This window comes from Mesorhizobium sp. P3_A2 (assembly GCF_056403115.1).
Genome location: NZ_JBFUGC010000001.1, coordinates 1 through 453,446 on the forward strand (window position 1 = coordinate 1; position 453,446 = coordinate 453,446).

422 protein-coding genes, 7 tRNA genes, 2 other RNA genes, 4 pseudogenes and 2 riboswitches are annotated in these 453,446 nt (G+C 63.2%); of the genes and pseudogenes, 176 read left to right on the forward strand and 259 right to left on the reverse strand.

The features are described from left to right. From AC1DXM_RS00005 to sbnA, 6 genes are all read right to left on the reverse strand, one after another. The coding region (locus AC1DXM_RS00005; protein ID WP_477231202.1) for a condensation domain-containing protein at positions 1–1,540 on the reverse strand (1,540 nt) is incomplete at its 3' end. 1 nt (position 1,541) lies between these two features. After that, complete coding sequence (locus tag AC1DXM_RS00010) at positions 1,542–12,860, reverse strand: amino acid adenylation domain-containing protein (RefSeq protein WP_477231203.1); 11,319 nt, start codon at positions 12,858–12,860, stop codon at positions 1,542–1,544. 85 nt (positions 12,861–12,945) lie between these two features. Further along, positions 12,946–14,328 carry a KamA family radical SAM protein gene (locus AC1DXM_RS00015; protein ID WP_477231204.1) on the reverse strand — a complete coding sequence of 461 codons (1,383 nt, stop codon included), beginning with the start codon at positions 14,326–14,328 and terminating at the stop codon, positions 12,946–12,948. A 55-nt stretch (positions 14,329–14,383) separates the two neighbouring features. Continuing rightward, entirely contained in the window at positions 14,384–15,739 is a 1,356-nt protein-coding gene (locus AC1DXM_RS00020; protein WP_477231205.1) for an aminotransferase family protein, read from the reverse strand. A gap of 80 nt (positions 15,740–15,819) precedes the next feature. Continuing rightward, a complete protein-coding gene (gene sbnB / locus AC1DXM_RS00025; protein WP_477231206.1) occupies positions 15,820–16,839 on the reverse strand; it encodes a 2,3-diaminopropionate biosynthesis protein SbnB in 1,020 nt (339 codons plus the stop codon). After that, positions 16,832–17,842: a 2,3-diaminopropionate biosynthesis protein SbnA gene (gene sbnA, locus AC1DXM_RS00030; RefSeq protein ID WP_477231207.1), complete on the reverse strand. Its 1,011-nt coding sequence runs from the start codon at positions 17,840–17,842 to the stop codon at positions 16,832–16,834. Before sbnA ends, sbnB begins: the two co-directional genes overlap by 8 nt. A gap of 374 nt (positions 17,843–18,216) precedes the next feature. Between sbnA and AC1DXM_RS00035 the strand changes: the two genes are divergently transcribed. Continuing rightward, the gene (locus tag AC1DXM_RS00035; RefSeq protein WP_477231208.1) at positions 18,217–18,924 is read left to right on the forward strand and encodes a 4'-phosphopantetheinyl transferase family protein; all 708 of its coding nucleotides are present in this window, start codon (positions 18,217–18,219) and stop codon (positions 18,922–18,924) included. Positions 18,925–19,416: 492 nt separating this feature from the next. On the opposite strand, the gene AC1DXM_RS00040 is transcribed toward AC1DXM_RS00035, so the two are convergent. Continuing rightward, positions 19,417–20,301, reverse strand: coding sequence for a cupin-like domain-containing protein (locus AC1DXM_RS00040; RefSeq protein ID WP_477231209.1), 885 nt, complete (start codon positions 20,299–20,301; stop codon positions 19,417–19,419). A 221-nt stretch (positions 20,302–20,522) separates the two neighbouring features. Next, positions 20,523–20,708, reverse strand: a complete 186-nt coding sequence (locus AC1DXM_RS00045) for a hypothetical protein (RefSeq protein ID WP_477231210.1) — start codon at positions 20,706–20,708, stop codon at positions 20,523–20,525. 541 nt (positions 20,709–21,249) lie between these two features. On the opposite strand from AC1DXM_RS00045, the gene AC1DXM_RS00050 reads away from it, so the two are divergent. The 3 genes from AC1DXM_RS00050 to AC1DXM_RS00060 all read left to right on the forward strand — a co-directional run bounded on the left by AC1DXM_RS00050 (position 21,250) and on the right by AC1DXM_RS00060 (position 23,860). Next, positions 21,250–21,489 (forward strand): hypothetical protein, encoded by a 240-nt coding sequence (locus AC1DXM_RS00050; RefSeq protein ID WP_477231211.1) that lies wholly within the window; start codon positions 21,250–21,252, stop codon positions 21,487–21,489. A 148-nt stretch (positions 21,490–21,637) separates the two neighbouring features. Next, positions 21,638–22,420 carry a hypothetical protein gene (locus tag AC1DXM_RS00055; protein WP_477231212.1) on the forward strand — a complete coding sequence of 261 codons (783 nt, stop codon included), beginning with the start codon at positions 21,638–21,640 and terminating at the stop codon, positions 22,418–22,420. Positions 22,421–22,543: 123 nt separating this feature from the next. Beyond that, positions 22,544–23,860 (forward strand): hypothetical protein, encoded by a 1,317-nt coding sequence (locus AC1DXM_RS00060; RefSeq protein ID WP_477231213.1) that lies wholly within the window; start codon positions 22,544–22,546, stop codon positions 23,858–23,860. Positions 23,861–24,093: 233 nt separating this feature from the next. Here the strand turns inward: AC1DXM_RS00060 and AC1DXM_RS00065 are convergent, their stop codons facing one another. From AC1DXM_RS00065 to AC1DXM_RS00075, 3 genes are all read right to left on the reverse strand, one after another. After that, positions 24,094–25,827 carry a hypothetical protein gene (locus AC1DXM_RS00065; RefSeq protein ID WP_477231214.1) on the reverse strand — a complete coding sequence of 578 codons (1,734 nt, stop codon included), beginning with the start codon at positions 25,825–25,827 and terminating at the stop codon, positions 24,094–24,096. A 199-nt stretch (positions 25,828–26,026) separates the two neighbouring features. Then, complete coding sequence (locus tag AC1DXM_RS00070; protein ID WP_477231215.1) at positions 26,027–26,722, reverse strand: hypothetical protein; 696 nt, start codon at positions 26,720–26,722, stop codon at positions 26,027–26,029. Then, on the reverse strand, positions 26,715–27,623 hold the full coding sequence (locus AC1DXM_RS00075; protein WP_477231216.1) for a DNA-processing protein DprA: 909 nt from the start codon (positions 27,621–27,623) through the stop codon (positions 26,715–26,717). Before AC1DXM_RS00075 ends, AC1DXM_RS00070 begins: the two co-directional genes overlap by 8 nt. A gap of 546 nt (positions 27,624–28,169) precedes the next feature. On the opposite strand from AC1DXM_RS00075, the pseudogene AC1DXM_RS00080 reads away from it, so the two are divergent. Continuing rightward, a pseudogene (locus AC1DXM_RS00080) lies at positions 28,170–28,334 on the forward strand (JAB domain-containing protein); the annotation flags it as partial. Between the two features lie 73 nt (positions 28,335–28,407). Here the strand turns inward: AC1DXM_RS00080 and AC1DXM_RS00085 are convergent. Further along, complete coding sequence (locus AC1DXM_RS00085; RefSeq protein WP_477231932.1) at positions 28,408–29,187, reverse strand: alpha/beta hydrolase; 780 nt, start codon at positions 29,185–29,187, stop codon at positions 28,408–28,410. A gap of 285 nt (positions 29,188–29,472) precedes the next feature. Between AC1DXM_RS00085 and AC1DXM_RS00090 the strand changes: the two genes are divergently transcribed. From AC1DXM_RS00090 to AC1DXM_RS00120, 7 genes are all read left to right on the forward strand, one after another. Continuing rightward, positions 29,473–29,643, forward strand: coding sequence for a DMT family transporter (locus tag AC1DXM_RS00090; protein WP_477231933.1), 171 nt, complete (start codon positions 29,473–29,475; stop codon positions 29,641–29,643). 148 nt (positions 29,644–29,791) lie between these two features. Further along, positions 29,792–30,676, forward strand: a complete 885-nt coding sequence (coxB, locus tag AC1DXM_RS00095; protein ID WP_477231217.1) for a cytochrome c oxidase subunit II — start codon at positions 29,792–29,794, stop codon at positions 30,674–30,676. Between the two features lie 19 nt (positions 30,677–30,695). Further along, entirely contained in the window at positions 30,696–32,465 is a 1,770-nt protein-coding gene (gene ctaD / locus AC1DXM_RS00100) for a cytochrome c oxidase subunit I (protein WP_477231218.1), read from the forward strand. Next, the gene (locus AC1DXM_RS00105; protein WP_477231219.1) at positions 32,462–33,166 is read left to right on the forward strand and encodes a cytochrome c oxidase subunit 3; all 705 of its coding nucleotides are present in this window, start codon (positions 32,462–32,464) and stop codon (positions 33,164–33,166) included. The genes ctaD and AC1DXM_RS00105 overlap by 4 nt, the downstream gene beginning before the upstream one ends. A gap of 13 nt (positions 33,167–33,179) precedes the next feature. After that, a complete protein-coding gene (locus tag AC1DXM_RS00110; RefSeq protein WP_477231220.1) occupies positions 33,180–33,902 on the forward strand; it encodes a heme-copper oxidase subunit III family protein in 723 nt (240 codons plus the stop codon). A 9-nt stretch (positions 33,903–33,911) separates the two neighbouring features. Then, a complete protein-coding gene (locus AC1DXM_RS00115) occupies positions 33,912–34,316 on the forward strand; it encodes a cytochrome C oxidase subunit IV family protein (RefSeq protein ID WP_477231221.1) in 405 nt (134 codons plus the stop codon). A 197-nt stretch (positions 34,317–34,513) separates the two neighbouring features. Next, on the forward strand, positions 34,514–34,987 hold the full coding sequence (locus tag AC1DXM_RS00120; RefSeq protein WP_477231222.1) for an aminoacyl-tRNA deacylase: 474 nt from the start codon (positions 34,514–34,516) through the stop codon (positions 34,985–34,987). A 54-nt stretch (positions 34,988–35,041) separates the two neighbouring features. On the opposite strand, the gene AC1DXM_RS00125 is transcribed toward AC1DXM_RS00120, so the two are convergent. From AC1DXM_RS00125 to tig, 4 genes are all read right to left on the reverse strand, one after another. Then, positions 35,042–35,860, reverse strand: a complete 819-nt coding sequence (locus AC1DXM_RS00125; protein WP_112564858.1) for a DUF2189 domain-containing protein — start codon at positions 35,858–35,860, stop codon at positions 35,042–35,044. A 312-nt stretch (positions 35,861–36,172) separates the two neighbouring features. Beyond that, positions 36,173–37,105, reverse strand: coding sequence for a heme o synthase (locus AC1DXM_RS00130; RefSeq protein WP_477231223.1), 933 nt, complete (start codon positions 37,103–37,105; stop codon positions 36,173–36,175). Between the two features lie 51 nt (positions 37,106–37,156). After that, positions 37,157–37,537, reverse strand: a complete 381-nt coding sequence (locus AC1DXM_RS00135) for a c-type cytochrome (RefSeq protein WP_477231934.1) — start codon at positions 37,535–37,537, stop codon at positions 37,157–37,159. Positions 37,538–37,802: 265 nt separating this feature from the next. Then, positions 37,803–39,278: a trigger factor gene (tig, locus tag AC1DXM_RS00140; protein ID WP_477231224.1), complete on the reverse strand. Its 1,476-nt coding sequence runs from the start codon at positions 39,276–39,278 to the stop codon at positions 37,803–37,805. A gap of 340 nt (positions 39,279–39,618) precedes the next feature. Between tig and AC1DXM_RS00145 the strand changes: the two genes are divergently transcribed. After that, positions 39,619–39,701 (forward strand) — tRNA-Leu (locus tag AC1DXM_RS00145). 99 nt (positions 39,702–39,800) lie between these two features. Here AC1DXM_RS00145 and AC1DXM_RS00150 read toward each other — a convergent pair. The 3 genes from AC1DXM_RS00150 to AC1DXM_RS00160 all read right to left on the reverse strand — a co-directional run bounded on the left by AC1DXM_RS00150 (position 39,801) and on the right by AC1DXM_RS00160 (position 43,028). Beyond that, entirely contained in the window at positions 39,801–41,249 is a 1,449-nt protein-coding gene (locus tag AC1DXM_RS00150) for an aromatic amino acid lyase (RefSeq protein ID WP_477231225.1), read from the reverse strand. Between the two features lie 88 nt (positions 41,250–41,337). After that, complete coding sequence (locus AC1DXM_RS00155; protein WP_477231226.1) at positions 41,338–41,919, reverse strand: GDYXXLXY domain-containing protein; 582 nt, start codon at positions 41,917–41,919, stop codon at positions 41,338–41,340. Further along, on the reverse strand, positions 41,916–43,028 hold the full coding sequence (locus tag AC1DXM_RS00160; RefSeq protein WP_477231227.1) for a DUF2157 domain-containing protein: 1,113 nt from the start codon (positions 43,026–43,028) through the stop codon (positions 41,916–41,918). Before AC1DXM_RS00160 ends, AC1DXM_RS00155 begins: the two co-directional genes overlap by 4 nt. Positions 43,029–43,263: 235 nt before the next feature. Between AC1DXM_RS00160 and AC1DXM_RS00165 the strand changes: the two genes are divergently transcribed. Together AC1DXM_RS00165 and AC1DXM_RS00170 are read left to right on the forward strand one after the other, a co-directional pair. Then, positions 43,264–43,404, forward strand: coding sequence for a DUF1127 domain-containing protein (locus tag AC1DXM_RS00165; RefSeq protein WP_006335194.1), 141 nt, complete (start codon positions 43,264–43,266; stop codon positions 43,402–43,404). 51 nt (positions 43,405–43,455) lie between these two features. Then, complete coding sequence (locus tag AC1DXM_RS00170) at positions 43,456–43,599, forward strand: DUF1127 domain-containing protein (RefSeq protein WP_112564748.1); 144 nt, start codon at positions 43,456–43,458, stop codon at positions 43,597–43,599. 370 nt (positions 43,600–43,969) lie between these two features. On the opposite strand, the gene AC1DXM_RS00175 is transcribed toward AC1DXM_RS00170, so the two are convergent. Next, entirely contained in the window at positions 43,970–44,869 is a 900-nt protein-coding gene (locus AC1DXM_RS00175; RefSeq protein WP_477231228.1) for a LysR family transcriptional regulator, read from the reverse strand. A gap of 134 nt (positions 44,870–45,003) precedes the next feature. Between AC1DXM_RS00175 and AC1DXM_RS00180 the strand changes: the two genes are divergently transcribed. From AC1DXM_RS00180 to AC1DXM_RS00195, 4 genes are all read left to right on the forward strand, one after another. Next, positions 45,004–45,483, forward strand: a complete 480-nt coding sequence (locus tag AC1DXM_RS00180) for a carboxymuconolactone decarboxylase family protein (RefSeq protein WP_192257275.1) — start codon at positions 45,004–45,006, stop codon at positions 45,481–45,483. Between the two features lie 58 nt (positions 45,484–45,541). Continuing rightward, complete coding sequence (locus AC1DXM_RS00185) at positions 45,542–46,294, forward strand: SDR family oxidoreductase (RefSeq protein ID WP_477231229.1); 753 nt, start codon at positions 45,542–45,544, stop codon at positions 46,292–46,294. A 63-nt stretch (positions 46,295–46,357) separates the two neighbouring features. Beyond that, positions 46,358–46,783 carry a cupin domain-containing protein gene (locus tag AC1DXM_RS00190; RefSeq protein WP_477231230.1) on the forward strand — a complete coding sequence of 142 codons (426 nt, stop codon included), beginning with the start codon at positions 46,358–46,360 and terminating at the stop codon, positions 46,781–46,783. A gap of 66 nt (positions 46,784–46,849) precedes the next feature. Further along, complete coding sequence (locus tag AC1DXM_RS00195; RefSeq protein ID WP_477231231.1) at positions 46,850–47,860, forward strand: mechanosensitive ion channel family protein; 1,011 nt, start codon at positions 46,850–46,852, stop codon at positions 47,858–47,860. Here AC1DXM_RS00195 and AC1DXM_RS00200 read toward each other — a convergent pair. Then, a complete protein-coding gene (locus AC1DXM_RS00200) occupies positions 47,843–48,331 on the reverse strand; it encodes an RrF2 family transcriptional regulator (RefSeq protein ID WP_477231232.1) in 489 nt (162 codons plus the stop codon). The two genes, AC1DXM_RS00195 and AC1DXM_RS00200, sit on opposite strands and share 18 nt — an antisense overlap. 169 nt (positions 48,332–48,500) lie before the next feature. On the opposite strand from AC1DXM_RS00200, the gene trmFO reads away from it, so the two are divergent. Further along, complete coding sequence (gene trmFO / locus AC1DXM_RS00205; RefSeq protein WP_477231233.1) at positions 48,501–49,910, forward strand: methylenetetrahydrofolate--tRNA-(uracil(54)-C(5))-methyltransferase (FADH(2)-oxidizing) TrmFO; 1,410 nt, start codon at positions 48,501–48,503, stop codon at positions 49,908–49,910. Positions 49,911–49,929: 19 nt separating this feature from the next. Here trmFO and AC1DXM_RS00210 read toward each other — a convergent pair whose 3' ends face one another. The 8 genes from AC1DXM_RS00210 to yajC form a co-directional block, all read right to left on the reverse strand. Continuing rightward, entirely contained in the window at positions 49,930–51,399 is a 1,470-nt protein-coding gene (locus tag AC1DXM_RS00210; RefSeq protein ID WP_477231234.1) for a GmrSD restriction endonuclease domain-containing protein, read from the reverse strand. A gap of 88 nt (positions 51,400–51,487) precedes the next feature. Continuing rightward, entirely contained in the window at positions 51,488–52,435 is a 948-nt protein-coding gene (locus AC1DXM_RS00215) for a sterol desaturase family protein (protein ID WP_477231235.1), read from the reverse strand. Beyond that, on the reverse strand, positions 52,435–52,869 hold the full coding sequence (locus AC1DXM_RS00220; RefSeq protein WP_477231236.1) for a hypothetical protein: 435 nt from the start codon (positions 52,867–52,869) through the stop codon (positions 52,435–52,437). The genes AC1DXM_RS00215 and AC1DXM_RS00220 overlap by 1 nt, the downstream gene beginning before the upstream one ends. A gap of 82 nt (positions 52,870–52,951) precedes the next feature. Continuing rightward, positions 52,952–53,773 carry a phytoene/squalene synthase family protein gene (locus AC1DXM_RS00225; protein ID WP_477231935.1) on the reverse strand — a complete coding sequence of 274 codons (822 nt, stop codon included), beginning with the start codon at positions 53,771–53,773 and terminating at the stop codon, positions 52,952–52,954. A gap of 25 nt (positions 53,774–53,798) precedes the next feature. Next, positions 53,799–54,188 (reverse strand): Mth938-like domain-containing protein, encoded by a 390-nt coding sequence (locus AC1DXM_RS00230; RefSeq protein ID WP_477231237.1) that lies wholly within the window; start codon positions 54,186–54,188, stop codon positions 53,799–53,801. Between the two features lie 11 nt (positions 54,189–54,199). Then, positions 54,200–56,752: a protein translocase subunit SecDF gene (gene secDF, locus AC1DXM_RS00235; RefSeq protein ID WP_477231238.1), complete on the reverse strand. Its 2,553-nt coding sequence runs from the start codon at positions 56,750–56,752 to the stop codon at positions 54,200–54,202. Positions 56,753–56,937: 185 nt separating this feature from the next. Next, positions 56,938–58,032 carry a SecDF P1 head subdomain-containing protein gene (locus tag AC1DXM_RS00240; protein ID WP_477231239.1) on the reverse strand — a complete coding sequence of 365 codons (1,095 nt, stop codon included), beginning with the start codon at positions 58,030–58,032 and terminating at the stop codon, positions 56,938–56,940. Positions 58,033–58,088: 56 nt separating this feature from the next. Continuing rightward, positions 58,089–58,436, reverse strand: a complete 348-nt coding sequence (gene yajC / locus AC1DXM_RS00245; RefSeq protein WP_112564772.1) for a preprotein translocase subunit YajC — start codon at positions 58,434–58,436, stop codon at positions 58,089–58,091. Positions 58,437–58,706: 270 nt separating this feature from the next. Here yajC and AC1DXM_RS00250 point away from each other — a divergent pair, with 270 nt between their 5' ends. Further along, the gene (locus AC1DXM_RS00250) at positions 58,707–59,582 is read left to right on the forward strand and encodes an ATP-binding protein (RefSeq protein WP_477231240.1); all 876 of its coding nucleotides are present in this window, start codon (positions 58,707–58,709) and stop codon (positions 59,580–59,582) included. 3 nt (positions 59,583–59,585) lie between these two features. Here AC1DXM_RS00250 and AC1DXM_RS00255 read toward each other — a convergent pair whose 3' ends face one another. Continuing rightward, a complete protein-coding gene (locus AC1DXM_RS00255) occupies positions 59,586–60,401 on the reverse strand; it encodes an AraC family transcriptional regulator (protein ID WP_192257299.1) in 816 nt (271 codons plus the stop codon). Positions 60,402–60,512: 111 nt separating this feature from the next. On the opposite strand from AC1DXM_RS00255, the gene AC1DXM_RS00260 reads away from it, so the two are divergent. Then, a complete protein-coding gene (locus AC1DXM_RS00260) occupies positions 60,513–61,403 on the forward strand; it encodes an NAD-dependent epimerase/dehydratase family protein (RefSeq protein WP_477231936.1) in 891 nt (296 codons plus the stop codon). A 109-nt stretch (positions 61,404–61,512) separates the two neighbouring features. Here AC1DXM_RS00260 and AC1DXM_RS00265 read toward each other — a convergent pair whose 3' ends face one another. The 13 genes from AC1DXM_RS00265 to AC1DXM_RS00325 all read right to left on the reverse strand — a co-directional run bounded on the left by AC1DXM_RS00265 (position 61,513) and on the right by AC1DXM_RS00325 (position 77,318). Next, complete coding sequence (locus AC1DXM_RS00265) at positions 61,513–63,006, reverse strand: peptidoglycan DD-metalloendopeptidase family protein (protein WP_477231241.1); 1,494 nt, start codon at positions 63,004–63,006, stop codon at positions 61,513–61,515. A 117-nt stretch (positions 63,007–63,123) separates the two neighbouring features. After that, entirely contained in the window at positions 63,124–63,777 is a 654-nt protein-coding gene (locus AC1DXM_RS00270; RefSeq protein WP_477231242.1) for a protein-L-isoaspartate(D-aspartate) O-methyltransferase, read from the reverse strand. Between the two features lie 29 nt (positions 63,778–63,806). Beyond that, positions 63,807–64,565 carry a 5'/3'-nucleotidase SurE gene (gene surE, locus AC1DXM_RS00275; protein WP_477231243.1) on the reverse strand — a complete coding sequence of 253 codons (759 nt, stop codon included), beginning with the start codon at positions 64,563–64,565 and terminating at the stop codon, positions 63,807–63,809. Further along, a complete protein-coding gene (gene serS / locus AC1DXM_RS00280) occupies positions 64,565–65,869 on the reverse strand; it encodes a serine--tRNA ligase (RefSeq protein ID WP_477231244.1) in 1,305 nt (434 codons plus the stop codon). Before serS ends, surE begins: the two co-directional genes overlap by 1 nt. Before the next feature lie 116 nt (positions 65,870–65,985). Beyond that, entirely contained in the window at positions 65,986–66,861 is an 876-nt protein-coding gene (tatC, locus tag AC1DXM_RS00285; protein WP_477231245.1) for a twin-arginine translocase subunit TatC, read from the reverse strand. After that, entirely contained in the window at positions 66,858–67,604 is a 747-nt protein-coding gene (tatB, locus tag AC1DXM_RS00290) for a Sec-independent protein translocase protein TatB (protein ID WP_477231246.1), read from the reverse strand. Before tatB ends, tatC begins: the two co-directional genes overlap by 4 nt. Positions 67,605–67,633: 29 nt before the next feature. Further along, positions 67,634–67,855: a twin-arginine translocase TatA/TatE family subunit gene (locus AC1DXM_RS00295; RefSeq protein ID WP_023667688.1), complete on the reverse strand. Its 222-nt coding sequence runs from the start codon at positions 67,853–67,855 to the stop codon at positions 67,634–67,636. Between the two features lie 180 nt (positions 67,856–68,035). Continuing rightward, a complete protein-coding gene (scpB, locus tag AC1DXM_RS00300; RefSeq protein WP_477231247.1) occupies positions 68,036–68,821 on the reverse strand; it encodes an SMC-Scp complex subunit ScpB in 786 nt (261 codons plus the stop codon). Then, positions 68,818–69,621, reverse strand: a complete 804-nt coding sequence (locus AC1DXM_RS00305; RefSeq protein ID WP_352588928.1) for a segregation and condensation protein A — start codon at positions 69,619–69,621, stop codon at positions 68,818–68,820. The genes scpB and AC1DXM_RS00305 overlap by 4 nt, the downstream gene beginning before the upstream one ends. A gap of 64 nt (positions 69,622–69,685) precedes the next feature. Then, positions 69,686–70,705 (reverse strand): beta-N-acetylhexosaminidase, encoded by a 1,020-nt coding sequence (gene nagZ / locus AC1DXM_RS00310; protein ID WP_455858973.1) that lies wholly within the window; start codon positions 70,703–70,705, stop codon positions 69,686–69,688. A gap of 133 nt (positions 70,706–70,838) precedes the next feature. Further along, positions 70,839–74,174: an SPOR domain-containing protein gene (locus AC1DXM_RS00315; RefSeq protein WP_477231248.1), complete on the reverse strand. Its 3,336-nt coding sequence runs from the start codon at positions 74,172–74,174 to the stop codon at positions 70,839–70,841. Between the two features lie 103 nt (positions 74,175–74,277). After that, on the reverse strand, positions 74,278–76,041 hold the full coding sequence (gene argS, locus AC1DXM_RS00320; protein WP_477231249.1) for an arginine--tRNA ligase: 1,764 nt from the start codon (positions 76,039–76,041) through the stop codon (positions 74,278–74,280). Between the two features lie 62 nt (positions 76,042–76,103). Further along, on the reverse strand, positions 76,104–77,318 hold the full coding sequence (locus tag AC1DXM_RS00325; RefSeq protein WP_477231250.1) for a deoxyguanosinetriphosphate triphosphohydrolase: 1,215 nt from the start codon (positions 77,316–77,318) through the stop codon (positions 76,104–76,106). Between the two features lie 76 nt (positions 77,319–77,394). On the opposite strand from AC1DXM_RS00325, the gene erpA reads away from it, so the two are divergent. The 4 genes from erpA (at position 77,395) to AC1DXM_RS00345 (ending at position 79,312) form a co-directional block, all read left to right on the forward strand. Then, positions 77,395–77,742 carry an iron-sulfur cluster insertion protein ErpA gene (gene erpA, locus AC1DXM_RS00330; protein WP_142865088.1) on the forward strand — a complete coding sequence of 116 codons (348 nt, stop codon included), beginning with the start codon at positions 77,395–77,397 and terminating at the stop codon, positions 77,740–77,742. 4 nt (positions 77,743–77,746) lie between these two features. Further along, complete coding sequence (locus AC1DXM_RS00335) at positions 77,747–78,139, forward strand: VOC family protein (protein WP_477231251.1); 393 nt, start codon at positions 77,747–77,749, stop codon at positions 78,137–78,139. Between the two features lie 8 nt (positions 78,140–78,147). Beyond that, on the forward strand, positions 78,148–78,942 hold the full coding sequence (gene xth, locus AC1DXM_RS00340; RefSeq protein WP_477231252.1) for an exodeoxyribonuclease III: 795 nt from the start codon (positions 78,148–78,150) through the stop codon (positions 78,940–78,942). Between the two features lie 115 nt (positions 78,943–79,057). Then, complete coding sequence (locus AC1DXM_RS00345) at positions 79,058–79,312, forward strand: hypothetical protein (RefSeq protein ID WP_477231253.1); 255 nt, start codon at positions 79,058–79,060, stop codon at positions 79,310–79,312. A gap of 27 nt (positions 79,313–79,339) precedes the next feature. Here AC1DXM_RS00345 and AC1DXM_RS00350 read toward each other — a convergent pair whose 3' ends face one another. The 9 genes from AC1DXM_RS00350 to AC1DXM_RS00390 all read right to left on the reverse strand — a co-directional run bounded on the left by AC1DXM_RS00350 (position 79,340) and on the right by AC1DXM_RS00390 (position 91,132). Next, positions 79,340–80,164 (reverse strand): tetratricopeptide repeat protein, encoded by an 825-nt coding sequence (locus AC1DXM_RS00350; RefSeq protein WP_112564806.1) that lies wholly within the window; start codon positions 80,162–80,164, stop codon positions 79,340–79,342. Further along, positions 80,151–81,875 (reverse strand): dihydroxy-acid dehydratase, encoded by a 1,725-nt coding sequence (gene ilvD / locus AC1DXM_RS00355; protein WP_477231254.1) that lies wholly within the window; start codon positions 81,873–81,875, stop codon positions 80,151–80,153. Before ilvD ends, AC1DXM_RS00350 begins: the two co-directional genes overlap by 14 nt. A gap of 291 nt (positions 81,876–82,166) precedes the next feature. Further along, positions 82,167–83,402, reverse strand: coding sequence for an outer membrane protein transport protein (locus AC1DXM_RS00360; protein ID WP_477231255.1), 1,236 nt, complete (start codon positions 83,400–83,402; stop codon positions 82,167–82,169). Between the two features lie 359 nt (positions 83,403–83,761). Beyond that, on the reverse strand, positions 83,762–86,545 hold the full coding sequence (locus AC1DXM_RS00365; protein ID WP_477231256.1) for a valine--tRNA ligase: 2,784 nt from the start codon (positions 86,543–86,545) through the stop codon (positions 83,762–83,764). 257 nt (positions 86,546–86,802) lie between these two features. Further along, the gene (locus AC1DXM_RS00370) at positions 86,803–87,720 is read right to left on the reverse strand and encodes a PopZ family protein (RefSeq protein ID WP_477231257.1); all 918 of its coding nucleotides are present in this window, start codon (positions 87,718–87,720) and stop codon (positions 86,803–86,805) included. A gap of 272 nt (positions 87,721–87,992) precedes the next feature. After that, on the reverse strand, positions 87,993–89,381 hold the full coding sequence (locus AC1DXM_RS00375) for a TolC family outer membrane protein (RefSeq protein ID WP_477231258.1): 1,389 nt from the start codon (positions 89,379–89,381) through the stop codon (positions 87,993–87,995). A 185-nt stretch (positions 89,382–89,566) separates the two neighbouring features. After that, the gene (locus tag AC1DXM_RS00380; RefSeq protein WP_477231259.1) at positions 89,567–90,241 is read right to left on the reverse strand and encodes a protein-L-isoaspartate O-methyltransferase family protein; all 675 of its coding nucleotides are present in this window, start codon (positions 90,239–90,241) and stop codon (positions 89,567–89,569) included. 109 nt (positions 90,242–90,350) lie between these two features. Next, positions 90,351–90,424, reverse strand: a tRNA-Cys gene (locus AC1DXM_RS00385). A gap of 447 nt (positions 90,425–90,871) precedes the next feature. Beyond that, positions 90,872–91,132: a PGPGW domain-containing protein gene (locus tag AC1DXM_RS00390; protein ID WP_477231260.1), complete on the reverse strand. Its 261-nt coding sequence runs from the start codon at positions 91,130–91,132 to the stop codon at positions 90,872–90,874. Between the two features lie 233 nt (positions 91,133–91,365). On the opposite strand from AC1DXM_RS00390, the gene AC1DXM_RS00395 reads away from it, so the two are divergent. Then, positions 91,366–91,440, forward strand: a tRNA-Asn gene (locus AC1DXM_RS00395). A 292-nt stretch (positions 91,441–91,732) separates the two neighbouring features. Here AC1DXM_RS00395 and AC1DXM_RS00400 read toward each other — a convergent pair. After that, positions 91,733–92,860, reverse strand: a complete 1,128-nt coding sequence (locus AC1DXM_RS00400) for a hypothetical protein (protein ID WP_477231261.1) — start codon at positions 92,858–92,860, stop codon at positions 91,733–91,735. Between the two features lie 498 nt (positions 92,861–93,358). Here AC1DXM_RS00400 and AC1DXM_RS00405 point away from each other — a divergent pair, with 498 nt between their 5' ends. Continuing rightward, the gene (locus tag AC1DXM_RS00405; RefSeq protein WP_477231262.1) at positions 93,359–93,814 is read left to right on the forward strand and encodes a hypothetical protein; all 456 of its coding nucleotides are present in this window, start codon (positions 93,359–93,361) and stop codon (positions 93,812–93,814) included. A gap of 77 nt (positions 93,815–93,891) precedes the next feature. Here the strand turns inward: AC1DXM_RS00405 and AC1DXM_RS00410 are convergent, their stop codons facing one another. Further along, a complete protein-coding gene (locus AC1DXM_RS00410; protein ID WP_477231263.1) occupies positions 93,892–94,173 on the reverse strand; it encodes a hypothetical protein in 282 nt (93 codons plus the stop codon). 339 nt (positions 94,174–94,512) lie between these two features. On the opposite strand from AC1DXM_RS00410, the gene AC1DXM_RS00415 reads away from it, so the two are divergent. From AC1DXM_RS00415 to AC1DXM_RS00425, 3 genes are read left to right on the forward strand one after another with little or no spacing between them, the layout of a single operon-like run. Continuing rightward, positions 94,513–94,815, forward strand: coding sequence for a hypothetical protein (locus AC1DXM_RS00415; protein WP_477231264.1), 303 nt, complete (start codon positions 94,513–94,515; stop codon positions 94,813–94,815). 17 nt (positions 94,816–94,832) lie between these two features. After that, on the forward strand, positions 94,833–95,066 hold the full coding sequence (locus AC1DXM_RS00420; RefSeq protein ID WP_477231265.1) for a hypothetical protein: 234 nt from the start codon (positions 94,833–94,835) through the stop codon (positions 95,064–95,066). Next, positions 95,066–95,386 carry a hypothetical protein gene (locus AC1DXM_RS00425; RefSeq protein ID WP_477231266.1) on the forward strand — a complete coding sequence of 107 codons (321 nt, stop codon included), beginning with the start codon at positions 95,066–95,068 and terminating at the stop codon, positions 95,384–95,386. Before AC1DXM_RS00420 ends, AC1DXM_RS00425 begins: the two co-directional genes overlap by 1 nt. Before the next feature lie 192 nt (positions 95,387–95,578). On the opposite strand, the gene AC1DXM_RS00430 is transcribed toward AC1DXM_RS00425, so the two are convergent. Further along, on the reverse strand, positions 95,579–95,857 hold the full coding sequence (locus AC1DXM_RS00430; protein ID WP_477231267.1) for a hypothetical protein: 279 nt from the start codon (positions 95,855–95,857) through the stop codon (positions 95,579–95,581). A gap of 282 nt (positions 95,858–96,139) precedes the next feature. Between AC1DXM_RS00430 and AC1DXM_RS00435 the strand changes: the two genes are divergently transcribed. Then, positions 96,140–96,388, forward strand: coding sequence for a hypothetical protein (locus AC1DXM_RS00435; RefSeq protein ID WP_477231268.1), 249 nt, complete (start codon positions 96,140–96,142; stop codon positions 96,386–96,388). Positions 96,389–96,593: 205 nt separating this feature from the next. Here AC1DXM_RS00435 and AC1DXM_RS00440 read toward each other — a convergent pair. Together AC1DXM_RS00440 and AC1DXM_RS00445 are read right to left on the reverse strand one after the other, a co-directional pair. Then, positions 96,594–97,458, reverse strand: a pseudogene (locus AC1DXM_RS00440) (ATP-dependent DNA ligase). Between the two features lie 729 nt (positions 97,459–98,187). After that, the gene (locus tag AC1DXM_RS00445; protein WP_477231269.1) at positions 98,188–99,078 is read right to left on the reverse strand and encodes an adenylate/guanylate cyclase domain-containing protein; all 891 of its coding nucleotides are present in this window, start codon (positions 99,076–99,078) and stop codon (positions 98,188–98,190) included. Between the two features lie 730 nt (positions 99,079–99,808). Here AC1DXM_RS00445 and AC1DXM_RS00450 point away from each other — a divergent pair. After that, positions 99,809–100,045 (forward strand): hypothetical protein, encoded by a 237-nt coding sequence (locus AC1DXM_RS00450; RefSeq protein ID WP_162712363.1) that lies wholly within the window; start codon positions 99,809–99,811, stop codon positions 100,043–100,045. A 1,125-nt stretch (positions 100,046–101,170) separates the two neighbouring features. On the opposite strand, the gene AC1DXM_RS00455 is transcribed toward AC1DXM_RS00450, so the two are convergent. Then, positions 101,171–101,428, reverse strand: a complete 258-nt coding sequence (locus AC1DXM_RS00455; RefSeq protein WP_477231270.1) for a hypothetical protein — start codon at positions 101,426–101,428, stop codon at positions 101,171–101,173. Positions 101,429–101,696: 268 nt separating this feature from the next. Here AC1DXM_RS00455 and AC1DXM_RS00460 point away from each other — a divergent pair, with 268 nt between their 5' ends. The 4 genes from AC1DXM_RS00460 to AC1DXM_RS00475 all read left to right on the forward strand — a co-directional run bounded on the left by AC1DXM_RS00460 (position 101,697) and on the right by AC1DXM_RS00475 (position 103,726). Next, a complete protein-coding gene (locus AC1DXM_RS00460) occupies positions 101,697–101,858 on the forward strand; it encodes a hypothetical protein (protein ID WP_352588167.1) in 162 nt (53 codons plus the stop codon). 64 nt (positions 101,859–101,922) lie between these two features. After that, a complete protein-coding gene (locus AC1DXM_RS00465) occupies positions 101,923–102,354 on the forward strand; it encodes a cupin domain-containing protein (RefSeq protein ID WP_477231271.1) in 432 nt (143 codons plus the stop codon). 128 nt (positions 102,355–102,482) lie between these two features. Further along, positions 102,483–103,217 (forward strand): copper homeostasis protein CutC, encoded by a 735-nt coding sequence (locus tag AC1DXM_RS00470; RefSeq protein ID WP_477231272.1) that lies wholly within the window; start codon positions 102,483–102,485, stop codon positions 103,215–103,217. Beyond that, complete coding sequence (locus tag AC1DXM_RS00475; protein ID WP_477231273.1) at positions 103,217–103,726, forward strand: GNAT family N-acetyltransferase; 510 nt, start codon at positions 103,217–103,219, stop codon at positions 103,724–103,726. Before AC1DXM_RS00470 ends, AC1DXM_RS00475 begins: the two co-directional genes overlap by 1 nt. Positions 103,727–103,774: 48 nt before the next feature. Here AC1DXM_RS00475 and AC1DXM_RS00480 read toward each other — a convergent pair whose 3' ends face one another. Then, a complete protein-coding gene (locus AC1DXM_RS00480; protein WP_477231274.1) occupies positions 103,775–105,013 on the reverse strand; it encodes a flavin-containing monooxygenase in 1,239 nt (412 codons plus the stop codon). Positions 105,014–105,159: 146 nt separating this feature from the next. Between AC1DXM_RS00480 and AC1DXM_RS00485 the strand changes: the two genes are divergently transcribed. Then, positions 105,160–105,648: an SRPBCC family protein gene (locus AC1DXM_RS00485; RefSeq protein WP_477231275.1), complete on the forward strand. Its 489-nt coding sequence runs from the start codon at positions 105,160–105,162 to the stop codon at positions 105,646–105,648. A gap of 17 nt (positions 105,649–105,665) precedes the next feature. Here AC1DXM_RS00485 and AC1DXM_RS00490 read toward each other — a convergent pair whose 3' ends face one another. The 4 genes from AC1DXM_RS00490 to AC1DXM_RS00505 form a co-directional block, all read right to left on the reverse strand. After that, a complete protein-coding gene (locus AC1DXM_RS00490; RefSeq protein ID WP_477231937.1) occupies positions 105,666–105,791 on the reverse strand; it encodes an MFS transporter small subunit in 126 nt (41 codons plus the stop codon). Between the two features lie 19 nt (positions 105,792–105,810). Beyond that, entirely contained in the window at positions 105,811–106,608 is a 798-nt protein-coding gene (locus AC1DXM_RS00495) for an FAD binding domain-containing protein (protein ID WP_477231276.1), read from the reverse strand. Between the two features lie 114 nt (positions 106,609–106,722). Continuing rightward, positions 106,723–109,071, reverse strand: a complete 2,349-nt coding sequence (locus tag AC1DXM_RS00500) for a xanthine dehydrogenase family protein molybdopterin-binding subunit (protein ID WP_477231277.1) — start codon at positions 109,069–109,071, stop codon at positions 106,723–106,725. A 100-nt stretch (positions 109,072–109,171) separates the two neighbouring features. Further along, positions 109,172–109,672 (reverse strand): (2Fe-2S)-binding protein, encoded by a 501-nt coding sequence (locus tag AC1DXM_RS00505; protein WP_477231278.1) that lies wholly within the window; start codon positions 109,670–109,672, stop codon positions 109,172–109,174. A gap of 324 nt (positions 109,673–109,996) precedes the next feature. On the opposite strand from AC1DXM_RS00505, the gene AC1DXM_RS00510 reads away from it, so the two are divergent. The 3 genes from AC1DXM_RS00510 (at position 109,997) to AC1DXM_RS00520 (ending at position 113,043) form a co-directional block, all read left to right on the forward strand. Continuing rightward, positions 109,997–111,103 carry an FIST N-terminal domain-containing protein gene (locus AC1DXM_RS00510; protein ID WP_477231279.1) on the forward strand — a complete coding sequence of 369 codons (1,107 nt, stop codon included), beginning with the start codon at positions 109,997–109,999 and terminating at the stop codon, positions 111,101–111,103. 4 nt (positions 111,104–111,107) lie between these two features. Further along, positions 111,108–112,451 (forward strand): hybrid sensor histidine kinase/response regulator, encoded by a 1,344-nt coding sequence (locus AC1DXM_RS00515; RefSeq protein WP_477231280.1) that lies wholly within the window; start codon positions 111,108–111,110, stop codon positions 112,449–112,451. A gap of 91 nt (positions 112,452–112,542) precedes the next feature. After that, positions 112,543–113,043, forward strand: coding sequence for a hypothetical protein (locus AC1DXM_RS00520; RefSeq protein ID WP_477231281.1), 501 nt, complete (start codon positions 112,543–112,545; stop codon positions 113,041–113,043). A gap of 6 nt (positions 113,044–113,049) precedes the next feature. On the opposite strand, the gene AC1DXM_RS00525 is transcribed toward AC1DXM_RS00520, so the two are convergent. Beyond that, positions 113,050–113,733: a response regulator gene (locus AC1DXM_RS00525; protein ID WP_023681717.1), complete on the reverse strand. Its 684-nt coding sequence runs from the start codon at positions 113,731–113,733 to the stop codon at positions 113,050–113,052. Between the two features lie 206 nt (positions 113,734–113,939). On the opposite strand from AC1DXM_RS00525, the gene AC1DXM_RS00530 reads away from it, so the two are divergent. From AC1DXM_RS00530 to AC1DXM_RS00540, 3 genes are read left to right on the forward strand one after another with little or no spacing between them, the layout of a single operon-like run. Beyond that, positions 113,940–114,647, forward strand: coding sequence for a fumarylacetoacetate hydrolase family protein (locus tag AC1DXM_RS00530; RefSeq protein WP_477231282.1), 708 nt, complete (start codon positions 113,940–113,942; stop codon positions 114,645–114,647). A gap of 4 nt (positions 114,648–114,651) precedes the next feature. Beyond that, positions 114,652–115,302: a maleylacetoacetate isomerase gene (gene maiA / locus AC1DXM_RS00535; protein ID WP_352588140.1), complete on the forward strand. Its 651-nt coding sequence runs from the start codon at positions 114,652–114,654 to the stop codon at positions 115,300–115,302. A gap of 39 nt (positions 115,303–115,341) precedes the next feature. After that, a complete protein-coding gene (locus AC1DXM_RS00540) occupies positions 115,342–116,382 on the forward strand; it encodes a zinc-dependent alcohol dehydrogenase family protein (protein ID WP_477231283.1) in 1,041 nt (346 codons plus the stop codon). A gap of 26 nt (positions 116,383–116,408) precedes the next feature. On the opposite strand, the gene AC1DXM_RS00545 is transcribed toward AC1DXM_RS00540, so the two are convergent. Then, on the reverse strand, positions 116,409–117,272 hold the full coding sequence (locus AC1DXM_RS00545; RefSeq protein ID WP_477231284.1) for a DMT family transporter: 864 nt from the start codon (positions 117,270–117,272) through the stop codon (positions 116,409–116,411). A 106-nt stretch (positions 117,273–117,378) separates the two neighbouring features. Between AC1DXM_RS00545 and AC1DXM_RS00550 the strand changes: the two genes are divergently transcribed. Continuing rightward, a complete protein-coding gene (locus AC1DXM_RS00550; RefSeq protein WP_477231285.1) occupies positions 117,379–118,812 on the forward strand; it encodes an aminotransferase-like domain-containing protein in 1,434 nt (477 codons plus the stop codon). A 4-nt stretch (positions 118,813–118,816) separates the two neighbouring features. Here AC1DXM_RS00550 and AC1DXM_RS00555 read toward each other — a convergent pair whose 3' ends face one another. After that, a complete protein-coding gene (locus AC1DXM_RS00555) occupies positions 118,817–119,710 on the reverse strand; it encodes a LysR family transcriptional regulator (RefSeq protein WP_477231286.1) in 894 nt (297 codons plus the stop codon). Between the two features lie 131 nt (positions 119,711–119,841). On the opposite strand from AC1DXM_RS00555, the gene AC1DXM_RS00560 reads away from it, so the two are divergent. Continuing rightward, positions 119,842–121,314, forward strand: a complete 1,473-nt coding sequence (locus tag AC1DXM_RS00560; RefSeq protein WP_477231287.1) for an MFS transporter — start codon at positions 119,842–119,844, stop codon at positions 121,312–121,314. Positions 121,315–121,329: 15 nt separating this feature from the next. Here the strand turns inward: AC1DXM_RS00560 and AC1DXM_RS00565 are convergent, their stop codons facing one another. The 3 genes from AC1DXM_RS00565 to AC1DXM_RS00575 all read right to left on the reverse strand — a co-directional run bounded on the left by AC1DXM_RS00565 (position 121,330) and on the right by AC1DXM_RS00575 (position 123,848). Next, positions 121,330–121,827: a MaoC family dehydratase gene (locus tag AC1DXM_RS00565; protein WP_112565372.1), complete on the reverse strand. Its 498-nt coding sequence runs from the start codon at positions 121,825–121,827 to the stop codon at positions 121,330–121,332. Positions 121,828–122,005: 178 nt separating this feature from the next. Continuing rightward, complete coding sequence (locus AC1DXM_RS00570; RefSeq protein WP_477231288.1) at positions 122,006–122,431, reverse strand: phasin family protein; 426 nt, start codon at positions 122,429–122,431, stop codon at positions 122,006–122,008. Positions 122,432–122,552: 121 nt separating this feature from the next. Next, positions 122,553–123,848 (reverse strand): DUF445 domain-containing protein, encoded by a 1,296-nt coding sequence (locus AC1DXM_RS00575; protein WP_477231289.1) that lies wholly within the window; start codon positions 123,846–123,848, stop codon positions 122,553–122,555. Positions 123,849–124,130: 282 nt separating this feature from the next. Between AC1DXM_RS00575 and rirA the strand changes: the two genes are divergently transcribed. After that, entirely contained in the window at positions 124,131–124,592 is a 462-nt protein-coding gene (rirA, locus tag AC1DXM_RS00580; protein WP_112565484.1) for an iron-responsive transcriptional regulator RirA, read from the forward strand. Between the two features lie 5 nt (positions 124,593–124,597). On the opposite strand, the gene AC1DXM_RS00585 is transcribed toward rirA, so the two are convergent. The 5 genes from AC1DXM_RS00585 to hemP are packed head-to-tail and all read right to left on the reverse strand — an operon-like array spanning position 124,598 to position 128,709. Next, positions 124,598–125,386, reverse strand: coding sequence for a heme ABC transporter ATP-binding protein (locus tag AC1DXM_RS00585; protein ID WP_477231290.1), 789 nt, complete (start codon positions 125,384–125,386; stop codon positions 124,598–124,600). Positions 125,387–125,409: 23 nt separating this feature from the next. Further along, a complete protein-coding gene (locus tag AC1DXM_RS00590) occupies positions 125,410–126,507 on the reverse strand; it encodes a FecCD family ABC transporter permease (RefSeq protein ID WP_477231291.1) in 1,098 nt (365 codons plus the stop codon). 4 nt (positions 126,508–126,511) lie between these two features. Continuing rightward, positions 126,512–127,399: a heme/hemin ABC transporter substrate-binding protein gene (locus tag AC1DXM_RS00595; RefSeq protein WP_477231292.1), complete on the reverse strand. Its 888-nt coding sequence runs from the start codon at positions 127,397–127,399 to the stop codon at positions 126,512–126,514. Between the two features lie 12 nt (positions 127,400–127,411). After that, complete coding sequence (locus AC1DXM_RS00600) at positions 127,412–128,470, reverse strand: hemin-degrading factor (RefSeq protein WP_477231293.1); 1,059 nt, start codon at positions 128,468–128,470, stop codon at positions 127,412–127,414. Between the two features lie 32 nt (positions 128,471–128,502). Beyond that, positions 128,503–128,709 (reverse strand): hemin uptake protein HemP, encoded by a 207-nt coding sequence (gene hemP, locus AC1DXM_RS00605; RefSeq protein WP_477231294.1) that lies wholly within the window; start codon positions 128,707–128,709, stop codon positions 128,503–128,505. Between the two features lie 254 nt (positions 128,710–128,963). Between hemP and AC1DXM_RS00610 the strand changes: the two genes are divergently transcribed. From AC1DXM_RS00610 to hmuQ, 4 genes are all read left to right on the forward strand, one after another. After that, positions 128,964–131,117, forward strand: coding sequence for a TonB-dependent hemoglobin/transferrin/lactoferrin family receptor (locus AC1DXM_RS00610; RefSeq protein WP_477231295.1), 2,154 nt, complete (start codon positions 128,964–128,966; stop codon positions 131,115–131,117). A gap of 4 nt (positions 131,118–131,121) precedes the next feature. After that, positions 131,122–131,562 (forward strand): hypothetical protein, encoded by a 441-nt coding sequence (locus AC1DXM_RS00615; RefSeq protein ID WP_477231296.1) that lies wholly within the window; start codon positions 131,122–131,124, stop codon positions 131,560–131,562. A 127-nt stretch (positions 131,563–131,689) separates the two neighbouring features. Further along, complete coding sequence (locus AC1DXM_RS00620; protein WP_477231297.1) at positions 131,690–132,661, forward strand: energy transducer TonB family protein; 972 nt, start codon at positions 131,690–131,692, stop codon at positions 132,659–132,661. Between the two features lie 58 nt (positions 132,662–132,719). Further along, entirely contained in the window at positions 132,720–133,034 is a 315-nt protein-coding gene (gene hmuQ / locus AC1DXM_RS00625) for a heme-degrading protein HmuQ (protein WP_142865136.1), read from the forward strand. Between the two features lie 35 nt (positions 133,035–133,069). Here hmuQ and AC1DXM_RS00630 read toward each other — a convergent pair whose 3' ends face one another. Together AC1DXM_RS00630 and putA are read right to left on the reverse strand one after the other, a co-directional pair. Further along, on the reverse strand, positions 133,070–134,122 hold the full coding sequence (locus AC1DXM_RS00630; RefSeq protein WP_477231298.1) for a glycosyltransferase: 1,053 nt from the start codon (positions 134,120–134,122) through the stop codon (positions 133,070–133,072). Positions 134,123–134,213: 91 nt separating this feature from the next. Beyond that, positions 134,214–137,822 carry a bifunctional proline dehydrogenase/L-glutamate gamma-semialdehyde dehydrogenase PutA gene (putA, locus tag AC1DXM_RS00635; RefSeq protein WP_477231299.1) on the reverse strand — a complete coding sequence of 1,203 codons (3,609 nt, stop codon included), beginning with the start codon at positions 137,820–137,822 and terminating at the stop codon, positions 134,214–134,216. Between the two features lie 164 nt (positions 137,823–137,986). Here putA and AC1DXM_RS00640 point away from each other — a divergent pair, with 164 nt between their 5' ends. Continuing rightward, positions 137,987–138,439: an Lrp/AsnC family transcriptional regulator gene (locus AC1DXM_RS00640; RefSeq protein WP_112565348.1), complete on the forward strand. Its 453-nt coding sequence runs from the start codon at positions 137,987–137,989 to the stop codon at positions 138,437–138,439. A 4-nt stretch (positions 138,440–138,443) separates the two neighbouring features. Here the strand turns inward: AC1DXM_RS00640 and AC1DXM_RS00645 are convergent, their stop codons facing one another. Both AC1DXM_RS00645 and AC1DXM_RS00650 read right to left on the reverse strand, forming a co-directional pair. Next, the gene (locus AC1DXM_RS00645; RefSeq protein WP_477231300.1) at positions 138,444–139,643 is read right to left on the reverse strand and encodes a cytochrome-c peroxidase; all 1,200 of its coding nucleotides are present in this window, start codon (positions 139,641–139,643) and stop codon (positions 138,444–138,446) included. Between the two features lie 4 nt (positions 139,644–139,647). Then, entirely contained in the window at positions 139,648–140,091 is a 444-nt protein-coding gene (locus AC1DXM_RS00650) for a FixH family protein (RefSeq protein ID WP_477231301.1), read from the reverse strand. A 156-nt stretch (positions 140,092–140,247) separates the two neighbouring features. Between AC1DXM_RS00650 and AC1DXM_RS00655 the strand changes: the two genes are divergently transcribed. Next, entirely contained in the window at positions 140,248–141,168 is a 921-nt protein-coding gene (locus AC1DXM_RS00655; protein WP_477231302.1) for a sugar kinase, read from the forward strand. Positions 141,169–141,172: 4 nt separating this feature from the next. Here AC1DXM_RS00655 and AC1DXM_RS00660 read toward each other — a convergent pair whose 3' ends face one another. The 3 genes from AC1DXM_RS00660 to AC1DXM_RS00670 form a co-directional block, all read right to left on the reverse strand. After that, positions 141,173–142,198, reverse strand: coding sequence for an aldose epimerase family protein (locus tag AC1DXM_RS00660; RefSeq protein WP_477231938.1), 1,026 nt, complete (start codon positions 142,196–142,198; stop codon positions 141,173–141,175). Positions 142,199–142,384: 186 nt separating this feature from the next. Beyond that, positions 142,385–143,842 carry an NAD-dependent succinate-semialdehyde dehydrogenase gene (locus AC1DXM_RS00665; protein ID WP_477231303.1) on the reverse strand — a complete coding sequence of 486 codons (1,458 nt, stop codon included), beginning with the start codon at positions 143,840–143,842 and terminating at the stop codon, positions 142,385–142,387. A gap of 194 nt (positions 143,843–144,036) precedes the next feature. Then, the gene (locus tag AC1DXM_RS00670; RefSeq protein WP_477231304.1) at positions 144,037–144,987 is read right to left on the reverse strand and encodes an AEC family transporter; all 951 of its coding nucleotides are present in this window, start codon (positions 144,985–144,987) and stop codon (positions 144,037–144,039) included. Positions 144,988–145,097: 110 nt separating this feature from the next. Between AC1DXM_RS00670 and AC1DXM_RS00675 the strand changes: the two genes are divergently transcribed. The 10 genes from AC1DXM_RS00675 (at position 145,098) to AC1DXM_RS00720 (ending at position 155,734) form a co-directional block, all read left to right on the forward strand. Further along, complete coding sequence (locus AC1DXM_RS00675) at positions 145,098–148,112, forward strand: caspase family protein (RefSeq protein WP_477231305.1); 3,015 nt, start codon at positions 145,098–145,100, stop codon at positions 148,110–148,112. 102 nt (positions 148,113–148,214) lie between these two features. Further along, positions 148,215–148,763, forward strand: a complete 549-nt coding sequence (locus AC1DXM_RS00680; protein ID WP_477231306.1) for a histidine phosphatase family protein — start codon at positions 148,215–148,217, stop codon at positions 148,761–148,763. A 216-nt stretch (positions 148,764–148,979) separates the two neighbouring features. Continuing rightward, a tRNA-OTHER gene (locus AC1DXM_RS00685) sits at positions 148,980–149,055 on the forward strand. Positions 149,056–149,057: 2 nt separating this feature from the next. Next, positions 149,058–149,133: transfer RNA gene (locus AC1DXM_RS00690), tRNA-Arg, on the forward strand. Positions 149,134–149,488: 355 nt separating this feature from the next. After that, positions 149,489–150,634: a slipin family protein gene (locus AC1DXM_RS00695; protein ID WP_477231307.1), complete on the forward strand. Its 1,146-nt coding sequence runs from the start codon at positions 149,489–149,491 to the stop codon at positions 150,632–150,634. 176 nt (positions 150,635–150,810) lie between these two features. Next, positions 150,811–151,092 (forward strand): acyl carrier protein, encoded by a 282-nt coding sequence (locus tag AC1DXM_RS00700; protein WP_006335407.1) that lies wholly within the window; start codon positions 150,811–150,813, stop codon positions 151,090–151,092. A gap of 56 nt (positions 151,093–151,148) precedes the next feature. Beyond that, positions 151,149–152,339, forward strand: a complete 1,191-nt coding sequence (locus AC1DXM_RS00705) for a beta-ketoacyl-ACP synthase (RefSeq protein WP_477231308.1) — start codon at positions 151,149–151,151, stop codon at positions 152,337–152,339. Positions 152,340–152,381: 42 nt separating this feature from the next. Then, positions 152,382–153,653 carry a beta-ketoacyl-ACP synthase gene (locus AC1DXM_RS00710; RefSeq protein WP_477231309.1) on the forward strand — a complete coding sequence of 424 codons (1,272 nt, stop codon included), beginning with the start codon at positions 152,382–152,384 and terminating at the stop codon, positions 153,651–153,653. A 37-nt stretch (positions 153,654–153,690) separates the two neighbouring features. Next, positions 153,691–154,719, forward strand: a complete 1,029-nt coding sequence (locus AC1DXM_RS00715) for a zinc-binding dehydrogenase (protein WP_477231310.1) — start codon at positions 153,691–153,693, stop codon at positions 154,717–154,719. Positions 154,720–154,723: 4 nt separating this feature from the next. Continuing rightward, positions 154,724–155,734 carry a lipid A biosynthesis lauroyl acyltransferase gene (locus AC1DXM_RS00720; RefSeq protein ID WP_477231311.1) on the forward strand — a complete coding sequence of 337 codons (1,011 nt, stop codon included), beginning with the start codon at positions 154,724–154,726 and terminating at the stop codon, positions 155,732–155,734. A 13-nt stretch (positions 155,735–155,747) separates the two neighbouring features. Here AC1DXM_RS00720 and AC1DXM_RS00725 read toward each other — a convergent pair whose 3' ends face one another. Next, on the reverse strand, positions 155,748–156,179 hold the full coding sequence (locus tag AC1DXM_RS00725; protein WP_477231312.1) for a L,D-transpeptidase: 432 nt from the start codon (positions 156,177–156,179) through the stop codon (positions 155,748–155,750). Positions 156,180–156,402: 223 nt separating this feature from the next. On the opposite strand from AC1DXM_RS00725, the gene AC1DXM_RS00730 reads away from it, so the two are divergent. From AC1DXM_RS00730 to AC1DXM_RS00750, 5 genes are all read left to right on the forward strand, one after another. After that, positions 156,403–157,683 (forward strand): acetylornithine deacetylase/succinyl-diaminopimelate desuccinylase family protein, encoded by a 1,281-nt coding sequence (locus AC1DXM_RS00730; protein ID WP_477231313.1) that lies wholly within the window; start codon positions 156,403–156,405, stop codon positions 157,681–157,683. 120 nt (positions 157,684–157,803) lie between these two features. Further along, entirely contained in the window at positions 157,804–159,282 is a 1,479-nt protein-coding gene (locus AC1DXM_RS00735) for an ABC transporter substrate-binding protein (RefSeq protein WP_477231314.1), read from the forward strand. Positions 159,283–159,535: 253 nt separating this feature from the next. After that, the gene (locus AC1DXM_RS00740) at positions 159,536–160,483 is read left to right on the forward strand and encodes an ABC transporter permease (protein ID WP_477231315.1); all 948 of its coding nucleotides are present in this window, start codon (positions 159,536–159,538) and stop codon (positions 160,481–160,483) included. Next, complete coding sequence (locus AC1DXM_RS00745) at positions 160,480–161,349, forward strand: ABC transporter permease (protein WP_477231316.1); 870 nt, start codon at positions 160,480–160,482, stop codon at positions 161,347–161,349. Before AC1DXM_RS00740 ends, AC1DXM_RS00745 begins: the two co-directional genes overlap by 4 nt. Then, positions 161,346–162,968: an ABC transporter ATP-binding protein gene (locus AC1DXM_RS00750; RefSeq protein WP_477231317.1), complete on the forward strand. Its 1,623-nt coding sequence runs from the start codon at positions 161,346–161,348 to the stop codon at positions 162,966–162,968. Before AC1DXM_RS00745 ends, AC1DXM_RS00750 begins: the two co-directional genes overlap by 4 nt. Before the next feature lie 118 nt (positions 162,969–163,086). Here AC1DXM_RS00750 and AC1DXM_RS00755 read toward each other — a convergent pair whose 3' ends face one another. Beyond that, entirely contained in the window at positions 163,087–163,518 is a 432-nt protein-coding gene (locus tag AC1DXM_RS00755; protein ID WP_477231318.1) for a TerB family tellurite resistance protein, read from the reverse strand. Between the two features lie 193 nt (positions 163,519–163,711). On the opposite strand from AC1DXM_RS00755, the gene AC1DXM_RS00760 reads away from it, so the two are divergent. The 4 genes from AC1DXM_RS00760 (at position 163,712) to AC1DXM_RS00775 (ending at position 166,169) form a co-directional block, all read left to right on the forward strand. Beyond that, positions 163,712–164,497, forward strand: a complete 786-nt coding sequence (locus AC1DXM_RS00760) for a TSUP family transporter (RefSeq protein WP_477231319.1) — start codon at positions 163,712–163,714, stop codon at positions 164,495–164,497. 52 nt (positions 164,498–164,549) lie between these two features. Then, positions 164,550–164,720, forward strand: coding sequence for a hypothetical protein (locus AC1DXM_RS00765; RefSeq protein ID WP_477231320.1), 171 nt, complete (start codon positions 164,550–164,552; stop codon positions 164,718–164,720). A 132-nt stretch (positions 164,721–164,852) separates the two neighbouring features. Continuing rightward, positions 164,853–165,677 (forward strand): helix-turn-helix domain-containing protein, encoded by an 825-nt coding sequence (locus AC1DXM_RS00770; RefSeq protein ID WP_477231321.1) that lies wholly within the window; start codon positions 164,853–164,855, stop codon positions 165,675–165,677. Positions 165,678–165,749: 72 nt separating this feature from the next. Continuing rightward, a complete protein-coding gene (locus tag AC1DXM_RS00775; RefSeq protein WP_477231322.1) occupies positions 165,750–166,169 on the forward strand; it encodes a VOC family protein in 420 nt (139 codons plus the stop codon). Here AC1DXM_RS00775 and AC1DXM_RS00780 read toward each other — a convergent pair. Next, positions 166,166–167,641: a cobyric acid synthase gene (locus AC1DXM_RS00780; RefSeq protein WP_477231323.1), complete on the reverse strand. Its 1,476-nt coding sequence runs from the start codon at positions 167,639–167,641 to the stop codon at positions 166,166–166,168. The genes AC1DXM_RS00775 and AC1DXM_RS00780 overlap by 4 nt on opposite strands. Before the next feature lie 3 nt (positions 167,642–167,644). Beyond that, the gene (locus AC1DXM_RS00785) at positions 167,645–168,277 is read right to left on the reverse strand and encodes a dimethylsulfonioproprionate lyase family protein (protein WP_477231324.1); all 633 of its coding nucleotides are present in this window, start codon (positions 168,275–168,277) and stop codon (positions 167,645–167,647) included. Positions 168,278–168,404: 127 nt separating this feature from the next. On the opposite strand from AC1DXM_RS00785, the gene AC1DXM_RS00790 reads away from it, so the two are divergent. Together AC1DXM_RS00790 and mmsB are read left to right on the forward strand one after the other, a co-directional pair. Beyond that, positions 168,405–169,571 (forward strand): isobutyryl-CoA dehydrogenase, encoded by a 1,167-nt coding sequence (locus AC1DXM_RS00790; RefSeq protein WP_112565303.1) that lies wholly within the window; start codon positions 168,405–168,407, stop codon positions 169,569–169,571. Between the two features lie 24 nt (positions 169,572–169,595). Next, on the forward strand, positions 169,596–170,480 hold the full coding sequence (mmsB, locus tag AC1DXM_RS00795; protein WP_477231325.1) for a 3-hydroxyisobutyrate dehydrogenase: 885 nt from the start codon (positions 169,596–169,598) through the stop codon (positions 170,478–170,480). Between the two features lie 283 nt (positions 170,481–170,763). Here mmsB and AC1DXM_RS00800 read toward each other — a convergent pair whose 3' ends face one another. The 5 genes from AC1DXM_RS00800 to AC1DXM_RS00820 all read right to left on the reverse strand — a co-directional run bounded on the left by AC1DXM_RS00800 (position 170,764) and on the right by AC1DXM_RS00820 (position 176,996). Then, positions 170,764–171,402 carry a cytochrome c oxidase assembly factor Coa1 family protein gene (locus tag AC1DXM_RS00800; RefSeq protein ID WP_477231326.1) on the reverse strand — a complete coding sequence of 213 codons (639 nt, stop codon included), beginning with the start codon at positions 171,400–171,402 and terminating at the stop codon, positions 170,764–170,766. Positions 171,403–171,520: 118 nt separating this feature from the next. Continuing rightward, on the reverse strand, positions 171,521–171,886 hold the full coding sequence (locus tag AC1DXM_RS00805) for a hypothetical protein (RefSeq protein WP_477231327.1): 366 nt from the start codon (positions 171,884–171,886) through the stop codon (positions 171,521–171,523). Positions 171,887–172,011: 125 nt separating this feature from the next. Further along, positions 172,012–173,391 (reverse strand): aspartate aminotransferase family protein, encoded by a 1,380-nt coding sequence (locus AC1DXM_RS00810; protein ID WP_477231328.1) that lies wholly within the window; start codon positions 173,389–173,391, stop codon positions 172,012–172,014. 252 nt (positions 173,392–173,643) lie between these two features. Beyond that, positions 173,644–175,701, reverse strand: coding sequence for a prolyl oligopeptidase family serine peptidase (locus AC1DXM_RS00815; protein WP_477231939.1), 2,058 nt, complete (start codon positions 175,699–175,701; stop codon positions 173,644–173,646). A gap of 119 nt (positions 175,702–175,820) precedes the next feature. Continuing rightward, positions 175,821–176,996, reverse strand: coding sequence for an MFS transporter (locus AC1DXM_RS00820; RefSeq protein WP_477231329.1), 1,176 nt, complete (start codon positions 176,994–176,996; stop codon positions 175,821–175,823). 244 nt (positions 176,997–177,240) lie between these two features. Between AC1DXM_RS00820 and AC1DXM_RS00825 the strand changes: the two genes are divergently transcribed. The 4 genes from AC1DXM_RS00825 (at position 177,241) to AC1DXM_RS00840 (ending at position 184,446) form a co-directional block, all read left to right on the forward strand. Beyond that, positions 177,241–178,818: a trimethylamine methyltransferase family protein gene (locus tag AC1DXM_RS00825; RefSeq protein WP_477231330.1), complete on the forward strand. Its 1,578-nt coding sequence runs from the start codon at positions 177,241–177,243 to the stop codon at positions 178,816–178,818. 76 nt (positions 178,819–178,894) lie between these two features. Next, a complete protein-coding gene (locus AC1DXM_RS00830; protein WP_477231331.1) occupies positions 178,895–181,465 on the forward strand; it encodes a GcvT family protein in 2,571 nt (856 codons plus the stop codon). 189 nt (positions 181,466–181,654) lie between these two features. After that, entirely contained in the window at positions 181,655–183,082 is a 1,428-nt protein-coding gene (locus AC1DXM_RS00835; protein WP_477231940.1) for an ArnT family glycosyltransferase, read from the forward strand. Between the two features lie 56 nt (positions 183,083–183,138). Beyond that, the gene (locus tag AC1DXM_RS00840) at positions 183,139–184,446 is read left to right on the forward strand and encodes a M24 family metallopeptidase (RefSeq protein ID WP_477231941.1); all 1,308 of its coding nucleotides are present in this window, start codon (positions 183,139–183,141) and stop codon (positions 184,444–184,446) included. Here AC1DXM_RS00840 and AC1DXM_RS00845 read toward each other — a convergent pair. Both AC1DXM_RS00845 and AC1DXM_RS00850 read right to left on the reverse strand, forming a co-directional pair. Continuing rightward, positions 184,411–185,238 (reverse strand): phosphate/phosphite/phosphonate ABC transporter substrate-binding protein, encoded by an 828-nt coding sequence (locus tag AC1DXM_RS00845; RefSeq protein ID WP_477231332.1) that lies wholly within the window; start codon positions 185,236–185,238, stop codon positions 184,411–184,413. The two genes, AC1DXM_RS00840 and AC1DXM_RS00845, sit on opposite strands and share 36 nt — an antisense overlap. A gap of 91 nt (positions 185,239–185,329) precedes the next feature. Continuing rightward, the gene (locus tag AC1DXM_RS00850) at positions 185,330–186,340 is read right to left on the reverse strand and encodes a fatty acid desaturase (protein ID WP_192257504.1); all 1,011 of its coding nucleotides are present in this window, start codon (positions 186,338–186,340) and stop codon (positions 185,330–185,332) included. A 230-nt stretch (positions 186,341–186,570) separates the two neighbouring features. On the opposite strand from AC1DXM_RS00850, the gene AC1DXM_RS00855 reads away from it, so the two are divergent. Both AC1DXM_RS00855 and bmt read left to right on the forward strand, forming a co-directional pair. Continuing rightward, positions 186,571–187,428: a helix-turn-helix domain-containing protein gene (locus AC1DXM_RS00855; protein ID WP_203278444.1), complete on the forward strand. Its 858-nt coding sequence runs from the start codon at positions 186,571–186,573 to the stop codon at positions 187,426–187,428. Between the two features lie 115 nt (positions 187,429–187,543). After that, positions 187,544–188,566 (forward strand): betaine--homocysteine S-methyltransferase, encoded by a 1,023-nt coding sequence (gene bmt, locus AC1DXM_RS00860; protein ID WP_477231333.1) that lies wholly within the window; start codon positions 187,544–187,546, stop codon positions 188,564–188,566. 13 nt (positions 188,567–188,579) lie between these two features. Here the strand turns inward: bmt and AC1DXM_RS00865 are convergent, their stop codons facing one another. The 7 genes from AC1DXM_RS00865 to AC1DXM_RS00895 all read right to left on the reverse strand — a co-directional run bounded on the left by AC1DXM_RS00865 (position 188,580) and on the right by AC1DXM_RS00895 (position 196,375). Next, positions 188,580–188,768 carry a hypothetical protein gene (locus AC1DXM_RS00865; protein WP_477231334.1) on the reverse strand — a complete coding sequence of 63 codons (189 nt, stop codon included), beginning with the start codon at positions 188,766–188,768 and terminating at the stop codon, positions 188,580–188,582. Between the two features lie 332 nt (positions 188,769–189,100). Beyond that, the gene (locus AC1DXM_RS00870; protein WP_477231335.1) at positions 189,101–191,302 is read right to left on the reverse strand and encodes a vWA domain-containing protein; all 2,202 of its coding nucleotides are present in this window, start codon (positions 191,300–191,302) and stop codon (positions 189,101–189,103) included. A 2-nt stretch (positions 191,303–191,304) separates the two neighbouring features. After that, entirely contained in the window at positions 191,305–191,865 is a 561-nt protein-coding gene (locus AC1DXM_RS00875; protein WP_112565450.1) for an RNA polymerase sigma factor, read from the reverse strand. A 79-nt stretch (positions 191,866–191,944) separates the two neighbouring features. After that, positions 191,945–193,123 carry a BaiN/RdsA family NAD(P)/FAD-dependent oxidoreductase gene (locus AC1DXM_RS00880; protein ID WP_477231336.1) on the reverse strand — a complete coding sequence of 393 codons (1,179 nt, stop codon included), beginning with the start codon at positions 193,121–193,123 and terminating at the stop codon, positions 191,945–191,947. A 58-nt stretch (positions 193,124–193,181) separates the two neighbouring features. Next, positions 193,182–193,913, reverse strand: a complete 732-nt coding sequence (locus AC1DXM_RS00885) for a dienelactone hydrolase family protein (RefSeq protein WP_477231337.1) — start codon at positions 193,911–193,913, stop codon at positions 193,182–193,184. A gap of 114 nt (positions 193,914–194,027) precedes the next feature. Next, complete coding sequence (locus tag AC1DXM_RS00890) at positions 194,028–194,711, reverse strand: hypothetical protein (RefSeq protein WP_477231338.1); 684 nt, start codon at positions 194,709–194,711, stop codon at positions 194,028–194,030. 89 nt (positions 194,712–194,800) lie between these two features. Next, a complete protein-coding gene (locus tag AC1DXM_RS00895; RefSeq protein ID WP_477231339.1) occupies positions 194,801–196,375 on the reverse strand; it encodes a trimethylamine methyltransferase family protein in 1,575 nt (524 codons plus the stop codon). A 260-nt stretch (positions 196,376–196,635) separates the two neighbouring features. Here AC1DXM_RS00895 and AC1DXM_RS00900 point away from each other — a divergent pair, with 260 nt between their 5' ends. Further along, positions 196,636–197,334: a corrinoid protein gene (locus AC1DXM_RS00900; protein ID WP_013531175.1), complete on the forward strand. Its 699-nt coding sequence runs from the start codon at positions 196,636–196,638 to the stop codon at positions 197,332–197,334. Between the two features lie 89 nt (positions 197,335–197,423). Here the strand turns inward: AC1DXM_RS00900 and AC1DXM_RS00905 are convergent, their stop codons facing one another. Further along, positions 197,424–197,564 carry an entericidin A/B family lipoprotein gene (locus AC1DXM_RS00905; RefSeq protein ID WP_112565267.1) on the reverse strand — a complete coding sequence of 47 codons (141 nt, stop codon included), beginning with the start codon at positions 197,562–197,564 and terminating at the stop codon, positions 197,424–197,426. Between the two features lie 65 nt (positions 197,565–197,629). Here AC1DXM_RS00905 and AC1DXM_RS00910 point away from each other — a divergent pair, with 65 nt between their 5' ends. Further along, positions 197,630–198,259, forward strand: a complete 630-nt coding sequence (locus AC1DXM_RS00910) for a DUF1638 domain-containing protein (RefSeq protein WP_477231340.1) — start codon at positions 197,630–197,632, stop codon at positions 198,257–198,259. Positions 198,260–198,262: 3 nt separating this feature from the next. Here AC1DXM_RS00910 and AC1DXM_RS00915 read toward each other — a convergent pair whose 3' ends face one another. Together AC1DXM_RS00915 and AC1DXM_RS00920 are read right to left on the reverse strand one after the other, a co-directional pair. Beyond that, positions 198,263–198,433: a hypothetical protein gene (locus AC1DXM_RS00915; protein WP_477231341.1), complete on the reverse strand. Its 171-nt coding sequence runs from the start codon at positions 198,431–198,433 to the stop codon at positions 198,263–198,265. 20 nt (positions 198,434–198,453) lie between these two features. Then, positions 198,454–199,176, reverse strand: coding sequence for an NAD-dependent epimerase/dehydratase family protein (locus tag AC1DXM_RS00920; protein ID WP_477231342.1), 723 nt, complete (start codon positions 199,174–199,176; stop codon positions 198,454–198,456). Between the two features lie 135 nt (positions 199,177–199,311). Here AC1DXM_RS00920 and AC1DXM_RS00925 point away from each other — a divergent pair, with 135 nt between their 5' ends. The 11 genes from AC1DXM_RS00925 to AC1DXM_RS00975 all read left to right on the forward strand — a co-directional run bounded on the left by AC1DXM_RS00925 (position 199,312) and on the right by AC1DXM_RS00975 (position 208,568). Further along, a complete protein-coding gene (locus AC1DXM_RS00925; protein ID WP_477231343.1) occupies positions 199,312–199,887 on the forward strand; it encodes a DUF4893 domain-containing protein in 576 nt (191 codons plus the stop codon). 112 nt (positions 199,888–199,999) lie between these two features. Beyond that, the gene (locus AC1DXM_RS00930) at positions 200,000–200,782 is read left to right on the forward strand and encodes a formyl transferase (RefSeq protein WP_477231344.1); all 783 of its coding nucleotides are present in this window, start codon (positions 200,000–200,002) and stop codon (positions 200,780–200,782) included. Between the two features lie 56 nt (positions 200,783–200,838). Then, positions 200,839–201,105, forward strand: coding sequence for a type II toxin-antitoxin system TacA family antitoxin (locus AC1DXM_RS00935; protein WP_477231345.1), 267 nt, complete (start codon positions 200,839–200,841; stop codon positions 201,103–201,105). Next, a complete protein-coding gene (locus AC1DXM_RS00940) occupies positions 201,093–201,608 on the forward strand; it encodes a GNAT family N-acetyltransferase (RefSeq protein WP_477231346.1) in 516 nt (171 codons plus the stop codon). The genes AC1DXM_RS00935 and AC1DXM_RS00940 overlap by 13 nt, the downstream gene beginning before the upstream one ends. Before the next feature lie 276 nt (positions 201,609–201,884). Beyond that, on the forward strand, positions 201,885–202,187 hold the full coding sequence (locus tag AC1DXM_RS00945) for a virulence factor (protein WP_477231347.1): 303 nt from the start codon (positions 201,885–201,887) through the stop codon (positions 202,185–202,187). Next, the gene (locus AC1DXM_RS00950; RefSeq protein ID WP_477231348.1) at positions 202,180–202,776 is read left to right on the forward strand and encodes a methylenetetrahydrofolate reductase C-terminal domain-containing protein; all 597 of its coding nucleotides are present in this window, start codon (positions 202,180–202,182) and stop codon (positions 202,774–202,776) included. The genes AC1DXM_RS00945 and AC1DXM_RS00950 overlap by 8 nt, the downstream gene beginning before the upstream one ends. Continuing rightward, positions 202,773–203,864, forward strand: a complete 1,092-nt coding sequence (locus AC1DXM_RS00955; protein WP_477231349.1) for a methylenetetrahydrofolate reductase — start codon at positions 202,773–202,775, stop codon at positions 203,862–203,864. The genes AC1DXM_RS00950 and AC1DXM_RS00955 overlap by 4 nt, the downstream gene beginning before the upstream one ends. 77 nt (positions 203,865–203,941) lie before the next feature. Continuing rightward, a complete protein-coding gene (locus AC1DXM_RS00960; RefSeq protein WP_352587956.1) occupies positions 203,942–204,916 on the forward strand; it encodes a methyltetrahydrofolate cobalamin methyltransferase in 975 nt (324 codons plus the stop codon). Next, a complete protein-coding gene (locus AC1DXM_RS00965) occupies positions 204,867–206,996 on the forward strand; it encodes an ASKHA domain-containing protein (RefSeq protein WP_477231942.1) in 2,130 nt (709 codons plus the stop codon). The genes AC1DXM_RS00960 and AC1DXM_RS00965 overlap by 50 nt, the downstream gene beginning before the upstream one ends. A gap of 186 nt (positions 206,997–207,182) precedes the next feature. Further along, a complete protein-coding gene (locus AC1DXM_RS00970) occupies positions 207,183–207,350 on the forward strand; it encodes a hypothetical protein (protein WP_477231350.1) in 168 nt (55 codons plus the stop codon). 252 nt (positions 207,351–207,602) lie between these two features. Then, complete coding sequence (locus AC1DXM_RS00975; protein ID WP_477231351.1) at positions 207,603–208,568, forward strand: alpha/beta hydrolase; 966 nt, start codon at positions 207,603–207,605, stop codon at positions 208,566–208,568. A gap of 1 nt (position 208,569) precedes the next feature. Here AC1DXM_RS00975 and AC1DXM_RS00980 read toward each other — a convergent pair whose 3' ends face one another. Beyond that, positions 208,570–209,469: a LysR substrate-binding domain-containing protein gene (locus tag AC1DXM_RS00980; protein WP_023670389.1), complete on the reverse strand. Its 900-nt coding sequence runs from the start codon at positions 209,467–209,469 to the stop codon at positions 208,570–208,572. Positions 209,470–209,672: 203 nt separating this feature from the next. Between AC1DXM_RS00980 and AC1DXM_RS00985 the strand changes: the two genes are divergently transcribed. The 3 genes from AC1DXM_RS00985 (at position 209,673) to AC1DXM_RS00995 (ending at position 211,645) form a co-directional block, all read left to right on the forward strand. Beyond that, positions 209,673–209,858 carry a hypothetical protein gene (locus tag AC1DXM_RS00985; RefSeq protein WP_023700331.1) on the forward strand — a complete coding sequence of 62 codons (186 nt, stop codon included), beginning with the start codon at positions 209,673–209,675 and terminating at the stop codon, positions 209,856–209,858. A gap of 364 nt (positions 209,859–210,222) precedes the next feature. Continuing rightward, positions 210,223–210,357, forward strand: coding sequence for a hypothetical protein (locus tag AC1DXM_RS00990; RefSeq protein WP_112565447.1), 135 nt, complete (start codon positions 210,223–210,225; stop codon positions 210,355–210,357). Between the two features lie 349 nt (positions 210,358–210,706). Beyond that, the gene (locus tag AC1DXM_RS00995) at positions 210,707–211,645 is read left to right on the forward strand and encodes a GlxA family transcriptional regulator (protein WP_352560327.1); all 939 of its coding nucleotides are present in this window, start codon (positions 210,707–210,709) and stop codon (positions 211,643–211,645) included. 15 nt (positions 211,646–211,660) lie between these two features. Here the strand turns inward: AC1DXM_RS00995 and AC1DXM_RS01000 are convergent, their stop codons facing one another. From AC1DXM_RS01000 to AC1DXM_RS01065, 14 genes are all read right to left on the reverse strand, one after another. Continuing rightward, entirely contained in the window at positions 211,661–212,458 is a 798-nt protein-coding gene (locus tag AC1DXM_RS01000; protein WP_477231352.1) for an ABC transporter ATP-binding protein, read from the reverse strand. Continuing rightward, positions 212,455–213,228 (reverse strand): ABC transporter permease, encoded by a 774-nt coding sequence (locus AC1DXM_RS01005; RefSeq protein WP_477231353.1) that lies wholly within the window; start codon positions 213,226–213,228, stop codon positions 212,455–212,457. The genes AC1DXM_RS01000 and AC1DXM_RS01005 overlap by 4 nt, the downstream gene beginning before the upstream one ends. A 90-nt stretch (positions 213,229–213,318) precedes the next feature. Continuing rightward, positions 213,319–214,269 (reverse strand): ABC transporter substrate-binding protein, encoded by a 951-nt coding sequence (locus AC1DXM_RS01010; protein WP_477231354.1) that lies wholly within the window; start codon positions 214,267–214,269, stop codon positions 213,319–213,321. 98 nt (positions 214,270–214,367) lie between these two features. Beyond that, on the reverse strand, positions 214,368–215,216 hold the full coding sequence (locus AC1DXM_RS01015) for a DUF1194 domain-containing protein (protein WP_477231355.1): 849 nt from the start codon (positions 215,214–215,216) through the stop codon (positions 214,368–214,370). Positions 215,217–215,310: 94 nt separating this feature from the next. Continuing rightward, complete coding sequence (locus AC1DXM_RS01020) at positions 215,311–217,872, reverse strand: GcvT family protein (protein WP_477231356.1); 2,562 nt, start codon at positions 217,870–217,872, stop codon at positions 215,311–215,313. A 154-nt stretch (positions 217,873–218,026) separates the two neighbouring features. Further along, entirely contained in the window at positions 218,027–218,782 is a 756-nt protein-coding gene (locus AC1DXM_RS01025; RefSeq protein ID WP_477231357.1) for an FkbM family methyltransferase, read from the reverse strand. Continuing rightward, positions 218,779–220,014 carry a hypothetical protein gene (locus tag AC1DXM_RS01030; RefSeq protein ID WP_477231358.1) on the reverse strand — a complete coding sequence of 412 codons (1,236 nt, stop codon included), beginning with the start codon at positions 220,012–220,014 and terminating at the stop codon, positions 218,779–218,781. The genes AC1DXM_RS01025 and AC1DXM_RS01030 overlap by 4 nt, the downstream gene beginning before the upstream one ends. Before the next feature lie 15 nt (positions 220,015–220,029). Next, a complete protein-coding gene (locus tag AC1DXM_RS01035; RefSeq protein WP_477231943.1) occupies positions 220,030–221,460 on the reverse strand; it encodes an aspartate aminotransferase family protein in 1,431 nt (476 codons plus the stop codon). 68 nt (positions 221,461–221,528) lie between these two features. Continuing rightward, the gene (locus tag AC1DXM_RS01040) at positions 221,529–222,536 is read right to left on the reverse strand and encodes an NAD-dependent epimerase/dehydratase family protein (RefSeq protein WP_477231359.1); all 1,008 of its coding nucleotides are present in this window, start codon (positions 222,534–222,536) and stop codon (positions 221,529–221,531) included. After that, the gene (locus tag AC1DXM_RS01045; RefSeq protein WP_477231360.1) at positions 222,533–222,967 is read right to left on the reverse strand and encodes an EamA family transporter; all 435 of its coding nucleotides are present in this window, start codon (positions 222,965–222,967) and stop codon (positions 222,533–222,535) included. The genes AC1DXM_RS01040 and AC1DXM_RS01045 overlap by 4 nt, the downstream gene beginning before the upstream one ends. A 107-nt stretch (positions 222,968–223,074) precedes the next feature. Continuing rightward, complete coding sequence (locus AC1DXM_RS01050) at positions 223,075–224,442, reverse strand: FAD-binding oxidoreductase (RefSeq protein ID WP_477231361.1); 1,368 nt, start codon at positions 224,440–224,442, stop codon at positions 223,075–223,077. Between the two features lie 3 nt (positions 224,443–224,445). Beyond that, positions 224,446–225,879 carry a UbiA family prenyltransferase gene (locus tag AC1DXM_RS01055; RefSeq protein ID WP_477231362.1) on the reverse strand — a complete coding sequence of 478 codons (1,434 nt, stop codon included), beginning with the start codon at positions 225,877–225,879 and terminating at the stop codon, positions 224,446–224,448. 207 nt (positions 225,880–226,086) lie between these two features. Further along, entirely contained in the window at positions 226,087–226,350 is a 264-nt protein-coding gene (locus AC1DXM_RS01060; RefSeq protein WP_477231363.1) for a hypothetical protein, read from the reverse strand. A 145-nt stretch (positions 226,351–226,495) separates the two neighbouring features. Next, the gene (locus AC1DXM_RS01065) at positions 226,496–228,985 is read right to left on the reverse strand and encodes a mechanosensitive ion channel family protein (protein WP_477231364.1); all 2,490 of its coding nucleotides are present in this window, start codon (positions 228,983–228,985) and stop codon (positions 226,496–226,498) included. 184 nt (positions 228,986–229,169) lie between these two features. Between AC1DXM_RS01065 and AC1DXM_RS01070 the strand changes: the two genes are divergently transcribed. From AC1DXM_RS01070 to AC1DXM_RS01090, 5 genes are all read left to right on the forward strand, one after another. Beyond that, positions 229,170–230,429, forward strand: a complete 1,260-nt coding sequence (locus AC1DXM_RS01070) for a sarcosine oxidase subunit beta (RefSeq protein ID WP_477231365.1) — start codon at positions 229,170–229,172, stop codon at positions 230,427–230,429. Between the two features lie 12 nt (positions 230,430–230,441). Further along, positions 230,442–230,738: a sarcosine oxidase subunit delta gene (locus AC1DXM_RS01075; RefSeq protein WP_436260471.1), complete on the forward strand. Its 297-nt coding sequence runs from the start codon at positions 230,442–230,444 to the stop codon at positions 230,736–230,738. Then, entirely contained in the window at positions 230,735–233,731 is a 2,997-nt protein-coding gene (locus AC1DXM_RS01080) for a sarcosine oxidase subunit alpha (RefSeq protein WP_477231366.1), read from the forward strand. Before AC1DXM_RS01075 ends, AC1DXM_RS01080 begins: the two co-directional genes overlap by 4 nt. Next, positions 233,724–234,341, forward strand: a complete 618-nt coding sequence (locus AC1DXM_RS01085) for a sarcosine oxidase subunit gamma (protein ID WP_477231367.1) — start codon at positions 233,724–233,726, stop codon at positions 234,339–234,341. The genes AC1DXM_RS01080 and AC1DXM_RS01085 overlap by 8 nt, the downstream gene beginning before the upstream one ends. Positions 234,342–234,499: 158 nt before the next feature. After that, positions 234,500–235,942 carry an MFS transporter gene (locus tag AC1DXM_RS01090; protein WP_477231368.1) on the forward strand — a complete coding sequence of 481 codons (1,443 nt, stop codon included), beginning with the start codon at positions 234,500–234,502 and terminating at the stop codon, positions 235,940–235,942. Positions 235,943–235,960: 18 nt separating this feature from the next. Here AC1DXM_RS01090 and AC1DXM_RS01095 read toward each other — a convergent pair whose 3' ends face one another. Further along, on the reverse strand, positions 235,961–236,665 hold the full coding sequence (locus tag AC1DXM_RS01095) for a nitroreductase (RefSeq protein ID WP_477231369.1): 705 nt from the start codon (positions 236,663–236,665) through the stop codon (positions 235,961–235,963). Between the two features lie 283 nt (positions 236,666–236,948). On the opposite strand from AC1DXM_RS01095, the gene AC1DXM_RS01100 reads away from it, so the two are divergent. The 5 genes from AC1DXM_RS01100 to AC1DXM_RS01120 are packed head-to-tail and all read left to right on the forward strand — an operon-like array spanning position 236,949 to position 244,481. Next, complete coding sequence (locus AC1DXM_RS01100; RefSeq protein WP_477231944.1) at positions 236,949–237,491, forward strand: helix-turn-helix domain-containing protein; 543 nt, start codon at positions 236,949–236,951, stop codon at positions 237,489–237,491. 15 nt (positions 237,492–237,506) lie between these two features. Beyond that, positions 237,507–239,960, forward strand: a complete 2,454-nt coding sequence (locus tag AC1DXM_RS01105) for a GcvT family protein (RefSeq protein WP_477231370.1) — start codon at positions 237,507–237,509, stop codon at positions 239,958–239,960. Continuing rightward, the gene (locus tag AC1DXM_RS01110; RefSeq protein ID WP_477231371.1) at positions 239,957–240,856 is read left to right on the forward strand and encodes a homocysteine S-methyltransferase family protein; all 900 of its coding nucleotides are present in this window, start codon (positions 239,957–239,959) and stop codon (positions 240,854–240,856) included. The genes AC1DXM_RS01105 and AC1DXM_RS01110 overlap by 4 nt, the downstream gene beginning before the upstream one ends. After that, complete coding sequence (locus AC1DXM_RS01115) at positions 240,856–242,037, forward strand: pyridoxal phosphate-dependent aminotransferase (RefSeq protein WP_477231372.1); 1,182 nt, start codon at positions 240,856–240,858, stop codon at positions 242,035–242,037. Before AC1DXM_RS01110 ends, AC1DXM_RS01115 begins: the two co-directional genes overlap by 1 nt. Beyond that, a complete protein-coding gene (locus tag AC1DXM_RS01120) occupies positions 242,034–244,481 on the forward strand; it encodes a GcvT family protein (protein ID WP_477231373.1) in 2,448 nt (815 codons plus the stop codon). The genes AC1DXM_RS01115 and AC1DXM_RS01120 overlap by 4 nt, the downstream gene beginning before the upstream one ends. A 168-nt stretch (positions 244,482–244,649) precedes the next feature. Here AC1DXM_RS01120 and AC1DXM_RS01125 read toward each other — a convergent pair whose 3' ends face one another. The 7 genes from AC1DXM_RS01125 to AC1DXM_RS01155 form a co-directional block, all read right to left on the reverse strand. Then, entirely contained in the window at positions 244,650–245,237 is a 588-nt protein-coding gene (locus AC1DXM_RS01125) for an NAD(P)H-dependent oxidoreductase (protein ID WP_477231374.1), read from the reverse strand. Then, positions 245,237–245,818 carry an NAD(P)H-dependent oxidoreductase gene (locus tag AC1DXM_RS01130; protein ID WP_477231375.1) on the reverse strand — a complete coding sequence of 194 codons (582 nt, stop codon included), beginning with the start codon at positions 245,816–245,818 and terminating at the stop codon, positions 245,237–245,239. The genes AC1DXM_RS01125 and AC1DXM_RS01130 overlap by 1 nt, the downstream gene beginning before the upstream one ends. Continuing rightward, complete coding sequence (locus AC1DXM_RS01135) at positions 245,818–247,221, reverse strand: FAD-binding oxidoreductase (RefSeq protein WP_477231945.1); 1,404 nt, start codon at positions 247,219–247,221, stop codon at positions 245,818–245,820. Before AC1DXM_RS01135 ends, AC1DXM_RS01130 begins: the two co-directional genes overlap by 1 nt. Continuing rightward, entirely contained in the window at positions 247,221–248,522 is a 1,302-nt protein-coding gene (locus AC1DXM_RS01140; RefSeq protein WP_477231376.1) for a cytosine deaminase, read from the reverse strand. The genes AC1DXM_RS01135 and AC1DXM_RS01140 overlap by 1 nt, the downstream gene beginning before the upstream one ends. A 195-nt stretch (positions 248,523–248,717) precedes the next feature. Next, a complete protein-coding gene (locus AC1DXM_RS01145) occupies positions 248,718–249,569 on the reverse strand; it encodes an ABC transporter permease (protein ID WP_477231377.1) in 852 nt (283 codons plus the stop codon). Next, entirely contained in the window at positions 249,556–250,365 is an 810-nt protein-coding gene (locus AC1DXM_RS01150; RefSeq protein WP_477231378.1) for an ABC transporter ATP-binding protein, read from the reverse strand. The genes AC1DXM_RS01145 and AC1DXM_RS01150 overlap by 14 nt, the downstream gene beginning before the upstream one ends. Before the next feature lie 17 nt (positions 250,366–250,382). Then, positions 250,383–251,387 (reverse strand): ABC transporter substrate-binding protein, encoded by a 1,005-nt coding sequence (locus AC1DXM_RS01155; RefSeq protein ID WP_477231379.1) that lies wholly within the window; start codon positions 251,385–251,387, stop codon positions 250,383–250,385. A 253-nt stretch (positions 251,388–251,640) separates the two neighbouring features. On the opposite strand from AC1DXM_RS01155, the gene AC1DXM_RS01160 reads away from it, so the two are divergent. Then, a complete protein-coding gene (locus tag AC1DXM_RS01160) occupies positions 251,641–252,024 on the forward strand; it encodes a RidA family protein (RefSeq protein WP_477231380.1) in 384 nt (127 codons plus the stop codon). 135 nt (positions 252,025–252,159) lie between these two features. Further along, positions 252,160–252,963, forward strand: a complete 804-nt coding sequence (locus AC1DXM_RS01165) for a creatininase family protein (RefSeq protein WP_477231381.1) — start codon at positions 252,160–252,162, stop codon at positions 252,961–252,963. A gap of 14 nt (positions 252,964–252,977) precedes the next feature. Here AC1DXM_RS01165 and AC1DXM_RS01170 read toward each other — a convergent pair whose 3' ends face one another. Then, complete coding sequence (locus tag AC1DXM_RS01170) at positions 252,978–253,487, reverse strand: tyrosine phosphatase family protein (RefSeq protein WP_477231382.1); 510 nt, start codon at positions 253,485–253,487, stop codon at positions 252,978–252,980. Continuing rightward, the gene (gene cobD / locus AC1DXM_RS01175) at positions 253,484–254,539 is read right to left on the reverse strand and encodes a threonine-phosphate decarboxylase CobD (protein WP_477231946.1); all 1,056 of its coding nucleotides are present in this window, start codon (positions 254,537–254,539) and stop codon (positions 253,484–253,486) included. The genes AC1DXM_RS01170 and cobD overlap by 4 nt, the downstream gene beginning before the upstream one ends. On the opposite strand from cobD, the gene cbiB reads away from it, so the two are divergent. Then, positions 254,538–255,515 carry an adenosylcobinamide-phosphate synthase CbiB gene (gene cbiB / locus AC1DXM_RS01180; protein WP_477231383.1) on the forward strand — a complete coding sequence of 326 codons (978 nt, stop codon included), beginning with the start codon at positions 254,538–254,540 and terminating at the stop codon, positions 255,513–255,515. The two genes, cobD and cbiB, sit on opposite strands and share 2 nt — an antisense overlap. A gap of 131 nt (positions 255,516–255,646) precedes the next feature. On the opposite strand, the gene cobO is transcribed toward cbiB, so the two are convergent. The 5 genes from cobO to AC1DXM_RS01205 all read right to left on the reverse strand — a co-directional run bounded on the left by cobO (position 255,647) and on the right by AC1DXM_RS01205 (position 258,674). Further along, entirely contained in the window at positions 255,647–256,261 is a 615-nt protein-coding gene (gene cobO / locus AC1DXM_RS01185) for a cob(I)yrinic acid a,c-diamide adenosyltransferase (protein WP_477231384.1), read from the reverse strand. Continuing rightward, positions 256,261–256,761, reverse strand: coding sequence for a bifunctional adenosylcobinamide kinase/adenosylcobinamide-phosphate guanylyltransferase (gene cobU / locus AC1DXM_RS01190; protein WP_477231385.1), 501 nt, complete (start codon positions 256,759–256,761; stop codon positions 256,261–256,263). Before cobU ends, cobO begins: the two co-directional genes overlap by 1 nt. Then, the gene (locus tag AC1DXM_RS01195; protein WP_477231386.1) at positions 256,658–257,488 is read right to left on the reverse strand and encodes a CbtA family protein; all 831 of its coding nucleotides are present in this window, start codon (positions 257,486–257,488) and stop codon (positions 256,658–256,660) included. Before AC1DXM_RS01195 ends, cobU begins: the two co-directional genes overlap by 104 nt. A 15-nt stretch (positions 257,489–257,503) precedes the next feature. Then, positions 257,504–257,683, reverse strand: a complete 180-nt coding sequence (locus tag AC1DXM_RS01200; protein WP_477231387.1) for a CbtB domain-containing protein — start codon at positions 257,681–257,683, stop codon at positions 257,504–257,506. Between the two features lie 36 nt (positions 257,684–257,719). Further along, a riboswitch (cobalamin riboswitch) is annotated at positions 257,720–257,914 on the reverse strand. 67 nt (positions 257,915–257,981) lie between these two features. Further along, positions 257,982–258,674 (reverse strand): gamma-glutamylcyclotransferase, encoded by a 693-nt coding sequence (locus AC1DXM_RS01205; RefSeq protein WP_477231388.1) that lies wholly within the window; start codon positions 258,672–258,674, stop codon positions 257,982–257,984. A 122-nt stretch (positions 258,675–258,796) separates the two neighbouring features. Between AC1DXM_RS01205 and AC1DXM_RS01210 the strand changes: the two genes are divergently transcribed. The 3 genes from AC1DXM_RS01210 to AC1DXM_RS01220 all read left to right on the forward strand — a co-directional run bounded on the left by AC1DXM_RS01210 (position 258,797) and on the right by AC1DXM_RS01220 (position 261,804). After that, positions 258,797–259,960, forward strand: a complete 1,164-nt coding sequence (locus AC1DXM_RS01210; protein ID WP_477231389.1) for an aromatic ring-hydroxylating oxygenase subunit alpha — start codon at positions 258,797–258,799, stop codon at positions 259,958–259,960. A gap of 354 nt (positions 259,961–260,314) precedes the next feature. Further along, positions 260,315–261,316 carry a heparan-alpha-glucosaminide N-acetyltransferase gene (locus tag AC1DXM_RS01215; RefSeq protein WP_477231390.1) on the forward strand — a complete coding sequence of 334 codons (1,002 nt, stop codon included), beginning with the start codon at positions 260,315–260,317 and terminating at the stop codon, positions 261,314–261,316. Then, the gene (locus AC1DXM_RS01220) at positions 261,313–261,804 is read left to right on the forward strand and encodes a methyltransferase family protein (RefSeq protein WP_477231391.1); all 492 of its coding nucleotides are present in this window, start codon (positions 261,313–261,315) and stop codon (positions 261,802–261,804) included. The genes AC1DXM_RS01215 and AC1DXM_RS01220 overlap by 4 nt, the downstream gene beginning before the upstream one ends. A gap of 311 nt (positions 261,805–262,115) precedes the next feature. Here AC1DXM_RS01220 and AC1DXM_RS01225 read toward each other — a convergent pair whose 3' ends face one another. Both AC1DXM_RS01225 and mgtE read right to left on the reverse strand, forming a co-directional pair. After that, positions 262,116–262,502 (reverse strand): MerR family transcriptional regulator, encoded by a 387-nt coding sequence (locus AC1DXM_RS01225; protein ID WP_112565167.1) that lies wholly within the window; start codon positions 262,500–262,502, stop codon positions 262,116–262,118. Between the two features lie 158 nt (positions 262,503–262,660). Then, complete coding sequence (gene mgtE, locus AC1DXM_RS01230) at positions 262,661–264,079, reverse strand: magnesium transporter (protein ID WP_477231392.1); 1,419 nt, start codon at positions 264,077–264,079, stop codon at positions 262,661–262,663. Positions 264,080–264,521: 442 nt separating this feature from the next. On the opposite strand from mgtE, the gene AC1DXM_RS01235 reads away from it, so the two are divergent. From AC1DXM_RS01235 to AC1DXM_RS01265, 7 genes are all read left to right on the forward strand, one after another. After that, a complete protein-coding gene (locus tag AC1DXM_RS01235) occupies positions 264,522–265,142 on the forward strand; it encodes a LuxR C-terminal-related transcriptional regulator (RefSeq protein WP_477231393.1) in 621 nt (206 codons plus the stop codon). Positions 265,143–265,288: 146 nt separating this feature from the next. Next, positions 265,289–266,479, forward strand: coding sequence for an aminotransferase class V-fold PLP-dependent enzyme (locus tag AC1DXM_RS01240; protein WP_477231394.1), 1,191 nt, complete (start codon positions 265,289–265,291; stop codon positions 266,477–266,479). 10 nt (positions 266,480–266,489) lie between these two features. After that, on the forward strand, positions 266,490–267,455 hold the full coding sequence (locus AC1DXM_RS01245) for an HpcH/HpaI aldolase/citrate lyase family protein (RefSeq protein WP_477231395.1): 966 nt from the start codon (positions 266,490–266,492) through the stop codon (positions 267,453–267,455). Between the two features lie 76 nt (positions 267,456–267,531). Next, the gene (locus AC1DXM_RS01250) at positions 267,532–268,716 is read left to right on the forward strand and encodes a malate--CoA ligase subunit beta (protein WP_112565159.1); all 1,185 of its coding nucleotides are present in this window, start codon (positions 267,532–267,534) and stop codon (positions 268,714–268,716) included. 14 nt (positions 268,717–268,730) lie between these two features. After that, positions 268,731–269,630, forward strand: coding sequence for a succinate--CoA ligase subunit alpha (sucD, locus tag AC1DXM_RS01255; protein WP_477231396.1), 900 nt, complete (start codon positions 268,731–268,733; stop codon positions 269,628–269,630). Between the two features lie 85 nt (positions 269,631–269,715). Continuing rightward, on the forward strand, positions 269,716–270,684 hold the full coding sequence (locus AC1DXM_RS01260) for a 2-hydroxyacid dehydrogenase (protein ID WP_477231397.1): 969 nt from the start codon (positions 269,716–269,718) through the stop codon (positions 270,682–270,684). Between the two features lie 134 nt (positions 270,685–270,818). Continuing rightward, a complete protein-coding gene (locus AC1DXM_RS01265) occupies positions 270,819–273,494 on the forward strand; it encodes a phosphoenolpyruvate carboxylase (protein WP_477231398.1) in 2,676 nt (891 codons plus the stop codon). Between the two features lie 125 nt (positions 273,495–273,619). Here AC1DXM_RS01265 and AC1DXM_RS01270 read toward each other — a convergent pair whose 3' ends face one another. Both AC1DXM_RS01270 and AC1DXM_RS01275 read right to left on the reverse strand, forming a co-directional pair. Next, entirely contained in the window at positions 273,620–274,552 is a 933-nt protein-coding gene (locus AC1DXM_RS01270; RefSeq protein ID WP_477231399.1) for a TauD/TfdA dioxygenase family protein, read from the reverse strand. A 510-nt stretch (positions 274,553–275,062) separates the two neighbouring features. Continuing rightward, positions 275,063–275,147: transfer RNA gene (locus AC1DXM_RS01275), tRNA-Leu, on the reverse strand. 233 nt (positions 275,148–275,380) lie between these two features. Between AC1DXM_RS01275 and lipB the strand changes: the two genes are divergently transcribed. Next, complete coding sequence (lipB, locus tag AC1DXM_RS01280; RefSeq protein ID WP_477231400.1) at positions 275,381–276,124, forward strand: lipoyl(octanoyl) transferase LipB; 744 nt, start codon at positions 275,381–275,383, stop codon at positions 276,122–276,124. A gap of 21 nt (positions 276,125–276,145) precedes the next feature. Here lipB and AC1DXM_RS01285 read toward each other — a convergent pair whose 3' ends face one another. The 6 genes from AC1DXM_RS01285 to mce all read right to left on the reverse strand — a co-directional run bounded on the left by AC1DXM_RS01285 (position 276,146) and on the right by mce (position 282,810). After that, positions 276,146–277,396 (reverse strand): site-2 protease family protein, encoded by a 1,251-nt coding sequence (locus AC1DXM_RS01285; RefSeq protein WP_477231401.1) that lies wholly within the window; start codon positions 277,394–277,396, stop codon positions 276,146–276,148. 666 nt (positions 277,397–278,062) lie between these two features. Further along, the gene (locus AC1DXM_RS01290) at positions 278,063–278,746 is read right to left on the reverse strand and encodes an ABC transporter ATP-binding protein (protein WP_112565145.1); all 684 of its coding nucleotides are present in this window, start codon (positions 278,744–278,746) and stop codon (positions 278,063–278,065) included. After that, the gene (locus tag AC1DXM_RS01295; protein WP_477231402.1) at positions 278,743–280,059 is read right to left on the reverse strand and encodes a lipoprotein-releasing ABC transporter permease subunit; all 1,317 of its coding nucleotides are present in this window, start codon (positions 280,057–280,059) and stop codon (positions 278,743–278,745) included. The genes AC1DXM_RS01290 and AC1DXM_RS01295 overlap by 4 nt, the downstream gene beginning before the upstream one ends. Then, positions 280,056–281,384, reverse strand: a complete 1,329-nt coding sequence (gene proS / locus AC1DXM_RS01300) for a proline--tRNA ligase (protein ID WP_477231403.1) — start codon at positions 281,382–281,384, stop codon at positions 280,056–280,058. Before proS ends, AC1DXM_RS01295 begins: the two co-directional genes overlap by 4 nt. 740 nt (positions 281,385–282,124) lie before the next feature. Beyond that, complete coding sequence (locus AC1DXM_RS01305; RefSeq protein ID WP_477231404.1) at positions 282,125–282,409, reverse strand: DUF1467 family protein; 285 nt, start codon at positions 282,407–282,409, stop codon at positions 282,125–282,127. Further along, a complete protein-coding gene (gene mce, locus AC1DXM_RS01310; RefSeq protein WP_477231405.1) occupies positions 282,406–282,810 on the reverse strand; it encodes a methylmalonyl-CoA epimerase in 405 nt (134 codons plus the stop codon). The genes AC1DXM_RS01305 and mce overlap by 4 nt, the downstream gene beginning before the upstream one ends. A gap of 133 nt (positions 282,811–282,943) precedes the next feature. Here mce and AC1DXM_RS01315 point away from each other — a divergent pair, with 133 nt between their 5' ends. Then, positions 282,944–283,786: an MBL fold metallo-hydrolase gene (locus AC1DXM_RS01315; protein ID WP_477231406.1), complete on the forward strand. Its 843-nt coding sequence runs from the start codon at positions 282,944–282,946 to the stop codon at positions 283,784–283,786. An 89-nt stretch (positions 283,787–283,875) separates the two neighbouring features. Here AC1DXM_RS01315 and AC1DXM_RS01320 read toward each other — a convergent pair whose 3' ends face one another. The 18 genes from AC1DXM_RS01320 to AC1DXM_RS01405 all read right to left on the reverse strand — a co-directional run bounded on the left by AC1DXM_RS01320 (position 283,876) and on the right by AC1DXM_RS01405 (position 302,491). Next, positions 283,876–285,546, reverse strand: coding sequence for a ribonuclease J (locus AC1DXM_RS01320; RefSeq protein WP_352584105.1), 1,671 nt, complete (start codon positions 285,544–285,546; stop codon positions 283,876–283,878). A gap of 91 nt (positions 285,547–285,637) precedes the next feature. Then, positions 285,638–286,459 (reverse strand): biotin--[acetyl-CoA-carboxylase] ligase, encoded by an 822-nt coding sequence (locus tag AC1DXM_RS01325; protein ID WP_477231407.1) that lies wholly within the window; start codon positions 286,457–286,459, stop codon positions 285,638–285,640. A 5-nt stretch (positions 286,460–286,464) separates the two neighbouring features. Then, positions 286,465–287,901, reverse strand: coding sequence for an NADH-quinone oxidoreductase subunit NuoN (gene nuoN, locus AC1DXM_RS01330; protein WP_477231408.1), 1,437 nt, complete (start codon positions 287,899–287,901; stop codon positions 286,465–286,467). Between the two features lie 18 nt (positions 287,902–287,919). Then, positions 287,920–289,425 (reverse strand): NADH-quinone oxidoreductase subunit M, encoded by a 1,506-nt coding sequence (locus tag AC1DXM_RS01335; protein ID WP_477231409.1) that lies wholly within the window; start codon positions 289,423–289,425, stop codon positions 287,920–287,922. Continuing rightward, positions 289,425–291,398 (reverse strand): NADH-quinone oxidoreductase subunit L, encoded by a 1,974-nt coding sequence (gene nuoL / locus AC1DXM_RS01340; RefSeq protein WP_477231410.1) that lies wholly within the window; start codon positions 291,396–291,398, stop codon positions 289,425–289,427. The genes AC1DXM_RS01335 and nuoL overlap by 1 nt, the downstream gene beginning before the upstream one ends. Positions 291,399–291,408: 10 nt before the next feature. Further along, the gene (nuoK, locus tag AC1DXM_RS01345; RefSeq protein ID WP_023670810.1) at positions 291,409–291,717 is read right to left on the reverse strand and encodes an NADH-quinone oxidoreductase subunit NuoK; all 309 of its coding nucleotides are present in this window, start codon (positions 291,715–291,717) and stop codon (positions 291,409–291,411) included. Between the two features lies 1 nt (position 291,718). Beyond that, on the reverse strand, positions 291,719–292,339 hold the full coding sequence (locus tag AC1DXM_RS01350; RefSeq protein WP_477231411.1) for an NADH-quinone oxidoreductase subunit J: 621 nt from the start codon (positions 292,337–292,339) through the stop codon (positions 291,719–291,721). 124 nt (positions 292,340–292,463) lie between these two features. Then, on the reverse strand, positions 292,464–292,955 hold the full coding sequence (nuoI, locus tag AC1DXM_RS01355; protein ID WP_023815530.1) for an NADH-quinone oxidoreductase subunit NuoI: 492 nt from the start codon (positions 292,953–292,955) through the stop codon (positions 292,464–292,466). Beyond that, complete coding sequence (gene nuoH, locus AC1DXM_RS01360) at positions 292,955–293,998, reverse strand: NADH-quinone oxidoreductase subunit NuoH (RefSeq protein ID WP_477231412.1); 1,044 nt, start codon at positions 293,996–293,998, stop codon at positions 292,955–292,957. The genes nuoI and nuoH overlap by 1 nt, the downstream gene beginning before the upstream one ends. Before the next feature lie 2 nt (positions 293,999–294,000). Beyond that, the gene (gene nuoG, locus AC1DXM_RS01365; protein WP_477231413.1) at positions 294,001–296,082 is read right to left on the reverse strand and encodes an NADH-quinone oxidoreductase subunit NuoG; all 2,082 of its coding nucleotides are present in this window, start codon (positions 296,080–296,082) and stop codon (positions 294,001–294,003) included. Beyond that, positions 296,082–296,363, reverse strand: coding sequence for a pentapeptide repeat-containing protein (locus tag AC1DXM_RS01370; RefSeq protein WP_477231414.1), 282 nt, complete (start codon positions 296,361–296,363; stop codon positions 296,082–296,084). The genes nuoG and AC1DXM_RS01370 overlap by 1 nt, the downstream gene beginning before the upstream one ends. A 9-nt stretch (positions 296,364–296,372) precedes the next feature. After that, positions 296,373–297,065, reverse strand: a complete 693-nt coding sequence (locus AC1DXM_RS01375; RefSeq protein ID WP_477231415.1) for an NADH-ubiquinone dehydrogenase — start codon at positions 297,063–297,065, stop codon at positions 296,373–296,375. 75 nt (positions 297,066–297,140) lie between these two features. Further along, positions 297,141–298,445 carry an NADH-quinone oxidoreductase subunit NuoF gene (gene nuoF, locus AC1DXM_RS01380; RefSeq protein ID WP_192257651.1) on the reverse strand — a complete coding sequence of 435 codons (1,305 nt, stop codon included), beginning with the start codon at positions 298,443–298,445 and terminating at the stop codon, positions 297,141–297,143. 11 nt (positions 298,446–298,456) lie between these two features. After that, the gene (locus AC1DXM_RS01385) at positions 298,457–299,743 is read right to left on the reverse strand and encodes an NADH-quinone oxidoreductase subunit E (protein ID WP_477231416.1); all 1,287 of its coding nucleotides are present in this window, start codon (positions 299,741–299,743) and stop codon (positions 298,457–298,459) included. Continuing rightward, positions 299,744–300,934, reverse strand: a complete 1,191-nt coding sequence (locus AC1DXM_RS01390; protein WP_352559271.1) for an NADH-quinone oxidoreductase subunit D — start codon at positions 300,932–300,934, stop codon at positions 299,744–299,746. It lies immediately after the preceding gene. Positions 300,935–300,943: 9 nt separating this feature from the next. Continuing rightward, entirely contained in the window at positions 300,944–301,549 is a 606-nt protein-coding gene (locus AC1DXM_RS01395) for an NADH-quinone oxidoreductase subunit C (protein ID WP_477231417.1), read from the reverse strand. Between the two features lie 4 nt (positions 301,550–301,553). Next, positions 301,554–302,135 (reverse strand): NuoB/complex I 20 kDa subunit family protein, encoded by a 582-nt coding sequence (locus tag AC1DXM_RS01400; RefSeq protein ID WP_023670824.1) that lies wholly within the window; start codon positions 302,133–302,135, stop codon positions 301,554–301,556. Further along, positions 302,126–302,491: an NADH-quinone oxidoreductase subunit A gene (locus AC1DXM_RS01405; protein ID WP_112565102.1), complete on the reverse strand. Its 366-nt coding sequence runs from the start codon at positions 302,489–302,491 to the stop codon at positions 302,126–302,128. The genes AC1DXM_RS01400 and AC1DXM_RS01405 overlap by 10 nt, the downstream gene beginning before the upstream one ends. Before the next feature lie 329 nt (positions 302,492–302,820). Between AC1DXM_RS01405 and AC1DXM_RS01410 the strand changes: the two genes are divergently transcribed. From AC1DXM_RS01410 to AC1DXM_RS01445, 8 genes are all read left to right on the forward strand, one after another. Further along, positions 302,821–304,023 carry a winged helix-turn-helix domain-containing protein gene (locus AC1DXM_RS01410; protein ID WP_477231418.1) on the forward strand — a complete coding sequence of 401 codons (1,203 nt, stop codon included), beginning with the start codon at positions 302,821–302,823 and terminating at the stop codon, positions 304,021–304,023. Between the two features lie 29 nt (positions 304,024–304,052). Continuing rightward, a riboswitch (cobalamin riboswitch) is annotated at positions 304,053–304,256 on the forward strand. Positions 304,257–304,295: 39 nt separating this feature from the next. Further along, complete coding sequence (locus tag AC1DXM_RS01415; RefSeq protein ID WP_477231419.1) at positions 304,296–304,730, forward strand: DUF1636 family protein; 435 nt, start codon at positions 304,296–304,298, stop codon at positions 304,728–304,730. Next, positions 304,727–305,764, forward strand: a complete 1,038-nt coding sequence (gene cobW / locus AC1DXM_RS01420; RefSeq protein ID WP_477231420.1) for a cobalamin biosynthesis protein CobW — start codon at positions 304,727–304,729, stop codon at positions 305,762–305,764. The genes AC1DXM_RS01415 and cobW overlap by 4 nt, the downstream gene beginning before the upstream one ends. A gap of 18 nt (positions 305,765–305,782) precedes the next feature. After that, complete coding sequence (cobN, locus tag AC1DXM_RS01425; protein WP_477231421.1) at positions 305,783–309,367, forward strand: cobaltochelatase subunit CobN; 3,585 nt, start codon at positions 305,783–305,785, stop codon at positions 309,365–309,367. Then, positions 309,364–310,845, forward strand: coding sequence for a precorrin-3B synthase (gene cobG / locus AC1DXM_RS01430; RefSeq protein WP_477231422.1), 1,482 nt, complete (start codon positions 309,364–309,366; stop codon positions 310,843–310,845). The genes cobN and cobG overlap by 4 nt, the downstream gene beginning before the upstream one ends. 2 nt (positions 310,846–310,847) lie before the next feature. Then, positions 310,848–311,480, forward strand: a complete 633-nt coding sequence (locus AC1DXM_RS01435) for a precorrin-8X methylmutase (protein ID WP_477231423.1) — start codon at positions 310,848–310,850, stop codon at positions 311,478–311,480. Beyond that, on the forward strand, positions 311,477–312,241 hold the full coding sequence (locus tag AC1DXM_RS01440) for a precorrin-2 C(20)-methyltransferase (protein ID WP_477231424.1): 765 nt from the start codon (positions 311,477–311,479) through the stop codon (positions 312,239–312,241). Before AC1DXM_RS01435 ends, AC1DXM_RS01440 begins: the two co-directional genes overlap by 4 nt. After that, complete coding sequence (locus AC1DXM_RS01445) at positions 312,238–313,002, forward strand: precorrin-3B C(17)-methyltransferase (protein ID WP_477231425.1); 765 nt, start codon at positions 312,238–312,240, stop codon at positions 313,000–313,002. The genes AC1DXM_RS01440 and AC1DXM_RS01445 overlap by 4 nt, the downstream gene beginning before the upstream one ends. Here AC1DXM_RS01445 and AC1DXM_RS01450 read toward each other — a convergent pair. After that, positions 312,966–313,733, reverse strand: a complete 768-nt coding sequence (locus AC1DXM_RS01450; RefSeq protein WP_477231426.1) for a cobalt-precorrin-6A reductase — start codon at positions 313,731–313,733, stop codon at positions 312,966–312,968. The genes AC1DXM_RS01445 and AC1DXM_RS01450 overlap by 37 nt on opposite strands. A gap of 1 nt (position 313,734) precedes the next feature. Between AC1DXM_RS01450 and cbiE the strand changes: the two genes are divergently transcribed. From cbiE to AC1DXM_RS01490, 8 genes are all read left to right on the forward strand, one after another. After that, complete coding sequence (gene cbiE, locus AC1DXM_RS01455) at positions 313,735–314,970, forward strand: precorrin-6y C5,15-methyltransferase (decarboxylating) subunit CbiE (RefSeq protein ID WP_477231427.1); 1,236 nt, start codon at positions 313,735–313,737, stop codon at positions 314,968–314,970. Next, positions 314,967–315,353, forward strand: a complete 387-nt coding sequence (locus AC1DXM_RS01460; RefSeq protein ID WP_477231947.1) for a cobalamin biosynthesis protein — start codon at positions 314,967–314,969, stop codon at positions 315,351–315,353. Before cbiE ends, AC1DXM_RS01460 begins: the two co-directional genes overlap by 4 nt. Then, positions 315,350–316,114, forward strand: coding sequence for a precorrin-4 C(11)-methyltransferase (cobM, locus tag AC1DXM_RS01465; RefSeq protein WP_477231428.1), 765 nt, complete (start codon positions 315,350–315,352; stop codon positions 316,112–316,114). The genes AC1DXM_RS01460 and cobM overlap by 4 nt, the downstream gene beginning before the upstream one ends. Beyond that, positions 316,111–316,923, forward strand: a complete 813-nt coding sequence (gene cobA, locus AC1DXM_RS01470; protein ID WP_477231429.1) for a uroporphyrinogen-III C-methyltransferase — start codon at positions 316,111–316,113, stop codon at positions 316,921–316,923. The genes cobM and cobA overlap by 4 nt, the downstream gene beginning before the upstream one ends. Next, positions 316,920–318,233, forward strand: a complete 1,314-nt coding sequence (locus AC1DXM_RS01475; protein ID WP_477231430.1) for a cobyrinate a,c-diamide synthase — start codon at positions 316,920–316,922, stop codon at positions 318,231–318,233. The genes cobA and AC1DXM_RS01475 overlap by 4 nt, the downstream gene beginning before the upstream one ends. Beyond that, positions 318,230–318,997: an adenosylcobinamide-GDP ribazoletransferase gene (cobS, locus tag AC1DXM_RS01480; protein WP_477231431.1), complete on the forward strand. Its 768-nt coding sequence runs from the start codon at positions 318,230–318,232 to the stop codon at positions 318,995–318,997. The genes AC1DXM_RS01475 and cobS overlap by 4 nt, the downstream gene beginning before the upstream one ends. Positions 318,998–319,020: 23 nt before the next feature. Beyond that, complete coding sequence (gene cobT / locus AC1DXM_RS01485; RefSeq protein ID WP_477231432.1) at positions 319,021–320,031, forward strand: nicotinate-nucleotide--dimethylbenzimidazole phosphoribosyltransferase; 1,011 nt, start codon at positions 319,021–319,023, stop codon at positions 320,029–320,031. Between the two features lie 253 nt (positions 320,032–320,284). Further along, positions 320,285–320,557, forward strand: coding sequence for a hypothetical protein (locus AC1DXM_RS01490; protein WP_477231433.1), 273 nt, complete (start codon positions 320,285–320,287; stop codon positions 320,555–320,557). A 142-nt stretch (positions 320,558–320,699) separates the two neighbouring features. Here AC1DXM_RS01490 and AC1DXM_RS01495 read toward each other — a convergent pair whose 3' ends face one another. The 3 genes from AC1DXM_RS01495 to AC1DXM_RS01505 form a co-directional block, all read right to left on the reverse strand. Beyond that, the gene (locus AC1DXM_RS01495; protein ID WP_477231434.1) at positions 320,700–321,392 is read right to left on the reverse strand and encodes an outer membrane protein; all 693 of its coding nucleotides are present in this window, start codon (positions 321,390–321,392) and stop codon (positions 320,700–320,702) included. A gap of 250 nt (positions 321,393–321,642) precedes the next feature. Continuing rightward, positions 321,643–321,718 (reverse strand) — tRNA-Lys (locus AC1DXM_RS01500). A gap of 107 nt (positions 321,719–321,825) precedes the next feature. Then, complete coding sequence (locus tag AC1DXM_RS01505) at positions 321,826–322,734, reverse strand: PhzF family phenazine biosynthesis protein (RefSeq protein ID WP_477231435.1); 909 nt, start codon at positions 322,732–322,734, stop codon at positions 321,826–321,828. A 112-nt stretch (positions 322,735–322,846) separates the two neighbouring features. Here AC1DXM_RS01505 and AC1DXM_RS01510 point away from each other — a divergent pair, with 112 nt between their 5' ends. The 4 genes from AC1DXM_RS01510 (at position 322,847) to AC1DXM_RS01525 (ending at position 326,405) form a co-directional block, all read left to right on the forward strand. Further along, positions 322,847–324,139 carry an efflux RND transporter periplasmic adaptor subunit gene (locus AC1DXM_RS01510; RefSeq protein WP_477231436.1) on the forward strand — a complete coding sequence of 431 codons (1,293 nt, stop codon included), beginning with the start codon at positions 322,847–322,849 and terminating at the stop codon, positions 324,137–324,139. A 4-nt stretch (positions 324,140–324,143) separates the two neighbouring features. Further along, positions 324,144–324,845, forward strand: a complete 702-nt coding sequence (locus AC1DXM_RS01515; RefSeq protein ID WP_477231437.1) for an ABC transporter ATP-binding protein — start codon at positions 324,144–324,146, stop codon at positions 324,843–324,845. Between the two features lie 2 nt (positions 324,846–324,847). Continuing rightward, positions 324,848–326,065, forward strand: a complete 1,218-nt coding sequence (locus AC1DXM_RS01520) for an ABC transporter permease (protein ID WP_477231438.1) — start codon at positions 324,848–324,850, stop codon at positions 326,063–326,065. 97 nt (positions 326,066–326,162) lie between these two features. Next, entirely contained in the window at positions 326,163–326,405 is a 243-nt protein-coding gene (locus AC1DXM_RS01525; RefSeq protein ID WP_477231439.1) for a hypothetical protein, read from the forward strand. A 17-nt stretch (positions 326,406–326,422) separates the two neighbouring features. Here the strand turns inward: AC1DXM_RS01525 and AC1DXM_RS01530 are convergent, their stop codons facing one another. Further along, positions 326,423–326,899 (reverse strand): Lrp/AsnC family transcriptional regulator, encoded by a 477-nt coding sequence (locus tag AC1DXM_RS01530; protein WP_477231440.1) that lies wholly within the window; start codon positions 326,897–326,899, stop codon positions 326,423–326,425. Positions 326,900–327,046: 147 nt separating this feature from the next. On the opposite strand from AC1DXM_RS01530, the gene AC1DXM_RS01535 reads away from it, so the two are divergent. Beyond that, positions 327,047–328,150 carry a 1-aminocyclopropane-1-carboxylate deaminase gene (locus tag AC1DXM_RS01535; RefSeq protein WP_477231441.1) on the forward strand — a complete coding sequence of 368 codons (1,104 nt, stop codon included), beginning with the start codon at positions 327,047–327,049 and terminating at the stop codon, positions 328,148–328,150. Here AC1DXM_RS01535 and AC1DXM_RS01540 read toward each other — a convergent pair whose 3' ends face one another. Continuing rightward, positions 328,151–328,876, reverse strand: a complete 726-nt coding sequence (locus AC1DXM_RS01540; RefSeq protein ID WP_352559242.1) for an NUDIX hydrolase — start codon at positions 328,874–328,876, stop codon at positions 328,151–328,153. A 14-nt stretch (positions 328,877–328,890) separates the two neighbouring features. After that, complete coding sequence (locus AC1DXM_RS01545) at positions 328,891–330,003, reverse strand: endonuclease/exonuclease/phosphatase family protein (protein WP_477231442.1); 1,113 nt, start codon at positions 330,001–330,003, stop codon at positions 328,891–328,893. 160 nt (positions 330,004–330,163) lie between these two features. Between AC1DXM_RS01545 and AC1DXM_RS01550 the strand changes: the two genes are divergently transcribed. After that, positions 330,164–330,760 (forward strand): BA14K family protein, encoded by a 597-nt coding sequence (locus AC1DXM_RS01550; protein WP_477231443.1) that lies wholly within the window; start codon positions 330,164–330,166, stop codon positions 330,758–330,760. 169 nt (positions 330,761–330,929) lie between these two features. Next, entirely contained in the window at positions 330,930–331,214 is a 285-nt protein-coding gene (locus tag AC1DXM_RS01555) for a PilZ domain-containing protein (RefSeq protein ID WP_477231444.1), read from the forward strand. An 84-nt stretch (positions 331,215–331,298) separates the two neighbouring features. Here the strand turns inward: AC1DXM_RS01555 and ilvC are convergent, their stop codons facing one another. Further along, positions 331,299–332,318 (reverse strand): ketol-acid reductoisomerase, encoded by a 1,020-nt coding sequence (ilvC, locus tag AC1DXM_RS01560; RefSeq protein WP_013531065.1) that lies wholly within the window; start codon positions 332,316–332,318, stop codon positions 331,299–331,301. Between the two features lie 20 nt (positions 332,319–332,338). Further along, positions 332,339–332,995 (reverse strand): TetR/AcrR family transcriptional regulator, encoded by a 657-nt coding sequence (locus tag AC1DXM_RS01565; RefSeq protein ID WP_477231948.1) that lies wholly within the window; start codon positions 332,993–332,995, stop codon positions 332,339–332,341. 155 nt (positions 332,996–333,150) lie between these two features. Between AC1DXM_RS01565 and AC1DXM_RS01570 the strand changes: the two genes are divergently transcribed. After that, positions 333,151–333,582, forward strand: coding sequence for an anthrone oxygenase family protein (locus AC1DXM_RS01570; protein WP_477231949.1), 432 nt, complete (start codon positions 333,151–333,153; stop codon positions 333,580–333,582). A 30-nt stretch (positions 333,583–333,612) separates the two neighbouring features. On the opposite strand, the gene AC1DXM_RS01575 is transcribed toward AC1DXM_RS01570, so the two are convergent. After that, positions 333,613–334,071 (reverse strand): MarR family winged helix-turn-helix transcriptional regulator, encoded by a 459-nt coding sequence (locus AC1DXM_RS01575; RefSeq protein ID WP_477231445.1) that lies wholly within the window; start codon positions 334,069–334,071, stop codon positions 333,613–333,615. Between the two features lie 97 nt (positions 334,072–334,168). On the opposite strand from AC1DXM_RS01575, the gene AC1DXM_RS01580 reads away from it, so the two are divergent. Further along, positions 334,169–334,474: a Rieske (2Fe-2S) protein gene (locus AC1DXM_RS01580; RefSeq protein WP_477231446.1), complete on the forward strand. Its 306-nt coding sequence runs from the start codon at positions 334,169–334,171 to the stop codon at positions 334,472–334,474. Between the two features lies 1 nt (position 334,475). Beyond that, positions 334,476–335,174, forward strand: a pseudogene (locus tag AC1DXM_RS01585) (glutathione S-transferase family protein); the annotation flags it as partial. On the opposite strand, the gene AC1DXM_RS01590 reads toward AC1DXM_RS01585, so the two are convergent. Then, on the reverse strand, positions 335,068–336,381 hold the full coding sequence (locus AC1DXM_RS01590; protein ID WP_477231447.1) for an FAD-dependent oxidoreductase: 1,314 nt from the start codon (positions 336,379–336,381) through the stop codon (positions 335,068–335,070). The pseudogene AC1DXM_RS01585 and the gene AC1DXM_RS01590 overlap by 107 nt on opposite strands. A gap of 75 nt (positions 336,382–336,456) precedes the next feature. Continuing rightward, positions 336,457–336,864 (reverse strand): winged helix-turn-helix transcriptional regulator, encoded by a 408-nt coding sequence (locus AC1DXM_RS01595; RefSeq protein ID WP_477231448.1) that lies wholly within the window; start codon positions 336,862–336,864, stop codon positions 336,457–336,459. Between the two features lie 135 nt (positions 336,865–336,999). Here AC1DXM_RS01595 and AC1DXM_RS01600 point away from each other — a divergent pair, with 135 nt between their 5' ends. Next, positions 337,000–337,893 (forward strand): SDR family oxidoreductase, encoded by an 894-nt coding sequence (locus AC1DXM_RS01600; protein ID WP_477231449.1) that lies wholly within the window; start codon positions 337,000–337,002, stop codon positions 337,891–337,893. Between the two features lie 55 nt (positions 337,894–337,948). Here AC1DXM_RS01600 and AC1DXM_RS01605 read toward each other — a convergent pair whose 3' ends face one another. Both AC1DXM_RS01605 and AC1DXM_RS01610 read right to left on the reverse strand, forming a co-directional pair. Continuing rightward, positions 337,949–339,868, reverse strand: a complete 1,920-nt coding sequence (locus AC1DXM_RS01605) for a potassium transporter Kup (RefSeq protein WP_477231450.1) — start codon at positions 339,866–339,868, stop codon at positions 337,949–337,951. Positions 339,869–339,971: 103 nt separating this feature from the next. After that, the gene (locus AC1DXM_RS01610) at positions 339,972–340,712 is read right to left on the reverse strand and encodes a pyridoxine 5'-phosphate synthase (protein ID WP_477231451.1); all 741 of its coding nucleotides are present in this window, start codon (positions 340,710–340,712) and stop codon (positions 339,972–339,974) included. A 174-nt stretch (positions 340,713–340,886) separates the two neighbouring features. Between AC1DXM_RS01610 and AC1DXM_RS01615 the strand changes: the two genes are divergently transcribed. Beyond that, entirely contained in the window at positions 340,887–341,306 is a 420-nt protein-coding gene (locus tag AC1DXM_RS01615) for a SpoIIAA family protein (protein WP_477231452.1), read from the forward strand. 6 nt (positions 341,307–341,312) lie between these two features. Here AC1DXM_RS01615 and AC1DXM_RS01620 read toward each other — a convergent pair whose 3' ends face one another. The 12 genes from AC1DXM_RS01620 to tmpA form a co-directional block, all read right to left on the reverse strand. Continuing rightward, positions 341,313–342,440: an ATP-dependent DNA helicase gene (locus tag AC1DXM_RS01620; RefSeq protein WP_112565033.1), complete on the reverse strand. Its 1,128-nt coding sequence runs from the start codon at positions 342,438–342,440 to the stop codon at positions 341,313–341,315. A gap of 211 nt (positions 342,441–342,651) precedes the next feature. Then, positions 342,652–343,020, reverse strand: coding sequence for a nitrile hydratase accessory protein (locus tag AC1DXM_RS01625; protein WP_477231453.1), 369 nt, complete (start codon positions 343,018–343,020; stop codon positions 342,652–342,654). Then, positions 342,989–343,648, reverse strand: a complete 660-nt coding sequence (gene nthB / locus AC1DXM_RS01630; protein ID WP_477231454.1) for a nitrile hydratase subunit beta — start codon at positions 343,646–343,648, stop codon at positions 342,989–342,991. The genes AC1DXM_RS01625 and nthB overlap by 32 nt, the downstream gene beginning before the upstream one ends. After that, positions 343,645–344,250, reverse strand: coding sequence for a nitrile hydratase subunit alpha (gene nthA / locus AC1DXM_RS01635; protein WP_477231455.1), 606 nt, complete (start codon positions 344,248–344,250; stop codon positions 343,645–343,647). The genes nthB and nthA overlap by 4 nt, the downstream gene beginning before the upstream one ends. Before the next feature lie 55 nt (positions 344,251–344,305). Next, complete coding sequence (locus tag AC1DXM_RS01640; protein WP_477231456.1) at positions 344,306–347,470, reverse strand: efflux RND transporter permease subunit; 3,165 nt, start codon at positions 347,468–347,470, stop codon at positions 344,306–344,308. Then, positions 347,467–348,750, reverse strand: coding sequence for an efflux RND transporter periplasmic adaptor subunit (locus tag AC1DXM_RS01645; protein ID WP_477231457.1), 1,284 nt, complete (start codon positions 348,748–348,750; stop codon positions 347,467–347,469). Before AC1DXM_RS01645 ends, AC1DXM_RS01640 begins: the two co-directional genes overlap by 4 nt. A 250-nt stretch (positions 348,751–349,000) precedes the next feature. After that, on the reverse strand, positions 349,001–349,597 hold the full coding sequence (locus AC1DXM_RS01650; protein ID WP_477231458.1) for a LysE family translocator: 597 nt from the start codon (positions 349,595–349,597) through the stop codon (positions 349,001–349,003). Positions 349,598–349,614: 17 nt separating this feature from the next. Next, positions 349,615–350,187 (reverse strand): acetolactate synthase small subunit, encoded by a 573-nt coding sequence (ilvN, locus tag AC1DXM_RS01655; RefSeq protein WP_023668352.1) that lies wholly within the window; start codon positions 350,185–350,187, stop codon positions 349,615–349,617. Between the two features lie 82 nt (positions 350,188–350,269). Beyond that, positions 350,270–352,051, reverse strand: a complete 1,782-nt coding sequence (locus AC1DXM_RS01660) for an acetolactate synthase 3 large subunit (RefSeq protein ID WP_477231459.1) — start codon at positions 352,049–352,051, stop codon at positions 350,270–350,272. Between the two features lie 252 nt (positions 352,052–352,303). Next, positions 352,304–353,449 carry a PcfJ domain-containing protein gene (locus AC1DXM_RS01665; RefSeq protein WP_477231460.1) on the reverse strand — a complete coding sequence of 382 codons (1,146 nt, stop codon included), beginning with the start codon at positions 353,447–353,449 and terminating at the stop codon, positions 352,304–352,306. Between the two features lie 728 nt (positions 353,450–354,177). Further along, a complete protein-coding gene (gene tmpB, locus AC1DXM_RS01670; RefSeq protein WP_477231461.1) occupies positions 354,178–354,762 on the reverse strand; it encodes a (R)-1-hydroxy-2-trimethylaminoethylphosphonate oxygenase in 585 nt (194 codons plus the stop codon). Continuing rightward, entirely contained in the window at positions 354,759–355,910 is a 1,152-nt protein-coding gene (gene tmpA / locus AC1DXM_RS01675; protein WP_477231462.1) for a 2-trimethylaminoethylphosphonate dioxygenase, read from the reverse strand. The genes tmpB and tmpA overlap by 4 nt, the downstream gene beginning before the upstream one ends. Before the next feature lie 121 nt (positions 355,911–356,031). Between tmpA and AC1DXM_RS01680 the strand changes: the two genes are divergently transcribed. Both AC1DXM_RS01680 and AC1DXM_RS01685 read left to right on the forward strand, forming a co-directional pair. Next, on the forward strand, positions 356,032–356,922 hold the full coding sequence (locus AC1DXM_RS01680) for a LysR family transcriptional regulator (protein WP_477231463.1): 891 nt from the start codon (positions 356,032–356,034) through the stop codon (positions 356,920–356,922). Between the two features lie 139 nt (positions 356,923–357,061). Further along, positions 357,062–358,864, forward strand: coding sequence for an NAD(P)-binding domain-containing protein (locus tag AC1DXM_RS01685; protein WP_477231464.1), 1,803 nt, complete (start codon positions 357,062–357,064; stop codon positions 358,862–358,864). Here AC1DXM_RS01685 and AC1DXM_RS01690 read toward each other — a convergent pair. From AC1DXM_RS01690 to AC1DXM_RS01700, 3 genes are read right to left on the reverse strand one after another with little or no spacing between them, the layout of a single operon-like run. Then, the gene (locus AC1DXM_RS01690) at positions 358,861–359,388 is read right to left on the reverse strand and encodes a GNAT family N-acetyltransferase (protein WP_477231465.1); all 528 of its coding nucleotides are present in this window, start codon (positions 359,386–359,388) and stop codon (positions 358,861–358,863) included. The genes AC1DXM_RS01685 and AC1DXM_RS01690 overlap by 4 nt on opposite strands. 15 nt (positions 359,389–359,403) lie before the next feature. Further along, positions 359,404–359,712 carry a hypothetical protein gene (locus AC1DXM_RS01695; RefSeq protein ID WP_112560453.1) on the reverse strand — a complete coding sequence of 103 codons (309 nt, stop codon included), beginning with the start codon at positions 359,710–359,712 and terminating at the stop codon, positions 359,404–359,406. A gap of 4 nt (positions 359,713–359,716) precedes the next feature. Then, a complete protein-coding gene (locus AC1DXM_RS01700) occupies positions 359,717–360,283 on the reverse strand; it encodes a helix-turn-helix domain-containing protein (RefSeq protein WP_477231466.1) in 567 nt (188 codons plus the stop codon). 152 nt (positions 360,284–360,435) lie between these two features. Between AC1DXM_RS01700 and AC1DXM_RS01705 the strand changes: the two genes are divergently transcribed. Then, the gene (locus AC1DXM_RS01705) at positions 360,436–362,265 is read left to right on the forward strand and encodes an ATP-binding protein (RefSeq protein ID WP_477231467.1); all 1,830 of its coding nucleotides are present in this window, start codon (positions 360,436–360,438) and stop codon (positions 362,263–362,265) included. 216 nt (positions 362,266–362,481) lie between these two features. Here the strand turns inward: AC1DXM_RS01705 and AC1DXM_RS01710 are convergent, their stop codons facing one another. Both AC1DXM_RS01710 and miaA read right to left on the reverse strand, forming a co-directional pair. Further along, a complete protein-coding gene (locus tag AC1DXM_RS01710; RefSeq protein WP_112560450.1) occupies positions 362,482–363,273 on the reverse strand; it encodes a GGDEF domain-containing protein in 792 nt (263 codons plus the stop codon). Positions 363,274–363,404: 131 nt separating this feature from the next. Next, positions 363,405–364,388 carry a tRNA (adenosine(37)-N6)-dimethylallyltransferase MiaA gene (gene miaA / locus AC1DXM_RS01715; RefSeq protein ID WP_477231468.1) on the reverse strand — a complete coding sequence of 328 codons (984 nt, stop codon included), beginning with the start codon at positions 364,386–364,388 and terminating at the stop codon, positions 363,405–363,407. On the opposite strand from miaA, the gene serB reads away from it, so the two are divergent. After that, positions 364,378–365,265, forward strand: a complete 888-nt coding sequence (gene serB / locus AC1DXM_RS01720) for a phosphoserine phosphatase SerB (protein ID WP_477231469.1) — start codon at positions 364,378–364,380, stop codon at positions 365,263–365,265. The genes miaA and serB overlap by 11 nt on opposite strands. Further along, positions 365,262–365,834 (forward strand): GNAT family N-acetyltransferase, encoded by a 573-nt coding sequence (locus AC1DXM_RS01725; protein ID WP_477231470.1) that lies wholly within the window; start codon positions 365,262–365,264, stop codon positions 365,832–365,834. Before serB ends, AC1DXM_RS01725 begins: the two co-directional genes overlap by 4 nt. 46 nt (positions 365,835–365,880) lie before the next feature. Here the strand turns inward: AC1DXM_RS01725 and AC1DXM_RS01730 are convergent, their stop codons facing one another. The 7 genes from AC1DXM_RS01730 to AC1DXM_RS01760 form a co-directional block, all read right to left on the reverse strand. Continuing rightward, on the reverse strand, positions 365,881–367,398 hold the full coding sequence (locus AC1DXM_RS01730) for a DegQ family serine endoprotease (RefSeq protein ID WP_477231471.1): 1,518 nt from the start codon (positions 367,396–367,398) through the stop codon (positions 365,881–365,883). Between the two features lie 142 nt (positions 367,399–367,540). Further along, positions 367,541–367,726: a DUF2065 domain-containing protein gene (locus AC1DXM_RS01735; RefSeq protein WP_112560446.1), complete on the reverse strand. Its 186-nt coding sequence runs from the start codon at positions 367,724–367,726 to the stop codon at positions 367,541–367,543. A 4-nt stretch (positions 367,727–367,730) separates the two neighbouring features. Continuing rightward, positions 367,731–368,675: a protease modulator HflC gene (gene hflC, locus AC1DXM_RS01740; RefSeq protein ID WP_112560445.1), complete on the reverse strand. Its 945-nt coding sequence runs from the start codon at positions 368,673–368,675 to the stop codon at positions 367,731–367,733. Further along, positions 368,675–369,799: an FtsH protease activity modulator HflK gene (gene hflK / locus AC1DXM_RS01745; protein WP_477231472.1), complete on the reverse strand. Its 1,125-nt coding sequence runs from the start codon at positions 369,797–369,799 to the stop codon at positions 368,675–368,677. Before hflK ends, hflC begins: the two co-directional genes overlap by 1 nt. A gap of 157 nt (positions 369,800–369,956) precedes the next feature. Further along, entirely contained in the window at positions 369,957–370,568 is a 612-nt protein-coding gene (locus tag AC1DXM_RS01750; protein ID WP_477231473.1) for a dimethylsulfonioproprionate lyase family protein, read from the reverse strand. An 8-nt stretch (positions 370,569–370,576) separates the two neighbouring features. Next, a complete protein-coding gene (locus AC1DXM_RS01755) occupies positions 370,577–371,095 on the reverse strand; it encodes a dihydrofolate reductase (RefSeq protein WP_477231474.1) in 519 nt (172 codons plus the stop codon). Beyond that, a complete protein-coding gene (locus AC1DXM_RS01760) occupies positions 371,095–372,114 on the reverse strand; it encodes a DUF4424 domain-containing protein (RefSeq protein ID WP_477231475.1) in 1,020 nt (339 codons plus the stop codon). The genes AC1DXM_RS01755 and AC1DXM_RS01760 overlap by 1 nt, the downstream gene beginning before the upstream one ends. 126 nt (positions 372,115–372,240) lie before the next feature. Here AC1DXM_RS01760 and cobF point away from each other — a divergent pair, with 126 nt between their 5' ends. Then, positions 372,241–373,011: a precorrin-6A synthase (deacetylating) gene (gene cobF, locus AC1DXM_RS01765; protein WP_477231476.1), complete on the forward strand. Its 771-nt coding sequence runs from the start codon at positions 372,241–372,243 to the stop codon at positions 373,009–373,011. 90 nt (positions 373,012–373,101) lie between these two features. Here cobF and AC1DXM_RS01770 read toward each other — a convergent pair whose 3' ends face one another. From AC1DXM_RS01770 to modA, 4 genes are all read right to left on the reverse strand, one after another. Next, the gene (locus AC1DXM_RS01770) at positions 373,102–373,443 is read right to left on the reverse strand and encodes a winged helix-turn-helix domain-containing protein (protein ID WP_203278662.1); all 342 of its coding nucleotides are present in this window, start codon (positions 373,441–373,443) and stop codon (positions 373,102–373,104) included. Positions 373,444–373,512: 69 nt separating this feature from the next. Next, complete coding sequence (gene modC / locus AC1DXM_RS01775) at positions 373,513–374,625, reverse strand: molybdenum ABC transporter ATP-binding protein (RefSeq protein ID WP_477231477.1); 1,113 nt, start codon at positions 374,623–374,625, stop codon at positions 373,513–373,515. Then, on the reverse strand, positions 374,622–375,326 hold the full coding sequence (gene modB / locus AC1DXM_RS01780) for a molybdate ABC transporter permease subunit (protein ID WP_112560437.1): 705 nt from the start codon (positions 375,324–375,326) through the stop codon (positions 374,622–374,624). The genes modC and modB overlap by 4 nt, the downstream gene beginning before the upstream one ends. Before the next feature lie 15 nt (positions 375,327–375,341). Beyond that, the gene (modA, locus tag AC1DXM_RS01785) at positions 375,342–376,139 is read right to left on the reverse strand and encodes a molybdate ABC transporter substrate-binding protein (RefSeq protein ID WP_477231478.1); all 798 of its coding nucleotides are present in this window, start codon (positions 376,137–376,139) and stop codon (positions 375,342–375,344) included. Positions 376,140–376,295: 156 nt separating this feature from the next. Between modA and AC1DXM_RS01790 the strand changes: the two are divergent. Beyond that, positions 376,296–376,501 (forward strand): annotated as a pseudogene (locus tag AC1DXM_RS01790) (TOBE domain-containing protein). A gap of 181 nt (positions 376,502–376,682) precedes the next feature. On the opposite strand, the gene AC1DXM_RS01795 reads toward AC1DXM_RS01790, so the two are convergent. Further along, positions 376,683–377,477: a thymidylate synthase gene (locus tag AC1DXM_RS01795; protein ID WP_477231479.1), complete on the reverse strand. Its 795-nt coding sequence runs from the start codon at positions 377,475–377,477 to the stop codon at positions 376,683–376,685. A gap of 335 nt (positions 377,478–377,812) precedes the next feature. After that, positions 377,813–378,124 carry a DUF2853 family protein gene (locus AC1DXM_RS01800; RefSeq protein ID WP_112394624.1) on the reverse strand — a complete coding sequence of 104 codons (312 nt, stop codon included), beginning with the start codon at positions 378,122–378,124 and terminating at the stop codon, positions 377,813–377,815. A gap of 165 nt (positions 378,125–378,289) precedes the next feature. Here AC1DXM_RS01800 and ssrA point away from each other — a divergent pair. Then, positions 378,290–378,649: a transfer-messenger RNA gene (gene ssrA, locus AC1DXM_RS01805) on the forward strand. Positions 378,650–378,819: 170 nt separating this feature from the next. Here the strand turns inward: ssrA and AC1DXM_RS01810 are convergent. Continuing rightward, positions 378,820–380,025: a multidrug effflux MFS transporter gene (locus AC1DXM_RS01810; protein ID WP_477231480.1), complete on the reverse strand. Its 1,206-nt coding sequence runs from the start codon at positions 380,023–380,025 to the stop codon at positions 378,820–378,822. A 186-nt stretch (positions 380,026–380,211) separates the two neighbouring features. Here AC1DXM_RS01810 and AC1DXM_RS01815 point away from each other — a divergent pair, with 186 nt between their 5' ends. From AC1DXM_RS01815 to AC1DXM_RS01830, 4 genes are all read left to right on the forward strand, one after another. Continuing rightward, the gene (locus AC1DXM_RS01815) at positions 380,212–380,895 is read left to right on the forward strand and encodes a TetR/AcrR family transcriptional regulator (protein ID WP_477231481.1); all 684 of its coding nucleotides are present in this window, start codon (positions 380,212–380,214) and stop codon (positions 380,893–380,895) included. Between the two features lie 132 nt (positions 380,896–381,027). After that, positions 381,028–381,564 carry an SspB family protein gene (locus AC1DXM_RS01820; protein ID WP_477231482.1) on the forward strand — a complete coding sequence of 179 codons (537 nt, stop codon included), beginning with the start codon at positions 381,028–381,030 and terminating at the stop codon, positions 381,562–381,564. Between the two features lie 15 nt (positions 381,565–381,579). Then, positions 381,580–381,774, forward strand: coding sequence for a DUF4169 family protein (locus AC1DXM_RS01825; RefSeq protein ID WP_477231483.1), 195 nt, complete (start codon positions 381,580–381,582; stop codon positions 381,772–381,774). A gap of 13 nt (positions 381,775–381,787) precedes the next feature. Further along, the gene (locus tag AC1DXM_RS01830) at positions 381,788–382,009 is read left to right on the forward strand and encodes a ribbon-helix-helix domain-containing protein (protein WP_112560429.1); all 222 of its coding nucleotides are present in this window, start codon (positions 381,788–381,790) and stop codon (positions 382,007–382,009) included. 6 nt (positions 382,010–382,015) lie between these two features. On the opposite strand, the gene AC1DXM_RS01835 is transcribed toward AC1DXM_RS01830, so the two are convergent. From AC1DXM_RS01835 to AC1DXM_RS01850, 4 genes are all read right to left on the reverse strand, one after another. Next, positions 382,016–385,915: an AsmA family protein gene (locus tag AC1DXM_RS01835; protein ID WP_477231484.1), complete on the reverse strand. Its 3,900-nt coding sequence runs from the start codon at positions 385,913–385,915 to the stop codon at positions 382,016–382,018. Positions 385,916–386,029: 114 nt separating this feature from the next. Then, positions 386,030–386,530: a hypothetical protein gene (locus AC1DXM_RS01840; protein WP_477231485.1), complete on the reverse strand. Its 501-nt coding sequence runs from the start codon at positions 386,528–386,530 to the stop codon at positions 386,030–386,032. A 45-nt stretch (positions 386,531–386,575) separates the two neighbouring features. Continuing rightward, positions 386,576–387,073 carry an STM3941 family protein gene (locus AC1DXM_RS01845; RefSeq protein WP_477231486.1) on the reverse strand — a complete coding sequence of 166 codons (498 nt, stop codon included), beginning with the start codon at positions 387,071–387,073 and terminating at the stop codon, positions 386,576–386,578. Positions 387,074–387,099: 26 nt separating this feature from the next. Then, positions 387,100–388,509 (reverse strand): FAD-binding oxidoreductase, encoded by a 1,410-nt coding sequence (locus AC1DXM_RS01850; RefSeq protein WP_477231487.1) that lies wholly within the window; start codon positions 388,507–388,509, stop codon positions 387,100–387,102. A 120-nt stretch (positions 388,510–388,629) separates the two neighbouring features. On the opposite strand from AC1DXM_RS01850, the gene AC1DXM_RS01855 reads away from it, so the two are divergent. Beyond that, positions 388,630–389,109, forward strand: coding sequence for a thioesterase family protein (locus AC1DXM_RS01855; RefSeq protein ID WP_477231488.1), 480 nt, complete (start codon positions 388,630–388,632; stop codon positions 389,107–389,109). Positions 389,110–389,344: 235 nt separating this feature from the next. After that, complete coding sequence (locus tag AC1DXM_RS01860) at positions 389,345–389,542, forward strand: hypothetical protein (protein ID WP_112394615.1); 198 nt, start codon at positions 389,345–389,347, stop codon at positions 389,540–389,542. Positions 389,543–389,588: 46 nt separating this feature from the next. Here the strand turns inward: AC1DXM_RS01860 and AC1DXM_RS01865 are convergent, their stop codons facing one another. Next, on the reverse strand, positions 389,589–390,500 hold the full coding sequence (locus AC1DXM_RS01865; RefSeq protein ID WP_477231489.1) for a dienelactone hydrolase family protein: 912 nt from the start codon (positions 390,498–390,500) through the stop codon (positions 389,589–389,591). Positions 390,501–390,761: 261 nt separating this feature from the next. Between AC1DXM_RS01865 and AC1DXM_RS01870 the strand changes: the two genes are divergently transcribed. After that, complete coding sequence (locus tag AC1DXM_RS01870; RefSeq protein WP_477231490.1) at positions 390,762–390,902, forward strand: hypothetical protein; 141 nt, start codon at positions 390,762–390,764, stop codon at positions 390,900–390,902. Between the two features lie 69 nt (positions 390,903–390,971). On the opposite strand, the gene AC1DXM_RS01875 is transcribed toward AC1DXM_RS01870, so the two are convergent. Next, on the reverse strand, positions 390,972–393,284 hold the full coding sequence (locus tag AC1DXM_RS01875; RefSeq protein ID WP_477231491.1) for a glucose/quinate/shikimate family membrane-bound PQQ-dependent dehydrogenase: 2,313 nt from the start codon (positions 393,282–393,284) through the stop codon (positions 390,972–390,974). A gap of 155 nt (positions 393,285–393,439) precedes the next feature. Beyond that, the gene (locus AC1DXM_RS01880; protein WP_477231976.1) at positions 393,440–393,883 is read right to left on the reverse strand and encodes a hypothetical protein; all 444 of its coding nucleotides are present in this window, start codon (positions 393,881–393,883) and stop codon (positions 393,440–393,442) included. Between AC1DXM_RS01880 and AC1DXM_RS01885 the strand changes: the two genes are divergently transcribed. After that, entirely contained in the window at positions 393,798–396,479 is a 2,682-nt protein-coding gene (locus AC1DXM_RS01885; protein WP_477231492.1) for an ATP-dependent helicase, read from the forward strand. The two genes, AC1DXM_RS01880 and AC1DXM_RS01885, sit on opposite strands and share 86 nt — an antisense overlap. Positions 396,480–396,500: 21 nt before the next feature. On the opposite strand, the gene AC1DXM_RS01890 is transcribed toward AC1DXM_RS01885, so the two are convergent. The 5 genes from AC1DXM_RS01890 to AC1DXM_RS01910 form a co-directional block, all read right to left on the reverse strand. Beyond that, positions 396,501–397,541: an ABC transporter permease gene (locus tag AC1DXM_RS01890; protein ID WP_477231493.1), complete on the reverse strand. Its 1,041-nt coding sequence runs from the start codon at positions 397,539–397,541 to the stop codon at positions 396,501–396,503. Further along, positions 397,538–398,335, reverse strand: coding sequence for an ATP-binding cassette domain-containing protein (locus tag AC1DXM_RS01895; RefSeq protein WP_477231950.1), 798 nt, complete (start codon positions 398,333–398,335; stop codon positions 397,538–397,540). Before AC1DXM_RS01895 ends, AC1DXM_RS01890 begins: the two co-directional genes overlap by 4 nt. Before the next feature lie 87 nt (positions 398,336–398,422). Beyond that, a complete protein-coding gene (locus tag AC1DXM_RS01900) occupies positions 398,423–399,436 on the reverse strand; it encodes a substrate-binding domain-containing protein (RefSeq protein ID WP_112560418.1) in 1,014 nt (337 codons plus the stop codon). 106 nt (positions 399,437–399,542) lie between these two features. Beyond that, positions 399,543–400,451, reverse strand: a complete 909-nt coding sequence (locus AC1DXM_RS01905) for a sugar phosphate isomerase/epimerase family protein (protein ID WP_477231494.1) — start codon at positions 400,449–400,451, stop codon at positions 399,543–399,545. Beyond that, positions 400,448–401,482, reverse strand: coding sequence for a Gfo/Idh/MocA family protein (locus AC1DXM_RS01910; RefSeq protein WP_477231495.1), 1,035 nt, complete (start codon positions 401,480–401,482; stop codon positions 400,448–400,450). Before AC1DXM_RS01910 ends, AC1DXM_RS01905 begins: the two co-directional genes overlap by 4 nt. Before the next feature lie 195 nt (positions 401,483–401,677). Here AC1DXM_RS01910 and AC1DXM_RS01915 point away from each other — a divergent pair, with 195 nt between their 5' ends. After that, positions 401,678–402,703 (forward strand): LacI family DNA-binding transcriptional regulator, encoded by a 1,026-nt coding sequence (locus tag AC1DXM_RS01915; protein WP_477231496.1) that lies wholly within the window; start codon positions 401,678–401,680, stop codon positions 402,701–402,703. Between the two features lie 27 nt (positions 402,704–402,730). Here the strand turns inward: AC1DXM_RS01915 and AC1DXM_RS01920 are convergent, their stop codons facing one another. Next, a complete protein-coding gene (locus AC1DXM_RS01920) occupies positions 402,731–403,045 on the reverse strand; it encodes a ferritin family protein (protein ID WP_192258424.1) in 315 nt (104 codons plus the stop codon). Positions 403,046–403,117: 72 nt separating this feature from the next. Then, positions 403,118–403,873, reverse strand: a complete 756-nt coding sequence (locus AC1DXM_RS01925) for a bestrophin-like domain (protein WP_477231497.1) — start codon at positions 403,871–403,873, stop codon at positions 403,118–403,120. 172 nt (positions 403,874–404,045) lie between these two features. Between AC1DXM_RS01925 and AC1DXM_RS01930 the strand changes: the two genes are divergently transcribed. Then, positions 404,046–405,527, forward strand: a complete 1,482-nt coding sequence (locus AC1DXM_RS01930; protein WP_477231498.1) for an esterase-like activity of phytase family protein — start codon at positions 404,046–404,048, stop codon at positions 405,525–405,527. 75 nt (positions 405,528–405,602) lie between these two features. Here the strand turns inward: AC1DXM_RS01930 and AC1DXM_RS01935 are convergent, their stop codons facing one another. After that, entirely contained in the window at positions 405,603–406,397 is a 795-nt protein-coding gene (locus tag AC1DXM_RS01935) for a L,D-transpeptidase (RefSeq protein ID WP_477231499.1), read from the reverse strand. A gap of 188 nt (positions 406,398–406,585) precedes the next feature. Between AC1DXM_RS01935 and AC1DXM_RS01940 the strand changes: the two genes are divergently transcribed. Next, positions 406,586–408,046, forward strand: coding sequence for an MATE family efflux transporter (locus AC1DXM_RS01940; protein WP_477231500.1), 1,461 nt, complete (start codon positions 406,586–406,588; stop codon positions 408,044–408,046). Between the two features lie 3 nt (positions 408,047–408,049). Here the strand turns inward: AC1DXM_RS01940 and AC1DXM_RS01945 are convergent, their stop codons facing one another. After that, positions 408,050–409,258 carry an MFS transporter gene (locus tag AC1DXM_RS01945; RefSeq protein WP_477231501.1) on the reverse strand — a complete coding sequence of 403 codons (1,209 nt, stop codon included), beginning with the start codon at positions 409,256–409,258 and terminating at the stop codon, positions 408,050–408,052. A 155-nt stretch (positions 409,259–409,413) separates the two neighbouring features. Between AC1DXM_RS01945 and AC1DXM_RS01950 the strand changes: the two genes are divergently transcribed. Next, positions 409,414–409,989 carry a TMEM175 family protein gene (locus AC1DXM_RS01950; RefSeq protein WP_477231502.1) on the forward strand — a complete coding sequence of 192 codons (576 nt, stop codon included), beginning with the start codon at positions 409,414–409,416 and terminating at the stop codon, positions 409,987–409,989. A gap of 6 nt (positions 409,990–409,995) precedes the next feature. On the opposite strand, the gene AC1DXM_RS01955 is transcribed toward AC1DXM_RS01950, so the two are convergent. Next, entirely contained in the window at positions 409,996–410,277 is a 282-nt protein-coding gene (locus AC1DXM_RS01955) for a hypothetical protein (protein ID WP_095773965.1), read from the reverse strand. A gap of 130 nt (positions 410,278–410,407) precedes the next feature. Here AC1DXM_RS01955 and AC1DXM_RS01960 point away from each other — a divergent pair, with 130 nt between their 5' ends. Next, a complete protein-coding gene (locus tag AC1DXM_RS01960; protein WP_477231503.1) occupies positions 410,408–411,274 on the forward strand; it encodes an SDR family NAD(P)-dependent oxidoreductase in 867 nt (288 codons plus the stop codon). Positions 411,275–411,282: 8 nt separating this feature from the next. Here the strand turns inward: AC1DXM_RS01960 and AC1DXM_RS01965 are convergent, their stop codons facing one another. Both AC1DXM_RS01965 and AC1DXM_RS01970 read right to left on the reverse strand, forming a co-directional pair. Beyond that, the gene (locus AC1DXM_RS01965) at positions 411,283–411,723 is read right to left on the reverse strand and encodes a low affinity iron permease family protein (RefSeq protein ID WP_477231504.1); all 441 of its coding nucleotides are present in this window, start codon (positions 411,721–411,723) and stop codon (positions 411,283–411,285) included. Positions 411,724–412,018: 295 nt separating this feature from the next. After that, positions 412,019–412,909 (reverse strand): LysR family transcriptional regulator, encoded by an 891-nt coding sequence (locus tag AC1DXM_RS01970; protein ID WP_477231505.1) that lies wholly within the window; start codon positions 412,907–412,909, stop codon positions 412,019–412,021. A gap of 97 nt (positions 412,910–413,006) precedes the next feature. Between AC1DXM_RS01970 and AC1DXM_RS01975 the strand changes: the two genes are divergently transcribed. After that, positions 413,007–413,780: an SDR family NAD(P)-dependent oxidoreductase gene (locus tag AC1DXM_RS01975; protein ID WP_477231506.1), complete on the forward strand. Its 774-nt coding sequence runs from the start codon at positions 413,007–413,009 to the stop codon at positions 413,778–413,780. A gap of 4 nt (positions 413,781–413,784) precedes the next feature. Here the strand turns inward: AC1DXM_RS01975 and AC1DXM_RS01980 are convergent, their stop codons facing one another. The 3 genes from AC1DXM_RS01980 to AC1DXM_RS01990 form a co-directional block, all read right to left on the reverse strand. Continuing rightward, a complete protein-coding gene (locus AC1DXM_RS01980) occupies positions 413,785–414,426 on the reverse strand; it encodes a DapH/DapD/GlmU-related protein (RefSeq protein WP_477231507.1) in 642 nt (213 codons plus the stop codon). A 92-nt stretch (positions 414,427–414,518) separates the two neighbouring features. Next, positions 414,519–415,022, reverse strand: coding sequence for a CreA family protein (locus AC1DXM_RS01985; RefSeq protein WP_477231508.1), 504 nt, complete (start codon positions 415,020–415,022; stop codon positions 414,519–414,521). A gap of 61 nt (positions 415,023–415,083) precedes the next feature. Continuing rightward, positions 415,084–415,590, reverse strand: a complete 507-nt coding sequence (locus AC1DXM_RS01990; RefSeq protein WP_477231509.1) for a cytochrome b — start codon at positions 415,588–415,590, stop codon at positions 415,084–415,086. Positions 415,591–415,804: 214 nt separating this feature from the next. Here AC1DXM_RS01990 and AC1DXM_RS01995 point away from each other — a divergent pair, with 214 nt between their 5' ends. From AC1DXM_RS01995 to AC1DXM_RS02005, 3 genes are all read left to right on the forward strand, one after another. Further along, entirely contained in the window at positions 415,805–416,389 is a 585-nt protein-coding gene (locus AC1DXM_RS01995; RefSeq protein WP_477231510.1) for an SCO family protein, read from the forward strand. Continuing rightward, positions 416,389–417,261, forward strand: coding sequence for a 50S ribosomal protein L11 methyltransferase (locus AC1DXM_RS02000; protein WP_477231511.1), 873 nt, complete (start codon positions 416,389–416,391; stop codon positions 417,259–417,261). Before AC1DXM_RS01995 ends, AC1DXM_RS02000 begins: the two co-directional genes overlap by 1 nt. A gap of 92 nt (positions 417,262–417,353) precedes the next feature. Continuing rightward, positions 417,354–419,198: an aminopeptidase P family protein gene (locus AC1DXM_RS02005; protein ID WP_477231512.1), complete on the forward strand. Its 1,845-nt coding sequence runs from the start codon at positions 417,354–417,356 to the stop codon at positions 419,196–419,198. A gap of 42 nt (positions 419,199–419,240) precedes the next feature. Here AC1DXM_RS02005 and AC1DXM_RS02010 read toward each other — a convergent pair whose 3' ends face one another. Then, complete coding sequence (locus AC1DXM_RS02010) at positions 419,241–419,537, reverse strand: AzlD family protein (protein WP_477231513.1); 297 nt, start codon at positions 419,535–419,537, stop codon at positions 419,241–419,243. Continuing rightward, on the reverse strand, positions 419,534–420,250 hold the full coding sequence (locus tag AC1DXM_RS02015) for an AzlC family ABC transporter permease (protein WP_477231514.1): 717 nt from the start codon (positions 420,248–420,250) through the stop codon (positions 419,534–419,536). Before AC1DXM_RS02015 ends, AC1DXM_RS02010 begins: the two co-directional genes overlap by 4 nt. 188 nt (positions 420,251–420,438) lie before the next feature. Between AC1DXM_RS02015 and AC1DXM_RS02020 the strand changes: the two genes are divergently transcribed. Further along, positions 420,439–421,281 carry a VOC family protein gene (locus AC1DXM_RS02020; protein ID WP_477231515.1) on the forward strand — a complete coding sequence of 281 codons (843 nt, stop codon included), beginning with the start codon at positions 420,439–420,441 and terminating at the stop codon, positions 421,279–421,281. Positions 421,282–421,296: 15 nt separating this feature from the next. Here AC1DXM_RS02020 and AC1DXM_RS02025 read toward each other — a convergent pair whose 3' ends face one another. The 22 genes from AC1DXM_RS02025 to mraZ form a co-directional block, all read right to left on the reverse strand. Next, positions 421,297–421,986, reverse strand: a complete 690-nt coding sequence (locus AC1DXM_RS02025) for a DUF2461 domain-containing protein (protein ID WP_477231516.1) — start codon at positions 421,984–421,986, stop codon at positions 421,297–421,299. Beyond that, complete coding sequence (gene ligA, locus AC1DXM_RS02030; RefSeq protein ID WP_477231517.1) at positions 421,983–424,187, reverse strand: NAD-dependent DNA ligase LigA; 2,205 nt, start codon at positions 424,185–424,187, stop codon at positions 421,983–421,985. Before ligA ends, AC1DXM_RS02025 begins: the two co-directional genes overlap by 4 nt. Before the next feature lie 205 nt (positions 424,188–424,392). Beyond that, positions 424,393–424,650, reverse strand: coding sequence for a hypothetical protein (locus AC1DXM_RS02035; protein ID WP_477231518.1), 258 nt, complete (start codon positions 424,648–424,650; stop codon positions 424,393–424,395). A 74-nt stretch (positions 424,651–424,724) separates the two neighbouring features. Further along, positions 424,725–426,398, reverse strand: a complete 1,674-nt coding sequence (recN, locus tag AC1DXM_RS02040) for a DNA repair protein RecN (protein ID WP_192258441.1) — start codon at positions 426,396–426,398, stop codon at positions 424,725–424,727. A gap of 197 nt (positions 426,399–426,595) precedes the next feature. Next, positions 426,596–427,465: an outer membrane protein assembly factor BamD gene (locus tag AC1DXM_RS02045; RefSeq protein WP_112560393.1), complete on the reverse strand. Its 870-nt coding sequence runs from the start codon at positions 427,463–427,465 to the stop codon at positions 426,596–426,598. A 263-nt stretch (positions 427,466–427,728) separates the two neighbouring features. Next, the gene (gene lpxC, locus AC1DXM_RS02050; protein ID WP_112560392.1) at positions 427,729–428,676 is read right to left on the reverse strand and encodes a UDP-3-O-acyl-N-acetylglucosamine deacetylase; all 948 of its coding nucleotides are present in this window, start codon (positions 428,674–428,676) and stop codon (positions 427,729–427,731) included. A gap of 275 nt (positions 428,677–428,951) precedes the next feature. After that, positions 428,952–430,604, reverse strand: a complete 1,653-nt coding sequence (ftsZ, locus tag AC1DXM_RS02055; protein WP_477231519.1) for a cell division protein FtsZ — start codon at positions 430,602–430,604, stop codon at positions 428,952–428,954. Positions 430,605–430,670: 66 nt separating this feature from the next. Continuing rightward, a complete protein-coding gene (gene ftsA, locus AC1DXM_RS02060) occupies positions 430,671–431,978 on the reverse strand; it encodes a cell division protein FtsA (protein ID WP_112560390.1) in 1,308 nt (435 codons plus the stop codon). Then, entirely contained in the window at positions 431,975–432,916 is a 942-nt protein-coding gene (locus AC1DXM_RS02065; protein WP_477231520.1) for a cell division protein FtsQ/DivIB, read from the reverse strand. Before AC1DXM_RS02065 ends, ftsA begins: the two co-directional genes overlap by 4 nt. Beyond that, the gene (locus AC1DXM_RS02070; protein WP_477231521.1) at positions 432,904–433,830 is read right to left on the reverse strand and encodes a D-alanine--D-alanine ligase; all 927 of its coding nucleotides are present in this window, start codon (positions 433,828–433,830) and stop codon (positions 432,904–432,906) included. The genes AC1DXM_RS02065 and AC1DXM_RS02070 overlap by 13 nt, the downstream gene beginning before the upstream one ends. 311 nt (positions 433,831–434,141) lie before the next feature. Beyond that, positions 434,142–435,107, reverse strand: a complete 966-nt coding sequence (gene murB, locus AC1DXM_RS02075) for a UDP-N-acetylmuramate dehydrogenase (protein ID WP_477231522.1) — start codon at positions 435,105–435,107, stop codon at positions 434,142–434,144. Next, a complete protein-coding gene (gene murC, locus AC1DXM_RS02080; RefSeq protein WP_477231523.1) occupies positions 435,104–436,510 on the reverse strand; it encodes a UDP-N-acetylmuramate--L-alanine ligase in 1,407 nt (468 codons plus the stop codon). The genes murB and murC overlap by 4 nt, the downstream gene beginning before the upstream one ends. Next, positions 436,510–437,634: an undecaprenyldiphospho-muramoylpentapeptide beta-N-acetylglucosaminyltransferase gene (gene murG / locus AC1DXM_RS02085; protein WP_477231524.1), complete on the reverse strand. Its 1,125-nt coding sequence runs from the start codon at positions 437,632–437,634 to the stop codon at positions 436,510–436,512. The genes murC and murG overlap by 1 nt, the downstream gene beginning before the upstream one ends. A gap of 1 nt (position 437,635) precedes the next feature. After that, entirely contained in the window at positions 437,636–438,787 is a 1,152-nt protein-coding gene (gene ftsW, locus AC1DXM_RS02090) for a putative lipid II flippase FtsW (RefSeq protein ID WP_112560384.1), read from the reverse strand. Continuing rightward, entirely contained in the window at positions 438,787–440,187 is a 1,401-nt protein-coding gene (gene murD / locus AC1DXM_RS02095; protein ID WP_477231525.1) for a UDP-N-acetylmuramoyl-L-alanine--D-glutamate ligase, read from the reverse strand. Before murD ends, ftsW begins: the two co-directional genes overlap by 1 nt. 8 nt (positions 440,188–440,195) lie before the next feature. Next, positions 440,196–441,278, reverse strand: a complete 1,083-nt coding sequence (gene mraY, locus AC1DXM_RS02100; RefSeq protein ID WP_477231526.1) for a phospho-N-acetylmuramoyl-pentapeptide-transferase — start codon at positions 441,276–441,278, stop codon at positions 440,196–440,198. 18 nt (positions 441,279–441,296) lie between these two features. Next, on the reverse strand, positions 441,297–442,730 hold the full coding sequence (locus AC1DXM_RS02105) for a UDP-N-acetylmuramoylalanyl-D-glutamyl-2,6-diaminopimelate--D-alanyl-D-alanine ligase (RefSeq protein WP_477231527.1): 1,434 nt from the start codon (positions 442,728–442,730) through the stop codon (positions 441,297–441,299). Further along, positions 442,727–444,181 (reverse strand): UDP-N-acetylmuramoyl-L-alanyl-D-glutamate--2,6-diaminopimelate ligase, encoded by a 1,455-nt coding sequence (locus AC1DXM_RS02110; protein ID WP_477231528.1) that lies wholly within the window; start codon positions 444,179–444,181, stop codon positions 442,727–442,729. The genes AC1DXM_RS02105 and AC1DXM_RS02110 overlap by 4 nt, the downstream gene beginning before the upstream one ends. A gap of 54 nt (positions 444,182–444,235) precedes the next feature. Then, positions 444,236–445,960, reverse strand: a complete 1,725-nt coding sequence (locus AC1DXM_RS02115) for a peptidoglycan D,D-transpeptidase FtsI family protein (RefSeq protein WP_477231529.1) — start codon at positions 445,958–445,960, stop codon at positions 444,236–444,238. Between the two features lie 14 nt (positions 445,961–445,974). After that, the gene (gene ftsL / locus AC1DXM_RS02120; RefSeq protein ID WP_477231530.1) at positions 445,975–446,367 is read right to left on the reverse strand and encodes a cell division protein FtsL; all 393 of its coding nucleotides are present in this window, start codon (positions 446,365–446,367) and stop codon (positions 445,975–445,977) included. Positions 446,368–446,371: 4 nt separating this feature from the next. Continuing rightward, positions 446,372–447,388, reverse strand: coding sequence for a 16S rRNA (cytosine(1402)-N(4))-methyltransferase RsmH (rsmH, locus tag AC1DXM_RS02125; protein ID WP_477231531.1), 1,017 nt, complete (start codon positions 447,386–447,388; stop codon positions 446,372–446,374). Next, positions 447,385–447,843, reverse strand: coding sequence for a division/cell wall cluster transcriptional repressor MraZ (mraZ, locus tag AC1DXM_RS02130; protein WP_477231532.1), 459 nt, complete (start codon positions 447,841–447,843; stop codon positions 447,385–447,387). The genes rsmH and mraZ overlap by 4 nt, the downstream gene beginning before the upstream one ends. Before the next feature lie 406 nt (positions 447,844–448,249). Between mraZ and AC1DXM_RS02135 the strand changes: the two genes are divergently transcribed. Then, complete coding sequence (locus AC1DXM_RS02135) at positions 448,250–449,377, forward strand: cystathionine gamma-lyase (protein WP_477231533.1); 1,128 nt, start codon at positions 448,250–448,252, stop codon at positions 449,375–449,377. Here the strand turns inward: AC1DXM_RS02135 and AC1DXM_RS02140 are convergent. From AC1DXM_RS02140 to AC1DXM_RS02175, 8 genes are all read right to left on the reverse strand, one after another. Next, positions 449,374–449,565, reverse strand: a complete 192-nt coding sequence (locus AC1DXM_RS02140) for a type II toxin-antitoxin system RelE/ParE family toxin (RefSeq protein WP_477231951.1) — start codon at positions 449,563–449,565, stop codon at positions 449,374–449,376. The genes AC1DXM_RS02135 and AC1DXM_RS02140 overlap by 4 nt on opposite strands. Next, on the reverse strand, positions 449,510–449,677 hold the full coding sequence (locus AC1DXM_RS02145) for a hypothetical protein (protein WP_477231977.1): 168 nt from the start codon (positions 449,675–449,677) through the stop codon (positions 449,510–449,512). The genes AC1DXM_RS02140 and AC1DXM_RS02145 overlap by 56 nt, the downstream gene beginning before the upstream one ends. Further along, positions 449,674–449,949 carry a type II toxin-antitoxin system ParD family antitoxin gene (locus tag AC1DXM_RS02150; protein WP_477231952.1) on the reverse strand — a complete coding sequence of 92 codons (276 nt, stop codon included), beginning with the start codon at positions 449,947–449,949 and terminating at the stop codon, positions 449,674–449,676. The genes AC1DXM_RS02145 and AC1DXM_RS02150 overlap by 4 nt, the downstream gene beginning before the upstream one ends. A 174-nt stretch (positions 449,950–450,123) precedes the next feature. Then, positions 450,124–450,521, reverse strand: an RNA gene (gene rnpB / locus AC1DXM_RS02155) — RNase P RNA component class A. A gap of 50 nt (positions 450,522–450,571) precedes the next feature. Continuing rightward, positions 450,572–451,276 carry a lytic transglycosylase domain-containing protein gene (locus AC1DXM_RS02160; RefSeq protein ID WP_477231534.1) on the reverse strand — a complete coding sequence of 235 codons (705 nt, stop codon included), beginning with the start codon at positions 451,274–451,276 and terminating at the stop codon, positions 450,572–450,574. Positions 451,277–451,460: 184 nt separating this feature from the next. After that, positions 451,461–452,228, reverse strand: coding sequence for an N-acetylmuramoyl-L-alanine amidase (locus AC1DXM_RS02165; protein WP_477231535.1), 768 nt, complete (start codon positions 452,226–452,228; stop codon positions 451,461–451,463). After that, positions 452,225–452,944: a TerB family tellurite resistance protein gene (locus AC1DXM_RS02170; RefSeq protein ID WP_477231536.1), complete on the reverse strand. Its 720-nt coding sequence runs from the start codon at positions 452,942–452,944 to the stop codon at positions 452,225–452,227. The genes AC1DXM_RS02165 and AC1DXM_RS02170 overlap by 4 nt, the downstream gene beginning before the upstream one ends. 210 nt (positions 452,945–453,154) lie before the next feature. Beyond that, positions 453,155–453,355 carry a hypothetical protein gene (locus AC1DXM_RS02175; protein WP_477231537.1) on the reverse strand — a complete coding sequence of 67 codons (201 nt, stop codon included), beginning with the start codon at positions 453,353–453,355 and terminating at the stop codon, positions 453,155–453,157. Between the last annotated feature and the right edge of the window lie 91 nt (positions 453,356–453,446).

Consider the following 453,446-nt stretch of genomic DNA (forward strand, 5'->3'; position numbering starts at 1 on the left):
TCCGCTCCCGCTCCACCCCGCGCCGCCGCAGCGCCTGCGCCAGCCGATCCGAGCGCCGGTCAAGCTCCCCATAGGAGACCGTCTCCCCCGCACCGCGCACCGCGATCGCGTCCGGCGTCAGCCGAGCCTGCTCGCCAAAAAGCTCGACAACGTGACCGCGCGGGTAATCGCGAACGCAGCCGCAATCCTCAAGCCAACGCCCCCGCTCCGCCTCGCTTAAAAGCGAAAGGTCGCCAATTAGGCCGTCGGGGTTCGCACAGATCTCCTTCAACAGGTGTTCGAACCGCTCCATGAGCGTCTCGGCCGCCGCCGTTTCCACCACGCCGTTGTCGTAGGTTAGATGCAGCCGCAGCCGTTCCTCCGGCGCAACCATCAGATGCAAAGGATAGGCCGTGAGCTGCAAAGGCCGGATCCACGGACGCCACCGCCCTTCGCTCAGGCGGGCCGCCGAATGCTCCTCGGCATAGTTCTCGAACACCACGATGCTGTCGAATAGCGGTTGGCCGCCCGGCACCTCGGCGCATTTCCGTATACGGCCGGGTGGCAGTTGTTCGATTTCTCGCAGCTTGAAATTCGTTTGCTGAAGCGAGCGCAACCAGTCTTTTACGCGCGCACCGGGCGCAACGTCGACGCGCAGGGGCAGAGTGTTGATGAACAAACCCACCATGGATTCAACGCCGGCCAGCTCCGGCGGGCGACCCGAGACGGCGACCCCGAACATCACGTCGCGCGCTCCGGTGTAACGCGAAAGTGCCAGCGCCCACGCGCCCTGCACGATCACGTTAAGCGTCAGATGCTGCAGCCGCGCGGCAGCGTTCAGCTGCGCAGTCGCCACCTCGTCCAGGCGACGCACCGCCTCGGCGTGACCAACGGCAGCGCCCGCCCGCCAGAAAAATGCCTCCGCAAGCAGCGTCGGCTGAGTAAAGCCACGCAGGGTCGCCGTCCAGTGCGCCTCGAACGCATCTTTCGACAGTCCCGCCGACCAGGAGATGAAGTCCTGGAACGGGCGCGGCGCCGGGAGCGGCGCCCGCCGGCCCTCGATGCGAGAGCGGTAACAGGTGTAGAGATCGCCGAGAACTATCGACAGCGACCAACCATCGAGCAAGAGATGATGGAAGGTCAACAAAACTCGGCATTGCGCCTGCGCCCAGCGGATCCACCGCAGGCGGGCCAGCGGAGCGCGCATGAGTTCGAAGCCGCGCCGGCGTTCGCTGTCGAGCGTTTCCTGGAGCCTTATCTGGCGTTCGTCGTCGGACAGCTCTCGCCAATCCTCCGCCTCTACCCTCGCCTCGACCGTTCGCAGCGCTACCTGAAGCGGTTCTGGCAAGTCCTCCCAGGCGAAGGCGGTGCGCAAGATCGCGTGCTGATCGAGAACGTCGCCCCAGGCTTCCCGCAGCGCCTGCAAATCCAAAGACTCGTCAATCTCCAGCAACGCCTGCTCGCAATAGAGCCCCGCCACGCCGCCGCCGACCGCCTCGGCGAGGATGCCGCTTTGCATCGGTCCGAGAGGATAGATGCCCTCGATGTTCTCTAGGCGCATTTCATCCCTCCCTCAACCGGCGCAACAGCCCCTCGAGTTGCAATTGGCTCAGATTCGCGAACGGAAAATCGGCGGGAGTGTAGGTGGCCGGAGGCTCGTCTTCCACTTCGCGGCCTAGACGCCGGAGTTCGGCCAGGATCGCTTCTGCGAGCGCTTCCAGGCCGCCGCCACCGGACAGCCGCAGCTCCAGCCCGCCGTCGAGCCGAGCCTCGATATGGACGCCCGTCGCTGGTGGCGTGGCGAGATTGACGATTTGGAGCCAGCTCAAGTCTCGCGGCAGGGCGAGAAAGGCGAAGCTCGCCGAACCGGACCCTCCGCGCGAAAGCGGCGCGCGTCGCATCCGCTGCTTGATGCGTGAAAGCGGCACCGGATCGGTTGCGGTCGCCTGTAGCAGGCGGAACTCCGCGAGAGGTCCGACCGTGTGAGCGTGCAGAACCAGTTCGCGCCGCGTCTCCACCTCCAGTGTCGCCTCGCCCCCGGCGGCGCGCGACGCCAGCGCGACGGCCGCCGCCACGAGCGCGACTTCTGCCGGCTCCGCGCGATGACGTTCGCGGCTCAGCGAAAGCAAGGCGCTCGTCTCTTCCGGTGGCAGACCGACTGCGAAGGAGCTCGGCGACGAGCAAAGCTCGGCGGCGGTTTCATCCGCCGCCGGCTGCGTCTTCAGCCAGCCGACGAACGAACCGGCCTCGGACATGCTGGCGCCGTCGAGAATTCTCTCCAGATCTTGAAACACGACCGGCAGGGAGTCGCGATCTGCGCCGAAGGCGTGCAACGCGAGCAGCAGCCCGCCCAGAGGCAGCGCCGCCCCAACGAGCACGCCGCGCCGCGGGCAAAGGCCTTCAATGAGTTCGGCGGCGGCCTGCTCGAAGGAGACGGCCGGCGAGAGCAGCGTCCCGCCCCCGCCGAGGGTCTGCGACCCGTCCGGCCTCAGCATAAGCCGAAGCGCGTCATGTCGGGCGACCAGCGCGTTCAGAGCCTCGGCCAAGCTCGCGGGGTCGAGCGGGCGCAAAAGCCGAAATTGCGCCAACCAAAGCGCAGGCCGGATGCCGTCTGCCAGCGCGCGGCGTTGCCATGACGTCAGCGGAAGTGACTCGACGCCGGTCGCGCGGGCATCGACATGGCTCGCTAAGGCAGCCACGGTCGGCCGCTCGGCGATATCGCGCGGCGTGAGCGGCACGCCCCGCCGGGACGCAGCGATCGCGAGGCGTATGGCCGCGACCGAATCGCCGCCGATCTCGAAGAAATCATCCTCCACGCCGAGGTCTTCGAGGTTTAGCGCTTCGCGCCAAGCCTCCAAAAGGTGGCTTTCGGTAGGCGTCCGCGGCGCCACCGGCTTGGCTCGCGCTATCATCGGCGGCGCAGCCAGCGCCCGCCGGTCGAGCTTGCCGTTGGCACTCAACGGCAGCGCCGGCAGGTTGACATAGGAGCTGGGAACCATGTGGCGCGGCAGTTTCGCCTGAAGATACACGCGCAGCTCGATCGGCTCGATCGGACCGTCGCTCACGTAATAGGCCGTCAGACTGCGTCCGCCGGCGGCTTTCGGCAGCGCCGCCACAGCGGCCTCGCGAACCCGGGGATGGGAGGTCAGTGCGGCCTCGATCTCGCCGAGTTCGATGCGGAATCCGGCGAGCTTGATCTGCTGATCGGCGCGGCCGAGAAACTCCAGGCGCCCGTCGTCGTCGTAGCGCGCGAGGTCGCCCGTCCGGTAGAGTCGCTCACCGTTGGGGTGGGTGACGAAGCTGGCGCGAGTGCGCTCGTCGTCGCGCCAATAGCCGCGAGCGAGCCCATCGCCGCCGATATAGAGGTCGCCCGTCACCCACGGCGGGCAAATCTCCTGGGCGGCGTCGAGGACCACTATGCTCTGGTTCTCCATCGGCCGGCCGTAGGGTACGCTGCGCCAGTTGGGATCGACGCGATCGATCGGGAACCATACCGACCAGATCGCAGCCTCGGTCGCGCCCCCTAGCGATACGAGTCGCATTTCGGGCGAGAGCGCGCGCGCCTGTCTGGCGAGCGGTAGAGGAATCCAGTCGCCGCTTAGGAGTGCGAGGCGCAGGGACGGCGGCGGCGCGGCGGCGCCACAATGCTGAAGGAAAAGCTGAAACAGGATCGGAACCGAGTTCCAGATCGTGACCCGCTCGCGTTCGACGAGTTCTCGCCAGTGGGAGGGATCGTCGGCGCGGGTCGCCTCGGGAATGACGATCGTTGCGCCGGCCGCGAGCGCGCCGAAAATGTCAAACACCGAAAGATCGAAGCTCAGCGACGAGAGCGCCAGCACACGGTCGCCGGGCTTAACCGCGAAGCGGCGGTTCACGTCGATGATTGTATTGGCCGCTGCGCGATGCTCGATCATTACCCCCTTCGGCTCGCCAGTCGAACCGGAAGTGAACAGGACGTAGGCGAGATCGCTTGGCGCCGCCGCCGCCGCCCGACGCTCCCCCGTCGGCGCATGATGCCTGGAAACACGGACGACCCGGGCGGGCCAACCAAAATCGGCGAGTTCGGGTTGGGTCAGAGCCTCGCGCACGCCGCAACGCTCGAAGAGCTGGCGAATGCGTTCACTTGGCAAGGTCGGGTCAACCGGCAGGAAGGCGGCGCCCGCCTTCAGCACCGCAAGGACAGCGACCACTTGCTCCCAGCCCTTGTGCATAGCGACTGCGACAAGCTCGTCGCGTCCGCTTTCAAGTTGGGCGGCGATGGCGTTGGAAAGGCGGTCCAGCTCGGCGTAATCGAGCGTGACGGCACCGGCTACCACCGCCGGCGCGCGCGGCGCGGCGCGCAGGCGCGCTTCGAACAATTCGTGCAGCAGCGGCGCGCCAACCCGGGCAACTCGGGGGCCGTTCCAAGTGGTCCAGCCGCGATGCCGAGTCTCGGCGTCAACCAGCGGAAAGGTTTCGATCGCGCGGTTCGGCGTCGCCAGCACGGCGCCCAGCAGGGCAGCGTAGGCGGCCGCGACGCCGTCGATGGCCGTGGCGTCGAAAAGGTCGCGGTTGAATTCGATGGATGCGCTCAGCGTGCCGTCGATCTCCGCCAGGGCCAGCGTCAGATCGAACTGCGCCTCGTCGCGCGAGAGCGCAAGCGGCATCGGTGCGACTTCCAGACCCGCAAAGTCGAGCCTTGTACGTTCGTCGCCGAGTGAGGCCATGGTCAGCCCCTGCGCCTCCTCGGATTGCGCCTTGCGCAACACGAACATGACATCGAACAGCGGCGAGCGCGAAGGATCGCGAACCGGGTTGAGCCGCTCAACCATCGTGGCGAACGGCAAGTCTTGATGCTCCAGCGCGCCCAGAACGACGTCGCGTGTCTGCGTCACGAGTTCGAGGAAGCTTTGTTGCGCTTCGACGCGCGCGCGCAGCGGCAGCGGATTGTCGAAATAGCCGATCACGTCGCTGAATTCCGGACGGCTTCGCCCCGCCGCGGGTGAGCCAACAATCAGGTCCTCGGAGCCGGAGTAACGGTGCAGCAGCGCGAAGAAGGCGGCCAACAGCACGGTGTAGTTTGTTACGCCCTCGCGCGAGGCGAACACGTGCAGGCGCTCTGCCAGCTCGGGGCCGAAGTGGTAGAGCCGCGTCTGACCGGCGTAGGTCTTCACCGACGGGCGCGGACGCGACATTGGCAACGAGAGCATCGGCAAGTCTCCAGCGAGCCGCTCGGCCCAATAGGACCACAGGCGCTCGCCTTCGGCGCTCACGAGCATCGCCTCCTGCCAGCGCACGTAGTCGGCGAATTGCAGCGCTGGGGGCGGTGGCGGTGGCGCACCGTCCCTCTCGGCGCGGTAGAGTTTGCCCGCCTCGCGCAGGATCAGCACCAGCGACCAGAAATCCTCGACGATGTGATGCATCGCGAACAGCATCACGTGATCGTCGGCGCCGCGGCGATAGATCCTGATCCGCACCAGCGGGCCGCGCTGCAGATCGTATGGCCGGTCGATTTCCTCTACTAGGCGTCGGCGCAGCTCGGCGTCGTCTCCATCTGGGGCAGTGAGAATGGCGAAATCCGGGTCAAGGTTGGCGAGAGGCCGCTGACGCGGCCCGTCGTCGCCTTCGATGAATACTGTCCGCAAGGCTTCGTGTCGCTCGGCGAGCCGCAAGAACACGCGCCGCATTGCCTCAGCGTCGAGCGCCCCGCGAATGTGCAGCGCTTCGCCGACATTGTAGGCGGTGCTTTCCGGCGCAAGCTGCGCCAGAAACCACAGAGCGCGCTGGCCGCGTGACAGCGGGCCCTCCGGTTCGCGCTTGCCCGTGACCGGCGCCGTCGGCGTAGCCAGTTGAGGCAGCAAGTCGTCGGCGATGGCGGCGACACCGCCGGAGATAAGCGCGCTCAGGGAGGGCAGGACCCGCAGGTCGCGATGGATACGGTTGCGCAGTTCGATTGCCATCAGCGAATCGAGTCCGAGGGCACTTAGCGGCTTTTCGGGATGGATTGCGTTCGCTTCGATCCCTAGCACAGAAGCGACCTCGGCAGCGAGATGGTCGATCAGGGATTGCCGCCCCGGCACCCACGCCGGCACGGCGCCGCCGGGCGCGGGAGAGAAGAGGTCCCGCAACACGGATCGTTCGCCCGCGACTGACGACAGCGCAGCCAGTTCGCGCATCTCGAAGCCTATTTCGACTGCATGGGCGGCGTCGCTGGCGATGAGACGCTCGAGCGCGTCGAAGGCGGCGGCCGGGGTCAACCGGCCGAGGCGGGTCTGCGGCGAGCCCTCAGCCGCCCGCTCTGCCATACCGCCGGCCGTCCAAGGTCCAAACGAGACGGAAAGCGCCTTCAGTCCGCGTGCTCGCCGAGCCAGGGCGAGAGCGTCGAGATAGGCGTTCGCGGCGGCGTAAGCCGCCTGTCCCGGCGCGCCGCAGATCGACGCCAGGGAGGAAAACACAACCCAGAAATCGAGATCCCCAGTAAGGCGGTCGAGCTGAGTCGCGCCCGTGGCCTTGGCGTGCAGAGCGCGGCGCAGCACGCCGGCATCGAGCGAGGCGAGCGTCGCCTCGCCGGCGACCCCAGCCAAGTGCAACACGCCGGCAACGGGCACGCGCTGCGAGGCAAGCACGGCGTGCAAGGCCGCTTCGTCGCCAACGTCGGCGACGGCTAGTTCAACGGCAACGCCGCGGCGCTCCAGCCGTTCCACCGCGGCGGCCCGGCGGGCCTCGACGCCAGGCGGCAGCATCGGCCAAAGGTTGCGCGGAGGGAGGCCGGTCCGCGCGATCAGCAGCAGCCGGCGAGCGCCGCGATCGGCTAGCCAGCCCGCAGCCTCCAGCGCCAGATCGCCGAGACCGCCGGTGATAAGATAGGTCGCATCGGGACGGCAGACGAGCGGGGGCGCCCAAGGCAGCACCGTCGGCCGCAGTCTCGGCGTAAGACGTCGCCCGCCGCGCAGCGCCTGCTCGTCCTCGCCCGTTTGCAGCAGCGCCTCGGCCAGCAGTGCCTCCTCGCCGGGTGGGGCCAACGGGTCAAGGTCGACGAAACCACCGAACAGGGAGGGCTGTTCCAGCGCAACCGTCCGCGCCAGACCGCACAGAGCGGCTGCGCCCGGATCAGGCCGGTCCTGCGCCTGCGCCGCCATCGCGCCGCGCGTCGCCATCCACCATTTGGCCGGCACCGCGCTCGCGAGCGACGTGACGACACGGGCGATGCTTGCCCCTAAAACGGCAATCCCCTCCTCCGTCAGGCCGCCGTCCAGCGGTCTTAGATCGACGAGCGTCACGGCACCATGCCGCCGCGCGTCTTCGACCCGCAGATCGTCCAACGCCGCCTGGGCACACCAGTCGCCCGCCGCCTGCAAATGAGCCTGAAGCCGCGCCGCTGCCCCACCCGCGTCGGCCAGAAGCAGCCATGCGCGTGGGGCCTTCCCCCCGGTCCGCAACGGCGAGACGCTCCACGAAAGCGCCAGCGTCCGCGCCAGACCTGGACCGATCAGGGCGGCCGGGTCGGTCTTCCGATGTGCCAGCAGCAGCCCGGCCGGCGCAGGCCGTAGCTCCACCTTTTCGAGCACCGCCACCGTCGCACCGCTTTCGTCCAAAAGCCGGATGTCGGCGCCATCCGGCCTGCGTCGCGCATGCGCATAGACGACCGCCGGCAGCGCCGCGCTGATGTGAACCCGGCCGACGTGGGCTGGAATTTGGGCAGCCTGGGCATCGAGGACGAAACCCACAAGCGATTGGAACGCGCCGTCGATCAATGCCGAAGTCGCAGCGCCATCAGGGCGCTCCAGACGCGCGAGCACCTCGTTTTCGTTGGTACGCAGCCAGACGAGGCTCTGATAGGCCGGTCCGAGCCCGAGGCCCGCTGCCGCCATACGCGGGTAAATGTGCGCGCCGTCGATCCGCTTCGGACAGCGCGCCACCAGAGCCGCAATGTCGATTTGCGCAGGCAGCACGACGGCCGCCGGAACGGCCAGCCCCGAGGAGCACTCGCGCTCCTCTGACGAGATCGTCCAGCGTACGGCGCCGCCCTCGCCGCGCAGTGCAACCTCCACGTCGGTTTCCCCGCCGATGGCGAGGGGGTTCATCAGAGTCACATCAGCGAGATCCAGCGCCGCATGTCCGGCGTGATGGGCGGCCGCAGCCAGCGCTAGCTCAAGATGAACAGCCGCCGCCAATACAGGCATGACGCCGATGCAATGGTGGGCGATCCACGGATCGCTGGCGGCGAAGCGGCGAACATAGCGGGCGCTTGGGCGCGGCTCGTCCAGGCAGCGGTCGAGGATGCCGCCGAGCCGAGGCGTTTGGGGAGGAAAACCCGCACCGCCCGCTGGCGCGTCGTCAAACCAATGCCGGCGGCGCTCGTAGGTCCGGGGTGGCACCGACACGCGGCGGCGTCGGTAGGGCGCGTCAAACCCGCGCCAATCGACCGCGACGCCCGCCAGCGAGACCTTGGCTAGGCTCGCAAGCAGGGCTGCCGCATCGTCGCCGGTCTCGCCGCCGAGCGAAGCGGTCAGAACGAGCTCTGGCGGCAATCCGCCTAGCCGCGCTGTCAAGGCAGTCAGCATCGGACGCGGGCCGATTTCCACGAACACCCGGCAACCCGCGGCCAGCGCACCCCGTACGCAATCTGCGAACCTGACCGGCGCCCGAGCCTGACGGCGCCAATAGTCGACGTCGGGTGCGGTCACCATCGCCTCGCCAGTGACGTTGCTGAACAAGGGAATTTGTGGCGGCTGCGGCCGCAGCGACGCCGCAAAAACCGCAAGCGGCGCGAGCATCGGCTCGATCAGCGGCGAGTGGAAGGCGTGTGACACGTTTAGCAGTTGCGCCGCGACGCCCTCGGCCTGAAGCTGCGCGATAAGGTCCTCCAACTCGCCGCAGGGGCCCGAAAGCACGAGCGAGTCCGGTCCGTTGTAGCAGGCCACGGTCACCGCCCCGCCCGCGAGCCGCGGCGCCAGCCGCGCTTCAGCGATCCGTACGGTCGCCATGGCACCGCCGCGCGGCAGCGCGCCCATGAGCCGGCCGCGTTCCGCCGCGAGCGCCATTACCTCTTCGAGTGAAAGCGCCCCGGCGACATGCGCGGCGACGAGCTCGCCGACGCTGTGGCCAACCACCGCCGCCGGCACGATGCCCCAGGAGCGCCAAAGCTCAGACAACCCCACCTCCAGCGCGACCAGCGCTGGCTGCGCCCATTCGGTCGCATGGATCGGTGCCGAGCCGTCGAGCAGTACATCCCGTAGGCGCAATCCGTGCGAGCGCCGCACGCCGGCGTCGCAGCGCTCGATTGCTTCGCGGTAGACGGGATAGTCGCGATAGAGTTGAGCCCCCATGGCCGGGAATTGCGTTCCCTGGCCGGAAAACAGGAAGCACACCAGTGGCGGCTCGCGATTCTGGACATTTGTCCCAACTTGGCCGGCCGGCCCCACGCTCGCGGCGCGCAGCTGCGCCGCGAGCGTGGGGCCATCAGCGCCGACGACGGCGAGCCGACGCGGCAAGGCCGCGCGCCCGGTATTGACTGTGAAACAGACGTCGGCGGCGTCGTTCGCCTGCTCCAGCAGGCGAGCAAGCCGCTCGGCGTCCGCGCGTAGCGCTGCTTCACCGGACGCCGCAAGCTGCAAGATGTGAAGTCCGCGCCTGGGATCGGGTGCCACGTCGCGCGCCGGCGCGGCCTCGACCACGACATGTGCGTTGACGCCGCTGAGGCCGAAGGAGCTGACCCCGGCAACCCGGCGCCCGGAGGGCCAGGGCCGCAGGATCCCGTTGATCTCCAAGCCGGGTCCAGCCGCCCGCACCATGCGCGCTCCAGGCTGCGGCGGAAGCTGTCCGTGTTCGAGCGCGAGGACGGTCTTGATCAGCCCAGCTATCCCTGCTGCCGCCTCGAGATGGCCGAAGACGCCTTTTACCGATCCGACCGCGCAAGGCGGGTCGCCGCGATCGGCGTGACCGAAGACGGCACCGAGCGCTCGCAGTTCGATGCGGTCCCCGATAGGCGTCCCCGTCCCGTGCGCCTCCACGTATCCTACCTGCGAGGGTGCGAGCCCCGCCGCCGCCAAGGCGGCGCGGATGACCTCGGCTTGCGCGGCACCGCTCGGCGACGTCAGCCCATTGGTGCGGCCATCCTGGTTGATCGCGGACCCGCGGATGACTGCCAGCACGCGGGCGCCGGTCCGCTCAGCCGTCGAAAGGCGCGTCAAAACGACCATGCCGCAACCTTCGCCGCGCACGTACCCGTCAGCCTCGGGATCAAACGGCCGGCAGCGCCCGCTCTGCGACAGTACGCCCGCCGCGCCGAGTGCCATTCCGGGCTCGACGGAGAGCAGCAGGTTCACGCCGCCGGCCAGCGCCGTCTCCGCTTCTCCGTCAAGAAGGCTGCGGCAGGCTGTGTGTACCGCGACCAGTGAGGAAGAGCAGGCGGTGTCGATGGCTAGGGCCGGGCCGCGCAGGTCGATGAGATAGGCGAGGCGGCTGGCGGCGATCGAGAGCGCGTTGCCGGTCAAGGACCAGGCGTCGGCACGGCGCGGATCGCGCCAGACAAGACGGGCGTAATCGCTGTGCGAGGCGCCGAGAAACATCCCGACACGCTCGCCTGAAAGCAGATCGGGGCGCAGTCCGGCATCCTCCAGCGCCTCCCAGGCGACTTCCAGAACGAGACGCTGCTGCGGATCCATGACGGACGCTTCGCGCGGCGGAACGCCGAAGAACGCGGCGTCGAAACCGTCGATCTCGTCGAGATAACCCGCACGTGTTTCGGGTGCAGGGGCGCGGGCGCGTTGCGCCGAAGGCGCGCCCACCCCGTCGCCGCCTTCACAGAGCAATCGCCAATAGGCATCAAGATCGGGCGCCTTGGGAAACCTGCAGGCCATGCCGATGACCACAATCGGCTCTGCCTCCGCACCCGACCGGCCGATGGCCGCAGGCGACGGCGTAGCCGTTTCCTTGTCTCCGGCCAGATGCGCCGCCAGTCGCCGGATCGTCGGATATTCGAACGCCAGCGTGGCGGGCAGAGGGCGCCCCAGTTTGGATTCCAGTTCCACGATCAAGGCGATGCTCTTGATCGAGTCAAGTCCGAACCGGTCAAAAGGCGCGTCGAGGCCGATGCTTTCGGGCGCGATATTGAGCTTCTGCGCGAACCGGATTGCTAGCCACTCTCGCAACGCCGTCGCGTCCGTGGCGCCGGCGCAGGGGCTAGCGGGCGGCGGCGCGATATCGGGCGAGGCGCGTTCCTGAGCCAAAATCTTTAGCGATCCGTTGAGGAATGCCTCGCGGCAGGCGCGCCGCCGCACCTTGCCGCTGGACGTGAGCGGAACACTATTGGGTCGCACCAGGGCAATGAGTCGAGGTTCCACATCGTGCTCGGCCGTCACCGCGGCCCGTACAGCCGCGATCACTTCAGAAAGATCGATCTTCTTGTCTGGACTAACCTCGTGGACTAGCGCCAGTTCTTCGCCACCTTCCGCTTCTAGTGCGAACGCGGCCCCTGTGGCGCGCAATGCGGGATGACAGTGCGTCACCGTCAGTTCTATGTCATGCGGATAGAGATTGCGCCCTCGGACAATCAGCATGTCCTTGATCCGGCCGGTGACGAACAACTCGCCGTCGCGCAGGAATCCCAGGTCGCCGGTGCGCAGGAACCGGGCCGAGCGTCCCTCCAGACGCGCGTTGAATACGCGTTCGGTTTCCTCCGCTTTGCCCCAGTAACCGCTGGCGATATGCGGCCCGGCCACCCAGATCTCGCCGACCTTGCCGTCGCCCAGCGCGCGACCCGTCTCAGGATCGACGATGGCCATCTCCTCGCCGGGAAGCGCGACGCCACTGCTCACCAGCCGAACCGCATCGCCATCGCCTTCAACGGCTTGGTTCTGCTCGAGCTTCGCGCGGTCGAACGCGGCGTTGGCCGGGAATGCGCCGGGCGTACCAGCCGAAACCATGAGCGTCGCCTCGGCTAGGCCGTAGCAAGGATAGCACGCGCCGGCATCGAATCCGCAGGACCGAAAGGCCGCGCTGAAGCGCTCCAGCGTGTCGGTGCGCACCGGTTCGGCGCCGTTGAAGGCGACCTTCCAACTGGACAGGTCAAGCCCGGCTTTCTCTTCGGCGGAGATCCGTTGCACGCAGAGTTCGTAGGCGAAATTCGGCGCTCCGCTGGTGGCGCCGCGGTAGTCGCTGATCGCTTTGAGCCAGAGCGCAGGTCGCCGGACGAAGTCGGCCGGGGCGATCATTACCGTGCGGGCGCCGAGATAAAGCGGCTGCAAAAGCATGCCGATCAGGCCCATGTCGTGGTAGAGCGGAAGCCAGCCGACCACGACGAGATCGCGGTCGTGCCGCATGGCGGATGCGATCATGCGCTGGTTGCAAACGAGGTTGCTGTGGGTGACCGCCACGCCCTTTGGCGCCGCCGTCGATCCCGAGGTATATTGCAGGAACGCGAGCGAGCCGCCCTGGATGTCCGGTTCGCGCCAATCGCCTGAGACGTCCTCCACAACGTCTGTAACGATGCCCGCCATCGTTCCAATCCAGGGCGCCTCTGCCGACATCGACGCTAGTTCGGCAGCCATCTTGCCCGTGGCGAGATAGCGCGCGGCGCCGGCGTCGACGGCGATGGTATGGAGGCGGGACAGCATCTGGGGGCCTCGCGGCGGATAGACCGGCACGGCGACGGCGCCGGCATAGAGACATCCGAGAAAGCCGGCGACGAAATCCAGGCCAGGCGGATAGATCAGGAGCACGCGCTGGCCGCGCGCTTCAGGACCGAGCGCAAGGGCGACGCCGCGCGCCCGCCGATCGAGTTGCGCGTAGGTGATCGAACGCGGTTCGCCGCCTGTGGCAAGGAATGTGCAGGCCACCTTGCCGCCTCCCTTCGCGAGATGGCGGCGGAACACCTGGACGAAGGTGTCGTCCCTCCTCATCCTCGCCCCTTCCTCGGCATCCCGCTGCGGCTTCGCGTCCGCTCCCGGCGCGCGGCGGCGTGGAGGAAAAGGCATGCTACGCATTTCACTGCGAACCGCTCCTAATTGATGGTAGGCAAGCGGATGGCCCGCTTTCCGTCGCGTCGCACGCGAACTTCCTCTCCGCCTTATTCTCAAAGAAGAACGACGGTTCGCCGAAGGCCGGCTTGAGATCTCCAAACCAAGTTGCCTCCTCGTCGTAGCTCGCGAAAAACGGACGATATGACCACTCCGGGTTGCGCGCCTGAATGAAGCGCAGCACCAGCGCCCGTTCGCCGGCGACTTCGACCATTCCGGCTATTTCTATCTTGCCCGGGCTAGCGCTCATGACCGGTCCCCGGGCAGTGCGCGCCAGCCCAGAAACCTGCCGCTGCGCCGACGAACAAATTTCGAAAGCCCGAACCAGAGGAACATCAAATGATCGATGTGCTCCGGTGTCGCGCGCGACAAACATGTAATAGGGAGACAATCCCAAAACGACTTGGCGGCGCCACATCTCAGCCCAGACGGTCGCGTCATCGTTAACGCCGCGCAGCAGCGGCCCTTGGGTCCTGATCACGGCCCCGGTCGATCGCAGCCGAGCGATCGCCGCTTTCGCGACGTCGGTGTCGAGCTCACGCCAATGGTTATAGTGGGCCATTACGGCAACGTGCTTGCCTTCACGCACCAGTCGCTCAATCAGGCGCATGATCTCATCGGCGTCGGGGTCAGTCAGGAAGCGATGTGGCCAGAAAGAAAGCGCCTTCGTGCCGAGCCGGATCGACTGCACGCGCCGCATGTCCTCGGACAGCGCCGGCTCCAGGAAATATCGCAGGCGGCTCGCCTTGAGCGAAAATGCGTCTCCCCCCGTGATCAGCAGGTCCGTGACCGACGGCCGCGACGCGATGAAGGCCCACAGCGACTCGCGTTCCGAAGAGGCAAAGCGAAGCGAAGCGTCGTTGATGAATTGCGGCCAACGGAAGCAAAAAGCGCAATAGGAGTGACATGTCTGCGCATCGCTGGGAAAGAACAACACCGTTTCCGCATATTTTTGCTGAACACCCTCCAAGACACCGCTTTCGCCGACGGGTCGGTTGAGCGACAACTGGTCTGCGGGGTGCGGGTTCAGCCGCCCGCGAATCCGAGCGACCACGGCTTTCACGGCTTCGTGCGACGCGCCTGCGGCCAAAGCGGCCGCCAGTTCGGAATAACTCTCCTCGTCGAGCACCGACCGCTGGGGGAAGACGAGCCTGAACATCGGATCGTCCGGCGCCGCCGACCAATCAATCAGCTGTTCGAGCACATAGGCGTTGACGCGAAACGGCAGAACGCGAGACACTATTTGGATGTCCCTCAAAATCTCAGGATCTAGGGCCGCCAGTTGCGGTATGGCCTCGACAGTCGGCGTCGTGATCGGCTTCAGCCGCGGTGCTCGGTCCGCGAGGGTCATCGCCTAGCCTCCCCGCCGCGCAGCACCGTTCCAGGCTGAAGTCTCGCGAAGTCCGTCATGGCGCCGCCGTCATCGAGGTTTCGGCGACCGACGACGCCAACGCATCGACAAGGAAAGCGACGTCCTTGCGGTCGATGTTAAGCGGCGGCAGCACAAGCGCATGCGCCCCCGCCTCGCTGAGCGCCCCGCCGGCGCTGGGATAGACCAGCACTCCATGTCGCAGCGCGGCCGCCTGGAAACGCTCCGACAATCCGAACGCCAAGGTGCCCTGCGCCGCTCGGCCGAAATCGAGTCCGACCATCAGGCCCTTCCCTCTTACCGTGGCGAATTTTGACCCCGCGAGGCGGGCGCCGAGGCCCACGATCAGCTCCGTCCCGCGAGTCCCAGCGTTTGCGACGAGACCTTCGGATTCGATGCGGTCGAGAACATGAGCGCCGATGGCGCAGGCCAACGGGCTGCACGCATGGGTTTGCCCGTTCTGAAACGCCACGCCGTTGCGCTCCAGCACGTAGGCCGTCCGCTCGCCGACGAGAACGGCGGACAAAGGATAATAGCCAGCGCTGATCGCTTTCCCAACGACGACGATGTCCGGCTCGACGCCCCAATGCTCCACCGCGAACGCTTTTCCAGTGCGCCCGAACCCGGTCATCACTTCATCTGCGATCAGCAAAACATCGTTACGTGTACAAATCTCGCGCACCGCAGCGAGGTAGCGGTCATCCGGCGTCGCCCCGCTCAAGGCGGCACCGACGATCGGCTCGACCAGGAACGCCGCGACCGTGTCGGGATCTTCGTCCCAAATCGCTCGCTCCAGCGAGAGCGCACATTCAACGTTGCAGGTCTCCGGCTCCAGTTCGAACTTGCAGGAAGGGCAGAAGGCGGCCGCGGCTTTCGCGACCGGGGGCAGGACGCTTTCATAGGGCTTCCGGCGGCTCACAAACCCGCCCGCCGACAGCCCGCAGAGTGTATTGCCATGATAGGATGCCTCGCGGCCAATGATCTTGGTTTTGCGCGGACGCCCCGCGACCCGCTGATACTGGATCGCCAGCTTGATCGCCGCCTCGACCGCGTCAGAGCCACTGGAATACATCACAACTTGCGAGACGCCGTCCGGCGCGAAGGAGACTAGGCGCGCGGCGTAGCGCTCGACAATGTCGCAGGCGAATAGACGGCCGGGAAACACCGTCAGCTGCAACGCCTGATCGCGCAGGATCTCGACGAGTTCGTGGTCGCCGTGCCCCAGGATAAGCGAGCCGGAGCCGCTCGCGGCGTCGAAGAACTCGTTACCGTCGACATCGTACAAATGGGATCCCCGTCCGTGCGAAATTCGTCGATACGAAGCGTCCCGGTTGGGATACGCCGACCGGGAGGGGAGAATGGCGAATTCAGAAGGTCTCAAAGCATGCTTCATTCCCTAGCCCCGGTGAATCTGCTACGAAGGTTGCTCCAATACGACCGTGTCGTCGCTCCAACGGCGCGCGCAGTACGCTCTTACTTCTCCACTTCTTCATCGAAGAAGGACGGTACGTAAAGTACGTCGCCTCGTTTGCGCGCCTCGTCGAATACGAACCGTGCGAGCGCGACGTCGAGAACGCCGAGTCCGAACGGTGAAAAGATCGTGGTCTTGGTGGGATCGAGGGTCAGCCGTCCTTCGATCAGATTGCCGATTTCTCCCGAGACGAACGAGCGGTCGCCGCATTGTTGCTCCGCAAGATGCGCCGACGTAGCAGCGCGCAGGCAGTGATCCACGTCATCGAACACATTGTTGGCCCGCAATATGACGTCGGGCGACAGGTCGCGCAGAGAAATGTGGAGGACCAGGGGGTTGTGCCGAAACAGTTCGGGGTCTCCCACGTAAGGGCGGCTAGCAGTCGTTGCGAAAACGATCAAATCGCTCCCGCGAATGGCCGCCTCCAGGTTTGGTTCGACGCGAACCGCCGCATCTCCCTCGGCCCAAAGACGGAAATCTTCGGCGCGGCTCATAGCGAGATCGAACACGCTGACGCCGGCAAAGCTCCATCCGCGAGCGAGGAACATGTCGAATATGTGTCGTGCGATCTGGCCCGCGCCAATGAACGCGATGTGCCGTCCGGCGTTCGCTCCGTTCAGACAGCACTCCGTCGCAAGCACCGCCGAGGCGGCCGTGCGGGTCGCGCTAACGATCGAGCCCTCCATAATCGCGAAAGGAAAGCCATTGTCGCGCCGGTTGAGAATGATGACGGCGGAGGCGCGCGGCAGGCCGACGGCGACGTTCCCGGGCCAGCTCGAAATCCACTTCATACCTGCGACGGGGGCGGCGTCCCTCAAATCGGCGGTAAGCGAAATGATACGGTCCTGAGGTCGGTCCGGAAAGGTTAGGAAACTGCTATGCGGCACGGTCGTCCGGCCGTCCCGATGCGCCACATAGGCGGCGCCGACGAGGTCCACGATCGCCTGCCGGTTCGCCTTCACAATCTCCCGCACGGCGCGCGCAGCGACCACGCCGAGCTGAGGGGCCTCGCCCTCAGTCATGACACCCATCACGGCCCCAGTTGATTGTCGATTCGCGCAGCGCCCGGCCGCAGTGCGCGACAAGACCGGGAAAGCGCTCTTCGACCCAGTCGTCATCATAGATCGTGTCCAGATATCGGTCGCCCATGTCGGCCGATATCGCAACTACGCACGATCCCTTCTTCAGCTCGTCGCGCATGATCGAAACTGCGGCGAGCACCGAGCCAGTCGAGCCGCCGACTAGCAGACCCCTGGCGGCGAGCTGCCTACACATAAGGATCGCGTCGGCTTCGGACACAAGCTGCAGCCTATCGTACGCGTCCTCACTGGCGATCTCCGGGCGCCTGCTGGTTCCAAGGCCGGGTATATGTCGCCGGCTTGGAGGAGCGCCGAACGTAACCGACCCTTGCGCATCGACCGCCACGATCTCCACGCCAGGGAGTTTCCTTCTAACCGCACGCGAAACCCCGTTCAGCGTTCCGGTCGTGCCGGCGCCTATGAACAAATAATCGATCCGCTCGAAAGCGCTGAGGAGTTCGGGCCCCGTGAACCTCTCATGCGCCAACGGATTGGCGGGATGCCGGTACTGGTTGAGCCAAACCAGATCCGGCTCACGCTCGAGCCGCGAGCGAATGTAGGAAATACGGCTCCCGAGGAAGCCGCCGTTCGCGTCGGTCTCCCGCACGATTACGACCTCAGCGCCATAGGCCCGCATTAGCTTGACCGCGTGGCCCGAAATATTGGGATCGCTGACGCAGGTAAAACGATAGCCGCGCTCTGCCGCCATTATGCTTAGCGCGATGCCGAGATTGCCGGACGAGCTCTCTATAAGCGATAAACCCTGCGTGATCTCGCCCGTCCGCTCAAGCGCCTCGACCATCTCGCGAGCCGTCTTGGTCTTGATGGAGCCCCCCGCGCTGTAGCACTCGATCTTGAGATGCACCTCATCAAACGGGAGCAGGCCCATGATTGCTACAAAGGCGTCACCAACAGCTAGTTCGGCGGGCGAGCGGGCTCTAACCATGGGCGCCTTGCTCCTAAGACATCACGTCTCACATCTGCAGTTATCTGCCCGACCAGGTCATTCAACTGCCGACATGCGCCGAAAAAGCCCTGATCACCCCTGAAACTGTTCAATGCTTACATGTCGTGAACAGCATATTCCGCAGCGACGTAGCCAAATTTAAGATGGACCACGGCGCGGTCGGTGGCAATAGGTTATGGATCGCGGAAAGTTTATTTTTTTGCTATCTCTCTTTTGACTTCTCCTCGTGGCAGGCAGCAACGCGCCATTGAGTTCCGGTATAATGGGGATGCTCCTCTGCGTTATCTTCGCCGCTTTATCATATCGCGGGCGTCGTGCTTGCTACATCCGGGGCAGCAGCGTGGGAAAGCGCCATGCAAATAATAGTGTGGACCCTGGACCCCGAGGCCGCGGCGGATCGTGCGCACCCTATATTCGACAATCTGCTCGACGCGAGCGAACGCGCAAGGGCGGCGCTTTTTGTCCACGACCGGAATCGTCGCGAATTTAGAGCGGCGCACGCCCTGAAGCGGGCGGCGATCGCGCTTCTGAGCGGCGTAACGCCCGCTGAATGTCGCTTCGAAGTTGAGGACGGAGGCAAACCCGTCCTCGCCCATCCCCGCGGGCTCCATTTCAACCTGTCCCATTGCAAGGGGCTCGTCGCTGTGGCCGCTTGTACCGATACGCCCGTTGGGGTCGATGTCGAGCCGACAGCTTCGACTTGGCCGTTCGAAATCGCTTCAGCAGTCTTCGCCCCGTCGGAACTCGCCTGGCTGGAGACACTCACACCCGCCGGCCGGCAAGAAGAGGCCGTGCGTCTTTGGACCTTGAAGGAAGCCTTCATCAAGGCGACTGGGCGTGGCCTTGCCGAACCGCTCGACGGCTTCTCGTTCAGCTTCGACCGGCTTGCCATCCAATTCCAGAGCCCAGCGCGCTGGAGCAGCCAAGCGTGGCGCTTCGCCGAGCGACGGTTGGCGCGCCACCAACTTGCATTGGCTTGGCGGGGACCTTCGAACGCCTGTCTGACGCTGAGGGAGATCCGCTACGACGACCCGATGTTTTGCGCCTGGCAAGGGTATTAAGGTGGATTGGCTTAGCAGGGCGTCCGCCATTCTATGGACTTTGCCCCTGGAAGGATCGCAAGAACGTGGGCGCGAAGTACACGGCAATCGCACAGATCTGGCGCGGCAACTGGAACCTTGTCATTCCGTTCTTCGCCTTCCCCGATGGAGTCCGCCGAAACGACAGCTGCGCGAGTGGTTGGAGGCGAAGACGCAGTTTGCCGCAATTTTCAAAGAGCCGCTTCGTGCAAGCACGATGGATACCCACGCCGCAGCGCGCGACTTCACCGAGTCGAAATCCGACTGAAGCGCGGTCCCTCTCTTGGCGAACCTCTTCCGGCTCGCCAGCTTCGATCACGCCACAAGGCAACTGAGAAACTCCAAATGGGTCAACTTGTACGCAGGCCCGTCTTCTCGAATGCACACAGGCGTCGACCACAAGACGTGCACTCCCTGTCCGTCCTGCCTTTCGTGGGCGCCGCTTGCCTCATTAGCGGTCGTCGCGACGGTCGGTCATAACAGCGAACGCAGCACATAGGCCTTCATGGATTCCGGCACGTCGTCAGGCAACAGGGCGAGAGCGTCCGCGACCACCGCCCGCCAGCGTGCGATCAGCGGTCCATAACGCTCCTCGTCGACGGAGAAAAAGTTGAGGGAGATCGAACGTGAACGGGTATGTACGGCATGCCAGTAAAACATGGGCATAAACAGAAGGTCCCCCGGGCCGAGCCGGGCGTGCAATCCGCGCAGATTGCGGACGCCAGGGAATCTTTCGAGATCAGGGAATTCGAGGTCGAACACCCGGCTTTGCCGCGAATACAGGTCGTCCGAACCGTGCGGATAGAGTAAATCGCACTGGTCGGGCGCGAAGAGCAGAAATTCCTTCTCTCCTTGGATCTGACAAAAGAAATTGTCCGCGTGATCGAAATGGGCCGGCGTGACGCAGCCAGCGTCGCCAACCCAAAGATTGACCTCGACTTTGCGATTTACAGGAAGATAAGTCGGCGGATCGCATCCCGCCATCAGTTGCTGGAGGAGAGACGCGGGATACTGATAGAGATAATGCCATCTAGCGGATTTCTGATCCAAGCGCTGCGCAAATTCTGCGAATTTCATCCGCTCAAAGCGACGACCGTCGTCTTGCGGTCGCTCTCCGGCAAGGCCGTGCTCTTTGCCCCCCGGGAAGTAACGGTCAGGCGACGAGTAGACGACAACTGCCTGATTGCCCAGTTCGTCCGCGAAGGTCGGTATCGACCAACGCGTTAGCGCGGGCCAGGATTCAAGAACGCCCTCTATGACAACAGGTTGCCGCGAGTCGAAGAATTCTTGCTTGAACGCTTCCCCCGTCGGCCTGCAGATTCGTTGGATGGGCACCGTCTCAAACGGCCACTCGCTCATGTCAGCGCCCTCCGCACCTGGATCGGGAGAAGGCTAACAGGCGAAAACAGAAATCCAATTCGCCGCATACGACGCATGGCTTTCGTGCATGCTCTGTGTCGAAAAAAGCCAGACCTCCAAGCCGATCGAATATTTTCGAACCAACCTTTAGCGGCGATACACGTCGTAAGCTAAACGGGCCCGACCGAGTTCGGCCCCAGAGGGGCCCGCCAATGGGGAAATCAGGAGTTCTTCGCGGTAAGTTTCTTAGCGAAAACCCTGGTTTCGTCGCCGAGTTTCTCCATCACATTCGGCTGCATGAGCGTCTTGGTAATGAGGCCGTCGATATGGTCCTCAACCTGCTGCCGCTGTTCTGCTGTCATTCCTGCCAACTCTTCGGGCGGGATCAGGTGCGTCATAACTGACATAAGTCACCTCCACTTGAGATTTAACGTTAACCACATGGAAAGACTGCAACTCTGCATAGAAAGCGACGTCCGACAACGTGGCATCTTACGTCGCAGCGAATATAGTTGGCCATACATTGACACGCACGTCAATACCCGCGGCCCGCAGCTGTTGCAAAATAACGACCCACCACGAAGACTTGGCTCAGGACCTATTAATTTGGATGTGTTTCACGGTCTCCGATAGGAGGCCGTGATGGGTGATTTGTCTCATTGAGCAATCGCCAGATGGGGCGGATATTGCCGCTCTTTTCGCTGTTGCATGGTGTGCCCAAGGTAGACGACCGTCGCGTGGTGAGCGGCATTGTCTACGTCATTATGAACAGCCCTCGGTGGAAGGATGCACCGGCAAGCGCTGCTCGTAGTGACCACCTGAACACGTCGCTCTGTCGCCGACTGCCCATGTTGTGGCCGCATCCTTCGACCTGGGGATGACCAGGGGTGGGCGCGCCGGAACTTTGGCGGCTTGCTTGGATTGCGGGCAGAGCGCGTCCACGGAACAGTGTCCGAGAGCGAACGCCTTGGTTTTGAACTCGGCAGCGTGGAAACCATCATTGGTCACTTCGCCGCAGGCGTCGAGCTGATTGTAATCGTGCGGCACCTGCTCGCAGCGGCCCGACATTCTCGTAAGCCTAAGCTGGAGATCGCCTCACCGACCGGTCGGGTCTCAGTCGATCTCGATGGCAAGACGGAGGAGGAGACCGTCGAACTCGTCAAGGCTGCGCTTCCGTTCACGCGTTGAGATGAGGACGCACGACTTCGGAGGTTTCTCCACCAGGACTTGCTCCATCGACCTTAGGTTTGCGTCACCAGCGCAGTTTGAGCACTTCGTGGAGACTTGGGGCCAGCGTGGCCGACCTAACCTAGAGAGGCATCCGCCCGACCAGCGGATGGAGATGATCTCTATCGGGACAACGCTTGAGCACGAGTTGCGCCACTATCACGGCTTCCTTCTCAGTTACGGCTCGCTACACAGCTACTGGCAGCGAGCGCAGGCAGTCATGAATGCCACACCGATCCTGGGGCAGATGCTGCAAGATCCCGCCATCGACACTCTTGTCTTCCCCGCCATCGAATGGGCGCGGACCGATTTGGAAAAGCGCCGCCACTACCTTGCCGAGGCGTTGGGGCGTCCGAATGCGTACACGCGCGCGTGGGCGCCTCCAGTGCTTAAGGGAGCCAAGCCACCAAGCTCGCTCCCGGCAGGCGTTCTGCCGTTGAGCGATGAAACATACCGGCATGCGCTGTTTCTCATACGGGACCAGCTCTCGCGGATCGAAAGCCTGCGCCGCGGCATCGACAACCCCCATTTCCCGTTCCGCTTCACCCCTCGCTTCGTGGCCGAGCATTCGTCCCTTCTGGTTCAGTGCGCATCCGTCCAGCAAACGTACGGCTTCGACGACATGGATTTCTTCTTGAACCGCCTCGCGGACGACGGCTCGCTCTACACCCGCTTCTTCAGCAGCATGGTGCTAGTCTTCAGTGGACGCGGGCTTCCGAGAGCGGGCGGAAGCGTCGCAATCGTCGAGACCGAGAATGTGGATTGGCGGGCCCTCGGCGTGGGTGTGACATGGTGTTTTTGCGGGTCCGCGCTCCATCCTAAGCTGCTCAGACCGGTTACGCTGAGGGGCGGCTGCGCAGAGCCAACCACGCATGATCTTGCATCCATTTGACCGCCGGCCTTGTCTTAAAAACTTTCCAAACCGGCGATAAATCAGGGGTTGCCGCCGAAGCACGTTGCCTGCCATCTCCCGGCAGTGCGTAATCGGTCACGATTGAATTGAGACCATTCCACAATGCATCTGACACGTCTCGAGCTTTATAAACGAGTCTGCGACAGGCCGCTCAGTAAGGTCGCCCCGGAACTCGGGATTTCCGGCACGGCGCTAGCCGCTATCTGCAAACAATTCCAGATTCCTTACCCCGGTTCAGGCTACTGGACCCGCAAGTCTCTCGGACTTCCGGCAGAACTGCCAACGCTGCCGTTAGCACCTGAGGAGGCCATCGAAATAACACCGTCTGGCCCAAAGCCACCACATCGGAAGAGAACGTCGGCAGAGAGTTCGGCACGCAAGACCAGGGCGTTGGCGAAACCCCGTCGCCCTTTACATCACCCGCTGCTGTTTGGCGTCGAAGAACATTTGCGAAAAACGCGGGATGTGAAAGAGGGCGAGTTTCTGAGACCCTACAAGCGGATCCTGCCAGATCTGATTTCTTCAGAAACTGCGCTGCTGCGCGCGCTCTCGGTCGCCAATGACCTCTACCTTGCGCTGGACGAACAAGGATACCGAGTTCACATCGCTGAGGCCGCCAGTGACCTTCATCGCATCCACGTCAAGGAACAGGAAGTGGAGCGAAAGGACCGCAAGTACGGACGCTACCACTCTGGAAGCATATGGGCTCCAGACCGACCGACCGTCCTCTACATTGATACGGTGCCAATAGGGCTCGCCCTCACGGAGATGACGGAACGAGTGACGATGCGATATCTCAACGGCGACTACCATCGCGAGGATAGCAGGTTGATACGATCGGCTAAGCCTTGGCAACTGACGCATTCCTGGACAACAGAGCAAGATATGCCTTCGGGACGTTTTCGGGTGATTGCCTACTCCCCGAAAACGGGCGTCGACTGGTCTGTCCGTTGGCAGGAGACCGAGCAGGAGGCGCTTGGCACGCTGATCCCAAAAATCGTCGAGACCTTGAAAGCGGCGAAGGACAACGTGCAACGCCTTATGGACGCCGAGGATGTGGCGGCGGCGAAGAGGAAAAAAGAGCGAGAGGAGGAGTGGGAGCGCTACCTAAGGCGAGAGGATGCCCGCAAGACAGCTCAAGCTCTTGCCGATAGCCGTCAGCAGCTTGCGGAAATTATCGAGAGGTGGGGAAAGGCTATGACGGTAGAGCGCTTTTTCACGGATGCGGAAGAGCGTCTGAAATGCACGAACGACGGGCGTCGGCAGCGACTGGAGGAGCGCCTGACGCTCGCGAAGGCTATGATGGGAAACGTGGATCCGCTGGATTTCATGGAAAGCTGGATAGCCCCCGAGGAGAGGCATCGTTCAAAGTTCGGTGGTGACGTTCCCAGCTCCGACGGGGTGGATAGCGACAACTGACGAGTGAGGTGGTGATGGCGATACTGACGATCAACGAGCAGCTTTGAGTGTTTTGAACAGTCGGTCGACGTGTGAACCATCCTGATTGCACAACGTAGCCGCCGATTGCCGCATGCATCGCTGGAAGGTCTTTCGAAGCCGGAATTCTTAACGCTTGCCAAGTCGTGCTTACCGAATCTGGCCCAAACCGGACCTTGATATTAGGCCTGGACCTCCGGCTGGAAACCACCCTCTCAGGAACAGCTCTTGAAGGCGATCAGGATCGTCCCTGGCGGCATCTCCTTCGCGTCCAAGTCTACCGTATCAAATGGATGTGCACCGTCAGCGAGAAACGCGTCGATCATGGCCTGACGTTCTTCCGAGTTTCGCCATGACTGTTGGGCGAACCGCATAATGGGGGAGTCCGCAACGCCCTCATACTCTACGACAATCCCAGCAAACTCAGCTTTGGCAACAACACGACTAATAATCTTGTCCACCTCCTCGTTGTAGGTGTGGATGACGTGTTGGATGAAAGCCGTGTCACCATCCGATGCCTTCAGAAGGCGCTCGATTGTCCTGAAATTCGCGATCGGCGTATTCTCATCGCCGAAGAACATCCCTGCGTTATCCGACGTCACGATCAGCGGTTCCACAACCAGTACGAACGACTCAAATCGGGGCGGTTTATCTGGCGGCAACCAGGACTTCATCGCGCTGATACCAGCAGGCGTGCGCAAGAATTTCTGGATCGCCTCTGACTGCCGAAAGGCTTTGGAGACACCATCTTGTCGGATCGCCTTAAGCTGGTCCTTCGCCCAACGAGGCGGTATAGGGCCCTTTAACTCGCAGACAAAGAGCACGTAGCCAAGCGTGGGCTCCTCGCAAATGACTAGTAGGTCTATATCGGGGAGTTGCGGGTCGAACTTGGACAGGGAAATCTCGGTAAGGCATCGAAAACCGGCCGTCTCGAAAGCAGATCTCACTCTAGCAACGAAACCAACGCCGAGTTCCCCGCTAACATTGCGTAGGAACAATTGTGGGCGTCGGATGGCGACCACCCTCAAGACATTGACCAGTCCCTCGTGGGTGGTGAAATCCACCGACCTCATAACGACGCGACGGGCTCCGGCTCCCTCTCTCATTAGGGAGAAATATGATGCGTCAAGCTTCTCAGTACGCTTTGCCACGTCGAAAATTATGTCGTCCAGAACACTCGCTATCTTGGACCGGGTCAATCCCGTTGCCATCTCGAGGTCGTTCACAAGTTCGTCGTACTCAATGAAGATGGCCCCGACCTGATCGTTGGCCTCGCCAAAGCGCCGATGATAGAGCGCATTGCCAAGCATGAAGCGATATACGGTTTGAAAGTCGGCATAGGTGTAGCCGCCGAGATCCACTGGAGACGTTGGGTCCAGTATTGAGAAATATGCCCTCAGCTTCTGATCCACCTCCTGGTCGATGTGAAGCGATGCCGCCTCGACGTCTGGGGAGATCTGGCCCTCGGCTTCGCCCCTAAGCAACGTGCGGGCCGCCTCGACGTACGTGCCATCGGCGAACATCTCTCGGGAAAGTTCCAGATGTTCATTCCACACCGTGTAAAATTGCCGTGGCAGTGATGGGTCAGTGTAGCGAACCTGCACCGACTCATGCTCGAACGCCCACTCCACGGCGCCGGGTACGTTGTACGAATAGTATAAAAGTTCGCGTAGCGAGTAGTAATGCATGCAAAACGAAAGGTCCGACAGAAGTGTCCCTATATCGGGCGGCGGACCTAGTTTGCCACTTACGAGATACGGAGCGAGGATCGTAATGCCGTGTGCCAGGGATGAAGCGAGGCCAAAAGTCTCGATCCTGGATGCTGCCTGCTCTTGAATATTGCTCACCAATGCTAGAGCCGCGTTGGCGTCGTAGTCCAAGGTCTCGAGCCGCGCAAAATGGCCGTCGAGAAACTGCTCAAATTCCTGAAACGAGTTCAAGTCGCTCAAACCCACTTTCGCCTTGGGGTAGGCCTAAGGCCCCGATTAGCCACACGGGGCTGACCTCGTGCCACAGAAACTGGCTTGCTCATCTGACATTTTGCATAACTCCGTTGGTCGCGATCGGCTCACTCGTGCTCTTTCTGATCGCGGCAGTTCGAGCGGCCAACGCCATTTGAAATTTTGTCGAGAAAGACACTTGTCGATACTAGTCGTCAATACTGCCGAACAGCTCCTGCATCTGCTTGACCCAGCCATCGCTGGGCGGCGGGATTGCCCGGCGAGCGATAAACATTCCGAAGATAGGGATGCTAGGGAAGCGCGCAGCGAGCTTGATTTGCACTGCCCGATAATGCGTGCCGGCGGTAAGCACGTCGTCGAAAATCGCGATCGAGCTGACTGGCTTGCTACTGGCCAAGGGCTCGTCGATTTCGTAAATGGCGAGCAAGTCTTCGACGGTCGGCCGATTGTTCGACTCATGCGCGGCGGCATGCGAACTATCGTGACGCACAAGCTCGCGGACGTCTGGCGGCGGCACGCTTAATAGCCTGGCTATTTGGGTTAGACGATCATCGTAGTCGGGATGACCTGGGGCCTTCGAAGACGGAACTGGCACCAACGTTCCGCCAGTCAGCCATTCAGGATTGAGTGCGAGCCGCATCGCGCCAGCGCATTTTCCAATGGCTTTGCCCTTATAATTCCATCCGCCCTTCGTCAGCCGCTCTGAGGGCTTTTTCTTGAGGTTGTGGATAAGCTGGTTCGTATCGCTGAACTTGAAGCCAAGACCGTTGGTATGCTCGAAGGCGGTAAATTCGTACAGAAACATGCACTTATCGTTGGCGGTCAGCCTAGTGTGATCGCTGCGGTTACTGTCATCGATCTCGCGATAGAAAACCTTAGTCAAGGCTGCCCCAGATATCGTCCATCGAGCGCACTCGAATGGCACCTTGCGCCTCATAGTTGCTCGGCCATTTGAGGCCTTTTTGGAAGCACGAATCCAGGATGAAAAGCTTACGCTTTTGATGCAGGGCTGCACGCGCTTGCGTCAGCGTGCCGGACGTGTCGCTCGCCTCAACGATGATCGTCGCCTCGGTCAGCGCACTCATGGTGATGTTGCGCTCCGGGAAGAAAAGCCTGTTTTGCGGCACGTTTTGGGCACCATATCGCAGGAAGGGGATCTGCGAGATGAGAAGGAACTCTCTCGCAATTCGATCCTGGAGGTCGCGATTTTCCTTCGGGTAGTAGGTGCCAAGGGGTGTCCCAATGACGGCAATCGTGCGGCCGCCGTTTTCTATGGCCGCATCATGCGCCGTTCGGTCAATACCGGCAGCGAGGCCCGAGACAATCGTGAAGTCGTCGCGTCGATCCTCGCGCTTGCGAGCCGTCAGCGAGAATGCCAACTGCCTAGCTCGCTGCTTTCCCTCTTCGGAGGCCTCTCGAGATCCAACGATGGCGATGCACCGCGTCTCGGTTAGCTCCCAGATGCCCTGAAAGTAGAGCAGTTCAATGGGGTATTTCGCGTCACGCAATTTCGCAGGGTAGTCGCCGGCATGGTGGATGCGAACGCCAAAGCGAGAGACGCCTTTAGCGCTGGCCTCGGAAAGGACCTTACGGGCACACTCTTCCGCTTGGGCCGGCCGAACGAAATCCGATGGCATTGCGGTCGGATCCTTGGCGAACTTGTCAGCGATCGTCTTGAACGTGGCGCCTTGCTCAAGCCACATAGCCTCGTAAGCGCCCAATTCGCGGCGAGGCGAGATCGGCGATGCTGCAGGCCCGATGTCCTCTTTGCGCGCTAGGTACATGGTCGGTTCTCTCGTGTCATGCACCCTGATCTAGTTTTCAGCCTAGCTCAAGGGCGTTAAGGGAATGATCCCCATATGGTCGCGGCTGCCGAGTGGCCATAGAGGTCATTGTCGCTGCGAGTATGTTCACTATATGTTCCAGTTTTCAAGAGGCACCCTTGCACGAATAGTAGATTACAGAAAACCATCGCCGGCGTGATCGTTGCAAAGATCGGCGCACCGCACGTACGTCTCGACCGAACTGGCGACCGAGATCCAGAGTGTCCGATTGTGACATCGCGGATTCGACGGGCTCTTGACGCCGCCAAGAGCCGGCCCGCGTTGTGGTGGAAGGGCCGTTCAGCCGTCCTGAGTGGCACTAGCGCGAAAAGATGAGGGTTCGGAATCCGTGGTTGATCGGGACGTTAGGGTACTGCGCAAATGCGACCATTCCCATGCGTGAAAGATCACAAGTGGTCACTCGGAACACACCCCAACTAACGATCCCTGCCCTCCAAGACCGGTATTCAAGCACTTGATAAATATCATTATTCCGTTGTTGGTGTGTTGATCCACAACCACCCCTCAGGCGACCCGACGCCGTCGCGCGCCGACATCGAGATGACCAAGCAGATCATCGACAGCGCCAAGCCGCTCGGCATCGCCGTCCACGATCACATCATTATCGGCAAGAAGGGCAATGCCTCGATGAAGGGCCTGCTGCTGATCTAAGCCTGACCCAAAGTAGCGCGGACGGAGGATGAGGCGGCTGATTTCCATGCCGCCCCAGATCCGCCCAATCTCGCTAGCCGAGCGACCCGGCTGCTTGCGAGATGAGCCCTGCGATCACGTCGGGGTGAGAGATCAGCGACAAATGGCTTGCCTTCACTTCGATGGTCTTTGCGTTCATGCGCTTGGCCATGAAGCGCTCGAGATCCGGATTGATCGTGCGATCCTCGGTCGAGACCGCATACCAGCTTGGCTTCGAGCGCCAGGCCGCTTGCGTTGTCTTTCCGGTGAAAAGCTTGTCCGAGATCGGCCCCTGGACAGCGTACAGGATGCGCGCCTTCTCGCGAGGAATATCGCCGGCGAAATCCCGCAGGAAAGCCTCCTCGCTAAGCTTGCCATAGCCTGCGGACCAGACGAGCCCGGCGGAGGCGGGCGGCGCCGCAAAAGTCTTGGCGAGCGCCGTGTAATCTTCGCCCGCATCCGGCGCGCGCGCCGCGACATAGACGAGCGACGAAACCTTCGGACCCATCCCTGCCTCGGTAACGATCATGCCGGCAAAAGAGTGCCCGACAAGGACCGTCGGTCCATCCTGGAGGGCGATCGCACGGCGCGTTGCTTCGACACCAGCCTCCAGCGTGGTCAGCGGATGCTGGACGACGGTTGCGCTGAGGCCAGCCTGCTGCAGCAGGCCAACCACCTCCGACCAGCACGAGCCATCGGCATAGGCGCCATGGACCAGAACGACATTGCGAACCTTGGGGGCCGTCTGCGCTCGCGCCGTCTGGGAGCCGGCCAATAGGCTCGTCGCCACCCCGGCGGCGAGCGCGGTGGAGAAAGTACGCCTGTTTATCATGATCGTGGATTCCTTGAGAGGTTGGCGGATCGCGCCCAGACTTCGGCTGGGACGCGCCGCAAAATGTTTCGCCCGGCGCCTTCATCCAATCTTCGCAGCCTGCCGAGCTTTCGTTACGGCCGTCACCGCTTCGTGATCGCAGGCTTCGGGCTCTCGCCGAACTCGGGGGCTTTCTTGCGGGGCTGAACCCGAAACGCATGCTCTTCAGCCAGCATTCCTCTCGAGCACGCCGCCGCCGAGCCTGCCTTCCAGAAGATCGCGTGCCTTTACCAAATTCGTCTCCGGCGAATTGCAGCAGCAGCCGCTGCCGTCAGCCTGACGGTGGCCGGCCAGCAGGTCGCCAGCATTTTCGTCGACACGTTCGGCTGGTTCCGGCTGCCGCGGCGGCTGGTGTCAGGCATGCGGCTCGCCGGCGTCGTGCTGCTGCTGGCCGGCTGCATTGTCATCAAGGCGCCTTGATCCCGTGCCGAGCCCGGCCGCCGCCGCAAAAGCGATTTTTTGCCCCTTCCACAGCCGGCTCTAGAATTTCCATCGCAAATCACGCATTATGCACTTTGGTATTTCCAGAGATGGCTTCACGCCCCTGGAATATCGGGAGGAACGGGACATGCCCATCGTGGTTGTACTCGTTTTGATCGTCGTGGGCTCGGTGTTGTTCCACTTCCTGAGCCCATGGTGGTGGACTCCGATTGCCTCGAACTGGGACTATATCGACAACACCATCATCATCACCTTTTGGATCACCGGCGTCGTCTTCGCCGCCGTGGTGCTATTCATGGCCTATTGCGTTTTCCGCTTCCGTCATCGCGAGGGGAGCCGGGCGGCCTACGAACCTGAGAACAGGCGGCTCGAATGGTGGTTGACGATCATCACCGGCGTGGGTGTTACCGCCATGCTGGTTCCCGGGCTGTTCGTCTGGAGCCGGTTCGTCAACGTTCCAAGCGACGCAACCGTGGTCGAAGTCGTTGGCCAGCAATGGCAGTGGAGTTTCCGCTTGCCGGGCAAGGACGGCAAGCTCGGCACATCCGACACCCGTGACGTTACCGCTGAAAATCCGCTGGGCGTGATCGCCAAGGATCCCAACGGCCAGGACGATGTCGTGGTCGAAGCGGCCGACCTGCATCTGCCGGTCGGCAAGCCGGTCAAGATGCTGCTGCGCTCGATCGATGTGTTGCATGATTTCTACGTGCCGGAATTCCGCGCCAAGATGGACATGATCCCGGGCTCGGTCACTTATTTCTGGTTTACCCCGACCAAGACCGGAACCTTCCAGGTTCTGTGCGCCGAACTGTGCGGCCAGGGGCATCCGATGATGCATGGCATCGTCATGGTCGACACCCAGGAAGACTATGTGGCCTGGCTCGACCAGCAGCAGACGTTCGCGCAATTGTCGGCGCCCCAGCAGACGGGCTCGGCGGAACAGGCGCCGGGCAACGCGACGGTGTCAGCTTTGAAAGTTGCGGCAAAACTCGAAACTGTCGGGTCCCGCTGAAGGGCACGGAGGTGCTCCCATGGTCGATGTCACGCCTGCAGATGCCGTCCCGCCCGCCGAAGTGGCGGAAATGGAACTCTACCATCCGCACAGCTGGTGGACGAAGTATGTCTTCTCGCAGGACGCCAAGGTCATCGCGATCCAGTATTCGGGGACCGCAACGGCCATCGGCCTGGTCGCCCTGGTCTTGTCCTGGCTGATGCGGCTGCAGCTCGGCTTCCCCGGCACGTTCGATTTCATCACCCCTGAGGCCTACTACCAGTTCATCACCATGCACGGCATGATCATGGTGATCTACCTGCTCACGGCGCTCTTCCTCGGCGGCTTCGGCAACTATCTGATCCCGCTGATGGTCGGCGCCCGCGACATGGTCTTCCCCTATGTCAACATGCTGAGCTACTGGATTTACCTGCTTGCGGTGCTGGTTCTGGTGTCGAGCTTCTTTGCACCTGGCGGACCGACCGGTGCCGGCTGGACGCTCTATCCGCCGCAAGCCATCATGACCGGCACACCCGGCGGCCAGGAATGGGGCATCATTCTGATGCTCGTCTCGCTGATCCTGTTCATCATCGGCTTCACCATGGGCGGCCTGAACTATGTCGTGACGGTGCTGCAGGGCCGCACACGCGGCATGACAATGATGCGCCTGCCGCTGACCGTCTGGGGCATCTTCACCGCCACCGTGATGGCGCTGCTCGCCTTCCCGGCGCTGTTCGTCGCTTGCGTGATGATGCTGCTTGACCGCGCGCTCGGCACCTCTTTCTTCATGCCCGCAGTCGTCGAGATGGGCGAACAGCTTCAGCACAATGGCGGCAGCCCGATCCTGTTCCAGCATCTGTTCTGGTTCTTTGGCCACCCCGAAGTCTACATCGTGGCGCTTCCGGCCTTCGGCATCGTCTCCGATCTGATCAGCACGCATGCGCGCAAGAACATTTTTGGCTACCGCATGATGGTCTGGGCCATCGTCGGCATCGGCGCGCTGAGCTTCGTGGTCTGGGCACATCATATGTATGTCAGCGGCATGCACCCCTATTTCGGCTTCTTCTTCGCCACCACGACATTGATCATCGCCATCCCGACCGCAATCAAGGTCTACAATTGGGTGCTGACGCTGTGGCGCGGCGACATCCATCTCACCATACCGATGCTGTTTGCCATGGCTTTCATCGTCACCTTCGTCAATGGCGGGTTGACCGGACTGTTTCTCGGTAATGTCGTCGTCGACGTTCCGCTGTCGGACACGATGTTCGTGGTCGCTCACTTCCATATGGTCATGGGAGTTGCCCCCATCCTCGTTATCTTCGGCGCGATCTACCACTGGTACCCGAAGGTCACCGGCCGGATGCTCAACGAGACGCTCGGCCGCTTCCATTTCTGGGTCACCTTCCTCGGCGCCTACCTGATCTTCTTTCCCATGCACTATATCGGCCTGATGGGCGTGCCGCGGCGCTATGCCGAGATGACCGATGTGACGGTGATGACGGAATCGGCTCACCACCTGAACTCGTTCATCAGCATCATGGCGTTCATCGTCGGCTTTGCCCAGATCGTGTTCCTGTTCAATCTGATCTGGAGCATCCGCCATGGCCGCGAGGCTGGTGGCAATCCATGGCGCGCCACGACACTCGAATGGCAGACGCCGCAGACGCCGCCGGCGCATGGCAATTTCGGCAAGGAGTTGCCGATCGTCTATCGCTGGGCCTATGACTACAGCGTGCCGGGCGCCAAGGAGGACTTCATTCCGCAAAACATGCCGGGCACCTTCGGCCCCTCCAGGGAGCCGGCATGAGCGTCATCCTGGTCTTCCTGCTCGTGATCGCCGGCTTTGCCGGCTGGTGGCTCTCGCATCAGCGGCTGATGACCAAGCCATGGCTCGAGCAAGGTGTGGCGGAAGATTTCGTCCCCCTCGACCGGTCTGGCCTGCCGACCGCCAAGATCGGCCTCGGCGTCTTCCTCGCCGTCGTCGGTTGCCTGTTTGCGCTGTTCACCAGCGCCTATTTCATGCGTATGGCGCTGTCGGACTGGCAGCCACTGCCGGTTCCGCGTCTGCTCTGGCTCAACACTGGCATGCTGGTCCTAAGCAGCATCGCGCTGCAATGCGCCTCGGTGGCAGTGCGCAAGCGCCAGATAGACACGGTCAGGCTCGGCCTTGCCGCAGCTGGGCTCACCGCGATCGCCTTCCTCATCGGGCAGCTCATGGCATGGCGGGACCTGGCCGCCGACGGTTATTTTCTGGCCTCCAATCCGGCCAACAGTTTTTTCTACCTGATAACCGGGATGCACGGCCTGCACATAGTAGGAGGCCTGGTGGGCCTGGGCAGGACAACCGTCGGTGCCTGGAACGGAGCGCGGCCGGAACGGCTTCGCCTCAGCGTCGAACTGTGCGCCATGTACTGGCACTTCCTGCTTTTCGTCTGGCTCGCCATCTTCGCTCTTTTGGCCGGCTGGGCCGCGACATTCATCGATATTTGCCGGCAGTTGCTGACCTAGGAGGTCGAGGAGCATGGCAGAAACGACACTGACGCATACCGGCCAAACGGAGTCGCGGCCCGCAGGCTGGCAAGGCATCGCCGCCGACTGGTCCTCGGATCAGCGCGCGTTCAAGAACGTGTCCTGGGGCAAGGCCATGATGTGGATCTTCCTGCTCAGCGACACCTTCATCTTCGGCTGCTTCCTGCTCTCCTACATGACCGCGCGCATCTCCACGCGCGTGCCGTGGCCCAATCCGAGCGAGGTCTTTGCGCTTCGTATCGGCGGCCAGGAAATCCCCCTTATCCTTATCGCCATCATGACCTTCGTGCTGATCTCGAGCAGCGGAACGATGGCCATGGCCGTCAATTTCGGCTATCGCCGCGACCGTCGCAAAACGGCAATTCTGATGCTTCTGACCGCAGCGCTCGGCGCGACCTTCGTCGGCATGCAAGCCTTCGAATGGACCAAGCTGATCACCGAAGGGGTACGGCCCTGGGGCAATCCTTGGGGCGCGGCACAATTCGGTTCGTCTTTCTTCATGATCACCGGATTCCACGGCACGCATGTCACGATCGGGGTCATCTTCCTCATCATCGTGGCGCGAAAGGTCTGGCGTGGGGACTACGACGTCGGACGTCCCGGCTTCTTCACCAGCCGCAGGGGTCGCTACGAGAACGTCGAAATCATGGGGCTCTACTGGCATTTCGTCGATCTGGTCTGGGTGTTCATTTTCGCATTCTTCTATCTTTGGTGAGAGGCTGACATGGCTGAAGCAACCGCAAACGGCCTTGGGCAACACCCACTTCACGCTGGTCATGCGCATGACGCGCCAGCGACTGGCGTCGCCCAGGCGGAGGTTCATCAGGAACACCCGATCAAGCTCTATCTGGTGGTCTGGGCATGGCTGTTCATCCTCAGCACCTGCTCCTATCTGGTCGATTATTTCGGCCTCCACGGCTATCTCAGATGGTCGCTGATCCTCATCTTCATGATCCTCAAGGCCGGGCTGATTGTCGCCGTGTTCATGCACATGGCCTGGGAGCGGCTGGCGCTGACCTATGCGATCATCCTGCCGCCGGTTCTGATACTGGTGTTCGTGGCGATGATGCTCTTCGAAGCGGATTACACGCTTCTCACCCGGATATCGTTTTTCGGCGCCGGACCCTGACGCGCAATCCGGATTTGAGGCTTCGCCCGCGGCATTTCCAGTCGGGAACCGCAGGATCCTGACTGCGGCCCGGGTCGACATGCTGCTGCCTTGAAACAAGCGGCGGCTGATCCATCTTGCTATTTATCGGAAACGATCGGAGGGGAATGATTGCCTTCGTTTCCAATGCGCCGCGAACTCTAGCAGGGAGGCCGAAGATGACGATCGCAAACAGACTGAAGGACTACATTGACGGGAGAGGAATCTCCTACGACACCGTCGCCCATCATCGCACATCGACGAGCAGGCAGTCCGCCATTGCCGCGCATGTGCCCGGCAGCATGATGGCCAAATCGGTGGTCGTTCACCACGAACTCGGTTATGCGCTGGCCGTGGTCCCAAGCACGCACAGAATCGAGCTCGGTACACTGCAGGACGTCATGGACAGGCGTCTTGGACTCGCCTCCGAAGACGAAGTGGTCTCACTCTTCGGCGATTGTGACACCGGCGCCATTCCACCGATCGGCGCGGCCTATGATGTCCCGGTGATCCTCGACGACAGCCTCGGCGAAGCCGCCGAAATCTATTTCGAGGGCGGCGACCACAGGACGCTGGTGCATGTGAGCGGCAAGGATTTCCGCAACCTGACCATGGGCGCACGTCACGCCCGCTTCAGCCACGCCGCCTACTGAAAAAATCAACCGTCTGCACCGGCACTCTCGCCGGTGCAGCCCAGCCGGATATCGTCAACTCGTCGGCCTGACCGGCGACGGCGGTTCCACAACCTTGCGGTAGACATGCCATGTGGCGTGACCGAGGATCGGCAGCACGACCGCCAGCCCGGCAAACACCGGCAGCGAGCCGATAATCAGGGCGACGGCGACGATCAGTCCCCAGACAGCCATGGTGATCGGATTTGCCAGCACCGCTCGCACCGAGGTGTGGATGGCTTCGTAGGCGCCGACATCGCGGTCGAGCAACAATGGGAAGGCGACGACTGTCGTGCACAACACCACCACCGCGAAGACGAAGCCGATGGCGTGCCCCAGGATAATCAGAGTCCATCCGCGCCCGGTGGCAAATATCTCATTGATGAAGCCGGATATCGATTCCGGCGGAGCCGGGCCGAAGAGATATTGGTAGAACATCTGCGCTGTCAAAAGCCAGGTGATGAAGATGGCAAACAGCATGATCCCGACCGCCGCGATGGCCGGCACTGCCGGAGAATTCCTGACCTCGAAAGCGTGCCTCCAGGAGGTGTCAAGCCCGGCTTCTCGTCTGCGGCTGATCTCATAGAGGCCGATCGCTGCGAATGGACCGATCAGCGCAAAGCCGGACACCAGCGGAAACAGCAACGGCAATGCATTGGCGCCCGAAGTCCAGGCTGCAAGCACGACGCCGACAAGCGGATAGAGCAGGCAGAGAAAGACGATGTGCGACGGTTTGACCATGAAATCGTCAACACCGCGCTTGAGCGCATCGAAAAGATCGGAAATACCGATTTTTCGAATTTTGGTATGTTCCAGCGTTTCGCTGGCGCCTGCAATCACGTGAAAACTTGCCATGCCCGTTCCTCCAGACCAGGTCCGGTACGGTCGCGGTTTCACGGTGCTGCCGTTCTGCATGACTGGCCACGCAAAACCGCGACCTGCACCGAAATCAACATACTCCATTGCCTGGAACTTGTCGCCCTTTTGTCACAAAGGCTCGGAAGGTCATGCGCTGGCTCTTGCGGCCCTTCTTCGATATCCTGTCTAATCGAAGGTGTAGGTCATGGACGGAAAAACCATTCTGCTGCTCGGCCTTGGCGTCGTCGCTCTGCTGATCCTGGGATTCTGTGCTCTGCCATCGTGAGCCGATCCCGATGTGCAACGCTGTCAACCTCCGGCTGACATGAACGCGCGCATCGCGATGGTGTCGGCAAGCAGCATGGCAAAGATCGCGAAAAGATAGAAAATCGAATAGGCAAACAACGCCTTTGCCGGCTTCATCTCCTTGTCGAGGATGACCAGAACCTTCAAGGCATACCAGATGAAACCCGCGCCCAACGCGGCCGAAACAACCCCATAGAACCCGCTCGCGAATCCGAACGCCCAGGGCAGCACGCTGATTGGCGCCAGGAGCAGTGAATAGGCGAAGATCTGCCTTCTGGTCGAGGCCTGGCCGGCCACGTTCGGCATCATTGGGATCCCGGCAGCGGCGTAGTCGCCGGCCTTGAACAGCGCGAGCGCCCAGAAATGCGGCGGCGTCCATAGGAAAATGATCAGGAACAGGATGAGGCTTTCAATGCCGATTGCGCCAGTGGCCGCCGCCCAGCCAATCATCGGAGGAAGGGCACCCGCCGCGCCGCCGATGACGATGTTCTGCGGCGTCGAGCGCTTCAGCCACATTGTATAGATGACGACGTAGAAAAAGATGGTGAAGGCCAGCAGCGACGCGGCGAGCCATCCCACCAGCACGCCGAGCGTCATGACCGCAAACGCGGAAAGCACCAGGCCGAAGCCGAGAGCTTCACCGGGCGTGACGCGGCCTGACGGAACCGGCCGCTTTGATGTGCGCGACATCAGCGCGTCGATGTCCGCGTCGTACCACATGTTGAGCGCCCCGGCCGCTCCCGCTCCAACTGCAATTGCAGCTATTGCGATCACGGCGATGACCGGGTTCATCGCGCCGGGCGCCACCATCAGACCGACGAAAGCGGTAAAGACGGCAAGCGCCATGACCCGAGGCTTCAAGAGCGCAAAGAAATCGCCGGCCGTCGCTTCCGAGAGGCGGACGCCGGTATCCTTGAGGCTTTCTTTGACCGACATTTGAGGCGACCATCGATGGAAACGGGCAGTCTGGCCGACCAAAGAGCCAAGCTACTGGGAAAATTGCTTCAGATAGGCAATGACATTGGCGATGTCCTCGTCCTTCTTGAGGCCGGGAAACGCCATCTTCGTACCTTTGACCATGGCCTTGGGATCGTGAAGGTAGGTCGTCAGCGTGGGTTCATCCCATTTGACGCCGGATTTGCCGGCCGCGATCATGGCCTCGGAATATTTGAAATCCGGATGCGTGCCGGCCGTCCGGCCGATAACCCCGTGCAACGACGGACCGATCTTGTTCGTGTCTTGGTCTGCGATGTGGCAGACCTTGCATTTGGTGAAGACCTTCTCGCCCGCCGCAGCATCCTGTGCCCGCGATGGATTGGAGATGAAGGTTGCAACAGATACGACAGCGAAAAACACAACCAAGCGCATGGCATTTCCTCCCTGATCGTCAAATTTGCCCGAGACGATCTTCGCATGCCGATACCGCCAGCATGCGCGTTGCACGACAGAACGGATTCTCCGCTTCTCCCCCCAGATGGAATTGCGGCACCTGTGTACCACAGAATCTGGCCAGCAGGTAGAACAGGTCGACCGTACAAAGGTTTAGGTGATCTGCGGTGGCTCAAGGGCACATCCGCCACAACGAAAAAGGCCGCCTCGAGGGCGGCCTTTTCTGATCTTGTCGTCAAGCGGCTTATTCCGCGTCCTTGGCAGCCTTCTTCTTCGGCGCGGCCTTCTTCTTGGGCTCTTCCGCGTCGTCGGCCTTTTCAGCCTTGTCGGCCTTCTTGGCAGCGGCCTTCTTCGCCGGCTTGGCCTTGGCGGTGTCGGTCTCCTCGTCGTCCGCCATCAGCTCTTCCTTGCTGACCTTGACGTCGGTGACCGAGATCTGGCCGAGCAGATGGTCGACGACCTTCTCCTCGAACATCGGCGCGCGCAACGTGTTCAGCGCTTCCGGATTGCTGCGGTAGAACTCGAACGCTTCCTGCTGCTGGTTGGCCGGGTAGCGGCGCACCTGCTCGAACAGACCGCGCTGCAGTTCCTCGTCCGAGACGGTGACGCCGGCCTTCTCGCCGATCTCGGCCAGAACCAGACCGAGACGCACGCGGCGCTCGGCAAGGCGCAGATATTCGGCGCGTGCCTCTTCTTCCGTCGTTTCTTCATCGGCGAAGGTCCGGCCGGCAGCTTCGAGATCGCGGTTGACCTGGGTCCAGATGTTGTTGAACTCGGCATCGACGAGCTTCGAGGGCGCCTCGAATGAATAGGCCGCGTCAAGCTGGTCGAGCAGCTGACGCTTGACCTTCTGGCGGGTCATCGAACCGAACTGGTTTTCGATCTGGCCGCGCACCACATCGCGCAGGCGCTCCAGCGATTCCAGGCCGAGATTCTTGGCCATCTCGTCATTGATTTCCAGCGCGCCGGGCTTGGACACTTCCTTGACGGTGACGTCGAAGGTGGCTTCCTTGCCGGCCAGATGCGCCGCCTGGTAGTTTTCGGGGAAAATGACCGTGACCCGCTTCTCGTCGCCGGCCTTGGATCCAATGAGCTGGTCCTCAAAACCCGGGATGAATTCCTTGGAACCCAGCACCAGCGGCTGGTCGGTGCCGGCGCCGCCGGAGAAGGCCTCGCCATCGATCTTGCCGACATAGTCGATCGAAACGCGGTCGCCTTCGGCGGCCTTGCCGGTCTTCGGCTCGAAGCTGCGTGCCGATTCGGCGACGCGCTGGACCTGCTCGTCGATCTCGCTGTCCGGCACTTCGAACACCTGGCGCGTCACCTTGATGTCGGAGAAATCCTTGATCTCGATCGCCGGGATGACCTCGTAGTTGAGGCGGAATTCGAAGTCGGCGCCGCCGGCCAGGATCTTCTCGGCCTCTTTCTCGTCCTCGGTCATGATCACTTCGGGCTGCATGGCGGCCTTTTCGCCGCGCCCGGTGATGATCGAACGGGTCGAATCGTTGAGGATCTCGTTGACCACTTCGGCCATGAACGACTTGCCGTAGACCTTGCGCAGGTGCTGCACCGGCACTTTGCCGGGACGGAAGCCGTTGATGCGGACCTTGTTGCGGGCGTCGGACAGCCGCGCCATCAGCTTGGCTTCCATGTCACCGGCCGGCACGGTGATCTTAATCTCGCGCTTGAGACCTGAGTTGAGCGTTTCGGTGACCTGCATCGTAAAACCTTTATCTTCACCAAAGAGACTGCCACGGCCTTCTGCCGTTCACAGCCTGCCGGTACAATCTTGCCGGGAATGGCTTTTGGTACGGAACCTGGCGATTTGACCGAAATTACGGCTCAAACTCTTCCAAACTGCGTTCCAAGATGTGAATAAGTTCTTGTTTTTCCTACTTCTTATCACATTCTGCAGAAGCGGATCGGCGCGTCCCGTCACATTTGACACGCCTTTTGTCACAGGCGAGGGTAATTTTCAACCATCTTCGCGTTGCAGCGAATGGGCACCATTTTCGCCCCGACATTGACAGAATGATGGCTACATGGGATTGCCGGGCCACGCGGGTATGGCGGAATTGGTAGACGCACCAGATTTAGGTTCTGGCGTGAAAGCGTGGGGGTTCGAGTCCCTCTACCCGCACCATCCTTCGCTCTGACGAGCTTCGGGTGGCAGGCCACCTGAGGCTCGTCAGAGCGAAGGATGTCCTCCGAAGCCTTGGCGTAGGAGGACTGGCGCGACGCCCTACACTTCAAACACCTGCCCCGTGAACCACTGCGCCAGCTTGGCCAGCTCCGGCCCCAGCACGCGGTCGGCATCGACCGGCGGCACGATCTTCCTGATATCCGCGACGAAGCCCTGCAGCGCCGGCGGTGCGGCGCGATTGGTGACGTAGAGCGCCTGCAAGGCGATCATGGCCAGCATGGCCATTGCCGCGTCGAGGCAGCGGCCGGCGGTTGCTTCCTTGGTCCAGGCGAAGAATGCCGTGGTGGCGACGTCGTCCTGGCCGGCGCCGGCCGATTCGGTTCCCGGAATGAAGGTGCGCTGCGCCGCGAGCTTGGCCTGTTCGAGATAGCCGGTAATCGCCATCGGGACATAACCGACATTGCCGTGGCCGTCGCTGTCGGCCCAATGCCGCCCTGTCATCAACAGGTCGGGCAGCAGCGACACCTTGCCGTTCAGCAGTTTTGAGGCGTGGCGGTCGCAGAGCAGGCAGAGATCGGCCCAGATCGCCGCCAGATCGTCCAATGCCGGCGTCGCCATGGCATTGTGATAGCCGCCGGTCGAGATGCAGCGCCCCAGTGGATGCGCCGCGTCCGGCGGGATATAGACGGGATTGTCCGATATCGAAGCCAGAGACACGGTCGCCGCCTGCTCGGCGCCCGCCAGCGCCCGGTGCGCGTGGCCGAGCACGCGCGGCACGATGCGGTAGCTGACCGGCGCCTGATAGTTGCGCCGCCCGTCGCCGGCGCCAACCAGGAACTGCCGCAACCCGCGCAAGGCCGCCGCCTCATGCGCGTCGCCCCAGAGCCCGTCGAGCGCGGCATCATAATGCTCGAGCGGGGCGCGAAACGCCTCGATCGACAGCGCAAACACCTTGTGCGCCATCGCAACGCGGCGGCGTGCGGCAAGCGCCGCGTCAGCCACCAGCGCCGCCGCGCAAGGCGAGCCGTTGATCAGCGATCCGCGCTCCTTCACTTCGAGCTCCAGGCCAGCGGTGAGCTCGGCAAACAGCGGATAGAGGGCCAGGATCTCGCCGGCGCCGCCCTGCCCTTGCGACGGCACCACTGGCATCGGTCCGCCGTCGAGCATTGCGGCAACGGCTAGCGCAATGCGTGGCGTGGTGGCGGCATTGCCTTCGATGAAATTAGTCAGCCGGGCCAGCACGATTGCCCTGACGACGCGCTCAGGCAACGGCTCGCCGAAGGATGTGGCCGCAGCAAAAGCCTTGATGCGTGCATGGCGGTCGCGCTCGTCGCGTTCGAGCTTGCGGCTCGCCAGCTCGCCCATGGCGGTGGTGACGCCGTAGATGATGGGCGGCGGATCGGATTCAATGAGTTTCAGGAACGAGGCGCGGCACTCGGCAATGCGTTGCAAGGCCTTGTCGCTGATGGCGACCGTGTCGTTTTTCCAGGCGACGCGTAAAACTGCATCGAGATTGATGTCTTCACGCGTCGTCAGCGTAGTCGTCATGGTTCCTCGCCCGGACCCTTGTTGCATGCGGGCGAAGCGATCGTTTTACCGAAATCCGTGCCCTAAAGTGAACTTCCAGCCGAGAATTCTAATAGAGCGGTTCCTCGAACAATGTCTTGTCGCCGTCCATCAGCGCCTTGATCTGCGCCTCGCCATTGGCGGCGAGCGCGATGCGCACCCCGAATGGCCGCACTCGCATGTCGTTCTGGATCGAGATGCCCTGTCCCTCAGGCAGGTAGAAACGGTCGATGCCATATTGCGGTGCGATTGTGGATTCGGCATCAAGCGTCCAGCCCGGCGCGACCTGGCCGACAATATCGGCTTCGTCGGCGGCCGGCGGCGTCGGCGCCTTGCCGAACCAGGCAGTGGTCGCATGCCAATAGCCGTCGGCGCCCGGCTTCAGCCGGACCACGATCGGCGTGTTCTCGGTGCTGAGCTGTTCGGCCGGAATGTTGGCGATCAGCTTGACCGGCAGGCGCGATATCTCGTAGCCGAGTATAATATAGTCGCCGCGCAACAGGTCGCGCGGATCGACCGGCTCGATCTTCAGCAGGACCTCCTTGCCGTTGCGCAGGATCGCGGCCCGGCCGGCGATGATCCAGCTCAGGAAGCCGATCTGCACCAGCGCCAGCACCAGCGCCGAGATGACAAGTTTCTTTCCCGATATCATGCTGCCGCTCCTTCCGGGGCCTTCATGCGTTTTTCCACGCGGATGATGACGAGGGCCAGGATGCCGAACAGCACCGCCGCGGCCAGGAAGAAGCCGGCCGTGTCGAGCATCGATTGCAAGGTCACCACGTAGATGATGGCGAGTTCGAAGGCAAAGCCGGCATAGGCGACCCAGCGCAGCCCCCTGCTCTCGCGCCCGCCCAGCATGACCGCCGCGGCAATGCCGGCCAGTGCCACGACCGAGGCGATGGCAAAGCCGCCGTTGAAGGTGCTGTGATCACCCAGTTCGAACTGGATCATCGCCAGGCCGGTGAGAAAGCCGATCAAGGCATGCAATGGCAGCCGCCCGCCGAGTTGCAGAACCCGGTCGACCGGCTCAGCGGCGAAGATTGCCACGGCAAACAGCAGCGCCGACACCACGACCAGCGGGATAGCCAGCAGCAGCGTGTTGTGGTCCATGCCGCGCAGCGCGATATAGAAGATGACCGAGAGAATAATCAGGTGCCGGGCCGGCTGGCTGCGCGTCCAGAACGAGACGACAAACAGCGCCAGTGCCATGATGACGAAGAAATTCGGGAATTCGGTGCGGTTGTAGAAGTCGAACTCCCGCACGAACAGCCAGGCCACGGAAATGCCGACGGCAGCGACGGTCAGCGGGTTCGAGCGCAACGCCACCGCGGCAAGTGCTGTGCCGATGCCCCAGGTGACAATGGCCGAGGCCTCGTCGCCCGTGAGATGGTACATCTGGCCGATCAGCGCGATCGAACCGCCGAAGGCCGCGGCCGCCACGATCCACAGTGCCTCGCCGATCGCTGCCTGGTCGCGGTTCTTCAGCACGGCGCCGCCGACATAGCCGGCGAGAATGACGGCAAACAGTGCCGCGACCCGCACCAGCCGCGGGATGGCCTCCCAGTTGGAAGCGACGAAGAGCAGAATGGCGGCGCCAAACAGCAGCGCCGCCATCATCGCCAATATGGTGCCGAAGCTCAGCGATTTGCGTTCGTTTGCGTCGATATCCCGCCTCAGCGCATCGGCCGTCTTCGCGTCGATCAGGCCGGCCTGCAGCCAACGCGCGATATCCGTCCTCACCCGTGACGAATAGCTCGCCATGCCGCTTCTCCCCCAGTTTCGGCCTTTTGTCAGCCGATGCGGTCAAACCGCTGACGCTACGACATTTTCCGATTCGGGTTTCTTTATGTCGAAGCCGTGAACGCGCGTTAATGTTGCATTGCACAATTTGCATTGCTGCCATGCGTCAATGGCACTTTTAAATCGATATAGGTCCGCCTATTTTCCATTCGTACACAAACGGAATGATCCGAAGAAAGACGAAACGAGTACTACCATGAACCTGATCCGCAACTACCGCAACTGGCGCCGCTACCGGGACACCGTCTCCGAGCTGAGCCGCCTGTCGAACCGTGAACTGACCGACCTCGGCATCAGCCGCAGCGACATCCACTACGTCGCCCGCAAGGCGGTCTAATCCTCTTCGGATCGCAAATGATCCGAACCAGTTTTGAAAAAGAGAACGACAATGAACCTGATCCGCAACTACCGTAACTGGCGCGTTTATCGCGACACCGTTACCGAGCTGGGTCGCCTTTCGAACCGCCAGCTCCATGATCTCGGCATCGTCCGCGACGAGATCAAGATCGTCGCCCGCAAGGCGACCTTCTAACGGCAAGAATTTCGCCAGGGTCGACCTCCTCCCCGACCCTGACGGATACGGCCAACCCTTACCTCCTCCCGAGGGTTGACCATCAAAACGGCGCCCGCCGCACCTCCTCCCGCGGCGGGCGCTGTTTCCAAAGCGAACGCAGTTCGTCTTTCAAAGCGAACGCAGTTCGTCTTCCAGGGGTTTCGCCCCCCTTGATCCGGTGAAAAGAATTTCGTCAAAGCCGACCTCCTCCCCGGCGATGGCGAATACGGCCGATCCCCACCTCCTCCCGAGGATCGGCCCCCAAAACGACACCCGCCGGATCCTCCCCCGGCGGGTGTTGTTGTTTCTGGGGCAGGCTTTCAGCTGAGCACTCCGTCGACCAAGGCGCTTATGCCGCCATCCAAGCATCGTCGCGGACGGACTGGACAAGAAAGTCGAGCACCGTCGTCACCCGCAGCGGCATGTTCTTGCGGGATGGATAAACGACATTGATCGGCAGCCGCGTCGGCGGAAAATCCGGCATCACCTTGACCAGCCTGCCGGCTTCGATGTCCGGCCCGGCCAGGATATGGGACAGCACCGCAAGCCCGGCCCCGGCCAGTGTTGCCCGATGAACCGCCATTGAATTGTTGGCGACCAGGCGAGGTTCAACCCGCAGAACAACATCGTCCGCCCCGTCGGAGAACGACCATGACCGGCCATCGCCGGCACGGCTGTAACAAATGCAGCGGTGATCCCTGATGTCTTGCGGCGCTTGCGGCATATCCCGTCCCTCGAGATAGCATGGCGAGGCCACGAGAAAGGCAGTGGTCCAGCCGATCCGGCGGCAGATCAGGCTGCTGTCGCCGACTGGGCCGAGGCGCGCCTCGAGATCGATGGCATCAGCGACGAGATCCGAGGGTTCCTCCCGCAAGATCAGTTCGACGGCAAGAGATGGATGGCTCTCCAGCAGCCTTGCAAGGCGGTCGCCGATAAACAACCCGAGCGGCGTAGGCAGGCTAAGTCGCACTTTTCCCGATACGGTTGCGCCCTCAGTGCCACTCGCTTCGCTCAGCGCGTCGACCGCTTCCACCACGCGCAGCGCCATCGGCAGCATCTGTTCGCCCTCCACCGTCAAGGCAAGCGCGGTTGTGGTGCGATGCAGAAGGCGCGTCTTCAGATGCGCTTCCAGCGCGGAGACCTGCCGGGACACGGCCGGCTGCGTCAAATTGAGGTCGATCGCGGCCGCGGAGAAGGACCTTGTCTGCGCCACCCGCAGGAACGTTCGCAATGCCGATACGACGTCCATCCTTACCCTCATTACCTTTCGACATATGCCTTATGTCCGCATCCTAGGCGGCAGGCGCTTTACTGTCCAGCTATTATGGATATTAATTGTCCTTAAGGATACAAAATATCCTCAAACCGTCAAAAGGACTAGCCATGACACAGCGCCTGAACGCCGCCCAACAATCGCCCGAGCTGTTCAAGAAGCTTTCCGACCTCAGCATGGCCGAGGCGCACGGCGCCATCGAGGAAAAGATCCGCGATCTCGTCCATATCAGGGCTTCGCAGATCAATGGCTGCGCCTTCTGTCTCGACATGCATGTCAAGGAAGCAAAGATCCACGGCGAGAGCGAGCTGCGGCTCTACCATGTCGCTGTCTGGCGGGAATCGACCCTGTTCATTCCGCGTGAGCGTGCCGCTCTTGCCTGGACGGAAGCCGTCACGAAACTCCCCGAAGGCGGCATTCCCGACGAGCTCTACGAGCGTGTGCGCGGGCAGCTTTCGGAAAAGGAAATTTCCGACCTGACCTTGTCGATCATGACCATCAATGCCTGGAACCGCCTCAACGTCGCCTTTAAGACTGTGCCCGGTTCGGCGGACAAGCTCTACGGGCTCGGCAAGGCCGGCCTGAACTGACCCTTCCCCAATCATCAATCGATGCGGCGTGACAGCGCGGCCGCAAACGGAGAGCATCATGAAAATCGTCATCATCGGCGGCACCGGCCTCATCGGCACCAAAACCACCGAACGCTTGCGCAAGCAGGGCCACGAAGTGATCGCAGCCGCGCCGAACACCGGCGTCAACACCATCACCGGCGAAGGGCTGAAGGAGGCACTCGCCGGCGCCGAGGTGGTCATCGATCTCGCCAACTCGCCGTCCTTCGAAGACAAGGCCGCGATGGAATTCTTCGAGATGTCGGGCCGCAACCTGCTGGCGGCGGGCAAGGCTGCCGGGGTCAAGCACCATATCGCGCTCTCGGTTGTCGGGACCGAACGCCTGCAGGACGCCGGCTATTTCCGCGCCAAGCTCGCCCAGGAAAAGCTGATCAAGACTTCCGGCATTCCCTACACCATCGTTCATTCCACGCAGTTCATGGAATTCCTGCCCGCCATCGCCAAATCCGGAGCTGTCGGCGAAGCCGTGCATCTGTCGCCGGCCTATGTGCAGCCCATCGCATCCGACGATGTCGCCGATGCCATGGCCAATGTCGCGCTCGCCGCGCCGATCAACGGCACGATCGAGATTTCCGGCCCGGAGCGTGTGCGCATGAGCGAGCTCGTCGCTCGTTACCTCAAGGCTTCCGGCGATCCCCGCAAGGTCGTGACCGATCCGGAAGCGCTCTATTTCGGCGCCAGGCTGAACGACAATTCGCTCGTCTCCGACAACGATCCCCGCCTTGGCCACATCAGCTTCGAGCAGTGGTTCGCCACTTCGGCGCGGAAATGACCGCCAGGCTGCGTCTCAGCCCAGGCGCAGCGCATTGCGCAATACAAGAAAAGGAGTTTCGAAATGATCAAGTCCATCGCCGCAGCCGTCATCGTGACGGCAGCCCTGGCCAACCCGGCCGGAGCCAAGGATGCTCACGCCGGCGGAAAGGCCGCCAAAGTCACGCTTGTCTATGAACATGAACTGCCGAATGTGCCAGGCAAGAGCATCAAGGGCATCCTGGTTGAATATGGTCCCGGTGGCGTCTCCGAGGCGCACACCCATCCGAGCTCGGCCTTCATCTACGCGACGGTTCTGGAAGGCTCCATCCGCAGCCAGGTCAATGACGATCCGGCTAAGGTCTACAAGACCGGCGAGAGCTTTTCGGAGATGCCGGGCGACCGCCACAGCGTGAGCGAGAACGGCTCCAAGACGAAGCCCGCAAAACTGCTGGCCGTCTTCGTGGTCGATACCGCCCAGAAAGAATTGACCTATCCGGTCACGAAGTAGGCCGAAAGGGCCGGACGCCCTTCCGGCGTCCGGCCCTGCCTGTGAGCTTTATCCTGTCGGGGACCCATGTTCGGCGATCATCTGCCTCTTGTCTTGATCAATCTGCTGGGGCTTGCCGGCATTGTCGTCTGGTATTTCCAGGGCCGTGGGCGCCCGATGGCACGCCTGGTCGTCCAGATCCTGTTCTTCGCCGGCATGACCGCGGTGCTCTGGCTCAGCGGAATCCTGCCGCATTGGGTGGTTGAGACCGATCTTCAGAGCGCGTATCTGGCAAAGTCGGCGCGCATCCTCTGGTGGATACACCTTGCCTGGACGCTTGTCGGCTTTGTGCGCCTCTATATCGTCGTGGAACACCGGCCGCGCGAAGCGCGCCTGCTCCAGGAGCTGGTCGTCGCGGTCATCTATCTCGGCGTGGCGCTGTCGATAACGGGTTTCGTCTTCGGCGTTCCGGTAGCGACGTTGGCGGCAACGTCGGGCGCGGTTGCGATCATTGTCGGGCTTGCGCTCCAGAACACGCTTGGCGACGTCTTTTCCGGCATCGCGCTGACGCTGGGGCGTCCCTATACGCTCGGCGACTGGATCATGCTGGGCGACGGCACGGAAGGACGCATCGTCGAAACAACCTGGCGCTCCACGCATCTGCTTACCGGTGCGTCCAACATTGTCGTCCTGCCCAACAGCGTGTTGGCGAAGGTCAGCCTGACCAATCTCAGCCGTCCCGACGAGAGACAGCTGATCAGCGTGAACGTGCGGATCGCCAGGACACAGGCGCCGCATGTCATCGAGGGAGCTATGCGCGAGGCCCTCGGAAACTGCGAGCGGATCGTCAAGGACCCGGCACCGCTTGTCGCGCTCAAGGACATCGACGCGGTGGCAATCGGGGTGGACCTGTTCTTTTGCGTGGCCGGTCCGGCCGACCGGTTGCTTGCGAGGAATGAGGTGATCGACTCTGTCCATCGCCATTGCGAGGCGAATGGTCTTTCCCTGGCTATGCCGCCGCAGAGCTATGCCATCCTGCTGCCGGCGACGGGAGACCAGCCGCAAGCGAAGCTCATGCGCTCAGCCGGCGCGCTCTAGCACCCATTCGAAACTGTTCTTCCAAAGCTCCGCCGGAATCTCCTGCGCCAGCGCTGCAGTGAGGTCGGAAAGTCGGACACTGCGCAGTTTTGCCCGCCAGGCCTCGTCGGCTTCCCACATAATGCGAGACACCGCGCAGGGACCGCTTTCGCAATAGCCCTGCGGACGGCAAGGATTGTTTTCGCGGATGTTGGTGCACACAAACGTCCGCGACTTGCCCTCCACCGCTTCAACGATCTCGAGGAAGGTCAACTCGGCCGGCGGCCGCGCCAGCCGGTATCCGCCTGACGGACCGAGCGTCGTATCGACCAGGCCGGCCTGTGACAGGCTTTGCAGCGCCTTGGAAAGATACTCCTTGGGAAGGCCGTGGAATTCGGCGAGCGCTTTTGTCGAGAGATAACGCCCGGCAGGCAGGCCCGCGAGAATGGCGCAGCAATGCAGCGCCCATTCGACTTGGCTTTTCAGGATCATCAATTAATTCCGGGGTCGATACCGCTCGATCTTATATTAAGGATATGAAATATCCCTATTTTTCTGCTGTGTAAACAGACGGTCTTGCGGAGTGGTTGCGGAACGGCAACGGCTCACCCTCGCAGCCGGCCAATTGCAAACCGCGCGGTAAGCGATTATTCCGGCGCTCATGAGCAAAAATCCAATCCACATTATCGGCGGCGGCCTCGCCGGTTCCGAAGCCGCATGGCAGGCCGCGCAAGCCGGTGTCCCGGTAATCCTGCATGAAATGCGTCCGGTGCGCGGCACCGATGCCCATAAGACTGATGGCCTGGCCGAGCTCGTCTGCTCCAATTCCTTCCGCTCCGACGATGCCGAAAACAACGCCGTCGGCCTGCTGCATGCCGAAATGCGGCTGGCCGGTTCGCTGATCATGAGCGCCGGCGACGCCAACCAGGTGCCGGCCGGCGGCGCGCTCGCCGTCGACCGCGATGGCTTCTCCGACGCGGTGACCAAAAAACTCGAAGCGCATCCGCTGATCACCATCGAACGCGAGGAAGTGCCAGGCCTGCCGCCGGCGGAGTGGGACCAGGCAATCATCGCCACCGGTCCGCTGACCGCGCCCTCGCTTGCCCAGTCGATCGCAGAGGCAACCGGCGCCGATGCGCTGGCCTTCTTCGACGCCATCGCCCCGATCATCCATTTCGACACCATCGACATGGACACCTGCTGGTTCCAGTCGCGCTACGACAAGGTCGGGCCCGGCGGCACCGGCAAGGACTATATCAACTGCCCGATGGACAAGGAGCAGTATCTCGCCTTCGTGCAGGCGCTCGTCGACGGCCAGAAGACCGAATTCAAGCAATGGGAGGGCACGCCCTATTTCGACGGCTGCCTGCCGATCGAGATCATGGCCGAGCGCGGGGTCGAGACGCTACGCTACGGGCCAATGAAGCCGATGGGCCTGACCAACGCCCACAATCCGACGGTCAAAGCCTATGCCGTCGTGCAGCTGCGCCAGGACAATGCGCTGGGCACGCTCTACAACATGGTCGGTTTCCAGACCAAGCTGAAGCATGCCGAGCAGGTGCGCATTTTCCGCACCATTCCGGGCCTGGAAAACGCCGACTTCGCCCGCCTGGGCGGCCTCCACCGCAACACCTACATCAATTCGCCGACACTGCTTGACGCTTCGCTGCAGTTGAAATCGCGGCCCGGCCTGCGCTTTGCCGGCCAGATCACTGGCTGCGAAGGCTATGTCGAAAGCGCTGCGATCGGCCTGCTCGCCGGTCGCTTCGCCGCCGCCGAACGGCTCGGCCACGCGCCGTCGCTGCCGCCGCTCACCACTGCCTTCGGCGCGCTGCTCAACCACATCACCGGCGGCCACATCGTCTCCGACGACGAGCCGGGCAAACGCTCCTTCCAACCGATGAATGTCAATTTCGGCCTTTTCCCCCCGGTGGGGGCGCCGAAAACCGAAGGCAAGCCCCTGCGCGGCAAGGACAAAACGGTTGCTAAGCGCCACGCGATCACGTCGCGTGCGCGGGCTGATTGCCGGGAGTGGCTGGGGCTGCCGGCGCGAGCCGAGGCGGCGGAGTAAATTCCTTGCGATCAGCAAACTAGGTTGAAGCTGTCCCACGCGAACGATTGCAATATCGGTGGGTCAATCTTGCGTTTGACATCGCAGTCTCACCGCCATGCGAAAATGGTTGGATGTGATCGACCTCGGAATCATCAATATGCTCAATCTGCTGTTTGCAAATCCCACAAGTCGGGTCTAGCTCATACAATTGGCGTTTCTCAGGGTAGGAGTAGACTCGCCGCTCCTTTGGACGGACTTTTATGATTTCCTCAAGTGCATCGCCCCATTTCTTAAATCTAGTTCTGACACGAGCAGCGTCGGCAGTGCCCAACATGATGGCGTCGTTAAAGTCGCGATCAGTAACGCACATCTTAATGTATTTCTCCCTAATTTCACCTTTGTTTTCAATAATTTGTCGTTTTTCGTAGCGCGCGAACCAAAACATAACCACGTCAAATACGGCTTTATTGATCGATCGCTCCCATCTTCCTCTCGGATTATTGTCATTGCCTTCCGAATAACGTCGAAAAGCGCTCTCACCAAAAACAGTAAATGACAACTCCACAGCATTTGAAAAGTCTTTGGTATATTTCTCACTCAAATCTGAAGAAATATTTCTGCGTTCCCTCATATGACTATTTAAAAACGATCTCATCTTTTCATTGTAGTTTAAATGAGTAGATTCGTTGAAAGCCATAAATCTAAGAACAAGTTCGACATCTTGCATTCTCGCCGCAGAATTATTTATCCCAAGCATTTTTTGAAAGATCGGATTATTCGCCAACTCGCACAGCTTATTGTTATAAGGCCCTCTGTAGATACAATTTCTAATTTCCTGGTCAGCCAGTGCGACGGACCCTGTATTTAGGCGTTCGAATATCTCAAATTTTACGTCCGGATGAGATTCCTTTGAAATCTTAATAATTTGGATAGTAAAATTATTAATTGTTTTCCGCAAATCAGGAGGCAAGTCTGCATAGCCAATCTTTTCATACTGAGAAAGGATTTTCATTTTCCCGAGTCGAAACGGTCGATGTTTTACATTCTCGCCACGAGTACGCCTCTCCTCGTCTTTCTTTGAAAGTGGAAAAAATCCTTCAATGAAAGAGAAGCAAGTGGTTAGCCTTTGTTGACCATCAATCACAACCTCCAGTCCGTTTTCTTCCTCTGCCGTGTAGACAAGCGGGAGTGGAACATGAAGTAGGATAGACTCGATTAGTTTCGTTGCCTTATTTTTGTCCCAGACATAACCACGCTGAAATGACGGGCGAGGATCAAGCTCCTTATCCTCCTTGCATGCGCGGTACAGGTCAATTACACGCCTAGCGGCAGATGAAAAATTAATCGGAGTAAACGCCGACTTTGGTAGGTCTAACGGTCCTTCATCTTCATCCTCGGGCTCAACCGAGATGTCCGACGACTCCATATCATTTGGATCGCCTGATTTATTTTGGAGTATCAGAAGATCTTCAGAATCTGCAACTTTAGCATCTTCACCATCGCCCATTAGATTTCCCCATCCCGCCAAACGCTCCCAATCATTCGCGACAGGCAATGTAAGTCAACATAAATTTAGTATTCTTCGGCAATTCCGCTTATTGTTCGGATCGCAGGGGAACCCGCAGCCCCGGCTTGCCCGCCTCGGCCGGGTTCCTTCTGACATACGCAGCCTTCAAACTCTCCGAAGTCTCGCGCGAGCCGTCATGGCTCCAGCCTGGCGGCTTGATCAGGTAGTTGATGCGATCGCTGGGCGTCAGCCCCGGCGCGAAGGCATCCCTGAACATGCCGATCCATTCATGGAACGCCACTTTCAGCGGGTTGAACGTGCCGAGATTTTTCACGATGCCGTAGCGCGGTCGATCCTCTTCCAACTCCTCGACGAAGGTGCCGAACATGCGGTCCCAGATGATCAGCGTGCCGGCATAGTTGGCGTCGAGATAGCGCGGATTGGTGGCGTGGTGGACGCGGTGGTGCGAGGGCGTGTTGAAGATGAATTCGAACCAGCCCCACATCTTGCCGATCGCCTCGGTGTGGATCCAGAACTGCCAGACCAGGTTGAAGCCGAAGGTGAAGGCGATGACCGCCGGATGGAATCCGAGCAGCACCAAAGGCGCCTGCAGCACGAACATGAAGGTGAACAGCCCGCTCCAGCTTTGCCTGAGCGCCGTCGACAGATTGTAGTGCTGGCTGGAATGGTGATTGACATGCTCGGCCCACACCCAGCGCACCCTGTGCGCGATACGGTGATAGACGTAGTAGCGCAGGTCATCGAGCAGGAAGGTGGCCAGGAACACCCATACCGACAGGCCGAGATTGAAGAAGCGGAACTGCCACAGCCACAGCAGCGCCCAGTAGGAGACGACGCCGAGCAGCAGGCCGGCGACGACATTGCCGGTGCCCATCATCAGGCTGGTCAGCGTGTCGCGCGTCTCGAACGAGCCCTTGGCACGGCCGGTGCGCACCAGCCAGAGCTCGATCAGGATGGCAGCGACGAAGAACGGAATGGCAAGCTGGGTCACTTCAGGGAAATTGTAGTCGTCCATCACGCGGCCTCCTTCGCCAGGCTCGGATTGTGCGGCGCAAGCACCGCCGCGACGGCCCTCGCGTCAGCCTTGTCGGTGAAGGCGAAGCGTCCGCCTTTCCAGGTGAAGTCGGCCAGTCTGAGCGCGATCGCGCCGGCTTCGTCGACGTCGAGGGCCAGGACATCGTGTGGCGTGACGATCCGGGTCAAGAAGCAGTCGCCGACGCTGTGGACGATGCCGATGCGCGCTGGACCGAGATCGAGGAACGCCGTCCTGCTATCCGCCGTCAGGCGCACGGCTGCTGCCTTCTCGTCGGGAAAATCATCGGCGAAACGGTTGAGCGCCTGATGCGGGCCGGCAAGCGTCGCAATCTTGCTACCGCCGGTGAAGTGCACGGCCAGCACCGACAGCGCAATGCCGATAACGACGAGTGCAACCAGCACAGGCAGGCTCATGGACAGGAATCTCCTCCGGACCGGTCGCGTCTTTTGGCGACGATTTCGGGCCGACGAATCTCTAGCACGATTGACGTTTACGTCAAATGGCTGGCCAGCCTCGCATTGCGCGTCTGAGCAACAGCCAATGCCGGCGCAACGCCGAAAGCCGCGCTACGCCGGCCAGGGGCGCCTGGCGACCACTCGCCATCTTGCCGAGATAGGCGCTGGTCAGGGCCAGCGGCAAAAATGCCGGGCGCAGCGTCTCCGGCAGGGCCGAAGCCCCTTGCTCGAAAGCGCGGAGATGCTCCTGCGCCAGCGCGATCATTGCAGGCACCGCCCGCGCCGCGCCGGGTCCGCCATCGCCGCTGACGAACTCTTCCGGCGACGAACCCGCCGCCGCCAGGATATCCGCCGGAACAAAACATTGGCCGCGCCGGCGATGCAGCGGCAACAGCAGCAACAGGCCGGTCATGGCCTGAGCGCAGCCCGCCCTGCCCGCCAGTTCGGCAAAGCGCGGCGCCTCAATGGGATCGAGCACCATCGCCGCCAACTGGATCAGCGCCGCGGCCGTCTCGCCGCAATATCCCTCGAGATCGGTGCGCGACGGCATCGGATCGTCATAGAGGTCGAAGATGCGGGCTTCGAGCATGTTGTCGAAGGCAGCTTTCGGCAGGCCGCGATCGGCAATCGTCGCCTTCAGCGCGTCGGCGAGCGGGTTGCCGGTGGCTGCCGCTTCTGCGGCGATGACATCGCGCCACCATTGCAGCCGCACTTCGCCAGGCAGCGCCTCATGGATCCGATCTCGGACAGAAGCGATCTCGGCGTTGAAGGCGTAAAGCGAAAACAACGCCTGGCGCTTGTCGGCAGGTGCATAGAGCGCGCTGACATAGCGGTCATGGTCGCCGGCGCGCACCGCCTCCATGACGATGTTGGCGGTATCGGTCACGTCAGTCGACGGCGATAAGGGCTGCGGCCACGGCGCGGTCTTCGGCAAGCAGCACATTGTAGGTCCGCACCGCCGCTCCCGTCGACATCGGGTCGGAGGCAATGCCCGCCGCTTTCAATGCCGCGCGCAGTGCCGCCGGCAACGGTCGCAAATCCTTGCCGGTGCCGACCAGCAGGATCTCGACCTTGCCGGCCTCGGCTAAAAGTAGGCTGAAATCCGCTGCCGTCAGCGCCAGCGGATCGGCCGGTTCCCAGCCGTGGATGCCCGTGGGCAAGCAGAGCAGCGAGCCGCGATGCGACATATCGGCGAAGCGGAAGCCGCCATTGCCATAGGCTTCGATCGGCGCGCGGCCGGGGAAATGCGCCTCGCGGATGACGATGCCTTTTGCCACGTGAGCGGCCGTCAGGTCGCCATGGCCTTGCCGCCACCCACCGGCTTCTCATCATCGGCGGTCGTGGCCTGCGGCCGCAACCTGAACAGGATCAGCAAGGGTGCTGCGATGAAGATCGACGAGTAGGTGCCGAAGACGACACCGAACAGCATCGCCATGGTGAACGACCGGATCACTTCACCGCCGAACAGCACCAGCGCCAGCAGCGCCAGGATCGTCGTCACCGAGGTCAGCGTCGTTCTCGACAGCGTCTCGTTGATGGCGTTGTTCAGCAATTGCGGCAGCGGCATCTTTTTGTATTTTCGCAGATCCTCGCGGACGCGGTCATAAACGACGATCGTATCGTTCAACGAATAGCCGATGATGGTCAGGATCGCCGCCAACGACGACTGGTTGAACTCGAGCCCGGTGATGACGAAGAAGCCCAGCGTCATCACCACATCGTGCACCGTCGCCACGATGGCGCCGACGGCGAACTGCCATTCGAAGCGGAACCAGACATAGACCAGGATGCCTATCAGCGCGACCAGCATGGCAATGGTGCCTTGCTTGGCCAGTTCGCCCGAAACTGTGGGACCCACCACTTCGACGCGGCGGAAATCATAATTATCCTGCAGCTCACCGCGCACCTTGTCGATGACGGTCTGCTCGGCATTCTCGCCACCCTCCTGGGTGCCGACGCGGATCAGCACGTCGTTGGGGGCGCCGAACTGCTGCACCTGCACTTCACCGATGTTGAGCTCCGACAGCCGGCTTCTGATATCGCCGATATCGGCGTCGCCTTGCTTGGACTGCACCTCGATGATCGAGCCGCCCTTGAAATCGATGCCGTAATTGATGTCGATGGTCAGGAATCCAATAACCGACAGGACCGACAGCAGGCTGGACAGCGCGAAGGTCCAGCGGCGGATGCCCATGAACGGGATCTTTGTGCCGGGCGGAATGAAGGTCACCGGCGCACGCGGCAATTCCTTCGGGCGCGCGCGGCGCAGCCAGATCGACACCAGCAGACGGGTGAAGGTGAAGGCGGTGAACACCGTGGTCAGAATGCCGATGGCATAGGTGATGGCGAAGCCCTTGACCGGGCCGGTGCCGAGATAAAACAGCACCACGGTGGCGATCAGCGACGTCACGTTGGAATCGACGATGGTCGCCAACGCCTTCGAGAAGCCGGTATCGATCGCCTGGATCACGGAGCGGCCAAGCCGTCGCTCCTCACGGATGCGCTCATAAATCAGCACGTTGGAATCGACCGCCATGCCGATGGTCAGCACAATACCGGCAATGCCGGGCAAGGTCAGCGTCGCACCAAGCAACGACAACAGACCGACGATCATCGCCACGTGCACGGCAAGCGCAATGTTGGCGAGGAAGCCGAGGAAGCCGTAGGCGACGAACATGAAGGCGACGACAAGGATGGAGCCGATAATGCCGGCGACCTTGCCGGCATGGATCGAATCCTGGCCAAGGCCCGGGCCTACCGTGCGTTCTTCGATCACGGTCAGCTTCGCCGGCAGCGCGCCGGCGCGCAGCAGCACGGCGAGATCGTTGGCGCTCTCGGCGGTGAAATTGCCTGATATCTGGCCGCTGCCGCCGAGGATCGGTTCGCGAATGACCGGCGCCGAAATCACCTGATTGTCGAGGATGATGGCGAATGGCTTGCCGACATTCTGCTGGGTCGCCTGGCCGAACCGGGTCGCGCCGCGCGAATTGAAGGTGAACGAAACCACCGGCTCGTTGGTCTGCGAGTTGTAGGTTGCCGTCGCCTTCGCGAGATCTTCGCCCGAAACGATGACGCGATTTTCGACCAGATACGGAACCGGCGGATCGTCCTGCGAGTAAAGCACCGAAGAGCCTGCCGGCGGGCGGCCGTTGAGCGCATCCTGCACCGACATCGAGGTTTCGACCATCTGGAAGGTCATCTTGGCGGTCTGGCCGATGATCTCCTTCAGCCTTTGCGGATCCTGCAGGCCGGGCACCTGGACCAGCACACGGTCGTCGCCCTGCCGCTGCACGATCGGCTCGGTGGTACCGAGTTCGTTGACGCGACGCTCGACGACTTCGATCGACTGCGCCAATGCGGCCGAGGTGCGGTATTTTACGCCGGCATCGGTGACGGTGAATTTGAGCACGCCGGCTTCGGAATCATCCAGCGACATTTCCTGGATGGAACCACCGGTGAACAGGCCGGCGGCGACCGGATCTGTCAGCGGCTTGAGCGCCGTCTTGGCGGCATCAATCTGATTGGGGTCCGTTATGCGCACCTGCACGGTTTTGCCGGTGCCGCCGAGACCGGTATAGCCCACCTTCGCGTCGCGCAGCAGCGTGCGGATTTCGTCGCGCGTCGTCTCCAGCTGCGCCTTGACCAGATCGTTCTGGTCCATCTGCAAGAGGATGTGCGAGCCGCCCTGCAGGTCGAGACCGAGCGTCATCTGCCGCTTCGGCACCCAGCTTGGCAGTTGCGCCAATGTGCTGGCGGGGAAAAGGTTGGGCGCGGCAAGGATGAACGTGGCGGCCACGGCCAGCCAGATCAGGATCATCTTCAGGCGCGAAAAATACAGCATATGGCGTCGTCCGTCAGGGCATACTGGCGGATCGTTCCGCCGACAATTCGGTTATTTCTTGGCGTTGTTATTTGCCACCGGCTCGCCCTTACCCTGCACATCGTCGATTGTCGAGCGCGCTAAGGTCAATTCGGCGCTGCCGCTGGCAGCGGTTTCAGCGTCAATCGCCTCTGTCGGTTTCCATTCTAATTCTGAACGCCGCCGGGCGCTATCGTTCGCACGTCGACTATTTTCAGCTTTGCCGGCATCGGGCCCGAACGCAGAAGCAGGGCAAGATCCTGAGCGCTCTCCTTGGTGAAGTTGCCTGATATCTGACCGGTACCGCCAAGGATCGGCTCGCGGATGATGGGCGCCGAAAGCACCTGATTGTCGAGGATTATCGCAAAGGGTCTGCCGACATTCTGTGAGGTCGCCTGGGCAAAACGCGTCTTACCCTTGGTATCGAAGGCGAACGATACAACCGGCTCATTCATGGCCGAGTTGTAGGTTGCCTGGGCATTGACGATGTTGTCGCCGGAAACAATGACGCGGTTTTCGACCAGATACGGAACCGGCGGATCGTCCTGCGAATAAAGCACCGAGGAGCCTGCCGGCGGACGGCCGTTGAGAGCGTCCTGTACCGGCATCGTCGTATCGACCATCTGCAAGGTCAAATTGCCGGGCTGCCCCAGAATGTCAGTAAGCCGAGCTGGCGTCTGCAAGCCGGGCACCTGAACAAGGATGCGGTCATTGCCTTGCGGCTTTACGATCGGTTCGACACTGATGCCGTCGCTGACCCGGCGTTCGACGACTTCCATCGATTGCGCCAGCGCCATCGACGTCCGCAGCTTCACGCCCTCATCCGTCAGCGTGAGCCTGAGAAGTGCGGGTTCCGGTTCATCAAGCAGCATCTCCCTGACCGGATTATCCCCGGCGACCGGATCGGTGAATATCTTCAGGGCTGCCTTTGCGGCATCGACTTGTGCTGGTTCCCTAACGTTGAGATGTACCTCGCGGCCAGCCTGACCAAGCCCCTTGTAACCAACTCGAGCATCGCGCAGCAGCATGCGAATGTCGTCAAGCACTGCCTCGAGACGAGACTTGACCACATCGTCCTCGTCGATTTCGAGCAGCAACTGCGAGCCGCCCAGCTGCTCGAAGCTCGCGTGCCGCTTGGGCAGCCAAGCAAGAAGATCGTCGAGCGTCCCGTCCGGCTTCAGGGAGCGCGCGCCAAGCAGCACGCCCAACACCACCACGACCACCAGCCCGATCAGGATCTTCGTAAGGCGCGAAAACCGCATATGGCGTTGCCCGTTGCTGGTCTACCCTGCCCCAAAATCCGGTTCTGTTCTGGACCTTACTTCTTGGCGTTCTGGTTGGCCACCGGCTCGCCCTTGACCCGCACGTCGGCGATCGTCGAGCGCAGCGCCGTCACCTTGGTGCCGCCGCCGAGGTCGATCTCGAGCTCATGGTCGTCGATCACCTTGGTCACCTTGCCGACGAAGCCGCCGCCAGTGATGACCGTGTCGCCACGGCGCACGGCCGAGAGCATCTCCTGGCGCTTCTTCAGCTGCGCGCGCTGTGGCCGGATGATGAGGAAATACATGATCACGAAGATCAGCACGAATGGGAGTATCATGCCGATATCCCCGAACGGACCAAGCGGAGTTCCGGTGGCTTGGGCGTATGCCGGTGTGACGAACATCAAGAACTCCTGGTTACGAAGAAGGCCATAAGGCGGCCTCGCCAAATTTGGCCGGAATATAGTGGGTAAAGTTGCCAATGCAACTGGACAGCCCGGCTTTCGGCTGCTTTTCCGGCCGGTTGACCCGTGTTAGAGCATGCTCCCGGATAAAGGGCGTGGTTTGCACAAAAGATCATGCTCAAACAAAAGCTTGGAACCAGTTTTTATCGCCCGGACCAGGACGATTTCCGCCCCTGCGCACGTTTGCAGAACAAACAAAAAGACCGAGACATGACCGACAGCACCATCGAGGCCCTGAACCAAAAGCTCGACCGCCTGATCGAGGCGGTCACCCGCCTCGCCCCGCCGCCCGTGCCGCAAACCGATCTTGCCGTGGCCGACTGCTTCGTCTGGCAGGCCGATCCCGGCTATCTCGAGCCGGTGCGCAAGGTCAATCGCGTCGACATCGGCCTGATCCGCGGCGTCGACCGGGTGCGCGACATTCTCGTCGAAAACACCGAGCGCTTCGCCGCCGGCCACGCCGCCAACAATGTGCTGCTGTGGGGCGCGCGCGGCATGGGCAAATCCTCGCTGGTCAAGGCCGTGCATGCCGAGATCAATGCCAAGGCCAAATCCGACCTGCCGCTGAAGCTCATCGAAATCCACCGCGAGGACATCGATACGCTGCCCAGGCTGATGGGCCAGTTGAAGGCGGCGCCCTTCCGCATCATCCTGTTTTGCGACGATCTGTCGTTCGACCATGACGACACGTCCTACAAGTCGCTGAAGGCAGCGCTTGAAGGCGGCGTCGAGGGCCGCCCGGCCAATGTCATCTTCTACGCCACCTCGAACCGCCGGCACCTGCTGCCGCGCGACATGATCGACAATGAGCGCTCGACCGCCATCAACCCGTCCGAGGCGGTCGAGGAAAAGGTCTCGCTGTCCGACCGTTTCGGCCTGTGGCTCGGCTTTCACAAATGCTCGCAGGACGAATATCTCGACATGGTCAACGGCTATGCCAGCCATCACGGACTGGCGATCGACCCGGAGCAGCTGCGCGCCGAAGCGCTGGAATGGGCAACGACGCGCGGCAGCCGCTCCGGCCGCGTCGCCTGGCAGTTCACGCAGGATCTGGCGGGACGGCTCGGCAAGCCGCTAAAGGATTGAATGTCACTTGGGCGGCTGCGCCCGTCGCAAGTCGCGCGGCGTCTGGCCGATCTCGCGGCGCATCCAATACGCCAGGTGTGATTGGTGCGCGAAGCCGGTCAACGCCGCTATCTCGCTCGTGCTGAGATCGCCGCGCCGCAGCAGGACGCACGCCCTTTCCACGCGGCGTCGCAACACATAGCGATGCAAGGTGACGCCCATCGCCGCCTTGAACCATGTGCGCAGATGCGAACTGCTCGCGCCGGCCACCCGGCTCAAGCGATCGATCGAAAGCGGCTCGTCGAGAGCGGCCTCGATGTGTTCGAGGACACGCTTGAGCTGGGCGTCAGACAACCGGTTCGCTCGAACCATGTCAGGGCCATCGAGGTCGAGCAGCCTCACCGCAAGCGCGGCGCCGATGCTTTCGGCAAACAAAGGGCCACTCGGCGCGCCTGCGGCGAGATCGCTCTGCAGCGCTCGAGCCAGATGCTCGATCCGCTGGTCACGCAGCAAATGTCGTGTGTCCAGCCGCGATGCTCGCGCCTTGCCGCCAAGTTCCGCGGCGACCCTTTCCATCAAGGCCGGCTGCAAGACGATCTCCATCGTGTCGAACGGGGTTTCGGCCTCGAAACCGCCCTCCTCGCCGGCCGGCACAAGGTCGATGTCGCCGGCGCGCCTGACGAAATATCGCCCGGCCTGATTGCAGTAGGAACGCGTCGCCGCGCTTGCATGCACCATGATGCGATGGTGCGCCGCGCGGGGCAGCCGATGGACGCCTGCCTCGATATGTCGGCAAACCATCGTGACGTCGGACGAGGCCGGAGCGAATTGCGGAAGCATGCTCTCTCGATTCATGGCGAAACCTGTTCAAGATTTGGCAATTCCCGCGCGATTTTCAACGCCGCGAACCTGTACTCCCGCCTCTCCTTTAAACACGGAAGAGAGGTTGCGATGAGTTCGTATGTTGTTGTCGGCGCGGGCCCGGTTGGTCGCGAGACGGCTCGCCTTCTTGGCGAGGAAGGCCATGATGTCATCCTGACCAGCCGAAGTATCGGTTCGAACGTGTTGCGGAATGTGCGGTCGGTACAGGCCGACGCCACGGACGCCTCGGCGCTGTCACGTGTGTGCCAGGGCGCCGATGCCGTTTTCATGTGTGCCATGGCCACATATCATCGCTGGCCAACAGACTTTTTCCCGATAATCGACGGCACCGTGCGCGCCGCTGAAGCAGTAGGCGCCAAGCTCATCGTGCTTGGAAACCTCTATGGTTACGGCAGGAATGGCGAAAACCCGCTGCGCTCCGACATGCCGCTGGACCCAAATTCGAAGAAGGGAACCGCCAGGACGATCATGTGGCAGCGGGCGGCCCGCGCCAGCGTGCCGGCGATCGAAATCCGGTCCAGCGACTATCTCGGGCACGGCGCGATCAGCTACTTCTCGCTGATTGCGCTGCCCTCCATCATCGAGAGCAAGCCAACCGCTTTCATTGGTGACCTCGACGCCACTCATGCCTGGAGCTTCACCAAGGACGTCGCCAGGACGCTCGTCGCCGCCTCACGCTACACCGGCGAATGGGGACGGGCGTTTCATGTCCCCTCGCAATACGCCTCGCCCAACGAGCTTATCCGCAAGACCGCGGCGATGCTTGGCCGGAATATTGCCGAGACGCACTCCTATTCCATCCCCGAGATGGAAGCGCTCGGCATGCATGAGCTGATCGAGATGAGGTACCTCTTCGAGACCCCCTTGCTGATTGATTCCTCCGACGCGGAGACGCTTCTGGGCGTTAAGGCCAGCAGCCTCGAGGAGATGGTCGCCGACACCCTCCAGGATTATCTTTAAGTCCGGTCGTCAGGCAATCTTCCGCAACTGAAAAAGCCCGCCCCTTGGCAGGGCGGGCTGAGACGGCGGGCCGGACTGGAGGTCAGACGGCCTGCAATCGTTTATTGTTCTATTCGAGATAGCCGGACGGATCGACCGGGGCCGAGTTCTTGCGCACTTCGAAGTGCAGCTTCGGCGAGTCCGTGGTGCCGCTCATGCCCGACAGCGCGATTTCCTGGCCGCGCTTGACCTTCTGGCCGCGCTGCACCTCGATCGAACTGGCGTGGCCGTAGACGGTGACCAGCCCATTTTCGTGGCGCACCAGCACCGTGTTGCCGAATTCCTTGAGGCCGTCGCCGGCATAGATGACGACGCCATTCTCGGCCGCCTTGACCGGCGTCCCCTCCGGCACCGCGATGTCGACACCGTCCTTGCCGCCACCAAAGCTGGAGATGACGCGGCCACGCACCGGCCAGCGCATCTTGCCGATGCCGGTGGCATCCGGCGCAACAGCGTCGTCGTCCTCGGCCTGCTGGATGACCTTGGCGTCCTTCTTCGGCGGCGTGTAGGTGGCGAGCGTCTCCGTCGGCTTTGCCGCCGGCTGGGTGGTGGCCGTCGTCACCGGATCAACCTTTGCCGGCTTGGCGCTGGCGACGGTCGCAGTGCCGCCGGCCGGAACCTTCAGCGTCTGGCCGATCTTGAGCAGACCGTCCTTCATACCATTCGCCTGCTTCAGCGCGACGACGCCGACGCCGGTCTTCCTGGCGATTGACGACATGGTGTCGCCCGACTGCACGGTATAGGTGCCGGCACCCGCCTTGGGCGTGGCCGCAGCCGTCTGCTGCGCCGGCTTGTCGGTCTTCGGCTTGTTCGCGGCGGCCGAAGCGTCGACCTGAGCGGCGGATTTGCCGTCCTTGAGTTTTGGCTGCTGCGGCAGCACGGCGACCTTCTCCGGCGCCGGCACCTTGGGGCTGTTCGCCGGCTTGCCGTCGGCAAGTTTGGGCTCGGTCCCCTTGCTCGAATAGGCGTAGGCCGGGATGACCAGCTTCTGGCCGGTCTTCAGCCCCTTGGTGGCGCTCAGGCCGTTGACCTTCATGATCACATCGGCCGGCACGTGATAGCGCTGGGCGATGCCGGAAATGGTCTCGCCATCCTTGACCACGATCTCGGTCGCATGCGGCGTGCCGGCAGCAGCCGGTCTCGGATCGGACTCACCAGCATTCTTGAACGGCCTTGCCGGCTGAACGGTGCCGGTCGTCGTCGTCCTGTCGACATGCGGTGCCGGTGCAAGTGCTGGCGCGGAAGCGGTGCGCATCGGCGCCGCTGCCGGCTGGCTTGGCGGCGGCAGCTGCTGGACGGTGACCGGCTCGAGGCTGGAGCGGCTGACCGACTGGGTGTGGCTGCCATCGACGGGTGCGGCCGAAACGTCGCCCGGATAGGGCTGCGCGGTGCTCTGCTTGTCGATGATGGCGCGCTGATTGTTGGTCGAGGAGGTGAAGACGTCGTCGACACCGTTGAACCGCGAGGCCTGGGAGCTACACCCCGCAGCCACGCCGGCTAGCATGAGGACAGCGCAACCCCGCGACAGAGTACGCCCGTTTGCCTTCAAAACACTGAATTGCATCGCACTAACCCGCACAGACCCGGTACACACTGGTCATGATTAAAGCGCGTTAATGTTACTGGCGGGTTAACCCATTAGAATCCGACGCAAATTTTCTTAAAATATTCGAACGCGCTGCTAGATCACTGCCGCGACGCTGCGCAGGATCGGCTGCAGGCGCACGGTTCCAATATCCTCGCGCTCGAAACGGCTGCCGACCTTGGTCAGCTTGGCCAGCACCTGCTCGCCCTCTTCCGGCCCGATCGGCGCAATGACGATGCCGCCGCTCGACAACTGGTCGAGCAGGAAGCGCGGCAGGCTGTCGAATGCCGCCCAGGCGACGATGCGGTCGAACGGCCCTTCATTGGCAAGCCCGCTAGAACCGTCCGCCTGACGCACGACGACGTTGCCGATGCCGAGTGCCTCGAAGCGTTGCTTGGCCTGCTCAGTCAGCGTCTTGTAGCGGTCGATCGAGACGACCCGCGCCGCCAGCCGCGACATCACCGCCGCCGTGTAGCCGGAACCGGTGCCGATCTCGAGCACGCGGTTGCCGGACTCTATTGCCAACGATGCGATCACCGCGGCCTGCAGGTCGGCGCCTTCGATCGCCTCGCCGCATTCGATCGGCAGCATGCCGTCCGACCAGGCGATGGAATGGTACTGTCCGTTGAGGAAGCCGCGCCGCGGCGTCGCTTCAAAGGCGGCGATCAGCGCCTTCGGCACCGCGCCCTGGCCACGCAGGCGCAGCAGGAAAGCGGCGAAACCCTCGCGGTCGTCGAGCGGCAGATTCATGCCAACACCTTGTTCATGCCAAAACCTATCTATGCGAGTGCCTTGGTCAGTTGATCGCGGATTTCATGCGCGGTGAGGTCGAGCTGCAGCGGCGTCACTGACACCAGCCGATTGCGCAAGGCGTAGAGGTCGGTGCCTTGCTTGCCTTCGACCGGCTCGCGGCCGAAGCGCAGCCAGTAATAAGGCAGGCCGCGCCCGTCGCGGCGCTCGTCGACCCACAGGCTGTGCACCAGCTTGCCTTGCGAGGTGACCACAGTGCCGGCGACCTCGTCTGGCAAACAATTCGGAAAATTGACGTTGAGCAGCACGCCGTCCGGCAGCGGCATGGCGACCAGCTTCTTCAGCAGCGCCGGCGCCAGCGTCTCGGTGGTCTCGTAGGGAACAACGCGATCCTCGCCGACATAGGAATAGCCCTGGCTGAGCGCGATCGAGCGGATGCCGAGCAGCGCGCCTTCCATGGCGCCGGCGACGGTGCCGGAATAGGTGACGTCGTCCGCGATGTTGGCGCCGGAATTGACGCCCGACAGGATAAGGTCAGGCGGGCCGGGCAGGATCTTCTTTACGCCCATGATGACGCAGTCGGTCGGTGTGCCGCGCACGGCATAGTGTTTCTCGCCAATCTTGCGCAGCCTGAGCGGCTCCGAGATCGACAGCGAATGCGCATAGCCCGACTGGTCCTGCTCCGGCGCCACCACCCAGACGTCGTCCGACAGCGTTCGGGCGATACGTTCGAGCGACGCCAGGCCCTCGGCGTGGATGCCGTCATCATTGGTCAGAAGAATGCGCATTATCTCGATTCGATCTTCGCCAGACCACCCATGTAAGGCCGCAGCACTTCAGGAATGGTTACGCTGCCATCCTCATTCTGGTAGTTTTCGATGACAGCAATAAGCGCGCGGCCGACGGCAGTACCCGAGCCGTTGAGCGTATGGACGAAGCGGTTGCCCTTGCCGTCCCGGTCCTTGTAGCGGGCATCCATGCGCCGGGCCTGGAAATCGCCACAGACCGAGCAGGACGAGATCTCACGATAGGCGTTCTGCCCGGGCAGCCAGACCTCGATGTCGTAGGTCTTGCGCGCGCCAAAGCCCATGTCGCCGGTGCACAGCACCATGGTGCGGAACGGCAGTTCCAGCCGCTTCAGCACTTCTTCGGCGCATTGCGTCATCCGCTCATGCTCGGCCAGCGAAGACTCCTGGTCGGTGATCGAGACCAGCTCGACCTTGTTGAACTGGTGCTGGCGCAGCATGCCGCGCGTGTCTCGCCCGGCCGAACCCGCTTCCGAGCGAAAGCACGGCGTCAGCGCGGTGTAGCGCAGCGGCAGTTTTTCATGCGCTGTGATTTCTTCGCGCACCAGATTGGTGAGCGGCACCTCGGCAGTGGGGATCAGGCCCAGCCGGCCATCGCCATGGGGCGTGAAGAACAGATCGTCCTCGAATTTCGGCAACTGGTTGGTGCCGAACAGAACTTCGTCCTTGACCATCAGCGGCGGGATGATTTCCTCATAGCCGTGCTCGGTCGTATGCAAGTCGAGCATGAACTGACCGATGGCGCGTTCCATGCGCGCCAGCCCGCTCTTCAGCACCGTGAAGCGCGACCCCGACAGCTTTGCCGCCCGCTCGAAATCCATCATGCCGAGCGCTTCGCCGATCTCGAAATGCTCTTTCACCCAATTCGGGCGCGTCGGCACCTTGCCGACGATGTGCCTGACGACATTGTCGTGCTCGTCCTTGCCGACCGGAACGTCGTCGAGCGGCACGTTGGGCAGCACCGCCAGCGCGTCGTTCAGCGCCTTGTCGAGTTCGCGCTCGCGCGCCTCGCCATTCTGGATGAAGGTCTTGATGTCGCCGACTTCGGCCTTGAGCTTTTCGGCAAGGGCTGCGTCGCCCGAGCGCATGGCGTTGCCGATCTCCTTCGAGGCGGCGTTGCGGCGCTCCTGCTTGGTCTGCAATTCGGTGACGTGCTCGCGACGAGCCTCGTCCCTGGCGATCAGATCATCGACCGTGGACTGCGCCTCGTCAGCCGACCACGAGCGCTTGGCCAGCGCCTCGACAAGGGCCTTCGGGTTGTCGCGAATCCATTTGATATCAAGCATGGGTAGTACGCTCCTGAGCTAGGCCAGAGGGCGTAAACCGCATCCTTGATCGATGCAAGACGAGCGTTCAGCGACCGTCGCGTTTTTCCGCAGACGCGGACACCAGAACGGTGCGGCTAGGAGGGAGCCTGCGTCGAGGAGGCTTTCGCTGCCTTTTCGGCCACGGCTTCGGCAGCTTCCTGCTTCTCGCGCGCCAGCTTCTGCTTGACCTGATCGCGCTCGATGAACCGGGCCGCCCAGATCGACACTTCGTAAAGCAGGATAGTCGGGATGGCCAAGCCAATCTGGCTCATCGGATCGGGCGGCGTCAGCACCGCCGCGACGACGAAGGCGATGACGATCGCCCATTTGCGCTTTTCGGCCAGCGCCTTCGACGACAGCATGCCGACGCGCGTCATCAGGCTGGTCACCACCGGCAATTGGAACACCAGGCCGAAGGAGAAGATCAGCGTCATGATCAGGCTGAGATATTCCGACACTTTCGGCAGCAGCGAAATCTGCACCTGGTCGTCGGTGCCGGCCTGCTGCATGGCGAGGAAGAACCACATCACCATCGGCGTGAAGAAGAAATAGACCAGCGACGCGCCCATCAGGAACAGGATCGGCGAGGCGAACAGGAACGGCAGGAAGGCGTTGCGTTCGTTCTTGTAGAGGCCGGGCGCGATGAATTTGTAGATTTGCGTGGCGATCAGCGGAAAGGCGATGACCATACCGCCGAACATGGCGAGCTTGACCTGCGTGAAGAAGAATTCCTGCGGCGCCGTATAGATCAGCTCGACCTTGTGCGGATCGAGCCCTGCCCATTGCGTCGCCCATTTGAACGGAATGACCAAAAGGTTGAACAGTTTTTTGGCAAAGAAGAAGCAGACGAGGAAAGCGACGAAGAAGCCACCGATCGACCAGATCAATCGCCGGCGCAGCTCGATCAGATGCTCCATCAGCGGAGCCGACGACTTCTCGATCTCGTCCTTTTCGCTGTCCGAAATGCTCACTTGGCGGCTCCCGCCGTCTTCTTAGGCGCAGGCTTTTTGACCGGCGCAGGCTTCGGGTCAGCCTTTGTAGTTGCCTTTGGTGCAGCAGCTGATTTGGCGGCTTTTGCCGGCGCCACCTTGGCGGGCGCTGCTGACAGTTTGGCCGAAGCCTTCGCCGCCGGTGCGGCCTTTGCCGGTGCTGACTTGGTTGCCGCCGTCTTGGTTGCCGGGGCGTTCGCTTGCTTCGGTGCCGGTGCCTTTTTTGCAGGCGCTTTCGGTGGCGTTGCCGTTGCAACAGCCGGCGTTACCACGGACTCGTCGGTCATGGCCGGAAAGATCGGCGCCGCCGGCGCTGCTTCCGGTCCGTCGATACCAGGCATCACCGTCGCGCCGTTCTTGAGCGGCTCCGCTGCCTGCGGTGTCTCTGCCGCCGGCGTCGAGGGATCAACCGCAGGCTTCGGCTTCATCACCGCGTCTACGCCGGAGCGCACGTCGGCTGCCGCCTGTTCGAACGGATTGAGCTGCTTGCGGATCTCGGCTGCCGGATTAAGGCTTCGCAGCGTATCGACCGACTTCTTGACGTCGTCGAGTTCGGCTTCCTTCAGCGCCTCGTTGAACTGCTTCTGGAAGTCGGCGGCCATGGCGCGCAGCTTCGCCGTCGTGCGGCCGAAGGTGCGCAGCATATTTGGCAAATCCTTAGGCCCGACGACCACGATCATGACGATCGCGATCACCAGCATTTCGGTCCAGCCGACTTCAAACATGGCAATCTGTTCCGACTAGAACCTTGGGCTCAGCTCTTGCTGGCCTTTTCCTTCACGGCCGAAACGGTCTCGTCGGGGCGGTGCTCGACGGTGCGCTTGTCATCGGCGGTGTCGTCGTCGGCCATGCCCTTCTTGAAGCTCTTGATGCCCTTGGCCATGTCGCCCATCAGCTCGGGAATCTTGCCGCGGCCGAACACCAGCAGCACGATCACCAGCACGATCATCCAGTGCCAAATCGAAAATGAACCCATTGTAACTCTCTCTCGGATGTTTTCCCTGGCGATGATCTATGCGTTTTCGCGTTGGGATTCAAACACAACCGCGACAAAGTTTATGAAGGCGCGGCTTATGTCACGCATTTTCGGTAAAGCTGCCCGCTACCAATCGGCGCATCTACAACCGCAATGCAGCTTTTTGACAGCGGCTCGCGGTCAATCTTCCGTGACGCGCGGCGTCAACAGGCCGAGTTCCTCGAGGTCGATGTCGGTCAGCGCATCCTCGTCCTCGGTCAGCGCGTCCGGATCGGCCGGCGGCAGCGGGATGGCGAAATTCGACGGCATGCGGCCGGAAAGCAGCCCGGCCCCTTTCAACTCGTCCATGCCGGGAAGATCGCGGATTTCCTCCAGCGCGAAATGGTCGAGGAAACTGTCCGTCGTACCGTAAGTGACCGGACGGCCGGGCGTGCGGCGACGGCCGCGCATCCGCACCCATTCCGTCTCCAGAAGCGTGTCGAGCGTACCCTTCGACGTCTCGACGCCTCTGATGTCCTCGATCTCGGCACGCGTCACCGGCTGGTGGTAGGCGATGATCGCCAGCACTTCGAGCGCCGCGCGTGAGAGCTTCCTTTGCTGAACGGTATCCCTGCTCATCAGGAAGGCGAGATCGCCGGCGGTTCGGAATGCCCAGGCATCGCCGACCCGCACCAGATTGACGCCGCGCCGCGCATAGATCTGCTGCAGCTCGGCCATCGCCGCGGCGATGTTGATGCCGTCGGGCAGTCTGGCTGCGAGCTGTTTTTCACTGACCGGCTCGGCGCTGGCGAACACGATCGCCTCGGCCATGCGCACGGCTTCCGCCATATGCAGCCGTTCGCCGGGGTTCATGGGCGCGTTCTGGGACGAATTGTGGGTCTCGGTCGGGTCCTGGGCGATAATGCCCTCCTCCGTCTCTTCTTCGACCTTGAACGGAATGACCGAAGCGTTGGCGCGTTCGCTCATGATGCCACCTCAACTGCCTTGATTGCCGATGCCCGGTGGTCGCGCAGATAGATCGGCGCAAATGCCTGGTCCTGCCGCACATCGATCTGGCGCTCGCGCACCAACTCCAGCGTCGCGGCGAACGAACTGGCGATCGCCGTGCGCCGTTCTTCCGGGCTCGTCATATATTCTATCAGGAAGCTGTCGAGCGTCGTCCAGTCGCGCATCGAACCGATCAGCCGGGCCAGAATGTCGCGCGCATCCTTGAGCGACCAGACGCCGCGCCGGGCGATCGTCACATTGGTGATCGCCTGTTTCTGCCGCTGCTGGGCATAGGCGGTGAGCAGGTCGTAGAGCGAAGCCGAATAGGCGTTGCGCTTCTCGACGATGACCATTTCGGGCATGCCGCGCGCAAACACGTCGCGGCCGAGCCGGTTGCGGTTGACCAGCCGCGCCGAGGCGTCGCGCATGGCCTCCAGCCGTTTCAGCCGGAACTGCAGCACCGCCGCCAGTTCCTCGCCGCTCTCGCCTTCCTCGCCGGGCTGCTTGGGGATCAAAAGCTTCGACTTGAGGAAGGCCAGCCAGGCCGCCATCACCAGATAGTCGGCGGCAAGCTCGAGCCGCAGCGCCCTCGCCGTCTCGACAAAGGTCAGATATTGCTCGACCAGCGCCAGGATCGAAATGCGCGCCAGATCGACCTTCTGTGTGCGGGCAAGGTGCAGAAGAAGGTCAAGGGGACCTTCGAAACCGGCGACATCGACGACCAGCGACGGATCGCCGGTGACGCGTGAATCGTCGTTCTCGGCCCACAGACGGTCCATCGGTGCGGCCTTCGCAGCCTTGCTGTCCAATGTTTCCGCCACTTAGCCCTGCTTCCTTTTTGGTCTAGGCCACCGCGTCGAAATAGGTGGCAAACTCGGCGCGTATCTCGGTTTCGTCGGCCCGGTCACGATCCCTTATATAGGTCAGCGCCCGCTTGGCGCGTTCCAGCGACGTCCCTTCAAGTCCTGTGGTTCGCGATGCGATGCCCGCCATCTCCTCGAAAACGCCATTGCAGTGAAGGACCAGATCGCAGCCCGCCGCAAGGATCGAGGCCGCCTTTGTCGGGAAATCCCCAGAAAGTGCCTTCATCGAAGTGTCGTCGCTCATCAGAAGCCCGTCGAAGCCGATCTCGCGGCGGATGATCTCGTCAATGACCTTGCCCGACGTGGTCGCCGGGTTGTTTGGATCGATGGCGCTGTAGACGACATGCGCCGTCATCGCCATCGGCAGATGGCTAAGCTCCCGGAACGGGGCGAAATCATGCCGCTGCAGGTCGCTCAGCGAGGCATCGACAACAGGCAGTTCGAAATGCGTGTCGGCAAAGGCGCGTCCATGGCCCGGAATGTGCTTCATGACCGGCAGCACACCCCCCGACATCAGCCCTTCCGCCGCCGCGCGGCCGAGCTCTATGACTGGGCGCGGCTCCTTGCCATAGGCACGCGCGCCGATAACGTCGCTGGCGCCCTCGATCGGCACATCCAGCACCGGAAGGCAATCGGCCGAGATGCCGTAGCGCAAGAGATCGAAGGCGTGCAGCCGTGCCATCAGCCAGGCGGCGCGGGTGCCGGCGTCATGGTCCTTGCGCCACAATGCGCCGAGCGCGCCGCCGGCAGGATAATTCGGCGCCAAAGGCGGCCGCAGGCGCTGCACCCTTCCACCTTCCTGGTCGATGAACACCAGCGCATCGGGGCGCCCGATGCAGTCGCGCATTTCGGCGACCAGATCGCGGATCTGCTCGGTCTCGCCGATGTTGCGCGCAAACAAAATGAAGCCCCACGGGCATTCATTGCGATAGAAGCGGATTTCGTCGCGAGTGAGCGATTTCCCGGCACAGCCGAGGATCATGGATTTTGATTCGGTCATCCCGTCAGTTTAGGGCTTCGCGCCGTCAAAGGGAATCACCCTGGGCCGTAAGCCTCCGAACCCCACGCCCATCCACATGAAAAAGCCGGCGCGACCCTTTGGGAACGCGCCGGCTTTGATGATTGGTCAGGTCTTAGCGCGACACGAAGCAGTTGCCGCCGGCAGCCTTGTAGCTGGTGCACAGATTGATCGCATCGTTACGCGACTGCGCCGGGACGCGGACACGGTAGAAGGTGCCCTTGCCGGCGATCTCCGCCTTGACGATGTTGGCGGTGCGGCCCGCAAGCACGCTGCCATAGCGGCGCTGCAGGTCGGCATAGTTGGCCTGGGCGCTTTCGACCGTCGGCTGCGAAGCAATCTGCATCGACCACGAACCGCCGCCTGATGTCGAAGCCGTCGCCGGAATGGAGGCAACCTGGTCGGGCTTGACCTCGCCGACCACGTCGACCGGCTGGTCGGACGGGCGCTGCGGCGCCACGGCAACCGTCTCCGGCGTATTGGCGGACTGGGTCTCAACCTTTGGTGTAGCCGCCGGCTTCACCGGCTTGACCGGCTTGGCGGTCTCGGCACTTGCCTGGTCGCTGTTTGCCTGATCGGTGGCAGGCGCCACGGTGCCGGTCTGCTCGGCATCGGCTGAAGGGGCGACGTGCTGCGGCGCCGGGTCAAGCGGCTCGGCAGCCGCAATCTGCGGCGCAGCCGGCGTCGGGTCCTCGCGTGCCACCAGGGAGCCGTCAGGCTTGACCACCATGGTCCGCACCTTGCGCGGGGCAACGGCGACCGTATCGGGGTTCTTGTCGGCTTCCTGCAGCACCTGCGCGATGCGATCCTCGGACTTGGGTGCCGGTGCGACGGCCGCTTCCGGATTGCCGGCGGCGTCGGGGTTGCCGGCGGCACCAGTGCCAGGGGCAGCGTCGGTCTCGTCGGGCGACAGATCGACAACGCGGCTTTCCGGCTCCTGTGCCTTCACATCGACCGGCTCTTCGGTTGATGTGACCAGCTTCTCCTGCACCGGCTCGGCCGGTTTGGTGCCCTTGGCGACCGCGTCATAAACCTTATTGTCCTGGTTCGGCACGACAGCGCCGCCCGGATTTTCCGGCTTGACCTTGATCGGGGTGTTGTCGGCCTTGACGATCACCGGGGCGTCGCTGCCGCCCTTGCCGCCAAAGGACAGGGCAAAGGCACCGAGGCCACCGATAACAGCCACCGCGCCGACGACCCCGGCGATAAACAGGCCGCTCCGGCGCGGCTTTGCGGCTTCCTGTTCAGCCAGGCCCGGCACCGCCATCGCTTCGTCCAGGTCCGGATCGTAGTCGAGTTCGTCGACCGCGAAATCGTCGGCCTGCGAAACCGGCTGGCTGCCGGGCAAATCGCCCAGGTCGAAGCCACCGGCTGCACCGGCGTAGGCATTCTGCGTCGCCGCAAGTACTTCGGCCGGCCGCGCAGCATAGGCGCGCTGGTCGAGCTCATGGCCAGAATTGAAGCCGGAGCTGTAGGATTCGTCGTCATAGGCGGCGCTGCGCGTGGCCGCAGGCGGCTGCGCCACTTCCACCGCGTTCATGTCGGTAAGCAGGCCGGCGAATTCGGCGTCGATATCGTCATAGGCCGCCGGCTCGTCTTCCTGGAAGCTGAGCTCGGGAATATCGAGGTCATCGGCGATCGCCACCACGCGCTCCGGCACATCGACCGTCTCGACATCCGGCATTTCGTCATAAGCCGGAGGCGGCGCTTCGCGCGTCGGCGCCGGCGCCACATAGGCGGCCGCCGCGACCGGCTGGTCGCGATAGGTTGGTGCGGCTGCCGCAGGCATGGAAGGCTTTTCTGCAATAGAAGCCTGGGGCTGCGCTGCAAAGGAAGGCTGGGCGGGGGTCGGGGTCACGCGGCTCCACGAACGCGCCGGCTCCGGCGGCGTCGAGCGCCAATCGCCAGCGACCGGCGCGGCTGTGTCGTCATCACCGAGATCGATGCCCTTGGCCAGGGCCGCGTCGAAGGCATGATCGTCGAACTCGATCTCGGGCTCATGGCCCTCGAGTTCACCGGCAAGCAGATCGTCGAATTCGGCATCGTTCTGGGTCGCGGCGACTTGAGGAGCCTGCGCAGGCGCGTGTTCGTCCAGGTCCCAGTCGAGATTGTCGCCAGGAGCCGCCGGCGCCGCGGCGGACCGCTGCACCGGGACGACAGGCTCATAGGCCCTTGTGGGCTCGATGACTGGCGCCGGTCGTGGTGTGGTCATCGCGCCAAGCAGCGCGTTGAGTTCATCTTCCAAAGTCCGTTCGTCAGCGGCCGGCGCGGCCGGGGTCGCCACAACGGCGGGCGCCACATAGGCATGGGCGACCGGAGCTTCCTGAACCGGCGCTGGCTGGACCGGGGCGGCGGCGACCTCGGCAGCCGACTCGTGGTCGGCAACCGCGTCGTCGATGCTCAGATCGAAATCGTCGAACGCTTCGTGCGCGGCCTCATGGGAGGGGCTTGCCTCCGCAGTCCAGGCCGGCATCTCATCGGCTTCCGGCGCATCGATCTCAACCGGGGCGCTAGCCTCCAGATTGCTGACGTCCAGATCGCGCTCTTCCGGAGCCTCGGCTTCAACAGGCTGAGCTTCGAAAGCCTGAGGCTCGAAATCCTGGCCAGCGAAATCCCGGGCAGCGAAATCCATGTCGACATCGGCCATCGCGTCGTCGAAATGGCCGGAAAAATCCTCGTCGGCAATAGCGTGGTCGCCGGCATCCACGACCGGCGCCTCGGTTGCCGGAGCGGCATACTGGTGCTGCGCCGGCACATTTGCGTCCAGCGTCAGTTCGTCTTCCAGCGACAGCGAGACGGCATTGTCGAAATCATCGTCGAATGCGACATCGTCAGCAGGCGCAGCAACGTCGGCAACAGCCGCGCCATGGGCAACGCCATCGGCGACATCGTTATCGAGCAGCAATCCCTGCTCGAGCGAAGCGGCAAGCTCGTCGTCCATCGGCAGGTCGTCTTCGAGCGGCGACACGTTTTCCAGCGAGCTGGCGACAGCCATGTCGAAATCGTCGTCGAATGCAGGTTCGTCGAGTGCAGGCTCGGCAAACGAAGGCTCGGCGGCTGGCGCCACGGCCTGCGGGCGAGCACCAAAAAAATCATGATCGGCGGCGTCGTCGAACACGAAATCATGGTCCAGCGAAGCGGCGAGCGCATCGTCCATCGCGGCATCGGCGGTTTCGAAAGCCGGCTCGCGACTCTCGGCGGCAGGTTGGTGAACCTCGGGAGTTGGCTGGCTAACCTCCACGGAGACAAGATCGTCGCCGAGTTCGCCCATCAACTCCTTCTCGAGGTCGATGTCGAAATCGCCCTCGTCCGCAACCTTCTGGACGACCGGCGCCTGTGGCTTGACCGGCTGGCGTGGATCAAAACCCATGATCCTGGTCAGTTCCGCGAACGGATCATCCTCGGCGATGTCGTTGTTGTCGGCTGCTCTCAGCTGGGTTCTGTCTGCCATTATTGTTCCCGAACTCGCACTCATTCGGACGCCATGGACGTCGCGTAGGGTTGGCCCTTACCAGCGCAATGTGGGCAAATGGTGACAGGTTTTTTAGTCAAACCTAACGCATTTCGGTGGGCGCATCAGCCCCAATCAGCGTCAGGCCGGAGGTCAAAACATCCGAAACAGCCTGCACCAGCCCTAGTCTGGCATGCGTCAATTGTCGGTCGTTAACCTTAACAAAACGTAAGTCCGGATTATCGGTGCCCCGGTTCCAGTGTCCGTGGAAGCTGGAGGCCAGATCGTAGAGGTAGAATGCCAGCCGATGCGGTTCCAGCGCAAGGGCTGCGGATTCGATCAGCCGGGGATATTCAGCCAGCTTCCGGATAAGCCCGATCTCGCCCTCGTCAGTGAGCGACGCCGAGGCGGCCGCCAGGCTGTTGCGGTCGAAATTCGCCTCGCCCAACTGCTCGCTCGCCTGCCGGAACACCGAATGGCAGCGCGCCGAGGCGTACTGCACGTAGAACACCGGGTTGTCCTTCGACTGCTCGGTCACCTTGGCAAAGTCGAAGTCGAGCGGCGCATCGCTCTTGCGATAGAGCATCATGAAGCGGATCGCATCGCGACCCACCTCCTCCACCACTTCGCGCAGTGTCACGAAGTCACCCGACCGCTTCGACATCCGAACCGGTTCGCCGTCGCGAAACAGCTTCACCAGATTGCACAGCAGCACGGTCAGCTGGAGCTTCAGATCATCGCCGGAAATCGCCCGCGCCAGCGCTTCCAGCCGTTTGACATAGCCGCCATGGTCGGCGCCCAGCACATAGATCAGGTCGACAAAGCCGCGATCGACCTTGTCCTTGAGATAGGCGACGTCAGCGGCGAAATAGGTGAACGAGCCATCGGACTTGACCAGCGCCCGGTCCATATCGTCGCCAACCGCGGTCGAGCGGAACAGCGTCTGCTCGCGGTCTTCCCAGTCGTCCGGCTTCTCGCCCTTGGGCGGCGGCAGCTTGCCCTTGTAGATATGGCCCTTCAGCGTCAGATCGTTGATCGCCGAGCGGATCTTCTTGGCGTTGTCGGCATGCAGCGTGCGCTCGGAGAAGAACACGTCGTGATGGACGTTGAGCAGCGCCAGATCGGCGCGGATCATCGCCATCATCGCATCGATGGTGCGGTCCTTGACGATGGCCAGCGCCTCGTCATCAGGCATCTGCAACAGCTTGCGGCCAAATTCCGCGACCAGCGCCTGACCGACCGGCACCAGGTAATCACCGGGGTAGAGACCGGACGGTATCTCGCCAATGTCGTCGCCCAGCGCTTCGCGGTAGCGCAGAAAGGCCGAACGCCCGAGCACGTCGATCTGCGAGCCGGCGTCGTTGATTATGTATTCCTTGGTCACGTCATAGCCGGCGAAGGCCATCAGATTGGCCAGCGTGTCGCCGACCACCGCGCCCCGGCAATGACCGACATGCATCGGCCCGGTCGGGTTGGCCGAGACATATTCGACATTGGTCTTGCGGCCACCACCGATGGTCGAGCGGCCATAGTTGCGGCCCTGGCCGAGCAGCGCGGTCAGATGCGCCTGCCAGAAAGCGTCCTTGAGCCTGAGATTGACGAAGCCCGGGCCGGCAACATCGGCGCCAGCGACGTCGGCGTCAGCGCGCAGCACTTCCACCAGCCGTTCGGCCAGCGCGCGCGGGTTCTGTCCGGTCGGCTTGGCCAGCACCATCGCCGCATTGGTGGCGAGATCGCCATGGCTGGCGTCGCGCGGCGGCTCCACGGCGATGCGCGACAGGTCAGGCGAAACGCCATTACTGTCTTTCAAATCAAGCGCTTCGACGGCTTTTGTGGTTCGCGCGCTGAAATCGGCGAAGATGTTCATGGGTCTTGCTCTGGCGGACTGTGCAGGAGAACCGGCTCATTGGCCGGCAAATCGCGCCCGCCCTAGCTTAAATCGGGCGTATGGTCAAACAGACGGCGGTGTTCCTTCAAGGCGTAGGTGTCCGTCATCCCCGCCAGGAAATCGGCGACGCTGCGCGCCTTGATGCGATCCTCGGCCCGGTCGAGCCCTTCGCGCCAGCCATCCGGCATGGCGCGCGGATCGGCGAAATAGACATCGAACAGGTCGCGCACGATCTGTTCGGCATCGCCACGCACGCGCATCACCTCGTCATGCCGGTAGAGGTGCTTGTAGAGAAACGCCTTCAATTCCTTCTCGGTCGCCGCCATCCCGGCCGAAAACGTCACCATCGTCTCGCCCGCCGCCCGTACCGCTTCGGCACTGTCAGGCTTGATGCGCTCCAGGTTGGCGGTGGTCGAAACGATGACATCCTCGACCATCATCGTGATCTGCCGGCGCATCAGTTCATGGCCGGTGCGCACGTCGTCGAGGCCGGGATAGCGTGCGCGCACGCTTTCGAGGATCGATCCCGGCAGCGCAACCGTCTCCAGCATGTCCAACGTCAGGAAGCCGGAGCGCAGGCCGTCATCTATGTCGTGGGTGTTGTAGGCGATGTCGTCGGCGATCGCCGCGCATTGCGCTTCGATCCCGGCAAAACGGTCGAGTTCGAGGTCGTGCAGTTCGGAATAGTCGCGGATCGCCTGCGGCACCGGACCCTTAAGGCCTTTTCCCCTGGCATCGGTCAGCGGGCCATTGTGCTTGACCAGGCCTTCCAGCGTCTCCCACGTCAGGTTCAGCCCGTCGAACTCGGCATAGCGCCGCTCCAGCCGCGTCACCACGCGCAGCGACTGCGCATTATGATCGAAGCCGCCCCATGCGGACATCCGCTCGTTCAGCGCGTCCTCGCCGGTATGACCGAACGGCGTGTGGCCGAAATCGTGCACCAGGGCGACCGCCTCGGCCAGATCCTCGTCGCCGCGCAGCGCCCGCGCCAAAGCGCGCGCGATCTGCGCCACCTCGATCGAATGCGTCAGCCGGGTGCGATAGTGGTCGCCCTCATGGGCGACGAACACCTGCGTCTTGTGCTTAAGCCGGCGGAACGCGGTGGAATGGATGATGCGGTCGCGGTCGCGCTGGAATGGCGTTCGGGTCGGGCTTTCTACCTCGTCATAGAGCCGCCCACGCGACTTGGCGGGATCACTGGCATAGGCCGCACGCGGCCGATAGCCGAACCCGATGTCGCCAAGCTCATTTGTCATGGCTGATGCCGCCGCAGTTGACTTGCCCCTTCCCGCTTCATACCTATCATGTGAAACCGAAAGCAAGGTGACGCCCATGGGCGCTGATGCCAAGACTGCCATGAAAGTCGAAATGACCGACTCCGCCGCCAGGCGGATCGCCAAAATCGTCTCTGGCGAAGCCGGCAAGACGGCGCTGCGCGTCTCCGTCGAAGGCGGCGGTTGCTCCGGCTTTTCCTACAAGTTCGACTTGGTCGATACCCGCAACGACGACGACGTCGCCATCGAAAAGGACGGTGCCACCGTGCTGATCGACGACCTCTCGCTGGTCTACATGGGCGGCTCGGTGATCGACTTCGTCGACGATCTGATGGGTCAGTCGTTCCAGATCCGCAACCCGAATGCAGTCGCCTCCTGCGGCTGCGGCACCAGTTTCTCCATTTAATCAGATGCCTGCGATCGGCGCGGTCCGTCAGGTCGCGCTGTCGGCCGGGCGCGATCTCGACGTGACGCTGGCGTTCTGGCGCGACGTGCTCGGCCTGGGTGTTCACGCCCGTTACGATCCGCCCGGCATCGCCTTCATCATGGCCGGCGGTATCAGGCTGTTGTTCACCGACGGCGTGCCGGCCGGCACCGTCTATCTCGACATAGCTGGGCTCGAAGCCTTCCATGCCGAGGCGAAAGCCGCAGGCGTTCCCTTCACCGCACCGCCGGCGCTTGTTCATCGCGACAGCGAAGGCACGTTCGGTCCAGCGGGGGAAAGCGAGTGGATGGCCTTTCTAAAGGACCCGGCAGGCAATACGATCGGGCTTGTCGAACGTCTCCCGCCCGAACATCCCTGAGGCCGCCCATGAAAATCGTCACCTGGAACATCAACGGCGTTCGCGCCCGTATGGGCAACCTCACCCATTGGCTGACCGAAAGCCAACCCGACATCGTCTGCCTGCAGGAGATCAAGACGGTCGACGAACAGTTCCCGCGCGCCGAGATCGAGGCGCTTGGCTACAATGTCGAAACCCATGGCCAGAAGGGCTTTAACGGCGTCGCCTTGCTGTCGAAGCTGCCCTTCGACGAGGTGATCAGAGGCCTGCCGGGCGACGACACGGATGAGCAGGCGCGCTTCATCGAGGGCGTGTTCTCGACCGACCAGGGCGCGCTGCGCGTCGCCTCGCTCTATCTACCCAACGGCAACCCGATCGATGACGACAAGAAGTTCCCCTACAAGCTGTCCTGGATGGAGCGGCTGCATCGCTGGGCCGAGCAGCAGCTGCTGCTAGAAGAGGCGCTGGTGCTGGCCGGTGACTACAATGTCATCCCCGAGCCGATCGACGCGCGGTTCCCCGAGAACTGGCTTGGCGATGCGCTGTTCCAGCCGCAGACCCGGCAGGCCTTCCGGCGGCTGAAGAATCTCGGCTTCACCGAGGCGGTGCGCGCCGTCACCGACGCCGCCGACGTATACACATTCTGGGATTACCAGGCCGGCGCCTGGCAGAAGAACAACGGCATTCGCATCGACCATCTGCTGTTGTCGCCCGAAGCCGCCAACCGCTTTTCCTCGGCGTCGATCGAAAAGCACGTGCGCGCCTGGGAAAAACCGTCCGACCATGTGCCGGTGGCGATCGATCTGGCCTTGCTGCCGGCCTGATAGCTGCCGAACCCTGATATCGCCACAATCGCGCCATTCAGTCGGAAATCAGCATGGCGGCTGGGGTTCCATGACCATACGATTCCTTCTTTGTCCAATCGGCCTGGCATTTGCCATGGCTGCACCCGCAGCGGCCCTGGCCGATCAGGAATGCCTGGCCAATGGCAAGTCGTACCAGGTCGGCCAGGTCGCTTGCCTGACGGTTTCCGACCAGAGCCACATGGCCCGCTGCGACCTCGTGCTCAACAACACCTCATGGACGAAGATCGGCGACACCTGCCCCGACAACACGATGAAGCCTCACCTGAAGGTCACGCCGATCTCGATGCCGACGCCCAGCATGGTGCCGACGGAACCGATCGCGAACTGATTTCCGATTGATTGAGGCGGGCGACCCCTACTGGTCGCCGCCGCCCTTGGTGAGAATGTCATCCGCCAGGGATATGGCGGTGCGGCGGTCGGCTTCGCCGGCGGCGGCAAAGGCTTCTTCCTGCATGCCGCGGATCCATGGCTGATCGGCCGGCGAGGCGCGTTCGAGCGCGGCCGTCATCATCGCCAGCCCGCGCACGATCTTGCCGCTCTGGAACAGAAGATTGCCCAGCGTCGCCTGGGCGCCGGCATGGCCCTTTTCGGCAGCAAGCTGGAACCAGCGGCCGGCCTGCTTGACGCTGGCCTTCACGCCGCCCTCGCCCTTCAGGAACATCTGGCCCATCTCGAACTGGGCGTTCGGATTGCGGTAATTGGCGGCTGCGCGCATGTAGTATTCCTGCGCCGCGACCTCGTTTTCCTCGACCGGGCTGCCGGGAATGCCGGTCCTGAGATAGTCGCCCAGCGCCACCAGCGCGTCGGAGACATAGCTTTCCTCCGGCGATCCCGGCTCGACATCCTGATCGACGATCTCGGAGAAGAATTTGAAGGCCGCATAGTCGTCGCGGGTCACGCCATCGCCTTCGGCATACATGCGCGCGAGCTTCCAGGTGGCGCCGATCTGGCCGTTTTCGGCGGCGTATTTATAGGCCTCGACCGCCTGTTCCTTGTGGCCGCTCTTGTAGGCGGAGAAGCCGAACTGGAACACGGCCCACGGGCTCGATTGCGGCTTCACGCCGGTCTTGTCGTCGAACACCTTGTCGTCGAAGGCCATGGCCTGGCCCACGGCGCCAAAGATCGCAACAGCGACCAGTGCCGGCAGGACAGATGACCTCAACAACTCAGATATCCGCATAGCAATGTGTTTCTTTGGCACCGCCGGGATGGGTGACCGCGCCGTCGCGGGCAGGCCCTACCGTCTGTGCATATTTCCAGATCGCGCCCGATTGATAGTCGGTCGTGCGCGCCTTCCAGGCCTTCGCCCTCGTCGCCAGTTCAGCCTCGGACAGGTCGACCTCGATCGTGCCTTTGGTTGCGTCGATCGAGATCACATCGCCGTCCTTCAGCAATCCGATCGGTCCGCCAACCGCAGCTTCGGGCCCGACATGGCCGATGCAGAAACCGCGCGTCGCGCCCGAAAAACGGCCGTCGGTGATGAGGGCCACCTTGCCGCCCATGCCCTGGCCGTAGAGAGCCGCCGTCGTCGACAGCATCTCGCGCATGCCCGGACCGCCGCGCGGACCTTCGTAGCGGATGACGAGAACCTCGCCTTCCCTATAGTTGCGGTGCGTGACCGCCTCGAAACATTCCTCTTCCGAATCGAAACAGCGTGCCGGGCCAGAGAATTTCAGCTCCGTCATGCCCGCGACCTTCACGATCGCGCCTTCGGGGGCAAGGTTGCCCTTCAAGCCCACGACACCGCCGGTTTGGGTGATTGGTCGGTTGGCGGGACGGACCACATCCTGGCTATCATTCCAGGCAACGTGCTCCATGTTTTCGGCCAAAGTACGGCCAGTCACGGTCAGGCAGTCGCCGTGCAGGTAGCCGTGGTCGAGCAGCGTCTTCATCAGCAGCGGAATGCCGCCGGCCTCGAACATGTCCTTGGCGACATATTTGCCGCCCGGCTTGAGGTCGGCGATGTACGGGGTCTTTTCGAAAATCGCCGCGACGTCGAACAGGTCGAACTTGATTCCGGCCTCATGCGCGATCGCCGGCAGGTGCAAAGCCGCATTGGTCGAGCCGCCGGTGGCCGACACCACGGTCGCTGCATTCTCCAGCGCCTTCAGCGTGACGATGTCGCGCGGCCGGATGTTTTTGGCGATCAGCTCCATGATCTTTTCGCCGGAGGCGAAGTTGAAGCGGTCGCGCATCTCGTAAGGCGCCGGCGCACCGCAGGAATAGGGCAGCGCCAGGCCGATCGCCTCGGCGACGGTGGCCATGGTGTTGGCGGTGAACTGGGCGCCGCAGGAGCCGGCTGACGGACACGCCGACTGCTCGATCTCGAGCAACTCGGCGTCGCTGACCATTCCGACCGAATGCTGGCCGACAGCCTCGAACACATCCTGCACGGTGATCTGCCGACCGCGATAGCTGCCGGGCAGGATCGAGCCGCCATAGATGAAGATCGACGGCACGTTGAGCCGCACCATGGCCATCATCATGCCGGGCAGCGACTTGTCGCAGCCGGCAAGGCCGACCAGCGCATCGTAGCAATGGCCGCGCATGGTGAGTTCGACCGAATCGGCGATCACGTCGCGTGACACCAACGACGACTTCATGCCCTGGTGGCCCATGGCGATGCCGTCGGTGACGGTGATGGTGCAGAATTCGCGCGGCGTGCCGTTGGCGGCCGCGACGCCCTTCTTGACCACCTGCGCCTGGCGCATCAGCGAGATGTTGCAAGGTGCCGCTTCGTTCCAGCAGGAGGCGACGCCGACCAGCGGCTGCGCGATCTCGGCCGCCGACAGGCCCATGGCGTAGAGATACGAACGATGCGGCGCACGCGCCGGACCAACGGTCACATGGCGGCTCGGGAGCTTGGCCTTGGAAATAACTCTGGCGTCCATACTCTTCCTTGCCGCGGGCGGTGCGGCCTGTCCCATCGCCGAGCCTTCTGGCGCGTATCCCGAGACAAATTCGAGGTGCGCCGGGTTTATGGCGGGAAATGGGCAATTTGGTCGGGCGGAACTCTAGCGCGGGGGTTGTTCAGAAACTGTTGCCAAAACGTCACAATCCCGAGGGGCGGCGCAGGTGAGGCGTATCTGCAACGCAAGCCTTCGCCGGCATGGCTCGACGCCGTGCCCGCAAACGAAAAAGGCCGAGCATTGCCCGACCTTTTTCTCTTCAATTTCTGGGGCTTAGAACTTGATCTTGATGCCGCCCGAAACGGCGGTGACCAAATCGTTGCCAAAATCGTAACTGACGTCCGTGCCAGCCACATAGCCGTTTTCGTCGGTCAGGGTTCCGGAATGGCCGCTGGTCAGCACACCGACCGCACCGGCCAGACGCACTTCAATATTGGCCGTGGGCGTATAGGCGACGCCGCCACCTAGCGTCCAGGTATCGGTCTGTGAACCGTAACCGTGCGAGGTGCCGCGATCCCAGGAAAGCTGGGCCGCGCCGCTCCACTGCTCGTTGAACTTATGGCCAATGCCGCCGGTGACGGTCCAGCCGTCGCGATACATCAGGTCAAGAGACGTCGGCCTAACAGCCGGATTCGTCACCCCGCTGTTGCAGTCGGCAAGCCCCTTGCTCGCTTGTGTACAAATCGGCACAATCTGCAGCGTGCTCCAGTTAACCCACTTCAGTGAGCCGAAAGCCAGCCAACCGGGCGCAATGCCCGACTGCAATTTCAATTCCACCACGTCCGGCATGTATTGCGTTGAACCGTAGATCGGGATGAGGCCCTGGCCAACACTGGTCAAATCCAGCGTGCCCTCGATGTTGTCGAGCTTGACCTTAGAATTGTACACAAGGCTCGCGCGCAACGCGATTTCCGGAATTTCGTAGGCGAGGCCAGCACGCCAGCCCCAGCCAGTGGTCGACAGGTCGACCCGGCCGGTGAGATCGAAGTTGGGCGTGGGAAACAAAAGGCTTTCCTTGAAGCCGTAGACCTTCTGATAGAAAACACCGCCGATAAAGCGAAGCTGACCCTTGCCCGCATCCATTTTGTACGAGCAGGTACCTGCGTAATTATCGCTCTTAATATCGGTTTCCATGTTGGACTGGGCGCCTGCCCAGAGACCGGGATTGGTGTGCGCGCCCCATGGCTGAGAATAGTCGAACATGCAGTCGACGCCCTTGACGACCTCGGCCTTGACGCCGATGCGTGGAACCCAGTAGCTCTCGCTCTCTTTCGCGGTACTACCGAGAAATGTAACGTCGAGATCCGTCGGATCGGTGTCCACCGCATTCTTGAGCTTACGCTCGGGCATCACGTAGGTCGCCTCTGCCTCCGTGGCAAAGCGAGCCGGATCGAACAGCAGGTCGATATCATAGCCGCCGCGCTCCAGGCCGCCAGCATGAACGGATCCGATCAAGCCCAGCGAAAAACACCCCGCCCCCAGCAGTGTTTTCAAACGCAAATTGCTCATGGATGTCCTCCCCGAAATACTAGTGCGTGAAGCTAGAACCAATTCAGGTTAACGGTGCAACAATGAAATCACATAGCGTACACGTACACTCTTGCGGACCGCATTTCGAACACAGTGGCGGCCTGGCCAGCAGGTCCGAAAATGGCCATTTGGGAGGCACATTAGGAAAAAAATCAGAAAGAAACGCTTAAAACGGCACGAAATCCGGCTGTTTTGCCGGCATTCCGCCCCATTGTTACATTATGGCAACAATGGGGCTGAAACTTTCCGTTTACGTCAATATTAACGCAACGGAATGCCTGTTTTTTGGGCAAAAGAGCTGTCGAGAGGCGCTTGTCGGCGCCTCGCGAATCCGGTGTTCAACCGGCGTCGCGCACCCTGGTCAACGCCACCGAAAGCTTCTCCTGCTGATCGCGGTATTCGTCGAGTTTTTCGCGCTCGGCTGCAACGATCTCTTCCGGCGCGCTGGCGACGAATCTTTCGTTAGACAGCTTCTTGTGCAACCGGGCGATTTCCTCGGTCACCTTGGCCAGTTCCTTCTGCAGCCGCGCCGCCTCGGCGGAGAGATCGATCAGGCTGCCGAGCGGCAGGCAGATGGTCGCTTCGTTGAGCACGATCTGGGCCGAGCCCTTGGGTGCTGCGTCCTGCAGCGAGATGTCGCCGACCCGCGCCAGCCGCTTGATGGCGGAAGCATGGCGTTCCAGCCTCTGATGGGTCTCGGCGCTGGCGCCGACCACCACCAGCGGCGCGATCGCTGCCGGCGGCACGTTCATCTCCGAGCGCACGGAGCGTATGCCGGAGACCAGATCGACCAGCCAGTTGATGTCGGCGGCCGCATCCCCGTCCTCGAAGTCTGGTGATGGCCATGCGGCGTGGCAAAGCAGCGTTGCACGCGTCCTGCCCTCGCCTGCCGTCTGCGCCCACAATTCCTCGGTCATGAACGGCATCATCGGATGCAGGAGCTTGTAGATTTCGTCGAGCACGAAGGCGACGCAGGCGCGGCTTTCCGCCTTGGCCGCCTCGTCAGTGCCCATGAACACCGGCTTCAGAAGTTCCAGATACCAGTCGCAGAACAGGTTCCAGACAAAGCGGTAGGCAGCGCCCGCCGCTTCGTTGAAGCGGTAGCTGGTAATGCCCTCGGTGATCGCGTGCGACGCCCTGGTCAGCTCGGTCAGGATCCAGCGGTTGACCGGCAGCTTGGCGTCGTTCAACCAGAAATCGTCGTTGCGCGCGACCTCGTTCATCTCGGCAAAGCGCGTCGCGTTCCACAGCTTGGTGCCGAAATTGCGATAGCCGGCTATGCGCGCCGGATCGAGCTTCACATCGCGTCCCTGCGCCGCCATCACCGTCAGTGTGAAGCGCAGCGCGTCGGCGCCAAACTCGTCGATCAGGTCGAGCGGATCGATGACGTTGCCCTTCGACTTCGACATCTTCTGCCCGTTCTTGTCGCGCACCAGCGCATGCACATAGACGGTGTGGAACGGCTCCTCGTGCATGAAGTGCAGGCCCATCATCATCATCCGGGCGACCCAGAAGAAGATGATGTCGAAGCCGGTCACCAGCACGTCGGTCTGGTAGTAAGTCTTCAGCTCCGGCGTGTGATCGGGCCAGCCAAGCGTCGAGAACGGCCACAGTGCGGAGGAGAACCAGGTGTCGAGCACATCCTCGTCGCGGGTCAGGATCTCGCCCGGCTTGTAGTTCTCAAGCTTGTCCTCAACCCAGGCTTTCCACGGCCCTTCCAGAGCCAGGTAATATTCGATGGCAGCGGCCAACGCCTCTTCCTCGGTCTTCTCGACGAAGACGCGTCCGTCCGGCCCGTACCAGGCCGGGATCTGGTGGCCCCACCACAGCTGGCGCGAAATGCACCAGGGCTGGATGTTCTCCATCCAGTCGAAATAGGTTTTTTCCCAGTTCTTCGGCACGAAGTTGGTACGGCCTTCGCGCACCGATGCGATCGCCGGTTTGGCGAGTTCCGCGGCATTGGCATACCACTGCTCGGTCAGGAACGGCTCGATTGGCACGCCGCCACGGTCGCCATGCGGCACCGCGTGGCGGTGCGGCTCGACCTTGTCGAGGAAGCCGCCGGCCTCCATCAGCTCGACGATCTTCTTGCGCGCGACGAAACGGTCGAGACCGTCGAGCTCGTCCCAGACGGCCTGGCGTTCCGGCGTGATCTCAAGGTCGGCGAGGAAGTCCTCGTTATCCCTGAGTTTTATGGCGGCCTCGATGGTCAGGATGTTGATCGCCGGCAGCTTGTGGCGCTTGCCGACCTCGAAGTCGTTGAAGTCGTGCGCCGGCGTGATCTTGACCGCGCCCGAGCCTTTTTCCGGATCGGAATACTCGTCAGCCACAACAGGGATCTTCCGGCCGACGATCGGCAGCACGACATTCTTGCCGACCAGATGTCGGTAACGCTCGTCGTCCGGGTGCACGGCGACCGCCGTATCGCCCAGCATCGTCTCCGGACGGGTGGTCGCCACGGTGATGAATGTCCGAGGATTTTCCGGATCGAAAACCTCGCCCTCGATCGGATAGCGGAAGTGCCACAGATTGCCGTTGACCTCCTGCGGCTCGACCTCGAGGTCGGAGATCGCCGTCAACAGCTTCGGGTCCCAGTTCACAAGGCGATTGTCCTTGTAGATCAGCCCCTCCTTGTACAGGCTGACGAAGACTTCGAGCACGGCCTTGGACAGGCCTTCATCCATGGTGAAGCGCTCGCGCGACCAGTCGGCCGAGGCGCCGAGCCGCTTAAGCTGGTTGAAGATGGCGCCGCCGGATTCGGCCTTCCACTCCCAGACCTTCTCGATGAATTGTTCGCGGGTGAGGTCGCGGCGATGGATCTGTTTTTCCATCAGCTGGCGTTCGACCACCATCTGTGTGGCGATGCCGGCATGGTCCATGCCTGGCTGCCACAGCACATTCTTGCCGCGCATGCGCTCGAAGCGCACGAGGATGTCCTGCAGTGTGTTGTTGAGCGCGTGGCCCATATGCAGCGAGCCGGTGACGTTGGGCGGCGGGATGACGATGGTGAAGGCCTCGGCCCCCTCCTCTGCCCCGGCGCCGGCGCGGAAGGCGTCCGCCTCTTCCCAGATTTTGGCGATCTTCGGCTCGACGGTCTTGGCGTCGTAGGTCTTTTCAAGCATGGGAAAATGGTCCGCGCTGTCGGGAGTTTGCTGGTCCGGTGTAAATCGGAAGGTTTTGGCCAAGTCAACCGCAGGGCGGCCTGGTCCTTCACCGGCAAATAGGCGTCGCCCCCGTCATTTCAACGGGAAGGCCATGCCCGTGTTTTCATTGCCACGGATATCGACGGCAACCTGATCGCTTTTGCCACAGCAGCCAAGGGAAGCTGAAGCTCAGAAAAAGCTCAAAGCCGCGCTTTTCCTCTTCGGGATCGGCGGAATTACTGCGCGCCGCGCGCGACGCGCTCGATTTCCTCGCGCACCAGGCGCTCGACCAGCGTCGGCAGATTGTTGTCCAGCCAGTCCTGTAGCATCGGCCGCAGCATTTCCTCGGCCATCTCGTCGAAGGTCTTCTTGCTGCGGCTGGCAAAGGCGTCGGAGAGCTCGCCGAAGGCCGCGGCGACCTGCCGTCCGGTGTGTTCCGAAACGATCGCCGGGCGAACCGGTGTTGCATCGGCCTGGCGCGCCTGCTCGCCGCGCGACGGGCCAGGCTCGAAAGCCGGCTCGGCCGCGAAATCGTCCTCGAAAGCCTCGATCTCCGCGGCAGCAACCTGCCGCTTCTCGGTCTCTTGTTGCCTGACCTCTTGCTGCCTGATCTCTGGCGGCCTGACTTCTAGCGGCTTGGCCACATCGGCGGGCTTTGACTGACTGCCCACGGCTGCAATTTCGCGCCGCCAATCGGTGACGATGGAATCGGTGGTCTCCGCCTTTGGCCGGGCTGGCGCTTCTGTCCTGGCTGCCGGAGCAGACTCGCTGGCTATTCTGGCGCTCACTTCCGCCAGGGTCATCGGCGCATGCGCGGGGGGCGCGACGGTTGTAGCAGCAGGATTTGCCGGCGTGGCCGGCTTCACCGAAGCCAGCTCGGAGCGCGGCTCCAGCCGCGCCACGACAGGTTCGGCCAGTTGCGCCTGCACCTCGGCCAGCGTCACCGGCTTCTTGCTTTCGGCCGCGCTGTGCAGCTCGCTGCGGAAGGCCTCGACATCCGAGGCCGGCCCGGCGGCAGGTACAAGGTCCTGACGCAACTCATCGGCGTCACCCGGCTGCTTGCGGCCGGTGTCGCTGTCTTCAATGATCCTTCTGATGGAAGCCAGTATTTCTTCCATGGAAGGTTCGCGCTGCGCGCTGCTTGCCGTCGCCATCGTCACATCCGCCGCCCTTGTGACCCGTTCTAAGATTCTCTGTCCGTCAAAGCCGGACACGAATCATGGCGACAGCGTAGCCGACGGATCGCCATCGGAGAATCCCCAATCTCGGGAGACGCGGGATTTCAACAATTTAGACATGGCCGCGAACCGAAAACATTCTTTCAGAAAAGATCCTGTCGGTACAAAAGGATAGCGCCGCGCATCCCTGGGATGCGCGGCGCTCCAACACTCCAATCCTAGCGGGACTTGAAACCGCCTGGGCGCGATCAGCGGCCGTCCGGTGTGCGCAGACCGATCCACTTGTCCTTGACGGCTCTGTAGTGCTCTTCAGGCTTGTACTTCACCACATTCAACGCCAGGCGCTCGACCGACAGGCGGCCCATGGCCGAGAGGATGGCATAGCTCGCCACCACCACATCGCGCTCGGAGGTGGCAAGGTTGATCTTGGCGCTGATGACATCGTTCTGGGCGTTCAGCACATCGAGCGTGGTGCGCTGGCCGACATTGCGCTCTTCGATAACGCCGTTCAAAGCCAACTGCGCGGCTGCGATCACCTGCCGGTTGGCCGCGACGCTCTCCTGTGCAGAGGTGTATTGCGTCCATGCCGATGTCACGGCCTGACGCACCTGGTCTCGGCTGACATCGACCTCGATGCGAGCCTGGCTGAGCGATTCCTTCGACTGGCGGACAAGGGCCGAGGTGCGGCCACCCGAATAGATCGGAATGGTCAGTGTCGCACCGATGTTGGCGGAACGGGTGGTGCCATTCTGCGACGTCAAGGTTTCCGGCGAGTTTTTGGAGTAGTCGTCCGAAACGCCGGCGGAAGCGGAAAGCTGCGGCAGCAGCGCACCTTCGTGCGACTTCACTTGAAATGCGGCCGCATCGACCAGATGCTCGGTAGAAAGAATGGCCGGATGTTCGGTCGCCGCGATGTCGATCGCCGCATCGAGGCTCCTCGGCAAAAGCTTTGCCAAGGGCGACGCCGCCTTGAGCTTGCCCGGCTCGTCACCGACGATCTGGCGATAGGTTGCGGCACTGGCCAGCGCCTGCGCGCGGGCCGCACTCAACTGCGCCACCGCCTCCGAGCGCGAGGCATCGGCCTGCGCCACGTCGGTGCGCGTGCCTTCGCCGACCTCAAAGCGCGAGCGCGCCGCGCGCGCCTGCTCGGTCAGGAACTGCAAATTCTGTTCGGTCAGCACCGCCACTTGACGGTCATGGATGACATCCATGTAGGCGCTTGCCGCGTTGAACAGCGTATTCTCTTCGGTGTTGCGCAGGCTCTCGACCGACGCCTTGACCTGCGCCTCGGCTGCCGCGACGTTGTTCTTGGTCTGAAACCCGTCAAACAGCATCTGATTGATGGCGACGCCGAAGCTCCCGGTTGTCAGACGAGTGCCGGCGTTTGAACCGTTGAGGTGCCGGCTGGCGTAGCCGACGTCCGCACTCCCGGTAATGACCGGCCTGTATCCCGACTTGGCGATGGCGACGCCCTCATCGGTGACGCGCACGCCCGCACGCGCCGAATTCAGCGACGAATTGTTCTGGTAGGCCTTGGAAAGCGCGCCGAGAATGGTTTCCGCCGAGGCGGCTATCGGCGAAAGCGCTGTCGCGGAAATAAGGACGGTAGCAAACAAGCTCTTGGCTAAGGACGGCACTTTAAATCCCTCATTCGTTTTGCACGGGAACCGCGCCACGCCAGCCCATCCCGAGGGATCAGCCAGCGCCGCGTCGATTATCGTTCCCCCGCTGACGGCCTCCCGAAACACCGGTTAACCAAATCAGCAACGATTGTCCAATCGCAAGCCAACATGACAGCGCCTTTGCTGCAAGGCAAAATCACTTAGAATTCGAACGCATGAATACGTTCAAATCCCGGTAGTGGCTTAATTGCCGCATTAAATGCCCGTCTTCCGGTTACAACCCCCCCTGCTTTGAAAAACAAACGGGCCACGCCCGCATTGCCCTGCCCTTCGACGGCGACCAGACGGCCGCCTTCGGCGAGTTGGCCAAGCAGCGGCGCCGGCACTTCCTCGACGCTGCCGCCGATCAGAATCACATTGTAGGGCGCCTTGGCGGCATGGCCCTGCGGCAGCGGCCCGGTGACCACGGTGACATTGTCGCAGCCCTGCGCCGAGAGTGCGGCCTTGGCCGTCTCTGCCAGCGCGGCATCGCTTTCCAGCGCAATGACGGATTTTGCCAGCCTGGACAGGAGTGCTGCGCAATAGCCGGTGCCGCAGCCGACATCGAGTACCGAATCGCCGGCGTCGATCTCGGCCAGCTGCAAAAGCTTGGCCAGCGGCGATGGCTCCATGAGGTAGCGCGCACCGCTGCCGTCGGCGCCGTCGGAAATGCGGATATCCTCGTCAATATAGGCAAGAGCCTGTTGGCCGGCCCCGACAAAGGCCTCGCGCGGTACGGCAAGCATGGCATCGAGCAATGCTGCGTCTGTCACGTCGGTGGTGCGGACCTGACCGTCGACCATCTTGACGCGAAGTTCGGAGAAATCAGCGCTCATGTCCCAACCAATCCGTCAAAAACCAATGCGCCGAAATGCGCTTGCCGCGCCAACACTGCGGCGCATTCGACCGGAACTCAAGCCCCCGCCGCGCGGGAGCTGAAGCAACTGGAGGCCTCGCCCGGAATCGAACCGGGGTGCAAGGATTTGCAGTCCTCTGCGTAACCACTCCGCCACGAGGCCTCGTCGCTCCCGGCGAGCGAACTCAATATGGTGGCGACGAAAGGTCGTCAAGCGTCCGCGCAGCATTCCGGCGCGCTTTCCGCGTCAGCCTCCGCAACATGGTTCCCGAGCGGCTTAATCGCTTGGCACGCCAGCATATTAGCCAGTCATTAGGCATGACCGAGCGGCAGACGAAACTCGAACCCATGGCTCTACGGAGCGGAAGACGGAGGTAATCCATGCGTCGGCCCGCGGCAGACCGGGAATCCAGAACATCAGGCAGATTGTCGCTGCTGCGCTGCGAACAGCTTGTGCGCTACGCGATCGACCGCCTTGCCATCGAGGGCGCAAGCCGGCTCTCGCCGCACGATCGCGCGGCTGGCTTCAGCGGCTGCCGTCCTCAAGGAAATCTGCGAGGGGCTGGAAAAGCGCAGCGACCGCTGAGCCGAAACCGCACGCACATCGCTTTCAACTCGGCCGCCGGCGTCGTTCCCACCAGACGACGAACCGCCGCCGCTGGCGGCGCACCGCGGCAAATTCGTAGGAAAGCACCAAAAGGCCGAGCGGAATCATCCAGAAGCCGAGAATCGGCAGGAAGCCGAGAATGCCGAAAAACACCAGCACGGCGCCGATCGCGATCCTGAGGCCGCGTGAGCGCGGCATGGTGAACTCGCGGCCGAACACCGAAATTTTCCGCGCCGGTGCCTGGTTTTCGCCTGCTGCAGTCATGTCGCACGTCGATCCGGTTGCCACCAGTTAAAGCCATATATGGTAAAGGCTGCAATCGCCCTTTCGGTTCCGCCGACCAGGGCCGGACGGCGTCCAAGACCGCTCATATGTGGTGTCATCGGGCGATTGCCAGAAACCATTGCATGAAAAAGCGCTAAAAAAATGCGAAATGCTTCTTTGCAAAGCCGAAACGGGTTTGCTATAGGCTGCGCCACTCACATGAGAGCCTCTGTTCCCCGGTAGCTCAGTGGTAGAGCAACCGGCTGTTAACCGGTTGGTCGCTGGTTCGAATCCGGCCCGGGGAGCCAACATTTCCAAGCATTTGCCGAATGTGCAAAGTCGCCGTTTTTGGCGATAGGTACGGTATAGGTACGCAACTCGACTTCGCTAGGCGCCGACCTACACGCGAAGGAGAGAATCGCTATGGACCGCATTTTCGATGATTTGATAGCCCTTCAGAGGGCGGCCCAGCCGAGATCGAGTTGGCGCGTCGTTGCGACAACTTGGGCGCTTCGATTCGCCATCAATGTGATGACGGGTCTGACGATTGGCGCCTGGATCGCGTTAAATCGCACTCTCTAGGCCGGAGCGGCCATATTGTTAGGCCGGCCCGCCCAAGTCGATAGCAGCAAAATCGGGTGTCCGACCCATATCGATCTCGATCCGCAGTAGCGTTTCAGCGAGCTTCTGAGTCCGACCTATCGTGTCGAGCTGGTGCTGGTGGGGACCAACGACTGCGCCGTGTACTACTTTGCTCCTTATGGAGTAAAAGCTGCTCACGACCTTCGCTAGGTCCTTACGTTCCTCATAGGTTGATCCCAAAAGCATTGCGGCTCTGATCTTCAGTCGGTGGGAGATCTCCGAGCCGCTTTCCGGCGGGAGCAGGAGTGCCTCAAGTGCGATAGAGATATCTATGACCCTTTGGCTGTGATCCCGGCGACTCCGCGCTGATCGCAGACGATGGGCGGCTATTTGACAGCGACGAGCCAAGTCTCCGCTCAACGCGAGAAATTTCTCCGCATATGCGACGGCCTCCTTGGTCACCTTGCCTGCGGGCGGTTGACCTGCCTGCTCCCCTCCCCAAGTCCGACCTAATACCGCGGCCTCCAAGTCGGGATCGGAAAATTCGTGCCAAAAATAGCCGGGGTTCGGGAAAATTTCGCCCGAAGCGGATAATCCAAGAAGCACTTGGTCGACCGGTGATCGCAGAGGTCTTTCCGCAACCGCGCCGGGCGCCGCGTCCAAGGCTTCCTCGTAGACAGCCACCATCGGGCGATGAAAGTGAAACGCCATATTTTTGGCTGAAAAGTTGTAGCTCTCCGCGAGCGCGCTAACATTGGGCGAAGGATGCAGTTCGGCTAGACGCGTTACGATCACTCCGTTTGAAAACTTGATGGGTTCAGGGCTGTCGGCCCCGACGATCTCGACAACCAGGCGAACAACTGCCTTGCCGGCCGCGGCTATCGAATGAACTCTCTCCAACCATTCTGCGGTCAGCGCCGGGCCACGTTCGGCCAGCACGAACAGGCTGACCATCGCCAAGTTGGGCGCAGCGCCACCCGTGATTATCTGCTTGGATCCAAAACCGATCGATTTACCGTCTCCGAAAGCACCGACGATGGCCTTTTGTATCGCACGAACCTCTTCTGACAAGTCGAAGCCCTCGGACCCCGCTTTTACGTCCTTTGCATATTTCTCGTGCGCCTTAAGGACATCCAGCAAACTCATGATCCGAAGAAACTCCGCACCTTGTAGAAACGGAACTATTCCCCGCCGGTGATGGCAAGCAGGTTGGATGGTTAAATGCAAGGCCCGCTGCCGATGGCGGCGGGCCAAATCGTCGTTTCAATGTGCTTTCAGTTCAATGTGGTGTGCGCCTCAAGCGCCGGACCATCGGGCGGAGGGTCGTAGGGGTTGTAGCCCAAGCGTTCCAGCACGAGGAACGATCGGATCAGGGATCGATCGAGGAGATCGACTAGAGCCTGCAAGTGCTCTTTTGTTAGTGTCCAACGTCAGGTTGGCAAACTACCGCTGTTTAGTTTTCCTGCGCGGGTTGTTGAAAGTCTAGGTCACGGTCTCCAATGATGCGAGAGGACCTAACCAATGCCCCAGCCTCTTCGCCGAGATGCTCCGATTGATTGGAGCCTAACGGCAGTTGCTAACCACCCTTTTCTGACGTCGGGCGTCGGCGCGTGTATTCTCACCGTGGCATCCACTGAGGCTGCCATGGGTGTTTTCCTGGCTAGCATCCGATGGCAACACGCGCCGGCTGCTGTCGAAGCTTGGTCAAAACTTCGCACGGTGAGAGGTAAGCTTGATTTGATCGAGGCAGAAGCGTCTCTGGCCAGCTCCGGGCACAAACTGCTGGCGGTAAAGACGCTCGACAAATTCGTTGCTATCGCAAGGCGTCGGAACAAGCTGGCTCATGGTTTCTTCGGGATCGTAACTGACCGCGAAAATCAGTTCGCGTGGAGAGACGGGGCAGCGGCCGGCCGAACAATGGCTGCCGGCCTGGCAACATCCAGCATGCGTCCGGACCCAAAGCCGCCGACCTGGGTCTACACCCCTAGGGACTTTTCAGCACTCGCCCAAGAATGCAGTGAAACGTTTGATATGATTTCCACGATGGTCGACATCTTGCCGATCATCCATGCCTTCCACGAGAGATCGTCCAAGAGTTAGCGGCGAGTGCGGAGCATGGGGTTTAAGCGTTCGATTCCGCCGATTTGGCGAAACCTCCGCCGTCGGACCACAATGTCTCAGTTGGGTAGATCGATGAACTCCCAGACGACCGCCCCGGCACGGCTGCCACCTTTACCGGCATTGATCCGGAATCCCAATCTACGGGCGGCCACTACTAGACCTTTTCGGCCGTCGAGCTTTTTCGCGAGACTTCGATTCGTGACCTCCAGAAGCCCGAACAGGTTACCGCTGGCTGCACCTGCTAAATCCGCTCTGGTGCTGAAGGACGACCGCCGGATATGTTCGTTCAGAAAATCGGTTAGGTCCGTCTTCTCACGATCTGTCAGTCGCATCGCCATCCCTCATCTCAGTTGGAGCGGGCATGCCAGCGTCGCGGAGGTATCTCGCGAGCTTCTTGAACAGGTTTGGGTGGTAGCGCTTGCTGCTTGGGTCTGCATTCACAGTTGAGCGAAAGCCGCCGCCCGCAACATGGATGCGTCTGCTTTTCTCACTGTACCAAACCGAGAGTTCCAATATCGCGCTCTTGACCATTTTCGCCTCCATTCTTCCCGTTGAGCATAGGGCGCCTTAACGCACCAGAGGATTGTCTGAATTTCAAGACTGAGACAGTCCCCTTCGGGGAGCCGGCTTGTGCGTGCACGACCGTTGCGCGATGGTAATTCGTGGGGGATACAGAAATGGGCTTCTTTGTATTTTGGCTGGGTTTTTCTGTCGTTGTCGGCATTGCCGCTAGCAAAAGAAATCGCAGCGGCGCCCTCTGGTTCTTTCTTTCATTGATATTTTCGCCATTGCTGGCAGGTCTTTTCGTACTTGCTCTTGGGGATAGTAAGCCGCCAAGCCGATACCACCCGGGCCAGTTCGTCGAGGCGGAGTCCCGCCCAGAGACCTTCGGTCCGATACTTGAGAAGAAATGCCCCGACTGCGCTGAGATGGTGAAGGCAGATGCCCGCATTTGCCGTTTCTGCCGCCATGAGTTTTGAGAGAAAGAGCCTTTGCCATGGTCGATGATGTTTATGTGCAAGCCTACCGGGATGGCGGCTTGAGGGCCGTCAACGATCTGCTCAAGGAGCATTTCCCTGCCGACCGCGACCGGGTGATAGTCATGGAAGGTCTTCAGGACACCGGCTATTGGGCGATCACCTGGCATGAGAAGAAACACCCGGACGGCGGAATGTACCGCGATTTCGGAAGTGTGAAGGCGTACCTCGGCGACGAGGAGGACGAGCTGTGATGACCGACGGCAAGAAAGAGCAAATCAAAATGCGAGCGACGTTCGCGAATGGGATTGGCCTCGCGATCGTGGCAGCGGGTGGACTTGCCCCTATGATCGCTCTCATGACGCAGCATTTGAGCCCATCCAGCATCCCGAAAGGCTTTGCAATATTCGCCGGCGCTCTGGTAGCTGGCACGATATTCCATTGGAGGGCGATTGCCATACTCGCTTCTCTCGACAACGAGGGAAAAGCGGAGAACGAGCTGAACCAAGCGATCGCCGTCCTAGTTGGGCTTTTAGCCTTAGGTTGTGTGGTGTTCTACGCATTGATCAAGTGACGGTCTCTGGCGTCCCGCTCGCCATCGACGCAATCACCGCCCCGATGCTCGCTGGCGCCTTCTGGCGATAACGGCAGCGCGACATGGTGGGCATGGCCGCTTGCCTCCTGGTGGCCGGTTTGGGCGCCTATTTGCTGCTGTCTTAGGCGCTTGGGCTTTTAGCAGGCCGGCCCGTTGGCTAGCTGGAGAATGTCAGAATGACTTGGGCGGCACATACAGGCAGATCGTAATGTCGGGGTTGCCAGATGGTATCTCCCGATGCCGGCCTGCCGTCACTTTTTGGGCATGACACCAATGAAAACGCATATCGTGTGATTGACGCACCCTGCCGTCCGCGTAAGGCAGCAATTCGCCTGACGGCACCTTGAAGCCCTGGCTTGTTTCGCGGACGGCATCGTCTGCCATCGGCTCGCAATGCTGGTCATGGCAGCACTGTTTTTCATACCAGCTTTCGTCATGTGCCGATGCCAAAGGAGCTCCAAAGGCGCAAGCCGCGGCGATGGTGACGCCCCACCCGAATGCGCCGCCGCCCCCTCTCAATGGCCCAATCATGAATTACATTAGGCTTATCTGATATGACGGCGCAAGCGCAGCCCTCGGACACCTTCCTGCTGTTCCGCTAGCGCCGTTTCTAGGAGTTCCGAGCCTGCGGGCTAAATCCCTGTTTCACCTAGCCGGGTCAGCTTGCCAGCCGACCCGGCATGTAGGATTATTGTCCTCGTTGCGGCGAACCCCCTTCAACGGAGATCGCCAGTGGCCAGAACCAAACCATCCAAGCAGCTTTCGCAGGACGAGATTGACCGCTTCCTCGTGGCAGCAGAGGCGCTGCACAAGAGCATCGTCGGTCCCCTCCTGGCGTACCACAGCGAGCACTACCAAGCGCTTCGTAAGGTCCACGGACCGCTGTTGAAGTCGATAGAGACAATCACCGGCAAGCGGGCGCCGTTCATCCAGCCGAACATGACAGGGCCGGCGCAACCGCGGGAGAAGTCGCCTGGCTGAGGCCTGGATAGGCAAGATGCCCCACCGGAATCAGCCGGTGGGGCTCTTAGAACAGCCCATTTAGGGACTAGCTGAAAGGGCTGTTCGGCGGTGTGACCAGGGAAGATCACATGTGCAATTTGGCGCCTTCCTTTGCCCGGCACATCGGCCGAACAGATGAGGACGGTCCCTGCGTAAGAACGGCGTTCGTACGAAGGGCGAAGCTTCATGTCTCTTCGCGGAAATCCTGGAGCGAGGCGTGCCGCAAGTCTGCCTCGCCGCGCAGATGCTTCACGCGGCCGATCAGCCCCGGCTTCACCCATTGCGTCGCCGGTCGCTTCATGCCCTTGGGCGCCGGGCCAGCGAGCTCCTGAACGCGCTTCCAGAGTCGATCGCGGATCTCCCGGCTCGAGTTGATGAAGGCAGAACCGATATAGCGCCCGGTGCCGCGCTCGGCCATGAGGGCAAAGGCCGGTTGGCCGGGCTCGCGCTCAATGCCGAGCAGGTCGTATTCGCCAATGGTGTAACACTTCGCTTTCGACCAACTGCTCGATTGCCCGCTCCGGTAAACGCTGTCCCTGCGCTTCGAAACCATTCCTTCAAGCCCGGCTTGATCGACGAGATGGAAGATTGCCGCGGCATCGCCTGGCAGGGACTGGCTGAATTGGATGCGGCGCCCTTCTGGGATCATCGCTGCCAGTATCTCGCGCCGGACTCCCAGAGGCATGTCTCGCAAATCGTGGCCGTTGAGGTACAGAAGGTCGAAGGCGACGAAATACAGATCATGTTGCCGCTGGGGTGATCGCCTTGCGCAGTGCTGCGAAGTCGGACATCCCCGCATCGTTTAGAACGATGATCTCTCCGTCGATTATGGCGCTTTGCACCTCCTCGAGTTCGCTGGCGGCGCTGGCTATGTCGCGGCATTTCGCTGTCCAGTCGAGGCCACGGCGGGTGAAGACGCGGACCCCGTCGGCATCCTTGACAATCTGGGATCGATAGCCGTCGAACTTGACTTCGTGAATCCAGTCGCCGCCTTCGGGAGGCTTCTCGACAAGAGTCGGCAACAAAGGCTCGACGAACTTCAGACGCAGCATCAACACACCCACAACCCGGCGAGTTAATTAGCATGCGCTTGATTAGTTCCGGAAAATTTTAACGGATCATTGACCGCGCTGTCCCAAAATAGGACGGCGCGGTCAAATTGCCCAACCGACTGCGTAGGCGGCTCCGGCAAACCCCTACCCACAAACCCAGTGTCGGAGCCGCTCCCACAGACATCTAAATACCAGACATGGTTGAATTAACGGTTACGGCACGTGGTTTTTAAAAGGGGAATTCAACGAGGTTGAGGAAAACAAAAAAAGCCCGCCAGGGGGCCAGCGGGCTTAAATATCGTAAAGGCTGACGAGGGGTTGGCTTACTCGTCGAGAACAAATTAGCTAAAGCTTATATTGTGGGCAATTAGTCCTTACGGTCTATCGGCCTAGCCCCCTTCTCCACTCAGCGAAGACGTTAGATCCGGCAGGGAGCGATTGAGCGGTGCAAAGGGCGCAATCAGCGAATTCTGGCCGCTGTTGCCAGTTCGCTACAGCGAAGTTTCTGAAAAGCTAATATAACCTTCGTCAGCGCTAGGGCGCCGAGTTGTTGGCTGGGGCGCCGGGTTGTTGGGGGCCAATCCTTGGAACCCTAGCGTAGTACGAGGGAAGATGGCCCGCTGACTTTGGTCGGCGGGTTTTTCTTTTCGTAGCGGCGAAATTAGGAAGCGGTACCCTTCCCATCGGCCGAAACCAGGTGGCTTGATGGGAATTGGCCCAGCCGGGTCAGCCTGAGATAATTTCGTAGCTAAGGATCTGAGCGTCGCTGAGGGACGACCTCCGCCCAGGCGAGATGACGCCGGAGCCGAACAGGAGAACTGCTTCACGGCGAACGAACACTTCATGGTCGGGCCCAGTCGACACAAATGTGCCCGACGAGCTTCGCTCAACAAGCCCCGCCCTGCCGTTCGAAATGGTGAAGGTCGCGTGGTGCCTTGAGACCCACGGCCGCGGGACGACGATATCGCATTCAGGAGATCGGCCGATGGTCACGAATTCGTTGTTGCGGCAAGATCGCAATTGATCTCCATAGCGGATGACCAGATTGATGTGCCTTGGCGGGGCGAACCGCCTATCGATAATGGTGCCCCGGCTGACGATCTGCGTAGTGGGCGCCGCATCATCGCTAGCCAGGGTATAGACGTCGAAGGGTTCTTCCTTCCCCTTGAAGGGCATTTTGTCGATGAGCCGCAAGGCACTGCGGCCCTCTGAGGAAAGGGCTTCGAAGAAGCTCTGGCTGATCAGCACCTCCCCCGGGTTGGCCGTGGTGGACAACCTTGCGGTGACATTGACAACGTCGCCGAATACTTCGCCCCGCGTGCGAATAACCGCCCCGAAGTGCAATCCGATCCGGGTGGTCAGCGACCCTCTCGTCAGTTGGCTGACAATTTGACGGACGGCCCTCAGCGCCCCCTCTGGCCTCTCGAACAGGCTGAGCACGTCATCGCCCTTCGAGTGAATGAAATCACCGCCGTTCCGGGAGGCGATCTCGCGTATCGCGTCTAGGCAATCCGAGACCTGCTGCAGAGCGGCATCGTCGCCGATGCGCTCATAGAGCGGCGTGCTGCCCACCACATCGGCTAAGAGGACTGCGGCTAGAACTCTTTCCTGATCCATCGTCCCAAAGCTCCGGCACCGGCCTATGCTTGCGCTGTAGAATGCACCGGAGCGCAGTGTGGCGCTACCGTCAGCCGACATGGTGGCCATGGCCCGCCCGCCTCTGATAGCCGTTCGGGCGGTTGCGGTGCTGATGCTACCGGCCAGGGCCGGCGCAGCCGCCAAGCTAGGGGTCGAAAGGTGTCCCGTCGCCTTTTCGAACGAACGAAGGGCGGCGGGACAAAAACCGGCGATAAGGGATGTTAATCGTCGGTCGAAGCGTTCTATCTCCGCAACGAAACAGCACCATGTCTCCTCGCGGAAATCCTGTAACGAGGCGTGCCGCAAGTCCTCCTCGCCGCGAAGATGCACCCGCCCAACCGGCTATTCAATTAGCATGAGCTTTATTAGTTCCGGAAAATTTTAACGAATCATTGACCGCGCTGTCCCAAAATAGGACGGCGCGGTCAAATCCCAACCGACTGCGCAGGCGGCTCCGGCAAACGCGCCTACCCAGCCCAGTGTGTCGGAGCCGCTCCCACACCCGTTTCAGTACCAGCAATGGTTGAATCAACGGTTACGACAAGGCCCAAGCACAGCCAGAAATACCATAGCGCGGCGAGGTTGAGGCCCTGACACGCATCGCTAGACCGCCTTTAGGCCCAGTGTATTAGGACCTTCGCCTTAATTGCGCGACTGCTAATATCTTCGTATTTTTCCTCGAGCGTGGGGACGCCCGATGGAGATAACTATGTCCGGCAAGCCAGCAATCTTTCCAGCGCTCGATCACCTGCCGATCCAAGCTCAGGACCATGCCCCACCTGCCTCGTTCGATATCAATACCCTGTTCCTGGCCGCTCCCGATCATCCCAAAGGCCCAGGCGAGCATTTTGCTCCCCATGCAACCGTTGACCTACCTGATGCCGGCCTTGCTGGCATCGAGCACGCGAGCCTGCCAACTCACATTTCGGATTGGTTGTTGATCTAGCAGGCGGCTAGGCGCCCGCCCGCCAGCGGGCTTGGCGGAATCGCTTGCCGCCGTCAGTTGGCGGCCCAGTTTTGATCTCTCCTGCTCAAACGCATGACGAAGGTACGGCGAAAGTCGGCTAGGTCCTACAGCGGTGGGGTCAACTCCGCCCGGCCGGCGCTTAGGCAGGTAAAGCCCCAAACCCGACTGCCTAGGCGCCGGTCTGATTTCGTGCACCTTGCGCTTGCAACCAAAGTCGCCGAGCCCATGCTCGCTTAGCTGAGCCGGGACATGATCCTCGAAGGTCAGGTCTCGCGTTTGGTAGCCATCTCCCATTGTGAACCGGAACTCGCCGGATGTTGGCCCCAACCCCAACTCCCGACGAGCCCATCCCGATTTGTCACACAAATCAGGGCCGGGATTAGCCGGCAATTCCAGACTTGCACAAAAGGTGCCAAGTCTTCCCCCGATCAAATCAGAGGCCGTTCTGCCAATCTGTTAACCAATTCACTTTGAAGAACCTCAGTTGTCGACGATGTCGGACATCGAACCGCCAAATTGTCATGTCGGGCGGGAAGGCTTCACGAGACTGCTTTCAATGGGAGCGATTGTGCCCATCACAGGACGGCATGACGTTACGTCAAGAATCAGCTACCGCTGCAGCTGCGGCGGAGCTGATACCCGCTTGGCCGGCGCTGATCAGGCAACCTCCATTGCGGCGCCGGCCCCTTTACATCATCCACCAACTTGAAGATGGCATTGCGTTGCCAAGAAGCGCTTGGCTGATCTGCCGCCGGCCGAATCATTGCCCCAGGATGTCACGCCCAGCGTCGCGTAATCGCGTTGCCCTGCCGTCAACCGACAATCAATTAGTATGCGCTTAATTAGATCCGGAGAATTTTAACGAATCATTGACCGCGCTGTCCCAGAATAGGACGGCGCGGTCAAATCCCAACCGGCTGCGCAGGCGGCTCCGGCAACCCAACCCCCGCCGCACTGTCGGAGCCGCTCCCACACCTCCTCTCAATACCAGCAATGGTTGAATCAACGGTTACGACAAGTGCTTTCCGGTGCGTTTTGCCAGTCGTTAGACTTTGATGGAAAAGAGGGAAATAGTCGTGCCGGGATCCAGCAGCCGGTGATGGCCTACGCTGGATTCGGGACGTGGGCGTTTAGTTCCCGCGCCAGTACGGCGACAAGCACCGAGCAGTCGAGTTCCTCGTTGAATGAAACGCACGGATCCGCCTCCAGCAAAATTTGCGCCATGCGAAGCGATTTCAATCTGGCCGTCTTGGCTACACGTTCAGCGCATTCGACCTCGATGACCGCTTTCGCGGACCGCGCACCTGGGCGATCTCCCAGCCAACACATTCCTGCAACCTCGAACTCCCGATGCTGTTCCATCCATCGATTCCATACATTCGTGAACCATGTCGCCGTTCATTTTGATGAAGCCTTGCCCACGCTTAGCAGGGATTCACATCGAATTCAGTTCGATCTGGGATCGGCCTATGGAAGCGATCCTTTGAGATGCGCGACATGCCATCCGCGCGGAAGAAACGAATTCTGCGCTAAACCTCGAAGCGGTTTCCAGAGGTGCGGCGATAGGACGGCGGGACAACATCTGGACTCCAAATGGCATGAACCGCATTGTGATCGCGGGAGAAGGCAAATGGACAAACTGAACATAGGGGCTGATCAGGCCAAACGCTGGAGAGACCAGGCCGTGCGCGGTCGCCGGAGGCGCCTTTCGCGTAACGTCGCCGCGTGGGTGCTGATCCTGATGGCGATAATCGTCTTCTCTGGTCTGATTGCCTTCAAGGCGTACAGGTAGCCAAGGCTCGCCAGCGCGCGCTCATCCCTGCCCCGAGACGGTATAAGCAAAACCTGGAGGAACCATGCGACAGATTCTGGCATCGGCACTGCTGCTTGCGGCAGCGCTATCTGCAAACCCTGCTGCGGCGCTGGACAGTTCCAGCCCACCGGTCGTCGTCACGCCGCTTGCCGATCGCACCCAGACGGCTTCCGGCCAGCCGATCGTGCTGCCGCAGAAAAATGTCCAGGTCCTGGTCTCGACCTACGACATAGCGGTGGGTGCCACCTTGCCGGTGCACAAGCACCCGTTTGCCCGCTACGCCTATGTCGAGGCCGGAACGCTCAAGGTGACGAATGTCGAGACCGGCAACAGCAACACCTACAAGACAGGCGATTTCATCGTCGAGATGATCGGCCAGTGGCACCAGGCGACCAACATCGGCGACGGCCCCGTCAAGCTCCTGGTCATCGACCAGGTCGAACAGGGCGCCAAGAATACGGTGCTGCGCCAATAACTGCGGCCGGGTTGCCGGCTGGCCCAAGGAGCGATTGGCTGTTCCGCTTTCCCAGCAACCGAGCCGATGCTAGGGCTGGCCGTCTTCAAATCACGAAGGATCGCCCCTTGGCCGGAAATGCTCGCCCCTTGATCGAAATCTGTGTCGAAGGCATCGAGGGATTGCTGGCCGCGCAAGCCGCCGGCGCCGACCGGGTCGAGCTCTGCGCCAGCCTGGTCGAGGGCGGCATCACGCCCAGCCTCGGCACGGTGCGCGCCGCACTCGAGAGCGCGACCATTCCCTTCCATGTCATCGTGCGCCCGCGCGGCGGCGATTTCCTCTACAGCGAAGCCGAATACCGCTCGATGCTCGCCGATGTCGCATCGCTTCGCGATCTCGGCGTTGCCGGCGTCGTCGTCGGCTGCCTGAATGCCGATGGCACCATCGACGAAACCCGCATGGGCGCCCTGGTCGAGGCGGCCGGTCCGCTCAACGTCACCTGCCACCGCGCTTTCGACATGACCCGCGACCCGGCCGAGGCACTGGAAGCGCTGATCCGCTGCAAGGTCGGCCGCGTGCTGACCAGCGGCCAGAGGGACACGGCAGTGGAAGGCGCCGGCCTGTTGGCGGATCTCGTTCGCCAGGCCGGCAGCCGCATCATCATCCTCGGTTGCGGCGCGCTCGACCCTGACAACATCGCCGGGGTGCTGGCAGCCACCGGGCTGGCGGAAATGCATTTCGCCGCGCTCAAGGACGTGCCGAGCGCAATGGCCTACCGCAACCCGCAAGTCGGCATGGGCGGCACCGATCTCGACCGCGAGTACCGCACCACCGTCACCGACGGAGTGCTCGTGGCGGCAATGATCGCGGCGGCCAGAGCTTGATGACCGCGCCCTCGCCGATCAGCCGTGTATCGGCAGCGGACGAAGCTGCCATCCTCGCGCTTAACAATGAGCATGCGGCCGAGCTGTCATGGCTTGAGCCCGAACGGCTGTCCTTCCTGCTCGGCGAAGCGTTTTATGCCCGGCGCATCGGTTCCCTCGAAGCCTTCATCATGACCTTCGACCAGAATGCGCGCTACGACAGCCCGAATTTCCTCTGGTTCCGCGAACGCTATCCACGCTTCGTCTATGTCGACCGCGTCGTCGTTGCGGCGCAAGCGCGCGGCCGCGGCCATGCCCGCCGGCTTTATGACGAACTGTTTGTGCAGGCCGCCCGCGCGGGCCAAAGCATCGTCACCTGCGAGGTCAATGCCGACCCGCCCAACCCGGCTTCCGACGCTTTCCACGCCGCGCTCGACTTTGCCGAGGTCGGCGACGCGGTGATCCATGGCGGCAAGAAGGCGGTCCGCTATTATCTCAGGCAGATCCAGAGCAATTCAGCACAAGCGTGAGCGGTTTGCCGGACGGCGAAGTGCTTCTTTTGCCTGGGCCAAAGGCGGTCACGAATGCCTTGCGATGTGTTCGACAAGGCGAGGTGCTTCCTCGGCAATGGCCAATATGATTCCGGACTTGCGGGTGGAGGCGAAATCCAGGCCGGCGAAGTAGAGGCCCGGCAGGACACCCACGCCATCCGTATGAACGGGCTGTCCCGCAGCGTCGAGCGCATCAGCAAGTCTCACATAGCTGAAATCGCCCTTGAAGCCTGTGCACCACACCACGCTCGTGATGCCGGACCCGGAAAGATCGAGCGAACCGATGAAGGAATCCGGTCGACGCCATGCGACCGTCTCCGCGGGGTCGGGGTCCGATACGGGTGCGTCGATCCGGGCCTGGCTTATGTACTCATCGATATGACGTTTGACATTGTCCGAGGCCTGGTCCCCAAAGCGGACATTTGCTTCGAGATCGTCGGCGAGCGTAAGACGGCCGCCATTCGCAGTGCCGGTCAACCGCCCGAGAAGCACAACACCTTGGGCGCTGAGCGACTGAAGGCTTATCGTGTGCTCCGACCCGAGCACGCCACGCGCGGGTATGCGTCCCGCAAGCCGAATGACCTCCTCTCGTCGTACGTCGAGAAATCCGCTTTCCTCGAGCCAGATCATGACGTCGCGTCCACGATAGCGCCGTGGGAGCCGCCCGACGCGACTGGTCGCAAGGAAGACGGTCCGCCCCGCTTGCGCCAGTTCCTCCGCGATCTGAGCGCCTGATTGACCGCTTCCGACCACCAACACCGCTCCACCGGGTAGATCGGCAGCGCTGCGGTAGCCGGAGGCGTCGATCTGGTAGATGTAAGGTGGCAACCCATCTGATGGGAATGGGCGCACGGGGCAATTCAGGTTGCCGCTTGCGACAACCACGTTGCGCGCCCGAAGCATTCCGTTCGAGGTGGTCAGCCGATAGACGCCATCGTCTCGCGTGAGTTCGCTCACCGCAGTATCGGCTTGGATAGGCAGCCCATTTCTGCCGGCGAAATCCTCAAGGAGAGCGATGAACTGGTCGCGCGTGAGGACCCCATACGGATCCGGACCCTCGTAGCGGTCGCCCGGCATGACGGTCTGCACGTTGGGGCTATTCATATGAAAGGAAGCCCACCGCTGCGTGCGCCAGGTCTCTCCTATGCGACCCCGCTCCAGCACGGTATGGCGCAGGCCTTTTCGTGCCAGCCAATAGCTTACACCGAGCCCCGCCCAACCGGCCCCGACAACCACAGCGTCGAGAACATCGGCACTATCATTCATTGCGGGGTGATCTCATGATCGGCATCCCCCATCGCCGCGACAATTAAGCCTTGTTCATCGCCATGAGTCCAGCGTCGCCGAGCGGCTCTAGCGCCGTGAAAAAGTCGGAACTAATGTAGGCTTCCGCCAGCCGGGGGCGAAACACCATGCCGAGCAACGTCTTCCGTTTCGATGAGAGCTGGGACATTCCTGAAGCAACGCCGCAACAGGTCTGGGACGTGCTTTCGGACGCCGAATTGCTGCCGCTGTGGTGGGGCGACGTCTACAAGGACGTCGTGCCGCTCGACCGCAAGGGCAAGGGCGTCGTCGGCTCGCGCGCCAAGGCCCGGGCGCGCGGCGCCCTGCCCTATGAATTGAACTTCATCGTCGAGGCGGCCGAGCTCGAGCCCGGCCGGCTGGTGGTGGTCAAGACATTCGGCGATTTCGATGGCCTGTGGCGGGCGGAACTGTCGCCTTCGGGAACCGGCACCCACGTCGATCTCGTCTGGCAGGTGACGGTCGAGAGGCCGATCCTCAAATTCCTGGCGCCGTTGCTCAGGCCGGCCTTTGCCTGGAACCATCGCTGGACGACGCCACGCGGCGAAGCCGGCCTGCGCCGCTATCTCGTGGCGCAGAAGAAGGGCGAAGCGGCCTGATGCCGCCTCGCTGAGCGCTACTGGAACAGCGCCGTGGCGCTGTTAACGGTCGTCCAGAACCCCCACAGCAGCGGAAAGCCGACCAGGAGCCAGGCAAGCGTAAGCTTGGGCGTAAAAAAGGGGCCACGAAGGCCCCTTTCCAGTCACTTATGTCAGAAAAACTCAGGCGTTGGCGGCCGCCACCGCGCGTTTTGCCATCACTGCGATCAGGCTGGCGCGGTATTCGGCCGAAGCGTGGAGGTCGGTCATCAAATTCTTCGCCGACACTTTCACGCCGTCGAGAGCCGATGCGGCAAAGTTCTTCGCTAGCGCGGCTTCGATCTCCTTCGAGCGGAACACGCCGTCGTCGCCGGCGCCGGTGACGGCAACGCTGACCCCATCCTTGCCCTTGGCCACGAACACGCCGACGATCGCATAGCGCGATGCCGGATTGCGGAATTTTTCGTAAGCCGCCTTGGCCGGCGCGGTGAAGCTTACCGCGGTGATGATCTCGCCGTCCTTCAGCGCCGTCTCGAACAGACCGGTGAAGAATTTGGCGGCCGCAATCTCGCGCTTGTTGGTGACGATGGTGGCGCCCAGCGCCAGCAGCGCCGCCGGATAGTCGGCGGCCGGGTCGTTGTTGGCGACCGAACCGCCGATCGTGCCCTTGTGGCGCACCGCCGGGTCGCCGATCAGCGACGCCAGATGCGCAAGCGCCGGGCAGGCCTTTCGCAGCTTCTCGTCATTGGCGACGTCGTAATGTGTGGTGGCGGCACCGATGGTGACCGTCTTGCCCGACACCTTGACGCCCTGCAGCTCCTTGATCCGCGACAGGTCGACCAGGTCGGAAGGGGCGGCAAGCCGCGTCTTCATCGCCGGTATCAGCGTCATGCCGCCCGACAAAAGCTTGGCGTCGCCGCTTTTCATCAGCTTGGCGGCGTCGGCGACCGAGGCGGCGCGGTGGTAATTGACTGCGTACATGGCTTTCTCCCTTCGGGGAAAGAGCGAGTAGAGATTAGCGAATAGCGAGTAGGGACTGTCCCTTCGCACTGCGCCTTTTTCCCTATTCGCTACTCCCTATTCGCTATTCGCTGATCAATGTTTTGCCGCCCTAATCGCCGCCCACACCGTCGACGGCGAGGCCGGCATGGCAATGTCGACAATCCCGATGGCGTCGGTGATGGCGTTGATGACCGCCGGCGGCGAGCCGATGGCGCCGGCCTCGCCACAGCCCTTGATGCCGAGCGGATTGCTCGGGCACGGCGTGTTGGAGGTCGAAACCTTGAACGACGGCAGGTCGTCGGCGCGCGGCATCGTATAATCCATGTAGCTCGCCGTCAGCAGTTGCCCGCTGGCGTCATAGTGGGCGCCTTCCAGCAGCGCCTGGCCGATGCCCTGGGCGATACCGCCATGCACCTGGCCCTCGACGATCATCGGGTTGATGATGTTGCCGAAATCGTCCGCCGCGACGAACTGGACGATCTCGGTCGTGCCGGTTTCCGGATCGATCTCGACCTCGCAGATGTAGCAGCCGGCCGGGAAAGTGAAGTTCGCCGGATCGTAGAAGGCTGTCTCCTTCAAGCCGGGCTCCATGCCTGCCGGCAGATTGTGGGCGGTGTAGGCGGCGAGCGCCACCTGGAACCAGGGCAGGCTCTTGTCGGTGCCGGCAACCTTGACCTCGCCATTCTCGATGACAATGTCGCCCTCGTCGGCCTCGAGCAGGTGGGCGGCGATCTTCTTGGCCTTGGCTTCGACCTTGTCGAGCGCCTTTGATATGGCCGACATGCCGACAGCGCCCGAGCGCGAGCCGTAGGTGCCCATGCCCATCTGCACCTTGTCGGTGTCGCCATGGACGATCGAGACCGAGTCGATCGGCACGCCAAAACGCTGGTTGACCAGTTGCGCAAAGGTCGTCTCATGGCCCTGGCCATGACTGTGCGAGCCGGTCAGCACTTCGATCGTGCCGACGGCATTGACCCGCACTTCGGCCGATTCCCACAGACCGACGCCGGCGCCGAGCGAGCCGACCGCCGCCGACGGCGCGATGCCGCAGGCCTCGATGTAGCAGCTCATGCCGATGCCGCGCAGCTTGCCTTGCTTGGCGGCAGCCGCCTTGCGTTTGGCAAAGCCGGCATAGTCGGACGCCTTTGTCGCCGCATCGAGCGAAGCGCCATAGTCGCCGGCGTCATAGTTCATGATCACCGGCGTCTGATGCGGGAAGGTGGTGATGAAGTTGGTGCGCCGAAGTTCGGCCGGCGACACGCCTAGTTCGCGCGCCGCCGTCTCCATGGTGCGTTCCAGCAGATAGGTCGCCTCCGGCCGCCCTGCCCCACGATAGGCATCGACGGGTGCGGTGTTGGTGTAGACGGTGCGCACATTGGCGTGGATCGCCGGGATGTTGTACTGGCCCGACAGCAGCGTCGCGTAGAGATAGGTCGGCACGCAGGACGAGAACAGCGACATGTAGGCGCCGAGATTGGCGATGGTGTCGACCCTCAGACCGGTGATTTTGTTGTTCTTGTCGAATGCCATTTCCACGGTCGAGACATGGTCGCGGCCATGCGCGTCGGTGAGGAAGCTTTCGGTGCGGTCGGCGACCCATTTGACCGGCACGCCGGTTTTCTTCGACGCCCACAGGCAGACGATTTCTTCGGGGTAGATGTATATCTTCGAGCCGAAGCCGCCGCCGACATCGGGCGCAATGACGCGCAGTTTGTTCTCCGGCGCGACATTGTAGAAGGCGCTCATCACCAGCCGCGCCACATGCGGGTTCTGCGAGGTCGTCCAGCAGGTGTAGTGGTCCTCGGCCTTATCGTAATGGCCGAGCGCCGCACGCGGCTCCATGGCGTTGGGCACCAGCCGGTTGTTGACGATCTTCATGCGGGTGACATGGGCGGCTGCCTTGATCGCCGCGTCGGTCGCCTTGGCGTCGCCGATCTCCCAGTCGAAGATAAGATTGTCCTCGGCCTCGGCATGGACCTGCGGTGCCCCTTTTTCGAGCGCCTTGGTCGCATCGATCACCGCCTTCAATTCCTTGTAGGTGATCTCGACAGCCTCGGCCGCGTCGCGCGCCTGGCCCTTGGTTTCCGCCACGACGATGACGATGGCGTCGCCGACATAGCGCACCTTGTCGACGGCGAGCGGCGACCAGGCTCCCATCTTCATTGGCGAACCATCCTTGGAATGGATCATCCAGCCGCAGATGAGGTTGCCGATGCCGTCGGCCTTGAGCTCCTTGCCGGTCAAGACGCCGATGACGCCGGGCATGGCCTGCGCCTTTTTGACGTCGATCTTCTTGATCTGCGCGTGCGCGTGCGGGCTGCGCACGAAAGCGGCATGCTTCATGCCGGGCACCACCATGTCGTCGACATAGCGGCCGGCGCCGGTGATGAACCTTTTGTCTTCCTTGCGCGCGACCCGAGCGCCAATACCTTCAATGCCCATAGGAATTCCTCCGGAATTTAGGGGAGTAGGTGAGTAGGGCAGTACGGCAGTAGGAAATTAGCTCGTGTCCCCCTACCGTCTTATTGCCCTATTGCCTTGCTCATGCCGCCTGTTTCGCCCTGCCCTTCGACGCCTTCGCCATCGTCTTCGATGCGGCGAGGATCGCCTTGACGATGTTGTGGTAGCCGGTGCAGCGGCAGATGTTGCCTTCGAGCTCGGTGCGAACCGTCGCCTCGTCGAGGCCTTCGGGATGGCGCGCGATCATGTCGGTCGCCGTCATGATCATGCCCGGCGTGCAGAAGCCGCATTGCAGACCGTGATGTTCCTTGAAGGCGGCCTGCACCGGATGCAGATCGGCGCCGTTGGCCAGCCCTTCGATCGTCACCACGGTCGACCCGGAGGCCTGCACGGCCAGGATCGAACAGGACTTCACCGTTTTGCCGTCGACATGGACGACGCAGGCGCCGCATTGCGAGGTGTCGCAGCCGACATGCGTTCCGGTGAGACCAAGATTTTCGCGCAGGAAATGAACCAGAAGCGTTCGGTCCTCGGCTGCGCCGCTGACCCGTTTTCCGTTCACGACAAACGAAACGTCCGACATGCATCCTCCCTGGGTATAACCTCGGTAATCATGCTGCCGATGCGGCTTTGGCGCTCGGCCAGGCGCTATTCGTACACCGCACAACGCGCAAAAAACACACGGTGCTCATTGTACTTTCGGTCATGGAGAACCGAAAATCATGGGCTCGTCCGCCCCATTGCCAAAGTGCGGATTGAAGGCAACAATGTCATCGACGCTGGCGCCAAAAGACATAAAAACAGGCGCACACAAAAATGCGTCGGAGGAATGCGGAGAAAGCTGCTGGCCAGTTCACGGACGAGCTATGCATCCGGTCTGTCGGCGCTCACCACAGACGAGCCTGACATGGATGCATTCGCCCGGGCGGTCGCCACCGAGGCCGCGGCCATCAACGCAGGCTTTGCGCTGCTGTTCTTCTCGCAGAGCCTGGTCGACGCCACCGCCCTGTCGCAAGCGCTGAAGATCCATGCGCCGACGCTGGCCTATGCCGCCTGTTCGACTGCCGGCGAGATCACCCCGCAGGGGCTGGAGGAAGGCCATGTGCTGGCTCTTCTGCTTCCTTCGGCCTCATTCTGCGCGGTCAGCGCCATGGTCGACAATCTCTCCTCGTCGGGCATGGACAGGATCACCGGCGAAGTCGAGGCCTTGCGGCGCCTGCTGCGCGGGCGCATCGGCAGTTGCCATTCCAACAGCACCTTTGCGCTCTGCTTCATCGACGGCCTGTCCTTTGCCGAGGAAGCGGTGACCTCGGCCATCCATTGGGGGCTGGACGACATCCCGCTGATCGGCGGTTCGGCGGGCGACGATTTGAAATTCGAAACCACCAGGCTGATCTCGAACGGCAAGGTGGCCTCCGACAGCGCCATCATCGTGCTGATATCAACCGAAATTCCTTTCCATGTCTTCAAGACCGACAATTTCGTTCCCACCGACGAGAAGCTGGTGGTGACGGCATCCGATCCCGACCACCGCACCGTGCGCGAGTTCAACGCCACCAATGCGGCCGAGGAATATGCCGCTTCGGTCGGCATCGTCGCGCAGACCCTGACGCCGATGAGCTTCGCCTCGCATCCGGTGGTGGTAAAGGTGGGTGGCGAGTATTACTGCCGCTCGATTCAGAAGATGCATCCCGACGGCTCGTTGTCATTCTTTTGCGCCATCGACGACGGCGTCGTGCTGTCCATCGCCCAACCCAAGGATATGGTGGAATCGACGCGCGCCGCACTGCGCGACGTCGAGGAGCGGCTGGGTGGCATCGACATGATCCTCGGTTTCGATTGCGTGCTGCGCCGGCTCGATGCGCGCAACCGCCAGGTTTTCCGCGACATTTCGGAGCTTTACCGGGTCAACAACGTCATCGGCTTCGGCACCTATGGCGAACAGTACCGCTCGATGCACCTCAACCAGACGTTCACCGGCATCGCTTTCGGCGAGCGCCAGGCGGCGGAATAGGCCTATGCCGCTCAGGGACATCGACGACGTCGACAGGCTGAAAAAGATCAACGCCGCCCTGGTCAGCCGCGTCGAGCGCTCGATGGACCAGCAGGGCAATGCCTTCTCGCTGTTCCAGACCGCGATTTCGCTGGAAAACCGGGTGCGCATCCGCACCGAGGAACTGCATTCGACGCTGCGCCGGCTGGAGCAATCGAACATCGATCTCAGCGCCGCCAAGGAAAACGCCGAACTGGCGAACCTGTCGAAGACCAGGTTCCTGGCTGCCGCCAGCCATGACGTGCTGCAGCCGCTGAACGCCGCCCACCTCTCCGTCTCGGCACTGGCCGAAGTGCAGACCAGTGACGAGGGCAAGAAACTCGTCCGCCAGGTCGAGCGCTCGCTGGAGACGATGGAAGACCTGTTGCGCACGCTGCTCGACATTTCCAAGCTCGATGCCGGCGTGGTCCAGCCCGACATTGGCGACGTCAATCTGGAGACGCTGTTTTCCTCGCTGCGCTCGGATTTCCTGCCGGTGGCCGAGATGAAAGGCCTGGCGCTGAAGTTCCGCCCGGTCAGCGCGGTGGTGCGGTCGGACCGCACCCTGTTGCGCCGCATCCTGCAGAACATCCTGTCCAATGCATTGCGCTATACCCGTTCGGGCGGCGTGCTGGTCGGCACCAGGCATCGCGGCGACACCATCCGCATCGATGTCGCCGACACCGGCTGCGGCATTCCCGACGACCAGCGCGAGGCGGTGTTCGAGGAATTCCATCGCGGCTCCGCCATTCCGGCCGATGCCGGGATCTCCGGCGGCGGGCTGGGGCTGGGGCTTGCCATCGTGCGGCGCATGGCGGCCGCGCTCGGCCATCCCGTGACGTTCTCCTCGAAGGTCGGACGCGGCACGATCTTCCACATCGACGTGCCGGTCGGCCTCGGCGCCAGCGCCGATGCCATCGCCAGCCTTGCCGAGATGGAGCGGCCGCGCGGCTACGGCCTGTTCGGCACCAAGGTGCTTTTGATCGAGAACGACGCCGACGTGCTGCAGGCGATGACATCCCTGCTCGAGCGCTGGCAATGCCTGGTGCGCGCCGCGACCTCGACCGAGGATGCACTCAGCCTGCTCGGCGACACCGACTGGGTGCCCGACATCGTCATTGCCGACCAGCATCTCGACGACGGTGACCTCGGCACCGCCACAATAGCAGAAGTGCGCGACTATCTCGGCCGCGCCGTGCCGGCGCTGATCGTCACCGCCGACGCCTCCGAAGCCGTCGCCAAAGCCGCCCGCGCCGCCGGCATCGAACTGATGCGCAAGCCGCTGAAACCGGCGCAATTAAGGGCGCTGCTGGCGCATCTGCTGGCTTGATAGTGCAACGCCGGAAACGGGTGGCGACGCTCGACCCGATCTGCGAACCTCGACACTTGGCCTGTGTATCGCAGGCAGGAAGGATTTCGCCATGAGGCCGGAACATCAGAAAAGCAAAGCAGCCCAGCCAGATAGCGCCGTACGCAATCCGTTTGACGTCATGGACGTTCCAAACCCTGGAGATCAGGAGGTGATGGACTTTGCCTCCGGCGCAACACTCTCCGGATCCGCGGATGACGAGAATGCCGAGGTCTGGAGCGAAAACGGTGGTCAGAACGATACAATTGAAGGCAACTGGTCCAGCCGCTGGAATGGCGGTGCCGACCCCACGATCACCGGCGATGCGAAGGACAAATGGAAACAGGGACAAGCCGAAGTGAAATCAGTGGGAGAGCAGGTCTATCTGCATTTCACTTGGGACCACGCAGCCCGCCACGGCCTCATCGAGGCGCGGCGCGAGGGCAGCAGGATGGTCGGAAAATACATCAACCTGAGCGATCCCTCAGTCACGCGGCCCTGGATCGGTTTGATTGTGAACGCAGAGAGGATCGACGGGCGCTGGCCGGCGGGACGCTTGGATTTTCGCAAATAATCGATCTCAAAACCCCGCCTGATCCCTGAACAGCTCCGCATTGTCGAGCTTCGACACCTCGATCACCGCTTGGGTGCGGCTGTAGACGTTGAGCTTGCGTAGGATTTCCGAGACATGCGCCTTCACCGTGGTCTCGCCGACCTGCAGCTCGTAGGCGATCTGTTTGTTGAGCAGGCCCTGGCGCAGCATCTGCAGCACGCGCAGCTGCTGCGGCGTCAGCTTGGCCAGCCGCTGCACCATGTCGGCGCGGTCGGTACTGTCGGCGTCCGGCGGCTGTCCCTCATAGTTTTCCGGCACATAGATCGCGCCCTCCATCACCGAGCGGATGGCGGCGGCGAGATCGCTTTTGCGCGCCGATTTCGGGATGAAGCCGGCCGCACCGTAGGACAGCGCCTCGGAAATGATCTTCGGCTCCTCATAGCCCGACACGACGACCACCGGCAGCCGCGGATGGCGGGTTCTGAGCTGCAGCAGCCCGTCGAAGCCATGCACATCGGGCATGTTGAGATCGAGCAGCGCCAGATCGAACGGTTTTATCCCACCCAAGAGATCGAGTGCTTCGGCGATCGAGCGCGCCTCCACCGTGTCGACTTCCGGGTAGGCCATCTGCACGGCGCTGTGCAACGCCTCGCGAAACAGCGGATGGTCGTCGATGATCAGGAAGCGGGCGCGATCGTTGATTGCGGTCATGGGGTTCGTTTCAGTCCTTCCTGGACAGGATACTCCGGTGACCATGGCCAGCTTATTGGCAAATAGTCTATCGCCATCTTAACCCGGAGGCGAAGCCGACTTCTTCCAACAATCAAGGCGGAGCCGACGCTTTTGCGGACGCTGATGCCTTGCCCGGCCGTCCAAATCGGTCAAATGTGCCGGCAGCTGAAGCAGAAAGACCTGGCATGACAGACTTCGTCCTCCCCTTGCCCGCAATCCCATCGGTCGCCATCGCCGGCTCGGCCGAACGTTTTGCGGTGCGCCGCATCTTCTGCGTTGGCCGCAACTACGCCGCGCACGCCCGCGAACTCGGCAATGACGAGCGCGACCCGCCCTTCTTCTTCACCAAGCCGGCCGATGCAGTGGTCGATTCGGGAACGACGATCCCCTACCCCCCGCTGACCAAGAACCTCCACCACGAGATTGAGCTGGTCGCGGCGATCGGCAAGGCCGGCTTTCGCATTCCGCGCGCGCAAGCGCTCGACCATGTCTGGGGTTATGGCGTCGGCATCGACCTCACCCGCCGCGACCTGCAGGACGAGGCCAAGAAAGCGGCGCGTCCCTGGGACTGGTCGAAGGCCTTCGACCGCTCGGCGCCCTGCGGCTCGCTGGTGCCGGCGCAGAAATCCGGCCACCCGCAAAAGGGCCGCATCTGGCTCGCCGTCGATGGCGCGGTGAAACAGGATGGCGATCTCGCCGAACTGATCTGGCCGATATCAGACATCGTTTCGATCTGCAGTGAGTCGGTTGCCCTACAACCGGGCGACCTGATCTTCACCGGCACGCCGGCCGGCGTCGGCGTGGTGGCGCCGGGCCAGACGATGACCGGCGGCGTCGACGGCATCGGCACGATCGAGATCACCATCGGCCAAGATCCCATTAGCCAGCCGTGATCCGATGAGCGACCTCGTCCTCCACAACTATTACCGCTCCTCCACCTCCTACCGCGCGCGCATCGCGCTGGAGATGAAGGGGCTGACCTACGAATACGTGCCGCATCATCTGCGCCATGGCGACCATCTGGAGCCGGCTTACCTAGCGGTCAATCCGCAGGGGCTGGTGCCGGCGCTGATCCTGGGCGACGGCACGCTTTTGACGCAGTCGCTGGCAATCATCGAATATCTCGACGAGACCAATCCCGAACCGCCGCTGCTGCCCAAGGACGCGCTCGGCCGGGCGCGTGTGCGAATGCTGGCGCAGATGATCGCTTGCGACATCCACCCGGTGAACAATCTGCGCGTGCTGACCTCGCTGCGCACTTTGTTCGGCGCCGGCGACCAGGATGTCGTCAACTGGTTCCGCCACTGGGTGAACGAAGGTTTTCAGCCGCTTGAAAAGATTCTGGCTTCGTCGCCAGAGACCGGCACCTTCTGCCACGGTGACGCGCCCGGCCTGGCCGACATCTGCCTGGTTGCCCAGATCGCCAGCAATGCCCGCTTCGGCGTCGACCTGACGCCCTACCCGACGATCTCGCGCATCCACGCCGCCTGCATGGCGCTGCCGGCCTTTCAGAAGGCGGCGCCGGAGAATCAGATAGATGCGGAATAGAAGCGCAATGTTGCTGGCGCACAGCATGAGGACCACCCGATGAAAGCCGTCGTCTTCGAAAAATTCGGCGAGGCGCCGAGAATTCAGACCGTGCCGGATCCCAAACCGGCCGCCGATGGCGTCGTCATCAAGGTCGAGGCGACGGGGCTCTGCCGCAGCGACTGGCATGGCTGGATGGGTCATGATGACGGCATTACCTTGCCGCATGTCCCCGGCCATGAACTGGCCGGCATCGTCGTCGCCGCCGGCAAGCGGGTGACCCGCTGGAAGGCCGGTGAGCGCGTCACCGTGCCGTTCTGCGTCGGCTGCGGCCGCTGCTTCGAATGCACCTCAGGCAATCATCAGGTCTGCGAACATCAATCCCAGCCCGGTTTCACCGCCTGGGGCTCGTTTGCCGAATATGTCGCCATCGACCATGCCGACACCAATCTCGTGCGCCTGCCCGAGGAGATGGAATTTGCCACCGCCGCCAGCCTCGGCTGCCGCTTCGTCACCTCATTTCGCGCCATTGTCGACCAGGGCCGGGTGACGCCGGGCGAATGGGTGGCGGTGCATGGCTGCGGCGGCGTCGGCCTGTCGGCGATCATGATCGCCAGTTCCATGGGCGCCAATGTCATTGCCATCGACCTCACCGACGAGAAACTGGACTTCGCCAAAAAGATCGGCGCGGTCGCAACCATCAACGCCTCGACGACGCCGAACGTGGTCAAGGCGGTCAAGCAGATCACCAATGGCGGCGTGCATATGTCGATGGACGCGCTCGGCCACCCCACGACATCGTTCAACTCGATTTCCAATCTGCGCCGGCGCGGCCGCCACGTGCAGGTCGGCCTGATGCTGGGCGAACACGCCCGCCCGCAAGTGCCGATGGACAAGGTGATCGCCTTCGAGCTCGAAATCCTCGGCAGCCACGGCATGCAGGCCTACCGCTACCCCGCGATGATGGAGATGATCCGCACCGGCAAGCTCAAGCCGGAACTGCTGGTCGGCAAGAAGATCAGTCTTGAGGAAGCGCCTGCAGCCTTGATGGCGATGGGCGGGTTTGAGGGCATCGGCATCGGGGTTGTGACGAAGTTTTAGGGGCGGAGCCGCCCTCCGCACCCAAACTACCGCGCGAATTTCTTCGCCCCGAACACACAGGCGACCACGCCAAGTGTAACCACGACCATCAGCGGGCTGACCTGCTCGTGCAGCAGTGTCGCTGCCAGCGCCAGGCCGAAAAAGGGTTGCAGCAACTGCAACTGCCCGACGGCGGCGATGCCGCCTTGCGCCAGCCCGCGGTACCAGAACACGAAGCCGATCAGCATGCTGAACAGCGAGACATAGGCGAGACCTGCCCAGGCGCCGGGGCCGACGGCGGCAAAGGATTGCGGCAGCGTCGCGAACGTCAGCACCAGCATGATCGGCAGCGAGATCGCCAACGCCCAGCAAATGACCTGCCAGCCGCCGAGCCGGCGCGACAGCGCGGCTCCTTCCGCGTAGCCCAGTCCGCAGACGATGATGGCGGCCAGCATCAGGCCATCACCGACCGGTGACGCCGTCACGCCTTGCATCAGGGCAAAGCCCGCAACCAGCGCGCTGCCGATGCACGAGAACAGCCAGAAGGCAGGCCGAGGACGCTCACCACCGCGCAGCACGCCGAAGATCGCGGTGGCCAGCGGCAGCAGACCGACGAAGATGATGGAATGGGCAGAGGTAACGTGCTTGAGCGCCAGCGCGGTGAGCAAGGGAAAGCCGACAACCACGCCAAGGGCCACGACCACCAGCGACAGAAAATCGCTACGCTCCGGGCGCTTCTGCCGAAACAGAAGCAGCATTGCCAGCCCGAGTAGTCCGGCAATCGCCGCGCGCGCCGAAGTCAGGAAGGTCGGATCGAAATCCGCCACTGCCACACGCGTCGCTGGCAGCGAGCCGCTAAAGATCAGCGCGCCCACGAATCCGTTCACCCAGCCGCTCGCGCTCTTGTCCATTCCAGGCTCCATTACTTTCACCCTCTATCGGACCGGAGGGTATGGAACTGCCAGAGACAATGCGGTACAATTTCGCAAAACTGTAATGGTCGATTGAGCAATACAGATGACCGAACTCGCTCTCAAAACCAACCCTGCAGACGCCCTTGCCGCGACCACGCCCATCTCCCACACGCTGGTCGAAACTGTCATGGCGACCATTCGTCAGCGGATTGCCGCGCGCAGCCTGACGCCGGGCGCGCGGCTGCCCTCGATCCGCGCCTTCGCCAAAGCCATGCAGGTGTCCAAGTCGACCGTGGTCGAGGCCTATGAGCGGCTTGCCGCCGAAGGCGCGATCCGGTCGCGGCCGGGCTCAGGCTTCTATGCCGCCGGATCGCTGGCGCCGCTGTCGCTGGCCGAGATCGGTCCGCGGCTCGACCGCGCCATCGATCCGCTGTGGGTCTCGCGCCAGTCGCTGGACGCCGGCAGCGAGATGCTGAAACCCGGCTGCGGCTGGATGCCCGCTTCGTGGATGCCGCAGTCGGCCTTGCGCCGGGCGTTGCGCACTGTGGCGCGAGCCGACGACGTCGCGCTTGCCGATTACGGCACGCCGCTCGGCCTGCCGCCGCTCAGGCAATTGCTGGCGCGGCGCATGGAAGGGCACGGCATCGACGTTTCCCCCGAACAGATCATGCTGACGGAGTCGGGCACGCAGGCCATCGATCTCCTCTGCCGGTTCCTGATCGAGCCCGGCGATACCGTGCTGGTCGACGACCCCTGCTATTTCAATTTTCACGCGCTGCTGCGCGCCCACCGCGCCAAGGTCGTCAGCGTCCCCTACACGCAAACGGGGCCTGATATCGAGCTGTTCGCGCAGGCGCTCGCCGAGCACCGGCCGCGCCTCTACATCACCAACTCCGCCATCCACAACCCGACCGGCGCGATCCTGTCGCCGGTCACGGCGCATCGGTTGCTGAAACTCGCCGACCAGTCGGACCTGACCATCGTCGAGGACGATATTTTCGCCGATTTCGAGCACAGCCCCGCGCCCCGGCTGGCGGCGTTCGATGGCCTCAACCGCGTCGTCCATATCGGCAGTTTTTCCAAGACGCTGTCGGCTTCTGTGCGCTGCGGCTTCATCGCCGCACCGCGCGACTGGATCGAGCAGCTTACCGATCTCAAGATCGCCACCACTTTCGGCGGCGGCCGGCTGGCGGCCGAGCTTGTGCTGACGCTGTTGAAGGACGGCAGCTATCGCAAGCACATGGATCTGCTGCGGGCGCGCCTTTCCCGCGCCATGGGCGAGACGGGCGCGCGCCTGAAGGCGATCGGCATCACGCCATGGATCGACCAACCCGCCGGCTTGTTTTTGTGGTGTAGCCTGCCCGATGGCGTGGATGCCGCCGACATCGCCCGCCGTGCTTTGGCCGACAACATCGTGCTGGCGCCCGGCAACGCATTCAGCCTGTCGGGAACCGCCAGCCGCTTCCTGCGCTTCAACGTTGCCCAGTGCGGAGACGAACGGATTTTCCGGGTGCTCGAGACGGCCATGGCGCGCTGATCGCTCACCGAGAGGCCGCGCAGACCTCCCGTACGCACTCACGCAGCCAGCGTTGTGCCGGATCGGCATCGAGCCGCGGATGCCACAGCATCGAGATGGTCACCTCGACCGTGGCGACCGGTAGCGGAAAGCTGACCATGCCGGCGCGTGCGCCTTGCGTATGCCGTTCGGGGATGCTGGCGATCAGATCGGAAGCGCGCGCCATGGCGAGTGCTGCCGAGAAGCCGGAGACCATACACACGACAGTCCGCTGCAGGCCAAGCAGCGCCAGCGCCTCATCGATCGGTCCCCTCTCCCGGCCACGCCTTGAAACGCTGATGTGGCGGCCGGCGGCGTAACGCTCGGGCGTCACCGCACCTTCGCTCAAGGGATGGCCCGCTCGCACGGCGCCGACGAAGCGGTCGCGGAACAACGCCTGGATGCGAACCTCCGGTCCCGTCTCGCCTGCAACGCCGATTTCCAGATCGATGTCCGCGTCGCGCAGAGAGGCAACATCCTTGTCGGCTTTGGGCGCAAAGCGCAGCCGCACGCCGGGCGCCTCCGCCTGGATGCGGGCGACAAGACGCGGCCCAAACTCCTCGACGAACCCTTCATTTGTGCGCAGCGTGAAGATCTGGTCCAAGCCAGCGAGATCGAGCAGCCTGGCAGGGCGCAGCAACGCCTCGGCATCCCCAACGACGCGGCCAGCCTGCTGGCGCAATTCCTCCGCCCGTGGGGTCGGAACCAGGCCTCGGCCGGCCCGAACCAGCAGCGGATCGCCGGTCGCCTCGCGCAGCCGCGCCAGCGTGCGGCTCATCGCCGAAGGGCTGAGCCGCAGCCGGCTCGCGGCGCGCGCCACACTGCCTTCGGCCAAAAGGACGTCGAGCGCGAACAGCAGATTGAGATCGGGCGATGTCATCAGCGGATTGTAACACATGACATGGCGTTTGATGCACGAATAAAATGCAAATGCTGCGCCTTTCGCCATGCTGCCGAAGAAATTAGATCTCCAACAGGTCCGTTTCCCGGACCGGAAAGAAGGAGATCGCCATGGCAATTGCTGAGCAGAACAAGCGCGCATCGGTGCCGCGACAAACGCAGTCCGCTGTCCTGGCCCAGTCTCCTCTCTTGGCATTGGCCAGCCTGTCGCTGGCCACGCTGCTGTCGTCGCTCGGAACCAGCATTGCCAGCGTCGGGCTGCCGTCGCTGATGCAGGCCTTCGGCGCGTCGTTCCAGTCGGTGCAATGGGTGGTACTCGCCTATCTGGTGGCCATCACCGCCCTGATCGTCAGCGCCGGACGGCTGGCCGACATGTTCGGCCGCCGGCCGTTGCTGCTCGGCGGCATCGCGCTGTTCACCTTGGCCTCGGTGCTCTGCGGCCTGGCGCCGACGCTGTGGCTGCTGATCGCCGCGCGCGCCGTGCAAGGGCTTGGCGCGGCGCTGATGATGGCGCTGACGCTGGCCTTTGTCGCGGAGACCGTAACCAAGGAACGAACTGGCAGCGCCATGGGTCTGCTCGGCGCCATGTCGGCGATCGGCACGACGCTCGGCCCCTCGCTCGGCGGCTTGCTGATCGCCGGCTTCGGCTGGCGGGCGATCTTCCTCGTCAATGTCCCGCTCGGCGTCGCGGCCTTCGCGCTCGCCTGGCTGGCCCTGGCTGCCCGCGGCACGCCTGCCGAAGCCGATCGAGGCAGCTTCGATGCGGTGGGCACTGCCCTGCTCGCGTTGACGCTCGCCGCCTACGCGCTGGCCATGACGCTCGGTCGCGGCAATTTCGGCACCCTCAACATCGGCCTGCTGGTCGCGGCCGGTATCGGCGTCCTTCCGTTCGGCGTTACGCAGACGAGGGCGAAGAATCCCTTGATCCGGCTTGCCCGGTTGTACGACATCCGGCTCAGTGCCAGCCTCGCCATGAACCTCATCGTCGCCACCGTGATGATGGCGACCCTGGTGGTCGCGCCGTTCTATTTGTCGCGCGGGCTCGGGCTCAACGCCGCGATGGTCGGCGTGGTGCTGTCGACCGGTCCGCTGGTCTCGGCGCTCTCGGCGCTCATCGCCGGCCGCCTCACCGATCGCTTCGGTGCCAACAGGATGATGATCGCCGGGCTGCTCGCCCTCGCCATCGGCACCTCGCTTTTGTCGCTCGCCATGACAAACCTCGGCGTCGCCAGCTATGTCATGCCGATCGCCGTCACCTGCTTCGGCTACGCCCTGTTCCAGACATCCAACAATGCGGCCGTCATGAGCGGTGTCGCCGCCGGTGAGCGCGGCGTCGTGTCGGGCCTGCTCAATTTGTCGCGCAATCTCGGCCTGATCACCGGCGCATCGCTGATGGGCGCCATCTTTGCGGCCGCATCGACGGGAGGGCGGCAAGGCCAGGAGGTGTCGGCCTCAGCGGCAGCCGCGCACGGAATGCACGTCACCTTTCAGGCAGCAACGGCTATGGCAGTGGCTGCACTGTTGCTGGCGCTGCTATCGGCCCGATCAGCCGGCAGGTCATCGTCGCGGCAACAGCCATCGTGATCGAAGGTAGGGTGCTTAAGTTGCGGCCCGCTTGCGGCGCTCATAGAGCATGACCAGCGTTTCGGCAGTCAGGGCCGGCCTCTGCTCGCCCTCGATCTCGACGGTGTTGGCGGCCTTCATCAGATACTGGCCCGGCCCCCTGTCCTCCACCGACAACAGCGTCGAGCGCAGCCTGATTCGTGCGCCGACCCTGACTGGCGCCAGGAATCGCACCTTGTCGAAGCCGTAGTTGAAGGCGGCTTGCGTGTTTTCGGGCACGACGCCCAGATCGAGCGCCAGTGCGCCGATGATCGACAGCGTTAGATAGCCATGCGCGATCGTTGTGCGAAACGGGCTTTGCCGCTTGGCCCGCTCCGGATCGACGTGAATCCACTGATGGTCGCCGGTGCATTCGGCGAACTGGTTGATGCGGCTCTGGTCGATCGTCGTCCATTCCGACACGCCGAGCTCCTGCCCGGCCATCGCCCTTAGCTGCTCAAAGGTCGGCGGCGTTTTCGGCCGTATTTCCGTCATTCCTGCTTTCCCGATGGCTCCAAATGCCTCGGACCACGAACCGACCGCCCCTGTCAATTCGCCTGTTGCGATTCCGTTCCGTCATTTTCCGCCGAACGGCACGCCTCATCCATGGCCATGCGCCGCAAACGGCCGTCTGTGCAGAGGCGGCGGGCGCCGGGTCAGGCCGTGCCTAAGATCACTTCTTCTTCTCGTAGCCGGAGCGGATTTCCTCCATCGCTTCCTTGATGCGCTCGCGCAGGATTTCGACGGATTCGGTGCCGGACCTCTTGACCAGCTCGGCCACGTCGCTGGCATTTTTCAGGGCGGCTTCGAAGGATTTCTTGGCGAACTCCGCCTGTTTGGTCATCAGCTCCTGCGGATTGCCCGGCGCCTTGTAGTTCTGCGCCATGTCGCTGATTTCGCGCAGCGTGTCCTGCAGCATCTCGCGCTGCCGGGACAGAAGCGAGGTCGCGCCGGCAGCCCCCGCCCGCACCGATTTCTCCAGCGCCTCGAGGTTCTTGCGGTGATGCGCGAGGATCGCCTCGACATTCGGCACCTTCAGGTCGCGGCCGAACCGGCTGAACATGTCCAGGAAAGAATCGGATTCGGGTTGTTTGGCCATTGGTCGCTTGCTCCCCAGTTTGCGCAAATGCTGAACCCTGTTGTGGACAATAGCACTCGCGCGCCGCGTGTCCATTCGCCCGCGCAACGCAATTTGGCGGTGCAAAGGCGAAGCGCCCGCTTCAGCCGGCGAGGAACAACAGCTCCGCCGTGTAAAGCACCAGGCCGGCAAGGCCGCCGATGATCATGCCGTTGAAGCGGATATATTGCAGGTCCCTGCCGATGTTCATCTCGATCAGCCTGGTCAGCTGGGCAAGGTCCCAACGCTTGACCTGGTCGGCGATGAATGTCGACACGCCGCTTTTCTGGCTCTCCACGAACGAGGCCAGCGCCACGACAAAGCCCTGGTTCATGTCGGCCCTGATCTGCGGATCGCCGGCAAGATGGCGGCCGACTTCGACGAACATGTTGGCGAGATGCTCGCGGACAATCGAATTCTCCGCCTTGGCGTCCTGTTCGATGAACAGGCGCAGACTCTCCCACGTGTCGCCGGCCAGGGCCTTGACCTCCGGCCGCGCCAGAAAATCGCGCTTCAGTTTCTCGGCCCGCTTGGCGTATTGCTTCGAGGTCCTGAGCCGCTCGATGAAGCTATGTGCGAAACGGTCGAATTCGGCGCGCATCGGGTGATCGGGATCGGCTCGCACCTCGTCGAGCAGCGAACCGGCGGACGCTACGATTTTCTTCAGCAGATACGCGTCGGCGCGGAACAGGTTGAACAGCGATGGCAGTTCCTCACGGATTTTTTCGCGCATGGTCGCCAGCGCTTCCTCGTCGTTCAGGAATCGGCCGATCACACGAGTGAACTCATCGAACAGTTTCTGGTGGCGGCGATCGTCGGTCAGCGCCGACAGCAGCTCGGCGGCCAGCGGCGCCAGCGGCACCTTGTCGATCTGCTCCAGCATGCGGCTGGTGACGAAGCCGCGCAGGCCGGATTGCTCGATTGCCGCAAGCGTTTGCGGCACCAGCCGCACGACAAAGCGCGACAGGCCGGCAGAGCGTTCGGCGTCAGTCAGCCAGTCGGCGACAAGCACCGCAAAATCGACCTCGGCGAGTTTTTTGCGCACCGGCTCGGGCGCCAGAAAATTGACCTCGATAAAGCGGCCGAGATTGTCGGCGATGCGGTTCTGGTTCGCCGGGATGATGGCGGTGTGCGGGATCGGCAGGCCGAGCGGCCGCTTGAACAGCGCCACCACCGCATACCAGTCTGCCAGGCCGCCGATGGTCGCCGCCTCCGCGAAGGCCGCGACAAAGCCCAGCCACGGATACGTGCGCTCGAACGACTTGGCCACGGCAAAGACAACGACGCAAAGCGCCAGCGCGGCCGTGGCGAGGAACTTTGTCCACCGCAGAGCGGAAAGCTTGGCGCCCGCCTCGGTGTCGAAACCGCCGGACGCCAGGGACGGAGCCGATTGAGACATTGTGGGCCGCTCCTCGTCGATCTCAGGGGTATTTAGGGACTGTTTCGGCCCGTGACATGACCGGACGGCCGATTTCGCCTCAAGACATGCCTATTGCGCACACAAAGTTGACAGGAATATTCATCTATCACGCAATCCCAGTCTGGAATTGTTCCAAGGTATAGGCCATATTCCCAAGAGGCCAGTGTGGGCGAATCCGAAACTCCGGGTGAGAAAGCCGCACCAGCACAAATCTAAAATCTGGCGCAGTTCCAATGCGCCAGCACTTGGGTGAGGAATGAAATGCGGTTAACGCGCCAGACCAACTACGCCATGCGCATCCTGATGTATTGCGCGGCAAACACCGAACGGCTGAGCCGCATTCCGGAGATCGCGGCCGCTTATTCTGTGTCGGAGCTTTTCCTGTTCAAGATCCTACAGCCGCTGGTCGAGCATGGTCTGGTCGAGACGGTGCGCGGCCGCAATGGCGGCGTCAGGCTCGGCCGTCCCGCCGAGCAGATCAACCTGTTCGACGTCGTGCGGGTGACCGAAGAGAGCTTCGCCATGGCCGAGTGCTTCGAGAACGATGCTGCCGAATGCCCGCTGGTCGACAGCTGTGCGCTGAACTCCGCGTTGCGCGAAGCGCTCAACGCCTTCTTTGCCGTACTCTCCCGCTACACGATCGCCGATATGGTGGCAGCGCGGCCGAATGTGCGCCATCTGCTCGGCATCGACATGCTGGTGCAGCGCGCTCCGGCCGCCTGACCTTCCTAGGCAGCCGACTGCGGCAAAACAAACGGCATATTGGTGGCCGGCAACACGCCGACACGTAGCCGGCAATCGAAAACCTTCTCGATCAGGTCGTCGCTCAGCACCTCTTGCGGCGAACCGTCAACGGCGAGCCTGCCGCGATGCATGACGAAAACCCGGTCCGCATACATGGCCGTCAGATTGAGGTCGTGCAGGATGGCGATCACGCCGCCGCCGCGCCGGGCGAAATCGCGAGCAATGTTCATGATGATCAGCTGGTGCTTGATGTCGAGGCTGGAAACCGGCTCGTCGAGGAAGAGATAACGCGGCTTGCCGTCGAGCACCGGCGCCCAGACCTGGCACAGCACGCGTGCCAGTTGCACACGCTGCTGCTCGCCGCCCGAAAGCTCCTGGTAGAACCGGCCGGCAAAGCCGTCGAGATCCACACGAGCCAGCGCCCGCTCCGGCAGTCGTTCGTTTTCGCCCGGCAGCACGCCGGAGCGGCCGCCGACAAGGCCGAGCCTGACCACTTCGCGCACCGTGAATGGAAAGGACAGCGTCGTCGCCTGCGGCAGCACGGCACGCACTATAGCGGCCTCCACCGGCTTCATCGCGGCGAGGTCGAGGCCGTTGACGGCAACCATTCCGGTAAACGCCAGATCGCCCGACAAGGCCTTCAGAAAGGTGGTCTTGCCCGAACCGTTGGGCCCGACGATGGCCGCGATCTCACCCGGCCGCGCGACAAAATCGACATCGGTGACAATGCGCTTGCCGCCGATCGCCACCGAGACATTGCGTGCTTCGATCATGCCCGCCTCACAGGTTTCAAGTCTCACAAGTCGATTACGCCGCGCTTGCGCAGCAGGATCCAAAGGAAGAACGGCGCGCCGGCGGTCGCGGTGACGATGCCGATCGGCAATTCGGCCGGCGCCACGATGACGCGGGCGACGGCATCGGCCAGAAGCAGTATCGAGGCGCCGAGCAGCGCCGAGGCCGGCAAGAGATAGCGATTGTCCGGACCGATCAGCAGCCGCAGCAGATGCGGCACGACGATGCCGACGAAACCGATGCCGCCGCTGACAGCGACCGAAGCGCCGACTGCCGCCGAGACGCCGACGATCGCGGTGTATTTCAGTCGCTGCACCGGGATGCCGAGATGGCCGGCGGTCGCCTCGCCAAGTGCCAGCGCATTGAGCCCGCGGGCCAAAAACGGCATTGCCGCCAGCGCCAGAACGATGATCGGGCCGACGGAGGCGATCTTCGGCCAGGTGGCGCCGCCAAGCGAACCCAGTTGCCAGAAGGTCAGGTCGCGCAGTTGCCGGTCGTCGGCCATGAAGATGAGGATGCCGGTCAGCGCCATGGCAAGGGCGGCGAGCGCAATGCCGGCAAGCAGCATGGTGGCGACCGACGTGCGCCCCTGCCGCGTGGCGACGCGGTAGAGCACCAGCGTCACCGCGAGGCCGCCGCAAAAGGCGGCGAGCGGCAAGGCCATGCTGCCCAGCGCCAAAGTCAGCGGCGCCAGCCAGGTCGTCCCAAGCACGATGACGGCGACGGCGCCCAGGCTCGATCCGGCGGAAACGCCGATCAGGCCGGGATCGGCAAGCGGATTGCGAAACAGGCCCTGCATCACCGCGCCCGACACAGCCAGTGCCGCCCCGATGAGCACGCCGAGCAGCACGCGCGGCATGCGGATGTCGTAGACTATCAGCCGGTCGCGAGCGGCGAGTGCAGCATCGGCTGGGACAGCGCCGATCAGCCAGTCACGAATGACGCCGACGGCCGACGCATCGGAGGCGCCCGATGTCAGTGACAGGAACATGGAAAGTGCAAGCACCAGGCACAGGAGCAAAATAACCAGACGCGCGCGCCCCGAACGATCGCCTTCGGCCACCACCTTGCTCGCCGCGCCGGCGATCGACTGATCCACCATCGGCTCAGTCCGTGACCTGACTGCCATAGAGCGAGACGGCCAAATCGTGGATGGCGTTGGCCGTGCGCGGCCCGAAGCCGAGGAGATAGCTGCCGTCCATCAGGATCAGTTTGCGGCCTTCACCCGCCGGGGTCGAGGTGATCGACGGGATCGCGAACAGCTCAGCCTCCGCAATCGGCGGTCCGGCATTCTTCATCGCCAGGATCACGTCCGGCCTGGCGGTGACGATGGCCTCGTCGGACATCGCCTTGTAACCGGAAAAGCCTTCGACCGCATTGACCGCGCCGGCGAGCTTGATGATGCCGTCGCCGGCAGTGTCGCTGCCGGCGACGAGGATCTTGCCGCCCTGGATCGACAGCACGAACAGGATGCGCTTGCGCTCCTTGATCGATGCCGTCTGTTTTTCGGCTGCCTTCAGCTTGGCATCGGTCTCGGCCACCAGCTTCTCGGCCTTGGCGTCGACGCCGAGCGCCTTGCCGACGATGCGGATCTTTTCCAGGATGCCATCATGGCTGTAGTGCTCGGGCACGTCGATGAACGGCACGCTCGACTTTTTCAGCACATCGACCGCTTCCTTGGGGCCGCTGCCCTGCAGCGCCAGGATGCCCGACGGATTGACCGAGAAAACACCTTCCGCCGACAGCTGGCGCATGTAGCCGACGTCGGGCAGCGCCATCGCGGCGGCGGGGTAGAGGCTGGTCGAATCGCGGGCGACGAGATGGCCCTCTTCGCCAAGCGCGTAGACGATCTCGGTGATCGAACCGCCGATTGCCGCGATCCGCGACGTGTCGGCAAACAGGGCGAGGTTTTCGCTGGCCGGCACTGGGCCGGCAAGAAACAGCGACAGGCCCATGGCCGCGGCAAGCGTCGGGCGCCTGAACAGTGAAATCATCGTCGTAGTTCCTCAGGCTGCGGTCGGGCTTGGAATGCGCGGCAGGTTTTCGGCGAGGAACCGCCAGTCGTCGCGCTCGCCCTCGCCTTCATGGCGCTTGCCGAAGAACTGGATGATCATCTTGCCGTCGGCGCCATAGGCTTCGAGCGAGGTGACATGACCGTCCTTGGTCGGCTTGCGCACGGCCCAGACCTCCTGGATGTGATCGGTGCGCAAATGCAGGTGGAAGGTCTCGTCCAGCACGTTGATCCAGGGCCCCATCGGTTTGATCGACTTGACCGGGCCCGAATGGATCTGGATGCAGCCGCGGTTGCCGACGAAGCACATGATCGGCATGCCGCCGGCGGCGGCATGATGGAACATGGCGCTGACGGCGTCATTGTCGAGCAGCCAGGCATAATCCTGGCCGACCATGCGCACGGCCTGGCGGCGGCTGAGTTTCAGCGCCTTCAGCATGCCGAAGAACTGGTGCACATCAGTCAGCCGGCTCCAGCGGTCGCGCAGATCGTCGATGTTGGCGGCGACGCTTGGCGTTTCAGCGTCGTCCTCGGCCAAGCCTGCGACAGAAACGGTCGGCTCCTGGTTCGACGATTCGAGCCCAGCCACCAGCTTCTGGTAGGCGTAGAGATTGGACGCCGGCCGCAGATGCACCTTGTGCACCGCATCGCCCGCCGCGTCGAAGAATTGCAGGCTGCGGCGGATGTCGCCGCCGTCGCGCTTTTCCACGGCAAAACCATGTGCCCAGACTTTCGGAAAGATGCGCAGGTCGATGTTTTCGCCCAGCACCATGGCATTGTGCGTGCCGGGCACGACCTTGTCATAGACGCCGATCTTCTCGTGCACCGCGCTTTCGTTGCGGGTCAGCGCCATCACTTCGCCGACGGCGTCGAGGCCGGTCAGCAGATCGTTGACGCGCGGCTCGACGCGCACGACGCCGTCGCCGCAATGGGCGGCGACCAGTTCGGCCTCCGAAATGCCAAGCTTGGCGGCAAGATCGCGCTCACGCGCCTTCGGATTGTCTGCCCGCGCCCGCCGGATTTCATGCGGGGCGGGTTTTATGCGCTGGTCCATGTCCTGCTTACCTGTCTGCCCTGTCTGGTTCGTTATTTGTTGAGGATGAGCTTGCCCTGCCGGGTGATCTTGAGCCGATAGAGCGCGCCATGGTGCTCGATGCCGATCTCGTGCTCGCCCTGGAACAGCGTGTTGGACGACAAGGTCCTCACCGCCAGCGGCACCCGATCGAAACGGGCTGGCGCCTCCTCGGAACGGCGGACGCGGTAACGGAAGTCATTGGGATTGTGGGTGTTCATTTCTGTCTATCCCTTTCCTGTGCCGGGCGTCTGGCTAGGCGTTGCAAAATGCCGATTAATTTCTTGACTCGAATAATCATGTTTACTAGTCAGTGCATTACCGGACTAAATTAGTCAAGATTTAAGACGCCGGACGAAATGAAAAATGCCAGCGAGCGCCGCCGCCAGCCAGCATCGAACCTGGAGTTGGGGCAATGGGGTTGGCAAATCGTGGACGACTGGATCTGGCAAACGCCGATCCGGCGCATCGGCCTATGGCAAAGACAGTGGCAGTTCTGCTTGCGGGAGTGGCAGTGATCGCGCTGCTGACGCCGCCAGCCGGCGCTCAACAAACCGCTCACCCAGACGCTGACCAGCAACAGGCCGACCAGACCAAGAAAACCGAGGACACCAAGCCCGCGCCTACCGGCGTGACACTGCTCGACAAGATCCTCGTCATCAGCCGCACCGGCGAAACGGCAATCGAATCGCTGGCCTCGGCCAGCCATGCCGACCAGGAACAGCTGGACCGCCGCATGGCGACGACTCCCAATGAAATGCTGCTCGGCGTGCCGGGCGTCACCGTGCAGGCCGACGCACGGCGCGTCAGCTCCAGCATCAACATCCGCGGCCTGCAGGATTTCGGCCGCGTCGCGGTCATCGTCGACGGCGCCAGGCAGAATTTCCAGCGCTCCGACCACGGCACGCAGTCGACCTTCTATGTCGATCCCGAACTCATCAAATCCGTCGATGTAATCCGCGGACCAGTCGCCAACACCTATGGCTCCGGCGCCATTGGCGGCGTCGTCTTCTTCGACACCAAGGATGCCGAGGATTTCCTCAGGCCGGGCCAAACCTGGGGCGCATCGGTCACCGGGCGCTACGAAAGCAACGGCAGGACCACCAGCGCCAGCGGCGCTTACAAATTCAACGACAACTGGGACGTCCTGGGCAACATCGTCTACCGCGACTACGACGACTACAAGAATGGCAGCGGCGACACCGTCGCCGGCACCGGCTTCGACGTGCTAAGCGGCCTGCTCAAGACCACCATCCGCCCGAGTGAAAACAGCGAATTGAAGCTCGGCTGGGTCGGCTCGAACGATGGCTGGACGGAAACCAGCGGCGGCGTGCCGGCCAACGACGTCGACCTGAAGTCGAACACCTTCACCGCCCGCTACAATGTCACCGACGACGCCAAGAGCTGGCTCGATCTCCACATCAACGCCTCCTACAACAAGACCAATCTCGACCTGACCACGCTTGTGCCGCAAAACCGGTTCGATCCGGTCACCGGCCTCCCCGTCGTGCTGCCGGCAGGCTCGACATCGACCTTCGATGTCGGCACCACCGGCATCGACATCTGGAACACGTCGCGCTTCGAGACCGCCGGCATCGCGCATGAGTTGACTTATGGCGGCGACTGGGTCGGCGACGATGTCGAGACCGGCGGCACGTCGGGCGGCGACAGTTTTTATACGCCGTCGGGCAAGCGCAATGTCTCGGGCGCCTACATCCAGGAAAAGCTGAGCTGGAACTGGCTCGAGGTCATCACCGGCCTGCGTTACGATAATTACAGCCTGAAGGATTCGGACAACGAAACCTCAGGCGACAGGCTGTCGCCGCGCATCACCGTTGGCGTCTCGCCCTTCGAAAGCGCCAGCCTGGCTGGCCTGCAGTTCTATGGCACCTACGCCGAAGGCTACCGCTCGCCGTCGCTGACGGAAACGCTGATCAGCGGCAATCATCCGGCCGGCGTCACCTTCCCGTTCCTGCCCAACCCGAACCTGCGGCCTGAAACCGGCAAGACCACCGAATTCGGCGTCAACTACAAGCTGAACGATATCATCGAAGCCGGCGACGCATTTCGGCTTAAGGCCGCCTACTTCCACAATGATGTCGACGACTACATCGAGGGCGTCACGCTGTCGCCGTTCGACCCGACCAGCGGCTGCCCGTTCGGCCCCGGCATCCCGATCTGCTTCCAGTACCAGAACTTCGCCCAGGCCAAGATCAACGGCTTCGAACTTGAAAGCGTCTACGATGCCGCCTGGGGCTATGCCGGGCTCTCGGCCTCTATCATCAACGGCCACACCATCTCCTATGAAGGTGAGCGGGCCGACCTTGCCACCATCCCGTCCTCGCAGGTCACCGGGCAGCTCGGCTTCCGCTTCCTCGAGGACAAGCTTACAGTCGGCGGCGAGGTGCAGTACAACGGCAAGCCGAAGGGCAATCCTGTTGCCAAGGATTATACGCTGGTCAACGCCTTCGCCAGTTACCAGGCAACCGACAATTTGAAGGTCGACTTCCGCGCCGACAATTTGTTCGATGTCAAATACACCAACCCGCTGAACGGCGGCACCACCGCCGTCATCTACGAGCCCGGCATCACGCTGAAGCTGGCCGCAACCATGCGCTTTGGAGGCTGACACCATGACAAGCTTGACGACATCGCTTCGTCTCCTGACCTCGATGCTGGCGATGTCGCTTGGCTTGGCGTCGGCGTGGGCGCAGCCCGCACCGGCGCCGCAACTCAGCCTCGAACTCAATGCCGCGCAGCCCTCCGACAAGGGTTGCCGCCTGACTTTCGTCGTCAACAATGCGCTCGGCGCCGATCTGTCCAAGGCGGCCTTCGAGATCGCACTGTTCAACGAGGCCGGCGTCGTCGACCGTCTGAGCGTGCTCGACTTCAAGGATCTGCCCGCCGGCAAGACCAAGGTGACCCGCTTCGACCTCGCCGGCACCAACTGCACCAAACTCAGCCGCGTGCTGATCAACAGCGCCACCGAATGCGCCGGCACCGGCGTGGAGCCGGAAGCCTGCATGCGCGGTCTGAAGACGCAGACCAAGACCGGTATCGCTTTCGGCGTCTGAGGTGGGACTGCATCCCGCCTTCTCGCAGGACAGCGCGACCTGGCCTGTCTCCGGCCCGCCGTCACGGCCGGCAACCGATCTTGATTTGACAATCCCGCCTCGCTCGCGGCAGGTCTCGCCGCGACACATGCAGGACATCAGCCCCCTCCCCGACGACGCCGGCAACGAACTGGCGATTACGCCGCCCGTGCCGCTCGAGCAGGCGCGTCCGTCAGCAGGAGACCGCAAATGGACGATGGCGATCATCGCTTCCTGCCTGTTCCATGCTGCGGCAGCGGCGGCGTTTTTTATCGCGCCGGCTGGAACATTCGATTCAAGCAACGCGATACAATCCGAAGGCACCGATCAACCGGGCGCCGACGTGGTCGGCAGCGCTTTGGATAGCCAGGCGCCCGACGCGATCGATGTCGCCTTGGTGACCGATCCGCAGCCGCCCAAGCACGAGGCTGTTCAACCCGCCCCGCCAACCGAGGCGCCTCAATCCGTCAAAGAGCCGCCGGCACCCAAGCCTGCGCCGGAGGCTGCCGAACAGGCAACTGTCGCTCCAGATACACTGACGGCCGCCATCCCGAATGATAAAAGTGTCGCCCCAGCGGTTGAGAGGTCGACACCGCCAGCGGTTCAACCGCAAAGTTCAGAGGCGCCTCCCGCCGCCGAGCCTCCTGTTGATTTGCCTGCCGCCAAGCCGCCGGTCCCGAGCCCGAGGCCAAGCGCACCAGCCGGATCGGGAGAGGTTCGCGGCGCGGCAGATGGCGAGGAGCGCGACGCGCCAGCGGTTGCTAGCAAGGGCAAAAAACAGGGCGCGGCCGGCAATGCGATGGAAGCCCGCTACAGCGGTGAAATTCAAAAGAAGCTTGCTCGCGCCAACCGCCGCGTTTCGAAAGCGATTCAAGAAAAGGCCAGCAACAATGCCAGGGTCGTCTTCGTCGTCATGGCCGATGGCAGCATCGGCGAGGTACAGCTTGCCGAAAGTTCAGGGTCGGATGAGCTTGACCAATTCGCCTTGAAGCTGGTGCGCCAGCAGGCGCCCTTCCCGCCCATTCCACCGGAGACCGGCAGATCAAGCTGGGTGTTCAGGGCGCGGATCGGTCCGTTTTAAGAATCTGCGCCCCGCAATCTCTTCAATGCCCGAGGTAACCCATTCAGAAAGGACGCCAATGTACATCGCCATGAACCGCTTCAAGGTCCAGAACGGCTCGGAGGCCGCCTTCGAGGATGTCTGGAAGAACCGCGATTCCAGCCTCTCGGAGATGAAAGGTTTTAGGGAATTCCATTTGCTGCGCGGCCCGGTCAACGAGACCGAGGGCTACACGCTGTTTGCCTCGCACACGGTGTGGGCAAGCCATGAGGATTTTGTCGCCTGGACCAAATCCGAGAATTTCCGCGCCGCCCACCGCAACGCCGGCACCTCGAAGGTGCACTATCTCGGCCATCCGCAGTTCGAAGGCTTCTCGGTCGTCGAAGGCGCCTGAGATATTTTCGCCTCAGGCAGCCGCATTCGGGACCGTCAAGCCCGACCGATCAATCGCCGCAAAGAGCGGGTGACGCGCTTGCGCAGCCATCGCAACCGGCCTCTGCGATCCAGAAAGGGCGGGACGCGCGGATCATCTCCCAGGCGGCCGAACCGCCTGATGTGTTGCGCCAGGAATCCAGGCACGAACTCGCGGCCATTGACGGCACCGAGCCGCTCGGCATTGGCGAGCACATAGTCGAGAACATCCGTACCCAACGTGATCTCATGCGTACGATAGGCCGCCGACTGCTGCACGTGGCCTCCGGCATAGGAGACGCCGGCCGATGCGTTGGCGCCGTGCAGGCGATAGAGGCCGAGACATTCCGACAAGAGCAGGCTGCCGGCCGACAGATGCGCGCATGTCGCAGCCAGATAGTCGGTCCCTATCCTGGTCTTGAAGGGGAACGCCAGAACCGGTTCCAGTGCGCCACGCCTGAAAACCATCGATGATGTCGGCGCCCACATCCAGCCATAGACCCCTGGCCCAAAATAGATGACCGGATGATCCGATGCATAGGCGAACTCGGGCGCCATCTCGCCAAGCTCCTTGCCGGCCGGGATGATGGTCCCGAGGCTATCCGGCTTCGGACGCGGCTTGCGCAACAGGACATAGGTGCCGCCCAGCAACGTTCGGTCGCCATCGACCAGGAACACGTCTGAACTGGACAGCGCCGCAGAGCGCACTGCATTGAGATGGGCCGAAATATGCGCCAGCAGAAAATCCGGCAGCCAGACGTCATCCGCGTCAAGGAACGCTACGAACGGCGCATCGGTCGCTGCGAAGCCGTCGCGAAATCCCGCGATTTGCCCGCCATTCTCGGAACGGACCAGCAGACGAAAGCGCGGATCGTCTATTGTCTGGAGGAGTTGCCGGATATGTTCGGCCGAGCCATCGGTCGAGGCATCGTCAACGATGACGCAGTCCCATCTCTGATAGGTTTGCGTCAGGACCGAACGAATCGCGTCCTCGACATAGGGCCGGTAGTTGTGACTGGTGATAACCACCGACACGCGCGGCAGCTCAAACGGTCGGAACGTGTCTTCCATCTGATCGGCTGCGCCTGCTCAAGTTGCTGCCCTGTAGCATTAGCGCATACCCTTACAATCCAACGCAGGCAAGCGAGCCGCGAAAAGCCCCCTACGCCGCGGCCAGCAGGCTGGCATTGCCGCCGGCAGCGGTGGTGTCGACGCAGACGGCGCGTTCATGCGCATAGGCCGCCGGGTTGAGCACTTCGCTGACCAGCGGCACGATCGGGCCGCTCCGGTTGGCGATGACCTTGCGCACGATCCGGGCTGCTTCCGGCTTGCCCGAGAAGGCGACAACATCGACGCGCAGCGAACGCGCCTCGACCGGGTCGGGCCGGCCATCTATGGCTGCCAACGGCAGCCCCTTGCCGGTCAACGCGGAGAGGGCTGCCGGCGCGCCGGGCGCCACGGCCAGCACCGCGTTGCCGGCGGCAAGCGCCTGGATCGTCTGGGCAAGCAGCGTGTCGGCGTCCGGCCCGAGGCACAGCACCCGGCCGCGCGGCGACAGCGACAGCGTGTTGGCCTCGCCGGTCGGCCCGGGCAGGTCGACCTGGCCGAAATCGATTGCAGCGGCAGCGCCGATCGCCGCTGCACCCTTGCCGCGCAGATGCTTTCTCAAAATGGCGATGCGGTCCGGCCGCGTCGACCAGCCGCCAAGCGTCGGCTCGGGCAGATTGTCGGCGAGTTCGGTCGCCGTCACCTTGTGGCCCTCGGCAATCTCGGTGCCGGCCTCCGGCCCCTTGCGGAAACGCCGGAGATAGTGCGGCCCGCCGGCCTTCGGCCCGGTTCCCGAAAGCCCCTCGCCGCCGAATGGCTGCGAACCGACGACGGCGCCGATCTGGTTGCGATTGACATAGATGTTGCCGGCATGGATGCCGTCGACAAAATGCTGGACGCGGCCCTCGATGCGGGTGTGCAGGCCGAAGGTGAGGCCATAACCCTTGCGGTTGATGGCGGCGATAACGGCGTCGATCCCGTCGGCGTCGAAGCTGGCGACATGCAGCACCGGCCCGAACACCTCGCGCTCCATCTCCTCGATGCCTTTGACCCGAAAGACATGCGGCGCGACGAAGCGGCCATCCTTCGGCGCCTCAAGTTTGGCGATCAGCCGGCCCTGCAGGCCCATCGTGGTGCAATACTCGCGGATCGAGCTCTGCGCCTCATCGTCGATCACCGGACCGACATCGGTCGAAATCTGCCAGGGATCGCCAATGGTGAGCGCCTCCATGGCGCCCTTCAGCATCTCCAGCATCTTCTTCTCGACGTCCTTCTGCACATACAGCACGCGCAGCGCCGAGCAGCGCTGGCCGGCGCTCTGGAAGGCCGACGCCAGGATGTCGCGCACCGCCTGTTCGGGCAGCGCGGTAGAATCCACGATCATGGCGTTGAGGCCGCCGGTCTCGGCGATCAGCATGGCATCAGGCGCTGCCGTCTCGGCCAACTGCTTTTCGATCAGCTTGGCGACCTCGGTCGAGCCAGTGAAGCAGACGCCGGCAATGCGCGGATCCGCAGCCAGCGGTCCGCCGACCGACGGGCCATCGCCGGGTAGAAGCTGGATGACATCCTCCGGCACGCCGGCCTCGCGCAGCAGTTCGACGGCGCGGAAGGCGATCAGCGGCGTCTGTTCGGCCGGCTTGGCGATGACCGAATTGCCGGTGACGAGCGCGGCCGCGATCTGGCCGGTGAAGATGGCGAGCGGGAAGTTCCATGGCGAGATGCAGACTATGGCGCCGCGCGCCTCGGTGCCCGCTTCATTGTTCGCCGCTTCGGCAGCGTAGTAGCGCAGGAAGTCGACGGCTTCGCGCACTTCCGCCACACCGTCGGCCAGCGACTTGCCGGCCTCGCGGGTGGCGAGCGCGAAGAACTCGACGGCATTGGCCTCATAGAGATCGGCGGCGCGGTTGAGGATCGCGGCGCGCTCGGTGACGGGACGTTTTGCCCAGGCCGGCTGCGCTTCCACCGCGAAGCGCACGGCGGTCGCGACCTGCTTGGCGGCGGCTTCGGCGACCGTGCCGACGATCTCGGCAGGCTTCGCCGGATTGACCACAGGGCGCTGCTTGCCATAGCCGGCGGCGCGCGTGATCGGCTTGGCATGCCAGCGCTCGGGCCCGGCAAAGGCCGCCTTGGCTTTGTCGATCGCCGCCAGCGTCACCGGATCGGTGATGTCGAACCCCTTCGAATTGCGGCGGCCAGCGCCGAAGATCGTCGCCGGACGAGCGATTGCCGGATTGGCGGCCGGACCCTGGTTCTCGACCGTTTCGAGCGGATCACGCGCAATATCCTCCGGCTCGACATCCTCGTCGGTGAGCTGATGGACGAAAGAGGAGTTGGCGCCATTCTCAAGCAGACGACGCACCAGATAGGCCAAAAGATCGGAGTGCGCGCCCACCGGCGCATAGATGCGGCAGCGCGTGCCTTCGGCCTGGCGCACTGTCTCATGCAGCGCCTCGCCCATGCCGTGCAGGCGCTGGAACTCGAAGGCGTCGCGATTGTCGGCCATCGACAGGATGGCGGCGACGGTATGGGCATTGTGGGTGGCGAATTGCGGATAGATGCGGTCAGTCATCGACAGCAGCTTCTTAGCGCAGGCGATGTAGGAAACGTCGGTGTTGGCCTTGCGGGTGAAGACGGGGTAGCCGGAAAGTCCGAGCGTCTGCGCCCGCTTGATTTCGGTGTCCCAATAGGCGCCCTTGACCAGCCGCACCATGATGTTGCGGTCGTACTTTTTCGCCAGCGCATAGAGCCAGTCGATGGTGAAGGCCGCGCGTGGCCCATAGGCCTGGACGACGACGCCAAAGCCGTTCCAGCCGGCAAGCTCCGGCTCGGCCAGCACGCGCTCGATGACATCCAGCGACAGATCCAGCCGGTCGGCTTCCTCGGCATCGATGTTGAGGCCCATGCGCGAATGCCGCGCGGCCAGCGCCAGCGACAGCAGCCGCTCGGCCATGACAGGCAGCATCTTTTCCTTCTGCGCCTCTTCGTAGCGCGGATGCAGCGCCGACAGCTTGACCGAGATGCCGTGGTTCTGGCGGATATCGGGACCGTTGGAGCCGGAATCGAGCGAGGAAATGGCGTCGGCATAGGCCTTGAGATAGCGCAGCGCGTCGGCCTCGGTGCGAGCCGCCTCGCCCAGCATGTCGAAGGAATAGAGATAGCCTTTCTGGATCATCGGCCGGCCGCGCTTGACGGCTTCGGCGATAGTGCGGCCAAGCACGAACTGCTCGCCCATTTCGCGCATGGCGGCGGCCACCGCCTTGCGGATCACCGGTTCGCCCAGCCGCCGCACCATCGAGCGCAGCGTGCCTTCGATGCCGCCCTCGCCCTCGTCGAGCACGCGGCCGGTCAGCATCAGCGCCCAGGTCGAGGCATTGACGAAGATCGAGCTCGAACCGCCCGAATGCGCCGACCAGTCATGCGGCGCGATCTTGTCGGCGATGAGGTCGTCCATGGTCTCGGTGTCGGGCACGCGCAGCAGCGCCTCGGCCAGGCACATCAGCGCCACGCCTTCCTTGGTGGAAAGGCCGTAGGCCGAGAGAAAAACCTCCATCAGCCTGGGGTCGGACGAGCCGCGCACCGCCCGCACCAGGTCGGCGGCACGAGCCGAGATCGCATCGCGGTCTTCGGTAGAAAGCCCGGTTGCTTCGGCAAGCCTCTTCACCGCCGCGTCTTCGTCGGGCAGGTAGTTGGCGCGGATCTGCTGGCGGATGGTGTCGAGCGGCATGGCGGTCCTGCGGAGCGAGCATCAGGGAACGGGCCGGCGGTCGCCGGACCGAATGGCGCAAGCTAGCACAGAGCCGTATTTTCAGCCGGTCCAAAGAAATCGACATGGCAAGCCGATCGATCTATCATTGCGATCAAATCGCCATCAAATGGACTGCAATATCAGTGACAGAAGACCAATTGGACCGCATCGATAAAAACATCCTGTCGTCTCTGGCGCGCGACGGGCGGTTGTCCATGTCGGAGCTGGCCGGCAAGGTCGGCCTATCGAAGACGCCGGTGCAGGCGCGGGTAAAGCGCTTGGAAAAAGACGGCTACATCAGGGGCTACCAGGCGATCATCGACCGCGAGCGCATGGGCGAAGGCCATGTTGCCTTCGTACAGGTCAAACTGTCGGACACGCGCTCGGCCGCGCTCGACGCTTTCAACCGCGCGGTGCAGGCGGTGCCGGAAATCGAGCAGTGCCACATGATGGCGTCGAGCTTCGACTATCTGCTGAAAGTCCGCACCACGGACATCGCCGCCTACCGCCGCGTGCTCGGCGAGCGCATCTCGGCGCTCCCGCACGTCGCCCAGACCTCGACCTTCGTGGCGATGGAGACGGTGAAGGACCGCTGACTCCTCACTCCGACAGCGTCTTCAAGAACGCCACCAGCGCCGCGCGCTCGCGGTCCGACAGTTGCAGCGGGTGCACCTCGGAGGTACCCTCGACAGCAGCGGGTGCCGCCGAATAATGCGCCACCACCTCCTCCAGCGAGGAGAACTGGCCGGCATGCATATAGGGCGGCCTCGTCGCCGCGCCCCGCAACGACGGCGTCTTGTAGGCGCGCATCAGTTCGGGCGCGTCCTTGACCATGAAGCGCAGTTCGCCGCAGGCGCCGGCGCCACCGTCGCGGAAGGCGCCGAAGCAGTTGAAGGGATCAGCCTCGACCTGGGCTATCGCGTCGAAGCGGCCGCGATCCAGCGGCAGGTCCTTGACCGGCGGCACGCCGGTGTTGTGGAAACTGTTGTCGGTGAAGCGCGGCCCGTTGTGGCAGGTCACGCAATTGGCCTTGCCGATGAACAATTTCAGCCCGAGCATTTCCTCCAGCGAAAAGGCATCGTCGGCTTTCGGCTTGGCGCCGGACGCCAGGTCGATGGCAAAACGGTCGAAGCGCGTCTGCGCCGGTTCGATCGACCGTTCGAAGGCGGCGATCGCCTTGCCGATATTGGAAAAGACACGGTTGACATCGTCCATCTGGGCCGCAGTCATCGCCTTCCACGCCGCCTGCTCTGCTTCATTGCCGAGCGGACTGGCATTGGCCGGCACGGCGGAAAGGTCAGGCAGCGGCCCGAAGATCCGCTCGTAGCGCTCGCCGAACCGCTTCTGGATATAATGCGCGAAGGCGGCGCGGTTTCCCGCCTGCTCGAGCGGGTTTTCCAGCGGCGTCAGCGCCTGCGCCCACAGGCTGTCGCGCCGCCCATCCCAGAAGAACCACGGATTGCGCGCTACCCCGGCCAGCGGCATCGAGCGCCTATTGGTGCGGCCGACGCCGACGGCCTGCGGCAGGTCGTCCTGGAATTGCCGGTCGATCTTGTGACAGGTCGAGCACGACACGTTGCCGTCATGGCTCATGCCCTGATCGAAGAACAGAGTGGAGCCCAGGGCCGCCGCGGCGGGCACGTCGGCAAAGCGGTTGGTGGTATCGGGCTTCAGCGCCGGCAAGGCGTTCAGCGCCAGCGAGGCAATGGTCTTCTTCTCGGCATCGGAAAAATCCGGCTTGCCGCAGCCGGCAACCAGCAAAACCGCCGCCAGGGCCAGAAAGCGCAACAGGCAGTTCATCTGGTCACAGCACCACGTTGAAGACGACCGTGTCGGAACCGGCCGCCGCTGAAATGGCGAAGCGCAACTGCCATACGCCGCTCATGGTGAATTTCAGCCCCTCGATGCGGTAGCGCCCCTCGCCCAGATAGTCGGTCGCCTGCGGACTGGTCGGCAGGCCGTGATTGTGCTGCGGCATGCCGCCGGAGACCGAGATCGCCGCGCCTTCCACGGGATTGCCTTTGACCGTCTTCAGGGTGAGCAGCCAGGATTGCAGTTCGCCTTGTTTGATAACGCCCCGCTCCGGCTGGAAACTGGCGACAAACAAGCCGTTCGCCGTTTTCTTCGAGCGCGAAATATCCGGGCCCGGCGCCGATTGCGGCGCGGTCAGATAGACGATCGCCAGTATGCCGGCCAGCAGGGCGGCCAGACCAAGGCCCGCAAGAAGATAACGCCATAGTGATGCCAAACCGGTTCCTCTTCCAAACATAACGTCCCGGGGAGCAATTCGCGTCCCGCCGCTGCTGTGGGAAAACGCTTCTGGCGCAAAAAACCGCCGCCGCCAAGCATGGCGCTGCCGGCCGCAAAAAGCTACAGGACCGAAACCAAACCCCGAGGCAGAGTTATGGCAGCAGACGGCGTCGCTTCGATCGGTGAATGCATGCTCGAACTGTCCGGCCAGACCGGGCCCAACTGGCGCATGGGCTTTGCCGGCGACACGTTCAACACGCTGTGGGCACTGCATGCGCTGAGCGGCGAGAGGCCCGCCACTTACGTCTCTGCCTTTGGCGACGACCCGTTCTCGCAGGGTCAGATCTCGTTCTTCGCCGAAAACGGCATCGGCATCGGCGCCAGCCCGATCATCCCGGGTGCCCGGCCCGGCCTTTACGCCATCACCTTGACCGGCGCCGAACGCGCCTTCACCTATTGGCGCAGCGACGCGGCGGCCAGACGGCTTGCCTCGGACCCGGCGGCCTTGGCAAAAAGCCTTGAAAACCAGGCGCTTGTCTATTTCTCCGGAATCACTTTGGCAATTCTGGACGCCGCCGCGCGCAAGACGTTGCTGGCAGCGGTGGCCAAGGCGCGCGCTGCCGGATCGCTGGTCGCCTTCGACCCTAACTACCGGCCGCGCCTGTGGCACGGCCGCGAGGAGGCGCAAGCCGCGATCCTTAACGCGCTTGCCGTCACCGACATCGCGCTGCCGACCTTTCCCGACGAGCAGATGCTGTTTGGCGATACGGCACCCCAGGTGACCGCCGAGCGGATGGGAAAACTGGTCGGCGAAGTCGTCGTCAAGAATGGCGAGGAGCCGGCGCTGATCGCCACTGGCGGAACCCTGCAGCCCGTTCCGGCCCAGCATGTCGCCACCCCCGTCGACACCACCGGCGCCGGCGATTCCTTCAATGGCGGCTATCTAGCCGCCCGGCTTGCCGGCCATGCGCCAGCAGAGGCCGTGCAGCACGCGCATCGTGTCGCCGCCGCCGTCGTGCAGGTGCGCGGCGCGCTGGCGCCGTTCGAGGTTCTAAGAACCGCTTTCGAAGGCTAAGACCTTAGGGAAGCCGGAAGCGATATTCCGTCACCTGATGATAGATCTGCCCCGGCCACAAAGTGGCTTGCGGGAAATAGGGCCGGTTGGGCGCGTCGGGCCAGGCCTGTGCTTCGAGGCAAAAACCGGAAAACGCCTTGTAGCGCCGCCCGTCCAGGCCGCCCGACGTCGGCACGACATATTGGCCGGTGTAAAGCTGCAGGCCGGGCTCGGTGGTCCAGACCTCCATCTCGACGCCTGAACTGGCGCCTTGCGCCCACGCCACCTGGTGAAGCGGGCCTCGAGCTGACGCCAGACAGAAGTTGACGTCGTAGGCGAGCTGCTCGCCTTCTGTTTCCATGCGCAGCGGCCGCGCCTGGCGGAAGTCAAAAGGGGTATCGTCGACAGGCTTGACGACACCGGTCGGGATCATCTCGCCATCAACCGGCGTGTAGGCGCCGGCATTCAGCATCAGCCGGTGATCGAGGATGTCACCGGTGCCGCCATCGTCGAGATTGAAGTAGGAATGCTGCGCCAGATTGCACAGCGTCGGCTCCTCGCAGGTGGCGGTGAGCTCCATCGAGAGCGTGCCGGGGATCTTCAGCCGGTAGGTGCAGGTGACGTCGAGCGCGCCGGGAAAGCCCATCGTGCCGTCGGGATCGTGCAGCGTCAGCGTGACAAAATCCCGGCCGTGCAGCGAAACCGTCCATGGCCGGTGGAAAAAACCCCGCGAACCGCCATGCAGCGTGTGCTTGCCGAGGAAATTGCGCTCGGTCTGGTAGCGCTGGCCGGCAATGGTGAAGCGGCCGTCGCGGATGCGGTTGGCATAACGACCGACGACCGCGCCGAAGAAGGCCCGGTCGGTCTCGTAGGGCTCGAAGCGGTCATAGCCCAGCACCAGCGGCGCATCGTGGCCGGCGAGCCGCAGATCCTGGATGATGGCGCCGAGCCCGATGATGTTGGCGCTGATGCCGCCGCCACGGATGGTGAAACGGCGGACGGGTTCGCCCGCCTGGGTCGTGCCGAAGACTTCGCCGTCCTTCATCGCTATGCCCAAATGCTATTTCGTGGATCTGTCGACTTAGAGCAATTCCAGGAAAAGTGTGAAACGGTTTTCCGTCCGGAATTGCGAAAAACAAAGAGATAGAGCGGTTCGGCGTTTCCGCTGAACCGCTCTAGGCCGGCTGAATGTCATCTGGCAAGGGCAGGCGCATGGCCTGCCCTGCCCGTCAGCGGTTTAGAGGCCGAGGCCGCCAATGCAGACATATTTGGTGTCAAGGTAATCCTCGATGCCCTGATGTCCGCCTTCCTTGCCGAGGCCCGATTCCTTGACACCGCCGAACGGCGCTTCCGGCGTGGTGATCAGGCCTTCATTGACGCCGACCATGCCGTATTTCAGCCCTTCCATGACCCGGAAGGCGCGGCCGAGATCGCCGGTGTAGAAATAGGCGGCGAGGCCGAACTCGGTGTCGTTGGCGAGCGCGATGGCCTCTTCCTCGGTCTCGAACTTGAACACCGGGGCGATCGGGCCAAATATCTCTTCCTTCATGAAGCGCATGTCAGGCTTGGCATTGGCGATGACGGTCGGCTGGAAGAACGAGCCGCCAAGCGCGTGGCGCTTGCCGCCGGCGACGACCTTGCCGCCCTTCGAGGTGGCGTCGGCGATGAATTCCTCGACCTTCTCGACCGCCTTCACGTCGATCAGCGGTCCCTGCTGCACGCCCTCTTCCAGGCCCGAGCCAACCTTCAGGCCATTGCTGGCTGCGACCAGCTTCTCGACAAACTTGTCGTAGATGCCGGCCTGCACGAGGAAGCGGTTGGTGCAAACGCAGGTCTGGCCGGAATTGCGGTACTTGGCGGTGATGGCACCGGCAACGGCACGGTCGAGATCGGCATCGTCGAAGACCAGGAACGGCGCGTTGCCGCCAAGTTCCATCGACACTTTCTTGACGGTGACGGACGACTTCTGGATCAGAAGCTTGCCGATCTCGGTCGAACCGGTGAACGTGATCTTCGATATCAGCGGGTTGGCGCAGATCTCGTCGCCGATTTCGGCAGCCGAGCCGGTCAGGATGTTGACGACGCCCTTGGGGAAGCCGACTTCCTCGGCCAGCGCACCCCAGGCAAGACCGGAATACGGTGTCTGCGAGGCCGGTTTGACCACGGTAGTGCAGCCGGCGGCAAGCGCAGGGCCGAGCTTGCGGGCAAGCATCGAGGACGGGAAATTCCACGGCGTGATCGCCGCGATGACGCCAACCGGCTCCTTGGTCACCAGGATGCGGCGATCGCCCCACGGCGACGGCACGACATCGCCATAGGTGCGGCGGCCTTCCTCGGCGAACCACATGATGTAGGCGGCGGCAGAGCCGATCTCGCCCTTGGATTCGGCCAGCGACTTGCCCTGCTCGATGGTGAGCAGTTCGGCCAGCACGTCCTGATTGTCCATCATCGCGTCATGCAGCTTGCGCAAGAGCTTCGAGCGTTCGAGCGCGGTGGTCTTGCGCCAGGTCTTGAAAGCCTCGGCGGCGGCTTCGATGGCGCGGCGGGTTTCCGCCTTGCCCGACTTCGGCACGGTGCCGATCTTGAGGCCGGTGGCCGGGTTGTTGACGTCGACCGTCTGGCCGCTGTCGGCCTGCACCCATTCGCCGTTGATGAGATTGGCCTGGCGCATGAAATGGCTGGTTTTCTGAAGCATGGTCTAGCCTCCGTTCGGCGCACTGACGGGCCGGTTTCTGGATCTCTTCGATGAGCGTGCGCAAAGGCTGCGGAGCCGGCACGCTGAAGCCACTGCTCTTAACCTAGGGCAAGCCCCGCAAGCAATCGCAAGATGGCATATAGGGGTTGGGCCAGAGCAAGACGAGAGCCGCAACAGGCAAATTGCCGTGTGGCCTAACCGAAGACGTGAACCACCACCGTCAGCCAGCAGGTCGTGGTGAGAACGGCACAGGCGGTGGCGATGGTCATCTGGTTCGACGCCAGCGCCTGGCCGGTGTTGAACTGCACGGCGATCAGGTAGGAATTGATGCCGGACGGCATCGCGGCCACCATCACCGCCACCTTGGCCGTCAAGGGCGGCAGGCCGAGCAACCAGACGAAGACAAGCACCAGCGCCGGCATCAGGAACAGTTTCAGCGCCGAAAGCACCAGCGCCGGCCTGACATTGCCCGAAATGCCGAAGCGGCGCAGGCTGAGCCCCATGGCGAACAGCGCCACCGGCGCCGCCGTAGCGGCCAGCGTATCGACCAGGCGCATGGCGACAGCAGGCAGCGGCGCGCCGGTGATGCGCCATGCGAGCCCCGCCAGAATGCCGATGATCAACGGATTCATGAACAGCCGCCTGAGGAAGCTGCGGACAACGCGCAAGGGATGCACGGGTTCGCCGCTGCCGCGGCCGAACACTTCGAACAGCACGATCGAGGCCATCAGCATGGTCGGCAGATGCACCGAGACCAGCAGAGACAGCACCTCGAAGCCATCCGTTCCGAATATGCCGAGGATAAAGGGCACGCCGAGCAGCACGACATTGGAAAACGCCGACGACACGCCGCCGACGACACCGGCGCGAGAATCCCTGCCGAAGACACGGGTGGTAACCAGATGGCCGGCGGCCCAGGTGATCGCGACGGCCGCAAAATAAGCGCCCCATAGCGACCATGGCGCAACACCATGGAAGTCGGACTTCACCATCGTCTGGAACAGCAGCAGCGGCATCGCCACGTTGATGGCGAATTCGGAGATGCCCTCACCGCTCGCTGGCCTGAGATAGCGTGTCCACCCGGCGACATATCCGAGCGCGACAAGGCTGAAGACGAAGAGGACGGTTTCGGTGAGCGGCGACATTTCCAGAGGGATAAGCGAGCCATGCTCGCGGCGCAATCGCGCCCGAATTTGATCATCGTCGGCTGGCAGGCTTATAGAGGGTTTGGATCATTGGGCGGACGACACGACAAATGGGCTTTGTCGGCACCTCGAAAGGCAATCGTGTCCGGCGGCTGACGGCTTTCGTCGCTGTGCTGCTTTGCCTTGCCGTATCGGTAGCTCAGGCGGCCGAGACCAAAAGTCTCAAGGGCGTGGCGCTGATCATCGGCCAGTCGAAATACGACCATATCGCCGCTCTTGCCAATCCGGCCAATGACGCCCGCGACATGGCCAAGATGCTGACCGACCTCGGCTTCGATGCCCGCAACGTCACCGATCGCGATGCCGCCAAGCTGAAGCGCGACCTGGAGCGGTTTACCGAGGATGCCGAAGGCGCAGACGTCGCCTTCATCTACTATTCCGGCCATGGCATCGAGGCCGGCGGCGAGAACTATCTGGTGCCGGTGGACGCCGACGTCTCCTCGCTGAAACATGCCGGTGAGGCGCTGGTGCCGATTTCGGCCGTCATGGACGAATTGAAGAAGACCGTGCCGGTGACGATTGTGCTGCTCGACGCCTGCCGCACCAATCCGTTTCCGGCCGACGCGGTCGTGCGCCGGGCGCCAACGGCTTCCGCCGAGCCCATCGGCGCCGGCGGGCTGGAACCGGTGCGCGGCGCCAAGGCGCTCGGCAATGCCTCGGTGGACGATGCGAGCCTCGGCACGGTGGTCGGCTTTGCCGCCGAACCGGGCCGCCCGGCGCTCGACGGCGACGCCGGCGAAAACAGCCCCTACGCGGCGGCGCTTCTGCGTCACCTCACGGCGATGAAGGGTACGGAATTCGGCTCGGTTATGCGCATGGTGACGGAAGAGGTCTATCTCGACACCAAGGCAAAGCAGCGCCCCTGGGTCAGCGAGAGCCTGCGCCGTCTCCTCTATTTCGGCGTCGCGCCGCCGGAGCCGACCGGCGATGATGGGCTGATCACTGGTGAGCGGCGGCAATTGCTGTTGACCATCTCCGACCTGCCCGATCCCAAGCGGGCGCAGGTGGAACTGGCCTCGCTGAAGGACGGCGTGCCGCTCGATGCGCTCTACGGCGTGCTCAAGGCGCTCGGCACGGAAAAGATCCCGGAGGACCCGAACGACCTGCAGAAGGTTCTGGACAGCCAGGCCGAGCGCCTGAAGAAGATGATGGCCGAGCGCGCGGCGCTGCGCACCGACGATCCCCAGATCAGCCGCCTGGTCGCGTCCGCCGACAAAGCCATCAACCAGGGTGCCATGGTGACAGCGCGCAAATTCCTCGATGACGCGGTCGGCCGGGTCGAGGAAAACAGCGGTGCGGTCGACGAGGCCGAAGATCTGGTCAGGCAAAAGCGCATCGCCGACGCCGCCATCTATGCCAAACGCGCCGACGCCGCCGCACTGGTCTTCGACTACAAATCCGCCGCCAACGACTATGCCAAAGCTTTCTCGCTGGTCGAGAAGTGGGACGAGAAGCTGCGCTGGAACTACAAGAACCAGGAGGCCGAGGCGCTGAACGCTTATGGCTACGCCACCGGCGACCTCGATGCCCTGCAACAATCCATCGAGGCCTATCATGTCATCCTGAACTTCATCCCCAACGGTGAACAGAACCGCGATTGGGCAATCACTCGCAACAACATGGCGGTCGTGCTGCAAACCATCGGCGAACGCGAAACCGAGACCGCGCATCTGGAAGAAGCGGCGCAGATCTTTCGCGATTCGCTTGTCGTCTTCGAGCGCGAGAAAGATGATCGCAACTGGGCCGCCGCGCAGAACAACCTGGCCAATGTGCTGCTGAAGATAGGGGAACGCGAAAGCGACCCCAAGCGCCTGAACGATGCGGTGGCAGCCATGCGCGCCACGCTGGAGAAGCGCCCGCGCGACAAGCTGCCTTTGGACTGGGCATCTTCGCAGAACAATCTTGGCCTCGCCCTCTATGCACTCTCCGAACGCGAACCCGCCGGCGAGCATCTGAAGCAGGCCGAAGCCGCTTACCGGCTGGCGCTCGAGGAGTACACACGTGCCAAAACGCCGGTGGAATGGGCGATGGTCGAGAACAATCTCGGCAACACGCTGGTCACGCTTGGCATCCAACTCAACGACAAGGCCAAGATCAATGAGGCGGCCGACGCTTTCCGCGCCGCGCTGGAAGTGCGAACCCGGGAAACCTTTCCGGTGTCCTGGGCCACCAGTCGCCTCAATCTCGGAAATGCGCTGAGCGGTGTCGCCCGCTTCGACATGGGCACGGCGACGCTCGAAGAAGCAGCTTCCGCCTATGACGACGCACTGACAGTGTTTACCCGCCAGCGCTTCCCGATGGACTGGGCGTCGGCGCAGAACAATCTTGGCTCGATCTACCAGACGCTGGGCCAGCGCACGCGTGATGCGGCCAAGCTGGAACAGTCGGTGGCAGCCTTCCAGGCGGCACGGCAGGTCTATGTCAGGCGGAAGTTCCCGCAGGACTGGGCCATGAGCTACTACAATCTCGGCAACACGCTGCAGCTACTGGGCGGCGTGACCGACAAGCCCGAGCACTATAGCGCTGCGGTCGACGCCTACGGCAATGCGCTGCGCGAGTACAAGCGCGAGACGAACCCGCGGCAATGGGCACTGGCCCAGGCCGGCCTGGGCTCGACGCTGCACTGGTTGAGCATGAGCAATGCCGATGCCAAGACCCTGCAGGATTCGATTGCGGCGCGGCGGGCAGCGCTCGAAATACTCACCATCGAGGCAGCACCGGTTGACTGGGCCAATGCTCAAAATGGCATCGGTATGAGCCTGCTCAATCTCGGCAATCTCCAGCGGACCGACAAATATCTCAACGACGCCGAAGCTGCATTCACGGCGACGCTGAAGGTGTTTACGCGTGAAACTCAGCCACTGCAGTGGGCCTTCGAACAGAACAATATCGGCGACGTCCACTGGAACCGCGCCAGCTACGGCGCGGGCAAGCCGGAATATCTCAAAGCGATCGAATTCTTCGAGAACGCCAAGCAGGGCTTTACTGAAGCCGGCTACACGATCCCCATCCCGCTCACCGACCAGAAGATCGATCTGGCGAAGAAGCAGATGGCGAAAAAGTGACGTTGCGGACGGAGCGTCCGCCTTTCGCTTGTCTTTGTGGCGGCTTTCCGATCCCTATATGCGAATGACCAGGGCCGACATCCGGCTCTCGGAAGGTTTCAGATGATTCGATTTGTGCTGGCGCTATTTCTGCTTGTTGTCCCGGCCGCGGCCCATGCGACAGATGCCGGCTGGGCGCTTTTGCGTGACGGCGGCCATGTCGTGCTGCTTCGCCACGCGCTGGTCACCGGCACCACCGACCCGGCCAAGTTCGACATCAACAACTGCGCCACGCAAGTCAATTTGTCGGCGCGTGGCAAGCAGCAGGCAAGCAAGATCGGCGCCTTGTTCGGCGCCCGTGCCGCGCCCATCGAGCGGGTGCTGTCCAGCCGCTACTGCCGCTGCCTCGACACCGCTCGCATCGCCTTCGAAGCCGAGCCGGAGCTTTTTGCACCGCTCGATCTCCTGAAGAGCGATCCGACCGAGAAGGCCGCGCAGCTCGACGCGGTCATGAAGGAGATCCGCGCCTATTCCGGCTCCGACAATCTGGTCATGGTCACCCATCTCGAAAACATCGTCGCGCTGACCGGTGTGTCGCCGCGCGAAGGCGAAGCGGTGGTGGTGGAGCCGCAAGGCGACGGCCTGCGCGTGCTCGGCCGCGTCACTTTCTGACAAGGCCGCCATCCCGCGCACTGTTGCCGAAATACCACCGCCGAAAGAAGCCGCAAATCCGCCGCCACAATGCCGCTTGCGACAACCCGTCGCAGGGTCTATAGGCGCGCTCCCGGTCACGAAAACCGAAGCGAGCACAACGGTTGGAGCTTTCGTCTCCGCCCGTGCAGGCGGCTTTGCTGCCCTGTATACGGCGCCGTTTTGGGGATTGGGATCGCGGATGTAGCTCAGTCTGGGAGAGCGCCGGATTTGGATCCGGAGGTCGCAGGTTCGAATCCTGCTGTCTGCACCACGGATAGCTCAGTTGGGTAGAGCATCAGATCGCGAATCTGACGGTCGAAGGTTCGAATCCTTCTCCATTGGCCTTCCAAGCCAAGCCACCCTGTCACGGTGTTATTCGGAAAATCGGTCCGGGACCGGAATGCTGAAGACCTCAAGGCGGCCGAAGCCCACGGGCCGAAGCCGTACAGAAAGGTCCGACGCCATGGGCTCGCGGCCAGGCCCGCGGTGACGATCAAGGCGCAGTGTCGCCGGCAAGGGAGGCCAAGGCCTCCGGCGCCCGCTTCGCTGCCCCGCGATCCGCTCCCGAAGGCCCGCCGCGATTTGATGCCACCGGTCCCCGGATCATTCGTGCCGGGAACGACGAAGTGAAACGAGAAACGAAAGGGAAGATCGACGCATGACGTGACGCCTCGCATGGGGCCATGCCCGACAGGAGTAAGACAATGACGACCATTCTCGACAAGGTTCTTGGACGCGAGCGCGTCCTCGTAAGGGAAAACGAACGTGCCCTCACCCTCTACAAGGGGGAGATCAAGGCTGTCCTGCTGCCGGGCGAGCATTCGCTCGTCAACCGGCGCGGCAACCTTGAAGTGTCCCGGCACGATCTGAAGAACCCGGAATTCGTTTCGGCGTACGAGAAGGCGTTGTTCGACAAGCTTCCGGATGTTGCCGCGCGTCATTTGACCGTGGTTCGCACCGGACGCACGGAGGTCGCCGTCATCGAGCGCGACGGCAATCTGCATGCTGCGCTAGCGCCGGACCGCAAGCTGGTGCTGTGGACGGATGCCGGGCCATGGAAGGTGACGCTGGTCGACACCGCAGTCGATCTTGCCATCGATCCGGCGCTGATGCGCCGGCTCGGTCAGGCCCGGAAGACGGAATTGATGTCCGTCCATCCGATCGTCGATGGCCAGGCCGGACTGCTGTTCGTCGACGGTGTGCTGGTGCGCACGCTCACTGCGGGCGTGCATGCGTTCTGGAATGTCGGGCGCATGGTGCAGGTGAAGGTCGTCGACCTCAAGCGCCAGTCGCTCGATGTCGCCGGGCAGGAAGTGCTGACCAAGGATCGCGTGACGATCCGCGTCAACATCGCCGCCGAATACCAGGTCGTCGACCCGGTCAAGGCGGTGAGCACGGTGAAGGACTTCTCCGAAGCCCTCTACCGCGCCCTGCAGTATGCCTTCCGCAAGACGCTTGGCGCGCTGACGCTCGACCAGATCCTTGAAAAGAAGGTGACGGTCGATGAGGAGGCGGCGGCCAAGGTCCGTGCCGATATGGCCGCGATCGGCGTCGAGGTCAGCGATATCGCGCTCAAGGATGTGATCCTGCCGGGCGAGATGCGCGACATCCTCAACCAGGTGGTTTCGGCCGAAAAGCAGGCCGAGGCCAACGTCATCCGCCGCCGCGAAGAGACGAACGCCACGCGTTCGCTCCTCAACACGGCCCGGGTGATGGCCGAAAACCCGGTGATGCTGCGGTTGAAGGAGCTTGAGGCTCTGGAAACCATCGCCGGCAAGGTCGAGCGGCTGACCGTCCACAACGGAACGGGCGGACTGCTCAACGACATCGTCAAGCTCCGCGAGAGCTGAGCTGACGTTGCGTCAATGGAAGGGCCGCCGGGTCAGCCGGCGGCTCTTCTTGCGTTTCTTGGGACCCCTCCCCATCTGCGCCCGGCGCATCAGGCCTTTTCCTGCCGGGAAAAACCGATTAGACAGCGCCCAAACCAGATGCGGACAGATTCCGCCCGCAACCGAAGGAAGAGCCCTTGTCCACCACGTTCGACAAAGTCGCCAAGATCATTGCCGACACCAGCGAGATCGATATCGACACCATCACCCCCGAGAGCCACACGATCGACGATCTCGGCATCGACAGCCTCGATTTCCTCGACATCGTCTTTGCCATCGACAAAGAGTTCGGCATCAAGGTGCCGCTGGAAAAGTGGACGCAGGAAGTCAATGACGGCAAGGCCTCGACCGACGATTACTTCGTCATGAAGAACCTGTGCGCCAAGATCGACGCGCTGGTCGCCGCCAAGAACGCCTGATATCGGGCAAGCGCGCGGCCTTGACGGGCTGCGCCGCCTGACCCACAAAGCCGCTCATGAGCAGCCCCCGCGACGTCGTCATCACTGGTATCGGCCTTGTCTCCTCGCTTGGAGAGGGTCCGGACGCCCACTGGCAGAAGCTGGCGCAGCCAGGCCTGCAGCCGGTGCTCGAAGCCGCGCGCTTTGCACCGTACACCGTGCATCCGCTGCCCGAGATCGACTGGAACCTGCAGATCGCCAAGCGCGGCGACCAGCGGCAGATGGAAACCTGGCAGCGGCTCGGCACCTATGCCGCCGGCCTGGCGCTGGACGATGCCGGCATCAAGGGCAATGACGAGCTCTGCACGACCATGGACATGGTTGTCGCCGCCGGCGGCGGCGAGCGCGACGAGGCCGTCGACGCCGCCATCCTTGCCGCTTCGGAAAGCCGCAACGACCGCGACGTGCTGCTGAACGAGAAGCTGACCACCGAATTGCGGCCGACCCTGTTTCTGGCGCAGCTTTCCAACTTGCTCGCCGGCAACATCTCCATCGTCCACAAGGTGACCGGATCGTCGAGGACCTTCATGGGCGAGGAAGGTGCCGGTGTCGCCGCTGTCGAGACGGCAGCCGCGCGTATCCGCTCGGGACAGTCGACGCATATTCTGGTCGGCGGCGCCTTCCAGACCGAACATTCCGACATGCTGCTCGGCTATGAACTGGCCGGCTATCTGCATCGCGGCCCGTGGAAGCCGGTCTGGCAAAGACAGGGTGCCGAGGGTGGCGGCCTGGTCTCCGGCTCCGGCGGCGCCTTCCTGGTGCTGGAACAGCGCGAACACGCGACAAGCCGTGGCCGCAAGATCTATGCCGAGCTCGGACCGGTCGTCTCCGGCCGCGCCCGGCGCTCGCGCGGTGAACTCGACGCCGAGATCGCGGCCTTGCTCAAACAGACAGCACTCCCGAACGGTAAGCTGCTTACCATGTCCGGCGCTTCCGGCGCGCATACGGCAACATCAGCCGAGAAGGCAGCGCTCGATGCCAATCCGGCGATATCGGCGCGCGGTTTCGCGACGCTGACCGGGCATATGAAGGAAGCGCAGTTTCCGTTCGCTGTGGCGCTCGCCGCACTGGCTGTCGACCGCAAGGCCGCCTACCCCGTTTTCGACGCCGCGACCGAGAAGCCGTTCGAAGGCATTCCGCAAACCGTGCTTGCAACGGCGATCGGCTATCACCAATTCGAGGGCATGGCGCTGGTCAACGCTGCTTGAAGCAGTGCTGCGCGATCATGCTGCAAAGTTAAGAGGTTCCGGATGGCCAATCTCAGAGATCACATGGGCAGGCCGATCGTCGCCGTCACCGGCATCGGCGTGGTGACCTCGCTCGGCGTCGGCAAGGCAGACAATTGGGCGGCGCTGACCTCCGGCAAATCGGGCATCCACCCGATCACTCGCTTTCCGGTCGACCACCTCAACACCCGCATCTCCGGCATGGTCGACTTCCTGGATTCGAGCTCTAAGGGCGCCAGCCTGCTGACTTACGAGTTGGCCGAGACCGCGGCGAATGAGGCCGTGGCCGAATCCGGCCTCGATTCCTCTGATTTCGGCGGGCCGCTCTTCCTTGCCTCACCGCCGGTCGAGCTCGACTGGCACGATCGCTTCTCGCTCTACAATTCCGACGACAAGGACGCCGGCGCCGAGAGGCTGCTCAGGGTGGCGCGCGGGTTGAAGGAATTGGACATATTCGAAACCACGCAGTTCGGCTCGATCGCCGACCGGCTGGCTGACCGGTTTGGCACGCGCGGCCTGCCGATCACGCTGTCGACCGCCTGCGCATCGGGCGCCACGGCCATCCAGCTCGGCGTCGAGGCAATCCGCCGCGGCGAATGCGACCGGGCGCTGTCGATCGGCGCCGACGGCTCGGCCACCGCCGAGGCGTTGATCCGCTTTTCGCTGCTGTCGGCGCTGTCGACCCACAACGACATCCCGGAAAAGGCCTCAAAACCCTTCTCCAAGGATCGCGACGGATTTGTGCTGGCCGAAGGCTCCGGCGCGCTGGTGCTGGAATCGCTTGAGGCTGCCCTTGCCCGTGGCGCCAGCGTTCTCGGCATCCTGCGCGGCTGCGGCGAAAAAGCCGACGATTTCCACCGCACCCGCTCCAAGCCCGACGGTTCGCCGGCGATTGCGGCGGTACGCGCCGCTCTGGCCGACGCCGGTTTGAGCGAGGACGAGATCGACTATGTCAACGCCCACGGCACCTCGACGCCGGAGAACGACAAGATGGAGCACCTGTCTTTGTCGACCGTGTTCGGCGAGCGGATCGGCTCGATGCCGATCTCGTCCAACAAGTCGATGATCGGTCACACGCTGTCGGCCGCGGGCGCCGTGGAAGCGGCATTTTCGCTGATGACCATGCGCGAAAGCGTCATTCCGCCGACCATCAACTACGACAATCCCGACCCGGCGATCGTGCTCGACGTGGTCCCGAACAAGAAGCGCAATGCCGAAGTCGGCACGGTTTTGTCGAACTCCTTCGGCTTTGGCGGCCAGAACACCTGCCTTGTCATGGCGCGGGAACCGGTCTAAGCGAGCGCTTTCCGCTCAAACAGAACCGACAGGCCTTATGCGCGCACTGCAACTTATCGAGGACCGCCGTCTTGAAACGGTGGACCTGCCGCCCCCGCCGCCCCCCGCACTGGGCGAGGTCACGCTGCGCATCAAGGCGGTGGCGCTGAACCATATCGACGTCTGGGGCTGGCGCGGCATGGCCTTTGCCAAGCGCAAGCTGCCGCTGGTCGTCGGCGCCGAAGCCTCCGGTGAGGTCGAGGCCGTCGGTCCCGGCGTTTCCAGCCTGCTGCCCGGCCAATTGGTGTCGATCTACGGCGCCCGCACCTGCGGTCTCTGCCGTGCCTGCCGCGAAGGCCGCGACAATCTCTGCGAACATGTTTCGGGCGTGCACGGCTTCCACCTCGACGGCTTCGCGCAGGAGAAGATCAACCTGCCGGCGCGTCTGCTGGTCCCTGCCCCGCCCGGCGTGACCGATATCGGCGCGGCTGTCGCGCCCGTCACCTTCGGCACGGTCGAGCACATGCTGTTCGACAACGCAAAGCTGCAGCCCGGCGAGACCATCCTGATCCATGCCGGCGGCTCCGGCATCGGCTCGGCGGCGATCCAGCTGGCCAAGCGCATGGGTTGCACCATCATCACCACGGTCGGCTCGAACGACAAGATCGACAAGGCCAAAGCACTCGGCGCCGACCATGTCATCAACTACCGTGACGAACGTTTCGAAGGCGTCGTGCGCAAGCTGACCAAAAAGAAAGGCGTCGACGTCGTCTTCGAACATGTCGGCGCCGACACCTTTGCCGCCTCGATGCTGTGCCTGAAGCGCGGCGGCCGCCTGGTCACCTGCGGTTCGACCTCGGGCGTGTCGACGCAGATCAATCTGATGCAGCTCTTCCAGCAGCAGCTGAAGCTGCTCGGTTCATTCGGCTGCCGCATGGAAAACATGGCCAATGCCATGCAGAAGATGGCGGCGGGTCAGGTCGCCCCGGTCATCGACACCGAAGTCGACTTCGATGGCATCGACGCCGCGCTGAAGCGCATGGAAGGCCGCGACGTGTTCGGCAAGATCATCCTGCGCGTTTCCTAGGCCAATGGTCGGCAAGGTGTTCAAGAAAGCCCGCCGGGACTTCATGTTCCGCTATGGCCGAAGACTGCGCCAGATGGAGCACTGGCTGGTGGCGCGTGCGGCGATGACGATCATCTCGCTCCTGCGTCTGCTGCCGGCCGACAGCGCGCTCAATTTCGCCGACCGCGCCGCCCGGCGGATCGGTCCGCGTGTCGGACGCCACCGCGTTGCCATCAACAATCTGCGTCTCGCCTACCCCGACAAGAACGACGCCGAGATCGAGGCCATCGCCTCCGACATGTGGGGCAACATGGCCCGGCTTGCCGCCGAATACATCTTCCTCGATGCGCTGTTCGACTATGACCCGAACGCGACGACGCCCGGGCGCGTCGAAGTCGGTGGCGTCGATCACTTCAAGCACATCGCCACCGAGCAGAAGCCGCACATCCTGTTCACCGGCCATCTCGGCAATTTCGAACTGCTGCCGGTGGCGGCCGCCACCTTCGGCATGAAGATAACGGCGTTGTTTCGCCCGCCGAACAACCCGTACCTCGCCGACTACATCCACTCGACCCGCCGTTCGAGCATGGGCGCGCTGCTGCCCTCCTCCACCGGCGCCTCCTTCGCGCTGGCGTCCATTCTCGAGAATGGCGGCAATATCGGCGTTCTGGTCGACCAGAAATTCTCAAGCGGGCTGGAGACGACCTTCTTCGGCCGCCCGTGCCAGAGCAATCCGGTTCTGGGCATGCTCGCCCGCCACTATGATTGCGATGTCTATCCGGCGCGTTGCGTGCGGTTGCCAGGCAACCGCTTCCGCCTCGAGATCGAAGACAAGCTCATTCTACCGCGCAATGAGAGCGACAGTGTCGACGTCCCAGCCACCACCCAACTGCTCGCCGACGTCGTCGAGCGCTGGGTTCGCGAGGACCCAGGACAGTGGATGTGGTTCCACAAAAGGTGGGAAATCTCAGGCCGGCGTCGCCGCCGGCGTGGACAGGCAAAGGACGCCGCCGGCCAGCGGCAGCGTCAATCCTAGGTCGTCGAGACCGTTAGTTCGTCACCACGATGCGCGTATTGCCAAAGCCGACTTCGCGGACCATCGAATAAAAGACCGCGGCATTGGCCGTGTGCAGCCGCACGCAGCCATGAGAGGCCGGACGCCCAAGCTGCCTCACCGCATTGGTGCCGTGGATGGCGTAGCCGCCATGGAAGAACACCGAATACGGCATTGGCGACATGTGGTATTTTTTCGAATACCACATCCGCGCCGTCCGTTGCGGGCGATAGGTGCCGGGCGGCGTGAAGTAGCCGCGGCGCGCGGTCGACACGCTCCAGCGATATAGCACCTGGCCGTATTGGCTGACGGTCATGGTCTGCGATGAGACGTCGATGCTGGCCACCAGCGAAGCAGCCCTGCTTTCGATGGACGTGCCGAACAGCATCGCAGCAAAAGCTGCCGCCATGAAAACGATTTTAGTCATGAGATCAAACCCCTTTGATGCCCCTTGCCTGCTCTGTCATCACGCGGTTTTTCATCTTTTTAACGACAGGTGAGTGATCTAACACACACTCCTTGATAAAATCGCCAATCTAAAGCAGCGAATTTGAACGATTTTCCCGCCATAGTTGCTGCCGCGGCACGTGGTTTTGGCGCCAGTGGCGTAACGCTTGCAAAAGCCACCCGTTCGTTGCTCAACTCTCCTGATGAACGAACGACTCTTCAAAGCGATCGACGACCGTTCCGGTGAACTGGTCCAGCTCACCGCCGACCTGATCCGCTTCCCGACCATCAACCCGCCGGGTGAAGCCTATCGCCCCTGCGCGGAATATATTGCTGCCCGGCTAAGCAAGCGCGGCTTCGAAACCGAATTTATCCGCGCCGAGGGCACGCCCGGCGATACCGACCGCTATCCGCGCATCAATGTCGTCGCCCGCTTCGACGGCCGCTCGCCCGGCGCCTGCGTCCATTTCAACTCGCATATCGATGTCGTCGAAGCCGGCGAAGGCTGGAGTGTCGATCCCTTTGCCGGCATCGTCAGGGATGGCAGGGTCTATGGCCGCGGCGCCTGCGACATGAAGGGCGGCCTCGCCGCCTCGATCATCGCGGCCGAAGCCTTCATGGAGGTTTTCCCCGATTTTCCCGGCGCCATCGAAATCTCGGGCACGGTCGATGAGGAGTCAGGCGGCTTCGGTGGTGTCGCCCACCTGGCGAAACTTGGCTATTTCTCGAAACCCAAGGTCGATCACGTCATCATTCCCGAGCCGCTGAACAAGGATCGCATCTGCCTTGGCCATCGCGGTGTCTGGTGGGCGGAGATCGAGACCAAGGGCGAGATCGCGCATGGCTCGATGCCGTTCCTCGGCGACAATGCGGTGCGCCACATGGGCGCCGTGCTGCAGGCCTTCGAGGACGAACTGTTTCCGGCGCTCGACCGCAAGATGACGCGCATGCCTGTCGTGCCCGAAGGGGCCAAGCGCTCGACCATGAACATCAATTCGATCCATGGCGGCCAGACCGAGGATTTCCGCCCCGGCCTTCCCTCGCCCAACGTGCCGGATGCTTGCCGGCTGACCATCGACCGCCGCTTCCTGCTCGAGGAAGACCTTGCCACGGTCAAAAGCGAAGTGACCGATATCCTCGACCGGCTGAAACGCGAGCGCAAAAAGTTTGACTACGAAATCCGCGACCTGATGGAAGTTCTGCCGCTGATGACCGAACGCGATGCGCCGGTGGTCAAGGCGGTGGCGCAAGGCATCATGGCGATCTTCGACCGCGAGCCGGATTACATTATTTCGCCAGGCACTTACGACCAGAAGCACATTGCCCGCATCGGCCACCTCTACGATTGCATCGCCTATGGTCCGGGCATTCTCGATCTCGCCCACCGGCCCGACGAATGGGTCGGTATCTCGGACATGGTGGAATCGGCCAAGGTGATGGCAATCGGGCTCAATGTGCTGCTGAGAGGCACGGCCGCGGGCTGAACCACCGACTTCGCTGGAAAAACATTCCCCTTGGCACAACTGGGGAGCACGAAACGCAATTTACTCCACCTCGAAATCACGCTTCTATCCATCAGGGTCCGAGCATTTGGGAGTTGCACGATGAAATTGTGGAAAACCATTCTTGCCGCGGCAGTTTTGGCGCTGGCCGCCGGCAGCCAGGCCTTTGCCGCGCGTACCGACCTGGTGATCGGCATTACGCTCGAACCGCCGCATCTCGATCCGACCGCCGGTGCCGCCGCGGCGATCGACGAAGTGCTCTACGCCAACGTCTTCGAAGGCCTGACCCGCATCGGCCCGAACGGCGAAGTGCTGCCCGATCTCGCGGAGAACTGGGCCATTTCCGACGACGGCAAGGTCTACACCTTCAAGCTGCACACCGGTGTCAAATTCCATGACGGCACCGATTTCGACGCCAGCGACGTGAAATTCTCGCTCGACCGCGCCCGCGCCGACAATTCCGTCAACGCGCAAAAGGGCCTGTTCGCGGCCATCGACACGGTCGAAGTCGTCGATCCGGCGACGGTCCAGGTCACGCTGAAGAACCCGCAAGGGTCGTTCCTCTACAATATGGGGTGGGGCGACGCCGTGATCGTGGCGCCGGAGAGCGCCGACACCAACAAGGAAAAGCCCATCGGCACCGGCCCGTTCAAGTTCCAGAGCTGGGCCAAGGGCTCATCGATCACGCTGGTGAAATCGGACACCTACTGGGGCGCTCCGGTATCTCTCGACAAGGCCGAGTTCCGCATCGTGCCCGATGCCGCGGCCGCCGTGCCGGCACTGCTCTCCGGCGACATCCAGGCCTTCCCCTTCTTCGATCCCGACAGTGTCGCCCAGGTCAAGGACGACGCGCGCTTCAAGGTGGTGATCGGCTCGACCGAGGGCGAAACCATCCTCGCGATCAACAACAAGAAGCCGCCTTTCGACAAGCTCGAGGTGCGGCAGGCGATTGCCTTCGCGCTCGACCGCAAGGCGATCATCGACGGCGCCTCGGCCGGCCTCGGCGTGCCGATCGGCTCGCACATGTCGCCCGCCAGCAAGGCCTATGTCGACCTCACCGGCCTCTATCCGCACAATGTCGACAAGGCGAAGGAATTGCTGAAACAGGCCGGCCTGGAAAATGGCTTCAAGGCGACGCTGAAACTGCCTCCGCCCTCCTATGCCCGCCTCGGTGGCGAGATCATCGCCTCGCAGCTGCGCGATGTCGGCATCGATCTGGAGATCATTCCGGTCGAATGGGCGCAGTGGCTGGATCAGGTGTTCACCAAGAAGGATTACGACCTCACCATCGTCTCCCACACCGAGCCCAACGACATCGATATCTATTCGCGCAAGGAGTACTACTTCAACTACGACAACCCGGCCTTCGACAAGATCATCGCCGAGCTGAACCTCACCTCCGACGACGCCAAGCGCAACACGCTGCTCGGCGAAGCCCAGAAGATCCTGGCCGACGATGCCGTGGTCGGTTTCCTCTACGAACTGCCGAAGGTCGGAGTGTGGGACGCCAAGCTGCAGGGGTTGTGGGAAAATGCGCCGATCCAGGCGAATGATCTGACCAAGGTGAAGTGGAGCGAGTGAGGCTGTTGGCCAAGGCGCGACGCTTGCGCTCCGTCACACCCCCCTCTGTCCTGCCGGACATCTCCCCCTCAAGGGGGGAGATTGCGCTCTCATCTCTGCTTTCGCCAATTGCCAACGCCGCAAAGGAAAGCCCCGCGCTGGAACTGCTGATCTCCCCCCTTGAGGGGGAGATGTCCGGCAGGACAGAGGGGGGTGGGCGGGAACTCGATCTCTGCCCGTTCTTCGCCTGCAGCAACCCTGCACTTCCCGCATCATGACCGCCTACCTCCTCAAACGCCTCGCCATCGCCATCGCCACGCTGATCCTGGCCTCGATGGTCGTGTTCGCCGTGCTGGAGATCCTGCCCGGCGACCCGGCGCGGTTGATGCTTGGCCTGAACGCCAGCGCCGACCAGGTCGAGCAGCTCCGCAACCAGATGGGGCTCAACGCGCCACTGGTCCTGCGCTACCTCCACTGGGTGGGCGGCCTGCTCAGCCTCGATTTCGGCCGCTCCTACACCTATTCGGTGCCGGTCATCGACCTTGTGCGCGAACGCATGGCGGTTTCCCTGCCGCTGGCGCTGATCGCGTTGGTGCTGTCCACCATCATTGCCATTCCGGTCGGGCTCTATTCCGCCAGCCGGCGCGGCCGGGCCGGTGACACGATCGCCATGGGCGCTGCCCAGCTCGGCGTCGCCGTGCCGAACTTCTGGTTCGCGCTGATGCTGATCTACCTCTTTGCCGTCTGGCTGCGGCTGGTGCCGGCCGGCGGCTTTCCCGGCTGGAGCGCCGGTGTCTGGCCGGCGCTGAAATCGCTGCTGCTGCCGGCCGTAGCACTTGCTCTGCCGCAGGCTGCGATCCTGGCCCGCGTCGCCCGCTCGGCGCTGATCGAGGTGCTGAACGAGGACTATATCCGCACCGCCCGCGCCAAGGGTCTGCCCTACCGCGCCGTGCTGTGGCGGCACGCGCTGCGCAACGCGATGATCCCGGTGCTGACCATTCTGGGCCTGCAATTCGCCTTCCTGCTCGCCGGCACCATCATCATCGAAAACGTCTTCTATCTGCCCGGCCTTGGCCGGCTGGTGTTCCAGGCGATCACCCAGCGAGACCTGATTGTCGTCGAAAGCATCGTCATGCTGCTGGTCGTCGCCGTCATTGCGGTCAACCTCGTCGTCGATGTCTCCTACGCCATCGTCGACCCCCGCCTTCGAGGCCGGCAATGACGCTGCACATCGACATCCCAGAGGAGACGTTTGGCAGCGTCCTGGCCAAAGCATTCCGCAACCGCTCCTTCCTCATCGGCTTCGCCATCACTGTGTTGGTGGTGGCAATGGCGCTCGTCTCTTACGTCTGGACGCCTTACGACGTGACCAAGCTGGTGATCTCGGACAAGACGCTCGAGCCCTCTTCGGCGCACTGGTTCGGCACCGATCATTTCGGCCGCGACATCCTGTCGATGATCATGGTCGGCGCCCGCAATTCGATTGCCGTGGCGCTGGTCGCCGTCGGCATCGGCATGGGCGTCGGCGTGCCGCTCGGCACCTTTGCCGCCGCGCGCGGCGGATTTGTCGACGAGGCGCTGATGCGGCTGAACGACCTCGTCTTTGCCTTCCCGGCGCTGCTGTCGGCGATCATGATCACGGCCATTTTCGGGCCGGGCGCGATCAACGCCATCATCGCCATCGGCATCTTCAACATTCCGGTGTTCGCCCGCGTCGCCCGCGCCGGCGCGCTGGCGATCTGGCCGCGCGAATTCATTCTCGCCGCGCGTGCTGCCGGCAAGAGCAAGACCCAGATCAGCATCGAACACGTGCTGCCCAACATCGCCACGCTGCTTCTGGTGCAAGGCACCATCCAGTTCGCGCTCGGCATCCTCGCCGAAGCCGGGTTGTCTTATGTCGGCCTCGGCGCACAGCCGCCAATGCCGAGCTGGGGCCGCATGCTGTTCGACGCCCAGACGCGCATGGTGGTGGCGCCATGGATGGCGATTTTCCCGGGCATGGCCATAGTCATCACCGTGCTCGGCCTCAACCTGCTCGGCGACGGCGTTGCCGACATCCTCGACCCGAAATCGCGGCGGCAGCGATGAGCCTGCTGGAGATCGAAAACCTGTCGCTGGCGATCGGCGACACGCCGATCCTGAAAGGGGTGGAGCTCTCAGTCGCGCCCGGTGAGGTGATGGGGCTGGTCGGAGAATCCGGCTCCGGCAAATCGATGACGGCGCTGACCATCATGCAGCTTCTGCCGCACGCCGCGCGCGCCAGCGGCCGCGTCTCTTTCGACGGCATCGACATCCTTGCGGCCACCGAGGACCAGATGTGCGCGCTGCGCGGCGACGATATCGGCATGGTCTTCCAGGAGCCGATGACGGCGCTCAATCCGGTAAAAACCATCGGCGAGCAAGTCGCCGAAGGCATACGCTGGCACACCAAGGCAAGCCGAGCCGAAGCTGAGGACCGGGCGCGCAAAATGCTCGACCGCGTCGGCCTGCCCGAAGCGAAATTCCCGCTGTCTCGCTATCCGCACGAACTGTCGGGCGGCCAGCGCCAGCGCGTCGTCATCGCCATCGCCTGCGCATTGAAGCCCAAGCTCTTGATCGCCGACGAGCCGACGACGGCGCTTGACGTGGTGCTGCAGGCGCAGATCCTCGACCTCTTGCGCGGCCTTGTCAGCGAAAACCGCATGGGCCTGCTGTTGATCTCGCACGACCTCGCTGTCGTGACCGAGATGGCCGACCGCATCACCATCCTGCGCCATGGCGAGGTGATGGAGACCGGTGACACTGCACGTACACTGTCGGAACAGCTTCACCCCTACACGCGCCAGTTGGCACTGGCCTCGATGCATGTGCCAGCGCGCGCCAAGGCGCATGCTACCGGCCAAGGCAAGCCGCTGCTTGAGGTCGAAGGCGTGACGCGGGATTATTCCGGCCGGCGCACCTCCCTGTTCCAACGCCCGACGCCAATCCGCGCTGTCGACGACGTCTCCCTGTCGTTGGCGCCCGGTCAATCGGTGGCGCTGGTCGGACGCTCCGGCTGCGGCAAGTCCACGCTGGCCCGCATGATCCTGGCGCTCGACAAATCTACCTCGGGAACGATCCGCTTCGGCGGCGAAACCATCACCGGCAGGAGCGAGGCGGAGCTGAAGCCAGCGCGGCGCGACATGCAGGTGGTGTTCCAGGACCCTTACGGCTCCTTCGACCCGCGCCAGAAGGTCGAGAAACTGGTGGCCGAGCCGCTGCATGCGCTGGAGAAAAAGCCGACGCCTGCCGAGCGGCGCGAGATGGTGGCGCATGCACTGCACGAAGTCGGCCTCGGCGCCAGCGAGATGGACAAATATCCACATGAATTCTCCGGCGGCCAGCGCCAGCGCCTGTCGATCGCCCGCGCCATCATCACTCGCCCGAAACTGGTGGTGGCCGACGAGCCGGTCTCGGCACTCGACGTCTCGATCCGCGCCCAGATCCTCGATTTGTTCGCCGAGCTCAATCAGAAGCTCGGCATCGCCTATCTCTTCATCACCCACGATCTGACCGTCGCCCGCGCCATCACCGACGAAGTGCTGGTGATGCATGACGGCAGGATCGTCGAGCGCGGCAAGACCAGTGATGTGCTCGACCATCCCCAGTCGGAGGCGGCAAAGGCGCTGGTGGCGGCTGCTCCCGACCTGCACCGGGCGATCGCACGGCGCATGCAGGAACAGGGGTGAGCGGCCGGTTCGCGCAGCGAATTCATCGTGCCAGTGGCACGATGAAAGGTCGCGAACGCTGGGACGCTGCGAAGCAGCGGGGACCCGGCTAGCCGCCGTCGAGCCCGGCTCTGCCGGCTTACTCTCCCGGCTTCACCACATCGACCGGGCTGATGTCCAGCAGGTCGAGCGTACGGCGGAGCAGCCGCACCTCGCTCTCGGCCAATTTTGAATCGGCCTTGGCGATCTCGGCCATATGGCGTGCCAGCAGCTTGCGCCGCTCTACATCGAGATCGCGAAACAGCGCGATGGCCTGCGAGCCGTTGGTCTCGTAGCCGAACTCGTTGAGATATTCGACGACCGCGTCGATGCTGGTTTCCGGGATGCCGAAGGCCTCCTTGCAGATGCGCCGGAAGGCGACCATCTCGCTCTCCGACACCGAGCCGTCGGCGAGGATCATGCGAAACAGCATCAGAAGTTCCGCCGACAGCACCGGGTCGTCGGCCACTTTGCGAACGCCGGGGTCGCCATCGAAGATCGAGCGTATCTGGTCAAGCAATGCCATCGCCAACAGCGTCCCTTTTCCTAATCCGCCCCGGTGACCCAAAAGTGCGCAGCGGTTTTGGGATAATGACATGCACCACAGGAAATCCAAGCGCAACGTGCCTGGATAGGGGTAGCGCGGATTCGGCCTTGCGCAAACCAGGTCGCCATGATCGAAGGCGCGGCATCTCTTTTCCCGCCGGAATGCCCAGAAAATCCCGATGTTCGACCTCGCCACCCAGACAATCATCATGCTCGCCTTCGCTGCCTTTGCAGCCGGCTTTGTCGATTCGATAGCCGGCGGCGGTGGCCTGATCACCATACCTGCTCTGCTGCTTGCCGGTTTCCCGCCGGTGGCAGCACTTGGAACCAACAAACTGCAAGGCATTTTCGGCACGGCGTCGGCGACCATCCACTACGCCATGAATGGCCATGTCGATCTGCGCCGTCAGTTGCCGTCCGCGCTTCTGGCCCTTGCCGGCAGTGCCGTCGGCGCCTTGCTGGCGGCCTTCGTGCCCGGCGATCTCTTGCGGGCGCTGCTGCCGCTGCTGCTGATCGCCATCGCGCTCTACTTCGCCGTGAAGCCCAACATGAATGATGTCGACCGCGCCGAGCGCCTGTCGCCCTTCCTGTTCGGGCTGACCGTGGCACCTGCTGTCGGCTTCTATGACGGCCTGTTCGGGCCGGGAGCCGGCTCCTTCTACATGCTGGCCTTCGTCAGCCTCGCCGGCTTTGGCGTGCTGAAGGCGACGGCGCACACCAAGCTGCTCAATTTCGCCTCCAACATCGGCGGCTTCATCGTCTTTGCGGTGGCCGGCGTCATCTACTGGAAGATCGGGCTGATGATGGGCGTCGCCCAGTTCCTTGGCGCGCGCCTCGGCGCCAGCCTTGCCATCCGCATCGGCGCAAGGCTGATCAAGCCGCTGCTGGTGATCATCTGCCTGGCGCTGGCGATCAGGCTGCTGGCCGATCCGGCAAACCCGTTACGCCAGCTAATTGGTGTATGAGCCCACGCCCTGATAGAATGTGGTCGTACGAATCATGTTGGAGGGACCACACATGAATCTTAGTGCACCCACTCAGCTTGTTTTCATTATTTCCCTTGTCATCGCCATCATCGGCGTTCTCGCCGCGCTTGGCGTTCTTGCGTTTATTCCCTTGGCATCGGTCTGGATTATGCTCATCGCCTACATCGTGCTTGCCGCCGGCTGCATGATGCGCGGCGCCTAAGCACGCATATCTCAGGCAACCGAAGCGCCCGGCCAAAAGCCGGGCGCTTTTGCTTTCGGCCCGTTTTTGATTAAGGCCCCGTTTTGATTCAGGATTGGGCGTCTGCTAGATTTGATCGGCAAAGGATGGCCTATGCCGATCGAGATGCAGCGCCGCAAGGAACAGGACCTCTCCATCGCCGGGCGGTTCGAGATGTGCCGGCGGGCTCCGCCGCCCGCGCTCGAGGGTATTGTGTCGGACATTTGCGGCTATCGCGAAACCGCGCCCGGCCATTTCCGCAACATCGAATATGCCTCATTGACCGTGCCGCTGGTGATCAGCTTCGCCGAGCCATTCGCCATCGGCCTTGGCAAGGATCCCGGCGACAATGACCGTTTCGCCAGTTTCGCCGCCGGCCTGTTTGCCGGCCCGGTAATCATCGAATCCTTTGGCGCCGCCTGCTGCGTGCAGATCAACTTCACCCCGCTCGGCGCCCGCCGCTTCTTCGGCCTCCCGATGAGCGAGCTGACCGACAGCATGGTCGTGCTCGACGATGTGCTCGGCGCCGAGGGCATGGCGCTGCGCGAAAGGCTTGGCAATGCATCGGATTGGGCGGCGCGTTTCCACCTTGCCGAGGCCTTCGTCGCCACCCGCCTCGGGCATGCCGCCGATACGTCGCCTGAAATTGCCTGGGCCTACGACCGCATCGTCACATCTGGCGGCCGGACCCGCATTTCCTCGATCGCCGAAAAATTGGGCTGGAGCCGCAAACATCTCGCCGGCAAATTCTGCGATGCGACCGGCATCGGGCCGAAGACGCTGTCGCGCATCGTGCGTTTCAACCGGGCGCTCGGCCTGTCTCGGCAGGACCAGAGCGACTGGGCCGATATCGCCGCCGATTGCGGCTATGCCGACCAGGCGCATCTGGTGCGCGAGTTCCGCCAACTCGCCGGCGATCCGCCAACGGCGCTGAGGTAACATTTCTTCAAGACGGGCGAGCGGCCTTCGAACAGAGTGGGTTATCGACCAACTTGAATGAAGGAGATTTCCATGCCCGCCACCGCTGAAGCGCCCCGGCTCTATCCGGCGCTGCGCTACAAAAATGCAGGAAAAATGATCGACTGGCTGTGCGCGGCCTTCGGCTTCGAGGTTCGCGCCCGCTATGGCGAAGGCGACATCGTGCACCATGCCGAGCTCACTTTCGGTTCCTCGATGATCATGCTGGGCACGGCGCGCAGCGACGACTACGGCAAGATGGTCGGCGAGCCCGGCTCCGGCGGCGGCAAGTCGATCTACGTCGCCGTCGACGATGCCGATGCCGCACATGCCAGGGCCAAGATGGCCGGCGCCACGATCATCCAGGGACTGACCGACCGCGACTATGGCAGCCGCGAATTCATCTGCCGCGATCCGGAAGGCAATGTCTGGTCGTTTGGGACGTATTGGCCGAAGGCTGGCGAAGCCGGCTAACGGGCCAGCCCGAAAATGGCATCGCAGTCGAGATGCCTCTCCAGCTCAGCTGCGATCTCGTCCAGAGCGTTTTCCACTTCGGCGCGATAATCGATACCGCCGCCTTTGACGCCGAGGCTTTCCAGGAATCTCGCCCGGAAAGCGTCGGCGGAAAACAGCCCGTGCAGATAGGTGCCCGACACCTTGCCGTCGGCGGAGATGGCGCCGTCATCGGCGCCGTTGATGACGGCGGACGGCCGCGCCATATCCGGCCCCGTGGTGCGGCCGAGATGGATTTCGTAACCCTCGAGCGGCAGGCCGAACGGCACCGAGCGCGCGCTGACATTGCGCACCGTCTTTTCCGGTTCCATCACCGTCTCGATGTCGAGCAGGCCGAGCCCCTCGGCCTCGGTGACGCTGCCTTCGATGCCGTCGGGGTCGCGCACCACGCGGCCGAGCATCTGGAAACCACCGCAAATGCCGACGACGTGGCCGCCGCGCTTGCGGTGGGCGAGGAGATCGCGATCCCAGCCATTCTCGCGAAATTTCAGGAGGTCGCCGATCGTCGATTTCGAGCCGGGAATGACCACCAGGCCGGCATCTTCCGGCAGTTTCTTTCCCGGCGGCACGAACACCACCTCGACCTGCGGCTCGGCCTTGAGCGGATCGAGATCGTCGAAATTGGCGATGCGGCCAAGCATCGGCACGGCGACTTTCAACGCCCTTTTCTCGCCGGAGGCCAGTCGTTCGAGCACGACCGAATCCTCGGACGGCAGCCGCGCTGCCGCCTTCAGCCACGGCACGACGCCAAAGCAGCGCCAGCCGGTGAATTTTTCGATCGACCGGATGCCGTCATCAAACAGCGAGACATCGCCACGGAACTTGTTGATGAGGTAACCGACGATCATGCGCCGGTCCTCTTCCGGCAGGATCAGATGCGTGCCGGCGACCGAAGCGATGACGCCGCCGCGGTCGATGTCGCCGACCAGGATCACCGGCACGTCGGCGCGCGTGGCAAAGCCCATATTGGCGATGTCGCGGTTTCTCAGATTGATCTCGGCCGGCGAGCCCGCCCCTTCGACGATGATGAGGTCAGCGCCCTCACCGACCTTTGCCCAGGATTCCAGCACGGCGTCCATCAGCCCTGCTTTCATCGTCTGGTAGTCCCTCGCTCGCGCCTCGCCGAACACCTTGCCCTGCACGATCACCTGCGAACCGATGTCGCTCTGGGGTTTGAGCAGCACCGGATTCATATGCACGGTCGGCTGAACACCACAGGCCAGCGCTTGCAGCCATTGCCCCCGGCCAATCTCGCCGCCGCCGGCGCGGTTCTCGCCGGGAATGTCGGCGACGGCGGCATTGTTCGACATGTTCTGTGGCTTGAACGGCCTGACCTTCAGTCCGCGCTTCTTCGCGGCGCGGCAGAGCCCGGCAACCAGCACCGTCTTGCCGACATCCGAGCCGGTGCCTTGCAGCATGATTGCCTTGGCCATGGTTCAGCCCCTGCCCTGCGCGCCGGGAATGGTCGACTTCTGCGCCAGCGGCCCGCCGCGCCAGATGTAGAGCGCCAACAGCGGCTCGTCGCCGGTGCGCATGGCATGGCTGACATTGGAGGCGTGATGGATTACCTCACCCGCCTGGCGGACATGAAAGGCGCCCTCGCCCATCCGCCATTCAGTGCCGCCGGTCAGCGGAATGTAGATCTCCTCGGCAATATGATGGTGGTCGGGATAGGTGATATCAGGTCCGAGGATCAGCAATCCGGCCGCAACCTCCGTGTTGACGAAATGGCCGCGCAGCCCAAAAACCTCCAGCCAGCCATACTTCTGCAGGAACGCCGCGCCGAAATCCGCTGCATTGTAGGTCTGCCCCCAATACAGATCGTTGCGGCGCTGCGCCAATAGCCGCACCAGCGGTTGCGCATCCGGCGGCGCCAGTTCGGCGATGCGGTTGAGCTGATCAACGCAAGGCAGCGGATGCGCTTCGAGCGGACGAGCCGGCATTGTCCAGTCGATCCGGCCTACAGCGTCACGCACCAGTGCATTGTCCACGCCCCGGAGATAGCCGTGGAAACGGTCGAGCAGCTCGCTGAGATATGTCGGCACGCAATGCTCCGTTGATCCATTCATGCACAGCCGCTGCGCAGCAGGCCGGGTTGCGCGGCGGCATCATTGGTCTAGATTGGGCGGCGCGCAAAGCCAAAAACAACAGGCCAGCAAGCCAACCCCCAGCAAGGGGAAACACAGGGAGCACGCCATGGACGCCGCGGTCGATGCGAGCACCAGCCAGTTCGAACTCAACGAGGAGCAGCGCGCCATCCAGGAGATGGCGCAGGCCTTCGCCGCCGATCGCGTCGCGCCTAATGCACTCGAATGGGACCGGGCAAAACACTTTCCCGCCGATGTGATCCGCGAGACCGGCCCGCTCGGCCTCGGCGGCATCTATGTCAGGGACGATGTCGGCGGTTCGGCGCTCGGCCGGCTCGACGCCGTGCTGATCTTCGAGGCGCTGTCGCACGCCGATCCGGCGTTTTCCTCCTTCATCTCCATCCACAACATGGCGGCCTCGATGATCGACCGCTTCGGCAGCGACGAGCAGCGCCAGCGTTTTTTGCCGAAGCTGACCTCGATGGAATGGCTGGCAAGCTATTGCCTGACCGAGCCCGGCTCGGGCTCCGACGCGGCGGCGCTGAAAACGCGCGCGGTAAAGAGCGGCGACGATTATGTGCTGAACGGCGCCAAGCAGTTCATTTCCGGCGCCGGCGACAGCGACCTTTATGTCGTCATGGCGCGCACCGGCGCCGATGGTCCCAAGGGCATTTCCACCTTCGTCGTGCCCAAGGACGCGCCCGGTCTCTCCTTCGGCGCCAATGAGCACAAGATGGGCTGGCACATGCAGTCGACCCGCCAGGTCATTTTCGAGGACTGCAAGGTGCCGGCGGCAAACCTGTTGTCGGGCGAAGGCGCCGGATTCGGCATCGCCATGGCCGGGCTCGACGGCGGCCGCCTCAACATCGCCGCCTGTTCGCTCGGCGGCGCGCAATCGGCGCTCGACAAGGCGCTGGCCTATACCGGTGAACGCAAGGCTTTCGGCTCGAAGATCAACCAGTTCCAGGCGCTGCAGTTCAGGTTGGCCGACATGGAAACCGAGCTGCAGGCGGCTCGCATTTTCCTCTATGCCGCCGCATCGAAACTCGACCGCAAGGCGCCGGATGCCGGCAAATGGTCGGCCATGGCCAAGCGCTTCGTCACCGATATCGGCTTCAACGTCGCCAACGAGGCGCTGCAGCTGCATGGCGGCTATGGCTATCTGCACGATTACGGCATCGAAAAGCTGGTGCGCGACCTGCGCGTCCACCAGATCCTCGAGGGCACCAACGAGATCATGCGCGTCATCATCGCGCGGGCACTGATCGGCCGCTGAAGCCAGCAATACCGGGAGAGAGATATGACGACGATCGCCTTCATCGGCCTCGGCAATATGGGCAATCCAATGGCCGCCAATTTGGTCAAGGCGGGGCATGTTGTGAACGGCTTCGACCTGATGCCGGAGAATCTTGCGGTAGCGCGTGAACATGGTGTGACGGTAATGGCCAATGCTGTTGCCGCGGTGAAAGACGCCGATGTCGTCATCACCATGTTGCCAGCCGGCAAGCACGTGCTCTCGGTCTACGAGGACATCGCGCCCAGGGCCAAGCAAGGCGCTCTGTTCATCGATTCCTCGACCATCGATGTCGAGTCGGCCAGGAAGGCGCATGCCGTTGCAAAGAAGCACGGACTGCATTCGATCGATGCCCCCGTCTCCGGAGGCACAGGCGGCGCTGCAGCCGGCACCCTCACCTTTATGGCCGGCGGTTCGGGCGAAGCTTTTGCTGCCGCCGAGCCGATCCTGAAGCCGATGGCCGGCCGCATTGTCCATTGCGGCGATGACGGCGCCGGCCAGGCGGCAAAAATCTGCAACAACATGATGCTCGGCATTTCGATGATCGGCGTTGCCGAGGCCTTCGTGCTGGCCGAAAAACTGGGCCTCTCGCATCAGGCGCTGTTCGACGTCGCCTCGACCTCGTCCGGCCAGTGCTGGTCGCTGACCACCTACTGCCCGGTGCCCGGCCCGGTGCCGGCATCGCCGGCCAATAGGGATTACAAGCCGGGCTTTGCCGCGGCACTCATGCTGAAGGACCTGAAACTGTCGCAGGAGGCTGCCCAAAGTGCCGGCGCGGTGACGCCGATGGGGGCCGAAGCAGCCCAGCTTTATGCCCTGTTCAACGCGCAGGGAAATGGCGGCGCCGATTTTTCCGGCATCATAAATTTCCTTCGCGGCAATTCTCTATAAGTTTCGAATTTTGCACCGTTTTATCGATTTTTCTCGTATGGAAAAGTTGCAAATTTAGATTTGCTTAAGCTCTCGATAACCCGACGGTAACGATGTGCCTATACAACGGATGGCGAGGCGGACATATCGCATCCGCCCGGCGCTCCGGATCAGGTCTCGCGTACCGGAGCCCGTAAGTTTCGCAAGTGTTTTTGTTGGCGAAACGCCATGCGTATCTGGCAAAGCCGCGTTCCCGATGGGGCGCGGTTTTTGCGTTTCTAGGAACTATTGCCGCGTCGTCCGATTATATTTTGGTTGCCGCAGCTGGACTGCCGATGTGATCCTCGTCAACCAGCACGATCGGCGCCCCTCCGGCCATGACGACAAGCAGGCGCAGATTCCATTTTCCCGCGCTGCGCACGGCATGCGACATCACCCAGCCCCAGCCATGGCTGCCATGGACGGGAACGCTGAGCTGGGCGTCGCCCGAGCCGTCTCCGACGACCTGGACGCTGCCGACCACCCAATAGCCGGCGTCAATATCTTCACCCAGCGCGGCCTTGACGCGGTCATCGGCGCGCACCGTCTCCATGGTCAGCCGGTAGGCGTCGCTGTTCTTCATCATGCGAGGAACGACGAGGGCCACGGCGGCAATACTGACAAGCGAGACCACGAACAGGCTGAACCCAGCGATCGCCCAGTTGCGTTGCACCCTGCGAAAATGCTCGGCATCGCGCCAGGACACATTCTGCCACGCCCAGCGGCTGCCCTTGGCGCCCAGGACGAAGAGCATGACGATGTTGACCAGCGGGACGAACATCAGCAGCGCGATGAAGGTGTTGTTGGCGATACCCCAGATCCAGTTGAGGAAAAACGCGCCCCAGTTCCAACGGTCGAGTTCGGGCGGAATTTCAGCGGGCTGGTTGAGCGGTTGTACGGCCATCATGTCCCCCCATCGGCAATATGCCGCATGGGAGTCTAGCGTAGGCGCAATAAGACCGGAAACCGGTTTTCACCGCCACCAAGTCGGACAGAAGATGTCGTCGGGCGCGAAGCCTCAATCAATCCTTTGACGACAGCCGGCGGAAATTCGCCTTCACCGCGCGGCTGGCAGGCTTCAGCGCCGCACTGATCGACCGTTCCACGGCTATGCCGTTGAACAGCGATGGCGTGCGGCCGGAAAAAATCTCCGGCCAGAAGCGCGCCGCCGATTGGAACAGCGCCATTTGCGCGGCAAACGCGCCTTCGGCAACAGCCGTGGCTTTCTCATTGATGGCGCGTGCAGTCTCGGAGCCAAGGCCTCTGCCGTTTTGTGCGTCGGCTGCCATCAGAGGCAGGCGCATGGCCATCACCAATGGCGCCAGCATCAGGTCGGCTCCTATGGCGCCCGCTCCTCGCGTGCGCAGTGTCTTCGTGATCTTTTTCATGAACCCCTCAACTGCAGCCGATCCTGCCGGCCGAGAACACTACGCGCGACGGCGGCTATCGTTCCCTGAAGTCACGAAGTTGCCAGGGGCGCCCTGATCGCAACGCGCCCCTGCGATCGCTTCGCCTACTTCTTGCGCAAATCCGCTAGCGCCAGATCCAGCGCCCTGGCGATGCGTTCGCAAGCCATGTCGATCGTCTCGCGCGTCCAGATCAGCGGCGGCGACAGGATCATCGTGTCGCCGGTGGCGCGCAGCATCATGCCTTGCGCGATGGCGTGGTCACGAACGGTGACGGCGGCACTGCCCGCCGGCAGGAAGCGCTCCTTGGTCGCCTTGTCCTTGACGATCTCGATCGCCCCCATCAGCCCGATCGAACGCACCTCGCCGACCAGCTCGTGGCCGGCGATGCGCTCCTGCAGCGCCTGGGCGAAGTAAGGTCCGGTGTCGTTCTTGACACGGTCGACCAGACCTTCCCGCTCCATGATCTCGAGGTTCTTCAGCGCCACCGCGCAGGCCACCGGGTGACCCGAATAGGTATAGCCGTGATAGAACTCGCCGCCTTTCTCCACCAGTGTCGCCGCGATGCGGTCGCCGACCAGCAGTGCTGAAAGCGGCTGGTAGCCCGACGTCAGCGCCTTGGCCGTGGTGATGGTGTCGGGCTCGATGCCGAAGGTCTGCGCGGCGAACCATTCACCGGTGCGGCCATAGCCGGTGATGACCTCGTCCAGCATCAGCAACACATCGTATTTGCGACAGATGCGCTGCACTTCAGGCCAGTAGCTCATCGGCGGGATTTTCACTCCGCCCGCCCCCATCACCGGCTCGCCGATGAAGGCGGCAACCTTGTCGGCGCCGGCCTCGAGGATGGCGTCCTCCACTGCCTTGGCGGCGCGCAGGCCGAAATCATGGTCGCTTTCGCCAGGCAGAGCCAGCTCATAGGCATAGGGCATCATCACATGGACGATGTTGGGGACAGCACCACCGAGCTGCTTGTGCATCAGATCCATCCCCCCCAGCGACGTCCCGGCGATAGTCGAGCCGTGATAGGCCGACTTGCGCGAGATGATACGGTTCTTCTCGGGCTTGCCTTCGAGCGCCCAGAAATGGCGGACAAGCCTGAGTGCCGTGTCGTTGGCCTCCGAACCGGAGGAGCCGTAGAACACCTGGCTGATGCCCTTGGGCGCCAGTTCGGCCAGCTTCTTCGACAACAGCACCGGCGTCGGCGTCGAGCATTTGAAGAATGAGTTGTAGTAGGGCAATTCCTTCATCTGCGCGTAAGCAGCGTCGGCCAGCTCGTCACGGCCATAGCCGACATTGACGCACCACAGCCCGGCCATGCCGTCGAGGATCTCGGTGCCGTCGGCATCGTAGATGAACGGGCCGTTGGCGTGGGTAATGATGCGCGAGCCGGCCTCGCGCAACTCCTTATGGTCGGTGAACGGATGCAGATGATGCGCGGCGTCGATCTGCTGAAGCTGCTTCAGCGAATAATTCTGATAGGTCATGTCTGGGTCTTTCCTCTGAAATCATTCCGGCGATGCCGGGGCGAATTCGTCAGAGGACGGCAGGCGGTGAATAGCCGATGCGGGCGCACAGCCGCAAAAGTTCGGCACGCAGCGTGCGCGGCGACGGTGTCACCGCCACCCGAAATACGCGAGCCCCTAAGGCGCTGACCAAGATCCTGACGAGAGCCATGGCCGCACCTTAGAGCAAAGGCTGGTCGAGGTGAACCACCCTTTGCTTGGCCCACGAGGGGTCTAGGCCGTGGCGGACAACGCCCGTTGCAGGAAGACGTATTTCATCGCCGTTTGTGCAGCCTGTGGCCGGCGGTCGCCGCGCCCGCCATGGCCGCCCTCGGTCTCCTCGAAGAACAAAGTCCTGTCGTGCCCGGCTTCCTGCAGCCGCGCCGCCATCTTGCGGGCATGGCCGGGATGGACGCGGTCGTCAGCGGTCGACGTCGTCAGCAGCACCGGCGGATAGGCAGCGTCGGCTGACACATGCTGGTAGGGCGAATAGGCGCCCAGCCACCTGGCCTCTTCCGGTTTCGACGGATCGCCATATTCGCCCATCCACGAGGCGCCGGGCGGCAGGTCGGTGTAGCGCAGCATGTCGAGCAGTGGCACTTCAATGATGACGGCGCCGAACAGTTCGGGATGCTGCGTCAGGGAAACGCCGGTCAGCAGGCCGCCATTCGAGCCGCCCTGGATGCCAAGTGAACCGGCCGTGGCAATGCCACGCTTGACGACATCCTGCGCCACCGCGGCGAAATCGTCGAAGGCATTCTGGCGGTTGCCCTTCAGCGCTGCTTGATGCCAGGCGGGGCCGAACTCGCCGCCGCCGCGGATGCAGGCCTGCACGTAGGCGTTGCCCTTTTCCAGCCACAGCCTGCCGCGCACGCCGGCATAGCCGGGCAGCAGCGGCACTTCGAAGCCACCATAGGCATAAAGCAGCGTCGGCACCGGACCCTTCTGGTCGCGTCGCCTGACGACGAAATACGGGATCATGGTGCCGTCCTTCGAGCGCGCCTCGAACTGTTCGGAAATCAGCGGCGCGGCATCGAAACGCGCCGGCTGCGACTTCACCGTGGCCAGCGTCTCGCCATCGTCGTCCGACCAGATGATCGAGCTCGGCGTCAGGAAATCGGTGAAGGAGAACGAGACGCTGGAGCCGAAATGCTCGGCGTGCGCAATACCGACATTCCCGTTTTCAGGCAGCGCCACCGGCTTGAGCGACCAGCTTTCCCCCTTGCGCTCGGCGACGATGACCTTGCCGCGCACATTGTCCATCAGATTGATGAACAGCCGGGCCTGCGTGCGGGCAATGCCGGCGACGGACACGCGATGCGCCGGCTCGAGCACGGTTTCGACAGGTCCCAAATCGCCGGTGTCGATCCAGCGTTCGAAATCCAGGGAATAGAGACCGTCAGGCTGGCACACGGTGCCATCAGGCGCCGTCCACGGGCTGCGCACGCCGAACACAAACCGGCCCTTGAACAGGGCCGTATCTGTGACATCGTCCGGCAGCGGAATGCGCCGGTTTTCGCCCGATGGCAGGCGCAGGAAACTGTGCGAGGAGAAGAAGGCGATCGCGCGGGACAGAAACAGATACTGGCTGTCGCCGTCATATTCGACCCCGACGCCGGCCGCGAGATCCTGTTTCTCCGCCTCGAAGATCGGCGTCGCGTCTTCCAGGCGGGTGCCGCGCTTCCAAAGTTTGACGACGCGCGGATAGCCGGACTGGGTCTTGTCCTCTTCCTCGAAGGCGGCCGAGACAAGGACGGTGTCCTTGTCCAGCCAGGAAAAGCCGGATTTGGAGGCCGGGGCGCTGAAGCCGCCCTCGACAAAGGATTTGGCTTCAATGTCGAATTCGCGCATCTCGCTGGCATCGCCGCCATCCGGTGACATCGCCACTAGGCATAGATTGAAGTCGGGATAGAGGCGGCTGGCGCCGCTGAACACCCATTTCACACCCTCCTTGGCGGACAGGATATCGAAGTCGATGATCGTCTCCCAGTCGGGCTTCTCGGTCTTGTAGGAGGCGACCGTCGTACGGCGCCAGAGGCCGAGCACGTTGGTCTTGTCCTGCCAGAAATTATAGACATGGCCGTTGAGCGCGGCACCCACCGCGATGTTGTCTTCGGCCGTCATCAGGTCGAGCGCCGTCTCGAACGCAGCCTGATAGGACGGATCGCCCTGCAACTCGCCGACCGTGACCTCGTTCTGGCGATGCACCCAGTCGAGCGATTGCTTGCTGGTCCGATCTTCCAGCCAGAGGAAATTATCCTCGGCGGCGGTCTCGGTCTGGCGTTTTGTCATCGATTGGGTCACGCATGGTCTCCAAGCTATTGGCGGGCGGCCCTGCCTACATCGCGTCGCAGGCGGTTTTATTCAAGATGGTGACGTGAGGGTATGCCCTCCCGCGCCTGCTCAACCCGTCACGCGTCCTTACGACTGGCGGAGCGGTAGAGCGCGAAGCCGACCAGCAGCGCGTCGAGGCTGGCGATCACCACCGGCAGGCCGAGCGGACCGATCGCCTGCATCAAGGCTCCGGCGCCGGGCGGGCCGACAATGCCGCCGGCGCCCCACATCAGCGCGAAGGCGGCGTTGCCGGCGACCAGCACCGTTCCCTTGAAGCGGCTGCCGAGCTCGACCAAGGCCATGGTGTAGACGCCGTAGCCGACCGCGCCCATGACGAGAAGCACGAGCCAGATCGCCGGGGTCGTGATCAGCAATGGCAGCAAAACCGCACACGTCGTTGTCGCCAGGGCGCAAAAGATGATCATCGCGCGCCCGCCGAAACGCTCGGCCAGCAGGCCAAGCGGGATTTGCAGGAAGATGTTTCCCAGCGACAGCGCCATCACCAGGGCCGCCAGTGTTCTTTCAGGCAGGCCATAGGCGGCACCGAAGACCGGCATCAATGCGTAGGTGCCCTGCTGGACCGCCGCCGAAACCAGCACGGCAAACAACAGCGCCGGCGCCAGCCTGGCGAAACCGAGAAACCCGCCGGACGACTGACCGTCCTCCTCGAAGCCGGCAAGGCTTGACGAAACCGCACGCAGGATCACGGCGCACAGCACAAAGCCAGCCATCCCGACCAGGAAAGGAACCCAACCCGATATGCCCACCGCGGTCAGGACCAAAGGCCCTGCGGCATAACCCGCGCCCAGCACGGTGTTGAATGCCCCCATAACTCTGCCGCGGCGCGACGGCGGCGCCAGCGACAGCGCCCACACTTCGCCCAGTATATAGAGCGGATTGATGACGATGCCGATGATGAAACGGAGGACGAACCAGCCCACCCAGTCCTGCAGATAGCCGATGCCGAGGAAGCACACTGCCCCGATCAATGAGCAGCCGACAGCCAGCGAGCGTGCGCCAACCATGCGGACGGCTGCCGGCACGAACGAGGCCGAAAGGATCAGGCCGAGCGGCATCATCGCAGCCGACAGGCCGATCAGCGCCGGCGACATGCCCTGCTTCTGCATCAGCAGCGTAAACAGCGGCGAACTCAGCCCTTGTGCCGCGCCGAACATGGCAAGGGCAGCAGTTACGCCCGCAAGCGCTGCCCATTGCGTCGGCGCTTCGCTGTCGCTCGCGCCGGTGGTGGCCATATTGCTTTCCATGTGAACTGCCGGCCCATTCAGCGGCAAACCATGAGCTAGCGGTTCGAATTCGCGAAAGAAAGGGCCGCCGCCAAAATCCCCTTACGCCAAGGGCTAGTGGGCACGTCCTATCTATCGCACACTGCCGTTCCGGCATGTCGCTTCCCTCGTCCTAGTGGTCGCCGCCTCCGCAATGGCCGGACAGCCGGCGGTCCATTATGCCGCCCGCTACCCGCATCGTACGAGGACCATCATGACCGCCGCCCTGCATCCAGCCGAACCGCCTTTGGCAACCGACCGCGCCCGTCGCGGTGGCCGTGCGGGCAAACGCGCCGGCGGCTCGGTCGCCTTCGAACAGCCGGCTTTCCGGCAATTGAGAAACCCGCTGACGCCGACCAAGCTGGTCTCCGACGACGAGCTGGAATCGATCCACCTCGCCTCGCTGCGCGTGCTTCGGGAGATCGGCGTCGACGTGCTGCACGACGAAGCTCGTCGCATCATGAAGGAAAATGGCGCTGACGTGACCGCGGGCAGCGAGCGCGTGCGCTTCGACAGCGACATGATCCTTGATCTGGTCTCGAACTGCCCGTCGGAATTCACGCTGCATGCCCGCAACCCGGCGCACGATGTCCGCTTCGGCGGCAACAATGTGATCCTGTCCATGATGGCCTCGGCGCCGAACTGCTCCGACCTCGATCGCGGCCGCCGCCCGGGCAACCAGCAGGACTATCGCAACTTCCTGCGCCTGGCGCAGATGCACAACATCCTGAACTGCACCGGCGGCTATCCGGTCGAGCCGACCGACATCCACCCGTCGGTGCGCCATCTCGAATGCATCCGCGACCTCGCCACGCTGACCGACAAGGTGTTCCACATCTATTCGCTCGGCAAGGAACGCAATGTCGACGGCATCGAGATCGCCAGGATCGCGCGCGGCATCAGCCACGAGCAGATGCTGGAAGAGCCGTCCGTCTTCACCATCATCAACACCAATTCGCCGCTCAAACTCGACGTGCCGATGATGGAAGGCATCATCCAGATGTCGAGCAAGGGTCAGGTCGTCGTCGTCACGCCCTTCACCCTGTCGGGCGCGATGGCGCCGGTCACCATCGCCGGCGCGCTGGTGCAGCAGAATGCCGAGGCACTGTCCGGCATCGCGTTTGCCCAGATGGTACGCAAGGGCGCGCCCGTCGGCTATGGCGGCTTCACCTCCAATGTCGACATGAAGTCCGGCTCGCCGGCCTTCGGCACGCCCGAATACATGAAGGCGCAGCTTGTCGGCGGCCAGCTTGCCCGCCGCTACAAGATCCCCTACCGCACTTCCAACACCTGCGCCGCCAACACCGTCGACGCACAGGCCGCCTATGAAAGCGTGTTTTCGCTGTGGGGCGCCATACAGGGCGGCGGCAATCTGATGATGCACGGCGCCGGCTGGCTCGAAGGCGGCCTGCGCTGCTCCTACGAGAAGACCATCCTGGACATCGACCTGTTGCAGATGGTGGCGGAGTTCCTGACCCCGCTCGACCTCTCCGAAGAGGCGCTCGGCTTCGACGCCATCCAGTCTGTCGGCCCCGGCGGCCATTTCTTCGGCACCCAGCACACGCAAGACCGCTACAAGAACGCCTTCTATTCGCCCATCCTTTCCGACTGGCGCAATTTCGAGACCTGGGCCGAAGCCGGCTCGCCGACCGCGCTGGAAAAGGCCAACAAGGTCTGGAAGGAACGGCTGGCGTCCTACGAAGAACCCTATATGGACCCGGCGATCCGCGAAGAGCTCAACGACTTCGTCGAAAAGCGCCGCTCCGAAGGCGGCGCGCCGACCGATTTCTGATCGACACACCGCGCAGCGTTTTTCACAACTGCTGGCCAACACCTGATTCAATCTACGCAAAAACGGATCTACCTTTATGAAATCTCACGTCAAAGCGGTTGTCATTGGCGGCGGCGTCGTTGGCTGCTCGGTTCTCTACCATCTGGCCAAGGCCGGCTGGACCGACATCATGCTGATCGAGCGTTCGGAGCTGACCTCCGGTTCGTCCTGGCATGCGGCGGGTGGCTTCCACACGCTGAACGGCGATCCCAATGTCGCCAAGCTCCAGGCTTACACAGTCCAGCTCTACAAGGAGATCGAGGAGATTTCCGGCCAGTCCTGCTCGCTGCATCTGACCGGCGGCGTGATGATGGCCGATACGCCCGAGCGCATGGATTTTCTTCGCCTGGCCCACGCCAAGGGCCGCTATCTCGGCATGGACACCGAGCTGATCACACCCTCCGAAGCCAAGGCGATGTTTCCGCTGATGGACGAGACCAATTTTGTCGGCGCCATGTGGGATCCGGTCGAAGGCCATCTCGACCCCTCCGGCACCACCATCGCCTACTCCAAGGCGGCCAAGAAACTCGGCGCCGAGATCGTGCTGCGCAACCGCGTTGTTGATCTGACGCAGCAACCTGATGGCACCTGGAACGTCGTCACCGAGCAGGGCACGGTGCATGCCGAGCATGTCGTCAATTGCGGCGGCCTGTGGGCGCGCGAGATCGGCCGCATGGTCGGCGTCGAACTGCCGGTGCTGGCGATGGAGCATATGTACCTGCTCACCGAGCCGATGCCGGAGGTCGAGGAGTTCAACAAGTCGACCGGCCGCGAGATGATCGGCGTGCTCGACTTCAAGGGCGAGATCTACACCCGCCAGGAACGCAACGGCATCCTGCTCGGTACCTATGAAAAGGCCTGCAAGCCGTGGTCGCCGGTCAACACGCCGTGGGACTTCGGCCACGAACTGCTGCCGCCGGATCTCGACCGCATCGCGCCGTCGCTGGAAATCGGCTTCAAGCATTTCCCCGGCATCGAAAAGGCCGGCATCAAGCAGATCATCAACGGCCCCTTCACCTTCGCGCTCGACGGCAATCCGCTGGTCGGCCCGGTGCAAGGCCTGACCAATTTCTGGTGCGCCTGCGCCGTCATGGCCGGCTTCAGCCAGGGCGGCGGCGTCGGCCTCGCACTGTCCAACTGGATGGTGCATGGCGATCCGGGTTTCGACGTCTGGGGCATGGATGTCGCCCGCTTCGGCGAGTGGGCCGGCCTGCGCTACACCAACGCCAAGGTGCGCGAAAATTATTCGCGCCGCTTCTCCATCCGCTTCCCCAATGAAGAGCTGCCGGCGGCTCGCCCGGCGCAGACGACGCCGCTCTATGACACCATGCTGGCCAACAACGCCGTCATGGGCGACAGCTGGGGCCTCGAAACCCCGTTGTGGTTTGCTCCAAAGGGCAAGGAGCCGAAGGACATCGTCTCCTTCCACCGCTCCAACGATTTCGGCCCTATCGGCGAGGAAGTCCGTGCCACGCGTGAGAAGGTCGGCGTCACCGAAATCGCCAACTTCGCCAAATACGAAGTGTCGGGACCTGCGGCTGAGGATTTCCTCAACCGGCTGATGACCAACCGCATGCCGAAGATCGGCCGCATCGTGCTGACGCCGATGATCAACGAATTCGGCAAGCTGATCGGCGACTTCACCATCGCCAAGGCCAGCGAGGACCGCTTCATGATCTGGGGTTCATCGGCAGCGCAGAAATACCATATGCGCTGGTTCGAAAAGCATCTGCCTAGGGATGGGTCGGTGCGCATCCACCGCTTCGACCAGACGCTGGTCGGTCTCTCCATCGCTGGTCCGAAATCGCGCGACCTGCTGCAGAAGCTGGTCGATGTCGACATTTCGACCAAGGCTTTCCGCTTCATGGATTTCCGCGAAATGGCGGTCGGCGGCGCGCCCTGCATGGTCAACCGCATCACCTATACCGGCGATCTCGGCTACGAGATCTGGATGGCGCCGGCCTATCAGCGTCTGGTCTACAAGGCCATCAAGGACGCCGGCGAGGAGTTCGGCCTGGTCGATTTCGGCATGCGCGCTTTGCTCTCCATGCGCCTGGAAAAGAACTTCCCAACCTGGTTCCGCGAGCTACGCCCGATCTACGGGCCGTTCGAAGGCTCGATGGACCGCTTCATCAAGCTCGAGAAGAACGACTTCATCGGCCGCGAGGCCGCCGCCAAGGAACAGGCGGAAGGGCCGAAGCTGCGCCGCGTCTCGTTTATCGTCGATGCGACCGATGCGGATGTGATGGGCGACGAGCCGATCTGGGCCAAGGTCAGCAAGGACTATGGCACGGTTGAAAAGCCGCATGGCTATGGCGCGCCGCGCTTCGACACGGCGGGCAAGGAAGTCCGTGGCTCAAAGGCTGCCGAGGGGGCTTCGGCCGTGCGCGGTATCGTCGATGGCGACTGGCGCGTGGTCGGCTGGGTCACCTCGGGCGGCTATGCGCATTCCGTGCAGAAGTCGATGGCTCAAGGCTATGTGCCGGCAGCGCTGGCCGAGGACGAAAGTGCCGGCCTGTTCGAGATCGAGATCCTCGGCCATCGGCGTTCCGCCCGCATCAATGTCGAGGCGCCCTTCGATCCGAGCGGCGAGAAGATGCGAGCCTAAAAAGGCGACAGCGTGTGTGAGATCGTGTAAGGGGCATCGGCGGTGGCCACAGGCTTTTCCCTCGATGAGAAGACGATCCCCTTGCAGTATCTAGAGAAATGGACGGACTGGCTGTGCGAAGGCAAGGCCGGTCCTTTCAACGCCGCGCTGGTCTCTCTCGCGGTCTATTGCCTTGTCCAGATCGTGGTGATGACGCTGTTGTCCCACATCGTGGGAACCGGCGTCGGCGTCGACGATTCCGAACAGCTGATGTACATGCATTACCTCTGGGCCGGCTATGGCGGCTCGCAGCCGCCTCTCTATACGTGGCTTGCCCGCCTCGTCGCCGGCGTCGTCGGGACGAATATACTCGCGCTCAAGATCGTGAAGTATCTTTTGATCGGCGTGGCGCTGGCGTCGGCTTTCATCGCAGTGCGCCGTCTCGGCTATTCCAGCCGGGCTGGCGCCGCCGCTATGTTCGGCCTGTTGTTGTTTCCGCAGATGGTGTGGGAGATGCAGCATGCCCTCACCCACTCGATTGCCGCCTTCTGTTTTTCAGTGGTGCTGTTTCTTGCGCTCGTCGAACTGGTGCAGCGGCGATCGCTCTTGGGTTATGTGCTTTTCGGTGTGGCTATCGCTGCCGCGATCCTGTCGAAATACAACAATGTGATTTTTCTCGCCGCGCTGATCCTGTCGACGCTTTCGCTGCGCGAAACACGCAGCGTCGTGCTGAATCGCCAGTTTTTGATTAGTGTCGCGCTGGCTGTGCTGCTTTGCCTGCCGACACTCTACTGGAGCCTGACTCACACCGACCAGCTGCTGTCGCACGCCGGCGGCTTCGGCATGGCCAGGGAAAATGGTGTGATCCAGAACGCGCTCACTGGAGTATGGGGACTCGGCAGGGCGATGCTGAATTTCGCCGGGCTGCCGGCCGGCATATTCGCGGTGGCTTTTCTCATCGCAAGGAACAGACCGGCGCCAGCCCTGCAACCGCCGCCATGGGCCGAAAAGCTGGTATGGCGCACCATCGCTTTTGCCTTTGCCATCACCCTCGTGCTCGTCCTTGCGAGCGGCGCAACGCAGTTTCGCGATCGCTGGATGCTTCCCATACTCGTGCTGCTGCCCACAGCACTGGCCATACACATGGACGCCAGGGGAGACCGCGGCAGAAAGGTGCAGGACATCGCCGTCTTTGTCGGCGCCACGCTTGCCATCCTAGTGTTGCCATTGACCTGGTATGCGCATCTTTATGGCGGTGACAGCCGCGGCAGCATCGTGCGCATGGACTACACGGCGCTTTACGCTCAGCTGACGGCAAACGGACCGATCCGCACAACGGTATCGAGCTGGCACTGGTTGGGAAATCTGCGTCTTATCGATCCCGATCTCATCGTCCTCGATGAAGAATTGCCGGACTTCAGCCAGCTGCTGAAAGAGCCGGCAGTGCTTGTCACGACGAATGACAAGGAAGATGTCGACGCCGTCCTCGAGCTCCTGGATCAGGCTGGCTATGTGGCAGATGGACCGCCGCAGCAGCTTGCTGTGCCGCAGCTGTTCGGCAGCGACCCGCCAACCCGCTTAGTGACGGTCACGCACCTGAAGAAGGTAACGGCCGCGGCAGGCGCAACACCACAATAGCGTCGGCAGGGAGGCCTCGGGTGGAGAAGCAAGGGTTCGGTCGTCACCGCAAGATCATGCCGTTCGAGCCGGGCTCGGTCGAGGCCTTGCGCGACGCCTCGCGCCAGAAGGCGGCTTCGCTGAACCAGCACGTGCTGGGCTATGGCGCGCTGGCTGAATCCGAATGGCAAGCGGCAGGCATCGCAGCACCCGACCTGCCGGCGATGCGTAAATACCGGCTCAAGCGCATCCGCGCTGAGCTGAAGCGCCGCGGCTATGCCGGCGCCCTGCTCTACGACCCCGTCAACATCCGCTACGCCACCGATTCGACCAACATGCAGCTGTGGGTCGCGCACAACCCGACCCGCCACTGCTTCGTCGCCACCGAGGGACCGGTGGTGCTGTTCGACTATTTCTCCTGCGAGCATCTCTCCGACCATTCCGGCGTCGTCGACGAGGTGCGGCCGGCAGTGTCGTGGATGTATCTCTATGGCGGCGAGCTGACCGAGCAGAAAGTCCGCCGCTGGGCGGCCGGCATCGCCGATCTGGTCAGGCAACATGGCGGCGGCAACAGCCGCATCGCCGTCGACCACATCAATCCCGAAGGCGTCGAGGAACTCGCCCGGCTCGGCATTGCCATCGGCAATGGCGAAGCGGTGATGGAAAATGCGCGGCTGATCAAGTCGCCCGACGAGATCCTCGCCATGCGCCGCGCCATCGTCGCCTGCGAGGCGGCGATGGGCGAGATGGAAGCGGCGCTGAAGCCGGGCATTTCCGAAAACGAACTCTGGGCCGAGCTGCATCGCGGCAACATTGCGCGCGGCGGCGAATGGATCGAAACCCGGCTGCTCGCGTCGGGGCCGCGCACCAATCCATGGTTCCAGGAATGCTCGTCACGCGTTATCGAAGCAGGTGACCTCGTCGCCTTCGACACCGACCTGATCGGCCCCTACGGCTTCTGCGCCGATCTCTCACGCACCTTCCTTTGCGGCGACGAAAGGCCATCGAACGAGCAGCGTGACCTCTTCCGGATCGCGGCCGACCAGATCGCCCACAACACGCAATTGATGCAGCCGGGCATTTCCTTCCGCGACCTCGTCGAACGCTCCGTGGTGCCGCCGGGAGACTGCTTTCCGACGCGTTACGGCGTGCTCTATCACGGCGTTGGTCTGGCCGACGAATACCCGACGCTGCCGCATGCCAGCGACTGGACGCCGGACACGCCGGACGGTGTGCTGGAACCGGGCATGGTGCTGTGCGTGGAAAGCTATATCGGAAGGCTCGGGGGGCGCGAGGGCGTCAAGATCGAGGAGCAGATCCTGATCACCGAAACCGGCAATGAGCAGCTTTCAACCTACCCGTTGGATGCGAGGCTGCTCAGCTAGGCTGGCGAGGGCTTCGCGCATTGCTTTGACGGTCTTCTCCGGCGTCGTCCTGGCGGTGATGTAGGGCAGGCCTTTGCGCCGTGCCGTCCAGCCGACAACAGCGACCTTGCGTGCCGCTGGCTCGAAACGCTGCGCCAGCGCCCAGCTCTCGCAGTCGATCGCGGCGATATCCGCCTTGCCCTCGGCAACCGCGACGATCGAACCGCGATGGCCGCCACTCTCGCTGCGCGACGAAAAGATATCGAGACTTTCGCCGGCCGCTTGCAGGTCGCGCGTCAGCGCAATGACGCCCGACATCGAATCGAGACTGTTGAAGGTGAAGCGCTTGCCACGCATGAGATCGAGCGGCAGCAAGGTTTTGCCATCCGCAGGCGACCGAACCTGTGGCCCCTCGCCTATCCGCATCACCAGCGCGCTCGAATAGAGCTCGCCTTGTCCGCCCTCAAAGGCGTCGTAGCTCGGCTGTCCGACCACCTGCACCTGTTTGGACAGGCCAAGCTCCATCGGCCCCCAGCAGGTCTGCGCGAACAGCAGCGCCGGATGCAGCCAAAGCTGGTGATGGTCGAGTTCGTTCGGCGGCAGCGTTGCCGGATCGGGCGCGATCAGTCTGCCCTCGGCGTCGTGGATGCCGCCCGGCACCGGCGGCAGGTCACCATTGCGGCGCACGATTGTCTGCGGCGCATCGATGCCCTTTTGCCTGAAAGTCTCGCGCAACCCGGCCCATTGTGCATCGACCTCGTCGCGCACTTCGGGCCAGTCATACATCGGCAAAGCCGCAACCAAGTCACTCATGCCGACACTCAATCATCATGTCTCAGGAAAGGATCGCAAAAACGCGGCGTCCAATCAGAATTGGCCGACACGGGTCCTGGGATGCCCCGGATTATTCCTTGGGCGGCTCGGCGGGAACCGGCGCGCTGCCGAGCCCGCTGATGCTGCGCGCCCTGACGCGCGGCTTGAACGCCCTGCCCGGCTCGGCCTGGCGGCGCAGCACCGGGTGCACGATCGGCTCCTTGGCCTTGAAGGCGTAGGCTTTGATCAGCGCAAAATAATTCGGGTAGGCATAGCCATTGTTCATCCGCAGCCACTCGTCGCGGCGGTCGCGAAACAGCTTCGGCAGCTTGTACCAGGCCACCGTCGGGGTCTTGTGATGGACGAAGTGCAGATTGTTGTTGAGGAAAAGGAACGACAGCGGCGAGCGCTCGATGATCACCGTGCGCCCCTCAGGATGCTCGGACCACTGATGCTCGGCGAAGGTGCGGACAGCGATCAGCGACTGGCCGAGCCAGACCGGCACCAGAATGTAGAGCCATACGGGGATGCCGAAGCCGAACTGCACGACCGGCAGCACGATGGCGAGACCGATCGCATGCAGCAGCCATGCCTTGCCGATCACCTTGTCGCCGGCAATCATGTGCTTGGCGTCGTCGATGAAGAAACCGATGCAGGACAGCCAGGGGCCGAGAAAGAAACGGCCGACCATGGTGTTGTTGATCTTGAGCAGGAATTTCATCGTCGGCGGCAGATCGTCATGCATCCACAGCGCCTGGTAATAGCTCTCGGGATCGTCGAGCGGATCGGTCAGTCGCTCGTCGGCGTGGTGGCGCAAGTGAAGCGTCTTGAAGCGACGGAACGGCCAGACCAGGCCGATCGGAAGGAAGACGAAGGCTTCATTGATCAGCGCGCTACGCGTCGGATGGCCATGCAGCACTTCGTGCATGATTGACGACTGCAGGGCCAGGATGAAGCCGAGGAGAATGAGAGCCAGGATCGGATAAGAGGGCCAGAACAGCAGACCTACAGCAAGCCATGTTCCGTAACAGAAGAAAGCGAGGACCACGGTCGGCCATTCGATGGCCGCTGCGTTGCGTCGCTTGATGCTCTTGCCTGCCATGCTATCGACCACTGTCCTTCAGTCGCCGGAACCCCAATTGGTTCCTGACAGCATAGTGTCAGGAGAAGTGATTCCACTCAACGAGACAAAGTGTACAAAATGTTGCTATTGCGCATTTTTGACTGCACATGTTACACATTGTAAACAGCCTTAGGGATTCATTTACGCCTGGAGCCCTGATTCGACGGCTCTGGCGCAAATTTTTCCTCAAAGAGCGCGGAGGACGAACAGTGGACAAACGGGACCTGTCAGCCATCTTTCGGGAGCGTCTGAAGCTGCTCCTGACACGATCCGACCTCAACCAGTCGGCCTTCGCGTCAGCAGTCGGCATCGATCGGTCGGCGCTGTCGCAACTGATGTCCGGCGCTTCGACGCGGCTGCCGCGCGCCGAAACGCTGCTCAACATCGCCGCCGAATTCAAAGTGTCTCTGGATTGGCTGCTTGGGCTGAGCCAGGACGAAGGCGTCACCGGCGAAATTCGCGAAAGCCTGGAGATCGAGGAGGCGCCCGACGGTTTCGACCGCACGCTCTTGGCCAAATGGTTTGCGGAAGCCGCGGGCACCAAGATCCGCTATGTGCCGGCCGGCATTCCCGACCTCCTGCGCACACGCCAGCTGGTCGATTACGAAGCCAACATCACCAACCGCAGCCGTCTGGCGCAGGCCAGCGAGACCCAGTACCGCATCGAGTACAACAGGCGCCCGGAGACCGATATGGAGGTCTGCATGCCGCGCCACACGCTGGAGATTTTTGCCCGCGGCCTCGGCGTCTGGGATCGTTTTCCCGAGGCAGACCGGCGGCAGCAGCTCGCCCATATGGCGACGCTGCTTGACGATCTCTACCCGACCTTCCGCCTGTTTCTCTATGACGGCCGCATGCGCTACTCGATCCCGCTGACCATCTTCGGTCCCTACCGCGCCGCCATCTATGTCGGCGACATGTATGTGGTGCTGAATGCCACCCAGCCAGTGCAGGCGCTGACCCGCCATTTCGACAATCTGATCCGCGCCGCCGACGTCAACCCGCACGAAGCAGCCGCCTTCGCGCGCAATCTGGCCGGCGCGTCGTTCCCGTCGGGTTCTGCCTGATCGTCAACGCCCCGGAAAGGTTCGCAGCGCGGCGACCACGGGCCGCAAACACATTGACTGGACATAAAGACTTCTTTATATCCTTATTCCATTCAAAGATTTGAAAGCCGATCCGATGACCGCGACCAATCCCATCGACGCATTGCTGGCCGAAAAGGGCGTGCTGCTGGCCGACGGCGCCACCGGCACCAATCTGTTCGCGATGGGTCTGGAGGCCGGCGAAGCGCCCGAACTGCTCAACGAGACGGCGCCTGACACCATCACCAGCCTGCACCAGAATTTCGTCGATGCCGGCGCCGACATCATCCTCACCAACTCCTTCGGCGGCACCCGCCATCGGCTCAAGCTGCACCATGCGCAGGACCGCGTCCATGCGCTGAACAAGCGCGCCGCCGAGATCGCCCGCGCTGTCGCCGACAAGGCCGGCAGGAAAGTCATTGTCGCCGGCTCGGTCGGCCCGACCGGCGAGTTGCTGGTGCCGCTCGGCGCCATGACCTATGACGAAGCGGTCGAGGCCTTCGCCGAACAGATCGAGGGTCTGAAGGAAGGCGGCGCTGAAGTCGCCTGGATCGAGACCATGTCAGCGCCGGACGAAATCCGCGCCGCCGCCGAAGCCGCCATCCGCGTCGGCCTGCCCTACACCTATACCGGGTCGTTCGACACCGCCGGCCGCACCATGATGGGTCTGTTGCCCAGGGATATCCATGGCGTCGTCGACGGGCTGTCGCAAAATCCGCTCGGCGTCGGCGCCAATTGCGGTGTCGGCGCCTCCGACATCCTGGCGTCGCTGCTCGACATGACCGAGGCCAAGCCGGAGGCTACGGTCATCGTCAAGGGCAATTGCGGCATCCCGGAATTCCGCGGCACCGAGATCCACTATTCCGGCACGCCGGAACTGATGGCAGACTATGTCAGGCTGGCGGTCGATGCCGGCGCCAGGATTGTCGGCGGCTGCTGCGGCACCTCGTTCCAGCACCTTGCCGCCATGCGCAAGGCGCTCGACGCGCACACCAAATCCGAACGCCCAACCGTCGAGACGATCGTCGAGCGCATCGGGCCGATGCGCAACAAGGTGGCGACGGAAAACACCGCCGAGACCAGCGAAGCCCGCCGCGAACGTCGCCGCAGCCGAGCCTGATATCGATCTGGAATTATTCGCTGTTTTCAGCGTAGCGCGACAGCGCCGTCTTGAAATCCGTGCTGGTGCTGCCGGTATCGCCGCCCATGGTCATCAGCGTACCCGATGCGCCGGGATCGGTGATCTGCTCAAGCATGACGCGGAAGCGGTCGTTGTTCAGCGCCGACATCGCCGTGGTCCTGGCCGCGGCCACGTCATTCATGATCCGCCGAGATTCCGCCGAATGCGGCTGCGAAGCGGTCGACTGAACGTCCCTTGCCGCCGGCATCGAAGTCGCACTGTCTCTGATCTGCAATTCGGCCCCCAAAGCCCTGTATTAGCTCTTCGTAACAAGAGGAAATTGCGATCCCGTTCCGGAATTGCCGCACAATTTAACGATCCGGCACCCCTTTGGTCGAGGCGCACCTCACCTGAATATCGCCAGGCCCGAAAAAAGGCCGGCAAGGTTTCCCTCGCCGGCCTGCCTCACCCGCCCGTAGCCGGTTCCCCCGTATCAGAACGACCCCCGTCTGAAAGGAACCGGCTGTATTGCCACTACCGGTTACCGCCCAGCGCCGAGGCAAGGCGCACAAGCGAAAGGAACTCGGACCTGTACCCAAACGGGTCGGCTCCTCGGGCGGCGGTGGCAATCTCCATGATCTTGTCGTAACCGAACTTCGCGGTCGCATCCTCGTCGCGCAGCTTCTGGCCGAAGGCGGCGACAGCGACGGAGAAGCGCTGGTCGGTGCTGGCCTGGTCGAAGGACTCGACCTCGTTTGCCGACGTCACCGGCGTGGTGATCAGCTTCGAGACGTCTTCGTTCGGCAGCTTGTAGCGGATCTTCACGAAAGCATATTCGTCGGCATTGGCCACACCGCCATTGTTGACCGTTGCCTGGCCGTAGCGCAGCGGATCCATCTGCTCGCCGCCACTGCCCTTCGGCGTGATCTCGTAGATGGCGGTGACCGAATGGCCCGAGCCTATATCGCCGGCATCGACGCGATCATTGTTGAAGTCCTCGCGGTTCAACGCGCGGGTCTCATAGCCGATCAGCCGGTATTCCGACACCTTGTTTGGATTGAACTCAACCTGGATCTTGACGTCCTTGGCGATGGTGAACAGCGTCGAGGAAGCATCCTCGACCAGAACCTTCTCGGCCTCGGCCAGCGTGTCGATATAGGCGGCGGTGCCGTTGCCGTTCTGGGCGATGGTCTGCATCATCTGGTCGTTCAGATTGCCGCGTCCGAAGCCGAACACCGACAGGAAGACGCCCGTCTTGCGCTCCTGCTCGATCAATCGCTTCAGATCCTCGTCATCAGTCTGGCCGACATTGAAGTCGCCGTCTGTGGCCAACATCACACGGTTGATCCCGTCCTTGACGAAGGACTGCTGGGCAAGCTTGTAGGCTTCCTTGATGCCTGCCTCGCCGGCCGTCGACCCGCCGGGCGTCAGATTGTCGATGGCATTGAGGATCTTGTCCTTCTCGGTAACCTTGGTCGGCATCAGCACCGTGCCGGCATCACCGGCATAAGTGACGATCGAGATGGTGTCGTCCGCCTTCAGCTTGCTGACCAGCAGCCGGAAAGCCGACTTGAGCAGCGGCAGCTTGTCCGGCTCGTCCATCGAACCCGACACGTCGATCAGGAACACCAGATTGGCCTTGGGCTGCTCGACCGGCTTGACGTCGAAACCCTTGATGGCGACGTGCATCAGCTTGGTGTGTCCGTTCCACGGCGTCGGCATGACGCTGACGGTCGAGTTGAAGGGCGTCGAGGCCGAATCCGGACCCTTCCAGTCATAGGGGAAGTAATTGACCATCTCCTCGACGCGCACCGTGTCGGCCTGTGGCAGGTAGCCCTGCTTCAGCGAGCCGCGCACGAAGGAATAGGAAGCGGTGTCGACGTCGATCGAGAAGGTCGAGACCGGATCCTGAAGGGCTGCATGCACCGGATTGGTTTTGAAATCCTCGACGCGGTCGCGGTTTTCCTCCTGCGGCGCAATCTGGTCGGCCGGCATCGTCGAAGGCTGCTGCGGCGCCACCAGCTTGGATTCGGCGGTCCCCTGGACACGGCTTGCCCGCGCGGCATCTGCCGCTGGCGCAGCTGGTGAAAATCCCATAACAACTCTGCCACCCGACTTTGCGGCCTCGGTGCTTGGCGCAGGCTCGGGCGCCTGCTGGGAAGTCTGCAAAGTGCCGTACTCGGATTCGTTCACCGTCGCCGGTGCCTGGGTCTTCGGCAACGCTTTGCCTCCAAGACCAGCGATCGGACTCGACCCGGTCTTCGGGGGCGCGGTCGGCGTAACAAGCGCATCGGTGACGTCGCGGCTTCGCACCTCGGCGTTGGCATCGGCCTTCTTCAGGTCGCCTTCGGGCGCCTGCTTGTCTTTTCCCGGTGCGTTGATCGCCGGCCCACTGGTTGCCGGTTTGTCGGCCAGCGTTTCGGTGATCTTCTCGTCGCCGCCGAACGGCGACGGCTGTTCCCTCAGCATGTGGAAGGTGGCGTATCCGGCGATCGGCAGGGCGACGAGCCCGGCAATGGCCGGCGTGGCAATGAGTTTCTTTTGCATGATCTCGCTCCAGAGCTTTTGTGCTCGCTCTGTGAGACGAAGCCCGCCAACCGATCCTTGGGTGACGGCCGAAATATTTTCTTGATCATAGGCGCGCATGGCGGCTTCGAAGGCGCGTGCCTTCGCGCTCTCGGCCGGCGCCGGTACTGCTGCATCGCGCAGCCTGTTGAGTTCGTTGTCGTCGACCATGGTCACACTTCCCCGGCTGAACGCATCAACGTCTTCAGCCGTTTCTTCGCTTCATGGATGTGCCAGGAAACCGTCGTCTCCGAGATTGCCATCGCCTCGGCGGCGGCCGCATGGCTCAAACCTTCGCCATAGACCAGAAGTACTGCATCGCGCTGCTTGTCCGGCAATTGCCGCACCGCTGCCCAGAGCGCCTCAGTGGGATCTTCGGGCTCGGCCGAGGCCTCTCCCGATATCATGCTGTAGGCACCGTAGGCCTCGGTCTTGACGTTTTCGCGCGTGGTCTTGCGCATCATGTCGCGCGCCGCATTCATCGTCACGGAATAAAGCCATGTCGTGAACGCGCCGCCGCCGCGATAGTCGCGGATGGCCTTACCGAGCCGGACGCAAACTTCCTGGGCAATGTCTTCGGCATCGGCCTTTTTTCCGCACCAGCGATAGGCGGCGCGATAGACGAAGTCGTAGTGCCGCTCCAGCAATTTGCCGAAGGCACCCCTGTCTCCGCCCTTCGCCCGCCCGATCAATTCGGCGTCGGAGGCTTCGCTTTCGTCCAGCATCATCGCCATCATTTGCCCGTTGGACGAAGGCTAATGGCCAATCCTTGGGGTTATGGAAAGATTTTTTTCAGGCAGGCGCTTTTTGAGGCTAGACGGCTTGTCCTGCCACCCAGCCGGACGACCACGCCCACTGGAAATTGTAGCCGCCAAGCCAGCCCGTGACATCGACGACTTCGCCGATGAAAAACAGTCCCGGCACCGATTTCGCCTGCATCGTCTTCTGGTCGAGCCCATTGGTATCGACGCCGCCAAGCGTCACTTCGGCGGTGCGGTAGCCCTCCGAACCGGCCGGCTTGATGCGCCAGTCATTGACTGCGGAGTCGACGGTTTTCATCTGCAGGTCCGTCAAATCAGCGAGATTGCCGTCGATGCCGCTGCGCTCGGCGACCGCTTGTGCCAGGCGCTTGGGCAGATGGTTTGCCAGCACCGTCTGCACCGCTTGCCTGCCATTGACGCGCCGGGCGCCGCGAAGCAGTTCGGCCACATCCATTCCAGGCAGCATGGCGATGCGGATCTCATCGCCCTCGCGCCAATAGGACGATATCTGCAGAATGGACGGCCCGCTCAAGCCGCGATGCGTGAACAGCATCGCCTCCGAAAACCGCGTCTTGCCGCAAGCGACGTCGGCGTCGACGGCGTTGCCCGCCAGGGGCGCAAGCCGTTCGAGCGTTCTTGCGTCGAAGGTCAGCGGCACCAGCGCCGGGCGGGTTTCCACCACAGCCAGGCCGAACTGTGCCGCCAACTCGTAGCCAAAACCCGACGCGCCCATCTTGGGGATCGACTTGCCGCCACAAGCCACGACCAGCGATTGGCAGGCGACGGTGCCGCTGGAGAGGCTCAGGGTGAACCCTTCCGCGGTCCGGCTGACGTCCCTCACCTCGGTCGACACCGCTAGTTCCGCACCCCGGTCCTGCATTTCGGAAACCAGCATGTCGATGATCTGGCGCGCAGAGCCATCGCAAAACAGCTGCCCCAGCGTCTTCTCGTGATAGGCGATGCCATGGCGTTCGACGAGTGCGATGAAGTCGCGCTGCGTGTAGCGGCTGAGCGCCGAGATGCAGAAATGCGGATTGCCGGAGAGAAAATTCTTCGGGCTGGTATGGATGTTGGTGAAATTGCAGCGCCCACCGCCCGAGATGCGGATCTTCTCGCCGGGCTTTGCCGCGTGATCGAGCACCAGAACCGAGCGGCCGCGCTTGCTTGCCTCGATGGCGCACATCATTCCGGCCGCACCGGCGCCGATCACCACGACATCATAGGATTGCATCAGGCTGTTCGTTCCCGCTCGACCTGCGGTGTTCTAGCAGGCCACCAACGGCAAGAAGTCAAGCCAGCGTTTCGGCAAAGAACGCCAGCAGCCGCTTCCAGTGGCGCTCGGCGCCCGCTTCATCGTAGACGCCGTGGTCCGGTACGCACCAGCCATGACCAACGCCGATATAATTCTCGATGACGTGGTCGACCTCGGCCACCCTCAGCGCTTCGGCCAGTCGCGCCGACTGCTCCGGCGGAAAGCTGCGGTCGACGCCGGCGGTACCGACATAGACGCGCGCCTTGATCGAGGCCGCCTTGCGGTGCGGGCTGTCGGGAGCCTCGCTCGCCAGATTGCCGCCGTGGAAGCTCGCCGCGGCGACGATGCGATCGGGATAGGTGGCCGCAGCATTCAGAGCCCGGCCGCCGCCCATGCAATAGCCGACGACACCAACCGGTCCATTAATGCCTTCCGATGCCAGCGCGTCGAGGAAGGCGCCGCTGTCGCGGATGGTCATGTCTTGCGTCGTGCCGGTGACCAGCGCCATCAGCGCCACCTTCGTCTCTTCGACGGCAAAAGCCGTCTTGGCGTCGAACGGACCATAGGGCGCATTGCGGTAGAACAGGTCCGGCACCAGCACGGCATAGCCATGTCCGGCGAGCCGCTCGGCCATCACGTCGAGCACCGGACGCGGCCCGAACGCGTCCATATAGAGGATCACGCCGGCCTTCGCTGGGCCAACCGGGCGAAACAGCCCTGCTTTGGCCAAGCCGTCCGCGGTCTTGATCTCGATGTCCTGCTTGCCCATGGCTCGCTCCGTTTGAGTGTCGCGCGATACATATCCGGGACAGACGGCTGGGCAAGTCAATCGAAGGCCCGCCGCGTTCACAAATCCGTATCGCTCGGCCGCAGGAACGGAAACTCAGCGCGCGAATGCCGCCATGTGAAAGGCCTGTACGTCAGCGGGATAGCGATAGGCCGTGCCATAGGGACAGGCGTTGCGGTCGAGGCAGCCGCCGGTCCGACAGGGCGAACCATTCGCTCCCTGCACATGCGCGACGCATGATTGATAGGCAAAGCCATCCTTCGAATAAGCGTCGACCGGACAGGATTTCATGCAGGGTTTTGCGACACATGTATCGCAGAGGTGAATCGATGCCTGAGACGCCTCGACCGAGATCTCGTCCTCGAACAGCAGCGCGCCGCGATAGGCATGCCAGAGCCCGTATTTCGGATGCATGAGAATGCCGAGCGGTGACGGCTTTAGCCCTTCAGCCCGCATCGCCCATTGCTGGAACGGCAGATACGGCTTGTCCGACGGAGAAACCGCCCGGACGCCGAATGTTTCCGCCACCGCGCCGATCACCTCGCGCGACCAGGTGTCGAGCGGATTGGCAATGGCCTGCGGTTGCCGTTCGCGCCAACGCAGGAAATGCGGCCACGGCTCGGCACCCGCCTGCCCGACCAAAATGGCTGTTTTGGCGGAAGCACCTGACAGGCCAGAGGGTGCCTCCTCGCCTTCGGCGAATGTGACGCAGCCGCGCAGGATGAGGCCGTTGGCGGAAAGCGCGGCCGCTATCTCGTCAGCGGTGCCGCGCACAATCATCCCTTCTGGTCCGGGTCGGAGAAAGCGCTCCGCCAGACTTCCTTGTGGATGATGTTGGCGACTTTAGCCCCGCCTGACTCGGGCTCCTTTCAAGTGAAGGCGTCAGCCATCGACGCCTTCTTCGTCGCGATGTAGTCCTTCAGCCCGTCGTCGATGCCCGGATCGAGATACGGCGCCTCGTAGCTCTCCAGCCAGCGGCGGGCGAGCTCATTGGCGCGCTGAGGTGCGGTCTTTTCGCCCTCGGCCAGCCACTGCTCGTAGGAATTGTTGTCGGCTATGCTGGAACGGTAGAAGGCGGTCTGGAAATTCGCCTGCGTGTGGTCGCAGCCGAGATAGTGGCTGCCCGGGCCAACCTGGCGGATGGCGTCCATCGCCTGGCCATTTTCCGACAGGTCGACACCCTCGGCGAACTTCTGCTGCATGCCGAGCTGGTCGATATCCATCATGAATTTTTCGTAGCAGGACGCCAGTCCGCCTTCGAGCCAGCCAGCCGAATGCAGCACAAAATTGGTGCCGGCCAGAATGGTCGAGTTCAGCGTGTTGGCGCTCTCATAGGCTGCTTGTGCGTCCGGAACCTTGGAGGCGCAGAGCGAGCCGCCGGTGCGGAACGGCAGGCCAAGACGGCGGGCCAGCTGTGCAGCACCATAGGACACCAGCGACGGTTCTGGCGTGCCGAAGGTCGGTGCGCCCGACTGCATCGAGATCGACGAGGCGAAGGTGCCGAACAGCACCGGCGCGCCGGGCCGGATCAGCTGCGTGAACGACGCACCGGCCAGCACCTCGGCCAGAACCTGCGTCAGCGTACCGGCAACCGTCACCGGGCTCATCGCGCCGGCAAGGATGAACGGCGTGACGATGCAGGCCTGGTTGTGGCGCGAGTAGACTTTCAGCGCACCCAGCATGGTTTCGTCGAACACCATCGGCGAGTTGGCGTTGATCAGGCTGGTCAGCACGGTGTTGTGTTCGACGAAATCGTCGCCGAACACGATCTTGGCCATGGCGACCGTGTCTTCGGCCCGCTCCGGCGCCGTCACCGACCCCATGAACGGCTTGTCGGAATACTTTATGTGCGAATATACCATGTCGAGATGGCGCTTGTTGACCGGCACGTCGACCGGCTCGCACACCGTGCCGCCCGAATGGTGGATGGATGGCGCCATGTAGGCGAGCTTCACGAAATTCTGGAAATCCTCGATCGTTGCGTAGCGCCTGACGCCGTCGAGATCGCGCACGAAGGGCGGGCCGTAGACGGGCGCGAAGACGGTGGCGTTGCCGCCGATCTGCACCGAACGCTCGGCATTGCGCGCATGCTGGGTGTAGATGGGCGGCGCGGTCTTGAGCAGCGAACGGCAGAGACCCTTGGGAAAATGCACGCGCTCGCCCTTGACGTCGGCGCCGGCCTCTTTCCACAGCTGCAGCGCTTCGGCGTCGTCGCGAAAGATGATGCCGATCTCTTCCAGCACCGTATCGGTGTTGTTTTCGATAATCGCCAGGCCTTCCTCGTTGAGGACCTCATAGATGTTGATCTTGCGCTTGATGTACGTGAGCTGCGTGCCCGGTCCACCGCCCGAGCGCGCCGCGCGCCTTGCCGCCGCGCCGCCGCTGGCCGCACGCCCGCGTCGCGCATTGGACGCTTCCTGGTCGACTGACGCGTTCTCACTCATGATCGTTTTCCCTAAAAACCGTTTGCGGCCGCATATCGCAGCTTCTCGCCCGGATCGTAGCCATGCACCCTATTCGAAACGGCCCGCCAGCGCCAACGCCTGTCGCAAAATCGACAAGAATTCCAATAGATTTCCGGTCGCTTTCCTTTTGCGGGAAGTCGCAAATCAGCTATGGATACACGCCCCCGCCGGGTTAGGTATTGACGCGATAAATTTGAGCCGCCGCGATCTCATCCCGCGCGGCAAGGAGCCTGAGAAAAATGTCCGACGACGAGATCATCCTCTCCGAGCTTTCCGACGACGAGTTGGTGCAGCAGATGCACGACGATCTCTATGACGGGCTGAAGGAAGAGATCGAGGAAGGCACCAACATCCTGCTCGAGCGCGGCTGGGCGCCCTACAAGGTGCTGACCGAGGCGCTGGTCGAGGGCATGCGCATCGTCGGCGAGGACTTCCGCGATGGCATCCTGTTCGTTCCCGAAGTGCTGCTGTCGGCCAACGCCATGAAGGCCGGCATGTTCATCCTGCGCCCGCTGCTCGCCGCCACCGGCGCGCCCAAGCAGGGCAAGATGGTCATCGGCACCGTCAAGGGCGACATTCACGACATCGGCAAGAACCTTGTCGGCATGATGATGGAAGGCGCCGGCTTCGACGTCATCGACCTCGGCATCAACAATGCGGTCGAGAAATACCTCGACGCCATCGAGCAGCATCAGCCCGACATCATCGGCATGTCGGCGCTTTTGACCACGACCATGCCCTATATGAAGGTCGTCATCGACACGATGAAGGAAAAGGGCATTCGCGACGACTATGTCGTGCTGGTCGGTGGTGCGCCGCTCAACGAGGAATTCGGCAAGGCCGTCGGCGCCGACGCCTATTGCCGCGACGCGGCGGTGGCGGTCGAGACCGCCAAGGACTTCATGAAGCGCAAGCACAACGTGCGCGCTTCAGCCTGATCTTTTCAGCAAGGTGTCTGGCCAACAATCGAAAGCCGCGCCTTGCAGCGCGGCTTTTTTGTTCCCAGCTATTGGAACGGATAGCGGCGTCAGGGTTTGGTGACGGTGTCGTCGATGGCTTTCGCAGTCGATTTGAGATCCCGGCCGACGCCGCGGACGGTGTTGGCGCAGGCCGTAAGCGCCAGGGCGCAGGCAAGGATTGCAATCGGCGCAACGCGTAACAGTTTCATGGACGGTTTATCCCTCTCTCGATAGATTCGCCCCACAGCAACGAAGGCCGCTTAGACCGGGTTCCATGGCCAGGAAACAAAAAACGAAACCGAATCAAGACGACAGGCTGCTGGTCATCGCCTGCGGGATGATTGCGCGCGAAGTTTTGGCCGTCAAGGAGCAGCTCAAGCTCGACCATCTCGACCTCACCTGCCTGCCGGCGGAGTTCCATTTCTATCCCGACCGCATCGCGCCTGCGATGGACAAGGCAATCGAAAAGGCCAAGGCGGAAGGCTATGAGCATATCTTCGTTGGCTATGCCGATTGTGGCACCGGCGGCCTGCTCGACCGGGTGCTGGAGAAGCACGGCGTCGAGCGCATGGCCGGCCCGCACTGCTTTGCCTTCTACCAGGGCATGGATGCGTACGCGAAGGTCGCCGACGACGACATGATGTCGTTCTACATGACCGATTTCCTGTGCCGTCAGTTCGATGCCTTCTTCATGAAGCCGCTCGGCCTCGACAAACATCCGGAGCTGATCCGGGACTATTTCGGCAACTATGAGAAGCTCGTCTACATCGCCCAGACCGAGGATCCGGAGCTCGACAAGGTCGCCGAGAAAGCCGCCAAACTGCTCGGCCTCGCCTATGAGCGCCGTTCGACCGGCTATGGTGATCTGACAGGCGAGCTCGCCCGGGTAGCCTCACACGCCTGACGGTCAGCTTGATTCCTCGGCCAGCGCCGTCAGCACGTTAGCAGAGCTTGTCTTGCAGACGAAGCCCAGCCTGTCCCTCGCCCGGGATGCGTCATAGACGCGGTCGATGGAGGAAAACATCGTCCAGCCCTTTCGCGCGTAGAGCGCCGGATAGTCCGGGAAATAGCGCGCCACGACGGACGGCGCGTCGGCGATCAGCGCTTCGCAATCATCCGGAACGGTGTCGGCGCTGAAACTATGAAGATGTCGAAGCCTAGCTGTGGCGCCTTTTCCAGCGCCTCGGCATGAGCGTCGGCCGCATCCTCCACCGTCAGCCGGCGGAAGAGCAACTCATTGGCCTTGGTATTGGCGTCCGATTGCTCGATTGTAGCAGCCATGTCGTCGGCTTCGGGAAAGAAGCGCGCGGTGCGCAGCACAATCACCGGCAGGCCGTGCTCGATATGATAGAGTCGGCACAGATGCTCGGCCGAAAGTTTGGTGACGCCATAGATGTTGTGCGGCTCGGGCGACATCGCCTCTGTCAGCCAGGCGGCCCTGCGGGCGCCGCCTTTGAAGCCGTCGCGAATGGCTTGCGAGATCATCAGCGATGTCGTCGAGGTGAAGACGAAGCGCTGAACGCCGAAGGCGACCGCGGCATCGAGCAGGTTGAGTGTGCCAAGCACATTCGTCGCGAGGAAATCCTCGTTGTTGCGATGCTCGATATTAGGCTTGTGCAGCGCGCCGCTGTGGATGATGGCCTCGATCCCCTTGTCCTGGACGGTCCGCATAACCAGCTCACGATCCGCGATCGAGCCAACAACACGCGTCTCAGTCGATGGGACAGGGTCGAGCCCGGTGACCTCGTGACCAAGGCTGCGCAAGCGGGGCGCCAGCGTGAGGCCTAGCCAGCCAGACGACCCCGTGAGCAAGATTCTCATTCGGCGCACCATGATTTTTGACCGCGCGGCTGTTAAGCACGAATGACAGGAGTGAACGACGCTATAAAGCCGGTATCAGCCGGAAGGATCGTCGCTGCAGACACCAACTGCCATTCCATAGCCAGGGAGTCCCACATGATCCTTCGTCCACTGCTCGCCGCGATCGGCCTGCTCTGCTGCATCTTGCCCGCTCACGCCGACGGCGAGGTGCAGAAGATCATCACGCCGGCCGACAAGGCACGGCTCGACAAATATGGCGAGACCCGGAAAGCTGCCCTTGAAGAGGCGAAGGCCGGCGACCCGGCCGAGGTTAGCGAGCTCAACACCTTGCTGGCCAAGCCGCTGGTCACCTTTTCCGATAAGGACCTGACCGGCAACTGGCAATGCCGCACCATCAAGGTCGGCGGCATCAGCCCGCTGGTCATCTATGGCTGGTTCAAATGCAAGGTGAGCGACGACGGTTCCGGCTGGTGGCTGGAAAAGATCAGCGGCTCGCAGCGCACCACGGGCCGCTTCTTCGATGATGGCGAAAAGCGCGCCATCTATCTCGGTTCCGGTTATGTCAATGACAACAAACCAAAGCGCTATGGCAGCGGCCCGGAAAGCGACCAGGTCGGCTATGCCTTCCGCAACAGCGCCAATGCATGGCGCATCGAGTTCCCGGCGCCCTATTATGAATCGCATCTCGACATCATGGAATTGAAGCGTTGATCCCGCTGGCCTCTCACCGGCCGGGCGGTCATCAAGATTTAACCCCGCCTGGCACAGAATTGAGCCAGGCAGCGCACGGGAAGACGGTTGCGCGCCGGCAAGAAGGCGCGCCATGGCTTCAGCTGACAAGAACAGTGCTGCGATCGTTGTCGTCACCGAAGGCGGCCCGCACATCTGGGCCATCGTCAACGCCATCGCCGACCGTCTCGGCCCTGTCAGCGTCATCCTCGAAAGCCCGGAATCCAAAAAGCAATTGCTGCTTGGCCGCGCGCGCCGCCTGGGCTGGTTTTCTGCCATCGGCCAGCTCGGTACGATGGTGCTGACCAGGCTGGGCAAGCGCTTCTTCGCCGGCCATGCAGCGCAGCTGATTGCCGGGCAGAAACTTGAGACCGAACCAAGGCCGGACCAGAAGATCATCCACGTCTCCTCTGCCAACGCGCCCGACTACCTGCAGGCGATCGCCGACATCCGACCGGGCGTGGTGTTGCTTGCCGGCTGCCGACTCTTGTCCCGGCAGACGCTGGCGCAAATGCCTTATCCTGTGCTCAACTATCACGCCGGCATCGCGCCGAAATACCGCGGCATGAATGGCGGCTACTGGGCGCTGGCTTCCGGCGATCCCCAGAATTTCGGCACCACGGTGCATCTGGTCGATGCCGGCGTCGACACGGGCGACGTTCTGAAACAGGCGCGCGGCAGGCCTGAACCCGGCGACACCATTTCAAGCTATGCACTGCGCCAGGCGGCATTCTCGCGCGACATCTGTGTCGAGGCGGTCCGCGATGCGCTGGACGGCAAGCTGGCGACCATCAAGCCGGATCTGCCGTCGAAACAATGGTACCACCCGACGATCTGGTTCTATCTCTGGACCGGTGTGCGCCGAGGCGTGTGGTAGGCGCTGTCAACCTGACGCGTTGTATGCTATTGTCATACAGAAAGTGAGTTTTACCGATGTCGAACATGGCCCCCCTCAGCGTCCGCGTCACCTCTGACGAACGTGACATTCTTGAAGCCGCTGCCAGTCAGGCAAACACCAATCTCAGCGACTTCATCCGGCGCAAGGCGGTCGAAGCCGCCGAAATGGAAGTGCTGGACGGACGTATCGTGAGGATCCCGGCAGCCGATTGGGAAAAGTTCGAGGCGTGGGCGAAGTTTCCCCCGAAAACCCTTCCCGGGCTGCGGAAGCTCGCTGCCTCACGACCTGTATGGCAGGACTGACGCCTCCCCGGCCTCTTGCGGCCGATGACGACAGAGACGCCTTCGATTGCGGTCGCGAGTCGCTCAACAACTGGCTTCGCCGTCATGCCTGGCGCAATCAACAGGATGGGACCTCGCGCACCAGCATCATCTGTGATCTCACGACCGGAGCTATCGCCGCCTATGTCACGTTGAGCGCTGGTCAAATCGAGCGAGCCCATCTGCCAAAATCAACGCAACGCAACCGCCCCGATCCCATGCCAATTATTTTGCTCGGCCAGCTTGCCGTGGATCGGCGATATCAAGGTCATGGCTGTGGACGCTCGCTTCTTCTGTTCGCTTTGAGAACAGCGGTGCGATTTTCAAGGGAAATAGGCTGCTTCGGTGTCCTGACACATCCGCTCGATGATGCTGTAAGAGGGTTCTATCGTACCTTCGACTTTGAAGACCTCCCATTCGACCCAAAACGCAGCATGATTGTTCGGGTCGCGGATTTGAAACAAAACGGCTTCGAAGACGAATGACGACGCTGCTGGAAAATGCGGCGATGTTCACCCTACCAGGCGGTTTGTAGGCACTCTTTACCGTCGCCTCCGGCCATCTCAGCCCGCAACAAAGTCAAAGATTCTCGCCTTTCGTTTTGCGACGTCCAATAGCGTCGCTTTTGAATGCGCGCGCGTCGTCCCATAACAAGCAGCCCCACTGCGCATCCGGCAATGCTCGCTCCTGCTGAATAGAGTGGCCGAGCGTCCTTCATACGTCCAAGCGGATGCACTGCGCTCGGCAGGGAGTGAGAATTCATGGCCGATCTGATCGTCGTCTACTGGCGCGACATACCCGCCCAGGTGATCGTCAAGAAGGGCCGGCAGAACGCCAAGCGCGAGCTGCCGCTGCGCTTCACCGAGGCGATCGACATGTGCGCCATGCGCACCGGCGCCGGCGGCACCGATGATTACCTTGCCGAATGGCGCAAGGCCGAACCGGTCCCGGTCGGCGACGATCTCGAAGCCGAGGTCGAGAAGGCCTTCAACGACATCGACGCGAAATATGACCGCGAGCGGCTGGTCGCTCTGGTCAAGGCGGGCGGGAAAGAACATGTCTGAGCCTCAACCGGCGGTTACCCAGGCCACTCTGGTCAAGAAGGCAGCGCCGAAATCCGACTACAAGCCGGCCGATGTGTCGCCGCAGCGGCGCGTGCAGCGGTCGTTTGCAGTCAGGCTGTGGTCGATCCGGCATTCGCGCCTGCTCGAATGGTTCTACTCCAGGTTCGCCGACATGTTCCTGCTTCTCCATCCTTTGTGGAAAGGCATTGGCTACGGGCGGGTCGAAGCCCCGATCAAGTTTGTCGAAAAACGCGTCAAAGGCTTCATGTTCGACTGCCGCATGTGCGGCCAGTGCGTGTTGTCCTCGACCGGCATGTCGTGCCCGATGAACTGCCCCAAGCAGCTGCGCAACGGCCCGTGCGGCGGCGTGCGCGCCAATGGCAATTGCGAGGTCGAGCCCGACATGCCCTGCGTCTGGGTCAAGGCCTGGGAAGGCTCCAAGAACATGGTGCATGGCGACAAGATCCTCGACGTGCAGAAGCCGGTCGATCAGTCGTTGCGTGAGACGTCGGCGTGGCTGCGGGTGACCGCGCAGGCGGCGGCAGCCCGCGAAGCCGCGGCCAATGCCAAGACCGGAGCCGCCGCATGATCGCCCGCCAGCGCGACGAGAACCCGGCCGGCATCCATCTGCCGCTCGATCCCCTGCCCGGCCACTCCTCGCGCGGCCGGCTGGAGCGCGTGCTGCGGCGTGGCGAGTTCGCCGTCACCACCGAGCTCAACCCGCCCGACAGCGCCGATCCCGAAGACGTCTACAACCGGGCGAAGATTTTCGACGGCTGGGTCGACGCCATCAATGCGGTCGATGCCTCCGGCGCCAACTGCCACATGTCCTCGGTCGGCATCTGCGCGCTTTTGACCCGCATGGGCTACGCCCCGATCATGCAGATCGCCTGCCGCGACAAGAACCGCATCGCCATCCAGGGCGATGTGCTGGGTGGTGCAGCGATGGGCGTCGCCAACATGCTGTGCCTCACCGGCGACGGCGTGCAGGCCGGCGACCAGCCTGGCGCCAAGCCGGTGTTCGATCTGGATTCCATGTCGCTGCTCGAAACCTGCCGCATCATGCGCGACAACGGCAAGTTCCTGTCCGGCCGCAAGCTGACGACACCGCCGCAGATTTTCCTCGGCGCCGCCGTCAATCCGTTTGCGCCACCCTTCGACTTCCGCCCGATCCATCTCGGCAAGAAGATCGCCGCCGGCGCGCAGTTCGTGCAGACGCAGTACTGTTTCGACGTGCCGATGTTCAAAACCTTCATGCAGAAGGCGCGCGATCTCGGCCACACCGATAAGGTCTTCATTCTGTGTGGTGTCGGCCCGCTGGCCTCGGCCAAGACGGCTAAATGGATCCGCTCCAACGTGCCCGGCATCCATATCCCGGACGCCATTATCAAGCGGCTGGAAGGCGCCCAGGACCAGAAGAAGGAAGGCAAGCAGCTCTGCATCGACATCATCAACGAGGTGAAGGACATCGCCGGCGTCGCCGGCATCCATGTAATGGCCTATCGCCAGGAGGAATATGTCGCCGAGATCGTCGACGAATCGGGCGTGCTGAAGGGCCGCCAGCCGTGGAAACGCGAGATCCGCCGTGACGACCAGATGGTCGCCGATCGGCTCGACCACATATTGCATGACGAGATTACCGAAACGCAGGTGGACATGGTAAAGACCGCGCACTAAGCCCGGCCGAGCACCAGACCCTGGAACGAAACCAGACACGATATAAAGAAGCACTTTATATCAGGCGGAGAGACTTCATGACCCGGACCATCGTCGCCTCGGCGACACGCGAGATCATCATCGGCTTCGACCAGCCCTTCTGCGTGATTGGCGAGCGCATCAACCCGACCGGTCGCAAGAAGCTGGCCGCCGAGATGGTGGCCGGCAATTTCGAGACGGTCATCAAGGATGCGCTGGAACAGGCCGCCTGCGGCGCCACCATGCTTGACGTCAATGCCGGCGTCACCGCTGTCGACCCCAACGCCACCGAGCCGGCGCTGCTGGTGCAAACGCTGGAGATCGTCCAGGGTCTGGTCGACCTGCCGCTGTCGATCGATTCCTCCGTCAGCGCCGCAATCGAAGCCGCATTGAAGGTCGCCAAGGGCCGGCCGCTGGTCAACTCCGTCACCGGCGAGGAAGAAAAGCTCGAAGCCATCCTGCCGCTGGTCAAGAAGTACAATGTGCCGGTCGTCGCCATCTCCAATGACGAGACCGGCATTTCGATGGATCCGGACGTCCGCTTCGCCGTCGCCAAGAAGATCGTGCAGCGCTGCGCCGATTTCGGCATTCCGGCGCATGACGTCGTCGTCGACCCGCTGGTCATGCCGATCGGCGCGCTGGGCGATGCCGGCCGCCAGGTGTTTGCGCTGCTGCGTCGGCTCCGCGAAGAGCTAAAGGTCAACACCACTTGCGGCCTGTCCAACATCTCGTTCGGTCTGCCGCACCGCCACGGCATCAACGCCGCCTTCATCCCGATGGTGATCGGCGCCGGCATGACCTCGGCGATCATGAACCCCGTGCGGCCGCAGGAAATGGAAGCCGTGCGCGGCGCCAATGTGCTGAACGGCACTGACGAAAACTGCACCAACTGGATCAGGACCTACAAGGACTACAAGCCGGCCGAAGGCGGCCAGGCGGTTGCCGCGCCGACGCAGGTCAACGCGCCGGGCGATGGCGCTGCCAATGGTGGCCGCCGCCGTGGCGGCCGCGAAGCCCGGATGGCTCGAGGATAAGCGCGCAATCGTGAACTCGCCTGCAAACATTACCGATCCGCTCGTGCTGTTCATGCCGTCAGGCAAGCGCGGGCGGTTTCCTGTTGGCACATCGGTGCTCGACGCCGCGCGCCAGCTTGGCGTCTATGTCGAAAGCGTCTGCGGCGGTCGTGCCACTTGCGGGCGCTGCCAGATCGAGGTGCAGGAAGGCAATTTCGCCAAGCACAAGATCGTCTCCTCCAACGACCATATTTCGCAGAAGGGCGCCAAGGAAGAGCGCTACGAGCGCGTACGCGGCCTGCCCGAACGCCGCCGCCTCTCCTGCTCGGCGCAGATCCTCGGCGACCTCGTCATCGACGTGCCGCAGGACACGGTCATCAATGCCCAGACCATCCGCAAGGATGCCGATACCCGCGTCATCGCCCGCGATGCGGCAATCCGCATGTGCTATGTCGAGATCGAAGAACCCGATATGCACAAGCCCCTCGGCGATCTCGACCGCCTGAAGATCGCCTTGATGAAGGATTGGGGCTTTAAAAACCTCGAATTCGATTTCTACGTGATGCCGCAGGTGCAAAGCATATTGCGCAAGGGCAACTGGACCGCCACCGCCGCCATCCACAAGGATGCCGAAAGCGACATCGCCCGCGTCATCGCGCTTTGGCCCGGCCTCAAGAACGAGGCCTATGGGCTCGCCTGTGACATCGGCTCGACCACCATCGCCATGCATCTGGTGTCGCTGCTGTCGGGCCGCGTCGCCGCTTCGTCAGGCACCTCGAACCCACAGATCCGCTTCGGCGAGGATCTGATGAGCCGCGTCTCCTATGTGATGATGAACCCGGACGGCCGCGAAGGCATGACGGTCGCCGTGCGCGAGGCGATCTCCGGCCTGGTCGACAAGGTCTGCGCCGAAGGCAATGTCCAGCGCAATGACATCCTGGACAGCGTCTTCGTCGGCAATCCGATCATGCACCACCTGTTCCTCGGCATCGATCCGACCGAGCTCGGCGGCGCACCCTTCGCGCTCGCCGTCTCGGGTGCCGTGCGCATCAAGGCTTCAGACATCGGCCTGAAGCTCAACCAGGGCGCGCGCCTCTACATGCTGCCTTGCATCGCCGGCCATGTCGGCGCCGACGCGGCCGCCGTGACGCTATCGGAAGGTCCGCACCGCCAGGATGAAATGATGCTGATCGTCGACGTCGGCACCAATGCCGAGATCGTGCTCGGCAACCGCACGCGGGTCGTGGCTGCTTCTTCGCCGACCGGTCCGGCCTTTGAGGGCGCTGAAATCTCCGGCGGCCAGCGCGCCGCACCCGGCGCGATCGAGCGCGTGCGCATCGATCCCGACACGCTGGAGCCGAAATACCGTGTCATTGGTTCGGAACTTTGGTCCGACGAGCCAGGCTTCCTCGACAGCGTCCAAGCCACCGGCGTCACCGGCATTTGCGGCTCCGGCATCATCGAGATCGTCGCCGAAATGTACCTCGCCGGCATTATCTCTGAGGATGGCGTCGTCGACGGGTCGCTGGCCGAACGTTCGCCGCGTGTCACCGCCAATGGCCGCACCTTCTCCTATGTGCTGAAGGAAGGCGAACCCAAGATCACCATCACCCAGACCGACGTGCGCGCCATCCAGCTTGCCAAGGCAGCCCTTTATGCCGGCACCAAGCTGTTGATGGAAAAGCAGAACACCGAGCATGTCGACCGTATCCACTTCGCCGGCGCCTTCGGCTCCTTCATCGATCCGAAATACGCCATGGTGCTTGGCCTGATCCCGGATTGCGACCTCGACAAGGTGTCCGCCGTCGGCAACGCCGCCGGCGCCGGCGCCCGCATGGCGCTGCTCAATCGCGGCTATCGCCGCGAGATCGAGGACACTGTCAGCCATATCGAGAAGATCGAGACAGCACTAGAGCCGAAATTCCAGGAGCATTTCGTCTATGCCATGGCGCTGCCGAACAAGGTCGATCCGTTCCCGAAACTGTCGGCGGCGGTGAAATTGCCGCCACGCAAGACCATCAGCGAGGACGGTATCGCCGGCGATGCCGCCCCACGCCGGCGTTCGCGCGAAGGCCATGCGGCCAGGCGCAGCCGCGAATAGGCCGGCCGCCAAGGCTGGCGAATTCTTTCAATTTCATTTGTATGCAAATGTTTCCAGATCGCACCGATCTGGAAACCGAAGCGCTGTTTTCGCGCAATCCACCCGATACAGACGTGAAGCATTTAACGGACACCGAAAGGCGGGCCGGACTATTGCGCCGTCACAACGCTTCAAAGGAGAGTAACGATGTTCGAGACCCTCGGCCGTTTTCGTGCGGCCATCAAGCATGCCCAGTCCGTGCGTGCCATGAACAGCCTGCCGCCCGAAGTGCAGAAGGACGTTGGCTGGCCCGTGTCGCCGCGCATCGACGCCCAGGCCAACCTGACGCGCCTGATCCTGGGCTCGAGCCGCTGATGACCTTCGCCGACAAATGCAAATTGCTGACAAAACGCCGGGGCCGCCGCGTGGTCCCGGCTGCGCCTGACATCAAGCTGCGCGCCGCGCTGCTGCCCCGGCGCTGAGGCCGTTGGCGGGAAAACCGCAAACTCGGGCGATCAAACAACCGTGTTGCGTTGGTCCAAATTCTTGACATTTCGGCTGGAGGCGCGATCTTCGAGATAGTGGGGAAATTATCTTAGTCGGCTGTGGCCGAGCATGTGTACGCGAATGCCCAGTTTCAAAAGCCATCTCGTTTCGTTCATCCTCCGGCACAGCCGGAAGAAGGCATTTGCCAGCCCCGAAAACCTGCAGCGCTGGATCGCCTATGCGCGCAAGACCGAGGACCACCATCCTCCGGCATTGCTGCGCGAGCGCCTCCATATCACCGAGCGCAGCGTCGATGGTTTCCCCGTCTACGAGATCGCGCCGAAGGCCGGCGAGCGCAGGCGCATCCTCTACATGCATGGCGGCGCCTATGTCTTCCAGATCACCTCCTATCATTGGGGGTTGATCGCCGAGATGGCCGAGCGGCTGGGTTTCGGCATCACCGTGCCGATCTACCCGATCGCGCCGGAGCATGATTTTCACGCCATGTTCGGCATGGTCGGCGACGTCTACCGGCAGATGCTGGACGAGACGGACGCCGAAGACATCGTCTTCATGGGCGATTCCGCCGGCGGCAACATGGCCGTGGTGCTGACCATGATGGCGGCCGAAGAAGGCCTGCCCTTGCCCTCGCGCCACGTGCTGATTTCACCCGGCCTCGACATGTCGCTGTCCAACCCGGAAGTGTTCGAGGCGGAACGCAACGATCCGTGGCTGGGCATTCCCGGCGGGTTGGAAGCGATCCGCATGTACAGCGCCGGCATCGATCGCAGCGACTGGCATATCAGCCCGCTCTACGGCGACCTCTCGGTGCTGCCGCAGACCCTGCTTCTGACCGGCTCGCACGACCTGCTCAGCCCCGACAATCTGATCTTCGCCAAAAAAGCGCGTGCCGCTGGCGTTGATATCGACGTCGTCTACGAGGAAGGGATGTTCCACGTCTGGCCGCTGATCGAGATGCCGGAAGCGCGTCGCGCCAGGGACAGCATCGTCACTTTCCTCGCCGGTGAGCCCGCCAGGCGGCGCGCAACTGCGCGGCGCAGAGCGCGAACCGCCTTCGCGGCACGCCCTGCCGAAGCAGCGAAATAGATCAGAACTTCCCGGTTTCCCGAAACAGTTCGAAGGTCGCGCGGATATGGTCGGCGACCGCCTTGACCGGGGCGCTGGCGTCCGGCGACACCACCATCGCCAAATTGTAGGTGCCGATGTCGGGCATGCCGTCCTTCGGGCACAGCTCGACCATGTCGTTGCCGAGGAACGACTTCGGCAGCGGCGCGACGGCGAGATCGGACATGATGGCGGCGCGCTGGCCGGCCGTGTGCGCGCTCATATAGGCGATGCGGTAATTGCGGCCCTCACGGCTGAGCGCATCGAGCGCGCCGGCCCGCCAGGCACAGCCCTCTTCCCACAGCGATACGGGCAATGGCTCACGCAGATGCGCGCTGCCGCCCTTGGCGCCAGCCCAGACGATCGGCTCAGTCAACAGCACCTCAGCGCCGAGCGCGCTGGTCTTGTAGGAGTTGGTCAACAGCGTGATGTCGAGCGCACGGTCGTCCATGCGCCGGCGCAGATTGCTGCTCTGGTCGATGGTGACGTCGACAGCGATCGACGGATGCGATTGCGCGAAGCGCTTCAAGACATGCGGCAGCACGCGCTCGCCATAATCGTCCGGCGAGCCGAGCCGCACCACGCCGACGATCTCGGGGATGATGAATTTCGACACCACCTCGCGGTTGATCGACAGCAGCCTGCGGGCATAGCCGAGCAGCATCTCGCCATCGGTGGTCAGCGTCACCGAGCGCGCATCGCGCGCAAAGACCGAGCGGCCGAGAATGTCCTCGAGCTTCTTGATCTGCATGGAGACCGCCGACGGCGTGCGGAACACCGCATTGGCCGCGGTGGTGAAGCTGCCGGTCTCGGCAATGGCCACAAACGTGCGCAAAACGTCGAGATCAAGCAGCGGCAGCGGGTGATTGAGTGGGGCGTTCATCGGGATCGACCTTCAATTTTTCTGATGTGAAGCATCATTCCATTTCGTTTGATTGAACATCAGATTGGGAGGATAGTCAACTCCATCGAAGGCAGGACGTGCCACGGTTTCAAACGCTCCTGACACAAAACTGCATTCGATGCGGAATATCCCGGTTACAGAACGCGTTCATGCGGGACGTGCCACAACCAAAGGAGAATGAAATGTCTATCCTCTCATCCATCGGTCGGCTTGCGACCGAGTTCAGCGCGGCCCGTGCCCGCTTCCAGACCGAACGTGCGATCCGCTCGCTGCCGATCGAACTGCAGAAGGATATCGGCTGGCCCGAAGCTGCCGACACCAAGACCGGTGCACGCCACGGCGTCGGATCCTGGGCTGGAGCAAAGTAAACCATTGTGTACCATGTGCTGAAGGCCTGCCGCGCAGAACCAGCCCGGCAGGCCTTCTCTGTTTTACTCACCCGCCTTCTCTAACTTATTTGCATTCAAACGATTTTCAGAGCCATGTCGCCCTTGCATGGCGCATATGAGCAAGCTGCATAGCAGCTCAAATTTCCAATTAATGCCTTGTAAATAATCACAAATCTCGGGCAGTCTGCCGAAAAATGTCGCAATTGATGTCGCTTTTCATATCAAGCGCTTCGCATTTGCGATTTAGTTTCTGCTCACACACGCCTATATCACCGCCAGCAAACGAGCTGCCCCACTCCATCAAGCGAAGGCGACCCGTCTGAGCAACCGATAGGAGATGATGATGAAGCTTTTTGCCCGCCTTTTCCCCCGCCGCGAAATGAACCTGACCACAGCTCTCGAGCGCCAGCGCCTTGCCAACACCATGCCCGGCCAGACCGGCGCCATGAATGCGGTGCGCCTCGGCTTCGTCGCCTGAGATAACGGCTACCGCGCAGCGCTCCCTGCCGCTGCCGAAAGTCGATTACAGCGCCGCTTCGGTTTGACCGAGGCGGCGTTTTTCGTTCTGAAGCCGATATTGCCGGATAGCGATGCTCAATCTCGCGGCAGCCCGTGCCCGTCATCCCCAGGGATTGCCCATTTGCGACCCATGTCGCAAATTTAGTTGCCGCTTAGCCGCCTAGCCGATTGACAGGAATGGTTTTTCCTGATGACGCTATGCTGTTCGCGACATCCTGTTCGCGCCATGGCTGCGTGAGGTTCCCTTGAACGCCGTAAAGCATCCGATCAAGCGATCGTTTGTATTCTTCCTCGTCCCCGACTTCACCATGATCGCCTTTGCGACGGCGCTCGACCCGCTGCGCTCGGCCAACCGCATGCTTGGCTATGAGGCCTATCGCTGGCGCCTCGCCAGCATCGACGGCAAGCCGGTGCGCGCCTCCAACGGCGTCGAATGCGCGGTCAACACCTCGCTCGAGGAAGAGCGCAAGAAAATGGCCGGACCGGACCGGCCGAATATGGCCATTGTCTGCAGCGGCGTGAATGTCGAGCGCTACCAGAACAGGTCGGCCTTCGCCTGGCTGCGCGAGGAGTATAACAGAGGCGTCGCCGTCGGCGGCCTGTGCACCGGCGCGCATATCCTTGCCGCCGCCGGCCTGCTCTCCAACAAGCGCTGCGCCATCCATTGGGAAAACCTGCCGGGCTTTTCCGAGGCCTTCCCGAAGGCCAACGTCTTTGCCGACCTATTCGAAATCGACCAGAACATCTACACCTGCGCCGGCGGCACAGCAGCATTGGACATGATGCTGAAGCTGATCGGCGACGACTTTGACGACAATCTGGTCAACCGCGTCTGCGAGCAGGTGCTGACCGACCGCGTGCGCAGCCCGACCGACCGCCAGCGCCTGCCGTTGCGCGCCCGCCTCGGCGTACAGAACTCCAAGGTGCTGACCATCATCGAGCTGATGGAAGGCAACCTCTCCGAGCCGCTGTCGCTGATCGAGATCGCCGACCATGTCGACCTATCGCGCCGCCAGATCGAGCGCCTGTTCCGTACCGAGATGGGCAGGTCCCCTGCCCGCTACTATCTCGAAATCCGCCTCGACCGCGCCCGGCACCTCTTGATCCAGTCGTCGATGCCGGTGGTCGAGGTAGCGGTCGCCTGCGGCTTCGTCTCGGCCTCGCACTTCTCCAAATGCTACCGCGAGCTCTACGCCCGCTCGCCGCAACAGGAGCGCGTCGACCGCAAGCAACTGCTGGCCGCCTGAACCGAACGCTTCAGATCAAGCCTCGGCCGGCTGCGCCTGTGCCGTCCGCATCGCCTCGACGCGGATATCTTCGGTCAGCCGCGCCTTCAGCGCCGAGAACTCCGGGCTGGTCTTCAGCGTGTAGTGGCGTGGATGCGGCAGGTCGATGGCGACATCCGACTTGATGCGTCCTGGCCGCGCGCTCATCACGATCACCCGCGAGGCCATGAAGATCGCCTCCTCGATGTCGTGAGTGACAAATAGCACCGTCTTCTTGCGCCGTTCCCAGATGCCGAGCAAAAGCTCCTGCATCAGCCCGCGGGTCTGGTTGTCGAGCGCGCCGAACGGCTCGTCGAGCAACAGGATCTCGGGATCGTTGGCCAGCGCCCGGGCGATTGCCGTACGCTGCTGCATGCCGCCGGAAAGCTGCTTTGGCCAATGGTTCTCGAAGCCCTTGAGCCCGACAAGATCGACATAGGAGGCAACGATCCCGTCCCGCTCCTTTTCGGCCATGCCGCGTTCGCGCAGGCCGAAGGCGATATTCTGCGCCACCGTCAGCCACGGAAACAGCGTGTAGGACTGGAAGACCATGCCGCGATCCGGTCCCGGCCGCGTCACCGCCTTGCCGTCGAGCAACACGCGGCCTTCGCTCGGCGCCTCGAGGCCTGCGACAATCCTGAGCAGCGTCGACTTTCCGCAGCCCGACGGCCCGAGAATGGTGATGAAGTCGTTGGCCGCGACCGTCAGATCGACCGGCATCAGCGCCTTGACCGGCTGCCCGCCGCGCACGCCGGCGAATGTGCGCGAGACGCCTTCGATCAAAAGCTTGCTCATGCCAGGCTCCAGGGGAAGAGCCAGCGATTGAACGCCTTGAAGGCGAAGTCGGACAACAGCCCGATCAGCCCGATGACGATGATGCCGAAGATGATCTGGCCCGTCGCCAGCCGCGACTGACTGTTGATGATCATATAGCCGATGCCTGAGGACGAACCGATCAGCTCGGCGACGATGACATAGGTCCAGGCCCAGCCGAGCACCAGCCGCAGCGTCTCGGCGATCTCCGGCGCATTGGCCGGCATGATCACCCGTTTGACGATGCCATTGTTGGTCGAGCCCAGCGTATAGGCGGCTTCGACCAGGTCGCGCCGCGTCGAGCCGACCTTGACCGCGACGATCAGGATGATCTGGAACACCGAACCGACGAAGATGACCAGCAGCTTTTCCAGCTCGCCAATGCCCGCCCACAGGATCAACAGCGGAATGAAGGCCGAGGCCGGCAGATAGCGGGCGAAGGAGACGAACGGTTCCAGGAACGCCTCCACCGGCTTCCAGGCGCCCATGGCGATACCGATCGGCACGGCGACGATCGACGCCAGCACAAAGCCGCCGAAGACCCTCCAGATGGTGATCAAAATGTCGAGCCAGAAACGGTCTTCGACCAGCAGCCGCCAGCCATCCCGCAGCATTGACAGCGGATCGGCGAGGAAGATGCGGTTGACGTGGCCGCCAAGCGTGATCCACGCCCAGAAGGCGACGAACAGCACGAAGAAGGAAATGCCGAGCACGGTTCGAATGCCCGGCGACACCGGATGCAAGGGGCGCATCGTCAGATCGTCCGCATCTTCAAATCACCACTTGTCCAGGAGGAGGAGGCGGCGCCAAGCGCCGCCGCCTGATGGTCAAAGGCGAGCCCGTCAGTTCGATACCGCGCTGGTGTCGGCCAGCGTGGCGACATCTGGCGCTTCCTTGATCAGCCCCATCTGCAGGAGCAGTTCGCCGGCGGTCTTGGAAAAGTCCTGGAATTCCTTGGTGAAGAACTGCTTGTTCTCCGCCTTGTCGGCCCACTTCAGATATTTCGCCGAATCCTCGAACTCCTTGGCCGACTGTTTTACGTCGGCACCCATGATCTCGTAGGATTTCTGCGGATCGCTCTTGATCAGGTCGAGTGCCTCGAAATAGCTGTCGGCGAGCGCCTTGGCGGCGTCGGGATTGGCGGTGAGGAATTCGGGCGTGCAGCCGACCGTGTCGAGCACCATCGGATAGTCGAGCGTAGTCGCCAATATATGGCCCTGGTCAACCTTGTCGCGCACCGCCGAGATGAACGGCTCGTAGGTGACCGCCGCATCGTTCTGGCCGGCGAGGAAGGCTTGTGCGGCCGCATCCGGCTCCAGGTTGACTACGGTCACGTCCTTGGTCGACAGCCCGTTCTTGTTCAGCACCCAGGCCAGCATGAAATAGGGGGACGTGCCCGGCGCCGAGGACGCGACATTCTTGCCCTTGAGGTCAGCGACGGTCTTGATGTCGTTGCGCACGACAATGCCGTCGGCGCCATAGGATTTGTCGAGCTGGAATATCTGTTTGGTGGTGACGCCGCTGGCGTTCCAGACCAGCCAGGTCTCGACCGTTGTGGCGGCGCATTGGAGGTCGCCGCTGGCAATGGCAAGCGGCCGGCTGGCCTGCGGAACCTTCTTCAAGGTCACGTCGAGGCCATGCTTCTCGAATATGCCGGCCTGCTTGGCAAGCGTCAGCGGCGCAAACCCGGTCCAGCCGCTGATGCCGATGGTCACCGACGTGGCGGCCTTGGCCGGAGCGGACAATCCCGCTGCAAGCGCCAATGCCGCGGCAAAGACGATGGTCCTGTTCATGTCAGTTCCCCTTGTTTTTTTCGGATGGGGAATTGTGTCACAGACGCCCATGGGCTTGTCAATGAAACTGATGCTGCATTGCGGCATGGGCCAAAGGTCTAGCGCGCGTCGAACATCCAGCTGCGGTCGCGCCACATTTTTTCGCCGACCTGGCAGTCAGTCGGCCGGTCCTGCGCCAGCACCACCGGCGGATGAGTGGCTTCCTCCCGAGCCCATTGCGGCGAAGCGGGGCCGGCAAGCTCCAGCACGAGCTTGCGGCGAATGGCTTCGGGAAACTGCGTCCAGTCATTAACCGGGATCATGAAGGATCCGGGCCCGCCGATAACGCAGTCGCTGTAATAGCGGTCGAGATTGTTGACGTCATAGGCACCGCCAAACCCACCGCCGCGCGTCATCAGCGGCAGTCCGTTGATGATTATGCCTTGCTTGACCACCGCGTCGCGGGTGATGTCGACGGGCGCGCCCTGGTTGTTGGGCCCGTCGCCGGAAATATCGATGACGCGCTTTGTCCCCTGAAAGCCGCTTTCGGCAAAAAGATCGCTGCCGAATTCGAGCGCGCCGGAAATCGAGGTGCGCCGGGCGCTGGCCGGCGGATGGGCGGAAAGCTGCGCCGCCACCCGCTCGGCATCGGCCCGGCTGGCGATCACCGTCCACGGCACCACGACCACCTGCGTGGTAGCTCCCGCCCATTCGACATAGGTGACGGCGACCTTGCCATAGGCGCCGTCGGCTATGGCTTGCAGGACATTGTCGTGGGTTAGCGCCGCGGCATAGCCGTGGCGCTGGATTTCGAGTTCGGTGGGCGACATCGACAGCGACACATCGACGGCCAGCACCAGCTCGACATCGACCGGCTCGGCGGCATCAACTGCTGGTGTCAGCCAAAGCACCAGCGCCAGTGCGGCGCTGCCTGAGAGGAAATGTCCTGCGTGGGAAAAAGCAGACATGCCCCAAGGTAAGCGAGAATCGGCTGCTGACAAAGTGAAAAGCCCGGCCGTGAGCCGGGCTTTGCATTCATACTTCCGCGATTGCAGCTTCCGCTCAACTTCTCGGCTTCAAATTCTCCGGATCGTAGAGCGGCTTGTAGCCGACGCCAGCAACCTCGACGGGATAGGTCTCGCCAAAATACTCGACACTGAGCTTGCGGCCTTCCTGGGCATAGGCCCAAGGCAAATAGGCGAGCGCGATGTTCTTGCCGATGGTCGGGCCATAGGCAACGGAGGTGGTGAAGGAGCGGCGGCCGAGTTCATCGACCAACGTCTCGCCGGTCTTCGGATCCATCACCGGCATGGTGCCGACGGGATAGCGGGCGACGCCTTTGGAATCGACGTTCTCGGTCATCACCAGCGTGCACAGGATCGCCGGCTGGTGTTCACGAGCCCGGTATTCGACATGCTTCGCCTTGCCGCAGAAATCGTTCTCCTTGACCTTTGGACGCGCGAGATCGGCTTCGAGCAGATTGTACTCGGTCAGGAGGTCGGCGTTCTGCAGCCGCAGGCTCTTTTCCATACGGCGCGTGTTGGCATAGGTCTCGACGCCGAACGGCATGACGCCGGTCGAGCGCAGCGCGTCCCAGACGGCAAGGCCGTCCTCGTAGCGCATATGCAGTTCCCAGCCCTGCTCGCCGACATAGGAGATGCGGAAGGCGGTGACATCCTTGCCGCCGATCCTGACCGGCTTGATCGCCGCGAACGGAAAATTCTCGAGCGACAGCCCGTCAGGGTTCTCGACCACCTTCTGCAGCGTCGCCCGGGCGTTCGGACCCCAGATGCCGATGGTGACGTATTTCTCCGTCACGTCGGTGACGGTGACGTCAAAGCCTTTGTCCTGCGCGGTGCGTTGCATGTAGCGGAAGTCGCGCGGGCCGGCGTCGGCGCCGTCGATCAGACGGCAGCGGTCGGCCATGCGGATCACCGTGAAGTCGGCGCGCACCATGCCTTCCTCGTCGAGGAAGTGGGTGTAGATGCCCTTGCCGATATTGTTGTCGCCGCCGATCTTGGCCGCGCACAGCCATTCCAGCAGGGCGACATGGTCGGGTCCCTCGACGTCATACATAGAGAAGTGCGAGAGGTTGACGATGCCGCAATCCTCGCTCATCGCCAGGTGCTCGGCATTGGACACCCGCCAGAAATGGCGGTTGTCCCATTCGTTCTCTCGTACGGGAACCCGGTTGCCATACTTCTCCAGCAGGTGCTCGTTGGCGGCGTAGCCATGCGCGCGCTCCCAGCCGCCCAGCTCCATGAAGTAGCCGCCGAGCTCCTTCTCGCGCTCCCAGAACGGCGAGCGGCGGATGTTGCGGCCCTTGGAGAACGGCTCGCGTGGATGCACCGCCGGATTGTAGACCTTCATCGCCGTTTCGGTGCAGCGATCCCAGATGAACTGCTCCTTGGTCTGGTGCGGGTAGAAACGCGCATAGTCGATGGCATGATGGTCGATCTCGGTGCGGCCGTCGGTCATCCAGTCGGCGATGAGCTTGCCCATGCCGGGCCCGTCCTTGACCCAGATGGCGACGGCGTACCACAGGCCCCTCACCTTCTGGCTCTCGCCCATCGACGGACCGCCATCTGCGGTCACCTGCAAGAGGCCGTTGAAGGAATGGCTTTCATTGTAGCCGAGTTCGCCGAGGATCGGCGTCAGCTCCATGGCACGTTCCAGCGGCGCCAGGATCTGCTCCATGTCGAGGTCGCGCTGCGACGGCGACAACCGCGCCTGGTCCTTTTCCAGGAGGTCGCGCGGATGGCAGAGGCGCGGATTGGTCTCCTCGTAATAGCCCCACTCGATCTGCCCGCCCTCGGCGGTCTTGGGATCGCCGGTGTCACGCATATAGGCCGAATTGCCCTGGTCGCGCAGCAGCGGCCAGCCGATCTCCTTGCCGGTGCCGGCAAACTCATTGTAGGGCCCGAAGAAGGTCAGCGGATGGTCGATCGGCATGACCGGCAGGTCTTCGCCGACCATTTCGGCGATCAGCCGGCCCCAGATGCCGGCGCAGACCACGACATAGTCGGCCATGATGGTGCCCCGGTCGGTGACGACGCCCTTGATGCGGCCCTCCTCGACGATGAGGGATTTGGCCGGCGTGTTGGCGAAGGATTTGAGTTTCCCCGACGCTTCCGCCTGGTCGACCAGCTTGCCGGCGACCGTCTGTGAGCGCGGGATGACCAGGCCGGCATCCGGATCCCACAGCCCGCCCTGCACCATGGACTCTTCGATCAGCGGGAATTTTTCCTTGATCTCGGCCGGCTCGATCAGCCGGGCGCGGGTGCCGAAGGATTTGGCCGAAGCGATCTTGCGCTTGATCTCGTCCATGCGGCTGTCGTCGCCGACACGCGCCACTTCGAGGCCGCCGATGCGGGCGTAGTGGCCCATCTTCTCGTAGAAATCGATGGAATAGAGCGTCGTCCAGCAGGACAGGAAATCATGGCTCGTCGTGTAGCAGAAGTCCGAGGCATGCGCGGTCGAGCCAATATCGGTCGGGATGCCTGACTTGTCGATGCCGACAATGTCGGTCCAGCCGCGTTCGATCAGGTGATGGGCGATCGATGCGCCGACAATACCACCCAGGCCGACGATGACGACCTTCGCCTGTTTCGGAAACTCTGCCATTGCCCGCGACTCCAAGGGGATAAAGCGGGCGCGTCCGCGCCCGTTCGAATGGCGCACAATATGCAGACGACGCGGATGGAGCTACCGCCTGTTTGCGACACGTCGCAGATGCGGCGCGACCAGCGCGCCGGCGTGTCGTCAGTGGCGATCTATCTCAGGCAAAGGCCCAGATGTCCTCGGCCTGGAACCCGACCTGGTAGCCCGCGGTCTTCAGCTTGACCACGACCTGGCCAATTTCCGGGGCGGGCAGCGCGCCGACCTCGACCTTGATCATGCCGGGACGGTAACGCTTGAGCTCGAGCTGCTCAAAGACGATCCAGTCGGCGCCCTCGCAATCAACCAGAAAGGCGTCGATGTAGGTGATGCCGTTGCGATCGAGCAGCGTCTGCAGCGTTTCCGACGGCACCTCGATATCCCTGAGATGCGGGGCGAATTTGTTGAAATTGGCATCGGCCGCGCCCCAGGCATTCTTGCCCGACATCAAATTGGTGTCGGTGACCGACGAGCAGCCGATGAACTCGATCGGCAGCGTGCCGGCCTCGAGCGCTGCGGCATCGAAAGTGTGGACGGTGATCGTGCCCTTGGTTTTGGTCACCGCCACCGGCTCGATGACGAAGCGTTCGGTATCGGGGTAGTTGGCACGCAGGCGTTTCTGATTGTACGGGATCGGCTCGACCAGCACGGCCCGCGCCCGCGGAATGCGATGCAGCCATGGCGTGACGTCGTCGAACAGCGCGCCGTCGCAAGCGCCGACATTGACCATCTGGAACGGTTGCCCGCCACCAAAGCGCGCCTTCAGCGCCGCCTTGGCCAGGAATTTCGTGCCATGCAGCGCCGGCCCACGGTCGAGCAGGCCGGCGGGCAGGCCGAGCGAAAGAGCAATGCGCGCCAGGCCGGAAACGGAACTCATGGCTTATCTCCGGGAATGGCGTGCAAGGCGATGGGCCGCCTTCCATTCAGGTTTGCCGACGCCCACAGCGCCATGACCGGACCCACCAGCAGCAGGAAGGGCGGCAAAAGGTTGGGGAAATAGATGCGGGTGTCGTGGATCGGAAAGACGGTGAACTTCGCCAGCACGCCAAGCACAAGTGCTGCCAGCAGAATGCCGGCACGGCGCTCGAGTTGGAAGCCGGCGCGGCTGAGCGCAAGCCACCCGGCCAGCGCCAGCACCGAGACGCCGACCCAGCTGTTGAGCTCAATGGCGCGAATGAAGGATGCGGCAAACGCCTTGAGATACGCGCCCACCGAAAATGGCGGCTCGAAACCATCCATATTGTAGTGCTGCTCGATGCTGGAGAACCACAGATGCGGCCACCAGCCGGGATGCTGGGCCCAGTGCGAGATGGCGAAATAGGCGACAAAGGACGCGGCAAAGCCGGCCAGCACCCCCCATGCCCGCTGCCGGAAAACCACCAGCAGCACAGCGAAGATGGCCAGGAACACGATGTTGTCGGGACGCGCCATGAAGGCGAGGAAGAGCAACACCGCCGTTGCCACTTCGCGGCCGCGCACATAGGCAAGCAGGCCGCCGAGGAACAGCGCAGAACACAACAGATCCGGCGTCGAGGCGCGCGCCGCATCGCCGAAATCGGCCATGATCAGCACCGCGCCGACCACCGGCGCCAGCGCCAGCCCGCCTTCGGTTCGCAGCCAGAGCAGCGCGATCATCCCGAACAGCAGCACCGAGACGACCTGCAGCAGCCGCATCGCCTCCACCGGCGACATCACCGCGCTCATCGTCGACAGCATCTCGGCGTAGAGGAACTTGATCCGGTACATGCCAAGCAGCGAGTGGAAGTCGGAAGCATTTTCAGCCATATGGCTGCGGAAGCCGCCGCCATCGTCGGTCAGCGCCTTGTAGTCGGCGGCCGACACACCGGCCTGGACCGTGCTGTAGGCATAATCATGCAGCGCCTGCGCATCGGGGTAAGCGCCCTCCTCGGCAATGGCGAGGTAGGGCAGCATGTCCCAATTGGCGTCGGGCATCGTCCAGGCGGTAAAGGCCGTGAGCAGGATGTAGAGCGAAAACGCGATCGCACCGATCGGCGCCGCCCACCGCGCATAAGTCCCCTCGCCCCACGCCAGACCGGCGGCCGTCAACCGGTCGAGTGTGTTTTGCGCGGCGGGAGACTTGCTCAGCATCATCAGGCTCGGGACTTAACGGACTTGGCTTTTGACGAAATCCTTCACGATCGACACGATGCCGCGCGACAACAGGCTGTCGAAGGCATCGACGAAACGGTCGACATGCTCGCGCTGGCAGATCAGCGGCGGCTCAAGGCGGATGACGTTGCGGTTGTATTCGGTGAAGGCGACGAGCACATCATAGTCGCGCAGCAACAACGCGCCGACGAAGCCCGACAGCGAACCCTTCAGCTTGTCGTCGAGCACGCTGACGATCGGCCGCAGCACCATCGGCAAGGTCTGCGAGAAATCGTGGAACTCGAGCCCGACCATAAAGCCCTTGCCGCGCACATCCTTGATGATCTTCGGATATTTTTCCTTTAGCGCCTGCAGACGCTGCAGCAAGTAATCGCCGGTCGAGGCGGCGTTGTCGATCAGCCCCTCGTCATAGAGCACGTTGATGCCCTCGATCGCGGTGACGCAGGCCTCGCCCATGCCGCCGAAGGTGGCCATGGCATGGATCATCGCCGTCTTCGGCGTGCCATAGGCCTTCATGTAAACCTCGCGCCGGGCGATCATCGCGCCGACCGCCGCCTTGCCGGCGCCGAGCGACTTGGCCAGCGCGGTCACATCGGGCACGACACCGTAGTGTTCGAAAGCATAGAAGCGGCCCGAACGGCCATAGCCGCACTGCACTTCGTCAGCCACCCACAGCACGCCATACTGGTCGCACAGCGCGCGCAGCTTCTGCCAGTATTGCGCCTCTGCCTGGATAATGCCGCCGCCACCCTGGATGGTTTCGAGCACGATGACGCCGACCTCCGGGTCGGAGCGGAACAGGCGCTCGACCGCCTCGATGTCGGCAAACGGGATCCGCACCGTGTTGTCCGCCATCTTGAAGTCCGCGCGGTAGAGTTGGCCGTCGGTGATGCCGAGCACACCCTTGGTCTTACCGTGGAAGGAGTTCTCGGCATAGACGATCTTCGGCCGTTTCGGGCCGGCGGCGCGCTCGGCGAGCTTCACCGCCGCTTCCATCGCTTCCGAGCCGGACGATCCCAAAAACACCATGTCGAGATCGCCGGGCGAGCATTTGGCGATGTTGTGCGCAAGTGCGGCCGCATATTGCGACATGAAGGCGATGGCGATTTCCTGGCGCTTTTCCTCCTGGAACTTGCGGCGAGCCTCCAGGATGCGCGGATGGTTGTGACCGAAGGCGAGCGAACCGAAGCCGCCGAAGAAGTCGAGAATCTTGCGGCCGTTCTGGTCGACGTAGAACATGCCTTCGGCGCGTTCGATCTTGATCTTGTGGAAGCCGAGCAGCTTCATGAAGTGCAGCTGGCCCGGATTGAGATGCGCCTTGAACAGGTCGGTCATGCGCGCGACATCCATCGACTTCGCCTGCTCGACGCTGATCAGATCGGGCTTGGCAATAGTGGTGGGCGACAGCGCCGGCGCATTGACCATGGTGCGCGCGTTCGTCTGCTCAGGCTTGGCCATGACGGTCATCTCGGAGTTCTCCTGGTCGTCCCATCTTATTCGGCAGGGACATGATTGGCGGTGACGGCAAGGCCGTCCTTCTTGGCGCGGTACTCGCTGTAGGCGGCGATCAGCATGTCCTCGTCGCGATATTGCGGCACCCAGCCGAGCTGGCGCTCGGCCTTGGACACGTCGAGCACGCACTCCTCATCGGCGATCAGATATTGTTCGGGATCCATGATCGGCATGTTCATGAGATCGAGCAGGTCGAGCGTGCGCTTGACTGCCCAGCCCGGCGTCGGGATCAGCAACGATTTGGAGCCGGCGTGCCTGATCAGGTCGCCGAGCAATTTCTTCACCGGCGGCGGATTGAGCGAGCCCAGATTATAGGCCTCATTGGGCACGCCGGCCTTCCAGGCCGCGCGAGCGGCCTCCGCGCAGTCGAAAACAGAAATGAACTGATAGGGGTTCCTGCCCGAACCGATCATCGGCACCGGAAGGTTCCAGTCGATCAGCTTGAACAGTTTTTCCAATATGCCGAGACGGCCGGGGCCGATGATCAGGCGCGGCCGGAACAGCGAGATCGACATTCCACGCTTGCGCCATTCGGCGGCGAGCTCCTCGGTCTTCTGCTTCGACCAGCCATATTCGCCGAGCGGCGCGACCGGATGCTCCTCGGTCATCGGCTGGGTCACCGTATGGCCGTAGATCATGTCGGTGGTGTAGTGGACGAGCTTGGGCGCGCCGGCTCTGTCCATCGCCTGCATGATGTGTTCGGTGCCGTTAAAATTCACCGGGAAGAAGAAGTCGTGGCGCTTGGCGCGCACCTGGATCGGCGACAGCATCTTGGCCGACAGATTGTAGACCATGTCGTCGGCCTTCAATCCGACCTTGGCCACTGAGGCCGGATCGGTCACATCGCAGGTGACGAAGCGAACCGAACGATAATGCGGCAGGTCGCTCTTGACGATGTCGGCAACGACAACCTCTTCACCGTCGGCCACAAGCTTCGGGGCAAGATGACGGCCGACGAAGCCGTCACCGCCGAAAATGATATGTCTCATCGAACGGTCTCGCTGCTGCTGATCTTGTCGGGGCTGATGGAAGCCGTCTGGTCCTCATGCCCGCGCCCGCTTTGCGCGATCAGCACGGTGCCGACGCAGATGAAGGCGATGCCGGCAATGCGCCAGGCGTTGAGGTCCTCGCGGAAGATGAAATAGGCGAAGATCGCGACCGCGACATAGGCAAGGCTGAGGAACGGATAGGCAAAACTGAGCTCGACCTTGGACAGCACATAGAGATGCGAGGCCATCGAGATGACGAAGGTGCACAGGCCGAGGAACACCCAAGGGCTGAAGACGATCTGCAGGAGCTTCAGAAGCGGGTTGGTGCCTTCGAACGAAACCGGGCCGAGCGACATCATGCCTTGCTTCAGCATCAGCTGCGCCGCGGCATTGGTCATGACTGTGAACAGAATGAAGGCGATATATTTCATATTTTCCACCCGCCGCTTGGCATGGTCCTACTACTAACCTGCAAACATTTCGTGAAGCCACGACAATGTTTGAATTACCCTGGAATTTACGGTCTATTTACCATAAACTATTCGATTTCTACCTGTTCCGCCGCCTCGACACGCCCCGGCCGCAAGGCGAGTTTTTTCGCTGTCCGCAGCCAGAAACTGGACATGAACGCCGGGTCGCGCAGCGCCTCCAGCCGCGGCCAGTCCGGGAAGGAGGCCGCAAAAACGTCGGCGCCCATTCGTGCATCCTTGTAAGGATTGACCGCGCCGCCGGCCGCGACGGTGATGCGGTCGAGTTCGCCAAGCAGTGCCAGCGTCCTGCCGCCGCGATTGGGGAAATCGAGCGTCAGCGTGAAGCCGGGCCGTGGAAACGACAGCAGACCCGGCGAGCGGATCGAGCCGAAGCGCTTCAGCACGGTGAGGAAAGAGCCCTGCCCGGCCCGCCGCGCCGCGTCCAGCAGCGCCGGCACGGTCTGGCGCGCTGCATGTTCCGGCACCACACTTTGGTGCTGGTAGAGACCTTTGGGGCCATAGAGCCGGTTCCAGTCACCGACGCCGTCCAGTGGAAAGAAAAAGCCCTGATAGCCGGTTTGGCGCGGCGCCGCCGAGCGCCCTTTCTTCCACCGGTAGGCGGCGTTGAAAGCAGTCAGGAACGGCCGGTTGAGCACGTTGAACGGCGGCTGGATCGGCACCGAAAGGCGGGAACCGGCGCGAGACGCCGCATGCGAGCCATGCTCGGCGTGATTGCCCGACAACAACAGGCCGCGCCCGCGGCCATGGCCGCCGGCAAGCTGGTCGATCCAGGCGACGGCATATTCATTGGCCTGGTCGGCGGCCTCGGCCAGTTCGAAGAATTCACCAAGGTCGGCAAATCGCGTCGCGGTCTCGACGATGTCGAGAGAAGGCACCCGCATCAGCCGGATCGAGGCCGACAGGATCAGGCCGGTCAGCCCCATGCCGCCGATTGTTGCCGCAAACAGCCGGGCATTGTCCGTTGCCGAGCAAATGTAGGTCCGCCCGTCCGAACGCAGCAGCGTCAGCGATTCGACATGGCAACCAAAAGTGCCGCGCCGGTGATGGTTCTTGCCGTGGACGTCGTTGGCGATGGCGCCGCCAAGGGTGACGAACTGGGTACCGGGAACCACCGCCGGAAAGAAGCCGTGGGGTGCGGCGTGCGCAATGATGTCGGACAGGAGCACGCCAGCTTCCGCTTCGAGCAGGCCGGTCTCCGCATTGAAGGCACCAATACGGTTCAGCGGCCGCATGTCGACGACCGCACCTGGCTCGTTCTGGCAGGAATCACCGTAGGAACGACCGTTGCCATAGGCGAGCAAGCCGTTTGCCTTCGCCTTGCCGCTCTTCATCAGCTCGACAGCCGTATCGGCCGCGGTGGTCCGCTTTGCGGCCGGCGTGGCGCGGCCGAAACTCTGGAACCGTTCGCCCGCCACGCTCTACCAGCCTCCAGCGACCAGCAGTGCGGCGCCGATAGCCACGATGATCTGGCTGCGCCAGTCGCGGATGATGAAGACGACGGGATCGTCGTTCATCTCGTCGCGGCGCGCCAGGATCCAGACGCGCATGGTCAAATACAGCACGATCGGCGCCAGCGGCCAGACCAGCCAGGGATGCGGATAGAGTTCGCGCACGGCGGCGCTGTCCATATAGAGCGCCAGCACCAGCGCCGAGGAGAAGGCCGACGCCATGCCGGCCTGGGCGACGATCTCCTGGTCTTCGATGCGGTAGCCGCGGCCTGCAATACGCTCGCCCACCGGAATGGCGGTGGTGCGCAGTTCGACATAGCGCTTTACCAGCGCCAGCGACAGGAAGAAGAAAATCGAGAAGGCGAGCAGCCAGAACGAGACCTCGACGCCGGTTGCCGCCGCGCCCGCCAGCACGCGCACCGTGTAGAGGCCGGCCAGCGTCAGCACGTCGACCAGAAGCATGCGCTTGAACGACAGCGAATAGGCCGTGGTCACCACAATGTAGCCGGCGAGCACACCCAGGAACTCGATCGGCAGCAGAAGCCCGGCGGCAATGCCGATCGCCAACAGGCCGGCCATCGCGCCAATGCCGAACGGGATCGACAGCGCGCCGCTGGCGAACGGCCGGTTGCGTTTGGTCGGGTGCTTGCGGTCGAGCGCAAGGTCGAAGAAATCGTTGAGGATGTAGATGGCCGAAGCCACCGCACTGAAGGAGACGAACGCCAGCAGACATTGCCAGATCATGTTGGCGTTGAAGTATTCGTGCGACAGCACCATCGGCACCGCGATCAGCGAATTCTTCAGCCACTGATGCATCCGCAGCATCTTGACGAATGTCTTCAATGTCCTTTTCGGCGCCGGCATCGTTTCGGCGCTATGCGCGGCCTGCCAGCGCCTCGCGTGGCGGTCGGGCGCCACGACGATGGCGTCGCGCGCGGCTTCGAACACCTTGAGATCGTGACGGCTGTTACCGGCATAGTCGAACCCGCCATCGCCATAGGCGGCGATGAGCGCGTCGCGCTTGCGGCCCGAGGTCATGTTGTGTGGACCGTCGGTCGCCAGCACATAATCGAAGATGCCCAGATGGGCGGCAATCGCCTCGGCGAACTTGCGTGGCGTACCTGTCGCCAGCACGATCTTGCGGCCGTCCACCTGGTCGGCTCGCAGGCGCTGCAGCAGCGCTTCGCGATAGGGCAGCGAGGCCGGATCGATGTCGATGCGGTCCGCGATGGCTTGCTTCAGCCGCGCCGGGCCGGCGGCCAGCCAGAATGGAACCAGGAAGATATAGAGTGGATTCTTCTTGAGAAGGATGAACAGACCTTCCCACAGAAGGTCGGTGGCAATCAGCGTGCCGTCGAGGTCGACCGCAAGCGGGATTGCGTTCTTGTCCGACCGCGCATCCATGTCTGTCCTGTCCTGCTCGTAAACCCATCGCGCCGTGTTTCGGCGTCTTCGCAAGGGTATAGCGGCGGAACGGCATAGTGAACGTTAAAACGCCTGGTTGCAGCCGGTAGACGCGATGATATTTCCCGCGTCATTGTTAAGCAATTGCTACCACGAACAATAAAAGGCCGGGCATTGCCCGGCCTCTACAAGAGCTACCCGTCAACGTTACTTGATGCGGGCGACGCCGCCCGAAATCTCGACCGTTTCCGAGCCGGTCAGGGCCTCGAGGTCGCCATTAGGCAAGGTGACGAAACAGCCGTTGGGGCAGAATTCCACGGTCTCGCCGGCGGCCAGCGCCAGCTCCGTCTTGCCGCCGCCTTCCGTCACGATCAGCGTACGGGTCTCAGCGTCCTTGTTGACCGCGCTGGCGGCAAAGGCCGAGCCACTCGCTGCGGTAAAAGCGATGGCAACGACGAGCGACTTCCACATTTTGCAATATCGGTGTTTCCACACCGCCTCTGTTGCATTTCACAAGGCATTATCGCCTTTGCATGTGAGCTTATATGAGATGCAAGCTGAACCGCAACTGAATGCCGCATTCATGCCGTAATTGGTTTGGGAGGAGCCCGAGCCCCTAGCTGGGGTCGGGTTTGCGCGCCTTGCGGCCTGTTTTGGCCAGGCGCGCCTTCTCGGCAGCGGCTTCGGCCTCCGCCTGCTCCTTCTCGGCGAACTCGACTTCGATCTTGTCGTCGTCGAGCGGCCATGCCTCGGTCTGCTTGACCTTTATTTCGGCGCGTGGCGTCGAAGGGATCTCGATATGCTCGCTCTCGAAAGCATCGAGCACGGCAAAGCGGATATCGTTCTGAACGATGGCGCCGTTCAGCACATCGGCCAGGAACACGCGGATCTCGAACTCGAGCGCCGCCGGTCCGAAATTGGTGAACAGCACGAACGGTTCCGGGTTCTTCAGCACCAGCAGATGGCTGCGTGCGATCTCCAAGAGGATGGCGTGCACCCGCTTGACGTCGCTGCCATAGGCGACGCCGACCTTGATCTCCACACGCCCTAGCTTGTTGCGGTGCGTCCAGTTGCCGACGGCGTTGTTGATCAGGTTCGAATTGGGCAGGATTACCGATTGCCGCTGGAAGGTCTCGATCTCGGTGGCGCGCACGCTGATCTTCTTGACCGTGCCTGAGGTGTCGCCGGCGACGATCCAGTCGCCGACCTTGAATGGCCGCTCGGCAAGCAGGATCAGGCCGGACACGAAGTTGGACACGACATTCTGCAGGCCAAAACCGATACCGAGGGAAAGTGCGCCGGCAACGAGCGCCAGGTTGGAGAGATCGATACCCGCCGCCGAGATGCCGACGAGGCCGGCAACGGCGACGCCGGCATAGCCGACCGCCAGCCGGATCGAATTGCGCACGCCGGTATCGACCTTGCCGCGCGCCATCACCGAACCGTCGAGCCAACCCTGGAACCAGCGGGTCAGGAAATAGCCGATGATGAAGACCACGATGCCGCTGAGGATGCCGGTGACCGAAATCGTCACCGAGCCGATGGTGATGCCTGTCGCCAGCTTGTAGGCCCAGGCCTGGATGTCGCCGGGCTGGAACCCCCACATGAACAGGATCAGCGGCAGGAACACCAGCACGATCATCAGATTGATGGCGACGCTGACCACCAGGCCGAGCTGGTCGAGCGCTGTGTCCTCGTAGCTGGCATTGGCCGACAGCCAGCGCCCGATCGAGGTGCCCGCGAAACCGCCCTCCTCGCCGATCTCGCGCGCCGACAAGAAGCCGATATAGGCAGTGACCAGGATAGTGCCGGTGACCACGACCTGGACCGAAACGAAGATGGCCAGGCCGATATAGCCGAACAGCGCTGCCACAATGGTGGACAGGCCGAGCACGATGGCGGTATAGCGCAGCCAGGCCGGCCATGGCCGCCAGCTTCCGTCTGAGCCCTTGTACGGCCTTAGCAGCGCCATCAGGATCAGGATGACGCCGACGATGATGGCGGCGACAAAACTTCTGGCGACCGTCAGCGACAGCGGCGAGCCCATACTGTCGTTGACCACCGCCAGGAAATAGTGGACGCCGATGACAATCGCCATGGCTGTCGTCAGCCGCACTAGCCAACGCGCCGGGCCGGTGTCAACCTGGATCAGGCGCCAGTTCGGCTGCCGCGGTTCCAGCGCCGCATTGGTCAGGCGGTTGACGCAGAAAACGACGGCGATGACGCCAGCCAGCGCGTTGAGGAAGAGGCCGATGTCGCCGCGCAGCACATTGTAATAATTGTACAGGAAGACCGTCGAAGCGAGAAAGGCGCCGACCGCCAGCGTCGGCAGCAAGGTCGACCAGAACGCCACCGACAGGCGGCTGAGATAGGTGGGGTCCTCGATCGATGGATCGGCTTCGAAGATACGCCCGAACAGGCGGCGTCCGCCGACGAACAATATCGCGGCCAGCCCCAACGACATGAAGGTCGCCGCGAGCATCGCCTGGAACTTGAACTTGAAGGCAAAGGTGAGCCAGGACGACACCGCCCTGAAAAGGTTGGCGTATTCGTCGCGGGCGTCGGAAAAAACCTGCGGGCTCAGCACGTCGGACAGCACGTAGCGCTTGGTCAGCAGGTTGCGGAACAGTTCGCTGCGCATATTGCCGATCTTGTCGATCAGCCCGCTGATGCGGATCGACAGGTTCTGAGCGCTGGCGACAACCGCGTTGATCTCGGCCTTTTCCGATGCCAGCGCCTGGCGCTCGCCGGTCACGATGTCGGGCTCCTGCGGCTGGCCCGCCGCCGGCGGCGGACCCAGCACTTCGATGCGATTGTTGATGTCGGTGAGCCGCGAACGGAACGCCAGCGCACTGGTCAGCGCCGCCCGCGACAGATCCTCCAGCTGCAGACGGATATCGACGAGGGAGGCATCGTCCTCGCCGTCCTGCTGTATTTTCTTCTCGAGATCGTCGGTCTTGGCCGTCAGGCCCTGGATGACCTTCTGCTGATCGGTGATCAAGCCGGCGGAGCCCTGGCCCAGCGCCTGCGCCATCGCCTCGAACGAAGGCGACGCCGAAATGACCAGCGTGAAAACCAAAATGAGGCGAAGCAATCTCAAGAGCATGACTATTGGCGACTCACGGGCGGCAAAGGCATTCAAAAAGCCTGTCCTTGATAAAGACGGCCATATCGTGGGGCAAGCCGTCGCATCGCGGCGTCGGCCAGTCGAAAAGCCATGGCGCAATCTTGGCTTTGCGCCCGCGGCCTGCTCTATAGTCTGCCGCATCGCACGAAGGATGGCATGAAGAATGGCGGAGTATTCAGCCCTTTCGCTTCTCACGAACGCGCTCAAGGGAAACCAGGACTGGAAGCCGGCCTGGCGCAAGCCCGAGCCCAAGGCCTCCTATGATGTCATCATCATCGGCGGCGGCGGCCATGGCCTGTCGACGGCGTATTATCTGGCCAAGGAGCACGGCATCACCAATGTCGCGGTGCTGGAGAAGGGCTGGCTGGGCTCCGGCAATGTCGGCCGTAACACCACGGCGGTGCGCTCCAACTACCTCCTGCCTTCCAACACCCGCTTCTACGAACATTCGATGAAGATGTGGGAGAACCTGTCACACGACCTCAACTACAACGTCATGTTCTCGCAGCGCGGCTGCCTGAACCTGGCCCATACGCCTGCCCAGTTCGACGACTATGCACGGCGCGGCAACGCCATGCGTCATCTCGGCGTCGACGCCGAGTTGATGAGCACCGCCGAGATCAAGCGGCTGGTACCGGCGCTGGACGTTTCGGCCTCGGCGCGCTTTCCAATCGTCGGCGGCCTGATGCAGCCGCGCGCCGGCACCGCCCGCCACGATGCGGTGGCCTGGGGCTATGCACGCGGCGCCGACCGGCGCGGCGTCGACATCATCGAGAATTGCGAGGTCACCGGCTTCCTGCGCGACGGCGACCGCATCACCGGCGTACAGACGACGCGCGGCGAAATCCGCGGCAAGAAGGTCGCTGTGGCGGTTGCCGGCAGCACCGGACGGGTGATGCAGCTTGCCGGCGTCGACAGAATGCCGATCGAGAGCCATGTGCTGCAGGCCTTCGTCACCGAATCGCTAAAACCCTTCATCGACACGGTGCTGACCTTTGGCATGGGCCATTTCTATATGTCACAGTCCGACAAGGGCGGCCTTGTCTATGGAGGCGACATCGACGGCTACAACAGCTACGCCCAGCGCGGCAACCTGCCGATCGTCGACGAGGTGATGAGCGAGATGCTGGCGCTGTTTCCCGGCCTTGCCCGCGTGCGCATGCTGCGCTCCTGGGGCGGTGTCTGCGACATGTCGATGGACGGCTCGCCGATCATCACCGCTGGGCCGCTGCCGGGCATGTATCTCAACTGCGGCTGGTGCTATGGCGGCTTCAAGGCGACGCCGGCTTCGGGCTGGTGCTTTGCATACACCATCGCCAAGGACGAGCCGCACGAGTTCAACGCGCCCTTCACGCTCGACCGATTTTATCGGGGGCTTGTGATCGACGACAAAGGCCAGGGCGCAACGCCTCGGCTGCATTAGGGTTGAATCAAAATGCTTATCACCTGTCCCTATTGCGGCCCGCGCGACGTCATCGAGTTCACCTATCAGGGCGACGGCAACCGCGAGCGCCCGCAGCCCAACTCGCAGGACCTCGACGCCTGGAACGCCTATGTCTACGACCGGCTGAACCCGGCCGGCGACCACAATGAGATCTGGCAGCACTCCGGCGGTTGCCGCACCCATCTGAGGGTGGTGCGCAACACGGTCACGCATGAGATTTCCAGCACCGGTTTCGCGCGCGGCGACCACAATGCCGCCGCCCGGCACAAGGCGGGGGGCAAGTCGTGAGCCCGCGTCGCATCGAGACCGGCGGCCGCATCGACCGGCTGCGCACTATCCGCTTCACATTTGACGGCACGCCCTACACCGGCCATACCGGCGACACGCTGGCCTCGGCCTTGCTTGCCAATGGCGTCACGCTGTTCGGCCGCTCGTTCAAATACCACCGCCCGCGCGGCGTGCTCTCGGCCGGCGTCGAGGAGCCTAACGCGCTTGTGACCGTGCTGCGCGGCGAAGTCCGCGAGCCAAACATCGCCGCGACCATGGTCGAGATCTACGACGGGCTGGTGGCCGTCAGCCAGAACCGCTTTCCCTCGCTCGCCTGGGACGTCAACGCCATCAACCAGCTTGGCGGCAAGATCCTGGCCGCCGGCTTCTACTACAAGACCTTCATGGGTCCGGTGTTCGGCCCGCTGAAAGGCACCCGCTTCTGGATGTTCTGCGAGCATTTCATTCGCCGCGCCGCCGGTCTCGGCAAGGCCGGCATTGCCGCCGACACCTCACGCTACGAGCGCATGAACGCGTTTTGCGATGTGTTGGTGGTCGGCTCCGGCCCGGCCGGCCTGTCGGCTGCAAAGGCCGCAACCGATCAGGGCGCGCGCGTCATCCTGGCCGAACTCGAGCCGCGTTTCGGCGGCTCGGCCAACTGGTCCGGCGAGACCATCGACGGCGCGCCGGCCGCCGACTGGGCGGCGCGCACCGTCAGCCAGCTCGAAGGCCACGACACGGTCCGCCTGCTGCCGCGCACCACGGTGTGGGGCTATTATGACGGCAACACACTGGCCGCGCTCGAGCGCGTCACCGATCACAAGGAAGTGCCTGGGAAGGGCGAACCGCGCCATCGCTACTGGGCCATCCGCGCCAAAACGGTGGTGCTGGCCACCGGCTCGTTTGAGCGGCCGCTGGTGTTTCCCGGCAATGACCGGCCGGGTGTGATGCTGGCGCATGCGGCCGAGCGCTACGCCAATGACTATGGCGTGCTGCCCGGCGACAGGATCGCGCTGTTCACCAACAATGACAGCGCCTATCGCTCGGCGCTGGCACTGAAGAAGGCCGGCGCGGCCATTGTCGCCATCATCGATGTGCGCCCCGAACTGTCGGCCGATATGCGGAGCCTGGCCGCCGAGGCCGAAGCCGAAATCCTCTCCGGCCATGCCGTGGTCGCCACCGAGGGCGGCAAGGCGCTCTCCGGCCTCAAGGTGCAGCGCTTCGACGTGAACTCCGGCTTGCTCAGCGGTGACGCCCGCAGTATCCACGCCGACTGCCTGCTGATGTCGGGCGGCTGGTCGCCGACCATCCATCTCGCCAGCCAGGCTGGCGCCAGGGCAGAATGGAACGCCGACCGCCAGGCCTTCCTGCCACCGAAGCCGACGCAACAGCGCTGGATCGGCGCCGGCGCTTTCAATGGCAGCTTTTCGACCGTCGAAGCCATCAATGAGGGCCGCGCCGCCGGCCTGTCCGCTGCAGGCGGCGCAAGCGCGCCGGCAGCCTTGCCCGATGTCGAAGCAGCCCCTGGGGATCCCAATCCGGCGCCGGTGTTCGAGATCAAGGCGAAAGGAAAAAGCTTTGTCGACTTCCAGCATGACGTCACCGCCGAGGACGTACGGCTGGCGCATCGCGAAGGCTTTGTCTCGGTCGAGCACCTGAAGCGTTACACCACGCTCGGCATGGCGACCGACCAGGGCAAGAACTCCAATGTGCCCGGTCTCGCCATCATGGCCGAGGCGCTGGGCAAGCCGATCCCGGAAGTCGGCACGACGCGCTTCCGTCCGCCCTATTCGGCGGTGTCGATCGGCTCGCTCGCTGCCGAACGCTTCGGCGATTTGAAGCCCGAGCGGCTGACGCCGATGCATGACTGGCACCCCGCCAATGGCGCGACCATGTATTCGGCCGGCCTCTGGTTCCGGCCGATGATCTACGGCCTTGCCGGCGAAACGATCGAGCAGGCCTATGTCCGCGAGGCCAAGGCGACGCGCGAAAGTGCCGGCATCGTCGACGTCTCGACGCTGGGCAAGATCGCCGTGCAGGGGCCGGATGCGGCCGATTTCCTCGACCGCGTCTACACCAACATGTTTTCCACGCTTGCCGTCGGCAAGGCCCGCTACGGGCTCATGCTGCGCGAGGATGGCCTCGCCTTCGACGACGGCACCACCTGGCGGCTCGGCGAACAGGATTTCCTGATGACCACCACCACGGCCAATGCCGGCAAGGTGATGCAGCATCTGGAATATTTCCTCGATGTCATCTGGCCGGAGCTGAAAGTTCACGTCACCTCGGTGACCGACGAATGGGCAGGTGCCGCGATCGGTGGGCCGAAGGCGCGGGCCATCCTCGCCGCCTGCGTCACCGGCACTGCCGTCGACAACACAGCCCTGCCCTTCATGGGCATTGTGCATGGACAGATTGCCGGCGTTCCGGTGATGATTTGCCGGCTGTCTTTCTCCGGTGAGATGGCCTTCGAGGTCTATTCCGGCGCTGGCTACGGTACCCATGTCTGGGAAGCCTTGATCGAAGCCGGCAAGCCGTTCGGCCTCGTCACCTACGGGCTGGAGGCGCTGGGCACGATGCGCATCGAGAAGGGTCATGTCACCGGCGCAGAGATCGACGGACGCACCACGGCGCGCGACCTGCATCTCGACTGGATGCTGTCGAAGAAGAAGCCGTTCATCGGCTCGGCGATGATGGACCGCGAAGGCCTGATCGCGCCCGACCGGCTGCAGCTGGTCGGCCTGGTCTCGCTCGACAACCGGCCGCTCAACGGCGGCGCCCACATCGTAGCGGAACTGGACCAGGCCAACCCGCACGATTCGCTCGGCCACATCACCGCCTGCTGCTACTCACCGGCGCTCGGCAAGCATATCGCACTGGCGCTGGTCGAGAGCGGCAAGGCGAGGCACGGCACCCGCGCCTTTGTCTCCGATCCGCTGCGCAAGCGGTTCGGGCCGGTGGAGATCGTCTCCAACCACTTCTACGACCCGGACGGGAGCCGCATGCATGGCTGAGCGCCAATCACGTGAAAGCCAACTACCTGAGCGCCGCTCGCCGCTCGAGCCGGTGTTCCATCCGGGTTCGCACGGCAATTTCGAACATGGCGTCGATGTCATCCTGACCGAGACCGGGCCGGGCTCGATCCTCCAGCTCGCCGCATGGCCGGGCGCGGAAAAGCAACTGATCGAGGCGATCCGCAAGGTCACCGGCCTCGCGCTGCCCGATGGCGCCGGCGGCGGTGTCGCCAAGGACGGCAAGGCCGTATTCGGCTTCGCGCCGGGAAAATTCACCGTCGTCGATGAGGCCGAGGGCCTGGCGGTGGCCTTTGCCAAGGCCGTCACCCCGGCCATCGGCACCGTCACCGACCTGTCGCATGGCCGCACCGCCATCCGCATCGCCGGGCCGAAGGCCGAATGGGTGCTGGCGAAATTCTTCGCCATCGACTTCGCGCTGCCCGCCTTCCCCGTCGGCGCCGGCCGCTCGACCACCCATCACGACGTCTTCGCCCAGATCCAGCGCACCGGCGCCGACCAGTTCGACATCTATGTCTTCCGCTCCTTCGCCCGTTCGTTCTGGAAGGCGCTTTGTCATGCCAGTGAGGAAGTCGGCTACGAGGTGCAGTAGGTGGCCGAATAGCCGTTCTGGCATCAAGGCCAGCCGGTTCTGCCGCTAGAGAATCCTGCTGCAGACGCCCATGATGGAAGATGTGGCCGTCCAACCGGTCCAAGGGGTCAAAAGATCCCGTCTCAGGGTCGGCATCGTCGTTTGGTTCGAACATCCCCATGACTGCAGAACTATCCGCCGGCGCCACGGATCGCGCCGATGTGTCGGCCAGAGCCTTGCTCCTGCTGCCGCTGACGGTCGCCTGCGGCGTGTTCATGACCAGCCTCGACCAGAATGTCGTGGTCACCGCCCTGCCCGGCATCAGTGAAAGCCTCGGCCGCCCACCGAGCCAGCTCGGCCTGCTGATCACCGTCTATGTCGCCAGTCTGATCATCTCGATGCCGCTTGGCGGCTGGGCAGCCGACCGCTTCGGCCTGCGCAATGTCTACTGCTTTGCCTTGCTGGCGTTCGCTGCGTCATCGGCGCTGTGCGGGCTGTCCAACGACATCTGGACGCTGGTCGGCGCCCGCGCGCTGCAAGGCTTCGGCGGCGCCTTGATGGGCACGCTCGGCCAGGTCGTCATCCTGTCGACCTTCCCGCGCAGCCGCACGCTGAAGATCAACATGTACATTTCGCTCGCCGGCCAGTCCGGACCGCTTGTCGGGCCGCTCGTCGGCGGCGCGCTGACCACCTACATTTCCTGGCGCTGGATCTTCTTCATCAACGTGCCGTTCGCGCTGGCGGCCGCCGTCCTTGCCGCCTCGCTGTTCCCTACGGTCACCAAACCGGTGCGCACGCCGTTCGATTTTCCGGGTTTCCTGCTGGTCGGCAGCGGCATGGTTCTCTTGGTCTTCGGCATGGATTCGCTTGCGGCGAAAGATGCAAGCAGCAGCATGATCGCGGCCGAGCTGGCGCTGGCGATCGTCATCCTCACGGTTGCCTCCTTCTACTGCCTGCGTGCCCGCAACCCCTTGCTTGACCTGAAGCTCCTGCGCATCCGCACCTTCCGCATCTCCTTCCTCACCGGAGGCGGGCTGGACACGATCGGACTGAGCTCCGTCGTCTTCTTGCTGCCGCTGATGTTCCAGCTCGGCTTCGGAATGAGCGCAGTGCAGGCGGGATCGCTGACCTTCGTCGCGGCGATCGGCTCGCTGATCATGCGTGTCTTCATGCCGCGGCTGCTCAACCGCTTCGGCTTTCGCCGCGTGCTGGTTGTCAACACACCGATCGTTGCCGCCATGGTTGCCGGCTTCGCCTTGATAGAGGCCACCACGCCGGTCTGGATCGTGCTTGCCTACATATTCGCCTTCGGTGTCCTGCGCTCGGCGCAGTGGGCTTCGACCGGCAATCTCGCCTATTCCGACATTGCGCCCGACCAACTCGCCCGCTTCAGCGCGCTCTATTACATACTGTGGCAGCTGGCGGTGGCGATCAGCGTCGGCCTGGCAGCCGCACTGCTGTCGTTCCTGGCCGGCGGCGGGCCGGCCGTGACCAACGATTTCCGCATCCTGTTCGTGGTGGAGGGCGTCATCACGCTGTGCGCGCTGATCGCCTATCTCAAGCTGACGCCGCAGGACGGCGCCCATGTCAGCGGCCATGGCGCACAGCTGAATGTCGAATAGGACCCCGTTAGCTGTCCCTTATTCGCTGAACGTCACCCACTCTTCCAACGGCACACGGTCGGTGCGGAAGTCATTTTCGGGCTTGGACGTATCCTCATGGCCGAGCGCCATGCCGCAGACGACGATCTCCTCGTCGGGAATGTTGAGCACCGGCCGGATCTGCCGGTGATAGGGTGCAAACGCCGCCTGCGGGCAGGTGTGCAGGCCCCTGCCCCGCGCGGCGACCATGATGTTCTGCAAAAACATGCCGTAGTCGATCCACGAGCCCTGGTTCAGCCGTCGGTCGATGGTGAAGATCATGCCGACCGGCGCATCGAAGAAGACGAAGTTGCGGTCGTGCTGGGCGCGCATCTTGTCGACCTCACGGCGGCCGATGCCGAGGGCGCCGTACAGCCCGAAACCATTCGCGCGCCGGCGAGTGAGATAAGGTTCGAAGAACTGGGTAGGATAATAGCGATACTCGTCCCAATCGGCCTTTTCGGCGCGAATGCCGGAGTTGAGGATGGCATCTGATATCTGCTGCTTGATCTCGCCCTTGACCACATAGACCCGCCATGGCTGCATGTTGGTGCCGGAAGGCGCGCGCGCGGCGACGGAGAGAATGGCGCGGATCGTCTCGTCATCGACCATGTCGGGCAGGAAGGCGCGCACCGAGCGGCGCGACAGGATCGCCTCGTCGACAACAGCCGCGTCCTGCGCAACCTCTGCGTTTTTTTTCAGCATGGGCCGTCCCTTTGCGCATACCCGGAAAGCCGAAACGGCTATCAGAGAAGACCTTGCGCGGATTCCAAACCTTGGTCGCCGACCGGACGTCCCCACACTCGCCGTTCGTGGCCGAGCCTTTGCATGAACCGTCAAAATCGCGCAAGCAAATCTTGTGGCCCCATGAAAATCCCCTTGATTTTTTCACGCGTGTGGGGTCTCATGAAATTCACTCCAGAATTTTCATCAAGTGAGCGTTTTGCCCCCAGCTATCGCCAAAACATTGCAGGGATCTGACGAGCGCCTGCTGGCGAGCGACATCCGTGCGCTGCGCAAGGCGCGTGGGCTGACGCTGGCCGAGATCGCGCTCAAGCTCGGCCGCTCCGTCGGTTGGGTCAGTCAGGTCGAGCGCGGCCTGTCGATCCCTTCGCTGGGCGACCTCCGGGCCGTCGCCGACCTGTTCGGCGTGCCGCTCAGCCTGTTCTTTAGCCACGACGTGCCGATCGAGAAGGAACGTGGCGTGATCGTGCGCGCCGGCAGCCGGCGCACGCTTGGCACAAGCGAATCCGGCCTGGTGGAGGAGCTTCTATCGCCCGATCTCGGCGGTAGTTTCGAGATGGTGCGCTCGATCTTCGCGCCGGGCGCGGAGATGAAGAGCGGGCAGCTGCGGCCGACCGAGGAAGCCGGCTACATCGCCTCGGGCATTTTCGAGATCGAGATAGCGGGTGTCTGGCACCGTCTTGTCGAAGGCGATTCCTTCCGCTTCGAACGCAAGCCGTACCGCTGGCGCAATCCCGGCACCGAGCCGGCCGTGGTTATCTGGGTGGTTTCACCGCCTGTCTATTGAACGAGGGTTTCTAATATGGCCGGTTTGCCGACCACGGCACGCGTGGTGATCATCGGAGGTGGTGTTGTCGGCACCTCCTCGCTCTACCACCTGTGCAAAGCGGGCTGGACCGACTGCGTGCTGCTCGAAAAGAACGAGCTGACATCGGGCTCGACCTGGCACGCCGCCGGCAATGTGCCGACCTTCTCGTCCTCCTGGTCGCTGATGAACATGCAGCGCTATTCGACCGAGCTTTATCGCGGCTTGGCCGACGCAGTCGACTATCCCATGAACTATCACGTCACCGGCTCTCTGCGGCTCGCCCACTCCAAGGAGCGCATGCAGGAATTCCAGCGTGCCAAGGGCATGGGCCGCTACCAGGGCATGGACATCGACATTGTCGGACCCGACGAGATCAAGCGCCGCTACCCCTTCATCGAGACGCATGATCTCAAGGGCGCGCTCTACGACCCGAGCGATGGCGACATCGACCCGGCGCAGCTGACGCAAGCGCTGGCCAAGGGTGCGCGCGACATGGGCGCGAAAATCATCCGCTTCTGCCCGGTGTCAGGCGTGCGCCGCGAGAACGCTGAATGGGTGGTCGAGACGCCGCAAGGCGAGATCCGCTGCGAGATCGTCGTCAACGCCGCCGGCTACCGCGCGGCGGAAGTCGGCAAAATGTTCGGCCGCGACGTGCCGATGATGGTGATGAGCCATCAGTACATATTGTTCGAGGAAATCCCCGAACTCATGGCCTGGTCGAAGGAACAGGGCAAGAAACTGCCGCTGCTGCGCGACGTCGACACCTCCTACTATCTGCGCCAGGAAAAGAACGGCATGAATCTCGGCCCCTATGAGCGCAATTGCCGCGCGCATTGGGCGACCCACAACGATCCGATGCCGGAGGATTTTTCCTTCCAGCTCTTCCCTGATGATCTCGACCGTCTCGAGCATTATCTCGCCGACGCCGTCGCCCGCGTGCCGATCCTCGGCACTGCCGGCCTGTCCAAGGTGATCAACGGGCCGATCCCCTATGCGCCGGACGGCAACCCGCTGATCGGTCCGATGCCCGGCGTCCCCAACGCCTTCGAGGCCTGCGTCTTCACTTTCGGCATCGCGCAAGGCGGCGGCGCAGGCAAGGTGCTGGCCGAATGGGTGACGCAGGGCCAGACCGAATGGGACATGTGGTCCTGCGATCCGCGCCGCTTCACCGCCTTTGCCGCTGCACAAGACTACAGCGTCGCCAAGGGCATGGAGATCTACGGCAACGAATACGCCATCCAGTTCCCGCGCCATGCCTGGCCCGCGGCGCGTGACCGCAAGCTGTCGCCGATCCACGATCGCATCAAGGCGCTCGGCGCCCAGTTCGACGCCTATAATGGCTGGGAACGCGCCACCTGGTATGCGCAACCCGGTGACGACACGTCGGAAGAAGCGACGCTCACCTTCCGCCGCGAAGGGCCATGGCACCACCGCGTACGCGAAGAGTGCCTGGCGGTGCGCGATGCCGCCGGCATTCTCGACCTGCCCGGCTTCTCGCGCTTCAACCTCGAAGGCCCTGGCGCAGCCGAATGGCTGGCGCTGCAGGTCACCGGCCTGGTGCCCAAGCCCGGCCGCATCGGCCTCGTCTATTTCGCTGACGACAAGGGCCGCATCGTCACCGAGATGTCGGTGGTGCGTCGTGGCGAAGAGCAGATGACGCTGATCACCGCGGCGGTAGCGCAGTGGCACGATTTCGAATGGCTGAAGTCGCGCATGCCGAGGGACGCGGCTTTCACCCTCACCGACAGGACCGAAGACTATTCGACGCAAATCCTCGCCGGTCCCAGCTCGCGCAAGATCCTGGCCGAGGCCTGCGACGCGGATCTCTCGCTGCCCTGGCTGACGCATCAGGAAACCACGATCGCCGGCCGTTGGGCGAAGCTGGTGCGCGTGTCCTTCGCCGGCGAACTCGGCTGGGAAGTCCACACCAAGGTGGAAGACACCGCCGCCATCTTCGACGCCGTCTGGGCGGCGGGACAAAAACACGGGCTGAGACCGTTCGGCATGTATGCGCTGGATTCGCTGCGCCTCGAAAAGGGCTACCGGACCTGGAAGGGCGACCTGTCGACCGACTACACGATCCTGCAGGGCGGGCTCGAGCGCTTCGTCAAATGGGACAAGCCCGAGTTTCGCGGCAAGGCCGCACTCCAGAACGAAAAGCAGCAAGGCGTGAAGAAGCGCTTCGTTACGCTGGTGGTCGAAAACCCCGGCGATTGCGACGCGCCGTCGGTGTCGACACTGTGGCATGACGGCAGGATCGTCGGCGAGACGACCTCGGGCGGCTGGGGTCATCGTATCGACAAGTCGATCGCACTCGGCATGCTGCGCGCCGACCTGGCTGAGCCCGATACCGCCATCGAGATTGAAATCTTCGGCGACCGCTTCAAGGCGGTCGTGCAGAAGGACGAGCCGCTGTGGGATCCGAAGAACGAGAGGCTGCGGGCGTGAAGACTGTTATCCTCACCGATGGCGGTATGGGCCAGGAGCTGGTTCGCCGCAGCAAATCCGAACCGACGCCGCTGTGGTCGGCCAGGGTGCTGATCGACGAACCGGATCTGGTACGCGACCTGCATGCGGAATTCATCCGTGCCGGCGCCCGCGTCATCACCATCAATACCTATTCGGCCACACCGGAGCGGCTGGCGCGCGAGGGTGCGGAGGAACTGTTCAAGCCGCTCCAGAAGCGCGGCATCGAGCTTGCAAGGCAAGCTTGCGAGCAAGCTGGAGAGGCAACCATCGCCGGCTGCCTGTCGCCGCTGTTCGGCAGCTATGCGCCGGCGCTGACCATTTCCTATCAGGACACACTCGACATCTATCGCCGCATCGTTGCCGAGCAGGCGGACGGCGTCGATCTCTTTCTGTGCGAAACCATGGCCTCCGCCGATGAAGCGCGCGCGGCCGTCACGGCGGCATCGGAAAGCCGCAAGCCGGTCTGGGTGTCGTGGACGCTGGCCGACCACGGTACCCCGCGCCTGCGCAGCGGCGAAGCGATCGCCACGGCCTCCCGAGCACTCGACGGCCTGCAGCTCGCGGCACGGCTGGTCAATTGCTGTCGGCCCGAAGCGATCGCCGCTGCGCTTCCCGAGCTGATCGATCTCGGCGGCCCGGTCGGCGCCTATGCCAACGGCTTCACCTCTACCGAAGCGCTCAAGCACGGCGGCACCGTCGATGTGCTGCACGCCCGTCACGACCTTGGTCCGGACGCCTATGCCGACCAGGCGCTCGGTTGGGTCGATGCCGGCGCCAGCATCGTCGGCGGATGCTGCGAAGTCGGCCCTGCCCACATCGCTGCCTTGCGTGACCGGCTCGAACAGGCCGGTTACCAGATTTCGGGAGTTCAATGATGCCCAGACCGTCAAAGCGCATTTCCGGCATCGTGCCTTCGGGCAAGGATGGCTGGGAGGTCCACACCGAGGCCTGGGCCCGCAAGGAGGCCGGCCAGGACATCATCATGCTGTCGGTCGGCGACCATGATTTCGATACGCCGTCGCAGACGATCGAAGCCTGCGTGACGGCGGTTCGCGGCAGCAACCACCATTACACCCCGCTTCCCGGCGTCCCGCGCCTGCGCAGGGCGATGGCGGCGGCCTCGACCGCCTGCACCGGTATCGAGACAGGCCCCGAGCAGGTGATCGCCACACCCGGCGGCCAGGCCGCCCTTTACGCGGCGGTGCAGGCCGTGCTCGATCAGGGCGATCATGCCATTGTGGTGGCGCCTTACTACGCCACCTACCCCAACACGTTCAGCGCCGCGGGCGCCAGTTTTACCGTGGTCGAGACGCCGGCCGAGGACGGTTTCCAGCCACGCGCCGACAGGATCCGCGCGGCGCTGAAGCCCAACACCCGCGCCATCCTGATCAACACGCCGAACAATCCGACGGGCGCGGTCTATTCGCGCGAGCGGCTGGAGGAGCTGGCCGATATCTGCAAAGAGCACGATCTCTGGCTGCTGTCGGACGAGGTCTACTGGACGCTGGGCGGCGGCGAACACATTTCGCCGCGCGGCCTGCCCGGCATGGCTGAGCGCACGCTGGTCATCAATTCGATGTCCAAGAGCCACGGCATGACCGGCTGGCGCATGGGCTGGCTGACCGGCCCGGCTGAGATGATCACGCTGTTGACCAATCTCAATCTGGTCACGACCTACGGCCTGCCGGCCTTCATCTCGATCGCTTGCGCCGAGGCGCTGGAGAACCGCTACGGCGTCAAGGAGATCGCCGAGCGCTACGCGGCGCGCCGCACCGTCCTGCTCGACGCCGTGCGCGGCATGAACAATGTCACCGTGCACGGCTCCGAAGGCGGCATGTATGTCATGCTCGACATCTCGGCCGTGGAGCCCGACGACGAGAAATTCGCCTGGGCCTTTCTCGACCAGGAAAAGGTCGGCGTCATGCCGGGCTCCAGCTTCGGCAAGGCCGCCGCCGGCCATATCCGCATCAGCCTCTGCCAGCCTGAACCGGTGCTTCAGGAAGCCGCAAAACGCCTGCGCCGCTTCGCATCCAGCTATCGCCGCGAGGCCGCATGACCAAAGCCATTCCTACCAAAGCCCGCGCCGTGATCATCGGCGGCGGCGTCTCCGGCTGTTCCGTCGCCTATCATCTCGCCAAGCTCGGCTGGACCGACATCGTGCTGTTGGAGCGCAAGCAGCTGACCTCGGGCACGACCTGGCACGCCGCCGGCCTGATCGGCCAGTTGCGCGGCTCGCAGAACATGACGCGGCTGGCGAAATATTCCGCCGACCTCTACGTCAAGCTGGAAGCCGAGACCGAGGTCGGCACCGGCATGCGCCAGGTCGGCTCGATCACCGTGGCGCTGACCGAGGAGCGCAAGCATGAGATCTACAGACAGGCGTCGCTCGCCCGCGCCTTCAATGTCGATGTGCGCGAGATTTCACCCAATGAAGTCAAAGAGATGTATCCGCATCTCAACGTGTCAGACGTCGTCGGCGCGGTGCACCTGCCGCTCGACGGCCAGTGCGATCCGGCCAACATCGCCATGGCGCTGGCCAAGGGCGCGCGCCAGCGCGGCGCCACCATCGCCGAGAATGTGAAGGTCACCAAGGTCCACACCAAGGCCGGCCGCGTCACCGGCGTCTCGTGGGCGCAAGGCGAGGACCAGGGCACGATCCAGGCCGACATCGTCGTCAACTGCGCCGGCATGTGGGCGCGTGAACTCGGCGCACAGAACGGCGTCACCATCCCGCTGCATGCCTGCGAGCATTTTTACCTTGTCACCGAGCCAATCGCCGGTCTCGGCCGCTTGCCGGTGCTGCGCGTTCCCGACGAATGCGCCTACTACAAGGAAGATGCCGGCAAGATGATGCTTGGCGCCTTTGAGCCGGTGGCCAAACCCTGGGGCATGGACGGCATCCGCGAGGATTTCTGCTTCGACCAGTTGCCCGAGGACATGGAGCACTTCGAGCCGATCCTCGAAATGGGCGTCAACCGCATGCCGATGCTGGCGACAGCCGGCATCCATACCTTCTTCAACGGCCCCGAAAGCTTTACCCCGGACGACCGCTACTATCTCGGCGAGGCGCCGGAGCTATCGGGATATTGGATGGCGACCGGCTATAACTCGATCGGCATCGTCTCCTCCGGCGGCGCCGGCATGGCGCTGGCGCAATGGATCAACGATGGCGAAGCGCCCTTCGACCTCTGGGAAGTCGACATCCGCCGCGCCCAGCCGTTCCAGAAGAACCGCCGCTACCTGAAGGAGCGCGTCTCCGAAACGCTCGGCCTTCTCTATGCCGACCATTTTCCTTACCGGCAGATGGCAACGTCCAGGAATGTCAGGCGCTCGCCGCTGCATGAGCATCTGAAGGCGCGCGGCGCGGTCTTCGGCGAGGTCGCCGGCTGGGAGCGCGCCAACTGGTTCGCCCGCGACGGACAGGAACGCGAGTACCGCTATTCCTGGAAGCGGCAGAACTGGTTCGACAACCAGCGCGAGGAACATCTGGCGGTCCGCAACAAGGTCGGTCTGTTCGATATGACCTCGTTCGGCAAGATCCGCGTCGAGGGCCGCGACGCCTGTGCCTTCCTGCAAAGACTCTGTGCCAACGACATGGACGTGGCGCCGGGCAAGATCGTCTACACCCAGATGCTCAACCAGCGCGGCGGTATCGAGAGCGATCTCACGGTGTCACGGCTGTCGGAGACAGCCTATTTCCTCATCGTGCCCGGTGCGACGCTGCAGCGCGATCTCGCCTGGCTGCGCCGGCATGTCGGCGAGGAATTCGTCGTCATCACCGATGTGACGGCGGCCGAAAGCGTCCTCTGCCTGATGGGGCCGGATGCGCGAAAACTGATCCAGAAAGTCAGCCCCAACGATTTTTCCAATGAGAACAATCCGTTCGGCACTTTCCAGGAGATCGAGATCGGCATGGGCCTCGCGCGCGCCCATCGCGTCACCTATGTCGGCGAACTCGGCTGGGAGCTCTATGTCTCGACCGATCAGGCGGCGCACGTCTTCGAGGCGATCGACGAGGCCGGCGCGGATGTCGGCCTGAAACTCTGCGGCCTGCATACGCTCGATTCCTGCCGCATCGAAAAGGCCTTCCGCCATTTCGGCCACGACATCACCGACGAGGACAATGTGCTGGAGGCCGGCCTCGGCTTTGCGGTCAAGACCGCCAAGGGCGAGTTCATCGGCCGCGATGCGGTGCTCAAGAAAAAGGAAGCCGGCCTGTCACGCCGGCTGGTGCAGTTCCGCATGAAAGACCCAGAGCCCCTGCTCTTCCACAATGAGGCGATCCTGCGCGACGGCAAGATCGTCGGCCCGATCACCTCCGGCAACTACGGCCATCATCTTGGTGGCGCAATTGGGTTGGGTTATGTGCCCTGTCTGGGCGAGAGCGAAGCGGACGTGCTTTCCTCGTCCTACGAGATCGAGATCGCCGGCGAGCGCTTTGCGGCGGAGGCATCGCTGAAGCCGATGTACGATCCGAAGGCAGAACGGACGAAGATGTAGCGCCTCTTCCTTCGCCCCGTTTACGGGGAGAAGGTGGATCGGCGCGCAGCGCCGAGACGGTTGAGGGGCGTTCTAGCGGAGTGAGACGTCAGCGTTCCTTGGAACACCCCTCATCCGTCGCCTTCGGCGACACCTTCTCCCGCAAGGGGAGAAGGGAAAAAATGCCACTCAAAACCGCTCAAGCTTCGCCCGCACCTTCCCCAAAAACGCCGCCCTGCTCTTCGGCGTCGAGGCATCCATCAGATAGTGCGCCAGAAAGAACGTCCGGCAGCGGCGTGCGCACAGTGCGCGCATGCCACGCAGCAAAGTCTTGCGGCCGGGCTGGCCGACGACGACGCTCCACCAGGTCGGCGCGCCGCAGGTGGTGATGACGCCGACCTTGGTGACATGCGTCATCAGCGACGTGATCCGCCCCTTGCCCGCCGGCAGCTTGAAGGCGACATCTGTGGCCCACACCCGGTCGAGCCAGCCCTTCAGCATCGCCGGCAACCCGTACCACCAGGTCGGATAGATGAAGAGGATCGCCTGCGCCCAGGCGAGATGCCCGAAATGCGGCTTCAGCGCCGGGTCTTCCGGCGCGCGCTCATTGTAGGCGCGCCGCTCTTCAGTGCCCATGACCGGATCGAATTTTTCGGCATAGAGGTCGAGCAGCCGCACATCCCAGCCCCGTGCCTTCAGCACGTCGACCGCTGTGTCGCGAATGGCGGCGCAAAAACTTTCGGGCACGGGATGGCAATAGACCACCAGCACGCGCATCAGAATTCATCCATCCCGGCCGCGACCTTGGCCATGAAGGCCGCCCGCGTCTCATTGGTCGACAGGTTCATCGAATAATGCGCGAGATAGGACACGGAAGCGCCGGGCTTGATCGTCGCGCGCAGCATCCGCTTGACCAGCCGGCGTGGCGGATCGCCCATCAGCATGGCCCGGAACCGGCTGCCGCCATAGGTGGTTATCGCCGCGAGCTTGGTGATGTTGTGCAGCGACGGCTGCGCCTTGCCGTCGACCAGCTTGAACGACACTCCGGGCAGGAAGACGCGGTCGAAAAAGCCTTTCAGGATGGCCGGAAAGCCATAATTCCAGACTGGGTAGGACAGCACCAGCGCCTCGGCCTTGAGCAGACGCTCGACATAGGGTGCGGCCGGGTCCGCTGGGCTGCGCTGGTTGTGATAGTCCAGCCTCTCCGCGCGCGTCAGCCTGGGATCGAAATCCTCGGCATAGAGATCGCAGTCGTCGACGTCATGGCCGGCCGCCGTCAGCCGCTCGACGATCGTCCGGTGCATGCCGGCGTTGAAGCTGGTCTCCACCGGATGCGCATAGAGGACGAGGACTTTCATCACCCTGCCCTTTGCAGGCCCTTGAACAAAAAAGTCCGGCCCGAGCGATAGTCATAATCCGGATTTTCCCAGGCGATCATTTTGCCGGGGTTGAGCAGACCTTGCGGATCGGTCTCGCGCTTGAAGGCGAGCTGGATTTCGTCGGTCTGCTTCATGCCGCCTTCTTCCAGCGTGTAGCGATGCGGGTTGAAGATCGGGCAGCCATTCTCCTCATGCAGCCGGATGATCTCGTTAAGCCGCGCCTCGGTGGTGAATTTGACCAGCGGCAAGCCGAAGCAAGTGATGTTGCCGTCGAGCCGGACGAATTCGAGGTGCGAAAAAACCTCGTCCGGAAACATCGCATCCATCTTCTCGACCAGCGCCAGTTGGTTGGGAAACGGATAGAGCGACTGCAAGTAAGTGATCGCGGGATCGACGCGCAGCGCCCTGAGCGTCGTGTGGTTCCACGCCAGTTCGAAGCCCGGCGGCAGGCCTTTCTTCTCCTCGTCCGTCACTGTTGCCGCATTGAAGATGATTTCGCCGCCGGCGCGACGGGTGAAGGCGAGGAAAGCGTCGAGCCCATGCTTTGCAACCATGACGACGCAGATGCTCTGCCCTTCCCTGAAAAACTTCTGGTGCCGCTTGAAATAGAGCTGCGGCACCGGGGCGGCGATCGGCGTGATCAGTTTGGTCAGAATGCCGTCCTGGCAGGCAAGCGCATTGCCGTAGCGCGCCGCCGGCATGAAAGCGTCGAAGCCGACGATCACGTCGATCCAGTCATAGGCCGCCGTCAGCGGCATCTCGACCTCGGTGATGATGCCATTGGTGCCGTAGGCATGCGTCACCTTGTGCAAATCCTCGCCGGTGAGTTCGAGTGCCTTCGGCTCGGCTTCCATGGTGACGACGCGCAGGCGCAGCACATTGCCGAAATCGCGCAAGCCGCCGAAATTGATCGAGCCGACGCCGCCCGAGCCACCGGCGATGAAGCCGCCGATCGACGCCGTGTTGTAGGTCGACGGCGACAGCCTGAGCTCCTGCCCGGAATGCGCGCGCGTCGCTCTGTCGATGTCGGCCAGGATCGCGCCCGGTCCGGTCACCACACGCCCCGGCGCGATCGACTTGATCTCATTCATCTCGGCCAGATTGAGCACCACACCGCCCGACAGCGGCATCGCCTGGCCGTAATTGCCGGTGCCGCTGCCGCGCGGTGTCACCGGAACGCCATGCCGGTGACAGGCGGCAAGCACCCGGATCAGTTCGGCCTCGTTCTTCGGCGTCACGATCAGGTCGCCGGTGACATGGTCGAGCTGCTGCTTCAGCACCGGGCTGTACCAGTAGAAGTCGCGGCTCTTCTGCTGGACGATGGCCGGATTGTCGTCGAGTTTTATCCCGTCGAGATCGCGTTTGAGCGCCGAAACATCCATCATTCCACCATCAGTTCGTCGAGCTCGGCATAGTCGGGCAATTGCCGGTCGATCGCTTTGCCGTCACGCACGACGATGCGATCCGATTCGGGCCTCGACAGCAATTCCGTCCAACTCCGCCCCTTGAAGATGATGAAGTCTGCGCTGCCGCCGGCGGCAAGCGTGCCGAAACCGTCGAGCCGCATCACCTTGGCCGGCGTCGCCGCCACCGCTTGCGGCCAATCGCCGACCGGATGGTCGAAATGCAGGATGCGCGTCGCCATACGGAAGACCTCCAGCATGTCGAGATCGCCATAGGCATAGAACGGATCGCGGGTGTTGTCGGAGGCGACCGCAACCGGAATGCCCCTCGCCTTCATCTCGTGCAGCAGCGTCACGCCGCGCCAGCGTGGCGTGGTCTGGTCGGCGCGCCGGTCCTGCAGATAGAGATTGCACATCGGCAGCGACACGACCGAAAGCCCGGCCTTGGCCACTTTGTCGAGTGTATCCAGCACGTCGAGATCAGGCTGGCGCGCCAGCGAGCAGCAATGTCCGACCAGGATGTTGCCTTCAAAACCGCTCCAGAGGGCAGCTTCTGCGATCTTCTTCAGCGAGATCGCCGCGACATCGTCGGTCTCGTCGGCGTGGAAATCGAGGTCGAGCCCATGCTTGATCGCCTCTGAAAACACCTTGTCGAGCAGCTCTTCGAGATCCGGCACCATATAGGTGACGACGCCCAGCACGCCCTTGGCGGCAGCGACACGCTTGGCCAGCCTCTCGAACCATTCCTTGTCGCGCACGCCTTCGATGCCAAGCAGGCACGCTGCCTGCAACTCGATACGACCGCGCCATTTGTCGCGCATCGTCTCGAACACCGGCCAGGAGATTTCTTCCTGCGGCGGCACGCTGTCGAGATGGGTGCGCAGCGCCTTGGTGCCGTGCGCATAGGCTGAGCGCAGCGAGAAATCCATGCGCCGCGCCACATCCTCGGCATTCCAGCGTGCGGCGCGATCGGCGCCGGTGGCATTGAGTGCGCCCATGAAGGTGCCGTCCGGATTGGGCTTGCGCGGCCAGATATGGCCCTTGTCGATATGGGTATGGCAGTCGACGAAACACGGCAGGATGATGCGGCCAGCGAGGTCGATGGCGTCTATTGGTGCTTTCGATTTCTTATGCGCTGCGATGCTGGAGATCTTACCGTCTGCAACGGCGATATCGGCCAGTGCGAAACCGTCGCTGTCGTAAGCCGCGGCCAGACCGGGCGTCAGCGACCGGTGAAGGCGGACGTTGGCGAGATGGTAATAGCCAGAGGTTGGTATCAAGCCGCACCCCCCTCTGCCCTGCCGGGCATCTCCCCCTCAAGGGGGGAGATTAGCAGTTTCGCTGGCAGCGCCCATCTTGCAACCTCGGTGATTGGCGAAATCCCGAATGACATCCGATCTCCCCCCTTGAGGGGGAGATGGCCGGCAGGCCAGAGGGGGGTGCTCCGCGCCGACATCTCGCTCACCTCACGCACCCTACCGCTCCTGCTTCAGCGCGCTCTCGTGCCAGCGGCGCAGGATGAGATGCGACACCAGCGACAGCACCAGGAAGATCACTATGCCAGTCAGCGAAATCAGGATCAGCGCCGCAAACAGCCGAGGTGCGTTGAGCCGGTAGCCGGCCTCGATGATGCGCGACGCGAGCCCCGACGACTGCCCCTGCGCGCCGGCGACGAATTCGGCCACCACGGCGCCGATCAGCGACAGGCCGCCGGCGATCTTCAAGCCACCGAGGAAATACGGCATTGCCGCCGGCAGTCTGAGATAGCGCAATTGCTGCCAGCGTGTCGCGCCATTGAGCTTGAACATGTCGCGCAGGTTGCGATCGACCGAGTTGAGGCCGAGCGTGGTGTTGGACAGGATCGGGAAGAAGGCGACGATCCAGGCGCAAAGCAGCAGCTTCACAGTCTGGTTGTTCACATAGATGTTGATCAGCGGGAAGATCGCCACGATCGGCGTCACCTGCAGCACGATGGCGAAGGGGAAGAACGACATCTCTACCCATTGCGATTGCGCAAACAGCACCGCCAGCCCGACGCCGCCGATGACGGCGAGAACCAAACTGAGGAAAGTGATCCTGAGAGTCACCAGCAGCGAGGAGAACAGCAGCCCGGAATCGTCATAGAGCGTCTGCAGCACCACGCCCGGGCGCGGCAGGATGTATTTCGGGATCTCGTTCCAGACGCAGATACGGTCCCAGAACCAGATCGCCAGGATCATGATCGCCAGCGGCAAGACCCACCGGCCGATCCGTTCCAGCCGCTCCTGGCGCACACGGCCCGCCTCCTCCGGATCGAGGGTTAGCGAAGATTGATCAATGGCCGTCATGGTGCGGTCCGGCTGATGTGTTGATGGCGTCGACCAGAATGTCCGAGGCCTGGCGGCAGAGCGCGGCGTAGTCGGGCGAAGTCCGAAACACCTCGTCGCGCGGATAGGGCGCATCAATCGCAAGCTCGGCGTGAACGCGACCCGGCCGCGCCGCCATGACGACAACGCGGTTGGACAAAAACACGCTCTCAAAGACACTGTGGGTGACGAAGACGACTGTGAAGCGTTCGTCCTGCCACAGCTCCAGCAGATCGTTGTTGAGCTTGAAGCGGGTGATCTCGTCGAGTGCGGCGAACGGCTCGTCCATCAAAAGGATGCGCGGCTTGGTCACCATGGCGCGCGCGATCGAGACGCGCATTTTCATGCCGCCGGAAAGTTCGCGCGGCACGGCGTTTTCGAAACCGGTGAGATGCACCCGCGCCAGCATCTCCGTCACCGCAGGCGCAGCCTTAGCCCGCGAGATGCCTTTCAGCCGCAGCGGCAGCCAGACATTGTCGAATACATTGGCCCAGGGCAGCAATGTCGGTTCCTGGAAAACGAAGCCGATGTTGGCGCGGTCGATCGAGCCGCGCCAGTCGAGCACGCCTGAGGTCGGCGTCGACAGGCCGGCGATCAGCCTGAGCGCCGTCGACTTGCCGCAGCCTGACGGCCCGAGCAGGCTGAGAAAATCGCCTTCGCGGATTGTCAGGTCGACATCGCTCAGCGCCGTGACGCCGTTGGAAAACACCTTGCCGACATGGCGCAGCGCCAGCAGCATCGGGCTTTCGCCCGATGCCGTCATAGGCGCCTTCGCCATTGTCCCCAGTCTCACGATTACTTCTTCAGCTCGAGCCCGACGCCCTTGTTGATGAAGGCCAGCGTATAGGCCTTCTTGATGTCGATGCCGGGCTGCGCCACCTTGGCCTTGACCATCTTGTCGTAGAAACTCTGGATGCGTGCGTCGGTCATGGCGCCGATGCCGAGCTTTTCCGAATCGCCGGAATCGACCACGCCGAATTTCTTCAGCTGTTCGATCGAGAAGGCGATCTGCTCATCCGTCATGTCGGGATTGTCCTTCTTGATCATGTCGTTGGCGGCTTTGTTGTCGCCGTAGAGATAGTTGTACCAGCCCTTGGCCGAGCCATCGACGAAGCACTGGACGACCTCGGGCCGCTTGTCGATCGTGTCCTGCATGACCTCGACGGTGGTCGCATAAGTGTCCCAGCCATAGTCGGCGAGCAGGAACTGGTTCGGCACAAAGCCGCCGGCTTTCTGCACCGCGAACGGCTCGGACGTGACATAGCCCTGCTGGATCGACTTCTTGTTGGCAATGAAGGGCGCCGGATTGAAGGTGTAGGGCACGCGCTTGGCGGCATCGAAGCCGAGCTCGGTCACCATCCACTGGAAGAAGGTCTGCGCCCCCTCGTCGCCGAGAATGTACTGGTCGGCGTTCTTCAGGTCATCCCATTTGTCCAGCCCCTGCCCCGGCTGGGACATGATGACCTGCGGGTCCTTCTGGAAATCGGCCGCCACGACGCGCATCGGAATGCCTTGCTGGACGGCGTCGAAGGCCGAGAGCAGATTGCCGCCCATATAGAAATCGAGCTTGCCGGCCAAAAGCAGCGGCCGCCCGCTGACCTGCGGGCCACCCTGCGAAATCGTCACATCGAGGCCGCAGGCGGCATAGGTGCCGTCAGCCACCGCCTGATAGTAGCCGCCATGCTCGGGCTCGGCCAGCCAGTTGGTGCCGAAGGTGACCTTCTCGTTCGCCGCCGCACCCAGCGTGCTGGCTCCAAGCAGCGCGAGCGCCAGCGCTGAAATCTTCTGTTTTCCGTACATCAACACCACCCTCTGTTGGCTCCGGAGCGTCACGCGCCGGGCTCGACACCATTGGTCCAAGAAGCAAGACACATGCCACCGCCCGGACTGCCTGCTTCACGCGGCAGTCATTGCCAAGACCGGACGGGTCATGCTGTGCGGGAGGCATCGTGCCTATTTTTTGGACGCCTGTCCACAATCGCCCCCGCGACATGCACCACATCTTGAGGGACTTGTTGCCTGGCCCTAGGTTGGCGACAAACCGGAGATTGCCATGTTCAGATTCCTCACCCCGAAGTCGATCAAGCCACCTTTCGCCCGCTACAGCCACGGCGTCGAAGTGCCGGCGGGCAAGCGGCTGGTGCTGTGCTCGGGTCAGGTCGCTATAACGGCGGATGACCAGATTCCGGAGGATGCCGGCGCCCAGGCCGAACTCTGCTTTCAAAACATAGCGGCGATTCTGGCTGAAGCTGGGCTCGGGCTTGCCGACATTGTGCGCATCAACGCCTACGTCACCGACCGCGCGCATCTGCGGCCCTATATGGACGTCCGCGACCGGCTGTTTGCCAGCCCGGCGCCGGCATCGACGCTGATGATCGTGACGGGCTTTGCGCGGCCGGAATTCAAGGTCGAGGTCGAGGCGATCGCCGCTGGGTGAGGAGTGGTCCGCGAAGCGGGAAAGCCACAGAATTGGCTTTCCAAGCGACGAACGCCCGAAGCCATAGCGGAGGGCCGGGTCGACAATTTCGGGTTCCAGCCCTAAGGCTGGCCTATCCGCTTGAAGAGGCATGACATGACCGTTGCAAACAGACGCGTGTGGTGGGGCGATTACCGGACCACCGAATACGCTACGATCGACCCGGAGGCGACCATTGCCGTCCTGCCGGTGGCGGCGATCGAGCAGCACGGCCCGCATCTGCCTGTATCAACCGACACATCGATCATGAACGGCATGCTGGAGACGGTGATCGCCCGCCTGCCAGGCGATCTCGACATCCGCATTTTGCCGGTCCAGGCGGTCGGCAAATCGAACGAGCATCTGCATGCACCAGGCACGCTCACTTTGCCTGCGACGACCCTGGTCGATGCCTGGACCGAACTTGGCCTGTCCATCGCCCGTGCCGGGGTGAGAAAACTGATCGTCGTCAACTCGCATGGCGGCAATGAAGAGATCATGGGCATCGTCACGCGCGAATTGCGCGTGCGTGAAAGGATGCTGGCGGTGAAAACCAGCTGGCAACGCTTCGGCCGGCCGGCCGGCATGTACACCGAACTGGAAGACCGCCACGGCATTCATGGTGGCGATGTCGAGACCTCGCTGATGCTGCATTTCCGCCCTGACCTGGTCGACATGGGCAAGGCCGACAACTTCGTCTCCAAGGTCGCCCGCGCCGAGACCGAATTTGCGCTGCTGCGCCACACCGGAACGCACGCCTTCGCCTGGATCGCCAGCGATCTCAACCCGAACGGCGTCGTCGGCGACGCCTCGATCGCAACGGCCGAAAAAGGCCGGCTGACCGCGGAGCATCAGGCCGACGGCTTCATCACCCTGTTGAAGGACGTGCGCAAGGCGAAGCTTGCCGACTGGCTGGCGTAACAGGCCGAAGCGGCTTAGCCGTCGATCTTCAACACGAAAGGCGTGCCCTCAAAAGCGTCGGCGCCACGTCCGATCGCTTCGATCGCTTCGATCATGCGGCCTTGGCGTGAGAGCAACGTATCGGCTACCGCGATCAGCCGCGGGTTGGGCGTCGCCGAGGGCGAAAGCTTCCGCAATGTCTGCGCCAGTTCCACCTCGTCGCGCTTCGGCGCCAGCGCTGCGGCGATGATGTAGGCCGAGGCGGTCGAGCGGCTGATGCCGGCGTAGCAGTGCACGACCATCGGCTTCGCACGGTCCCATCGGCGCGCGAAATCGAGCAGATTACGCACATGGTCTTCGCCCGGCATGGTCATGCCGTCCTGCGCCACCGCGATATCGTGCATGACCAGATGCAGGTGGTTTTCCCGCGCAATCGAGGCCGGCCGCGTCACCTCGGTGCCGGCGGCAAGCAGCGACAGCACGCGCTCGGCGCCACTCCTGGCCACCGTCTCCTCAAGCTTGGACAGCGAACAGACATGGATCATCGCGCGATCTCCTTCGGCTCATCGTCGCGCCGTGCGTCCCAGCCGGCAAGCGCCGATTCAAGCCGCTGCCATTCCTCCTGACTTCCAGGCAGCCCCGCGCGCAGCACCTGCGGGCGGTCGGAAAAATGCCGGAGCAGGATGCCGCACTCGCCAAGCGCCGAAAACAGACCGGGCGCATCGGCAAATCGCAGATAGCGAAACAGCGTCGTGCCGCCGGCGACGGGAATGCCAAACCGACCGAACAGCGCGTCGAGTCGCGCGGCATCCTCGGCCAGCCGGCGGCGCATGTCGGCCTGCCAGCCGCTGTCGGCAAGCGCGCGGATGCCGTACTCCAGTGCCGGACCGGCGACGGCCCAAGGTCCGAATTGCGTCTCCAGCCTTTCGACCGTCAGCGGTTCGGATAGCGCAAAACCGAGCCGCAGGCCGGCCAGGCCAAAAAACTTGCCGAACGAGCGCAGCACGACGATGCCGCCCTGCCCGACATCGCCGGCAAGGCTTTCGGCCCCTGGGCCGACATCCATGAAGGCTTCGTCGACGACCAGCAGCCCGCCCTTGGTGCGCAACTCCCCGGCAAGCCGCAGCAGCCTTTCCCGCGAAACGACGCGTCCATCGGGATTGTTGGGGTTGACGACGATGGCGAGGTCGGCACCGGCCAGCCTGTCGAAATCGTCAACCTCCGCCACCGCATGGCCGGCAATGGCGGCCGCCCTGGCGTGTTCGGCATAGGTCGGCCCCAGCACCAACGCCCGGCCTGGGCTCACCAGCGAGGCGACGCGCGGCAACAGGATCTGCGTGCCCGGGGCTGCTGCCACATGCTTTGCCGACGGCGCGCCATAGGCGCTGGCCGCGATCCTGGCCAGCTCATGCAGACGCGCCGCTTCCGGCAATCGCGACAGAGCGGTGGCGGGCAGATCGAAAAGCGGGTAGGAGTGCGGATTGATACCTGTCGAGAGATCGACGAAAGGCTGTGGCGCGTGGGGGAAGAGCGCGCTCGCCCGGCCAAGGGATCCACCGTGATCCACCGCAGCAATCGCTCCATCAGAAAGCTTCATGTCGGTCCTGATCGCTTTCCTGTCGCTGGCCATCGAACGCATCCTGGGCTACCCGGACTGGCTGTTCCGCGCCGTTGGCCATCCCGTCACCTGGTTCGGCAGGCTGATAGCCTTTCTCGACCTCCGGCTCAACCGCGACACTGATTCCGACGCGCAGCGTCGTCGCCGCGGCATGCAGGCGCTGCTGGTGATCGTGCTGGTGCCTGCGCTGATTGCCTTGGCCGTCCAAATCCTGCTCTGGCAGCTCTTTCCCGCCGGCATGATCATAACAGCGATCCTGGCCTCGTCGCTGCTGTCGCAAAAGAGCCTCACCGAACATGTCGAAGCGGTGGCCGATGCGCTGGACACCGGAGGGCTGGCGCTCGGCCGCATTGCGGTTGCCCGCATCGTCGGCCGCGATCCCGAAAAGCTCGACCACGCCGGCGTCAGCCGGGCCGCGATCGAAAGCCTGGCCGAGAATTTCTCCGACGGCATCGTCGCCCCCGCCTTCTGGACCGGGGTCTGCGGACTGGCCGGCGGCGTCGCCTACAAGGTGGCCAACACCGCCGATTCGATGATCGGTCATCGCACGCCGCGCCACGAGGCCTTCGGCCGCGCGGCGGCACTTTTCGACGACTGGATCAACCTGCCGGCCTCCCGGCTGACCGCACTGCTGATCGTCGGCGCGGCCTTTCTCGTCCGCGACGCCGACCCACGCAATGCCTGGCAAGCGGTGCGGCGCGACGCCAAAAAGCACCGCTCGCCCAATGCCGGCTGGCCGGAGGCGGCGATGGCCGGCGCGCTCGGCCTGGCGCTCGCCGGGCCGCGCAGCTATGGCGGCGTTGTCGTCGACGATGCGTTCATGGGCGAAGGCGGCCGCCGCGAAGCCGAGAGCCTGGACATCAGACGGGCACTGAAACTCTACCAGGTGGCGGACTATCTGCTGATCGGGCTGTTCGGGTTGCTGTCGGCGGTGCTTATCGCCGTGACGTTCTGAGAGCTTCACCCTCCCCCTGGTGGGGAGGGTCGATCCGCATGGCGGATCGGGGTGGGGGTCTCGTAGGGCGCTGTCCCCCACCCCGGCGCTTCGCGCCGACCCTCCCCACAAGGGGGAGGGTAAAAGACCCCCTAAAACTCAATCCCCTGCTGCGCCTTAACGCCGGCCGAGAAATGGTGCTTGGTCACGACCATCTCGGTGACAAGATCCGCTGCCTCGACCAGCGCCGGCTTGGCGTTGCGGCCGGTGACGACGACATGCAGGCCTTCGCGCCGCGCCTTCAGCGCCGCCACGACCTTGTCGACATCGAGATAATCGTAGCGCAGCGCAATGTTCAGTTCGTCCAGCACGACAAGGCTGATGGACGGATCGGCGATCAACTCCAGCGCCTTGGCCCAGGCTGCCTCAGCGGCCGCAATGTCGCGCTTCAAATCCTGCGTTTCCCAGGTGAAGCCCTCGCCCATCGTGTGCCAGACGACGCGCTCGCCGAACGCCGCGAAGGCATCCTTCTCGCCGGTGTGCCATTTGCCCTTGATGAACTGGACGACACCGACGCGCTTGCCATAGCCGAGCATGCGCAGCGCCAGCCCGAAGGCAGCTGTGGTTTTGCCCTTGCCAGGCCCGGTGTTGACGATGAGCAGTCCCTTCTCGACCGTTTTTTCCGCAACCTCGGCATCCTGCACCGCCTTGCGCTTGGCCATCTTGGCACGGTGGCGTTCTTCGTCTTTTGCGTCGATATCGGTCATTATTTCACCTTGAGCGGCAGCCCGGCCACCATCAATAGCACCGTATCAGCTAACGCCGCGACCTGCTGGTTGAGTCGGCCGGCCGCATCACGAAACCGGCGCGCGAGTGCATTATCGGGCACGATGCCTAGTCCGACTTCGTTGGAGACCACGAACCACGGCCCGCGCGGTCGCGACAGCACGTCGGCCAACCGCCGGCATTCTGCGTCGAGGTCATGGTCGGAAAGCATATGGTTGGTCAGCCACAGCGTCAGGCAATCGACGAGCACCGGCTGGTTGTCGGGTAGCGCTTCGAGCGCGCCTGCAAGATCGAGCGGCGCATCGATGGTCGCCCAGCCTTCGCCGCGCCACGACCTGTGTTGCGCGATGCGCTCGCGCATTTCGTCGTCATAGGCTTCAGCGGTGGCGATATAGGCCCATGGCGGCGGCAGCGCCGTCGCCAGGGTTTCGGCGTGCGCGCTCTTGCCGGAGCGCGCACACCACGCCGATGGCAGCACCAAGCACCAGCCAGAACACCAGATTGGTCACCGTAACCGCCACCACGAACTGATGGTGCAAGCCTTCCGGGATTGCCGTCACGAAGCTGTCCGGCTGCGGCGCACCGACAATATGTGGCGCCACGATCAAAGCCACGGCAAGGATCGCCAACGGCAGCGACTTGCGGAAGGCGAGGAGGCCCAGGCCAGACGCTGTCGCCGCCACCGTTGCCCACCACCAGATCTGGCGCTGCATGAGGTCGGCTACCGGCATTGCCGGCAGTTCGGGCGGCAGGCCAAGGCCCGGCGCCAGCGTGAACGCGGCAAAGCCGGCCAAGCCCCAGAACACGCCCTGGCGCCAGCTGCCGATTCCCCCAGCGAACTCGGAAACCGCGACCAGAATCAGCGCGAAACCGATGCCGGTGACGATATTGGCGACGACACTGAAAGCGAAGCGCTCGAAGCCATCGGCCGGCGACCAGCCTTCGTCTTCCGCTGGAGCCGCCGCTTCGACCGGCGCCGGTGCGGCTGAGCTCATAGCGTTTTCCGCCGGTGCGGCACTCCTCATGGCATCGGTGGTGTTGGCGGCCGGTGCCGCAGCATGGTCGTGCTTGTGGCCGCCAGCCTTCTCAAAAACTTCGGCCTGGTAAATCAGCGGGTCGGTGGCAAAGGCCTGCATGCAGGCGAGAACGACGCCGGCCACGAGCCCGGCGATCGCCGCGATAAACACGACGTTGCGAAACAGGTTCATGATGTCAATTCCTCGTCAGTGGCAGGGAAAAGCCATCGAATGGCGATAGTCGTGCGCGGCGTTGTGGACCACATCGATATGCGAGAAGCCGACAACACCGACAACGAACAGGCCGAGAAATGCAGTGAGCACCAGCTGCATGAAGCGCGACTGCGAGGAAACGGAAGCGCCGAGGGAAACGGAAGCGGTATTCATATCTTGTCCTTTCGCCCTCCACCCGAGGGCATCGAAGTCAGTTCCCTGTCGCCGGCAGGTCTCCTGGCTCGCGGATCAGCGCCCTTCCCCACCTTCCCGAAGAAAAATCCTCAGTGGCTTGGAGAGGACTACCGCACACAGTTGCGGGGGCAGCCACGGCATTGGGCAACAAGTCAGCCCTCACCGCATTCCCTCTTGGTCCCTAATGGAACCGACGACATGCGTGACTATAGGCTGAAACAGCCGCATCCGGCAAACCAAATTCCGCCGGCCAACAGCGCGAATGCGCCATGCGGCGCTACGGGTTCAAGGCGGTGATCCGCTCGGCGACCAGCCGCTGCAGCCGCCACAGATGGCGGTCGTGAATGCCGCGCTCCTCCAGATTCTTCACCGTGTTGTAGAGATAGTCGGCGCCCGACCCCCAGTGCCCGCAGGATGTCGCCAGCCTGTCGACGACCTTCGCCTCGTCGAGCGGGCCGGAATAGGTCAGGCCGTTGCGGTTGATGACGAAAGCCAGCGCCCTGAGCGGCCCGGCCTCGCTTGCAAGCTTCAGCATGCGCGGCCGGTAACTTGTCGGCTTCAGCGTGACTTCGCGCCGGAATAGCTTGCCCAGTTGCTGGCGCCTGTTGTCGTGGGTCAGCCGAAAGGCGACGCCTTTGCACTGGCCGCCACTGTCGAGGGCCATCATCAGGCCGGGGCTTTCCTTGGTGCCCCGCCAGCGCGTCATGTTCATGCAGAAAGACCGGTGCCAGCCGCGTGCCAGGGCAACGCGGTCCTCGACATAATCGATTTCCGGCTTCCAGATCAGCGAGCCATAGCCGAACAGCCATAGCGGTTCGCTGTCAGGGAGCTCGGCCTGCAATTCATCCAGCAGCGCATCATAGTCGCTGTCATCCAGGTGCAGCGCCTCCGGGTCGGGTCCGGGGTCCCTGATCTCGCGCCAGCAGCGCGCGACCAGCTCGGGCGTAAGCGACATCTGTCGTGCGGCCAATTTTCCGAATCCCCATTGTCACGAGATGATTATGCGCCGTGCCCCAAACCGGCAATGCGGCACCCTGATTGACAAACGATTTGCCGGGGTGTCGGCTGGCGTATCCCTAGAGGAAACCGGCCATGCAACCCAGCCCGAGCGAGCGCGATCCCTATAATGGCCTGACCCGGCTAGAGCCGACGCTGCCGTCCTCGGCCTATTGGGACGCCGGCGCCTACCAGCGCGATCTCGACGCCATCTGGTACAAGAACTGGCTGCTCGTCTGCCGCGAGGCCGACCTTGCCCGGCCTTTGGCGTTCAGAACATTTCGCGTCGGCACGCAGGAAATCGTCGTGCTGCGCGACGACACCGGCGAACTGCGCGCCTTCCACAACACTTGCCGGCATCGCGGCTCGCAGCTTTGCCAGGAAAGCGAGGGCCGGCTGAAGGCGCGGCTCATCACTTGCCCCTACCACGCCTGGTCCTATTCGCTGCGCGGCGATCTGGTGCGCGTGCCCTCGAAATCGCTGCCCGACGGTTTCAACAAGGCCGATCATCCGCTCTACCGGGTGGCGCTGTCGGTCTGGCGCGGCTTCGTCTTCATCAACCTTGCTGAAAGCGTCGACGGTACGGCTACGTCATCCTTCGATCCGGCATCCGGCAATCTCGGCAACTGGCCGCTGGAAACGCTGGTATCAGGCCATGTCCTGCGCAAGGTGATGAACTGCAACTGGAAGATCTTTTGGGAGAACTTCAACGAGTGCCTGCATTGCCCTGGCGTCCACAAGGACCTGTCACGGCTGGTGCCGATCTACGGCCGCGGCCTGATGAGCCGGCACGACGACCCCGACTGGGTGCGCCATGCCGACAATGACGCGCCGGAGTTTTCCGGCGGCTTGCGCGCCGGCGCCGAGACCTGGTCGCGCGACGGCCACGTCCATGGCCCGGTCTTCTCCGGCCTGACGCCGGCCGAGCGCGCGGCCGGCCAGACCTATGCCACCAACCTGCCGTCGATGTTCATCGTCGGCCATGTCGACTATGTCCGCACCGTGCGACTGACCCCGCTCGGCCCGGAACAGACCGAACTCACCGCCGAATGGCTGTTCGCGCCCGAGGCGCTGGCTCAGACCGACATCGACAATGTCGTCGCCTTCGGCACCCAGGTGCTGGAAGAGGATGCCGCGATCTGCGAGGTCAACCAGAAAGGCCTGCGCTCGATGCGCCACCAGGCCGGTGTGCTGATGCCCGAGGAATATGACCTGCACCGCTTCCACAACTGGGTGCGCGAACGGCATGCGGCGCTCTGATCAAAGCGATTTCGGCAGATAGGCGCCAGGTGACAAAGCCGCAGGCTGCCGCCAGCAAGCCCAGCGTTACAAAGACCGAGCCCAGGCCGAAAAACGCCAGCGCCACCGAATAGACCAGCGGCGGTGTCAGCTCGGAAAAGTCGAGATAGGTACGGTAGGCTGGCAATTCCTCGGCCGGTAACAGGAAACCGACCCCTTCCCGACAAAAAGCGAATTCGGTCAAAGGCTTTCCGGCTCTGACCTAAAGCGTCGCCTGATGCAGCCGCGACGCGAGCGATGCCAGCGCGCACGGCCTTCTTTTGTCCAGTGCAACCGTGATAGTCGTCTTCAGGGGCTGAATCAGATTACGAGACCATGAGCATCCAAACGCCGATCGCACCTGTTCCGGATCAACCGAAGCGCATCGTCGCCATCGACGTCGTGCGCGGCATCGCGCTGATCGCCATGGCCAGCTATCACTTCACCTGGGATCTCGAGAATTTCCACTACACCGATCCCGGCCTCACCGCCTTCGGCTGGTGGAAGATCTATGCGCGCTGCATCGCCTCGACCTTCCTGTTCCTGGTTGGCGTCAGCCTGTTTCTCGCCCATGGCAAGCATATCCGCTGGAACGGCTTCTGGAAGCGCTTTGCCATGGTCGCGGTGGCGGCGGCCGCCATATCGGCGGTGACGTATTTCATCACGCCGGACAGCTTCATCTTCTTCGGCATCCTGCACGAGATCGCGCTGGCCAGCCTGCTTGGTTTGCTGTTCCTGCGACTGCCGTCCTTGCTGACGCTGGTCGTGGCGGCGGTGGTGATCGCAGCGCCCCTCTATCTCCGATCCGAGGCCTTCGATCATCCAGCGCTGTGGTGGGTCGGCCTGTCGGCGATCAACCCGCGCTCCAACGACTATGTGCCGCTGTTCCCTTGGTTCGGCGCCGTGCTTGTCGGCATTGCGACGGCAAAGCTGGCGTCTACCACCGGCTTGCTGGCGCGGCTGGCGACGCTGACATCAGGAAGCTGGGCCAAGCCGCTCACGTTCATCGGTCGCCACAGCCTGGCTTTCTACCTGATCCACCAGCCGCTGCTGTTCGGCTGTGTCTGGCTGTTCTCGCAGATCGCGCCGGCGCAGGTCGAGACACGGGAAGTGGTCTTCCTGAAGGAGTGCCAGGTGTCCTGCAAACAGCAGCGCGACACGGCGTTCTGCGCCAGCTATTGTGTGTGCATGCTGGACACGCTGCAAGGCGAGGCGGCATTCGACCGGCTCTACAATGGCGAACAGACCCCGGAGTTCAAGGCGCATCTGAGCGACCTCGCCGGCATCTGCACCGCCAAGACGGAGGAGAGCCCGATGACGCAGGGAGGGCAACAATGACCGACAAGCTTGCAAAACCCGGGCCGGCAAAACCAGGGCTGATTCCCTGGCCGCCGCTGATCTACTGCGCCGCCATCGCCATCAGCATCGTGCTTGGCCTCTTCTATCCCCTGCCCTGGATCGGCGATCTCCTTGGCGACCTCCTGTTCGCGGCCGGCTTTGTGGTGCTGTTTGCCGTTGCCGCCCTCTGGTTCACCGCCATCCGCGCCATGATGCGCGCCAGGACCACGATGAATCCCAATGGCGTGCCGGAGCATCTGGTGACGTCAGGCCCGTTCGGCGTCACGCGCAATCCGATGTATCTCGCCAACACGCTGATGCTCATCGGCGTCGCCTTCGTTTCGGGGATCGTATGGTTCCTGCCGCTGGCCCTGATCGCAGCCTTCGCCACCCAAAAGGTCGCGATCGAAAAAGAGGAAAAGGTGCTGGCAGCCAAATTCGGCAAGAAGTACCGCGACTACGCAAAGCGAGTCAGGCGCTGGATCTGAGGGCGGAGCGGCGTCGCTGGTAGAGGTCGCATGCCTCGGCGATTAGCCGCCGCATCCGTCTCTTCGTCATCCACGGGCGGAGCAAGGAGCGCAGCGACGCAGCGCAGACCCGAGGATCCATGCCGCGACTTCTAAGCGTTGCCACGGTGCAGAATTCTGCACCGCTGCACTCCACGGCCAATGTCAGGGAATGGATTCCAGGGTCTCCGCGACGGAGCTTCGCTCCTGCTTCGCCCTAGAATGACGAAGTCTGGAAGGGCTCCGGCTAATCGCGAAAGTTTGCGGCAGGTTCTCAAACGCGTGATGTCCGCTCAGGTATTGACCCCCAACTCCACCAGCCGCTCGACGCAGGACTCCTCCGCCTGGTCGAGCTCCGCCAGCGTCTCCTCCAGATCCCGCCGCTTCTGGCGCAAATCCTCGCGCTTTTCCTCGATGCGCTTGATCATCAGGTTGAGTTGACCGACCTCGCCGGGCGGCTCCTTGTACATCTGGATGATTTCACGGATCTCGTTGATCGAGAAACCGAGCCGTTTTCCGCGCATGATCTGGCGGATCAGATGCCGGTCCGAAGGGCGAAACAGCCTTGTGCGGCCGCGCCGCACCGGCTGCACCAGCCCCTCATCCTCGTAAAAGCGTAGCGTGCGCGTCGACACATCGAATTCGCGCGTCAGCTCGGTGATCGTATAATATTCCCGCATCATTGCTCCAAATGCCGGAACATGGGTCAGTGGCCGCTGCCGCTGCACCTCCCCAATTCCGATCAAACCCGCTCCATACCGGACTCGGCAGGAAACCCCGAGGCAGCGTCGCACGGCATTTACGTAAAAGTCAATTGACGGCGCGATGCCCTGTTTCCTCAGGGCACCGCGAACCACCAGGTGGCCAGTCCGAGAAAGGCGAAAAAACCGACGACGTCGGTGACCGTGGTGACGAAAACCGCTGACGCCACCGCCGGATCGATCTTGAACCGATCGAGCAGCAGCGGGATCAGGATGCCGGCCAGGGCTGCCACGAACATGTTGATGATCATCGCCGCCGCAATGATGCCGCCCAGGTTGGGATCGCGAAACCAGGCCGCCGCGACGATGCCGATCAGCACGGCGAAGATGACGCCGTTGATCGAGCCTACGCCCATTTCGCGACGGATGATGCGGCCGGCATTGTAGATGTCGAGGTCCTTGGTCGCCAGCGCCCGCACCGTCACGGTCATGGTCTGCGAGCCGGCATTGCCGCCCATGCCGGCCACGATCGGCATCAGCACGGCCAGCGCCACGATATGCTCGATGGTGCGGTCGAACAGCCCGATCACCGAAGCCGCCAGGAACGCGGTCAGCAAATTGACCAGCAACCAAGGCACGCGCGAGCGCGAGGTAGAAAGAATGCTGTCGGACAGTTCTTCGTCACCGACGCCGCCCATGCGCAACAGATCTTCTTCCGCTTCCTGCTGGATGACGTCGACGACGTCGTCGATGGTCAGCACGCCGACCAACCGCTCGTTCTCGTCGACGACGGCGGCGGAGAGCAGATCGTATTGTTCGAACTCCCGCGCGGCCTCTTCCTGGTCCATCGTGGCCGGAATGGCGTGCCTTGTCTCGTGCATCACCTCCTCGACCTTGGTCGCGCGCTTGGTGCGCAGGATCTGGTCGAGATCGATGGCCCCTAACAGCTTGAAGCTCGGATCGATGACGAAGATCTGGCTGAAGCGCTCGGGCAGGTTCTTGTCTTCGCGCATGTAGTCGATGGTCTGGCCGATGGTCCAGAACGGCGGTACCGCGACAAACTCGGTCTGCATGCGGCGACCGGCCGTCTCTTCAGGATAGTCGAGCGAACGCCGCAGCCTGATCCGTTCGGTAAACGGCAGCTGCGACAGGATCTCGTCCTGGTCTTCCTTCTCGAGGTCTTCGAGAATGTAGACCGCGTCGTCGGAATCGAGGTCCTGCATGCCCTGGGCAATTTGCGCATTGGGCATATTGTCGACGATATCGCGGCGGATCGCCTCGTCGACCTCGGTCAGCGCAGAAAAGTCGAAATCGGCGCCAAGCAGTTCGACCAAAGCGCGGCGCTGTTCGGGATGCAGCGCTTCGAGCAGGTCGCCGAGTTCGGACTGGTGCAGGTCGTCGACTTCGCGCTTCAGCGTCAGCGTGTCGCGATCGGCGATCGCAGCCCCGATCTGGGCGAGGAAGGACGACAGAACGGCGCCGTCCTCGCCATAGATGTCAGCGTGGGCATCGTCAGCGGCTTTGGCGCCGCTCGTTTGTTCGTCCTGGCTTTCCACCAGCGCCTCCCGCCATCATCCCTTGGGAAAAGGTGTCCGTCAGGTCTAGACCATGATCTTGAAAACTGAAAACCGGTTTTGGGTCCGGCGCTCAAACGAAAGTAGATAGGGCCGCAACACGATTCGACAACGCAAGCTGTCGCTCTAACGCACGGGAATTTCAAGCGAAATGGCCGCTTGGCGGTTGGCGCCTTTTTGCCGTGAAGCGACGGTGCCGGCCACACCGGAACCCTGTCGTTGCCATCGAAACAGCACGCGTTCCGGCTTAAGGCAGCGCGACAGCGCATGTCGCTAGGGAAAGAGCACCCCCGCACGGTTGGGGCAGAATTGTCATGATGCAGGTCCCAGGCAATGGCCGGACCGCTTAGATTGCAACCAGAATAGCCGGAAGCCCTTGAAGATCAGGTCGCAGACAGAACCCAAGGCAACCGCAGAACCGCGCGTGCGCGTGGTCGTGGCCGAACGCAACCCGCTCGTCGTATCGGCCTTGCGCGAAATGCTGGACTGCGACGGGCGCTTCGAGCTCCTGGCCTGCGTGCAAAGCGGCAGGCATTTCCTCGAACTGGCAGCGGAAGGCGAATTCGACGTCGCCGTCATCGGCTGGAAGCTCGCCGACATGGACGGCGCCGATGTGCTGGCCGAGGTTCACAGCCGCAAGCTCGGCGTGCGCATCGCGGTGTTTTCCAACGACCATGATATCGGCATCCTGAAGCAGTGCGTGCGGCTCGGAGCGCAGGGCTACTGCTTCCAGTTCGACGATCCCTCGATCATATTCGAGACGATCCTGGCGGTCGCGCATGGTCGCATCTGCATCCCCTATATCGACATCAACAAGGTCAACGACACGCCCTTGTCGCAGCTCACCGTGCGCGAACGCGAGCTGCTGGCGGTGCTGTCCGACGGCTGGACCAATTTGCAGATCGCAACGCGGACAGGGATTTCCGAGAACACGGTGAAATACCACCTCAAGAATCTCTACGACAAGCTCGACGTCCGCAACCGGGCGATGGCCGTCGCACTTTATGCGCGCGAGAGGCGTACCCAGAAGCAGCCTTTCGGGTAGGCAAGCAACAGGCCGCGGGTAGGCCAACCGGGTAGGCCGCCCCCACCCGCACGCGGCAAGATGTTACCCGGCAAGGTGTTGTTGCCTTTAGCCGCCGAAACGAAACTCCCCATCACCGCTTTGCTGGATCAGGAGGAGTTCGCGACATGGCCGGTTTCACCCATCTTTTCATTCCCGGACCGACCAACATTCCCGAACAGGTCCGGCAGGCGATGAACCTGCCGATGGAGGATATGCGCGCAGCATCCTTCCCCGATCTCACGCTGCCGCTGTTCGAAGACATCAAGAAGGTGTTCAAGAACGAGACCGGCCGCGTCTTCATCTACCCCTCCTCCGGCACTGGCGCCTGGGAAGCGGCGATGACCAATGTGCTTAGCCCCGGCGACCGCGTGCTGATGTCGCGCTTCGGCCAGTTCTCGCATCTGTGGGTCGACATGGCCGAGCGCCTCGGCTTCGAGGTCGATGTCATCGATTGCGACTGGGGAACCGGCGTGCCGCTCGAACTCTATGCCGAGCGGCTGAAGGCTGACAAGGCGCACCACATCAAGGCGGTGTTCTGCACCCAGAACGAGACGGCGACCGGCGTGACCAGCGACGTCGCCGGCTGCCGCGCCGCGCTTGACGAAGCAAACCACCCTGCTTTGCTCTTCGTCGACGGCGTTTCATCGATCGGCTCGATCGACTTCCGCCAGGAAGAATGGGGCGTCGACTGCGCCGTCAGCGGTTCGCAGAAGGGTTTCATGCTGCCCGCCGGCCTCGGCTTCCTCTCCGTCAGCAAAAAGGCGCTGGAGGCCTCGCGGAGCGCCACGCACCGGCGCTGCTTCTTCTCCTTCGAGGACATGATCCGCGCCAACGATGCCGGCTATTTTCCCTATACGCCGGCTACACAATTGCTGCGTGGCCTGCGCGCCTCACTCGACCTGATCACCGAGGAAGGGCTGGACAACATCTTCGCCCGCCACCATCGCCTTGCCGAAGGCGTGCGCAAGGCGGTCGACGCCTGGGGCCTGAAGCTCTGCGCCAAGGCGCCGAAATGGCATTCCGATACGGTGAGCGCCATTCTGGTTCCCGAAGGCATCGACAGCGGCGATGTCGTCAAGCGCGCCTACCGCAGCTATCAGACCTCGCTCGGCGGCGGTCTCAACAAGGTGATGGGCAAGGTCTTCCGCATCGGCCATCTCGGCTGGCTGAACGAGGTGATGGTGCTCTCCTCGCTGTCGGCCGCCGAAATGGCGCTGCTCGACTGCGGCGTCAGGCTAGCGCCGGGCTCCGGCGTCGGCGCCGCCATCCAGCATTTCCGCGCCTCGGCCGCCGTGCCGGTCGCCGAAGCCGCCTGAGGAACCGACTATGAGCCACACCATCAACCATCTGAAGAAGCTGCGGCTGCAGCGCAGCGAGCTGGCGGTTCCCGGCTCCAGCCCCGAGATGATCGACAAGGCGGCCAACAGCGCCGCCGACTTCATCTTCCTCGACATCGAGGATGCCGTCGCGCCGCCCGACAAGGAACGCGCTCGGAAGAACATCATCCAGGCGCTGAACGACATCGACTGGCGCGCCAAGGGCAAGACCGTTTCAGTGCGCATCAATGGGCTGGACACGCATTACATGTACCGCGACGTGGTCGACGTCATGGAGCAGGCCGGCGACCGGCTGGACACGATTTTGGTGCCGAAGGTCGGCGTGCCGGCCGACCTCTATATGGTCGAGGCGATGGTCAACCAGATCGAGATGGCCAAGGGTTTCAAGACCCGCGTCGGCCTCGAAGCGCTGATCGAGACCGCGCTCGGCATGGCCAATGTCGAGGCGATTGCCGCCACGCCAGGCCGGCTGGAGGCGATGCATTTCGGCGTCGCGGATTATGCGGCAAGCTGCAAGGCGCGCACCGTCAACATTGGCGGGCTGAACCCCGACTATCCCGGCGACCAGTGGCATTTCGCGCTGTCGCGCATGACCGTCGCCTGCCGCGCCTACGGCCTGCGCGCCATTGACGGGCCGTTCGGCGATTTCTCCGATCCGGAAGGCTACATCGCCGGCGCCAGGCGCGCGGCGGCCCTCGGCATCGAAGGCAAATGGGCAATCCATCCATCGCAGATCGCACTCGCCAACGACGTCTTTTCGCCGCCGGAAAAAGAGGTCACTCGCGCCCGGCGCATCCTCGAAGTGCTGAAGGAGGCCGAGGCGCAGGGCAAGGGAGCGGCCGCACTCGACGGCAAGATGATCGACGCCGCGTCGGAACGCATGGCGCGCAATGTTTTGGTGGTCAACGAAGCAATCGAACGGGCCAGCCACGCCCGCGTCGCCGCCGCGCAATAGAGCAATTCCAGGAAAAGTGTGAGCGGTTTTCCGTCCGGAATTGCGGAAAAACAAAGCGAAATACCGGGAGGACCAAATGGACATTCACGAATATCAGGCCAAGGAACTGCTGGCGCGCCATGGCGTGCATGTACCGCGCGGCGGGCTGGCTTATAGCCCCGAGCAGGCGACCTATAGGGCGCGCGAGATCGGCGGCAGCAAATGGGTCTTGAAGGCGCAGGTGCATTCCGGCGCACGCGGCAAGGCCGGCGGCATCAAGCTGTGCGCCAATGACGAGGAAATCTCCAACGCCGCCGAGGCCATGCTCGGCCGCAAGCTGGTGACGCAGCAGACCGGCCCGCGCGGCAAGCTGATCTCCAGGCTTTATCTCGAGGAAGCCGTCGACATCGCGCAGGAGCTCTATGTCGGCTTCGTCCTCGACCGCAAGGAAGAGCGCGTCATGATCGTGGCGTCGGCCGCCGGCGGCATGGAGATCGAGGACATCGTCGAGAAGGCGCCCAACTCCATCCTGCGCACATCGGTCGATCCAGGCGTCGGCATGCAGCGCTTTCAGGCGCGCGAGATCGCCTTCGGGCTCGGCCTCGACCACAATCTGATCGGCAAGGCGACCGAGACCATCTTCAGCTGCTACCAGGTGTTCCGCGACTACGACGCCTCGATGCTGGAGATCAATCCGCTGGTGGTGACCCGCGACGGCAATCTGATCGCGCTCGACGCCAAAATGTCGTTCGACGAGAACGCGCTGTTCCGCCGCCCGGAAATCTCCGAGCTGCGCGACAAGAGCCAGGAAGACCCGCGCGAGACCTTCGCCAGCGACCGCGGCCTTTCCTATGTCGGCCTCGACGGCAACATCGGCTGCATCATCAATGGCGCAGGGCTGGCCATGGCGACCATGGACATGATCAAGATTGCCGGCGGCGAGCCGGCCAACTTCCTCGATATCGGTGGCGGCGCCTCGCCCGAGCGGGTGGCGAAATCCTTCCGCGCCGTGCTCGGCGACAAGAATGTCGAGACCATCCTGGTCAACATCTTCGCCGGCATCAACCGCTGCGACTGGGTCGCCGAAGGCGTCATCAAGGCGATACGCGAGGTCGGCGTCAACGTACCCCTGGTGGTCCGGCTCTCCGGCACCAAGGCCGAGGAAGGGCGCCGCATCCTGGCCGATTCCGGCGAGGCGGTGATCGTCGCCGACACGCTGGCCGAAGCCGCCGAAAAAGCCGTCGCTGCATGGCGCGCGGCCACCAAGAAAAAAGCAGCCTGAGGGAGGTCGAGACAATGGCAATTCTGCTCAACCGCAGCACCCGCGTGATCGTGCAAGGGTTCACCGGCAAGATCGGCAGCTTCCATGCCGACGATATGAAGCGTTACGGCACCAAGCTTGTCGGCGGCGTCACGCCCGGCAAAGGCGGCCAGAAACATCTCGGCCTGCCTGTCTTCAACACGGTCAAGGGCGCGGTGCGCGAAACCCGCGCCGAGGCCAGCATCGTCTTCGTTCCGCCGCCCTTCGCCGCCGATTCGATCATGGAAGCGGCCGACGCCGGCATAAAACTCTGCGTCTGCATCACCGACGGCATCCCGTCGCAGGACATGATGCAGGTCAAGCGCTACATGATGCGCTACCGCTACGAGGATCGCATGCGGCTGATCGGCCCGAACTGCGCCGGCGTCATCACGCCGGGACAGGCGCTGATGGGCATCATGCCGGGCAGCATCTATCTGTCGGGCCGCGTCGGCATTGTCGGCCGTTCCGGCACGCTCGGCTACGAGGCGGCGTCACAGATGAAGTCGCTCGGCATCGGCGTCTCAACCAGCGTCGGCATCGGCGGCGATCCGATCAACGGCTCGTCGTTCAAGGACATGCTGAAACTGTTCGAACAGGATGACGACACCGACGCCGTTGTCATGATCGGCGAGATCGGCGGACCGCAGGAAGCCGAAGCCGCGATCTGGGCGCGTGACAATATGAGGAAGCCTCTCATCGCCTACATCGCCGGCCTGTCCGCCCCGAAAGGCCGCCGCATGGGTCATGCCGGCGCCATCATCTCAGCCTTCGGCGAGTCGGCGCAGGAGAAGGTCGAGATCCTGAAGGAAGCCGGCGTCGTCATCGTGCCGACGCCGTCCTCGTTCGGCGAGGTGGTGGCCGACACGCTGTCGCGGATGAAGAAGGCGGCGTGATCCCGGTCGGGCCAAGCCCGCATAGCGAAATGTGCAGTTGAGGCTGGCGCCAGGATCGCCAGCCCAGCGATCTGCAGGATGTCAGATGAAACCGCGTTTGATTGTTACCCGCAAATGGCCGGCCCCTGTCGAAGCGATCCTCGCCGAACGCTTCGACACGACGTTCAACACCAGCGATACGCCATTGAGCCCGGCGGCAATGACATCCGCCTTCGCCGACTACGACGCGATCCTGGCAACGGTCAGCGACCGCTTGCCTGACGCGGTGTTTCCAGACGCCTCTCCCCGCACCCGGATCATCGCCAATTTCGGCGTCGGCTTCAGCCATATCGATGTCGCCGCCGCCCGCGACCGCGACATCGTGGTGACCAACACGCCGGGCGTACTCACCGATTGCACCGCCGATCTGGCGCTCAGCCTGATACTGGCCGTGGCGCGCCGGACCGGCGAAGGCGAGCGCCAGCTGCGGGCCGGAGAATGGCGCGGCTGGTCGCCGACGCACATGGCCGGCGCAAAGGTGTCGGGCAAAACCCTTGGCATTGTCGGCATGGGCCGCATCGGCAAGGCAACGGCCAGGCGCGCGCATTTCGGCTTCGGCATGAAGATCGTCTTCTTCAATCGCTCAGCCGTCGACGACGAGGAGACACGCGCCATGGGCGCGGTGCAGATGCAGACGCTCGAAGGGCTGCTCACGGCATCCGACTTCGTCTCGCTGCACTGTCCGGGCGGCGCGGAAAACCGCCATCTCATCGATGCCCGCAGCCTGCGTCCGATGAAACCCGGCGCCTTCCTGATCAACACGGCGCGCGGCGATGTCGTCGACCAGGACGCCCTGATCGGCGCGCTGGAAAGGCGCGAGATCGCTGGGGCCGGCCTCGATGTCTTCGACGGCGAGCCGGCCGTCCCGGAAGCGCTCAAGCGGTTGGAAAACGTCGTGCTCTTGCCGCATCTGGGCAGCGCGACAGAGGAAACGCGCGTGGCGATGGGCATGAAGGTGGTGGAGAACCTCACCGCCTTCTTCGAGGGTCGCCCGGTGCCTGACCGGGTTGCTTGAAAGCCTTAGCAATTCCAGGAAAAGTGTGAGCGGTTTTCCGTCCGGAATTGCGCAAAAACAAAGAGATAGAGCGGTTCGCCGTTTCCGTGAAACGGTGAACCGCTCTCGCAGCCCTCGGCCCGGGAGGAAAGCGGTTGGAACAGAGCAAACCCATAAAATTTCGCGAAGACGAGCGCAGCCTGCTGTTGCGGCTGCTGCTCAAGGTCGCCAGCGCACGTGAGCCCGAGATCGCCGCCGTTCTGAGCGGGCGCAGGTCGCTTGTCTCGCTGGCCCCGAAGCAGCGCATCCCGGCATTGCAGGCAAGCGGCGTATGGTTCCAGTTGCTGGCGATCGCCGACGAGTTGTTGGCCATGCGGACGCGCCGCGAGCTCGAGCAGGGCGCGGGCGCCGACGACGTGCCGGGCTCATTCGCCAGCGTGATCGCGCAGATGGCGGCGAACGGGCGTTCGGCAGCGGAAGTGCAGGCGGCATTTGATGAACTTTGCGTCGGCCCGACCATGACCGCGCACCCGACGGAGGCCAAGCGCGTCACGGTTCTGGAGATCCACCGCCGCATCTATCGCAAGCTGACCGAGCTCGACCAGCCGCGCTGGGCCCCGCGCGAACGCGAGCTTCTGGTCGCCGACCTGGAAAGCGAGATCGAGCTTCTGTGGATGACGGGTGAGCTCAGGCTGGAGCGCCCGACGGTCGAACGCGAAATCGCCTGGGGCCTGCATTTCTTCCGCGAAGTGATTTTCGAGGCGACGCCGCAGCTCTACGGCAAGCTGCAGGACGCCTTCCAGCGTCACTATCCCGCAGAGCGGGTGAAAATTCCTTCCTTCATGCGCTACGCCTCGTGGATCGGCGGCGACCGCGACGGCAATCCGAACGTCACCGCCGCCATGACCGCCCATGCCTTGGCCGAATACCGCAACACCGCCATTGGCTGGTACCTGACGCAAATGCAGCGGCTGGTGACGGTGCTCAGCGCCAGTTCGAACGTCGTCGACCTGCCGACCAGCTTCACCCCGCTTCTGCAAAAGGCACTCGATAAAAGCGGCCAGGCGCACGACATCGCCGCGCGCAACCCCGAAGAGCCGCTCCGCCAGTTCGCTTCGGCCGTGCTGGCCCGGCTTGTGGCCACACGCGACGGTGAGGCAACCGCCTACCCCTCGGCGGAGGCGTTTGGTTCTGACCTCCACGGGCTGGCTTCTGTCCTCGAAGCGATCGGCGGGCGCGCGGTCGCCCGACGTTTCGTCCAGCCGCTGCTCTGGCAAGTCGCAAGCTTCGGCATCCGCACGGTCTCGCTCGACATCAGGCAGAACTCCACGGTCGTCAATCGCGTACTGGCCGAGCTTTTTGCGCTGACAGACCCGGTCACACCGGGCACGCCGCAATGGTCGGCGCGCATCCGCGCGGCCCTTGGCCAAAGCGAGCGGTTGCAGATCGACGCGGGCCGGCTGTCGCCCGAGGCAAGGGAACTGCTTGCGACATTCTCTGTCATCGCGAACCAGATCGCCGGCGCCGATAGCGATGCGGTGGGCTGCTTCATCCTCAGCATGACCCGCTCGGTTGACGATCTGCTTGCAGTCTATCTCCTGGCGCAATATTGCGGTCTCTCGACCGCGCCCGGCAGCGACGGCACGGTCAGACTGCGGATCGTGCCCTTGTTCGAGACCATCGCCGACCTGCAGTCAGCCCCCGGCATCCTGAACGGATTGCTCGACATTGCCCTGGTGCGGCGCACGGTGCGGGATTTCGGCGCGCGCCAGGAAATCATGCTCGGCTATTCGGATTCCAACAAGGATGGTGGTTTCCTTGCCTCCAATTGGGAACTGGCCAAGGCGCAAAAACGCCTCGCCGCCGTCGGCCGCAAGCACAAGGTCAGGATCAGTTTCTTTCATGGCCGTGGCGGCTCCGTCAGCCGTGGCGGCGCGCCGACCGGCCGGGCGATCGCGGCGCAGCCCACAGGTACAGTCACTGGGTCCATGCGGGTGACGGAACAGGGCGAGGTCGTGTCGTCGAAATTCGCCAATCGCGGCACCGGCCTCAACCAGCTCGAGATCCTCGCCGCCGCCGTTCTGGCTCACAGCGCCGGATCGCCCGGCGACGCCGAAACCAGGCAGGCACCCGAATTCGACGAAGCGCTGGAAGCGCTGGCCGGCATGTCGCAGGCCTCCTATGCCAGGTTAATGGCGGAGCCGGGCTTCCTCGATTATTTCAACCAGGCGAGCCCGGTCGCGGAACTGGGGCTCTTGAAAATGGGCTCACGGCCGGAGCGTCGTTTCGGCGCCAAAGGCATTGCCGACCTGCGCGCAATCCCCTGGGTGTTCGCCTGGAGTCAGAACCGCCATCTGCTGACCGGTTGGTATGGCATAGGCAGCGCGCTGAGTTCCTTCGTCACGGTGCGCGGCGATGCCGGGCGCGGGCTTCTGGCGCGCATGTTCGAACACTCGCGCTTCTTCCGCCTGATCGTCGACGAGGCAGAGAAGACGCTCTACCAGTCCGACATGGAGATCGCGCGGCTCTATGCCGGCCTGGTGTCCGACAGCGATGCGTCGCAACGCATCTACACCCGCATTGTCGCCGAATACGAGCTGACCCGACGCCTGATCCGCGACCTCACCGGAGGCGACCTTTCCGTGCGCTTCCCGATGTTCAAGCGGCGTTTCGACAGCCTTCGGCGTCAGATGGACGACATCCACCGGCTGCAGGTCGATCTGCTGCGTGAAGTCAGGGCAAATACCGGCACGGCGGATCAAAAGCGGGCGACCGACGCCCTGCTCGTCTCGATCAATTGCATCTCGTCCGGCCTTGGCTGGACGGGATAGGCCAGGTTGGTGAGCCTCAGCCATCGTCCTGAAGCCGGCGTCGGCATCGCGCCGACACCGCCTCTTCGGCGAAAATGAAGGGGCCGCCTGTATTGCGGCTCCTCGCGCCTCAGGCGGCCCAGACCTCAGGCAGCCTTGTCGGTCGCGGGCTTGGCGACCTTGGTACGGGTGGCGCTGCGGCGGCCGTCGACGCTGACGGGAACGTCACCGTCGACCGTGGCGCGACGCACCACCCGGTGCAGATCGCCATAGTCGTTGACGGCATAGTGCTGCGTGGCCCGGTTATCCCAGATCGCCACATCGCCGGCTTTCCAGCGCCAGCGGACGGTGTTCTCCGGCGCGGTGACATAGGACTGGAACACCTCGTAGAGCCGCGCTGAATCGCTTTTGGAAAGACCGATCAGCCGTTGCACGAAATTGCCGAGCAAAAGCGAGCGCTCGCCTGTTTCGGGATGGACGCGGACAACGGGATGCTCGGTCTCGTAGATCGTCGAGGTGAAAACCTCCTCGAAGTGTTTCTTTTCCGCAGCGCTCGCACGCGGCCGGACCGCGGCGTAGTCGTAGACGTTGCTGTGAACCGCCCAGAGATTGTCCGCGAGCAGCTTCAACGGCTCGGGCAGGTCCTGGTAGGCCGCGGCGGTGTTCGACCAGATGGTGTCGCCGCCGGCCGGCGGTATGACGACACCACGAAGAACCGAGAATTTCGGATAGGCGTCAACGAAGGTGACATCGGTGTGCCATTGGTCGGCACGACCGCCGCCACGGCTTGAATCGAGCTCGAGAATGGACGCCGTTCCCTTGACGGGACCCTGGGTCGGATGCGGAACAAGGTCGCCGAGACGATGCGCGAAGCGCTCCTGCTCGGCATCGTCGAGATGCGCCTGGGCGCGGAAGAACACAACCTTGTGCCGCAACAGGATCTGGTTGATCGCTGCCACCGTCTGCTGCGGCAGGTCGCCGGAAAGCCGTATGTTCCTGATCTCCGCGCCGACACGTCCCGTAAGCGGGACAATATCGGCTTCCGGAATGGTCTGCTCTACGGGTGCAAGTTTGGGCATGGAAACCTCTGTCCTCTGAAACCGCGGGCTGCTGGCAAATGCTCCACCGTCACCGGCCGCAATGCGATCGGCGGAGCAACTCCCGTCGAGGGAGCTGTCTTGCTTGCTTACGAAAGCGCTGATCGCAACTCAGGAGGCGAAGGCCGCCGGGGCTTAGCGTGCAGTACCGAGATCACATTCAAAACTTTATTCTACAAATTCCATAGAAAAAGTGTTTCAAAGTTCGCTGGCTCGGGGAAAAATGACTTCTGCCCAAGCTCGTTCTCCGAGCTGACGGCGGCTTGGAGCGCGCAGGCAATGGCGGATCCAGACTGTGCCTAGTTCGTGGGGAGGACGATGGGGAAGCATCCCAACGGGGCAGGAAGCCGTTCCCGGGCAAATGAGCCGCGCTGATGGCGATGCATCCACCGTCGGGACCTAGGAGCGACCGGCGGCTGCCGCAAGCAGCAGGACGTCGCAACCTGATCTCATTAGGATTTAGGCGATTCCGATCGCTATGGATCGGGATGTTGGTGCGGTCGAGAAGACTCGAACTTCCACGGGTTGCCCCACAGCGACCTCAACGCTGCGCGTCTACCAATTCCGCCACGACCGCCCGTGGTAGGAGCCGGAACGAACCGGCTCGCGGCGTGTAGCAAATCGTTTCCGGCGAAACAAGGGCGCGGCGCGCAATAATCGCCGGGAATTGGCATAACGGTCGGGAAGGCCGAAATGCACGGCGAACTGGACGTTTCAGCCGGATACCGCCATATGAAGGGCAAATGCATTCCACCCCGGGCCTGAGGCGGTTTTGGAAGCCGGCGTGCACTAAGCGAAAAACGAAAAGCCATGACCGAACGCAGCCAGATCGCCACGTCGTTCCTGCCCTTGCCGGGTTCAGCACCGGTCGAATGGCGCATCGAGCCGGGCCTGACCGGCTACACCGATGCGCTTGCCCTGATGGAAGCGCGTGCCGAGGCGATCCGCACGGGTGCGGCCGCCGAGTTGGTCTGGCTGGTCGAGCACCCGCCGCTTTACACCGCCGGCACCAGCGCCCGCATCGAAGATCTGATCGACCCCGACCGTTTTCCGGTCTTTTCCGCCGGGCGCGGCGGCGAATACACCTATCACGGACCGGGCCAGCGCGTTGCCTATGTGATGCTTGACTTAAAACGCCGGCGCGAGGACGTGCGCGCCTTCGTCGCCGCGCTCGAACAATGGATCATCGGCACGCTGGCCGCCTTCAATGTGCGCGGCGAACGCCGCGAGGACCGCGTCGGCGTCTGGGTGGTGCGGCCCGATCGCCCTTCTTTGCCCGACGGCTCGCCGGCCGAGGACAAGATCGCGGCCATCGGCATCCGCCTGCGGCGCTGGGTGAGCTTTCACGGCATCGCCGTCAATGTCGAGCCGGATCTCGGCCATTTCAGCGGCATCGTGCCCTGCGGCGTTCCGGACCACGGCGTCACCAGCCTTGTCGACCTCGGCCTGCCCGTGACCATGGCCGATTTCGACCTGGCGCTGAAATCTGCCTTCGAGGATATTTTCGGGGCAGCCGAAAGCATTTCTGCCGAACCGGCGCGCAAGGCTGGCTGAAGCCTCGCCTCGATCAAACGCTCAAAGCAATTTCGCCGAAGCCCATAACAGCCCATAGCCGTGTATTGCGAAGACGGCCAGCAGCGCGCCGGCCAAGGCGAAACGGTCGAAGGTGCGGATCGGCTTCAGCTCGTTGCGCGGCTTTACCCCGCTGCCCACGGTCAGCAGGCTAAGGATGGCAAAGACCGCGCCTGCCACCAGCAGAAAGCCTTGGGAAAAGCCAGCGAACCAGCCCACCGCCAGCAAGGCCGAAAGCAAAGAGAACGAAGCCAGCGCCAGCGCGATCGGCCCAGGACAGATCTGGCGCAGCACCTGGCCGCCGTCGAATTTCCACACCGGCACCAGATTGGCAATGTTGAACAGCGCGGCAAAGCCGGCGAGCGTCGCCAGAAGGGCGGCGGCCAGCCGATGCCCCTCGCTGGACGCGAAGCCGCTGGCGACGATCAGCAGCGGCACCAGGAAAGCGGAAAAGCCGGCGCCCATCAGCGCCACGAAAGCGACCTCGAACCGGCTGTCATAAGGCCGCCCGCCAATCGCGATACCACCGAGCAGCGGGATGAAGATCATCCGCGCCTTGCGGTGACCGGTCAGCCGGAAGGCTGCCATATGGCCGAGCTCGTGCAGGGCGACGACCGAGGTCAGGATCGCGGCCAGCGCAAAGCCACCGAGATTGAGCCCGAAGAACGGCCACAGGATGAAGGCCGACAGAACGGCAAAGCCGACCTGGCTTAGCGGATGCTCGAACCAGCCGCCCTTGCGATATTCTCCGGTCCTCGCCCAGTGCTGCAGCTTGCCGAGTTCGCGGCGCATGGCGAAGTAGCGGAACACCAGGAAGGCGACGCCGCGATAGCGATCGGTCTGGCTGAGCGTCACCCGCGTGCCCGCGCCTTCCGAGACGAGTTCGATGGTCTCGTAAAAATCCTTCCAGAACGAAGCGTCGAGCGCGGTATCCTCAATGACGCGCATCGAAAACCGACTGCCTTCGACGACGTCTTCGAAGCGCGACCTGCGCTCGATCGGCTGGCCGTCGCGGCCTTCCCAGGACATCATGATGCGGGTCGTACCCTGCCCGTCCATCGGCTCTGCCGACAGGATCTCGCCTGACCAGCCGGCATCGCTGCCGAGCGGCCACAGCGCCTGCCAGAGGCGCTGCCGGTCCATGGCAACCACGCGGCTGAGCCTCACCGTGCGCAAACCGAGCGGCGCGGTCATCAGCAAGAAAATCAGTCCGAGATTACCGGCCACGAGAAGGGCCGTGATGATCGGCGACACTTGGGCGTTTGCTCCCTGTCTTGACAGGGCACCCTAGCGCCATGGCGGCAAGAAAGGCTTAACAACACAACGCCCTCCTGCCCGCCTCAAAACACTGCGGCGAACCGCAGACTGATCACATGGCGCCGATCCAGACGGCCATGGAAACCAGAAACGCACTCATGCACACCAACGAAACGACGTCCTGAACAAGATCGCTCATAACTCTCTCCTGTTGTTGCTATGTTCGTATTTTGTTCTAATTTTGTTCGGATGTCAACGACCGGAAAACGGCATGCCGACGAATCCTGACAACCGGTTTGGGCAGGGTTAAGAAAGCGTTGATGGGATGAGGGGCAGGATCGTGCGGTGGAAGATATCCACTGCTTCAGGTCGCGAATGGTTCGCTAATGTCGGCGCAGCCCCTCACCTGCCTGCCGGCATCCTCTCCCCGTATAGTGACGGGGAGAGGGGTCGCTCTCATCGACGATTTCGCCAATCGCCGGCGTTGCAGGATTAAGCGCCGAGGGGCGCGGCAGGCCCCTTTCTCCCCGTCACTATACGGGGAGAAATGTCCGGCAGGACAATGAGGGGCGGTGCTGCCTTCGGCGATCTTGCTTGCCCTGAAGAACCTCGCCAAGGACAGCATGGGCCAACATCCGCAGACCGGCCGAGTATCGCCATGCCCTAAAGCGGCACCACCTTACCCTCGTGCAGCGTCACCCGCCGATCCATGCGCGAGGCCAGTTCGTGGTTGTGGGTGGCGATCAGCGCGGCAAGGCCCGACTGCCTGACCAGTGCGCCCAGCGCCTCGAAGACATAGGACGCGGTGACCGGGTCGAGATTGCCGGTCGGCTCGTCGGCCAAAAGCAGCAATGGCGCATTGGCGACGGCACGGGCAATGGCGACGCGCTGCTGCTCGCCGCCCGACAATTCGGATGGCCGGTGCGACGCGCGCTTGCCGATTTGCATGTAGTCGAGCAGCTGTGCCGCGCGCTCGGATGCTTCCTTGCGGGACAGGCCCTTGATCAGCTGCGGCATCATGATGTTTTCGAGCGCCGAAAACTCCGGCAGCAGATGGTGGAACTGATAGACGAAGCCGACATCGTTGCGGCGGATCGCGGTGCGTTCGTCATCGGAGAGCCGTCCGCAGGCGCGGCCGGCCAAAATGACGTCGCCGGCGTCGGGGCGCTCCAGCAGGCCCGCAGTGTGCAAGAGCGTCGACTTGCCGGTGCCAGACGGCGCCACCAGCGCCACCATCTCGCCGCGCTTCAGCGAAAAGTCGGCGCCGTTCAAAATGGTGAGCTTGCGCGGCCCCTGGACATAGTGCCGCTCGACGCTCTTCAGCTCGATAATGATCTCGGACTTCATTCGTATCTCAAGGCCTCGACCGGATCGAGACGGGCGGCCCGCCACGCCGGAAACACGGTAGCCAGGAAGGACAGGCCGAGCGCCATCAGGATGACGTAGGTGGTCTCGCGCGGATCCATCTTGGCCGGCAACTGGCTGAGGAAATAGAGCTCCGGATTGAACAGCACCTTGCCGGTCATCCAGGAGAAGAACTGGCGGATGGATTCGATGTTGGTGCAGATGAGCACCCCGAGCAGCACGCCGGCGAGCGTGCCGGTCACGCCGATCGCAGCGCCCGTCATCAGGAAGATGCGCAGGATGGCGGCGCGCGAGGCGCCCATCGTGCGCAGGATGGCGATGTCGTGGCCCTTGTCCTTCACCAGCATGATCAGGCCGGAGATGATGTTGAGCGCCGCCACCAGCACGATCAGCGTCAGGATCATGAACATGACATTGCGCTCGACCTGAAGGGCTGAAAAGAACGTCTCGTTGCGCTGGCGCCAGTCGACCATGTCGATTGGCCGCTGCGCCGCCGCATCGACCAGCGGTTTCAGCGCGTCCACATCGTCGGGATTGTCGACATAGATCTCGATCGTCTGCGCCCTGCCGTCCATGTTGAAATAGAGCTGCGCCTCGGAAAACGGCATGTAGACGATGGAGCTGTCATACTCCGACATGCCGACTTCGAAGATCGCCGCCACCTTATAGCCCTTCAACCGCGGCGTCGTGCCCATCGGCGTCACATCGCCGTCGGGCGAGATCAGTGTGATGGTGTCACCGAGCACGAGGCCGAGATTCTCGGCCATGCGCTTGCCGATGGCGACGCCCTCGCCCGAGTCGAAATCGGCGAGCGAACCCTGCTTGACGTTGTTGGCGACGATGGCGATCTTGCCGAGGTCCTCGGCGCGTATGCCGCGCACCAGTGCGCCCATGCCGCCGCCGACATTGCCTTGCGCCAGCACCTGGCCGTCGATCAGCGGAATGGCGTATTTGACGCCGGCCACGCCGTTGATGCGGGCGGCAACCTGCGCATAGTCCTCAAGCGGCGAATCCAGCGGCTGCACGATCAGATGACCGTTGACGCCGAGAATGCGGGTCAGAAGCTCGGCCCTGAAGCCGTTCATCACAGCCATGACGACGATCAGCGTGGCGACGCCCAGCATAATGCCGAGGAAGGAGATCGAGGCGATGACCGAGATCACCGTCTCCTTGCGGCGCGACCGCAAATAGCGCCAGGCGACCATGCGCTCGAACATGGAAAACGGGCCAGCGACCGGAGACTTGGCGACCGGCGACTTGGCGACCGGAGATTTCGCTGCCGCGGCTTCGCTCATGCGGTTGCACCGAAGCGTTTCTTGGCCTCCGCGACCGGCAGCGTCTCGCGCTCGCCGGTCCTGCGGTTCTTGATCTCGATCTCGCCGGCGGCGACGCCGCGCGGACCGACGATCACCTGCCAGGGCAGGCCGATCAGATCGGCGGTGGCAAACTTGCCGCCCGGCCGCTGGTCGGTGTCGTCGTAAAGCACATCCTTGCCGGCGCCGGCGAAGGCGGCATAGAGCTCGTCGCAGACGCGGTCGCAGTCGGCGTCGCCCACCTTCATGTTGATCAGGCCGATGTCGAACGGCGCCACCGCTTCCGGCCAGATGATGCCGTTATCGTCATGGCTGGCCTCGATGATCGCCGCCACCAGGCGCGACGGCCCGATGCCGTAGGAGCCGCCGGAGACGAAATGATCCTTGCCGTCGGGCCCGGTCACCTTGGCGCCCATGGGCTTCGAATACTTGTCGCCGAAATGGAAGATGTGGCCGACCTCGATGCCGCGTGCCGAGACCCGGTCGGCTTCGCCGAGCTTGTCCCAGGCCGCCTCGTCATGCATCTCGTCGGTGGCGGCGTAGGGCGTCGTCCAGGTCTTGACGATGTCGGCGATCTCGCCGTCATTGGCAAAGTCGGTGTTTTCGCCGGGCACCTGGAGCGACAGATACTCGCGGTCGCAATAGACCTGGCTTTCACCGGTGTCGGCCAGGATGATGAATTCATGGCTGAGGTCGCCGCCGATCGGCCCGGTGTCGGCCCGCATCGGGATTGCCTGCAGCCCCATGCGCGTGAACGTCCTGAGATAGGAGACGAACATCCTGTTGTAGGCCGCCTTGGCGCCCTCGAAATCGAGGTCGAAGGAATAGGCGTCCTTCATCAGGAATTCGCGTGAGCGCATGACGCCGAAGCGCGGCCGCACCTCGTCGCGGAACTTCCACTGGATGTGGTAGAGGTTGAGCGGCAAATCCTTGTAGGACTTGACGTAGGCGCGCACGATTTCGGTGACCACTTCCTCATTGGTCGGGCCGTAGAGCATGTCGCGGTCCTGCCGGTCCTTGATGCGCAGCATTTCCTTGCCATAGTCGTCATAGCGGCCGCTTTCGCGCCACAGATCGGCCGACTGGATGGTCGGCATCAGGATCTCCAGTGCGCCGGCGCGGTTCTGCTCCTCGCGGATGATGCGGCAGACCTTGTCCAGTACCAGCTTGCCCAGCGGCAGCCAGGAAAAGCTGCCCTGCCCCTGCTGGCGGATCATGCCGGCCCGCAGCATCAGCCGGTGCGAGACGATCTCTGCCTCACGCGGATTTTCTTTCAGGATGGGCAGGAAAAACTGCGACAAACGCATGGACAGGTCCGTGAGAGAGGAGGCTGCGCCGGAATCGGCGCGGCTGGCTTGCTTGCCCCGGCTTCATAGCTATTTCGTGACGGAATGGAAACCCGACCCGCGGCATCGGCCCGAAATCGCAAAAATCGATTCTTCTTCCAAAGACCTTCGAACCGAAAACGATAATCCTTGGGCGCAAAGTGCTCCGCCAGGCTGGAAAGTGCTGATACACGCCTTGCGCCCCTGAGCGACGCAGCACACCTGGTCGCATTAATGCGGCAGCGCCGGCGTTGTTCGTTTCGCAAGCAAAGCCTGCCGTACTATTGTGCAGTGCAGCACAGGATTGCCCGTTTGCGGGCAAAATTCTGCGTGACAATTTCATCGGGGTTAGGCTAGTGTGCCCCGATAACCGAGAGGGTAGAGAAAAATCTGCTCTCCTACGCGGTCAAAGTCTTGGGAGGATGCGATCTAGGCGCGGTTACCCGCTGCCGCCGGAAACCGGAAAACAGATCGGAACGCGTTTAAATTGCAAGGCCTTGTGCCTTGCATTTTTTTTGCGCAATCATCTGGTTAGATCTACACATTCCCAAATCACATGAGCTTGCGCCGGCGTGATCTGGTCGCGATTCTATCAGGATTGGCTATGCTTGCGTGCGGGGTTGCTAACCTCAGCCCGAGTGCGCCGAAACTGGAGTTCGATGCTCCGAAAATAGGCACAAACAGCAGCATGCCGCCCGCCCGATCTGTCGGCGGAAAAGGTTTTAGTTAGCCGGTGCCTGGCTGGCTTCGGGGATGATGTGCGGGACTTCGTCGAGGCTGTAACCCAGCCCGTGCGTCAGGCCGTAGAAAATGCCCATGACAACCGCCGTGACAATGGTGGTGCGGATCACGGCGCGCAGCATATGCGGCCCGCGCGGCGCGCTGGCGACCGTGCCCAGCGTCACGTCGTGATCGTCGTCCTGCGTGCGCACGCTGAACGGCAGCACCATGAACAGCATCAGCCACCAGGTGATGAAGAACAGCGCGGCAAACGAAATCCAGCTCATGCCTGCTCCAGTTCAACCAGCGTGCCGAAGAAATCCTTCGGGTGCAGGAACAGCACCGGCTTGCCGTGCGCGCCGGTTTTGGGATTGCCGTCGCCCAGCACGCGGGCGCCGCTCGCCTTGAGATGATCGCGCGCGGCAAGAATATCGTCGACCTCATAGCAGACATGATGCATGCCGCCCGAGGGGTTCTTCGCCAGGAAGGCCGCGATTGGCGAGCCCTCGCCCAGCGGCTCCAAGAGTTCGATCTTGGTGTTGACGACATCGACGAACACCACCGTCACGCCATGCTCAGGCAGCGGCTGCGGCGCGGTCACGCGTGCGCCAAGCGTATCGCGATAGGCGATGATCGCCGCCGCCAGATCCGGCACTGCAAGCGCGACATGGTTCAGGCGTCCCAGCATGAAACCTCCAGCTTCTATGCTGGCGTCTTACGGCAAATCGGCCGACATCAATAGCCTTTGCGGAGGCGCGCAAGGTCGCACTTCGGTGAACCGCCGCCCTGTTCCAATCGATGTCTGCGAAGTACAAACGGCGATGCCCGATGCCCGCCCCCGCGTTTTTAGTTTCGATCTTGGCTCGTTCAAGGTCGCCGCCCTGCTCGACGCCGTCGATGTCAGAGACAATCTCGCGGCTGCTTTCGCCCCCGGGCAATCGCCGGGCGCGGTGCGGGAACTCGTCGTCTCGAACTTCATCGATCCCAACCGCTACGAGCATTGCTTCATCCCGACGCTGGTCGACACTGGCACCGAAAAGATCCTGTTCGACACCGGATTCGGCGACGACGACAGTTCGCTCCTGCAATGCCTGCGGGACCTCGGGCTCGAACCCGGCGACATCGATTTGGTGGTCATCACGCATGGCCACCCCGACCACATCGGCGGCCTCGTAAACAACGGCGAACCAGTTTTCAGCCGGGCGCGCTACGTCTTCGGTGCGGCCGAATTCGTCTTCTGGACCGAGGCGGATACGGTGCGCGAAGCCAGGCTGAACAACCGCGACCTGTTCCTGCGTGTCTGCGCCGGCCTTGCCGACCGCGCGACATTCGTAGCGCCCGGAGACGAGGTCGTGCCGGGCATCACCGCCATCGACGCCGCCGGCCATTCTCCGGGACTGCTGGCGTTCCACGTCGAAAGCGACGGACAGCAATTGCTCGTCTGGTCGGACGCCTTCCTGCACTCTGTCGTGTCGATCCAGCAGCCTGAGTGGCATGCCGATCTCGACGACGAGAAAGAGCAGGCCGTCGAGACCCGCAAGCGCCTGCTGAAACTGGCCGCCGACCACCGGCTGCTTGTCGCCGGTTATCATATGCCGTTTCCGGGTCTCGGGCACATCGAGCAGGTGGACGGGACCTTTCGCTGGCGCCCCGCCACCGGTTGAGTTCCAGCGATAGGGGAGTTGGGAAAACAAGTCGGAGCTGTTTCGCTCTTCCCTACTCCCTACTGCCCTACTGCCCTACTCCCTTATCCTCACCGCGTCACAAACACCGTCACCAGCGGCTTCTTGCCCCAGGCTTCGTTGGCGGCACCGCGCACGGCGCGCCGCACCGCTTCCTGCACCAGATCGAGGTCCTTGCGGCGTTGGCGGGGGATAGAGTCCACCGCGCCGACGGCCGCGTCGAGCATCAGATCTTCCATGTTCTCCCCACGGGCATCCGCCTCGGCGACGCCGATGGCGACCAGGTCGGGATCGCCGGCGAGCTCATATTTGTCGTCGAGCACGACATTGACCGCGACGTGGCCAGCGAACGACAGCTTGCGCCGGTCGCGTATGCCCATCGCCTGGTCGGTGCCGATCAGGCGGCCATCCTTGTAGATGCGGCCGAACGGCACTTGGTCGATGATGGTGGCGGGACCGGGCGCGAGCCGCAGCATGTCGCCGTCGCGCACCTGCGCCACCTGGCCGATGCCGGAGGTCGACATCAGTGACCCCTGCGCCACCAGATGCGCGGCTTCGCCATGCACGGGAACGCCGATCTGCGGGCGCACCCATTCATACATCTTGCGCAGTTCGCTGCGGCGAGGATGGCCGGAGACATGCACCAGCGCGTCGCCGTCCTCGATGATCTTGATGCCGAGATCGATGAGGCGGTTCTTGATCTCGAGGATCGCCTTCTCATTGCCGGGAATGGTGCGCGAGGAAAACACCACGGTGTCGCCTGCCGTCAGAGACACCGATTTCATCTCTTCGCGCGACAGCTTTGCCAGCGCCGCCAGCGGCTCGCCCTGGCTGCCGGTGCAGATGATGACCAGGTTTTCGCGCGGGATGAAGCCAAAGTCTTCTTCGGCGATGAATTCCGGCAGACCGTCCATGTACCCGAGTTCACCGGCGACATCGATGACGCGCTTCAGCGAGCGTCCCAGCACCAGGCACTGCCGGCCCGCATCGCGCGCCGCCTTGGCGATCGAGACGATGCGCCCGACATTGGAGGAGAAGGTGGTGACCGCCACGCGGCCGACGGCACTCTGGATCACGCCCCTCAGGCCCTCGCCGACCGCCACTTCCGAGGGCGATTCACCTTCGCGCAGCGCATTGGTCGAATCGCAGACCAGCGCCAGCACGCCCTTGTCGCCATAGGCGCGGAAGCGCGCCTCGTCGGTCTTCGGGCCGATCGTCGGTTCCGGATCGATCTTCCAGTCACCGGTATGGATGACGGTGCCGGCCGGCGAGGTGATGGCCAGCGACATCGGCTCGGGGATCGAATGCGCCACCGGAATGGCCTCGATCTCGAACGGCCCGACGGTGAACTTTTCGCCCGCCCGGTAGATCGTCACCGGGATCTTCGGCGCGCCCTGTTCGCCCTGGCGCTTGGCGTCCAGCAGGCCGGCACTGAACGGCGTCATCCACACCGGCGCCTTCAGCTTCGGCCAGGTGTCGAGCAGCGCGCCGTAATGGTCTTCATGCGCGTGGGTGATGATGATGCCGCGCAGATTGGCGAGGTTCTCCTCGATGAAGCGCGTATCGGGCAGGATCAGGTCGACGCCTGGATGCGCCGCGTCTGGAAAGGTGACGCCGACATCGACGACGATCCACTCGCGCGCACTGGGCGGCCCATAGCCGTAGAGGGCGAAGTTCATGCCGATCTCGCCGACGCCGCCGAGCGGCACGAAGACGAGTTCGGCGTTTTGCGCTTTCGCCATCAATTTTCCCTTCCCGGCCCTTGCGGCCAGCCCCTTAAGCAATTCCAGGAAAAGCCTGTAACGGTTTTCCCACAGGAATTGCGCACAACGATCAGACTCTTGCCGACGCGACCGCGCCGAAATGCACGTCGCCGGCGGCTACCGTCACGACCGACCCCTCATCATCGCGGATCACGAAACGGCAGTCCGCGTCAATGGTCTCGAAGGTACCGCGCACCACATTCCCGTCAATCCTGACCGCAACCTCGCCGCCAAGCCCCGCCGCACGTGCCAGCCAGCGCCGCCGGATGGCGTCGAGCCCGCGTCCTTCATCCCACAGCCGCGCATTGTCGGTCCACGCGTCCGATAGCGCCAAAAACAGCGTTTCGGCATCGCATGTCGCGCCAAGCGCCTGCAGCGATGTCGCCGGATACGGTAAATCCTCGGGATGTGCCACCACATTGACGCCGATGCCGACCGCCACCGCGAAGCGGCCGCCGTCGAGAATGGCCGATTCCAGCAGGATGCCGGCCAGCTTGGCGCCGGACGCCAGCACGTCGTTCGGCCATTTCAACTCGAAACGGTTCTTGCCGTCGCTTCCGCCGTCGAGGCCGATGGCGATCCTGCCCTTCGGCACGACGGCATCGAGCGCGTCGGCCAGCGACAGGCCGGCGACGAAGCCGAGCGTCGCGGCAAGGCGAAGCTCACCGCCGGTGATGACGAGCAAGGTCGCGGCGAGATTGCCTTCGGGCGATACCCAGGCTCGACCCCGCCGGCCGCGCCCGCTTTCCTGCTTTTTGGAAACGACCCACAATTTGCCGGGGTCGCCTGCCCTTGCATGGTCCAGCGCCACCGTGTTGGTGGAGCCGATACTGTCATGGGCCTCGAGCCGGAACCCTTCCGTCTCAGAGGTTGGAGCCAGCCGAAATGCCATCCCGCTCAGAAAAATGTCTTGGCGGCGGCTTCGGCGTAGGTCGCGATCGGACCGCCGATCAGCACATAGAACAGCACGAAAGCGCCGGAGACGCCGAGCACGAGGCGCAGTTCGCTGGCCATCGGCACGAAGCCGCCCGCCGGTTCGTCGAACCACATGATCTTGATGATGCGCAGATAGTAATAGGCGCCCACCACCGAAGCCAGCACGCCGATGATCGCCAGCGCGTAAAGGTTGGCGTTGATGGCGGCGAGGAAGACGTACCACTTCCCCCAGAAGCCGGCGAGCGGCGGGATGCCGGCCAGCGAGAACATCAGGATGGTCAGGATCGTCGCCATGATCGGGTTGGTCGACGAGAGACCGGCGAGATCGCTGATCTGCTCGACATTGCCTTCCTTGCGCCGCATGGCGAGGATGAAGGCGAAGGTGCCGAGCGTCATCACCAGATAGATCAGCATGTAGATGGCGACGCCGCGCACGCCGGCCTCGCTGTTGGCGGCAAGACCGACCAGCGCGTAGCCCATATGGCCGATCGAGGAATAGGCCATCAGCCGCTTGATGTTGGTCTGGCCGATGGCGGCAAAGGCGCCGAGCGCCATCGAGGCGATCGAGATGAAGACGACGATCTGCTGCCAGTCGGAAGCGATCGGCTTGAAGGCGCCCATGGTGACGCGCACGATCAGCGCCATCGCCGCCATCTTGGGGGCTGCCGCCAGGAAGGCGGTGACCGGCGTCGGCGCGCCCTCATAAACATCCGGCGTCCACATATGGAACGGCACCGCCGAGATCTTGAAGGCGAGACCGGCCAGCACGAAGACCAGGCCGACGACGAGGCCAAGCTGGCGCTCGCCGCTGCCAAGTGCGGAGGCAATTTCCTGGAAGCCGACATTGCCGGTGTAGCCGTAGACCAGGCTGATGCCATAGAGCAGCATGCCCGACGACAGCGCGCCGAGCACGAAGTACTTCAGGCCGGCCTCGGTCGAGCGCAGATTGTCGCGGTTGATCGCCGCCAGCACGTAGATCGCCAGCGATTGCAGTTCGAGGCCGAGATAGAGCCCGATCATGCCGTTGGCCGAAATCATCAGCATCATGCCGAGCGTGCAGAGCAGGATCAGCACGGGATATTCGAACTTGTCGAAATGCTCCTGCTTGGCAAAGCGCATCGACATCACCAGCGTCACCGCCGAACCGATAAGCGACAGCACCTTCATGAAGCGGGAGAAAGGATCCTGGATGAAGGCGTTGCCGTAGGCACTGCCCTGCCCGGTGGAAAGGACCAGCCACAGGCCTGATATCACCAGCACAGCGACGGCAAGGCCGGTCACCAGGTTGACGGTGCTGGCGCGCGAATAGGCGCCGACCATCAACAGCGCCAGCGCGCCGATGGCGAGGATCAGCTCCGGCGTCGAGAGCGAAAGGCTGGAATAAAGGTCCGGCGTCATGGTTCGCAAAACCTCTGGTCAGTTCGCCGCCGCGGTCTGCGCGGCGCCGATGGATGCGGTGACATTGGTGACGAGCGCCTTGACCGACTGGGCCGTGGCATCGAAGACGGGGGCGGGATAGACGCCGAAGAAAATGACCAGCACGACCAGCGGGTAGATGATCGCCTTCTCGCGCGTCGAGAGATCGAGCAGGCCCTTCAGGCTTTCCTTGGTCAGCGCGCCGAAGATCACCCGGCGGTAGAGCCAGAGCGCGTAGGCCGCCGACAGGATGACGCCGGTGGCGGCGAAGAACGCCACCCAGGTGTTGACCTTGAACACGCCGAGCATGGTCAGGAATTCGCCGACGAAGCCTGAGGTGCCAGGCAGGCCGACATTGGCCATGGTGAAGACCATGAACACGGTGGCGTATTTCGGCATGTTGTTGACCAGACCGCCATAGGCGTCGATCTCGCGTGTGTGCATGCGGTCGTAGATGACGCCGACGCACAGGAACAGCGCACCGGACACCAGGCCGTGCGACAGCATCTGGAAGATCGCGCCCTGCACGCCTTCCTGGTTCATGGCAAAAATGCCCATGGTGACGAAGCCCATATGGGCGACCGACGAATAGGCGATCAGCTTCTTCATGTCCTCCTGCATCAGCGCCACCAGCGAGGTGTAGATGATGGCGACGACCGACAGCGTGAACACCAGCGGCGCGAACATCTCCGACGCCAGCGGGAACATCGGCAGCGAGAAACGCAGGAAGCCGTATCCGCCCATTTTGAGCAGGATGGCAGCCAGGATCACCGAGCCCGCCGTCGGCGCCTCGACGTGCGCATCAGGCAGCCAGGTGTGCACCGGCCACATTGGCATCTTCACAGCAAAGGAGGCGAAGAAGGCGAGCCACAGCCATGTCTGCATGCTGGCCGGGAAGTTGTGGGTCAAAAGCGTCGGGATATCGGTGGTGCCGGACTGGAAGAACATCGCCATGATGGCGAGCAGCATCAGCACCGAGCCGGCCAGCGTATAGAGGAAGAACTTGAACGAGGCATAGACGCGCCGCTTGCCGCCCCAGACGCCGATGATGATGAACATCGGGATCAGGCCAGCTTCGAAGAAGACGTAGAAAAGCACGATGTCGAGCGCGCAGAACACGCCGATCATCAGCGTTTCCAGGAGCAGGAAGGCGACCATGTAGGCCTTGACGCGCTTGTCGATCGCTTCCCACGACGCCAGGATGCAGAGCGGCATCAGGAACGTCGTCAGGATGACGAACAGCATCGAAATGCCGTCGACGCCCATATGGTAGGAAATGCCGGAATCCAGCCAAGCAAACTTCTCGACGAACTGGAAGCCGGCCTGCGAATTGTCGAAGCCGGTCCAGATGAACAGCGAGATGATGAAGGTGGCCGCCGTTGTTGTGAACGCGATGGCGCGGATGTTGCGGCGTGCGTTTTCGCTGTCGTCCCGGATGAACAGGATCAGCAGCACACCAACCAGCGGCAGGAAGGTGACCAGCGAGAGGATTGGCCAGGCGGTCATCAGAGCATCATCCAGGTGACGAGTGCCGCCACGCCGATCAGCATGGCGAAGGCGTAGTGATAGAGGTAGCCGGTCTGCAGCTTGACGACGCGGTTGGTGACGTCGACGACGCGCGCCGAAACGCCGTCCGGCCCGAGCCCGTCAATGATGGTGCCGTCGCCGGTCTTCCACAGGAACCGGCCGAGGGCCTTTGCCGGGCGCACGAACAGGACGTCGTAGAGCTCGTCGAAATACCACTTGTTGAGCAGGAAGGCGTAGAGCAGGCGATGGTTGGCGGCGACACTGCGGGGAAGTTCCGGCGAGCGTATGTAGAATTTCCAGGCGACGGCAAAGCCGATGACCATGGCGACGAACGGCGCCAGTTCGACCCACAGCGGCAATTCGTGGATGTCGTGCAGGATGTGGTTGTCCGGCAGCGTGAACAGCGACGCCTTCCAGAACTCGGCATAGCCCTCGCCGATGAAGGCGCCATGGAAGATGATGCCGGCAAACAGCGCGCCCGCGGCCAGGATGAACAGCGGCACCAGCATCACCGGCGGCGATTCATGAACATGGTGCATGACGTCGTGGCTCGCCCGCGGCTCGCCGTGGAAGGTCATGAAGATCAGCCGCCAAGAGTAGAACGAGGTGAAGCAGGCGGCGATGACCAGCAGGATGAAGGCAATGCCGGCAACCGAATTGTGCCCGGCAAAGGCAGCCTCGATGATGGCATCCTTGGAGAAGAAACCGGCGGTGCCGATGACGGTCACCGGAATGCCGACGCCGGTCAGCGCCAGCGTGCCGATCACCATCATCCAGTAGGTCTTCGGAATGAGCTTCCTGAGGCCACCCATCTTGCGCATGTCCTGCTCGTCGGAGACGGCATGGATGACCGAGCCCGAACCGAGGAACAGTAGCGCCTTGAAGAAGGCGTGCGTGAACAGATGGAAGATGGCGGCGCCATAGGCGCCGACGCCAAGCGCGACGAACATGTAGCCGAGCTGCGAGCAGGTCGAATAGGCGATGACGCGCTTGATGTCGTTCTGGACCAGGCCAACGGTCGCCGCGAAGAAGGCGGTGAAGGCGCCGATGAAGGTCACCACCGTCAGCGCCGAATGCGACAGCTCGAACAGCGGCGACAGGCGCGCCAGCATGAACACGCCGGCGGTGACCATGGTGGCGGCATGGATGAGCGCGGAGACCGGCGTCGGACCTTCCATGGCGTCCGGCAGCCAGGTGTGCAGCGGCACCTGCGCCGACTTGCCCATGGCGCCCATGAACAGCAGCAGACAGACGATGGTCATGGCCGAGTGCTTGTCGAGCGCATAGCCAAGGAAGGTGAGCACGGCAGCACCGTGCTCGGCGCCTTCGGCCGGAATGAACGTCGCGGCATTGGCAAAGATGGTGCCGAGATTGACCGAGCCGAACAGCACGAAGACGCCGAAAATGCCGAGCGCGAAGCCGAAATCGCCGACGCGGTTAACGACGAAGGCTTTGATGGCCGCGGCATTGGCCGACGGCTTCTTGTACCAGAAGCCGATCAGCAGATAGGAGGCGAGACCGACACCCTCCCAGCCAAAGAACATCTGCACCAGATTGTCGGCCGTCACCAGCATCAGCATGGCGAAGGTAAACAGCGACAGATAGGCAAAGAAGCGCGGCCGGTCCGGGTCGTGGTGCATGTAGCCGATCGAATAGATGTGAACCAGCGCCGACACCGTGTTGACCACCACCAGCATGACCACGGTCAGCGTGTCGATCCTGAGCGCCCATGACGCGTCGAGCCCGCCCGACTGGATCCAGCGCAGCACCGGCACAGTGAACACCTCGCCCTCGCCGAAGCCGACGGAGAAGAAGGCGACCCAGGACAGCACGGCCGAAATCACCAGGAAGCCAGAGGTGATGTATTCCGATGCCTTGGCGCCGAGCGAATTGCCGAACAGGCCGACAATCAGGAAGCCCAGCAGCGGAAGGAAGACGATCGCTTGATACATAACTGCCTCGTCAACCCTTCATCTGGTTCACGTCTTCGACCGCGATCGAGCCGCGGTTGCGGAAGAAGACGACAAGAATGGCAAGACCGATGGCCGCTTCAGCGGCCGCGACCGTCAGCACGAACAGCGCAAACACTTGTCCGACGAGATCGCCGAGTGCGGCCGAGAAGGCGACGAAATTGATGTTGACCGCCAAAAGGATCAGCTCGATTGACATCAGGATGACGATGATGTTGCGGCGGTTCAGGAAGATGCCGAACACGCCGAGCGTGAACAGGATCGCCGATACGGTGAGGTAATGTGCGATGCCGACGACCATCTCAGAGCCCCTCGCCCGACTTGACCTTGCGGATTTCCATGCCCGTCGCCGGCGTTCGACCAACCTGGGCTGCGATCGACTGCCGCTTGATCCCTTCCTTGTGGCGCAGCGTCAAGACGATCGCGCCGATCATGGCGACCAGCAGGATGAGGCCCGAAATCTGGAAGTAGTAGAGGTAGTCCGTATAGAGGATGTCGCCGAGCGCGGCCGTGTTGGTCCGCGCGGCAAGATCCGGGGTCGGCATTGACACCGTCGACGCCAGCTGCGGCGCGAATGTGTAACCGCCGAGCACGACGATCAGCTCCGCCGCCAGGATCAGCCCGACCATCGCGCCGATCGGCGCATATTGCAGAGCGCCCTCCTTCATCTCAGCGAAGTCGACATCGAGCATCATGACGACGAACAGGAACAGCACCATGACGGCGCCGACATAGACGACAAGCAGGATCATCGCCAGGAACTCGGCGCCGGTCAGCATGAACAGGCCGGCGGCGTTGAAGAAGGTCAGGATCAGGAACAGCACGGAATGCACGGGGTTACGCGACGAAATGACCATGAAGGCCGACGCCACCGCGACAAAGGCGAAGAGGTAGAAAAAGGCCGCCTCTAGTCCACTCAGCATTGGGGATCCCCCGGGTTTCTGTCCGAAACAGGACATCCGTCCTGTTCGATGTTTGCGACCGCCTCCGGCCGGCAAGTTGCGTTGTCCTTAGACGAGGCCCCTCGCCCCGTCCATGCGTCAAATGTCAGCGGTAGGGCGAGTCCAGCGAGATGTTGCGTGCCAGTTCGCGCTCCCATCGGTCGCCATTCGCCAGCAGCCTGTCCTTGTCGTAGTAAAGCTCCTCGCGCGTCTCCGTCGCGAACTCGAAATTCGGCCCCTCGACGATGGCGTCGACCGGGCAGGCTTCCTGGCAGAAGCCGCAATAGATGCACTTCACCATGTCGATGTCGTAGCGCACGGTGCGGCGCGTGCCGTCATTGCGGCGCGGGCCGGCCTCGATGGTGATCGCCTGCGCCGGGCAGATCGCTTCGCACAGCTTGCAGGCAATGCAGCGTTCCTCGCCATTGGGATAGCGGCGCAGCGCATGCTCGCCCCGGAAGCGCGGGCTGATCGGCCCCTTCTCATGCGGATAGTTGATCGTCTCCTTCGGCGCGAAGAATTGGCGCATCGACAGGAAGAAGGCGCTGACGAAATCCTGCAGCAGCAGCGATTTGGCGGCTTGGCCAAGAGCGGACATCACGCAAACCCCGTGATCTTGAGGAAGGCAGCGACGATTACCACCATCGCCAGCGAGATCGGCAGGAAGACTTTCCAGCCGAGCCGCATCAACTGATCGTAGCGGTAGCGCGGCACGAAAGCCTTCACCATCGAGAACATGAAGAACATCAGGCAGATCTTGAGCACGAACCAGATCACGCCGGGCACCCAGGTGAAGGGTGCGAAGTCGAAGGGAGGCAGCCAGCCGCCGAGGAACAGGATGGTGGCCAGCGCGCACATCAGCACCACGGCGACATATTCGCCGAGGAAGAACAGCAGGAACGGCGTCGACGAATATTCGACCATATGGCCGGCGACGAGTTCGGACTCGGCTTCCACCAGATCGAAGGGCGGGCGATTCGTCTCGGCCAGCGCCGAGATGAAAAAGATGACGAACATCGGGAACAGCGCCAGCCAGTGCCAGTCGAGGAAGCTGTTGGGCAGGCCAAGCTTGGTGCCCAGCCCGTCCTGCTGCGACATCACGATGTCCGACAGGTTGAGCGAGCCGACGCAAAGCAGCACGGTGACGATGACGAAGCCGATCGAGACTTCGTAGGACACCATCTGCGCCGCCGAGCGCAGCGCGCCGAGGAACGGGTATTTCGAGTTCGATGCCCAGCCGCCCATGATCACGCCATAGACCTCGAGCGAGGAGATGGCGAAGACGTAGAGGATGCCGACATTGACGTTGGCGATCGCCCAGCCGGCGTTGACGGGAATGACCGCCCAGGCCGAGATCGCCAGCACCGCCGACACCAGCGGCGCCAGCAGGAACACGCCCTTGTTGGCGCCGGACGGAATGACCGGCTCCTTGAAGACGAATTTCAACAGATCGGCGAAGGCCTGCAGCGTGCCCCAGGGGCCGACGACGTTCGGGCCGCGGCGCAGTTGCACCGCCGCCCAGATCTTGCGGTCGGCGTAAAGCAGATAGGCGACCCCGATCAGCAAAACGACGATGAGGAACATCGACTCGGCCACAATCCAGAGCGCCGGCACCACATAGAGGAAGAAGAACGTGTCCATGCTTATTCCGCCGCCTGCCTGAAGCCGTTTTTCGCCAGCGCAGAGCACTCAGCCATGACGGCCGACGCCCGCGCGATCGGGTTGGTCAGATAGAAGTCCGTGACCGGCGAGGTGAAAGTGCCCTTGTTCAGCCGCCCGCCGAGCTTCGCCACCTCGGCGATGTCGTCGGCGTTGCCGGCCTCGACATGATCGATGCGGGCGAGATGCGGGTATTCGCCATAGAGCTTGGCGCGCAGCTGCTGCAGCGAATCAAACGGCAGCTTCTTGCCGAGCACATCCGACAGCGCCCTGAGAATCGCCCAGTCCTCGCGCGCATCGCCCGGCGCGAAGCCGGCGCGGTTGGTCTGCTGCACGCGTCCCTCGGTGTTGACATAGGTGCCCGACTTTTCGGTGTAGGCGGCGCCCGGCAGGATGACATTGGCGCGGTGCGCGCCGGCATCGCCATGGGTGCCGACATAGACGACGAAGGCGCCACCGGTCTTTGACATGTCGATCTCGTCGGCGCCAAGCAGGAACAGCACATCGCTCTCGCCGAGCATGCCGGCGACATTCTTGCCGCCCTCGCCCGGCACGAAGCCGACATCGAGGCCGCCGACGCGGGCGGCCGCATTGTGCAGCACGGCAAAGCCGTTCCAGTCGGCGCGGGCAGCGTTGACGGCAGCGGCGAGCTTCGCCGCCTGGCCGAGCACCGCCGCGCCATCGGCGCGCGACAGTGCGCCCTGGCCGACAATGATCAGCGGATGCGTCGCCTTCTTCAGCAGCTGGAAGAACTTGCCATTGCCGTCGGCCAAATCCTTCAGCGATTCCGGACCGGCGCCGAGCTGTTCGTAATCGTAGCGTGTGTCGCCGACCTCGCCGATGACGCCTACCGGCAGATTGCCGATGCGCCAGCGCTTGCGGATGCGGGCGTTGAGCACCGAGGCTTCGAAGCGCGGATTGGCGCCGATGATCAGCACCGCGTCGGCCTGCTCGATGCCCTCGATGGTCGGATTGAAGATATAGCTGGCGCGGCCAAGCGCCGGATCAAGTGCGGCGCCATCCTGGCGGCAGTCGATGTTCTTGGAGCCCAGCGCAGCCATCAGCTGCTTCAGCGCGTAGATTTCCTCAACCGCCGCGAGATCGCCGGCAATGGCGCCGATCTTCTCCGGCGCAGCCTTCGACACCGCATCCTTGATCGCCGCGAAGGCCTCGGCCCAGCTGGCGGGCGCCAACTTGCCGTCCTTGCGCACATAGGGGCGGTCGAGGCGCTGCGTGCGCAGCCCATCCCAGATGAAACGGGTCTTGTCGGAAATCCACTCCTCGTTCACCGCTTCGTTGACGCGCGGCAGGATGCGCATCACTTCGCGGCCGCGGCTATCGACGCGGATTGCCGAGCCGACGGCGTCCATCACGTCGATGGATTCGGTCTTGGTCAGCTCCCACGGCCGCGCCTGGAAGGCGAAAGGCTTCGAGGTCAGCGCGCCGACCGGGCAGAGATCGATGACATTGCCCTGCAGTTCCGAGGTCATCGCGCTTTCGAGATAGGTGGTGATCTCGGCGTCCTCGCCGCGGCCGATCAGGCCGAGCTCGGAAATGCCGGCGACTTCCGTGGTGAAGCGGACACAGCGCGTGCAGTGGATGCAGCGGTTCATCACCGTCTTGACCAGCGGCCCGATATACTTGTCTTCGACCGCGCGCTTGTTCTCGTGATAGCGCGAGGAATCGACGCCGAAGGCCATCGCCTGGTCCTGCAGGTCGCATTCGCCACCCTGGTCGCAGATCGGGCAATCCAGCGGATGGTTGATCAGCAGGAATTCCATCACGCCTTCCCGGGCCTTCTTGACCATGGGCGTGTTGGTGAAGATCTCCGGCGGCTCGCCATTCGGGCCCGGGCGCAGGTCGCGCACACCCATGGCGCAGGAGGCCTGCGGCTTGGGCGGCCCGCCCTTCACCTCGATCAGGCACATGCGGCAATTGCCGGCGATCGACAGCCGCTCATGGAAGCAGAAGCGCGGCACTTCCGCGCCAGCGTCCTCTGCCGCCTGCAGCAGCGTGTAGTGGTCGGGTACAGTGATCTCTTTCCCGTCGACCTTGAGCTTTGCCATCAATTGCCCCCGGCGGTCTGCGCCGTCTCATATGCCTGAAACAGATCGCTCAGCCTGATGCCATTGATCATCATGCCGGCGACTTCAGCGTTTTCTATCTTCAAATTGCTCATATTCACGTCGGTGAAAGACGCGTTCGAAAGATCCGCATCTTCCACCAGGGCCGCCGACAGGTTGACGTTGCGAAACTGCGTGTTCGACAGGTTCACATCGTCAAATCTGGAGTTGCTGACGATGGCATTGCGCACATCGAGAACATCGCTCCTGTCGTGGACATCCATGCCTGCCCCCTACCTCTTCGCCTTGGCGGCGAGCGTCAGCGCCGCCGCCTGGCGGGTCCACTCGTCGCGGCCGACGCGGCCCTTGAGCGATAGGTAATCCTCGATCCAGGCGATTTCTTCCGGCGTCCATGCGGCGATCTGGGCAAAGGTCCAGATGCCGAGGCCGTTCAGCACCTTTTCCAGCTTCGGCCCGACGCCCGCTATCGCCTTGAGATCAGACGGCTTGGACGGGCGCGCAATGGTCTTGGGCTGCCTGAAATCCTCCGGCATCAACCCGGTCGTCGCGCCTTCGGCGACCGGATCCGCCTTCTCCGGCTCGGCATCGACGGTGCTGGCGGCAATATCGGTCACGTCCTGGGCAAAAGTCTGCGCCTCGGCGATCAGGGTCTTGGTCGCCGCGCGCGCCTTGGTGGCGGGGACGGTCTCCGTATAACGCTCGGCGCGCTGCTCGAAATCGTCGATGATCGGCTGGAAAATCCGCTGTGATGTCTCGAAAGCACCCGACCATGCGCCGAGCCAGACGCCAAAGGCATGGTTGGCAAGGCCGAAGCCAAGCGCCGACATGGCAGCGGCACCGGCCACAGGATGCGCGAGAAGGTTGACGGCGCTGGCCATCTCCTTCGGCATCATTCTGGTCAGGTCGCGGTTCATTTTCTCAAGTTCATCCAATTTGGGCATCAAAGGGTTCGAATACGGCGCCATAGAAATCTCCTGGTCGTTTCTTCGTCTGCCCCGCCCCGATATGTCAGTCCCGGGCTTCACGCCCGTATTTCAAATCTATTCCGCCGCTACCATCACCGGCTCGGCCCGGTGCGCGTTGCGCGAAAACTCGTCGATGCGCCGCTCCACCTCGCCGCGGAAATGCCGCATCAAGCCCTGGATCGGCCATGCCGCCGCATCGCCCAGCGCGCAGATCGTATGGCCTTCCACCTGCTTGGTCACGTCGAGCAGCATGTCGATCTCGCGCTTCTGCGCCTCGCCGCGCACCAGCCGCTCCATCACCCGCCACATCCAGCCGGTGCCTTCGCGGCACGGCGTACACTGGCCGCAGCTCTCATGCTTGTAGAAATAGGAAAGCCTGGCGATCGCCTTCACGATATCGGTGGACTTGTCCATGACGATGACAGCCGCCGTGCCGAGGCCGGATTTGAGGTCGCGCAGCGCGTCGAAATCCATCGGCGCATCGATGATCTGCTCAGCCGGCACCAGCGGCACCGAAGCGCCGCCCGGAATGACCGCAAGCAGATTGTCCCAGCCGCCGCGAATGCCGCCGCAATGCGTCTCGATCAGCTCGCGGAACGGGATCGACATCGCCTCTTCGACGGTGCACGGGTTGTTGACGTGGCCCGAGATGCAAAACAGCTTGGTGCCGACATTGTTGGGCCGGCCGAAGGACGAGAACCAGGCGGCTCCCCGGCGCAGAATGGTCGGCGCCACCGCGATCGACTCGACATTGTTCACGGTTGTCGGACAACCGTACAAGCCAACATTGGCCGGGAATGGCGGCTTCAGCCGCGGCTGACCCTTCTTGCCCTCGAGGCTTTCGAGCAGCGCTGTTTCTTCGCCGCAGATATAGGCGCCGGCGCCATGGTGCATGTAGATGTCGAAATCATAGCCCGACGTGTTGTTCTTGCCGATCAGCTTGGCCTCATAGGCCTCGTCGATGGCGCGCTGCAACGCCTCGCGCTCCCTGACGAACTCGCCGCGCACATAGATGTAGGCGGCGACCGCGCCCATGGCGAAGCCGGCGATGAACGAGCCCTCGACCAGCGTGTGCGGATCGTTGCGCAGTATATCGCGGTCCTTGCAGGTACCGGGCTCGGATTCGTCGGCGTTGACAACGAGGTAGCTCGGCCTTCCGTCGCTCTGCTTGGGCATGAACGACCATTTCAGCCCGGTCGGGAAGCCGGCGCCGCCGCGGCCGCGCAGGCCCGACGCCTTCATCTCATTGACGATCCATTCGCGCCCCTTGGCGATGATGCCGGGCGTGTTGTCCCAGGCCCCGCGCGCCATGGCGCCGGCCAGCGACTTGTCGAAGAGGCCGTAGATGTTGTTGAAGATGCGGTCTTTATCCTGAAGCATTTTTTCTATCCTCAGACCGGCTTCTTGCCGAAGACGCGGATGTATTCGGCGACGCCGCCCTTGGCGAGCGCCTTGGCTTGGCCGACCCAGTCGTCGCGGTCGATGCGGCCGTGGAAGGACAGATAGCCGTCCACCCATTCGCGCTCGGCCTTCTTCCAGGAAGCGACCTGCGTGAAGGTGAAGATACCCAGCGAATGCAGCGTGGTCTCGATCTTCGGGCCGACACCCGAGATCAGCTTGAGATCGTCGACCGCAGCCGGCCTGTCGATGCCGGCCGGGCGGTTCTTGTCGTCGAGCGACGGTTTTACCGGCCTGGCTGCTGGAATCTTGACTTCCGGTGCCTTGAAGGCAGCCGCGGGCTCGGCTTTGTTCCTGGGGCCGCTACGCTGTTTCGAGACCTCCTCGACTTCCGGCGCAGCCAGATTGGCATTGGCAGCCGAATGCAACGGTGCAGCAACGCTCGCTGCTTTTTCCACCTCGGGCGCGACCTTGACCGGCGATGGCGACTTCAAAGCCGGACTGGTCTCCGGAGCATCGGTCTTTGGCTTGCCGGCCTTGGACGGCGCAACCGGCGCTGCGGCCGGCGCCTGCGAAACCGTAGCGGCCGGCGCAACTGCGGCTGGCGCCGCTTTGGCAGCCTTGGTCGCGGCTTTGGCTTCCTTGTCGCGCGTCGCCTTGAGGATGGCTTTTTCGCTCTTCAGCGTCGTCAGGCCGGGGGCCGGCTCCGAGCCGGTACGGCCGTTCTGCGGTCCCGTGGGAACCGTGGCACCCTTGCCCGCATCGTAGAGATCGATGATTTCGGCCAGCCGTTCCGGCGTCAGATCCTCGAACGTGTCCTTGAACACCATGACCATCGGCGCGTTGACGCAGGCGCCGAGGCATTCGACCTCTTCCCACGACAGCGTGCCCTTGTCGTTGGTGTGGAACTGGTCGTGGTGGATTTTGGAGCGGCACACATCCATCAGCGCTTCCGAGCCGCGCAGCATGCAGGGCGTGGTGCCGCAGACCTGGATATGGGCACGAGTGCCGACCGGGCTCAGCTGGTATTGCGTGTAGAAGGTCGCGACCTCGAGCCCGCGGATGCGCGGCATGCCGAGCATGTCGGAAATCGTCTCGATCGCCGCCTTGGTGACCCAGCCTTCCTGCTCCTGCGCGATCATCAGCAAGGGAATGATCGCCGATTGCTCGCGGCCCTTCGGATATTTCTTGATCCATTGCTTGGCCGCCGCCGCATTCGCCCGGTTGAAGGCGAAGGAGGCTGGCTGGACGCTGGCTTCTGCGAGACGGCGGACTGACATTTAGCGATCGACCTCACCAAACACGATGTCGAGGGAGCCGAGAACGGCGGTAACGTCGGCCAGCATGTGGCCGCGGCAGAGGAAATCCATGGCTTGCAGATGCGCGAAACCGGGGGCGCGCAGCTTGCAGCGGTAGGGCTTGTTGGTGCCGTCGGAGACGAGATAGACGCCGAACTCGCCCTTCGGCGCCTCGACGGCCGCATAGACCTCGCCGGCCGGCACGCGATAGCCTTCGGTGTACAATTTGAAGTGGTGGATCAGCGCTTCCATTGAGCGCTTCATCGCCTGGCGCTTGGGCGGCACCACCTTGCCGTCGAGATTCGACACCGGGCCGGTGCTTTCCTTGCCGAGCAAGAGGTCGACGCACTGGCGCATGATCTTCGCCGACTGGCGCATTTCTTCCATGCGCACGAGATAACGGTCGTAACAGTCGCCATTCTTGCCGATCGGAATGTCGAAATCCATCTCGGAATAGCATTCATAGGGCTGCGACTTGCGCAGGTCCCAGGCTGCACCCGAGCCGCGCACCATGACGCCCGAAAAGCCCCAGGCCCAGGCATCGGCCAGCGACACAGTGCCGATATCGACATTGCGCTGCTTGAAGATGCGGTTGCCGGTAAGCAGTCTGTCGAGATCGTCAAGCGACTTCAGGAACGGATCGATCCACTTGCCGATATCCTCGACCAGCTTCGCCGGCAAATCCTGGTGCACGCCGCCGGGGCGGAAATAGGCCGCGTGCATGCGCGAGCCGGAGGCTCGCTCATAAAAGACCATCAGCTTCTCGCGCTCGACGAAGCCCCAAAGCGGCGGCGTCAGCGCGCCGATATCGAGCGCTTGTGTCGTCACATTGAGGATGTGCGACATGATGCGGCCGATCTCGCAATAGAGCACGCGGATCAGCTGCCCGCGCTTCGGCACCTCGATGCCGAGCAGCCGCTCGGCGGCGAGCGCGAAAGCATGCTCCTGGTTCATCGGCGCGCAATAGTCGAGCCGGTCGAGATAGGGCACCGCCTGCAGATAGGTCTTGTGCTCGATCAGCTTTTCGGTGCCGCGATGCAACAAGCCGATATGCGGATCGACGCGATCGACCACTTCGCCGTCCAGCTCAAGCACCAACCTCAAAACACCATGCGCCGCAGGGTGTTGAGGTCCAAAGTTGATGTTAAAATTGCGGACGGAGGTTTCGGCCATTCTGGCGCCTCAATTCGTCTTGGCTTTTTCGTCCCCGGGCAGCATGTAGTCGGTGCCTTCCCACGGGGAGAGAAAATCGAAATTGCGGAATTCCTGCTTCAACTCCACCGGCTCGTAGATGACGCGCTTGGCTTCGTCGTCGTAGCGGACTTCGACAAAACCGGTCAGCGGGAAATCCTTGCGCAGCGGGTGGCCCTCGAAGCCGTAATCCGTGAGGATGCGGCGCAGGTCCGGATGGCCCGAGAACAGCACACCATAGAGATCGTAGGTCTCGCGCTCATACCAGTCGGCGCCGGGATAAACTGATGTCAGCGACGGCACCAGCGTCTCTTCGTCGGCCTGGACCTTGATGCGGATGCGCAAATTCTGCTTCGGCGACAACAAGTGATAGACGACGTCGAAGCGCTTGGCCCGCGACGGATAGTCGGCGCCGCAGACATCGATGATCGAGATGAACTGGCAGCCCGCATCGTCGCGCAGGAAGGTCGCCACGTCGATCAGGTCGCCGGGCTCTACGGAAATGCCAAGCTCGCCATAGGCCAGCACCGCGTCTTTGACGCGGCCCGGCAGCTTTTCGCCGAGATAGGTCGACAGTTCGCTCAGGGATGCGGCCATGGATTTACCGTTCGATCGTGCCGGTGCGGCGGATCTTCTTCTGCAAGAGAAGAATGCCGTAGAGCAGCGCTTCGGCGCTTGGCGGGCAGCCGGGCACATAGATGTCGACCGGCACGATGCGGTCGCAGCCGCGCACCACCGAATAGGAATAGTGGTAGTAGCCGCCGCCATTGGCGCAGGAGCCCATCGAGATGACGTAGCGCGGCTCCGGCATCTGGTCGTAGACCTTGCGCAGCGCCGGGGCCATCTTGTTGGTCAGCGTTCCCGCCACGATCATGATGTCGGACTGGCGCGGCGAGGCGCGCGGCGCAACACCAAACCGCTCCGAATCATAGCGCGGCATCGAGGTGTGGATCATCTCGACGGCGCAGCAGGCCAGACCGAAGGTCATGAACATCAGCGAGCCGCTGCGCGCCCAGGTGATCAACGCCTCGGTCGAGGTGACCAGAAACCCCTTGTCGGCGAGTTCATTGTTGATCTCCAGGAAGAACGGATCGTCAGAACCGACCGGACGTCCGGTATTGGGGTCGATCAGGCCCTTGGGCTTCGGCGCGACGAGCGTACCGGAACTGTCGTTCAATCCCATTCCAGCGCTCCTTTTTTCCATTCATAGGCAAAGCCGATGGTCAGCACCGCCAAAAACACCATCATCGACCAGAAACCGAGCATGCCGATCTTCGAGAACGACACCGCCCACGGGAACAGGAAGGCCACTTCCAGGTCGAAGATGATGAACAGGATCGACACCAGGTAGAAGCGGATGTCGAATTTCATGCGGGCATCGTCGAAAGAGTTGAAGCCGCACTCATAGGCGGAAAGCTTTTCCGGATCGGGACTGCGGTAGGCCACCAGGAACGGCGCTATGATAAGCGCCAGGCCGACGACCGCCGCCACGGCGATGAAGAGGACGATGGGCAGGTACGAACTGAGCAGTGCGTTCATGCTGCGGCTTTCCGTTGGCGGCCAATCCACGTTGATTACAGCAACCAACCCTAATGCGGAAGCGTGACAGTTTAACCGCTGAACCGTTTTAGGTGCCTATGCTGCAACGCGGCGAGGGTTAGCGCAGGGCTTTGAGCGAAGCAAGTCAAACCTTGTTCAAAACGCAGTGCTGGACGGCAGGTCGGGAAAAACTGGTCCGATCCCCTCCTGTTTGATTTCCTTCATTTTTTACTCCACTTTTGTCTCCTGACATATCTCCCGCCATTTGCCTGCTAGCATGGTCGGAATCACCGGTTAAAAATCGGGCAAATGGATCGAGGCAAGACACTTTGACGAAGAACAAAATCTCACTTGCGACGGCCAGGCGGATTGCGCTCGCCGCGCAGGGTTTTACCGATCCCCGACCGGGCGGCACACCCGACCGCCGCCACCTCGCCCGCGTGCTCTCGCGCACCGGCCTGCTGCAGATCGATTCCGTCAGCGCCGTGGTGCGCGCCCACTATATGCCGCTCTATTCGCGCCTTGGCCCCTACCCGCTGGCCCTGCTCGACAATGCCGCCGTCACCCGCAAACGCACGGTGTTCGAATATTGGGCGCATGAGGCCTCGTTCCTGCCGGTCGAGACCTGGCCGCTGATGCGCTGGCGCATGCAGCGCGCCGAGAGGGGCGACGAAATGTATCTGGGCCTCGCCAAATGGGGCCGTGAGCATGCCGCCTATATCGAAGAGATCTACCGCGCGGTGGCGGATCGCGGCCCGATCGCCGCTTCGGCACTGGAAGGCCAGAAGGGTTCGGGCGGCTGGTGGGGCTGGAGCCATGCCAAGCATGCCTTCGAGTGGCTGTTCTGGGCCGGCCGCATCACCACGGCGCACCGCCGCGGCTTCGAGCGCTTCTACGACCTGCCCGAGCGCGTGCTGCCGCAGGCGATCCTCGATCTGCCGGTGCCGGCCGCCGAGGACGCGCATCGCGAATTGCTGCGCATTTCCGCCCGCGCCCACGGCATCGCGACATCTGGCGATTTGCGCGACTATTTCCGCCTGTCGCCGGCCGACATGAAGGGACAGCTAGAGGAACTGGTGGAGTTGGGCGAACTGCTGCCGGTGCGCGTCGAAGGCTGGGACAAGCCGGCTTACCTCCACAAGGACGCCCGCTTGCCGCGAAAGATCGAGGCGCGCGCCCTGCTGGCGCCGTTCGACCCCGTCGTCTTCGAGCGGTCGCGCAGCGAGCGGCTGTTCGATTTCCACTACCGCATCGAGATCTACACCCCCGCCGAAAAGCGGCAATACGGCTATTACGTCCTGCCCTTCCTGCTCGGAGACCGGATCGTGGGGCGCGTCGACCTCAAAGCCGACCGTCCCGCCAGCGTGCTGCGCGTCCACGCGGCTTATGCCGAACCCAAAGCGCCACCTGAGACCGCCGCACAACTCTTCGAGGAATTGAAGCAGATGCAGGGCTGGCTTGGCCTCGAGCGCATGGAAGTGACGCCCGCCGGCGATTTGGCGCAGCCTTTGGCCGACATCGCCATGTCGTAGCCGTGCGTTGACACCGCCGCCCGCAAAAGCCTAAATCCGCTGCAGACGGTCCCTTGCCCGCAACGGCAGGGGCTAAGAGGGAATGCGGTGCGGGATTTCGATCTCAAATCCGCGGCTGTCCCCGCAACTGTAAGCGAAGAGCCAAGGCCGAATGCCACTGGGTAACACCGGGAAGGCGGCTACCAAGGCGATGACCCGCGAGCCAGGAGACCTGCCGTCTGCGACAGAAGTATCCGATCGCCTGGCGGGTTTCCGGGCAAGGAGCCCGGTTTTTGGACCAGAACAGCAGTTTTTCGGCTGGCACAGCGGATGTTTCGTCCGCCGATGGCGATGCCTTGGCCGGCGTGACCGTCATCGTCTGCGCCTCCTGCCGCAATGAGACCGGCTCCGACGCGCATCCTCGCGCCGGCGAACTGCTGGCCGACGACACGCGCCGCGCCGCAGCCGATGACAACGTCCGTGTCCGCACGGTCGAATGCCTCGGCAACTGCAAGCGCCGCCTCAGCGCCGCCATCCTGCGCGACGGCTGCTGGAGCTATGTCTTCGGCGACCTGACCGCGACCAGCGGCGCCGATCTCGTCACCGGGGCAAAGCTCTTCGCCACCTCGACCGACGGCCTCATCCCCTGGCGCGGCCGGCCCGATTCCCTCAAGCGGGGCCTTGTTGCCCGCATCCCGCCCCTCGACATGCTGAAGGACTTGATATGACCGCTTCCGTTTCCCGTGTTCCCTGCACCGTCGTTACCGGCTTCCTCGGCGCCGGCAAGACGACGCTGGTCCGCCATCTCCTGGAAAACGCCGGCGGCAAGCGCATTGCCATCATCGTCAACGAGTTCGGCGACATCGGCATTGACGGCGAAATCCTGAAAGGTTGTGGCATCGACACCTGTCCCGAGGAAAACATCGTCGAACTGGCCAATGGCTGCATCTGCTGCACCGTTGCCGACGATTTCGTGCCGGCGCTTGACCAGATCCTGGCGCTGACGCCGAAAGTCGACCATATCCTGATCGAAACATCCGGCCTCGCTCTGCCCAAGCCGCTGGTCCAGGCGTTCCAGTGGCCGAGCGTGAAAAGTCGTGTCACGGTTGATGGCGTCATCGCCGTGGTCGACGGTCCGGCGCTGGCTGAGGGACGCGTCGCCAACGACATGGACGCCTTGCAGGCGCAGCGTGTCCAGGACGAGACGCTCGACCATGACGACCCGGTCGAGGAGGTGTTCGAGGACCAGATCGCCTGCGCCGACCTGGTCATCCTGTCGAAGAGCGATTTGATGGATTCAGCCGGTTCGGCCCGCGCCAACGCCATTATCAACGAACATTCGGCCCGCGCCGTGAAGATCGTGGCGACGGCGCACGGCAAGGTCGATCCCTCTGTCCTGCTCGGACTCGGCCTCGCCGTCGAGGACGACATCGAGAACCGCAAGTCGCACCATGACGGCGCCTTCGACCACGAGCATGACGACTTCGACACCTTCATCGTCGATATCCCCTCGATCGCCAATCCGGATGAACTGGCAAAGCGCGTCGCTACCGTTGCCGAAGAAGAGAATGTGCTGCGCGTGAAAGGCTTCGTCGATGTCGGCGGCAAGCCGATGCGGCTTCTGCTGCAGGCCGTCGGCCCGCGCGTCAACCATTACTATGACCGCGCCTGGACCGCCGAGGACGACCGCCGCTCGCGTCTCGTCGTCATCGGCCTCAAGGGGCTGAACCGTCCGGCGATCGAGCGTATACTCGCCGGCTGACCCGGACCACGAGCCGCAATGCATATACTCACCACGACCTCCGCCTCGCTCGACGATCTCGCCGAGCCAGTTGATCTCAGGCAGACGCCGGCGGATATCGTGGCCCTGTCCTTCACCGACAGCGACCTTGCCGGACTGGCGGCCGCATGGAAGGCCGATGCCGCCCGCCTGCCCTCGATGCGGCTTGCGGCACTTCGCGACCTGCGCCATCCGATGTCAGTCGACCTCTGGGTCGACAGCGTCGCCCGCCACGCCAAGATCATCTTGGTGCGCATTCTCGGCGGCTACGACTGGTGGCGCTATGGCTGCGACCAGCTCGCCGCGACTGCTCGTGAGCGAGGCATAAAGCTCGCGCTACTGCCGGGCGAAAGCCACGACGAGGATCTCGGGCTGATCGAAGCCTCGACACTGCCGCGCGCGGAATTGGACGCCTTGCTTGGTTATTTCCGCGAGGGCGGCCCAGAGAATATGACAGCGCTGATGCAGCGGCTGGCGGGGCTGGCTGGGTCGGATGTCGCGGCAGCTGTGCCGGTGGCGGTGCCGAAAGCCGGCTACTACGAGCCAGGCCGCGGCGTCATCCCCCTCCCCCTCGAGGGGAGGGTCCGGCCGCAGGCCGGGGGTGGGGTCGCCGGTGAAGTGCGCCGACGCTATGAGGCGCCGCAAGATAAAGCGTCAAACCCAGTCGTACCGACCCCACCCGGCCCTTCGGGCCACCCTCCCCTCGAGGGGGAGGGAAAGGTCGTGCCCATCCTCTTCTACCGTTCGATGCTGCTCGCCGCAGACGTGGCGCCTATCGACGCACTCGTCGAAGCACTTCGCCAGCGCTGCATCGCGCCGGTCCCGATCTTCGTCTCCAGCCTGAAAGACGCCACCTCCCTCGCCTTCGTCGAAACCGCGCTGGCCGCGCTCAACCCCGCCGCCATCGTCACCGCCACCGCTTTCGCCTCCGGCGCCGAACCCGGCGTCGAAACCCTGTTCGACCGCGCCGGTGTGCCGGTCTTCCAGGTCATCGTCGCCACCACCCGCCGCGACGTCTGGGACAAGAACCAGCGCGGCCTGGCGCCGGCCGACCTCGCCATGCATGTCGTGCTGCCCGAACTCGACGGCCGCATCCTCGCCGGCGCGATTTCCTTCAAGGGCGAAAGCGAGACCGATCCCGCACTCGGCCACCGCGCCTTCGCCAACCGCCCGGAACCGGACCGCGTGGCGCAGGTGGCAGATAGGGTAGCGGCGTTTATTCGCCTGCAGGAGACGACTCGCGCGGCGCGCAAGCTGGCGATATTGATTCCCGACTATCCAAGCGCCCCCGGCCGCACCGGCTATGCGGTTGGCCTCGACGTCCCGTCCAGTGTGCTGGTGATGCTGCATGACCTGAAGGCGCAGGGCTATGCGGTTGAAGGGATTCCGCAAACACCGCGCGCGCTGCTGGATTTGCTGGAGCGGAGTGATGATGGGTTGGGATTGGAGGAGTATCTAGACTTCTCCAGGGATTTGCCTGCTGAGGCCATCGCTACCGTGGAGGCCGCATGGGGCGTTCCTTCACCCTCCCCCTTGTGGGGAGGGTCGGTTCGCGACATTCGCGAAGCGGATGGCGCGAAACGGGGTGGGGGTAGCGGCGCACCACCCCCGCCCGGCCCTGCGGGCCACCCTCCCCACAAGGGGGAGGGTAAGAGCGGCTTCCCCTTCCGCGCCGCCACCTTCGGCAACATCACTGTGGCGCTGGCCCCCGACCGTGGCCGCTCCGCCGACCGCCGCGCCGATTACCACGACCCGACGCTCCCCCCGCGCCACGACCTGATCGCTTTCGGCCTGTGGCTGCGCAAATCCCTCGGCATCCATGCGCTGATCCATGTCGGCGCCCATGGCACGCTGGAATGGCTACCCGGCAAGACAGTCGCACTCTCGCAAGCCTGCTTTCCCGAGATCGTCACCGGTGGATTGCCCGTCATCTACCCCTTCATCGTCTCCAACCCGGGTGAAGCCGCACAAGCCAAGCGGCGCATCGCCGCCGTTACGCTTGGCCATCTGCCGCCGCCGCTGGCCGGCGCCGGCCTTGACGAGGAACAGCACAAACTTGAGCGGCTGGTCGACGAATACGCCCAGGCCGACGGTCTCGACCGCCGCCGCCGCGACCGGCTGGCAAAACTGATCGTCGACACGGCGCAAAAGTCCGGCCTTGCCTCCGAAGCCGGTGTCGCCACAACCGATGCGCCGGACGAGGCGCTGCGCCGCATCGATGCCTGGCTTTGCGACCTCAAGGATTTCGCCATCAAGGACGGGCTGCACATCTATGGCCGCGCACCGGAGGGCGAAGCTGATGCCATGCGGCTGCAAAGCGCTGCTGCCGAAAAGACAGCGCTACTCGCAGCGCTCGACGGCCGCCACGTCAAGGCCGGTCCGGCCGGTGCGCCGGCGCGGGGCCGCTCCGATGTGCTGCCCACCGGCCGCAACCTCTTCACCTCCGACCCGCGCACCATGCCGACGCCGACCGCCTACGATCTCGGCAAGGCTGCAGCGGAAGAGGTCGTGCGCGGCTATATGCAATCGCATGGCGACTGGCCGCGCTCGCTGGTCATCGATCTCTGGGGCTCGGCCTCGCTGCGCACCGGCGGTGAAGAGATCGCGCAAGGACTGGCGCTGATGGGCTGCCGGCCGCAATGGGATTCTGCCACCGGCCGCATCATCGGCATCGAGGTGCTGCCGCCGGCCACGCTCGGCCGCCCGCGCGTCGATGTCACCTGGCGCATATCAGGCCTGTTCCGCGACATGTTCCCGACCCAGATCGCGCTAATCGATGCCGCCGCCAACGCCGTTGCCGCGCGCGACGAGGACGATTCGGAAAATCCGCTCGCCGCCAAAACCCGCGCCGACGGCAAGATCAGCCCGCGCATCTTCGGCACCTCGCCCGGCACCTATGGCGCCGGCATCGAGGACCTGTTGTCGAGTGGTGATTGGGGCGTGCGCGAAGCGATCGGCCGCGCCTATCTCAATGCCACATCGCATGCCTATGGCGGCGCGGAGGGCGACGGCATCGCCTCCCCCGGCGCTTTCGAAACCCGCATCGCCGAGGCCGATCTTCTCGTCCACACCGGCGACGACCCCGGCCGCGACATTCTCGAAGGATCCGCTGATGTCGCCTTCATCGGCGGCTTTTCGGCGGCCCTTGCCGCGCTGGGCAGGAATGCCGACGTGATCGTGCTCGACACGACGGATCCGCAGAAACCTAAACCGCGTTCGGTGAGCGAAGCCGTATCGCGGGTGGTGCGAGCACGTGCTGTCAACGCGCGGTTTATATCGGGCCAGATGCGCCACGGCCCGCGCGGCGCTTCCGAATTCGCCGAAACGGTCGACCGCCTCATCGGCTTTGCCGAAACCACGCACGCCATTTCGGGCGCGCTGATCGAGGCCGTGTATGACGCTTATGTCGGCGATCCCGACGTGCGCGCCTTCATCCTGCGCGAAAACCCCGCCGCCGCCAAAGTGATCGCCGAACGCTTCCTGTCCGCGCGCCGGCGCGGCCTCTGGCATCCCTTGCGCAACTCGATCTACGACGATCTCGCCGCGCTGATTGCCGAGGCCGAGGCGCTCGGGGTCGCGGCATGAACGCCTTTTCAAGGCGCGGCGCCTGCCCGGCCCTGTCAGCGCCGATGCAGACTGGCGACGGCCTGCTGGTGCGGCTCAATCCGGTTGCTGGAGGATTGCCGCCGAAGCTTCTGATCGGACTCGCGGAATCCGCCTTGAAGCGCGGCAATGGCATCATGGAAGTGACCGCGCGCGGCAGTCTGCAGATACGCGGGCTAACGGCGGCAAGTGCAGCCCTGCTGGCGGCGGAGGTGGACGCGCTGGGCATTGTGGTGCGCACCGGCGTGCCGGTCGAGACCGGGCCGCTGGCGGGCATCGATCCGCAGGAGGTTACCGATCCACGGGCGCTGGCTGAGCGGATCAGGATGGCGGTTGAGGATGCCAGGCTGACGCAACGGCTTGGGCCGAAGGTTTCGGTGGTTGTCGATGGTGGCGGGCAGCTGACGATGGATGGGGTGACGGCCGATGTCAGGCTGAAGGCGGTTCGGGCCGGCGATGGCGTCGTGTGGGCTGTGTCGATTGGCGACGACGGTCGAAGCACGAAGCCGGTCGTGACGGCCGACGCCGATGCCGCGAGGGATATCGCGGTGGCTGCGCTCAGGATGGTCGCGGAAAAAGGCCGCGAGGCGCATGCAAGGGATTTGTCGGAGAGGCAATTGGCCTCTCTCAGAGGTTGGCACTCCGTCCCACCCCCCTCTGGCCTGCCGGCCATCTCTCCCGCAAGGGGGGAGATCGGCAGTTCCAGCGTCGGCCCTCGTTTTGCAACCTCGGCGCCAGGTGCGACATCTGCGATTGGCGAAAGCAATAGTGACAGCGCAGTCTCACCCCTTGCGGGAGAGATGTCCGGCAGGACAGAGGGGGGTGTGCCGGATCGCCGGCCTATCGGTCCTTTCCCCCTATCAAACACCGGCCACGCTCTCGGCATAGCCCTCCCCTACGGCAGCATTCCAGCCGACAAGCTCATCGCCCTCACCCAAAGCGCAATCACCCTAGGCGCCACCGAAATCCGCCTGGCCCCCGGCCGCGCCTTGCTCTTCCTCGGCCAACCCCCAGCCGCCAACCACCCCCTCCAAATCACCGCAACCGCGCTCGGCTTCGTCACCTCCGCCACCGACCCGCGCACCCGCATCGCCGCCTGCCCCGGCACCCCTGCCTGCGCCTCCGGCCGCATCGCCACGCGCGACATCGCCGAGACCATCGCCGCCGAAAACCCCGACATCCTCGACTTCACCTTGCACATTTCCGGTTGCGCCAAGGGCTGTGCGCATCCAGGCCCGGCGGCGCTAACATTGGTCGGCGGCGAAAACGGAGCCGGACTTGTCGTGAACGCGACGGCAAAGGGCCTTCCTGCGGGCTACAGGCCGGGCTATGACGCCGCGCGCGGCATCGGCTGCGTCGCAGCGGCGATCCGCAGCGCACGATATCAAGGCGAAACCACCGCCGCCTGCCTGGCAAGGCTGGGGCCGGCGGCAATCGCCAAGACCTACCGACAGGAATAAGCATGGCCGCCTACGACTACATCCATGACGGCAACGCGATCTACGAGCGCTCGTTCGCCATCATCCGCGCCGAGGCCGACCTGTCGCGCTTTTCCGAAGCGGAAGCCGATGTCGCCATCCGCATGATCCACGCTTGCGGCCAGGTCGAAGCATCAAGCCATTTCGTATTCTCGCCTGACTTCGTCGCTGCCGCACGCAAGGCGCTCGCCGCCGGCGCGCCGATCTTCTGCGACGCCGAAATGGTCTCGCATGGCGTCACCCGCGCCCGGCTGCCGGCCGGCAATGAGGTGATCTGCACTTTGCGCGACCCGCGCACGCACGACATTGCCAAAGACATCGGCAACACCCGCTCGGCCGCGGCGATCGACCTGTGGGGCGAGCGCATGGCCGGTTCCGTCGTGGCCATCGGCAACGCGCCGACGGCGCTGTTCTATCTCCTGGAAAAGCTGCGCGATGGCGCGCCGAAGCCGGCGGCGATCATCGGCATGCCGGTGGGCTTCGTCGGTGCCGCCGAATCCAAGGATGCGCTGGCCGAGAATTCCTATGGCGTGCCCTATGCCATCGTGCGCGGCCGGCTTGGCGGCAGCGCCATGACCGCCGCCGCGCTCAATTCCCTGGCGAGGCCAGGCCTGTGAACGCGCTTGTCAAAGGTCGTCTCATCGGCGTCGGCACCGGTCCCGGCGACCCCGAACTGCTGACGCTGAAGGCCGCGCGCGTGCTTTCCGAAGCCGATGTCGTCGCCTATTTCGCCAAGCGCGGCAACAACAGCAATGCCCGCGCCATCGTCGAGGCGCGCTTCCGGTCGGACATGCTGGAATTGCCGCTGCTCTATCCCGTCACCACCGAGATCGACAAGGATCACGACGACTACCGCTCGCAGATCACCGATTTCTACGAGCAGTCGGCCGAGAAGGTTGCCGAACACCTCGAGGCCGGCCGCATGGTCGCCGTGCTCTCCGAAGGCGATCCGCTGTTCTACGGCTCCTACATGCACCTGCATGTGCGGCTTGCCCACCGCTTCCCGACCGAAGTCATCCCCGGCGTCACCGCCATGTCCGGCTGCTGGTCACAGACCGGCGTGCCGATCGTCCAGGGCGACGATGTGCTGACGGTTTTGCCGGGCACGATGAGCGAGTTCGAGTTGACCCGCCGGCTGGCCGACACGGACGCCGCGGTCATCATGAAGGTTGGCCGCAACCTGCCCAAGATCCGGCGGGCGCTGGAGGCGACCGGCAAGCTCACCCGCGCCGTCTACGTCGAGCGCGGCACCATGGCCGGCAGCGTTTCGATGCGGCTCGCCGACAAGCCGGACGACAAGGCGCCCTACTTCGCCATCGTGCTGGTCGCCGGCTGGTCTGGCCGGCCTGGTGCTATGGGAATGGGTGCCAAGCCATGAGCGGCCGTCTCACCGTTATTGGCCTCGGACCCGGCAATGCTGATCAGGTCACGCCGGAAGCCAGCCGCGCCGTGGCCGAGGCAAAATTCTTCTATGGCTACAAGCCCTATCTCGACCGGCTGGACTTGCGCCCTGACCAGACTCGCGTCGCCTCCGACAATCGCGAGGAGCTCGCCCGCTCCAAGGACGCGCTGGTCAAGGCCGCCGAGGGCCATGATGTCGCCGTCGTCTCCGGCGGCGATCCCGGCGTGTTTGCCATGGCGGCGGCCGTCTGCGAGGCGATCGAGGCCGGTCCCGCTGAATGGCGCACCGTCGATGTCGCCGTCGTGCCCGGCGTCACCGCCATGCTGGCCGTCGCCGCCCGCATCGGCGCGCCGCTCGGTCATGATTTCTGCGCCATCTCGTTGTCCGACAATCTGAAGCCATGGGATCTGATCGAACTGCGTCTTTTGGCGGCGGCCGGCGCCGGCTTCGTCATTGCGCTCTACAATCCGATCAGCAAGGCGCGCCCCTGGCAGCTCGGCCGCGCCTTCGAATGCCTGACCGCCATCCTGCCCGGCACCACGCCGGTGATTTTCGGCCGCGCCGCCGGCCGCCCGGACGAGCGCATCGAGCTGTTTCTGCTGGCCGATGTCGACGCCGAAAAGGCCGACATGGCGACTTGCATCATCATCGGCTCGCCGGAAACAAGGATCATCAAGCGCGGCGACAAGCCGGCGCTGGTCTATACGCCGCGCACCGCGACAGGGTCGAGCAAATGACCAACCAGCGCGGCAAGCTCATCGACGGTTTTGGCGGAGGGCACGTCCGGCAGGGCGGGCCTGCGCACCATGACCACCTCGATGCCGAGCGCCCGCGCCGCCGCGATCTTGCCGTAAGTCGCCTCGCCGCCGCTGTTCTTGGAGACAACGCCATCAATGCGGTGCTCCACGAGCAGCGCGCGTTCATCCGCCTCGCGAAAGGGTCCGCGCGCCAGCAGGTAAGCCGCATCCGGCACCGCCAGTTTCGGCTCGACCGGGTCGACGCTGCGGATGAGATAATGGTGCTGCGGCGCGGCCTCGAAGGCCGCGACCTCCTGCCGGCCGAGCGCCAGAAAGACGCGGCGCGGCGCAACTCCCAGGGCCAGCGCAGCATCGCCCACCGTATCCACCAGCGTCCAGCGGTCGCCTTCGCGTGGCTCCCAACCCGGGCGACGCAGCGCCAGGATCGGCACGCCGGTCATTTGCGCGGCGTGCGCAGCATTGGCGGAGATTCGTGCGGCATAAGGATGCGTGGCGTCGATCAGCAGATCGATGCGCGCCTCCCTGAGGTAGACGGCCAGCCCCTCTGCGCCGCCAAAGCCGCCGACCCGCACCGGCACGCCTTGCGCGACCGGGCTTTCGGTGCGGCCGGCCAGCGACAGAGTAACGGACAGATCGGCGCGCGCAGCCAGCTTTCCCGCCAGGAGCCGAGCTTCGTTGGTGCCGCCGAGGATCAAAATGCGGTGGGTCATCATGCCTGCTGAGAGTGCGCGCGGCGCCAGACCGAAATGGCTTACAATCGTCGGCATCGGCGAGGACGGTTTAGCGGGTCTCGGCGACGAGGCCAAGCGGCTGATCGCCGAAGCGGAAATCGTCTTCGGCGGCAAGCGGCATCTGGCGCTGGTCGCGTCCCTGGCAAAAGGCGAAGCGCGCGCCTGGCCGGTCCCCTTCGATGCCGGCATGGCCGACGTGCTGGTGCTGGCCGGCCGGCGCGTCTGCGTGCTCGCCTCCGGCGACCCGTTCTTCCATGGTGTCGGCTCTACTCTTGCCCGCAGGGTCGAGCCACAGGAGATGCATGTCATCCCTGCACCCTCGGCCATTTCGCTGGCCGCCGCGAAGCTTGGCTGGGCGCTGCAGGATATCGAGACCGTGTCGCTGCATGGAAGGCCGCTCGACCTGATCCGGCCGTTGCTGCAGCCGAAGGCGCGCGTCCTGGCACTGACATCGGACGGCGATACCCCGGCGGCAATCGCGCGCCTGCTCGTCGAGCTCGATTTCGGCGCTTCGCGGCTGACGATCCTGGAAGCACTGGGCGGGCCGAACGAGAGACAGCGCTCGGCGCGCGCGGATGCCTTCGATCTCGGAGATATCAATCCGCTCAACGTGCTGGCGCTCGAACTTGAATCGACACCGGAAGCCCGCATCCTGCCGCTAACATCCGGCCGCGCCGATCATCTGTTCGACCATGACGGCCAGATCACCAAGCACGATATCCGCGCCATCACGCTTGCGGCGCTGGCGCCAAGGCGTGGCGAATTGCTGTGGGATATCGGCGCCGGTTCCGGCTCCATCGGCATCGAATGGATGCTCGCTCACCCCTCGATGCGTGCCGTCGCCATCGAGGCTAACAGCGATCGTGCCGCCCGCATCGCCCGCAACGCCGCGCATTGCGGCGTTCCCGGCCTTGTCGTGGTCGAAGGCAAAGCACCCAAGGCGCTGGCCGGGCTGGCCACGCCGGACGCGATCTTCATCGGTGGCGGCGGCAGTGTTTCAGGTGTTTTGAACGCAGCCATCAAGGAGCTGCGTTCCGGCGGTCGTCTGGTCGCAAATGCTGTCACTCTGGAGATGGAAACTCTGCTCCTCGCCCAGCATACCAAGCGCGGCGGTGACCTCACCCGCATCGCCATCTCCCGCGCCGCGCCTGTCGGCTCGATGCAGGCATGGCGGCCGGCCATGCCGGTGACCCAATGGAGCTGGGTGAAGCCATGATGGTCGCGGGCATCGGCAGCCGGAAGGGCGTGAGCGTCGAAGAGGTGCTGGCAGCGATCGAAACTGCCCTCGAAGCGCATGGGCTGGCAATGACGGCGCTGTCGGCACTGGCGACCGCCCCGCTCAAGAAGGATGAGGAAGCGATCGCTGCCGCCGGCCGCGCGCTGAATCTTCCGATCATTATCGTCGATAACGCAGCACTTCAGGCCGTCTCGTCGAGGGCGCTCACCAAATCCGATCTCTCGCAAGAACTCGCCGGCACGCCATCCGTCTCCGAAGCATCCGCCCTTGCCGTCGCCGGCGCCGGTGCAAGATTGCTCGGTCCCCGCACCGTGCTCGGCTCGGTCACCTGCGCCATCGCCATCAGCGGAGATGCGCCATGACCGTCCATTTCATCGGCGCCGGTCCCGGTGCCGCCGACCTCATCACGCTGCGCGGCGCGAAGCTGCTCGCAAGCTGCCCGGTCTGCCTGCATGCCGGCTCGATCGTGGCGCCTGAATTGCTGCAGCACTGCGCGCCGGGCACGAAACTGATCGACACCGCGCCGATGTCGCTCGACGAGATCGAGGCTGAGTATGTGGCTGCCCACCAGGCAGGCTATGACGTCGCCCGCCTGCATTCCGGCGATCTCTCGGTGTGGAGCGCGGTGGCCGAGCAAATCCGCCGGCTGGAAAAGCACGGTATCCCTTACACGCTGACACCGGGCGTTCCCTCCTTCGCCGCCGCTGCCGCAGCCCTTCGCCGCGAACTGACCATTCCTGAGGTGGCGCAAAGCCTGGTGCTGACCCGTGTCTCCGGCCGTGCCTCGAAGATGCCGCCGGGCGAAACGCTGGCCGGCTTCGGCCGCACCGGCGCTACGCTGGCCATTCATCTCGCCATCCACGCCATCGACCGCGTCGTCGCCGAATTGACGCCGCACTATGGCGGCGATTGCCCGGTGGCGATCGTCTTTCGCGCCTCGTGGCCGGACGAGCGCGTGCTGACCGGCACGCTGGCCACGATCGAGGCGCTGCTCGCCGCCGATCCGATGGAGCGCACGGCGATCATCTTCGTCGGCTCTTCGCTGGCGGCGGAAGGCTTTGGCGAGAGTTCATTGTACGACGCCCATTACCAGCGGCGTTTTCGCGGACGGGACGGATTGTGAGCGGCAAGACCAAAAGCGAAAATGCCACGCTCGAACAGGCGCTTGCGCGGCTGAACTTCAAGCCGCACGCGCTTGAGCCGGGCCAAGTCTGGCTGGCCGGCGCCGGCCCTGGCGATCCAGGCTGCCTGACGCTGGAAGTGCTGGCGGCTTTGGCCGATGCCGATGCGCTGGTCTACGACGCGCTCGTCTCCCCCGATGTTGTCGCCGTCGCGGACAAGGCCGAGCTGTTCTTTGCGGGAAAACGCGGCGGCAAGCCATCGATGAAGCAGGATGACATCACCGCTTTGCTGGTTCGGCTGGCGCGCGACGGCCGCCGCGTGGTCCGGCTGAAGGGCGGCGACCCCTACATTTTCGGCCGTGGCGGCGAAGAGGCACTGGCGCTGGCGCGGGAAGATATCCCGTTCCGTGTCCTGCCCGGCTTGACCTCTGGCCTCAGCGCGTTGGCCGCCACCGGCATCCCGGCCACCATGCGTGGCATCAACAAGGCGGTGATCCTGGCAACCGGCCACGCCGCCGGCACCGATGACGATCTCGACTGGGCAGCGATCGCCCGCACCGGCCAGCCGGTGGTCATCTATATGGGCATGGCCAATCTGCCCATCATCGCCGCGTCCCTGCTCGAAGGCGGGCTGGCGCCATCGACGCCGGCGGCGGTCATCGTTTCGGCGACGACGCCGCAGGAGCGCACCGTCGTTGCCACGCTCGCCACCATCGCCGAGGCCGCGGCAGCGGCCGGGCTCGCCTCACCGGCATTGATTGTCGTCGGCGGTATTGTCGCCATGCGCGCGGCACTGGCAGGCGACGCATGACCCGCGCCATCATCATCGGCGCGCCGCGCTCCGGCTCCGGCAAGACCAGCGTCACAATCGGCATCTTGCGCGCGCTCGCCCGACGCGGCATCAAGGTGCGCGGTGCCAAATCCGGTCCCGACTATATCGATCCCGGCTTTCACACGGCGGCGACCGGCCTGTCCGGCGTCAATCTCGACAGCTGGGCGATGTCGCCCGACCTGCTCAATGCGCTGGCCGGCAACGCCACCGAGGATGCCGACTTCATCTTCCTCGAAAGCGCCATGGGCCTGTTCGACGGCATCCCTGCCGGACAAGGCCGCACCGGCTCGGCCGCCGATCTGGCACGGCTCTACCACCTGCCGGTGCTTTTGGTGCTCGATGTCTCTGGCCAATCGACCACGGCGGCCGCCGTCGCCAAGGGTTTTGCCACTTATGACCCAGACGTGCGCATGGCCGGCGTCGTGCTCAACCGTCTCGGCAGCGAGCGCCACCGCAAGCTGTGCAGCGAGGCTATCGAAGCGCTCGGCCTGCCGGTTGTTGGCGCTATCCTGCGCGATCCCTCGCTCAACCTGCCGGAGCGCCATCTCGGCCTCGTTCAGGCCGGCGAATATGCCGACTTGATGGCGCATCTCGACCGCTTGGCAGATATGGTCGAGAAATCCCTCGACCTCGACGCCATCATGGCGCTTGCAGCGCCGCTTTCGCCGGCGCCGGGCAGTTTCGAGAATGCCTTGCAGCCGCCCGGCCAGCGCATCGCGCTGGCGGAAGACGCAGCCTTCACCTTCCTCTATCCGCATGTCGCAGCCTATTGGCGCAAGGCCGGTGCGGAGATCGTGCCGTTCTCGCCACTCGCCGACGAAGCACCGGCACAGGATTGCGATGTCTGCTGGCTGCCCGGCGGCTATCCCGAGCTTCACGCCGGCCGCCTTGCTGCGGCAACGAATTTCCACGCCGGCATGGCGCGTTTCGCCGGCGCAAAACCCGTCCATGGTGAGTGCGGCGGCTTCATGGTGCTGGGCAAAGCGCTGGAGGATGCGTCGGGCGAGACGCACGCCATGCTCGGCCTGCTCGGCCATTCCACCAGCTTCGCCAAGCGCAAGATGAACCTCGGCTACCGCGAAGCGCGGCTGCGCGCCGCGTGTCCGCTGGGCACGCAGGGCGCGCTGATCCGCGGCCACGAATTCCATTATGCGCAGATGATTGCGACCGGCAATGACGAGCCGCTGGCCGATCTCGCCGACGGCCAGGGCAATCCGCTTGGCGCCTCCGGCTACCGGCGCGGCCATGTCAGCGGCACCTTCTTCCATGCCATTGCGAGGGGCGCATGACCGCCGTTCCCTCGCCCCGGCAGGCGCTTGACGACATCGCGCTCTGCCTCGTCTTCTTCACCCGGTTGCCGCTGCCGGTCTTCGACTTTCGCGGCCGCAGCCTGGCCGATGCGATCTGGGCTGCACCCATCGCCGGCCTCGCTGTGGCCGTGGTTGGCGCCGTCGTCTACGCCATCGGTGTAAAGCTCGGTCTTGCCGCCGGTCCGGCGGCCGCCCTTGTCCTTGCCGCAACGCTGCTCGCCACCGGCTGCCTGCATGAGGACGGGCTGTCGGATGTCGCCGACGGCTTTGGCGGCGGCAAGACGCGCGATAAAAAACTGGAGATCATGCGCGACAGCCGAATCGGCGCCTATGGCGCTTCGGCGCTTGGCCTGTCGCTGCTCATCCGCTGGAGCGCGCTGTCGCAACTCGCCAATCCGACAAGCGTTCTCTTCGCCCTGATCGCCGCCCATGCCGCTTCGCGCGGCCTGCTCGGCGCCTTCATGCACCTGTCGCCGCCGGCGCGCAGCGACGGTCTGTCCGCAGGCGCTGGCACCGTGTCGGCGCAAACCGCTGTTCTCGGCGCAGTGCTCGGCGCCGCAGCACTGCTGGCGCTGGGGCTGGGAGGTGCGTTTGCCGCGCTGGTCCTGCTGGTGCTTCTGTTCAGCGCCCTGCGCGCGCTCTGCCTCAACCAGATTGGCGGCCAGACCGGCGACACGATCGGCGCCCTGCAGCAACTGGCCGAGATCACTGTCCTGCTCGTCGCTTCCGTTTCCCTCACCTGAATCGCTTTCGGAGATCCTGTCCCATGCCCTTCAAATCGCTTGATGACTTGCGCGCCGCCTGCCTCGATTTGCCCACCGGCAGCGACGCGGCTGCCAGTGCCGTTGCCCGCCGCCAGGACACGCTGACCAAGCCGCAAGGCAGCCTTGGCCGGCTGGAGACCATCGCCGCCTGGCTGGCGCGTTGGCAGGGCCGCGACATGCCTAAGCTCGACCGCGTCAAAGTCTTCGTCTTCGCCGGCAATCACGGTGTCACCGCGCAAGGCGTGTCGGCCTTCCCCTCGGAAGTGACCGTGCAGATGGTGGCGAATTTCGCCGGCGGCGGTGCCGCCATCAACCAGCTTGCCCGCATCGCCGGCGCCGAACTCGACGTCATCCCGCTTGATCTCGACCACCCGACCGGCGACTTCGCTGCAGTGCCGGCAATGGACGAAAAGGCGTTTCTTGCCGCCGTCTCCGCCGGTTATGACGCGGTGACGAAAGACCTCGACCTCGTCTGCTTCGGCGAGATGGGCATCGGCAACACCACGCCGGCAGCCGCCATCTCGACTGCCTTGTTCGGCGGCGGTGCGGAAAAATGGACCGGGCGCGGCACCGGCGTTGACGACGCCGGGCTGAAGCGCAAGGTCACGGCCATCGAAGCCGGCCTCAAGCGCCATGCCGACGCGCTGTCCGACCCGCTGAAGATCGCCGCCGCCCTTGGCGGCCGCGAACTTGCCGCCATCTTCGGCGCCACGCTTTCTGCGCGTCGCAACAATGTCCCGGTGCTGCTCGACGGCTTCGTCTGCACGGCCGCAGCGGCGCCCTTGGCAAGGCTGCACCCGAGCGGCCTCGCCCACACCATCGCCGCCCATGTCTCGGCCGAATCCGGCCACCGCCGCCTGCTCGAAGCGCTCGGCCTGCCGCCGCTGCTCGACCTCGGCATGCGGCTCGGCGAAGGCTCCGGCGCCTGCCTCGCCGTCAACATCGTCCGCTCGGCGCTGGAGTGCCATGTGAGGATGGCTAGTTTTGCTGAGGCCGGTGTGTCGGAGAAGTAGTTAGGGCGATTTGACGGGAGCGCGCCGGCCCGAACCTTCACTGACGATCGTCGGGCCGGTCAATGGCATTCCGGGCTGGTGGCTCGAACGGCACGGCCGCTGAAAGATTCCCCACCTTGGGAACATTGGCCCGCTGCTTCTGTGGAGGGCTCTTTTTACTGGCACTATTCGCCGTCGTTGCCGACAAAATGTGATTGACGTAACGTTGACTAGGCGCAATCATTACGGATTGTGCAGGGTGAGGGGCGTTTCAATGAAACTCGTTGTCTTTGGCGTAGCAATAGTATTGGCCGCCACCGGAGCAGCTGTTGCGAAAGAGAAGAAAAAGGTGGCCACCGCTCAGGCTACAACCTCGTGTTCTACAACTCATAAGAAGGCTGGCAGCAAGCCGACCGCGAAACCGAATTGCAAATCGACAGGCACCGTGGTTGCGCGGCCGTCAAATAGGGCCGAAAACTTCCTGGATCATTATAGTCCGCGCTTAGGGTATGACACCAGTCCGTGGTTTCAGACTGGCTTTAATTGATGGCGGCTTCGGCTTCCGGGCCTTTCTTTATCCAGCGCGGCCTTCCCTCCTTCGTAAGCTTGCCTTTCGGGCCAAATAGCGCACCGGCTTACCGGCCGCCGAGCCTTTAAAGTCTAATTGGAGGGTCTGGTGCAGCCCGAAATCAGAATTTGTAGCTAAGTCCAACGCGAACATCGTTGGTGGTCAGATCAAGCCTGGCTTGCTGTCCAGGGAAGCTGTACGGCGCAGGTTGCGATTTGCGGCCATAGTCGGAATAACGGTATTCGACCCGCGCGATCAGTTTGTCGGTCATGGCGTATTCAAGTCCGGCGCCTGCCGTCCAACCAACCATGGTATCGCCGTTTTCGATTGATCCACCTGGAAAATTGAAAGTGCCTGAGTAATCACCGATAGCAAGACCGCCAGTTACAAATGGCAAGAAACGATCGAAGGCGTAGCCGACACGCAGGCGCGCCGACCCGAACCATTTTAAATCACCGCTTGCGAAGAAACCGGGAGGAGCCCCAGGAAAGCCACCGTCCCCTTTGGCGTTGGTGAAATTGGCATCCGCTTCGACGCCTATGACATAGTTGCCATTGAACTGGTAGTTATAGCCAACATATGCACCGCCAAAGCCGCCTTTGGGATCGACGGAGGCGCTGATAAAGGGGGGGCCGGCCGGAGACCCGGCGCCGTCATAAGTTGAACTTCCCCAAACGTATCCGGCCTGCGCACCCAGATAGATGCCGGTCCAGTTATAAGCCACAGGCTCGGTCGGCCGGGGAGAAAGATCCGCCGCCAATGCGGGGGTGGCAATCGCAAACGAGGCAAGAAGGGCAAACTTGAGCGTGCGCATCGGGCGTCCCCCAAATCGATAAGTCAAGTTTAGCTTGGTTTTCCAACAAACCATGTAACCCTTCTGCCACAAATTGAGAAAATTGCTCTGCTGGATCCCGCTTGCGCCCCCATGCCCAACGGCAGCGCTGACACGGTCGCGAACCGGTTCCGATTAGCTTGTAGGAGTCGCGCCAATCTAGGCTCGTGCCACCATCGACGCATTAACGCGTCTCTGATTCCAAGGTCTGCCACCAATTTTCTTGAAAATTTGGTGGGTGCGCACAGGATTGAACTGTGGACCCGCTGATTAAGAGTCAGCTGCTCTACCAACTGAGCTACGCACCCACTCGACCGGTCAAAACCGGCGTTGGCGGGCATATAGCCGCCGATACCGGTCCTGTCCAGCCCTGCCGGAATCATTTCCCGACAAATAGCTGAACTGCCGCAGGCGGTCAGACGAACAGTCTGCCTTCCGCCACCTTCACCGCATGGCCGCCGATGCGGGCGGAGGCCAGTTTTCCGCCTTCGACAGTGAGTTCGAGGCGGATGCGCGACGGTCGGCCCATCTCCAGCCCCTGCTCGATCCACAGCTGCGAAATGCCGTCGGTGGGGGCGTCGAAATGCATGATTGCGCCGGCAAAGGCCGCCGCGGCCGACCCGGTCGCTGGATCCTCGTATGATGGCGTGCCCGGCACGATCATGCGGACGTGGAAGGCGCTGTCATGGTTCACCGTCTGGCGGCAGTAGACGTACGGGCTGGCGAAAGCCCATTCGCTCTTGCGCGGCGCCAGTTCCGACCATGCCTGGTTGTCGAGCTTGATGCGGGCTGCCGCCTCCAGATTGGCGACCGGGATGGTGACGTAAGGCACGCCGGCGGACCAGAACGACACCAGGTGATTCTCGAAGCCGATCTCATGCGGCGCGAGGCCAAGGGCCGCACCAATCGCTTGCGGATCGGCTTCGAGCTTCAACGGTTCCGGCAGCTTCGCCAGATCGAACTCGGCAAAGGTGGCGCCATCGTGCCGGCTGACGGCGCAGCGCACCGGGCCGATATTCTCCTCCAGCACGAAGATGCCGGCGTCGCCCTCGCCTGCCAGTTCGGCCAGCGCAATCGCCGCGCCGACGGTCGGGTGGCCGGCAAACGGCATTTCGTAATCGGGCGTGAAGATGCGGATGCGGTTGCGATGCTTGGGATTGTCCGGCGGCAGCACGAAAACCGATTCGGACAGGTTGAATTCGCGCGCAATGGCCTGCATCGCAGACGTATCCAGCCCCTTGCTGTCCAGCACGACGGCCAGCGGATTGCCGGCCAGCCGTTCGGTCGTAAACACATCATAAAGCAAGTAATTGCGCGTCTGCATCTTGGAAAACCTTCCGCCTCAATCCGAACATGGCCGAAATTTAATTTGATATTCGAACCAGTAAGCCTGATCTGTGCACCTATAGGGACATTACGCTTCATAGGGGTCCGGCGTGGACCAGCTTGTCAATCTGCCAAAGACGGAATCGGATTCCGCCATCGAGGCGGCACTCGGGCTCGACCAGAACGGCGTGCGCAAGAAGCGCCGCCGCGGCTGGCTTTACGCGCTGCTAGCGCTGATTGCTGTCGCCGGCGGCCTCGCCGGCTACCAATGGTATGCCGGCTCTCCCGCCAAGATCGACTACACCACCACGCCGGCCACGATTGCCGACCTCACCGTCGCAGTGTCGGCAACCGGCACGCTGCAGCCCCTCACCCAGGTCGACATTTCAAGCGAGCTGTCCGGCATCATACGCTCCGTCTCGGCCGAGGAGAACCAGCAGGTCAAGAAGGGCGACGTGCTGGCGACGCTCGACACGGTGAAACTCGAGGTCCAGATCGAACGCGCCGAGGCTTCGGCCAAGGCCGCGGCCGCCAATGTCGAGGACGCCACGGTCACGCTGGCCGAGAACGAGAAGGCGCTGGTGCGCGCTGCCGAGCTTACCAAACGCGGCATGGCGACCGACCAGTCGCTTGAGGCCGCAACCGCCACGCGCGACCGCTCCAAGGCGGCGCTCGATAGTGCTGAGGCCAATCTCGCCATCGCCCAGGCCGACCTCAAGGCGCAGCAGACAGACCTTGCCAAGAGCACCATCTATGCGCCGATCGACGGCATCGTGCTGACGCGTTCGGTCGATCCCGGCCAGACGGTCGCCTCCTCGCTGCAGGCGCCGGTGCTGTTCATCATCGCCGCCGATTTGAGGAACATGGAGCTGGTGGCGGCCGTCGACGAGGCCGATATTGGCGCGGTCAAGACCGGCCAGCACGCGCGCTTCACCGTCGATGCCTTCCCCGAGCGGCCGTTCGACGCCGAGATCCGCGACATCTCCTACGCCTCGGTGACCACCGATGGCGTCGTCACCTACAATGCGCGGTTGGAAGTCAACAACAACGAGCTGCTGCTGCGGCCCGGCATGACCGCCACCGTTTCGGTCGTCACCAGGCAGGCCAAGAGCGTACTCACCGTGCCGTCCACCGCTTTCCGCTACCGCCCGGCGCAGCAGGCCGCCCGCGCCTGGAGCCTCAGCGACCTGTTTACAGGCCGCATGGGCCGCCCCGGCGGCAACCGCCGCCAGCAGCAGGTGGCGGCACCCACCGACGGCTCGCGCACGCTCTATGTGCTGGAGAACGGCCGGCCGCATCCTGTCAACGTCAAGATCGGCTCCACCGACGGTGAGCTCACAGAGATCACGTCAGGCCTCGACGAAGGCGCTCAGGTGATCACCGCCTCGCAGCTGCGGAGCTGACGCCGTGGCCGCGACCCTCATCGGCTTCGATACGGTCTGGAAAAGCTATGGCCAGGGCGAAGCCAAGGTGCATGCGCTGGCCGGCGTCGACCTTGCCATCCAGCGTGGCGAATTCGTCGCCATTATGGGTCCATCCGGTTCGGGCAAGTCGACGGCGATGAACATCATCGGCTGCCTCGACACGCCGACCGCCGGCACCTACTCCTTCATGGGCATCGATGCCGGTCGGCTCGACCGCAACCGCCGCGCTTTGCTGCGCAATCTCTACATCGGCTTCGTCTTCCAGGGCTACAATCTGTTGCCGCGCACCACGGCGGCGGAAAATGTCGAGCTGCCGCTGATCTATCGCGGCGCCCCGGCCCGCGAGCGCCGAGAGCTTGCCATGCAGGCGCTGGCCGAGGTCGGGCTTGTCGGGCGCGAGCACCATACGCCGGCCGAGCTCTCCGGCGGCCAGCAGCAGCGTGTGGCCATCGCGCGTGCCATCGTCACCAGGCCGACGCTGCTCGTCGCCGACGAGCCGACCGGCAATCTCGACACCGCCCGCACGCACGAGATCATGGAGCTGTTGACGCGGCTGAACCGCGAGCTTGGCCTGACCATCGCCATGGTCACCCACGAGGCCGATGTCGCCGAATATGCCGAGCGCACCATTCGCTTCCTCGACGGCCACGTCGCTTCCGATTCCTCGAAACTGGAAGTGGCCTGACCATGATCTGGGAAACCGTCCGCCTGTCGCTGCGCTCCATCCGCCGCAATGTGCTGCGCTCGTTCCTGACGCTGCTCGGCATCGTCATCGGCGTTGCCGCCGTCATCGCCATGCTGACCATCGGCTCCGGCACCACGGCCAAGGTCAAGTCCGACATTGCCAAGCTCGGCTCGAACCTGCTCGTCGTCCGCTCTGGCCGCCCGGCAGGCACCGGCGGACCGGGAGGGCTCGACCAGGCGATGCGGCCGCTGGCCGACAAGGATGTTGCCGCCCTCGTCGCGCATCTGACCGGGGCACGCGCCATTTCGCCGGCCTCGCAAAAGCAGGTGCGTGTCATCTTCGGCACCGAGAGCCTGACCTCGGGCGTCACCGGCACCGACAGCGCCTATCTCGACGCCCGCGACTGGAAGCTCGTTTCGGGCCGGCCGTTCTCGGATTCGGAGACACGCTCGGGCACCGGCGTCTGCCTCATCGGCGAAACGGTGCGCCAGCAATTCTTCGGCGCCGGCGAGCCTGAAGGCGAGATCATCCGCGTCAACCGCACCTCGTGCAAGATCATCGGCCTGCTCGAACCCAAGGGCTATACCGGCTTTGGCCAGGACCAGGACAATGTCGTCTTGATGCCGCTTGCCGCCTATCAGCGCCGAATCGCCGGCAACCGCGACATCGACAACATCTACGTCGCCGCCGACGACCGCACGCTGACCACCGAATTGCAGCCGCGCGTCGAGGACATTTTGCGCGACACTCGCCGCATCACGCCCGACCGCGAAGACGATTTCTCGATCCGCGACATGACCCAGATCGCCGACGCCATGGCCAGCGCCACCACCACCATGACGGGCATGCTCGGCGCCGTCGCCGGCGTCAGCCTTCTGGTCGGCGGCATCGGCATCATGAACATCATGCTGGTGTCGGTCACCGAACGCACGCGCGAGATTGGCATCCGGCTCGCCATCGGTGCGCATGAAAAGCACATACTTATCCAGTTCCTGGTCGAGGCGACGGTGCTGTCACTGCTCGGCGGCATCATCGGCATCCTGATCGGCCTGGCGCTGGCGGGCCTCGCATCGGCGGCGCTGACCATACCGTTTGCGCCGAGCCCGGCCGTCATCCTGCTTGCGGTAGGCTTTTCCGCCCTGATCGGCATGGTGTTCGGCTTCTTCCCGGCGCTGCGTGGCGCCAGGCTCGACCCGATCGACGCGCTGCGGCACGAATAATTGCTATCCACAACTTGGGTGCTTTGTCGACGCCGGCAACGCTGTCATCTTCAGGTCAGCGATGCTTGGGCAAAGCATCACTGGTCGAGGAGCGGCAATGAGCAAGAAAGCGCGATTGATCCTGGCAATGGTGATCATCGAAGGCGCCCTTGGCGGCATCTGGTGGTATCTCGCCAGCTACGGCACGGCCAATCCTGATCGCGTCACAGCCGATTTTCAGGGTGTCGTCGGCCAGACGATGGGCACGGCGATGGGTGGGTTGCTTGGGCTCGGCCTCATCCTGTTTGTCGTCGCCGCTCGCAACGACCGCAAGGCGGCGCAGCAAAAGGCGCGACACTGACCTACGCTTGCAGCCTGTCAGAACGGCAGTCGCGCATTCTCCTTGACCTCCTTCATGACGAAGAAGGTCCTTGTTTGCCGAACGCCCGGCAACGCAATCAGCTTCTGCCCATGCAGCTTGTTGAAATCCGCCATGTCGCGGACCCTGATCTTCAGGAGATAGTCGAAGTCGCCGGCGACGAGATTGCAATCCAGCACCTCCTTGAGTTCGAGCACGGCTTCTTCGAAAGCGGCGAAGCTTTCCGGTGTCGAACGGTCGAGCACGACGCCGACCATGACCAGCGCGCCGAGGCCGACCGCGACCGGCGCGATCTCCGCCCTCACCCCGGTGATGTATCCCTCTTCAAACAGGCGCTGCGTGCGCCGATGGCAGGTGGCGGCGCTGACATTGACGCGGGTCGCCAGTTCCGCATTCGTCAGCCGTCCCTCGGCCTGAAGGGCGCGCAGGATTTTCACGTCGATGCGGTCAAGAGCTTGCGTGGAAGATTCTTCCATTTTGACAGACCCCTGTGGACGATATAAGCAATCATATCGCCCGTTTGTGAATCATGCAAAAATCCTCGGCGCAAGTTTGAGAGCACATTTCGCATGAGTTCGCCTATTCTCTGCCTATCGAAACCGACCGCTGGCGGAGACTAACCGGTGTCACTTCTGGCAAAATTCGAACGCTATCCCCTGACCTTCGGCGCGACGCCGATCGAGCATCTGCCGCGGCTGAGCGCGGCGCTGGGCGGGAAAGTACAGGTCTACGCCAAGCGCGACGATTGCAATTCCGGGCTCGCCATGGGCGGCAACAAATTGCGCAAGCTCGAATACATCGTTCCGGATGCCATAGCCTCGGGCGCCGACACGCTGGTATCGATCGGTGGCGTCCAGTCGAACCATACCCGCATGGTCGCCGCGACGGCCGCCAAGATCGGCATGAAGTGCGTGGTGATCCAGGAAAAATGGGTGCCGCACTATGACGCCGTCTACGACCGGGTCGGAAACATTCTGCTGACGCGACTGATGGGCGCCGACAGCCGGCTTGTCGATGACGGTTTCGACATCGGCATCCGCAAGAGCTGGGAGGACGCCATCCAGTCGGTGAAGGACGCCGGCGGCAAGCCCTATCCGATTCCGGCCGGCGCCTCCGTGCACAAATTCGGCGGGCTCGGCTATGTCGGCTTCGCCGAGGAGGTGGCGCGCCAGGAAGCCGAACTCGGATTCAAATTCGACTACATCATCGTGTGCGTGGTGACCGGGTCGACGCAGGCCGGCATGATCGTCGGTTTCGCCGCGCAAGACCGCGCCGACCGGGTGATCGGCATCGACGCCTCCGGAACGCTCGACCAGACGCGCGCGCAGGTCCGCCGCATCGTCGACGACACCGCATCCCTTGTCGGGCTCGGCCGCACGGTCCGCGATGACGAAATCATCATCAACCCCGACTATGCGTACCCCGCCTACGGTGTTCCCTCCGATGAGACCAACGACGCGATCCGGCTGGCGGCCCGCACCGAGGCGATGATCACCGACCCGGTCTATGAGGGAAAGTCGATGCAGGGCCTGATCGATCTGACCCGCAAAGGCTTCTTCCCCGAGGGGTCGAAAATTCTCTACGCGCATCTCGGCGGCGCGCCGGCGATCAACGGCTACAGCTACTACTACAAGGACGATGGCGCCCCGCCCCGGCCGCAACCGGCAGCGAGTTCCGAACCTCGGGACGGCACTGCGCCGGAGACGCTGCCGCCACTCTTTCCCTGATCAGGGATCCTCGCCGCTGCGGGCAAAATGCCACTCGACCAGCGGCTTCATATGCGGCGCCAGCCCCTCCGGCAGGTCGGCGGCATGGCGGATGATGACCGGTCCCTCAATTTCCGGCTCCGCCTCGGTGGCGACGAAGGCGCTGATGCGCCGCGCAATCTCATCCGCTGGCTCCTCGACGTGGTAGCGGCGGAAGAGAACCGTGCCGGTCGAAGTCGACAGCGCGTGATAGCGCCTGCCGCGCGCAGCGCCCGTCAGGTCAAGCCCGGTTTCCTCGCGCACCTCGCGGATCATGTTGAAATCGACATCGACACGGCCGTCGCGAAAATCGATCGGCTCGAACGAGCCGGCGGCGAAATAGACGCGACCGGCCATGACCGTGTGCGAGCCCATGCGGATCGCTACCAGCGCATTGTCGCCGGCGACCAGCATGGCGTGGCCGTAGGCGTGCTCGGCGCCGGTCCCTTGCCGGTTCTTGCGCCACAGCATGAAGGTCGAGTACTTCACCGCGTGGCAGCGCCCGGCGAGACGGTTGTCGCGCCAGGCGAGTGCTGACAAAAGCACCACGGTGCCATCGAACAGCGCCGGTTTGGCTTCGGTCTCGAGCCGCCAGTTCTCAGTGATGGCCTGCGCGTTGTCGCGCTCGAACGGATGCTGGCCGGGGTCGAGCCGAACGTCGATCTCATCGACCGGTAGGATGACATTGCGCGGCAGGTCGAAACTCACGCTCAGCCCCCCACTCAGGCCATGTCCAAAGTGATCGCCACAGGACAATGGTCCGATGCCTTCGGCCGGTCCCAGCCGGCGCGCGGAAAGCGCTCCACCGCCTGTCCCGCCGGAAAGATGGTGCGCCAGGGCTGGCCGTTGCGGATGATGTCGGGAACGGCCGTCGCATTCTTCGCCGCCAGCCCCTTGGACAGCAGGATGTAGTCGAGCTGGCACAGATGCCGCTCCTGCGGCCCGCGCGTGTGGTAGAAACTCCAGCGGTCCATCTCCGGCCGGCGCTCGACGACATTCTCGCAAAAGCCGCCAGCGGTCAGCACACTGAGGCAGGACTGGCTCTCGTCGATTACCTGGAAGCGGTAGCCGTCGACAGCGTCGCCCTCGATCTTCACCCGCTGCCGGTAGTCATTCATGTCGCCGCAGATCGCCCAGCGCTTGTCGGCGGCATGGTCCTTGCTGAAGCGGTCCTCGATGATGCGGCGCACGGCCTGCGCCTCGGCGACGCGCAGCGGCATCGTCGCTTCGCGCCCGTCGAGCCCGTTGCGTGGCGAGCCCATCGATTTGAAATGCACGAGATAGAGCGTCAATGGCACGCCGCCGACCTTGACGTCGACCTCAAGACAATCACGCCGGAAGATGCGCTCATTGGCCTGATGTCCGAGTTCGGCCAGTTCCGGCGTGAACAGGCCGAACTGCTCGAAGGTGGCATAGGCATGGCTGGTCATGCGCACGAATTCGATCGGCTGTCCTTGCGCGGTCTCGTTACGCATCATCACGGCAACGTCGATGCCGCGCGAATCATTGCCGGCGGTGGTGTATTTCTGCCGGTAGCCCTCACCCACCATCTTGAAGAGATAGCCATATTCGAAGGCCTTCAGCGCCTCGATATTGTCGACCTCCTGCATGCAGATGATGTCCGCGCGCGTGGCGGCGATGGCGAGCGCCGTCAGCTGGCGCGTGTCGTCGGACTGTGCAATCGCACGCGCCTGCTCCAGCATCTTGTATTCGGCCTCGCTTTGGATGTCGAAAAGCGCCAGCGTACGGTCTTCGTTGAGCTGATTGCGGTAGCCGGAGAAATCGAACCTGTTCATCAGGTTTTCGACATTGAAGGTGGCGAGGCGCAGCGACATGGCCGTGACCTTTGCCCGCAAGCGGAGTCGAAAACAAGGGCCTCGCCCTTGCTCGCCAGGGAACCTTTCCGTTCATCCTCCGTTCAGATGAAAAGTCCCATCATCAGGCTTCTTCCCTGGGGTATTCTGGGCGTGGGGCCTGTATCTCTTGGAGAGTGCAATGAACTCGCTCTTTTCTTCGACGGTCAAATCCGGGCTGGTAGCGCTCGGTCTCGTCTCGGGTCTCACGGCGCCGTCCGCCGCCGGCCCGATCCTGCAGCCAAACCTGTCAATTCCATCAAGCACGGCAGCCCCGACGATCACGCCGGTTCGCGACAGCTGGGCGGGCGGCAATGACCGCCGCGCCTTTAACGATTGGCAGTGGCGTCGCCACGACGGCCGTCGCTTTGCCCGGTCAGGCAACTGGAACAACGACAACTGGAACGGCAACGGAAACTGGAATGGCGGCGACAACTGGCGCTGGCGTCATCATCGCCATCATCACGGCAGCGATTTTGATACCGGCGCCGCCGCAGTTCTCGGCCTCGGCCTGGGGCTCGGCCTCGGCAGCATCTACAACAACGGCTATTATAACAACGGCTACTACAATGACGGCTACTACGTGCAGCCGGCACCCCGCCGCTACTACCGCACGCAGCGTCTTTCCAGCGCCCATGTCCAGTGGTGCTACGACCGCTACCGGTCTTACCGATCCTGGGACAACACGTTCCAGCCCTACAATGGCCCGCGCCAGCAATGCTGGTCGCCCTACAGCTGAACCATAAGCGACAATGCATGACGGCGCCGCCCATCGCGGCGCCGTTTCCATTTGGGAGAGACGGCTGGATACGATCGCCGCTAACCATATGTTTATCGGCTCGGACTATCCATGATACGGTGCCCCCATCTGACGATCGCGTCGATCCGATCGCGAAGGACGTGCCGTCATGGCCGACAACGAACTGAGAAACAAACACCGGCAGCGCGTGCTGAAAGGCGCGACGATTCTGCTCGGCCTCACCAATTCCGAGGTCAAATGCACGGTGCGCAACATGCACGCCGGCGGCGCCGAATTGAAGATACCGATAGACGCGCGCGTGCCGGACGACTTCCTGCTCTATGTGCCGATCGACGGCATCGGCTACAAGTCCATCGTGCGCTGGCGCCGCGACGACCGCATCGGAGTCGAGTTCACCGGCACCGAGCCGAAACCGCACTGGCACTACGGCTGAGCGTCCTCAACGCTGATCAATAAACCGGCATAAAAAAGCCGGCGGATCGCTCCGCCGGCTTTGTCGCAATCCTGAAATTGCGGATTAATTCTTGGCCTTGTCGACCAGCTTGTTCTTCGAGATCCACGGCATCATGGCGCGCAGCTTGGCGCCGACTTCCTCGATCTGGTGGCTGTCATTGTTGCGGCGGATGCCCTTGAAGCGCGACATGCCGGCGCGGTATTCCTGCATCCACTCCGAGGTGAACTTTCCCGTCTGGATGTCCTTCAGCACGCGCTTCATCTCGGCCTTGGTCTCGGCGGTGATGATGCGCGGGCCCGAGACATATTCGCCCCATTCGGCGGTGTTCGAGATCGAGTAGTTCATGTTGGCGATGCCGCCTTCATAGATCAGGTCGACGATCAGCTTGACCTCGTGCAGGCACTCGAAATAGGCCATTTCGGGCGCGTAGCCGGCCTCGACCAGCGTCTCGAAACCGGCGCGGATCAGTTCGACCAGGCCGCCGCACAGAACCACCTGCTCGCCGAACAGATCGGTCTCGCATTCCTCGCGGAAATTGGTCTCGATGATGCCAGAACGGCCGCCGCCGACGCCACAGGCGTAGGACAGAGCGAGATCGAGCGCATTGCCCGATGCGTCCTGGTTGACGGCGACCAGGCACGGCACGCCGCCGCCCTTCTGGTATTCGCCGCGCACCGTGTGGCCGGGGCCCTTCGGCGCGATCATGACGACGTCGACGGTCGACTTGGGCTCGATCAGGCCGAAATGCACGTTGAGGCCGTGCGCGAAGGCGATCGCGGCGCCGTCGCGGATGTTCGGGGCGATCTCGTTCTTGTAGATGTCGGCCTGCAATTCGTCGGGCGTCGCCATCATCATCAGGTCGGCCCATTTGGCGGCGTCCGCCACGCTCATCACCTTGAGCCCGTCGGCCTCGACCTTCTTGGCGGTCGCCGAGCCGGCCTTGAGGCCGATGGCGATCTCCTTGGCGCCGGAATCCTTGAGATTGAGCGCATGCGCCCGGCCCTGGCTGCCATAGCCGATGATGGCGACTTTCTTGCCCTTGATCAGGTTGAGATCGGCGTCGCGATCGTAATAGACACGCATTTTGGTCTTCCTTCCCGTTTTTATAGATCGGTGGCCTCACGGCCGGTTTTTGCTCCGAAAAGAGCGAGAAACTGTTGCGTTGCCCTGACGGCATCGCCGCCGATCGCCGCTTCAGTCAATTCCAGCCGGTCGCCGAGCAGGAGACGGATCTGCACATCGCGGGCGACCAGCCCGAAAAAGCTGCGGAATGCCGTTTCGGCATCCGTAAAGTCGAGCAGCCCGGCCTGCTTGCCGGCCAGAAGCACAGGCTTCAGCCGCCTGGCCAGCGCAAAGCGGCCATTCTCAAGCACAATGGCGCCGAGATCATCCTTGCCGGAGCCGGCATGGCCAACCGCTACGCGGTTCAGCGCGATCGACGTGTCGCTCGAAATCACCTTCAGCCAGTCCGAGGCGAAGCCTTCAAGGCTTGCCGTCAGCGAGGCAAGATCGAGTTTTTCACCGTCAACCGGCACCACGCGCACTTTCGAGGCCTGCCACTGAACCGTCGCCGTCAGCAGCCCGTCGCGGTCGCCGAACCATTTGTAGAGCGTTTCCTTGGAGCAGCTGGCGCGGCGCGCAACTGCGGTCATGGTCAGATTGTCGCCCTCCTCGACCAGCAGGCGCAAGGCCGCGTCCAGAACGGCCTTCTGCCGCTCCGTCAGCGTCGCGCTGGTGTCGATGTCGGCGCTTGCCTGCAACACGGTCGTTCCTCGGCGGCAGGCAAGCCAACAATTGCAGCAAGCCGTACCGTACGTTACGGTTCGCCGTTCTATGCCGTATTGTCCTTGGCCTTGCAAGCCCTATTTCTGTCTCAACGGTTCGCCGCTGGACCGTTTGCCGGGGGAAGAAGATGCTGACCGGATTGCTTGCCTTGACGGTCACGGCGGTGTTCTCCGGCGCCGCCATCTATGTCAGCGTCGCAGAGCAGCCGGCGCGGCTTGGCCTCGATCACAAGGCGCTGCTCAGGGAATGGCAGCCTTCTTACAAGCGCGGCGCTGCCATGCAGGCCTCGATTGCCATTGTCGCCTGCCTTCTTGGCCTGATCGCCTGGTGGCAGACCGGTGGCTTCGCCTTTCTGCTCGGCGCAATTCTGATCATCCTGCCCTGGCCGTGGACGCTGATGGTGATGTTGCCGACCAACAAGGTGCTGGAGGCGATGGACGCAAGCGCCGACAATCCGCAAGCCAGAGCCCTGATCGTCAAGTGGGGCACCCTGCACCTGGTGCGCGCGGGACTGGGCGTGCTGGCGACGCTGGCCTTTCTTTGGGGCAGCCATCTGGCCTGACATCGGCCGGATCTTGCCGGACGGCAAGGATCAATCCGCAACCGGCGGATGACGCAGCCGCCCCAGCAATGCCGACACCGTGCTCAACTCATCCGCCGAGAGTTTGGCGCCGACCAGTTCCGCGATCGAGCGGCCGTAGACCGCCCACATCCGCCGCCGCGTCTCGCGCCCTTTGGCAGTGATGCGGATGGTCTGGCCGCGGCCGTCATCGGCGACCTTCAGCTTCTCGACCAGCCCATCAGCCTCGAGCCGCGCCAGCAGCCGCGAGATGTTGTACTGCGCAAACAGAGTGCGCTCGGTCAGCTGGAACGGCCGCAGCCCGCCCTCGCCCGCCTCGGCAAGCTCGTGCAGCACGTCGTACCAGTCGAGCGGCGGCAAGCCACTGTCCTTCAAAGCCTGTTCGGCCTGTTCGATCAATTGGCGCGAAACGCGCATCAGGCGCGCCCAGGCCTTGATGGCTTCGGGCGAAGGCGTGGCTGTTTTGATCATGGCTCATCCTAGACGATAGATGCAATTGCATCAAGCTTGACGATTGATGCATCCGCATCTATATTCATGCAACTGCATCAATCACCCGAGGAATTCCATGAAACACGAAATCTGCAAAGTCGCCGACGTCCCGCAGACGGGCAGCCTGATCGCACCCTTCTTCGGCCGCGAAGTCCATGTCTGGCGCAGTGGCGAGCGCATCCGCGCCGCCGCCAATGTCTGCCTGCATTTCGGCGGGCCGCTCGACTGCAAGGACGGCAAATTCGTCTGCCAATGGCACGGCGCCGCCTTCGACATGGCATCAGGCGACCGGCTCGAAGGTCCGGCGCCCAAAGCATCCCGCCTGATGTTCCTGTCGACGCGCGTCGAGGACGGCGCATTGAACTATGTCTGGGGTGAGTGACATGACCGACAAGCTCACTCTCGTCAGCCACCATCTGTGCCCCTATGTCCAGCGCGCCGCGATCTCGCTAACCGAAAAGCGCGTGCCGTTCGAGCGCGTCACCATCGACCTCGCCGACAAGCCGGACTGGTTCAAGGCGATCTCGCCTTTGGGCAAGGTGCCGCTGCTCATCGTGCAGTCCAATGGCGCGGAGACGGTGATTTTCGAATCCGCCGTCATCCTCGAATTCCTCGAGGAGACGCAAGGCAATCCGCTGCACCCCGCCGACGCTCACGCCCGCGCCCGGCACCGTGCCTGGATCGAGTTCGGTTCGGCGACGCTGAACGCCATCGGCCGCTTCTACTCGGCGTCCACCGAGGCCGCCTTCCTGACGGAATCCTCGGCATTGTCGGCTATGTTCGATCGTCTGGAGAACGAATTGGCCGACCAGGCCGGACCGTGGTTCAACGGCGAGCGCTTTAGCCTCGTCGATGCCGTCTATGGCCCGGTCTTCCGCTATTTTGAGGCCTTCGACCGGATCGGCGGTTTCGGCATGCTGGACGGCAAGCCGCTGGTTCAGGCCTGGCGCAAGGCGTTGAGCGAACGCGCCTCGGTCAAGGGCGCGGTGGCACCGGACTATCCGCAACGCCTGCGTCAATTCCTGCGGGCGAGAAATTCGTTTCTCTCGACCCTGATCCAGCCGGATGATCTCGCCAGCGCGCCTCCTTTAGCCCGATCCGCCTGAACGGATCGATCAGCGTGCCGGCCACCATCGAGGCAAGCACGCTTGGCACTGGCGGGATTTTTGCGATGGTCGCCACCAGCCTGTCGCGAAAGAATGGCATCGCCAGGGAGTCCGATTGATAAAATGGCGTCAGCGCCAGCGACAGCAGCTGGAAGATCCGCACATGCCAGCGCCGCGCCCGGGCGTAGGTCTCCAGCGCCGTCTCGACGCTGCCCGCTTGTGCCAGCGCATGGCCGAGTGCTGCCGCATCGAGCAGCGCCATGTTCGCCCCTTGCCCGAGCTGCGGGCTGGTCGAATGCGCGGCGTCGCCGATCACCGCCAGCCTCCGGCCGGCCGGCAGCTTCATCGTGTGATGGCCGTAGCGGGCCAGCGACAGCTGGTCGAAACTGTCGATCTGACTGGTAAACGCTTCACACTCTGGCCACAGCGAGACCAGCCTCGCCTTCCAGGCGTCGAGCCCCGCCGCGCGCAGGCTTTCGACATCTGCCGGCTTGAGACTCCAGAAGAACGCCGCCATTTTTTCCGCGCCCGGCTGCGGCTGGCCGATCGGCAGCACGCCGATCATCACGCTGGCCTTGTCGTAGCGCTGCAGCAGCGCATTTTCATCGAACCCTTCGCGCCAGCCGAGCGATGCCCAGAATGCGCCATAGGCAAGCGGCCGGGGCTCGGCCGGATCGTTGAGGCTCTGGCGCAGTTTCGAGCGCGAGCCGCTGGCGTCGACGACGAGGTCGAACGGCCCTGCCCTTCGGCCCTTATCGAAGACCAGGTTCGCCCGCTCGCCAACCTCCAGCGCCTCGATCTCGACGCCGGTTTCGATGGCGATGCCCTGGCGTTGCGCGGCGTGGAACAACACGTTGAACAACGCCGCCCGGTGCACCGCCAGCCCGAAGCGACCGCCGGGCTGCGCATCGTAGCGCACGGCGAGCACGGTGCGGCCAGTGCTGGCATCGGCGCCATGCAAACGCTCGATGCGGCTGCCCAGCGCCAAGATGTCGTCGAGCAGGCCAAGGTCGGCGAGCACGCTCAAGCCGGTCGGTTGCAGGATCAGGCCGGAGCCGACCGGCTTCGGCTCCTCGAAACGTTCGAAGATAGTGACGTTATGCCCGGCGCGCTTGAGATAGAGCGCCGTGGCCAGCCCTGCCGGGCCGGCGCCGGCAATCGCGATGTCGAGAGATTTTTCCATTGCCCGCCCAACCAATGGCCGGACAATCCTTCAGCGACCCTCCCAAATCAAGCCATTGCGGCACGGACCAAAATATCAACCACCGGCGTCGAAGGCAGCACGTGCCTCGCGCACCGCATCGTGGTTGAGCTCGGCCCACAAGATCAATTGATGATAGGCGCCGAACATCGAGCGTCCGAGATCGGTCAGGCTGTACTCGACGCCCGGTGGCTTGGTCGGGAACACCTCACGATGCACGTAGCCATCGCGCTGCAAATCATGCAGCGTCTGGGTCAGCATGCGCTGCGAAATGTCGGGCACAAGGCGCCGCAACTCGCCGAAGCGATAGGGTTGTTCAGCCAATGCCATCATCAGCAGCGATCTCCATTTGCCGCTGACGCCCTGGATGACATCACGAACCGGACAATTGGCAATATTGCCGCCGTCGCTGATCGCTTTGTAGATCTCCATCTTCGATTTCAGATTGATGACCTTGCCGTCCATGGCTGGTTCCCTGCGCGTGCCTACCTCCCGAAAAACTGCCTTCTTTACGGCACCGGGTCAATTCCTATTTTAGTGCTGGTCTCTTTTTGAGACCACCAGAGCACCCGCCACATCGGCGCAAAATCAGGATCTCCGATGACCGAAACCCTTCTCGTCACCGGCGCCTCCGGCCAGCTTGGCCGCGGCGTCATCCGCTATCTCCTGGACACGCATAAAATTCCGCCGGCGCGGATCATCGCCACCACGCGTAATCCCGAAAGCCTGGCTGATCTGGCGGCGAGCGGCGTTGTCGTCAGGGCCGCCGACTTCAACGACGCGGCCTCGCTGGAAACCGCATTCAAGGGCGCCGACAAGGTGCTGATCATTTCGACGGGCGATCTCGATCTCAAAAGCGGCAGGCGCCTGAAGCAGCACGAAAATGCCGTCGCCGCGGCCAGAAACGCCGGCGTTTCGCATTTGCTCTACACCTCGATGCCCAATCCGGAGCCGGTATCGCCGGTCCTGTTTGCCGATGACCACTACAGCACCGAGCAGGCCATCAAGGGGAGCGGGATTCCCTATACGATCTTCCGCAACGGCTGGTACCAGGAGAACCTGTTCCTGGCACTGCCGCACGCGATCGCCTCGGGACGCTGGTATACGTCCGCCGGCGAAGGCCGCATCGCCCACGGCGCACGCGACGACATGGCAGCAGCGATCGCCGCCGGTCTTGCTTCCGGCTCGACCGACAGCATGACCTACACCTTGACCGGTCCGCATGCCTACACCACGGCCGAGATTGCCGCGCTGGTAAGCGAGGTTACCGGCAAGCCGCTGGAAGTCATTCAGGTTCCGGATGAGGCGCTGACCGAAGGTGTAAAGGCAGCCGGCGTTCCCGAGGATTTCGCTGACGTCGTCGTGTCCTTCGACGTCAACACGCGCTCCGGCCGCATCGCCATGGTGACCGACGCGATCGAGACGCTGTCAGGCCGCAAGCCGCAAACGTTGAAGCAGTTTCTCGAAGCGAACAAGACTGCACTGGCTGGGTAGAACTACGCCGTAGCGCAAAACGTCAAAGGCCGTGCCTTCGGGCACGGCCTTTCTGTCAGATCGCCACCTGCGTGCCGATCTCGACCACGCGCCCCGTGGGGATCTGGAAGTACTCCGTCGCGTCGGCCGCGGTGCGGGCCAGCCCGATGAACAGCTTGTCCTGCCACACCGGCATGCCGGAATTGGGCGAGGCCTTGAGCGAACGGCGCGACAGGAAGAACGACGTCGTCATGATGTCGAATTTCCAGCCCTGCTTGCGGCAGATCGCCAGCGCGCGCGGAATGTTGGGCTGTTCCATATAGCCGAAGGTCAGCGTCACCCGCATGAACAGATCGTTGACCGTCTCCATCTTCACGCGCTCGCTGTCGGGCACCAGCGGCTGCGGCGCCGTCACCACCGAGAGGATGACGTTCTGCTCGTGCAGCACCTTGTAGTGCTTCAGGCTGTGCATCAGCGCGGTTGGCGCGCTTTGCGGATCGCTGGTCAGGAACACGGCCGTGCCGGACACCAGCTGCGGCTTCTTCTTCAACAGATTGCCGGCGAGGAAATCGAGCGGGATTTCGTTGCGGCGGGTTTTGTCGAACAGATAGCGGCTGCCGCGCACCCAAGTCCACATCGCGAGCACGATGGTGAAGGCCACCGCCAGCGAGGCCCAGCCACCCTCGAACACCTTGACGATGTTGGAAGCAAAGAAGCCGACGTCGATGAAAGCGAACACCGCCGTCATTGCGACCGCTACCCACAGCCGCCATTTCCAGATGCGCGTCATGACGACGAACAGCAGCACCGTCGTCACCAGCATGTTGCCGGTGACCGAGATACCGTAGGCCGACGCCAGCTTGCTCGATTCGCCGAAGCCGACCACCAGGAGCATCACCACCAGCGCCAGCAACAGGTTGACGCGGGGCATATAGATCTGGCCGGACTGCCGTTCCGACGTGTGCAGGATTTCGAGGCGTGGCAGCATGTTGAGCTGCACCGCCTGCCGGGTCAGCGAGAAAGCGCCTGATATGACCGCCTGGCTGGCGATAACCGTCGCCGCCGTCGCCAATACGACCATGGGGATCAGTGTCCAGCCTTCGTTCATCTCGAAGAACGGATGGCCGACCACGCCGTTCTTGGCCAGCACGAAAGCGCCCTGCCCGGCATAGTTGAGCAGCAGGCAGGGAAACACGACGGCCAGCCAGGCGAGCACGATCGGCTTGCGGCCGAAATGGCCGAGATCGGCATAAAGCGCTTCGGCGCCGGTGACGGCGAGGAAGATGGCGCCGATGGTGACGAAGGCGACGTCGGGCGAATTGATCAGGAAGGCGACGATGTAGTGCGGGCTGACCGCCCACAGGATTTCCGGATCGGCGATGATGTGGTTGAGGCCGGAAAGGCCGATGGCCAGGAACCAGACCGCGGTAATCGGGCCGAAGATCAGCGCCACGCCGCCGGTACCGAATCGCTGCACCGAAAACAGGATCGCCAGGATAACCAGCGTTAGCGGCACGACATAGGGCTGGAAGGCCGGCGTGACGACATTCATGCCTTCGACGGCCGACAGCACCGAAATCGCCGGCGTGATGACGGCGTCGCCGAAGAACAGCGACGCGCCGACGATGCCCACACCGAGGATAATCGCCGAGCGCGCCGGGAAACTGCCCCGCGCCAGCGCCATCAGTGACAGCACGCCGCCCTCGCCGCGATTGTCGGCCCTGAGCACGAACATGATGTATTTGATGGTGACGATGATCGTCAGCGACCAGATGATCAGCGACAGCACGCCCAGAATATCGCCGCGGTCGGCGACTTCGCCGCCGGACGACGCCACCAGGGCCTCGCGGAACGCGTAGATCGGGCTGGTGCCGATGTCGCCATAGACCACGCCGAGCGCGCCCAGCATCAGCACCTTGGTGCTATGCTGTTCGATTTCGGGATGGCTCGATTGTTCGACGGGTTCTGCCTCACTACCAGTATTGGTAAGGGCCATGGACGACACTCCGATAAGCGCGCGGTGCTCTACGCTTGCTGCGATGCAATATCAAGAGCCCTCACGTAATGGCTGATATGCGGTAATGCCAGCCATCTGGCCTTTACCATCCGCATGCCCTGAGGAACCGCCCCACCGTGCCGGCCATGCCATACTCCAACGCATCGGCTGTCAACCCATGTCCGATAGACACTTCGGCCAATGCCGGGATGCGCTTTGCCAATGCCGGCAGGTTGTTAACCACCAGATCGTGCCCGGCATTGACCTGGAGCCCGGCCGCGAGCGCGGCATCGGCGGTTTTTCCCAATCTTTCCAGTTCCTTCTGCGCCCTGGCGGAATCGGAATGGCAGCTGCCGTAAGGCCCGGTATAGAGCTCGATGCGGTCGGCGCCGGTGTCGCGGGCGGCATTCACGCCGGCGGGATCCGGATCGGAAAACAGCGACACGCGAAAGCCCCCCTTCTTCAGGCGCTTGACGATGGGATTGAGGAACGCCGCCTCGGCGGCAAAGTTCCAGCCGTGGTCGGACGTTGCCTGCGCCGGATCGTCGGGCACCAGGGTCACCTGTTCGGGCTGGTGCTTTTCCACAAGCACCAGAAAATCTTCCGTAGGGTAGCCCTCGATGTTGAATTCCGCTTTGGGAAACTCGTCATCGATCAGCGCCCGGATGTCAGGCAAGTCGGAATGCCTGGTGTGGCGCTCGTCGGGCCGCGGATGCACCGTCAGCCCGTGCGCGCCGGCGGCAAGGGCCAGACGGCCGAGCCCGGTGACGCTCGGCCATGGCAGGTCGCGGCGGTTGCGCAGCATGGCGATGGCGTTGAGATTGACGGAAAGTTTTGCGGGCATGGCGTGAGGTCCGGCTTAGTGCATGTCGCCCAAAAGTGCGCAGCGGTTTTGGGACAACGAGATGCATGGAAACAAAAATGATTGGCAGCGCATCTATACTGCCTTTGACGGGAACAGACAGGGGGTTTCGGGTGTTCCAGTCATGACATCTGCTCGCAGAGGGAGGCCCAGCCAATGAATTTTCTCCAATCCGTGCCGGCGATCCGCCGTATCGAGACCGACCGAGAGGATCTTTTCGCCATCGACGTTGTCGGCCATATCTCGGCGGCAGACGGTGAAAATCTCTTTGGATTGCTGGAGGCCGCCTACGCGCTTCACCCGCGAATCGACGTGTTGATGCGGCTGGTCGATCACGAGGGCGTCGACTGGGCGGATGTCGCCGACGAGACGCTGAAACAGGGCACGGTGCACGCCCTGCAGCATGTCGCCCGCTGCGCGACGATCGGCGAGCCGAATTGGATAGCGGATGCGCAAAGCTTCCTTTCGGCGTCGTCACCCATCGAGTTCAGGCATTTCAAGGCCGAGGACGAAGCGGACGCATGGCGCTGGCTGGGCGCGACGCCACTCAGCCCTGCTACGCCAGCTGCTAGCTGACGCCAGCTATCTGACGATGGTCAGCCGCTCGGCGGCGCGGGTGATGGCGGTGTAAAGCCAGCGCTGGCGGGTTTCCTTGAACGCCCAGCTCTCGTCGAACAGCACGACGTCGTTCCACTGCGAACCCTGCGCCTTGTGCACAGTCAGCGCGTAGCCATAGTCGAAATCGTCGAAGCGCTTCTTCTGCTGCCAGGGGATGTCGGCGTCCGGATCCTCGAATGCCGATTTGAGCAGCTTGATCTTGGCGACGCCGCGGTCGGGATCGTCCTCTTCGGGCGAGACCAGCAGGTTGATGCCGGGCTTCACCGTCTCGCGCGACGAGGTCATCACCTTCCACAGCGACCCGTTGAGAAGACCCTTGGCGGGGTCGTTGCGCAGGCAGACCAGCTTGTCGCCGGCTTGCGGATAATCGGCATTGAAACCCTTCAGCTCGCGCAGGCGCTGATTGTAGCGGCGGCGCGTGCGGTTGGTGCCGACCAGCACCTGATCTGCCTTCAGCACCAGCTCCTGGGTGACGTCTTCCTTGCCGATCACCTGCGCGGTCCCGTAGTCGCCGCGCATGAACTCGCGGCCTTCGCGCACGTCGAGCGCCAGCTGGATGATCGGATTGTCACGCGCCTGTCGGTGGATTTCGGTGAGCAGCACATCGGGCTCGTGTTCGGTGAAGAAGCCGCCGCCCGAAATCGGCGGCAGCTGCGCCGGATCGCCGAGCACCAGGATCGGCGTGCCGAAACTCAGAAGGTCGCGGCCAAGCTGCTCGTCGACCATCGAGCATTCGTCGATGACGACCAGCTTGGCGCGCGAGATCGGGCTTTGCCGGTTGAGCGAGAAGGTTGGCGACATCGAGGTCTTGCCGGTCACCTCGTCGGCAACCGATTCCTCACCCTTGGGCCTATAGATCAGCGAATGGATGGTGCGGGCATTAACCGCGCCCTTGGAGCGCAGCACCTGCGCGGCCTTGCCGGTGAAGGCGGCGAACTGCACCTGGCCGTCGACATGCTCGGCAAAATAGCGCGCCAGCGTCGTCTTGCCGGTGCCGGCATAGCCGAACAGCCGGAAGATTTGCGGCCGGCCCTCCTTGAGCCAGCGCGCCACCGCCTTGAGCGCCTCATCCTGTTGGGGAGAGAATTCCATCAGCTGGAGAGACCGGATTCGCAAGGGAAAGACAAGGCCGTCACCATCAATGCCTTCGGACGCAAGCTATCAGGCTTGAACAGGAACGTAAAGGGAACAAACCGACGAGAGCGACCCCTCTCCCCGTCACTATATGGGGAGAGGATGCCGGCAGGCAGGTGAGGGGCAGCGCAAACGCCGCAAGGACTTCATCCCTTGTCGAAAGACGAGCTTAACCGACTTGCCCCGGGTCATTTTCCAGCAGGATCGGCTTGCCATGCGGGGTGGCATGGGCGGCGCGCTCCCAGGCGGCGGCGAGTGTGTCGACATCGCTTTTTCCCGCGACGCCCTTGGCCGCCAGAAGCTTTTCCAGTGCTGCCAGCCAATGCTCGTAGTAATCGTGGCCGTCGCTCGCCGCGCCCGGCTTCTTTACCTCAGCGGACAAGGCGTCCGCCCATTCGCTCCACGAAAACAGGCCCTTGTCATGCAGCGCCACCGTCATGGCGAAAGCTTCGGCCTGCCATGGCTCCGAAAACACCGGCTCGTCGAAACCTCTAGGCAATGCGCCCTCATGCCGGCTCAAGGTAGCTCTCCCAGGCATCGATCGAGACGGTGAGCGTAGGGTCGGCGCCCTCGCCCCAGATCTCGGCGCCATCGAAGACCACGGTATAGACCCATTGCGGGTTCTCGCCCTTGCCATGCGCATTGCTGTCGGGGAAGACGAAACCGTCGCGCACAGCCTCGATCACACCCTGCTTGTCGCGTGCATAACGCGGCAGCCTGGTGTGGCCGGTGGGATTGAAATTCTTCGTCCGCACAGGATCGCCCGCCTTGAACCGCGCCGGCGTCGCGACCGGCCGGTCGCAAGGGCCGCCCTTGGCCAGCACAGCCGGGACGTTTTCTGCCTTCAGCACCCTTTTGGGCGTAGCCGCCGGATCGACCGCCCGACCCTCGGCCAGATCGCGCTCGGTGACGAAGCCGTGGCGCTTCAACAGCACCTCCAGCGCCTTGATCCAGATCTGATAGTAGCTCGATGAATAGTAGACGGCGGGATGCAGCGATTCGCGTGAATGCCGGCTCTCGTCGATGTTCCAGGCGCCCATGGCGCCGGCGGTCAGCGTCACACCGAGCGCCCGCCGCTCCCATGCCGCATGGAAATAAGGCTCGTCCTTTTGGGGCGCCACCGGCCCGAAGCCCATCTGCCCGCCGAGATCCTGCGGCCCGTTCATGCCGGTACCTTCGCCACCGACGTGCCGATCATCGCATCACGGCTGACCAGCTCCGCGAGCTGTTCCTCGCTCCAGCCTTCTGTACCCTCAGGCCGCATCGGCACCACGAGATAGCGCAGCTCGGCGGTCGAATCCCAGACGCGGATCTTTTTCTCCGCCGGCAAGGTCAGGCCGAATTCCTCCAGCACGCCGCGCGGATCGATCACCGCGCGTGAGCGATAGGGCGGCGCCTTGTACCAGACCGGCGGCAGCCCGAGCACCGACCATGGATAGCAGGAGCACAGCGTGCAGACGATGAGGTTGTGCGTCTCGTCGGTATTGAACACCGCCTGCATGTGCTCGCCCTGACGGCCGGTATAGCTCAGCGAGGCGATCGCTTCCGTCGCATCGCGCTTCAGCCAGTCGGCATAGGCCGGATCGGTCCAGGCTTTCGCGACCACCCTGGCTCCGTTGCGCGGCCCGATCTTGGTCTCGTAGGTGTCGACGATGACGTCGATGGCCGCCGGATCGATCAGGCCCTTTTCGGTGAGAATGGTTTCGAGCGCGCGCACGCGGGCCGCAAACGGATCGAGCTCGTTGTCGTGGTCATGATCATGGGACATGACCACAGATTACGGTTGCCGGAACTTGGCCGCAAGCATGACAGCTTGGGCCAGATTATTCGGCGGCGGCCTTTTGCAGTTCGACGAGCCGGTCCTCGGGGCCGAACAGCGAGCCCTGCTCGCTGCTCTCGACGGCATGCAGCGCCGGCCGGTTCTTTTTCGAGGAGAAGAAGCTCGTCAGCCAGCCGGAGAAATTCTCGAAATAGACGTAGATCACCGGTGTGACGAACAGCGTCAGCGCCTGCGAGGCCAACAGACCACCGACGACGGCAACGCCGAGCGGCTGGCGAAGTTCAGCACTTGCGCCGGTGCCGAGCGCGATCGGAAACGTACCCATCAATGCCGCCAGCGTCGTCATCATGATCGGCCTGAACCGCATCAGGCAGGCCTTGTGGATGGATTCCTTGGCCGACATGCCGTCTCGTCGCAGTTCCAGCGCGACGTCGACCATCATGATGCCGTTCTTCTTGACGATGCCGATCAGCATCAGGATGCCGATCACCGCGATGACCGACAGGTCCATGCCGGCAAAACGCAGCGCCACCACTGCGCCGAGCACCGCCGAAGGCAGGCCGGTCAGAATCGTCAGCGGATGGATAAAACTCTCATAGAGGATGCCGAGCACGATGTAGATGGTCAGGATGGCGCCGCCGATCAGCAGGCCCTGGTTGGCAAGCGAATCCTGGAAGGTCTTGGCCGTGCCGGCGAAGCTGGTCGAGATCGCCGTAGGCATGCCGATCTGTTCCTTCAGCGCGTCGATGCGGGCCGTGCTGTCGCCGAGCGCCACGCCTTGCGGCAGATTGTAGGAGATGGTCACCGCCGGCAGCTGGCCGAGTTGGTTGACCGTCAAGGCGCCGGCCGTACGGTCGACGCGGGCGAAGGCGCCAAGCGGCACCAGGCTGCCGCTCGCCGTCCGCATCTGGATGGCGAGCATGCGCTCCGGCGACCATTCAATGTTGGGATCGAGTTCGGTGATGACTTCATAGCTGTCGGCCGAACCGAAGATCGTCGAAACCTGGTCGGTGCCGAATCCGCCATAGAGGGCGGAGCGCAGCGTGTCGGTGTCGATGCCCAGCTGGGCGGCCTTGTCGCGGTCGACCACCAGCGATGCCTGCAGCGCATTGTTCTGCAGATCGCTGGTGACGTCGGTGAAGTTCGCATGGTCGGCCGCCATCGCGTCATTCAGCTTCTGCGCCCAGATATCGGTCTGGCCGGTATCCAGGCCCTGCACGACCAGCTGGTAGGCGCTGGCCGACGAGCGCGAACCCAGCCGCAGGTTCTGCACCGGCTGCATGTAGGTTTCGATACCCGCCACGCCGGCCAGTTGCCGCCTTAGATCCGAAAGCACCTTCTCGATATCGGGACGCTGGTCCTTGCCCTTGAGCTGGACGAAAAGCTGCCCCTGGTTGAGCGCATTGCTGCCGCTGCCCGCCGACCACGCGACGTGATCGACATAGGGCGAATGCGAGAAGACGCTGGCCACCTGCCCCTGCAGCTTCGACATGGCGTCGAACGAGATGTCCTGGCGCGCAATTGTCGTCACCGATATCTGGCCGATATCCTCCTGCGGGAAGAAGCCCTTCGGCGACACCTCGATCAGCCACACCGACCCTGCCGCGGTTCCGGCGAAGACCAGGAACACCAGGAAAGTGTGGCGCAGGCAGAAGCTGAGCAGCCGGTCGTAGCCGCGGGTAACAAAATCCTGCTTGTGGCCAGGGCCATGCTTGTCGCGGTCGGCCTTCGTCACCGACAAGAGCCGCGAGCACAGCATCGGCGTCAGCGTCAGCGACACGAACATCGAGGCCAGGATGGCGACCGTCACCACCACGGCGAACTCGTTGAAGATGCGGCCGATGACGCCGCCCATCAAAAGCACCGGGATGAACACCGCCACCAGCGAGATCGAGATCGAGATGATGGTGAAGCCGATTTCGCGCGCGCCCTTCAGCGATGCATCGAAGGCCGACAGCCCATCCTCCTCCATGTGGCGAAAAATGTTCTCCAGCATGACGATGGCGTCGTCGACGACGAGGCCGACGGCAAGCGTCAGGCCCATGAGCGAAATGTTGTCGATGGAAAAGCCGAACAGGAACATCGCGCCCAGCGTGGCGATCAGCGAGATCGGCACCGCCACGGCCGGGATGATGGTTGCCGTCACCCGGCGCAGGAAGACGAAGATCACCATCACCACCAAGGCGATGGTCAAGAGCAGCGTGAACTGGACGTCGTCGACGGCCTGGCGGATCGAGGTCGAGCGGTCATTGAGCAGCTTGATGTCGGCGGCGGCCGGCATCTGATCCCTGAAGGACGGCAGCATCGCCTTGACCTTGTCGACGACGTCGACCGTGTTGGCGTCGGGCTGGCGCTGCACGGCCATGATGATGGCGCGGGTGCCGTCATACCAGCTCGCCGTCGTCGTGGTCTGCACCGAATCGACGACGCGGGTCACCTCGCCCAGCCGCACCGGGTGGCCATCCTTGGTGGCGATGATGATGTTGGAGAAGCCGGCAGCGTTGGTGAGCTGCGTGTTGGCGGTGATGGTCAGCTGCTGCTTGTCGTTCTGCAAGACGCCGAGCGGCGTGTTGCTGTTGGCCGAGGCGACCGCCGTCTGCAGCTGGTCGATCGAGATGCCACGCGCGGCAAGCGCCGTCGGATCGATCTGGATGCGCACCGCATATTTCTGCTGGCCGTAGATGGAAACCTGCGCGACGCCGTCGATGGTCGACAGCGAGGGCGAGATGACGTTTTCGGCGAAGGCATCGAGATCGGTCAACGGAACCGTGTCGCTGACCAGCGACATCAAGAGGATCGGCGCATCGGCCGGATTGACCTTGCGATAGCTCGGCGGCGAGGTCATTTCCGGCGGCAGCGATTTCTGCGTGCGCGCGATCGCCGCCTGCACGTCGGCGGCGGCCGCATCGATATCCCTGTTGAGCACGAACTGGATGGCGATCGAGGTCTGGCCGAGCGAGTTGGTGGTCGAGATCGAATCGATGCCGGCGATGGTGGCGAACTGCTTGATCAGCGGCGTCGCCACCGAGGTCGCCATGGTTTCGGGCGAAGCGCCGGGCAGCGACGCCGAGACGTTGACGACCGGAAATTCAGCACTTGGCAGTGCCGCCACCGGCAGGAACTTGTAGGCAAACAGGCCGCCCAGCACGAGGGCGAACGACATCAGCAGCGTGGCGACGGGTCTGCGTATGCAGAATTCGGAAATCATTGGGCGCCAGCCTTCTCGGCTTGCGCGACCTTTGGCGCGGCCTGGTCACCGCCGGCCGCCTTGCCCTCATGCACCGCGCCGCCGTCCTTCAGCCTGGTCTGGCCCTCCACCACCACCTTCTCGCCCGACTTGACGCCCTCGCTGATGGCGCTGTTTTCGCCTTCGGTGAGCGCCACCTGCACCGGCCGCATCTCCACCGTGTTGTCCGGCTTGACCACATAGACGAACGGACCCTTCTGGCTGGGCTGCACCGCGACGGTCGGAACCGAAGTCATCTGCGGCATGATGCCGGCGTCGAGCACGACATTCACATATTGCCCGGGCCACAGCGACAGATCGGCATTGGGTATGCTGGCGCGCGTGGCGATCGTGCCGGAAGCAGTGTCGACGCTGGAATCGACGAAGTCGAGCGTGCCCTTGCCGATCGGCGTCGGGTCGCCGTCCTTGGTCAGCGTCACCGCGTTTTGCTGCGGATTGGCCAGCGCCTTGTGCAGCAGCGCCAGATTGCTTTCCGGCAGGTTGAAGTTGACCTGCAGCGGATCGATCTGGGTGATCGTCACCAGCGGCGTCGCCGTGCTCGAGTTGCCGTTGCTCACGGTAACGAGGTCGCCGACCGAAACATTCACCGCGCCCAGCCGCCCGGCAATCGGTGCCGTGATCGTGGCAAAGCCGAGCTGAACATTGTCGGCATCGATCGTCGCCTGGTCGGCGTCGACGGTCGCCGCAGCCGCCTTCTGCGCCGCAACCGCCTGGTCATAGGTCTGCTGCGTGCCTGCCTGCTTGGCGACAAGGTCCTTGGCGCGCTGGAGATCGGACACCGAACTTGCAAGCAGCGCCTGGTCCTTGGCGAGCGTCGCCTGGTCCTTGGCGAGTTGCGCCTTCAGCGCGCGGTCGTCGAGCGAGAACAAGAGATCGCCGGTCTTCACCATCTGGCCGTCCTTGACGTCGATCGACACGATCTGGCTGGACACGCGCGCATTGATGTTGACCACGGCCGGCGAGGACACGAAGCCGATCGCATAGCGGCGGATCGGGAAATCGGCCGTTGTCGCGGTCGCCGAAACGATCGAGGCTGAACGGGCGGCGCCGGCGCCGGATTTGCTCCCAGCCTTGTCAGCCGAAGGTTTGTCTGCCGCAGCCGGCTTGTCCGCCGCCGCTGTCTGCCTGGCGCCCGGCAGCATCTGCTCCAGACTGCTCATCGCCGCCGGCGAAAAATACACCCATGTAGCGGCGACACAGGCCGCTGCCACCACCACCGCCAGAACGACTTTCCCGCGCATCGACTAACAAGCCCTATGATCCGACACGCCGAACCCGGTGGTCTTATTCTACCGCAAAACACGGCGCCTTGCCGCGATTTTGCCGAAGTAGATAGGACACGCCTTTGTCGGAAAAGGGCCAAAACGCGGCATTACGAAGATTTAATGTGCACTGCACAATGAATGGGCAGCCGGCTCAGGAGTCGGAAAGCCAGCCAGGATGTGGTTGAGAGTCAGGTCCGGCGAGCCTCGCCTGAACATCAAGCACATCCTATTTCAGCATCGGCCAAAGCGTCGCCGCAAGCAGCACGCCCATGGCGATGTTGAACCATTTCAGCCGTACCGGAACCGACAGGAAACCGCGCAGCGCAGTGCCGAAACCCGCCCAGATCGACACGCTCGGCAAATTGACCAGCGAGAAGGCAACCGCGATCAACACCACCGACAGGAATGGATGGTCGGCGTTGGTGTAGACGGCCATGGCCGTGATCGCCATCACCCAGGCCTTGGGATTAACCCACTGGAAGGCGGCGGCATCGATGAAGCGCATCGGCTTGGCCTCCGTCTCGCCCTTAGCGCTGAGCGAACGCGACATCGCGATCTTCCAGGCGAGGTAGAGCAGATAGGCAGCACCCGCGATCTTGAGGGCCGTGTGCAGCGCCGGAAACGCCGTCAGCACCGCGCCGAGACCGAAACCGACGGCCAGCAACAGCACGCAAAAGCCGATGCTGATGCCCAACATATGCGGAATAGTCCTGACGATGCCGAAATTAACGCCCGACGCCAAAAGCATAAGGTTGTTCGGCCCCGGCGTGATCGAGGTCACGAAGGCATAGACCAGAAGGGCAAGGAAGGCGTCGAGGGTCATGACGGCTCAGGTTGACGTTACATCCCCTGCGGGCCGCGGTTCATTGCCGCCACGCCGGTGCGGCAGATCTCGACCAGGCCGAGCGGTTTCATGATGGCGATGAACTGGTCGAGTTTCGAACCCTTGCCGGTGATTTCGAAGATGAAGTGCTCGGTGTTGGCGTCGATGACCGAAGCGCGAAAAGCGTCGGCTAGGCGCAACGCCTCGACACGGGCCTCGCCGGTGCCGGCGACCTTGACCAGCGCCAGCTCCCGCTCCAGCGGCCGCTCCTGGCCGAACTCGTGCGAGCGCACGGTCAGATCGACGACGCGGTGCACCGGAACGATGCGCTCGAGTTGGTGCTTGATCTGCTCCAGCACATGCGGCGTGCCGCGCGTCACGATGGTGATGCGCGACAGATGCTTTTCATGTTCGGTCTCGGAGACGGTCAGGCTCTCGATGTTGTAGCCGCGGCCGGAAAACAGGCCGATGACCCGGGCAAGCACGCCCGGCTCGTTGTCGACCAGCACGGAGAGCGTATGGTTCTCCGGCTTCTCGGTTTCCTTGGCGATGAAATAGGCGGAGCCGGTCGGTTGAAGCTGTGCGTTCATGACGTGAATCTCGATTTCAGACTTTTGAGCTAATTCTCTGTTTGCGCACGGCTTCTTTCGACAAGCCCTGCCTCGGCTTGTCCTAGACCAGTTCCCTGCCCTTGGCGTCGATGGCGTTGGCCACGGCTTCGTCGGTCGCCTCGTCCGGCAGGAGCATTTCATTATGCGCCTTGCCCGACGGGATCATCGGGAAGCAGTTGGCGAGCGTCGCCACGCGGCAGTCGAACAGCACCGGCTTCTTGACCGAGATCATCTCCTTGATCGCGTCGTCGAGCTCGTCCGGCTTCTCGCAGCGAATGCCATGGCCGCCATAGGCGTCGGCCAGCTTGACGAAGTCGGGCATCGCCTCGGTGTAGGAATGCGACAGACGGTTGCCGTGCAGCAGCTGCTGCCACTGCCGCACCATGCCCATATACTGGTTGTTGAGGATGAAGATCTTGATCGGCGCATCGTGCTGCACCGCCGCACTCATCTCCTGCATCGTCATCTGCACCGAGGCGTCGCCGGCAATGTCGATGACAAGGGCATCGGGATGCGCGATCTGCACGCCGAGTGCCGCCGGCAGGCCGTAGCCCATGGTGCCCAGGCCACCGGATGTCATCCAGCGGTTCGGCTTCTCGAAATGATAGTGCTGTGCTGCCCACATCTGGTGCTGGCCGACTTCGGTGGTGATGTAGGTGTCCATGTCCTTGGTCAGCGCGTAGAGCCGCTGGATGGCGTATTGCGGCATGATCACGTCGTTGTTCATCTTGTAGGCGAGTGAATCGCGCGCGCGCCATTTGGCGATCTGCTCCCACCAGGGATAGAGCGCCTTCTTGTCGGCCTTGGCGCTTGCCCGCCACAGCCGCACCATGTCCTCCAGCACGCGGCCGACATCGCCGATGATCGGCACGTCGGTGTGGACGTTCTTGTTGATCGAGGACGGGTCGATGTCGATGTGGATCTTCTTCGAGTTCGGCGAGAACGCGGTCAGCCGTCCGGTGATGCGGTCGTCGAAGCGCGCTCCGATGCAGATCATCACGTCGCAATCGTGCATCGCCATATTGGCTTCATAGGTGCCGTGCATGCCCAGCATGCCCATCCAGTTCTTGCCCGATGCCGGATAGGCGCCGAGCCCCATCAGCGTCGAGGTGATGGGGAAGCCGGTGAGGTCGACCAGTTCGCGCAGCAAATGGCTGGCTTCCGGGCCGGAATTGATGACGCCGCCGCCCGAATAGATGATCGGCTTCTTGGCGCTCGCCATCAGATCGACCGCGGCCTTGATCTTGTCGAGATCGCCCTGGACCCTCGGCTGGTAGCTGGTGCGGGGCGCCGTCTGCGGCGGCACGTAGATGCCCTTGGCGAACTGCACGTCCTTCGGGATGTCGACCACCACGGGACCGGGACGGCCGGTCGTGGCGACATGGAAGGCTTCATGGATGGTGGCGGCCAGTTCGTTCACATCCTTCACCAGCCAGTTGTGCTTGGTGCAGGGGCGCGTGATGCCGACCGTATCGCACTCCTGGAAGGCGTCGGAGCCGATCAGCGAGGTCGGCACCTGCCCGGTCAGGCAGACCAGCGGGATCGAATCCATCAGCGCATCCTGCAGCGGCGTCACCGCATTGGTTGCGCCCGGCCCCGATGTCACCAGGAGCACACCGGCCTTGCCGGTGGAGCGCGCATAGCCTTCAGCCGCATGACCGGCGCCCTGCTCGTGACGGACCAAAATGTGCTCGACCTCGTCCTGCTGGAAGATTTCGTCGTAGATCGGAAGCACCGCGCCGCCGGGATAACCGAAGACATGCTTGACGCCATTGTCCTTCAGCGCCTGCACCACCATTTCGGCGCCAGTCATTTCACGCCGCTCACTCTGTCCGTTGCTCATCGGTCCTGTCCCGTACTGTCCGCCATTGGGCGATTGCTGGTCGTTTAGTCGTGTTTCGGGCAATAAAAAAGGCCCCCGAGGGAGCCTGTATGTTGCGCATGGGAGGTTTTCGCCCGGCGGTTACACCGCCTTGCCCACGCGCCTTCCTACGAGAATGAGTGCCTTTTTCATGGTGGCGGACAATAGAATTGGTTTTGCGCCGATGTCAACGGGCAATCCGCGCGGCATTCACGCCGCGCGGATCTTCTGTTTTCAGGCCCAGAGCGCCACGCCCTTCGCCTTGGCCCAACGCTTGAGGATCTTTTGTTCCTCAAGCGTAGCCAGACGATTGCCGAAACCGCGCACCTGCACCGCGCGGTGTTGCGGGTCGAGCTCGATCGTCAGCAACCGCTCGGCCTTGCCAAGCGCTTTGCGCCGCAGCGTCCAGATCGAGGCGTTGCCGGCAATGCACTTGACCGCGTAGGTCGAAACGCAGTGATGCATCGCCCTGGACTCGGCAACCAGATCCTCGGCCGTCTTCAGCTGGCGGACGAAGAAGCGCTCGCCATGCGCATTCGCCTCCTTGGCCGGAGGCTCCCATTCCCAGTCCTCAAGGCGCGAGCCCTCCCAGGCGCTGCCCGGCGCCAATGCAGCCCGACCGGCTGCGCGGCGGCGCATGGCCTCGATGCGCTCGATGGCGGCAATGTCGCGATGCCATTGCGACATCTGCCGGCGCAACGAAGCGAGCGTGCGGCCCTTCAGGCTATACGCCTTGTCGCGCCGGTGCATGGCGGCGATATAGTCGCAGAGGTCGTCGATCTCCTCCTTCGACGTGGGTTGCTCGCAGAAGAAGCGCGCCACTTCACGCCAGAAGGTGAGCTCGCCACGCGGCGTGCGCGCAATCTTGGTGCGCGCAAGCCGTGCCGCCAGTCCATTATCCCCGGTGTAGGACCGAACGATCGCGAACCAGAACGCCTCGCAGAAGCCAAGCTCGCTCGACACGTTGAGGAAGCAATGCACCTCCTTGCGAGACAGCCATTCATTGGCGCCCGCTTTGTAAAGCGACTGGCCACCCGCGGCCGCGACGTACCAAGCCAAGCGCAGCGCGATCTCCGGGCCGTCCAGTCCCGACCGGTCCAGCCAGATGGCTTCGAGCGCGGCCGAAACCGGATAGCGCGCATAAAGATAACGGGCAGCAGCCAGCCGCAGACGCGCAGGATCGCGCGTTTTCAGCTTCGGGCGCCACAGCGCCCCGTCGCGGATCGCTACGCCGGCATAGCCCCGGCGCACCTCGTCGAGCGCCCGCTCGAAATCCGGAGCGGGACGCGGCGCGGCGGAAACCCGCTGCAACGATGCCTGGTATGCTTCAATGCGTTGGCGCTCGGCGTCCTGCCTGAGCTGTATCATGGACCTGACCATGGCCGTTCTTCCCGATTGGAACCCTGTCAGCCGCGCGCAATTCCAGCGCCGGCACGGAATGTGTCGAACTGGATAGGCGTGACATGAACAGGTCTCCTCTTGGGGATGACGGTTGCGAATGGGCGGGGTCACTATGCCTGCAAAACTCCAGACGCAAGAGCCATTCTTTCAATGTTTACAAAGGCCTGTCCGTCTGTTGCAAAGGTGCATCTCAGACCTCCAGACAGCCGCCATCCTCGGCGGAAGCGTTCGGCTTTAACCGGTTTGCCACGGCTCTGACCGGGCATTTGATTTCGATGTGAGCGCCTTCGATCAGCGCCGCCGCCACGCCTCACGGCGCGCTGGTTCAGGTCGTCAGGAATTGGGTATCAGCCGTGAAGCGGCTCAGCCCGTCCGCCGCCGGCGGAGGCGCAAAATGCGTGAACGTGATCTCATCGTCGCCTCCTTCAAAAGCGTGGTTGGTACGGGTGCGGCACGATGAAAGGGTGCCGCTGACTGGGCGCGGCTAATACAACGGAACGGGTGCAACGACAAGAAGGCGAACAGCCAGGTCGCCCGGCCCGGACAAACCGGCAGTGGCAAACCGGCTGTACGCGTCGTTGATGATCGCCGGCAATAAAGCAGGAGCGCTTGCGACAGGCTGTCGCTCACAGGCTGGCGGCCGGTATGCAGCCACCGCGCCTTCGCCGTCGAAGCAGAAACACATCGCTGTCTCCTCCCGCCTGCCATCAGGCGCGACTGGCGAAGTCGCTAACAACCCGCTGCAGCAGCGGCACGTAGTCGCGAAACGCCCGCGTCTTCATGTTGGCGATCTTGCCGGCCTCGTCCCAGATGCGGACCCGCACAGCTTCTTCGTGAAACGGGTTCTTGCGGAACGCGGCCACTTCCTCGGCATTCATAGGCCCACCCTGCAGCGACAGCGTGTGCACCGAGGCCGGCGAAAGCCGGCCGAAGTAGGTCGGGTCGGTGGCGCAGAGAAAGCGCTTGGCGGCGACATGCAGCCTGACGCATTCGACGATGACGGGCGGAAAGAACGGCGCCAGCACCTCGCCGCCGGCCTCGTCATGATGCTTGTCCTCGACATCATCGGGCGAATAGGTGCCGAACTCGCTGGTGTAGTGGCCGATATCGTGCAGCAGTGCCGCCGCCACCAGCACATCCGGCGCGCCGTCCTGTTCGGCAAACCATGCGCCCTGCAGCATGTGTTCCGACATGGTGACGGGTTCACCGAGATAGGATTCCGCACCCCGGCGCTCGAAAATGTCGGCGATGAATTCGACGATGTTGTGCGTGTTCAAATCCTGGCCGCTCATTCCGCGGCCTCCTTGAACTCGTGTTCGATCGCCGAAAGCGTCGACAAAAGGCCGTCCTTGTCAGCGTAGCAGCCCTGCAGCCAGCGCTTGCCGGTCCCGGAAAACGCCTTGCGGGCATGCATGACGCGCGTGTTGTCGACGATGAAGGCCTGCCCTGCCTCGAGCTTGAAGGTCACTTCAAAGGACGGATCCTCGATCAGTTCGGCGAACCGGCGATAGGCGGCGTAATAGGCTTCCATATCGGCGAATGGCACATCGACGGTCGGCGCCAGTGAGCGGTTGTTGAAGCGGATGGCGATGAGTTCGCCATCCGGGCCGAGCTCGATCATCGGCCGCTTCGCCTGCAACCGCACGCCGGATGAGCCGGCATATTCGAAACGCGCCGGATATGAACTCAACAGACGGAAGCCTTCGGGGTTTTCAGCCTGCAGGGCGGCCGCGACAGCAAAACCGTCGACGACGCTGGATTCGCCGCCCTCCACCGTGTTCTCGATGCAGGACAATATCTGCAGCGTCGGCACCGGATCGCGATAGGGATTGTCGGTGTGCGCCTGCAGGCCGAGATTGGTGTAGGCGAGGTTGTTGGGATTGACCTCTGCGCGGACCTCGAACCAGCGGCCGTAATTGGTCTCCCGGATATAGCCGAACAGATCGGAGACCTTGCACAGCGCCCCGGATTCGGTCGGCAGGCCGTCCATCACCGCGAAGCCATAGGTCTTCACCGCCGACAGCCATTGCCTGAGCACCGCGCGGTCGCGGCTGGCTGCGGCATAGCCGGCGCGCGGCACCGAATTCTGCATCGAGGCCTTGGTCCATCGCACGATGGCCTCGCCGGTCCAGCCGGGCTCGCGGGCGGCATCGCGATCATAGGCATTGGCACTCAGCCAGGCCGCGGGAAAGCTGACTGTTTTCTGTTCCGGTACGAAGCTGATCTCAAGAGCATCGCCCTTGATCGCCGCAGTGCCGATCCGCGTTTGCGCCGGAATGTCGAGAATGGTGATCAGCCGCTGGCCATTGCCGGCGCTGCGCGTCTTGTCGTCCAGCGCATTGTCGCGCAGCCACATCGCGTGGAAGCGGGTGCGCGTCCCATCCTTCCAGCTGAGTTCGATTGTTCTGCCTTCGTCGCCGATCAGCGCGTGGGTGAGCATGAAGATCCGTTCCTGTCCGCAATGCCCCACGGCCAACTCCGCAGGGTTTCCGATTGCATGGTGATGGCACGACAGGCATAATTCAAATTATCATTTTGCAGCCAAAGGCCACAAACTGCTTATGCATCAAACCACCCTGCCCTTGCCCCCGCTTGACTGGCTGCGCAGTTTCGAAGCCGCCGCGCGGCTGTCGAATTTCACCGCCGCAGCGGCCGAGCTTGGCCTGACCCAGGCTGCCGTCAGCCAGCACATCCGCGCGCTTGAAGAGCGCTTGAAGCAGCCGCTGTTCATCCGCCTGGCGCGCGGCGTCGAACTGACGCCGCAGGGCGCTGCCTATCTGCCGCATCTGCAATCGGCCTTTGCCGTGATCGCCAACAGCACGCGCGAGCTGTTCGAACCGAGGACGATCCAGAGCGTCACGATCCGCTCGCCGATTTCTTTCGCGGTGCTGATGATCGCGCCGAAGCTGCCGCAGATGGCGAGTGATCTGCCCTTCGTCCAGCTGCAGGTCGAGACCATCCACACCCCGGCTGACTATAGTGAGCGCTCCGGTGGGCTCGACATTCGTTTCGGCGCCGGCTCCGGCTCCTTCCCCGGACGGCAGGCCGACCGCCTGACCCGCGAAGCCTTGACGCCGATGGCGGCGCCCGACCTCGCCAGGATCCCCGATTGGACGGCATTGCCGCGACTTACGGTCGTCGGCGCGCGGGAAATGTGGGGCGAGTGGTTCGCCGTCGCTCGGATGAAACCGACGATCGGGCCGACGCACAAATTCGACAGTTTCGTCACTGCACTGGAGGCGGCCAAGCACGGCGCCGGTATGGTGCTGGGATCACGCCCGCTGGCCGATGCGGCGCTGCGCGACGGATCCCTTGTCACCCTGTCCGGTTTCACGCTGTCGAGCGGCGCCGGCCACTATCTGACCGCGCCCTCGGGCGCTCATCTGAGCCCAGCCGAGGAAGCGGTCCGCCGCTGGTTCGCAACGACCTTCGGCGCCCCGATTTCCCGATAAGTCGCTGAATCCACGCCAAACTATTGGACGACGTGACGCGGCGCATGATTTGCCGCGATACTGCGCGAAGCCGGACGTCAAGCTTCGGCAGGGTTCCGCTCGCTACAGGCGGCCAGGAAAAAATCGCGGAGGAAATTCGATGCTCGACAAGGCCCCCAACAAGAAGCTGTCCGACCTGCTCGATCGCTTCGGCGCGGCACTCACAGCCGGCGATATCGACAAGGCAGTCGCCTGCTTTCAGGAGGATTGTTACTGGCGCGATCTCGTCACCTTCACCTGGAACATCAAGACGATGGAGGGCCGCGACCAGGTGCGCGACATGCTGGTCAGCCAGCTGGCGAAGACCAAGCCGTCGAACTGGGCGATCGCCAAGGGCGAGGACGCCACGGAAAACGATGGCGTGCTCGACGGCTGGATCAGCTTCGAGACTTCAGTGGCGCGCGGCTTCGGTCACATCAGGCTGAAGGACGGCAAGATCTGGACGCTGCTCACCACCATGGTCGAGCTCAAGGGCCACGAGGAGCCGGCCGGCTTCGACCGCCCGCTCGGCGCCAAGCATGGCCACGGCAAGAACCGGCCGACCTGGAAGGAAGAGCGCGAGAAGGAAGCCGCCGAGCTCGGCTTCAAGACGCAGCCCTACACGCTCATCATCGGCGGCGGCCAGGGCGGCATCGCGCTCGGCGCGCGGCTCAGGCAACTCGGCGTGCCGACCATCATCGTCGAGAAGAACGAGCGCGCCGGCGACAGCTGGCGCAAGCGCTACAAGTCGCTCTGCCTGCATGACCCCGTCTGGTACGACCATTTGCCCTATATCGACTTTCCCCGGAACTGGCCGGTCTTCGCGCCCAAGGACAAGATCGGCGACTGGCTGGAAATGTACTCCAAGGTGATGGAGCTGAATTACTGGTCCTCGACCGAGGCCAAAAGCGCCGTCTATGACGACAAGAAGAAGGAATGGACCGTTGTCGTGCGCCGCGACGGCAAGGACATCACGCTGAAGCCGAAGCAGCTGGTGCTGGCCACGGGTCAGTCCGGCAAGGCCAACATGCCGAACTTCAAGGGCATGGAAAGCTTCAAGGGCGACCAGCATCACTCTTCGAAGCATCCCGGCCCCGACGCCTATGTCGGCAAGAGGGCTGTTATCATTGGCTCCAACAATTCAGCCCATGACATCGCGGCCGCCCTTTGGGAAGCCGGCGCCGACGTCACCATGGTGCAGCGCTCCACCACCCATATCGTCAAGTCGGACACGCTGATGGAGATCGGGCTGGGCTCGCTCTATTCGGAAAAGGCGGTCGAGAGCGGTATGACCACCGCCAAGGCCGACCTCGTCTTTGCCTCGCTGCCCTACAAGATCCTGCACGAGTTTCAGATCCCGGCCTATGCCGAGATGAAGAAACGCGACGCCGGCTTCTACAAGGGCCTGGAGAAGGCCGGCTTCATGCTCGACTGGGGCGATGACGGTTCCGGCCTGTTCATGAAGTATCTGAGGCGCGGCTCCGGCTATTACATCGATGTCGGCGCCTCCGACCTGATCATCGACGGCTCGATCAAATTGAAGAGCGGCGTCGAGGTGAAGGAGGTCAAGGAGCACTCGGTTCTGCTCAGCGACGGATCCGAACTGGCCGCCGATCTTATCGTCTACGCCACCGGCTATGGCTCGATGAACGGCTGGGCGGCCGACCTGATCTCACGGGAGGTCGCAGACAAGGTCGGCAAATGCTGGGGCCTTGGCTCCAACACCACCAAGGATCCCGGTCCCTGGGAAGGCGAGCTGCGCAATATGTGGAAGCCGACGCAGCAGGAGGCGCTGTGGTTCCATGGCGGCAATTTGCATCAGTCACGCCACTATTCGCAATTCCTGTCGCTGCAGCTGAAGGCGCGCATGGAAGGCATTGCAACGCCGGTCTACGGACTGCAACAGGTGCACCACAAAGGTTAGGCGGGCTGGCCGACGCGCTTCCAGTAGACGAGCGTGCCGGTCAGTCCACCATGCGGCTTCAGGGCAAAGTCCGGTATTTCGCCGGTGAGCGTGAAGCCGAGTTTTTCGTAGAGGCCCGAAGCGCCCTCCTCGGTCGCAGTATCCAGCACCAGCAACGTGCGGCCTCTCTCGACGGCGAGAGCCTCCGCGGCGCGCATCAGCCGGCTCGCTATGCCCTTGCCGCGATGTGCGAGCCGGGTCATCAATTTGGCGATCTCGGCGCGGTGCGGCTGGTTGACCGGAAAGTCGAGCAGCAAGGTCACGGTGCCGACGAGAGCATCGCCGTCCCAGGCGCCCAGCACCACCCTTTCACCTCTCTCCGCAGCCGTCAGCGACTGGTCCCAGAAGCCTTCCGCCGCCTGCCGGGACAAGGGATGCATGAAGCTGACCGAGCCGCCGGCCGCGACCGTCTCGATCAGCATGTCGACCAGCGCGGTTAGCGTTGCGGCGTCACGGGTCAGGACCTTGATTTCGATGGAACTCATGCGTGATGTCCCTTGCTAATCCAGACGCGCGACGCGGCGCCGTTTTCGTCCTGCCTTGATCGCGGCGATACGATCGGCATCTTTCGGCTGCAGGTGTAGCCCGCGTTCGAGGATTTCGAGCGTGTATTCCTCGTAGGTCAGGCCGAGCCGTTCGGCCTTTTCCATGCGCATCAGCATCACGTCACGGCTCGGCGCCTTCCACGCCTTGGCGTGCGCTGCCTGCCAGGCGAGGAAGATGTATGGATCGCCCTTGCCCCATGGCGGGCCCTTGTAGTCGTCGAGCGGCGGTCCGCCATTGTCGGAGCGCTTGGGACGTCTTGCCACGACCTCAGCCCCTGACCAGCGCGACCAGATAGTCGGCGGGCTGCGGCCCCACGGCGTGGAACGTGCAGTCCGACGGCGCGCCGAGCGCCAGGCAGTCGCCGGGCTCGAGACTGTGCACGACATCGCCCTCGGTGAATTCGAGACGTCCGGAGATCAACCACATCTGCTGCTTGATGAAGGCATAGGACGCTGCCGGGAAGCTTACCTTGGCGCCGGCCGGCAATTGCACCCGGATCAGTTCAAGCGGCATGTCGGAGATCGGCGACAGATGCCGCCTGACATAGCCGGTGCCGGGATCTCGCCACACCGGCTGCTCGCTTTCGCGCAGCAGGCCGCCGCCTTGCTGCTCGGCGCGCGCAATCAGCGTCGACAGCGTCATGCCGAAGGCGGCGGCGATGCGCACCAGGAGCGCCGCGGTCGGGCTGGTCATGCCCCGCTCGATGGTGCTGAGCATGGCTTTGGAGACGCCGGAGCGGTCCGCCAGCTCTGCCAGCGACCAGTTGCGCAAGGTTCTTTCGGCGTGGATTCTTTTGCCGATCGTGGCGGATACGTCATTCGCTATATCAATCATTCGTCCAATATATCGAAATTACGGCGCTGGGAAAGAGGCCGGTCGGTTGAATTTTCGCTAACGGGTTAACGCCTGCTACACCATCCCACATCACGCCACCTTAACCCCATTTGTGTAGGGTCAACGCTCCACGGAAATGGGGATCGGACCGTATGTTTGTCGAGCGCGAAGCCTCCGTCGGCGAACCGACCTCGCAGGAGCGCCGCCGCGCCGAGCAGAACGACAAGCGCATTCTGGGCAATGTCGTGCAGTGCGACGGTGCGCGTGCCACCATCAGCGCCTATGCCGACGACCTCGAAGGCGCGGTCACCGGCCTGTGGACGGTCGGCAAGATGATCTCCATCAATCTCGGCACATCGCGCACCGTTGGCCTGGTCTATGAGATCGGCAAATCGGATCGCGCCTGGAGCAGTGAGGGGCAGAACCCGATCGAGGTCAGCGTCGAACTGATCGGTGAGGTGCGCGACGGCGCCGAGCCCGGCGACCGCCCGATCTTCGACCGCGGCATCACCACCTATCCCCATATCGGCGCCATTGCCCACCGCATCCGCAGCCGCGACCTGCAGGCGGTCTATGACCTCGCCGGGCGTCATTCGATCACCATCGGCACGCTGTCGCAGGACGAGGCGATCGACGCCAACATCGCCATCGACGACACGCTGGCGCGCCACTTCGCCATTGTCGGCACGACGGGCGTCGGCAAATCCACGGCGGTCTCGCTGCTCTTGCGCAAGTCGATCGCCGCCCGGCCCGATCTGCGCATCCTCATCCTCGATCCTCACAATGAATTCGCCGCGTCGCTGCCGGAGTTCTGCGTCCGGGTCGATTCCAAGACGCTTGATCTGCCGTTCTGGATGTTCAGGCTGGAGGAGTTCGCCGAAGTGCTGTTTCGCGGCCGGGAGGTCGTGCCGGAAGAAGTCGATGTCCTGCGCGATCTGATCCCCGCCGCCAAGAACCTCTATCGCAACCCCAGTTCCGGCTCCTATGTGCGGCGCGGCAGCGATGCGCTGACCGCCGACACGCCGGTGCCCTACCGCATGGTCGATCTCATCAAGCAGATCGACGAGCGCATGGGCCTCCTGGAAAGCAAGAACGACCGCCCGACGTTGAAATCGCTGAAGACGCGCATCGAGTCGGCGGCATCCGACCCGCGCTATCGCTTCATGTTCAATTCGCGGCTGATCGAGGACACGATCCACGAGACGATCGGCAACATTTTCCGGGTGCCGCATCATGGCCGCCCGGTGACCTGCTTCGAGATGGCCGGCATGCCGTCCGAAGTGGTCAACTCCGTCTGTTCGGTGCTGGCGCGCCTCGCCTTCGACCTCGCTCTGTGGAGCGAAGGCCGGCTGAAACTTTTGCTGCTGTGCGAGGAAGCGCATCGCTATATGCCGGCCGATCCGCGGCTCGGCTTCGCGCCGACAAGGCATGCGTTGTCGCGCATCGCCAAGGAAGGCCGCAAATATGGCTGCTATCTCGGCGTCGTCACCCAGCGTCCGGGCGAACTTGATCCGACCATCCTGTCGCAGTGCTCGACCTTCTTTGCCATGCGCCTGGCCAACGAGCAGGACCAGGCAATCATCCGCTCGGCGATCGCCGATTCCTCCGCCTCGACGCTGGCCTTCCTGTCTTCCATGGGTCAGCGCGAAGCCATCGCCTTCGGTGAAGGCGTAGCGACGACCATGCGGCTGAAATTCGAAAAGCTCGCGCAGGAGCTGATCCCCGGCACAGCCAAGCGCGACGATCTGGACTCGGATGTCGACGGCGATGTCGATCTCGCCGCGATCGTCGAGCGGCTGCGCAACGTGCCGAAGCCGCAGCAGCAGATGGCCTTCGCCGAAGTGGTGGACTCCAGCCGGCAGGCCGGCGATCCCGACTACCGCAAACCGGCCACCGCCCAGCGCATCCAGCCCGACGACGATTTCGACATGCGCTACGGCCTCAAGCCCGCCACCTTCGGCATACGCCCGCAGAACGATTGAGCTTCAGCGTAACGTCCTTTTGCCGAACAAAGCCGCGTCGGCGTCCAAGGCCCGGCTTCGTCGGCCAGCTTAGGTAAATCCCATCAGGAAATTCGTCAGGCTGAGTCGAATGGTGCTGTCTTCGAGAACCGGAGCGGAGCGGACATCAGTCCGTGAGCACCGGAAGCGCCGAAGACAGCAGCAGGCGGCCAGCCTCACGAATTCAGTGATGGGATTTTAGGCGCAGACGCGGTTGCGGCCCTGCCTCTTCGCCTCATAGAGCTGGCGGTCGGCGCGGCGGTAAAATTCCTCGGCCGTTTCCTTCCGGTCCCACACAGCAAGTCCGACGCTGGTGGTGATCTTGAGGCGGACATTGCCCGACAGCACCGACATGTTGGCGATCGCCTTGCGGATGCGTTCGGCGAATTTCCCCAGCAACTCCGCATCCATGTTGGGCGTGACCACGGCAAACTCCTCGCCGCCGAGCCGCGCCACCACGTCGTGATAGCGCGTCATGCCTTTGAGGCAATTGGCGACTGCCCTCAGCACCTCGTCGCCGACATCGTGGCCATGTGTGTCGTTGACCTGCTTGAAATGGTCGAGGTCGAGGATCATCAGCCCGACGGGCTTCTCGATACGGCGGAATTCTTCGAGATATTCCTTCAGCGCATCGTCGAAGTAGCGTCGGTTCTGCATGCCGGTGAGACCATCGGTTAGCGCCGCATGCTGCAGCGTTTCCGAACGGGCGCTGAGCGACACCGTCATCGCCCGCAGCTTGCCCTCTTCCGTCGCCTGTCTGCGGATCAGCGGGTAGATGAAGAACACGCCGAAGAACAGCGCCGTCGCCAGAAGCACACCGGTGATAAACAGCAGCCTGTTGAGGTAGACGATCCTCTCAATGCGGGAAGCCGTATCCATGTCGGCGGCGATGCCCTGCAAAAGACCATAGGCATGAAGTGTCACCAGGCCAGCGGCGAGGATCACGAAAATAAAGACGAAAAATGCGGATTCCGCCTTGTGGAAACGCATCTGCTCCCCGTTGGAAAAGTGCCCGCCTGATTTATGGCATGACGGCGCCTTACGGACAGTTAACCCAGACAACCGGAACGGGAATGTTCATTCCGGATCCTGTTTCTTTAATTGTATTAGCAGCAGGAGAATCAAATCGCGATTTGCAGGTCGTCACCAGGCTGCAATCTTAGCCATTCCGGCCCCAACTGATGGCGAAACCACGTCGTTTGCCGTTTGGCATATTGCCGCGTCGCGGCCTTGCAGCGCTCGATGGCCTGGGGGAAGCTGATGTCATCAGCCATCGCGGCCGAGAGTTCGCGAACGCCGATTGCCTTCATCGCCGGCAAATCAGGATCGAGGCCAAGCGCCACAAGGCGTTTGACTTCATCGAGAGCGCCAAGATCGAGCATACGGTCGAACCGGCTCTCAATCCGCTCGACAAGGGCCGCGCGGTCCGGTTCGATGACGAAGAAACGCGCGCTGTCGCGGTCGATCAGCGGCCGGCCACGCGCCGCTTGCCATTCGAGAATGGAGCGGCCGGAGGCGTCAAGCACCTCCAGCGCCCGCACGATGCGCTGGCCGTCGGTCGGCTTCAGCTGCATGGCAACCGCCGAATCCTCGTGCATCAGGAGTCGATGCAGCTTGGCCGCGCCTTGCTCCTTCAACTCGTAGCGCCAGCGGTCGCGCACCTGCTGCGGAATGTCCGGCATCTCCGAAATGCCCTCGGCAAGGGCGCGAAAATAAAGCCCGGTGCCGCCGACGAAAATCACCGGTCGCTCAAAGGGAGGGCCATCGGGCCGCCGGGCAAGCGTACCGTCATCGATCAGCTTCATCACGTCGCGCAACCAGGCACCAGTGGAATAGGCGATGGAGGGATGCACGTGGCCGTAGAGAAAGTGCGGCGCGCGGCCGAGTTCGGCCGCGTTCGGCCGTGCCGTCAGCACATCGAGCACCGAATAGCCCTGCATGGAATCGGTGTTGACGATGACACCGCCCTTGCGCTCGGCGAGATCGAGCGCAAGCGCCGACTTGCCGCTGGCGGTCGGCCCGGCTATCAGGATCGCGTTCTTCACGCGGCCCTCGCCGGCCTGCCCGCCCTCGCCTACTCGCCTGGAATTTTCGATGCCGCTCATCGCCACGCTTGTGTCCCACCCCGTCCGCCGCACCGTGTCGGCCTCGCTTGCGAATATGGCCTCACGCTCGGTCGGCGCAAGCGCTGTTCGCTGGCTGGGTGAAGGCGTTGCGTGCGATCTGGTGTTGGCCGAAGGGGCTGAAACCACTGAGACGATTGCCGCCTTGCGCGCTGCGCTTGCCTCCGAGCCTGTCGACGTGATCGTCCAGCAGGCTGACACGCGCCGCAAGACAATACTGCTCGCCGACATGGATTCGACCATGATCGACCAGGAATGCATCGACGAACTGGCCGACGAGATCGGCGTCAAAGATCGCGTCGCCGCCATCACGGCGCGCTCGATGAATGGCGAGATCGCCTTCGAGCCCGCCTTGCGGGAACGCGTGGTGCTGCTGAAAGGCCTCGATACCGCCGTTGTCGACCGCATCATCGCCAACCGCCTGACACTGGCGTCGGGCGGTCGCGCTCTGGTGCAGACGATGCGGGCCAATGGCGCCTGGACGGCACTTGTCTCCGGGGGCTTTGACGTGTTCACCAGCCGCATCGCGGACATGCTCGGCTTCCAGGAAAACCGCGCCAACCGCCTGATCGAGGAAAACGGGCGCTTTGCCGGCTTGGTCGCCGAGCCGATCCTCGGCCGCGCGGCCAAGGCCGATGCGCTGAACGAGATTTCGGCTCGCCTGGGCCTGACGCCGGCCGACGCCATTGCCGTCGGCGACGGCGCCAACGATCTCGACATGATCCGGCTTGCCGGCACCGGTGTTGCGCTCCACGCCAAACCCACCGTCGCCGCCGAAGCCAAAGTCCGCATCGACCATGGCGATCTCACCGCGCTGCTTTATGTGCAGGGCTATCGGCAGGAGGAATTCGTCGTATGAAACCGATGCGCACCGAACGCCTGATCCTGCGCAACTGGGAAGAACGCGACCGCGAGCTCTTCCATCGCATCAATTCGGACGAACGGGTAATGGAGTTCTTCCCATTCCGCCGCGACCGTGCCGAGACGGATGCCAAGATGGACGAATTTCGGGGCTGGATCGCCGAGGACGGCTTTGGTTTTGCCGCCGCCGAGATTGCCGCGACGGGCGAATGCATTGGCTTTGTCGGCCTCTTGGAGACCGATCACGTGCCGTCCATGCCTTCCGATACGATCGAGATCGGCTGGCGGCTGGCGCCGGAATTCTGGGGCAAGGGCTATGTCACCGAGGCCTCCGAAGCCTGGCTCGCCTTTGGCTTCGAAACGCTTGACCGCGACGAAATCGTCTCCTTCGCCGTCGCGGCCAACCGCCGCTCGACGGCCGTCATGGAGCGTCTTGGCATGACCCCTGACCCGGCTCGCGATTTCGACCACCCATCCATCCCTGACAGCCACCCGCATCTCAAGCGGCATGTCCTCTACGCCCTATCGCGCAAGGACTGGCAGGCACGAAAAAGGGCGGCTCGCTAGCCGCCCTTTTCATTTCGAAATCAGATCGTTGCAGGCCTGACCGGACTCAATCCATCCGGATCGTAACAAACCGCAACTCGCCGGTCTTCGACGCCAGCATCAAGAGCGCATTCTTGCGCCCCTGCTCCTTCAGCGCGCCGATCCGGTCCATCACGTCTTTCGGGGTCGCGACCGATTCCTGGGCGATCTCGGTGATCACCTCGCCGGCCTGGATGCCGCGCTCGGCGGCGGCGGAATCCTTGGTGACGTCGGTGATGACGACGCCCGAGACATCGGCCGCGATGCCGAACTTGGTCCGCGTTTCGTCATTGAGTTCGCCGACGGTCATGCCAAGCACCGAAGCCGTCGAAACCGCCGGCGCCTTGTCGCCGCCCTTGTCCTCGTCGGTAGTGCCGTCTTCGCCGCTGGCGAGCTTCTCACCGTCCTCGAGCCGGCCGAGCGTCACCTTCACCGTCTGCTCGACGCCCTTGCGCACGATGATCACGTCGACCGCCTTGCCGACCGGGCTTTCCGCAACGACGCGCGGCAGGTCGCGCATTTCATGGATGTCCTTGCCATCGAACTTGATGATGACGTCACCGGCGAGAATTGTGCCGTTGTCGACTGGTCCGCCCTTGATGACGCCGGCAACCAGCGCGCCCTTGGCGGTCGCCATGCCGAGGCTCTCGGCGATGTCGTCGGTCACGGGCTGGATGCGCACGCCGAGCCAGCCGCGGCGGGTTTCGCCGAACTGGCGCAACTGGTCGACGACGCCCGAGGCGAGCTGCGAGGGGATGGAGAAGCCGATGCCGATCGAACCGCCCGACGGCGAGATGATCGCGGTATTGATGCCGATGACTTCACCCACGCTGTTGAACAACGGTCCGCCGGAATTGCCGCGGTTGATGGCGGCGTCGGTCTGGATGAAGTCGTCATAGGGGCCGGAATTGATGTCGCGGTTGCGGGCCGAGACGATGCCGACCGTGACCGTGCCGCCGAGGCCGAACGGATTGCCGATCGCCATCACCCAGTCGCCGACGCGCATCTTGTTGGAATCGCCGAACTTCACCGCCGTCAGCTTGTGGCCCTTCGGGTCGACCTTGAGCACCGCGACGTCGGTCTTGGTGTCGGTGCCGACCAGCGTCGCCTTCAGCGTCACGCCGTCGGAGAAATTCACCTCGATGTCGTCGGCATCGGCAATCACGTGATTATTGGTCACGACGATGCCCTGCTCGGCATCGACGACGAAGCCGGACCCCAGCGACTGCACCTTTTGCGAGCCGCCATCCTTGTCGCCGCCACGGTTCTTGAAGAAATCGTCGAAGAAATCCTGGAACGGCGAGCCCTCCGGCAGTTGCGGCATCGGCACCGCGCCGGGACCTTCCGTGCCCTTCACGGTCTGCGAGGTCGAGATGTTGACCACCGCGCCGAGCAGGCCTTCGGCGAGGTCGGCGACCGAAGCCGGTCCGTCCGCAGCCACCGTCGGCGTCACGAAAGCCGGAACGGCAAGCCCGCCGACCATAAGTACCGCAGCACCTGCGATGAACGTCCGCCGCGCCGCGCGCAGAAGGGTGTTGGATGTCATCGAGAGCCTCCCGGAATTGCTGAAAAGAAAAGCGCTTCGGCAAAACGCCGCGTCGCGTCATGTTGGCAAGAAATACGGCACATCTGCGGCTATGGCCACATCGGGAGGATAAATCCTCCGTTACACCCCAAATCAACTGTCTTCAGCCGCGCACCAGCCAGACAATGCCGACGCCGATGGCGATGGCCGCCAGCCCGACGATGCGCAGCGCATTTTCAGGCATCGACAGCACTTCCCCAGCAAGGCGTTTGGCAAGGCCGGGGAAACCGCCATAGACCAGGCCCTCGACGACGAGGACCAGGCCTATGGCCGCAAGAAAATCCTGCACCGCCCTACTGGGCGGGTGCAGGTTGCGCTGCCGGCGCGGCAGGTGCCGCCGGGGCCGCAGGCTTCGCGTCCGTGCCATCCGGATTGCGGAAGAAGCGGAAGAACTCCGAGTTCGGCGACAGCACCATCGTCGTCCCGGAGTTGTCCAGCGCCGTGCCATAGGCATTCATCGACCGGTAGAAGTCGAAGAAGGCCGGATCGCGTTTGTAGGCATCGGCGAAAGTCGCGCTGCGCTGGGCCTCGCCCTCACCGCGCAGGATTTCCGATTCCTTGCGCGCTTCGGCGACGATTTCCACCACCTCGCGGTCGGCGCGCGCCGTGATGCGCTGCGCGGCCTCTTTGCCGCGCGCTCTCAGGCGTTCGGCCTCGGCCAGACGTTCGGCCTTCATGCGGTCGAAGGTCTGCTGCGAAACCTCAGCCGTCAGGTCGGTCCGGCGGATGCGCACATCCTCGATCTGCAGGCCGAGCGACGTCGCGTCCGGCCGAAGCTGATCGCGCACTTCGCGCATCATCACGGCCCGCTCTTCCGAGAGCGCCGCTTCGAAGTCGCGCAGACCGTAGACACGGCGCAGCGCCGCATCGAGACGCGTCCGCAGTCGGGCTTCGGCCAGTGTGATCTGACCGGACACGGCGGAGCGGAACACGCGCGGATCCGAGATGCGGTAAGCGATGAAAGCATCGACCTCGTAGAACTTGCCGCCCGAAACCTGGACGCGGATGTTGTCGAGATCGAAGCGCAGCACCCTGTTTTCGATCAATTGCACGCTGTCGGCGTCGAAGAAGGCGAAAGGCGCCTTGAAATAGATGCCGGGCTCATTCTTGACATCGACGATCTCGCCGAACCGCAGCACGAGCGCCTGCTGGCGCGCGTTGACCACGAAGACCGAGGAGTAGATCAGGAACAGAAGCACGGCCGCGATGACGGCGAGGATGGGAAGACGATTGGCCATCACTGGGCTCCTCCGGACGTGGCGCCAAGGGGCGCGGGTGCCGGGGCCTTCGGCTGCAGTGCCGGCAGCGGCAAATAGGGGACGACCCCCTGCCCGTTGCCCTGTTCGACGATGACCTTGCTGGAGTCTTTCAGGACCTTCTCCATCGTTTCCAGATAAAGGCGCTTGCGCGTCACATCGGGGGCCTTGGCATATTCGTCATAGACCGAGATGAAGCGCTGCGCTTCGCCTTCGGCCTCCTGCACGACACGGTTCTTGTAGGCGGCCGCGTCTTCACGGACCTGTGCCGCCTCGCCGCGCGCCTGACCGAGCTTCTGGTTGGAATACTGGTTGGCCTGTTCGACGAACTTGTCCTCGTCCTGTTCGGCGCGCTGCACTTCGTCGAACGCGTCCGCCACTTCACGCGGTGGCGCCGCATCCTCGATCGAAACCGCGTTGACGTTCAGGCCAGCCTTGTAGCCGTCCAGCGTCGTCTGGATGATTTCACGCACCGACGCGGCGATGCCCTGGCGATCGTCGCGGAAGATGTCCTGGGCCGGTCGCCGGCCGACTGCTTCACGCATGGCGCTTTCAGCGACCTGCTGCAGCATGCCTTCGGGATCGGAGACGTCGAACAGATAGGCCCTTGGATCGGAGACCTGGTAGGCCACCGAAAACTGGACGTTGACGATATTCTGGTCGCCGGTCAGCATCAGCCCGGACGTGTTGCCACTCGTCGCGCCGCCACCACCGATATCGACGAGCTGCTCGGCAATGTTGGCGGTCTCGACGGTTTCAACGGGCCACCAATGGAAATGCAGGCCCGGCTGCGACAATTCCGGCTTCGGCTTGCCGAAGCGCAGCTCGACCGCAACCTCGTCCGGCTGCACGGTGTAGACCGCCTTGAACGCCCACAGCACGATCAGGGCCGCAGCGATCAGCGCAAACACGGCCGGGCTGGCGCCGCCGCCACCGGGCAGCGCGCGCCGCAGCCGGTCCTGGCCGCGGCGGATGATGTCCTCGAGATCGGGAGGAGACCCTTGCGGGCCACCAGGCCCCTTTGGTCCCTGCCCCCAGGGCCCCTGATTGCCGCCGCCGCCGCCCCATGGGCCGCCGCCGCCACCGCTCTTGTCGTTCCAGGGCATGAATGTCCTTTCGCTTGGAATTCCCTCAGCGCCGGCCTTGCGGCGCAAAATCCAGTTGTTCTTCTATAGGGACGCCGCGATGCGCTTTCAACGCGATCCGACACTGCACCGTCCGATTTGGGCCGCTGCAAGCAGCAAATTCCAATAAGTTGCCCTATCAATGCGGCGTATTGTCGAGGGGCAGGCACCAAATGGCAAAAAGCGGCTTGGCATCCGCGCGCATGGCATGAACGATGTCAGGTGGATTGTAGACGACCCCGCCAACCCCGGGTTCATGCCACGCCTCGGTATTCTGCCGCCACTCACCCTGCGACAGGACGAGGTAAAGCTCTTCCGGCGGATGCCGATGATCAGGATAGGTCGTGTGCGGCGCCATGACCGAGACTCCGATCTCGATTGCACTGCTCTGGACGAACCCGCCCGGACCGACAATGAAGGAATCGGCGTAGTTTTCGGCCAGCACCGCGGACTTGCGACGCTCGCTCTGGTTGTTCCAGCTGAGATGCGGCTCGATCTCGCGCAGCGCGGCGGCGAGCTTGCCGAGATTGCCGCCGATCTTTTCAAGCTCCGCGAAGCATTCCGCGAGGTGGCGACAAGCCGGCTGACGCTGGGGTCTCTCACGGCTTGCCTGCGGCGCCTCGAGCGCGGTGTTACCGAAAATCCGCTGGTGCGCAGCTTCACGCGCGGGTTCATTTCCCATACGCGAGCGTATTTCCGTACCGAGCAAATCCATGAAAGTGTCGATCGGCTGATGCGTCCTAACGGTCATGGAGATACCTAGGTCATTGGCCGGCTGCGCTCGTAAACCGTGTAGCGCGTCGCGTGGCTGTCCTTTTCACCAGCCGGAAAATCCTGCGAACGGACAATTCGCCAGCTGGCCGGATCGATGTCAGGGAAATGCGCATCGCCGTCGACCTTGGCCAGCACATGGGTGACATGCAGGCGGTCGGCGAGCGGCAGCGCCTGCGCATAGATTTCGCCGCCGCCGATGACGCAGATTTCGTCGACGCCGCTCATGCAACGCCCGCGCACCGTGGCCAGCTGGATTGCGGCTTCCAGCGAGTGCGCTACCTCGATGCCCTCGGCGCGCCAGGCCTTGTCGCGGGTCACCACGATGTTCAACCTGCCCGGCAGCGGCCGGCCGATGCCTTCATAGGTCTTGCGACCCATGATGACGGGCTTGCCCATCGTATCGGCCTTGAACCGTTTGAGATCGGTGGACAGCCGCCACGGCAGGCCGCCCTCGCGCCCGATGACGCCGTTCTCGGCGATGGCGACATAGATCGCGACCTCCATCAGTTGGCTTCCCCGGCGCCGTCATCCGACGGCTCCAAAAGCAATATGTCGATGTTGTGCTCGGGATAAAAATCCTTCGCCGTCGTCTCGAAGGTCGTCGGCCCGACCTTTTTGACATTGTCGCCGCAGAACGAAACCAGCGCTTTCGGATTGCCCTTGTCGACGGTCAACTTGAACTTGCCGATGCTGCCGTTCGCCCAGTTACCGCCGGTGGTCAGGATATAGGCGATGCGTTTCTCGTAAAATTTGGGATAACCGTCCGGATCGTCCTTGGCCGCCTTGCTCACCGCATTCTCGAAATTGTTGTCCATGCAGTAGCGGGTCTTGTAGGCAGCATACTGGCTACCTTGGAACTTGCCGTCATAGAAGAAGCTGACCGATGACGTCCCGCCGACGCTGGGCTTGTAGCGGTGCGAGACATGGACATCCTTGTTGGCCGGAAATGTCGAGCGCCACCAATAGGTCGAGCGCAACTGCCACCACGGCGTATAGACCTTGTTCGCCTCAGTACCGTCGCTGCCCGTATCCTCGATGATGATGCCGCGGTTCTCCCAATCCTCGGCCACCGCCTTCGGCAGCTTCGCCAGGGCCGCCTTGGCCGCATCGCCGAATGGATTGAACGGCACGTTCTGCGCCTTCAGATCGGCGCCGATATCGATGCCGACAGCGAACACTTTCTGCTCCAGCTGCGGCTTCACCGGCGCGCCATCGATCGTCACCTCGAAACCAAGGAAATTGTCGCTCTGGTTTTCCGGGATGGCCGGCATTTCCTCAGGGTCACCTTCGATGTCGGGCAACGGGAAGGCGACGATGGCATTTACATCCTTGTCGGTGTTGTTGTGGAAGACGTAGTCGACTGTCACCTTTTCCGGCGAGATGAACAGATCCTCGCTTTGCATCGCCACCGCATCGCTGCGTGACAGTATCAGGCCACCGGTGCCGAGTTCGGCGGTCGAATCATTGGCCAGTGCAGGCGCGGCTGAAAGCGCCAGCGCTACAGTCAGAACATATTGCAACATCGAAGCCCCTCGCCAAGAATGGGCGACCCTAGCCGTTTCAATGTGGCGTTTCAAAGCCCTTCCGCTGCAGCACCGGCATCACGACGGTCTGGACTAACAGGTTTCGATCGGGCAGGAGTTCGCCTCATGCGCAAGCTTCTCGTCATCGGCATCGGCGCCGGCAATCCCGATCATATGACCGTGCAGGCGATTGATGGCCTGAACCGGGCGGACGTCCTGTTTATTCCCGACAAAGGCGCGAAAAAGAACGATCTTGCCGAACTGCGCCGACATATCTGCGACCGTTTCGTCAAAAACCCGAAATCGCGCCGCGTCGAATTCGACGTGCCGGTGCGCGCCGAGCCGGCGCCGTCCTATCGCTCGACCGTCGACGACTGGCACGAGGCAATCGCCGAAATCTACGAAGGCCTCATCCGCGACGAGCTTGCCGAAAACGGCTGCGGCGCTTTCCTGATCTGGGGCGACCCTTCTCTTTACGATAGCGCGCTGCGCATTCTTGAGCGTGTGCGCCTACGGAGCAATGTCGGGTTCGAGCTGGAGGTCATCCCCGGCATCACTGCCGTCCAGGCACTCGCCGCCAGCCACAAGATGGCGCTGAACCGTATCGGCGACCCCGTGCTGATCACCACCGGCCGCCGCCTGACCGAAGACGGCATGCCGCAAAATGCCGGCAGTGCGGTGGTCATGCTCGACGGTAAATGCGCCTTCAACACGCTGGCCGACAAGGATCTGATCATCCACTGGGGCGCCTATCTCGGCACCAAGGACGAAATCATGCTCTCCGGCCGCCTGGGCGATGTCGGCGAGAAGATTGAGAGGACAAGGGAAGAAGCCCGCAAAAGAAAGGGCTGGATCATGGACACCTATCTGCTGCGCAAGGCAGGCGAAGACGGTTAAGCCTACTGCCCTACTGCCCTACTGCCCTACTGCCCTACTGCCCTACTGCCCTACTGCCCTACTGCCCTACTGCCCTACTGCCCTACTGCCCTATCCCGCATCAATCTCCGCCTGCAACGCCGCCATATGCGTGGCTGCCGCCGCAGCCGCCGCCCGCTCGATGGCGCGGAAGCGGCTGACCACCGCCAGGCCGACCGAGGTCAGTTGCGCGCCGCCGCCTTTGCGGCCACCGGTTTGCGCCGCGACCAGCGGCTTGCCGAACACACGGTTCATGTCCTCGACCAGATCCCAGGCGTGTTTGTAGGACATCTCCATGCCGCGCGCGGCGGCCGAGATCGAGCCGAAGGTGGCGATCTGCTCCAAAAGCTCGATCTTGCCCGGACCGATGCGCCCGTCCGGATCGAGATTTATCCGCAAGCTCAGCGACGGCATGTCGTGTCCTCCGCGATCACACTAGCCTCTCTCGACCCATAGCGCTATTCCAAAACGATATAGCGGCAATCAGCCATCCGCTTCGGCCGGCAGCCCGGCGCCGGTATTGGCCCTGTCGAAGCTCACCGTCTTGACCACCGCGAACACCTTGCTCCCCAACTGGAGGCTCAGCGCGTGTCGCGACTGCTCGGTGATGCGGGCAAGCACGGTTGCGCCGTTGCAGTCGATGCCGACCTCGACCGTCGGCCCCTCACCTGGACTTACTGCGACGATGATGCCCGGCAGGATGTTGAGCGCGCTGAGGCCCGTCGGCTGTTCTGTGGCGACCATCACGTCGCGGGCGCGGATGCGAATGCGCACCGGCGCACCGACCGATATAGCCAGCCGTGGCACCCGGATTTCGCCCGCCGCCGAACCGAGCACGCTCATGCCGAACGCCTCGTCGTGGCGCAGCACTTTGGTGTCGAGCACCGCGCCGCCCTCGCCGCGCTCTTCCGCCGGCAACAAGTCGAGCCGTTGCATGATCGCGCCGGTCGGGCCTGAGGCAGCGACCTTGCCTTGTGCCATCACCACCACGTCGCTCGCCAGCCGCGCCACCTCGGCGACGGAGTGGCTGACATAGACGATGGGCAGCTTGGTCTCGTCGCGCAGCCGCTCGATATAGGGCAGGATTTCGGCCTTGCGCGCATCGTCGAGCGAGGCCAGCGGCTCGTCCATCAAAAGCAGCTTCGGGCTGGCCAGCAATGCCCGGCCGATCGCTACCCGCTGCTTCTCGCCGCCCGAGAGCTTAGCCGGCCGCCGGTCGAGCAGAGGACCGATGCCGAGCAGTTCAACGACGGCGTCCATATCCGCGTAACGCTCCGCCGGCGGCGTGAACCAGCGGCCATAGCGCAGATTGCCGGCCACACTCATATGCGGAAACAGCCGCGCATCCTGGAACACCATGCCGATGCGCCGCTTGTGCTTCGGTACGAAAATGCCAGCGCTGGTGTCGACCAGCACACGACCGTCGACCGCGATGCGTCCCTTGTCGGGTCGGATCAGGCCGGCGATCATGTTGATCAACGTCGTCTTTCCGGAACCTGAGGGCCCGAACAGCGCCGTCAGCCGCCCGGCACTTTCGAAGCGCGCGTCGATGGCGAATTCGCCGAGACGATGGCTGATGTCGACAAGGACGCTCATTCGATGTCCATCCGCCGGCCAACGCGCCGCGCCAGCACTTCCGAGGCGACCAGCGCCGCCATCGAAATGACGATGGAGATCAGCGTCAGCCGCAACGCCCCGTCATCGCCGCCCGGTACTTGCGTAAAAGTGTAGATCGCCGAAGGCAGCGTCTGCGTCTCGTTGGGAATGTTGGAGACGAAGGTGATGGTGGCGCCGAACTCGCCCATCGCCTTGGCAAAGGACAGGATCGAGCCGGCGATCAGCCCGGGCAGGATCAGCGGCAGCGTGATCGTGGCGAACACAAACAGCGGATTGGCACCGAGCGTGCCTGCGGCGGCTTCCATCTTGCGGTCGACTGCCTCGATCGACAGACGGATCGCCCGCACCATCAGGGGGAAGCCCATGATGCCGCAGGCGAGAGCCGCGCCTGTCCAGCGAAACGAAAAGACGATGCCGAAATGCTCGGCCAGGAACGCACCGGCCGGCCCGCGACGACCGAAGGTGAGCAGCAAGAGATAGCCGGTCACCACTGGCGGCAGGATCAGCGGCAGATGCACCACGCCGTTGAGCAGCGTCTTGCCCCAGAATTTGCCGCGCGCAAGCAGGAGCGCGATCGCGATGCCCGGTGGCAGGCTGAAAAGCATCGCCACCGTCGCCACCTTGATCGACAGCCGGACCGCATTCCATTCATCGGGAGTGAGGTCCAGCAGCCAGTTCATGCGTCAGGCGCTACCTTAATTGCTCGGCGTGAGCACGGTGAAACCTTGAACCCTAAACAGCTCCGCCGCCTTGGCGGACTGCAGGCACTTCAGGAAGGCCGGCGTATCCTTGTCCTTTGAATCAGCGATCTGGGCAACTGGATAGATGATCGGCGGATGCGAATCCTCCGGGAAGGTGCCGACCACCTTGACGCCCTTGTCGGCATGCGCATCGGTCGCATAGACGATGCCGAGCGGTGCTTCACCCGTCGAAACCAGCTTGAGTGCCGCGCGCACATTCTCGGCCTGCGCCACCTTGCCTTCGACCGAGGACCAGACGCCGAGCGATTCAAGTGCTGCCTTGCCATACTTGCCGGCCGGCACCGCCTTGAAATCGCCCATGGCGAGCTTGCCGTCGCCGACCAGCTTGGCGAGGTCAAAGCCCTTGTCGATCTTGGTTTCGACCGTCGAATCCTTCGGTGCCACCAGAACGATCTGGTTGCCGAGCAACTTCACTTCAGTGTCCGGCTTGGTCAGCTTCTTGTCGGAGAGGTATTTCATCCAGTCGAGATCGGCCGAGATGAAGACATCGGCGGGAGCCCCGCCCTCGATCTGCTTGGCCAGTGCGGAACTCGCAGCGTAGGAGACGGTCGCGGCCTCGCCGACATCGGCCTCGCAGGCCTTGTTGACGGCATCGAGCCCGTCCTTGAGGCTGGCAGCCGCGAACACGATCACCTTGTCTTCCGCGTGAGCCGCCGGCACGGCGGCCATCAGCGCCGCGGCAAAGCCGCCGACCGCGATCGCTCTCAATCCAAAACCTTTGTGCCTCAACATGAAAACTCTCCCTGGGTTGAAATCGGTCCGGCTCGGCCCTGTCGATCGATATATCCGGATGAATATAACAAAGGAAGGCCGCCAGCCATCGAAAGCTTATGTTCGGCATCGATTGTTCTGGTTATGACGGGAACAGAACCTTGCAAAGGAAGCCCCATGAAAATCAGCGCACGCAACATCCTCAAGGGAACGGTCACCGAGATCGTCAAGGGCGCCACCACCTCGCATGTCCGTATCGACGTCGGCGGCTCGGTCGTCACCGCCTCGATCACCAATGAGGCTGTCGCCGATCTCAAGCTCGAAAAAGCAAGCAGGCCTATGCCGTGATCAAGGCATCGGACGTCATGGTCGGTGTTGATTGACAGCGTCTGTCAGGCAGGCGGCTGCAAATTCCGGGACGTAAGGTGTGTTGAGATTCAGGTCAGGACGAGCCGAGAATGGCTGATGCCGAGAACCGGAGCGGAGCGTACTTAAAGTACGTGAGCACCGGAAGCGCAGGCATCAGCCGTTCGCAGGCCGGCCTCACCTGAATATCAACACACCTTAGACGGCGATCGGCGCCTTGATCGTCGCGTCAGCAAAATAGTTCTCCAGCCGGAAATCCTCAAAGCGGAAGGCAAACAGGTCCTTCACCTCAGGATTGATCCACAGCGTCGGCAGCGCCTTGGGCGTGCGCCGCAATTGCTCGCGCGCCTGCTCGAAATGGTTGGAGTAGAGATGCGCGTCGCCCAGCGTATGGACGAAATCGCCAGGCTTCAGCCCGGTGACCTGCGCCACCATTAGGGTCAGCAGCGCATAGGAGGCAATGTTGAACGGCACGCCGAGGAAAATGTCGGCCGAGCGCTGGTAGAGCTGGCAGGAGAGCTTGCCTTCCGAGACGTAGAACTGGAACAGGCAGTGGCACGGCGGTAGCGCCATGGCCTCGACCTCGGCCGGGTTCCATGCCGAAACAATCAGTCGGCGTGAATTCGGATTCTTGCGTATCTCCTTGAGAAGATTGGCAATCTGGTCGATCGAGCCACCACGGCCATCCGGCCAGGAGCGCCATTGCTTGCCATAGACCGGGCCGAGATCGCCATTCTCGTCGGCCCACTCGTCCCAGATCGAAACGCCGTGGTCATTGAGGTATTTGATGTTGGTGTCGCCGGCCAGGAACCACAGGAGTTCATGGACGATCGATTTCAGATGCAGCTTCTTGGTCGTGGTGACGGGAAAGCCGCGCGCCAGGTCGAAGCGCATCTGGTGGCCGAACACCCCACGCGTGCCGGTGCCGGTGCGGTCGCCACGATCGGCGCCGTTGTCCAGCACATGCTTCAAAAGGTCGAGATACTGGCGCATCGGCTTGGCCTCGATTCGGGGTTTAGCAATAATAGCCGACTGGCGGGCGGGCGAACATATCAAAAGGGACCAGAACGCGGCTTGCCCCCCATCACTCTTTCAACGGGTGGCGCTGCCCCTCACCTGCCTGCCGGCATCCTCTCCCCGTAGTGACGGGGAGAGGGCGCTGTCGCCGATGGTTTCGCCGATCACAAGTGTCGGATGAAGAGGGCCAAGACTGCGGTCAGCCCTTTCTCCCCGTCACTATACGGGGAGAAATGCCCGGCAGGGCAATGAGGGGCGGCGTCCACGCTTAACAAGGAGCATGCCAGAAGGCTCGCTACCCAGCAAAAATCTCAGAGCGAGCCGAGCTTGCCCAGATCCTTGGCGACCAGATAATAAAAGGTCACGCGGCTCTTGGAACTGTCGGCGGCCAGCGCCTTGCAGGTCTTCTCGATCGCGGCGTCGGCTTTCGCCCCGTCGGTCACGCCGAGCTTCTTGGCGACCCAGTTGGTCTTGACCCGCTCTAACTCCTTGGGGTCGGTGCACGAGACCAGCGAGGAATCGCGGTTCCTGAGCGCAATGCCCAGATGCTTGACGATCTTTTCGACCGCATCGGCGCTGGCACCGGCGTCGTATTTCTTCACATCCGCAAGATAGTCGGCCATCAGACTTCCCTCGTCGGCGCCACGGATCCGGTCGATGAGGGCTGTGGCGCGCTACGCAACCTGTGCGCTAGGTCGATACTCCTCACCGGCGCAAAGCTTCGGTTGAGACCGTGTCCAAGTCAACCCTCGGGGTCACAGTTTGCCACGGGCAAGAAGTGCCATTGCGGCCTTTCATTTCGTGCGACGACCCCCTATATTCGTTTTGTCGGCTTGACCGACTATGGCGATAAATGGGCGATGAAATAAGCCGTTCGGACCCGGGGGCGGTACCCGGCGCCTCCACCAAAAGCCGCTTTGACCACAAGGCGGTTTTTGCTGGGGGCGAAATAGGATCGACGAAGGTGTAAAGATCGTACTTTTGCCCGGCATTGTACCACCGTCATCGGGCTAAACTTATAGTTGCCAACGACAACTATGCGGAAGCTCGTCTCGCTGCGTAATGCAGTGCGAACGCTTCAAATCAAGCCCTAGAGGTTCGCACTTCTAGGCGGGGTTCGGAGGTACCTGGCAACAGAAACCTCCACTTCTCCCCCTCCATCGATATCATACGCGCAATGTCGGCTGGCGCTGGCTTCGCACGGGCGGCGAAGCCGTCGAGCTGTCTGCGCCCTTTCTCCATTCTGGCTGGGACCGGATTATCCCAGACATGAAAAAAGGCCGGGTCAGATCCGGCCTTTTTCGTTGCGTGTGGTTGCTTACTCAGCCGGCGCTTCCACCGCTTCCCGCGTGCGGCCGAGCGTCAGCTTGGCCAGCGTGAACGAGATCACGGCGCACAGCGTAATGCCGGCCACCATCGGCAGCGGCGTGCCATCGAAGAAGATGCCCGCGACACCCATGGCCAGCGCGCCGATGGCGAAGTGCAGCGTGCCCATCAGCGCCGAGGCCGTGCCGGCGATCTCGCCATGCTCTTCCATGGCCAGCACCGACGTGGTCGGAATGACCAGGCCGAGGAAGCCGTAGCCGATGAAGAGCAGCGCGGCCATCACGTCGAGCCGGTCGACGCCGGTCGCCATGATCGCAAACAACACCACCATCGTCGTGGCATAGCCGGTCACCGCAACCCAGACGATGCGCTTCAGGCCAAACCGTTCCGACAACACTCCGGTCAGCTGCGACATGCCGATAAAGGCCACCGCATTGATCGAGAAGAACACGCTGTAGACCGAAGGCGACAGCCCGTAATGGTCGATCAGGATGAAGGACGAGCTCGAGAGGTAGACGAAGAAGCTGGCAATGCCGAAGCCGGCGATCGCCACCAGGCCGAGGAAATTGCGGTCACCCATCAGGAAGCGATAGCCGGCAAGTGCGGTGCCGAAGGAGGAACCGACGCGTTCTTCCGCCGGCCGCGTCTCCTTGAGCGAGGTCGCCAAAAGAATGGTCGCCAGCAGGGCCGCGCCCGTCACCGTCCAGAACACGGCGCGCCAGCCGAAATTCTCGATGATCTGGCTGCCGGTCAGCGGCGCCAGGATCGGCGACACCGAAAATACCAGCATCAACAGCGACATCAGCTTGGCAGCTTCAGTGCCGGTGTGCAGGTCGCGCACGATGGCGCGCGGCACCGCCATACCGGCGCTGGCGCCGAGGCCTTGCAGGAAGCGGAAGGCGATCAGCCATTCGATGGTCGGCGCCATTGCCGAACCGATGCCGCCGACCATGAACAGCGCCAGGCCGCCATAGAGCGGCAGCTTGCGGCCAACCATGTCGGAGATCGGCCCGACGACGATCTGGCCGAAGCCCATCGACAGGAAGAAAATCAGCAGGCTCATCTGCACGGCGGCGGTGCCTGCATGCAAATCCTCGCCGATCGAAGGCAGCGCGGGCAGATACATGTCGATAGCGAAAGGGCCGATGGCGGACAACAAGCCGAGCACGACCGCGATGCGGAGGAATTTGGGACTCATGATAAAGGCTTCTTTCGAATCTGGTTGCCGCCGGCAAGCGACGTCTAACCCCAGGACGTTCCATCCCGTGGAAATCCGACATCCCGGGGCGAATTCATTCATCCCTTGGAGTGGATTTCCGTTTTCTTATGTCCACAAATTTAGACAGTCTTGTCTAATTCGTCAATCACCTCTATATAGATTTTTATGAAGCCTGCCGTTTCTCCTGACATTTTCCCGCCGCGCGGCCACGAGGCCAAGCGTATGTCGATCATCGATGCGGCGGCCTCGGTGTTTTGCCGCGAAGGCTTTGCCGGCGCCAATATCGACCTGATCGCTGCGGAGGCCGGCGTCTCGCGCCAGACCATCTACAATCACCACCGCGACAAGGAAAAGCTTTTCATGGCCGTGGTGCGCGACCTGACCGAGCGCTGCAATGCCGGCATCTTCGCCACCTTCGCCAGCTTCCCCGATCAGCCCAGGGATCTCGAAGTCGATTTGATCGGCTTCGCCGTGCGCATGAACCAGAACTGCATCTGCAATCGCGACGGACGCTTCCTGCGCAAGCTGATCCAGACCGAAGGCGAGCGCTATCCCGAACTATTCGCCGAGTGGCGCGACCAGGGTCCAGGCCGGACCTGGCCCGCACTTGCCGCCCGTTTCGCCCGCCTCGCCCATGCCGGCCACCTCGCGGTCGACGATCCCGATGTCGCCGCGCGCCAGTTCCTGGCGCTGGCCAACGCCGAACTGCAGACCACCTTCATGCTCGGCGGCACGCCTTCGGAAGATGAAGTGCTGCAATCCGCCACCCACGGCGTGCGCACCTTCCTGCGCGCCTTCGGCAAGCGTAGATCCGCAGCGGCGGTGGAAAAGCAGCTGGCCAGCGCCTGAACGAATCAAAGCCAGCGATCAAATCGTCATTGATGGGCCTCGCTTCGGCGCATCAGCGATCTATATCCGGTTTACGCCGCCCTCAAGCTTGATTACAGCTATGCGGACGATTCAACGGAACCCGACCAGCACATGGCCGACGACCACATCCGCTACGACATTCTGGCCCAGGAGGCGTTGCGCGGCGTCATGCGCAAGGTGCTGGCCGAAGTCGCGCGCACCGGCCTTCCCGGCAATCATCATTTCTTCATCACCTTCCTGACCGGCGCGCCGGGCGTGCGCGTGTCTTCCAGGCTGCGCGAGCGCTATCCCGAACAGATGACCATTGTCATCCAGTTCCAGTATTGGGACCTCAAGGTCACCGATACCGGCTTCGAGGTCGGCCTGTCCTTCTCCGATGTGCCGGAGAAACTCGAAATCCCGTTCTCGGCCGTGCGCGGCTTCTACGACCCGTCGGTCAATTTCGAACTCGAATTCGACGTCAAGACAGACATTTCCGCCGAAGACGAAGCGCCGGCACAGCCGGCTCCCGAGTCCTTGGCCATCGTTTCCGAGAAAAAGCCGAAGGCCGAGAAGAAGGCAGCTGCTGACGCCGAGAAAAAGCCCGCCGTGGCCGATGCCGGCAAGGGCGCCGACGTCGTGTCGCTCGACGCCTTCCGCAAGAAGTAGCCGACGAGCCACGACATGGGCGAAATCGTCAATCTTCGCCAGGTCCGCAAGCAGAAGGCGCGCGCCGAAAAAGAAAAGCTCGCCGGCGAGAACCGCGCTCTGCACGGCCGTTCCAAAGCCGAAAAAACCCGCGACCGGCTGACATCAGATAAGGCCGAGAAGTTCGTCGCCGGCCATCGCCGCGAACGCCCGGAAGATCAGGGCGATTGATGGGCAGCCTGCGGTGAGCCCGGTCGAAAAACGCTCGGTGACGATCCGCGGCCACCGCACCAGCTATTCGCTCGAAAAACCCTTCTATGACGATCTCGTCGCCATCGCCGCAGCGCGAAAGCTGACGCTTGCGGCCCTTGTCGCCGAAATCGACGAGACAAGGCCGCGCGACGCCAATTTGTCCTCGGCGCTCAGGCTCCACGTGCTGGACTGGGCCAAGCGCGGGATGCGTTGAACTGGGCTAGTTGCCCAGCGACTTCAGCAGATTGTCGACCGAGAATGGATTTGTCTTGGGCCTTGGCGGCGCCGGGGCGGTACCGTCATTGACGCCCGGCAGTGAGCGGTCGACCTTCGGCGCCTGCTCCTGAGCCTTGCGTTCGGCCTCCAGCCTGGCCTTTTCCTGCGAAGCAATCCGCATCGCTTGCTCAGCCTTCTTCCGTTCGGCTTCGGCCTTGGCGGCGTCTTCGGCAGCTTGCTGCTCGGCCTGCGCCTTCGCGTCGGCATCTGCCTTGGCCTTAGCCTCCGCTTCGGCCTGCGCTTTTGCGTCGGCTTCAGCTTTCGCCCTGGCATCGGCCTCGGCTTTCAGCCGCGCCGCTTCCTCCTGCTTGCGCAATTCTTCAGCCGCGTTGTCACGTTCGGTCTGTAGCGCAGCGTAGTAGCGCACCTCGCGCCGCAAGCGCTGCTTCTCGAGCAGTGCGGCCTGCATCGCCTCGACCCGCTGCTGTTCCTTCTCCAGCGCGCGCTGGGTCAAAAACTGCGCCAGCGGCTCGCTGTCGAACTGCTTCTTCATCGCGCCGAACGGCCCGTCGACGCTGAAATTGACCGAGGGATCCGACCCGACCAGCGCCTCGTCGCCGGGCTTGTAGGTGATCGTACCCCTGGCGGCGACGGTGCTGGTGTTCAGGTCCGCCGTGATGTCGGCGGACAATGCCGCGCCGGCGTTTTCCAGCTTGACCGGCGGCGCCCTCAGCGTACCGCCGGCAACCGTGAAGGCGATGTCGGTATCGCCGGCGGCAAAACTGCCGTCGCCGGCAATGTCAGGCGCAAAGCTCGCGGTCTTGGCCACGTCGATGTCGCGCCCGATCGTATCGGCCTTGGCGATCAAGGCGCCGAAGGCATCGGGATTGACGCCGGCAATGGTCAGGCCTTTCAGCGCCGCCGTGCCGGAGCCGGAGAGTGCCGCGATCATCGCATCGACGGACTTGCCGCTGGTCGACAGGCCAGTCGAGAAATCGCCACTGCCGCTCAGGCCAGCATTGGGCAGCACGGTCGTGAGATCGGCGCCGGCAAGCCTCATCTGACCGGAGAACAGCCCGGTGCCGTCGGTGTTCTTCAACTCGAACAGCCCGGTGAGCGCGCCGCCGAGCAGCTTTGCCTTCAGGTCGGAAACGCGGATACCTTCCTGGTCGAGTTTTAGCGACAGCGACGCGTCGTACGCTGTCGCCAGCGGTCCGGCGGCAAGCGTGGCTGTCGTTAAATCCAGGTCGGCGGTGAACGGCAGGCTGGACTTCTGGCTGAACGGCGCCGTCGGCCAGTTGCCGTTGCCGGCGACGAAGGACTGGTCGCCGAACAGCGCCACCGCCATTGGGTCGAGGTCGAGTTCGTCGAGCGCCAGCGCACCGGCAAGGTGCGGCAGGCCCTGCTTCACGTCGAGATTGATGTCACCGGACACCGCCGCTTCGTTGATCGACCCGCTGAGACCGCTCAGCACCAGAAGGCCACTGCCGAAATCGGCATCCGCGCTGAGCGAGGTCGAGGTGCCCGTGCCCATGCCCGGCAGGCCGACTCCGGTAGTCATCAGCCAAGGCTCGATATCGGAGGCGTCGAGGCCGATCTTGCCCTTGACGGTCGCGCCTTGCGGACTTTCGGCGACGGTGCCGTCGAACGTTGCCTTGAAATCATCGGCAGCGAGGTTGAAGCTCGTCGCCAGACCGCCGCCAAGCGTGCCTTTCGCCGAGATGTCGGTACTTGCCTGGCCGAGCATGCCGAGCGGCAGCGCCGGCAAGCCATAAAGCGCCAGCAGTGCTGTGGCGTCGGGGTTTTTGGCGTTGAAGGTCAGCGTCACCGGCGCCTCGAGCAACTGGCCGACGGCGCCCTTGCCCGACAGCGACGCCGAAAAGGCCGAACCACCTGCCTTGCCTTGCCCGCTCACCGCCAGCCCCGTCGTGCCGTCACCATTGTCGGCGGCACTTGCCACCAGATCGACTCGCGCGTCCTGGAACAGCTCGGGATAGGCGGAAGTGCGGCTTGCCAATCCCTTCAGCACCTCATTGTCGGGATAGTGTTGCGCGGCGATGTCGATCAGCGGCTTCAGATCGACGGCGACCACCGAGGCGTCGAGCTTGCCGGTCGGGCTGGCCGGGAAATCCTTGACCCGGCCGGTGGCGCTGATCGACGTGCCGGCAAGGCCGCCAATCGACAGCCGGTCGATTTCGAGGAGCCCGTCGCGCAGCCTGAGCGCGGTATCGACGGTGTCGGCAGTCAGCCCGCCGGCGCTGACCGGCCCGGCCTTGATCTGGAAATCGAGGTCGCGGTCGGAAAAGCGGTTGGCGCCCTTGTCGCTGACGAAGATCGAGGCGAACGCCGTCAGGCCGTCGACGTCGAGTTCGCCGCCCGTGAGCCGCATCAGCACCGACGGCTTGGCGTCGTCGGGCTGGCTGGAATCGATGCGGCCGGAAAACTTTGCCTTGCCGAGGATCAGTTCGAGATCGCTGAACGCCTGGCGCTTCTCCGACAGATCGACCTTGGCCTTGAAGCCGGCGGCAGGCAGGCGGCGGATCGCCTCGTCGACATCCTTCGACAGCCAGGCGGCAAAGCCGGAAGGCTGCGCCACCGCCAGCAGCATGGAGCCGCTGAAACCGAAATGATCCTCGACGCTGAGCATGCCGCTGGCTTCCAGCGTGGTGCGCCCGGGCAAGGTCGCAGCCATCGACTTCACCGACCAGCCACCCTCGACCGGCTCGGCCGAGAGATGCACGTCGCGCACCGTGGTGTCGCCGGCCACCACCGCAGGCAGCTTGACCTCGACGGTGCCGGGTATGGTCGGTTTCGGCAGGTCGAGCAGCGCCTGCTCTATCCCGGCAATGCGCTGATCCAGTGTCAGGCCGGTGCCCTTCCCGGCGCCCACCGCCTCGTCCAATTGCACCTGTGCGCCATTGGCCTCGATCGCGAAGCTCGGCTTCTGCCCGAGATCGACAGAAGCCCTGCCGTCGGCGGTATAGGGATTGTCGAGCGGCCCGGTCTCGAAACGGAATTCGTCGACGCCGAGTTTCTGGTGATCGAGCGAGAACTTGCCGTTCAGCCGAAACCCCGGATCGGGCTTGCCGGCGCTGACTTTGCCCGTATTGATCTCAACAATCTCGCCATTGCTGCCGCGCAGCTCGACCGGATTTTTGTCGTTCTTGTCGGCACCGGAAATCTTGAACTGGCCGGAGTAGACGGCGGCCCCGTTGACGATGCCGGCATTGCCGTCGGTCTCGACGACCAGCGGATAGGCATCGGGATCGATCTTGAGCCTCAGCCGCATCTGGCCATTGCCCTCGGCCTTCCCCGTCGAAGCGACGACCGTCGAGCGCAGGCCGTCGAGCAGCAATGTGCCGTCCATGCGCCACGGACCGGCCAGCGACTTGGCCGAGATGGTCGAATTGACCTGAGAAATCAGATGGCTGCGCCCGCCGGCGGCATGGCGCAGCGCAATCTCTCCCTCCGTCACCGTCAGCTTTTCGATCGAGATCTGGTTGAGGTCGAAGGGCGAGGACGGCCGCATCGCCCAGTCGACCGTGCCGTTGTCGGCGATGTCGATCATCGCCTTGGGGTGCACCAGCCGCATGTCGAAGATCAGCACCTCGCCGCGCAGGAACGGCGCCAGCTCCGCGTCCATCGAAAAAGTCTCGACGGTCATTGCCGGCTGGCCGCCGGGACCGCCGGCGACGGTGACGTTGGAGAACGTCACCGAGGGGAACGGCAACAGCCTTGCCGTGGCGTCGCCCTGCACCGTCACCTTGCGGCCGAGAATGGCGCTCGCCTCGCGCTCGAACTCGGCGCGGTAGCCGGTCCAGTCGATAAAATACGGCACCACCAGCGCCGCAACCAGCACCAGCACGAACAAGCCACCGAAGATCACGAACAGGCGTGCGAGCATCAGCTCCGAAAGGGTTGATTGAAAGCCAACTGCACTCTACCTGCATCAGCGTGTCGATAAAGAGGCAATCTCCTTGGCAGACACATTGCAGTTGGCCCATTCCAGTGCGCCCGATCACTGAGATCCGATCGACTCCATCAGCGTCGGCAGGACCGCCCCCTGACGAAGGCTGACCGAAAAGCTCCTTGCAATGAATTCCAGTGTCGAATCCTGGAACGTCAGGATGAAGTGCCGATAGCCGGAAAACAAATCTGGTGTGTGGGACGAATGAACCCGGTTTGCCTTCTCGAAGGAGGCGATCCAGTAGGAGTTGCGGACTTCGAACGCGGAATATGGCCGCAGGCCAAGTCCATAGAGACGATGCCCGCTGATGGCTTCGTCGTTTGGCGGGCCGAATTGCAACGCCAGATAGGGATCCGCCGTCAGGATGGCGATCGATTGGCCGGCAGTCGCGGACGAAATCGAGCGCGGATTGGTGCCGTCGAATTCTGGATCCGGGCTGTTGGCAATATAGGCAATGAGCAGCCTGCCCTCATCGGCAAAGACATGCGGCAAGGGCGCGCCGGCGGACGACAACGGCACGTCGATCGGCAACAGCGCCTCTGATGTCGGCATCTACTGACCCCCACGCAACGACGCAGCTCGCGCGCGCCACGGTTCTTATCCCATCATGGCCCTTCGGCGATATTCGTTCAGCAGCACGGCCATCTCTTCGGGCGAAAATGGCCAGCCCTTGGGCAATGCGGCTTCGGCCCCCAGGCTTTTGGTTATGCTGCGCGTGACGGAGCTCTTCTTGACCCCCGGTGCGAAATTGTACCCGATCATCTCGCCGGCTTTAGGCAAGCTATAGACGTGGAAGCCTTCAATGTCTTTCCAGCGGACCGGCTTCGGCGATCGAACAAGACCGCCGCTGAGAATGAAACCTTGTCCGTTCAGCACCAGCATCTGTGGGCGCACAAGCAACCAGGCAAACACCAACGCGCAAGGCCCGAAGAAGGCCATGCACAACCAAAGGCCGATGGTGTCGTCGTCCTTGGAGACATAGATCAGGAAAGCGCTGCCCAGGACAAAGACGAGGCTGGCCAGCAGCAACAACAATGTCTTGTCGCGCGATGCCCTTATAACCAGGAGCTCCACAGTCTTGGTTCCGTACCGCATTGCCCCTCTCGCCCCTCATATTTCGGCTATGCAGGTAATATCTTGCCCGGGTTCATAATGTCTTGCGGATCGAGCGCTTTTTTGATCGAACGCATGATATCGACGCCGTGGCCGAGCTCGTGGCGCAGGAAGCCGATCTTGCCCTGGCCGATGCCGTGTTCGCCAGTGCAGGTGCCGTCCATGGCGATCGCCCGCATGTTCAGCCGCGCGACGAATTTTTCGGCCAGCGCGATCTCCTTGGGGTCGTTGACATCCATCAGCACCAGCACGTGGAAATTGCCGTCGCCGGCATGACCGACGATCGGCGCCACCAGGCCCATCTCGGCAATGTCGGCCTCGGTTTCAGCCACGCATTCGGCCAGCCGCGAGATCGGCACGCAGACATCGGTCGACAGGCCCTTGGCGCCCGGCCGCAGCGTCAGCGAGGCCCAGTAGGCGTCGTGCCTGGCCTTCCACAATTTCGTCCGCTCCTCGGCGACGCTGGTCCACAGGAACGGCCCGCCGCCATTGTCCTCGGCGATTGCGCCGAAGGTTTCCGCCTGCTCGGCAACGCCGGCATCGCTGCCATGGAATTCGACGAACAGGCACGGGCTCTCGGGATAATCGAGCCTGGAATAATTCTTCATCGCCCGCATCTGCAGCGCGTTGACCAGTTCGATGCGCGCCACCGGGATGCCCATCTGGATCGTCGCGATCACAGCGTTGCAGGCAGCCTCCAGGCTCGGAAACGGACAAACACCGCCGGAGATCGCCTGCGGGATGCCTTGCAGCTTCAGCGTCAGCGAGGTGATGATGCCGAGCGTGCCTTCCGAGCCGACCAGAAGCCGCGTCAGGTCGTAGCCGGCCGAGCTCTTCTTCGCCCGCTTGCCGGTGGTTACCGTCTCGCCATCGGCCATCACGGCCGTCAGCGACAGCACATTCTCGCGCATCGTGCCGTAGCGCACCGCATTGGTGCCGGAGGCCCGCGTCGCCGCCATGCCGCCCAGCGAAGCATTGGCGCCGGGATCGATCGGAAAGAACAGGCCGGTGTCACGCAGATGACGGTTCAGGTCCTCCCGCGTAACACCCGGCTCGACCGTGCAGTCGAGATCCTCAGGGTTGACCGCCAGGATGCGGTTCATGCGCGATGTGTCGACCGAGATGCCGCCGCCCGGCGCATTGGTGTGCCCCTCCAGCGAGGAGCCGACGCCGAAGGCGATGACAGGAACGCGGTGCGCGGCGCAGGCGCGCACGATCTCCTGCACCTCTTCTGTCGTCTCCGGGAACGCAACGCCATCGGGCGCCTGCGTCGGAATATAGGTGGTGGTATGCGCATGCTGCGAGCGGATCGCCGCGCCGGTCTGGAAACGTTCGCCGAACTGCTGCTTGAGGACGCCGAGCACGGCGGCGATGCCTTCCTCGTTGCGTTCGACCGGGTTGAGGTCGCTCAGAGCCATGAATTCCTCCGCGAATGGACCAGCGTCCACGCTTGTTATGCGATTATGGATGCGTAGTCTCACCTACCGCGGCCTGTCCAGCACCAGAACTCGGTCCAGCACCAGAACAAGGAAGTTCCAATGTCCATCCCTGCCCCGTACGTCTCCAAGCCGATGGACATCGAGAAGGACTGGATCGACTATAACGGCCATCTCAACATGGCCTATTATAACGTGCTGTTCGACCGCTGTTCGGACGAGGCCTTCGCGGCGATGGGCATGGGGCTGGACTATGTGAAGGAGCGGCGCCTCACCATCTACACGGCCGAGGTCCATGTTTGCTACGTCCAGGAGCTGCATCTCGAGCACAAGGTCGTCGTCTCGTTTCAGCTGATCGACCATGACGACAAGCGGCTCAGGGCCTATCAGGAAATCCGCCATGTCGATGGCTGGCTCGCCGCCACCTCCGAAACCCTGTCGCTGCATGTCGATATGTCCGGGCCGAAAGTCGCGCCCTTCCCCGCCGACGTGCAGGCCAAGGTGGGAGCGATGCGCGCCGCCCATTCGGCGCTGCCGATGCCCGAACGCGCCGGCCGTTCGATCGGCATCAAACGCAAGTAAGCCGAACTCTGTCCTCGCCAGGGCTCCAAAGCCACACTGGCAAGCCAAAGTCGCAGCGTCCCCAAAATCCACTGGTCGCTGCGCTTGAAGCGTTTTCGGCCCCGCGTTAACCTTACTGAGCTTTTAACGTTAACAAACCATTTGAGCCATTGAACGACTCAGCGGACCGTTTGAGAACGGGCTGATTAAGAGTTGCGATGCGGGCGGCGGGGCACAGGCGGTTCGAGGAACGTGCATGAAAACCGACATCAAGGTCGAAGTGGACAGGCTGGCTGCCGATCCGCGCGTCACCGACTATGATTTCTGGCGCTCCTTGAAGAACGTCAACAACGAGATCTTCCAGATCGCCAACAACAATGAGCCGATCCCTTTCGACATGATTCGCTGGCGCGCCATCCTGAAGCAGGCGCGCATGAAACGCGGCCACGCCTGACGTCGGCCTGCACTACTCATTGCCCCGCCGGGCGTCGACTGGTCGACTAAGCCAGCTTCTCCTTCAGGAAAGCGATCGTCCGGCCCCAGGCGAGATCGGCTGCCTTCTTGTCGTAGCGTGCGGCTGACGTGTCGTTGTTGAAGGCATGGTTGACGCCGTCATAGACATAGACCGTGTAGTCGACATGCGCGGCGTCGAGCGCCTTCTTGTAGGCGTCGATGCCGGCGTCGATGCGCTCGTCGAGCCCGGCATAGTGCAACAGCAGCGCCGCCTTGATCGTCGCCGCGTCCTCGGCCTTCGGTTGCATGCCGTAGTAGGCGACGCCGGCCGCGAGTTCAGGCGCGTTGACGGCCAAATCGTTGACCGCGCCGCCGCCCCAGCAGAAGCCGACCGCGCCGACCTTGCCGTTGCCATCCTTCTCGGCCTTGAGATAGGCAATGGTCGCCAGGCCATCGGCGGTGACCTGGCTGGCGTCGAGCTTGGTGAACATGTCGCGCGCCTTGTCTTCATCACTTGGCGTGCCGCCGAGCGGCGACAGGAAGTCCGGCGCCAGCGCCACGAAACCTTCCAGCGCCACGCGCCGCGCGATATCCCTGATATGCGGGTTGAGCCCACGGTTTTCATGAATGACGATGACGGTGCCGAGCTTGCCGGACAGGCTCGCCGGCTTGACCAGGTAGCCCTTCATCTCGCCGCTGCTGCCGGGATAGGTAATATCCTCAGCCTTCACCCGCGGGTCGTTGTCGGCGACGATTGCCGCCTGCGCCGAGTTCGCCGCCAGCAGCGGCGCGATCGCAGCCGCCGCCGCGCCCGACCCGGCGAGCCTGGTCAGTTGCTCCATGAAACGGCGGCGGTCGAGCGTCAGATGCGTGTATTCGTCATAGGCGTCGATCATCGCCTGGCTAATGGCAGGAGTCGTGATGGCAGGCTTGGCGGCTTCGTCGGCGGGTTTCGTCATGGCGTGTTCCTCGGTGGGAGATGACCTCTTGGTCACTCCGGGATTACCTCGCGGGTCAAGATAGGGTGCAAGCGCACACGGTCCAGTCACGGGTCAGTGACGGTTCCGCCATCAGGCGGATCGTACGTTTTGCAAACTCCTCGCCGGGCAGCCATCACATTTTGGTCATTTCGGCAGATCTTGATGGTTGTCGCCACAATGTGAGGGGAAGCTGACTGTGGCTCGCCTGTCGGGCGGGCCCGACGAGAAGGAATAAATTTGATGACCTTGTCCACTCCGATCCTTGCAAGTGCGCTCGTGCTTGCTGTTGCTGGCTTGCTGGCGATGCGCTCCGCCGCTGCCGCGGCCGCCGCGCGGATGGTGAAGGTCCGGGTCGACCAGCGCCGTTCGAAAACCCGCTAACTGATAGCCGAGGGGAAATACCACGGACGCCCAGAGCATCCTGAAGAGCCATCTCGGACTCTAGGCCATCTACTTCGGCAGCGTATACGCCATCACATAGTCGCCCGGCTTGGTGCCGACCGAGCCGTGGCCGCCGGCGACGATGACCACGAACTGGCGGCCATCGGCGACGGTGTAGGTCATCGGCGTCGATTGCCCGCCTGCCGGTAGCCTCGCCTGCCAGAGCTGCTTGCCCGACGTCACATCATAGGCGCGCAGATAGTCGTCGACCGCCGCGCCCAGGAAGGCGACACCGCCGGCGGTGATCATCGGTCCGCCAATGCCGGGAACGCCGACCTTCAGCGGCAGAGGCAGCGGCGTCATGTCGTAGACGGTGCCGTTGCGGTGCTTGTAGGCGATCTTGCCAGTTCTGAGATCGACGCCCGCGACATAGCCCCATGGCGGCGCCTGGCACGGCACGCCGAGTGGCGACAGGAACGGCCCCATCACCACTGCGTAGGGCGCTCCTTCATTGCGGTTGAGCCCCTGTTCGCTGCCGCGACCTTCATCCGGCGGTGGCACCTGGTCGCGCGGAATGAGCTGCGATTTGAAGGCGAGATAGGTCGGCATGCCGAACATCACCTGCCGCACCGGATCGACAGCGACGCCGCCCCAGTTGAAGGTGCCGAAATTGCCGGGATAGATCAGCGACCCCTGCACGGAAGGCGGGGTATAGCGGCCCTCATAACGCAGGCCCTGGAATTCGATCCGGCAGGCCAGCTGGTCGAACATGGTGATGCCCCACATGTCGGCGCCGGTCAGCGGCTTCGGGTTAAAGGACAGATCCGAAACCGGCTGCGTCGGTGACGTGTGATCGCCCTCGATCGCGCCGCCCGGTGCCGGCACTTCCTTGACCGGAATGATCGGCTCGCCGCTGCGCCTGTCGAGCACATAGAGGTCGCCCTGTTTGGTCGGCCCGACCAGCGCCGGCACCAGGCCGGCAGCCGTGGTGATGTCGACCAGCGTCGGCTGCGCCGGCACGTCCATGTCCCAGAGGTCGTGATGCACGGTCTGCCGCACCCAGCGCAATTGTCCGGTGGCGAGATCGAGCGCCGTGATCGAGGAGGAAAACTTTTCGACATTGGCGCTGCGCCCGGCGCCGAGCTGGTCCGGCGTCTGGTTGCCGAGCGGCACGTAGAGCAGTCCGAGCTTCTCGTCGGCGCTCGGTGTCGACCACATGTTGGGCGAGTTGTGGGTGTAGGTCTGGCCTGCCGCCAGCGGTGTCGTCTGGTCCGGATTACCGGAATCCCAGTTCCATACAAGCGCGCCGGTGTCGACATCGAAGGCGCGGATGACGCCGGACGGTTCCTCGGTCGAATAATTGTCATTGACCGCGCCGCCGACGATGATCTTGCCGCCTGATATCAGCGGCGCCGATGTCGAATAGTAGTAGCCCGACTTCGGGTACGGCATGTTGGTCAACAGGTTCAGCGTGCCGGCTTCGGCAAAGGACGGGCAGACCTGGCCATTGGCGGCATCAAGCGCGATCAGCCGCGCGTCCGAGGTCGGCAGATAGACGCGTGTCGCGCAGGGCTGGCCAGCGGCGATCTTGGCATCGGCGTAGTAGGACACGCCACGGCAGGTCTGGTGCTGGCGGTCCTTGTCGAGCTTGATCTTGGGGTCGAAGCGCCATTTCTCCTTGCCGGTCGCGGCATCGATGGCGATGGCGAAATTGTGCGGCGTGCAGATGTAGAGCGTGTCGCCCACCTTGAGCGGCGTTACCTGATAGGTGGTTTCGCCGATGTCATCCGGACCCTTCACGTCGCCGGTCTGGTAGGTCCAGGCCGGCTGCAATTTGGCAACATTGTCCGGCGTGATCTGGTCGAGCGGCGAATAGCGCTGACCATAGGGCGTGCGGCCATAGAAGTGCCACTCGCCCGGAGGCACATTGCCGCCGAGATCCGCGGTCGGCGTCACCTTGTCGGCGCTGAGCTCACCGGCGATGTCCTTGGGATCGGCGGTCATCGAATAGCCAGCCACTGCGAGCGACGCGAGCACGGCCAGGATGAGCGGCGCACGCGCGTCGGGGCCGGTGAGGCCCTGCCTTGCCCACGGCGTCAGCAGCCACAGCGCCAGAAGCACGATGACGCCGCCGCGCGGGCCGAGTTCCCACCAGTCGAAGCCGATTTCCCACACCGCCCAGGCAAGCGTGCACAGCACGATCGCAGCGTAGAGCCACAGCGCCGTCGATTTGCGCCGGAACAGCAGCCAGGCGGTTATCAGGAAGGCGAGCCCGGTGATGACATAATACCAGCTGCCGCCCAACATCACGAGCCGGACGCCACCGCCGCCAAGCGCCAGGCCGATGAGGAACAGGATGAGGGAGGTGATGACCACAGCCAAGACGATACTCCTTCGACTGTTGCGCTTTGCGGCGCCTCTCAGGCAGCCGCCCCTGCCCTGTCGCCAGCTTTCTCCCGCAGGCCACGTGTGTCAAGCTTGGCCTGCCAGCATAGGGTGAGAACAAGGCGGTCCCTTTGACCGCCTTTCGCAACGGCTCAGCGCTGCAGCACATCCAAGAGATTTTGACCGGTCGCGCGCTGGACATGCGCAACGACCATCTCGGTCGGCACCTGGGCGATCGGGTCGCCCTTGGCCACCATGTCGAACAACACCGACCATTTTGGGTGGAAGTAGGCGTAGCACATGCCGCGATCGGTCTCGACGACGAAGCGAACGATCTTGATGCCGTCGCCGAGATCCTGGCCCGGCTGGCCCTGATGCCAGGCAATGAACTGGCGCGGCTGGGTTCGGCAGCGATAATATTCCCACCACGATCGAGAATCTGGCTTCCAAACCAGAACAAAACGTAGACACTTCTGGTCTTTCGCCGCCGAATCACTACATTCGGGGGCGATGTCCGGCTTTTCGGAAGACATGCCCTTTTTTGACGAACCGAATGCGCGGCCCGCGGCCCCGTCGGGGATAGCCGCGCGCGCCATGGCGGCCCGCAGCGGCCAAAACAGCGCGCCTGACTACCTGAAGGGGTTGAACCCCGAGCAGCGGCTGGCGGTCGAAACCACCGAAGGCCCGGTCCTCGTGCTGGCCGGTGCCGGGACCGGCAAGACGCGGGTGCTGACCACCCGCATCGCCCACATCCTCGCTACCGGCAAGGCCTTCCCGTCGCAGATCCTGGCGGTCACCTTCACCAACAAGGCCGCGCGCGAGATGAAGCAGCGCATCGGCATCCTGATCGGCGAAGGCAATGTCGAGGGCATGCCGTGGCTCGGCACCTTCCACTCGATCGGCGTGAAGCTGCTGCGCCGCCATGCCGAGCTTGCCGGGCTCAAATCCGATTTCACCATCCTCGACACCGACGATGTCGTGCGGCTGATCAAGCAGCTGATCCAGGCCGAAGGTCTCGACGACAAGCGCTGGCCGGCCAAGCAGTTCGCGCAGATGATCGACGGCTGGAAGAACAAGGGCCAGGGCCCCGCCGACATTGCCGAAGGCGACGCCCGCGCCTTTGCCAATGGCAAGGGCCGCGAGCTCTACAAGGCCTATCAGGAGCGGCTGCAGACGCTGAACGCTTGCGACTTCGGCGATCTGCTCTGCCACCCGATCCGCATCTTCCGCGCCAATCCGGACGTGCTCAAGGAATACCACAAGCGCTTCAAATACATTCTCGTCGACGAGTACCAGGACACCAACACCGCCCAGTACATGTGGCTGCGCTTGCTGGCGCAGCGGCCGCAATCCTCCCCCCTCGAGGGGGAGGTGCCCGCGAAGCGGGCGGAGGGGGTCGCCGCAGAAGGCACCACCAGGGCGTCGAGCGCTGCCGACCGGACCCCACCCGACCGGGCTTCGCCCGGCCACCCTCCCCTCAAGGGGGAGGGGTCCCAGCGCGCCACCGTAAACATCTGCTGCGTCGGCGACGACGACCAATCCATCTATGGCTGGCGTGGCGCCGAGGTCGACAACATCCTGCGTTTCGACAAGGATTTTCCAGGCGCCACCATCATCCGGCTGGAGCGCAACTATCGCTCGACGGCGCATATCCTTGGTGCCGCCTCCCATCTTATCGCCCACAATGAGGGCCGCTTCGGCAAGACGCTGTTCACCGACCGCAACGAGCCCGAAGACAACAAGGTGCATGTCCACGCCGCCTGGGATTCCGAGGAGGAGGCACGCGCCGTCGGCGAAACTATCGAGACCTACCAGCGCGCCAAGCACAATCTCAACGACATGGCCATTCTTGTCCGCGCCTCGTTCCAGATGCGCGCCTTCGAAGACCGCTTCATCACCCTCGGCCTCAACTACCGCGTCATTGGCGGCCCGCGTTTCTACGAGCGCATGGAAATCCGCGATGCGCTGGCCTTCTTCCGTGTCGTCGCCAATGGCGGCGACGACCTCGCTTTCGAGCGTATCGTCAATGTGCCGAAGCGCGGGCTGGGCGAAGCCACCATCCGCCAGATTCACGACACGGCGCGTGCATTGCGCATCCCGATGCTCGAAGCGGCCGGCAATCTCGCCGAAAGCGACGAGTTGAAGCCCAAGCCGCGCGCCGCCTTGCGCGAAGTCGCCGCCAATTTCGAGCGCTGGCAGAAGGCCCTGGAAACCACGCCGCACACCGAACTCGCCGAGACCATTCTCGAGGAGAGCGGCTACACCGACATGTGGAAGAACGACCGCTCGGCAGAAGCGCCGGGCCGGCTGGAAAATTTGAAGGAACTGGTCCGTTCCATGGAGGAGTATGAGTCGCTGCGCTCCTTCCTCGAACATGTGGCGCTGGTCATGGATGCCGAGCAGAATGCCGGGCTCGATGCCGTCAGCATCATGACGCTGCATTCGGCCAAAGGCCTCGAATTCGAGACCGTCTTCCTGCCCGGCTGGGAGGAAGGCCTGTTCCCGCATCAGCGGGCGCTGGACGAAGGCGGCCGCTCCGGCCTGGAGGAAGAACGGCGCCTCGCCTATGTCGGCCTGACGCGGGCGAAGAAGAACCTGCATATCTGGTTCGTGTCGAACCGCCTGATCCACGGCCTGTGGCAATCTACCATCCCGTCACGCTTCCTCGACGAACTGCCGGAGAGCCATGTCGAAGTCGCCGAAAGCGGCAACTCCTATGGCGGCTACGGCAATGCCTATGGCGGCGGTTCTTTTGCTTCCGGACGCGGCGGTCAGCGCGGCGGACGACAGAACCCCTATGGCGCGTCCCGCTTCGACACGGTCGGCGAGGACAAAGCCTTCTCCAACACCTATGCCACCCCGGGCTGGCAACGCGCGCAGGCAAACCGCACCGAAGCCACCGACCGCAACTGGGGCACCCGCTCCGGCCACCAAGTCGAGCGCATCGGCTATGGCGAGACCGATAGCGGCTACGGCGCCGGCCGCACCTCGGTCAAAGGCCGCACCATCGACGGCGAACTGGTCGCCAAATCCGTCGCCGACACGCCGTCACCCTTCAGCGTCGGCGACCGCGTCTTCCACCAGAAATTCGGCAACGGCAACATCTCCGCCATCGAAGGCAACAAGCTGACCATCGACTTCGACAAGGCCGGTCAGAAACGCGTGCTCGACGGGTTCGTCGCGGCGGTGTGACCCGCATTAACGGCTACCCCCTCACCTGTACCGCGCCTGGTTCCACTTATGGCCGAGCAGCGACAGGATGATGATCAGGCCGTTGAAGAACTGCACGTAGAAGCCGCTCAGCCCCGCCGCCACCACGCCGGTCTGGATGAAGGCGACGGTGACCGCGCCGATCGCTCCACCGGCGACCGTGCCGATGCCGCCCCAGGTCGGCGTGCCGCCGACGAACACCGAGGCCAGCACCGGCAGGAGATAGCCGTCTCCGGCTGTCGGCCACCAGGTGAAGTTGATCATCACCGAAAACGTGCCGGCGATCGCTGCGCCTATGCCGACAAAGACAAACACTTTCACCCGCACGCGTTTGACGTCGATGCCCATCTGCTGGGCGCTATCGGGATTGTCGCCGACCACCCTGACCTGCGCGCCGAAGCGGTGACGGTTGTAGAGCATCGCTGACAAAACGACGAAGGCGAGCGCCCAGAAGATCTGCACCGGGATGCCCCACACCTGGCTGGAGAAGATCTTGTAGGCCCAGCTGTCGGCAAGGCCGGTCAGCGCCGTCGACTTGCCTTCGTTGATGATCTGGATCAGGCCGCGCAGCAGAAAATTCATGCCGAGCGTGGCGATCAGCGACGACAGCCCGCCATAGACGACCAGCGAGCCGACGAGGAAGCCGAGCAGCGTCCCGGTGACGATTGCTGCGGCAATGCCGAGGAACGGGTCGTAGCCGGACTGCACCACCAGCGCGAACACCCAGGAAGCAAAACCCATGGTGGCCGGAAACGACAGGTCGATCTCGCCGCAGGTGACGACGAAGACCAGCGGCACCACCACGAACAACGCGACCGGCAGCGTCGTCAGCACCGAGCTGTAGAGATACCAGGTGGTGAACACGGTCGGGTTGGCGATCAGGAATACTGCCATCATGACGATGAACACGGCGAGCGTGCCGAGTGCGGCGCGATTGTCGATGACGAAGCCGCGCAGCCAGTGATCGGACGGGTGTTTCCATTCGGGTCGCGCTGCCTCGCCGCCGAGCGGGCTCTGCAGATCGGGTTCCATGGTCTTGCTCATCGCACTGCCCTCTCCGCATCGCCGGCATCGTGCAGGCCCGGCAATCCGCCGGGGTGCGCAACGTCTTCCATGAAGTTGATGAGATCCTCGGCCGACTTCACCTGGCTGCGATCGGCGGTTAGCGCCACCTTGCCGCGGTCCAACACCACGAAGCGGTCGGCAATGTCGAAGACATGGTGGATGTTGTGGCCGATGAACAGGATCGAACGGCCGCTCGCCCGCACCTGGCGCACGAAGTGGAACACCTTGGCGGTCTCAGTCAGAGACAGTGCTGTGGTCGGCTCGTCGAGGATGATAAGCTCCGCCTGCTTGTAGATGGCGCGCGCGATCGCCACGCCCTGGCGTTCGCCGCCCGACAGCTGGCCGACGATCGAATGCGGCGTGAACACCTTCGAGGTGAAGCCGATCTCGCGCATCAGCCGGCTGGCCTCCTCGATCTCCTTGTTGACCTTCAAAAAGCCCATGAAGCCAGTGAGTTCGCGGCCCATGAAGATGTTGCGCACGATGGTCTGCTGGACAGCCAACGCCCGGTCCTGGAACACCGTCTCGATGCCGGCGTCGCGTGAGCGCGCCGCACTCCAACCGGTCACCGGCTTGCCGCGCACCAGGATCTCGCCGCTGGTCGGCTTGACGACGCCGGACAGGATCTTGATCAGCGTCGACTTGCCGGCGCCATTGTCGCCAATCAGGCCGACCACCTCGCCGCGATCGACGCTGAGATTGACCCCGCCCAGCGCATAGACCTGGCCGTAGGATTTGCTGATGTCGCGCAGTTCGATGATGCGTTCGGCCATGGCGATCCTCGCGTTCATTGTCGCTTGCCGGCATTCTCGCCAGCGGTCCTGCCGGCTGGGCTTGGGCCCAGCCGGCAGCTTGGGAGGTCAGCGCAGCGCCTGCTTGGCGAGCTCGGCGACGATCTCGTAATTCTGCGGCGTGACGAAGCCGGCGCCGGTGTCGACATTCATCGGCGCCAGGCCCAGCACCACCTGCTGGCAGAGGCTGAGGATCGGCAGGTAGCCCTGCAGGAACGGCTGCTGGTCGGCCGTCAGCTGCACCCAGCCGCCCTTGAACGCCTCGACGATCTGCGGGCTGGTGTCGAAGCCGAAATTGAAGATGTCGCCGGGCTTGCGGCCTGCCGCCTGCATGTAGGTGGCGACATTGCCGAGCATCTGGCCGCCGGGATAGCCGACCGCCTTGACGTCAGGATTGTTGAGGAGCGCTGCCGTGATCACCGGGATCGCCAGATTGGGGTCGGACGCCCATTCGCCGCTCGGCGGCGACGACAGCTGGATGACCTCGACGCCGGCCTCCTTGAGCGCAGCCACCGTGCCGCGCTCGCGCGCGCCGCGGGCCTCGTTCTCGAACGGGCCGATCATGATCGCCTTGTCGCCGGACTTGAGCTTGCCGAGCTTGAACGCCTCGGCGCCGAGCGCGCGGCCCTGCTGTTCCTGCTGGGCGCCGACATAGCCGCCGCCGAACGCTTCCACCACCTTCGGCACCGGCACGTTCTGGTACATCATCTTGATGCCGTCCTTGTGCGCCTGCTCGGCCAGCGGCATGATCGCGGCGTCGCCGGGATGGCCCATCATGGCGATGCCGTTGGGCTTGACCGCGACGGCTTCGCGCAATTGCTGCACCATCTTCTCGACGTCCCACTGCGAGAAGATGTAGTCGACCTTCGGCCCGAGATCGGCGGCCGCCTGCTTGGCGCCATTATAGACGATGGTACCAAAGGCGTCGCCCTCGGCGCCGCCGACGAAGAACCGGATATGGACGTCCTTGCACCATTGGGCGTCGAGCGCCTGCGCCGGCAAAGTGGAGATGGCGGCGCACAGCGCCGTGGCGGCGGCCACGACGGTCGAGCGCAAAACTGTCGTTCTCATTGCGATGCTCATGCACGTTCCTCCCTTTTGTCCTCGGTGAGCCGAGGGGTTTCGTCATTTCGCTTGTCAGCAGTGCTCGGTACTCTTCTCCGGCCGGCTCCTCCCGCCGGCCGCTCCGTCACGCCGGGTTCGGCAGATAGGTCGCTCCTCCCCTGCATTGCTTCAGGTATTCAAGCGCACGCACCTGGCCGGTGATTTCGAGATCCCCGCGATAGACCGGGTCGTGCCAGCCCTCGATGTCGATGGCGCCCTTGTAGCCGACCAGCCGCAATTCGCTGATCACCCGCGTCCAGTCGCTGTCGCCGAAACCCGGCGTCCGCATCTGCACGAAGGGCAGCCGGCCGAACACGCCATGCTCGCGGATGACATCCCAGCGCACCGTCGCGTCCTTGCCATGGACATGGAAGATGCGCGGTGCCCATTTGCGAATCTGCGGGATCGGATCGATCAGGTAGACGAGCTGATGGCAGGGCTCCCATTCGAGACCGAGGTTGTCGTCGGGCACTTCATTGAACATCAGTTCCCAGGCGTCGGGATTGTGGGCGATGTTCCAGTCGCCGACGGCCCAGTTGCCGTCCATGGCGCAGTTTTCAAAGGCGATGCGCACGCCCTTGTCGGCGGCGCGTTTTGCCAGCGGGCTCCAGACCTCGCGGAAGCGTGGCAGGCTGTCGGTCAGCTTCTTGCCGCGCAGACGGCCGGTGAAGCCGCTGACCGTGGAAGTGCCGAACAGATGTGCATTGTCGATCACCGTTTCCCAGGCGGCGAGCACGCCGCGGTCGACCTCGCCATCCTCCAATGGATTGCCGAACACGCCGAGCGAGGACACGCTGACATCGGCATCGCCAATCGCTTCGCGGATCTCACCGGCGAGCCGCGGCAGATCCTTGCCGCCGAGTGTCTGCCAGAAGAAGGGCTGGATGCTCTCGAAGCCGAGCGGCAGGATCTGTTTGATGTAGGCGGTCGGGTCGTCGAGATTGGCCCGCACCATGGTGCCAATCCGGATGTCGAGAAGCGGGTTTGGCATCATTGTGTTTCCTGTGTGGGGATAGCCACCCGGCGCCCGGTCTCGGCGCTCTCGATGGCGCCAAAAACCATGGCCAGGCTTTTGATGTTGTCGGAGCCGCGCGTTTCCGGCTCGGTGCCGGTCTCGATGGCGCGCATGAAATCCCTGATGATGCCGAGATGGCCGCCGACCCGGTCGGCCGGATCGAGCGCAGGCACGTCGATCGCCTGCGTTTTGTCGATAATCCCGTCGCGGCCCGGCACCACCACTTCCGCCTTCAGGCCGTCATTGCCGTCCCAAATGAGGCTGCCGCGCTCGGCGACGATGCGCCAGCTGCCTTCCCAACTGGTGCGGAAACCGTCGGCGCACCAGGAGCCGGCATAGGTAAAGATCTTGCCGCCGCCGAGGTCGAAGACGGCGCTGGCCGACGAGCCCTGCCGGTACCAGGAATTGGCCGGCTCCCATTCCTGGCAATAGACGCCGGCGGGATCGCCGCCGACCATGTAGCGGGCGGCGTCGAACGTATGGATCGCCATGTCGAGCAAGAGCACATGCGCCATCTCCTCGCGAAAACCGCCGAAATGCGGGGCGACGAAGAAGTCGGCATGGATACTGGTCGGCTTGCCGATGGCGCCCGAGTCCAGAAAGCGCCTTATGCGCCGGACATTGGCGACATAGCGGCGGTTCTGCACCACGGCATGGACGCGCCCGGCCCGGCGCGCCGCCTCGACGATGGCGCGAGCATTTTCCGGAGTGTCGGCCAGCGGTTTTTCCGTCAGCAGATGGCAATTGTGGGCAAAGGCGGCAAAGGCGACGTCGCGACGCGCGGCGGGCACCACCACGTCGAACACGGCGTCAGGCTTCGTTTGGTCGAGTACAGCATCGAGGCTGATGCCGATGACGGCGCCGTCCAGCCCGTATTCGCGCGCCCTCGCCTGCGCCCGTTCGGCGTCGAGATCGACAAGGCCGACAATGGCGAGCCCGTCGGTTTGCCTTGCGGCATCGAGCCAGGCCTTGCTCATCGCACCACAGCCGACGAGGACGGCATTCATCATCCGGCATTCCTCCCGTCCGGTCCCTCCAGACCGAATGTCACGGCATCCACGGCATCACCGTAAACGTTTTTCCGTAAACGTTTACGAGAACACACCCGATGGCGTAGAATGTCAATCGGCTGCCTGCAAAAATCATCCCAAAGCCTTGGCCTGAGCGGCAGCCGGTGCTAGCCAAGGGTCGGCGGAGAGAAGTCCTTGGCGTCCAGCATCCACGACCTTGCGCGTCACCTGAACATTTCGATCGGCACCGTGTCGCGGGCGCTGAACGGCCGCGCCGACGTCAATGCCGACACCCGCCAGCGCGTGCTCGATGCCGCCAAGCAGCTGAACTATTCGCCCAACCAGTCCGGGCGCAGTCTGCGCCAAGGCGCCACCCGTTCCATCGCCTTCATGCTGCAACCGCATCCCGGCGACCAGCAATATGGCGAACCGTTCTTCATCCCGTTCCTGACCGGTCTGCAGGCGCGGCTCGCCGAGTATGACCTGGATCTGATGGTCGTCATGGGTGAGCCCGGCCAATATCAGCAGGAGAGGCTGCGCCGCGTGGTTGAGACGCGCCGGGCCGACGCGGTCGTGTTGGCCAATACACGGCGGGAAGACGATCGGATCGACTATCTCAGCAAGGCCGGCTTTCCCTTCGCCACGCTTGGCCGAAGTCAATCCGGCGACGACACCTATCCTACGCTCGATATCGATTTCGAGAGGGCGGGTGATGAAGCCGTCGACCGGCTGGTCGCGCGCGGCCACCGCCGCATTGCCGCCATCCGCCCTTCGCTTGATCTCAACTTCGGCTACCTGTTCCTCGACGGCTACCGCAAGGCGCTAAAGCGGCACGGCATCGAAGTCGACCCCGGCCTGATCGCCGACGGCTTCATCAACGAGGCCGGAGGCTACCAGGTGACGCCGCGCGTGATGCTCTCCAAGGACCGGCCCACAGCCATCATCTTCAACAATGACGCAATGGCGCTCGGCGGCTGCAAGGCACTGGCCGAGATGGGCATCAGGCCCGGCCACGACATCGCGGTGATCGTCATCGTCGACACGCCGCTTTGCCGCTACTTTTCGCCGGCGCTGACCGCCTTCCGTCCGTCTTTGGAGCCCATGGGCCGGCGGCTGGCCGAAATGCTGCTGGCCTCGCTCCCCGCCTTCGCCGGCCCCGAAGGCACACGCATCATCCGCGAAGTCTGGCCGCTGGAACTGATCGCGCGCGAGAGTGATTGATCACGGCCGGAGGTAGGTCGGTCGGCCTCAATCCACCTTTTTCTCGCCCTTCTCGCCGGCCTTGACGATGTCGCCGGTGGTGAACAGGATTTCCTTCAGCTCTGCCCGCCAGTCTTTCTTCTGGCGCAGCAGGAATTCGAGATCCATACCGAAATGCTTGAACTCTTCGCCTTGCGCGTTCTTCATGATCGCCTTGGCCTGCGGGTCCTTTTCCACCGACATGCGCTGTTCGTACCAGCCGATCGCCTCCGCCTCCTCGATCAGCGACGTGATCATGCGGGCAAAGGTCCGCACCTTCTGCGTCAGTTCTTCCGGCGGCTCGTGATACTGATCGAAACCCATATCGCCTCCCTCAAATGGACCGGCAAATCCAGCCGTATCCAGGAATGCGCTGGAGCGCCGCGGGGTTCCGCCTCACTGCTGCAATTCGACCAAAGCCCTCTGCAAAGGCGCCGACGAAATCTGGATCGGGCCGGAGAACGGCACATCCATATCGAGGATCAGGTAAAGCGCTCCGGCAATCAGCGCTGCCGAGACGACGAACGTCTCTATGGTGATGGCATTTCGCGGCGCCCTGAAACCGAAACTGGCGAAGATCAGCACCAGCCAGGCAACGAGCATAACGATCAGCGGCCGCGGGATGGTACCTTCCGATTGCTCAATCAAAGCCCAGCGCAGTTCCACCACCTTCTGCAGATGCTGGCGAGCGTCCTCCAGCATAGAACCATGCGCTGCGTCAGGAGGCTGCAGAGCGGTCAATCGTGTGCTGATCTCGGTCAACAGACGTTCAGACAGCCGGTTGGCGACGAGGGGTGTTTCGTTGGTTTCTGTCCAGTTGTTGGTCTGTCTTTGCACATAAGCGACCAGCGGCTGACGGACCTCGGCGGTCTCAGGCCCATATTGCCGAAGCGACCGGTCGAGAAGGATCAACTCGGTCGCATATGTGTGCACGTTGCGGTCGATCGACTCGAAAGTGTTCTTGGCCGAGTTGATCATCAGACCAAGCACCAGCGAGGTCATGACGACGAACAGGTTGGCGGCCAGCCGTACCACATTGTTGGTGTCGTCCTCGCGGTGATGCGCGGGCAATTTGCCATAGACAGCCATGCTGACCAGCGGCGCCGCCGTCAGGCAGAGGAAAACGGCGACCGCGATGAGTGTTTCGTGCATGGCAGCCATTTCTGCACGTCAAACGCCGAATGCCAATGGCCGGCAGAAATACCCTGTCACGCAAGTATCATGTTCGCGTCCTAGACCGCTTTGCGGGGGGCGACTTCGTCGATGCGACGCGGAGCCCTTTGCAGTCTCAGCCGCTTGTAGGCTTGTCACAAAGAGGATCTCCATGAAAATCTCGCACCGAACCCTGTCGCTCGGCGCCGCATTGGCGCTGTTTACCGCTTTGACCCCTGCCCTTGCCGACAGCACCGCCACCGTTGGCGGCGTCAACTTCGTCAACAAGGGCCTGGTCGGCGTCGGCCGCATCCCGGCCGATCAGAAGGACAAGTTCGGCGAGACCTTCGGCTCCGGCTCCGGCATGTCGATCGACGCCGCAAGCTGGACGCATGACGCCAATGGCTACAAGGGTTCGCTCTGGCTGCTGCCCGATCGTGGCTACAATGTCGTCGGCACCACCGACTACCGGCCGCGCCTCAACACTATTCGTATCGAGCTCACGCCGACCGCACTGGGTGCCGCGCCCGCCGCCGGCCAGGAACAGACCGGCGTCAAGGCGACGCTTGCCGATTCCATGCTGCTCACCGACGACAAGGGCGCCGATGCGACCGGCCTCGATCCGCTCAACGGCGTGCGCGCGGCAAGCGGCGACCTGCCGATCCTGCCCGAGGCCAACGGCAAGCTGGCGCTCGACAATGAGGCGATCGCGCGGCTGCCCGACGGCACCATGTTCATCTCCGACGAATACGGCCCCAACATCTACCGCTTCTCGGCCGAGGGCCATCTGCTGTCGGCAACGCAGCCGCCGGCGGCCCTGGTGCCGATGCGCAAGGGCAAGCCGAACTTCGCCTCCGACAATCCGGGCCCGGGCGCTGCAGAACCCGATCCGAAGGATCCAGAGACGGGCCGCCAGAACAACCAGGGCCTCGAAGGCATGGCGCTGACCCCGGACGGCAAGTCGCTGATCGCGGTGCTGCAGTCCGCGCCCCGCCAGGATGGCGGCGATTCCGGCGCGACGCGCCAGAACACCCGCGCGCTGGTCTATGACGCCACCGACCCGGCCCATCTCAAGCTGGCGCACGAATATGTCGTTCCGCTGCCGGTGTTCAAGGACGACAAGGGCAAGACCAAGGTCGCCGCGCAGAGCGAGATCGTGGCGCTGTCCGACAAGACCTTCCTGATGCTGGCGCGCGACAGCGGCAACGGCCAGGGGGCGAAGGGCGACACCTCGCTGGTGCGCCAGATCTTCGTCGTCGACGTCTCGGCCGCCACCGACATTGCCGGCGGCGCCTTCGATGCCGCCGACAAGCCGCTGGCGCCCAAAGGCGTGCTCGATCCGTCGGTCACGCCGGCCAAGCTGACGCCATTCATCGACATCAACGACAACAAGGAACTCGGCCGTTTCGGCCTGCATGACGGCAAGCCGAACGACAAGAACAACCTGTCGGAGAAGTGGGAGGCGATGTCGGTGGTCAGCGTGCTCGATCCGGCGCTGCCCGACGACTATTTCCTGTTCGTCGGCAACGACAACGACTTCCTCGCCCAGGACGGCTTCCAGGTCGGCGCGCCCTACAAGGCCGAAGACGGCGCCGATGTCGACACCATGTTCCTGGTCTATCAGGTCACGCTTCCGGGCCTCGCCAAGAAGTAGTCGCATACGACAGACAAAAAACGGAGGCGCCGGGCGCCTCCGTTTTTTGTCGGCGATCAGCGGACCGCTGACGCCCTATTTCAAGATCTCCGCATCCCTCGGCACCCCGGCATCGATCGGCTCGGCGGTCCTGTTCGACACGGCGGAGCTCTCCCCGGCGACCGAGAAGTTCGCGCGCACATGGACCTGGGTTACGCCATTGACCCTGCTGTAGAGGTCGATGATGTCCTGGTTCATGAAGCGCACGCAGCCCGACGACGCGTTCTTGCCGATGGAATCCCATTCCGGCGTGCCGTGCAGCCGGTACATCGTGTCCTTGCCGTCGCGGAACAAATAGAGCGCACGCGCCCCGAGCGGGCTCTGCGGTCCCGGCGGCATGCCGTCCTTGTATTTCGCCAGTTCCGGCCGGCGCTGGATCATTTCCGGCGGCGGCGTCCACACCGGCCACTTCTTGCGCGCCTGGACCACGGCGCTGCCGGTCCAGCCGAACCCGGCCTTGCCGAGGCTGACGCCGTAACGGATCGCCTTGCCGCCATCGCGCACCAGATAGAGGAAATGCTCCGACGTATCGACGACGATGGTGCCCGGTTTTTCGCCGGTCGGGTCGGTCACGATCTGGCGCACGAACTTCGGATCGAGCTTGGATATCGGGATCGCCGGCAGTTGGTAGCCCTCGTCGACGCGTGCTGCGTACATGCTTTCGGCAGCGCCGAAAGCAGAATCGCTTGGCGGCGGCGGCGCTTCCACCGGCGGCGGCGCCACGTCCGTCGTTGTGCAGGCCGAAAGCGCCACGGAAGCGGCACCCAAGGCGGATGCCCCGAGAAACGCGCGCCGGTTCAGGCGCTCGGAAAAAAGCGGATTGTCGGACATGATCCCCCCGGGTTTGCGGCCCCACGCGGCGTCGATCCATATCCCATTCCGGATGCTTTGAGAACCTGATTGGCTCAGACGCGCAAGGCGGAATGTTCCGATGGCGCATCGACCTTATCCGTTAAATCGGCAATCATTGCCGGGCGGACTTTGAGATGACCTTCGCCGAGCAGCCCATGGACGAAAAAATGCCCGCGCGTCGGCGCACCGTCGACCTGACCAGCGGGCCCATCCCGCGCACGCTGCTTTTGTTCGCGCTGCCGGTGCTCGGCTCCAATGTGCTGCAATCGCTCAACGGTTCGATCAACGCCGTTTGGGTCGGTCGCTTTCTGGGCGAATCGGCGCTAACCGCGACGTCCAACGCCAATCTGGTGCTGTTCCTCATCCTTGGCACCGTGTTCGGCATCGGCATGGCGGCGACCATACTGGTTGCGCAATCGGTCGGCGCCCGCGACCTGCCCGAGGCCCGCCGCATCGTCGGCACCAGCGCCACTTTCTTTTTCCTCGTCTCGGTGATCTTCGCCGTCTGCGGCTGGATCTGGGTCAACGCCATTCTCAACACGCTTGGCACGCCACCAGATGCGCTGCCGCTGGCACGCTCCTACCTGCGCATCATCTTCGTCGCCGTACCGATGATGAATCTCCTGTCCTTCGTCATGACCGTGCTGCGGGGTGCGGGCGATTCGCGCACGCCGTTCTTCTTCATGGCGCTCGCCGTGCTGCTCGACATCGTGCTCAATCCGCTGCTGATCCGCGGCATCGGCCCCTTCCCCGAACTCGGCATTGCCGGCTCGGCCACCTCGACGCTGGTCGGCCAGACGGTGAGCGTGATCGCCATCCTCGTCGTGCTGTATGCCCGCAAGCATCCGCTCAGGATCGCCGGCGCCGACCTCGCTCTGCTGCGGCCGGACCCCACGCTGCTCAGGATCGTCGTCTTCAAGGGCGTGCCGATGGGCCTGCAGATGATCGTCATTTCGGCGGCGGCACTGACGGTGATGGGCATCGTCAATTCCTACGGCTCGCAGGTCGCTGCCGCCTACGGCATCGCCGCCCAGCTGTGGACCTATATCCAGATGCCGGCGCTGGCGATCGGCGCCGCTGTCTCCTCGATGGCGGCGCAAAATGTCGGCGCTGGGCGCTGGGACCGCATCGGCAAGGTCGCCGCGTCCGGCATCGGCTTCAACCTCGTGCTCACCGGCGCGCTGGTGGCGCTGCTGTTCTTCTTCGACAGGCCGGTGCTCGGCCTGTTCCTCAGCGGCGACAGCACCGCGATCGACATTGCCGCCCACATCAACAAGGTGGCGTCATGGTCCTTCATCCTGTTCGGCGTCACCATCGTGCTGTTCGCCACCGTGCGCGCCACGGGTGCCGTCATGCCGCCGCTGATCTTCCTGGTGATTTCGGTGCTGGTGGTGCGCACCGGCTTTGCCTACTTCTTCCGGAGCTACATCGGCGAGGAAGCGCTGTGGTGGAGTTTTCCGGCAGGCTCAATCACCTCGCTGGTGCTGGCCGCCGCCTACTATCGCTTCGGCCGCTGGCGCACCATGCACATGATCGAAGACCATCCGGCCGCCGGCGAGCCGCCCGACACCGGCCTCGGCATACCGCGCCACCGCGCCAACCTTGCGCCCGAGACGCCGAACGGGTGACATTCAGCGCGCGTATTTTGCGCCGAATCCCAACGCGATGACCGAGAACACCGTGATCATGCCGGCAAAGGCCAGGCTCGCCGTCGTCGGGCTGCTCCAGTTCGACAACAGGCCGATGCCGATCACCGGCAGCGCATTGCCGCAGAAGCAGCAGATGAAGAACGCCGACACCACTTCGGCGCGGCGGTTCGAGGGCGCGATCTGGTTCACCACTTGCAGGCCACCGCGATAGCCGAGGGCCGCCGCCACACCGCAAAAAGCAGTGGTGGCAATCATCAGCGGCATCGAGGCAAAGACTTGCGCGGCAACCACCAACACCACAGCTGGGATCATCAGCCCCAGCGCCGCCAGCATGCCGGAACGGCTAGACAGCCAGGTCGTGCCCAGGATGGCAGCTGCGGCCACGATCGACAGTTCGAAGAACAGCCCGCCTGCTTCGGCATGGTTGGCCACATGCAGCTGCTGCGCCAGGATGCTCGGCGCCAGGGCTGCATAGAAGCCGACCAGCGCCATGGCGCCGAAACCGGTCACCGCCGGCGCCACGAAGGCGGCACGGATGTCGGCCGGCACCGAGAGGCGCGGCCGCAGGGAAACATCGTCCAGCCGCCCCGGCCGCGACACGGTTTCGCGCGTGCGCCAGATCAGCAGCGTGACCACGACAAGCACCGCCAGATAGACCGCAAACGTCAGCCTGAGCGGCCAGGGCGCATATTCGGCGAGCAGGCCCGAGGCCAGCGCGCCGAGGCCGAGGCCGACGAAGTTGGTGCTGGTAGCGATGACGGCCGCGCGCGACTTGTCTTTGCCTTCGATCAGCTCGGCAAGCCAGGCCGTGCCTGTTCCCGCGCCAATGCCGATGCCAAGGCCGCTCAGGATGCGGGCCGCGTCGAGCCAGGCGACGTTCTCGGCCAGCAGGAACACCAGCGCGCTGACCATCGCCACCGCCATCGATGCCAGCGCCGCAGGACGGCGGCCAATGCCGTCGGACAAGCGTCCGAACATCAGCAATGCGCCGAGATTGCCGACGACATAGACGGCGTAGACCAGCGTCAGCGTGATCTGCGAGAAACCGAAAGCCTGCTTGTAGATGATGTAAAGCGGCGTCAGCGCCGTGCTGCCGGCGAACAGCGCCGCGATCATGGCAGCAACCGCAGTCATCGCGGAACGGCCGCCGAGTTCATGGCCACGTGTCGTCGTCTCGGCATAGCTGGTCATAGCAAACTCCGGCCAGTTGCCCCAACGCCCCGATCGAAGCCCAACGTCTATGTAAGGATTGCCGTTCCGCCTGCAGAACCCGCTCCTGACAATCTTGTCAGGATGGTCTTGCACGAAATCCTCCTGTAACGTCCGTCCAACGAGAGGGAGGAACCATGGGCAAAGGCAGGGTCGAGGCATTCACGGATGGCGTCGTCGCCATCATCATCACCATCATGGTGCTGGAGCTGAAGGTGCCGCATGGCGAGGATCTTTCCGCGCTGGCGCCGCTGTGGCCGATCTTCTTTAGCTATGTCTTGTCCTTCATCAATGTCGGCATCTACTGGAACAATCTGCACAACATGTTCCACACCGTGCAGCGCGTCGATGGCCGCGTGCTGTGGGCAAATCTCAACCTCCTGTTCTGGCTGTCGCTGATCCCGGCAACGACGGCCTTCATGGGAGAGAATCATTTCGCGCCGGTACCTGTCGCCGTCTATGGCGTCGACCTCGTGCTGTGTGGGGTCGCCTACAGGATTCTTGTGACCAAGCTGCACCATCTGCATGGCAACGAAACCGCCTTCGCCAAGGCGTTGGGGAGTGACCGCAAGGGCAAGATTTCGGTAGCGCTATACATAATTGCGGTGCTGCTGACCTTCGTCAACCAGTGGATCGGCGTCGCGATCTACTTTCTGGTGGCTGCCATCTGGTTCGTGCCGGATACGCGGTTTTCGCGAGTGATCGAAAAGTAGCGGGCGCTACTTGCGCATCGCCTTCAGCTTTTCGGCGACCGATGCCGCAAGGTCGGCGTAGCGCTCCTCCAGCCGTTCTGCCGCCTTGATGATCGAAAAATCATGGCCGAACTTTTCCAGCGCCATGCGCAATTTCTCGACGAACTCGGCCTGTTTTTCCAATGCCGAAAACAACGTCTTCACCTGCGCTTCGCTGATATCGGGATTGGCGAGCATCTGCGGCACCTCGCGGCCCATCTGGTCGCCGGTGGCGGTCTGCTCCTTCAGGATTGCGATCCAGTCGGTCAAACGGCAGTCTCCCTTTTCAGCTGCACCATGCGCAGCCAGCGCCTATACGGTCAACCCGAACACGCTGGACAGCCTTGCACGAAGCGCTTCCCGCGCTAAGTTCGGCGCGACCCCAAACAAGGACCTGACCATGACCAGCGATGCCGAAATTCAGTCCGCTCTGCCCGCCCTCAGCAAAGGCAATGTCGCCGTCATCACCGGCAGCGCCAGCGGCATCGGCCTTGCCGCAGCCAAGAGGCTAGCGGCAATGGGCATGAAGATTGTGCTCGCCGACATAGGCGCTGCGCGCCTCGATGCGGCCCGCCACGCGGTCGCCGCGATCGCCGGCGAAGATGCCGTGCTCGCCGTCGCTACCGATGTCTCAAAGGCGGACGAACTCGGCCGGTTAGCGGAGACGACGCACCACGCCTTCGGCGCCGTCTCGCTGCTGATGAACAATGCCGGTGTGGGCAACAATCCGGGAGAACCCTGGGAAAACGGCGACGCCTGGAAGCGGCTGATCGACATCAATTTCTGGGGCGTCGTGCACGGCGTCGAGGCCTTCGCACCGGCCATGCTGGCGTCGGGCAAGCCAGGCCTGATCGTCAACACTGGCTCCAAGCAAGGCATCACCACGCCGCCCGGCAACCTGGCCTACAACGTCTCCAAATCGGCGCTGAAGACCTTCACCGAAGGCCTTGCGCATGCGCTGCGCAACGAACCGGGCGCGAAGGTTGCGGCGCATCTTCTCATCCCCGGCTTCACCTTCACCGGCATCACTGAAGGAGCGACCGAAAAACCGGCCGGCGCCTGGACCGGCGAGCAGGTCATCGACTTCATGCTGACCTCGCTCACGCGTGGCGATTTCTACATCCTGTGCCCCGACAATGAGGTGAAGCGGTCGACGGACGAAAAACGCATGGCCTGGGCGATCGGTGACATCATCGAGAACCGCCCTGCTCTCTCGCGCTGGCACCCCGACCACAAGGACGCCTTCGCGGCCTTTATGGAGCGCTGAGCAACGGTTCACGCGGCGCGTTTCTTGGGGGTGCGTTTCTGGGCCACGGCTTTCTTGGCGGCCAGCTCGGCGAGTTCGGTGTCATGCCGTTTTGCCGCCCGTTCGCATTTGTCCCTGATTTCCTCGACCTCGGTCTCGGTCAGGTGCTCGATGCCGATGAAACGGTTGTGGCCTGCACTGACCCGGATCAGTTCGTCGAGCTTGGCCTGGACCGCGGCGCCGTCACGGTTCTGGGTGTTCTGGATCAGGAACACCATCAGGAAGGTGATGATCGTCGTTCCGGTGTTGATGACCAGTTGCCAGGTATCGGAGAAACCAAAGAACGGTCCGCTGACCGCCCAGACGATGACGATCGCGCAGCAGCCGACAAAGGTCAGCGGCAGACCGGCCAGATGGGAAACGGTGTTGGCGATCTTGGTGAACAGCTTTTCCAATTCAAAATCCCTCATGAGTTCGACCCGATGGGAGCCGCATTCATCGCTCCAGCAAGAAACAACCGGCAGCCGCTCCCGGTTCCCTGTCGCGCGTGATATCGCTGATGCAATTGAACACACGCCAAAAGCGCAGCACCCTGAAAAGCCGCCTTATGGGTTTCCTGCCATAGTCGCCATGCAGGCCGGAGAGCCTGTTCCTTCCGCTTCACAGCGGTTTACCTCCAAAGCCCCTTCCGCTGCGCCACCCCCGCATAGCGGAAGGGGTTCCTGCCGTAGACCGGCGGCTCTCTCCCCCAACAGGCGCGCTGTCTCAGAATTTCGGTGCGAGGATTTCGACCAGCCAGTCGATAAAGACGCGCACGCGCGGCGAAAGCTGGCGGCTCTTGGGATAGAGCACCGAGATCGGCATCGGCGTCGGCGGGTGCTGCGGCAACACCTCGACCAGCCTGCCGGCGGCGACATCGCCGGCATAATGATGGCGCGGCGCCTGCATCAGTCCGAAGCCGAGGCGGGCAAGTGCTGCGTAGGTTTCGGAGTTGGTGACGGTGATGCGCGCCGGCAGCGTCACGTTGCGCACCTCGCCCGCCACGCTGAACTCCAGCGGCAGCACCTGCCCCGTCCGCGACGAAGCGAAGCCGACCATCTCGTGCCCATCGAGATCCTCTGGTGAGCGCGGCATGCCGTGGCGCTCGATATAGGCGGGGCTGGCGAAGGTCGCTTCCTGCGCCAGACCCAGCCGGCGCACGATCATGTCGCTGTCGGTGATCTCGCCGCCGCGCACGACGCAGTCGAACCCCTCGCGCACCAGGTCGACGAAACGGTCGCCCTCGCCGATGTGCAGTGACAGCGCCGGATGGCGGCCGAGAAACGCCGGCAACCCGGGAAGGATATGGGTGCGCGCCATTGGACCATGCACGTCGATGCGCAGCAGGCCACGCACCTCGCCGCCGTTCAGTGCCGCTTCGGCATCCTCGATCTCGGCCAGGATGGCCTTGCAGCGCCGGTAGTAGATCTCACCCTCCAGCGTCGGCGTGACGTGGCGGGTGGTCCGCTGCAGCAGCCGCACGCCGAGCCGCTCCTCGAACTGCTTGATTGACGTCGTCGCACTCGAGCGCGGCACGCCAAGGTCGGATGCCGCCGCGCTAAAACTCTGCCGCTCCACGACGCGCACCAAGAGCCGCATGCTGTCAAAGCGATCCATTGTTCTGATTTCCGGAATTATGATATCACAATTCTGTAGATTGTTTCAATCTACAGACGGATTACATCGATGTCCATATTCAAACCCCTGAAGGATTTTGGACATGGACACGCAGGCACGCAAAATCGCCCTCATCACCGGCGGCAGCCGGGGCCTCGGCCGCAACACCGCCGAAAACCTGGCCCGCAAGGGCGTCGATGTGGTGATCACCTATCATTCGCAGGCCGACGCCGCGCAGACAGTCGTCGCCGAGATCGAGGCCGAAGGCGGCAAAGCCGTCGCCCTGCAGCTCGACACATCGGCGACGGCGACCTTCGACGGTTTTGCTGCACGGCTGAAGGACGCCCTTCGCGACTTTTGGTGCCGCGACAGCTTCGACTTTCTCGTCAACAATGCCGGCACCGGCTTCCACAAACCCATCGCCGAGACCAGCGAGGCGGATTTCGACGCAATGGTGGCAATTCACCTGAAAGGCGTCTTCTTCCTGACGCAGAAGCTTCTGCCGCTGATTGCCGATGGCGGCCGCATCATCAATCTGTCGAGCGGCCTCGCCCGTTTCGCCATGGCCGGCACAGCTGCCTATGCGATGATGAAGGGCGGCATCGAAGTGTTCACCCGCAGCCTCGCCAAGGAACTTGGCCCGCGCGGCATCACCGCCAACACCGTGGCGCCGGGCGCCATCGCCACCGACTTCAATGGCGGCCGGCTGCGCGACAATCCGGACATGCAGCGCATGGTCGGCCAGGTGACGGCGCTCGGACGCCCCGGCGTCGCCGACGATATCGGCCCGATGATCGCTTCGCTGCTTTCGGAGGACAACCGCTGGATCAACGCGCAGCGCATCGAAGTCTCAGGCGGCATGCTCATCTGAGCGCTCAGGAAGGATCGCGTTCCCAGCGATCGAGGAAGTCCTCGATCGGCAAGGCCTGCATGTCGGGAACCGCTTTGGCGAGTTTTTCCGGCGGCCAGTCCCACCAGGCGAGGCTTTCGATCCGCGCCGCGATCTCAGGAGGAAAACGCCGGCGCAATGGCTTCGCGGGAACTCCGGCGACGATCGCGTAGGCCGGCACATCCCGCGTCACCACCGCATTGGCGCCGACAATAGCGCCATTGCCGATGCTGATGCCGGGCATGACCACCGCGCCATGGCCAATCCAGACATCGTTGCCGATGTTGACAGCTTTCGCCTGCCGCCGCGCGCGAAACGCCGCATCGACGCCCAGCCAGCGGAAATACTCGTTCGGGCGGTAGCTGAGCTTGTGCTGCGTGACCCGCTCGATCGGATGCTCCAGCGCATTGATGCGGCTGTTGGCGGCGATCGAGCAGAATTTGCCGATCGTCGTGTAGATCGCTTCGGCGTGGCGCTCGAAATAGGAGAAATCGCCGACATTGACCTCGCGCAGCACCACCCGCTCGCCGATCGAGGCATAGCGGCCAAGTTTGCACGCCTTCAGCTCGGCCGTCGGATGAATGCGCGGTTCAGGGTCTTTGAGGACAAGGTTCTCGGTGCGGTCCATGGCGCGGATTTACCTCCGCGCAATTGCGGAAGCAATTGTCCCGCGCAATTGCGGAAGCAATTGTCGCGTCCCCAAACACCCACAGACCCCGGCTATTTCGGCTGGCCGTTGGTCCACACCACACTCTGGCCGAACAGCGGCACGGTGGTCACCGACATTTTCGCCGAGCCGTTCTGCACCTGGCGCGAATGCGAGAGGTAGATCAGCGTCTCGTTTTTCTTGTCGTAGATGCGGTTCACCACCTGCTTCTTCCAGATCAGGCTGATGCCTTGCTTGAACACCTCTTCGCCGCCTTCGCTCATGTCGATGTCACCGATGGTGATCGGGCCGGTCTGGCGACACGAGATCGACGAATCCGACGGGTCCTCGAACCAGTTGCCTTTCTGCAGGCGGTCGATGACGCCGCGGTCGAAATAGGAAACGTGGCAGGTGATGCCGTCGACCTTCGGGTCCTTGATCGCCTCGACGATGATGTCGTTGCCGAGCCAATCGACGCCGACCTTGCCGACCTCCTCGGCCGCGGCAGCGCCGGCGCCAAGAACAACGCATGCGGCCAGTGCGCCACCGATCAGTTTCTGCCCAATCCGTCTCTGCAAAGCAGCCTCCTCAGGTTCTGGTTGCCGGTCTCAGGTGGGGCGAGCAGCCTGGCTTTGCAAGCTAGGCCTGCCGGAATGCCAGCATCCGCCGCAGCACGTCGGTCTTGAAGACGAAATGCTGAACCAGCGCCCCGGCGGTGTGCAACAGCACGACATAGAGCAGGATGTTCTGGCCCAGCACGTGCACCTGGGCCGCCCCTGGCACACCAAGGAACCATGCGGCGGCGCCCGAGAGCGGGACGATCACGATGAGTGCGTAGATGACGAAATGCGTCGCCTTGGCGAGCAGTTTCAACGCCGGATGCTCCATACCCGATACCGGCGGAACGCCGCGCGTCGCCCTGAACCAAAGCCGCCATGCGGCCAGGACCAGCACCGTGAGGCCGATCACGACATGCATATAGGCCAGGGGCAGGTCATTGGGCGAGACCTCCAGCCCCCGACGAAAGGCGCGCCACACATGCTGCATGCCGTCAGGCACGAGAAACTGGACCAGGATCAGCGCTGCGATGCTCCAATGGAGCCCGATCTGGGTTTTCGAGTAGGAAGCAACAGACATATCCGACATTGGCTGGTTCCACGGCAAGAGAAACAGACCGTCAAGATAGGTAGAGGCCAAAACCGGTCAAATTACCGTTTGGTAACTCTCCGGCCACGTGCGGAGCAGCATCGAGAGCCGGTTGCGGCAACGCGGCATCTTTGCCTTGACCGCCGCTACCGGCTAAGACTGCCGCCGCAGGCGCCAATCCGGCGCCCATCAAAATCACGACGGACACTTCCCGATGATGCGTTCAATCCTGGTCGGCATTCTCGTTCTGATGGCGGCCGGCATCGGCTGGCTCACCTTCGACTGGTACAAGGGCCATTATGGCGGCGAGCCGTTCGGGGCACCCTTCACGCTGGTCGACCAGAAAGGCGCGCCGATCACCGAAGCCGCCTTCAAAGGCCATCCCAGCGTCGTCTTCTTCGGCTTCACCCATTGCCCGGAGGTCTGCCCGACCACGCTGTTCGAACTGGCCGGCTGGCTGAAGACACTGGGCGACGACGGCAAGAACCTCAACGCCTATTTCGTGACCGTCGACCCCGAGCGCGACACGCCGGATGTGATGAAAACCTATGTCAGCAATTTTTCCGACCGCATCGTCGGCATATCGGGCGATCCCGACAAGGTGCACGCGATGGCGAAGTCGTTCAGCATCTACTGGAAGAAGGTCGACACCGGCGACGGCGACTACACGATGGACCACACCGCCTCGGTGCTGCTGCTGAATGCCAAGGGCGAGTTCGCTGGCACGATCGCTTACGGTGAGAGTGCCGACACTGCCATCGCCAAGCTGAAGCGGCTGGCGGCAGGCGCCCAAAGCTGATGGTGCAGACCAGGCTCCATTTCACGGCCGGGAAGGTCGAGGCCGACAGCGTCTTTGCTGCGCTCGAAATGGCTTTCGAGGATGAGGGCCTGCCACTCGCCGTGCTCGAAGTCGACGAGGACCGCGACATCCACGAAGTCTCGCTCTACGCCGACGGCGATGTCGACGCGGTCGAGGCGCGGCTGAAAGATATCCTTTCTGGCCTCTCCCTGTCGAAGCCGATCGAACGCGAAGTGTTGCCCGATATCGACTGGGTGGCGCGTTCGCTGGAGGGGCTGAAGCCGGTGCGCGCCGGGCGTTTCTTCGTCCATGGCGCACATGACCGCAGGAAGCGCCACAGCGGCGAACTCGCCATCGAGATCGAGGCCGGCCTTGCCTTCGGCACCGGCCATCACGGCACCACGGCCGGCTGCCTGGAAATGCTGGAACGGGTCGTGCGCCGCGAGCATCCCAGAAATGCCCTCGACCTCGGCACGGGCAGCGCGGTGCTGGCGATCGCCGTGGCCAAGCTGGCGCATATTCCGGTGCTGGCGACCGACATCGATCCGATCGCTGTCAGGGTCGCGGCCGCCAATGCCCGTCTCAACCACGTCAAGGCGCTGGTCGAAACGGTGACGGCGCCCGGCTTTCATCACCCGATCTTCGGCAAGCGCGCGCCTTTCGACCTCATCGTCGCCAACATATTGGCACGGCCGCTGATGCGGCTGGCGCCTGAGATGGCGAGGCATATCAGCCTCGGCGGCTCGATCGTGCTGTCCGGCATCCTCGATCGCCAGTGCAACGCGGTGATCTCGGCCTATGTCGGCCAGAATTTCCGCCATGTCAGGACCTTGCACCGCGAAGGCTGGGTGACGATCCACCTCAAGCACTGAATAGAGCGCTTTGGACCAATCCGCTCTTTCGAAAATCGATTCCGGTTTTCGAGGGCATGCGCTACGGTCGCTCGCAATACAGGAGGCCCATCATGTTCCAGACCTTCGATTCCGCTGGCGATCCCAGCGTCGGCAAGCCTCGTGTGAAGCTGCTGCGCAAATGGCTAGCGGACAATGGCCTTGATGGTTTCCTGGTACCGCGCGCCGACGAGCACCAGGGCGAGTATGTCGCCGATCGCTCGGCGCGGCTGAAATGGCTGACCGGCTTCAGCGGGTCGGCCGGCGTCGCCCTTGTGCTGCGCGACCGTGCCTTCATGTTCGTCGACGGCCGCTACACGCTGCAGGTGCGCAACGAAGTCGATCTCGACATTTTTGCCATCGAGAGCCTCGTCGACAATCCGCCGGCCGTCTGGATCAAGGACAATCTCGGCAAGGGCGCCAAGCTTGGCTTCGACCCCTGGCTGCACACGATCAATGAGGTCAAGGCGCTAACGACCTCGGCCGAGCAATCCGGCGCGACGCTGGTGCCGCTCGACAAGAACCCGATCGACGTCATCTGGAAGGATCAGCCGGCACCACCGGTGGCGTCGGTCGAGATCCACCCGATCGGCTTTGCGGGCGAACTGGCCAAGGACAAGCTGGTGCGGCTGGCAGCGGCGATCGCCAAGGACGGCGCCACGCACGCCGTGCTGACCGACCCCTCCTCGATCGCCTGGGCCTTCAACATCCGCGGCGGTGACGTGCCGCACACGCCACTGGCGCTCGGCTTTGCCATCCTCGCAGCCGATGGCAAGCACCAGCTGTTCATGGACCAGCGCAAATTTTCGCGCACCGTCGCCGCCTATCTCACCCAGCTTGCCGACTTGCACGAGCCCGGCGAGTTCGAGGCGGCAATCGTCGCCCTTGCCAAGGGTGGCGCAAGGATCGCGCTCGACCCGGTGCTGGCGGCCGAAAAGCTCAGAATGCTGGTCGAAGACAATGGCGGCACCTTTGTTGCCGCGCCCGATCCCGCCCGTATTCCGCGTGCAACCAAGAACCAGGCCGAGATCGCCGGCAGCCGCGCCGCGCATCGCCGCGACGGGGCAGCGGTGGCGAAACTCTTGTGCTGGCTGGAGCGGCAGAAGCCGGGCTCGCTCGACGAAATAACCGTCGTCACCAAACTGGAAGAGACGCGCCGGCAGACCGGCGAGGAAACGCAGATGCCGCTGCGCGACGTCTCTTTCGACACCATTTCCGGCACCGGCCCGAATGGCGCCATCATGCATTACCGCGTGTCGCGCGCCACCAACCGCAAGCTGGCAAAGGGCGAACTGTTCCTGCTCGATTCCGGCGCCCAGTATCAGGACGGCACGACAGACATCACCCGCACCGTGCCGATCGGCCAGCCGACCGAAGAGATGCGCGAGCGCTTCACGCTGGTGCTGAAGGGCATGATCGGCATTTCGACGCTGCGCTTCCCGGCGGGCACGCGCGGCTCCGAAATCGACGCTGTGGCGCGCATGGCGTTGTGGAAGCATGGCTGCGACTTCGCGCACGGCACCGGCCATGGCGTCGGCTCCTATCTCGCCGTCCACGAAGGGCCGCAGCGCATTGCCCGCACCGGCACCGAAAAGCTGCTCGCCGGCATGATGCTCTCCAACGAGCCCGGCTACTATAAGGAAGGCTCCTACGGCATCCGCATCGAGAACCTGATCCTGGTGACGCCGGCCGAAGCGGTCGAAGGCGGCGACATCGCCATGCACAGCTTCGAGACGCTGACGCTGACGCCGATCGACATCCGCCTGGTGCGCACTGATCTGCTGACGCGTGACGAGCTGCACTGGCTCGACGCATACCATGCCCGCGTGCTGGCCGAGATCGGGCCGATGCTCGACGGCGAAACGCTGGCCTGGCTGGAGAAAGCGACCGCGCCGCTGCCGCATGACGCCAAGATCTGAAGACGTGCCGGCCTGGAGTCCGTGTCCGATAGGACGCGGCGCTTAACCGACCAGATACCGGCCAATGATCAACACGGCTGCACCAACCAGAAACATTGGTAGAAGCCCACCGCGCAGCGATACTGCACCGGCGAGAACCAGCGCAGCCCATTCCACCGGCCCGGCCCCGAGCGCGGCCGGCGCCACCAGCGTTGTCAGCACTGCTGCTGGTACAGCGTTCAAACCCGCCTCGACGCGCGGATGCACGTGTTCGAAACGCGAGAGGACGAGGTGCCCGCCTACGCGCGTGGCATAAGTGACCAATGCACCCGCTAGTATAATCCACAGTGTCGCGCTCACAGCGCCGCTCCACGCTTCGGCATTGCAGCGGCAAACACAATTCCAGCGGCGGCACCAATCGACACATGCCAGGGTGAGCCGACAAATTTGTAAGCCAGGATAGAGGCGGCAGCGCTTATCAGGACGACCGGCAACCAAAGCGGCCGGTCACGAAATTCGGTCACCAGTCCGAGAAAATAGATAGGTAGCAGGAAGTCGAGGCCAATCGCATGCGGGTTGGGTATCAAGCCGCCAAACGTCGCGCCCGCTGCCGACAGCGCCACCCAGAGAATGTAGATCGGCAGCGCCATGCCCATATACCAGACGAACGTCACTTCTTCACCGCGCTCGCTCTTGACCTCCGCCTCGGCATATTGGGGATCGACGAGGAAGAAGTAGGCGATCGCTTGCTTGATCGGCGGCCAATGCGCGAGGCGCGGGCCAACCGACGCCGAATAAAGCACGTGCCTGAAGTTTACTGCAAAGATCGAAAGCACGATCAGCCAAGGCGCGACCTGATGGCCGAACAGCTCAATGCCGACCATTTGACTGGCGCCGCCATAGATCGTCGCACTCATCAGCGTCGCTTCAGTCACGGACATGCCATTGTCAACCGCGAGCGCACCAAAGAGCAACGCAAAGGGCGAAGCCGCAATCACGGTCGGAATGCTCGCCCGGACGCCAAGCCAAAAATCGCTGGCCGGAGAATTTTCGGTCAAGGTCTCTGCTGACATCTCACGTTCCTAGGTCGCGCCGACATGTAGGTGTCCGCGATTGAAAAGTCAGACGAATTCGCTTGAGCCGATGAATCAGCGAAACTGATGTCATGGACCAACGCTCAGCATTGGCTCAAACAAGCAGAAGCTGTATGGTTCTTAGGTCGTCTGACCGGAACAAACCGTCGTCTGTTGAGGGCAGGCTCATGAACGGCATAAACCACCTCGTTTTGGCAGCTCACGATCTCGATGCGCTTCGTGCTGCCTATCGCGAACTCGGTTTTACTCTGACCCCGCGCGGTCAGCACCCATTCGGCACCGGCAATTCGATCATTCAGTTGCACGGCAACTATCTGGAACTTCTGTCAGTCACGATTCCGCAGGACGTTGTCGAGCATGGAGAAGGCAGATTCTCCTTCTCGGCTTTCAATCGCGACTATCTGGCCCGACATGAAGGATTCTCGATGACGGTGCTAGATACGTCGGATGCCGCCGCCGACAGAGCGGCCTGGATGGCAGAAGGGTTGCGGACATATCAGCCGTTCGAATTCTCCCGCATGGCAAAGATGCCGACCGGCGAGGACGTTCGCGTCGGCTTTTCGCTGGCTTTCCTGTCAACGCCGGCGGCACCGTGGTTCGGCCATTTCGCTTGCCAGCATTTCCGGCCGGAATATTACGCGCAGCCACAATATCTTGGGCACGCCAACTCGGCGCAGACGGTTCGCGACGTCTGGCTTTCGGGCAAGGATGCACTTGAGCTTGCTGAGCATATGCGGGCTTTTACGGGCGTGGCTGCAGAAAAGGGAAGCGCAGGCAGCATTGTCTTCAATACCCTCACAGGGGCCATCATTTTGGCCAGCCCTCAGGCTTTTGAGGATGCCTTCGGCATGCCACCTCCCCACCCTGATGACGGCCCCCATCTTGCCGGACTGACCATCAGGTGCCGAACGCTCGAAACCTTCACCGATCTCGGGCTGCCGTGGGCCGGCAGTCGGCTCGTCCTGTCGCCGACACGGGGATTCGGAACGGCGGTCGCCTTTTCGACTTAACAGCACCTGCAAGCGCTATGGGACCTTGCCCTGGATCGCCCTGCCCCAGTCGAGCAGCGGCTTGGCGCGCAATGTGAAATCGACAAGCTCGTCGACCAGCGCCGGCGCGTGAATTCCAGCCGGATCGATCATGTGCTGGACATAGAAGTGCCGGTTGCGGATGGCGTCGACAAGATCGGGTTCGTTGACCTGCTCGAAGCCGCGCGGCGTGCGCTTCAAGCGGCCCTCGGTTTCGAGTTCCAAGCCGTTTTTCTTCAGCGTTGAAAGCAGTTTTCGGAACTCGGCTGGCCGGGCGATAATGGCCTTGCGCATCGCCAGCAGCAGCGGCGGCTCCGGGTTCCACCAGGCAACGTCGGCAAAGCAGCGGTCGATCCCGACATAGACGAAGAACACGCCCTGCTCCATCTTGGTGCCGTCCGGCGACAGCATGGCCGACAGATGCTGGTTGTAGGGCCGCTTGTCCTTGGCGAAGCGCACGTCGCGGTTGATGCGGAACAGCGATTTCTTGCGGTCGCCGCGCAGGCCGAGCCCCGCCGATGCAAAGCGCTCCGTCAGCGTCTCGACCAGATCGCAGAACGGCTCGTGCAGTTCGCTGTCGTAAAGCGCCCGGTTTTCCTGGAACCATTCGCGGCTCTGATGGAAATCCAGCGCCTTCAGGAACGGGATGGCCTTTTGGCCAAACCCTTTGAACGAACCGCCGGTCATGCCTTGCCGACCCGTTGCAACCAGGTGTCCTCGTCGATGACTTCGACGCCGAGTTCGGTTGCCTGCTTCAGTTTGGAGCCGGCACCCGGCCCGGCCACCAGGAGGTCGGTCTTCGCCGACACCGAACCCGCCACCTTGGCGCCGAGCCGTTCGGCCATCGCCTTGGCTTCGGAGCGGGTCATCTTTTCCAGCGTGCCGGTGAAGACGATGGTCTTGCCGGCAACCTCGCTGTCGGCCGAGACGGTGACGATATACGGCTTCGGCTTGACCTGCTCGAGCAGTCTGTCGAGCACGTCGTCATTGCGCTCATTGCCGAAGAAATCGCGCAGCGCGCCGATCACCGTGTCGCCGATGCCGTTGACCGATGGGAAAACGGTGTTCGGATCGGCCGCCGCCGCTGTCTCCTTGCCGACCCGGATCAGTTCCTCGATGGTCGAGAAGGTTCGGGCAAGCACGGCGGCCGTCGTTTCGCCGATATGACGGATGCCTAGCGCGAAGATGAAACGATCGAGTTCGGGTTCGCGACGAGAGTCGATGGCGGCGAAGAGCTTGTCGAGGCCTTCGTAATTGCGGTCCTCGACACCGCGCACATTCTTGCGCGCCTTGCCCGAGGCGGCCTCGCGCTGCCTGGCCTGCTCCTCGCGCCGCTCGGCCAGCGCTTTGGTGACGGCGGGGCGACGATCCCTGAGGGTAAAGATATCGGCGGCTGTCTTGATCAGTCCGGCATTGAAGAAGATATCGATGTTCTCGGCGCCCAGGCCTTCGATGTCCATGGCGCCGCGCGACACGAAGTGCCGCAGTCCTTCCACGGCCTGCGCTGGACAGATCAGTTCCCCGGTGCAGCGTCGGCGCGAATCTTCCTTGCCGGTCTTCTCGTTGATTTCGCGCGTCGCCGGCGAGCCGCAGACCGGACAGGTGTGCGGAAACTCATAGGGCACGGCATCGCCCGGCCGCTTGTCGATGACGACGCTGACGATCTGCGGAATGACGTCGCCCGCCCGTTGTATGACAACCGTGTCACCGATGCGGACATCGATGCCGTCACGGATCGGCAGGCCGTTGCTGTCGAAGCCTTTGATGTAGTCCTCATTGTGCAGCGTGACGTTTTCGACCACCACGCCGCCAACCGTGACCGGCGCCAGCCGTGCCACCGGCGCCAACGTGCCGGTGCGGCCGACCTGGATGTCGATCTTCTGCACCGTCGTCATCGCCTGTTCGGCCGGGAATTTGTGCGCGACGGCCCAACGCGGCTCGCCAGTGACGAACCCCCAGCGGCGCTGCAGTTCCAGCTGGTCTACCTTGTAGACGACGCCGTCGATGTCGTAGCCCAGCGACGAGCGCAGTTCCTCGATCTTGTGATATTGCGCGATGAGATCCTCGACTGACTTCGCCCGCACCATCAGCGGACTGACCTTGAAGCCCCATTCGGCGAATTTCTGCACGGATTCGTACTGCGTCGGCGCGGGATCTGCCGTCGTGTAGCCCCAGGCATAGGCGAAGAACTTGAGGTTGCGGCTGGCGGTGACGGACGCATCCTTCTGGCGCAGCGAGCCGGCCGCCGTGTTGCGCGGATTGACGTAGTCCTGGCCGCCGACCGCCGCCGAGCGCGCCTTCAGCGCCTCGAACTCGGCATAGGTCATGTAGACCTCGCCGCGTATCTCGATGGTCTCGGGCCAGCCAGAACCTTTCAGCTTCGCCGGGATGTCGGCGATGGTCCTTAGATTGGCTGTGATGTCTTCACCCACCGCACCGTCGCCGCGCGTGGCACCCTGCACGAACACGCCGCGTTCGTAGCGCAGCGACGCCGACAGCCCGTCGATCTTCGGTTCGGCCGTAAAGGCGATGTCGAGATCCTTGTCGCGGTCGAAGAACCGCCGGCCGCGTTCGATGAAGTCGGCGACATCCTCATCGGTATAGGCCTTGGCGAGGCTGAGCATCGGCACCGCATGGCGCACCTTGGCAAAGCCTTCCGCAGGCGCAGCGCCTACCCTGCGTGATGGCGAATCCTCGCGCACGAGCGCGGGGAAGCGCTGTTCGATGGCGAGGTTGCGCCGCGTCAGCGCATCATATTCCGCGTCCGTGATAACAGGCGCGTCCTCGGTATGGTAGTGCCGGTCGTGCTCGGCGATCTCCTCTGCCAGGCGCGCAAGCTCATCGGCGGCTTCGCTTTCGCTCAACGATTCGACTGGTTTTTCAGACATGCGGCGCGGTCCTCGAATTCTGGTGGGCCACTATAAATCAGGATTTGCCGGCAGCGAGATAGGCTGTGGAAAAATCAAACCCGAACAGAGACATGCAGACATATCCTGACTCGGGTTTGGTGAGGAAAAATCTAGCGCCCAGGATACGCTGAGCTGAGGTCAGGCCGAAGCGAAAGGTGTCTGGCGCAGTGAGTCAGATCGAAATTCAGCGCTTGTGGCCGGGCGGGTTGACAGCTGAGACATAGCTTTCCTCGATCCATATAGAATGCATGTAGTCTGGTTCTCCAAAGACCTCGCCGACTTGTAGCTCCAGCAGGTTTGTCCCGGAAACGTTTGTGACGCTTACCACTTCGAACTTTCTTCCAACGCACCCAAGAAAGAGTTCCCTGGTTCGCATCACATCGTCGTCCGGAAGATCTTCGGGGACACCCTCCACGATCACCATGGTACCCGTAGAAATCACTGTGAAGCCTCCGACACTGAAAGCGTGCCGGGCACGCTCTTTTAGGGCTCGCACGCCACTGGGTTTTCCGTTTCCTAAGCCGCCGCCGTATTCTCTCGCAGCAGCCGCTCCGCCGCCGCCCGCGCCTCGTCGGTAATGGTGGCGCCGGCCAGCATGCGGGCGATTTCTTCCTGGCGCGCCGCCCGGTCCATCTCGGCAATGCCGGTGGCGACCTTATCCGAGCCGCCGGATTTGGAAATCAGGAAATGCGTCGCAGCACGTGCCGCCACCTGCGGCGCATGGGTGACGGACAGCACTTGCACCCGAGTCGACAGCCTGGCCAGTCTCTGGCCGATGGCATCGGCCACGGCGCCGCCGACGCCGGTGTCGATTTCGTCGAAGACCAATGTCGGCGCCGAGCCGCGATCGGCCAGCGCCACCTTGAGCGCCAGAAGGAAGCGCGACAGCTCGCCACCGGACGCCACCTTCATCATCGGGCCGGGCCTTGTGCCGGGATTGGTGCGCACCCAGAACTCGACCTGATCGATGCCTTCTTCCATGCGGTTCTCGCCATCGCTGGTCAGCCCGACGATGAACTCGGCCCGCTCGAGCTTCAGCGCCGGCAGTTCGGCCATGACAGCCTTGGTCAGGCCGATCGCAGCCGCATGGCGAAGCGAGGACAGCTGGGCCGCCGAAATGTCATAGGCCTCGCGCGCCGCGGCGGCCTGTTTCTCCAACCCATGCAGACGTTCCTCGCCGGCATCGAGATCGGCAAGGTCGGCCGACATCGTGTCGCGCAGCTGCGCCAGATCGTCGACCGCCACGCTGTGCTTGCGTGACGCCGCGCGCAGCGAAAACAGCCGCTCCTCCGCCTTCTCCAGCCGCTGCGGATCGTATTCGGTGGCGCGCAATGCCGCCTCGACACCGGACTGTGCCGCATCCAGCGACAGCATCGCCTCATCGAGCGACTTCACCACATCCTCGAGCAGGCCAGGTGCTTCGCTGGCCTTGCGCTGCAGGCGCCTGAGCAGGCTGGCCAGCTGCGGCAGCGGCGAGGATGGACCTGACAGCACATCCTGCGCGTCGTGTATTTCCGAGGCGATCTTTTCCGCCCGCATCATCGTGGCGCGCAGTTCAGCCAGTTGCGTTTCCTCGCCGGGCTGGGGATCAAGCTTCGCCAGCTCAGCGACCGATGCCCTGAGATAATCGGCCTCGCGCGCCGCCGCCTCGACCTTGGCGCGATGCCGGGCAAAGTCCTGCTCGCAGCCGCGCCAGTAGCGCCACGCCTCGCCTGTCGCGCGGGCAGCACCAAGATGGCCGCCAAAACTGTCCAGCAATTCGCGATGCGCGCCAGGATCGACCAGGGCCCGCTCGTCGTGCTGGCCGTGGATTTCGACCAGCGCGTGGCCGATGTCTCGCATCAGGGTGACGCTGGACGGCTGATCGTTGACGAAGACACGGGTGCGGCCATCCGCCGTCTGCAGCCGGCGCAGGATAATGTCCCCGTCATCCTCGATGGCGTTTTCGGCAAGCAGCGCACGCACCGGATGGTTGCGCGGCACGTCGAACACGGCGATGACCTGGCCCTGGGCGGCGCCATGGCGCACCAGCGAGGCGTCGCCGCGCGCGCCGAGCGCCAGCGACAGCGCGTCGAGCAGGATGGATTTGCCGGCGCCGGTTTCACCGGTGAGCACGGAAAGGCCGGGCTGGAAGTCGATATCCAGCTTCTCGATCAGGACGATATCGCGGATCGACAGTCTGGAAAGCATCAGAACCCGAACCTATCGCATGTCGCCCCAAGCGGACCGGTTTGGGACAACGGCATGCACAAAACCAAAGACTTAAAGCGCGCGACGCGCCTCAATGCGGCATGCGACCGGTGGAGTCGCAGCGCCGCACTATCTTTTTGTTTGGGCGTCGGATCAATCCGAAAAGCGCTGTGATCGCTTCAGTCGATGCTCAGGCGTCAGGCGCCGGTGATCAGCTTTCCGGCCTTGGATATCCACGACCCGGCATTCTCGCGCGGCTCAAGCCCATTGCTCTGCAAGAGCTTGTAGGAATCCTTGTACCACTGGCTGTCGGGATAGTTGGTGCCGAGCACGGCCGCGGCCGTCTGCGCTTCCGAGGTCAAGCCCATCGCGTAGTAGCTCTCGGTCAGGCGCGCCAGCGCCTCTTCGACATGGCGGGTGTTGGAATAGTTCTCGACCACATTGCGGAAGCGTTTGACGGCGGCAATGTATTCACGCCGCTCGAGATAATAGCGGCCGATCTGCATCTCCTTGCCGGCGAGCTGGTCGTTGGCGAAGCGTATCTTTTCCTTGGCGTCGTCGACATATTCCGAAGTCGGCCAGCGCGTCACCAGATCCTGCATCGTCTGCACGGTCTGGCGTGCTTCCTTCTGATCCTGAGTGACGTCCTTGATCTGGCGGTAGTAGCTCAGGCCAATGATGTACTGGGCGTAAGCGGCGTCGTCGGTCGACGGATAGAGCGTGAGATAGCGCTTGGCCGAGCCGATCGCCTCGTCATAATGGCCGGCGCGGTAGTCGGCGAAGGCGCCCATCACCATCGATTTGCGGGCCCATTCGGAATAGGGGTGCTGGCGGTCGACGGCGTCGAACTTCTTGCTCGCCTCATCCAGCCGGCCGGCGTTGAGATTGGCAAGGCCTTGATTGTAAAGGACGTCGGCCGGTTCGGTCTGGTCGACATAGGTCGACAAATCGACGTCTTTCTCGGACGACATGCAGGCCGACAGGAACAGCGATGGCACAACTATCGAAAGCGCCAGGAAAACAGCCCGATACGGCGCTTTCGATTGACCAACTCGCGTGAAGAACATGATTGGATTGCGCCCTTTCGGCGTTATTTCAATGCCTTTCGCATGGCGTTCCCTCAAAACTGGTCCCCACTTTTGAGCGACATGCGTCTAATCGACGGCAGCAGCCATAAACCATAACTGTCTTGCCCAGCAACGCTATGTCTAGCCAATCGCACATTTTTGTGGCGGCTTGGTGTTGCCGCGAAAGCTATGCGCTTTCACCGGCCGGTGATGCATCCGTGCAACACCAGCCGACGCTCAGAAAGCCAGAAAATCGTTAAGAATCAGATCACCCAGGGCGCGAAGACAGGGCCGGTGACGGCGCTCATCTCGGCGGTGCGGCCGCGCTCGCGGCGTGTGGTTTCGACGACCTCGAAGGCTGAACGGTCGGACAGCAGGCGCCGCAACGCCGCGGCGTTCATCCGGTGGCCGCCGCGATAGGAGCGGAAACAGCCGATGAAACGGGCACCGGCCAGCGCCAGATCGCCCATCGCGTCCATCGTCTTGTGACGGGCGAATTCATTGGGATAGCGCAGGCCACCCATATTGATCACCCGGTTGTCGTCGCCGATCACCAGCGAGTTCTCCAGCGAGGAGCCCAGCGCATAGCCGGCCGCCCACAGCCGCTCCACGTCCTTCATGAAACCGAAGGTGCGGGCACGCGCAATGTCCTGGCGGAAGACGTCGGGATTGATGTCGGAGGCGAACAGCTGACGGCCGATCGCCGGGCTCTCGAAATCGATTTCGACCTCGAAACGCGTGCCGCTATAGGGCCTGAATTCAGCCCAGGACGCGCCGTTCTCGATCCGAACCGGCTTGACCACCCTGATGTAGCGGCGCTTGACCGCCAGCGTCTCGATGCCGGCCTGGTCGATGGCCTCCACGAACGCCACCGCGCTGCCGTCGAGGATCGGAACCTCGTGGCCGTCGATCTCGATGACGATGTTGTCGATGCCGAGTCCGAAGAGCGTCGCCATCAGATGTTCGACGGTGGCGATATGCTCGCCTGCCGGATCGCCGAGCATGGTGCAGAGATCGGTCGCGCCGACTTCGGCAACCAGCGCACGGAACTCGCGGCTCTCGCTTCCGGTCGAAAGGTGGAAGACGACGCCGGTGTCGGCGTCCGCGGGGAGGAAATTGACGGTGACCGGTTTGCCGCTGTGAACGCCGGTACCGGTCAGCGTCGCACGCGATCTAAGTGTCGTCTGGTAGTCTTGCAAGACAAACCCCATAGCCCATAACGCCCATGTCCGCTTTATAGCCCCAAAGGGCGCGGCTCTTGATTATCGGCAGGCAGGGCCAACTCCCCGAATCCCAGCACACCGAAAGTGCTGCGGCAAAGATAGTGGTCCGTCAGGGAGACTCCAAATCACGGTTTCTTACTCTGTGTAACCCCGACCGACCGTGAGCGCCACCTCGTAACACTATGGTATCAAAGGATTTTTTTGGTTAACAGGCAAACGATCTCTCGTCTGCCTGTTAACAAGTGTTACATACCGTTAACGCCTCAGTTGGCCTGGCGGCGCAGGAACGCCGGGATCTCCAGCTGGTCGTCTTCCTGGGCAGAGCGGGTCTGCGGCGTCAACCGGCCCTGGTCGTCGAGCTGGCCACGGCGCGGCGCATAAAGCTGCGGATCCTGGCTGGCAAGGCGGCGCATTTCGGGCGCTGCCTGGCGCAGTTTCGGTTCGCGCGGCTGTGCCGGCTGCAATCGGGCCGGCTCTTCCTCGCGGCGCGTCAGTCCGTTGGTCAGCCGCTTGAGCAGCCCCATCGGCCCGCTGTTTTCATGGTCGGCCGGACGGCCCTTGGCTTCCACCTCGGCCTTCACCACCGGCGGAAAATCTTCCACCCGCGGCATGCGCTGCGGTGCGGCAGCCACCGGCTGCGGCATTTCCCGCAGCGGCGCCGGCTGCATCACCGGCTGCACGACAGGTTGCGGCTGCGCCGGCGGGGCCTGGAAGATCTTGCTCTGCGGACGGAAGTCTTCCGCCTGGGCCATCGGCGCCGGACGAGCCATTGCCGCCGCATTGGCTTCGGCAAGCTGAATCGCCTCGGCGACCGGATCGGCCGCGCGCGTCTCATAGGTCTGCTGGACCGGCGCCGGCCGGCCTTCCGCGGCCGGAGCCGGACGGCTGACAGGCTTCTGCTGCGGCGGCACGGCGCGGATCGAGATCGGCACCGCGGCGATTTCGGCCGCCGACTTGTCGATGCCGGTGGCGACCACCGAGACGCGGATGACACCTTCGAGTTCCTCGTCGAAAGTGGCGCCGAGGATGATGTTGGCGTCCTGGTCGACCTCCTCGCGGATGCGGGTCGCGGCTTCGTCGACTTCGAACAGGGTCAGGTCACGGCCGCCGGTGATCGAGATCAGCAGGCCCTTGGCGCCCCTCATCGAGGTCTCGTCCAGCAGCGGATTGGCGATCGCTGCCTCGGCGGCGGCCATCGCGCGGCCCTCGCCCGAAGCCTCGCCGGTGCCCATCATCGCCTTGCCCATCTCGCGCATCACCGAACGGACGTCGGCGAAGTCGAGATTGATCAGGCCTTCCTTGACCATCAGGTCGGTGATGCAGGCAACACCGGAATAGAGCACCTGGTCGGCCATGGCGAACGCGTCGGCGAAGGTGGTCTTGTCATTGGCCAGCCGGAACAGGTTCTGGTTGGGGATGACGATCAGGGTGTCGACGCATTTCTGCAGCTCCTCGATGCCCATATCCGCCGTCTTCATGCGGCGCTGGCCTTCGAAATGGAAAGGCTTGGTGACGACGCCGACGGTGAGGATGCCCTTTTCGCGCGCCGCGCGGGCAACGACTGGGGCAGCACCCGTGCCGGTGCCGCCGCCCATGCCGGCGGTGACGAAGCACATATGGGTGTTGGAGAGGTGATCGATGATCTCATCGATGCACTCCTCAGCCGCCGCACGGCCGACTTCCGGCTGCGATCCGGCACCGAGGCCCTCGGTGACATGTGCGCCGAGCTGGATCAGCCGCTCGGCCTTCGACATGGTCAGCGCCTGCGCGTCGGTGTTGGCCACGACGAACTCGACGCCGCGCAAGCCCGCGGTGATCATGTTATTGACGGCATTGCCGCCACCGCCGCCGACACCGAAAACGGTGATCCGGGGCTTGAGCTCGGTGATGTCCGGCTTTTGCAGATTGATGGTCATTGTCTCCGTCCTTTGCCTTTCCCGCCGCTTCGCCGCCGCGGCCGCCTATGGGGCTGTCCCCGTCAATTAGAAACTGTCTCTCAACCACTGACTCATGCGATGCAGTTTTCCGCCCGTTCCGGTCATCCTGAGACCGGAAATTCCTTTCGCCGGATGGCTCTCGAAACTCGCCATCTGCGGATAGATCAGCAGTCCGACCGCCGTCGAGAAAGCCGGGCCCTTGGCGGCTTCCGGCAGCCCCGCCACGCCGAGCGGGCGGCCGATGCGCACATTGCGTCCCAGAATCCGGCGTGCCGCTTCCGGCAGGCCCGCAAGCTGGCTGGCGCCGCCGGTCAGCACGACGCGCTTGCCCACGGCATTGCCGTAGCCCGACTTGTTCAGCCGGTCGCGCAACAGCTCTAGCGTCTCGTCGATGCGGGCGCGGATAATGCGCGTCATCACCGAGCGCGGGATCTGCAGCGGCATCTCGCCTTCCTCGCCGATCGGCTGGATCGACACCAGGTCGCGGTCATCGGCACTGCCGGGCAGCGCCGAGCCATGCATCACCTTCAGCCGTTCGGCCGCGTCGAGCGACGTCGACAGACCCTTGGCCATATCCAGCGTCACATGATTGCCGCCGATGGCGATGGCGTCGCCATGCACGAACTTGCCTTCCGAAAACACCGAGATCGTTGTCGTGCCGCCGCCCATGTCGATGCAGGCCGCGCCCATTTCGAGCTCGTCATCGACAAGCGCCGCAAGTCCGCTGGCATAGGGCGTCGCCACCATGCGCTCGACCGACAGATGCGAACGGTTGATGCAAAGTTCGAGATTGCGCAGCGGTGCGGCGTCGCCGGTCAGCACATGCATGTCGACGCCGAGCTGGTCGCCGACCATGCCGCGCGGATCGCGCACGCCGCGTTCGGCGTCCAGCGAAAAGCCGACCGGCAGCGAATGGATCACGTCGCGCTCGGCCTTGAGCGCCTGCTTGGCGCCGGCGGCAAGCACGCGCTTGATATCGGCCTCGTCGGCCTGATGGCCGCCGAGATTGATGGTGGCCGAATAGGTTTCGCTCTTCAGCCGGCCGGCCGTCATGTTGACGATCAGCGAATCCACCGTCAGTCCCGCCATGCGCTCGGCGGCGTCGACGGACAGGCGAATGGCGTGCTCGGCACGGTCGAGATCGACAACCACGCCCGACTTCACGCCTTGCGACTTCTGATGGCCGATGCCGATCACCTGGATGCGGTGCGAGCGGCCGCGCAGCAGCTTGCCGTCCTCGCGCGGCTTCAGTTTCGCCACCACGCAGCAAACCTTGCTTGAGCCGACATCCAGCACGGTCAGCGTGCCGGAGCGGCGCGAAGAGGCATCGCTGTTGCCGCCAAGCCAGCTCATATCTTCGTCTCCGACTTGCGCTTGAGGCTTTGCGGCTTTTCGTTGAGCGCCGCCTGGCGCTGCGTCGCCGCTTCCGGCGTCAGTTGCACCACCAGGCGATCGGAGATGCGCATGTCGACGGCCGCGATATCGCGCGTCAGAAGACCGTTGTCATGATCCATCCGAACCAGCTCGGCGATCGCCCGGTCCTCGCCATCCTCGGGCAGCTTGACGGTGATGCCGTTTTCCAGCTTCAGGTCCCAGCGCCGTTCGCCGATGCGGATATAGCCTTTGACCCGCGCCGCGAGCTCTGGATACTTCTTGATCTTGGCCAGGAAGTCGGGCGCCTTGGCCGGCGCACCGGTGCCGATGATCAACGGCAGCAAAGCCTGCTTGCCGCCCGAGAACGGCGCGATCACCGCGCCGGAGCGCTCAATGACCGAAAGCTCCGAGCCCTGCTGCCAGAGCGCGAAGGGTTCGCGCTCCTCGACACGCACTTCCAGTGTATGCGGATAGACCTTGCGCACCGCCGCCACTTCGACCCAGGGCAGCGTATCGATGCGCTCGCGCGCCGCCTCGGCATCGAAGCCGATCAGCGACGTCCAGCCATCGAGTTCAAGCCGGCCCAGTATGTCGATCTCCGAGGTCTGACGGTTGCCGACCACCTTGATCTGGTCGACGGCAAAGCCGGTGCGGGCGGTGATACTCTGGACGATGTCGTCGGCATGGCCGCCGAGAATGGCACCATAGAGGCTGCTCGATGCGATGAGCGAAGCGGACAGGATGGCTGCCGAAAAGCGCGGCGCGACGAAGTCGCCGCCACCCAGGCGCGCCAGCACGCGCACCGGCCGGCGCAGCACGCGCGGCAGCACGAAATGGTCGAACGACAACGGCATGCCGAACAGCGCCGGCCCGGCGCCACCCCTGCCCTTGTCCTGCCCCCATTTCAACGCAGACACGAAGCGTCCTCCACTATCCAACTCAACAGATCGCCGAACGAATGCCCCGCTTGGGCGGCGATTTCAGGCACCAAAGACGTCGGCGTCATGCCAGGCTGAGTGTTGATCTCGAGCCAGACAATTTCGCCGTTTTCGGAGTGACGATCGTCATAGCGGAAGTCCGACCGGGAAACGCCCCGACAGCCGATAGCCAGATGTGCCTTGAGCGCCAGTGTCTGTATTTTTTGGTAAATATTCGGTGAAATTTTAGCAGGGATTTCGTGTTTTGATCCGCCGGCGACGTATTTTGAATCATAGTCGTAGAAGGAGTGGCCGGTCGGGATGATCTCGCAGACGCCGAGCGCCACATCGCCCATGACGGCGCAGGTCAGCTCGCGGCCATGGATGTAGCGCTCGACCATGACGGTCTCGCCATATTTCCAATCGGACGAACCGATCACCTGCGGCGGATGCGACTGCCCTTCATGCACGATGACAACGCCGAAGCTTGAGCCTTCATTGACCGGCTTGACCACATAGGGCGGCTTCATCGGGTGCTTGTTCTGAATGGCGAAGCGGCTGGCAACCTTCGATTCCGCCACCGCAATGCCGGCAGCCTTGGCAACCTTCTTGGCCTGCTCCTTGTTCATGGCGAGCGCCGAGGCGAGCACACCCGAATGGGTGTAGGGAATCGCCAGATATTCGAGGATGCCCTGGATGGTGCCGTCTTCACCGAACGGACCGTGCAACGCGTTGAAGACAACATCAGGCTTGAGCTCGCCAAGCACGGCGCCGACATCGCGCGCAACGTCGACGCGGGTAACCTGGTAGCCTTCCTTCTCAAGCGCATCCGCACACGCCTTTCCCGAAGACAGAGACACGGGCCGCTCGGACGAGAATCCGCCCAGGAGGACAGCCACATGCTTGTTCTTCATATCCCGTCATTCCTCTCACGGCGGGCCCGCAACCACGCATTCAGCGACCAGATGGAGTCCGAGTCTCCCGGCAGGTTGCCCCCCAGACGGAAAACGCGGTCGACGCGTCGAACGACTCAAATCAGGAAACGCTTTAGGGCAGAGAATCAGAGAGTTGATTCGCTGGCAAGTGCTTATGATTCCGACAGATTCACTTTCCTCGAAAACGGCTGCAAAAAGCCCGTTGTGAGTCTTTCGGGCAACGGTCGCGGTGTTGTTTCAGACCGTTTGAAGTTCAAGCATCACATGAACTTCAGCTTGCGCCAAGATGCCTAGAGAAGTTGCCCAAGGAACTCTTGCACGGCGTGGCCGGGGCGGAAATTGCCGATGCGCTTGATTTCCCACTGCAGCCTTATGCCGGAATTTACAAGCACCCGGGCGCGCACCGTCTCGCCGAGATATTCGAGGTCGTAGCCGGTCGCGGTTCCGGTGTTGATCATGAAGTTGCAGTGCATCGGCGACATCTGCGCGCCGCCGATCATCAGCCCGCGGCAGCCGGCCTTGTCGATCTCCTTCCAGGCCGAGGTGCCCTCCGGATTCTTGAAGGTCGAGCCGCCGGTCTTCTCGCGGATCGGCTGCACCGTCTCGCGATGCGTCTGGACGGCGTCCATGGCCGCCTTGATCGCCGCCTTGTCTTCCCGCACGCCTTCGAAAATGGCGGAGGTGAAGATCAGCCCGGCAGGTGCTGCCGAGTGACGATAGGCATAGCCCATGTCTTCATTGCTCAGCGTGTGCAGATTGCCCTTGCGGTCGAGCGCCCGCACCTCCACGACCCGCTCTCGTGTCTCGACGCCATTGGCGCCGGCATTCATTCTCAGCGCCCCGCCGATGGCGCCGGGAATGCCGTGATAGAAATGAAAGCCGCCAATGCTGGCCTCATAGGCAACGGCAGCAACGCGCTTGTCCGGCGTCGCAGCGCCCGCCTTGATGCCGGTCGGCGATATGACCTCGGCTTCGCCAAAACCCTTGGCCGAAAGCCTGATGACGAAACCCGGAATACCGCCGTCGCGCACCAGGAGGTTAGAGCCGACGCCGACGACGGTGAGCGGGATCTCCTCCGGCACGGCGCGCAGGAAGGCGGCAAGGTCTTCCTCGTCGGCCGGCTGGAACAGCACCTCGGCCAGCCCTCCGGCGCGGAACCAGGTGATCTTGTCCATCTCGGCATTGGGCGTAATGCGACCACGCAGGCCGGCAAGCCGGTCGCCAAGTCTGTCGATCAGGTCCTGGCCGCGCATCATGAGACCGCACCGCCAAGTTCCCTGGGCAGCGCATAGGCCCATTGGGTGATGTTACCGGCGCCGAGGAAGACAACGAAGTCGCCGGGCTTGGCCAGTTCGCGGATGGTGGGGGCTATGGCAGCAGCACCGTCGATATAGCGCGCATCGCGGTGACCGCCGGAGCGGATGCGCGACACCAGCGCCTCCGAAGTCACGCCGTCGATCGGCTCCTCTCCCGCCGCATAGACCGGCGCCACCATCACCGTGTCGGCATCGTTGAAGCAGACCGAGAATTCGTCGAACAGATCGTGCAGGCGGGTGAAGCGGTGCGGCTGCGCGATGGCGATGACGCGGCCCTTGGTGGCGCTGCGCGCCGCTTTCAGCACCGCTGTGATCTCGACCGGGTGATGGCCGTAATCGTCGAAGATCTCGACGCCGTTCCACGAGCCGGTATGGGTGAAGCGCCGCTTGACGCCGGCGAAGGACGACAGCCCCTTCTTGATCGCCTCGGCCGACAGGCCGAGTTCATGCGCAACCGCAATCGCGGCCGTCGCGTTGGAGACATTGTGGCGGCCGGGCATCGGCAGGCGCAGGTCCGATATCGTCGTCTGGCCGCCGGTTTTGCGGTCGCGGATCACCACGTCGAACTCGGAGGCAGCACCGACCATGCGATGGTTGGTGAAGCGCACATCGGCCTGCGCGTTCTCGCCATAGGTGATGACGCGGCGGTCCTCGATGCGGCTGACCAGCGCCTGCACCTCCGGGTGGTCGGTGCACATCACGCCAAAGCCGTAGAACGGCACGTTCTCGACAAACTGGCGAAAGGCTTCGCGCACCTTGTCGAAACTGCCATAGTGATCGAGATGCTCGGGATCGATGTTGGTGACGACGGCAATTTCGGCCGGCAGCTTGAGGAAAGTGCCGTCGCTCTCGTCGGCTTCGACCACCATCCATTCGCCATCGCCCATGCGGGCATTGGTGCCATAGGCATTGATGATGCCGCCATTGATCACGGTCGGGTCGAGCCCGCCGGCATCAAGCAGCGTCGCCACCATCGAGGTGGTCGTCGTCTTGCCGTGGGTGCCGCCGATGGCGACGGCCTGGCGGAAGCGCATCAATTCGGCCAGCATCTCGGCGCGGCGCACGATCGGCAGAAGCTTCTCGCGCGCTGCCTTCAGTTCCGGATTGGATTTCTTGATCGCGGTCGAAACCACCACCACTTCGGCAGCACCGATATTCTCGGCCTTGTGGCCGACGAAGCAGTCGATGCCCTTGTCGCGCAGCCGCTGCACATTGGCGCTGTCGGCCTGATCGGAGCCCTGCACCTTGTAGCCAAGATTGTGCAGCACCTCGGCGATGCCGCTCATGCCGATGCCGCCAATGCCGATGAAATGCACAAGGCCGATGGTTTGCGGCATCTTCATCAATGCGTCCCCTTCCTGAAATCCGATACGGTTTTTCTGGACGCAATAGCCTCTGTGAGATCGGCGAGCAACCGTGCCGCGTCCGGCCGGCCGGCCGACTTCGCGCCGGCAGCCATAGCCGCCAGCCGCTCGGGATTGTCCATCAGCCCGCCAACAAGCGTCGCAATGCGCTCTGGCGACAGCGATGATTGCGGGTGGACTTCGCCGCCGCCGGCTGCCGCAAGGGCTGCCGCGTTCGCCGCCTGGTCGTGGTCCAGCGCATAGGGATAAGGCACCAGCAGCGCCGGCCGGCCGATGACGGCGATTTCCGAGACCGTCGAGGCGCCGGAGCGCGAGATCACCAGATGCGCGGTGGCCATGCGCTGCGCCATATCGGTGAAGAAGGGCGACACCTCGACATGGACGCCAAGTGCCGAATAGCCCGTCTTCACTCGCGCCACGTCGTCGGCGCGGGCCTGCTGGGTGATCACCAGCCGCTTGCGCTGCGCCTCCGGCAGGAGTGCGATGGCCGCCGGCATCGCATCGGAAAAAAACTGCGCGCCCTGGCTGCCGCCGAACACCAGGAGCCGGAACGGCTCCTCGCCTTGGGATGCCGTGTACGGCGTCTTTGCCGCCTCCAGGATCGGCGGCCGGACCGGATTGCCTGTGATGACCGTCTTGGCGCCGGCAGCACTTTCATCTTCAGGCAGAAAGCCGCCGGCAATGGCGTCGACGCGGCCGGACAGCGCCCGGTTGGCGCGGCCCATCACCGCGTTCTGCTCATGGATCAGCGTCGGCACCTTGCGCCGTGTCGCGGCATAGAGCGGCGGCAGGGTCGGATAACCGCCGAAGCCGACGACCGCGTCAGGTTTGATCCTGCCGATGACAGTGGAGGCCTGGCGCACGCCGCGCCAGATCTTCCAAAACGCGCCGAGCAAGGCGACGGGGTTTTTCGAGCCCATGGTCGCCGACTGGATCGGATGGATGGCGGCGGCCGGGAAATGGCCGGCAAACCGCTCGGCACGGTCGTCGGTCGCCAGATGCACGCTCCAGCCGCGTTCGATCAGCTCATGCGCCAGCGCCTCGGCCGGAAACAGATGCCCGCCGGTTCCGCCCGCCGCGAGAAGAATGACACCGCGCGCCATATCACTCCGCCGGCAAAGCGCGCTGCGACAGGGCAAAGCCCATCTGCTTGCGCTTTTCCGGACGCTTGCGCGTCAGCGCCAGCACCATGCCCATAGAGATGGCAATGGCGATCTGCGAGGAGCCGCCATAGGAGATGAAGGGCAGCGTCATGCCCTTGGCCGGCATCAGCTGCAGGTTGACGCACATATTGATGACCGACTGCAGGCCGAACACGGTCACCAGGCCGCCGACGGCGTAACGGGTGAAATCGTCATGCTCTTTCAGCGCCGTGTTGAGGCCGCGCAGCACGATGAAGGCGAAGATCGACATGATGAAGAAGCACATGATCAGCCCGAACTCTTCGCCGGCGACCGAAAACACGAAGTCGGCATGCGCGTCGGGGATGACGCGCTTGACCGTGCCCTCGCCCGGTCCGACGCCGAACCAGTGGCCGTTGATCAGCGCCTCACGGCCCATGTCGACCTGGAACGTATCGCCTTCGCCGGTCAGGAACTTGTCGATGCGGGCGGCGACATGCGGGAACACCGTATAGGCGGCAAACAGGCCGCTGGCCCCGGTGGCGCCAAGCGCGATGATCCAGAGCCATGGCAGGCCGGCCATGAAGAACATGACGCCCCAGGTGCCGGTCACCAGCATGGTCTGGCCAAGATCGGGCTGCGCCACCAAAAGCGAGATGACCAGGATCAAAAGCAGCATCGCGAACAAATTGCCTGGAATGTCAGGCTGGCGCTTGTGTTCGGCGAACAGCCACGCGCAGACGATGACGAAGGCAGGTTTCAAGAATTCCGACGGCTGGATCGACATGCCGACAAACGACACCCAGCGCCGCGCGCCCTTCACTTCGACGCCGATGTAGAGCACCGCCACCATCAGCACCAGCATGATGCACAGGATGACCAGCGCCATGCGCCGAATTTGTCTGGATTCCAGGAAGGACACGGCCAGCATCACGCCGAGCGCCGGGACGGTGAAGATGATCTGCCTGGTGGCAAAGTGGAAACTGTCGAGGCCGATGCGTTCGGCCACCGCCGGGCTTGCCGCAAAGGAGAGCACGATGCCGAGCCCCATCAGCGACAGGAATGCCGCCAGGAACCAGCGATCGATCGTCCACCACCAGGTTGCAACCGGGCTTTTGTCGAGACGGCTTTGCATTATCGTGCCCCTCCGATGGGTTTCACGCCCTCGATAGCATTCGCAGCTTGCCTGAAGGCTTCGCCGCGAACTTCGAAATTCTTGAACTGGTCGAAACTGGCGCAGGCCGGCGACAGCAACACCACCACCTCGCCGCTGTCATCCTTGGCCGCGTCCTGGGCGGCATGGTCGACCGCGGCGGCCAGCGTGCCCGAGATTTCATAGGGCACGGCTTCGCCCAGCGTCGCCGAAAAGGCAGGCGCCGCCTCGCCGATCAGATAGGCCTTGGCGATGCGCGGGAAGAAACCGCGCAGCGGCTCGATACCGCCTTCCTTGGGCAGCCCGCCGGCGATCCAGTAGATGCGCGGAAAACTCGACAGCGCCGGTGCCGCCGCATCGGCATTTGTCGCCTTGGAATCGTTGACGAACAGCACGTGGTCCTTGCGGCCGACCTGCTCCATGCGATGCGCGAGACCTGGGAAGCTTTCGAGCCCCGCCTGGATCTCGCCGAGGCTCAAGCCCACCTTGAGGCAGGCGGCGACCGCGGCCAGCGCGTTCTGCGCATTGTGCTGGCCGCGCAGCGAGCCGATGCCTTCTAGGAAGGCGACGCGGCTGTAGCGGCCATGCACGGCTTCCATCAGGTTGGAGCCGTCGGCAAAATAGCCGTCAGTCAGCGGCAGCCGCTTGGAGATGCGGATCACTTGCCCACCCGCCCGCTCCAGCCGGTCGGCGATCTGCGCGCACCAGCTGTCGTCGACGCCGACGATGGCCGTCTCGCTGCCGGCGACCAGCCGCTCCTTGATCGAAGCGTAATGCTGCATGGTGCCGTGGCGGTCGAGATGGTCGGGCGTCAGATTGAGCAGGATGCCAGCCGTCGGGTTGATCGAGGGCGCGAGGTCGATCTGGTAGGAGGAACATTCGACGACGTAGTGCCGGTCCGGCTGCGGCGGATCGAGCGTCATGATGGCGCGGCCGATATTGCCGCCCATCTGCGTGTCGCGGCCTGCCGATTTGATGATATGCGCGGTCAGCGCGGTCGTCGTCGACTTGCCGTTGGTTCCCGTGATGGCGATGAAGGGAGCCGATCGGGCGCGCGCGATCCGCTCGCGGCAGAACAGCTCGATGTCGCCGATTACTTCGACGCCGGCGCCGCGCGCCAGTTCCACCGTCCAGTGCGGCTTCGGATGGGTCAGCGGTACGCCGGGCGACAGCACGAAAGCCGAAAATTTCGCCCAGTCGGCGCCGCGCAGATCGGCGGTCGCAATGCCCTGGCCGGCGGCCTTGGCGACGCTGTCGGGATTGTCGTCCCAGGCCAACACATCGGCCCCGCCCTCGATCAGCGCGCGCGCCGTGGCGATCCCCGAGCCACCGAGCCCGAAGAGCGAAACGCGTTTGCCCGAAAAGGATGCGGCGGGGATCAAGCGGGCTCCTATCTCAGCTTGAGGGTCGACAGGCCGACCAGCGCCAGGATGACGGCGATGATCCAGAAGCGGATCACCACCTGGCTTTCGGTCCAGCCGAGCTTTTCGAAATGATGGTGTATCGGCGCCATCAGGAAGACGCGCTTGCCGGTCATCTTGAAATAACCGACCTGGATGATGACCGACAGGATTTCCACGACAAACAATCCGCCGACGATGACCAGCACGATCTCGTGCTTGGTGGCGACCGCGACGGTGCCGATCAGGCCGCCCATGGCCAGCGAACCGGTGTCGCCCATGAAGATTGCCGCCGGCGGCGCGTTGAACCAGAGGAAGCCGAGGCCGGCGCCGATGACGGCGCCGAGCACGACGGCCAGCTCGCCGGTGCCTGGCACGAAATGGATCTGCAGATATTCGGCAAACACCGCATTGCCGGAGAGATAAGCGATGACGCCGAAGGAGGCCGCCGCGATCATGATCGGCACGATCGCCAGCCCGTCGAGGCCATCGGTCAAATTCACCGCATTGCCGGCGCCGACAATGACGAAGCAGGAGAACGGCACGAAGAACCAGCCGAGATTGACGATGAATTCCTTGGCGAAGGGGAAGGTCAGCGACGACGAGAACGGCGCCTGGCCATTATGCATGATCACCCAGGCGGCGATGCCGGCGATGACGAATTCCAGCGCCAGCCGCGCCTTGCCGGAAAAGCCGAGATGCGACTGCTTCGTCACCTTGAGATAGTCGTCGTAGAAGCCGATCGAGCCGAAGCCCAGCGTCACCAGAAGCACCACCCAGACATAGATGCTGGAGAGGTTCGCCCACAGAAGCGACGAGCCAACGATGCCGCACAGGATCATCAGCCCGCCCATGGTCGGCGTGCCGGCCTTCTTGAAATGCGTCTGCGGCCCGTCGGCGCGGATCGGCTGGCCCTTGCCTTGCCTGAGCCTCAGCGAATTGATGATGGTCGGCCCGAAGATGAAGACGATCAGCGCCGAGGTGATCAGCGCGCCGCCGGTGCGGAAGGTTATGTAGCGGAAGACATTGAAGACCGAGATCTTGTCCGCAAAATCGACGAGCAATGTAAACATGCGATTCCGTCCCTCGGACTAGTTCTGTTTCGTGCCTGCGGCTTCAGCCGGAAATTTGCCGAGCAAGGCATCGACCAGTTTTGAAAAACCGATGCCTTTCGACGATTTGATCATCACCACGTCGCCCGGCTTAAGCGCCGACAGCAATACCGGCTTCAGATCCTCGGCGCCGGCGCGGTAGTCCGCTTCGATCTCGTCGGGCAGGATATCAGCCAGCGCCCGCATCTCCGGGCCGCCGAGAAAGACTTTGCGTGTTTCGGTACCGACGATCAGATCGGCAAGGGCTGCATGCAGCTTTGCCGAATGTTCGCCGAGCTCGAGCATGTCGCCGAGTACGGCGATCCGGCGGCCCTCGCCCGACACTGGCGTCGCGTTGAGCAGCGCCATGGCGGCACTCATCGATGCCGGATTGGCGTTGTAGCTCTCGTCGATCAGCGTGATCGGTCCCCTGGGATGGCGCAGCACATGGCGCTTGCCACGGCCACGCTCGGCAGAGAGATCGGCCAGCGCCTCCGCCACCTTGCCGATGTCGGCTTCAACCAGATGCGCCGCGCCGAGAACGGCCAGCACATTTTGCACCATGTGGCGGCCGGGTGCGCCGATACGGACGACGACGTCCTGCCCGCCGATCCTGGCGGTAATGTCGGAATGATCCGCATGCAGCTCGCATTTGGTGAGCTTGTAGGTCGAGCGGGCGTTTTCGCCGAAGCCGAAGACATGCTCGACGCCGGCGGCGCGCGCCATTTTGTCGAGCAGCTTCCAGCGCCCATCGTCGCGGTTGAGCAAGGCAGCACCGCCGGGCTCGATGCCTTCAAAAATCTCTGCCTTGGCCTTGGCGATCTCGTCGAGATTTTTGAAGAAGCCGAGATGTGCGGCGGCGATCAGCGTGACGATGGCGACATGCGGCCGGACCATCTTGACCAGCGGCCGGATCTCGCCGGGATGGTTCATGCCGATCTCGAACACGGCGTAGTCGCAATCGTCCGGCATGCGCGCCAGCGTCAGCGGCACACCCCAATGATTGTTGAAGGATTGCGCCGAGGCATGCACCTTGCCGACGGCCGACAGCACATGGCGCAGCGCTTCCTTGGTCGTGGTCTTGCCGGCAGAGCCGGTCACCGCGATGATTTTCGCCTTGGAACGCTCGCGCGCGGCGACGCCGAGTTTTTCGAGTGCCGCCAGCACATCCTGCACGACGATCATCGGCGCCGTCAGCCGCCCGAGCGATGGCAGTTTGCCTTCGGCGACAACCAGAACGCCGGCGCCGGCCTTGATCGCCGCGGTCGCGAAATCATGGCCGTCCATCGTCTCGCCCTTGATGGCGAAGAAGGCGTCGCCCGGCTGCAGGCTGCGGCTGTCGATCGAGATCCCCGATATGCCTTCCGGCATTGGCCCAAGCGGCCGTCCGCCCATGGCGTCGACCAGCGCATCGGCAGTCCAGAGCACGCTCATGCGGCCCTCTCCCGCAATGCCGAGCGGACTTCCTCATGGTCTGAGAAAGGAAATGTCTCGGCGCCGATGGTCTGGCCCTCTTCATGGCCCTTGCCGGCAACGATCAGCGTATCGCCGGCCTTAAGCATCGCGACGGCATCGTGGATCGCCTTGCGGCGATCGCCGATCTCGATGGCGCCGGGCGCGGCCGCCAGGATAGCGGCGCGGATCGTTTCCGGCACTTCCGAACGCGGGTTGTCATCGGTGACGATGACGACATCGGCAAGCCGTGTAGCGATCTCGCCCATGATCGGCCTCTTTCCCCGGTCGCGGTCGCCGCCGCAGCCGAACACGACAATGACGCGGCCGGTGGTGAACGGGCGCACAGCGGCCAGCACATTTTCCAGCGCATCCGGCTTGTGGGCATAATCGACATAGACCGGCGCGCCATTGGCAGTCGCGCCGACAAGGTCGAGCCGGCCTGGCGCGCCCTGGAGTTTCTCCAATGCCATCAAAGCCTTGGCGACTGGCGTTCCAGTGGAAATCGCCAGACCCGCCGAAACCAGGGCGTTGGCAATCTGGAAATCGCCGGCCAGCGGCAGGTCGATCTCGTAGAGTACGCCATCGGCTTCGACCTCGGCGCGCTGGCGGTGGCGCTCATGCTCGACCCGCTTCAGGCGGAGAAAATCGCCGTGGCGGCCAACCGTCAGCACCTTGAGCCCAGCGGCCTGCGCTGCCTTGACCGTCGGCGCAGACCACGGATCGTCGGCAAAGATGATGGCCGGCGCGCCTTTCGGTAGCAGCGTATCGAACAGGCGCAATTTGGCGCGATGATAGTCCTCGACGGTCGGATGATAGTCCATATGGTCGCGGCCGAGATTGGTGAAACCGCCGGCGGCGAGCTTCACACCATCGAGGCGGCGCTGGTCGAGACCATGGCTGGAGGCTTCCATCGAGGCATGGGTGACGCCGGCCTCCGCCAATTCCCTGAGCAATTGGTGCAAAGCCACCGGATCGGGCGTGGTCAGCGATCCATACTCGTTGCGGCCCGGCGCCACCACGCCGGTGGTGCCGATTGAAGCGGCGGCGAAACCGGCCTGCTCCCAGATCTGCCTGGTGAAGGCAGCGACCGACGTCTTGCCCGCGGTGCCGGTGACCGCGACCATGGTTTCAGGCTGCCTGCCAAAGAAGCGCGCGGCACTCAGCGCCAGCGCCAGACGCGGATCATCGACGCTCAGCACCGGAACCGACAGGCCGGCAATCGCGCTGGCCTTACCCACGACAACCGCCGCCGCGCCGCGTTTTTCCGCATCGGCGACATAGGTGGCGCCGTCCGCCTTGCTGCCGGCAAGCGCGAAAAAGACGACGCCGGGTTTGACCTGGCGGGAATCCGACGAAATCCCGGTTACCTCCAGATCGCGGGACGCTGTTCCCTCGACAGGCAGGATACCGGCTAAATCTTTCAGGTGCATCGAACCCCGTTCATCGCAACAAAATAGCGCGCAGTTGCCGGCGCGCCCTAAGAATCACTGATAGGAAACCAGCGTTGCACCATTTTCATGGCTGAAATCTGGCTTCACGCCAAGCATGGCCGCTGCTCGCCGGATGATATTGCCGGCCATAACCCCCGCATTGTTGGCGGCAACGTCGGTCATCCCGGGCTTTTCGGGGTGCGGAGCGTCGGCAATCGTAAACACCAGATATTGCGGATCGTCCATCGGGAAAGCGGCGACGAAGGTGTTGAAATTCAGTTCCTTCGAGTAGCGGCCATTGATGACTTTCTCGGCCGTTCCAGTCTTGCCGCCAACGCGGTAGCCAGGGGCCCTGGCGTTTCTGGCCGAGCCCTTCTCTGCATTGAGCGTGTAGAGGTAGCGCATGCCCTCCACCGTCTTTTCGCTGACCACTCTCTTGGCCACCGCCATGGCTTCCTGCTGGCTGCGGACCAGGAATGTCGGCTGGATCAGGTAGCCCTGCATCAGTGCCGCGCAGCCGACCGCGGCCTGCAGCGGTGTCGTCGACACGCCATGGCCGAAGGCGATGGTGAACGAGTTGACCTGTTTCCAGACCTTGGGCTCGGTCGGGCGTGCGACCTCAGGCAGTTCGGTCTGCATCCTGTCCAAAAGGCCGAGGCGATGCAGGAATTCGCGGTGCCCCTCGATGCCGACTAGCTCGGCCTCGCGCGCCGATCCGATGTTGGAGGAATAGAGGAACACTTCCGGCAGCGACAGCACGCGGTTCTTGCCATGAAAATCGTGGATGGCCTGATGGCCGACACGGATCGGATGCGACGCGTCGAAACGGCTGTTCATGTTAGCCTTGCCGGAATCGAGCGCCATCGCCGAGGTAAAGCTCTTGAAGGTCGAGCCCATCTCGTAGAGGCCGGCGGACATGCGGTTCAGCCGGTCCTTGTCTTGCGCATTAAAGGGATTGTTCGGATCGAAATCCGGCACCGAGGCCATGGCCACCACTTCACCGGTCTTGATGTTGAGCACAACGGCGCCGGCGCCCATGGCGCGATAGCGTTCGAGGCCGGCGGCGATCTCGTCGCGCACCACATGCTGGACGCGCAGATCGATCGAAAGCTGCACCGGCTTCAGGTCCTTCGCCACCGCAAGGCCAGAGGCCTGCAAGTCGCTCAGGCCCTGCTCGTCGATATATTTCTCCATGCCGGAGATGCCCTGATTGTCGATGTTGGTGAGGCCGACAATGTAGGATGACGTCACGCCGGCCGGATAGAAGCGGCGCTTTTCGGTGCGAAAGCCGATGCCTGGAATACCGAGCTGCATGATGTCGGCTTGCTGCTTGGGCGTCAGCTGCCGCTGCAGCCAGACGAAGCCGGCGCCGCTCTTCAGCTTGTGGTAGGTCTGCTCGGGGTCGATATCGGGCAGAATGGTGGACAGCTTTTCGATCGCCTCGTCGGCATCGACGATGCGGCGCGGCTCGGCAAACAGCGATGCCGTCTTGATATCGGTCGCCAGCACCTCGCCATTGCGGTCGACAATGTCAGGCCGCGATGCCGTCACCCGGCTCTGCGGCCCGTTCGACATGTCGGGGTTCTGGAAACCGAGATAGACCAGCCGTCCAGCGATGGTGGAATAGATGCCGAAGAACACCGCCATCGTCATGATGATGCGGGTCTTGGCCTTGCCGCCGGTCGCCTTGCGCGCGCCTTCGACAACGATCGAGCCGTCCTCGCCGGTCCTTGCGCGCCGCTTCAGCAATTTGCCGATAGACGGAAGTTTGGCCGTCATGGGAAGTCCCGCGATCATTGCACGATGGCTCCGGTCACCACGGGATCCTTGCCGGCTGGTCCTTCGCCGGAATTATCGGCCATGCCGCCGAGTCGCTGCGACGACAGGTCCTCGATGTTGAGCGGTTTTGCCGGCAGATCGTCGATCCCGACGATCTGTCGCGCATTGACCGGCTCGAGTGCGAGCTGCGATTTGTAGGTTTCAGCCAGCTTCTGCAGGCGCGACGGCTGAGTCAGCAGGCTCCAGTCGGCCTTGAGCAGGTCGATCGTGTCCTCCTCATAGCGGATCTGCGCCTCGATCTTTTGCACCGAGGCCAGTTGTTCCTCAGCCTCGCGCTTGGCCTTGTAAGTGAAGGCCGCGGCCGAGACCATGACGGCGATCAGGACTATGTCGCTGGTTCGAAACAATTGTTCACCTCTCTCGCGGCGCCTGGATGCCGGGAAGCTTTGGAAGGCCGAAAATTGAAAGATCGCCGGCGCGCGCTGGCGCCTCGGTGCGTATTGCTGCGCGCAGCCTGGCCGATCGCGCCCGTGGATTGGCGGCTATCTCAGCGTCGCCGGGCGTCACGCCGCCACCGGCTTTGCGGAAGGTGGCGCTGCGCGCATGCGCCTCGGGCATATGGCGCGAGCCGGTCACCGCATCGGCGCGGTCGGCGATGAAGCGCTTGACGATGCGATCTTCCAGCGAATGGAACGTCACCACGGCAAGCCGCCCGCCGGGCTTCAGCACGCGCTCAGACGCCACCAACGCCTTGGCCAGCTCGCCCAGCTCGTCATTGACGAAGATGCGCAGCGCTTGGAAGACGCGGGTGGCCGGATGGATCTTGTCCTTCGGCGCGCGGCCGATATGCGTCTCGATGGCGTCGGCGAGATCGAGCGTGCGCTCGAACGGCCGTTTTTCGCGCCGGCTCTCGATCATGCGGGCAATGCGCCCGGCGTTGCGCTCTTCGCCAAGGAAGCCGAAAATGCGGGCGAGATCGCCCATCTTGAAGCTATTGACGACGTCTGCGGCGCTCAAGCCTGCCTGTGCCATGCGCATGTCGAGCGGCCCGTCGGCGCGGAACGAAAAGCCGCGTTCGGCCTGGTCGACCTGCATGGAGGAAATGCCGATGTCGAGCACAACGCCGTCGGCGCTTTCGACCTGCTCGTCCAGCGTCGAGAACGGCGCTTGCACCAGCCTCAGCCTGCCTCCGGATTGCTGCTCCAGGTTCCGCCCCGCGGCGATGGCGTCCGGATCGCGATCGATCGCCACCACCGAGGCGCCGCTCGCCAGGATCGCCTTGGTGTAGCCGCCAGCGCCGAAGGTACCGTCGACGATCACATCGCCTTCTTTGGGCGAGAGCGCTTCCAGCACTTCGGCAAGGAGGACCGGAATGTGACGGACCGATCCGCCAACGGCGCTGATATCATCGCCGTGATCCGCCATCATTCCGGTCGCTCCCCAGGCTTCGTCCCCTGCCGAAGCTGCAAAAGCCGGGCGCGCGCCTGCGCCCCATAGGCGGCAAGCCGCCCGGGTTCCCAAACTTGAAAGAAATTGCCGCGACCGACAAAAGCGACTTCGCTCGAGATGCCCGTATGCTCGCGGATGAAATCGGTCATCGTGATGCGGCCGTCCTGATCGAGTTTCAGGAACGTCCCGTCGCCATGGCAGAAGAACGACATGTCGTCCGCCGTCTGCAGGAAAGGATCCTCCAGCGCGATGCGCTGCTCGTAGCGGTCGAGCAGGTCGAGCCCGCCGACATCCATCGCCGGGACATCGAGGCCGCGCAGCGCGTAGAGTTCCGAATAGCCGCGTTTCTGCACGACCGCGCGGAAATGCGCCGGAACGGAGACCCGCCCCTTCGCATCGATCCTGTTCACCGCGCTTGACAGAAACCGGTCCATGACCCTCTACAGCCGCTTCCGCCGCCGCACCCCTCTCCATGTTTTCGTCCGCGCCAGTGAGGCGCGTCCCCTGCCGAAAATCTGCTTCGGTCCCAACGGCAAAACCCCGCGAACGCACAGCCGCCGCGGCTGCCCGATTGGCGTACGCTTTACCCTGACGCGGAACGAAGGCTTTGGTGTCGAAATGGGATATCATGGGGCACTATGGGCGTCAACGGGATCAGGCTTCACAAACGCGCGCCCCACAACCGGTGAGAGCAGCTTTGACGGCGCTCCCGTCTTTATCGTCCATTAAGCCTAACGAAGCGTTTAGAGCGGCTTGGCCCAACCGGAAGCGGCTTGCCGCGCATCGCTACCGCGCATAGCGTCAGCCGTCTTTCCGCCCAGCAACAAGGTTAGAAAATCCATGTCCGAAACAGCCAGGTCACGCGCGGCCTCCCTTGCCCATCTGCGTCGCGACGGGCTTGCCAAAGGCGACCCCATCCCTTTGCCGCTGACTATGGCTGCCATTTTCCACAATCCAGGCGATGGCGCCGGCTACAGTCAGTACGGCCGCTACAGCAACGCCACCTGGGATGCGGTCGAGCACATGCTGGCGCATCTGGAAGGCGCCCCATGCGTCGGCTTCCCCTCGGGAATGGCGGCGATCTCGGCGGTGTTTTTCGGCCTGTTGCAATCGGGCGACCGCGTCCTGCTGCCCTCCGACGGCTATCACGCCACGCGCGCGCTGGCCGAGCGCTTCCTGAAACCGTTCGGCATCGCCTATGATCTCAGGCCGACATCGACCTTTCTCGACGGCGGCTTCGAGGGTTATCGGCTCGTCTATGTCGAAACGCCGTCAAATCCGCGACTGGACATCTGCGACATCGCGGCCGTCGCCGAGGCCGCTCACCGGGCGGGTGCGATCGTCGTCGTCGACAACACGACGATGACGCCGTTCGGCCAGCGCCCGCTCGATCTCGGCGCAGACATCGTCGTCGCCGCCGACACCAAGGCGACCAACGGTCATTCCGACGTGCTGTTCGGCCATGTCGCCAGCCGCAATCCGGAGATCATCGCCGCCGTCACCGGCTGGCGCGAGTTGGCGGGCGGCATTCCCGGCCCGTTCGAGGCATGGCTGGTGCATCGTGGCCTGGAGACGCTGGACGTGCGCTTCGACCGCATGTGCACTTCGGCGGAGATAATTGCGAAGCGCCTGAAGGACCATCGCGCCGTGAGCGGGCTGCGCTATCCCGGGCTGGAAGGCGACCCGTCGCACAATCTCGCCCGCGCCCAGATGGAGCGTTTCGGTTTCCTCGTGTCCTTCGAACTCGCCTCAGAGGGCAAGGCCGAGGATTTCATCAACAACTGCACGCTGATGCAGGCGGCGACATCCTTCGGCGGCGTCCACAGCTCCGCCGAGCGGCGCGCCAAACGCGGCGACGCCGTTCCGCCCGGATTCGTGCGCCTGTCGGTCGGTTGCGAGCCAGTGGAAGAACTCTGGCAGGCGATCGAAGCATCGCTGGACAAGATCGGGCTTGAACGGGCGGATTAAGTGACTAGGTCGACGGCGCCAATATCGCGCCTGCCGTGCAAGACACGAATGATCTCGATCGCGTCTTCGCCCACACGGTACAGAATGAGGTATTCTCGGACGATCAGATGACGAATACCGGGCGCGATGTCGTCACGCGGCGCCCCTGAGTATGGATACGTCGCCAGTTTGCTGCCAGCGTGCCTCAATCCGGTCGAGCAATCGGTCGGCCGCAGCCTCGCTGTCGCGTCCAACATGCAGCCAGATCGCGATCAGGTCTTCTTCTGCGCGCGCATTGCGGACGATGGGCAGCAAACTCATGCTGCGTCATCGCCTCTCAATCGCCTGCGTGCTTCGGCCTTGATCTCGTCCATCGACGCAAAACGTCCCGGCCCACTGTCGATCCCCTCCTGCACCAGCTTGCGCAACTCCTCGACCGTGTAGCCGAGCAGGTCGCGCCGGTCCTTCCACTGCCGCAGGGCGTCGCGGATCACTTCGCTGGCAGACGCATATTCGCCGGCGGCCACGACATCGTCGACCGCCGCTGCCAGCTCCGGCGAAAGCGTGATGCTGCGTTTGTCGACATGACCCATGACGTGCTCCTTGATCCCATCCACCACGAAGGTCATGGTACGATTTAATCGCACCAAGTTCAAGACGTGGTCTCGGCCCATGCGCCGTTGATTCAATTGCTCAAGCATCTGAATCAACAGGCGCGCCCGAAGGCGCAACCTGTTGATCTCAAAAGATCTTCGATATCGCGGAGAATTGCCAGCTGGCCTGTAAGCCGGGTTTTGTATGGCCCTCGCCCCTTGCGGAGCGAGAACGTGGCGGCCATTCATCTTGGGCGCATGTTGCCATGCGCCTCACGCAACCTACCCGGACGGTGGGCCGGAAACAGCCCTCGAAGGTTTCCCCTCGCACCGTCCCTATTCGGTCTTGCTCCCGGTGGGGTTTACCGTGCCGCTCCTGTTGCCAGTCGCGCGGTGGGCTCTTACCCCACCCTTTCACCCTTACCCCGATAAATCGTGGCGGTTTGCTTTCTGTGGCACTTTCCCTGGGGTCGCCCCCGCCGGCCATTAACCGGCACCGTGTCTCCATGGAGCCCGGACTTTCCTCACCCGCAGCCTTTCGGCTTTGCGGGTGCGGCCGCCCGGCCAGCTGGCAGAGCGTATAAAGGGGTTCACGTTCCAAAACGCAAACGAAAAAGCAGACTTATGCGGGAGATCCAAGGGCCGCCATCTGCACCTTGACCTTGCCGCAATAGGCGGCCGACACGGGATTCATCCGCGTCGCGGCATGGCCGGCATTGTACTTCAGGATGGTGCCGCAGGTCGTTCCGCCACCGAGGTTGCGCGCCATGGCGAGATACTTCATGCCGTATTTGATGTTGGTGTCGGGATCGAACAGGCCCTTGGCCGAACCGCTGTAACCCATCATCCGCGCCGTTGCCGGCTTGATCTGCATCAGACCGATCTCGCCAGCGCTGCCGACGATGTTGGGCCGGTAATTGCTCTCGATCTTGATCACCGCCTTGGCCAGCGATACCGGCACGCCTTCGGCCGCCGCGTAGCGGGCGATGATCGCCGAATACTGGCCGCCGAGCGCGGCCGCCGCCGTCGATTCCGCAGCGGTGCTTGGGCCGATCGACGCGGTCGTCGACAGGTCGATGCTCTTCCTGCCGCGCTTCAAATGCCTCTTGGCCGTCGCTTTTCTGTCCTTCACCACGGCTGCTTTCTGCACTTTCGCGGTGGTTGCCCTTTTGGCTTTTGGGTTCGCTTTCGTCATGGCGGTTTTGGCGGGTGCGTTTACGAAGCCCTGGTCTACCCTTTGGCTCAGTGGCGCAGCATCTGCCGCCCCGAAGGCAAAAGTCATCACGCCAGCAGCAATAGCTGCCGTTACAACGGTCAATTTCTGCATGTGGTCCTGTTCTGTCTGGCCACGCGAAGATCTTCGCGCAGCAACGCCTAATCAATATCGGAACATTCGGGGGGCTGAAGGTCCGATAACTTGCACGAACTGCCTTTGATGGCCGAATTGGTGTCGAACAAGGCGAGGCAATTCACTTTCAGTGACAGGCTGTAACTCGAATATCAGGAAAAGGTTATTTAGACGCAGCTGACCTAAGGGAAGTCAGCAGGCTTTGCAGCGTGCGGATCGTCGAACCGTCGGCGACGCCATCCACCAAGCGTGGCCGGAAATGCCGCTGAAACGCTTCGACGACGAGTTCGGTTTGGCGGTCGAAGACACCGGATATCTCCACGCCATAGCCGTAGAGCGCCAGCATCGACTGCAGCGCCTCGACCTCGGCGCCGGTATCGCCGGCTTTCAGCATCGCGCTGTGCCGAATCGGCGCCGCAGGCACGAAATGGCCGACCCCCGCCGCAAACAGCACCCTCCAGGGGAATTTCTCGCCCGGATCGATCTTGCGCCCCGGCGCGATGTCGGAATGGGCGAGCACGCGTTGAGCCGCTATGGAGTGCCGCTCGATTATCCCCTTGCAGAGGCCAACCACCGCTTCGATCTGCGGCTTGGGGAAGGCCGAATAACCGAGCGTATGGCCGGGATTGACGATTTCGATGCCGACCGAGCAGGAGTTGATGTCGGTGCGCCCGAACCAGGAACTTGCGCCGGCATGCCAGGCCCGGTCGCTCTCGCGCACCATCTGGACGATGCGGCCGTCCTCGTGGACGAGATAGTGTGAGGAAACTTCGCTGGCGGGGTCGCACAGCCACGCTTCGGCTGCAGCACCCGTCGCCATGCCGGTATAGTGCAGCACGATCATGTCGGGTCTGAGCGTCTCGCGCCGCGGGCCGAAATTCGGCGATACCCTGACCTCGGCGCCTGGCTCGTCGGGCAGGAAGCCGCTCATGCGTGCCTAAGGCCCCGCTCGATCATTTCATAGGCCGCGTTGATCGCCGCGACCCTGGTCGTCGCGATCTTGATGAACTCCTGCGGCAGGCCGCGCGCGATCAGCCGGTCCGGATGATTGTCGGAGACCAGCTTGCGATACCGCTTCCTGACTTCCTCGAACGGCTTGCCGCGCTCGATGCCCAGCACGACATAGGGGTCGCCGGCGCCAAGATTGACGTGCCTGGCCATGATCGCCTCGTAGTGCACCTCGTCGATGCGGAAAATCTCGGCGATGCGGTGCAGGAAAATGCCTTCGCGTTCATGCACCAGCCCATCGGCCTTGGCGATATGGAACAGGCCGTCGAGTATGTCTTCCAGCATGACGCAGTTCGAATGGCCCGAGCCGCACATCTGCGCCATGCGTTCGGCATAGGTCTCGAACCCGGCAACGTCGCGCTTAGCCAGATCGTAGAGCCGCGCCACGTTGCGGGTCTGCTCTCTCGGGACCTCGAATATTTCCTGGAAGGCACGAACCTCGTCCTGGGTGACGATACCGTCGGCCTTGGCCATCTTGGCCGACAGCGCGATCATCGCCACGGAGAAGGCAACGCGCCGGCGCAGATCCGCATCGCCGGAAAAAACAGTTCGCACGGCCTCGACCACTTCGGCGACGCCCGAATTGGCTGAAGAGGAAACGCGGTTGATGAACTCGCCAAGGCGATCCCAAATCGACATGAGCGCTTATTAGGGCCGCCAGCCACCGCTATCAAGCCAAGACAGCGCCGCAGGGTGGATCGATTTACGCAAACAACTGACGCGCCAGATCGCAAATCATAGGAATCAGCCGATCGTAGCCCACGAAACGGCCAGCCCGGCCTTAAACGCAGGAAGGCCGGCGCGAAGCCGGCCTCCTCTCTCGTCACATCAAAGTGACCGAGACTGCTGCTACTGCGCGGGGGCGGCAGGAGCAGGTGTTGCCGGAGCCGGTTCTGCAGGCTTCGATGCATCCGGCGTCACCGGCTTCATGGGCTCGGCGGCTGGCGGATTGGTGCTCTGGGTGGTGGTGTTGTCCGTGCCGCTGTCGCTGCAGGCTGCAACGCCGAGCAAGGCCAAAGCGGAAACGGACGCCAGAATGAGCTTTTTCATACCATCTCTCCTTCACAACACGCTCACGTTGCGGTGAGCGCTCGAAGAGGAAATGCATCAGACGGCCATGGGTTTCGTAACGTTGCGTTTC

Excerpts from the sequence above, each read along its gene's own strand:
- AC1DXM_RS00400 (WP_477231261.1), bottom strand. The coding sequence starts at position 92,860 with ATGAGTTTGCTGGATGTCCTTAAGGCGCACGAGAAATATGCAAAGGAC.
- AC1DXM_RS00935 (WP_477231345.1), top strand. The coding sequence starts at position 200,839 with ATGTCGAACATGGCCCCCCTCAGCGTCCGCGTCACCTCTGACGAACGT.
- AC1DXM_RS01475 (WP_477231430.1), top strand. The coding sequence starts at position 316,920 with ATGACCCGCGCCATCATCATCGGCGCGCCGCGCTCCGGCTCCGGCAAG.
- AC1DXM_RS01760 (WP_477231475.1), bottom strand. The coding sequence starts at position 372,114 with ATGTTGCAATATGTTCTGACTGTAGCGCTGGCGCTTTCAGCCGCGCCT.
- AC1DXM_RS01325 (WP_477231407.1), bottom strand. The coding sequence starts at position 286,459 with ATGGCATTTCGGCTGGCTCCAACCTCTGAGACGGAAGGGTTCCGGCTC.
- AC1DXM_RS01490 (WP_477231433.1), top strand. The coding sequence starts at position 320,285 with ATGAAACTCGTTGTCTTTGGCGTAGCAATAGTATTGGCCGCCACCGGA.
- AC1DXM_RS01015 (WP_477231355.1), bottom strand. The coding sequence starts at position 215,216 with ATGTCTGCTTTTTCCCACGCAGGACATTTCCTCTCAGGCAGCGCCGCA.
- AC1DXM_RS00305 (WP_352588928.1), bottom strand. The coding sequence starts at position 69,621 with ATGGACCGTCTGTGGGCCGAGAACGACGATTCACGCGTCACCGGCGAT.
- AC1DXM_RS01290 (WP_112565145.1), bottom strand. The coding sequence starts at position 278,746 with ATGAAGTCCGAGATCATTATCGAGCTGAAGAGCGTCGAGCGGCACTAT.
- AC1DXM_RS00455 (WP_477231270.1), bottom strand. The coding sequence starts at position 101,428 with ATGGAACAGCATCGGGAGTTCGAGGTTGCAGGAATGTGTTGGCTGGGA.
- argS (WP_477231249.1), bottom strand. The coding sequence starts at position 76,041 with ATGAACATCTTCGCCGATTTCAGCGCGCGAACCACAAAAGCCGTCGAA.
- AC1DXM_RS00325 (WP_477231250.1), bottom strand. The coding sequence starts at position 77,318 with ATGACAAATGAGCTTGGCGACATCGGGTTCGGCTATCGGCCGCGTGCG.
- AC1DXM_RS00015 (WP_477231204.1), bottom strand. The coding sequence starts at position 14,328 with ATGACCCTCGCGGACCGAGCACCGCGGCTGAAGCCGATCACGACGCCG.
- AC1DXM_RS00705 (WP_477231308.1), top strand. The coding sequence starts at position 151,149 with ATGAGCAGCCCCCGCGACGTCGTCATCACTGGTATCGGCCTTGTCTCC.
- AC1DXM_RS00590 (WP_477231291.1), bottom strand. The coding sequence starts at position 126,507 with ATGGTGGATCAGTCGATCGCCGGCGCGGCGAGCAAGGTGGTGGCCGAA.
- AC1DXM_RS00110 (WP_477231220.1), top strand. The coding sequence starts at position 33,180 with ATGGCAGAAACGACACTGACGCATACCGGCCAAACGGAGTCGCGGCCC.
- AC1DXM_RS01160 (WP_477231380.1), top strand. The coding sequence starts at position 251,641 with ATGTTCAGATTCCTCACCCCGAAGTCGATCAAGCCACCTTTCGCCCGC.
- ligA (WP_477231517.1), bottom strand. The coding sequence starts at position 424,187 with ATGTCTGAAAAACCAGTCGAATCGTTGAGCGAAAGCGAAGCCGCCGAT.
- AC1DXM_RS02105 (WP_477231527.1), bottom strand. The coding sequence starts at position 442,730 with ATGAGCGTGCTCTGGACTGCCGATGCGCTGGTCGACGCCATGGGCGGA.
- AC1DXM_RS01495 (WP_477231434.1), bottom strand. The coding sequence starts at position 321,392 with ATGCGCACGCTCAAGTTTGCCCTTCTTGCCTCGTTTGCGATTGCCACC.
- AC1DXM_RS01035 (WP_477231943.1), bottom strand. The coding sequence starts at position 221,460 with ATGGTCAATGCGCCGGCGCTGTCGCCCACCACTATTGCCAAGCCCGAT.
- nuoL (WP_477231410.1), bottom strand. The coding sequence starts at position 291,398 with ATGTATCAAGCGATCGTCTTCCTTCCGCTGCTGGGCTTCCTGATTGTC.
- AC1DXM_RS01800 (WP_112394624.1), bottom strand. The coding sequence starts at position 378,124 with ATGGCCGACTATCTTGCGGATGTGAAGAAATACGACGCCGGTGCCAGC.
- AC1DXM_RS01935 (WP_477231499.1), bottom strand. The coding sequence starts at position 406,397 with ATGTCCGACAATCCGCTTTTTTCCGAGCGCCTGAACCGGCGCGCGTTT.
- AC1DXM_RS01750 (WP_477231473.1), bottom strand. The coding sequence starts at position 370,568 with ATGACCGTTAGGACGCATCAGCCGATCGACACTTTCATGGATTTGCTC.
- mraY (WP_477231526.1), bottom strand. The coding sequence starts at position 441,278 with ATGTTTACATTGCTCGTCGATTTTGCGGACAAGATCTCGGTCTTCAAT.
- tmpA (WP_477231462.1), bottom strand. The coding sequence starts at position 355,910 with ATGCTCACCCACGCGCTGATCGGCGACGAAGGCAGAACAATCGAACTC.
- AC1DXM_RS01120 (WP_477231373.1), top strand. The coding sequence starts at position 242,034 with ATGACCAAAGCCATTCCTACCAAAGCCCGCGCCGTGATCATCGGCGGC.
- AC1DXM_RS00530 (WP_477231282.1), top strand. The coding sequence starts at position 113,940 with ATGACAGACTTCGTCCTCCCCTTGCCCGCAATCCCATCGGTCGCCATC.
- AC1DXM_RS00480 (WP_477231274.1), bottom strand. The coding sequence starts at position 105,013 with ATGAATGATAGTGCCGATGTTCTCGACGCTGTGGTTGTCGGGGCCGGT.
- AC1DXM_RS00380 (WP_477231259.1), bottom strand. The coding sequence starts at position 90,241 with ATGAGCGCTGATTTCTCCGAACTTCGCGTCAAGATGGTCGACGGTCAG.
- AC1DXM_RS00120 (WP_477231222.1), top strand. The coding sequence starts at position 34,514 with ATGACGATCGCAAACAGACTGAAGGACTACATTGACGGGAGAGGAATC.
- AC1DXM_RS01580 (WP_477231446.1), top strand. The coding sequence starts at position 334,169 with ATGAAACACGAAATCTGCAAAGTCGCCGACGTCCCGCAGACGGGCAGC.
- AC1DXM_RS00655 (WP_477231302.1), top strand. The coding sequence starts at position 140,248 with ATGGCAGCAGACGGCGTCGCTTCGATCGGTGAATGCATGCTCGAACTG.
- AC1DXM_RS00515 (WP_477231280.1), top strand. The coding sequence starts at position 111,108 with ATGCCGCTCAGGGACATCGACGACGTCGACAGGCTGAAAAAGATCAAC.
- AC1DXM_RS00240 (WP_477231239.1), bottom strand. The coding sequence starts at position 58,032 with ATGCGGTTTTCGCGCCTTACGAAGATCCTGATCGGGCTGGTGGTCGTG.
- AC1DXM_RS00115 (WP_477231221.1), top strand. The coding sequence starts at position 33,912 with ATGGCTGAAGCAACCGCAAACGGCCTTGGGCAACACCCACTTCACGCT.
- AC1DXM_RS00830 (WP_477231331.1), top strand. The coding sequence starts at position 178,895 with ATGAAATCTCACGTCAAAGCGGTTGTCATTGGCGGCGGCGTCGTTGGC.
- AC1DXM_RS00770 (WP_477231321.1), top strand. The coding sequence starts at position 164,853 with ATGCCGATCGAGATGCAGCGCCGCAAGGAACAGGACCTCTCCATCGCC.
- AC1DXM_RS01435 (WP_477231423.1), top strand. The coding sequence starts at position 310,848 with ATGGCCGCCTACGACTACATCCATGACGGCAACGCGATCTACGAGCGC.
- coxB (WP_477231217.1), top strand. The coding sequence starts at position 29,792 with ATGCCCATCGTGGTTGTACTCGTTTTGATCGTCGTGGGCTCGGTGTTG.
- AC1DXM_RS00360 (WP_477231255.1), bottom strand. The coding sequence starts at position 83,402 with ATGAGCAATTTGCGTTTGAAAACACTGCTGGGGGCGGGGTGTTTTTCG.
- AC1DXM_RS00890 (WP_477231338.1), bottom strand. The coding sequence starts at position 194,711 with ATGATTGTGCGCGGCACCGCTGACGAGATAGCGGCCGCGCTTTCCGCC.
- AC1DXM_RS00945 (WP_477231347.1), top strand. The coding sequence starts at position 201,885 with ATGGCCGATCTGATCGTCGTCTACTGGCGCGACATACCCGCCCAGGTG.
- AC1DXM_RS00175 (WP_477231228.1), bottom strand. The coding sequence starts at position 44,869 with ATGGACGTCGTATCGGCATTGCGAACGTTCCTGCGGGTGGCGCAGACA.
- ilvN (WP_023668352.1), bottom strand. The coding sequence starts at position 350,187 with ATGAACGCACAGCTTCAACCGACCGGCTCCGCCTATTTCATCGCCAAG.
- AC1DXM_RS00510 (WP_477231279.1), top strand. The coding sequence starts at position 109,997 with ATGGATGCATTCGCCCGGGCGGTCGCCACCGAGGCCGCGGCCATCAAC.
- AC1DXM_RS01595 (WP_477231448.1), bottom strand. The coding sequence starts at position 336,864 with ATGGACGGCAAGGTCATCAATCTGAAATCGAAGATGGAGATCTACAAA.
- nthB (WP_477231454.1), bottom strand. The coding sequence starts at position 343,648 with ATGAACGGGCCGCAGGATCTCGGCGGGCAGATGGGCTTCGGGCCGGTG.
- AC1DXM_RS00045 (WP_477231210.1), bottom strand. The coding sequence starts at position 20,708 with ATGTCAGTTATGACGCACCTGATCCCGCCCGAAGAGTTGGCAGGAATG.
- AC1DXM_RS00135 (WP_477231934.1), bottom strand. The coding sequence starts at position 37,537 with ATGCGCTTGGTTGTGTTTTTCGCTGTCGTATCTGTTGCAACCTTCATC.
- AC1DXM_RS01555 (WP_477231444.1), top strand. The coding sequence starts at position 330,930 with ATGGCCGACAACGAACTGAGAAACAAACACCGGCAGCGCGTGCTGAAA.
- AC1DXM_RS00950 (WP_477231348.1), top strand. The coding sequence starts at position 202,180 with ATGTCTGAGCCTCAACCGGCGGTTACCCAGGCCACTCTGGTCAAGAAG.
- AC1DXM_RS01895 (WP_477231950.1), bottom strand. The coding sequence starts at position 398,335 with ATGGCCGAACGCATCATCGAACTGCGCGACATCAGCAAATCCTACGGC.
- AC1DXM_RS02115 (WP_477231529.1), bottom strand. The coding sequence starts at position 445,960 with ATGACGGCCAAACTTCCGTCTATCGGCAAATTGCTGAAGCGGCGCGCA.
- AC1DXM_RS01550 (WP_477231443.1), top strand. The coding sequence starts at position 330,164 with ATGAACTCGCTCTTTTCTTCGACGGTCAAATCCGGGCTGGTAGCGCTC.
- AC1DXM_RS00995 (WP_352560327.1), top strand. The coding sequence starts at position 210,707 with ATGATCGCCTTTGCGACGGCGCTCGACCCGCTGCGCTCGGCCAACCGC.
- AC1DXM_RS00745 (WP_477231316.1), top strand. The coding sequence starts at position 160,480 with ATGACGCTGCACATCGACATCCCAGAGGAGACGTTTGGCAGCGTCCTG.
- AC1DXM_RS00920 (WP_477231342.1), bottom strand. The coding sequence starts at position 199,176 with ATGAGAATCTTGCTCACGGGGTCGTCTGGCTGGCTAGGCCTCACGCTG.
- AC1DXM_RS00260 (WP_477231936.1), top strand. The coding sequence starts at position 60,513 with ATGAGTTCGTATGTTGTTGTCGGCGCGGGCCCGGTTGGTCGCGAGACG.
- AC1DXM_RS00805 (WP_477231327.1), bottom strand. The coding sequence starts at position 171,886 with ATGAAAAAGATCACGAAGACACTGCGCACGCGAGGAGCGGGCGCCATA.
- AC1DXM_RS00370 (WP_477231257.1), bottom strand. The coding sequence starts at position 87,720 with ATGGCGACGGCAAGCAGCGCGCAGCGCGAACCTTCCATGGAAGAAATA.
- AC1DXM_RS00880 (WP_477231336.1), bottom strand. The coding sequence starts at position 193,123 with ATGCAATCCTATGATGTCGTGGTGATCGGCGCCGGTGCGGCCGGAATG.
- AC1DXM_RS01645 (WP_477231457.1), bottom strand. The coding sequence starts at position 348,750 with ATGCGCGGGAAAGTCGTTCTGGCGGTGGTGGTGGCAGCGGCCTGTGTC.
- AC1DXM_RS01005 (WP_477231353.1), bottom strand. The coding sequence starts at position 213,228 with ATGCGCCCCTTGCATCCGGTGTCGCCGGGCATTCGAACCGTGCTCGGC.
- AC1DXM_RS00670 (WP_477231304.1), bottom strand. The coding sequence starts at position 144,987 with ATGTCGCCGCTCACCGAAACCGTCCTCTTCGTCTTCAGCCTTGTCGCG.
- AC1DXM_RS00710 (WP_477231309.1), top strand. The coding sequence starts at position 152,382 with ATGGCCAATCTCAGAGATCACATGGGCAGGCCGATCGTCGCCGTCACC.
- AC1DXM_RS01315 (WP_477231406.1), top strand. The coding sequence starts at position 282,944 with ATGCCCGATGCCCGCCCCCGCGTTTTTAGTTTCGATCTTGGCTCGTTC.
- proS (WP_477231403.1), bottom strand. The coding sequence starts at position 281,384 with ATGCGTTTGTCGCAGTTTTTCCTGCCCATCCTGAAAGAAAATCCGCGT.
- hflK (WP_477231472.1), bottom strand. The coding sequence starts at position 369,799 with ATGCCCTGGAACGACAAGAGCGGTGGCGGCGGCGGCCCATGGGGCGGC.
- AC1DXM_RS00925 (WP_477231343.1), top strand. The coding sequence starts at position 199,312 with ATGATCCTTCGTCCACTGCTCGCCGCGATCGGCCTGCTCTGCTGCATC.
- AC1DXM_RS00695 (WP_477231307.1), top strand. The coding sequence starts at position 149,489 with ATGACGACCATTCTCGACAAGGTTCTTGGACGCGAGCGCGTCCTCGTA.
- AC1DXM_RS01270 (WP_477231399.1), bottom strand. The coding sequence starts at position 274,552 with ATGCCCAAACTTGCACCCGTAGAGCAGACCATTCCGGAAGCCGATATT.
- AC1DXM_RS01020 (WP_477231356.1), bottom strand. The coding sequence starts at position 217,872 with ATGGCAGAGTTTCCGAAACAGGCGAAGGTCGTCATCGTCGGCCTGGGT.
- AC1DXM_RS00725 (WP_477231312.1), bottom strand. The coding sequence starts at position 156,179 with ATGACTAAAATCGTTTTCATGGCGGCAGCTTTTGCTGCGATGCTGTTC.
- AC1DXM_RS01680 (WP_477231463.1), top strand. The coding sequence starts at position 356,032 with ATGCATCAAACCACCCTGCCCTTGCCCCCGCTTGACTGGCTGCGCAGT.
- AC1DXM_RS01860 (WP_112394615.1), top strand. The coding sequence starts at position 389,345 with ATGAAAACCGACATCAAGGTCGAAGTGGACAGGCTGGCTGCCGATCCG.
- AC1DXM_RS00585 (WP_477231290.1), bottom strand. The coding sequence starts at position 125,386 with ATGATCGAAGCACGCAATGTCTCGGTGGCGATCGGCGGCAAGCGCATT.
- cobG (WP_477231422.1), top strand. The coding sequence starts at position 309,364 with ATGAACGCCTTTTCAAGGCGCGGCGCCTGCCCGGCCCTGTCAGCGCCG.
- AC1DXM_RS01200 (WP_477231387.1), bottom strand. The coding sequence starts at position 257,683 with ATGAATACCGCTTCCGTTTCCCTCGGCGCTTCCGTTTCCTCGCAGTCG.
- AC1DXM_RS00780 (WP_477231323.1), bottom strand. The coding sequence starts at position 167,641 with ATGGCCAAGGCAATCATGCTGCAAGGCACCGGCTCGGATGTCGGCAAG.
- sbnA (WP_477231207.1), bottom strand. The coding sequence starts at position 17,842 with ATGGTTAGAGCCCGCTCGCCCGCCGAACTAGCTGTTGGTGACGCCTTT.
- surE (WP_477231243.1), bottom strand. The coding sequence starts at position 64,565 with ATGCGCATTCTTCTGACCAATGATGACGGCATCCACGCCGAGGGCCTG.
- AC1DXM_RS01065 (WP_477231364.1), bottom strand. The coding sequence starts at position 228,985 with ATGCTCTTGAGATTGCTTCGCCTCATTTTGGTTTTCACGCTGGTCATT.
- AC1DXM_RS00955 (WP_477231349.1), top strand. The coding sequence starts at position 202,773 with ATGATCGCCCGCCAGCGCGACGAGAACCCGGCCGGCATCCATCTGCCG.
- AC1DXM_RS01000 (WP_477231352.1), bottom strand. The coding sequence starts at position 212,458 with ATGAGCAAGCTTTTGATCGAAGGCGTCTCGCGCACATTCGCCGGCGTG.
- AC1DXM_RS00845 (WP_477231332.1), bottom strand. The coding sequence starts at position 185,238 with ATGAGTGACTTGGTTGCGGCTTTGCCGATGTATGACTGGCCCGAAGTG.
- nagZ (WP_455858973.1), bottom strand. The coding sequence starts at position 70,705 with ATGACCGAATCAAAATCCATGATCCTCGGCTGTGCCGGGAAATCGCTC.
- rsmH (WP_477231531.1), bottom strand. The coding sequence starts at position 447,388 with ATGATGGCGGATCACGGCGATGATATCAGCGCCGTTGGCGGATCGGTC.
- AC1DXM_RS00405 (WP_477231262.1), top strand. The coding sequence starts at position 93,359 with ATGGGTGTTTTCCTGGCTAGCATCCGATGGCAACACGCGCCGGCTGCT.
- AC1DXM_RS01660 (WP_477231459.1), bottom strand. The coding sequence starts at position 352,051 with ATGAGCAACGGACAGAGTGAGCGGCGTGAAATGACTGGCGCCGAAATG.
- AC1DXM_RS02170 (WP_477231536.1), bottom strand. The coding sequence starts at position 452,944 with ATGTCGATTTGGGATCGCCTTGGCGAGTTCATCAACCGCGTTTCCTCT.
- AC1DXM_RS00295 (WP_023667688.1), bottom strand. The coding sequence starts at position 67,855 with ATGGGTTCATTTTCGATTTGGCACTGGATGATCGTGCTGGTGATCGTG.
- AC1DXM_RS01085 (WP_477231367.1), top strand. The coding sequence starts at position 233,724 with ATGGCTGAGCGCCAATCACGTGAAAGCCAACTACCTGAGCGCCGCTCG.
- AC1DXM_RS00540 (WP_477231283.1), top strand. The coding sequence starts at position 115,342 with ATGAAAGCCGTCGTCTTCGAAAAATTCGGCGAGGCGCCGAGAATTCAG.
- AC1DXM_RS01980 (WP_477231507.1), bottom strand. The coding sequence starts at position 414,426 with ATGGACCGCACCGAGAACCTTGTCCTCAAAGACCCTGAACCGCGCATT.
- AC1DXM_RS00055 (WP_477231212.1), top strand. The coding sequence starts at position 21,638 with ATGGAGATGATCTCTATCGGGACAACGCTTGAGCACGAGTTGCGCCAC.
- AC1DXM_RS01825 (WP_477231483.1), top strand. The coding sequence starts at position 381,580 with ATGGGCGAAATCGTCAATCTTCGCCAGGTCCGCAAGCAGAAGGCGCGC.
- AC1DXM_RS00365 (WP_477231256.1), bottom strand. The coding sequence starts at position 86,545 with ATGCTTGAAAAGACCTACGACGCCAAGACCGTCGAGCCGAAGATCGCC.
- ctaD (WP_477231218.1), top strand. The coding sequence starts at position 30,696 with ATGGTCGATGTCACGCCTGCAGATGCCGTCCCGCCCGCCGAAGTGGCG.
- AC1DXM_RS00570 (WP_477231288.1), bottom strand. The coding sequence starts at position 122,431 with ATGGCCAAACAACCCGAATCCGATTCTTTCCTGGACATGTTCAGCCGG.
- AC1DXM_RS01155 (WP_477231379.1), bottom strand. The coding sequence starts at position 251,387 with ATGTACGGAAAACAGAAGATTTCAGCGCTGGCGCTCGCGCTGCTTGGA.
- AC1DXM_RS01965 (WP_477231504.1), bottom strand. The coding sequence starts at position 411,723 with ATGAGGGATTTTGAATTGGAAAAGCTGTTCACCAAGATCGCCAACACC.
- putA (WP_477231299.1), bottom strand. The coding sequence starts at position 137,822 with ATGCCGCTCGACACCATCCGCCAGCAGATCCGCGCCAACTACCTGCCC.
- AC1DXM_RS02160 (WP_477231534.1), bottom strand. The coding sequence starts at position 451,276 with ATGCAGAAATTGACCGTTGTAACGGCAGCTATTGCTGCTGGCGTGATG.
- AC1DXM_RS00185 (WP_477231229.1), top strand. The coding sequence starts at position 45,542 with ATGAAAATCGTCATCATCGGCGGCACCGGCCTCATCGGCACCAAAACC.
- nuoG (WP_477231413.1), bottom strand. The coding sequence starts at position 296,082 with ATGGCAAAGCTCAAGGTCGACGGGAAAGAGATCACTGTACCCGACCAC.
- AC1DXM_RS00740 (WP_477231315.1), top strand. The coding sequence starts at position 159,536 with ATGACCGCCTACCTCCTCAAACGCCTCGCCATCGCCATCGCCACGCTG.
- AC1DXM_RS00630 (WP_477231298.1), bottom strand. The coding sequence starts at position 134,122 with ATGGAAGACACGTTCCGACCGTTTGAGCTGCCGCGCGTGTCGGTGGTT.
- AC1DXM_RS02025 (WP_477231516.1), bottom strand. The coding sequence starts at position 421,986 with ATGACCGGCGGTTCGTTCAAAGGGTTTGGCCAAAAGGCCATCCCGTTC.
- cbiB (WP_477231383.1), top strand. The coding sequence starts at position 254,538 with ATGTCGGTCCTGATCGCTTTCCTGTCGCTGGCCATCGAACGCATCCTG.
- AC1DXM_RS00425 (WP_477231266.1), top strand. The coding sequence starts at position 95,066 with ATGACCGACGGCAAGAAAGAGCAAATCAAAATGCGAGCGACGTTCGCG.
- AC1DXM_RS00495 (WP_477231276.1), bottom strand. The coding sequence starts at position 106,608 with ATGTACGCAGTCAATTACCACCGCGCCGCCTCGGTCGCCGACGCCGCC.
- cobF (WP_477231476.1), top strand. The coding sequence starts at position 372,241 with ATGCGCAAGCTTCTCGTCATCGGCATCGGCGCCGGCAATCCCGATCAT.
- AC1DXM_RS01990 (WP_477231509.1), bottom strand. The coding sequence starts at position 415,590 with ATGTCGGATATGTCTGTTGCTTCCTACTCGAAAACCCAGATCGGGCTC.
- recN (WP_192258441.1), bottom strand. The coding sequence starts at position 426,398 with ATGCTTTCCAGACTGTCGATCCGCGATATCGTCCTGATCGAGAAGCTG.
- AC1DXM_RS00600 (WP_477231293.1), bottom strand. The coding sequence starts at position 128,470 with ATGGACCAGCGCATAAAACCCGCCCCGCATGAAATCCGGCGGGCGCGG.
- AC1DXM_RS01045 (WP_477231360.1), bottom strand. The coding sequence starts at position 222,967 with ATGAAATATATCGCCTTCATTCTGTTCACAGTCATGACCAATGCCGCG.
- AC1DXM_RS01040 (WP_477231359.1), bottom strand. The coding sequence starts at position 222,536 with ATGAGACATATCATTTTCGGCGGTGACGGCTTCGTCGGCCGTCATCTT.
- AC1DXM_RS00730 (WP_477231313.1), top strand. The coding sequence starts at position 156,403 with ATGAACGAACGACTCTTCAAAGCGATCGACGACCGTTCCGGTGAACTG.
- AC1DXM_RS00680 (WP_477231306.1), top strand. The coding sequence starts at position 148,215 with ATGATTCGATTTGTGCTGGCGCTATTTCTGCTTGTTGTCCCGGCCGCG.
- AC1DXM_RS01815 (WP_477231481.1), top strand. The coding sequence starts at position 380,212 with ATGAAGCCTGCCGTTTCTCCTGACATTTTCCCGCCGCGCGGCCACGAG.
- AC1DXM_RS01730 (WP_477231471.1), bottom strand. The coding sequence starts at position 367,398 with ATGACATCCAACACCCTTCTGCGCGCGGCGCGGCGGACGTTCATCGCA.
- AC1DXM_RS00350 (WP_112564806.1), bottom strand. The coding sequence starts at position 80,164 with ATGCGGATATCTGAGTTGTTGAGGTCATCTGTCCTGCCGGCACTGGTC.
- AC1DXM_RS01445 (WP_477231425.1), top strand. The coding sequence starts at position 312,238 with ATGAGCGGCCGTCTCACCGTTATTGGCCTCGGACCCGGCAATGCTGAT.
- AC1DXM_RS01530 (WP_477231440.1), bottom strand. The coding sequence starts at position 326,899 with ATGGAAGAATCTTCCACGCAAGCTCTTGACCGCATCGACGTGAAAATC.
- AC1DXM_RS00265 (WP_477231241.1), bottom strand. The coding sequence starts at position 63,006 with ATGCAATTCAGTGTTTTGAAGGCAAACGGGCGTACTCTGTCGCGGGGT.
- AC1DXM_RS00595 (WP_477231292.1), bottom strand. The coding sequence starts at position 127,399 with ATGATTTCACTGTTCAGGCGCCCGACGCTTGCCGCGGCCATGGGCCTG.
- modA (WP_477231478.1), bottom strand. The coding sequence starts at position 376,139 with ATGTTGAGGCACAAAGGTTTTGGATTGAGAGCGATCGCGGTCGGCGGC.
- AC1DXM_RS00750 (WP_477231317.1), top strand. The coding sequence starts at position 161,346 with ATGAGCCTGCTGGAGATCGAAAACCTGTCGCTGGCGATCGGCGACACG.
- AC1DXM_RS02070 (WP_477231521.1), bottom strand. The coding sequence starts at position 433,830 with ATGAAGAACAAGCATGTGGCTGTCCTCCTGGGCGGATTCTCGTCCGAG.
- AC1DXM_RS01150 (WP_477231378.1), bottom strand. The coding sequence starts at position 250,365 with ATGGCGAAGGCGCCTATGACGGCATCGGGCGAAAGCCCGATGCTGCTG.
- AC1DXM_RS01240 (WP_477231394.1), top strand. The coding sequence starts at position 265,289 with ATGGCCGGTTTCACCCATCTTTTCATTCCCGGACCGACCAACATTCCC.
- AC1DXM_RS01320 (WP_352584105.1), bottom strand. The coding sequence starts at position 285,546 with ATGGCGAAAGCGCAAAACGCCGAACTCGTCTTCGTGCCGCTCGGCGGC.
- AC1DXM_RS01810 (WP_477231480.1), bottom strand. The coding sequence starts at position 380,025 with ATGAGTCCCAAATTCCTCCGCATCGCGGTCGTGCTCGGCTTGTTGTCC.
- cbiE (WP_477231427.1), top strand. The coding sequence starts at position 313,735 with ATGCCTGCTGAGAGTGCGCGCGGCGCCAGACCGAAATGGCTTACAATC.
- AC1DXM_RS00555 (WP_477231286.1), bottom strand. The coding sequence starts at position 119,710 with ATGACATCGCCCGATCTCAATCTGCTGTTCGCGCTCGACGTCCTTTTG.
- AC1DXM_RS01880 (WP_477231976.1), bottom strand. The coding sequence starts at position 393,883 with ATGGCGCGCGCGGCTATCCCCGACGGGGCCGCGGGCCGCGCATTCGGT.
- AC1DXM_RS00645 (WP_477231300.1), bottom strand. The coding sequence starts at position 139,643 with ATGAACTGCCTGTTGCGCTTTCTGGCCCTGGCGGCGGTTTTGCTGGTT.
- AC1DXM_RS01890 (WP_477231493.1), bottom strand. The coding sequence starts at position 397,541 with ATGAGCAAGACCATGGAACCCGATCTGCAGAGCCCGCTCGGCGGCGAG.
- AC1DXM_RS00620 (WP_477231297.1), top strand. The coding sequence starts at position 131,690 with ATGCAGGACATCAGCCCCCTCCCCGACGACGCCGGCAACGAACTGGCG.
- AC1DXM_RS00345 (WP_477231253.1), top strand. The coding sequence starts at position 79,058 with ATGGCTGCACCCGCAGCGGCCCTGGCCGATCAGGAATGCCTGGCCAAT.
- AC1DXM_RS00675 (WP_477231305.1), top strand. The coding sequence starts at position 145,098 with ATGGGCTTTGTCGGCACCTCGAAAGGCAATCGTGTCCGGCGGCTGACG.
- miaA (WP_477231468.1), bottom strand. The coding sequence starts at position 364,388 with ATGAGCGGCATCGAAAATTCCAGGCGAGTAGGCGAGGGCGGGCAGGCC.
- ftsW (WP_112560384.1), bottom strand. The coding sequence starts at position 438,787 with ATGCAAAGCCGTCTCGACAAAAGCCCGGTTGCAACCTGGTGGTGGACG.
- AC1DXM_RS00885 (WP_477231337.1), bottom strand. The coding sequence starts at position 193,913 with ATGGGCAAGCAGGACATCGAGATCAAGACCGCGGACGGCTTGGCCAAA.
- lipB (WP_477231400.1), top strand. The coding sequence starts at position 275,381 with ATGACCGAACGCAGCCAGATCGCCACGTCGTTCCTGCCCTTGCCGGGT.
- mce (WP_477231405.1), bottom strand. The coding sequence starts at position 282,810 with ATGCTGGGACGCCTGAACCATGTCGCGCTTGCAGTGCCGGATCTGGCG.
- AC1DXM_RS01245 (WP_477231395.1), top strand. The coding sequence starts at position 266,490 with ATGAGCCACACCATCAACCATCTGAAGAAGCTGCGGCTGCAGCGCAGC.
- AC1DXM_RS00930 (WP_477231344.1), top strand. The coding sequence starts at position 200,000 with ATGGCTTCAGCTGACAAGAACAGTGCTGCGATCGTTGTCGTCACCGAA.
- AC1DXM_RS01795 (WP_477231479.1), bottom strand. The coding sequence starts at position 377,477 with ATGCGCCAGTATCTCGACCTTTTGAAGCATGTGCTGGACAACGGCGCC.
- AC1DXM_RS00775 (WP_477231322.1), top strand. The coding sequence starts at position 165,750 with ATGCCCGCCACCGCTGAAGCGCCCCGGCTCTATCCGGCGCTGCGCTAC.
- AC1DXM_RS01195 (WP_477231386.1), bottom strand. The coding sequence starts at position 257,488 with ATGAACCTGTTTCGCAACGTCGTGTTTATCGCGGCGATCGCCGGGCTC.
- AC1DXM_RS00990 (WP_112565447.1), top strand. The coding sequence starts at position 210,223 with ATGAAGCTTTTTGCCCGCCTTTTCCCCCGCCGCGAAATGAACCTGACC.
- AC1DXM_RS01590 (WP_477231447.1), bottom strand. The coding sequence starts at position 336,381 with ATGGAAAAATCTCTCGACATCGCGATTGCCGGCGCCGGCCCGGCAGGG.
- AC1DXM_RS00060 (WP_477231213.1), top strand. The coding sequence starts at position 22,544 with ATGCATCTGACACGTCTCGAGCTTTATAAACGAGTCTGCGACAGGCCG.
- AC1DXM_RS01900 (WP_112560418.1), bottom strand. The coding sequence starts at position 399,436 with ATGAGCATCGCAATGAGAACGACAGTTTTGCGCTCGACCGTCGTGGCC.
- AC1DXM_RS01105 (WP_477231370.1), top strand. The coding sequence starts at position 237,507 with ATGGCCGGTTTGCCGACCACGGCACGCGTGGTGATCATCGGAGGTGGT.
- AC1DXM_RS00215 (WP_477231235.1), bottom strand. The coding sequence starts at position 52,435 with ATGGACGACTACAATTTCCCTGAAGTGACCCAGCTTGCCATTCCGTTC.
- AC1DXM_RS00610 (WP_477231295.1), top strand. The coding sequence starts at position 128,964 with ATGGCAAAGACAGTGGCAGTTCTGCTTGCGGGAGTGGCAGTGATCGCG.
- AC1DXM_RS01820 (WP_477231482.1), top strand. The coding sequence starts at position 381,028 with ATGGCCGACGACCACATCCGCTACGACATTCTGGCCCAGGAGGCGTTG.
- AC1DXM_RS00760 (WP_477231319.1), top strand. The coding sequence starts at position 163,712 with ATGTTCGACCTCGCCACCCAGACAATCATCATGCTCGCCTTCGCTGCC.
- AC1DXM_RS00390 (WP_477231260.1), bottom strand. The coding sequence starts at position 91,132 with ATGACTGCAGCAGGCGAAAACCAGGCACCGGCGCGGAAAATTTCGGTG.
- serS (WP_477231244.1), bottom strand. The coding sequence starts at position 65,869 with ATGCTTGATATCAAATGGATTCGCGACAACCCGAAGGCCCTTGTCGAG.
- AC1DXM_RS01030 (WP_477231358.1), bottom strand. The coding sequence starts at position 220,014 with ATGCTGAGCAAGTCTCCCGCCGCGCAAAACACACTCGACCGGTTGACG.
- cobT (WP_477231432.1), top strand. The coding sequence starts at position 319,021 with ATGCCCTTCAAATCGCTTGATGACTTGCGCGCCGCCTGCCTCGATTTG.
- AC1DXM_RS00910 (WP_477231340.1), top strand. The coding sequence starts at position 197,630 with ATGGCCAGGAAACAAAAAACGAAACCGAATCAAGACGACAGGCTGCTG.
- AC1DXM_RS00035 (WP_477231208.1), top strand. The coding sequence starts at position 18,217 with ATGCAAATAATAGTGTGGACCCTGGACCCCGAGGCCGCGGCGGATCGT.
- AC1DXM_RS01375 (WP_477231415.1), bottom strand. The coding sequence starts at position 297,065 with ATGGCGCCGTATTCGAACCCTTTGATGCCCAAATTGGATGAACTTGAG.
- AC1DXM_RS00835 (WP_477231940.1), top strand. The coding sequence starts at position 181,655 with ATGACGCTGTTGTCCCACATCGTGGGAACCGGCGTCGGCGTCGACGAT.
- AC1DXM_RS00315 (WP_477231248.1), bottom strand. The coding sequence starts at position 74,174 with ATGGCAGACAGAACCCAGCTGAGAGCAGCCGACAACAACGACATCGCC.
- AC1DXM_RS01970 (WP_477231505.1), bottom strand. The coding sequence starts at position 412,909 with ATGGATCGCTTTGACAGCATGCGGCTCTTGGTGCGCGTCGTGGAGCGG.
- AC1DXM_RS01700 (WP_477231466.1), bottom strand. The coding sequence starts at position 360,283 with ATGATTGATATAGCGAATGACGTATCCGCCACGATCGGCAAAAGAATC.
- nuoH (WP_477231412.1), bottom strand. The coding sequence starts at position 293,998 with ATGGACACGTTCTTCTTCCTCTATGTGGTGCCGGCGCTCTGGATTGTG.
- AC1DXM_RS00905 (WP_112565267.1), bottom strand. The coding sequence starts at position 197,564 with ATGAAACTGTTACGCGTTGCGCCGATTGCAATCCTTGCCTGCGCCCTG.
- AC1DXM_RS01450 (WP_477231426.1), bottom strand. The coding sequence starts at position 313,733 with ATGACCCACCGCATTTTGATCCTCGGCGGCACCAACGAAGCTCGGCTC.
- AC1DXM_RS00960 (WP_352587956.1), top strand. The coding sequence starts at position 203,942 with ATGACCCGGACCATCGTCGCCTCGGCGACACGCGAGATCATCATCGGC.
- AC1DXM_RS01385 (WP_477231416.1), bottom strand. The coding sequence starts at position 299,743 with ATGTCAGTCCGCCGTCTCGCAGAAGCCAGCGTCCAGCCAGCCTCCTTC.
- AC1DXM_RS01685 (WP_477231464.1), top strand. The coding sequence starts at position 357,062 with ATGCTCGACAAGGCCCCCAACAAGAAGCTGTCCGACCTGCTCGATCGC.
- AC1DXM_RS01520 (WP_477231438.1), top strand. The coding sequence starts at position 324,848 with ATGATCTGGGAAACCGTCCGCCTGTCGCTGCGCTCCATCCGCCGCAAT.
- tmpB (WP_477231461.1), bottom strand. The coding sequence starts at position 354,762 with ATGAGCGGCCAGGATTTGAACACGCACAACATCGTCGAATTCATCGCC.
- AC1DXM_RS01070 (WP_477231365.1), top strand. The coding sequence starts at position 229,170 with ATGGCGGAGTATTCAGCCCTTTCGCTTCTCACGAACGCGCTCAAGGGA.
- AC1DXM_RS00965 (WP_477231942.1), top strand. The coding sequence starts at position 204,867 with ATGGTGGCCGCCGCCGTGGCGGCCGCGAAGCCCGGATGGCTCGAGGAT.
- AC1DXM_RS00500 (WP_477231277.1), bottom strand. The coding sequence starts at position 109,071 with ATGGGCATTGAAGGTATTGGCGCTCGGGTCGCGCGCAAGGAAGACAAA.
- hflC (WP_112560445.1), bottom strand. The coding sequence starts at position 368,675 with ATGGCCAATCGTCTTCCCATCCTCGCCGTCATCGCGGCCGTGCTTCTG.
- AC1DXM_RS01610 (WP_477231451.1), bottom strand. The coding sequence starts at position 340,712 with ATGCCCGCAAAACTTTCCGTCAATCTCAACGCCATCGCCATGCTGCGC.
- AC1DXM_RS01770 (WP_203278662.1), bottom strand. The coding sequence starts at position 373,443 with ATGCCGTCGCTGAGCTTGCGGATAAATCTCGATCCGGACGGGCGCATC.
- AC1DXM_RS01125 (WP_477231374.1), bottom strand. The coding sequence starts at position 245,237 with ATGCGCGTGCTGGTGGTCTATTGCCATCCCGTGCCCGAAAGTTTTTGC.
- lpxC (WP_112560392.1), bottom strand. The coding sequence starts at position 428,676 with ATGGGGTTTGTCTTGCAAGACTACCAGACGACACTTAGATCGCGTGCG.
- AC1DXM_RS01060 (WP_477231363.1), bottom strand. The coding sequence starts at position 226,350 with ATGTGGAAGTCGCTCGTCGTTGCCATCGCTTTTACCGCAGCGAGTGGC.
- AC1DXM_RS01950 (WP_477231502.1), top strand. The coding sequence starts at position 409,414 with ATGGGCAAAGGCAGGGTCGAGGCATTCACGGATGGCGTCGTCGCCATC.
- AC1DXM_RS00335 (WP_477231251.1), top strand. The coding sequence starts at position 77,747 with ATGCCTGCGATCGGCGCGGTCCGTCAGGTCGCGCTGTCGGCCGGGCGC.
- cobD (WP_477231946.1), bottom strand. The coding sequence starts at position 254,539 with ATGAAGCTTTCTGATGGAGCGATTGCTGCGGTGGATCACGGTGGATCC.
- AC1DXM_RS01705 (WP_477231467.1), top strand. The coding sequence starts at position 360,436 with ATGTTTGTCGAGCGCGAAGCCTCCGTCGGCGAACCGACCTCGCAGGAG.
- AC1DXM_RS02045 (WP_112560393.1), bottom strand. The coding sequence starts at position 427,465 with ATGTTCTTCACGCGAGTTGGTCAATCGAAAGCGCCGTATCGGGCTGTT.
- nuoF (WP_192257651.1), bottom strand. The coding sequence starts at position 298,445 with ATGCTTCAGGATAAAGACCGCATCTTCAACAACATCTACGGCCTCTTC.
- sucD (WP_477231396.1), top strand. The coding sequence starts at position 268,731 with ATGGCAATTCTGCTCAACCGCAGCACCCGCGTGATCGTGCAAGGGTTC.
- murG (WP_477231524.1), bottom strand. The coding sequence starts at position 437,634 with ATGGCGCGCGGTGTCATTCTTCTCGCGGCGGGCGGAACCGGCGGGCAT.
- AC1DXM_RS01600 (WP_477231449.1), top strand. The coding sequence starts at position 337,000 with ATGACCGAAACCCTTCTCGTCACCGGCGCCTCCGGCCAGCTTGGCCGC.
- AC1DXM_RS01575 (WP_477231445.1), bottom strand. The coding sequence starts at position 334,071 with ATGATCAAAACAGCCACGCCTTCGCCCGAAGCCATCAAGGCCTGGGCG.
- AC1DXM_RS01250 (WP_112565159.1), top strand. The coding sequence starts at position 267,532 with ATGGACATTCACGAATATCAGGCCAAGGAACTGCTGGCGCGCCATGGC.
- AC1DXM_RS01460 (WP_477231947.1), top strand. The coding sequence starts at position 314,967 with ATGATGGTCGCGGGCATCGGCAGCCGGAAGGGCGTGAGCGTCGAAGAG.
- AC1DXM_RS02015 (WP_477231514.1), bottom strand. The coding sequence starts at position 420,250 with ATGTCAGCAGAGACCTTGACCGAAAATTCTCCGGCCAGCGATTTTTGG.
- AC1DXM_RS00715 (WP_477231310.1), top strand. The coding sequence starts at position 153,691 with ATGCGCGCACTGCAACTTATCGAGGACCGCCGTCTTGAAACGGTGGAC.
- AC1DXM_RS01145 (WP_477231377.1), bottom strand. The coding sequence starts at position 249,569 with ATGACGGCCATTGATCAATCTTCGCTAACCCTCGATCCGGAGGAGGCG.
- AC1DXM_RS01925 (WP_477231497.1), bottom strand. The coding sequence starts at position 403,873 with ATGCACGAAACACTCATCGCGGTCGCCGTTTTCCTCTGCCTGACGGCG.
- AC1DXM_RS01885 (WP_477231492.1), top strand. The coding sequence starts at position 393,798 with ATGTCCGGCTTTTCGGAAGACATGCCCTTTTTTGACGAACCGAATGCG.
- AC1DXM_RS00255 (WP_192257299.1), bottom strand. The coding sequence starts at position 60,401 with ATGCTTCCGCAATTCGCTCCGGCCTCGTCCGACGTCACGATGGTTTGC.
- AC1DXM_RS01055 (WP_477231362.1), bottom strand. The coding sequence starts at position 225,879 with ATGGATGCGCGGTCGGACAAGAACGCAATCCCGCTTGCGGTCGACCTC.
- AC1DXM_RS00875 (WP_112565450.1), bottom strand. The coding sequence starts at position 191,865 with ATGGCGATGATGCTGGACGAAAGCGAAGCCTCCGACGCCGAATTGATC.
- ftsA (WP_112560390.1), bottom strand. The coding sequence starts at position 431,978 with ATGAGCTGGCTTGGCGGCAACAGCGATGCCTCTTCGCGCCGCTCCGGC.
- AC1DXM_RS01545 (WP_477231442.1), bottom strand. The coding sequence starts at position 330,003 with ATGTCGCTGCGCCTCGCCACCTTCAATGTCGAAAACCTGATGAACAGG.
- cobW (WP_477231420.1), top strand. The coding sequence starts at position 304,727 with ATGACCGCTTCCGTTTCCCGTGTTCCCTGCACCGTCGTTACCGGCTTC.
- AC1DXM_RS00225 (WP_477231935.1), bottom strand. The coding sequence starts at position 53,773 with ATGGAGGCGGTGCGCGCCGGCGACCATGACCGCTATGTCAGCGCGCTC.
- AC1DXM_RS01710 (WP_112560450.1), bottom strand. The coding sequence starts at position 363,273 with ATGCGTTTCCACAAGGCGGAATCCGCATTTTTCGTCTTTATTTTCGTG.
- AC1DXM_RS01090 (WP_477231368.1), top strand. The coding sequence starts at position 234,500 with ATGACTGCAGAACTATCCGCCGGCGCCACGGATCGCGCCGATGTGTCG.
- AC1DXM_RS00940 (WP_477231346.1), top strand. The coding sequence starts at position 201,093 with ATGGCAGGACTGACGCCTCCCCGGCCTCTTGCGGCCGATGACGACAGA.
- AC1DXM_RS02165 (WP_477231535.1), bottom strand. The coding sequence starts at position 452,228 with ATGAGCGGCTTCCTGCCCGACGAGCCAGGCGCCGAGGTCAGGGTATCG.
- AC1DXM_RS01395 (WP_477231417.1), bottom strand. The coding sequence starts at position 301,549 with ATGGCCGCATCCCTGAGCGAACTGTCGACCTATCTCGGCGAAAAGCTG.
- AC1DXM_RS01390 (WP_352559271.1), bottom strand. The coding sequence starts at position 300,934 with ATGGCCGAAACCTCCGTCCGCAATTTTAACATCAACTTTGGACCTCAA.
- AC1DXM_RS01620 (WP_112565033.1), bottom strand. The coding sequence starts at position 342,440 with ATGGAATTCTCTCCCCAACAGGATGAGGCGCTCAAGGCGGTGGCGCGC.
- AC1DXM_RS00460 (WP_352588167.1), top strand. The coding sequence starts at position 101,697 with ATGGACAAACTGAACATAGGGGCTGATCAGGCCAAACGCTGGAGAGAC.
- AC1DXM_RS00820 (WP_477231329.1), bottom strand. The coding sequence starts at position 176,996 with ATGGCCACCACCGGCGCGAGCGACAGCGAAGCGCCGACGCAATGGGCA.
- AC1DXM_RS01295 (WP_477231402.1), bottom strand. The coding sequence starts at position 280,059 with ATGAGCGAAGCCGCGGCAGCGAAATCTCCGGTCGCCAAGTCGCCGGTC.
- AC1DXM_RS01625 (WP_477231453.1), bottom strand. The coding sequence starts at position 343,020 with ATGCCTGGGAGAGCTACCTTGAGCCGGCATGAGGGCGCATTGCCTAGA.
- AC1DXM_RS01940 (WP_477231500.1), top strand. The coding sequence starts at position 406,586 with ATGCCCGCGCGTCGGCGCACCGTCGACCTGACCAGCGGGCCCATCCCG.
- AC1DXM_RS00970 (WP_477231350.1), top strand. The coding sequence starts at position 207,183 with ATGTTCGAGACCCTCGGCCGTTTTCGTGCGGCCATCAAGCATGCCCAG.
- AC1DXM_RS00870 (WP_477231335.1), bottom strand. The coding sequence starts at position 191,302 with ATGGTCGACGACAACGAACTCAACAGGCTGCGCGATGCAGCAGTACCG.
- maiA (WP_352588140.1), top strand. The coding sequence starts at position 114,652 with ATGAGCGACCTCGTCCTCCACAACTATTACCGCTCCTCCACCTCCTAC.
- AC1DXM_RS00825 (WP_477231330.1), top strand. The coding sequence starts at position 177,241 with ATGACCGCCGCCCTGCATCCAGCCGAACCGCCTTTGGCAACCGACCGC.
- mmsB (WP_477231325.1), top strand. The coding sequence starts at position 169,596 with ATGACGACGATCGCCTTCATCGGCCTCGGCAATATGGGCAATCCAATG.
- AC1DXM_RS01960 (WP_477231503.1), top strand. The coding sequence starts at position 410,408 with ATGACCAGCGATGCCGAAATTCAGTCCGCTCTGCCCGCCCTCAGCAAA.
- AC1DXM_RS02135 (WP_477231533.1), top strand. The coding sequence starts at position 448,250 with ATGTCCGAAACAGCCAGGTCACGCGCGGCCTCCCTTGCCCATCTGCGT.
- AC1DXM_RS00150 (WP_477231225.1), bottom strand. The coding sequence starts at position 41,249 with ATGACGACTACGCTGACGACGCGTGAAGACATCAATCTCGATGCAGTT.
- AC1DXM_RS01135 (WP_477231945.1), bottom strand. The coding sequence starts at position 247,221 with ATGGATGTTTCGGCGCTCAAACGCGATCTCGACGGGATAAAACTCGAC.
- AC1DXM_RS01525 (WP_477231439.1), top strand. The coding sequence starts at position 326,163 with ATGAGCAAGAAAGCGCGATTGATCCTGGCAATGGTGATCATCGAAGGC.
- AC1DXM_RS01920 (WP_192258424.1), bottom strand. The coding sequence starts at position 403,045 with ATGGGTTTCGATCAGTATCACGAGCCGCCGGAAGAACTGACGCAGAAG.
- AC1DXM_RS00615 (WP_477231296.1), top strand. The coding sequence starts at position 131,122 with ATGACAAGCTTGACGACATCGCTTCGTCTCCTGACCTCGATGCTGGCG.
- AC1DXM_RS01260 (WP_477231397.1), top strand. The coding sequence starts at position 269,716 with ATGAAACCGCGTTTGATTGTTACCCGCAAATGGCCGGCCCCTGTCGAA.
- AC1DXM_RS00900 (WP_013531175.1), top strand. The coding sequence starts at position 196,636 with ATGTCCGACGACGAGATCATCCTCTCCGAGCTTTCCGACGACGAGTTG.
- rirA (WP_112565484.1), top strand. The coding sequence starts at position 124,131 with ATGCGGTTAACGCGCCAGACCAACTACGCCATGCGCATCCTGATGTAT.
- AC1DXM_RS01850 (WP_477231487.1), bottom strand. The coding sequence starts at position 388,509 with ATGGCTCTGAGCGACCTCAACCCGGTCGAACGCAACGAGGAAGGCATC.
- secDF (WP_477231238.1), bottom strand. The coding sequence starts at position 56,752 with ATGCTGTATTTTTCGCGCCTGAAGATGATCCTGATCTGGCTGGCCGTG.
- AC1DXM_RS01840 (WP_477231485.1), bottom strand. The coding sequence starts at position 386,530 with ATGCCGACATCAGAGGCGCTGTTGCCGATCGACGTGCCGTTGTCGTCC.
- AC1DXM_RS00170 (WP_112564748.1), top strand. The coding sequence starts at position 43,456 with ATGAACCTGATCCGCAACTACCGTAACTGGCGCGTTTATCGCGACACC.
- AC1DXM_RS01650 (WP_477231458.1), bottom strand. The coding sequence starts at position 349,597 with ATGACCCTCGACGCCTTCCTTGCCCTTCTGGTCTATGCCTTCGTGACC.
- AC1DXM_RS00010 (WP_477231203.1), bottom strand. The coding sequence starts at position 12,860 with ATGAGGAGGGACGACACCTTCGTCCAGGTGTTCCGCCGCCATCTCGCG.
- AC1DXM_RS01995 (WP_477231510.1), top strand. The coding sequence starts at position 415,805 with ATGATGCGTTCAATCCTGGTCGGCATTCTCGTTCTGATGGCGGCCGGC.
- mraZ (WP_477231532.1), bottom strand. The coding sequence starts at position 447,843 with ATGGACCGGTTTCTGTCAAGCGCGGTGAACAGGATCGATGCGAAGGGG.
- AC1DXM_RS02175 (WP_477231537.1), bottom strand. The coding sequence starts at position 453,355 with ATGAAAAAGCTCATTCTGGCGTCCGTTTCCGCTTTGGCCTTGCTCGGC.
- nuoK (WP_023670810.1), bottom strand. The coding sequence starts at position 291,717 with ATGGTCGTCGGCATCGCACATTACCTCACCGTATCGGCGATCCTGTTC.
- AC1DXM_RS01210 (WP_477231389.1), top strand. The coding sequence starts at position 258,797 with ATGCAACCCAGCCCGAGCGAGCGCGATCCCTATAATGGCCTGACCCGG.
- AC1DXM_RS00415 (WP_477231264.1), top strand. The coding sequence starts at position 94,513 with ATGGGCTTCTTTGTATTTTGGCTGGGTTTTTCTGTCGTTGTCGGCATT.
- AC1DXM_RS00565 (WP_112565372.1), bottom strand. The coding sequence starts at position 121,827 with ATGACGGAAATACGGCCGAAAACGCCGCCGACCTTTGAGCAGCTAAGG.
- AC1DXM_RS00850 (WP_192257504.1), bottom strand. The coding sequence starts at position 186,340 with ATGGCAGGCAAGAGCATCAAGCGACGCAACGCAGCGGCCATCGAATGG.
- nthA (WP_477231455.1), bottom strand. The coding sequence starts at position 344,250 with ATGTCCCATGATCATGACCACGACAACGAGCTCGATCCGTTTGCGGCC.
- AC1DXM_RS02020 (WP_477231515.1), top strand. The coding sequence starts at position 420,439 with ATGAACGGCATAAACCACCTCGTTTTGGCAGCTCACGATCTCGATGCG.
- AC1DXM_RS01725 (WP_477231470.1), top strand. The coding sequence starts at position 365,262 with ATGAAACCGATGCGCACCGAACGCCTGATCCTGCGCAACTGGGAAGAA.
- AC1DXM_RS01305 (WP_477231404.1), bottom strand. The coding sequence starts at position 282,409 with ATGAGCTGGATTTCGTTTGCCGCGCTGTTCTTCATCACCTGGTGGCTG.
- AC1DXM_RS00720 (WP_477231311.1), top strand. The coding sequence starts at position 154,724 with ATGGTCGGCAAGGTGTTCAAGAAAGCCCGCCGGGACTTCATGTTCCGC.
- AC1DXM_RS00180 (WP_192257275.1), top strand. The coding sequence starts at position 45,004 with ATGACACAGCGCCTGAACGCCGCCCAACAATCGCCCGAGCTGTTCAAG.
- AC1DXM_RS00165 (WP_006335194.1), top strand. The coding sequence starts at position 43,264 with ATGAACCTGATCCGCAACTACCGCAACTGGCGCCGCTACCGGGACACC.
- AC1DXM_RS01400 (WP_023670824.1), bottom strand. The coding sequence starts at position 302,135 with ATGGGATTGAACGACAGTTCCGGTACGCTCGTCGCGCCGAAGCCCAAG.
- AC1DXM_RS01130 (WP_477231375.1), bottom strand. The coding sequence starts at position 245,818 with ATGAAAGTCCTCGTCCTCTATGCGCATCCGGTGGAGACCAGCTTCAAC.
- AC1DXM_RS02110 (WP_477231528.1), bottom strand. The coding sequence starts at position 444,181 with ATGCACCTGAAAGATTTAGCCGGTATCCTGCCTGTCGAGGGAACAGCG.
- AC1DXM_RS00980 (WP_023670389.1), bottom strand. The coding sequence starts at position 209,469 with ATGAACGCCCCACTCAATCACCCGCTGCCGCTGCTTGATCTCGACGTT.
- hemP (WP_477231294.1), bottom strand. The coding sequence starts at position 128,709 with ATGAACACCCACAATCCCAATGACTTCCGTTACCGCGTCCGCCGTTCC.
- AC1DXM_RS00525 (WP_023681717.1), bottom strand. The coding sequence starts at position 113,733 with ATGACCGCAATCAACGATCGCGCCCGCTTCCTGATCATCGACGACCAT.
- trmFO (WP_477231233.1), top strand. The coding sequence starts at position 48,501 with ATGAGCAAAAATCCAATCCACATTATCGGCGGCGGCCTCGCCGGTTCC.
- AC1DXM_RS01755 (WP_477231474.1), bottom strand. The coding sequence starts at position 371,095 with ATGGAGGTCGCGATCTATGTCGCCATCGCCGAGAACGGCGTCATCGGG.
- AC1DXM_RS00735 (WP_477231314.1), top strand. The coding sequence starts at position 157,804 with ATGAAATTGTGGAAAACCATTCTTGCCGCGGCAGTTTTGGCGCTGGCC.
- AC1DXM_RS01615 (WP_477231452.1), top strand. The coding sequence starts at position 340,887 with ATGAATTTTCTCCAATCCGTGCCGGCGATCCGCCGTATCGAGACCGAC.
- AC1DXM_RS00765 (WP_477231320.1), top strand. The coding sequence starts at position 164,550 with ATGAATCTTAGTGCACCCACTCAGCTTGTTTTCATTATTTCCCTTGTC.
- murB (WP_477231522.1), bottom strand. The coding sequence starts at position 435,107 with ATGATGCGCGGCCAGGACCTGATCGACAGACTTGGCGACCGGCTTGCC.
- AC1DXM_RS00520 (WP_477231281.1), top strand. The coding sequence starts at position 112,543 with ATGAGGCCGGAACATCAGAAAAGCAAAGCAGCCCAGCCAGATAGCGCC.
- murC (WP_477231523.1), bottom strand. The coding sequence starts at position 436,510 with ATGAAGATGCCGCAAACCATCGGCCTTGTGCATTTCATCGGCATTGGC.
- AC1DXM_RS00040 (WP_477231209.1), bottom strand. The coding sequence starts at position 20,301 with ATGAGCGAGTGGCCGTTTGAGACGGTGCCCATCCAACGAATCTGCAGG.
- AC1DXM_RS00985 (WP_023700331.1), top strand. The coding sequence starts at position 209,673 with ATGTCTATCCTCTCATCCATCGGTCGGCTTGCGACCGAGTTCAGCGCG.
- AC1DXM_RS00075 (WP_477231216.1), bottom strand. The coding sequence starts at position 27,623 with ATGTACCTAGCGCGCAAAGAGGACATCGGGCCTGCAGCATCGCCGATC.
- AC1DXM_RS00505 (WP_477231278.1), bottom strand. The coding sequence starts at position 109,672 with ATGTCGGACGTTTCGTTTGTCGTGAACGGAAAACGGGTCAGCGGCGCA.
- AC1DXM_RS00550 (WP_477231285.1), top strand. The coding sequence starts at position 117,379 with ATGACCGAACTCGCTCTCAAAACCAACCCTGCAGACGCCCTTGCCGCG.
- AC1DXM_RS01370 (WP_477231414.1), bottom strand. The coding sequence starts at position 296,363 with ATGGATGTCCACGACAGGAGCGATGTTCTCGATGTGCGCAATGCCATC.
- AC1DXM_RS00465 (WP_477231271.1), top strand. The coding sequence starts at position 101,923 with ATGCGACAGATTCTGGCATCGGCACTGCTGCTTGCGGCAGCGCTATCT.
- AC1DXM_RS00200 (WP_477231232.1), bottom strand. The coding sequence starts at position 48,331 with ATGATCCTGAAAAGCCAAGTCGAATGGGCGCTGCATTGCTGCGCCATT.
- AC1DXM_RS01905 (WP_477231494.1), bottom strand. The coding sequence starts at position 400,451 with ATGATGCCAAACCCGCTTCTCGACATCCGGATTGGCACCATGGTGCGG.
- AC1DXM_RS00130 (WP_477231223.1), bottom strand. The coding sequence starts at position 37,105 with ATGTCGGTCAAAGAAAGCCTCAAGGATACCGGCGTCCGCCTCTCGGAA.
- tig (WP_477231224.1), bottom strand. The coding sequence starts at position 39,278 with ATGCAGGTCACCGAAACGCTCAACTCAGGTCTCAAGCGCGAGATTAAG.
- AC1DXM_RS00815 (WP_477231939.1), bottom strand. The coding sequence starts at position 175,701 with ATGACAAAACGCCAGACCGAGACCGCCGCCGAGGATAATTTCCTCTGG.
- AC1DXM_RS01350 (WP_477231411.1), bottom strand. The coding sequence starts at position 292,339 with ATGCTGAGTGGACTAGAGGCGGCCTTTTTCTACCTCTTCGCCTTTGTC.
- cobO (WP_477231384.1), bottom strand. The coding sequence starts at position 256,261 with ATGACCGATATCGACGCAAAAGACGAAGAACGCCACCGTGCCAAGATG.
- AC1DXM_RS02145 (WP_477231977.1), bottom strand. The coding sequence starts at position 449,677 with ATGAGTTTGCTGCCCATCGTCCGCAATGCGCGCGCAGAAGAAGACCTG.
- AC1DXM_RS00975 (WP_477231351.1), top strand. The coding sequence starts at position 207,603 with ATGCCCAGTTTCAAAAGCCATCTCGTTTCGTTCATCCTCCGGCACAGC.
- AC1DXM_RS01075 (WP_436260471.1), top strand. The coding sequence starts at position 230,442 with ATGCTTATCACCTGTCCCTATTGCGGCCCGCGCGACGTCATCGAGTTC.
- modC (WP_477231477.1), bottom strand. The coding sequence starts at position 374,625 with ATGAGCGTCCTTGTCGACATCAGCCATCGTCTCGGCGAATTCGCCATC.
- AC1DXM_RS01215 (WP_477231390.1), top strand. The coding sequence starts at position 260,315 with ATGAGCATCCAAACGCCGATCGCACCTGTTCCGGATCAACCGAAGCGC.
- AC1DXM_RS00450 (WP_162712363.1), top strand. The coding sequence starts at position 99,809 with ATGTCCGGCAAGCCAGCAATCTTTCCAGCGCTCGATCACCTGCCGATC.
- AC1DXM_RS01930 (WP_477231498.1), top strand. The coding sequence starts at position 404,046 with ATGAAAATCTCGCACCGAACCCTGTCGCTCGGCGCCGCATTGGCGCTG.
- sbnB (WP_477231206.1), bottom strand. The coding sequence starts at position 16,839 with ATGACTGAGGGCGAGGCCCCTCAGCTCGGCGTGGTCGCTGCGCGCGCC.
- AC1DXM_RS01845 (WP_477231486.1), bottom strand. The coding sequence starts at position 387,073 with ATGCGGTACGGAACCAAGACTGTGGAGCTCCTGGTTATAAGGGCATCG.
- AC1DXM_RS01665 (WP_477231460.1), bottom strand. The coding sequence starts at position 353,449 with ATGGTCAGGTCCATGATACAGCTCAGGCAGGACGCCGAGCGCCAACGC.
- AC1DXM_RS00485 (WP_477231275.1), top strand. The coding sequence starts at position 105,160 with ATGCCGAGCAACGTCTTCCGTTTCGATGAGAGCTGGGACATTCCTGAA.
- AC1DXM_RS02000 (WP_477231511.1), top strand. The coding sequence starts at position 416,389 with ATGGTGCAGACCAGGCTCCATTTCACGGCCGGGAAGGTCGAGGCCGAC.
- AC1DXM_RS00810 (WP_477231328.1), bottom strand. The coding sequence starts at position 173,391 with ATGACCTATCAGAATTATTCGCTGAAGCAGCTTCAGCAGATCGACGCC.
- AC1DXM_RS01690 (WP_477231465.1), bottom strand. The coding sequence starts at position 359,388 with ATGAGTTCCATCGAAATCAAGGTCCTGACCCGTGACGCCGCAACGCTA.
- AC1DXM_RS00560 (WP_477231287.1), top strand. The coding sequence starts at position 119,842 with ATGGCAATTGCTGAGCAGAACAAGCGCGCATCGGTGCCGCGACAAACG.
- AC1DXM_RS00020 (WP_477231205.1), bottom strand. The coding sequence starts at position 15,739 with ATGAAGCATGCTTTGAGACCTTCTGAATTCGCCATTCTCCCCTCCCGG.
- AC1DXM_RS01095 (WP_477231369.1), bottom strand. The coding sequence starts at position 236,665 with ATGCTGAAAAAAAACGCAGAGGTTGCGCAGGACGCGGCTGTTGTCGAC.
- nuoN (WP_477231408.1), bottom strand. The coding sequence starts at position 287,901 with ATGACGCCGGACCTTTATTCCAGCCTTTCGCTCTCGACGCCGGAGCTG.
- bmt (WP_477231333.1), top strand. The coding sequence starts at position 187,544 with ATGACCGCGACCAATCCCATCGACGCATTGCTGGCCGAAAAGGGCGTG.
- AC1DXM_RS00545 (WP_477231284.1), bottom strand. The coding sequence starts at position 117,272 with ATGGACAAGAGCGCGAGCGGCTGGGTGAACGGATTCGTGGGCGCGCTG.
- scpB (WP_477231247.1), bottom strand. The coding sequence starts at position 68,821 with ATGAGCGAACGCGCCAACGCTTCGGTCATTCCGTTCAAGGTCGAAGAA.
- hmuQ (WP_142865136.1), top strand. The coding sequence starts at position 132,720 with ATGTACATCGCCATGAACCGCTTCAAGGTCCAGAACGGCTCGGAGGCC.
- AC1DXM_RS01335 (WP_477231409.1), bottom strand. The coding sequence starts at position 289,425 with ATGACCGCCTGGCCAATCCTCTCGCTGGTCACCTTCCTGCCGCTGGTT.
- AC1DXM_RS00410 (WP_477231263.1), bottom strand. The coding sequence starts at position 94,173 with ATGGCGATGCGACTGACAGATCGTGAGAAGACGGACCTAACCGATTTT.
- nuoI (WP_023815530.1), bottom strand. The coding sequence starts at position 292,955 with ATGTCCGCTCTTGGCCAAGCCGCCAAATCGCTGCTGCTGCAGGATTTC.
- AC1DXM_RS01115 (WP_477231372.1), top strand. The coding sequence starts at position 240,856 with ATGCCCAGACCGTCAAAGCGCATTTCCGGCATCGTGCCTTCGGGCAAG.
- AC1DXM_RS00155 (WP_477231226.1), bottom strand. The coding sequence starts at position 41,919 with ATGATATCGGGAAAGAAACTTGTCATCTCGGCGCTGGTGCTGGCGCTG.
- AC1DXM_RS01855 (WP_477231488.1), top strand. The coding sequence starts at position 388,630 with ATGTCCATCCCTGCCCCGTACGTCTCCAAGCCGATGGACATCGAGAAG.
- AC1DXM_RS01640 (WP_477231456.1), bottom strand. The coding sequence starts at position 347,470 with ATGATTTCCGAATTCTGCATACGCAGACCCGTCGCCACGCTGCTGATG.
- AC1DXM_RS00270 (WP_477231242.1), bottom strand. The coding sequence starts at position 63,777 with ATGAATCTGCCGCTCGACGACCGCGAGGGTTTCGCCGCTTTCCTGCTG.
- AC1DXM_RS00800 (WP_477231326.1), bottom strand. The coding sequence starts at position 171,402 with ATGGCCGTACAACCGCTCAACCAGCCCGCTGAAATTCCGCCCGAACTC.
- AC1DXM_RS01945 (WP_477231501.1), bottom strand. The coding sequence starts at position 409,258 with ATGACCAGCTATGCCGAGACGACGACACGTGGCCATGAACTCGGCGGC.
- AC1DXM_RS01605 (WP_477231450.1), bottom strand. The coding sequence starts at position 339,868 with ATGGCCCTTACCAATACTGGTAGTGAGGCAGAACCCGTCGAACAATCG.
- yajC (WP_112564772.1), bottom strand. The coding sequence starts at position 58,436 with ATGTTCGTCACACCGGCATACGCCCAAGCCACCGGAACTCCGCTTGGT.
- cobM (WP_477231428.1), top strand. The coding sequence starts at position 315,350 with ATGACCGTCCATTTCATCGGCGCCGGTCCCGGTGCCGCCGACCTCATC.
- AC1DXM_RS00160 (WP_477231227.1), bottom strand. The coding sequence starts at position 43,028 with ATGGCGAGCTATTCGTCACGGGTGAGGACGGATATCGCGCGTTGGCTG.
- AC1DXM_RS00785 (WP_477231324.1), bottom strand. The coding sequence starts at position 168,277 with ATGAATGGATCAACGGAGCATTGCGTGCCGACATATCTCAGCGAGCTG.
- cobS (WP_477231431.1), top strand. The coding sequence starts at position 318,230 with ATGACCGCCGTTCCCTCGCCCCGGCAGGCGCTTGACGACATCGCGCTC.
- AC1DXM_RS00840 (WP_477231941.1), top strand. The coding sequence starts at position 183,139 with ATGCCGTTCGAGCCGGGCTCGGTCGAGGCCTTGCGCGACGCCTCGCGC.
- AC1DXM_RS00190 (WP_477231230.1), top strand. The coding sequence starts at position 46,358 with ATGATCAAGTCCATCGCCGCAGCCGTCATCGTGACGGCAGCCCTGGCC.
- AC1DXM_RS01865 (WP_477231489.1), bottom strand. The coding sequence starts at position 390,500 with ATGACGAAACCCGCCGACGAAGCCGCCAAGCCTGCCATCACGACTCCT.
- AC1DXM_RS00195 (WP_477231231.1), top strand. The coding sequence starts at position 46,850 with ATGTTCGGCGATCATCTGCCTCTTGTCTTGATCAATCTGCTGGGGCTT.
- AC1DXM_RS01505 (WP_477231435.1), bottom strand. The coding sequence starts at position 322,734 with ATGCAGACGCGCAATTACTTGCTTTATGATGTGTTTACGACCGAACGG.
- xth (WP_477231252.1), top strand. The coding sequence starts at position 78,148 with ATGAAAATCGTCACCTGGAACATCAACGGCGTTCGCGCCCGTATGGGC.
- AC1DXM_RS00475 (WP_477231273.1), top strand. The coding sequence starts at position 103,217 with ATGACCGCGCCCTCGCCGATCAGCCGTGTATCGGCAGCGGACGAAGCT.
- AC1DXM_RS00665 (WP_477231303.1), bottom strand. The coding sequence starts at position 143,842 with ATGCTTCAGAAAACCAGCCATTTCATGCGCCAGGCCAATCTCATCAAC.
- AC1DXM_RS00220 (WP_477231236.1), bottom strand. The coding sequence starts at position 52,869 with ATGAGCCTGCCTGTGCTGGTTGCACTCGTCGTTATCGGCATTGCGCTG.
- modB (WP_112560437.1), bottom strand. The coding sequence starts at position 375,326 with ATGAACTGGCTGCTGGACCTCACTCCCGATGAATGGAATGCGGTCCGG.
- AC1DXM_RS01835 (WP_477231484.1), bottom strand. The coding sequence starts at position 385,915 with ATGCTCGCACGCCTGTTCGTGATCTTCGGTGGCTTGTTCGTGCTGGTG.
- erpA (WP_142865088.1), top strand. The coding sequence starts at position 77,395 with ATGGGCGCTGATGCCAAGACTGCCATGAAAGTCGAAATGACCGACTCC.
- AC1DXM_RS00420 (WP_477231265.1), top strand. The coding sequence starts at position 94,833 with ATGGTCGATGATGTTTATGTGCAAGCCTACCGGGATGGCGGCTTGAGG.
- AC1DXM_RS01165 (WP_477231381.1), top strand. The coding sequence starts at position 252,160 with ATGACCGTTGCAAACAGACGCGTGTGGTGGGGCGATTACCGGACCACC.
- ilvD (WP_477231254.1), bottom strand. The coding sequence starts at position 81,875 with ATGGACGCCAGAGTTATTTCCAAGGCCAAGCTCCCGAGCCGCCATGTG.
- serB (WP_477231469.1), top strand. The coding sequence starts at position 364,378 with ATGCCGCTCATCGCCACGCTTGTGTCCCACCCCGTCCGCCGCACCGTG.
- AC1DXM_RS00895 (WP_477231339.1), bottom strand. The coding sequence starts at position 196,375 with ATGAGTGAGAACGCGTCAGTCGACCAGGAAGCGTCCAATGCGCGACGC.
- ilvC (WP_013531065.1), bottom strand. The coding sequence starts at position 332,318 with ATGCGTGTCTATTACGATCGCGACGCCGATCTCAACCTGATCAAGGGC.
- AC1DXM_RS00105 (WP_477231219.1), top strand. The coding sequence starts at position 32,462 with ATGAGCGTCATCCTGGTCTTCCTGCTCGTGATCGCCGGCTTTGCCGGC.
- AC1DXM_RS00865 (WP_477231334.1), bottom strand. The coding sequence starts at position 188,768 with ATGAATGACGTGGCCGCGGCCAGGACCACGGCGATGTCGGCGCTGAAC.
- AC1DXM_RS00575 (WP_477231289.1), bottom strand. The coding sequence starts at position 123,848 with ATGTCTCAATCGGCTCCGTCCCTGGCGTCCGGCGGTTTCGACACCGAG.
- AC1DXM_RS01220 (WP_477231391.1), top strand. The coding sequence starts at position 261,313 with ATGACCGACAAGCTTGCAAAACCCGGGCCGGCAAAACCAGGGCTGATT.
- AC1DXM_RS01870 (WP_477231490.1), top strand. The coding sequence starts at position 390,762 with ATGACCTTGTCCACTCCGATCCTTGCAAGTGCGCTCGTGCTTGCTGTT.
- ftsZ (WP_477231519.1), bottom strand. The coding sequence starts at position 430,604 with ATGACCATCAATCTGCAAAAGCCGGACATCACCGAGCTCAAGCCCCGG.
- AC1DXM_RS02005 (WP_477231512.1), top strand. The coding sequence starts at position 417,354 with ATGTTCCAGACCTTCGATTCCGCTGGCGATCCCAGCGTCGGCAAGCCT.
- AC1DXM_RS01025 (WP_477231357.1), bottom strand. The coding sequence starts at position 218,782 with ATGAGTTCCGTTTCCGGCCTGGCGCGCATTGCTCTTTCGCTCGGCCTG.
- AC1DXM_RS00445 (WP_477231269.1), bottom strand. The coding sequence starts at position 99,078 with ATGGATCAGGAAAGAGTTCTAGCCGCAGTCCTCTTAGCCGATGTGGTG.
- AC1DXM_RS02150 (WP_477231952.1), bottom strand. The coding sequence starts at position 449,949 with ATGGGTCATGTCGACAAACGCAGCATCACGCTTTCGCCGGAGCTGGCA.
- AC1DXM_RS01225 (WP_112565167.1), bottom strand. The coding sequence starts at position 262,502 with ATGCGGGAATATTATACGATCACCGAGCTGACGCGCGAATTCGATGTG.
- cobN (WP_477231421.1), top strand. The coding sequence starts at position 305,783 with ATGCATATACTCACCACGACCTCCGCCTCGCTCGACGATCTCGCCGAG.
- AC1DXM_RS01010 (WP_477231354.1), bottom strand. The coding sequence starts at position 214,269 with ATGAACAGGACCATCGTCTTTGCCGCGGCATTGGCGCTTGCAGCGGGA.
- AC1DXM_RS00790 (WP_112565303.1), top strand. The coding sequence starts at position 168,405 with ATGGACGCCGCGGTCGATGCGAGCACCAGCCAGTTCGAACTCAACGAG.
- AC1DXM_RS01170 (WP_477231382.1), bottom strand. The coding sequence starts at position 253,487 with ATGATCCATGTCTGTTCGCTGTCCAAGCTTGAGGAGACGGTGGCCAGG.
- AC1DXM_RS00210 (WP_477231234.1), bottom strand. The coding sequence starts at position 51,399 with ATGGGCGATGGTGAAGATGCTAAAGTTGCAGATTCTGAAGATCTTCTG.
- AC1DXM_RS00250 (WP_477231240.1), top strand. The coding sequence starts at position 58,707 with ATGACCGACAGCACCATCGAGGCCCTGAACCAAAAGCTCGACCGCCTG.
- AC1DXM_RS00125 (WP_112564858.1), bottom strand. The coding sequence starts at position 35,860 with ATGGCAAGTTTTCACGTGATTGCAGGCGCCAGCGAAACGCTGGAACAT.
- AC1DXM_RS01405 (WP_112565102.1), bottom strand. The coding sequence starts at position 302,491 with ATGAACGCACTGCTCAGTTCGTACCTGCCCATCGTCCTCTTCATCGCC.
- tatB (WP_477231246.1), bottom strand. The coding sequence starts at position 67,604 with ATGTTTGAAGTCGGCTGGACCGAAATGCTGGTGATCGCGATCGTCATG.
- AC1DXM_RS01910 (WP_477231495.1), bottom strand. The coding sequence starts at position 401,482 with ATGATGAATGCCGTCCTCGTCGGCTGTGGTGCGATGAGCAAGGCCTGG.